Genomic DNA, 461373 nt, shown 5'->3' with positions numbered 1-461373 from the left:
CTTCTGAATAAAAACGATAGTCGCGAAGTTCATCCATCATTATTTCGTAAGACGGGAAATAATGATGAATTGTCAATTGTGAATTGTCAATTTTTAAAGCGTTGTGAAGCGCTGTAAATAAATGTGATTTACTTAACTGGTTTTCTACGAAACCGTCTTTTGTATGACGAACTGGAGAAATCGTAAAAATGAAATTTATCTCTGGATTTACAGTATGAATTAACTCAATTGTACTTTGAATACTTTTTTGAATTACATCAACAGATAATAGTTCTTTTGAAAATTGCTTTTGAGGAACTTTATGACAATTGGCAGCTACTTCTTCACTTTCTACATTTCTGTAAATCCAAGAAGTTCCAAAAGTTATAATAATGTGCGTCGCTTCTTTTAGCTGTTTGTACGTTTCTGTAACCGCTTTATTTAGGCTTTCAAGAAGTTCTTGTCTATCAGCATTACTTAAATCAGAATGAACATCAAAACTATGCCAGCGTTCGTTATGAAAGAAAACATCTTTTTCTCCGAAAAGTTCCTGATGGCAAACTCTTTTAAATAGTTTCTCAATTGAAACAGGATTAAATATAATTCCAAAAGGATTTGTTTCATTTTGAAATTTGAAGTAATCGAATTTCTCCGCCATATTTTCTGCAAAACAAGAACCAATAGAAAGTAATTTCGAATTATAATCGATAGGAGAATTACTTTTTAAAATTGGAATTTGGGTTCTGAATTGCATGGAAGTTCTTTTGTGTAAATTTCGATTATTTTTTAGAAATAAAAAAGCCAGATGCAATTTGCTCTGGCTTTTATAAAATAAACTTATTTAATAAGTGTATTCAATTACTTTTAGAACTGTCCCATGGGAGTCGTATATGATCTTTTTGATTGGAAATCCTTTAGCATCATAATCATAGTCATTTGTAGATATCATAAAATTAGATGCTATATTATTAGTTACATTGAATGTCGTTTGTTTTACAACATTATTTGCCGAAAGGATATTTGGCTGAAAAGATATATCTTGTCCATACAACAAATTAAAACCTTCTACATTTTTAAAAGGATTACTATTAGTATCATAATCATAACTGTTTGTAGAAACAGAATCACCATAAGTCGAAACGATTTGATCTAAATTTCCATTTGAAAAAGTAAGTGTTTCAAAACCTTCGCTTTTTGTTTTAACTCCAGTTTTTTGATTTACATTATAAAATTCCACCTTAACTGTTCCGTCATTATTATCTGTGTAAACCTCTTCAGAAGAATAACTATTAGGTATTACAGTAGATATCGTCGCTAATTTGCCATTTAAATAACTATACGAGATTTGCTTTTGAATAGTATTTGAAGCATTTGAAATAACTTGTTTTACTATTAAGTTTCCGCTATAAGTATATTCTGTTTTTCCACGCTCATTTGTAATACTAACAATCTTATTTCCATCATACACAATTTTATTTGTTAAATTTTCAGAAGAATAATTTGGATCACTAAGTTTAATAGTTTTAGGCAAAACTACAGTTTCCGATTTCGGAGTAACAATTTCATCTCGAGTACAAGCTAATAGCGTCAAAGCTAAAGCACTAAAAAGGCATACAATTTTTTTCATTTTTGTAAATTAAAAGGTTAAATAATTATACCAAAAGTATATTCCTCCAAATGAATTATATACCTCTAAAGGTTTTATCAATAACAGAAAACGACAAAATTGTAATTTTAAACTTAGGATTATATTTTTAAGATCTAGAACTAAATTTTTACTATTTCCTGACCTTTATGTTTATTCCAAAAATTAAAAAGCCAGAAGTTACTACTTCTGGCTTATAAGCTAAATTGATTATCTCTAATTAGTAGAAATATTGAGTTGAATAAGAAATTCCATCAATCTTATCATTACTCTTTTCAGGGTAGCCTGAAGTATTGTAAGTGTAAGTATAAGTACCTGTAATTACGCCATCCGTAGTTTCAGAAACTTCATTATGTGCAATACCAGTTCCTTCACCATCCACAAATGCAATTTTATTGAAGCCTAAAATATTTTTAGCTGGATTATTTTTATCATCATAGGTGTATTTTCTATCAGGTTGATTTCCTGTAATTGAAATAATTTCAGCAACTTCACCATTTACAAACTTAATTGTTGATGTTCCGCCAACACTAGTTTGGACTTCACTATCCCCTCCATAAGACTGAACAGAAATTGTACCATCAGCATTATAAGTATAAACTTCTTTATGTCCCCAATCCATATCAGGCTCAACTCTCACAAAAGTTGCTAATTTATTATCAGAATTATAAGTAAATGTATTAACTTGTTCGATAGAACCATCAGAAAGTTTAAATTCAATTTTAGTAATTAAATCACCCGTGTAAGTGTAATTCATAGAGCCAGTCTCATCAACAATACTCACAATTTTGTTACCATTGTATGTATAATTTACTGTGCTTTTACTTTCTCCATCTTGGCTTGTCAGAATTACTTTTTTTAGCAAAACTGAATCAGAAGAACCAGAAGGTGAATCATCGCTTGAACAAGAAGTTAATGATAGGGTCAAAGCTCCAAAAAGAAGTAAAAATTTTTTCATAGTTTTTTTGATTAAATTTGTTATTGGTGCAAACGTAATACAACATAAAACTAAAACCTTACGGGATTCCGCATTCAGATAAATAATATAATTCAAACATTATTTAATACACTAATAGCAAGCGATCTAAGAATAATCAACTTAAAAATAAAAATTTAATCATAAAGAAAAAAAGGTGTAAATACTTAGCTTTTTTCCTGTATTTTTAAACATAGAGGCTAAAAATGGGGTTTAAAAAAAATTTACATTTTTAATAACAGAAATCAACTATACATCCCCAAACAATTCCTTATTTTTGCATCTTCCACTTTTTAAAATCTTATATGAAATTATTATATACTTACATCATCAAACATAAAATGCTTTTATTTTTTGCTTTGATCATGGCTTCTATCAACATTTGTTTCAGTTTATCAGACTCAATAATTACAGGAAAACTAATGCAGGACTGCGGAGTTGGTTTACACAAATACGCAGGAAATCCAACCGGTTTCATCAAATCTTTATCTTTCTGGCTTGGTCTTTCGCTTGGAGCCGCTATGATTTCCAGAATTACCAAAAATTTTCAGGATTACTTTACTAATGTCGTGATCCAGAGAACTGGAGCTCAAATGTATACAGACGGAATTAAAAAATCTTTAGATCTGCCTTATGCTGAATTTGAAGATCAGCGAAGCGGTGAAACTTTGAGTAAATTAACCAAAGTACGTTCTGATTCTGAAAAATTGATTACTCTTTCTATTTCATTGATCTTTCAGACTATAATAGGATTCATATTCGTAATCGTTTATGTTGCTCGAATTGACTTTAGAATTTCTATTATCTTTTTAATTACAGCTCCAATTATTGCTTTGGTAAGTTCTTATTTAGGTAAAAAAATTAAAATTGTTTCTAAAAAAATCGTTAATCAAACGAACGCTTTAGCAGGATCAACAACTGAAAGTTTAAGAAACATTGAATTGGTAAAAAGTCTTGGTTTGACTTATCAAGAAGAGAAACGTCTAAACTTAAACACTTTTAAAATTCTACAGTTAGAATTGGAGAAAATTCGATTTATTAGAAGTTTGAGTTTCATTCAAGGAACAACAGTTCACTTTTTAAGAACTTGTGTTGTTTTTACTTTGTATTATTTCTTATTTGGAGGAAAAATTATTGTTGGTGATTTACTAACAATGGTATTTTTTACTTTCTTCATTTTCGGTCCGCTTCAAGAACTTGGAAACTTCATTATTGCATTGAACGAAACCAAAGTTTCAATGGAAAATTTCAAAGTCTTATTAAGCGCTCCAAAAGAATTCCGTCCAAAAACTCCAAAACATGTTGGTGCAATTCAATCCTTATTATTTTCGAATGTAAGCTTTCAGCATAAAACGGCCAAATTTAAAGCGGTTGAAAATATCAATTTTGAAATCAAACAAGGGCAAACTGTAGCATTTGTGGGTCCGTCTGGTTCCGGAAAAACAACTTTGGTAAAATTATTAGTTGGATTATATACACCTGCTGAAGGTCAAATTTTGTATAACGATATTGATTCAACCGATATTGATTTACTCGATCTAAGAAAACAGTTAGGTTTTGTAACTCAAGATGCCCAATTATTCTCTGGAACAATTCGCGAGAATTTATTATTTGTTAAGCCAAACGCAACCGATGAAGATTTATATGATGCACTAAAAAGAGCAAGCTGTGACAAACTTTTGAGACGTGCCGAAGATGGTTTAAACACGACAATTGGAGAAGGCGGCATCAAAGTTTCGGGTGGAGAAAAACAACGTTTATCTATTGCCAGAGCTATTCTTAGAAATCCAAATTTATTAATTTTTGACGAAGCAACTTCTGCCTTGGATTCTATTACTGAAGAAGAAATTAACGCCACAATCAGAAATATATCTGACAAAAATAGAATTACTGTTTTAATCGCACACCGTTTATCTACTGTAATGCATGCTGATAGGATTTTTGTTTTGGAACAAGGTAAAATCATCGAGCAAGGTAAACATGATGATTTAATTGTTGAAAAAGGATTGTATTATGCTATGTGGCGCCAGCAGATTGGAGAGCGTAAATAATAGAAAAAACCGTTACAAATTTGTAACGGTTTTTTTAAAATAATATGATTTTTTTCTTGGTGTTAGTAAGTATATTCAAATGACTCACCTCCGTTTGCTGATTTAATTAAATAGTTATCAGAATTATATGTATTAACAAAAATAGTTGTGCCCTCAACAACTTCTCCAGTTTTTTCTATTACTTTTAAAACATTATTAGATGAGTTAATTTCTTTATCAAAAATATCTGAGTCTAGTAGTAAGCTATATCCTAAAACATTTTTAAATGGACTATTTTTAGTATCATACTCGATTGTATTAGTGTAACCATTAAATTCAGCTTTAACAATATTCCCTTTAGAATCTAAGGTAAACAAACTATTCTCATAATTACTCTCTTCTTGGGTTTCTGGATTAATTAAAACTGTTTTAGTAGAAATTGTTCCATTTTCATTATAAGTATATATTTTTTTTCTACTTGATGAACTATCTGAATAAACCTCTAGGTAAGATTTTAGTCTATTATTCTCATATGTAAAAGTAGTTGTGGTGGAATAGGTTCTACCACCATAACTTTCTGTATACACAGCACTTGTAATAAAATTACCTGTATACTTAAAGTTTGTTTTATCACCATTATCGTATGTAAGGCTTACTATTTTGTTTCCGTCATAAACATAACTAACAGTGCTGTTTTCTTGGGGATAAGAAGCATTAGTATATATTTCCTTTTTGGGTAAAAGTAATTTTTCTTCTGATATTGAATCATCATCCTTAGAACATGAAGCAAACACCACAAAAGAAGCTGCTAAAAAATAAAATAAATTCTTTTTCATTATATTTTGGTTTTAAATTCATGCAAAAGAAAACGTTTTTGCTTTATTTAAACTCCCCAAAAAGTTATCCGAATAACATTTTAAGACATTTCTTATAAATATGAAAACTAAAAAACCCGACAGATTTTAAAAATCTGTCGGGTTTACTTATCTATAATTCCAAAATCTCAGAACTTTAGTAACTTAGTCCCGAGGCTTAGGGATAGCACCTTTATTTAACAAACTCACTTGCCTTAGCCAAAGCCTCTGCAATTCCATTTGCATTTTTACCTTTTCCAGATGCGAAGAAAGGCTGTCCTCCTCCGTTTCCTTCAATATATTTACCTAATTCTTTGATTACTGCGTTTGCATTTAAGCTTTTGCTTGCAACCAATTCTTTAGAAATATAGCAATGAATATTTGGCAATCCATCTTCTACAGAAGCTAAAAATACGAATGAATCTGGTTTTGAACTTCCCAATGCTGAAGCTAAATCTTTTGTAGAAGCCATGCTCAAATCTACTTGTTTAGCTAGGAAATTTATACCGTTAACTTCTTGGAAATCTTTCTCTAATTCAGATTTTAATGCTCCTACTTTTTCTTTTAATAACTGCTCAACTTGTTTTTTCAATTTCGCATTATCATCTTGTAAAGAAGAAACTGACTTTAAAATATCCTGTGGATTTTTTAATGTTTCTTTTATTTCAGATAATGTATTTTCCTGATTTTGATAGAAGTCTTTTACTGCATCACCTGTAATTGCTTCAATACGACGAATTCCAGCTGCAACAGCACCTTCAGAAATGATTTTGAAATGCCAGATTTCAGCAGTGTTTTTCACGTGAATTCCACCGCAAAGTTCTTTACTTTCACCAAATTCAATCATACGAACATTGTCGCCGTATTTCTCTCCAAATAAAGCCATTGCACCTTTATCCAATGCTTCTTGAATCGGAATGTTTCTGTGTTCTACCAATTGCAATTGTGCTTCAATTTGCGCATTTACACTTGCTTCAACCTGACGTAATTCTTCATCAGAAACTTTACTGAAATGAGAAAAGTCAAAACGCAAATAATTTGGATTTACCAACGATCCTTTTTGCTCTACATGTGTTCCTAAAATACTTCTCAAAGCTAAATGCATTAAATGCGTAGCCGAGTGATTTTTTGAAGTTGATGTTCTTAAATCAGTATTTACTTTTGCCACAAAACCTGCTTCTACATTTTCTGGAAGCTGTTTTGCAAAATGCAAAATCAAATTATTTTCTTTTTTAGTATCGATGATTTCAATCGTTTCATTTGCAGAAATCAAAGTTCCTTTATCACCAACCTGCCCTCCTCCTTCTGGATAAAATGGCGTATTGTCTAAAACAATTTGGTACAAAACACCATCTTTTTTAGAATCAACTTTACGAATTCTTGTAATTTTTACTTCGTTTTCTGTTTTATCATAACCCACAAATGTTTCTACATTTCCAGGAATTAAAACTTTCCAGTCTTCTGTAGAAACCTCAGAAGCCGCACGAGAACGTGTTTTTTGTTTTTGTAATTCTACTTCAAATTCTTCTTCTTTATATGAGAATCCTTTTTCTTTTAGAATTAAAGCTGTCAAATCTTTTGGAAAACCAAACGTATCATACAATTCAAAAACCTTACCACCAGAAACTTCTTTTCCTGTAGTTTCTGCTACCACATTTTCTAATAATTGTAACCCCTGATCTAAAGTTCTTAAGAAAGAAGCTTCTTCTTCACGAATTACATTCGTAACCAATTGCTGCTGTGATTTGATTTCTGGGAAAAATTCTCCCATTTGGTTTGCCAGAACTTCTACCAATTTATTGATAAAAGGCTCTTTTGTACCTAAAAATGTAAATCCGTAACGAATAGCACGACGCAAAATTCTACGGATTACATAACCTGCTCCTGTGTTTGATGGCAATTGTCCGTCAGCAATTGCAAAAGCAACCGCACGTACGTGATCTACAACTACACGAATCGCAATGTTTGTTTTATTTTGTTCTTCCGAGATATCTTTTACCTCGTCAGATGTATATTTTAAACCTGTAATCTGTTCTACTTTTTCTATAAGAGGTGTAAAAACATCCGTATCATAATTGGATGTTTTTCCTTGTAATGCCATACACAAACGCTCAAATCCCATTCCCGTATCAACGTGTTGTGCAGGAAGTTTTTCAAGAGATCCGTCAGCTTTACGGTTGAATTCCATGAATACGTTATTCCAGATTTCAACTACTTGCGGGTGATCATTATTAACTAAACTTTTTCCTGATACCAAAGCTTTTTCAGATTCTGGACGTAAATCAACGTGAATTTCAGAACAAGGTCCGCATGGTCCTTGATCTCCCATTTCCCAGAAATTATCTTTTTTATTTCCAAGGATAATTCTATCCTCGTCAATTAATGTTTTCCAAATATCCCAAGCTTCTTGATCAAAAGGAACATTATCTTCTTTGCTTCCTTCAAAAACAGAAACATATAAATTTTCTTTTGGAATTTTATACACTTCTGTCAAAAGCTGCCATGCCCAATTGATTGCTTCTTTTTTGAAATAATCTCCAAAAGACCAGTTTCCAAGCATCTCAAACATAGTATGGTGATATGTATCAAAACCTACATCTTCCAAATCATTATGTTTTCCTGACACACGAAGACATTTTTGCGTATCGGCTATTCTTTTACTTTTTGGAGTTCCGTTCCCTAAGAAAAATTCTTTAAACTGGGCCATTCCCGAGTTATTGAACATTAAGGTTGGATCATCTTTAAGAACGATAGGAGCCGATGGAACGATTAAGTGTCCATTGCTTTTAAAAAAGTCTAAAAATTGTTTACGTACGTCTTGTGATTTCATATTTAAATTAGAAAATGTATCTGTTTACAAATGTGTCAATTGATAATGTGATAATTAGAGAATTTGTCAATTTGATAATGCATTAATTTTAAAATCGAAAACTAAAAACTTATGTTTTACAACAATAAATTCCCTATTTTGCGCATTATATAATTATGTAATTCCCCCAAATTATAAATTATTTTGTTCTTGTAAAAAAGCGGTCAACAACTGAAACATTTATCTGTTTTGTTCGTCTAACTTATTTTACGAGCTGCAAAAATAGCGTATTTTAAAATATGGCGAAAGTAAAATATTATTACGACTCAGAAAATCTGGCTTATACGAAAATAAAAACCAGAAAAAGAATTAAAATCGGTTACGCATTACTGTTTTTATTGGCTTCGGCACTGTTTGGCTTTTTAGTTTTTGTTCTTTTAATTAATACTCCCTATTTTGAAACTCCAAAAGATCGTTTACAGGCACGCGAAATTGAAAATTTAAAATTACAGTATTCGATTTTGAATAAAAAACTGGACGAAATTGATGAAGCCGCAGATGCCTTGGAAGAACGAGACAATAATATTTACAGGGTTTATTTTAATAAAGCTGAAATTCCGGATTCTATTAGAAAAGCAGGTTTTAGAAATCCTGAAAGATATAAAGCTTTAGAAGGTTATAATAATTCGCAGTTGGTTACAAACACCACAAAAAGAGTAGATAAACTTTCTAAACAATTGGCAATTCAATCTCAATCATTAGATGAAATATTGAAATTAGCGGGCGCAAAAGAAAATTTATTATTAGCGATTCCAGCGATTCAGCCGGTTCAAAATGAAAATTTAAAACGTGTTGCTTCTGGTTTTGGATATAGAATTGATCCTTTCACGAAAGTACGAAAAATGCACAACGGAATGGATTTTACTGCCAACACTGGAGCACCTGTTTATGCCACTGGTGATGGCGTTGTAGCAAGAGCTGACAACACAGCGTCAGGCTTTGGGAACCATGTTGTGATCAGGCACGGTTTTGGATATGAGAGTTTATACGCGCATTTAAGCAAATACAACTGCAGACCCGGACAACATGTCAAACGCGGAGATGTAATTGGTTATGTTGGAAGCACAGGAAGATCTGAAGGGCCTCATTGTCATTACGAGGTTCATAAAGATGGAAAAGTGGTAAATCCATTAAATTTTTACTACGGAAATATTTCTGCAGCAGAATATGTAGCAATTTCGCAAATGGCAAACCAAGAAAATCAATCATTAGATTAATATCACGAAAAAATAGTATTTTTGGAATAAAATAGAAAAAAACGAATCATGCATATTGAACTTTCTAAAGATAAAAGATATTATAGTATTGGCGAAGTTGCCAAGGCTTTTAATGTCAATGCTTCTTTGATACGATTTTGGGACAGTGAATTTGATATCCTGAAACCTAAAAAAAATGCAAAAGGAAACAGAATGTTCACTCCAGACGATGTTACAAATCTTCAGTTAATTTACCACTTGGTCAAAGAAAGAGGTTTTACTCTTGAGGGCGCCAAAATACATTTAAAAGAGGGACAGAAGAAAACATTAGATAAATTCGAAATAATACGTAAATTAGAGTCCATAAAAACACAATTGAACGACATCAAAAACGAATTGTAATTAAAAATAGATATAAACATAAATCAAAACAAACATGAAAAAGTGGTTAATCCCTGTAGGAATTATTGTAGCACTTATTGCTATTATCGCATTTTGGTCGATTGGTATTAAAAATACTGCTTTACAACACAGTCAAGCCGTAAATAAAGAATGGGGAAATGTTCAAACGGCTTACCAAAGACGTAATGATCTTATCGGGAACTTAGTAAACACTGTAAAAGGTGCCGCTGATTTTGAAAAAGGAACTTTAACAGCAGTAATCGAAGCTCGTGCAAAAGCTACTTCAGTAACAATTGATCCAAGTAATGTAACTGCTGAGCAATTAAAAGAATTTAATCAAGCTCAAAGCGGTGTAAGTTCATCATTATCAAGATTATTGGTTTCTGTTGAGCAATATCCAACTTTAAAAGCAAACGAAAATTTCTTAAAATTACAAGACGAATTAGCAAGTACTGAGAACCAGATTTTAACTGCTAGAACTCGTTTTAATGAAGCTGTACAAGTTTACAACGGTTATGTTTTAAAAATTCCAAACAACTGGTTCTTGAGCGAATACAAAGAAAAACCTTATTTCGAAGCTTCTACGGGAGCAGACAAACCTGTTGAAGTAAAATTCTAAAAGATTAGAATAATATAAAATCTATCCCGTCCCGAGGTTTCGGGATCGGGACTAAACTCTAAAATTAGTCATGTCAAAAGTAGAAGATTTTTTAACCAAAGAAGAAGAACAAGAGATTGTTGAAGCTATTCGTATGGCAGAAAACAATACTTCTGGCGAAATTAGGGTACATATAGAAAAAACAACTTCTAAAGCTCATTTTGACAGAGCTTTAGAAGTTTTTCATGAATTGCGAATGGATGAAACGAAATTGAAAAATGGCGTTCTACTCTATCTTGCAGTTGAAGATAAAAACTTCGTAATCTGCGGCGACAAAGGAATTAATGATGTAGTTGCTGATGATTTTTGGGATTGCACCAAAGATGTTATGACCAGCCATTTTAAATCTGGAAATTTTAAGCAGGGAATTGTCGATGGTATTTTAAATGCCGGAGAACAACTCAAAAAATATTTTCCATCTTTGGAAGATGACACAAACGAATTATCTAACGAAATCTCAAAAGGATAAATGATGAAAAATTCCAAAAATAAAATCTCAAATTCCAATAGAATTTTTCAGTTTACTCTTTTGTTTATATCGTTTTTAACCTGTAATATCATTTTTGCACAATTTGAAATTCCAGAAAAACCTAGTTTTCAAACTTCTGTTTACGATTATGCCAATGTTTTAAGTTCTACTGAAAAAGCGCAGTTAGAAGAAAAACTTATTCGCTATTCTGATTCTACGACAACACAGATTGTAGTGATTACCATTGAAAGCTTAAAAGGCGAAGATGTAAGTCAGCTGGCAACAAAATGGGGACAAACTTGGGGAATTGGAGAAACAAAGCAGGACGATAATGGTGTTGTAATTCTATTAGCTAAAAATGAAAAAAAGATAGCTATTAATCCAGGATACGGACTTGAAGATCGTTTAACAGCTGGAATTGGCGGAACGATAATTCGAAATATCATTATACCAGAATTTAAGGCTGGAAGCTTTTACAATGGTCTTGATAAAGGTACCGACGCGATTATTGATGTTTTTAAAGGAAAATTTAAAGGCGAACGCAAACAAACCAAAGGCAAAGATTTTCCAATTTTCCCTTTTATTGTTATCGTCGTAATTGTACTAATTTTACTTGCCCGCAATAAAAAAGGCGGCGGAGGTAATTCTGGCAATAATGGCGGTGGAGGTCCTAGCCTGCTTGACGTAATTATTCTAAGCAATCTTGGAAGAAGCGGCGGCGGAGGATTTGGAGGCTTCGGCGGCGGATCATCTGGTGGTGGTTTTGGCGGCGGAGGCGGAGGTTTCGGCGGCGGATTTGGCGGTGGAGGTTTCTCTGGCGGTGGTTCTAGCGGTGGCTGGTAAACTTACTTTTTTTCAAGTTTTTTTGGTTTCTCCCGAAGTCTCGGGATCAAGTTTAGGTTTCAAGGTTAAAAAATCTTATTTTTACAATTTACAATTTAATATAGATGTTATCACATAAAGCAAAATACGCCCTTAAAGCATTACTTTATTTAGCAGAACAAGACGAAAATCACATTTCTAGAACTGTAGAAATTGCTGATGGCGCCAATATTCCTAAAAAGTTTTTAGAACAAATTTTATTAGATTTAAAACGAGGACGTTTTGTGAGCAGTAAGCAGGGAAAATTTGGCGGATATTATCTAATAAAATCAAAAAATGACATCACTCTGGCAGAAATTCACCGATTATTTGACGGTGCAATTGCACTTTTGCCATGTGCTTCTTTAAATTTTTACGAGCCTTGTTCTGATTGTAAAACCGAGTCTGAATGCAGTCTGCGTCACGGTTTAATGCTAATTAGAGACAAAACTTTAAAGGCTATGGAAGGGATCACAATCGCTTCATTGGTAAATAAATAAAAAAATATTTTTTAATTCCTAGTAAATCGATAGAATTAATATTTATATTTGCAGAAAATAATTAACTAATCATTTACTAAATTTTAACTCATGAAAGTACATTCTAGTCAATCAGGTGTAACAAAACTTTTGCAAAACAAACCAAAAAGACTTTCAGCCTCTACTGAGAGCAATTCATTTATAATGTGTATGTGTTGATTTAAAAAAAATTTATTTTAAATTCTACTAATCACATATACTTAATATAAAAATGAAAACATCTATAAAAAATATCTTTACATTATTATTATTTTTAACCTTCTCTATTTCATTTGCACAAAACATTGAAGGTGTAGTTACAACAAGTGAAAACATTCCTTTAGAAGCGGTAAACGTGGTAATTAAAGGAACTACTCATAGCGCTATAACAGACAACAGCGGTAAATTTATCATTGACTCACAAGGCAGATTACCATTGACTCTTTTGATTCAATATGTTGGATATAAAACAACTGAAATTGAATTAAGTGCCGTTCCAGCAAATCCAATTCAGGTTGCTCTTAAAGAAGAAAACGAACTTGTTGAAGTTGTAGTTTCTTCAAGACGTCGTATCGAAAAAGTTCAAGATGTGCCAATTGCGATTTCTGTAATTACAGGAAAACAAGCAGAACAAACTGGAGCATTCAACGTGAACCGTATTAAAGAATTGGTTCCTTCTGTTCAGCTTTACTCTTCAAACCCGAGAAATACGGGTATCAACATTAGAAGTTTAGGTTCTCCATTCGGATTGACAAATGATGGTATCGATCCAGGTGTTGGTTTCTATGTTGATGGTGTTTATTATGCACGTCCGGCCGCTACAACACTTGATTTTATCGATGTGGAACAAATTGAAGTTTTACGCGGACCACAAGGTTCATTATTTGGAAAAAACACAACTTCGGGGGCTTTCAATATTACAACTCGTAAACCAAGTTTTACTTCTGGCGCTGACTTTGAAGTGAGTTACGGAAATTACAATTTCTTACAGGCGAAAGCTTCTCTTACTGGAGCTTTGGGTAAAAAAGTCGCAGGTAGAATATCTTTTTCTGGTACGCAGCGAGATGGTCTAGTTGATAACATTGTAACTGGAAGACCTACAAATACTTTAAACAATCAAGGAATTAGAGGTCAATTACTTTGGACTCCAACAGTAAATACGAATGTTATATTTGCTGCCGATATTACAACACAGCGTCCTGACGGATATGCTCAGGTTGTTGCAGGTGTAGCTCCAACGCAAAGAGCAGCATACCGCCAATTTGATGCTATTATTAAAGATTTGAATTACCAATTGCCAAGTCTTAATGCTTTTGATCGTAAAATTGATCAAGATACACCTTGGCGCTCTAATCAAGATATGGGAGGTTTCTCTTTAAATATTGATACAAAAATTGGAGGCGGAACTCTTACTTCAACAACTGCATGGCGTTTTTGGAACTGGGACCCTTCAAATGATAGAGACTTTACAGGATTACAAGTTTTGGCAAAATCTCAAAATCCTACAAGACAAACTCAAATTACACAGGAAGTTCGTTACGCAGGACAGTTAACTTCTAAAATCAGCGGTGTTGCTGGAGTATTCTTTATTGACCAAACCTCGCAAACTGATGGTACTGAGGAATCTGGAAATGCACAATGGAGATTTGCTCAAAGTTCAACTAGTTCTTTATGGAAAACCCCAGGTCTTTTTGAAGGATATGGAATTAAAACCGATGCAAATATTAGAGCTTCTAGTGCAGCTGTATTTGGCCAAATTGACTGGGCTATTACTGATTTTCTTCATGTCTTACCAGGTTTACGCTATAACTTTGATAAAAAAGATGCTCATTATGCCCGTACAACTTATGGAGGTTTACAAACAACAGATCCTGCTTTACTTGCTTTGAAAAAACAAGTATATTCTGATCAGGCATTTGATTCTGCTATTGACAATACCGATTTTTCTGGAAACATAACAGTTACTTTAAAAGCTTCAGACAAAATTAATGCGTACGGAACTTTTGCAAAAAGTTACAAACCAGTAGGCGTAAACGTTGCTGGACTTCCAACTGATTCTAAAGGTAATCCGTTATTAGAACTTGCGGTTATTAAACCTGAAAAAGTATATCATTATGAAGTTGGAGTAAAAACTTCACCTTTCAGAAATTCCATTTTCAATTTAGCTTTCTTTAAAACAGATATTAAAGATTTCCAAACAAACGTTCAGGCTGCAGAATTAGGTGTTAATCGTGGATACCTTGCAAATGCTGACAAAGTACGCGTACAAGGTGTTGAATTAGATGCTAGTTTTGTTATAAATCAGCATTTAACTATTAATGGCGCTGCCACGTATACAGATGGTACGTATGTAAAATTTACAAATGCACCTCTTCCGTTAGAAGAAACTGGAGCTCCAGTATCTTTTAAAGATGTTTCTGGCACTAATTTGCCAGGTGCTTCAAGATGGGCAGGATCTTTAGGAGGTGAACTTTCTGATAATGCAAGATTCTTTGGAAATGCTGGAAAAATTTTCCTAGCTGTTGATTCTTACGCTCGTTCTGAATTTTCTTCAAGCCCTTCGGCTTCAAAATATTTAGTTGTTCCAGGATATGCGATTTTCAATGCCCGTTTAGGTTTCCGTGCCGGACAAGGTTTATCTGTTCACTTTTGGGGACGCAACCTTTTAAATAAAGATTACTACGAGCAATTATTACCGGCTGGTGGTAACGCTGGACAATATGCTGGAGTATTAGGTGATCAAAGAACTTATGGGGTTACATTGAAGTACTCACTATAAGGTTAGAGTTAATTAGTTTAGTATTAAAACCGAGATCTATTTAAAAATATATCTCGGTTTTTTTATTGTACGAGATGAAATCACAAATTACTATTTAAAGCAAATTTTATTCTTCTTCAATCAATCTTCGTTTGTATATATTCGCAGCCTGAATTTATATGTTGAATGAAGATTTTCAAATTAATATGTCTTTTAGGCTTTTTAAGTCCCATTTTATCGGCACAAAATATAAAGAAAACAGATCAGCAGACACTGACTTGGATTCGTTATTACAACATATTTCCTTTAAGCGAAAAATGGGCGATTCATTCTGAATTTGACAATAGAAGTTTTGTAAATCCAATTCATGAAAATCTTTTTGTTATAAGATCTCAGGCACGTTATCGTGCAAATAAGATTATGGACTTCGGAGGAGGATTTGCCTATTTTAATGTGAATACTCAAAACCCAAATGTTGATCCTGATTATTCTGTTCCCGAATATCGCGCACAGCAAGATTTAACTTTTATAAATGATATTGCTAAAATCACCTTCCATAACCGTTTTCAAATAGAGGAACGCTTTATTCAAAAAACAGATAAAAATGAGCTTTTAAATGAATTCTCATTTGCTTACAGATTTCGTTATCGCCTGCAAAGTACTTTTACAATTTGGGAAAAAGAACAACGAAGCATAAAAGGAACTATTTCCGATGAAGTAATGCTGAATTACGGCAAAGACAATAGAAAGAACACCTTTGATCAAAACCGGTTGTATATTGCATTAAGGTATCATTTCACGCCTAATCTGGGTTTAGAATTAGGATATCTCAAAAATTTTCAAAGACGCTCCAGTGGTATCGATTTCTATGACCGTGATATTATTAGGTTTACAGTTTACCATAGAATTAATCGTAGACTTTAGATCTAAAAAAACCGAATCAAATTAAAAATTTGATTCGGTTTTTTACTTTGAGCCTTTGTCCCTCTGAACCTCAGCAACTCAAAACTTAGTACCTCAGAACCTCAGCCTCTTAGAACCTCAAGAAAAATCATGACCCTCTCTGTCTTTTTCCTCCTTTTTTACTTTCGGCGAAGTTTCCGATTTTGTAGGCCAGAGAAAACATTACATAACGTTTTAAAACTGTATTTTCTTCATCACGAATGGATGTTGAAGAAATTGTTCTTGTAGCACTTTGATTTTGATTTAAAACATCATACACTTTAACTTTCGCATATAATTTTTTATCTAAGAAACCGTACGATAAACTTGTATTCCAAAGAAAGAAATCCTTTTTGAAATCATCTGAAATGTTTGAGTTATAAGTATATCCAAAATCATTTCCAAAAATTAAATTAGCCGGCCAATAAGATGTTGTCTGCAGATTAATTCTATGAATAACATTTGATGTCGCATCTCTTGAATAATTTTCATATCGAGTTTCGTTATATGATAAACTGTAAGATGGCGCAATCGAAAGTACATCTCCATAATCGTAAGATGCATAAACACTTGTCGTTACTACAATAGATTTTGCATTATATAATTGTGCATTTGTAAATCCTTTATCAAAATTATAATTTCCGCTTAAACGCAATCCGTATCTTAAAGTATGAGCATCTTTTTTAATTTGCTGATTCCAGTTTCCTCCAATAGAAGCAGAATAAGTTCCTGAAATATTCACGTACGTTGTATTTCTTTTTCCACTTTCATCATAAATTGAAGTTGAAACAACATCGTTATTATAATAATCTCCTTTTATAAAAACACTGTAGCCAGAACGCGTTCTAAAATCAAAATTCTTAAAATCGATTCCTGCACTGTTTTTCTCAATCGGATTTAAGTCTGGATTTCCAATTACACTATTTAACGGATTGTTTAAATTCGCTACAGGCATTAATTGGACTGCAGATGGAAGTGCATTTGAATAATCATATTTGAAAGTCAAATTCTTTGAACGATTGAATTTATATCGAAATTGAGCATTCCCATACGGAAGCGCATATCTTTTATTCAAATCTGTTGCTTGATTGAGGTAAAAAGAATGATTATCAAATTCAACTATTGATGTTCTTGAATTTACATTCAAGCTAAATTTACTTTTCTGCCAGCTGATCCCAACCTTTGGGGTAATTGAATTTTGCTTAGATGTGGTATAATTCGTCAATGATAAATTTAAATCTGAATATTGATCTGTATTTTCATCAAAATTGAATGTTTTTTGATCATTTACAGAATTCTGCCAGTTAAAATCGGTTCCAAAACGTACTCTAAGCGAATCTGTTATCGGCTCTGTATATTCTAGATCCAAAGCATAATTATCACTTTTAGAGGTATTCTTTGCATTTTGATTTCTTTCATCATTTGGTTTTTCATCTTGGTAAAAAATAGTTTCAGAAACGTTGATACCGTTTGAATCGTTTTTAGTGTTATTGTTATTAAAAACTACACTCAGGTTTCGTGATTTCTTTTGAAAAACTTTATTAAAATTAATACTATTGGCAAAATTCAAATTTGAACCTTCCGTATGCGATGTGGCGCTACTTTCGTTCAAAGGATCTCCATTTTCGTTTTCAGAAAAAGTCGATGAAGATGAATTACTGGTCGATTGCGATTGATTTAATTTTGGAGCAAAAACGATCTGCATTGTTGGATCGATTTTATATTCTAATTCAAAATTGACATTATTTCCAGTATTTTCATTTTTAGTTTTAGAATCTGCTTCGGTCACAATATTTCCAGTTGGCAGGAAACTTATTTGATTCGATTTACTGTCATTTTTAGTAATGGAATTAGTAAAATTATAACTGCTCATAAACTCCAAATCGTCTGTCCAGTCATCAGAATAATTAATTCCCGCCAAAGTAGATTGCGTAATTCCTTTTCCGCCCCCGCCAGCGCCTTGACTACCTCCTTTTGCGTTACGTCCGCCACCCATATTATCAAAAACCTCATCCATAGAAAATCCAGTTGAGTTGATATTATTTGAGGAAGCTAAAACGCTGATTTTTTGTTTATTCTTAAAAAAGTTCATCATCAAACTACTTTCATAGCGCTCGTCTGATCCATATCCGCCAAGTACTTTTCCAAAATACCCTTTATTTTTCTTTTCGTCAATGGTAATATTTACAGTCGAATAGTCTGAGCTAGATTCCTGCTTAGCGAGTTCTTCTTTCTTGGTTTTAAAATCAGAAACCTGAATTTTTTTAATAATATCAGCTGGAAGGTTTTTAATTGCAATGGCTCCGTCTTTGTCAAAAAACGTTTTTCCGTTTACTAAAAACTGAGTGACTTCTCGCCCATTTACCGTAATTTTTCCTGTATTATCTACATCAAATCCTGGTAATTGTTTCAGTAAAGTTTCTACATTCGCATCTGGACGAACCTTATAAGAGCCTGCGTTAAATTCTAAAGTATCTTTTTTAATTGTAATTGGCGGCGCTTCGCTTTTAATTACTACTTCGTTTAAGACATTTGCATTTTCAAGCATGTATAACTTTCCGAAATCTTTACTTTCTGTAAGTCCTTTTTGTTCTTCGTAATATGCTTGATAACCAGTATAATTCACTTTCAAAAAAACTGGTTTTTCATACTTTTTAGTATTAATAATAAAATTTCCGTTTTTATCTGTTGTAGCATATTCGATAATAGTAGAATCTTTTACGGTAGTAAAATAAACGGTAGCAAGTTCAAGCGGCAATTGCGTGTTGATATCAACAACAGTTCCTTTAACAACAATATTATTTTGGGCATTTGCCGAGTAAACAAAAGCTAAAAACAATAGAAACGAATAAATTTTGGTCATAAAAATAGGTTAGTTAGATCAGTAAGACTTAAAAAAATGCAAAAGGTTTAATTGTGTTTTTCACATTTATTCAAATATAGTGCCAATAAAAAATCAGTTTTGTAATTATATAGACACCAAACATAAAAAAGTCCCCTATTTTTGGGGACTTTTTTTTTATTTTTCTCTGATATAAATATCGATTGGGACTCCAGAAAAATCCCATTTCTCTCTAATTTTATTTTCCAAATATCGTTTATATGGTTCTTTAACATATTGCGGCATATTAGCAAAAAATACAAACTGAGGTGTTTGAGTTGGTAATTGCATACAATATTTAATTTTCACATATTTTCCTTTTGTCGCCGGCGGCGGATAAGCTTCAATAACTTTCAACATAAATTCGTTGAATTTTGAAGTAGGAATTCTTTGTTTTCTATTTTCAAAAACCTGAACCGTAGCTTCCAATGCTTTTAATAAACGCTGCTTTGTTAAAGCAGAAACGAATAAAATAGGCACATCTGTAAAAGGCATTAATTCTTTTTTGATTTTCTCTTCGTAATCACGAGTCGACATGGTATCTTTTTCTACCAAGTCCCATTTGTTTACCAAGATTACAACACCTTTACGGTTTTTCTCTGCAAGCCAGAAAATACTCTGATCCTGACCTTCAAATCCGCGTGTTGCATCAATAACTAATATACAAATATCTGCATGCTCAATTGCACGAACTGAACGCATTACAGAATAAAACTCTAAATCTTCTTTAACCTTTGCTTTACGTCGAATTCCCGCAGTATCTACTAAGTTAAACTCAAAACCAAAACGGTCAAATTTGGTATCAATTGCATCACGAGTTGTACCTGCAATATCTGTTACCATGAAACGTTCTTTACCAATTAATGCATTGATAAAACTTGATTTACCTGCATTCGGACGACCTACAACAGCAAAACGTGGTAAAACCACTTCTTCTTGAGCCGGCTCTGGCTTTTCTGGGAAAGCATCAATTAATGCGTCTAATAAATCTCCTGTTCCGCTTCCAGAAATACTAGCGAAAGTAAAATATTCACCCAGACCTAGGTTATAGAACTCAACTGCATCTTTTTCACGCATTGCGTTATCAACCTTATTTACAGCCAATAAAACTGGTTTTGTTACTTTACGCAACAATTTAGCAACCGTTTCATCCATTGGTGTAATACCTTCTTCAACATCAACCACAAAAATAATAACATCTGCTTCGTCGATAGCAAGTTCTACTTGTTTACGGATTTCACCTTCAAATACGTCATCAGATCCGCGAACGTATCCACCTGTATCAATGACAGAAAACTCTTTTCCGTTCCACTCGCTTTTACCATAGTTTCTATCACGGGTAACCCCAGATACTGAATCTACAATAGCTTCTCTTCTTTGTATCAGCCTATTAAAAAGGGTCGATTTCCCTACATTAGGTCTTCCTACTATCGCAACAATGTTATTCATTTTTTTGAATTTTAGATTTCAGATTTAAAATTTCAGATTTCGTTTTTGACTAAATCACAACAAATTATAAATCAAAAATGCTTTATTTAAATTTTTTGCAAAGGTAGTCTTTTTTAGTTTGCAGTAACAGTTTTAAGTATTCAGTTAAAAAACTGGTAAAAACGTGACCTCTAAATTAAAAACTGACTACTTTTTTTGGAGTTGTTTCCTGCTATATTTAATTCGCATTCACAATTTTCAGACTGAGACTGTAAACTGCGACTGAATACTCTTTTTACTGATTATATCCAAATCGTTTCAGCATATTAGCGTTGCTTCTCCAGTTTTTATTCACTTTTACATATAGTTCAATGTGAATTTGTTTTCCGAAGAATTTTTCTAAGTCGGCACGTGCATCGGTTCCCACTTTTTTAAGGGCTGCACCTTTATGTCCTATGATGATTCCTTTTTGCGTTTCGCGCTCCACCATAATTACCGAACGGATTCTGATAATTTTTTCATCTTCAAAAAATTCTTCTGTAACGATTTCAACTGCATACGGAATCTCTTTACTGTAATTCAATAAGATTTTCTCACGAATAGTTTCATTAACAAAGAAACGTTCTGGCTTGTCTGTTAATTGATCTTTAGGATAATATGCTGGTGATTCTGGAAGTAATTCGATAATTCTTCCAAAAACTTCTGGAACATTGAAATTCTGCAAAGCCGAAATCGGGAAAATTTCTGCATTTGGTACTTTCTCTTTCCAAAAAGTAACTTGCTGCTCTAATTGTTCCTGATTGGAATTATCGATTTTATTTAATAGTAATAAAACTGGAATTTTAGCATGAATGATTTTATTAAAGAAAGCTTCGTCTTTTAAGTCCTGCTCTCCTATTTCGACCATGTAAATCAAAATATCTGCATCTTCAAAAGCCGATTTTACAAAGTTCATCATCGATTCCTGCATTTCGTAGGCCGGCTTAATGATTCCAGGCGTATCAGACAAGACCAATTGAAAGTCTTCGCCGTTTACAATTCCTAATATTCTATGACGTGTAGTTTGTGCTTTAGATGTAATGATTGACAATCGCTCTCCGACGAAAGCGTTCATCAATGTTGATTTTCCAACATTTGGATTCCCGATGATGTTTACAAAACCTGCTTTATGTGACATTTGCATAATATTTAAGGTGCAAAGGTAGTCATATCAACTCAATACAGAAAATAAAACATTTTTTAAAGTTTTCGTTGGATTTCTAAAAAATCGGCGTATCTTTGCACCCGAAACATCGCGGGATAGAGCAGTAGGCAGCTCGTCGGGCTCATAACCCGAAGGTCACAGGTTCGAGTCCTGTTCCCGCTACTACTTTAAAGCAAAAGCCTGAGAAATCTAGATTTCTCAGGCTTTTTTGTGTTTCGGCAATTTTATTCTAATTTCCTAAAAATTTTAAATATCAGTATTTTCGCTAAAATTTGGTTCAGGTCCTACTAATTTTATTCATCACATTTTTTAAGAACAACTTTAAAATCAGGGTACCTTTATAAGGTTTAAATGTCCATAAAAAAAAAGAAAAGTCAGAGATATTTGTGCAACTTTTCATGGAAAAACACTTCGGAGAGTCGGGTATTAGTCAATAAAGATAAAACTTCGTTAATTATGGTAGATTTATTATGTCTATAAATTTGACAAGTTAAAAAATTTGCAAATTATTAAATATTTTAAATTTAACTTTACTGTCGATTAATTAAACTACTACTTTTTACAAAATTTCAGAATGATGAGAAAAATACTTTTTATTGTAATATTTTTTTACTTAATTTCGTCGCATGCCCAAAAGTATCCACAATTTTATGTAAGACATAATAATGATACTATTCAATGTGAGATTATTAATTTTTCCAATAAAAAAGTTAATTTAATAGCTAATGGCATTAAAATGAGTTTGACTCCAAAACTAATTAAATCCTTCTCGTCTTACACTCCGAGTGGTTTTAGAAACTTTACTATTCTAAAAAATGATAAAAAAAATTTCTACGAAGAGATTATAATTGGAAAACTATCATTTTATAAAGTACATACAGGTAATCAATACGCAGGAATCTTGCCCGTTATGGTAAAAAATGACAAAATTGTTTATCTTAACGTATTAAATCCAAGAGAGAGAATTGCAGAATTAATAAGTGATTGTCCAACACTTTTAAAAGAATGGAATGATACAGAAAAATATAAAACATCGGATAGAGAAGAAATTGTAAATATTTACAATAAGGATTGTAAATAAGATAAGGAACCATATAGTAAAACAAATTATTTGAAATTTCGTGAAAGAACATAAGTAGAAGTTAAAGAACTTATTTATTCTGAAATGACCAAAAAATGTTTTGTTACGAGTAAATGTATCTATTGAAAGGTAATATAGAAATACCTAAAAAATTGAATTATTATCCTGTTTTTCAATGGATAGATCTTCATATAGTATATATTGAAATTAGATCAAAAAGAGCTTTTAGGAATCAAAAATACCTATAGTCTCTTTCAATTCACTGTAGGATCAATTGAATTATAATTAAGGGTAAAGAATTCTTTATTGAAAGAACTAAATATTTTGAAAATAACAAAAAAACAATATTTATAAATTATTGTTTTAAATTAATTATCTCGCTATTCTTTGTTCAGTTTTATTAAATCAGCAAAAAAATGGTTCGAAAATTGTCCCGTTAGGGCTACTAAGAAAAGCTTCACAGAAATCTGGAGCTTTTTCATTATACAAAAATCACTAAGCCCGCTCATTCTCTCCTACCATTTTACTCTAATAAATTGATTTCTATTGTGATATAAAATCTTGTTTAACGTCTAAAATATCGTCTTTTAATATAAAACCACAAACTTCCAAGCATAGTAATAAAACTTAATAATTAAATAATATGTTTTCTTACTAACTGACTTTAAATTAGTAAATGTTTTTATAAATTTGCGATCCTGTAATGAAACCTGATTTTTTAAATAGAAAATTATGACTTTCACACAAATACCACCAAAATCACTTTAAAGTCTTTATTCGAAAACAAATCATATAATCACAATTACAATACAATGCTTAAAAAAAACAAACCCCAAGTTCTATTTTTTATTCTTTTAAATTTATTTTTTACGCCTAATTTATTTTCTCAAAAAAGCATTTATGCAGGAATTGAAATCGGCCGCAGGGCTATAAAAGTTTCTGTTCTCGATGTAAGTAACATTAAAAAAGCCGATTATAAAATCCTTTCTTTCTGGACAGAAAGAATTCCTTTTGCCGATCATATTGCTGCTTCTGGCGAACTTACTCAAGATGACATCACTAAAACTAGTGTTATTGTTGTTGATCAATTAAAGAAAATAAGAGCCGAGTATAAAATTCATGAAGAAAACATTTTTATTGTTGCTGCTCCAGTTTTTCAATCTGCACGAAATATTGATGTTTTAAAAAACAAAATCTTTTCTCTTAACAATAAAGAATTAGAAGTGCTGGATGCAAACGAAGAAGCAAAAACTTTAGTTAAAGGTGCTATTCCTCCTGTTGATTATGCAAATGCTTTCCTTCTTGACATTGGAGCTCAAACTACTAAAGGCGGTTACATTGATGAGCTTAAAGACAACAAATTAGAGTTTATTCCTTTAGCATTAGATTTTGGTACAATGACACTTACTGATGCTGTAGAAAAAACGGTTGTAAATAAAAGTCAAGTAAATGATATGTCGACTTATCAAGAAAAATCTTTTGACTTTAACCCTATTCTACGTAAGAAGACAAAAGAAATGTTTGATGCAAATCCTCCTTTAGAAAAAAAGGATAAACTATATTTATCTGGTGGAGCTGTATGGGCATTTTCGACACTATACTATAACGAAAACGTTAAGGAACATTATATTACATTAAGTTTACAAGACGTAATTGATTACGATGCCGTTCTAAAGAATAACTTTAGCAAGTTTACAAACTTGGCAAAAACGAATAAAGAAGCTGCGAGAGTTTTAAGCACTTACGACCAAAAATACCTTATTTCTGCAAACAACATTCTAGTGACTTGTCTAGAAAGTATTCCAAATTTAGCAGCGAAGAAAATATACTTTGTAAAAGAAGGACAAGTAACTTGGCTGATCTCTTACATTGCAGATCGTTCTAAAAAGGTAAATACTAATTTCTAAAAAGTATCTTCACTTATACAAAAGCTTCAGAGAAATCTGGAGCTTTTTTTATTCGATTCCTTAACCAACAAATCAAGCAGCTTTTTTTACCCTGCGTTTTTTCTTCTCTAAAAGTTGGAGATTGTTTTCGGCACAAAGAATTTTTTCTGTTGTACCATTTTTTTGAATTTCAATCAAATAATGAAAATCTCTTTCTTTTGAAGCAGATCTTATTATAAGTCCTTTTTTAAAATCCATTTTTCTTTCGATCACTGTTCCCTTATAAGATATTCCACTCAATGCAGTGTAGGTTACATCTTGTCCTTGTATAAATTTCATCGTTTTAGCTATTCGGTTTATTATTCGCTAATACTAGTAAAAATCAATCATTAAGGGGGTTTGATTAATTTTTATACTGTTGCGCAATATAAAGACATTGAAAAAACTGCAGCTGCGTATTTATACCTGTTTTCGGATTATGAATGTTAATTTTTCAGTATAGATATTTACTTATCTGCTCAAAAATTGATACAATTTAGAACAGCTATTTTCGAGTCATTTTTGAGTCAAATGAGTAGTTTTGAAGGTGATAAATTTCATTTCAAACAACAAATAAACAAGATCAAAATGGTACATGAAAGAGTAATGGAGAAATTGGCGATCTTAGCAGATGCAGCCAAATATGATGTTTCTTGTTCTTCAGGTCAGAGCAATCGCAAGAATAAAAACAAAGGATTAGGAGACGCTTCTGCAAATGGAATCTGCCATGCTTTTACCGAAGACGGCCGCTGTGTGGCTCTGCTTAAAATTTTATTGACCAACCATTGCATTTTTGATTGTGCTTATTGTGTCAGCCGAAAAAGTAATGATATAAAACGAGCTGCCTTTACGGTTCAAGAAGTTGTCGATCTTACAATTGGTTTTTATAGAAGAAATTATATCGAAGGATTATTCCTGAGTTCGGGTATTTTTGATAATCCCGATTATACAATGGAACGTCTGGTTAGAATAGCGAAAAAATTACGACTGGAAGAAAATTTTAACGGCTATATTCATTTAAAAGCTATTCCAGGCGCCAGTGACGAATTACTAAAAGAGGCTGGACTTTATGCCGATCGTTTAAGCGTAAATGTAGAAATGCCGACTGAACAAAGTTTGAAACTGCTTGCGCCAGATAAAAATCACATCGATGTAATTAAACCGATGGAATATCTTAAAAATGAAATTGTCGGCTACAAAGAAGAGAAAAAATTAAACTATAAAGCACCGCTTTTTGCGCCTGCCGGACAAAGTACGCAAATGGTTATTGGCGCCACAAAAGAAAATGATCTCGAAATTTTAGGCATGGCCAATTATTTCTACGAAAAAATGAATATGCGCCGCGTTTACTATTCTGGATATGTACCCATAAGCTACGACAATAGGCTTCCTGCAATTGGTACACCAGTACCTATGATTCGGGAAAATCGTTTGTATCAAGCCGATTGGTTAATTCGCTATTACGGATTTAATGTAAATGAAATTGTTGGTTTCGATCAGCCAAATCTGGATCTCGATGTCGATCCGAAATTGGGCTGGGCTTTACGAAATTTAGATCAATTTCCTGTTGATATTAATACCGCAGATTTAGAATTAATTCAGCGTATTCCAGGAATAGGATTTTTGAGCGCTAAGAAAATTGTTGCCGCCCGACAGTTTAAAAAACTCCAGCCGCAAGATTTAAAAAAATTAGGAATTGCTTATAATCGCTCTAAATTTTTTCTAGCATTTGCATCTCCTTTTTACCTGCAGAAAGATTTGACTTCTGTTCAAATAAAAAGTCAGATTTTAAATTTACAAAACAGTAAATACCAAAATAATTTTTCTAATCAGCTGGCTTTATTTTAATTATAATGACACAAGTAATTTATGACGGAAGTTATGAAGGCTGGCTTACAGCTGTTTTTGAAGTTTATGAATATAAGCTCGAAGATGTAATTTTTGCTAAAAAAGAAGTTTCAAATGTTTTACTTTTTTCAAATACTCATTTTGTAACGACAGATAACAATAAAGCTAATCGAGTTTTAAATGGTCTACAAAAAAAACTTTCTGCCAGTGGATTTACGAACCTTTATTATGCTTTTTTATCAGAACTGAATCAGATTGACGAAACCTTATTTCGATTTGTGCAATATGTGTTTTCAAGTTCACAAAACATCGAACAAGATTTTAGCAATAATGATGTTCTCAATGTTAGAAAGGCTACACATTTAACTGGCAAAGAAAGTCATAGAATGAAAGCTTTTGTTCGTTTTAAACTAACTAAGGATGAATTGTATTATGCAATTGTCGAACCCGACTGCAATGTTTTGCCGATTATAGAAAATCATTTTAAAAACCGTTACGCAGACCAGCGCTGGCTGATTTATGATGCAAAACGTAAATATGGCATTTATTATGACCTGCAAAATGTCTCAACTGTCGAATTAACGTTTGATTCGAAAATTTCTTCATCCCAATTTTTAGCTGAAATAGCCGATGAGGATGAAGAATTTTTTCAAAATTTATGGCGCAATTATTTCACAAGCGTTAACATTGAATCGAGAAAGAACACGAAACTTCATATCAAACATATGCCCAAGAGATATTGGAAGAATTTGATAGAGAAAATTCCAGATCTTAAAAATAAGCGCTAAACACTCTTATTTACTATTCTTAAGCGCATCCAGCAATTCGGCCAAATTAACTACACCATAAGTAGAACAATAATCTGATACTGCATAAGGTAGTATTAAACTATCGTTATGAATAATGGCACCGCAGGAATAGACCACATTTGGCACATATCCCTCGCGCTCATCTTCTAATGGAGAAAGCAAAGGTTCTGTAAGTCTTCCTATTTCTTTAGAAGGATCGTCGAGATCAAACAATGAAGCTCCAATACAGTAACGTCTCATTGTACCTACGCCATGCGTAATTACAAGCCAGCCTTCTTCTGTCCACAACGGCGAACCGCAATTTCCAATCTGAGTCAATTCCCACGTATAACGAGGTTCCTGCAAAAGAATTGGCGTATTCCATTGTGTTGCACGATCAGAATACATGATATAATTATTTACACCGTCTATTCTGGCAAGCATGGCATATTTACCTTTAATTTTTCTCGGAAACAAAGCTAGATTTTTATTCTGAGCGCCAACACCATGAAGAGGCATGACTCTAAAACTGTAAAAATCTTCGGTCGAAATAAGTTTCGGCAATATTGTATGTCCGTTATAAGCGGTATAAGTTGCCATTACACGAACAGAATCATCATCGTCTACAAAACGTACAAAACGAGCATCTTCTATTCCTCGGCTTTCAGAATCAGAAATTGGAAAAATTACTCGTTCTGTAATATCAGAATCGTGCTTGAATTGTATGTCATAAAACGAATTCGCCAGCCACAGTATTTCCTGTAATGCGGTTTTTCTTTCTTCACGAATTATAGGATCACTCAAAGCTGTGTTTAGCATATTTTTGAGAATCGCAAATTCAAATTCATCTGGGAGGTCCTGCATAATCTGGGTAATATATTTATCCGTCGTATGCATTTCTGTCAATTTCGTTAAAAATCTTTCCTTATTAAATAAAGTCTTATGTTCGATTTCGGCTTTATCAATATGGTTTCCAATTTTCATAATATGGAGATTATTGTCTCTGTCTAAGATTCCTCTCCTAAAAACAATAGACGAAATATGACCTTCACCAGTTGCACGAAAAGAAATTACGACACGTTTTTCGCCTGCTTCCAAACCTGTTTGGTCAAAATCTTCTACAATTGAAGGATTGAAAATTGCCGCAGATTCAATTGCATATTCCATTGTGCAATATGATCCAATAAGCATTTTTCGATCTAGAGACATGGCCTCATAATCAATTTTCATTTCTTCAATAATAGGTCTTATTCGTTCGCAATGTCTAAAGAAAACTGCAGAGATGTTTCTATGACGTCTCGCAAATTCTCGCAGTGTTTGTTCTAAAGTTTGTAAAACTTGTTTTTCGTCCAACATCATTATCCGAAGTACCATCTGTTGGGTTCGTTCGTACCCGTTCATAAAATATCGGGCGACAACTCTTCTCGAATCTGGTGTAAATTTTATATTTTTTCGGACTACTGATACTCGCATAAGTTTATTTTTGGTTAAAGTAAATCTTTCTTAATACATAACAAGTTAATAATTTTGTTAAAGAAAAACGATTAAATTTTTATTAAACTTTTCTATTTCTGTTATGCGTCGTTAAAAATGTTAAAGGAAAATAAGGAATTAAATCGTCGGTGATCAAAACTTTTTTCTATTTTCGTCAGCAAACTTCCAAAGCAATTTATAAGAATGAAGAATAAAGTCAAAATTTTGAGAGAGGAAAAAAACATGACTCAAAATGAACTTGCCGAAAAATCTGGACTTTCATTGCGAACTATTCAGAGAATTGAAGCAGGAAATATTCTTAAAGGATTTACTTTAAAAACAATTGCGCAGTCTTTAGAAACTGAACCCGAAAATCTAATTGCTACAAAAGAAAATAGAGAAATTGAAAGGGCCAAATTAATTAATCTTTCTGCTTTAAGCGGATTTATTATACCATTCGGAAGTATTATTTTCCCTTTAATTTTAACTTACAAAACCAAAGACTTTAAAAACAGAGAACTTGGAAAACAAATCATCTCCATTCAAATCTTTCCGAGTCTTATACTTTCGTTTTTAATGATCTTGAGTCCGTTCATTCAAAAAGCATTTTCTATAGAATTTCCTCTTTTTCTGGTTCCGTTAATTGTAATTCTCTCCTTAAAATTAGTTGTTGTTATATTAAACGGAATTAGTTTAAACCAAAAACAAAGATTAGCTATTAAACTAAAACACAACTTCTTATAGTTACAGTCATAAAACTGACGTAAAAATGTCGCCTAGTTTTTTCACCAAAATCGGAAACTAAATCCGAATGTTGCAGAAAAAACAAACCATGAAATTATTTAAGAAAATTGCAATTATTAGTGTAACAATTATTGTTTTGTCATTATTGGGAGGATATCTTTACTTTCAAAAGAAATTTACTCCACCAGAAAACTACCTGAATGTTTCTGGAACAGCAGAAAATATTCCGACAAGATGGATTTCTACAAATGAAAACTCACATGCTGCTCTGCTTCTGCCGATTAAATTAAATGGAATTGATAAGACATTTTACATGCAGTTAGATTCAGGTTCGCCAATTACTGTTTTCTACAAAAATTCTTTAGAATCAATTTCCGAAAAATTTCCTAATCGAATTAAAATCGATAATGAAAAAAATAAAATCTCAACAGGTTTTAAAATCGGAAATTTGAATGTTATTTCTTCTGATTTTGAAGTTTTAAATTATGGCAGTAAAATTGACTTTGACAATGCAAATGCCGAAAATATAATTGGAACAATTGGAACAGATTTATTAGAAAAAAGAATAACTGTTTTAGATTTTAAGCATAACAAATGTTCTTTTATCGAAAAAATACAAGAAAATAATTTTATAGATTTTGAATTTAAAAAACGCAAAATCTTGATTCCTGCTAAGGTCGACAATGAAAATTTAAAATTATTGTATGATTCTGGAACAAGCGGTTACGAATTGATTACCACAAAAGAAGCTTGGGAAAAGTACAAGTCCAAAACAAGCGCAATAAAAACTGAAAAAGGAAATTCTTGGGGTAATACTTTGGCTGTGTTCTCTGCTTCTGCCAATAAGAAAATACAATTTGGAAATGCATCCTTACCACTTTCAGAAGTTACTTATATTGAAGGCACATCAAAACTACAAAACTTTTTAATGAAACAATCAGGCATGCAGGGAATGATTGGAAATAAGCTTTTCCTTAATCATACTTTAATTTTAGATTGCAAAAACGAAAAATTTAAGCTGGAATAAAAGTAAAGTTTATTTCAATAAAATAGTTTTAAGAATTGATTTCTATAATTTCTTTGACGTTCTCGATAAAAGCTTCTGTATCTTTAATTTCTTGTTTGATCGTTGAATGATGATCTGATAAATTATATTGTTCTATCATATCTTTTTTCATGTATTTTATCACCGATTCAAGACTTCGAGTATCGTTTTGATTTGCTTTTTTTAATTCACGATGTTTACTTTCGAGATATTTTAGTGTTTCGTTTAATCTTTGAACGTTTAATTTTCCTGTCATTGTATTCCTTAAATTATTAAAAAATAACAGCTAGAAATGTGGCAAAACTCAATATGCCCCAAAAACTAATACCATTCGAATTTACCTCACTCCTAGCCATTATCTTCTCACACTTACGTTCAAATTGACCATTTGGTTTGAGAATGACCTAGTTTTTTTATCAATTTAAAATTAAAGGCAAATAATTTATTGGCTTACAATAATTTAGAATCAAAAATATTTTTGCAATTCTAAAATCCAAAAGAATGAATGTGATTACAAAGTATTTTTCCAAGCAAAAACACAACAATCAGAACATCAAAACATTATAAAAAACCATCCAAAATTGTGAATATCTATTTCAAGTTTTAACTATTTATTTTCATGTAAAATTTATCTTTGACATCCTTAAAAATTTAAAAAGAAATGAGCGCAGTTTGGTACGAATGCAAAGTAAAATATAGAAAAACAGATGAAACTGGAGGACAAAAAGTTTTAACCGAGCCCTATTTGGTTGATGCTTTGTCTTATACAGAAGCTGAAAAAAGAATGACTGAAGAAATGGCCGCCTATACTAGTGAAGAATTTAAAATCACAGCGATCAAAGTGGCAAACTATGCCGAAATTCATCCTTTTGAAAATGCGGACAGATGGTTTAAATCTAAAATCACTTTAATTGCTTATGATGAAGAAAGCGGTAAGGAAAGAAAAACAAGCATGTATATGCTGGTTCAGGCAAATGATGTTCGCGAGGCTTTTGACAACACACTTCATATAATGAAAAATACAATGGGCGAATATTCTATTCCGTCTATTTCAGAAACACCAATTATGGATGTTTTCCCTTATTTCAGTGGTGAAGAAGGCGAAACAGAAATGCTGGAAAGATTCAATACCTTAAAAGCTTCTAAACCTGAAAAAGCAGAAGCCGAAATTGTAGATCACATGGAATTTGAAACAGCAGGAGAGGAATAATTTTTTTAAATTTTCAAAAAAGAAATTCCAAATTCCACAAAAAGAAATTAATCTTTATAAAATAGCTTCAGAGAAATCTGGGGCTTTTTTTATTTCTAAACATTAAAACTCAAACCTTATAACAATCAAAATAAATATTATATTCGCTTTACGTTTGTACTGACAGAAAACCACTTACAACTAAAAACCAAAAACTTCATGACTAAAAAAACACTGATTTTAATTGGGTTTATTATTCTAAAATTTGTTTTGCAGTATGTTCTAATTAGTCCCGAATATGATTTGCAGCGCGACGAATATCTGCATCTGGATCAAGCACATCATTTGGCTTGGGGATATTTATCGGTTCCGCCGGTAACTTCATGGTTTTCGTATATTATTTTCCTTCTAGGGAATTCGTTTTTTTGGATCAAGTTCTTCCCTGCTCTATTTGGTGCGTTAACACTTCTTGTTGTCTGGAAAACTATAGAACTTTTAAAAGGAAATCTTTATGCATTAATTCTCGGAGCACTCGGAATTTTGCTTTCTTGTTTATTGCGCATCAATACGCTTTATCAGCCAAACTCCTTAGACATTTTATGCTGGACTGCGTTTTACTACATTCTAATACAATACATAATTTCAGAAAAACCAAAATGGCTTTATTTTGCAGCAGTTGTGTTTGCTTTTGGTTTTCTAAACAAATACAATATTTTATTTCTCTTACTCGGATTAATTCCTGCCATTTTACTATCAAATCAGCGAAAAATAGTAGCGCAAAAAGAACTTTATTTTAGTTTGATTTTAGGTTTAATTTTAATTCTGCCTAATCTTCTTTGGCAATACAATAATCATTTTCCGATTGTACATCACATGAAAGAATTGGCAGAAACACAATTGGTAAATGTTGATCGTATCGGATTTTTGAAAGAACAAATTCTATTTTTTATCGGCTCTTTGTTTGTCATTCTTGGTGCACTTTATGCATTATTGGTTTACAAACCTTTTAAGAAATACCAACTCTTTTTTGGAGCTTTTATTTTTACTCTTCTAATTTTTATCTACTTCAAAGCAAAAGCTTATTATGCAATTGGTTTATATCCAATTTATATTGCTTTTGGTGCTGTTTTTTTATCTGAAATTTTAAATAATGGATGGAAACGTTTTTTAAAACCTGTTTTTATTCTCATTCCATTATTACTTTTTATTCCAATGTATAATATTGCTTTTCCAAACAAAAGTCCAGAATATATAGTGGAGCATCCAGAAAAGTACAAAAAGCTGGGAATGCTACGCTGGGAAGACGGAAAAGACCATCATCTGCCTCAGGATTTTGCTGATATGCTGGGCTGGAAAGAATTGGCCAGAAAAACTGATTCAATTTACGATTTAATGCCCAACAAAAAAGAAACTATTGTGCTTTGCGATAATTACGGACAAGCTGGAGCGATTAATTTTTATTCTAAAAAAGGAATTAAAGCCGTTTCTTTCAACGCTGATTATCTGAATTGGTTTGATCTTGATATTCAGTACAAAAACCTCATTCGTGTAAAGGATTATGACGAAAATAATGAAGAACTTAAAGAAACGAGTCCGTATTTTGAAACGGCTGCAATTGGTGGTCAAATAACAAATCGATATGCGAGAGAATACGGAACTACAATTTTTGTTTTCATGAATGCAAAAATCAATATAAATAAGAGGCTGGAACAGGAAATCAACGAAGAAAAAAGCGATATTATAAATGATTGATTTCAAGGACATATCTTATTTAAAAACAGGAAACCCAAAACAGCAAGCCGCATTTCATATTTTAAATCAACATAAAGTTTTAGAAAATCTTGCTGACTTTGACCCTATTTTAGTGGGCACAATTCCAATAAATATCAATATTGAAAATAGTGATTTAGATATTCTCTGTTATTGGAAAAACAAATCTGAATTTATGGAGAAAATTAAAGATTTGTTCCAAAATGAAAGCAATTTTGCGATTCGAGAAAATCTCATTAACGAGCAAGAATCTGTTATTGCGAATTTCTTTATTGACGCTTTTGAAATCGAAATTTTCGGGCAAAATACTCCAACAGAACTTCAAAACGGATACAGACATATAGTTATTGAAGACCAAATTCTTCGTTCTAAAGGCGAAAACTCCCGATTAGAAATCATTAAACTAAAAGAAAAAGGAATAAAAACCGAACCTGCATTTGGCTTGCTACTTGGCTTAACAGGAAATGTTTACGAGGAATTATTAGATTTTAAAATCTAACAAAAGCCCTGATTTTGAAAAATTATACTAAATAAAGTACAAAAATTATTTGCATAACCGTATTTAGTGTGTATCTTTGCACCCGAAACATCGCGGGATAGAGCAGTAGGCAGCTCGTCGGGCTCATAACCCGAAGGTCACAGGTTCGAGTCCTGTTCCCGCTACAAGGTAAAAGCTTCAGAGAAATCTGGAGCTTTTTTTGTTTATATTTGTTTTTTTTAAGAATAAATTTCAAAATGCACCTCTATCATTTTATTTAACAATTCTTGCTAAAATGTAATACGAACTTTCAACTTTTTCTCCATACTCTTCATCAGGAAACCACTTATTCTTTACAGAGTTCAAAAAATTAATATATTCTTCCTTGTATTCTTCTGGCTGTACATCAGTTATTTTTGTAATAATTCCATCTTTAGAAATTGTACAATACGCTTTAAAATTATAAGTAGATCCACTAGGTCGTTTTCCTGTAAACTTAAAATTGGTTGCAACATACTGATCCCAATTTCCGTCTTTAAACTTAAAATATTTATGATTTCGTTCAGCAATATTTATGTACTTCTGTTTATTTTCATCGCTTTTATTTCTAGATATTAATTGATTTTTATTACCCGAATCAGCGTCATTGAGAGCAATAGCATCTTCAACAGAAATAGAAACACCATTATTACCCCCACTTATTTCTTTATCCCACTCTCTTTTAAGCAATTCAGAATCTACTTTGTTTTTGTAGACCATTTTATTTAAGATCTCATCATTAATTTTTAAAGATTTCTCATTTTTCTTAAAATCTATTAGCGATAAATCCGATTTAATTTCTTTCGTTTTATTATTTACCTTATTTATTTCTACTACTAAACCTTTGACCTCAGAATTAACTTTAAATCCCTGAATGGTCAAAAAATTAACGTTGTTGATTTTATTGTTTTTTGCAATAAAAACTTCTACAGTTTGAAAATCTCTAGATTTTATCTCCCCGATAAATTTAGTACAAGCTATGCCTCCAACATTTTTTGTTTCTTTAGTTTCAACTATTTCAGTAAATACATTTTTTGATGATGGATGATATTTAGATAAATCATAATCAATTTCATTTTTAGTGAAACTTATTTTAAATAAATTATCATTTCGTAAAAGATCAAACAAATACGATTTATCGTAAATTATAAAAAAATCTTTTGGATTTGATTTGCATATAAAAACAGAACATCCACTTTTATTAATTAAATATTTTACTTCATAATCGAAATTCAAATATGAATCTGTCTCAAAAGATTTAAATGAAGTAAGAAATATAATTATCGATATTAAAAAAAAGTTTTTCATTTTTAGCTTTGAAATTTGAATTAGTTAATTTCAAAAATAGGTAATTTATTTATTTTAGCTAATCATAAAACAAATAGTAAAATCAAAGTTAAGCCACATTATTAGCACAAGCAACTTCATAAAAATCCTTCATAATCTGGTTAGATAATTGAATGCTTCCCGCTACAAGGTAAAAGTAAAAGCCTGAGAAATCTAGATTTCTCAGGCTTTTTTTATGATTCGAAAAATATTGTTTTATTTTTTTGTTCAATTTCAAAAGGTTAGAATTCCAAAATCTTATATCACTAACTTTGAAACACCACCTTAGATTTCACAACTTTCAGAATCGCAATGCAATGGAATAATCATTCGTTTTAATGCCAATTCTGTGTAAAGATATTGCCCTAATCCTGAAATTTTTAATCCCCAAAAAAAAGGTAAAAAAAACCACAGAAGAGGTATTCTAACAAAAATTAAGAACAATGAAATGTATCCATAATTCCATCCTTTTGTATAAGATGCCATTTGCTGTTTTGCCAAATTTACATTAATTTCATTGAATTGATTAATATGGCTTTCATTTCTTAACTCCCTGAAATCAATTAATTTCAGCCAATCTACTTTCTTAATTATATTAGCAAATTTTGAACAATGCGGGCACCAATTGTCATAGAAAATAATTAGTTTCATCTTAGTCTTGACTTTATTTCGTTAGTTAATTCATCCTCTGGACTGTTCTCTTTTTTTATACCGCTGTAAAATTTGTAAACCAAACTCAATCTTATCCATCTGGTATCAAAAGTTTGTTTTATATTGGATGTTACTCCTTCTACAATTGAGTTGTTTATTACCTTGTAAGTTTTAAACACATCATTACCCACAATCGATGCAATGAGCCTTTCCTTAAAAAAAGTATTGCTAATACCTATATTAACTGTGAAAATCCTGTCCGTTTTATAAGGTCCTTGAATAAATGGGGATATATATTCTGACGTGATTTCTAATTTGTATTTTTTTGGCAGCTTAAATTGGTTTATAGTAGTAATTTGATTGGATATGATTGAACTATTTATGTTAAAGCTATTACTGTCGGATTTAATAGTTTCATAAAATAACTGCCCATTAAAATTAAAATTCCACCAGTCTGTAAAATCAAAAGATAAATTTGAGTTAATAGAAAAAAAATGTCCTTTTTTTATATTTATAGGACTTAAAACTGTAATAAGAGTAGTATTATTTTGAATTGGTGCTTGATAAATTTGGTTTTGGTTGTATGAATAATCTGCACCGAATATAAACTTCTCTTTTAAAATATACTGAAATTGTAACTGATGGGAAATGTACGGAACAAGGTTAGGGTTTCCTAGTAATTTTGTGTATGGGTCAACATAATACTGAAATGGCATTAAATTTCTGAAACTCGGTCTATTAATTCTTTTACTATAAGACAAATTGAAATTGCTAATAGTACTGTAATTATATTCAGCATTTATAAAAGGAAAAAAATTAATCCTGTTAGTACTAAGCTCATAATCTTCTTTTTGATCCATACCGTTTGAAATGCTTTTCTCTATTCTTGACCCAAATGTAAAATCGATTTTTTTTATTTTTCTGTAGTATTGTATATAGGCTCCTAATATCCATTCATTGAATTTATAGGCATTTGATTTTACCGTATCTGAAGTTTTTATGTTGTTTTTTATATTGTAAAAATTATTACTATTATCTATTTTTTGAAAAACTGACTTGGCACCTAACTCAATCCTTGAAATTGAGTCAATCTTATATTGATTATCTATTTGTGATAAAAATAAACTTATATTATTTGGAGACTTATTTATTAGGTCAGGATAAGTGTAATTTGAAGGACTGGAATGAGCAGCTAATTTTGATTGATTATTAATGTGATATGATATATAATTTGATTTTACTGTAGTTTCCCAGACAGTTCCTGTAATGTTATAATTGACCCCAATAGTAAAATCCTTGAGGGAATTATTACTTTGTTGTTTTGAAACTAAAGTGGAATCTGTTTGGATTGATTTTGGGTAAAAACTTAAGCTTGTACTTTGTCCAATGTCTTCCCTATACAATGATATTGTAGACAACACTATTAAGTTTGACTTTCTAAAATAATGTTCAAACTGAGTATCAAATGTACTTGTTCGGCCTGAAATTTTCGCATAGGTTCTTTGACTAGTGTTATTATCGGTAAATATTCTTTCTGTTGCAGCTTTCTCAAAATCTGTGTTGTCTGAATGGGTGTAGTGAACTAAATATCTATTTTGTTTTGTATTATACTGTAATTTAATTCCATCATTTTCTTTAAAATATTTACCTTGAGTAGCATTAAAAAAAACACCCGTATAAAATCCTTCTCTTTTTATTTTTTTTGTTTTAATATTTATTATCCCCCCATTACCCGCAGCATCATATTTTGAAGAAGGCGATGAATTAATCTCTACGTTACTGATATCACTAGCTGAAATTGTTTTTAAATATTCAGACAACTCATTTCCTGACAAATATGATATCTGACCATCTATTTGAATTTGAATATTTTCTTTACCCTTAATTTTGAATGCATTACTCACTACATTATATGTTACACCTGGCATTTTACTTAACATTTCGAATGCAGAGCCACTTGACATAATACTGCTGTTTTCTACATTTACAACAAGCACTCCAGATTTGTTTTGTATGATTGGTTTTTTTAGAGTTAAAACAACTTCCTGTAAATTATTAACTTTATTTATTTTTATTGTGTCATTGATTAAATCCCTTTTTAAATTGATAATATCGCACTGCCTTTCGTTTTCAAATAATAAACAACGTCTATAGTTACCAGCTTCTAAATATCTAAAATTAAACTTATTATTTATAGTTGCCTCCGAATACACTTTTGTACTGTCATTTTCATTTATTAACAAAATAATATATCCTTTATCGTAGGCATTGTCATTAACTACGTTTCCATTGTAGGTTATATTTTGAGAATAACTATTTGTTAGAAAAAGCATTACAAATAATATTTTGAATATTTTATTCATGCCGGAAGAAAGTTTAACTTAAATTTTAATTTTAAGAAATTATACTCTTCATCGGTCAAGAATATAGCATAACACGCTATCATAATAATTGAAAAATTATCTATTCTCATTAGAAAAAATATTCCTAAATGAAAAAGAACACCTAAAAGAAGCATTATTTTCTTTGTCCTTTTTGTCCAGACTAGAAAAGGAAACATAAACTGAAAAAAAATTGTAAACCAAGTCAAAAACATTACCAGCCACACTGGTTTTGTTATGTAAGAATTTAAAAAACTTCCTGAAAAATCTTCTGAATTTAAAATATAATATATCGCTGTACCATTTTGCCAGACCTCTGCTGATATTTTATGCAATGCAGCAAAGAAATAAATAATACAAATTTGAAACATAATTGCAAATGAAAAGATCCGTGAAGTTAAATCAAATAAGTCCCTATATCTACTTTTAACTTTTTGAGAAAATTTCTCATAACTATCAACTAAACTGTAAGAATCTACAAATAGCAAAAAAGGAAGTAAAACAGAAATAACATCATCTCCGCTATCAATTAAATAAATATTACATATTTTAAAGATAAAGAGAATAAAGAAAATCAAAAGTGTTGATATTTTTTTTAAAATTCCCAAAGTAAAAAATAAACTAAAAACAATCCCCATTACACAGAAAATTTTCACATTCCTTTCAATAGTAAAATCTATATATAACCAGTTTAGCTTATAAAATTTAATTATATCTAAATACGTTTCGAATGAAACTATACCTTCGTTTCCGAATAAAAACTTTCTGTTAAAAAAATAATTTATAAAATCTTTTAAAAGGACTATACCAAACGTTACCCTTAAAATCGTTGTGCCGATTTTTTTGTCATAAGGTTTAATTATCATATTTAATTTGTTTTGAAGTTAAAAATATCCCTTTGACGGTAAGATAACTTTTTTCATTTTTGAGTTCAGAAAATTCAATGTTGTTCAAAGGGTCATCAACCAGATACAAGTTCACATATACCGAATCATTTGGTGTTAATTTTGTTACAAATAAATTTTGCTTTTGCAAAACTATTTTGGAATAATTCAGTATAGATTGCAAACCGTGAGATTTTTGCAAAAGCTCTTTATTTAAAGGGTTTTCAGCTTTTTTGATTAAAATGTCATTGTAACAAGAATTGAAGTATTTTAATATTCTTTGGTCTAAGGAAAAAAAACTTTTGAAATTATTTTCCATTACTTTCTGATGAATATTTATTGGCTCTGTCGAATCTTTTTTTGTATAAAACTGAACTGCAATATATTGACTTCCCCGTGGTGGATTTGGTGCAAACATCCCCCAATTTTGCTCTAAAAAGGGATTAATATAATGTTCGTTAATCTTATCTATTAATTTTAACTTAAATACAGTCCAATTTTGTTGATTGCACTGAGTTAATAAAACCAAAGCAAAGTGTATCGATAAAAAAACTATTAATAAAATGCATAATCCTTTTTTTTGTGCCATACTATTTTGTTTTAAAGATTTGAAGAACCCCCAGTGTTCTTTTTTAAGTTTGTAAAATTATTATAGTTATAATATATTATTTTATCCTTTGCATATAAGGGAAATAGAATATTTATACTCTTGCTTTAACAAAATTAAGGAGTTGATTAAATCAACTCCTTAGAGCGGTTGTCAATATAAAACTAAACTAAATTTGTATGCTTACTAGTTGTAGTTGTAGTAGTGGTTGTAGTAGTAGTTGTAGTTTTGCTATCAGGCTCCTTATTGCTTAACTCTTCTGAAACTTTGCCACCTGAAATTTTAGTTGAAACTCCTTCCCCAATTGAAGAACCATAACTAGCAAATGTAATTGTGCAAACTAATGCTGTAAACATCAATGATTTAAAATTTTTCATTTTTAATAATTTAATAAGGTTAAAAAATATTATTTACCTAATTCGGCAGGTAAAGTCTTCCTACAACTTTTATTTTTTCTTTGGGTTTAAAAGATAAACTCCCGCAATTCGTAGCTACAGAATATTTTTACACTTAACATTACTCTAATAAATTGTTTGTTAAGAAAGTTTTATTTTTTTAATTGAATTTGTTTTGATATATCCTGCAAAAGATTCTCTTCTATATTTTTTCTTACTACTAAAAAGTATTAATATTTTATGATTTCAAAACTATACAAACTTCGCTGTCTTGCCAAATACCTGCTATCGGAATTCAGGAATTCCGATACGTTATTCCTGAATTCCATAAAAAAACCAAAACCAAAAAACTAAATATCAACCACTTGCTAAAAGCAAAAAAATACGATTATACTGATACAATTTTGCGTAAATACTCTATTTTTGTAAGAAACCCCAAAATATGTTTTCACATAAAACCCAAAGAATCTTTCTTTTATTTATATTTCCCTTTCTATTGATTGCTCAGACCGCAAAAAATAAACTTACAGATTTATCTTATGATGAATTGCATGATTTATATTTCACAAATACCGATAATCCAAAAACTCAATTGTCATATACAAATGCGTACATGACAAAAGCAATAAGAGAGAAAAGCAGTATAAGAATTGCTAAAGCCAATTATCAAATTGCTTTACTGTATTATAAATCAGATAAAAATAAAGCTATCCGATATCTTGATAGTGTAATAAAATATTCCGCCAAAAGTAATGACAAGTTTTTCCCAACAGCTGCTTACTGTGAAAAAGGCGATCTTCTTAAAAGCCAGTTTAAATTTAAAGAAGCATTGTCCAATTACAATATGGCAGAAAAAACTGCACTTCGCACCAACATTGATTACTATTACGTTGCTAGAGAATCCATAGCCATTACCAAATCTGAAGATCTAGAGGAATATAACGAAGCCCTAGATATATATAAAGAATGTTATAAATATTACAAAAGCAAGAGCATAAGAAATCCAATCTATGCTGAATATTTTCAAAGCATTCTCTTTGGAATTGCAGATTGTTTTAAGTCACTGAAAAATACAGACTCCACTTCTTATTATAATAAATTAGGGTATTTAGAATCAAAGGCAACTAAAAATGAAGAGTGGAAATATCTTTTTGTTTTAAATGAAGGAGCAAATCAAGTATTAAAAAAGAATTATGGCGCCGCAATAGACAGTATAAAGAAAGCATTACCAAAGATTATCAAATATAAAGATACTGGAAATGAACTTGCAGCGTACTATTATTTAGGACATGCCTACAAAGGTCAGGGCAACAAATTGAAAGCTGCAGAAAATTTTATACGAGTAGATTCTATACAGAAGCTCACTAAGGAAATAACTACTGAATTTATAGATGGATATCCGTTTTTAATTACCTATTATGAAAACTTAGGCGACAAGGAAAATCAGTTAAAATTTATAACTGCTTATATGTCTATTGACAGCACAATACAAAGAAATTATCGTGAATTAAATAAATTGGTAAATAAAGAATATGACACTCCTCATTTAATCTCTAATAAGGAACGCATCATTGCTTCTCTTAATAGTGATAAGATTAAAACATATTGGGGATTGGGGGGCTCAATTCTGCTGACCTTCATTTTAGGAGTTTTTGCAATATCACAGTATAATACTAAAAAACGATATCGATTAAGATTTGAAAAAATAATAAAAGAAACACCAGTTATCGCCAATCAGCAGTTCGTCAAAGAAAAAGATATTAAAAATGAGAGTAAGAAAATTGACGATATTGGAATTGCCAAAGAATTAACCGACCAAATTTTAGAGAAATTAAATCATTTTGAAAAAAGCAGAGGATATTTGGAATCTAATTTAACCGTTCAAATGATTTCAACGACATTTGAGACAAACAGTAAATATGTCTCCAAAGTAGTAAATGTATACAAAGAGAAATCATTTATACAATATATAAATGATTTACGAATTGACTATGCCATTAACCAATTACAAAAAAATAATAAACTAAGAAAATATACAATACAGGCACTTGCTTTAGAATTCGGATTTAACAATGCCGAATCTTTTTCAATAGCTTTTTACAAAAAAACAGGTATAAAACCAACATACTTTATTAAAAGACTTGATATTTAAAAACAAATAAAATCCTAATTCACAGCATATTAATATACACAAAAACTCGGAATTCAGGAATTCCGAGAAGCAGATAGTGCCATTTTTTAGTTATGCACTCAGGAGATTATATATTTGCAGTACTTAATAATAAAAAAAGATGAAAACGAAAAACGAAAAAAAAGAAACTAAAAAATTTGGTCTGGAAAAATTTGAAGTAGCAAAATTAAAAAACCTTCATTTAATTAGTGGCGGAAATGACGAGAAAGATCCACCAATTGACGACACTAAAAGTAAAAACCCAGCTTCAGCAGGCGGCCAATGCAAATAAGAAAGGCTTGCCTGCCGAAAATCTTGTGCAAACAAATGCATAAAAATTCCAAAAAAATGAAATTAATAAATATATTTTTTTTCTTTTTATTACTTCTTGCTGGCTGCAAATCTTCAAAAGAGATACATAATCCCACTCTGACCATATCTAAGAATAATCTTTTACCTGCCTCACTGAAAAATTGGTATCAAAAAGATTACATCAATGATACTATTCCAGGAATTTCTCTTGAAAAATGGTATCAATTAAACAGAGAAAAGCCAAAAAGCAACGTAATTATTGTAGCTGTAATTGACACGCAAATCGATATAAATCACGAGGACTTACAAGGACAGCTATGGATAAATCACAAGGAAATTCCAAATAATGGCATAGATGATGATCAAAATGGCTACATAGATGATATAAACGGATGGAACTTTATCGGAACCAAAAGCGGCGGTTACGTAGTCTGGAACAGGTATGAATATGTCCGTATTATACAGAAATGGGGACCGCTGTTTAAGGATAAAAAAGAATCACAAATCGATTCGAAAGATATTTATAAATATAGAGAATATCATAGAGCATTAAAAAAATACGAGGAAAAAGGACCCTCTTATAAAAAGTGGCTCAAATCCCTAAATTATAGAATAGAACTCTATCCCATTATAACGGACACTTTAAAATATTTTTTTCCACAAGAAGATTACACATATAAGATGCTTGACAGCCTCTATAAAAAACATAAAGTTAATGACAAAGAATTTTGGCAGAGGCGAGACGGCGTCGATAAAGATTTAGGAGCATTAATTGGATGCATGATGCTTAATCTAGAATTGGATCAAAAAGATTTAGAAGATATACAGAACCATCAGACTCAATTGGATTCTACTGTAAATAAAAACTTAAAGATAGATTATAACGAACGCCTTCTAATCGGAGACAATCCTGATATCCTAGAAAAAGGTTATGGTAATAATAATGTAAGCAATAATAAAGCAGGACATAGATCACTTCAATACCATTGTACAAAAATGGCAGGAATTATTGGGGCCAATAGAGAAAACAATATTGGCATCAAAGGAATTCTGCAGAATGTTAAAATTATGCCATTAAGCATTTCTTCACCAGGAGATGTAAATGATAAAGACGTTGCAATGGCTATACGTTATGCAGTAGATAACGGAGCGAAAGTTATTAATATGTCCTTTGGCAAAGAGTTTTCTTTACGCAGAGAATGGGTCACAGAAGCATTTAAATATGCTGAAGAGCATAATGTACTTTTGGTTCATTGTGCAGGAAATGACGGAGTGGACATCGATAAAGAGCCATTCTATCCAAATGATACTAATTTTGAAAATTTTGAAGAAGTGTGTTCAAATTTCATCAATGTAGGAGCGGTAACTAATAAATTGAGCAACACTTTTGTTTCTGATTTTTCCAACTATGGCAAACAGAATGTTGATTTATTTGCACCAGGTGATCAAATATACACTACCACTGCTAACGGTGGCTATACATTTGACTCTGGCACATCTATGTCTGTACCAATGGTGTCTGGAACAGCTGCATTAATGTGGTCTTATTATCCGAATCTTACCGCTGCACAAATCAAACAGATTATAATGGATTCTGGAACTGCATATGATATAGAAGTTATTTTACCAGGAACAAAAGACAAAAAAGTCCCATTCTCTGAATTGTCTAAGTCAGGAAAAGTTCTAAATGTTTACAATGCTATGCAGCTAGCAAAAAAAATCAGTAAAAATAAAAGATAGATCTAAAATCACATTTAAAAAATCAAAGCCAGCAATGAAGCATATCCTATTTTTTATTTTATTTCTTTTATTATCTGTCGGATGCAAAAGCAAAAAAGATTTAAATACTTCAATAATTCATTCTCCAAAAAAGGAACTTTCTGTCAAAGAAATACAGACATGGTACCAGAAAGATGAGGTTTTAGATGGCATACCTGGTATTTCATTAGATAAATGGTATGCTTCTAATAAAAAGAAACCCAAAAACAAAAACATTATCGTAGCTATAGTTGATACTCAAATTGATAAAAATCACGAAGATTTAAAAGGACAATTTTGGACAAACAACAAAGAAATCCCAAATAATGGTATCGATGATGACCAAAACGGTTACATAGATGATACTAACGGCTGGAGTTTTACAGGAACTAAAAGTGGCAGTTATGTTGTCTGGAACAGATATGAATTTGTTCGAATAGTACAGGAATGGGATAATTTATTTAGAGACAAAACTGAATCTCAAATAGATTCTAAAGATTTGTGGAAATTTAAAGAGTATCAAAGAGCATTAAAAACTTTTGAAGAAAAAAACAAATACTATCGAAGATGGTTTAAGTCCTTAAATTATAAAGTCAAACTTTATCCTATAGCAAAAGACACATTAAAATATTTTTTTCCTAAAGAAAATTATACATACAAACAACTGGATAGCTTATACAAAAAATATAAAACTAGTGATAAAGAATTTTGGCAAAGGCGTGATGACGATGATAAAGATCTTGGAGCATTAATTGGTTCTATGATAGCTAATTTAGACATGCAACAATATACATTAGAAAAAATACAAGACCAGCAAACTCAACTTGATTCTATAGTACACAAAAACCTTAACGTAAACTATAACGAACGCCTATCAATTGGAGACAATCCTAATATTCTGGAAAAAGGCTATGGTAATAATAAAATTAGCAATACCATAGAAGGTGTAAGAACTATTCAGGATCACAACACCATGGTTTCGGGAATTATTGCCGCTAACAGAAATAATAATATTGGTATAAAAGGCATAACAGATATAAAAATCATGCCTTTAAATATTTCTCCTTCTGGAGATGAGCATGATAAGGATATTGCAATGGCAGTTCGTTATGCCGTCGATAATGGAGCCAAAATAATTAATATGTCATTTGGAAAAGAGTTTTCCATGCATAAAGATTGGGTATCAGAGGCTTTTAAATATGCAGAAGAGCATAATGTTCTTTTAGTACACAGTGCAGGAAACGACAGTGAAAATTTAGACAAAGTATTTCACTATCCTAATGATCAAAATTATGAAGGCATTCGAGGAATCTGCAATAATTTTATTAGTGTTGGCTCGACTACTAAGAATCTAGGGGAAAAATTAGTTTCTGATTACTCTAATTACGGCAAAGAAAATGTGGATTTATTTGCTCCTGGAGAAGATATTTATACTACTGGAGCTGGGAACATTTATAAAACCGATTCTGGAACTTCATTTTCAGCACCTATGGTATCTGGAACTGCGGCAATAATTTGGTCTTATTATCCGAATCTTACAGCAGCTCAGGTTAAACAGATTATTATGGATTCTGGAACTGCATATAATTTCGAAGTTATATTACCAGGAACAAAAGATAAAAAAGTTCCCTTTTCTGAATTATCTAAATCAGGAAAAGTTCTAAATGTCTATAATGCGATGCAACTTGCCAAAAAAATCCGATAAAAATAAAAGATAGATATACATCACATTTAAAAAATCAAAGCCAGCAATGAAACATATACTATTTTTTATTTTGCTTCTTTTGTTATTTGTCGGATGCAAAAGCAAAAAAGATTTAAATTCAACGACAAGGAATTCTGTTAAAAAAGAACTCTCTAATAAAGAAATGCAAACTTGGTATCAGAAAGATCTGGTTTTAGATGGTATACCTGGTATTTCATTAGATAAATGGTATGCATCTAATAAAAAGAAACCAAAAAGTAAAAACATTATTGTAGCTGTACTTGACACTCAAATTGATATAAATCATGAAGATTTACAAGGACAACTTTGGATCAACGATAAGGAAATCCCAAACAATGGCGTTGATGATGACCACAATGGTTATATAGATGATATAAACGGATGGAATTTTAAAGGAACCAAAAAAGGAGGTTATCTTGTATGGGGTAATTATGAGTATACACGTCTGGTAAGAGATTGGGAACCATCATTTAAAGATAAAACAGAGGCTCAAATTGAGGCTAAAGATTTATCTAAATATAAAGAATATAATAGAGCTTTAAAAAAGTTAGAAGAAGAAAATAAATATTATAAAAACTGGTTAAAATCTCTGGATCATGACGTTGCTATTTATCCTTTGGTAAAAGATACTTTAAAATATTTTTTCCCTAAAGAAGATTATACATACAATCAATTAGATAGTTTATATAAAAAATACAAGATAAACGATAAAACATATAGACAGAGACGCGATGATAATGATAAGGATCTAGGAGCATTAATTTGCTATATTATGGTTAATCTGGAAGTTGATCAAAAAACTTTCAAAGATGTGAAAGATCAGCAAGCTTATCTCGATTCTGTTGTAAAGAGAAACATAAATAAAAATTACAACGATCGTTTATTAATAGCCGATAATCCTAATGTTTTGGAAAAAGGTTATGGTAATAATAATGTAAATAATAAAACAGAATATCAATCTGTACAGGAACATTCTACCAAAGTCTCAGGAGTAATTGCTGCCAACAGAGAAAATAATATTGGAATTAAAGGAATTGCACAAAATGTAAAGATTATGCCCTTAAGTATTATTCCTGTAGGGGATGAACAAGACAAGGATGTTGCTATGGCAATACATTATGCTGTCGATAATGGTGCTAAAATAATTAATATGTCTTTTGGTAAAGAGTTTTCTTTACATAAAGAATGGGTCGAAGAGGCATTTAAATATGCCGAAGAACATAATGTTCTTCTTATTCATTGTGCAGGAAACGATGGATTTGACATAGACAAAAACCCTTTCTACCCAAATGATACTGATTTTGAAAATTTCAATGAAATGAATCCTAATTTTCTTAATGTAGGATCTATTACACATAAACTTGATATTACTTTTGTTTCTGACTTTTCTAATTACGGAAAACATAATGTAGACCTATTTGCTCCCGGAGATGAAATATATTCTACAATTACCAATAATCGTTACATATTTGATTCCGGTACATCATTTGCTGGACCAATGGTGTCAGGAACGGCAGCATTAATATGGCTATATAATCCTAAACTTACCGCAAAAGAAGTCAAACAAATCATTATAGATTCTGGAACTCCATATGACATAGAGGTTATTTTACCAGGAACAAAAGACAAAAAAGTCCCGTTTTCAGAATTATCAAAATCAGGAAAAGTTCTAAATGTTTATAATGCTATGCTATTAGCCGAAAAAGTTAGCAAAAAGAAGAAATGAAACCAAAGTTTAAAATTTCTTCTTTTTCACAATATATACTGAGAACCCCTTTATTCCCCATTCCTTTTTATTTGCATCTTCTCAAAAATTATAATTGTGAAAAGGCAATTTCTATTTACAAAAATACACTAGTAAAAGAAGCGTTAAATCTAGCATCTCCAGAACTGGTAAATGAGCTTAACAAATGGGAAAATTCTAAAGCTGATTCTTCTAATGAAAAATCAGCTTTAGAATTTACATTACTCAAATATATTGCAAGAATGTCTTCAAGATGTACGCCTTTTGGCCTTTTTGCTGGATGCTCGGTTGGGAAAATAGATGTCGAAAGCAATATAAAATTAGATTTACCTGAAAACCACAAAAGATTCACTCAATTAGACATGCAGTTCTGGGTAGCATTGCTGCAAAATATCACCAAACGAGAAAAAGCAATTTATAATTTAAAATATTTTCCAAATTCTTCTATTTATGAATTTGGTGATTTTTATAGATATATAGAATACAAATACATAAAGACAAAGCGCGAACATACTATTACATCCTTACGAAAAACTGAAGCTTTAAATGAGATAATAAATCAAATAAAATCAGGATTAACTGTAGACGAAATGGTTTCTATTTTAGCAGATGATGATTCTCAAAAAGAAGAGGCTCTAGATTTCATTATACATCTTATAGATTTCCAGTTTTTAGTAAGCGAAATAGAAGCCGCTGTAACTGGCTGTAACGATTTTGATCGCGTTGTGTCCATTTTAAAAAACATCCCAGATCTGGAAGAGGAATATCAATTTTTAAAGGAACTGAATAAACAAGTTTTAGATTTGGATCTTTCTATGATTCCAACAGAAAATCAGTACAAAGAAATTAAAGAAAATATTTTCAAAAAAAAGTTTGAATATGATGAAAAATATCTTTTACAAACTGATTTAAACATAACTTCTATAACAAATAGTTTAAATACTGCTATTTCAGAAAAGGTTATCAAGGGCCTTTATTTTTTAAACGGTATACATCCTGCAAAAAAACCTCATAATCTCAAGATGTTTATCAAAGCATTTTCTGAAAGATATGAAACACAGCAAATGCCTCTTATGGCTGTTTTAGATACAGATTGCGGATTAGGCTATCCTGTAAATCATGAAATGAATGATTCGCATGAGATCCTCGAAGCTTTTACTTTTAAACGTAAAAAGAGCAAAAATGAGACTCAGAGCTGGACTTCATACGATTCTATTCTAGAAAAAAAACTTCAAGAGTGTATTTCAAAAAAAAAGAACAAAATAGAATTACATGAAAGTGATTTTCCTTATTTTGATACTAATCTGGATAAGATTCCCGCTACATTCTCTGCAATGATTGAGATATACAGTAATCAAAAGCTGGCAATTGAATCTTCAGGAGATATTAGCGCAGCAAAATTCTTGGGCAGATTTTGCAACGGAAACACTGATATTCACCAACTTACTAAAAAAATTACAGAAAAAGAACAAGAATACCATCATGATAAAATTCTAGCTGAAATTGTTCATATTCCACAATCCAGAACAGGTAATATATTGCGAAGACCTGTTTTAAGAAATTATGAAATTGCCTATCTGGCGAATTCAGGTACTGAAAAAGAAAACACTATTGAGTTAAATGATTTATTTGTCTCTGTGAGAAACGATGAAATTAAACTCTATTCTAAAAAACTCAATAAAGAAGTTATTCCCTGCCTTTCAAACGCCCATAACTTTAGTACTAATTCACTGCCTGTCTATCATTTTTTATGCGATTTGCAGGGGCAGAATACAAGACCAATATCTAGCTTTAGCTGGGGAATTTTAGAGTCTCATTACAATTATTTTCCGAGAGTAAAATATAAAGAAATTATACTTTCGAAAGCGAAATGGCATATTGCTAAAGAAGAAATGGCTCCATTTTTTAAATTAATTGGTAAAGATCTATTGGAAGCATTCTCGCTTTGGAGAAGCAACAGAGGTATTCCATATCTCGTAAACTGGGTCAATTCAGACAATACACTTCTTTTAAATTTTCAAACAGAAATTGGAATTCAATTGTTTTTAAAGTCAGCTGGAAAGAGAGACAAAATTATTCTGGAAGAATTTCTATTTACGGAAGAACCTATTGTAAAAAATAATAAGGAAGAAGGATTTAGCAACCAATTTATATTATCATTTTTTAAAGAACAATTATAAATGCAGAGAAATTTTTGTTTAGGGAGTGAATGGCTTTACTATAAAATTTACACAGGAGCGAAAACAACAGATCTTATTTTACTTGAAAAATTATATCCTGCTATTTTACAATTAAAAAAGAAAAAAATCATTCAAAAATGGTTCTTCATTCGATACCAAGATAATGACACACATTTTAGAATCCGATTTTTATTGGAAAACAAAAAAGATCTATCAAAATTAATTAATATGCTTTATCCAATTCTGAATGATCTGCTTCAGAAAAATTTAGCGTGGAAAATTCAAACGGATACTTATAAAAGAGAAATAGAAAGATACGGTGAAACCACTGTTGAAGATTCCGAATTTTTATTTTGGAAGGATAGTGAAATGATGATTAAATATATTTCGCTAAAGAAAACATTTCAAAAAAAAGAAATGGCACTTTTATTTAGTTTTTGCTCGATCGACTCTCTTTTAAATTCTTTTTATTTATCTGCGTCAGAGAAGTTCAGTCTAATGCAAACTTTACAGCACTTGTTTAAGGAAGAATTTGAGGCAGATAAAATATTAAAAAAAGAACTTGATAAAAAATACAGAGAATTATCTAACGAAGTAAAGTATTATATAAAAGGACAAAATAGATCTAATATCCCTGATTTTTACGAATTAATCGAAGAAAAACAAAATCAAACCGCAGGGAAAATCTTAGAAATAAAAAATGCAATTCAAATCGATCTTTATGACTTTTTAGCAAGTCATATACATATGATGATTAACCGCCAATATACCTCTAACCAAAGAATGTATGAGCTTATTATTTATGATCATCTCTACAGATATTATAAAACTTTAAATTACGAAAAAAAACATTCCCTCAAAGCTAATACTACTTAAAATAAAACCTTGCCTTCTGATAATCAATTACTCTACTGGGAATTGTGTAACATCCTGCTGAAATTAAATACTTTCGAATCTTTTCTCATTTGTACCTTTAATAGTAATTAAAAACTATTCTATAATCAAAAAAAATACGTTATGGCAGAGATTAAAATTGAGAAAAAGAAGCCGATATGGCCATGGATTGCAGTAGTGCTAATCATAGCAGCGCTTGTTTACTACATATTTGTACAAGATCATGAAACTACAACTGAAAACAATGTAGAAGTTGAAAACACTACAAGTGGACAATAAACATTATTAAGAAAAAGCAGGAATTAATTGCTTTGTACATCTATTAAAGCTTTGTACAAGACATTTTTTACATATCTGCTAAAAGTTTGTTGCAGTTATATGCAGCATACATATGAATATATAATATTAAAAAAAGAATTTATGGAAAATAAACATAGAAATTTATACAGACTCGACGAACTTTCTGATTATAAGATTGCTTCCAATTATTCAGACGTAAGAGGATGGAAAATTGTAGATGCTGATAACCGCACTATAGGTACAATTGATAATCTGTGGGTTAATAAAGATATGCAGCGCGTTGTCTACTTAGACGTAAAAATCGATAAAACATTAATAGACGATAGCCGAAATGAAGTACACGATGCAATAGCAAACGACAATGGAAAGGAATTTATCTATCAGGATGGAGACAGTCACATTATTGTACCTATTGGATCTGTTAGCATTAATAAAGACACGAAAACTGTAATGGCCAATACCATAGGATATGATACATTTAGACATACAAGCAGATATAGCAGACAGCATAATTTTGACAGAAATTACGAAAGAAGTGTAATGAAATCTTATTATCCTGAAAATGATTCCAGCTTTCTATCAGATGATGATACTTTTTATAACCGCAGGGAATTTGACAGCAAATAGTACTGCGACTACATAAAATTAAATTACAAAAGATCAAACTTTAAAAATGTTTGATCTTTTTTTTATGGATATTGTTGTTGCCTTTAGACCTAGTTGAACTCTTTCATTAGGACTTAAAAAAAACAATCCTAAATTTTTAAAGGAATATTCTTTCAAAACATATTTAAACCAATATTTTTTTAATATTCACAAAAATTGTCATATAATAAATATCATTTTTTTGATAAAAAACAATCAACTACTAATCAAACAAATACATTTAAATCAATCTCATTTATTTACCATTTACAACTGCAAAATTTGAAGTTATCAAAATGACAAAACATTTTTTTTCTAAAAGACACTTGTATATTTGAAAATTAGTTATAGTTTTGCACCCGCATTACAAAAGCAGGTCCGTTCGTCTATCGGTTAGGACGCCAGGTTTTCATCCTGGTAAGGGGGGTTCGATTCCCCCACGGACTACTTAGTCATAATAAAAGCTTCAGAGAAATCTGGAGCTTTTTTGTTTCTATTTAAAACAAAAAAAGACCTTTTTCAAAAGGCCTTTTTCATATTAATATTTTGAGAAAAATTATGCTCTAAACAAAGCATATTTATTGTAGTTATACAAAACCTTATCATACGGAACATAAAGCGAAACAATCTTTTCTGTTGATTCATCAAATTTGATTCCGTTATGTTTTCTGAACAAATAAATCTCTTTTAAACAATTAGAAAGACTTTGGTGAATTTCACTTGTAAAAGTTGGCAGTTTTTTATCTCCAACCAAAAGGTCAATTTGATAATTTGAACTGCTTTTTGATAAGTTATTACCAATAATTCTTATTGTAAAAGTTGTTGACTTTCCGTATTGTTCACCTTGGTATTGTAGTGTCATAATTTCTGTTTATTAAGTGATTAATAATACCGACCATCAATCGGTTTTTGCTTCTTGGAATAGTTATATTAAAGTTATAAAAAATTTGGACAAACATAAAAAATCCTTTCTAAATTAAATGTTATTTTTTTTAATACCCTTTAAATTCTAAAAACAAAAAACCGTAACGAATTACGGTTTCAGCAATTAACTAAATATATTTAATCAACTTTTTTAACGAGTGTAAAATTCATTCATAAGCACGATTAATTTTGGGTAACTATTGTAATTTATTTTCAAGATTTATGGATTTCGACTGAATAAAACAAAAACTAGCGGATTGGTAAAAAACGCTAAAGTTTAATGATAGATTTTAGTTTTTAATTCTTCGACTAAATTATGCATTTCATAGATATAATGCACATAATGTCGACAAACTGTTAATAAGTAAATAATTAATACGATTTATTCTTCCTTTATTAAATAATAGATGTGAATTATTTTTTTGATTACATTTGACTAACTAATTCTAAAAACCTCATATTATGGAAATTAACTTCGTTGCACTTCTTTTAGCAGCAATTGTCACTCTTGTTGTTGGATTTATTTGGTATAATCCGAAAGTATTCGGAACGATCTGGATGAAAGAAAATAATCTTACTCAAGAAGAATTAAGAAAAGGCAGTATGATTAAAATCTTTGGATTAACGTACATTTTTTCTTTAATGATTACGATGACTTTAATGTCGTTGACAATTCATCAGTCTGGCGCGGTGGGTATGGTTGGCGGACCACCGTTAATTGACAGTGCAAAACCATCATTCGCTGCTTTTATGGCAGATTACGGAATGGCGTACAGAACTTTCAAACACGGCGCGCTTCACGGATTTATGTCTGGGTTGTTTTTTGCGTTTCCCCTAATTGGAATTAATGGTTTGTTTGAAAGAAAATCTTGGAAATACATATTTATTCACGCTGGTTATTGGATAGTTACGCTGACTTTAATGGGCGGAATTATCTGCGGTTTCGCATAAATAAAAAAATATATAACCCGTTTGAAACCTAAAGTCAAACGGGTTTTTCTTAATAATAACTTAAAGAAAATGAGTTATTGCAAATATTATCTAATTTTGACGAAATTAGTTCACTCTCTTGAATACAACCTATTCTTTCCAGATTTACAAAAGCGCTTCATTACTGCCTGTAGAATGGAATTTGCTTGCTGCTGATAATATTTTTTTAACGCGAGAATATCTCGAAGTTCTGGAAAACTCTTCTCCAGTTAATATGACTTGTCATTTTATCGGAATTTTTGAAGAAGAAAAACTGATTGGAATTGTTTTAACGCAGTTTTTATTTGCCGAAAAACTAGAATCGTTTGGGGAGCGTGATAAATGCTTAAAAACATCTGTTCGAAATTTTGCTTTAAAGAATTTTGCATCGCATGTTTTATTCATTGGCAATAATATGCTTACTGGTCAGAATGCTTTTGTTTTTGATAAAAATATCAAGCAGTCAAAAGCTATTAAAACACTTCATAAAGCTATCAATCAGCTTAAAAAAGATTTAAAGGAAAGCGGAAAAAAAGTTCATATAACGAGTATAAAAGATTTTACTGCGAAAGAAATAGAACCTTTACAAGCTGAATTCAAAAATAACTATACGTTTTCGACACAGCCGAATATGATTTTTGAAATTCCTAAAAATTGGGAAACAGAACAAGATTATATTGATGCTTTATCTAAAAAATACCGTGACCAATACAAACGCGCCCGAAAAAAATCTGACGGTATCTTGAAACAAAAAATGTTTTTAGATGACATTAAAAAATATGAAGATGTTATTTATGACTTGTATTTTCACGTTGCCAAAAACGCTCCTTTCAATACTTTTTTTCTAGCTCGAAATCATTTTAGCTTTTTTAAAGAAATAATGGGTGAGAACTTTTTGCTATATGGTTATTTTTTAGACGAAAAATTAATTGGTTTCAACACTTTGATTAAAAACGGCGATGTAATGGACACCTACTTTTTAGGCTATGATGAAAGTGTACAGCGCGAAAAAATGCTGTACTTAAATATGCTGTACGACATGATTGCCTATTCTATTAAAAAAGGTTTCAGAGAAATTGTTTTTGCTAGAACGGCACTTGAAATTAAAAGTTCTGTTGGAGCAAAACCTGTAAAAATGTATGGTTTAATTACACATAGCAATGCATTGATTAACCATAACATTTCTAGGTTTTTTAATTATCTGGAACCAAAAACAGAATGGCAGGAAAGAAATCCTTTTAAATAATACACTTTACCGCTAAGGAACAGCCAATTTCATTTGCTTGTGCAAAATATGAATTTCTAAAGATTTCTGTGCCCCGCAATATTCTCCGTCAATCTGAAAATTTACTGGATAATCTGTTTCTATAGTGGCTTTGTCTGTTGAAATAATGACAATATCATCAGAATCGATTGGCATATTTCCCGTAATAATTTTTCCAATTAAAAGTAAATCCAGGCTTTTTAAAATTACCAATTCAAACTTTCCGTCATTCATAGAACCATTAGGATTTATGATTACTCCTGTTCCATATTTCTGCGAGTTGGCAACTACAATCATTCTTGCAACGTGCTGAACTGTTTTGTTGTTTGCCGTAATAGTTGCTACAAATGGTTCTTCTGCCTCTTTAAGAGTTGTAAAAGCTTGTAATGCATATCCCCAAAAACCCCTCACATCACTTTCTTCGTAGTTTTTTACCAAGTTTGCGTTTAAACCAAGATCGCTTAAATGAATACTTTTTTTGCCATTGATGCAAATCATGTCCATTTCGATATAGTTGTTTAAAAAGGCTATTTTAAGGTTCTCTTCGATTCCGGCTGGAAGATCCAGATCTACCGAAAGTCCGTTTGCAGAGCCAGCTGGCAGAATACCGATTATGACGTCGTGATCTTCCATTGCTTCTGCAACCATTTTTATAGTTCCATCGCCTCCTGCTACAACAATTCGTTCAGGATTATGCTGCTTATATATAGTTTGTATTGCTTTTAAATCGTTTTTTCCTGTGGTTTCATAAACCTCCAGATTAAAATGATGTGTCGACGCAAATTCTTCAACAGATTCAATTAAATCCGATTTGTCTAGATCTCCAGATATCGGATTTACAATAAATAGTATATTCTTTTTCAAAATTTTATTTTTAAAACCAATTAATTTAAGTAATTTACAGTTACCTAAATATACGTAATTAATGAAACCAATTCTACAATTATATCGAGGTTATGCAAATGAGCAAGAATTAATTGTGATGGGGCATGTTTTAAGAAGAGAACACAATTACGATTTTGAAAAAAAGAAGTTAAAAAATGCCACCTCGATTCTCAAATTATTCCGAATAAAAACCATTAAAAATTTTGATGTTTATCTTCATTATAATGAGGAAATAATTCACACCAAAACTTTAGATGATGGTTATTTTAAATTTTGTATTCCGCTTGAAAAGGAAACGCATTTTGGCTGGATGCCTTATGAAGTAAGCCTGAAATACAATGACATAAAAACGAGCTGCAAAGGCAGTTTTATAAGACCCCATAAAGGCAAACTCGGAATTATATCAGATATCGATGATACTTTTTTGATCTCGCACACCAATAATTTCTTTAGAAAAATCTATATTTTACTTTTTAGAAATGTAAACGACAGAAAGGTTTTTAAAGATGTTGTTTCGCATTATCAGGCGTTGAGCCAGTCAGGAAGAGAGAATCCAGAAGAGGCAAATGCTTTTTTCTATGTTTCGAGCAGTGAATGGAATTTATATCGATTTATTGCAAAATTTACCCGAATTAATAAACTGCCAAAGGCGGTTGTGCTGCTTAAAGATATCAAAAGAGGAATTACGGATTTTTTTATGAGCGGAAGAGGGAATCACGATCATAAATTTGAAAAAATAAAACACGTTGTAGAATTCTACCCTACTCTCAAATATATTTTAATGGGCGATGATTCCCAGCATGATCCTGTATTGTATGAACGAATCTGCAAAATATTTCCCGTTACCGTGATCGCTGTTTACATTAGGCAGACTGGTAAATATCAGAAAAAAGAAGTTCAAAAAATTCTTAAAAACCTTGAAAGCCTAAATGTCTCAGTTTGCTATTTTAAAGACAGCAGTAAAGCGATTGAGCATTCGAGGTCTATTGGGATCATTAAGTAGTTTGTTTTAGGTTTTAGGTTTTTTACCAACTTGAAACCTGAAACCTGAAACTTTTTCTAGCCCAGATTGCAGTGGAAAGCCCGGAATAAAAAAAGCAAAGGTTTCTTGTTCTAAAAAAGCGACCAACGGAAGCTCTTTTTAGAACATTAGAAACTTTGCTTTTTTTATGAGGACTTGAAACGGAAAGCTGGATCAGCTCCCGAAAAATTATATTATGCACTAAAATTATCAATTTCTTCTTGAACGACTTCCCAATCTAAAAGTAACTGATCTAAATCTTTTTTCTTTTTGTTGTAAGCTGTAAAAAATGAGGCGTCTTCTATATGTTTATCATAATTAGAAGCCAGTAGTTTATCGTCGTGCTGAATGTCTTTTTCTAATTGCTGAATCTGGCTTTCGATTTTACTTAATCTGTTTTGAAGTGCTTTTCCTTTTTTCTGGTCTTCGTATGATGTTTTGTTATTTTCTTTTGGAGCTGTCGTTTTTACAACATCTTTTTTCTCTACTTCGCGCATGTTTTCTAGATTACGCTGTTCTAAGAAAAAGTTGATGTCTCCCAAATATTCTCTGATTTTTTGATCTTTGAATTCATAAACAATGTTCGACATTCCTTGAAGAAAATCCCTGTCGTGAGAAACCAATAACAGTGTTCCTCCAAATTTTTGAAGTGCGGCTTTTAAAACATTTTTAGATTTGATATCTAAGTGGTTTGTCGGCTCATCCATCAGTAATACGTTGATTGGCTGTAACAGTAATTTACAAAGTGCCAAACGGTTACGTTCTCCTCCAGAAAGTACTTTTACTTTTTTCTCGACATCGTCTCCACGGAATAAAAACGAACCTAACATATCGCGAACTTTCATACGATTTGTATCAGTCGCAGCATCTTCCATAGTTTGCAGCAAAGTGATTTCGCCATCTAAGTATTCGGCCTGATTTTGTGCGAAGTAACCCAATTGAACATTATGCCCTAATTTGATGTTTCCTTCGTACTCAAATTCGTTTACCAATGCTTTGATGAAAGTAGATTTACCTTGTCCGTTTTGTCCAACAAATGCAATTTTACTGCCTCTTTCTACTAATAAACTAATATCTTTTAGAATCGTTTTGTCTCCGTAGCTTTTGGTAACATTTTCTGCTTCGATTACAACTTTCCCCGGTTCTTTTGAAACTGGAAAAGAGATGTTCATTACAGAGTTATCATCTTCATCAACTTCGATTCTTTCTACTTTATCTAATTTTTTAATCAACGACTGCGCCATCGATGCTTTTGAAGCTTTGGCACGGAATTTCTCGATTAATTTTTCTGTTTCTTCAATTTTTTTCGCCTGATTTTTTTGAGTTGCTAATTGCTTTTCGCGAATTTCATGGCGTAATTCTAAATATTGAGAATAGGGCTTATTAAAGTCGTATGCTTTTCCTAAAGAAATTTCGATTGTTCGGTTGGTAACATTATCCAAAAACATTTTATCGTGCGATACAATCACCACAACGCCAGGATAATTACGAAGAAAACTCTCTAACCAAATAATACTTTCGATATCTAAGTGGTTGGTTGGCTCATCTAGAAGCAATACGTCATTTGACTGCAAAAGTAATTTTGCCAATTCGATACGCATTCTCCAACCTCCAGAAAATGTTTCGGTTTGATTATTAAAGACTTCTCTTTTAAAACCTAAACCTAAAAGGATTTTCTCTGTATCTCCAACATAATTATAACCGCCTAAAAGCTCAAAGCGATGTGTATAATCAGATAAGTCTTCGATAATCTGACTGTATTCTTCACTCTCATAATCGGTTCTTGTAACCAATTGATGATTGATTTCTTCTAATTTCTTTTCTACAATTTTGATCTCTGTAAAAGCCTCATATGCTTCTTCCAGCACAGTTCTTCCCTGCTCAAAATCAATATCCTGACGTAGAAAACCCATTCTGATATCTTTCTCTTGCGAAATAACTCCTGAGTCTGGTTTAAAATCTCCTGCCAGCATTTTTAGCATTGTAGATTTACCTGCTCCGTTTTTACCCACAAGACCAACTCGGTCTCCTGCACCTAAACGAAAAGTAACTTCTTCAAATAAATATGTTCCTCCAAAAGAAACCGAAAGATTGTGTATGTTAAGCATAATTTGTGACTGTTGTTACAAGAAATAAAGGCGTAAAAATGTACCTTTGATCAAAATTTTTGCAAATGTTAAAAAAAGGATCCAAACTAAATAGTATTTTAACAGGAAGTTGTCCAAAATGCCAAAAAGAAAGCATGTATGAAGACAAAAATCCGCTTCATTTGACTAAAGTTCTAAAAATGAACGAAAAATGCAGTCATTGTGGATTTAAATATCAAATTGAACCTTCGTTTTTTTATGGCGCAATGTATGTAAGCTACGGACTAAATGTCGCTGTTGGAATTGCCGCATTTATTGTTTCTTTTGTCTTTTTTGGAGCTACTATCGAACAATCGTTTGTATCAATTATTCTGACTTTAGTTGTTTTATTTCCTTTTGTGCTGCGCCTTTCTAGAAACTTATATATAAATATGTTTGTTTCTTATGATCCTAAGGCCGGTCAGAAATAATACTTTTTAAATATCTTTTATGAAATCGCTTAATATCTGCTTCTCGATCTAGAGTAATATTGTTTTCGATATGATCGTATAAAGCTTTGGCCATTGCCGGACCCAGCATTACGCCGCGGGTACCAAGTCCGTTGAGGATGTGTAGTGATTTATAAACTTCATGTGTTCCCAAAAGAGGTCTTCTATCCGAAACGGTAGGTCGTACTCCTCCAAAGTGCTTTACAATTTCAAAATCACACGTAATAATTTCTTTTATACGCTCTAGAAGTTCTTGTTTACCTTCTTCTGTGGGTGTATCTGTTTTATCCTGCCAATTGTACGTCGCACCTACTTTGAACAAATTTCCACCCAGCGGTAAAATGAAAACACTGGTATTTACAATTACATCAATATTTAATTTTGGTGCTTTTATAATAAATAATTCTCCTTTTGTACCATCCAGAGGCAGGTAATTGAAATACGGATTTTTATGCATTCCGAAACCTTCTGCAAAAATAATATGACGCGCTTTGATATTTTTATATTGAATCCCAGAATCTAAAATCTCTAGGAAACTGCTGTGAAAAGAATCCTCAAGTAATAAATTATTTTCAAGCAAATATTCTCTATAACTATCTAATAATAAAGCAGTCTTAACATAACCAGTATGCAAAACCTCTCCATAATCAAAAGGAGAATCGATACTATTATATTTCTTAGTAATTAATTTGGTAGATAGGAAAGGTGCCAAATTAATTTTATCGGAAGCTGCAAACCAGTTGTTCTGCTCTTCAATTGAAAAGAACTTTCTTAAAACCGGCATTTTAAAATTGAATTTCTCTTTTAATTTATCTTCTACCTGGTCATAGAATTCATTCATGAGAACTAATTGTTCTTGTGCCTTCCACACTTCACTAAAACGCTTTAGAATAACAGGATTGTACAAACCTCCTGCTACTCTAGATGAGTTTTGCGATTTGTTATCCAAAACCAAAATAGTTTTATTGTTTTTAAGTGCAGTTTCGGCAAAAGAAATTCCAGCCAATCCAGATCCGACGATTAAATAATCAAGCATTGCGAAGTGTATAAATAAAAAACTCTTACTACAAAGGTAGCAAGAGTTTTTCTATAATTTGATTTGAGTACTTAGTAATTCCACATATCTTGCTCGAAATTACGTATCTTTTCTTTTAATCTTTCTGATTCTAATAACTGACTCTGTGCATCGTCACGAATATAATCTTTGATCTCACGATCTCCGTACATATTCTCTTCTTTATAAATAACCGCATTAAATCTTCTCGAATTCAATATTTGATCAAATGAAATTGGAAGTGCTGAATTTTGATCATTAAAGGCTTTAGCCTCGTGTAAAACTTCCCTCGCATTCGGGAAAAATACCCAAAACAATTCAATGTAATCCTTCTCGTCACTATTCATGGTATAAACATCTGGGGTTACCGGACAAATGCCAAGTAAACGATATTTCAATTCACTCTGACGTTTATCAAAATACCAAAATCCTTTAATCTTATATTGACTAACATCTGCTGCAGTAAGATCTTGCTTCAATATATATTCAGCAGGAACAGTTCTAGTTGGTCCAACTGTTCGATCTTCATACGTTACTTTTTTGTTCTTTCCCGTACCAGTAACAATCTTTTTCTTAACCACACGTGTTTTGTAGTCATCTGGATATTGATTGATTAATTCTCTACCTGCATCTGTTGTATCTACACGAGATAATGCCCCTTCAATGTCTTTTAAAGATTTCTTTGTATTAAAATAACTGTCTGCATAAACTTCCGTTATTCTACCATTCTTTATAGCCTTCGTCAAAACATCGTAAAGTGAGCGTCTATCGGGGCCAATGTTAGCAGTATCCACAGGAAAATATAATGGAAAGTTGATTTTTTCATTTAAGTCAATGATTCCCCAAGTAGTTTTCCCCATCAAAATATCTCTATCATCTACATAACCATAAGCAAGGGGCTTATCGTTATCAGATACCATCTGTGCAGGTGTTTTAATTCCTATCTGATCTGCAGTTTTTGCATTAAGTAAATTAGACTGCGCATTAGAAGCTAAGCCTCCAGCGATGGAAACAATAGCTATTAAAAAATTTCTTATTTTCATCATAATATTTATTACAAGACATTAAACGAAAATTTATTATAAATATTGTTATTTTTCTTACATAAATAAATTATTATAATTTTGAAAGCTTTTAATTCAGCTTAAAAGCTTTTTTAATTTATTACATAAAAAAAACTCTTACTACAAATGTAATAAGAGTTTTTTAATTATTATGTTATGTATCAACTTAGTAGTTCCACATATCTTGTTCGAAATTGCGAATTTTCTCTTTCACTCTTTCAGATTCTAACAATTGATTTTGAGCATTGTCTTTCATGTAATCGCTAATAGCTCTGTCTCCATAAAGATTCTCTTCTTTGTAAACAACAGCATTAAAACGTCTTGAATTTAAAATCTGATCAAAAGAGATTGGAAGAGCTGAATTGTTATCATTGAAAGCTTTTGCTTCATGCAGAGCTTCTCTGGCATTTGGGAAGAATACCCAAAATAATTCAATATAATCCTTTTCATCACTATTCATTGTATAAACGTCTGGAGTTACTGGACAAATTCCAAGTAAACGATACTTCAATTCACTTTGACGTTTATCAAAATACCAGTATCCTTTAATTTTATACTGAGTAACATCTGCAGCCGTAAGATCTTGTTTCAAAATGTATTCAGCAGGAACCGTTCTTGTTGGTCCAACCGTTTCTTCAACATAAGAAACACTTTTATTTTTACCTTTACCTGTTACTACTTTTTTCTTCACAACACGTGATTTGTAGTCATCTGGATATTGGTTAATTAACTCTCTACCTGCATCTGTTGTATCAATACGAGATAATGATCCTTCGATATCTTTCATAGATTTTTTGGTATTAAAATAACTATCAGTATACACTTCTGTTACTTTTCCACCTTTAATAGCTTTAGTCAAAACGTCATAAAGAGAACGTCTATTAGCACCAATATTAGCTGTATCTACAGGAAAGTATAATGGAAAGTTGATTTTTTCATTTAAATCAATGATTTCCCAAGTAGTTTTTCCCATCAAAATATCTCTATCATCTACATAACCATAAGCCAAAGGCTTATCATTGTCAGATATAAGTTGAGCAGGAGTTTTAAGTCCAATCTGATCAGGCGTTTTTGCGTTAAGCAAATTAGATTGCGCATTAGAAGCAAAACCTCCAGCGATAGAAACAACGGCTATTAAAAAATTTCTTACTTTCATCGTGGTATCATTATAAGATATTGAACGTAGCTTACACTACTTTATTATTGTATTTCGTAAATTACTGGAGCAGTTCTTGGCAATAAATAACTACCTGCACCTACCAGTTTAGTTTTAATTTCAGAAATAGTAACTTGGTCTCCTTTACCTGCTCTTGAAAGTACTTGTTTACATTGTGCATTCATTTTGTTTCCTGAAACAACAACTGTAGGTTGTCCAGCAATTTTCATATTGAATCCAACAACATCTAAACCAACCTCAAAATCAAAATCAAGAAGTTTAGCTCCAATAGTAGCAATCTCAAGGTTAGATTTAGGTCCTTTTACAACACCCATTTCTCCTCTAATTGTTCCTGTTGGACCAGGAATACCTTTAATTCTGAATGTTTTCTTGTCTGTTACTTTATCACCGTTTGGTAATGTACCAGTTACAGAAATTGTAGCTTCAGTACCTTGACCTGGGCTCATGTTATATTTTCCTGGTTTTCCAGCTGAAGATAATCCTGGAGCACTAGCAACGATTTTGTTAGCGTCAACACCAGCGAATGATACAGAGATTGGGTTAACAACTCCTCTATATACAACATTCATTTTATCTGCAGAAATTGTAGCAGAGTTTGGTCTTGGAACTACAACATATTTTCCAGAGAATTTTAATGGAATATTTTTTCCATCTTCTAAGAAAGTAAATTGCCCATTGATATCTTGTTCTCCAACTCCACCAGCAGTTAAAGAGATAACAGCTTGTCCGTTTACGATTTGTCCTGGACCTTGGAATGAAGTAGGTTTAGTGTTTTCATCATAACGACCTAAAACAACTTTACCTGTAACTTTTTCACCTTGGAAATATGCATTTTTGTCTAAAACAACAATTGCTTGATAATTACTGTAAGAAGCAGCAGCAACTGCAGCTTTTCCTAATGCGCTGTTATAAACATCAGTTTCAACTTTTTTAACATCATTCTGCCAAGTTGAAAGTTTTGCAGCAGATGCGATTGCAGGAAAACCTTTGAAGTGATAAGCTAAATACTTTTCTTTAATTCCTTCTTTGTTCTTTACATCAGAAACATCAAATTTCTTTTCAACCTCAGCAATAATTGCCGCGTATTTTTTGTCTGTTCCTAAAGCACCTTTAATATCTGCTTTGTATTTTTCGATTTTAGAAATAATTTCGTTACCTTTTTTAGTGTAACCGTCTCCTGTAAACCAGTCGTCGATATTATCTCCTCTATCCATTGACTCATAAGGCATTTTTCCAGTTTCTTTATCAACTTCGAAACCTTTAACTGCCTGAGCTTTTAAAGTAGCTATATAATCATAAAAATCTTTTGTAATTGCTTCAACTTTATGAGCTGTAACTGCAGCAATAGCGAATTCTCCTTTTGCTTCAGCAGCTTTTTGATCTAAAGATGTTAATAAACCTGCATTTGTTTCTGTTGAACTTGTATTTGCACTTTCAAATTTTTCATTCATCAAACCAAAAGCAGAAATAACTTCTTTTGATACGTTCATTGCTAACATTGCGATGAAAACCAGATACATCAGGTTAATCATCTTCTGTCTAGGGGTTAATTTTCCTCCTGCCATTTTTTTCTAATTAGTTCTTTATTAATAAATTTAATATTAGTTAAAAACTAATTATCCTTTGTTACTCATTGCAGAAAGCATACCACCGTAAACACTGTTTAAAGAAGCAATGTTTGCAGTCATAGATTGCATTTGCTCTTTTAATTTAGAAGCGTTTTCAGCGATTTCTTTGTTAGCTTCAGCGTTTCTAGAAGCGCTTTCTAACTGTACTTTATATAGACTGTTTAATGATTCCATTTGAGCAGCAGCAACAGATAATTCTTCAGAATATTTCTTTTGACCTGCGATTGAATCTACAGTTGGAGCAATTCCTTTAGCAGCAGATTCGAAGTTTTTGATGCTGTTTCCTAAACTTGACATTAATTCACCGTCAATTTTAGCTTCTTTTAATAATGTGTCTAATTTTTGAGATAATAATCCTTGAGCTTCAGTTGGAGCTTCAACTTTAACCTCTTTTTTTCTAGCTTGTCCGTTAGCTAATTCAGGGTAAACAAGAGTCCAATCTAACTCGTCTTCAACAGGTTCGAAAGCAGAAAGTGCAAAGATTAACGCCTCAGTAACCAATCCTACTGAAAGCATAACTGTTCCTGTTAATGGTCCAATTTCAAAGTGAGTAATTTTGAATAAAGCTCCAACGATTACCACTGCCGCTCCCATACCATAAGCGAAATTCATTGCTTTTTTACTTAATAATGCCATAATACTTTTTTTTAGGTTTTAATTTAAATAGATTTGTTGGATATTGATAAAATTATAAATTACTTTCTTTTGTTAGAGCTTCCAGTTACTTGAGTTCCCATGTAATCTTGTACAGTTCTAAATCCGATATAACTTCTAGCTGAATCAGCATATTCGTGGTCACGAGTACTAACTTGTAAGAAGTAAGCAACATCTTTCCAAGAACCTCCACGAACCACTTTTCTTTGATTTTTACCATCAATTACGTTTGGATTCATTGTTGAAACATATTCGTAAGCATTTGGATTATAAGCAGAATCAGTCCATTCTGAAACGTTTCCTGCCATGTTATATAATCCGTAACCATTTACGTCGTATGATTTCGCTTCAACAGTATATAAAGCTTCATCAGCAGCATAATCTCCTCTGCTTGGCTTAAAGTTTGCTAAGAAACAACCTCTATCGCTTTTAGTGTAAGGACCTCCCCAAGGATAAGTAGCAGATTCTAGACCACCTCTTGCAGCATACTCCCATTCTGCTTCAGTTGGTAATCTGAAAGCATTAACTAAGTCACGCCCTTTTTTCTTAGATTTGATATAACTATTTTTATTTAAAGTTCTCCAAGCACAAAATGCTTTTGCTTGTTTCCAAGTCACACCTACTACAGGATATTCTCCATAAGCTTTGTGCCAGAAATAATCATTATGCATTGGCTCATTATATGAGTAAGCAAAATCTTTAATCCAAACTGCAGTATCAGGATAAACATTTACCTGTTCTGTTTTTACGAAATCACTTCTTTTTCCAACTTTAGCTTTTGCAGCAGCTTGAATATCCATCCAAGAATAACGGAATTTCAATTTATTTACATCAATTGTTCTTAAACCATTGTATGATTCTTCAATTGGTAAATACATAGAGTCCATTACTTCAGCATAATACTCATCTGGATACGCTTTTGTATCTTTAATTAGTTTAACTTTTCTGTTTAATTTTCTTCCAGCATATGGATCATCTTTTGTACCAACACTATAATAGTTATCGTACATATATTTATCATAAGCTGTCATTTTTTCTGGATCAGAATCGTTGAAAGCATAGTCAGAAATACTTCCGCCTTTTTTTCCTTTTCCGTCAGTAGCTTTCTGTCCTGTCTCATCAGCCAAGATTGCTAAACGAACTCTCATTGTAGAATCTTTTACCCACTCTACGAATTGACGGTACTCACTATTTGTAATCTCAGTTTCATCCATATAAAATGAACGAACAGTTACAGTTTTAGTTGGAGCATCTTCTACGTTAGCTAAATCAGCATCTGATTTACCCATAATAAAAGATCCACCCGGAACTAATGTCATTCCATAAGGCTTCTCGGGATGCCATTTCCCTCCTGTAACACCAACTAATTCACCTTTGTCACCTGACTTACCACAGCCGATTACTAGTGTTAACATTGCTGCAAATGCAATAAACTTCTTCATATAAATTTGGGATTATCTATTCATTATTAAAAGTCCGTAAACGTATTTATTATTTATCTAAAAAACAATACTACTTGCGAAATTTATTTTACCGTTCAAAAATAATGTTAAATAAAATAAAAAAAAAATATTTTATCGATAAACTGTGTCAAAAAATCGATGTAAAACGTTAATTTTTATGGTTTATAACAATATTCTTACTAATTTATTTTAACTTTTTTTAATTAATTTTAAAAATTTAAGATTCCGCTTAAATTTTCTCGCTACAAAGCGTTTTTTCGCTGTGCTTTCCACCATCTTTCTGGCAATTCTTGATTGCAAGCTGACAAATATTCGTCATAAGAACAGGGTAATAACGTATTTCTTTTTAATTTATTGTTGCCATTTGATTCAAAAGGAATTTCTATCCACCAACGGTCAGTTTTATCACTTTTATAGAAAATCAATTCTTCATCTTCAAGAGGCACGATATATTTTAAATAGTTAGCTCGGCTTCCAAATGGATATTCTTTTGAGCGATAATGATAACCTTCAATAAAATACCATACAATTTGAGAAATTATTACCGATTCTGCCATTGTACTATTGTGATTAAAGATTCCAAAAGAGGATACTTTATCACTAATTCCAGCGTATCTTGCCAATGAACAGATTTCTTTACCGTTGAATCCGTTAGGCTCAAAAGTAACAGTATTCCCTGAAGCAGAAGACTTTACAGAGTTCAAATCAATACTAACTAAATCTGCATCTCTAAAAACCGGTTCTGCTAAGGTTATTTTATTTGAAATTTCTCCCAGACGATATGCATCAAAAAACAACTTTTCAATCAAATCAATCTCTTCTTGAGAATTATAATACGTCTGATATCCTATATTACAATAATTAAAAAGATTATTTGGTTCATCAATAATAATTTTTGTCAGATACGAATTAGCTGATACTGATTCGTTTTCCTTTCCAAAATCAAACCTATTATCAACAGCAACTAAGTTAACCATCTGCTCTAAATCGTCATAAGCACGGTACAAAGCATAAGTCAAATCTTGAGAACCTCCCAGGACTATAGGAATGACTTTATTCTTAATTAATGCCGCTGTAACTTTCTTCACTGCAAAATAAGTATCCTCTACTGAATCTCCGGCAAGTATATCTCCTAAATCGGCAATCGATGCATCCCAGTTGCCTGGAAACATTCCATATAACTTTTTACGTACCGCCGAAAGATTAACTTCATTAACCATATTAATGTTGGTACGATCTTCTAAAACACCAACTATGGCTATATTAATTTTTTCAATATCAGGAAACTGATCTTGGGTGTGAAAGACAACTTTACTCCCAAGCTCTTGTGAAGACAGTGCGCTGACGAATTTTACAATCGCATCATTAACTGGTTCTAGAAAATCAAATTCCATCTATACTTATTTCTTTTTAGCAGCTGTTTTTTTAGCTGGTGCTTTTTTAGCAGTTGTTGTTTTTTTAGCTGCCGTTTTCTTTGCAGGTGTTTTAGCAGCAATCATTTCTTGAACTTGAGCTAATGTCAATTGCGATGCATCAACATCTTTACTCAACTCAATTTTGATTTTTCCTTTTAGAATTACAGAACGTCCCCAACGGGCTTTTTCTACTACAATTCCTTCATCTTCCCAATTATGAATAACTTTATCGATGTTTTTCTGAAGTTTTTCTTCAATAAGTTCTTCAACATCTGATTGTGATAAATTATCAAAATTGTATTTCTTATTCACATTAATAAAAAGACCGTTCCATTTGATGAATGGACCAAAACGCCCCACTCCTTTTTGAACTGCTTCTCCTTTATAAACTGCAATCGGCGCATCTGCAAGTGCTTTTTCGTCGATTAACTCTTTTGCTCTTTCTTTAGAAACACTTAACGGATCTTCTCCTCTTGGCAACGAAATAAAAACGCTTCCGTGACGAACGTAAGGTCCATAACGACCGTTGCTTACTTCTACTTCTTCTCCTTTATATTCACCTAAACTCTTTGGAAGCAAAAATAAATTTAGAGCTTCTTCGAGTGTAATGTTTCCAATATTTTGATCTGCCATTAAGCTGGCAAACTTTTTATCCTCATCATCCGCTTCTCCAATTTGAGCCATTGGTCCAAATTTTCCTAAACGAACAGATACTTGTCTTCCATCTGCATCTTTTCCTAAAATTCTCTCGCCGCTTTCACGTTCAGCATTTGCTTCAACTTCTTTCACATTTGGATGAAATTGGTTGTAGAACTCCTGCATCATTTTAGCCCAGTCAATATTTCCTTCAGCAATTTCGTCAAAATCCTGTTCTACTTTTGCCGTGAAATTATAATCTAGAATGTTTCCGAAATTTTTCACTAAGAAATCAGTAACAATAGTTCCGATATCAGTTGGAACTAATTTTCCTTTATCTGAACCTGTGTTTTCTTTCAGCAGTTTTTCACCTACCTTACTATTTTGTAATGTAAGTTGTGTATAATTACGCTCCTGACCTTCAAGTGTTCCTTTTTCAACATAATTTCTATTGATAATTGTTGAAATTGTAGGCGCATAAGTAGAAGGACGGCCAATTCCAAGTTCCTCTAGTTTTTTTACCAAAGAAGCCTCAGTGTAACGTGCAGGCGGTCTTGAATATCGTTCTGTAGCTGTAATATAGTTATTTACTAACTTTTCATTTACTTTTAATGCAGGAAGCATTCCTTCTTGTTCTTCTTCGTCATCATCATGACCTTCAAGATATACTTTTAAGAAACCTTCAAAAAGTAAAACTTCTCCAGAAGCTGTAAAAATTTCGCTGTGATTATCAGCTTCAATTTTCACATTTGTTCTTTCCAACTGTGCATCGCTCATCTGAGAAGCCAAAGTTCTTTTCCAGATCAAATCGTATAAACGAGCCTGATCACGATCGATATTTACTGTATGACGAGACATATCAGTCGGACGAATTGCTTCGTGGGCTTCTTGAGCTCCTTTGTTTTTATTAGCAAAAACACGAGGTTTTGAATATTCTTTTCCGTACGATTTTATGATTTCAGCTTCTGCGGCATCCATTGCTTCTTTAGAAAGATTTACCGAGTCCGTTCTCATATAAGTAATAAGTCCAGCTTCGTACAAACGCTGCGCTAACTGCATCGTGATTCCAACTGGCAAATACAATTTTCTTGCTGCCTCTTGTTGAAGCGTAGAAGTTGTAAAAGGAGATGTTGGAGATTTTTTGGTAGGTTTAGTTTCTAAATCGGCTACCTTATATTTAGAACCGATGTTTTGATTTAAGAAATCTTCGGCTTCTTTTTTTGTATTGAAGTTTTTTGGCAGTTTTGCCTTGAAAACTTTTCCTGCTTCATTTACAAACTCTGCAACTATAGAATAAGAAGCAACTGCAGTAAAGTTTTGAATTTCGCGTTCTCTTTCTACAATCAAACGAACAGAAACAGATTGTACACGACCAGCAGAAAGTCCGCCTTTAATTTTTCTCCACAAAACCGGAGATAATTCATAACCTACTAAACGGTCTAATACTCTTCTCGCCTGCTGCGCATTTACTAAGTTATAATCAATTTCTCTTGGATTATCGATTGCTTTTAGAATCGCAGATTTTGTAATCTCATGAAATACAATTCTTTTGGTTTTTTTAGTATCTAATTTCAGTTCTTCCGCCAAGTGCCAAGAAATAGCCTCTCCCTCGCGGTCCTCATCGCTTGCTAACCAAACCATTTCGGCATTTTTAGATAGTGTCTTAAGTTTACTTACCAAAGCTTTTTTATCCGGAGAAACTTCATATTTAGGTCTAAAACCATTCTCTACATCTACTCCTATTTCTTTGGATGGTAAGTCTGCTATGTGACCATAACTTGACTCCACCTGAAAATCGCTCCCAAGAAATTTCTCGATCGTTTTCGCCTTTGCAGGTGACTCCACTATTACTAAATTCTTTGCCATTGCTCTATTTTTCTGCAACAAAAGTATCTATTTTTTTTAAATATTAACCTTGCTAATGAATTTTTGAAGTATTTTGATATTATGAAACTTAAAATTGCAGATTTATCTGTAATAAACTCGATAATATATATAGGTATAACTTTTAATTGATTATGACCTATTAAATGTGCTTTTAAATTTTAGTCCCGAAGCCTCGGGATAGATTTTAGATTTTAGATTTTAGATTTTAGATTTTAGATTTTAGATTTTAGATTTTAGTTCCGAAGCCTCGGGATAGATTTTAGATTTTAGATTTTAGATTTTAGATTTTAGATTTTACTTAAAAAAAAGCTAAAGCTTTTTTCTGGGATTCTTTCAATCTGCAATCTATCCCGAGGCTTCGGAACTAAAATCTAAAATTTCTCCTCTGCCATCTTGTCATATGATCGTATTTACGCTATCTTTGCACTTTGAAATTTTACAATGGAAAAGATTATTGAAGAAAGCAAGCAGGGCGAAAGTCTTGTTTTAGAAAATAAACCTGAGAATACTAAAAAACTTTTTATAGAAAGTTACGGCTGTGCGATGAATTTTTCGGACAGTGAAGTCGTAGCTTCCATTTTGTATGACGGAGGATATAACACAACTTCTGTTTTAGAAGAAGCTGATTTGGTTTTGGTTAACACCTGTTCTATTCGAGATAAGGCTGAGCAGACTATTCGTAAGCGTTTAGAGAAATATAATGCTGTAAAACGTACGAATCCGAAAATGAAAGTAGGCGTTTTGGGCTGTATGGCTGAGCGCTTAAAAAGTCAGTTTCTGGAAGAAGAAAAAATAGTTGATCTTGTTGTTGGCCCTGATGCTTATAAAGATCTTCCAAATTTATTGGCTGAAGTTGAAGAAGGACGTGACGCTATTAATGTAATTTTATCAAAAGAAGAAACTTACGGAGATATTTCGCCTGTTCGTTTAATGAGTAACGGAATCACAGCTTTGGTTTCGATCACCCGCGGATGCGATAATATGTGTACCTTCTGTGTTGTACCTTTTACGCGCGGTCGTGAACGCAGCCGTGAGCCGCAAAGTATTATGTCTGAAATTCAGGATTTATGGAATAAAGGTTTTAAAGAAATTACGCTTTTAGGTCAAAATGTGGACAGTTATTTGTGGTACGGCGGCGGTTTGAAAAAAGATTTTGTAAATGCTTCTGAAATGCAAAAAGCTACTGCAGTCGATTTTGACCAATTATTAGAAATGGTTGCTGTTGGTTTTCCTAAAATGCGTATTAGATTTTCGACTTCTAATCCGCAGGATATGCACGAAAGTATTTTGCACGTTATTGCGAAATATCCAAATATCTGTAAACACATTCACTTGCCAGTTCAATCTGGAAGTAACAGAATTCTGAAAGAAATGAATCGTCTGCACACGCGTGAAGAATATATGGCTTTGATTGACAAAATTAGAGCGATTGTTCCAGATGCCTCAATTTCGCAGGATATGATTGCCGGTTTCCCAACGGAAACAGAAGAGGATCACCAAGACACAATGAGTTTAATGGAATATGTAAAATATAATTTTGGTTATATGTATTCATATTCTGAACGCCCAGGAACTTTGGCCGGAAGAAAAATGAAAGATGATGTGGAAGAAGAAACAAAAGCCAGAAGGTTACAGGAAATTGTTGATTTACAGCAAAAACACGCTTGGCTTAGAAGTGAAGAATTTGTGGGTAAAACGGTTGAAGTTTTAGTAGAAAAAGTTTCTAAAAAATCTAAAGATGAATTCTCTGGAAGAAATTCTCAAAGTATAACGGTAGTTTTCCCAAAAGAAAATTACAAAATTGGAGATTTCGTAAACGTAAAAATCACAAGTTGTACTTCTGGAACTTTAAAAGGCGAAGCTGTCGGATTAAGTGAGATGAATTAAAAAAATTAGTTTCAGGTTTCAAGTTTCAGGTTCTTTGCGTAACTTGAAACTTGAAACAAAATACAAGCCAGCTCAATAAAACTTGAAACAAAAAATACATGGAAACAGTTCAAGCAATAAAACAACGATTTGAGATTATTGGTAATGATCCAAAATTAAATCGCGCCATCGAAAAAGCCATTCAGGTTGCTCCTACTGATATTTCGGTAATGGTGACTGGGGAAAGTGGTGTTGGTAAAGAAAATATTCCAAGAATTATTCATTCGCTTTCACATAGAAAGCATGGAAAATATATTGCGGTAAACTGTGGAGCTATTCCAGAAGGAACAATTGACAGTGAACTTTTCGGACACGAAAAAGGAGCTTTTACAGGCGCTACAAGTACGCGTGAAGGTTATTTTGAAGTAGCCGACGGCGGAACTATATTTCTAGATGAAGTTGGCGAATTACCACTGACAACACAGGTAAGACTGCTGCGTGTTTTAGAAAATGGTGAATTCATAAAAGTGGGTTCATCTCAGGTTCAAAAAACAAATGTTCGTATTGTTGCAGCAACAAATGTGAATTTATTCAATGCTATTGAAAAGGGTAAATTCCGTGAAGATTTATACTATCGTTTGAGTACTGTCGAAATTACTTTACCGCCTTTGCGAGAAAGAAACGACGATATTCATTTGTTATTCAGAAAATTTGTGGCCGATTTTGCTCACAAGTACAAAATGCCGCCTTTAAAATTAGACGATGATGCTGTTCAATTATTACAAAAATTCAGATGGAGCGGTAACATTCGTCAGCTTCGAAATGTCGCTGAACAGATTTCTGTTTTAGAAACTAATCGTGACATTACACTGGCAACTTTAAAATCGTATCTGCCCGCAGAAGGAAGCAATTTACCTTCTGTTATTAATGACAGTAAAAAAGAAAGCGACTTTAGTACCGAGCGAGACATTTTATACAAAGTCCTTTTTGATATGAAAAGCGATTTAAACGACTTGAAAAAACTGACTTTAGAATTAATGAAAAATGGTACTTCTAAAGTACAAGACATTAATCCGAATTTAATTCAGAAAATATACGGGAACCAGCAAAACGACAGCGAAATTGATTTTGAAGAAGAACCAAGAACAGCTGTTATGACTACTCCTGCAGTTAGAGAAGAAAATTATCAGATTCCAGATGATAACTATTTGTTTGCCGAGACGATTGAAGAAGAAGAGATTTTGCGTTTGGAACAAAAGGAAATCGAAATGATCAAAAAATCATTAGAAAAAAACAAAGGGAAACGTAAAGCAGCGGCAGATGAATTAGGAATTTCTGAAAGGACATTGTACCGCAAAATCAAACAATTTGATCTTTAATTTCTGCAAAGAAGTTAAGACTTGAAATTGTTTAAACGAAATGAATATCTTTGACCGAGCGTCAGCTGGATGGCGAAGAAATACTTACAGATTAAAATGAAACACTTAAAATATCTTTTACTATTATTAGTTGCAACAACTTTTAGCGGTTGCTCTGTTTACAACTTTACAGGAGCTGGACCAATCGATGCCAAAACCTTTCAGGTAAATTTCTTTCAAAATAATGCAGATTTGGTTGAACCTGGAATCGACAGGACTTTTACATTGACTTTACAAGATTTAATTATGAATCAGACCAACTTAAACTTGGTTAGTAATGGCGGTGATTTGAAGTACGAGGGAGAAATTACAGATTACCGAATAACTCCAATGACAGCAACTGCAGATCAGCAGGCTGCACAAAACCGTTTATCGATTCGTGTACAAGTAAGATTTTCTAATAAAAAGAAAGAGACAGATGATTTTGAAAAATCTTTTGAATTCTATTATGATTTCCCAGGAAGAGATCTTCCAACTGGATCTGTTTTAAATGAAGCAATCAGAGTTATTTTTGAAAGAATTACGCAGGATATCTTTAATGAGTCATTAGCTAAATGGTAATTCTTTATTTGTTGAAATCATTTAATTGATTTTAAAACCAATAAACAGTTAAACTAAAAAAACGATTAAACAAACAAAAAATGAACGTTACTGATTATACCTACTTAATGAACAAACCGGAAGCTATTACAGAAAAGCAGGCGGACGCATTAGGAAGTGTTTTGAATGAATTTCCGTATTTTCAAAGTGCCCGTGCATTGCGATTAAAAGGACTTTACAATCAAAACAGCTTTAAGTATAATTATGCATTAAAGGTTACGGCCGCTCATACTTCCGATCGTTCTGTTTTGTTTGATTTTATTACTTCTGAAGCTTTTACTTCTATTCAAAATGATTTCTACGAACAAAAACTTAGAGATCTTCTTGAAATTACTGTTTTTGACAGTGAGATAATTTCGCCAGAGCAAATTCAGAAAGCACTTGAGGTAAAAACAGACACTCTTGAACAATCTATTTTGAATTCTATTAAAGAATCAGAAACACCTTCAATAGATCAATTTGTAAAAGTTGAAGAACCTTTAAAAATAGAGGAACCAATAAAATCTGAAGAAACCAAAAATATTCCAGAAATAGATCCGTCAATTTTTACTGCAATCAAAGAAGCTCAAACGGTAACTTTTGAAAAGCCAATAGAAATTGAAACACCAAAAGCTCTTCCAGAAATAGATCCTTCTATTTTTAGTGCGATCAAAGAGTCGCAGTCAATTACTTATGAAAAACCAGTAATTGAAGAAGAAAATAAGATTGATACAATTGAAGATTCAACTTTAGATATTACAGAAGAAACTAAAACTCCGACTATAACAGAACCAACAAATATTGAAGTTCCTAAATTTGATCGTGTTGAAGATTCTATTTTAAGTTCAATAAGAGGAGCTGAAACTGCTTCTACACCTGAATCTGTAAAAGTTGAAGAGCCTAAAATTGATCCCGCAATTGAGCGTTCGATTTTAAATTCAATTAAAGAAGCTGAAGCTGCAACTTCTCAAGAACCGAAAACTGAAGAAGCAAAAATTGATATTATTGAAGAGCCAGTTTTAAATTCAGCTGAAGAAGAGGAAGATGATAGTGTCATCGAAGAAATGATAATTCCTGAATTTAAAATTAATCCCGTTGAACGATCAATTCTTTCTTCAATTAAGGAAGCTGAAACTGTAATTCCTGATGAAACTAAAGAAGAAATTCTGAAAGAAACTAAAGAGGAAATCACAGAACAAGTTCAAGAAGAAATTCTAGTAGCGACTGAAGAAGAAGTTCAAGAAGAGAGAACCGAAGCTGTAAGAAATGTAGAAGAACATTTAGAAATTGGAAAACCTTTAGATTTTTCGCTTAACGAAAAACACTCTTTTCAAGAATGGCTTCAACTATCTAGAACAGAACCAATTGATCGTTCAGACGAAGTTTCGGCAGATGAAGAAATTAAAAACACAACTGTTGAAACCAAAAAAGAAGAGCCGTCAATTAATGAAGAGAGACTAAAAAAAGCTGAAATTATCGATAAATTTATCGAAACCAATCCGAAAATCTCTCCAATTAAACCTGGAAACAGCGCGCCGGTGGTACAAATTGAAAGCAATACCGAGGATAATTCGTATTTGATGACTGAGACTCTGGCTAGGGTTTATCTGGAACAAAAGAAATATACAAAAGCAATTCAAGCTTATGAAATATTAATTTTGAAATATCCAGAAAAAATTACTTTCTTTGCAGACCGCATATCGGATATAAAGATTTTACAACAAAATAACAATAACAATAATTAAGTAATGAGCACATTTTCAATTTTTTTAGTTTTAATCACAATAGTTTGTTTTCTATTGATCGTAGTTATTATGGTACAAAACCCTAAAGGAGGCGGATTGTCTTCTACTATCAGCGGAACGCAGATGTTAGGAGGAGTACAAAAAACAACTGACTTTTTAGATAAAAGTACTTGGACTTTAGCTACCGTTCTAATTGTGTTAATTTTACTTTCTAGCTTAAGTTTCTCTGGATCTTTAAGCGATACTGATTCTAAAATCATTGATAAAACCGAAGCTCCTGTAAATACACCAGCTGCACCAGCGCAAGGAACTACTCCTGCTCCAGCAGCACCAGCAGCTAAATAATTTCAGCTCGATATAAAATCTAATGCCAGCCTGTCAAAGCTGGCATTTTTTTTAAGAAATAATGTCAGTTTTAGCACCATGGCACAATTTCTGAAAGTTTATTGAACATTAAAAAATGTATAACTAATAATAATATAAAAATCATGGCTTTAAACATTAAACCGCTTTCAGACCGCGTACTTATTGAGCCTGTTGCAGCCGAAACGAAAACTGCCTCAGGTATTTTTATTCCAGATACTGCCAAAGAGAAACCACAAAAAGGAACTGTGGTTGCAGTAGGAAACGGATCTAAAGATCATACAATGACCGTAAAAGTTGGTGATACTGTTCTTTATGGCAAATATGCCGGAACTGAATTAAAATTAGAAGGCACTGATTATCTAATCATGCGCGAGGATGATATTTTAGCGATTATCTAAAAATATTGTATTAAGTACGAAGTATTTAAGAATTAAGAACTTCATTAAACTTGAAACAAATCAAACTTTAAACAAAATAAAAAAAATGGCAAAAGATATAAAATTTGATATTGAAGCACGTGACGGATTAAAACGTGGTGTTGATGCATTAGCAAATGCTGTAAAAGTAACGCTTGGACCTAAAGGTCGTAATGTAATTATCGGAAAATCATTTGGTGGACCAACAGTTACTAAAGATGGTGTTTCGGTTGCAAAAGAAATCGAATTAAAAGACCCATTAGAAAACATGGGCGCTCAAATGGTTAAAGAAGTGGCTTCTAAAACCAATGATTTAGCAGGAGACGGAACTACAACTGCTACAGTTTTAGCTCAGGCTATCGTAAAAGAAGGTCTTAAAAACGTTGCTGCAGGTGCAAATCCAATGGATTTAAAACGTGGTATCGACAAAGCTGTTGAAACTATTGTTGCCGACTTAGCAAAACAAGCTAAAGTTGTTGGAAGCGATTCTGATAAAATCAAACAAATTGCTTCTATCTCTGCAAATAATGACGAAGTTATTGGTGAGTTAATCGCTACTGCTTTTGCAAAAGTTGGAAAAGAAGGTGTAATTACTGTTGAAGAAGCTAAAGGAACTGATACTTTCGTTGACGTTGTTGAAGGAATGCAGTTTGACAGAGGATACCTTTCTCCTTATTTCGTAACAAACCCAGAGAAAATGGAAGTTGAATTAGACTCTCCATACATCTTATTATACGACAAAAAAGTATCTTCTTTAAAAGAATTACTTCCAGTTTTAGAGCCAGTTGCTCAATCAGGAAAACCATTATTGATTATTGCTGAAGATGTTGACGGAGAAGCTCTTTCTACATTAGTAGTAAACAAATTAAGAGGTGCTCTTAAAATTGCTGCTGTAAAAGCGCCAGGTTTTGGAGACAGAAGAAAAGCAATGTTAGAAGACATCGCAATCTTAACTGGTGGAACTGTAATTTCTGAAGAAAGAGGTTATACTCTAGAAAATACAACTATCGAAATGTTAGGAAACGCAAAAAGAGTTTCTATCGATAAAGACAATACTACTATCGTAAGCGGTGCTGGTGAAGCTGATATCATCAAAAACAGAGTAAACCAAATTAAAGGTCAGATGGAAACTACAACATCTGATTATGATAAAGAAAAATTGCAAGAGCGTTTGGCTAAATTAGCTGGTGGTGTTGCTGTTCTTTACGTTGGTGCTGCTTCTGAAGTAGAAATGAAAGAGAAAAAAGACAGAGTTGATGATGCTTTACACGCAACTCGTGCTGCTGTAGAAGAAGGAATTGTTGCTGGTGGAGGTGTTGCTTTATTAAGAGCAAAACTTGCTTTAGCTGACTTAAAAGCTGATAACGCTGATGAGGCTACAGGAATCCAAATTGTTTCTCGTGCTGTTGAAGCTCCATTAAGAACTATCGTTGAAAACGCTGGTCTTGAAGGTTCTGTTGTTGTGGCTAAAGTTTCTGAAGGTTCAGGCGACTTTGGATACAATGCAAAAACTGACGAATATGTAGATATGCTTACTGCTGGAATTATCGATCCTAAAAAAGTAACTCGTGTAGCTCTTGAAAACGCTGCATCTGTTTCTGGAATGATCCTTACTACAGAATGTGCATTAATTGATATTAAAGAAGAAAATGCTGGAGGCGGAATGCCAATGGGAGGCGGAATGCCAGGAATGATGTAATCATTCTTTTCTTAAAACTTAAAACGCCGGATATTAATCTGGCGTTTTTTTTGTTTTTATTTGCCACGAATTACACGAATAATTTTTTCTAAATCTTGCCATTTTTTTTAGCCATAGATTAAGTATTAAAAAAGATTATAATCTGTGAAAATCATTTTAATCTGTGGCAACTTTCTTCTAAACAAAGCATTTTTGAAAATTCGTGGCAAACATTTCCGTTAGTTTAACATTCTCTTTTTCTTTAAAAAATCTGTTATTTCTACCTTTGCAGTTCTATTTAAAATTGCAAAATGAGAAAATTTACAACTCACCTTTTATCTTTCACATTCTTATTTCTTACTACTCTTTCACATTCCCAAACCAATAAAGATGCTTATGTTGTTTTAGTTTCTATGGATGGTTTTCGGTGGGATTATGGTAAGCAATTCAGTCTTCCGAATCTTAAACAAATTTCAAAAGAAGGCGTTCATGCAAAATCTATGAAACCTTCTTATCCAACAAAAACTTTCCCTAATCATTATACTATAGTGACAGGACTTTATCCAGATCATCACGGAATTATTAATAATGTTTTTTATGATGCCTCTTTAAACGAATCATTTTCTTTATCAAGCAATGCAAAAAATGATTCCCGATTTTATGGCGGCAATCCGATTTGGAATTTGGCTGAACAGCAAGGCGTAAAAACGGCTTCTTTTTTCTGGCCGGGCTCTGATATCGATAAAAGAAATCCGAGTTATTTTAAAAATTACAATGGTAAAATTCCGTATGGAGCTAGAATTGATACGGTTATGAAATGGCTGCAACTACCAGAAAACCAAAGACCTCATCTTGTAACTTTGTATTTTGACGAGCCTGACCATAGCGGACATAATTTTGGCCCAAATTCGCCTGAAACCAAAAAAGCAGTTACAAAAATGGATTCTATTATGGGAGAATTATCGCGAAAATTGGATCAACTGCCAATTGGAAAACAAATCAATTTAATTATTGTTTCAGACCACGGAATGGCCAATATCAGCAATGATAAAAAAGTGGCTGTGTTAGATTATTTAAAACCAGAATGGCTTGGCTATAAAGATGTTATTAACCCAATTATGAGTTTGCAGGCAAAAGCTGGATTTCAGGATTCGATTTATAATGCTTTAAAGAAAGTTCCACATATTAAATTCTGGAAATCAACCGAAGTTCCAAAGAGACTTCATTACGGCACTAATGCGCGTGTACATGATTTCGTTATTGAAGCCGAAAAAGGATATAGCTTAGTCAGTAAAGAAAGTACGCATATAAAAGGCGGAACGCATGGTTATGATAACAATGAAAAAGATATGCATGCTATTTTTTATGCAAAAGGTCCTGCTTTTAAAATAGATAAAACAGTCAAAACTTTCCCGAATGTTTCTGTTTACCCGCTAATTGCCCATATTCTAGGTTTACAAATTGGAGAGATTGATGGAAAATTGAGTGATGTAAAATCGATGCTTCGTTAATTAGATAATGTGGCAATTAGAAAATTTAATAATTAGAAAATGAATTAAATGTCACCCTGAGCGAAGTCGAAAGGCATTCCAATTGGCACGGGGGCTTCTCCCGAAGTTTCGGGACGATCAGCCTGACAGTTTATAAACACAACAAACCCGACAGGTTTTAAAAACCTGTCGGGTTTGTTATATTCAGAGAAGACTCACGTAAGCGTCAACAGTAAAATCATTTTCTAATTATCCAAATTGACAAATTATCTAATTAAAAATTAGTCCCAACTGAAACCTCTTTCCATTTACCCAATTCATCTTGGACACTTGCAATTTTCTGATTTGCCATATTAAAAGCATCTTCTCCTAAGAATAAATGCAACGGCGGATTTTCATCTTGGCTCACTTTAATTAATGCATCGGCTAATTTTTCTGGATCTCCTGGCTGATTTTCGTTGATGCTCTCTTTGTGAGCATTTTCAGATTGTCTAACTTCTTTGTAAGCCGCAATCGGATTTTCTGGCAATAACAGAGAACTATCTTTTAAGAAATCTGTTCTAAAATAACCTGGATAAACAATTGTTGCATGAACTCCGAACTCTTTTACCTCAGCAGATAACGATTCTGTTAAACCTGCAACGGCAAATTTTGTAGAACAGTAAATTCCCCAGCCTGGAAAATTCCCAACATACCCTCCAACAGAAGAAATATTAAAAATATGTCCTGATTTGTTAGCACGAAGAATTGGCATTGTATTTCTAATTACATTCAATAATCCGAAAACATTTACCTCGAAATTTTTTCTAGATTCCGCATCTGTTAATTCTTCCAAAGCTCCTAATAAACCATAACCCGCATTATTCACTAAAACATCGATTGTTTTAAAATGACTTATAGTTTTTTCAATAGCATTTTTAACGCTATTTTCATCTACCAAATCCATTTCTAGAGGAAGAAAACTCTCTGATGAATTTCCTAAAACTTTTATTAAAGCTTCTTCACTTCTCGAAGTTGCAGCTACTTTAAAACCTTCTGCTAATAATTTTTTAGCTAATTCTAATCCAAGTCCTTTTGAAGCACCTGTGATAAACCAAACTTTGTTATTTCCCATGATCTTAATTTTTACGTTTTAATTACAGGACAAAGTTATGAACGAAGTGCTTCTCAAATATTGAAAGAATCAAACCAGAAGTTACAAAAATCAAACAATTTCTACCAGTCGATAGTTTTTTGGTGAAACCTGAACATTTTTCTTGAAAAAATTAATAAAATGAGATGATTCATCGAATCCCAGACACCATGCAATTTCATTAATATTCCAGTTGGTTTGTTTCAGTAAAATCATTGCTTCCTGAACAATTCTTTCTGAAATAATCTGAGAAGTTGTTTTTCCAGTTGTTTCCTTTAAAGATTTATTCAAATGATTAATATGTACATTTAACTGATTCGCAAATTCAGAAGGCGAACGGAAATTAATTTGCTGCGTAATAGATTCAATTGGAAACTGACGCTCTAATAATTCTAAAAACAAAGACGAAATTCGGATAGTGGCATTCGATTTACTATATAATGAAGTAGTTACAGTCTGTGTTTTGAGTGCTAAATGAATAATCTCAAAAACTAGATTTCGAAGAATATCATATTTAAAAGCATAATCAGAATTAATTTCGTCGAACATTCTTAAATAAATGGCTTTAAGAGATTCTGCTAATTCTGTTGAAATTGGAACCACGGGATTTCCGCCAGGCTGAAATAATGGATACTCTTTTAAATTGCCAAATTGACTAAAAAAAGCATCTGTAAAAATGCAGAAAAATCCGGTTTGATTCTCATCTATATGTTCCCAGCTGTATGGAATCTGCGGATTTGCAAAAAATAAAGCCTGATCTTCAATGACTGCTGTTTTATCTGCATAATGCACTTTGTTTCTCCCAATAATCAAACTTATTTTATAAAAGTCTTTGCGGGTATAAGGCAAAGGATTACAAGTACTTCCAACATAATCATCCAACTTAAAAACATTAAAATGTCCGATTTCTTTTTTAAGATTTTCGGGCATTCCTTTTATTTTAATTGTATAAAAATCTTCTAGTGTTTCTGTCAGTTTCATTTTGTAAAGTTACAAAAATCAAATTATTTTAATTAGAAAATTTGTTAATTAGAAAATTAGATAATGAATGGAGTGTTACCCTGAGCAAAGTCGAAGGGCGTTCGAATTAGCACGTAGGCTTCGACTTCGCTCAGCCTAACAAAAACATACAGAGAACAAACCCGACAGGTTCTAAAACCTATCGGGTTTGTTGTTTATTTGCATTGTGTAGATGCACTACAGTACATCTGTACAAATACGCGTTTCCATCATCATTTATCTAATTATCAAATTGATACATTATCTAAATTAACTAACCACTTTATAAGTTGGATCTTCAATCACATTCACTTTAATAACGGCATCCGCATTTTTAAGTAATTGCCTGCAGTCCGGACTCAAATGTTCCAATTCAATTACTTTATCTAATTGATTGTATTTTTTAGTCAGATTGTTTAAAGCTTCAATTGCAGACATATCAGAAACACGGCTTTCTTTAAAATCAATTATAACGTTTTTGGGGTCGTTTTTTACATCAAACTTTTCCATAAAAGCAGTTATGGATCCGAAAAATAAGGGACCATAAATCTCATAATGTTTTACTCCATTTTCATCAATATAATGTCTCGCACGAATTCTTTTAGCACTTTCCCAAGCAAAAACTAGAGCCGAAATAATTACACCAATTAAAACCGCCAAGGCTAAGTTGTGCAATACAATCGTAATTACGGCTACTAAAATTCCAACAAAAATATCGTGTCTCGGCATTTTGTTTATAATCCGGAAACTTGCCCATTCAAAAGTAGTAATCGCAACCATCATCATGACGCCGACTAAAGCTGCCATAGGCAATTTACCAATTACAGGCGCGCCAAAAAGTATAATCAGCAAAATAGTCAAAGCTGCAATAATTCCAGAAAGTCTTGCTCTAGAACCAGCACCAAGATTTACCAAAGTCTGTGCGATCATTGGGCAGCCGCCCATTCCGTAGAAAAATCCGTTTAATATGTTTGAACTTCCCTGCGCAATACATTCGCGATTACTGTTTCCGCGAGTTCCAGTAATTTCGTCGACTAAATTCAGCGTAAGCAAACCTTCAGTCAAACCAACGGCCGCGACAATTACAGAATATGGAAATATCACTTTTAAAGTGTCAAAAGAAATCGGAATATTTGGTATATGAAACGGAGGAAATCCGCCTTGAACAGAAGCAATATCTTCTACCGTTTTGGTTTCGATATTAAATACAATTACCAACGCAAAGACAATCATAATTGCTACCAGAGATGCGGGAACTGCTTTTGTGATTTTTGGAAAAATTAAAACAATAGCAACTGTAAGTGCGACCAAACCCAGCATAATATACAGTGGAGTTCCCTGAAGCCAAGAAACCTGACCATTTACAACGGTTTTAAACTGCTCCAGCTGCGACATGAAAATTACAACCGCGAGTCCGTTTACGAAACCAAACATAACAGGCTGCGGAACGAGCCGAATAAATTTTCCAAGTTTAAAAAGTCCGACACAAATCTGGACTACTCCGCCAAGTGCGACGGCTGCAAAAACATATTCTATTCCGTGCGATTTCATTAAAGCGATCAAAACAATTACCGTTGCCCCTGCTCCACCAGAAATCATTCCGGGTCTTCCTCCAAAAATAGCTGTTACTAAACCCGCTATAAAGGCCGCATATAACCCAACCAAAGGCGGAAATCCTGCAAGAATAGCAAACGACAAAGATTCTGGAATCATGGTCATTGCCACTGTTAAACCAGCTAAAATTTCATTTTTATAATTGACTTCTTGGGTAAAATCGAAGAGTTGGAACGCTTTTTTCATGGCACAAAATTAGAAAAATAATATATGCAAAAAAAGAACAAACCTTTTCGTGGTGAAAAAGCGGCAAGAAATTAATGCGATAAGCAGAACAGCTATATTAACGTAATTGTTCTAAGAGAAAAATTAAAATGTAAAGAATAAAACCTGTCATCTTGATAATTTATATTAAATTAAAATTATTAAGCAAAAATACTTACAAAAGAAACAAATACAGCTGCGTACTTACACCTGTTTTTCAATATAAATTAATCAAGTCTTACACAGGTATAACCTAGGCAATGCATATAATCCACTATATTATCGCACTCCAGATCTATACCTTCTACCCTTAAAATTTTATCGCAGTCTTCAAGATCAAAATTTATTTTATAATCTGGAAATTGAGTTTGAATAATGGCGATGACATAATTTTTATCAGATTCTTTCTGAACATTCGTTTTAAAAATTTCCACAACCATGGGTGACTCTTTTAATTCTTTAAACATATACATTCTTACTTTCTATTAAAAAGATTATAAGATACTCCGAATCTAAAATAGCCCTGTGTATCTTCATTTTGATCATAAACATAGCGATTGGTGCGTTCTCCCTTCTCGGTAATTCGAGCGCTGACAACATTATTAAAACCGCCTTTTACAAATGCAATCAGCTTTGGGGTAAAGCTGTATTCATAAGTAATGCCGGATTTTAATTCTAATTGATTGAGTTCGTAAACTCCATGTAAATTTGAGGAGTTTAAATTTAGATAAAAACTTTCAGTATTTAATTCCGTTCCTAAGGAAATTCTTCCATTTTCTAACAATTCTCTTCTAAATAATAATCGCTGTGGGAGAATAAAATCCATATCCCATTTTGAGTTTTTAAATTTATGATTCATCGAGAAAAGCGGCGTTAGCGGTACAATAGAAGACGGATCCAGCAATACCAAAACTCCAGCAGTAATTGTCGTAGAAGGAGTTCTCGTAAGCACCAAAACTGACGATGCAAATCCTTTTATACGCTGTAAATTATCTTCATTTCCATCAACTGATGCCGTAGCACTGTAAATAACAGGTTTATTAAAAAGAGATGCCATATAAGTTGCCGTCACAGCACCTGCCCAGTAATGAATGTCTTCATTTTCTCTTCTATAAGTTTGGGTTGTGGCATAACTATAAATGTCTCCAAACTGATAACTTTCATATTTATAACGAAGCGAAGTTGTCAAAACAAAACGCTTTGATTTTGAAGCATAAAATGGCAGATTAAAAGCTGCTTTAAAACGACTGTGATTTTCAACTCTTCCTCTTTCAAATTTATTCCCAAATAATTCAGAATCGTAATTAGAAGGTCCTAACTGTTCATATTGCAAATCAAAAGTTCTAGTTGTAGGGAATTTGTCTACTATTGCTTTTCCTAGTGTTTTTATACCTGGCTCTTTTTCCTGAGCAATAGCGTGCACGGAAATAAACACAACGAAAACTGAAATGATTTTAGACTTCATAATTGGTATAAATTGTTTTTGGAATAAATTATAAATTCGGCTCAAAAGTAATTTACAAGCTCATATTCTAATAGTAATTTTATACCAGTGGCGTATGATTTATACGAATGGCGTTTGTATAATTTCCCTCTTACAATTGGCTTAAAACTATACGATTATATTATTTTTGCCGTTATGACAATCGCTAAAATTTATCAGAACTTTTTTTTACGAAATCTCTTTGTAAATACACTTGTTTATTTGGTTATTCTTGCTTGTGTTTACGACGAAATAAGACTCGACGGACACAGCTGGGCATATATTTTGAGCAAAATTGCCGTCGGATATTTCCCTTGCATTGTCTGGATAACATTTTTTAATGTTTTCATCATCAAACCTATTTTATTTAAAAAGAAAGTCAAACTCTTTTTCACACTTCTTGTTGGGTATTGGACTTGTTTTTACTTTTTTATGAATTGGTTTTTTCCTCTGGTGGGATTAGGAAATTTTAAGACACTTCAAATATTATCTTTAATAATCAACGGAACATTTTTTTATTTCATTCATGTCGTTATCACCAAAAAAATCATGGATGCCGATAAAGATATTATGAATTTCAAATCGGAACTTTCGTTTTTAAAACAACAGTTAAATCCGCATTTTCTACTCAATGCGATGAATAATCTTTACGGCGAAGCACTGGCCGAACCCGATAAAGTTCCAGATCGAATCCTGAATCTTTCGGATATGCTGCGTTATCAGATTGAAGCTTCTAAAAAAGATTTTGTTTTGGTGGAAGAAGAAATTGCTTTCGTAAAAAAATATATTGAATATTATACCTTTAGAAACGAACGTTTGAATGTAACCCAAAATCTAGACGGTGCATTTGACGAAATCGAGATTCCACCCTTATTTTTTTTACCATTGGTAGAAAATGCCGTGAAGTTTTCTGCCGAAACTGCAGAACCTTTTATTAATCTGGATTTAAAAGTAAAATGTCGAAATTTGTCTTTTACTTTAAAAAACAATTATCTTGATTCGGGTTCGCGTCTTTCGAGCACAGGAATCGGAATTGAAAACCTAAAAAGACGTTTAGAAGTTTACGGCTTAAAACACGATTTAAGCTGTAAAAAAGAAAAAAACATGTTTGTAGTAAAATTAAGTATATGGCATTTACCTACCGCTGTCTCATAATCGATGACGAATCGCCGGCGCACAAAGCGCTGATTTCGCACATCTCGAAATTTGACGAACTGGAACATTCCGGAAGCGCTTTTAATGGTATGGAAGCCATAAAACTACTTAACGAAAACCAATATGACATTATTTTTCTAGACATTAATATGCCTGTAATTTCGGGTGTCGAATTAATGGAATTGCAGCCCAACCGACCGCTTACAATTGTCACAACAGCTTATTCTGATTTTGCGCTTTCGGCTTACCAAAACGATGCAATTGATTATTTAATGAAACCCATTTCGTTAGAAAAATTTTCAAAAGCCATAGAAAAAGCCAAAACTTATTATTCTGGAAATACTCTTAAAAAAGAAACCAATAGTAACGAAAAAGTACTTTCGTACCGTTCTAATGGGCAATTACTAGAAACTCCGCTCGCTGATATTTTATATATAGAAAGTCTGGGCAATTACATGAAACTGCACAACTGCAAACTAAAATCGCCAATTATTATTTACGGTTCGCTTGCAAGCATAAGCTCAGAAATTGACTGTACCGATTTCGTGCAAGTGCACCGTTCTTATATCGTAAACACAGCTAAAATCAAGGCTGTTACTTTTAAAAACCTTACGATGTCTAATGGCGAAATTATTCCTGTGGGAAGGAAGTATCAAATTTTGCTAGATAATATTTCAATTAGATAATTTGTCAATTTTGATAATTAGATAACTTTTGGAAAAGTTGAACTTCATGCTTTAATTTTAAACCCATTTTGGATTTACTTCTTTTTCCTTAGATACTCAATCGCCCCAGTAGACCATAAAGCCAGAAAAATCAAAACAGGCTGAAAAAACAATCGTATCAAACGCGCTTGATCTGTGTTCATGCCCAGCGCATCAATTCTATTTAAATATTGGGCAATATTGCCCGGAAAAACCATTACATAAAATACGGCAAGGAAAATTCCCATGTGAACTTTATATTTCGTTAAAAAAATAAGAGCAAGCCCAAGTATTAACTCTACGATTCCAGAAAGAATCACTACTAAATCTTTATCCATAGGAACCCAGTTAGGAACCTGCGCCTGAAAATCTATTCTTTGAAAAGTAAGATGCCCAAAAGCAGCGGTTATCATAAAAAGTCCCAGCAAAATTCTAAAGAAATTTTGTGTTTTAGTTGTGTGTATATTTTCCATAGTAAAGATCATTAATTAAAATTTGAAAGAATTATCTATCAAATTTAAGATATTAAACGACAAACTCCATTTCATGCAATTTATCTTTTCATTACATAATATCTATGTCTTAAACCTAGTGAAACATATTAAAAACCTTTTGCATAACCGATGTTTTAGACATTATAAAGCAATTCAGCATTCGTTGTTTATTCTTTTCTTTAAAAAAAACATTTTATCTGAATAACTTTTCTTACTTAATTGGTTAAATTCGCATGCTACAAAACCACTAAGAATATTTTATAACCAATGAGCATATTCAATTTATTTAAACGATCAGATATAGAATGCCCGAGGTGTCTCGGCAAAGGATTTGTTGAATGGGAAGACATTGTTCGTTTAAATAGACAATTAAAATGGGTTCCTGCACCCTGCGCTTATTGCAATGCAGTTGGAAGGGTGCCTAAAGAAATGCTGTCTAAAGTTACTGTAGACTGCATGTATCTCACTATAGATCTCCCAGAATCTGTAATCGAAAAAATAAAAGAAGGTGATCAAGAAACAATAGAGAAAGGAAAACAACGCGAACTTTTTGTTGATCATCTTATACAATTTGCAGAACACCACTATTTAACACAAAATATGGACGCAGAAAGCATAGCCAATTTGTATTTAAGCACAGAAGAAGAATCTGCTCTTTTTTCTGTAAATAAAGACGAATTAATCAAGTACATTCAAGGCGTAATCGAATTAAAAAAATCCGGACAAAATTAAACCAATTTGATTCAGAAAAACCAAACAATCAAAACCTCAGCATCCTATTAACTTAGCACTTAAAAAAAACACGTATAAATACCTATAGTCACAATTTTATTATGTACTAATATTGCTAAGAATAATTTTTAGTTAGAATATAAGTTTTCTTCGAGAAGGCTTTTTAAATTTTTTGTCACTTTTTTTTTTTGGAACACAAAGTGGGATTTCAAATCGCTGGTAACGATTAGAAATCCCACTTTTTTTGTTTTGATAGTAGCCGCAAAGCACAAGATGTTTTTCCTTTCAAACCTTTGTGCCTTTGTACCTCTGCCATTTTGCCCCTCTCTTCTCTTTGCCCCTCAAAAAAAAGAAGTATTTTTGCGTTTAGTAAACGCCACGAAATTAAAGCCCAAAATCAAATGACACGAGAACATTATATTCCGTTTAATAAAGAATTTTTACTCGAGCAGCAGATTGCAACTTTCGCGGAAGATCAACAAAAGGCTGCAGATTTTAAAAAGTTTTTTGATATTATAGAGCATTATTATCATTACGAATCTTTTAATCTTAACCGAAACTTAAAGCAGCATTACGCGCTTTACGATCCAGATTTGAGCGAAAAAGAACGTGAAGGTTTTATTGGTAAAAGTGATTTTGGAGTTTTTAAAAAAACCTTACTTAAAGTTTTAGAACGCGGCAACTATTACAGAATTAACGAAGAAATTTTAAAAGAAGCCTTTCAAGAATCTGATTTAATTGGTTTAAATCTGGCAATAGATTTTAATGCTTTCAAAGATTACGAACTATACGCACGTGGCCATCATAAGGCAAAAGAAAAAGTCAAGAAATATTTTTTCTGGAAAAAAGAAGTGGAAATCGAATATTACGATCGTGTTCTTATCTACCTCAATTACAGCGACGCAGATTATCTAACGGCAAAAAAAGTCAAATTAGGAAAGATGCCCATTGATCCAGGTTCAATTGCCTTGAAAATATTTAAACGCGTTCCTAAAAACGATCTTGAAACCATATTTCCGAATGCAATTCCGAAAATGTCATTGAAAGACAAAATGCTGCTTTGGGTTCCTGGAGTTTTTGGTGGAATTTCGCTTTTAAGTGCCAAAGTAATTCCTGCGCTTATCAATATGTACGATGCATATCAAACTGGTGAAACCATTGATTTATTAAACAGTAAAACTTCCTTAAATCAAGGATTAATTGCTTTGGGAATTTTAGCTGCTTATTGTTTTCGCCAATACAATAACTTCATAAACAAGAAAATCAGATATTCTAAAACACTTTCGGATAGTTTGTATTTTAAGAATGTCGGAAACAACAGCGGTGCTTTCTATTCACTACTAAATTCATCAGAAGAAGAAGCCTTAAAAGAAACAATCTTGGCATACGCATTTCTAAATAGAAGTCAAACCCCATTAACAGGCGAAGAGCTAGATTCACAAATTGAATCTTGGTTTTCTTCTCATTTAAAAACCGAGTTGGATTTTGATGTAAACGATGCATTACTAAAATTAAAAAGTATTGGAATAGGAATAGAAACTAACGGGAAATGGCAGGTGATTCCTCTAAACGAAGCACTAATCAAAATCGATGAGTTGTGGGATAGTGTTTTTGAATATAATCAGAAATAAGTTTAAAAAAATGAATAACTTAAAGTCATTTTCTATTTTTACAATAACCTTATTTATTTTGGCTTTTATTATGATTAAAAGCACGCAACAATTTAGGTATATTGACAAATTAAGATGGCTTTATCATGTTGGCTGGATTTCATGTTATATCTTCCATCTCATTTCTTTAATCTTATCTTTTCTCTTTTTAATTTTTGTTTTAAAAAAAGATTTTAACTTAAAAGTACAATATAAATTCATCTGGATTGCTTTAGGATTGTGCCCAAGTCTATTTTGGGCAATTTCAATTCTACTACTTTTAAACCATTTATAATTCGTTATATTCCCAAAAAAAATAAAAAATGTACACTTACAAATGCTCCTGCTGCGGAGAAATTTACGACGAAATTCCCTTATGTTTTGGCAACGAATATCCTGCTTACTATTTTTCTATTCCGACCGAAGAAAGAGAACAGCGCATAGAATATGGCGGCAGCTGGTGTTATGTAGATGAAGAACATTTTTTCCATCGAGGAAGATTGACTATACCGATAATTGATTATCATGAAGATTTCGTTTTTAATGTCTGGACCACAATAAGCGAAGAAAATTTTTGCCTGCGAATGGATTTATGGGAAGATCCAAATAGAATTAATCAAGAACCTTATTTTGGCTGGATGCAAACCGATGTGCCTACTTATGGCAAAACAATTTCACTGAAATCAATTGCCATTGAACAAGAATTAGGATTAATTCCAGAAATTAAAATGATCGAAGAAAACCATCCTCTAACCATTGATCAGGAAAATGGAATAACCTTTGAAAAAGCCATTTCAATCGTCGATGAAATTATGAAAATACAGCACGGTAAAAGCTAAAAGAAATTTTATTAGATTTACGCATCTAACCTTAAAACCAAAAAAATGAGAACATTAGAGCAGTGGTTTGCCGAATATGCCGTAAGCCACCAAAACCCAACAAACAAAGCGATACACTATATTTGTGTTCCTGCTATTTTCTTTTCTATTGTAGGTTTATTAATGAGTATTCCGAGTGGAATTATCGCTGATACCTTAAAATTAAATTTGCCAATTATTGAAAATTGGGCATTTGTAGTTTTACTTTTCGTTCTTATTTTTTACATCAGATTATCAGTTACAATGGCGATTAAAATTGCTGTTTTTTCTGCAATTTGTTTGGTTATTAATTATTACATCGGGCAAATTGTTCCGCTTTGGGCATTCTCAATTGGCGTTTTTGTTATTGCCTGGATCGGACAATTCTACGGACATAATATAGAAGGCAAAAAACCTTCTTTCTTAAAAGATCTTCAGTTTCTATTGATTGGTCCGGCTTGGGTGGTAGAAAACTTGTTTTCTAGAAAGTAACTTATATGATTAGTAAAAAATAAGTATTATCTTATTTTAAAAATATTATTTATATTTTTGATTTACCAAAAACTAATCTTATGATACAATTAATCTGGGGAATCTTAAACATTGCGATTATACTTTATTTTATTGTTATCTGTTTTAGAGCAACTAAACTGATCCGCGATAATATAGGTACATTTGGTGCCGTAGTATTTTCTTTTGTTTTATTATCTTTCATTACAAATCCAAAAAAAGATAAAGACACTGTAAATCAAAGTTTAAGATTTGAGCCTACAGAACAAAAAAATAAAGAGCTAGATAAACCATCTCTCAACACCTATTTGTCAACAATAATAATTGACGAAGATTTAATCTCAAAAATTAATATCACTATAAAATATGATACAGAAAAAGTAATTTCAGCTACTACATACAAAACAGGATATACTATTGGTAACAACTTGGAAACCCTCTTATATTGAAATTAAAAAAATAGGCAAAAAAGATCAATGTGAATATATCGTTTCTGGTGTTAACGAATGGCAACTCGTTGGTTTTGTCTTATACTCACAACCTAAAGATTACAAAGGAATCGCCGAATTAAAAAAAGAACAGTATTAGACAAGTAAAATCGCTTCGAGTTTATTCAACAAAATACCAACAGATATATATAAAAGGACAAGAAAGATTTTTTTACCCTTTTTTTATACCAAAAAAATAGTTTACATATTTCTATAGGGCGCGGTCAATACAATTCTAAATCCAAATTTGGAGTAAAAAAATCTCTTAACATTAAAACTATAAACTATGGAAAATAAAAAACCAATATCATTTATTTTTTTGGTTATTGCCATTATTTTAGGCGTAACATTGTACAAGCAATTTGACTTTGAAACCTTTAAATTTGAGAAACCTGCACTAGCAGTTTTGTATATAATTGTTTTTGTGTTTTCTGTTATTGTTTTAATTAAAAACTTTAAAAAGAAGCGTTCTGAGAAATAAAAGTGTTTCTTTAAAACACCTCATACAACTAACTTTTTATAGAATTCAAACTACTCATTTGAAATTGAAAATAAAACTCATAATTATAATATCTTTTTTAATTAATTTATCTTGTAATCGAGATAAAAAAGAATCTATGGAGAACAAAATTCATCCAGATGATACAAGTTGCATGGAAGAATTACATCTCGCAAAAAAAGATATTTCAAATGCAAAATTAGTTTATTGTAATTATACAGGAAACATTGTTTATCATCCATTAAGAGCACAAAAGCAGATGGATAGTTTACTTCATAAATTTAAAGTTAAATTCCAAAATGAAGGCTCGCCTTGTGTTATAGAAAATAACAGAAACTATCATTGTTATTGCGAATATATGGAAGAAAAAATAGTTGAAAAATATGGCGAAAAATTCATTGATTCATTATTATTTAAAGCTGATAGTATTTATATTCTTAAGCACTTAGATGAAACCTTTTATAATGGTAGTCTAAGCGGAACTTGGGACAAACCAGCATTATTTCCAAACGATACCCATTATGATCAAACAAATCATTCTGGTTTGCAAAAAGTATTTGAAAGGATTGTAAAATATCCAAAGGACTATATTTATACAAAAGAAGCAAATTCTCTGTCTTATTTTCAAATTTATTTAGATATTGATGAAAAAGGAAAAGCAAAAATAATTGACCATCATTTTGTTTTTTGGAACGGCAAAACCAAACAAGAAAATTATAATAAAAAATATTGGGATTATTTTAAAAACATAGCTTTTTCTCTAATTGAAGGAACAACATGGATTCCTGCAAAAATCAAAAACATTAATGTAAAATCAAGAAATAACATTATTATTTATCTAAAATAAAGTATAAATTGATTTTCTAGCTTTTATCATCCTTATTAACTTTCATGTTAAGATTTATGATGATAAAAAAACAACTTAAATAATGAAAGCCTGAGCATGTATATGCTCAGGCTTTCATTATTTTAAAGTGACCGCGGAGGGGTTCGAACCCCCAACCCTCAGAGCCGAAATCTGATATTCTATCCAGTTGAACTACGCGGTCAGTTTATTTATGATTTCAGATTATAGATTTTAGATTACTGATTGGAATCTAAAATCTACATTCTAAAAATCTAAAATTAATTATGACAATAATTTTTTCACAATTGTAGAAATAGTTTTTCCTTCAGCAGTTCCGCCTAATTGTGCAGAAGCTAATCCCATAACTTTTCCCATTGATGCAATTCCAGAAGCACCTGTTTCTGCAATAATTTTAGCAATAACAGCTTCTACTTCTTCTTCGCTTAATTGAGCTGGTAAAAACTTCTCGATTACTGCAACCTGAGCCAATTCTGGTTCAGCTAAATCAGGACGATTTTGTTCTGTAAAGATTCTTGCGCTTTCTTTACGTGTTTTTACCAATTTTTGAAGTAATTTAATCTCTTCATCTTCTGATAATTCTTCTTTTGATCCAGAAGAAGTTGCTGCTAGTAACAATTCAGATTTAATAGCTCTCAATGCTTCTAATGCAACAGTATCTTTTGCTTTCATGGCCGTTTTGATCTCGTCCATGATCTTTGCTTGTAAACTCATCTTTTGTCTTTTTATTTGAATAAGCAGTGCTTATAAATTGATATTTTATATTGAAAGTTTGTTCTCGACTTCGCTCGAACTGACAATAAAATTAACTTTAAAAATCAACTTGAGAAGTCAAATTTTTAAATTCTGTGCGAAGATAAAAAAAATAACCCGAAAATTAAATCCAATTTTCGGGTCATCCTAATATTATGATGCTAAAATTAATCTACGTTATCGTGCAAAAATGAATTGTTTGAACGCAATTGTAAATCATTGTTACTGTCTGTTCCAACAGAGATTCTAGAATTAGTATTATTTGACTGTGAATTCGATAAATCAATTCCTAATCTTTTGTAAGCTGGTTCTTTTTCCAACTCGTCAATTCTAGAAACATTATTATGGAATTTATAGTTAAACTCTTTTAGTTTCTTTCTTCTTTCTTCTGCTCTTAAACGAAGTGTTTCTTCAATTGTTAATTCCATTGGAGAAACTTCAGAAGTCGTTGTAAAATCGGCTTGACTTGCAAAGTCTGTTCTTGGTTTCAAAGTAATGTTTAATTCCTCTGGAACAACATCTTCAACCACTTTTTCAACTGGTTTAGAAGTAATCAAGTCGTTTTCAACTTCCATATATTCTTCTAGAGAATATTTGATGATTCCGTTATCAGAAACTTCTGTTACCGGCACAAACTGTACAGGATCATTTACTTTTATCTCACGGGTTTCATTTGTCAATTCAAACAAAACTTTATTATCTTCAATAACTGGCTCTCTTTTTACAGGCTCTGATTTAAACAAAGGAAGATCAAAAGAAAAAGTAGTCTGCTCTTCTCTTTCAAAAACTCTTTGTTGCTGCACAGGCTGTTGCTGCACTTGCTGAACAACTGGTGTTTCTGGTGCAGAAATTGTAAAATCGATATCTGTAATTGGCGAAACAATTTCGAAAGTCACATCCAAATTTTTAATAAATTCAGACATTACCACTAACTCTTCCTGATTGATTGCTGGAGCAACAGCTTGTGGAGTTGGCGTAAATGTTTCGTCATCATCCATTAAATCAAAAACAACTTTATCTTCAGTTTTTGCTGTAGGTGTATCAACTGTTAAGTCGAAAGAAGTAAGTGGTTTACTAGTTAAATTATGAACACTTCTCTGCTCATCTTCTAACGTATGAATGATTTTTTTAGGTTCTGTATTAACAATTTCATTTTGTTGTTCTACATCAAAACCTGTAGCAATAATAGTTACTGCAATAGCTTCACCTAGAGTTTCGTCTTCACCAACTCCCATGATAATATTTGCATTGTAACCAGCCTCAGCTTGGATGTGATCGTTGATTTCTCCAATTTCATCAAGAGTAATCTCATTAGTTCCAGAAACGATAAGCAACAATACGTTTTTGGCACCTGTAATTTTATTGTCATTTAACAAAGGAGAATCCAAAGCCGAAACAATAGCGTCTTTTGCTCTGTTTTCACCTGTTGCCACAGAAGATCCCATGATAGCTGTTCCACTGTTAGCCAAAACAGTTTTTGCATCACGTAAATCGATATTTTGAGTATAGTGGTGCGTAATTACTTCGGCAATACCTCTAGAGGCAGTAGCCAAAACTTCATCCGCTTTAGAGAATCCAGCTTTAAAACCAAGATTTCCGTATACTTCTCTTAATTTGTTGTTGTTGATTACAATTAATGAATCGACTTGCTTGCGTAGTTTTTCGATTCCAATAATTGCTTGCTCTTGACGTACTTTCCCTTCAAATTGAAATGGAATGGTCACGATACCAACTGTTAGTATTTCTCTTTCTTTTGCTAATTGAGCGATTACCGGAGCAGCACCTGTTCCTGTTCCTCCACCCATACCAGCAGTAATAAATACCATCTTAGTATTTCTATCTAACATTTTTTCAATATCAGAAATACTTTCGATAGCAGACTGCTGTCCAACATCTGGGTTTGCTCCTGCTCCTAATCCTTCAGTTAAATTAACTCCTAATTGAATTTTATTTGGTACTGAACTATTTTGCAGCGCTTGTGAATCGGTATTACAAACGATAAAATCTACGCCCTTAATACCTTGCTTGAACATGTGGTTGATTGCGTTACTTCCGCCTCCGCCTACACCTATTACTTTGATTACATTTGATTGATTTTTTGGTAAATCAAATGAAATACTTCCAAATTCTGAGTTGCTCATCATCTTTTTGGTTTTTGAAATTCTTATTTAGTACATTTTTTACTTCTTGACTTGGGGCAAAAAGTAATTTCCTTCTCTTGTTATTCTAATTATTCTGCGTTGTCTAAAAATTCTTTGATTTTATCAACGTATCGATCAAAAAATGATCTTCTTATTTTATTTTCAGTAGACTCGTCTTTAGCTGCTTTATGACTCACAACTTCTCTTGTCTCTTCAATAGCTTCTACTCTCTCAACGTAGTTTTCTTCTACTTCGTATCGCTGTACTGGAGTTGGTGCATTTCTGTAAACCACTTTTGGCTGTTCATTAACCAGTTCCATTCTAACAGCACTTTGAGAACTGTTTTCAATACTGTTCATTACTAATCCAACCGCTGTTGCAAATAATGGACTAGAAATTTCTTCTCCAGAATTCCCTGCTAAATGCTCATTTGGATAACCAATTCTAGTATCCATTCCTGTAATGTATTCTACCAATTGTTTGATGTGCTTTAATTGCGCACCGCCCCCTGTTAATACAATACCAGCAATTAGTTTTTTACGAGGATCTTCGTGACCGTATGCTTTTATTTCTGCAAAAACCTGTTCTACAATTTCCACAACTCTTGCGTGAATAATTTTAGATAAGTTTTTTAATGAAATTTCTTTTGGTTCTCTTCCTCTTAAACCTGGAATCGAAACGATCTCATTATCTTTATTTTCTCCAGGCCATGCTGATCCGAATTTGATCTTTAAAAGTTCTGCTTGTTTTTCGATAATCGAACAGCCTTCTTTAATATCATCTGTAATTACATTTCCACCGAAAGGAATCACCGCTGTATGACGAATGATACCATCTTTGAAAATAGCCAAATCTGTTGTTCCGCCACCAATATCGATAAGCGCAACACCAGCTTCTTTTTCTTCTTGACTTAAAACCGCATCGGCAGAAGCTAATGGCTCTAGTGTTAAACCAGATAATTCAATTCCTGAACTCTGAATACATCTTCCAACATTTCTAATTGAAGATGCCTGCCCAACTACAACGTGAAAACTAGATTCTAATCTTCCGCCGTACATTCCGATTGGCTCTTTAATTTCAGACTGCCCGTCGATTTTAAATTCCTGCGGTAAAACATGAATAATTTCTTCTCCTGGTAACATCGCCAGTTTATTTACCTGATCGATTAGGAGCTGAATATCATTTTCACCAATAACCTCTTCTGGATTATTTCTGCTGATGTAATCAGTATGCTGTATACTTCTGATGTGCTGCCCGGCGATCCCTACAACAACATCTTTTATTTTGTAACCTGAATTATTTTCTGCTTCGATTATCGCTTGTTGAATCGATTGAATCGTCTGCGTAATGTTGTTTACTACTCCTCTGGCAACACCCAAACTTTTGGATTTACCAATGCCCAAAATCTCCAACTTACCATATTCATTTTTCTTGCCAATCATGGCAACGATTTTGGTTGTTCCAATATCTAGACCTACTGCAATGTTATCTTTTTCCATTTTCTATTATTTAGTGCAAACTACTTGTTCCGTAAACCTAAGGTCAATTTTACTGTATTTATATAACGAACTATCTAAAACTGCTTTTTGAAAAAAGGCTTTATAGTTTCTAAATTTCTTATCAACATTCATTGTTCTGCCGAAATCTATGAAGTAATCATAGTTACGATTAAACATTTTTAGGCTTCCATTCGGCATAATCTCTATTGCAATGATGTTTTTTTTCAAAAACGCATCGTCATAAATTGTGCGAAATAAAGCTGCTAAATCTTCGTTATTTTTTTTATTAATTGCCCCTGAAACAAGCGGAACTCTTGCAGTAAAATTGTCAGACAAAGGCATTTTATTACCCTCGTAATCAATATAAAAAGAAGCGTCGCCGTCATAAACTCTTGCTATGGGCGTCTTCTGTTTTACTACTGCTTTTAGAACTCCATCGATACTTACAAAAACATTTGACTTCTCAATCATCTCTTGTGTATCGAGGGTTTTCTCTATCTTATTCAAATCTACTTCATCTTTTCTAATACTTGAAGCGTCTCTTTTATTTTCTATCAACAATTTATTAACCGTTTCAGGCTTCACAAAAAGCGTATTTTCTCCTACAAAAACGACCATAGATTTTTTCAATTTTCGATCGCCATTTCGATGTTGTGCGAATGAAAATAAAAAAACTACAAGACCTAAAATAAGTACTAATCGAATATTTGTCCAATTAAATATTTTCATTTAGCATTTTTTTAATTGACGGAACCATTTCTCCTATATCACCAGCTCCAATTGTCACAATTATTGGCGCATCGCTGGCTTTGATTTCACGCAATAAATCGTTTTTTGCAACAATTTTTTTGTTCGAATTTGTCATTTTACCCAAAAGCCATTCAGATGTTACTCCTTCCATCGGAAGTTCTCTAGCTGGGTAAATATCCATTAAAAACACTTCATCAAATTTTGATAAGCTTTCGGCAAATCCATCAGCAAAATCTTTTGTTCTGCTAAATAAATGAGGCTGAAAAATGGCCAGCACTTTACGACCTGGATACAATTCCCTAACTGCCTGATGAACAGCATTTATTTCTGTCGGATGATGTGCATAATCATCAATATATACTAATTTTTCACTCTTAATTTGATACGAAAAACGTCTTCTGATTCCGTTGAATGAAGCAATGGCTTTTGCAATAGACTCGGTCGGGGTGCCAAAAGTATTAGCCATCGCAATAGCCATCAATCCATTCATTAAATTGTGTTTCCCAGGCAGCCCAAAACGTAGGTCTTTCATAATTTCTGACGGTGTCTGCACATCAAAAACATAAGCGCCATCTTCTATTCGAACATTAAAAGCCTTATATACAGCATCTTCATTTATAGCACATTGAACGCCCTCAAGAGGTAATTCTTTTGTTATGAAGAGATTGTTTTTATCTTCTACTTTTGCCGCAAATTCTCTAAAAGAATCCTCAATTGCCTCACTAGTTCCATAAATATCCAAATGATCTGCATCCATAGACGTTACACACGCGATATCCGGACGTAAATGCAAAAATGATCTGTCAAATTCATCGGCTTCAACAACAGTTACTGTTTTTCCGCTTCCAATTAGATTTGAATTATAATTTTCAACAATTCCTCCAATAAAAGCTGTAACATCAGCTCCGCTTTGAAATAAAATATGCCCCAGAATACTAGATGTTGTTGTTTTTCCGTGTGTTCCAGCAACTGCAAAACAAAATGTATCTTTACTTATAATTCCAAGAACTTCTGCACGTTTTTTAACCTCATAATGTCTTTCTATGAAATAATTCCACTCAGAATGTGTTTTTGGAACCGCCGGTGTAAAAATAACCAGTGTATTCTCTACATAATAATCGGTTGGAATTAAACTAATATTATCTTCAAAATGAATATCAATACCACTTTCAATCAATTCACTTGTCAGCATAGAAGGGGTTTTATCATAACCTGAAACTTGTTTTCCAATATATTTGAAATAACGAGCCAAGGCACTCATTCCGATTCCTCCGATACCAATAAAATAAACGTTCTGTATTTGATTTAAATTCATCTTAATTTCTTCTTTAAGTATTAAGTTTCAGGCGCTAAACCATAAACTTTATGCTTTATAATTGTGTTAAGCTTTCATCTTGGTTTTTCCTAAAAAACTAAAAACTAAGCCATTATGTTTTTATACTTATAAGAATCGAAAGTCCCCTAAAATAGCGTTCTTCTTTTCTCTTGATGTTGTATAATTTTCGCCAAAATTTATATTATAACAACTTTTTTATTTCTTCTACAATTACTTTCGTAGCATTTGGCATTGCTAATTTTTTGATATTATCACTTAATTGTTTCTGTTTTCCCTGATCTTTCAGCAGCGCTTCAAAAACAATGCTAAACTGGCTTTCCAATTCAGATTCTTTCAATAAAATTGCACCTTTTGCATCTACAATTGCCTGCGCATTTTTAGTCTGGTGATCCTCAGCTACATTTGGAGATGGAATAAAAATTACAGGTTTTCCAACAATACATAATTCTGATACTGACGAAGCTCCTGCTCGTGAAATTATTACATCTGATGCTGCATATACAAAATCCATTCTTTCAATAAAATCAACCACTTTTACATTGGGCTGATTGTATTTTTTATAATCTTCAAAATATAGTTTTCCACATTGCCAGATTACCTGAACATCCTGCGAAAGAAAATCTTGCAATTCTTTTTCAATTAACTGATTGATTCTTCTCGCTCCTAAACTACCTCCTAAAACCAACAAAGTTTTTTTATTTGTATCTAAACCATAAAACGAAATTGCTTCATCACGTTTACTGTCGATATCAATTAAATCCTGACGTACTGGATTCCCAGTTAAAACAATTTTTTCTTTCGGAAAAAAACGTTCCAAATTTTGATAGGCTACACAAATTTTATTCGCTTTTTTACTCAATAATTTATTAGTGATTCCCGGAAATGAATTCTGCTCTTGAACCACTGTCGGAATTCCTGCCGAACCAGCCGCTTGAAGTAAAGGTCCGCTGGCAAAACCACCCGTTCCTATTACTACATTTGGTTTGAATTTTTTAATAATTCTTCTTGATTCCAATAAACTGCTTGCTAGTTTAAGAGGAAACATCATATTTTGTAAAGTCAATTTTCGTTGTAAACCAGCTATCCAAAGACCTTTTATTTCGTAACCTGCCTGAGGCACTTTCTGCATTTCCATTTTATCTCTGGCACCAACAAAAAGAAATTCTGCATCAGGAAATTGTAATTTTAATTCATTTGCAATCGCAATCGCAGGATAAATATGTCCTCCTGTTCCTCCTCCGCTAAGTATGAATTTATACTTTGTCATCATTTAAAAAATTACAACGTTTTAAAAACTATTTTTTTTATTTTATTTGTTTAAAACTGCATTCATCGGATTCCTTGAATTATCTTCTATAGAATACATTTGTTCTTCTTCATATATTTCTTGAGGAACTACATCTTCTTCTGCCAATTCTTTATCAATCAATCGCTGTAACGCTTCTTTTCTTTTTTCTTTTTCCTTTTTTTCTTCGGCAATTTCTTCCTCTTTTTTCGTAACACTGATTATTATTCCCAGCGAGAAACAAGTCATCCAGATCGAACTTCCTCCACTACTTATCAATGGCAGTGTCTGTCCAGTTACGGGTAGCAGTTCAACCGCTACCGCCATATTAATCATCGCTTGGAATATCATCGGAAATCCGAGACCGACGACGACTAATTTTCCAAATAAGGTGTTTGCTTTATGAGAGGCAATCACAAATCTGAACAACAGCAATAAATACAGAAGTAATATCGAAACTCCTCCAACTAAGCCATATTCTTCAACTACAATTGCGTAAATAAAATCGGAAGATGATTGTGGAAGAAAGTTCTTTTGAACACTTTTTCCAGGTCCTAATCCGCCTAATCTACCTGAAGCAATCGCAATTTTTGCTTTTTCTATCTGATAATCATCTTCATCGGGTTTATCGGTTGTAAAGTTCATAATACGACTTTCCCACGTTGAAACCCTGCTGAAAAACCTAGAGTCTGGAAAAGCTTTGGCTACCAAAAGGAAAAATGCCAGCATTGCAATTCCTGAACCTATAATAAATCCTATATATTTTAATGGATATTTACCAATGAACGTTAGCATCATAACCATCGAAAAAATCAACGCTGTGGTCGAAAAGTTGGCTGGTAATATAAGTGCCAAAGTGATAAATACCGGAATCCAAAGTTGAATAAATGAGGTTTGAAACGGCTCATTTTCTTCTTTCTTTTTTGACAAATAACGCGCAACATAAATAAACAACACACTTGCCGCTAAAGTCGAAGTCTGAAACGTAATTCCGATAAACGGAACTTGGATCCATCGACTTGCATTTGCGCCCGCAATTACGGTTCCTTTTAATAATGTGTACAATAATAGAATCCAAACTACTGGAAGCGCTATTTTAGAAATCGCTCTAAAATAATGATACGGCACTTTGTGAACCCAGTATATAATTAGAAAACCTATACAAACGTGAGCCAAATGTTTTACCAAATAACCCAATGTATTACCGGTTCCATGACCAATATAAGCCAGATTACTACTCGCACTAAAAACAGGCATAAACGAAAATAACGCCAATAAAGCCACAAATGACCATATTACCCTATCTCCTTTTAGTTTGTTTACTAATTGCTTCATTGTTTTTAGTTTCAGGTTTCTTTTGTCTCAGGTTTCAAGTTCCTCATAACATGAAACTTGAAACTTGAAACTTTTATTCTACAAGTTGTGTACCGCTTGCTTAAATTGTTTTCCTCTGTCTTCGTAGTTTTCGAATAAATCGAAACTTGCGCAGGCTGGAGACAACAAAACTGCATCGCCTTTTTCTGTTAATCTTTGAGCCGTTTTTACTGCATCGTTCATATTGTTCACTTCAACCATAATATCAACAACGTTTCCAAAAGCATCTATAATTTTACGGTTGTCTACTCCTAAACAAATAATCGCTTTTACTTTTTCACGTACTAATGACATTAATTCATTATAATCATTTCCTTTGTCAACACCACCCACAATCCACACGGTTGGAACATTCATACTATCTAAAGCAAAGAATGTAGCATTTACATTGGTCGCTTTTGAGTCATTGATATATTGAACGTTTTGTATTTTTAATACTTTTTCTAAACGGTGCTCAACACCTTGAAAATTAGATAAACTTTCACGAATAGTTGCATTTCTAATCTGCATCAATTTCGCCACAGAGCTTGCTGCCATTGCATTTTTCATATTATGTTTTCCTTCTAACGCAATGTATTCTGTTTCCATTGTAAACTCTTCTTGGTTGATCTTTATTTCCATTTTGTTGTTATTTATAGAAGCCCCTTCATCGAATGTTTTCGTTAATGAAAAAGGAATTAATTTTGCTTTTGTTTTGTTACTCTTTAACCATTCTGTGCTTGCCTCATCATCTGCATCGTAAATGAGATAGTCACTTTCGTTTTGATTCATCGTTATTCGGAACTTCGAACTAATATAATTTTGATATTTATATTCGTATCGATCTAAATGGTCTGGACTAATATTGGTTATTATGGCAATATCTGGTCTATAATCTATTATTCCGTCTAACTGAAAACTGCTTAATTCAAGAACGTATGCATCAAATTTATTTTCGGCTACCTGCCAGGCAAAACTCTTTCCGATGTTACCGCCTAAACCGACATTTAATCCTGCCGATTTCAGCAAATGATAAGTCAGCATTGTTGTTGTTGTCTTACCGTTACTTCCAGTAATTCCTATTGTCATTGCTTCTGTAAAAGGTGCTGCAAATTCAATTTCAGAAATCACCTTAATCCCTGCTGCAACCAGCTTTTTTACTATTGGTGATTTCTCTGGAATTCCAGGGCTTTTCATTACGACATCGGCATTCAAAATCAAATCTTCTGTATGCTGTTCTTCTTCCCAAGCAATTTTATTAATGATAAGAACTTCTTTGTAACTCTCTTTTATCTTTCCAAAATCTGACACGAAAACATCGTATCCTTGTTTTTTCCCAAGGATTGCGGTTCCAACTCCACTTTCTCCTCCCCCAAGTACTACTAGCCTCATTTATCTTAATTTTAAAGTAATAATTGACAATATGGCTAACATCACTGCAACAATCCAGAAACGGGTCACGATTTTACTTTCATGATATCCTTTTTTCTGATAATGATGATGAAGCGGCGACATCAAGAAAATTCTGCGACCTTCACCAAACCTCTTTTTTGTATATTTAAAATAAGATACCTGAATAATTACTGAAGCGCTTTCTGCTAAGAAAATACCACAGAACAAAACAATCAATATTTCTTTACGGACTGCAATTGCCAAAACAGCGATAATTCCTCCAATTGTTAAACTTCCTGTATCACCCATAAAGACAGATGCGGGATATGAATTATACCAAAGAAAACCAATCAGCGCTCCAACAAATGCCGAAATAAAGACAGTCATTTCTCCCGAATTGGGGATATACATAATATTTAGATAATTCGAGAAAATAATATTTCCAGAAACAAACGTGAAGATACCGAGGGCGAGGACAGAAATGGCCGAAGTTCCTGCGGCGAGTCCATCGATTCCATCTGTTAAATTAGCTCCGTTTGAAACCGCTGTGATGATAAAAATTACAACTGGAATAAATATTAACCAAGCCCATTTTTCATATCCATCTCCCATAAACGACAAGATTTCAGCATAGTCAAATTCATTGTTTTTCACAAATGGAATTGTTGTTGCTGTTGATTTCTCTTCTACAGGTGCAGGTAATACAACAGTTGTATTTGCAGTGCTTGTTTTAAAAACATCCGTACGTCCTGTATCTGTTCTTACTGTAACAGCAGGGTTAAAATAAAGAACAGCTCCAACGATAATCCCTAAACCTACTTGTCCAATAACTTTAAAAATACCTTTAAGCCCTTGTTTATCTTTTTTGAATATTTTGATATAATCGTCTACAAAACCAATTGTTCCCATCCATAAAGTAGTTACAATAAGTAATACGATATAAATATTATGCAGTCTTGCAAACAACAAAACTGGAACTAATGTGGCAAAAATGATAATCAATCCGCCCATTGTTGGTGTACCAGCTTTTTCATTTTGACCTGCAAGACCTAGTTCACGAACAGTTTCTCCAACTTGCTGGCGTCGAAGAAAATTAATTACCCTTTTACCATAAATTGTTGATAAAAGCAATGAAAGCATAAATGCCAAAGCCGATCTAAATGTGATGTACTGAAACACTCCTGTTCCAGGTAAATCTAATGTTTTGTCAAAATATTCAAATAAATAGTATAGCATATATCTTTTATTTTAAATTCCAATTTTGAATTAAAATTCCAATTTTTATCCCGAAACTTCGAGACCAATTCCAATGCTGCATTGGATTTTGGAATTTGGAATTTTGATTTTGTTATTTGTTCAATTGTTCTAAAATTTCCTTTACTGTTTCCATGTCATCAAAATGATGACGAACACCATTTATTTCTTGATACGTTTCATGTCCTTTACCTGCAATCAAAATAATATCTTTTGGCTGAGCCAATTGACAAGCGGTTTTAATAGCTTGTTTTCTATCTGTAATTCGCAGCATTTTTTTATAGTTCTGTGGCTCAACTCCCTGCTCCATTTCATCCAAAATAACTTCGGGATCTTCATTTCTTGGATTATCAGAAGTCAAAATAGCTTTATCACTCAAATCTGAAGCAATTTTCGCCATAATAGGACGTTTTGTTTTATCTCTGTTTCCGCCACAACCCACAACAGTGATTAACTGTTCGTTTTTGGTACGAATATCATTTATCGTCTTCAAAACATTTTCTAAAGCGTCTGGCGTATGTGCGTAATCTATAACAGCCGTAATTCCTCCGTCTGATACAATATACTGAAAACGACCCGAAACACTTTCTAAATCAGATAGTAAGCGCAACGCTTCAAGACTATCAATTCCAAGCTCTACAGCTGTTCCATAAATAGCTAAAACATTGTATGCATTAAAAGTTCCAATTAGCTTTACCCAAACCTCATTATCATTAACTTTTAATAATAATCCTGATAATTGACTTTCTAAAATTTGAGCTCTATAATCAGCATAAGATTTTAAGGCGTACGTCAGTTTTTTAGCAGCTGTATTTTGCAGCATTACAGTTCCGTTTTTATCATCTATGTTAGATAAAACGAAAGCTGATTTTGGAAGTGAATCAAAAAACGACTTTTTAACATCTCTGTATTCTGCAAAAGTTGGATGATAATCTAAATGATCGTGTGATAGATTCGTAAATATTCCACCCACAAAATGCAATGCTTCAGTACGTTTTTGATGAATTCCATGCGAACTCACTTCCATAAAACAATGTGTAACTCCAGCTTCGACCATTTCATTTAAATAATGATTAATTGTTAGCGAATCTGGCGTTGTATGCGTTGCTGGATATTCTTTTTCATCAACCATGATTTTTACAGTTGATAATAAACCAACTTTAAAACCTGCTTTTTGAAACAATTGAAATAATAATGATGCAATTGTTGTTTTTCCGTTTGTTCCAGTTACACCAACTAATTTTAATTTTGCAGATGGATCTTCAAAATAATTAGCGGCCATAAAAGCCAAAGCTGTATTGGTATCTTTTACCTGAATGTACGTAACATCTTTGGTAATATTTTCTGGAAGCGTATCGCAAATGATTGCTTTTGCTCCTAACTGGATTGCTTTTTCAATATAATCATGTCCGTCTGAAAGTGAACCACGAATTGCCACGAAAACATCATTTGCTTCGACTTTACGTGAATCAAATTCAATTTTCTGAATAGCAGTTTGTGTCGAACCTTTTACAGATTCAATAGCTACTTTATATAATATATCTTTTAATATTTTCACGATAATTCTAATACAATTGTTGTGTTTTTGCTAATATTGGTTCCCGCTTGAATCGATTGATTCTTTACTTTCCCCATTCCATTTACTTTTACTTTTAAACCTAAATTCTCCAGTAAAGCAATTGCATCCATTCCCGGCATTCCTTTTAAATTTGGAATCTGATTAACCTTTTTATTGGCTTCTGCGATATATTTATCATAACTAGCATCCTGTTTTGGAATTCTAGTATCTAATTTTTTAATCTTATTTGTTGAAGGCGCATCAGTAAAAATCTTTTGAGCGATTCTTTTAAAGACTGGCCCTGCAACATCTGCTCCGTAATAGTTATTCTTAGCCGTATTTGGCTTATGAACCACTACAATACAAGAATATTTCGGGTGATCTGCTGGAAAATAACCCACAAAAGAAGAAGCATAATACAACGCTGATTTTCCTTCTTTTCCTCCATAATTCATTTGAGCTGTTCCTGTTTTTCCTGCCATCGAAAAATCTTTCGAATACAATTTAGAACCTGTCCCTTTCTTCACTACATTAAGCAGTACTGCTTTCACTTTCTTTAATGTTTCTGGAGAACAAACTTTTGGATTTATAACTTCAACATCAAATTTCTTGATAGTTTTATTCCACTCTTTAATTTCAGACACAAACTGCGGTTTTACCATCACACCATCATTTGCAACTGAATTGTATAATGCCAAAGTCTGCATTGGTGTAACTGAAACTCCATATCCAAATGCCATCCAAGGAAGCGAAACTCCTGACCAATGTTTGTCTCCTGGCTGTGGTATATATGGTCTTCCTTCTCCTTTAAAATGCAATCCCAGCGTCTTATTTAAGCCATAACTATTGACATGATTTACAAACTTCGATGGGTTATTTTTGTAATTTTCATAAACCGCTTGAACCATTACAGTATTTGATGAAAGTTCAAATCCACGTGCTAATGAAACCTTTCCATAACCTCCGTTGTGCGAGTCACGAACCGATCTTCCATAATATTTAACTACACCGTTATGGCTGTCATAAACTGTACTTGTATCAGCTACTTTATCATCCAAAATTGCCATTAAATCAACCAACTTGAAAGTTGATCCCGGTTCATGAGATTCGGCAATTGCGTAATTTGTTGTTTCGTAATACGATCCGTCCTCTGCTCTTCCTAAATTTGAAATTGCTTTCACATGGCCTGTTTGTGTTTCCATAACTACAACACAGCCGTGATCTGCTTCATAATCTTGCAATTGTTTCAGCAAAGCATGATGCGCAATATCCTGAATAAAAACGTCTATAGTCGAAATAACATCATAACCATCAATTGGATCTACTTCATTCAAATCACGAATTGGTTTCCACTGCCCTTTTGCAATTTTTTGTTTTAGAATTTTACCGTCTTTCCCGTTCAAATAACTTTTAAAAGCCCACTCAATTCCTTTTCCAACTTCTACACCAGTTGCAGGATCAACCCGATCGTAACCAATTGTTCTTTCTGCAATTTTTCCAATTGGATGTTTTCTAACGGTTTCTTGTTCAACTATAATCCCACCTTTAAAAGCGCCTAAATTAAATAATGGAAAACCTTTAATTTTCACATATTCGGTATAACTTAAATTTCGGGCAATCAAATAATAACGGTTTTTATTTTCGCGCGCTTTTCTTAATTCTTTTTCGTAATAACCTGATGGTCTGCCTAAAACAGTTTCTAAAGAATCTGCTAATTGCTTTACATACTTCTCAAAAGTTTCTTTTTTTGGCGCTTTTGCATCAAAACGAATTTCATAGTTCGGAATTGAGGTTGCCAATAAACTTCCATCAGCAGAATAAATATTTCCTTTGTTTGCCGGAATTACAAAATTTCTAACTGTACGCTGTTTAGCCAGTTTTCTATAATAATCTCCTTCAACCCATTGAATATTGGTTAACTTAACTACAATAGCAATTGCCATCAAAAAGATGAAAACTGCTACGAGGTAAATTCTGTAGGATATATGTTTATCTTCTACTGCCATATTCTTTTAAAGAAATTTTTTTCTTCTTCTTTTGTAACTTCTATTTTAACTGGAGGAACTGTAGAAGGAAAGATTTGTTTTTCCTTCATTTTATCAGAAATCGTTGACTCCATTTTTAATTTCATTAATTCTGAACGTCGATCTACAAATTCAGATCTCAATTCTTTTACTTCATTGCTTAATTTTGCAATTTCAAAAACCTTTTGCTCGTATCGCTGTGTATTTGCAATCATCAAAATGGCCAGCAGGATTATAAAAACAATAAAACGCCAATTTTTTACCGCATCATCATGTATCAGAAATCTTGCTTTTAATATGCTAAACACGCCGCTTTTCATTTTTTCCTACCTTAATATATATTATATCTTTTCAGCAACTCTTAATTTGGCACTTCTTGCTCTATTATTGATTTTGATTTCCTCATTATCTGGAACAATCAATTTTCCTATTGTTTTAAATGGAACTGAAAAATTTCCAAAAAAATCTCTTTCCGGTTCTCCTTCAAACATTCCGTTTTTGATAAATCTTTTTACCAGACGATCTTCTAAAGAATGATAAGAGATTACAGAAAATCTTCCTCCTGGCTTTAAAACCTCCAATGACTGCTCGATGAATTCTTTCAAAACATCCATTTCCTGATTTACCTCGATTCGAATGGCCTGATAAATCTGGGCCAATATTTTATTTCGAACTTTTTCTGGTAAATATTTCTTTAAAACATCTTTTAATTCGTCTGTCGTTTTGATCGGATAATCTCTTCTTGCCTCTACAATTGTTCTTGCTAAAACTGGTGCATTCTTCAACTCCCCATAATCAAAAAAAACACGACGTAAATCCTGTTCTTCATATTCATTAACCACTCGATAAGCATTCAAATCATTTTTTTGACTCATCCGCATATCTAGTTCGGCATCAAATCTGGTTGAAAAACCTCTTTCTGGAACATCGAACTGATGTGACGAAACTCCTAAATCTGCCAAGATTCCGTCTACCGATTTTACTCCGTGAAAACGTAAAAATCTTTTTAAAAACCTAAAATTCTCATTTATCAAGGTAAACCTTTCGTCTGGCAATGCATTTGCAAGTGCATCTTCGTCTTGATCAAATGCAAACAGCCTTCCGTTTGGCCCTAATCTTTTTAAAATCTCTTTTGAATGACCACCGCCTCCAAACGTAACATCTACATACACACCATCTGGTTTAATATTTAAACCATCTACTGTTGGATGAAGCAAAACCGGATTATGATATTCCATTGTCGTCGTCATTAATATTTCCCATTACTTCTTCGGCTAAATCTGCAAAATCCATATCTTCGCCGCTTATTGATTTTTCGTATAAATCTTTATCCCAAATCTCCACTATATTAACCGCAGATGAAAAAACCACATCTTTAGAAATACTTGCAAACGTTACCAAATCTTTTGGAACAAGCAGTCTTCCTAATGCATCAACCTCAACCACTTTAACACCAGCAGTAAACCTTCTAATGAAATCGTTATTCTTTTTTACAAAGCGATTAAGCTTGTTTATTTTTTTCATCATCGCATCCCATTCTTCCATTGGATACAATTCTAAACACGGCTGAAAAACAGAACGCTTCAAAACAAACCCGCTTTGAAGAGAAGCCGTCAATTGCTTTTTCAAAGGTGCAGGCATCATTAGCCTCCCTTTAGCATCGACTTTACATTCATATGTTCCAACAATTGTGTTCAAAAAAAACTAGTTAACATGTTATACAGCAAAAATATAAAAAATATTACCACATTTTACCACTTTATACCACTTTGTTAATAAGTTTAACCACATTGCTACCACTTTCTATAATTAACAAACAATCAATACATTAACTATTAATTAACAGATTAATAAATACGTTATTCATTCGAAAAAATAATGCGCTAATTTTCTTAAAAAATTGATTATAATGCAGATTTATTAACATTTTAAGATTTTAACAAAACATGCATTAATTACTGGTTTTTAACGGATTAGAAATTCTACCGAAATTATCTAGTTAAAAAATGGCAGCAAAAATTCATTTTTATTTATTTAACCCTATATTTGTCGAAATTGAAATTGGCATTAGATTAGATGGACAAACACTACAAAAAAGAAGGCAAATACAGCTATTTTGAAGCTGGAGAAGGTACACCTATCGTTATTCTGCATGGGTTAATGGGAGGTCTTAGTAACTTTGATGGTGTAGCACAATATTTCCCAACAAAAGGATATAAAGTTGTTATCCCGGATTTGCCAATATATACTCAAAGTATTTTAAAAACTAACGTAAAAAGTTTTGCCAAGTACGTAAAAGATTTTATTACTTTTAAAGGATTTGACAAAGTAATTCTTCTGGGAAATTCTTTAGGAGGACATATCGCATTGTACCACACAAAGCTTTATCCCGAAAAAGTTGCCGGACTTGTAATCACTGGAAGTTCTGGTCTTTACGAGAGTGCAATGGGAGACAGTTACCCTAGAAGAGGTGATTACGAATACATCAGAAAGAAAGCTGAAGATGTATTTTATGACCCAAAAATTGCAACTCCTGAACTTATTGATGAAGTTTACGCAACCGCTAATGACCGCATCAAATTAATTAAAACTTTAACGATTGCTAAAAGTGCAATTCGTCATAATATGGCTAAAGATTTACCAAAAATGGATGTAGAAACCTGCATTATTTGGGGTAAAAATGACTCTGTAACGCCGCCAAATGTTGCAGAAGAATTTGATAAATTATTGCCAAATTCAACTTTATATTGGATTGACAAATGTGGACACGCCGCTATGATGGAACATCCTGATGAATTTAATGAAATTCTAGAGAAATGGCTCACTGAGCAGAAATTATAGCCTCTGACTTTCGATTTTAAGAAGGTTTTAAAAAACAAAATACATGAAAATTAATAGCGCCGAATTTATTATCAGTAATTCTGATGCTTCAAAATGCCCAGCTGAGTTTCTGCCGGAATACGCATTTATAGGCCGATCAAACGTAGGTAAATCATCGTTGATAAACATGATTACCAACCATAAAAATTTAGCAAAAACATCTGGAAGACCAGGAAAAACTCAATTAATAAATCACTTTAAAATCAACAATAATTGGTTTTTAGTCGATTTACCAGGTTATGGTTATGCTAAAGTTTCAAAAAAAACTAAATCTGTTTTTCAGCAGTTTATTACTGATTATTTTGAAAACAGAGAACAACTTGTTTGTGCTTTTGTTTTGATTGATATTCGCCACGAAGCCCAAAAAATAGACATTGAATTTATGTCTTATATGGGAGAAAGCGAAATTCCGTTTTGTATTATTTTCACTAAAGCTGATAAAATCAGTAAAGTAAAAGTAGACTCTCATATTGCTGCTTACAAAAAACAAATGTACGCCAACAACTGGGCTGAAATGCCGCAATATTTCGTAACCTCATCTACAGAATCAATCGGAAAAGAAGAACTTTTGTCTTACATTGATGAAGTAAACCAAGAAGTTTTTAAAAACAACAGCGGATTTTTAAATTCTATTTAAAAACATCAATTCTAAATATTTAAACTCCAAATTCCAAAGTATTAAAAATGGAATTTGGAGTTTTTTTATTATTAGTCATCAGTTTTATAAAATTAGAGAATATCTTTCAACTTGAATTCATTAGCATTCCTTTTATATCTTAAAACTTTCCATTCTTTAAATATTAAGAATTGATACAAGATGTAAAACAAAGAATTAAAAAACCAAAAATCAAGTACAAATGGTTCTGTAAAAATTACTGAATCGGTATTACCACTCAAAAAAATACTTAAACTGCTGATAAGGTAAATTATCAATCCATTAGAGAAATACAAATAATCTAGTTTAGCAATTCGAATATTTTGTATCACAAAAGTAAGTGCATATAAAATCAGTAACACTGAGGCAACACCAATTTCAAACAAATTAAACTTCCAGTAAAGATCTGGTTTTCTGTAATATTGTATCGCCAATAAAATTAAAACCAGTACAAGAAAAAAAAGTACTGCATTTTTCAACCTAACATTTGTAAACAAACTCCAGAAGAATATACTTAAAGCAATAAATTGAAAAATAAAGTAGTAATGGGAAAGGAAAAAATTTGATCCCGGTCTATAAAACCCAATAATATTACAGCACAATTCCTGCACAAATAAAAACATCAGATAAACCGTAATTATGAAATACTGGACATCTTTGTTTTTTCGCGTCGTATAAAAAAGAATGCTATTTAACAACAAAAAAAATAATCCGACAAGACTTACTAGAAATGGGAACAGCATACAATCTAATTTTACCTTACTAAAGTAATCTATAAAAATAAACCTCCTTAAAATTTTTGATTAATTTTATTTTAAAAGCGAAAGAAGATCCCTTAAAGAGGAAATAAAAAATCCCAAATTCCAATTTTTAAAGCTTGGCATTTGGGATTTCTTTTTTTTATTAGAATTTTTATTGTTTTGTCAGCTCCAATTTTTCAGCGAAATAATCACAGAAATCTTTCATGGTGTCAGACATTTTTTCATCGTCTGTAGCACGTTTAAAAGTATCTGACATTGCTACTAGAGTCTGGTGGAAGAAAATCTTCATTTCGTCTACCGGCATATCTTTTGTCCATAAATCGATACGCATTGTTTCTTTTGCTTTACTGTCCCAAATAGACAACATTATAGCTTTTGCTTCTTCAGCGTTAACTCCGCCATCTTGAGCGCTCCAAGTTAATTTTTCGGGAACGCGGTTTTCGTCTAATTCTACGTTGAATTTAATCTCTGAATTTATTGTGTCTGCCATTATTTCTTAGGTTTATATTTTGATTTTTCGAAAATCTCTTTGGGCTGAACTTTAAATAATTCAGCTAAAGAAACATTATTGTTTTTCATATAAGAACGCACCATCTGCCACCCAATCCAAGCACCTACACGGCCTGGAGAATCGTTGTCTATTTCCAAATAAAATTTAGAAAAAGGAGCTGGTGTCATAAATCGCGTTGTCAATTTTGGATCATCGCTGTACAGCATTTCATTTTCTATAAAATAACGCCACATATAGGCTTCATTTTCTTCACACCATTTAATCTGCTCTGGTGTATAACCCATTTTTTCTGCATCTGTATAATCTGGAAGAAGCAGGTCTTTTGCATAAAGCTGTTTTCCTTCAAAAACCATTTGAGCCACTAAACTCCTGTCTGGTAAATATGGGATATTTCGGTAAGAAAAACTCGAAACTACATCTGGCATAATCTGTCTTTCCTCAAAATTCTGTTTTAAATAGTTTGGGAATTCATAAAACTTATGATCTTTCCCCAGATAGAGTTCTAAAGCTACAATTACAAGGCTATCTGCATAAATTGCTTTTGCACTATAATCCATCTCACCAATAACTGTAATGACTTTTGGAATTTTAGTTTTAGGGAAATAATATTTTACGTGTTGAAAAAGAGCATCAAACTCTTTACGAACTGGTTCAAAATTGCTGTATTTTTTTTGTACCTCTTCATAAACTTCCTTCCAGATCGGATCGTTCATTTTCTGCAGCCAAATATTGTCATCGTTGCCGGCAGGAAAGAAAAAAGGATATTGTTTTTTCACCTTTGCAAGATCTTGAGGTTTGGTCTCAAAAAATACCTTATCAAAACGTTCTACTTTTATATCAACGGGAATTTCTTCTACTTCTTTTTCAACCTTAGATTTTTGATCGCAAGACAAAAAAAACAGGCACAGAACCACTGCAAAGCGATAAATTTTCATTTTATTTTAATTAGATTTGTGTTACCAGAATTTAAAGTAAATGTATACTTTGAAATAATTCTGCAAATATACATCCCTGCATTTTAAAACTTAAACTATTATGGCTAAAAAAAGTACAATTCAGACAGAAAAAGTAAATACGCATATTGTAGAGTGGTTAAAAAATTATGCCAATAACGCAAAAGTAAACGGTTTTGTAATCGGAATCTCTGGCGGTGTAGACTCTGCGGTAACTTCAACTTTATGCGCGCAGACAGGACTGAAAGTATTGTGTGTAGAAATGCCTATTCATCAGGCAGAAAGTCAAGTAAGCAGAGCAAAAGAACATATTGAACAGCTAAAAAAGCGTTTCCCAAATGTTTCTGATGTTCAAACTGATTTGACTGAAACTTTTGAATCTTTTAAAAATGCTGTTCCCAAAACAGATGATGATGCAAAAGTAAGCTTAGCATTGGCCAATACACGCGCTCGTATCAGAATGACTTCTTTGTATTACTTAGCTGGTCTTCACGGTTTACTAGTTGCTGGAACTGGTAATAAAGTAGAAGATTTTGGAGTAGGTTTTTACACTAAATATGGAGATGGCGGCGTAGATTTAAGTCCGATTGCCGATTTAATGAAATCTGATGTTTATGCATTAGGAGAATTTTTAGAAATTCCGCAGTCAATTTTAACAGCAGCACCTACAGATGGATTATTTGGTGACAATCGTACCGATGAAGACCAATTAGGAGCAAGTTATGATGAACTCGAATGGGCAATGTTAGCCGCGGAGTCAGGAAAAACGGCGGATGACTTCGAGGGGAGAGAAAAATCTGTCTTTGAAATTTATAAAAGATTAAACACCAGCAACAAGCATAAAATGGACCCAATTCCGGTGTGTACTATACCAAAAACGTTAAAATAATTTTTTTTAACATTTGTCTGCAATTAATTACAGAATTTATTTATTAATTTTACAGTTCCAAAAACATGAACAATTCTAAAAAAGGTAAAAATTATGATTAAAGTATGTCTAGCAGACAATCATCCTGTGACGCACTTTGGCGTTAAGTCTTATTTTAAAGACCACGATCAAATTTCAATTGTTGCCAACGTAGGCAATTTTTCAATGGTTAGAGACATTCTTCAGACGAAGGAGATCGACATTTTAATTTTAGATTTAGAATTAGAAGGTCTTTCAAGCATCTTTGAAATTAAATCTATCCTAAAAAATTTCCCAAAAACAAAAATTGTTATTTTCAGTGATCTTGCTGAGCAAATGTATGCTCCAAATGCAATTAAAGCAGGAGTTTCCGGGTATGTACACAAAACAGAAAAACTAGAAACACTAGGACATTCTATTATTAAAGTACACGAAGGAAAAATTATCATCAACGAAACAGTACGCAAAAACATGGCCCTTATTGCGAAACAAAGCAAAAGCGAGCGTCTGTACAGAAAACTTTCAAATCGCGAGATCGAAGTTTTGCGTTACTTAAGTGATGGAAAGAAAAACAATGAAATCTCTAAAATCTTAAACCTGAACGAAAAAACGATCAGTACTTACAAACTGAGATTATTGACTAAATTAAATGTTACTAATTTAGTTGACTTAGTAAATAAAGCGAAGACTTTAGAAATTATTTAATTACAAATCGAAGATCTTAATTTTTATTTTTTAAGTAAATCGGAAATCTTTATAAAAACTCTATCTTTTGATTCATCATTAGATAGAGTTTTTTTCTTTTAATGATATGGCACTACTACTCGCCCTAATTTCTTAGAAAAATTATTTAATAATTTAGAATAATCCACAACCATACTCAAAACTTCAGAATTATCTTCCTGCGGATTTGTCAAAAGAGAATTTTTCAATTCTGCAATAATTCCAGATACCAAATACCATCGCATTGAAAAAATAGTTTCAGAAACATTTTGTTCTATGGTTTCGCTTTTATGTTTTGGATAAATATTCTGCCCTTCCCAATTATGAATGGTAACTCTTTCGTCTTCCATTAAAATATTGGTTACTTCCTGAGCAAATTCGGGCTGTAAATGCATCAAATATTTATCTAAACTAAAAGTCTCATTTTGATTGTAGAAATCAATTATATTGTTGTAAATATTTTGAAATAATGTATTCGACAATTCTACCTCATCTTCTTGTAGACTTAAATACACTTTTTCAAATACTTTATATTCTCTTTTTTCAGAAACCTCTTTTATGTTTCCTTCTTCATCTGTCTTTAAGAAAACATCTTCGAAATTTTCGACCACACTTCCGTACAAAAGAAGAATTTCAATAATTTTTCTTTCAAAGCCGTATAAAATATTTACCTTTTCTGCTGGTGCTTCTGGATAATAACCCGGTTCTCCAGGATAATCATCTGGCGGTCCGGTTCTTGGGTCTTCTGGATCACCTCCTGAAAATGTAGCATTTTTTGGAGGCTGATTTCTATGAACTTCAAAAGGCTTTTGATCCTGTTTTTGTTTTTTGTTCGCCTCTGCAATATCCTTTTGAATTAACTGCGCCAGCGTACTTACCAAAACCTGTTCCGAAATATCCATTATTCGTGCACATTCCTGAATATATACTTCTCGCTGAATACGGTCTGGTATTTTTGAAATACTCGTAACCATATCACGAATCAGGTCGGCTTTTTTGATTGGATCGTTTTTAGCTTCACCCATCAAGATCGAAGCTTTAAACTGTATAAAGTCTTTACTGTTTTCTTCTAAATAAGCAACTAATGCATCATGCGAATTTTTACGCGCAAAACTGTCTGGATCTTCTCCGTCAGGAAAAGAACAAACCCTAACATTCATTCCTTCTTCCAAAATCAAATCGATTCCTCGAATTGACGCTCTTAAACCTGCAGCATCTCCATCAAAAAGTACTGTAATATTTCTAGTCAGACGATTTATCAAACGAATCTGGTCTGGCGTTAAAGCTGTTCCTGAAGAAGCCACAACGTTTTCAATTCCTGCTTGATGAAACTGAATTACATCGGTATAACCTTCAACTAAATAACAATTGTTTTGTTTGGCTATAGATTGCTTGGCATGATAAATTCCGTAAAGGACTTTGCTTTTATGGTAAATATCACTTTCTGGCGAATTTAGGTATTTTGCCGCCTTTTTATCATTAGTCAAAATACGTCCTCCGAAACCTAAAACACGTCCCGACATACTTTGAATTGGAAACATTACACGTCCTTTAAAACGATCAAAAGGACGGTCTTCTCGGGCAATTGTTAATCCTGTACTTTCTAAAAATTCTAATTTATATCCTTTTCCAAGGGCTTCTTTCGTCAAAGCATCCCAAGTTTCTGGAGAGTATCCTAAGTTGAACTTTTTAATCGTTTCATTGGTAAAACCTCTTTCTTTAAAATAAGACAAACCAATTGCTTTTCCTTCTTCACTATTGAGGAGAACATCCTGAAAATATTTGGCCGCAAATTCAGAAACCAAATACATACTTTCGCGGATGTCTGTATTTGCTTTTTTCTGCTTCTGATTGTTCTGTTTCTTCAATTTCGATATTATACTTTCTGGCTAAATAACGAATGGCTTCTGGATACGTAAACTGCGAATGTTCCATCAAAAATTTAACAGAGTTGCCGCCTTTTCCCGTACTAAAGTCTTTCCAAATCCCTTTTGCCGGCGATACCATAAACGAAGGAGAGCGCTCATCTGAGAATGGACTCAATCCTTTGAAGTTACTTCCTGCACGTTTTAAATTCACAAAATCGCCGATAACCTCCTCTACTCGAGCAGTTTCAAAAACAGAATCTATGGTATTTTGTGAAATCAAAGTCTAATATATTTTTAAAGTTGAGAGCTTGTAAAAATACGCAAATCCTATTTGAATTTTAATCATTTTTAAAACAAAAAAGCATCTCGTTTGAGATGCTTTTTTTACTAACTAAACGACCAATTCTTTTAGTTTAAATCTACTCTAAGTCCTAACGAAATGTTATTCTCTTTGACTAAATTATTCTGAAATAATGGATTTAAATCGTATTTAAAATATAAACTCAATTCTCTATAACCGATATACGAACTCAGACCGTAAATAAAATTATTTACATTGTAATCCCCTTTTATAGTGGTTTTATATTTTAAATCTTCGTCTTCAAATTTTAAAATCTGTTTTGACTTTACATTGATTCCCGCATAGCCTCCAATTCCAAAACGGAAACTTCTATGTGTTTTAAAATAAGTTTTTCCGTTGCTTTCTACTGGTCTTGAAAAATCAAACTCTAAATGTACAGGCGCAACCAAATAGACATTTCTAAAACGAGATTCATTTAAATTAACCGAATTCACTTCCAGATTAGTCTGCTCTCCATTTACAACAAAACTTCTGTTATCTGTAGGACGAATATTATTGTACACTAATGAAAGTCCGTATTTGGCATGAAGCAGATTATCATTTTTCAATAATCTTGAGTTATACGTAAACCCCCATTCGTAAAAATGCGAACCAATAAAACTGTAATTGGAATCCTGAAGCTTTCCATCGACCATCATATTATTCAATCCCATTGCAAATACAAATTGAGAAGTGGTTCTTTTTTCGCCGTGTATAGAATCTTTGGTGTCTTTATGAGATTTCCAGCGAATCATATAGACTTTAGAAGAATCTTCTTTTATCTTTCCATCTACTTTTTTCTGCACCAAATCATTTAATTCATTTTGTGCCAAAGTAATTTTTTCTTCAATAATTACAGCTCGAGCTTCTGCAAGTTCTTTTTTGCGTTTATCAGCCTGTTCCTGAGTAATTTTACCTTCAGACAATTGAACATTTACAGCTTCAACTTCTTCTTTTAGAGCTTCTTTCTCTTCTTTGGTAATTTTCTCAATTTTATTAGCGATTCTTTTCGCTTCAGATTCAAAAGTTTCCTGCCCCATTACTTTGCTTATCAGTAAGAAAAAGAATAGAATGAAATAAATAGTAATATTTTTCATGATTGATTGATTTTAAAAATGATTGATGATTGATTTTTAATTATTAATTGTTGAGTGTTAATGGTTAATTTTTTGATATGAAATTTGATATTGATATTGCCATTTTCATTGTCATTGCCTCTACTCTTTTTGATTTCTATTCGATAAAGCGACTTTGACATCTTGAAAGTTCTTGTTTACTTTTGTAATCATTTTTTCTCTAAAAGAAAGTTCTAATTCGCCGTCTACCTGATTGAGTAAATCGCTGGCATTGATTTTTACTTTTGCCTTTTTAGTAGAACTTTCGGCTAAAACTTTATTTTCTGCAGTTTCTAATAACTGATCTACATTGGAATTTTTAGCATTTTCTGTAATTAAAACTTGATTGCTGGCTGATTGTTTTTCTTGATTGTTTTTGATGATGATTGAAGACTCCGCTATTTGATTTGATTCATTTTTATTGGTTTTATTTGAAATTTGATTGTTCACTTTTTCTTGTTTTGCTGAAGCTTGTTCTGAAGTTTTTTCAGCAATTGCATTTTCAGTTTTAATTGAATCTATATTATTTATAGCTGGTTTTGTAACTGATTCTTTTTGGATTTCCTTTTCAACCACTACAGTTTTTGGAACTTCAACTGCGTTTTTATTTTGATTGAAAAACAGAGTTCCCACCAATAGAAATCCAATAAAGCTGGCTGCGATGTACAACCATTTTCTTTTCGATTTTTTATTTGAGTTAATCGTAATTGGTTTGTTCTCTTCTGCTACACTCAACATTGCATCCAATCGATCCCAGGCTTTATTGCTTGGTTCAATTTTTCTCTCGTTAAGTTTATCACGGAAATCCTTTTCAAAATTATTCGGTTCCATTATCTTGTTTTTTTAAAATACTAATTTGTGTTTGCAGCATTTTTCTAGCGTGCGATAATTGCGATTTCGATGTTCCTTCATTAATTCCTAACATCTTGGCAATTTCATTGTGTTTGTAACCTTCAATTGCGTATAAATTGAAAACCATTTTATAGCCATCTGGCAAAGCGTCAATTAAATACTGAATCTGTTCTACGGTAAACTGGCTGTCGATTTCATTAAAACTTTCTTCTACAAAAAACTCATCTTCGGCAAATTTTACTTTTTTCTGGACTCTTAAGTACGAAATGCATTCGTTAACCATAATTCGGCGGATCCAGCCTTCAAAACTTCCTTTGTGTTCAAAGTTTTTTAAATTCGTAAACACTTTCATAAATGCTGTTATCATTACATCTTCTGCCAATTGAATGTCTTTTATATATTGACGACATACACTTAACATTTTTGAAGAAAACTTACTGTAAATCTGCTGTTGGGCCTGACGATTGTTTTCGACAGCCAACTTTATGATTTTGGTTTCTTCTTGATGTAAATGAATAATTTTCATTTATAAGCTTTTGGTTTTTGGTTTGTTTTTGGTTTTAGAAACAGACTTCTATTAGCATAGACGATTGTCGATTTGAAATGGTTGCATGAGAGTAAAAAAAAATAAAATTTTAAATTCCAAATTCGAAAAATTGGATGTATTCTTTATTTCATGCATTGTCAAGCTCACATAAAAACAAAGAAAATCAAAACAATAGCTTCGTTTACTATTAATTTTAAATCTTTTAAAAATATTTTCTGTTTCATTTATACTTTTTTAATAATTTGTAAGTTTTATTTTATAAAAATAAAAATAAGACCCGCATGAAAATTAGCAGAATTATATTAAGCCTCATTATTCTAAACATATCTTGTTCTGACATTAAAAAAAATAAACCAATTCAAAGTACAGAAATTGACTCAAGCCATGATACTGTAAAGAAAGCATTAGAAACCGCATATACTTGGGACATTCAAAAGACAGATAAAGGAACGTTGATGTTTTTAGATGTTGGATATCAACATGGCGAAAGCTCACAAGAAGAAGAATTTTTAACATTGACAGTTGCAAAAAATAAAACAAAGCAACGACCTGAATTTATAAATATTATTCTTCCTAATAATATTGAGAGGTCAAATGGTATCCTTATTGCATTTGGTCAATATTCAGATAAAGACCAAAATCCAGAAGTTAAGTTAATAGAAAATATCAAAGTTAAAGTAGAATTCAAGGATTGTAATAATGAAGATTGTACTGCCCGTTTGCTTGATGGTTTTGCCAATAGAGAGGATGGGCAAAAAGAAGACATTTTTAATGACTTTCTCAAATATAATTTCTTGTTTTTACTTTTTACTTATCCAGATGGAAGTCATAAATCAGTAATGATTCCACTAGCTAATTTTAAAGAGCAGTTTAGAAAGATAGACAATAAATAAGATTTAAATAAAATTGAGATTTATCTAAAGCAATTAATATTTCAACTTCAATCTTATTTTGTAAGTTTTATTTATAATTTACTTTGAACTTAAATAATGATCAAAAAAATCTACATCATAACCCTTGCCCTACTTTGTTCCTGCCAACAAAAGAAATTTGAACAAAAAGAAAATACGAAAATTGATTCTACATCTAAAGAGTATAACGCTTCAGTAGAAAATATTGAAGTGGATTCTAAAAAATTTATTACTGCAAATTGGTTCAAAGTTTTTAAAACAGATACAATTATTGCCAGTGAAATGTACTGGAAAAAAATAATCGAAAAAGATTCATTAATTAAAATATTTAAAGCTGACTTTATTAACTCACCTCCTTTAAAAGATAAAATGATAATTTTCTTGCAAGAGGGAAAAGATCATAAATCTTTAATAAATGAAAATTACTGTAAAATGATATCTGAGCCTGAGCGGGCAGTTTTAGGATATTTAACACTTCTTCACGGTACTTTAAACTATTGTTATTATAATAATGCAGTCAATAAAGAATTTACAATGAGAAGCGCTATAAACTTAGACAATGAGGACAATATCAATTTAGATAACAAATATCCTGAAAGATTTAAATCTTATCTGAGATTTTGGTTCCGAAATGACTCAAATTCATTAGAAAAAATAAATGATGATTATTCTTCAACAGCAATTTTCTTTGGACAATCTGTCTATGATTACTTTTCTAAAATCAATTTGACAGTAAAAGGAAATACGATTTATGCCAAATTTAATATTAAAGGTTTTAACAGAGACATTTGGGAGAGCTTTCGTACTGAAGAAATTATTTTTTTAGTAGATAAGGACAATATTAAGGTAATTGACAAGAAAGAGTTAGAAGAAGAATTTGTATATTTTTATCCTAATGGAAGTGGTATAGAGCCTCCATCTGGTTATAAAAATAATGGAAAAGGAGAATATTATTTAGTCAATAAAAGAAAATAAATATTTACTTCTTCCTATCAATAACATAATTCACCATCAAAGTTAGCGCCTCTTTATACTCAGAATCTTCGAAGTTTTGAAGCAGAGAAAGTGCTTCCTGCTGGAATTGCACCATTTTGTCTTCGGCATAAGCCAAACCATTGTTGTTTTTTACAAAGGCAATAACTTCTTTTACACGTTTCTTGTCTTTGTTGTGGTTTTTGATGGAGTTTATCAGCCACTTTTTTTCCTGCGGAGTACAAGTATTTAAAACGTGAATTAAAGGCAATGTCATTTTTTGCTCTTTAATATCGATTCCGGTTGGTTTACCGATGGCTTCTTCGCTGTAATCGAATAAATCGTCTTTAATTTGAAAAGCCATTCCAATCAGCTCACCGAATTTGCGCATGTTTTCTACCTGAACATCATCTTCAATTACGGCTTTCGCGCCAAGCGCACAACAAGCTGCAATAAGTGTTGCGGTTTTCTTTCGGATGATTTCGTAGTAAACATCTTCCGTAATATCAAGTCTGCGGGCTTTTTCTATTTGAAGTAATTCTCCTTCGCTCATTTCGCGAACGGCGACAGAAATAATTCTTAACAAATCAAAATCACCATTGTCAATAGAAAGCAGCAGTCCTTTAGACAATAAATAATCACCAACCAAAACGGCAATTTTATTTTTCCAAAGCGCATTGATAGAGAAAAATCCACGACGGCGATTACTATCATCCACAACATCGTCGTGTACTAAAGTTGCTGTGTGAATCAGCTCAATTACTGAAGCTCCGCGATACGTTCTTTCGTTTACAATACCGCCAGAAACCATTTTTGCAGTAAGAAAAACAAACATCGGACGCATTTGTTTTCCCTTACGGTTTACGATATAATAAGTGATTCTGTTTAGCAAGGCAACCTTCGAGGTCATCGATTCATGGAACTTTTTTTCGAAAAGTTCCATCTCGTTAAAAATAGGCTGCTTTATTTGAGACGTAATATTCATTTAGACTTCAAATATACTATTTTTAATAAAAATACGTTGTGTATTTTAGGTTAGGATTTTAATATTTTATGTCTTAATCTAAAAATTCCCACCAAAAATAGCTCTAACTAATACTGATTTGAATTCATTAATTTAAAAGAAGAACCCAAAACTATTTATTTATGAAAACAAAATTTTTATTACTTAGCACTTGTATTACAATGTCTTTTTTCATCAGCTGTAATTCTGATGAAAAAACAAATGATGGATCTGCAAAAACGATTACGAACGAAGAAATTATCACAAATTCTAAAATCGATGCCTCTGTAGATGATGTTACCAATATTGCCGAAGATCAATTTAGCTCACAAATTAATATTAACGCAAAACCTGGCGGACCGATTAAAAACTTTCTGCCTAGCTGCGCTACCATAACAACAGTTTTAACCAATAATACTTGGACAAAAACAGTAGATTTTGGTGTTGAAGGCTGTACTTTGAATAACGGAAATACGGTTAAAGGAAAAATGATTGTTTCTTTTTCTAATGATTTTAGTTCGTCTACCCAAACTATTAGTTACACTTTTGAAGGATTTTACCATAACGGACGAAAACTTCAAGGAAGTAAAAGTATTGTGAGAACAATTAAAGAAACTAATTTGCTAGTGACAGCTCATCCTGTTTCTACAGCTGCAATTGATTTGACTATTACTTTTGATGACGGAGGCGTTTACACCAGAAAAGGAACTTTGATAAAAGAAATGACTTCTGGTTACGATACTTGGTTTGATTGGGATGATAACGTGTTTGTGGTTACAGGAAGCGGTACAACAACTTTTCCTAACGGAGATACTTACTCGGCAGAAATTACTACTCCTTTAGAATTTAATGCTTTGTGCAGAAAATCTTTTGCTGTAAAAGGAATTGTTTCAATTACTAAAAACGGCGCTTCGGCAACTATAGATTATGGAAGCGGAGAATGTGATACTCTTGCAACAGTAACTAAAGATGGCGTTACAGAAGAAATAGATTTGAAAAAATAAAATCCTTTTTGCCCGAAAAAAAAGCATTAAGAACAAGATTGATCCTTGTTTTTAATGCTTTTTTTATTTGTGTTATTTTTCAAATGTTCCTACGGAACATATTTTCATTGTCATCATTTTTTTTCTACCGATGAGATACTCCTACGGAGTATATTGGTTTCTGTTTTTTGAGCAATGAAATATTCCTAACGGAATAATATTTTCAGCGAATATTTACTCTAATACTTTTTTCTACCAATCAGATATTTCTAACGTAATATATTCTGGCGAATATTTATTCTGCTTCTTTATTGGCTAGCTGGCCGCATGCGGCGTCTATGTCTTTACCTCTGCTTCGTCTTACTTTTACAACTATTCCGATATTCTCTAATGCTTTAATATAAGCCGCAATAGATTCTTCTGAAGCTTGCTGAAATTCGCCGTCATCAATTGGATTATATTCAATTAAATTAACTTTGCAAGGCACATATTTACAGAATTTTACTAATGCATCAACTGAAGCTTTATCGTCGTTAATTCCTTTCCACACTACATATTCATACGAAACTTTGCTTTTGGTTTTTCTGTACCAATATTCTAAAGCTTCACGTAAATCTTTCAAAGGGAAATTTTTACTGAATGGCATGATTCTCGCGCGAGTTTCGTCAATTGCAGAATGTAGTGAAACTGCTAATTTAAACTTCACGTCATCATCTGCCATTTTTTTGATCATTTTAGGAATTCCAGAAGTCGAAACCATAATTCGTTTTGGAGACATTCCTAAACCTTCTTCAGAAGTAATCATATCAATTGCTTTAATGACATTATTGTAATTCATTAAAGGCTCTCCCATTCCCATAAAAACGATATTCGAAAGTGGATGATTATAGTACAAACGGCTTTCTTTATCAATAGCCAGAACCTGGTCGTAGATTTCTCCTGGTTCCAGATTTCGCATTCTTTTTAATCTTGCTGTCGCACAGAAATTACAATCTAAACTGCATCCTACTTGACTAGAAACACAAGCTGTCGTTCTCGTGTCTGTTGGAATTAAAACAGATTCAACAACAAGTCCGTCATGAAGGCGCACAGCATTTTTTACAGTTCCGTCACTGCTTTTCTGCATCGTATCCACTTTGATATGATTGATCACAAAACTGTTTTCAAGCATAGATCTTGTAGTCTTCGCTACATTTGTCATATCTTCAAAACTGTGAGCACCTTTGCTCCACAGCCATTCATAAACCTGATTTCCGCGAAAAGCTTTATCTCCATTTTCAACAAAAAAATCGCGAAGCTGCTCTTTTGATAAGGCTCGTATGTCTTTTTTCTCCATTTGCATGCTGCAAAGTTAATCACTTTTGTCATTTTTTACCGCTTTTTAGTGCATTCTTAACAAGACCTCAAGAACAGTGAAGAAAATAAGGGCAAATTCAAGTATAATTAAACTCTTCATTCTTTAATATAAAATTTATAATGACTAAAATTTTTTCGTCATAAAAAAAATCGAACGCTAAGCTAAAAAGTCAAAATTTGGCACAAGAATTGTTTTGCTCTCAAAAGAAAAATAATCTTACAAAGAGCTCAATCATTTTAAAATTTGTACTTTTATTTTTCAGCCATATAACCTTTAAGTTTTATCAACCTAAAAAAAAATGTAATTATGAAAAAACAAATTTTAAGTTTAGCTGTTGTTGCTTTATTAGCATTTGGTGTTCAATCATGCGAGAAGAAAGAGCCTAAACCTGCAGATGAAGAATTAACTCTTGGAAACAAGGTTGACTCATTAACAACAGATATTAAAGAAGTAACAGACACTGCAGTTAGTAAAGCCGAAAGCGCTGCTGCAAAAGCGAAAGATGCAACAGAAAATGCAGCAAGCGACGTAAAAGATGCAACTAAAAAAGCTGCAAATGATGTTGAGAACGCTGCAAAAAAGACAGCAACTGATGTAAAAGACGCTACTAGAAAAGGTGCAGAGAAAGTTGAAAACGCAGCAAAAGCAGCGAAAGACGGAACTGTAAAAACAGCAAAAGAAGTAAATGAAGCTTTGAAAAAATAAATTTCATCTAAATCTAAATTGAAACCATCTGCCAAAGCGGATGGTTTTTTATGCAAAAAACTACGCCGATATTTTTTGTACTTTTGCTTCAAAATTACAAGATATTACAACATGCATTTCATATCACAAGAATTAGAAGATTATATCGAACAGCATTCTGAAAATGAACCAGAATTGTTAGCCAAACTCAATAAAGAAACTTACCAAAAAATACTTTTACCGAGAATGTTAAGCGGTCATTTTCAAGGACGTGTTTTAAGCATGTTGTCTAAATTGATTCGTCCGGTAAATATTCTTGAAATTGGAACTTACACAGGTTACGCTGCCTTATGCTTATGTGAAGGCATGCAGGAAAACGGACAATTACATACCATCGATATTAAAGAAGAATTGGTTGATTTTCAACGAAAATACTTTGATGCTTCTCCGTGGGGAAAACAAATTTTTCAACATTTAGGCGAAGCTGTAAATATTATTCCAGATTTAGATGTAAAATTTGATTTGGTCTTTATTGATGCCGATAAGGAAAATTACCTCAACTACTGGGAAATGATTGTTCCAAAAATGAATAAAGGCGGCATTATTTTGTCTGATAACGTTTTATGGAGCGGAAAAATCCTCGAACCTGTTCATCCAAATGATGTAAGTACAAAAGTTCTTTTGGAATATAATCAACTCTTAAAAGATGATCCAAGAGTCGAAACAGTTTTACTGCCAATTCGTGATGGATTGACGGTTTCGAGAGTGTTGTAGATTTTTAAGATGCTAAGAGACTAAGCTTTTTCGTTTATTTATCTGTCATTAAAATTAGTTTTCAAAATGAATAATTCAAGAGAAATATATTCTGAAGGTTTTACAATAATAAATAATGTTTACGCTGAAAAAGAGATCGATAAACTAATTTCATTAATTGAAAATAAAACCAAAAATGATTCTGACAATGCTACTTTTAGAAAGTCTCAAGATTTATTTGCTATTAGACAGTTTCACAAAGAAATACCTGAGATATTAGACTTTATTTTTAATGAAAATTTAAAAAAAATTATTGAATCTAATTTTGGAAAAGGATATTTCATAACCAAATCCATATATTTTGACAAGCCTGAAAAATCAAATTGGTTTGTGGCATATCATCAAGATTTGACCATTTCTGTTGACCAAAAAATTGAGGTTGAAAATTTTGAGAATTGGACTTTAAAACAAAATCAATTTGCTGTTCAGCCTCCGAAAGAAATTTTAGAAGATAATTTCACGATCAGAATTCATATTGATAAAACTACAAAGAATAATGGAGCTTTAAGAGTGATCAATAATTCGCATTCGAAAGGAATTCTGAGAATTGAAAACCTAAATTTTGAGACTGAAAAAGAAACGATTTGCGAAGTTGAAAAAGGCGGAATAATGATCATGAAACCATTATTATTTCATGCTTCGAATAAAACTACAAATAACGAACGAAGAAGAGTTATTCACATAGAATTCAGTAGACAACAACTTCCCGAAGGATTAGATTGGAGTGAAAAAATGATTTATAAAAATTAATTCATATATTAAAAAAAGAAAAAGGCTTTAGCCAAATACTTACTGTATTTTGGCTAAAGCCTTTTTCTTTTAAACCTAATTATCTTCAGCTAAGAATAGAATTCATATAATTTTAAAAACTCAGTCTCGGGATAGTTCCTTAGAATTTGAGAACCTTAAAAAAACTATCTTGGGAAATATTGCGGTTTTAATTTTCTATATACTAAATAAAGTAAAGATCCAAAAAGCGCTCCGAAGAAATACCCTGCTAGAATATCACCAGGATAATGCAATCCTAAATAAATACGGCTGTAAGCGAAAATTAGAGGCCATAAAAATAAGAATCCAAAATATTTGAAGTGACGTTTTAAAACTAAAAACAAGAAAGTTGCAACCGCCATTGTATTTGCCGCATGCCCAGAGAAAAAACTATAGGATTGTCTAACCTGTACAATTCGAATAATCGAAGCTAAATCTGGATTATTACAAGGACGTAAGCGTTGAAAAGTATGTTTGAATAAATTACAGGTTTGATCTGTAAAAGCAATCAAAATTGCTACAAACAGCAATAGATACAAAGTTTGTTTGCCACCTATTTTTTTATAAATAAGAAAAAACAGTAATAAGAAAAATGGTGTCCAATACAACTGATTGGTAATGAAGAGCCAAAATTTATCGTATGTTTCAGAACCTAATCCATTAAGATATATTAATAGATTTGTATCTAATTCCTGTATTTTTTCAAGCATTATCTTTGGCGTTTAATAGGTCCAGAAATGGTATCAATATCTTCTTTTACTTTGTCGATTTCATTGGCTGTATCTCCTAAGAGACTTCCATTTTCTCCAAGTATATTAGATTTTGCATTATTAATTTCTGCATTAATATTTCCAGTAATATCCGTCAAAGATTTAGAGTCAAGACCATTAGCCTCTGCTCCCTTTTGAATTTCACTTTTAATATCATTAGTCGCATTTTTTAATTGAGCCATAGCCTTACCCATCGTGCGTGCAATTTCTGGTACTTTATCAGAACCAAAAAGCATTAGTACAATAAACAGTATAAAAACTAATTCTCCTCCTCCTATACCAAACATAACTTTTATTTTTGTTGTCGCAAAGATATTAAATTTTGCAGCGTAGAGTTTTAAAATTAACTTAAAAAGTCCTTTAAAATGTATTTTAATAAAAAAGAAAAAGTTCATCAAGCTTTTACAAACCTGATGAACTTTTAATTATCATTTATTAGTTTAGTCAAATTTTGACTTTGTCTCAACTTTTGGCCAAGAATTATTAGTAACATCGATATCTGCGGTTAACAGTTTTGGATCGACTTGAATACTCTTAATTGCTTTTGTTGTAGCATACACTTTTTTAGCCGTTTCGTTACTTTTTCTCCAGATTTGTGCTGGATATTGGTAACTATCTTTAGAACCGTCTTCATAAGTAATCTCAACTAAAATCGGCATAATCATTCCGCCTGGCTTATTGAATTCTACTTCGTAGAAATATTTAGGCGATTTAATACTAGCTTTTTCTTCAGCAGTAAAAGTCTGATCAACATAATCAGCCAAAGGCTTGAAATCTTCAATTTTTAAAGCTTTTTTCTTTGATTGATTAACTTCTGCATTATCTCCAGAAACTAAATAAACAAAAGGTCCTTTTTCATATCCAAAACGTCCTTTTCTTACTTTGACATCTTTAATATCTGCAGTTGGAGTATCTGAAACATAATATTGTTTTACATCTTTAATTCCGATATCTACAAAATCTGTTGAATAAAACCATCCTCTAAAAAACCAGTCAAGATCGACTGCCGAAGCATCTTCCATAGTTCTAAAGAAATCTTCAGGCGTTGGGTGTTTGAATTTCCATCTGTTTGCATACGTTTTAAAAGCATGATCAAACAATTCTCTTCCCATAACCACTTCTCTTAAAATATTAAGACCCGTTGCTGGTTTTCCGTAAGCATTATTTCCAAATTGGTGAATTGTCTCTGAATTCGACATAATTGGCTCCAAAAACTTTTGATCTCCACTCATGTAAGGAACAATATTTTTTGCTGGTCCTCTTCTCGAAGGGAAATTCGGATCTAATTCCTGCTCTGCTAAATACTCTAAAAATGAATTTAAACCTTCATCCATCCATGTCCATTGACGTTCATCAGAATTTACAATCATTGGAAAGAAAGTATGTCCAACTTCGTGAATAATAACACCAATCATTCCGTTTTTAACTTCTCTGCTTGTTACGCCATTTTCGTCAGGACGACCGTAGTTCCAGCAAATCATTGGATATTCCATTCCTTGATCTTCCGCAGAAACTGAAACTGCTTTTGGATAAGGATAATCAAAAGTATGAGATGAATAACTTTTTAAAGTATGAGCTACAACCATTGTAGAAGTTTCTCCCCAAAGCGGATTTGCTTCTTTTGGATAAACAGATTCTGCCATAACAGTTCTGTTGCCAATTTTTACAGCCATTGCATCATAAATGAATTTTCTTGAAGAAGCAATTCCAAAATCACGAACATTTTTAGCACTAAATTTCCAAGTTTTTTTCTTTTCAGAAAAACCTTTTTCAGCAGCTTCCGCTTCTGCCTGCGTTACAATAACAACTGGTTTATCAAATGATTTTTGAGCCTGCTCGTATCTTTTTACTTGTTCTGCCGTAAATACTTCGCTTCTGTTCATTAATTCTCCTGTAGCATCTATTACGTGATCTGCAGGAACCGTAATATTTACATCAAAGTTCCCAAAAGGAAGAGCAAACTCTCCGCTTCCCCAAAACTGCATATTCTGCCAGCCTTCAACATCATTATAAACTGCCATTCTTGGATAGAATTGAGCAATTACATACAGCTTGTTTCCGTCTTTTTCGAATAGCTCATATCCAGAACGACCGCCTTCTTTTCTATAATTATTGATATTGTACCACCATTTTATTGAGAAAGAGATTTTTTCTCCTGGTTTTAAAGGTGAAGACAAATTAATACGCATCATTGTTTCGTTGATGGTATATGACAATGCATTTCCTTTAGCATCTTTAACTTGCTCAATATTAAAACCGCGCTCTAAATCTTTTTTCAGATATTTAGAAGAGAAACCGTCAAGAGGTAAAACCTGATTTATTTTTTCACCTTCTGCTAATGAAGTCTGACCATTCGCTCTTGCTTGATTTTGATCCAGCTGCACCCATAAATACTCTAAACTATCTGGCGAATTATTAGAATAAGTTATAGTTTCAGATCCGCTTAATCTTGAATTTTTATCGTCTAATTCAACATCAATTTTATAATCGGCCTGCTGTTGGTAGTAAGCTGGTCCTGGAGCTCCAGAAGCTGTACGAAACATATTTGGAGTTGCCAGCAAATCGTACATCTGGCTAAATTTATTGGTATCGTATTTTCCCTGCTGTCTAACAGGTGTGGTTGTTGCTTTTTCCTGTGCAACTAACATTGCAGGAAAAAGTAATAATAATGAAAGTTTTTTCATAAAAATCTAATGGTAATTTATCAGGCTGTGAAAATAGCAATTAAAATAATAATTCTAGAAATCCATTAATACTTTAACACTTCTTTTCTTGAAGATTCTGTAAAAAGAACACTTCTTTTAGTATCAAAAGCTGAAATATGTGTAATGTTTTGTTGTTCTGCATTCCAATCTACTAAAAGAGTGTTTGAAATTTCTAATGTTTTAAACTTCTCCACATCTTTAATCCTTGAGTAACAAACTAAAACATCATCTGCCTCAACTTCTTTAGATAAAAAAGTTATCGCTTTTGACTGCCCATTTACTTTGATCAAAAAATTTTCTGAGAGATATTTTTTTAATAAGTCAATATCTGCCTGCGTTTCTTTGCTTGTGCCTACAAATGTTTTTTTGTGATACTTCTTTTCCATTGCATTGTTCAAATCATCAATAAAAATGCGGGAAGTAATCTGCAGCATTTTTTTTTCGGCAGCATAATTTACTTGAAAAACCCCAACATAAAATTTATGAAAAGTAAATGCAGATGATAATACAAACAAAACTGCCAGAAGACAGTAAACTAATTTATTTTTCATTTTTGAACAGCAGCAGCTTTCTTAAATTCTTTATTCTTATTCACCATAAAATCCATTAACTGGAATTTTTCATCAGGCTCTAAAAATTGTTTCGAAGCTGCATCATTAGAGCAATACATTAAAAACAATTCTATTTCATCTTCTTTAAGTCCGAGAGTTTTGGTATAGAAATCTTTTGTAAAATTATCTTTAGCATATTCTACAAAAGCAATATCCGTAACCTCTTCTTCTTTTACATCTTCTTTTTTGCTTAAAAGCTTTTTAACATCTTTAAAAATTCGAACAAAGTCCATTCCATATTTAATGGTTTGATCAGAGAGCATTGCTGTGTTTTTGGCTGTCGATTGCTTGTCATCTTCAAACTGCATATCCACTATTCCCTGTGAACCACCTTGCAATGATTTTACTTTTAATTCTTTGTGAACAACAACTTCTTTAAGCTGATTATTCACCAAATCAAGTTTTATTTTAAAAAGAACCTCGGCACAATCTTTTTCTGTCAGAACAATTTTTTTGGATTGAAATGCCAAACCAGAAAACAACAAAGTGTCTTTTGGGCGAGCCATAATATCAAATAAACCACCTGCACCGATAAATGTTCTTACATTTGCATTAATATTCATTACATAGCCACTTTCTATCGCTAGAAAATCATTTATTACTTGACCATGTAATGGCTTTCTTGAACCGTTTTGCCCTAATACAATTTGACAAAATAAGCAGACAACGAGTACTCCTAATTTATTTTTCATTTTCGAGAATTGTTAGATATTTTCTTGCTAGATCTGTGATTAAAAACATACTCATTGTTTTGTTTTTAGTATTCAAAGATACAGCAAATTCAGCATCTTCCACACAAAATAATTGAAATCCTTTTATATAATCCACAGGTATTTTCAATCTTTCGGTATAATAATTCTCGTCAAAAAGGTATTCTAATTTTCTAAAAAGGGCTTCTTTTTTCTCAACATTTACCTCTTTTTTCAACATTGCAGTCCGCCCGGAAATTGCATTTAAAAGCTTATCGACAGAAGTCGAATTTGCAGTATAAACTTTTCGTTCTGCAGGCGTATATTTTTTCTGTCCATACGGAATAATACCTAAATTTTCGGCAGTAATATTGGCATTTTCATTCACAACAACCTCTCTCAGCTCCACCTCTTTTGCGGTCATTTTAACAACCAGTAAATTAGACGCCAAATCCTCTGTTGTAATCCTTCGTTTAAGCGGATCTAAATTCACAGCAGAAAAGACCAAAACATCTCCTTCTCTTACTGCAATCGAAAAATTACCATCAGAATCTGAAATTGTTGCAACCTGAGTTGTATTGTTAATAATATTTACTCCCTCAATCGGCGTTGATTGTTCCATTATTCTACCTAACAACTCTTTAGAATTGTTTTTTTGCCCAAAACCAATCTGAACAAAAATCAAAAGCATTATAACAGTTATTTTTTTACTTATTTTCACTCGCAATTATTTCTTTATACTTTGCCGCTAATTCCCCTAAAAGAAATTCGGTAGAAGTTTTATTTTTAGAATTCAAAATGACGGTAAATTTTTCATTTTCCACAGCATAATATTCAAAACCTTTTACATATTCTGCTGGAATTTTTAAGCGGTCAATAAAATGATCCAAACTAAACATATTCTCCAGAAGTTTCATAAAAAATTCTTTTTTCTCTACTGCCACTTCTTTTTTAAGCATTGCCGTTCTTCCCGAGAAGAAATTTAACAGCGGATCTGCAGAAATAGATCCGCCAGCCATTGTTCCAGCATTTGCTGTAGCATTCAAAGCGGTTGCTGTTTTTAGTTTTCGCTCGGCTGCTGTATATTTTTTTTGGCCTTCAGGAATTATTCCTAAACTTTCTGCATTAATATTATCATATCGTTTTATCACAACTTCTTGTAGCTGATACATTACCATACTAAGCTTAACCGAAAAATTAAGATTGGTAAAATCCTCAGGTTTCAGCATAATTCTTTTTTCTTTAAAACTTATGGAAGAAAACACCAACACATCATCGGCTTTTGCCAAAATCGAAAAAGATCCAGAGGCATCTGTTGTTACTGTTTCTTCTGTCTGAGCATTAATCACATGAACGCCTTCTAAATCTGAGGTATTAGAGGCTATTTTACCATTAAAAACAGAACGATCTTGGACTTGAGACAAGCACGCCTGCCCTATCATCACAACAATTAAAAAACAAGTAATTTTCTGAAACAAAATGAAATAAATTAAAAATATTCTTAAAAGGTAAAAATATCTTAATATCCTCCAAATTTAGTATTAACGACTTGGTAAATATATGTTAATTAAAATCATAAAAAATTATACGAAAAGAGAGTTTTTAATACCTTTAGCAAACAAAATTTGAGTTTAAAAAATCATGAAAAGCATTATTATTGCCAGCACATCTACTCTACACGGAGGCAAATACTTAGAATATCTTTTACCTGCTTTAAAAGAGCATTTTAAAGACTGCAAAACAATTTTATTTATTCCTTACGCACGACCTGGTGGCATTACACATGAAGAATACACGCAAAAAGCTGCCGAAGCATTTGCATCAATTAATATTGAGGTTAAAGGAATTCATGAATTTGAAAATCCGCAAGACGCTGTAAAAAACGCAGAAGGAATATTTACTGGCGGAGGAAATACTTTTTTACTAGTTACCCAATTGTACAAAAACAATATCATGCAGTTACTCTCTGAAACTGTAAAAAACGGAACTCCATATTTAGGCTCAAGCGCCGGAAGTAACATTTGCGGTTTATCAATGCAGACTACAAACGATATGCCTATTATTTACCCGCCAAGTTTCCAGACTTTAGGATTAGTTCCTTTCAATTTAAATCCGCATTATTTAGATGCCGATTTACAATCTAAACACATGGGAGAAACTCGCGAAACAAGAATTAAAGAATTTCATGCGTTCAATTCGATTCCGGTTTTAGGATTAAGAGAAGGAAGCTGGCTGGAAGTTAAGGGAGAAAAAATTACCCTAAAAGGCGATTTGAAAGCGAGACTTTTCAAGAAAAACGAAACACCACAGGAATTAGAAACCGAAAGTGATTTGAGCAACTTAAAATAAAATTCCAATATTTAAATTTCAAATTCCAAATATTTAGCATTTGTCTCTTTTTAAACTTGGAATTTGGAATTTAAAACATTGTAATTTGCGTAATTGCCTAAAAACAAAAAAGCCTCAAACAATGTTTGAGGCTTTTGAAGAGCGAAAGACGAGGCTCGAACTCGCGACAACCAGCTTGGAAGGCTGGAGCTCTACCAACTGAGCTACTTTCGCATTAACAGGGTGCAAATATAAATAATTTAATCTTTAAAAAAAACTAAAATCAAAAATTATTTACTTTTGACAAAAAAAACGAAATCTAAAAGATTCTGTTTTTTTAGAGCGAAAGACGAGGCTCGAACTCGCGACAACCAGCTTGGAAGGCTGGAGCTCTACCAACTGAGCTACTTTCGCATTGGTGGTGCAAATATAAAAAGAAAGTTCAGTTCAAAACAAGCTTTTTCGCAAAAAAAATCAATAAAAATCAACAATTATTTATAACTGATTTAAAATTAAAAAGTTATAAATCCAATATTTTTCAAAAAAATCATGATTACAATTAAAGAAATTACATCAAAAGAAACTTATGCAGTACGTCAACCCGTTTTAAGAAAAGGAAAACCTATAGAAAGCTGCATCTTTGAAGGAGATGATCTGGAGACTACGCATCATTTCGGACTATTTGATAATGAAAATTTAATAGGAATTATTTCCTTGTTTAAAAAAATCAACACTATATTTGCCGAACAAAATCAAGCACAAATTCGAGGGATGGCCGTTTTAGAAACGCATCAAAAAATGGGATTTGGCGAAGCTTTGGTTAGACATTGTGAAACCTACTGCAATGAAAACAAAGTTGATTTGATTTGGTTTAACGCCAGAACAGCTGCTGTTGGTTTTTATCAAAAAATGAATTATCACCCCCTAGGTAAACCATTTGATATTAAAGATGTTGGCGAACATTATTTGATGTTTAAAAAATTATAATATGAAGAAATTTTACTCTTTAGTAGTAATATGCATTTTTATGGGGTGTAAAAAAGATACTCCAAAACCCAATCCTGTCATCAAAAAAACGGTGCCAGCAATCATACTTACCGACGAGAGAAAAGTTGAAATAGATACTGCAACAATAAGCACTTTTAAAAGCGAAACCCTGAAACAATTTTATATCGCATCTGAAAATAAAACGGTTTGGGGAAATCTAGAAAAAAGAACTTACATTTTATCTCAATTAGAAAAATCAGATAAATTAGGCTTAGAGCCTGAAGATTACAAAGCATCTCAATTAAAAAAATTTGAAAGCAAAATCAGTTCTTTAAATGATACTGATTTAGCTACTTATGATATTTTACTGACTTATAATTTTGAAAAATACCTGAATCATTTACACAAAGGAAAGCTAGATCCCAAAAAACTTTACACCAATTGGGATTTGGATGAAAAGGTATTTGATATAAACTCTGTTTTAATAAAGGCTTTCAACAGAAACAAACTTGATAGTATTGTTGAAAACATCCAGCCTAAAACGCAAACCTATAAACAGCTTTTAAAAGCACTTGAAATTATAAATACTTTTCCAGATGAGGATATAAAAAATATTGAATCTGCTGAAAAAATCACTTTAAATGACACTAATCCTGCTTTAATAAACATTAAAAAAAGACTTTTGTACTGGAATGACATGACTGGTAAAGACAGCCTTACAAGCATTTACAACAAAAAGACTTTCGAAGCAGTTAAAAAATTCCAAGAAAGACACGGTCTTGCTGCAGACGGAGTTATTGGTGCAGGAACCATTAGTGCTTTAAATTATTCTAAAGAAAGAAGGAAAAAACAAATCATTGCCAATTTGGAACGCTGGAGATGGTATCCAAACGAATTAGCCGAAAACTATTTTATCATTAATATTCCTGATTACAGTTTGAATGTTGTCGAAAATCAAGACACTACTTTAGTTAGAAATGTTGTTGTTGGAACCAGCAAAAGACGAACTCCTGTTATTACTTCGTATTTAAAAACAGTTGTTTTTAATCCGACATGGACTGTACCTCCTACAATCTTAAAAGAAGATGTTGTTCCTGCGATGAAACGAAACCGAAATTATCTAGCTAAAAAAAATATTACTATATATGATTCGTCAGGAAATGTTGTGGATCCAATCGCGTGGAATGAGAACAAACCTAATAGATATCGTTATGTTCAAAGCCCCGGATATTCTAATTCATTAGGATTAATGAAAATTTTGTTTCCTAATCATCATAGCGTTTATCTGCACGACACCAATCACCGTAATATTTTCGGACGAAACAATCGTTCTATGAGTTCTGGCTGTGTCCGTGTGGAGAATCCGTTAGAGCTGGCCAAACATATTTTAGATGAAGACGGAAACTGGCCGCAAGATAGAATTGATACTATAATTGCTTCTAAAAAAACAATGAGTTTCAAAATCACAAAAAAATATGCTTTATATCAATGGTATTGGACAGCATGGAGCAAAAAAAATCAGCTCCTGTTTAGAGCTGATATTTATGATTTGGACTCGGACTTATATGCTAAATTAAGAAATTAGCCTTTCTTCCATCGCGAAACTTCTAGATGGATGATAAATATATAAACACGATTTGTCTTTTATTAATTGAATTATTTCATTTGTCATTTCAACAGGAACTGCAGGACAACCTTGGCTTCTGCCTAATCTTTTGTGATCTCTAATAAATGATTCAGAAACATAATCTGCTCCGTGCATAACAACACCTCTTTCGCGGGCATTATCATTTACACCATTTTCTAAACCATCTAAACGCAAAGAAGCACCATGTTTTCCTTGATAGATTTCGCCTGTAGCATAAAAGCCTAAACTGCTTTTGAATGAAGAATTAAGATTTGAAAATGCTGAAGCAAATTCTTCTCCCGTATTTCTTCCGTGAGCTACAAGTGAATTAAACAAGATTTTATTAGTCGTCAAATCGATTACCCACAAACGTTTTGTGTTTGATGATAAACTGAAATCGATAAGCGTTAATATATTTTTCTTGATAACTCCTTTTTCTTTCAACAAATAAAATCCTTTTAAAGCTTCCGAGAAAGTTTTAAGTTCCGGCATTTTAAAGTTATTAGAATTTAAAGTGTTATAAACGCTTTCGATTTTAGAATCAACTGTAACTTTTTCGACTTTAGCAATCGTTCTTACAGCGGCGTTCGTTTTAAGATCGGCAGTGCTTTTTGAATCTTTTCCAAAAGATAATAGCAAAAACACAAATAAAGGATAAATTTTGTAAATCATTGAATTTCTTTAGGTTAAACAAAAACTTGGGTAAGGCAAAAGTATTAAAAATATATTGCTGACAAAATAAAACACAGGTTATCAAGCGCTTTTTGTTTAAACTTTAACAATTTATAAGTAAATAATTAGGAGAATTTCAGAAAATATTCATTTTTATCGCGTATTTACCTACAAATAATCAAAAAGCATCTTTATAAAAATTGTAATTATATAAATTAATAAAATTTAAGTATAACATTTGGAGAAATATGAAGATTTAGTCTTCTAAAAATATTTTGTTTAACTTTTAGGATTAATTGATTTTCTAAACAATTAATACTTTAAAAAACACCTTTTTAGATAAGTACAAAATATTTATTGACCACAATGCTGTCAAAAATAAAGCTAGAATGAGAGCTTAGTGTGAATTAATTTTAAAAAATAAAGACTTCTATAATTAAATTAATATTTTTTATGAAGCTTCATTTTATTAAACATAAATGTAACAAAGCTTTCTTGCCAATTTTAGAAATGACTTATCTTTGTAGAAAACAAAAAAGTAATGAACAAAAAAGTTATCCTTATGATTTTAGATGGTTGGGGAAAATCTCCTGACCCTAAAGTATCTGCAATAGACAATGCAAATGTTCCTTTTATAAACAGTCTTTACAAAAATTACCCAAGTGCACAACTTAGAACTGACGGCTTAAATGTTGGTTTACCTGATGGACAAATGGGAAACAGCGAGGTTGGACATATGAATCTTGGTGCCGGAAGAATTGTATATCAGGATTTAGCTAAAATAAACTTAGCCGTAGAACATAAAACATTAGCAAAAGAACAAGTTTTAATTGACGCTTTTACTTATGCTAAAAACAACAATAAAAAAGTACACTTTTTAGGATTAGTTTCAGATGGTGGTGTTCACTCACATACTTCACACCTTCGCGGCTTAATCGATGCTTCTCAAGAATATGGCTTAGACCAAGTGTACGTTCACGCTTTTACTGACGGACGTGATGTTGATCCTAAATCTGGAGCAAAATACATTCACGATTTAGAAGATTATATAAAAGATACTCCGGTAAAAATTGCTTCTATTATTGGACGTTATTATGCAATGGACCGCGACAAACGTTGGGAGCGTGTAAAACTAGCTTATGATTTAGTAGTTAACGGAGTAGGAATTCCGTCTACAAATGCTGTAGCAAGTGTTCTTGACAGTTATGCACATGAAGTTACAGACGAATTTATCGCTCCTGTTGTAATTGTTGATGAAGAGCAAAAACCTCTAGCTACAATTGTTGAAGGTGATGTTGTAATTTTCTTTAATTTTAGAACAGACAGAGGCCGTGAACTTACAGAAGCTCTTTCGCAGCAAGATTTTCACGAGCAAAACATGCACAAACTAAACTTGTATTATGTAACATTGACCAACTACGACGAGACGTACCAAAACGTAAAAGTAGTTTACAATAAAGATAATATTACCGAAACGCTAGGTGAAGTTTTAGAAAAAGCAGGTAAAAAACAAATCAGAATTGCTGAAACAGAAAAATATCCTCACGTAACATTTTTCTTTTCTGGTGGTAGAGAAACTCCTTTTGAAGGTGAATCTAGAATTTTAAGAAATTCTCCAAAAGTTGCCACTTACGATTTACAGCCAGAAATGAGTGCTTATGAACTTGCAGATGCACTTGTTCCTGAATTAAAAAAAGGCGAAGTTGATTTCGTATGCTTGAACTTTGCAAATGGTGACATGGTTGGACATACCGGAATTATGGAGGCAGCTATTAAAGCTTGTGAAGCTGTAGACGCTTGTGCTAAAAAAGTTATCGAAGCTGCGCTTGCTAACGATTACACTACAATTGTAATTGCCGATCACGGAAACTGTGAGACTATGATTAACCCTGACGGATCTCCAAATACAGCACACACAACAAACCCAGTGCCGATTATTTTGGTTGACAAACAATTAAAAAGCATTCAAGATGGTGTTTTAGGTGACATCGCTCCTACTATTTTAGAATTAATGGGTATTCAGCAGCCAAATGCTATGACTTGTCATTCATTGTTGTAGAAAATATTTTTCTTTATATAAAAATAGGCGAATTCTAAAGAATTCGCCTATTTTATTTTTATGCATTTTTTGTCATTTCGATCCCGAGGCTTCGGGATCGAAATTGACAAAACTGTGCACACTTCTTGATAATCTTAGACAATAAAATAATGATAAATTTGCTCCACACCATAAATTATTAATCCAATAATTCCACCGACTAAAGTTCCGTTGATTCTGATGTATTGTAGATCTTTACCGATTTCTAGTTCTAATTTTTCCGAAACTTCTTTTCCGTCCCAGGATTTTACTGTTGACGAAATTAAATCTCCTATTACCTTTTTATTGTTTAAAAGAATTGAAAGCAAATCGTTTTTAATGAAGTTATTGATTTTATCAATCATTACAGGATCTTCTTTGATTCCGTTTCCGAAGGTTTGAATTAAACTTGAAATGCTGTTTTTTATAGAAGATTCATCTCCTCTGTTTAAATCGTTTGTTATGGATAGTTTTATTTCATCCCAAATTCCATTGATATAGTCTTGGACTTCTTTTTTTCCAACAAAACCCAAAATCATATCGTTTATTTTCACTCTCATTTCTTCTGAGTTTTTTACCTTTTCTAAAAAGTCAAAAATATACTCATCAATCTTTAAGCGAACTGCACTTTCAGGTTTCTTAGCTTCATTTAAAAAATCCTGTAAACCGTTAAAAACACCTTCTGTAATACTTTTATCAGCCAATCCGAAACTTAAAAGCGGTGTTGAAGCTTTTACTTTCTGTCTTATTAAGTCTTTATTATTAGTCAATTCGCTGCTCATTACTTCAAGAAGATTGGTAAGCATTTGATTTTTCAAATCTCCCTTCTGCAAAGGCTCTAATGCGACAGCAACCCAGTTTCCAAAGTTTATTCCTTCAATTTTTTCTCTAAACTGAACTTGAATAAATCTCCTGACGTCTTCGTCTTTTATTGTCCTTAAAATGCCAGGAATAATATTTACTGCAACCGCATTCGCAATTTTGTCTGCATTTTCATGCTGTGAAAGCCAGTCTGATGCTTTTGTCGCAAAATTGAATTCATCTAGTTTGATTTCTAACTTTTCACGATTTAAAAATTCTTCTGAAACAAAATTTCCTAGATTTTCCCCTATCTCGTTTTTCTTAGTCGGAATAATTGCCGTATGCCAAATCGGAATTCCTAATGGATGACGAAATAATGCTACAACAGCAAACCAATCGGCGATTCCGCCTACCATTGCTGCTTCACTAAAAGCCTGCAGCATCGGAATTTTAAAGTAAATCGCAATTATAAATAATAAAACTGCGACTCCTAAAAGCGACAAAGCGTTTTTCTTCATTCTTTTGAGAGCCTTTACTTTGGATATATCTTGATCTATAGTAGTTTCCATGATTACAAAACGTTTTTACTACTAATTTAGGGCTTTTTAGCGAGATATTAAAGTAAAAAAGTCTGCCGCGAATTGCACGAATTAACACGAATTATAATTTGACTGAATTATTGAACAATATTCAATTAGTAGAAATTGGTGAAATTGGCGGCGAAAAAAAAATAAATCTTGCTAGAAAGCTTAATTTTCGGCGAAAAATTTTACTTAAAAAATAATATTAAAAATTGTACTTTTGCGAACTGAAAATGGGAAAAATATGATTATCCAAAAAACAAGGGAGGAAATCGAATTAATGCGCGAAAGTGCATTAATCGTATCAAAAACATTAGGAATGATTGCTTCTGAAATTAAAGAAGGAGTTACTACATTATATCTTGACAAATTAGCCGAAGAATTTATTCGCGATCACGGTGCTGTTCCAAGCTTTTTGGGACTGTATGATTTCCCGAATTCTCTTTGTATGAGTCCAAATGCTCAGGTTGTTCACGGTATTCCTAATAATGTTCCGCTAAAAAATGGTGATGTAATTTCGGTTGACTGCGGTGCTTTTAAAAACGGTTTTCACGGAGATCATGCATACAGTTTTGAGATTGGTGAAGTTGCTCCAGAAGTAAAAAAACTTTTAAGAGTTACTAAAGAATCTCTTTACGTTGGGATTAGAGAATTTAAAGCTGGAAATCGCGTTGAAGATGTTGGAAATGCGATTCAAAAATATACAGAAGCTCACGGTTACGGAGTTGTTCGCGAATTGGTTGGCCATGGTGTAGGTCAAAAAATGCACGAAGAGCCAGAAATGCCAAACTACGGAAAACGCGGACGCGGAAAACTTTTTGTTGAAGGAATGGTTGTTGCCATTGAACCGATGATCAACATGGGAACAAGAAACATCAAACAATTAAAAGACGGCTGGACAATCCTGACTGCTGACGGAAAACCAAGTGCGCATTTCGAGCACGACGTAGCTTTAATTGATGGAAAACCAGAATTATTATCGACTTTTCAATACATCTATAAAGCGCTAGGAATCGAGAGTAATGAAGAAGATGAATTTAGACAAGTGCCATTAGTATTGTAAGAGCTATTCCACAGAGATTCACAAAGATATACGCCGAGATTCACAAAAATTATTTATACGCCTTTTAAAATGTATTCTCAAAATTTAGTCTCTCAAGATGAACTGGATGCTATTTCGTATAAAATTATCGGTTTAGCAATTGAGGTTCACAGACAATTAGGTCCTGGTTTATTAGAATCTGCTTATCAGGAATGTTTGTATTATGAGATTAAGAATTCTGGCTTAATTGTTGAAAAACAAAAAGCTTTGCCTATAATCTATAAAGACATAAAATTAGACCACGGATATAGAATTGATTTACTGATAGAAAATAAAATAGTAATTGAATTAAAAACTGTTGAAGCTTTTACTGATGTCCATTTTGCGCAAATACTAACATATTTGAAACTCGGAAATTATCCATTAGGATTACTTATTAATTTTGATTCAAAAATATTAAAAAACAATATAAAAAGATTTATAAACACTTTGTGAAGCTCTGTGCCTACTTTGTGTAACTCTGCGAAAAAGCCCCATGAAAAAACTTTTCAAATTAGTACTTAATACCATTCCACGTCCATTATTAATTCGTTTGAGTTATGTGGCGCGTCCTATTTTAGCTTTCTCTTTAAGAGGAGATAAATTTACAGATCCAATTGACGGCAGAAGCTTTAAATCTTTTTTGCCTTACGGATATGGGAAACAACGTAACAATGTGCTTTCGCCAAGCACACTTTCGTTAGAAAGACATCGTTTGCTGTGGTTGTATTTAAACGATCAGACTGATTTTTTTACAGCACCAAAAAAAGTGCTTCATTTTGCTCCAGAACAGGCTTTTTATAAATTATTCCGCAAGCAGAAAAATCTGGATTATACCACAACCGATTTGTTTTCACCTCTTGCAGATGTAAAAGCAGATATTTGTAACCTTCCTTTTAAAGACAACGAATATGATGTCATTTTATGTAACCACGTTTTAGAACATATTCCAGATGATACAAAAGCGATGCAGGAATTATTCCGCGTTTTAAAACCAGGCGGAATGGCGATTTTACAAATTCCACAAGATTTAAACCGTGAAGTTACTTTCGCAGATGATTCGATTACAGATCAAAAAGAACGCGCTAGAATATTTGGCCAATACGATCACGTTCGTATTTACGGACGCGATTATTTCGACAAATTAAGAAGCATTGGCTTTATCGTAATTGAAGAAGATTACACCAATAAAATTGCACCAGAATTGGTTGAAAAATATTGTTTAGCAAAAGGTGAAATTATTCCCCTTTGTTTTAAACCTGAAAACTAAACCGTTTTTCAACATAAAACTGACATAAGTTCATTTAAAAAGTTTTCAAAATAGCAATAATTTGAAAACTTTTTACTTTTATAAGCCTTTACAAAAATACAACCCAACCAAACCTGAAATCTTGAAACCTACAAAATCATTTCAATTTTGCTTTGACATCAGCTTTGAAAAAAATCTGAATACATTTCTTCCAACAGCTTATATCGTTGAAGATACCGATGAAATCAAATATTTAAACAAGAAAGCGACCACTGGAGTTATAGAAAGTTTCGGAATTGCTTTTGAAGATTTAGATTCTAATACCAAAAAGATACTTACAGCCTGCGAATCTTTAAAACCTGAATTCATTTTTAAAAAATTTAGCGCTAAAATAAAATCGGCAAAGACAATTGCTGATCTTCAAAAAGATTCTAAAATTGATTTTGCGATCCGTCAGCATTTAAAATTCCATTTAAGTTCATTTTATAATCTGATAGTTCAAGAACAATTTCCACTGTCTCTTAACATCGGACCTGAAAAGGATTTTTATCGCTCAAGAGTTGCTGTTAATCCTTTGATTTTCGAACCTCAAATTCAATTCGACAAACACCCTGAAGGCATTACCTACACCCTTTCCTTAAAAGAAAACGAAACGGCTTTTTTACCAATGAATAACAATATTGATATTCTTTTGGACGAGCCGGGCTGGTTGGTTGTCAATAAAAAACTGGGGCAGTTAAAAGAGCTTAATGCTAAAAAACTAATGCCTTTTTTAAAGAAAAATTCAATTGAAATTCCATCAAAATTAGTTGACGATTACTTTAAAAGTTTTATTCCAGAAATAGCTAAAAAAATAGATATTGAAGCAACTGGTTTTGAAGTCGAAAATCGCGATAAAATTATTTCGTGCACGATCCAGCCCGTTCACGACTTCTTTAAAAACTGTTATTATCTTAATCTTTATTTTGATTATGACGGCTATTGCTTTGATGCTTCCAAAACAAAAAAAACACATTCGTTTGTTGATTTTAGCATCGCCAATCAGCCTAAAATTATTCAATTTAAAAGAAGTACAGAAGAGACTTTTTATACCAAAAAATTAGAAGAACTCGGTTTAAGTGTAATTAAAAATGAATTCTACGGATTGAATTCAGAAATCGAAAATCCTGATCCTTTTCTGAATATTCAATTTGTTATCGATCATAAAGAAGAACTTGAAAATCTCGGATTTACAATTCAGAATTTAAAAGTCGAAAGCAAAGAAATCATTACAGAAAACCATATTGTTTCGGCATCTAAAGATACCAATGGAGATTGGTTTGACATTAAAATAATCATTACAATTGGGAATTATAAGATCAATTTCAGCGAAATTATTCCGAATATAAAAAGCAAAGAAAGACTCTTTTTACTACCCGACGGAAATTATTTTCTGATTCCTTTAGAATGGTTCAGCAAATACAGTTCTCTGGCTAAATTGGCTAAAACAGAAAATGGAAATCTTCTTTTGCGTAAAAGTAATTTTACTGCTTTGGATGCAATTCCAGAAATTAAAGACGATGTGACTTACAAGGCCGAATATAAATCTTCAGATTTGTTAAAGGCAACTTTAAGACCGTATCAAATTGATGGGGTAAAATGGCTTTTGGGGCATTTCAATTCGAATTTAGGCGCCTGCCTAGCCGATGATATGGGACTTGGAAAGACTTTACAGACTTTAGCCGTTTTGGTTGCTGTGCAAGAGCAATTAGGATTTACCACAAAAACTACGAATTTTGATTTGTTTGCCAATGAAACGACAATCGAAAGAGAACCGCTAAAAACTCTTATCGTTTTACCTTCTTCATTGGTTTTTAACTGGTACAACGAAGCGGGAAAATTTACACCGCATTTTTCAAAAATGCAGTATGTGGGTAATGACAGAAAACAATTAGCGCATAGATTAGCGTCGACCGATTTAATTTTTACAAGTTACAGCATCATATATCGCGATATTGCAATTTTAGAGAAATACGATTTCCGCTATTTAATTTTAGACGAAAGTCAATACATTAAAAACAAAAACTCTAAAATTTTTAAAGCGATAAACAAAATAAGCACAGCTCACAAAATTGCATTAAGCGGTACTCCTATCGAAAATTCGCTTGACGATTTATGGTCTCAGATGCAGTTTATAAATCCAGATGTTTTGGGAACTTATAATTTTTTCGCAGAAAATTTTAAAATCCCGATTGAGAAAAAACAAAATGAAGAAGTTTTATCTGAATTGAAAAATCTCGTTCAGCCTTACATTTTGAGACGAACCAAAGAACAAGTTTTAAAGGATTTACCAGAATTATCAGAACAGATTTATTACTGCGACATGGATCCGGAACAGGAAAAATTATACGAAAAAGAAAAATCTAAAGCGCGTAACTTTTTACTAAAAACAGATGGATCAAGTCCAGATAAAATTAGCATTATCAATACATTGATGAAGTTGAGACAGCTGAGCAATCACCCAAAAATGGTAGATAAAGACTCGGAAATTGATTCTGGAAAATACATCGCGGCTACCAATTATCTGGAGAATTTAGTAAAAGCAAAACAAAAAGTAATCATTTTCAGTTCGTTTGTTACCAATTTGAGTTTTTATACCGATTGGTGCAAAGAAAACAAAATAGATTATTGTGAAATTACAGGCGAAACTCCTGCGAGTAAAAGAGAGCAGCAGGTCAATTTATTTCAGGAAAAAGAAAATCCTTTGTTGTTTTTCATTTCGCTTAAAGCCGGCGGTGTTGGCTTGAATATTACGAAAGCGTCATATGTTTTATTCTTAGATCCATGGTGGAATCCTTTTGCTGAAAAGCAGGGAGTCGGCAGAGCGCATCGTATAGGGCAGTTGAATAAAGTAAATGTAATTCGATTTATTTCGAAAAATACAGTTGAAGAAAAAATAATCAAACTACAGGAGAACAAGAAACTGCTGTCTGATTCCCTTTTAGAAGAAAGTTACATTAACGATGAGATTGAAGCTAATTTAGATTACATTCTGAATTCTTAAAATTCTCAATCCAATAAATGGCATCTTCTTTCGTTTAATAAAATTCTTATATTTACAATCTTACAACGTAATAAGATGCCAAAATTTTTATATCAAAGCTTAATTGCGCTTTTTATTTTTACATTCGCGAAAGCACAGGAAACACAAACTGAAGTCGTTCCTCCTTATAATATTAAAACGGTTACTTTTGTCCAAAATGGCAGTAATGTAGTTCCGATTTTTGAATTAGGATCGACATTTGAATTTCAATTTGATGATTTGTTTGGAAATGAAGCCAATTATTATTTTGAAGTTACGCATTGCGATTATAATTGGAAACCAACTGATATTCCTAAAACAGATTATATTCGCGGTTTTGACAATCAAAGAATTACAGATTATTCCAATTCTTTTAATACGCTTCAGGTTTATTCTCATTACCGTCTTCCCTTCCCTAATCAATTTACCACACAAATACGCTTGTCGGGAAATTATATTTTGAAGATTTTAAATGAAGATAAAGAAGTTGTTTTTTCGAGAAAATTTATTTTATACGATTCGCATTGTACTGTTGCCGCTCAAGTAAAAAGAAGTAGAAACCTTAGCAACATTGATTACAAACAGAATCTCGATTTTTCTATTGCTTCAAATGACATTACTTTTCAAACTCCAACACAAAATGTAAAGGTTCTTTTATTACAGAATGGTAATTTCAATACAGCCATTAAAAATATCGTTCCGCAATACACAATTGGAAATCAATTGGTTTATAAATATGATGCGGAAACTCAATTTTGGGGCGGGAATGAATTTTTATATTTTGAAAACAAAGATATTCGTGCCGCAAATAATAATGTGGGCCGTGTAGGTGCCAATAATGATATTTATAATGCCTATTTGTATACGAATCAAGCACGAGGAAACCAGATTTACACCAATTATGAAGATGTAAACGGAAATTTTGTTGTTAAGAACATTAATGGTTCTAATAATGACATTGAAGCAGATTATGCCTGGGTTTATTTCTCACTTTCTGCACCTGCCTTTCGACTAAACAAAGACATCTATATTACTGGAATGTTTAATAATTATAGTCTTTCTCCAGAATATAAAATGGATTATAATACTGATAAAGGCGTTTTTGAAAAAGCTGTTATGATCAAGCAGGGATTTACTAATTTTCAGTATACGGTTGCTGATAAAAAGGGTGTTATCGATTATGAAAATGCTATAGACGGAAACTTTTATCAAACTGAAAACGAGTACACAATTCTGGTTTATTATAAAGAAGCAACAGATCGTTACCAGCGAGTTATTGGAAAAGGAAACGCAAACTCAATAAACATCGTTAATTAAAACATTGTTAAGGTTTTAGGATTCATAGATTTTTTTCGTAGCTTTGTACCTATAACGCACACAGATTTACTAGGTTAGTATGGTTTCTCAAATAACACGAGGCATAAAAATATCGGTTTTAACTAGTTTTGAAGGTACTTACTTCAAAAACTATAAGATTCACTTTGCCTTTAGTTATGTAGTTACAATCGAAAATCATAGTAAAGATTCGGTACAATTAACTTCACGTCACTGGGAAATTTTTGATTCTCTAAACGATCTAGAAGTTGTAGATGGTGAAGGTGTAATTGGCAAAAAACCAGTTTTAAAACCAGGCGAAAACCATACTTATAGCTCAGGCTGTTTATTATCATCTCCTTACGGTGCAATGAAAGGTCATTTTAATATGATCAATTTTACTACAACAAAAACATTTAAAGTAATAGTTCCTACTTTTAGAATGTGTGCTCCTTTTGCTCTAAATTAAGACATACTTTACTTCTGTCTTTTTTATCGTTATCTTAATCATAAAATTATCAATTTATTAATTTATCCTTTGTACTTTTGTGCAGCGTTAGATTATTCGTAACAAAACTCAAATCGTCTAACTTAAATTATCTAATAATCTAATTTTAAATAACATGCTTAAAGGATTTTTTCATGTACCAAAAGCGGTAAACGAGCCTGTAAAAGGATACGCACCGAACTCGCCAGAAAAGGCAGCTGTTCAAGCTGCGTATACCACATTGTGGAATTCTCAAATTGACGTTCCTTTATATATTGGAAGCGAAGAAATCAGAACTGGAAACACAAAAAATATCACAGCGCCACATGATCACAAACACATCGTTGGAAAATATCATTTAGCTGAAAAACAACATATAGAAAAAGCGATTGCTAATGCACTTGAAGCAAGACATGCTTGGGCAAACATGGCATGGGAACAACGTGCTGCTATTTTCTTAAAAGCTGCAGAACTTATCGCAGGACCATACAGAGCTCGTATCAACGCAGCTACAATGATTGGTCAATCTAAAAATATTCACCAAGCAGAAATCGACGCATCTTGCGAATTAATTGACTTTTTACGTTACAATGTTGAGTTTATGACTCAAATCTACAACGATCAGCCAAAATCAGATTCTACTGTTTGGAACCGTGTAGAATACAGACCTTTAGAAGGTTTTATTTATGCAATTACTCCATTTAACTTTACTGCTATTGCGGCAAACCTTCCGGCAAGTGCTGCAATGATGGGTAACGTTGTGGTTTGGAAACCAAGTGACAGCCAGGTGTTTTCTGCAAAAATCATCATCGATGTTTTCAAAGAAGCTGGTGTTCCTGACGGAGTTATCAACGTAGTTTTTGGAGATGCTTTAATGATTACAGATACTGTTTTAGCTAGCCGTGATTTTGCTGGTGTTCACTTTACAGGATCTACTCATGTATTTAAAGATATTTGGGCTAAAATTGGTGCAAACATCCAAAATTATAAAACTTACCCAAGAATCGTTGGTGAAACAGGTGGTAAAGATTTCATCATTGCACACCCAAGCGCAAACGTAAAACAAGTTGCTACAGGAATTACTCGTGGTGCATTTGAATTCCAAGGTCAAAAATGTTCTGCAGCTTCAAGAGCTTATATTCCGCAAAGTTTATGGCCAGCTGTAAAAGAACAATTAATTGCTGACGTAAAATCTATGAAAATGGGTTCTCCAGAAGATTTTGGAAACTTCATTACAGCAGTTATCCACGAAGGTTCTTTTGATAAATTAGCTAGTTATATCGACCAAGCTAAAAAAGATGCTGACGCTGAAATCATTGTTGGTGGAAATTACGATAAATCTGTTGGATACTTTATTGAACCAACTGTTATTGTAACTACAAATCCAAAATATACTACAATGGAAACCGAATTATTCGGACCAGTAATTACGATCTATGTTTACGAAGATGCAAAATGGGAAGAGACTTTAGAATTAGTTGATACTACTTCTGAATATGCTTTAACTGGAGCTGTATTTAGCCAAGATCGTTATGCTATTGAAGTAGCAACAACGAAATTGCAAAATGCTGCTGGTAACTTCTACATTAATGATAAACCAACTGGAGCTGTTGTAGGAATGCAGCCTTTTGGAGGTGCAAGAGCATCTGGAACTAACGATAAAGCAGGTTCTGCATTGAACTTATTACGTTGGGCTTCTCCACGAACTATCAAAGAAACTTTTGTAACTCCAGAAGATTACAGATACCCATTCTTAGGATAATAAATCTTATATTTAAATATTACCAAAAGCTGAACCATTTAAAAATGTTCAGCTTTTGTTTTTTTAGTTAGGATGTTCACAATTGACTTACAATTACATTTTGTAGTACTTTTTTTATAATGTTGATTTTCAACAAAGTAGAGATTGCAAAAAGCTTATTTTAATACTTTTAAAACTTCTTGTGCCTTTTTTTAAATACCGACCCCTTTAAATTTGTCCCAATAAATTCAAGTTTAAGTAAAAGAAAAAAAAGATATGAGAAATTTAAACAATGTTCCTAAAGTAATAATGGACTCAAAAAGTATTGGACACCCTATTGATTTTAAATGGACAAAAAAGAAAATCGATCAGTTATTAGATCCAATTGAAGGAAATGAAGATTTAGAAAATACTTTAATGCAAATTAATCATAAAGGTTCAATCGGATTAACTGCTGCGTTATTAGAATGGGTTTATTGGCGTTTTACAGGTTACACTCAAGCAACGTGTGATACACAGAAGCGTATTGAAGCTCTTTGGTGTTCTATAAGCAATCGTGAGCAAACTAATCCTTTATTGTTTGATACAGATTTGGAAATTTCAGCCACAGGTGCAGTAAATGGTGCTCTATGGATTGCACTAATGAATGTAAGAATGATTGATGTGAGATACAGAAAAGGTTCTTATTTTTTACAAAATGAACTTGTAGGTCTAGTTTTATTGGCCCGCCATATTACTCCAAAGAAGAAAAAATTTGACAACTGGTTAAGCCAAACTATTACAACATTAGCACAAACCCATCCATGCACTTACAGAAACACAACTTTGGATGAAACAGATGAAGCTGTATACAATTCATCAAATGAGCCTGTAATCTCTCGTGAGTTTTTCTTTGATTCAGAATTTAAATATAGCAATGAAGCATCAGAAAATGCAATTCATAATTTTATAGATAACCTAGATCTTAAAGCAAATCCTTTTTTAGATTTTTCTAGAAAAGCATCTTAGTAGTAACAACTATTAATTCAAAAAATAACCCGTAAAGAATTCTTTGCGGGTTATTGTTTTTATTCATTTATGGTTTGAATTTTAAAGGAAGATGCACCACCTTTTTGGTTTCAAAAAATTCATCATCAAATATTGCAGCCAAATCGTATAAAGTTGCATTTGGGAAATCTTTTAATTCTTCGGCTAAATCACCACCTTTTAAATATAGAATTCCATTTTTCAAAGTGTGTTTATGCTGTTTTTTGATTTTGTCTTTTATCCAAGATACAAAATCAGGCATATTAGTTACCGCTCGGCTCACTATAAAATCGAAATCTCCTTTTACCAATTCTGCACGTTTTTGTTCTGCTTTTACATTTTTTAGTTCTAATGCATCAACAACACCTTGAACTACTTTTATTTTTTTAGCGATAACATCAATTAAATAAAAACGAGTTTCCGGAAAAAGTATCGCTAACGGAATTCCAGGAAAACCGCCGCCAGTTCCAACATCAAGAACAGTTGCCCCAGGTTCAAACTTCATAATTTTTGCAATTCCTAATGAATGCAAAATATGTTTTGTATATAATGAATCAATATCTTTACGAGAAATCACATTGATTTTCTCATTCCAATCGTGGTATAAAAAGTCTAATTTTTGAAATTGTTCGATTTGAAGATCGGTCAAATTTGGAAAATATTTCAATATCTCATCCATTGCTGTAAATTTTTAACAAAAGTACTACTTTACGATTGAAATATTTAACTCAATTTTGCAAATTGAGAATTTATAATAATTACCTTTGAAAACTATTTAAAATAATTATGAATAACACTGCACCTACATTTGCAAGGCAAGACAATCTGAAATTTTTCAGGACACTTAACTCACGGGTAAACAATTACTTTAAGGAAAACAACATTCAGAAAACTGGAAACTGGAAGTTACACTTAAAAGCCGTTATTCTATTCGCAGTTTTTTTAACTCCGTATTTTTTAATCCTTACATTAGACATGCCTTTTTGGGTAATGCTTCTTTTATCAATCGTAATTGGTATCGGAATGGCTGGAGTTGGAATGAATGTAATGCACGATGGAAATCACGGTTCCTATTCGAATAAAAGCTGGATCAATAAATTTATGGGAGGAACCATTTATGTTCTTGCTGGAAATGTTTACAACTGGCAGGTACAACATAATGTACTTCACCATACTTATACTAATATACCTGGACACGACGAAGATTTAGACGCTGGAAGAATTATTCGTTTTACAGAACATGCAGAATGGCATAGTTTTCACCGTTTTCAACATTATTATTCTGTTTTCTTATACGGTTTATTGACTTTCAATTGGGCAATCACAACCGATTTTAAGCAAATGAGAAATTATCTGAAAAGAAAATTATCTTACGGAGAACCAAAAAGCCCAAAAATTCTTTGGACAACTTTGATCATCACTAAACTTATTTATATTTCAATTTGGATTGTTTTACCAATGGTAATTGGAATTACTTGGTGGAAAGTGCTAATTGGCTTTTTTGTAATGCATTATACAGCTGGATTAATTCTTAGTGTTGTATTTCAATTGGCACACGTTGTAGATCATACAACAAATCCCTCTCCAAATGAATTAGGAGAAATGGACAATACATGGGCTGTTCACCAATTGTATACTACAACTAATTTTGCACCAAAAAATGCAATTGTAAACTGGTACACAGGTGGATTAAATCACCAAATCGAACATCATATTTTTCCGAATATCAGTCACATTCACTATGGTAAAATCGCAAAAATCGTAAAGGAAACTGCAAAAGAGTGCAACCTGCCATATTATGAGTACAAAACAATGCGAAGTGCTATTGTAGCTCACTTTAAGCATTTACGTGAATTAGGAATGAAGCCTGAATTATCTGTTTAAACTAAAAAATCTATTAATAATTAACCTTCCTTAATTAAAGTTGAAATTAAGGACATTCAAAATTTTTATAATGAACCATATTCTTTCAGACAGAATTAACAACCTTGCGACATCACAAACTTTAGCAATGGCTGCTTTGGCACGCGAATTAAAAGCGCAGGGAAAAGACATTATCAGTTTAAGTTTAGGTGAACCTGACTTTAATACACCAGACTTCATTAAAGAAGCAGTAAAAAAGGCAGTCGACGAAAATTACAGCACATATTCTCCAGTAGAAGGTTATTTAGAATTGAGAGAAGCAATCTGCAGAAAATTCAAAAGAGACAACGGATTAGATTATAAACCAACTCAAATCGTAGTTTCTACAGGAGCAAAACAATCTTTATACAACATTGCACAAGTAATGTTAAATGATGGTGACGAAGTTATTTTACCAGCACCATACTGGGTTTCTTATTTCGAAATCGTAAAACTTTCTGGCGGAGTTCCAGTTGAAGTTCCAACATCTGTAGAAACAGATTTCAAAATTACACCAGAGCAATTAGAAGCTGCTATCACACCAAAAACAAAAATGATGTGGTTCTCTTCTCCTTGTAACCCTTCAGGATCTGTGTACAGCAGAGAAGAATTAACAGCTCTAGCAAAAGTTTTAGAAAAACACCCAAATATATATGTAGTTGCCGATGAGATTTATGAGCACATCAATTTCTCGGGAACTTTCTGCAGTATCGGTTCAATTCCAGGAATGTTAGACAGAACAATTACTGTAAACGGAGTAGCAAAAGCATTTGCTATGACAGGTTACAGAATTGGTTACATAGGTGCCCCAGAATTCATTGCAAAAGCGTGTACAAAAATTCAGGGGCAAGTAACATCAGGAGCAAATTCTGTGGCTCAACGTGCTACAATTACAGCTGTAGACGCAGATCCAAGTGTATTAAACCACATGGTTCAAGCTTTCCACACACGTAGAGATTTAGTTGTTGGATTACTAAAAGAAATTCCAGGAATTAAAATCAACGTTCCAGAAGGTGCATTTTACGTTTTCCCAGATGTTTCTTCTTTCTTCGGAAAAACTTTAAAAGGAACTGAGATTAAAGATGCAAACGATGTTTCGATGTATCTTTTAGCAGAAGCAAACGTGGCAACTGTTACTGGAGACGCTTTCGGAAATCCAAATTGTATTCGTTTCTCTTACGCAACAAGCGACGACATTTTAAAAGAAGCATTACGCAGAATCAAAGAAGCTTTGACTGCTTAATATACTATCTCATAAGTAAAAAATTAAAAAGGGTATTTTTTTAAAATACCCTTTTTAATTTTAATCTATTAAAAGTGAAGCAACAGCTGTTGTAATTAAAGTTGGAGAATTACATTCACAATTACTCAAACCAATAACATAAATTTGTTCAGAAGGTTCGTAAATCCCCATCGATTTAAAACCAAAAATACTTCCTCCATGTTCGCGCACGACTTTATCTTTTATTTTTTCTAAGTGCCAGCCATATCCATAATCAATCTTTGTCCCATTATTTAATTGATAATTAGTAAAAGCTTTTTCAGTAAATTCAGAACTTAGTAATACATTCTTATTAAGAGCATTTTGCCATTTTAGCATATCATCTACATTAGACATTATTGCACCCGTTGCATAAGGAATAGAAAAACTAATATAATTTTTATTTACATAACTTTGTTTATCACGGTAACCTGAAACCCTGTTTTTAATTATTCTCTCATGACTAGCATATAAAGTATTATTCATTCCTATTTTCCTGAAAATGCATTCACTTATAAAATCACGATATGTTTGTCCCGATACAATTTCGATAATATAACCTAAAAGGACATATCCAGAATTGCAATACTTATATTGTTCTCCAGGCTTAAAATCAATTGGTTCATCTTTAAAAAAGTCTACCAATTCTTTTGGGGACAAATCTTCTCTGGCAATATTTTTTACAGATTTCATACTTGTAAAATCTTTAATTCCAGAAGTATGAGTAAGCAAATGATGTATTTTAATTACATTTCCATTTGTTGGATAATCTGGAATAAATTTTGTGATTTCATCGTTCAAATTGAGTTTCCCTTGCTCCGCCAGCATTAAAACAGAAATGGCTGTAAACTGTTTAGTAATTGAACCTATTTCAAAAATAAACTCTGGTTTCATTTTAACATTCAGTTCCAAATCTGCCATTCCAAATGCTTTTCTGTATACCACTTTTCCGTTTTTTGCAGCCAAAAAAACAGCTCCGGGAATTTCAGGTTTAAATTTTGCAGTTATAATACTATCAATTTTAGCCTCTAGTTTTTGAGAAAAAACACTCGAACTGAAAACTAAAAATAAAGCGAGAACGTATTGTAATAATGATTTCATTTTTTTATTGATTAATGATTGATAACCTTTTGACGACGTAAGTCATTTTTTGGTTACAACATCTGCTAATTTGTAAAAATCGAAAAAATATAACTTTCAAAATTCCCATTCCACAATATTGTAAAACCTCAGCTATAATCCTGTAAAACAGACGCTTTATATTTTCCCAACTTTGTAATGTATTAATTTAAAAACTATTAGTCATGATACATACAGATGAAACCACAAAAGAAGCAGTTAAAACTTTAGAAGGATTAATTTCAATTCTTGAAGACGGAAAATTAGGATATACCAACGCTGCAGAGCACGTAGAAAATCCAGCAATGAAAACTGACTTTCTAGAATATGCTAGAGAAAGAGCTTTATTTATTGTTGAATTACAAGATGAGATCAATAAATTAGGAAAATCAACAGATACTTCTGGCGGTGGACCATTAGGAGCCTTACATCGTGCATGGATTGATATTAAATCATCATTTACAGGAGGAGATACAGAAGCTATCATTAATGCTTGCGTTACAGGTGAAGAAGCTGCAATTGAAAAATACAAAATGGCACTCGAAGAAAACCATCTTGAATACAGCCAAGTTTCAGTTGTTTCAAAACAATTAAACAGTATTCAAAACACATTATCACAAATTAAAATGAGAGCGAATTAATCGATTGATTCATGCTTTTTTTGAGAACTATCCGGTCTTCTGGCTGGGTAGTTTTTCATTAGAGTTTTTTTTTACTTTTAAATTCTTATTTATAATGAATAAAAATTTAACTTTAAGTTTCATCATTTATAAAATAGATATTATATATTTGACACAAATAATTGATACACTATGAATAATTTATTTGATTTACCAACTAAAATGTTTTTCGTTTTTAAGTTGCTTTATGATCAAGTTAAAACTATCAATGATTTAATGATAAAAAGTGATGACGAAAATTTAGAGAAATTACTTGAAAGACCTGAAGATAAGGTTAAATTTCAAAAGGCGATAGATGAGGTAATGAAAGATTCTATCTCTAAAGACATTACATTAAACGGAAAAAATATTACTATTTCAATTTAATTCGTAAGTGAATATTAACATTGCATTTAATACCATTATTTACATAATGGTATTTTTATTTCCAGGAATATTATTTAGAAGAGCTTTTTTTTCAGGTGATTTCAACAAACATTTCGAATCAGGTAATACTTTTGAACGTTTGTTATGGAATATGCTAACTAGCATATTAATGTTAGTCGCTTTTTGTTTATCTATCCATTTTTGCAATCTTCTTCTTCCTTTTAAAATAGAATTCGATCTTAAGACATCCGACATAACAGATACATTTACTTGTATTTATGAAAACAGGCTTCCAACATTATTTATTTCTGAAACCAGAATAATACAAACTATTAGTTTGTTATTTTCGATTTATTCTTTTTCAATTCTATTAGGTTTTTTTTCAAATAGAATAATTTTTTATTTAGGATTAGAAAAACGCTTTTCAGTTTTACAATTTCAAAATAATTGGCATTATTTGACAAATTCAAATAAACAAAATAATATTAGTCATTCCATAAAAGACATTTATTATACAAAAGTTGATATTAAAACAAAAGCAGAAGAGCTATTTACTGGAAAACTACACGTGATCTCTTATGATAAAGAAGGTAAAATCGAAGCAATTACATTGCAAGAAGCTTACAAATTTTACAGATTATCAATTGTAAATGACTTAGAAAAAATAAATGAAATAAAACAAGCTCTATCTGACAACGATCCACACATAATTTTCCATTCTGAAACTGCAAATAACTTTATATATAGAAAAAGAATAAAAGGGGATTTATTTACAATCTTTAATAACGATTTAGAGAATATTTCTATAACATATATTAAAATTTCAAATTTTTATGAGAAATTTCAAAAAACAGTTAAAACAATACTTTCAATTATTATTTTATCAGCAACTATTTTCTCAATATCATATGCTATTTGGGATTTCAAGTTTATCCCTTTTTCAAGTTACTACAAAAGACTAACTTTTTGCATTACATCTCCCTTGATATTAATTCTGTTAATTTTACTCTTGATTTCAATTTTTGACAGGAAGCTTTTAATTGAAAATCGAAAGAAATATAAAAACCAAATTAAAGAAATATTCTGTATACTAATTTTGCTTTCTCTTCCATATCTTTATATTTTTGACATTTTTAGATTTATTTTTACATTAATAATTATAATAATTTACTTATTAGCACTTGGAAAAATATTAGGAAGTCAAACTGAAAAGTCTGATGCCTAGTTTTTATTAAAATGCTAACAATTTCAAAAAAATCCCTCCATCATTAGCAAACTCGAAATATTTATAAGAACTTTGCAAACTTTTTTCCGTGAATACCACAAAAGCCTAAAGTTCTAAAAATGAAGAAGAAAATTGAAATATTAGCTCCTGCTAAAGATTTAATTGGAGGAATGGCCGCCATAAACAGTGGCGCCGATGCAGTTTATATTGGTGCACCCCAGTTTGGTGCGCGTTCTAACGCCAACAATTCTATTGAAGATGTGGCGGCTTTGGTACAATATGCGCATTTATTTAATGCTCAGGTTTTTGTTGTAATGAATACCATATTGTACGATAACGAACTGGAAACGTGTCGCTCCATGATTTGGGAATTATACGATATTGGTGTCGATGCCCTGATTATTCAGGATATGGCGATTATGGAAATGGACTTACCTCCTATCGTACTTCACGCCAGCACACAAGCCAATAATCGTGATGCCGATAAAATTAAATTCCTTAAAGATGCTGGAATTAAACGTGTGGTTTTAGCACGTGAATTGAACCTGCACCAAATTAAAACAATTTACGATCATGCTGATGTTGAGTTAGAATTTTTCGTAACTGGAGCTTTATGTGTTTCATTCAGCGGGAATTGTTATATGAGTGTAGCCAACGGAGAACGCAGCGCCAACCGTGGTTCTTGTGCGCAAAACTGTCGTTTACCGTATAACTTAATCGACGGAAACGGAGAAACTTTAATTAGAAACAGTCACTTACTTTCGATAAAAGATTTAGATATTTCAGAACAAATTCCGAATTTGATTGAAGCCGGAATTGTTTCTTTTAAAATTGAAGGAAGATTAAAAGATGTTGTTTATGTTAAAAACAACGTTTCTTACTTGCGTCAAAAACTAGACAGCTTTTTAGAAGGAGCAGGAAGCGAAAAATACATGAAAGCTTCTTCTGGAACTTGTACGTATACTTTTGATTCTTCCCTAAGCAGAACTTTCAACCGTGGTTATACTGATTATTTCGTAAACGACAGACACAGCTCGATTGGTTCTTGGGAAAGCCCAAAATCTAAAGGCCAGTATATTGGTAAATTGATCAGAACTGTTGGAAATGCATACGAAATCGAAAACGGCGAATTACTAAACAACGGTGACGGGCTTTGTTTCATCAATGAAAACAACGAAGCCGACGGAATCTATGTAAACAAAGCCGAAAACGGCAAAATATATCCAAACGTTTTAAAAGAAGTTAAAGATGGAACTTTCATCTATAGAAATAACGACGCCGCTTTCATCAAAATTGTAGAAAGAGAAGACAGTGCGGTTCGTAAATTAAGTACCACTTTATTACTTACTGAAACAGAAACTGGTTTCGAATTAATCGCAACCGATGAAGACGGAAATGTAAGCACCGTTACTTTAGAACACCCAAAAGAACAGACTAAAACAGGCGAATCAATCGAAGAAAATATAAAAACACAATTGGCAAAAACAGGTTTCACACCTTATACTGCTAATGAAATCAATATTATGTTTTCTCAAAACTGGTTCCTTCCTATTTCAAAAATCAACGAAATGCGAAGAACTGTTTACGATCAGTTAACCGAAATTCGTTTGGCAAATTACAAACGCGAAGAACACCAATTGGTAAAAACGTCACATCCGTATCCTGAAACAAAATTAGATTTCATGTACAATGTTTCAAACAAAACAGCTCGTAAATTCTACGAACGTCACGGTGTTACCGAAATCGAAAAAGCATTTGAATTACAATGGGATCCAGGAAAATCTCGTGTAATGACAACCAAATACTGCATCAAGTACGAATTAAAAAAATGTCCGATACATCAAAAAGATATAGTGGGTGTTAAGGTAAAGGAACCATTGGTACTAAAACAAGGTGAACTTGAATATAAACTAAAATTCAACTGTAAACCCTGCGAAATGGAAATCTGGGAAAAAGATGCAGAATTTGAGATTGAAGAAGATCATTTTCATTAAAATACAAACCGATACTTTTTAAAAGAAGTATCGGTTTTTTATTTTGGGCGTGCCCCTCCGGGTCGGGCTATCCGTTACAAGTCCTCGCACTTCCTTCGTCAGGCTGTGGGCTTTCCACTTCTATCCCTCACGCAAACGGTTTCAGAAGAACTTTTACGTTTATAATCACCAGAATCTTGTCATTTCGATCCCGAGGCTTCGGGAGAGAAATCTTCGCAATTAACTCCGTTCCAATAAGCCAATCTTTGTAGAGCTACTCGTGGAGATTTCTCTCCCGAAGCCTCGGGATCGAAATGACAAACTGTTTGCTTAATTAATATAATAATTAAATAAAATCTTTTCAATCTGCAAAATCTGCGTGAAACTCTTTGCAATCTTTCTTTCACTTAAAAAAAACTTTGCGTTCTTCGCGTAATTCTTTGCGAACTTTGCGGTTAAAAGCATTTTTCTGTACTTTTACTACTCAAACAATACAACACTCCAAAATGAAAATACTACTCCTGGGTTCAGGCGAATTAGGCAAAGAATTTGTCATTGCCGCACAACGAATCGGACAAACCATAATAGCTGTTGACAGTTACGAAAATGCTCCGGCAATGCAAGTCGCTCACGGATTTGAAGTCATCAATATGCTTGACGGCGAAGCACTGGACCGAATCGTAGCCAAACACAAACCCGATTTTATTGTTCCAGAAATAGAAGCCATTCGCACCGAACGTTTTTACGATTACGAAAAGCAAGGAATCACAGTTGTTCCTTCAGCGAAAGCGGCAAACTTCACTATGAATCGTAAAGCAATCCGTGATTTAGCTTCAAAAGAATTAGGTTTAAAAACAGCCAAATATCAATACGCAACATCTGCAGAAGAATTACAAAAAGCCGTTCAGGAAGTTGGAATTCCGTGTGTGGTAAAACCTTTGATGTCTTCATCAGGAAAAGGGCAATCGACTATAAAAACAGAAAGTGATATTGAGAAAGCATGGCAATATGCCGTTGCAGGTTCGCGTGGCGATGTTATCGAAGTTATTGTAGAAGCTTTTGTAGATTTTCATTCTGAGATTACGCTTTTGACGATTACTCAAAATGGAAATCCAACTTTGTTTTGTGCTCCAATTGGGCACCGACAAGAACGTGGCGATTATCAGGAAAGCTGGCAGCCGGCACAAGTTTCTGAAGCTGATTTGTACGAAGCACAGGATATGGCCGAAAAAATCACGGAAGCACTTGGAGGCGCAGGGCTTTTTGGCGTTGAATTCTTTTTAACCAATGAAGGTGTTTATTTCTCTGAACTTTCTCCTCGCCCACATGATACTGGAATGGTAACTTTGGCCGGAACGCAGAATTTTAACGAATTTGAATTGCATTTACGTGCAATTTTAAGTCTTCCAATTTTTGAAATAACCTTAGAAAAAGCCGGAGCAAGTGCCGTAATTTTAGCATCAGAAGATTCAAAAAATCCAACTTTCAGCGGAATCGAAAAAGTCGCCGCTTTACCAAAAACTGATTTCAGGATTTTTGGAAAACCAACTTCAAGACCCTACCGCCGAATGGGCGTTGTTTTAGCGAATGATTCATTAATAACCCCAATTGAAGAAGTGATAGAACGTGCCAAAGAAACCTCCAAATTAATAACCGTAAATTCTTAAAAATGAAAAAAGCACTATTTATAGTATTCCTATTTATCGGAATCGCAACACAAGCTCAAGATAAAAAAACAGCCGAAAAAACGCAAATTGTAGAAACCGCTTGTGGCGAATGCCAATTTGGAATGAAAGGAAATGGCTGTGATTTAGCGGTTCGCATTGACGGAAAACCTTATTTCGTTGACGGAACAACAATTGATGAACATGGCGACGCACATGCAAAAGATGGTTTTTGCAATGCAATCCGCAAAGCTTCGGTTACTGGAAAAATAGAAAACAATCGTTTTAAGGCTACTTCATTCACTTTGATAAAACAAAAATAATGGAGTTAATTCTTGAAAACATAGCCAAACATGTTTCGCTAACTCCTGAAGAGCAGGCGCTTTTTTTATCTAAACTCGAAACTAACACATACAAAACCAAAACTATTTTATTAAGTGCCGGAGAAGTTTGCAAACACTCTTATTTTGTTAACTCCGGAATTTTAAGAAGTTTTAATATTAACGACAATATCGTTGAACACGTTTTATCTTTTGCCTGCGAAGGCTGGTGGATGAGCGATATGTACAGTTTTTTTTCGCAAAAACCGGGACAGCTTTTTATTGAAGTTTTAGAAGACGCAGAAGTGGTTTCTTTATCTAAAGAAAATCAGGAACAATTGTATTTGGAGATTCCAAAACTGGAACGCTTTTTTAGAATTTTAATAGAAAATTCATTGGTTGCGAATCAGCAAAGATTAATGGACAACTTAAGTTTACCTGCGGAAGAGCGTTTCGAAAAATTCAGTAAAAAATACGGAACCTTAATTCACAAAGTTCCTCAGAAACAAATTGCGTCTTTTATTGGAGTGACGCCAGAATTTTTCAGTAAAATGAAAGCGAGGCTTTTGAAGAAATAAAAAATAATTTCTGCATTAAGACATTAAGTTTCATTAAGAGAAAGGCTTAATCTTCTTCATAATACCAACACTTAACTCCCTTAATATCTTAATAGTGAAAAACAAAAAACCAGTTCAATGTTGAACTGGTTTTTCTTTTGAATTAAAATTGCTCAACCTCTGTAGAATGTTTCATCGCTGTTATGGTTGATTTTCCTATCATTACGGTATTTTGAACCGCATCAAAATAAGACGTTCCCACAAACGCTTGGTGTTTTACCGCTCGGAATCCGTTTTTCTGTAAAGCAAATTCACGTTCCTGTAACTCAGAATATCCTGCCATTCCTCGTTCCTTATACGCTTTTGACAATTCAAACATACTGGTGTTCAAAGCATGGAATCCTGCCAAAGTAATAAATTGGAATTTATAACCCATTGCAGCCAAATCTTCCCTGAACGTTTCCATTTCCGCAACTGATAATTTTGCAGCCCAGTTGAAAGAAGGAGAACAATTGTAAGCCAGCATTTTATCGGGAAATTCTTTTTTCATCGCCGTCGCAAACTTTCTCGCATAATCTAAATCTGGATTACTGGTTTCCATCCAAATTAAATCAGCGTAGGGTGCGTAGCTCAAACCTCTTGCAATTCCCTGATCAATTCCGTTTTTAACGTAGAAGAAACCTTCGGCTGTTTTTTCGCCAGTTAAAAACTTTCTGTCTCTTGGGTCTGCATCGCTCGTTAATAAATTGGCAGCATCAGCATCGGTTCTTGCTACAATTAAAGTCGAAACGCCCATAACATCAGAAGCCAAACGTGCTGCAATTAATTTATTGATCGCTTCCTGTGTTGGCACCAAAACCTTTCCGCCCAAGTGCCCGCACTTTTTAGCAGAACTCAACTGATCTTCAAAATGCACTCCAGAAGCCCCAGCTTCAATCATTGATTTCATTAATTCGAAAGCATTTAAGTTTCCGCCAAAACCTGCTTCGGCATCAGCCACAATCGGAACCAAATAATCTTTTTTATCTTCAACTTCATTCACAGTTTGAATCTGATCTGCGCGCAATAAAGCGTTATTAATCTTTTTTAGTACCATCGGAACGCTGTTTACTGGATAAAGCGATTGGTCTGGGTACATTTCTCCCGCCAGATTTGCATCAGCAGCAACTTGCCAGCCACTCAAATAAATCGCCTCTAAACCCGCATCAACTTCTTGAATCGCCTGATTCCCAGTTAACGCGCCCAATCCCGCAACATAATCCTGACTTTTTAACTTTCTCCATAATTTTTGGGCTCCCATTTTGGCAATAGAATGCTCAATTTGATACGAACCTTGAAGTGTAACTACTTCTGCAGCAGTATAAGGACGTTCAACACCTTTCCATCTCGGGTTCGTGATCCAATCGTTAATCAATTCCTGAATTCTGTCTTCTGTTGTTTTCATAAATAGTTTAGTTAAAGTGGTTAGTAAAGCATTTTATTCAATTAAAAATTTTGAATTAAAAATTAAAAATCTGTGTTATCTGCTAAATCTGCGCGAAACATTTTTAATTTTTAATTCTAAATTTTTAATTCTTTATAAATATTTGTAGCAGGGAATAGTCAAGAAATCAACGAAATCAGCATTTACAACTAATCTTTCCAGTACTTTTTCAGCCAATGAAAATTGTTGTTTTTCGTGATTTTCTTCTCCTAATTCCTCTTTGATTTTTCTGAATTCATCTAAAGCCAATTCATGATAGTAAGCCAAATCTAATTTTCGTCCATTATCTAAAACCACTTTATTTTGAAGCCATTGCCATAATTGCGATCTTGAAATTTCTGCAGTTGCTGCATCTTCCATCAAATTATGCAAAGCTGCCGCGCCTTGACCGTTCAGCCATGAAGCCAGATACAAAACTCCTACGTTGATATTTTTGCGAACGCCGTTTTCAGTGATTATTCCGATTGGTGGTTCAATCAAATCTGCTTCTGTAATTTTACGATGTTCTCTTTTAATATGAATCTGGTTGGGAGTTGGCATTCCTTTATCAAAAATTTCTTTTGCCAGAGAAACCAAATCCGGATGCGCTACCCAGGTTCCGTCGTGACCATTTCGAACTTCGCGTTCTTTATCGGTTTTCACTTTCGCGAAAGCGATGGAATTAGCTTCTTCATTATTTCGAATCGGAATCTGCGCTGCCATTCCACCGATGGCGTGAATACCTCTTTTATGACATCTTTGGATAACCAAATTGGAATACGCATTCATAAAAGGCGAAGTCATATTTACCTGATCGCGGTCTGGAACAATGAATTTTGGATTTTTTCTAAACTTTTTGATGTAAGAAAAAATATAATCCCAGCGCCCACAGTTTAAGCCAACAATATGTTCCTTCAATTCGTAAATAATTTCATCCAGCTGAAAACTTGCCGTAATCGTTTCAATTAAAACTGTCACTTTTATCGTTCCTCTTTTCAGCTTCAAATAATCTTCGGTAAAATCAATTACATTGTTCCACCAGCGTGCTTCTAGATAATGTTCTAATTTCGGAATGTAGAAATATGGTCCCGAATTGTTTTCTAAAAGTCGTTTATGATTATGAAAAACATATAAACCAAAATCAACCAAAGAACCTGAAACTTCTTTCCCTTCAATTAAAAGATGTTTTTCTGGCAGATGCAAACCTCTTGGACGCACAATTAGTGTTGCCGTTTTTTCATTTAAATGATACGATTTCTGTTTCACCAAATCAGTAAACGTGATTGTTTTACTTACTGCGTCAATTAAATTCAGCTGACCTTCCATCAAATTTTGCCAGGTTGGCGAAGTGCTGTCTTCAAAATCGGCCATAAAAGTTTTTGCTCCCGAGTTCAAAGCATTGATAATCATTTTGCGATCAACAGGTCCGGTGATTTCTACTCTTCGATCCAACAAATCTTTCGGAATTTCACCTGCTGTCCAATTTCCTTCTCTGATGCTTTTGGTTTCCGGAATAAAAACCGGCATAATTCCCTGATCAAAAGTGACTTGTTTTTGGTCGCGCTGCAAAAGCAATAGTTTTCGCTGTGATTCGAATTTTCTATGCAGTTCAGTTATAAAAGCAATCGCTTCTTCTGTCCAGATCTTTGGATAACGAAGCTTTTTTTCGGCTAAAAACTCCATCGCCTTTTCGGTAATTTCTAATTGGTTTTTCATAGCTGCTGATTTTTATTTTAATTGGTCAGCTATGCAATCGCTTAGTCTATTTTGCCTTCCAAAAGACAATATTTTAATTAGCGATGTCATAGCTAATAAGTTTTACACTACAATGTTACAAAAAGTTTTTTATAAAAATAGCGAACGTTCGCTAAAATTTAAAAATATTTTTTTGGCGATTATTTGTAAATCAGTTACATTTGATATTATGGATATCGAAAAAGACTATATAAAGCTGATATTTGGGCTTAAACTCAAGCAAGTCAGAACTCAAAAAAATCTTTCTCTTTTTGGCTTAGCCAAATTGACGAATCTTTCAAAATCGTATTTAAACGAAATTGAAAAGGGAAAAAAATATCCAAAAGCAGACAAAATTTTGCTTCTATGCAAACATTTGGATGTGAGTTATGACCAAATGGTGTCTTTAAAACTAGATAATAACCTGGCTCCTATTGGCGAAATTCTAAAATCTGGAATTCTAAAAGAGATTCCGCTTGACCTTTTCGGAATTCAGGAAGCGGATTTAATAGATATTATTGCTAATGCTCCAGCCAAAGTCAATGCGTTTATTAGTACCATAATAGAAATTGCACAGCATTATAATTTAAGCCGTGAAAGTTTCTTTTTAGCCGCTTTACGATCGTATCAGGAAGCGCATAGCAATTATTTTGAAGATTTAGAAGAGAGAGTAATTGCGTTTTCTAAGTCGTTTCAGATCAATCTCGATTCAAAAATTACTATTGAAGAATTAGAAGCGATTTTAAAAGAAGAATACGAATACACTATAAAAGAAATTGCTTTTACAGATCAGGAAGCTTTGGGCGATTTGCGTTCGATTTATGTTCCGAAAAGCAGAACTTTACTACTTTCAACAGAACTTGACGCTCCGCAGAAAGCTTTTATTTTAGCTAAAGAAATTGCTTATAATTATTTAAAAATTTCAGATCGATTATTGACATTCAGCTGGATTAAATTTGAAAATTTCGATCAGGTTTTGAATAATTTTTATGCTTCGTATTTCGCGGGCGCTTTGTTATTGCCGAGAAAATTGGTTGTAGACAAAATCAATAATTTCCTAAATAATGAAAAGCCAAATCCAGAAGAATTTGTTTCTTTAATTGAAAGTTTCGAAGTTTCTCCAGAATCGTTTTATCAGCGCTTAACGAATTTATTACCGAAAGATTTTCAGTTGAAAAATTTATTCTTTTTAAGAATGTCACATCCTATTGGCTCGGATGTTTATCAAATTAAAAAAGAATTACATATTACGAATCAGCAAGAACCTCACGCTAACGAAACCAATGAGCATTATTGCAGAAGATGGGTTTCGGTTAAAACCATAAATGAAGCCATAAGACAAAATAAACCGCATTTTTTTGATGCTCAAATCTCGAGTTATGTACATAGCGGGAATGAATATTTAGTCTTTTCATCGGCAACAAAAGACCCTTTTGTAGAAAATAATATTAGAAGCATTTCAGTTGGAATTTTAATTAATCCGACGATGAAAAAGAAATTTAAATTCATTGAAGGAAAGCCACTTATTAAGCGAATTGTTGGTGTCACTTGTGAAACTTGTGATGTCAAAAACTGTCTCGAAAGAGCTGCACCGCCGATTGCCCTGGAAATGAAAAAACGCCATGACAACACAGATTTTGTTGTACAGCAGTTTATTAATCAATATAGTTAGAACGTTATGAAATATTTTGCTTTGACAATAACGCTGTTTCTTATTAGCTTCAATCAGGAGACAGACAAACTTACCGGACGTTATAATTATTTAATTGAAGACGAAAATGTCTATATCCAAAAAGATAAAATTACTTTTAAGGATAGTGTTTTTGTCTTTGATAACAAGTTTATGCCAAAAGGAAAAATTTCTTATGGCAATGTAATATTGTTAGACAATTTCATCAATACTGATTTAATTATAAGTATCACAAAAGATCAAATTAAAAAAGATACTATTGAATTTTTCATGCATGATAAGAAAAGTTCAGCTGCGAATTATCTGGATGAAGTGGTTGGGAAAGGGAAATTGATTAAAATTAAGTAATAGGAGTTTTTTTAAAAAATCTCGCAAAGACGCGAAGTCGCAAAGTTTTATTTCACTTTGAATATAATTACCTAAACATATCTTCTCACAATCTTGTCATCTCGACGAAGGAGAGATCTCACTAGAAACTCCTATCCTATAATCTTCAATCTTTGTCGAGCCACTTGTGTGATCTCTCCTTCGTCGTGATGACAAACTGTGTGTTAGACGCACTACTGTGCGCCTCTACCTTAAAACCTTTGAACCTCTGCAACTTTGAGCCTTTGCACCTAAAATCTAAAAACCTCAAAACCCCAAAAATCTTTCTTAATCTAGATTAAGTGCTTTTCCTTGGCCTTGGCGGTATCTTTGTACTATAAAAATAACAAAACACATAGGTCATGGAAAATATAGTATTACATAAAGCAGAAACAAGAGGAAACGCAAATCACGGATGGCTTAATGCTTATCATAGTTTTAGTTTTGCAAGCTGGTACAATCCGGATAGAATTCAGTTTGGAGCACTTCGTGTTTTGAATGACGATACAATTGCGGGCGGAATGGGTTTTGGAACACATCCTCACGATAATATGGAAATCATTACGATTCCATTAGAGGGCGATTTGGCGCACAAAGACAGTATGGGAAATACTGAAATCATTAAAAATGGTGATATTCAGGTAATGAGTGCCGGAACTGGGGTACAGCACAGCGAGTTTAATCCGAACGCAGATCAACAGACTAAATTGTTGCAAATCTGGTTGTTTCCAAATAAAAGAAACGTTGCGCCGCGTTACCAACAAATTACTTTGGATGTTGCGGACAGACATAATAAACTTTCTCAGATTTTATCTCCAAATGCAGATGATGACGGAGTTTGGATTCACCAAGACGCTTGGTTCAATATGGGTAATTTTGACTCAGGTGTATCTACTGAATACACAATCAAAAAAGAAGGAAATGGCGTTTATGCTTTTGTTTTAAAAGGAAACGTTACCATCAACGGTCAGGAATTAAACACTCGTGATGCAGTTGGAATTTCAGGAACTGACATTTTAAAAATTCAAGCCAATACAGATGCTGAATTTTTATTGATGGATATTCCGATGAACTATTAATTCAAACAAAAAACAATTAATACCTGTACTTGGAAACGATAATAAATCTATAAATCAGATTGTTATCGTTTCTTTTTTTTGTAATTTCAATAAATAAAGAAAAAAGTCTCCCGCAGATTTTGCAGATTTTATCTGTGAGAAAAACTTATATCTCAACCTAGATTTTCGTAAAAGAAATTACCTCATTTTTTATTTCTTAATCTAGGTTAAGTGCTCAAAGAATACTCTCACCGTAACTTTGTCCTATCAAAATGAAATTAATTATTTAAAAAATAAAATTATGGCAACTACAAAATGGTCAATTGACCCAACTCACTCAGAAATTGGTTTTAAAGTTAAACACATGATGTTTACAAATGTTTCAGGAAAATTTGGAACATACGACGCTACAATTACTACAGAAGGAGACAACTTCGAAAATGCAGCAATTGAATTTTCTGCTGATATCGCTTCTGTCGATACTGCAAATGCAGACAGAGACGGGCATTTAAGAAGCGGCGATTTCTTTGATGCTGAAAATCATCCAAAATTAACTTTCAAGGCAACATCTTTCAAAAAAATCAATGAAGGAAGCTATGAAATTACTGGAGATTTAAACATTAAAGGCGTTTCTAAAAGCGTAACTTTTCCTGTAGAATACAGCGGAATCTTGACTGATCCTTGGGGAAATACAAAAGTAGGTTTAAGCATAGAAGGAAAAATTAATCGTAAAGATTGGGGTTTAAACTGGAACTCAGCTCTTGAAACTGGTGGTGTTTTAGTAGGCGAAGAAGTTCGTTTGAACATTGAATTACAATTTGTAAAACAAGCTTAATACTTTATAATAGGTTTTAATTTGGTTGGTTAAGAAGCCTGCACCTTTTCTCGGGAGTGCAGGCTTTTTTTTAGGTTTGCCACAGATTAAAAGGATTATTAGGATTATAAATCTGTGAAAATCTTTTTAATCTGTGGCAAAAATATTTCACCTTTAGAGAGAACAAATCCGTGGAAATTTGTGCAATTCGTGGCGAAAAAAAATCAGCGCACTGTATTTCTAAATTCTGTTGGGGACATTCCAGTTTGTTTTTTAAAAAATCTGGAGAAATACGAGTAATCTTCATAACCTACTTTAAAAGCTACTTCGTTTACAGCTAATTGTTTATCGATCAACATTCTTTTTATTTCCAAAATTACGCGGTCTGTAATCACTTCTGTGGCGGTTTTTTGGAGGATTTCATTACAGATTCTGTTTAAATGTTTCAGGGTGATATTTAGTTTTTCTGCATAAAAAGATGGCAGTTTTTCCGTTCTGAAATATTTCTCTAAAAGCGATTCAAATTTATTGATTTTGATATTGTAAGAATGAGTCTGGTGCGAATAGGTTTCACCGTATTTGCGAGCAATTTCGATATGAATCGAATCCAACAAATTCAACATTTTGTCGAGCTGATACTTTAAATTCTCATTATTTTCCTGTATAAGCAGATCAAAATAAGGCTGGATTTTCGGAATTTCATTTTCTTCAAAAACTATTTCTGGTCGATTATGAATAGAATGATAAAAATTATATTCGTTTATATTTTTCTGTCTGAAGTATAAATTGTACAATTCCTGCGAAAAGATAATCACAAAACCTTCAATATCTTCAGATAAACTCCAATGATGCATTTGTCCTGGCTGCAGCACAAAAAGACTTCCTCTTTTGATTTCAAATTGATCAAAATCTATCTCGTGCAATCCTGAACCTTTCGTAAAAAATACCATTAAATAGGAATCGTGACGGTGTGGTTCTTCGACAAAACTGTGACTTTTTAGATGCTCTTTAAAAGTATTCACATAAAAATCTCGGTGAACATCATTACAGCTAAAATTCTGAACACTATAAATTGGATATTTCTTCATGCGCTATTAAATTTTAGATTGTAGATTGCAGATTTTGGAATTTGGAATTTGGAATTTGAAAACTCAAACAAAATGTCTTTATTGTGCTATAAGTAGCGAAGATATAAAAAAGACTTTTATCCTGCTCTATATTACCTTTGTATAAATAAAAAATAACAAGATCATGTCAAATGCATTAACTCATATTTTAAGTAACGAATGTCCTGTTTGTCATAAAGGAAAAGTGTTTACAGACAAAAATATATTTTTGACTTTTGGACTTCCAAAAATGAATGAATACTGCAGTCACTGCCATTATAAATTCCAAAAAGAACCTGGCTATTTCTTTGGCGCTATGTATGTAAACTACGGATTAACAGTCGCTCAGGGTATTGCAACCTATTGTGTTGCACAGTTTTTCTTTGAAACAAATTTCGATTTAAGAATCATTCCGATTATTGCAATTGTTATTACTTTGCTTACTTCTTTCAACCTGCGATTTTCAAGATTAGCATGGATTTATATGTTTAAGGACTATACGAGCTAAAAAAATACTATTTTTGCCTTCCAATTGAAACTAATTTTCAATTTTAAAAAAAGTAAAAATTAAATTAGACAAATGAAAGCATACGTATTTCCAGGTCAGGGCGCACAGTTTACAGGAATGGGCAAAGACTTATATGAAAACTCGGCTTTAGCCAAAGAATTATTCGAAAAAGCTAACGAAATTTTAGGCTTTAGAATTACTGATATCATGTTCGAAGGCACTGCCGAACAACTAAAAGAAACTAAAGTTACACAGCCTGCTGTATTTTTACACTCTGTTATTTTAGCTAAAACTTTAGGCGAAGATTTTAAACCAGAAATGGTTGCAGGACATTCTTTAGGAGAATTTTCAGCTTTGGTTGCCAACGGAACTTTATCTTTTGAAGATGGTTTAAAATTAGTTTCTCAACGTGCTCTTGCTATGCAAAAAGCCTGCGAAATTACCCCATCTACAATGGCAGCAGTTTTAGGATTAGCTGATAATGTTGTAGAAGAAGTTTGTGCTTCTATCGACGGCGTTGTAGTTGCAGCAAATTATAACTGCCCAGGACAATTAGTAATTTCTGGAGAAACTGCAGCGGTTGAAAAAGCTTGTGAAGCCATGAAAGCTGCGGGAGCAAAACGTGCTTTAATCTTACCTGTTGGAGGAGCTTTTCACTCGCCAATGATGGAACCGGCAAGAGAAGAATTAGCAGCTGCAATTGAAGCAACTACTTTCTCTACTCCAATTTGTCCGGTTTACCAAAACGTAACTGCAAATGCTGTTTCGGATGCAAATGAAATTAAAAAGAACTTAATTATACAATTGACTGCTCCTGTAAAATGGACTCAATCGGTTCAGCAAATGATTGCTGACGGCGCTACTTTGTTTACTGAAGTTGGCCCAGGAAAAGTATTAGCTGGTTTGATTAACAAAATTGATAAAGAAGCTGTTACTACGAATGCTTAATTTTTAAGTATTCAGTTTTCAGTCGCAGTTTTCAGTTTGAAACTATACTTATAAAAAATCCTCATAAATATTAATTTATGAGGATTTTATTTTTTCTATAGCTCACTAACTTCTAAACTATTATTATTTATAATTGCTGTTATTAAATAACTTTGATCTCTTTTTTCAAAAAACACGTACCAAGTTGTTCTGGCATTGGGTTTATAAAAAATATAATTTAAACCTAAATACTGAAGTGATTTTGGAGTTTTCTTATGTGAAATTTTTTTTATTCGTTCAGGAATCGCATCATAAATATGTGAAACATACTCTTCAGCAGATTGAATAAAACCAAAATATTCTTTTTTATACATAGTGACAACTAAATCATCAAGATAATGAATGACACTTGAAGTATAAATAACTTCTATTTTCCCCACCATTCTCTGATTCTTCTAATTGATTCCGCTTTTGCCTCTTCCGGTGTAAATCCTTTTGCAAACTCGGCATCAAAATCAAAAGTCTCTCGATCTATTCCTTTAAACTTAGGCTTCTGAACTTCGTATTCAACTCTGGGTTCTTCAACCTTATTGTTTTTTTTATTTTCTTCTTCCGAGTCCATAATTCCTACATTTTTAATCTTACAAATTTACAAAATAAATCGGAACAAAATAAAAATCCCAAATAATCTAAATTGATTATTTGGGATTTTTCACTTATTGTTAGACGCACTGCAGTGCGTCTCTACAGAATATATTTGTAAAATTTGGGTTTTTATTATATCGTCAGAAACTGAAAACTGAGACTGAGACCGAAAACTACGAACGAACTTTTTGCTCCCATTTCCAAGCGCTAGCCATTGCTTCGTCTAAGCTTAATTCTGCTTTCCAGCCTAAAACATTGTTTGCTTTATCTGTGTTTGCGTAAGCTTCAGTGATATCACCTTCGCGGCGCGGTTTAATTACGTATGGCAATTTTTTATCGCTTACTTTTTCGAAGCTGTGAATTACTTCTAGAACTGAACTTCCTTTTCCTGTTCCTAAATTAAAAGTTTCAACTTTCGCCAAATTCTTTTTGTCGAACAAACGCTTTAACGCAATAACGTGTGCTTTTGCCAAGTCTACAACGTGAATGTAATCACGAACAGCTGTTCCATCTGGAGTTGGATAATCATTTCCAAAAACCGATAATTCCTGACGCAATCCTACTCCTGTCTGTGTAATAAAAGGAACCAGGTTTTGAGGAACTCCTAATGGCAATTCCCCAATTTCAGTTGAAGAATGTGCTCCAACAGGGTTAAAATAACGCAATAAAATAGCGCTTATATTAGTTACTTTCGCAGTATCTGTAATAATCTCTTCTCCAATTTGTTTAGTGTTTCCATAAGGAGACATTGCTGTCTGCACAGGAGCATCTTCTGTAATTGGCATTTTTTCGGCTTGACCATAAACCGTACAAGATGAGCTGAATATAAAACTCGCCTCTGGTTTTTGCTGTAATTCTTGTAAAAGATATACTAAACTGCTAATGTTGTTTTCATAATACAACAAAGGCTGCTCAACACTTTCACCAACTGCTTTTGAAGCCGCAAAATGAATAACCCCAGTAACATCGTTATGTTTTTTAAAGAAATCCCGAACGGCACTTTTTTCTCTTAAATCAATTTTTTCGAATAAAGGCGTTTTTCCTGTTATCGCGGTAATTCCTTTTAAAACATCTTCTGAAGAATTCGAAAGATTATCGATTATCACAACTTCGAAGCCTTCATTTTGCAATTCGACTACCGTGTGAGAACCAATAAACCCTAATCCTCCTGTTACTAATACTTTCATTTTGTGGTTGTTTTTATGTAGTTAATTTATGAGCCTGCCTTGCAATAAGGATCCATTTATTTTTTTGCTTTTGCCAAACAAGCATTATTCCTATTTTAATATCTCTATCAATGCCATCATCTTTGATATGAGCCGCCAGGACATGTCGAACTATAGCAACATCACCTTGAATAGTTATAGTCTGATTCTGAAAATCGATAGATACAAAATCAGATTTCCCACTAACTATTCCCTCAATAAATTCAGCTTGATTTTGAAAATTACCATTTGAGTGGACATAATTTAACTTATCTGAAGTTAATGCCTTCAATTTCGCACCATCAGCATCAATCATTGCCTGACGCAAAATTTCAACTTGAGTACTAACAGCATTTTCTTCTTTAGCATTTGTTTTTTGAGCAAAAACCGAATACTGAACAAGAATCATCAAAATTAAAAGGCTTAATTTCTTCATAATTTATTTATTCAGAAATTCTAAAACAGAATCGGTTATAAATTTAATCTGCTCGTCATCAAGTTCTGTATGCATTGGCAAAGCAATTACTTCCTGCACTAATTGGTTTGTAACTGGAAATTGATCTTCTTTATAACGAGGATCTACATATGCTTTTTGCGAATGCAATGGAATTGGATAATAAATTGCACATGGAATTCCTTTATCTAATAAATGCTGCATTAGAGCATTTCTATCTGCATCTAAAATTCTTAATACATATTGATGAAAAACGTGATCATTTTCGTTTGCATCAAAATCTGGCGTAATGATATGTGCATTTCCAGCGAAAGCTGCATTATATTTTGAAGCCGCTAAACGACGTGCTTTATTGTACTCGTCTAACAAAGGTAGTTTTGCATTTAAAACTCCGGCCTGAATACTATCTAAACGTGAATTTACACCCACAACATCGTGATGGTAACGTTCGTACATTCCGTGATTTACAATTCCTCGGATGATGTGCGCTAATTTATCATCGTTGGTAAAAATTGCTCCACCATCTCCATAACAACCTAAGTTTTTAGAAGGAAAGAATGAAGTCGCAGCAACATGACCAATTGTTCCCACTTTTGATTTTGTTCCAGATTTAGAAACATAATCAGCACCAATAGCCTGCGCATTATCTTCAATTACATATAAATTATGTTCGGCTGCAATTTCCATGATAGCATCCATGTTGGCAGCGCGTCCAAATAAATGTACTGGAACAATTGCTTTAGTTTTTGGAGTAATCGCTTTTTTAACTGCTTCGATATCGATGTTCATATTATGCAAATCAACATCAACTAAAACCGGAGTTAATTGCAGCAAAGCAATAACCTCAACAGTTGCGGCAAAAGTAAAATCGGCAGTAATAACTTCATCGCCTGGTTTCAAATCTAATCCCATCATCGCAATCTGAAGAGCATCTGTTCCATTTGCACATGGAATTACATGTTTAGCTCCTAAATAGTCTTCAAGATTTTTTTGAAACTGATGAACCAAAGGTCCGTTAATATAAGTATTTGTATCTAAAACCTCTTGAATTGAAGCGTCTACAGTAGATTTTATTTTTTCGTATTGACTTTTTAAGTCAACCATTTGTATTTTTTTCATTTTCGATATTTTATTTAAAAAGCCTTTCTATTAAACCAGAATGCCAGAAAGAAGGAACAAAAATAGTTATTAATACCTTCAAACCAATGAAAATAAACGAAAGAAATGTAATTTAGCTGCAAAAATTACTACATGCTTTTTTTATATAATTTAGCCGTTTCTTTAGCAGCGTTTTTTCTTAAAATAATTGCACTTTTTAGTCCGAAAATTAAACTTTTTGTTGAAGGCCGGAAAAATGTGTTTTCTATTTTAGAAGAAAAAATCAAAGCAGATGACAAGACCATCTGGTTTCATTCAGCTTCATTAGGCGAATACGAACAGGGACTTCCTGTAATAGAGAAAATCAAAGAAAAATATCCTTCACACAAAATTATTGTTACTTTTTTTTCACCTTCAGGATATGAAGTACGCAAAAACAATACCGTTGCCGATGTCACTATCTATCTGCCTTTGGACACAAAAAGCAACGCTAAAAAGTTTTTAAAATTAGTTCATCCCGAATTGGCGTTCTTTATTAAATATGAGTTTTGGCTCAACTATTTAAAAGAATTAGAAAAAAGCAAAACTCCAACTTATTTGATTTCTGGAATTTTCAGAGACAATCAAATGTTCTTTAAATGGTATGGCGGATTTTATAGAAAAGCATTAAAAGCTTTTACTTTCTTTTTTGTTCAGAATGAAAGTTCCAAACAAAAAATAGAATCAATCGGATTTACTAATGTTATTGTTTCCGGCGATACTCGTTTTGACCGTGTTGCTGCAATTTTAGAAAGAGATAACAAACTTGGTTATATTGAAAATTTCAAAAATAATCAGCCAGTAATTGTTTTTGGAAGTTCTTGGCCAAAAGATGAAGTTTTAATTGCCGAATATATCAATCAAGCACCAGAAAATGTAAAATTCATCATTGCTCCTCACAATATAAAAGCAGATCAAATCGCTGAGCTTAAAGCACAAATTACAAAATCAACGATTTTATTTTCTGAAAAAGAAAATAAGGATTTATCAAAATACGATGTGTTTATAATCGACACCATTGGGCTTTTAACTAAAATATACAGCTACGGTACAATTGCTTATGTTGGGCGGCGGATTTGGTAATCCTGGAATTCATAATATTTTAGAACCTGCTGCTTTTGGAATTCCAATTGTTATAGGCCCTAACTATTCTAATTTTGCAGAAGCCGTTTCGCTTGTGGAATTGCAAGGATGCATGGTAATTTCTAATACAGTTGAATTAAAAAAGACTTTCGACCAATTACTATCTGATAATGAATTATTTACAAAAAAGAGCAGCATTTGCAAATCATTTATTCAAGATAATAAAGGAGCCACAGAAACTATCATAAAAACCATTTCGTAATTGTTTTTATTCCAAAATTGGTCGCGATTATATCTTTTTTATGATAATTAAACCCATAAAAACATATTTTAAGTTTAATTAACCAAACAGAATAATCCTTAAAAAACAAAATAAACCATAACAAACGGAATTAAAAGAGCCAAAAGAGCGATAGAATTTTCAACAAAAAATAAATTAGACAAAACATACAATAATATAATTTATTTTTGTTAATTTGGCATATTATTTGATAACTAAGATAATCGTGAGTAAGGAAAATATTTTAAAAAAAAAGTGAAAAAATATTTTACATATTAAAAAATTTATATCTTTGCCACGAATTAATAATTAACCTTTTATAATAAAGTAAGATGAAAAAAGTATTTTTAAGTTTAGCTGTTGTTGCTGTTTTAACTGTTGTATCTTGTAAAAAAGCTGACGCTGCTGCTTCAGAAGCTGCTGTAGATTCTACTGCTGTTACTGTTGATTCAGCTGCTGCTGTTGTTGATTCAGCTGCTGCAACTGTTGATTCTGCTGCTGCTAAAGTTGATTCAGCTGCTGCTAAAGTAGAAGAAGTAAAAAAATAATTAGAACCTAGTTTCTAACGATTTTAAAACCATCTTTTCAGATGGTTTTTTTTATGATCAATTTTCACAGAATTGATTAGCTTCATAAAAAAAAAGCGCTCACTATTGTGAACGCTTTTTTTTTATTCTATTACTTCTTCCAATTCTTCCTCAGTCTCCTCATCATCAAAGATCAATTCATTTGAAGAGAAATCCAAAATTTCCGATCTGGAAGCATAAGTTACAATTTCCTTAATTCCTTTCTGCAAAAGCAATTCTGTACTGTATTTACGGCTTGTCGCAAATTGAGCATCACCAAGCATCAATTTAAAAAAATACTTCCCGCCAGAGCCTTTAAATTTCAAAAACTTTGCAAGTTCAATATTCGCTTTAAATTTCTCAATATCTTCCTCACACTCAAACCTCAATTCATAACTCAGACTTGTAAAAATAACCTTCCCTTTTCGCGAAGTAAATGTAAATTTATATTCATCGTTAAAACGCCTACTGATTACAAAAGCACCCATTTATAATTTTAGATTTTAGATTGGAGATTTCAGATTCTTAGATTCTTAGATTCTTAGATTCTTAGATTCTTAGATTCTTAGATTCTTAGATTCTTAGATTCTTAGATTCTTAGATTCTTAGATTCTTAGATTCTTAGATTCTTAGATTCTTAGATTCTTAGATTCTTAGATTCTTAGATTCTTAAAAATAAATTTACTTCGTAAATTTATTTTTTACAAGTTTACACAATAAAAAAAGCCTCTTCAAAAGAAGAGGCTTTAGTACTCAGAGCGGGACTTGAACCCGCACGAACATTGCTGTTCACTGGATTTTAAGTCCAGCGTGTCTACCAATTTCACCATCCGAGCATTATATGATTTTGAGCGAAAAACGGGGCTCGAACCCGCGACCTCGACCTTGGCAAGGTCGCGCTCTACCAACTGAGCTATTTTCGCGTTTCAAATTCTATTTAAGAACTCTGCAATACTTGACTTGTTTCGTATTGCGAGTGCAAATTTAGGACATTTATTCAATTACACAAGCATTTTTTTTAAAAATATTTTACTTATTTTATAACTTTCTGATAACCTAAACTTTAAACTTGAAAATTTTTTAAATTTATTTTTTGACCAACATTCTTTTAATCTCATTCAGCTTCATCAGGGCTTCTACTGGTGTGATTGCATTAATATCGAGGCTCAAAATCTCTTCTTTTATTTCTTCCAATAAAGGATCATCCAAATTAAAGAAACTCATCTGCATTTCGTCATTAGCCGCTTTTATTCCTTGCAAAGCATCACTGGAATGATTCTTCTCTAATTTCTTCAAAAGTTTTTGTGCTCTAGAAATAACAAGCTGCGGCATTCCCGCCATCTTTGCAACGTGAATTCCAAAACTATGAGCACTTCCTCCTTTTACCAGCTTTCTAACGAATAAAACAGTATCCTTTAATTCCTTTACCGCCACATTAAAATTCTGGATTCTCGGCATCGATTCTGTCATTTCATTCAATTCATGATAATGCGTCGCAAATAAAGTTTTTGCTCTTCCTGGATGCTCGTGAAGGAATTCAGCAATTGCCCAAGCAATCGAGATTCCATCATACGTACTAGTTCCTCTTCCAATTTCATCCAGCAACACCAAACTTCTATCTGAAATATTATTCAAAATAGAAGCGGTTTCATTCATTTCAACCATAAATGTAGATTCACCCATCGAAATATTATCCGAAGCTCCTACTCTTGTAAAAATTTTATCTACAATTCCCATTCTAACGCTGTCTGCAGGAACAAAACTTCCCATTTGAGCTAAAAGCACAATCAAAGCAGTTTGTCTCAAAATAGCAGACTTACCAGACATGTTTGGCCCGGTAATCATAATAAGCTGCTGTGTTTCTCTATCCAGAAAAACATCATTGGCAATATACGGCGTTCCTACCGGCAATTGTTTTTCAATTACAGGATGTCTTCCGTTTTTAATATCTAATTCAAAAGTATCATCGATTTCCGGCTGTACATATTGGTTTTCTACTGCCATCTGAGTAAACGAACACAAGCAATCTAACTGGGCAACCAAATAAGCATTCATTTGAACCGGCTTAATATATGTACTTATCCAAGCCACCAATTGTTCAAAAAGCTCACTTTCTATTTTGTATATTTTTTCTTCGGCACCTAAAATCTTGGTTTCATATTCTTTTAATTCCTCTGTAATATATCGCTCAGCATTTACAAGAGTCTGTTTACGAATCCATTCTTCTGGAACTTTATCTTTATGCGTATTTCGAACTTCAATGTAATATCCAAAAACATTATTAAAAGAAATTTTCAGCGATGAAATTCCCGTTCTTTCTGATTCTCTTCTTTCAATTCCTTCTAAAAATTCTTTTCCAGAAGTTGAAATCGCACGAAGCTCATCCAATTCTTCATTAATACCGCTTGCAATTGCATTTCCTTTTGAAATTGCAACAGGCGCATCTTGATTTAATGTCGTTTTAATTTTTTCGCGAAGCAGCTCACAAGCATGAAGACTGTCTCCAATTACTTTTACAGCTTCCTGTGGACTTTCAAGCGCAAGGGTTTTTATCGGAATAATAGCATCTAGAGATTCTTTTAAATAAATAATTTCTCTTGGAGATACTTTTCCTGCAGCGATCTTAGAAATTAAACGCTCTAAATCTGAAATCTGTTTAATTTGATATTGAATGTTATGCAGAATTTCTGGATTCGACTTTAAATAAGCGACAACTTCATGTCGGCTTTTTACTTTATTACTGTCTTTTAAGGGCAGAGCAAGCCAGCGTTTCAATAAACGTCCTCCCATTGGAGAAAGTGTTTTATCGATAACATCTAAAAGCGTAACTGCATTTGGATTATAACTGTGATATAATTCTAAGTTTCGAATCGTAAAGCGATCCATCCAAACATAGGCATCTTCTGCAATACGCTGAATCGCCGTGATATGCTGCACACGATTATGCTGTGTTTCTGATAAATAATATAGAATCGCACCCGACGCAATAATTCCTTCTTTTAATTCTTCAACACCAAACCCTTTTAAAGAAACAGTTTGAAAATGTTTAGTGAGGGTTTCTAAAGCATAATCTTCTTTATAAATCCAATCTTCTAAATAAAAACTATGAAAATCTTCACCAAAAGCGTTTTTAAAATCGTTCTTGTTATTTTTTGGAACTAAAACTTCGCTTGGGTTAAAGTTCTGCAATAATTTATCTATATACTCTGCATTTCCCTGAGCTGTTAAAAACTCTCCAGTAGAAACATCCAGGAAAGAAATTCCGATATTTTTATTGGCAAAATAAACCGAGGCCAAAAAGTTATTTGATTTTGAATGCAGTACTTCATCATTTAAAGAAACTCCCGGAGTTACCAATTCTGTAACACCTCTTTTGACAATGGTTTTAGTCATTTTTGGATCTTCCAACTGATCACAAATCGCTACACGAAGTCCGGCTTTAACTAATTTTGGCAGATAGGTATTTACAGAATGATGCGGAAAACCAGCCAGAGCCGTTTCTGTATCAGACCCTGCTCCTCTTTTAGTTAATGTTATTCCTAAAATTTTTGAAGCTCTAATGGCGTCTTCTCCAAAGGTTTCATAAAAATCCCCTACTCTGAAAAGCAGACATGCATCAGGATATTTAGCCTTGATTTCGTTGTACTGTTTCATCAAAGGTGTTTCTTTCACCACTTTATCTTTAGCTGCCAAATTATTATGTTTTAAATGAAAAAATTAAGACAGCGAATTTATGATTTTTTAACGGCAATTCGAAAACTTCAAAAATTAAAATATTTTAAGATATTTTTAGGTTGTGGTTTCAGAATTTTACATAGCTTTGTTTATCATTTAAAAAAAGACCCTAAAAAGATGAAAAAAATAATTTTATTCGCTATGTTAGCTGTAGCTGGTATTACAGCTACTAATGCACAAACAACTAAAAAAGCTAAAGCTGCTAAAGTTGCAAAAGTTGAAGGAGCAGGAATGCTTTTCGAAACAGAAACTATTGATTACGGAACTATCGCTCACAATGCTGATGGTAAACGTGAGTTTGTTTTTGTAAACAACGGAACTAAGCCATTAATCATTACTAACACTACAGGATCTTGCGGATGTACTGTTCCAACTACTCCAAAAGAACCAATTGCTCCAGGAGCTAAAGGTGTTATTGGTGTAAAATATGCTACTGACAGAGTTGGTGCTTTTACAAAAACTGTAACTGTTACTTCTAATGCTGAAGGACAACCTACAAAAATCCTTACTATTAAAGGTACTGTTTTACCAGATCCAGTAAAAAGCTAATCTGAAAAACATATAAATAATCGAAAAAGCTTCCTTATCTTTGGAAGCTTTTTTTATGACTACAATTCAACACCAATGAGAAAACTCGAAAACAGCGAACTAGACCGTAAATCTATAGAAGATTTTAAGAAATCTGAAAAAACACCTTTAATATTAGTTTTAGATGATATCCGAAGCCTTCACAATATTGGTTCTGTTTTTAGAACGGCAGATGCATTTTTGATTGAAAAGATTATTTTATGCGGTATTACTGCCACTCCTCCAAACAAAGAAATTCATAAAACTGCTCTTGGCGCGACTGAAACTGTAGCATGGGAACATCATGAAAATGTTCTTGAAGTTATTGAAAATTTAAAGAAAGAAAATGTGCTTACAATGGCCATTGAACAGGTTGAAAGTGCGATTTTTCTTCAAGATTTTACAATTGAAAAAGATCAAAAATATGCACTGGTATTTGGTAACGAAGTTTATGGTGTTGCACAGGAAGCTGTTGCAATATGCGATGGATGTATTGAAATCCCTCAGCTTGGCACCAAACACTCACTAAATATAGCAGTTAGCGCTGGAATAGTAGTTTGGGATTTGTTTCAAAAAATAAATTGGCCGAAATAGAAATTATTTTTTTTGTTATTAATTAATTGATATTTTTAGCAAATGAAAAATATCAAATTACTAACCATTCTTGTTTTATTTTCCGTTTTAAGTTTTAATTTTTCCATTGCAAATGAAAACACAAAAACTTTTAACAAAAAGAATACACTTACTTCAAAACATTCTATAAATCCCAAAATAAAGAAGCATAAGAAAGACAATTTCGTAATTGATCCTCCTAAACTTATTGCAGAAGGAGATCAATTATACTGTCCACAAACTACAATTAATATTGTTACTGATTTTACCATCAATCATGATCCTGCAGAAAACGGAACACAGGTACTTTATATACAGATTTCATCAGGATACTCAAGCGGACTTGATCGCTTAGAATTAGCTAATCCTGCATCACATCCAAATATTATAACGAGCTGGGATGCAGCTTCAGGAAAATTACAATTATCTGGATCAACCTCTTCCACTATAATTCCGTATGCTGATTTTGTTGCTGCAGTAAAAGATGTTGTATTCACCAATTCGTCTGCAACGGCATCTGGAACAAGAACTTTTTCTATTACAATCGGTCAAGCTAATTATCTTCCTTCTACAGGACATTATTATTTATTTATTCCAAATGTAGGCGTTACATGGACAAACGCAAGAGATTTAGCCACTGCCAGTACATATTACGGTCTTCAAGGATATTTAGCTACAGTTTTATCTGCCGATGAGGCTAAATTAATTGGTGAACAGGCTTCTGGAACTGGATGGATTGGCGGAAGCGATGCGGAAACAGAAGGTGTCTGGAAATGGGTTACCGGCCCTGAAGCTGGAACTATTTTTTGGAACGGAAATGCAAACGGTTCGACTCCAAATTTTGCTTTCTGGAATACGAGAGAACCTAATCAGCAGGGAGATGAAGATTATGCACATATTACACAGCCAGGAGTTGGAATAAGAGGCTCCTGGAACGATTTATCAAACACAGGATCATTGACTCCCGGCGATAATTATCAGCCAAAAGGATATGTTGTAGAATACGGCGGAATGCCAGGCGAAGCTCCACTGGAAATTGCAGCAAGTACAAAAATTACAATTCCCGTTGCAACGCCAGCAGCTAATCCGAGTCCAGTTTGTGATTCGGGAACTTTTACATTTACTGCAACGGCATCAAGTGGAGCGACTATTGGATGGTATGATGCCGCTACGGGAGGAAATTTATTAGGAACCGGAACTTCTTACACCACTCCATCAATAAGTACAACCACAACTTATTATGTTGATGCGGGCTGCGAATCGAATAGAAAATCTGTAACCGCTACAGTAAATGCCACTCCAGCAACCCCAATTGCCGAACAAAATACATATACTAATTGCGGACCTGGATCTGTAACTATTAAAGCAACTTCAAATATTGGAAGCATCAACTGGTTTACAGCTTCTACAGGAGGAAATAGTGTTTTTTCGGGAAATAATTTCTTAACTCCTGTAATTTCTTCCAACACGACTTATTATGCTGAATCTTCTAATAACGGCTGTATTAACTCGACTCGAATTCCTGTAGACATTGTAATTTATACACCCCCTGCAGTAACTGATGAAACTTTACCGTTATGCCAGTTTCAAACTATAACACTAGACGCGGGGATTTCTGGAATGAATTATCAATGGTCAAATGGAGCAACAACTCAAACTACTACCGTTAATTCTGGAGGAACTTATACTGTTGATGTTACAAGTCCTACTCCTGAGAATTGCACAAGCAGAAAAACTATAGTGGTTGAAGAGCATAAAGTTCCACAAATTGATCGTATTGATGTTGAAGGAACGAGAGCCATTATTTATCCTGTTAAAGCTGAAGATTACTTTGAATATTCTGTTGACGGAATCAATTATCAAAATTCTACCATTTTTTATAATGTCCCTGGCGGACTTCAAACGGCTTATGCACGAGAAAAAAGCGGATGCGGACAAGTTACCAAACAATTTGTAGTTCTTGTTTTTCCTCCATTTTTCACTCCAAACAACGACACTTTCAATGATGTTTGGGAGGTAACTGGAATGGAAAATTATCCCCAGGCGGAAGTCACTATTTTTGACCGATACGGAAAACTAGTTGCACAATTAAGCAGATCAAAAATGGGCTGGGACGGCAATTTAAACCAAATTCCGCTTCCTGCTTCTGATTATTGGTACGCTTTAAAAATTGATGATACTAAGCCGATTTTAAGAGGTCATTTTACTTTAAAAAGATGATTTAATTAGATAATGTGTCAATTTGAGAATTAGAAAATGTGCCAATTTGAAAATTAGATAATTTAAAAACACAAAAGAATTATCTAATTGACTAATTATCTAATTACCACATTAGCGTAACTTCTTCTTGATTTCATCTAAGATAAAAACGTAGTCTTCGTGTTTTTTTACAAAATCACGATCTGAAACGTCGATTATTAAAACATTCAAGTCGGTTTGCGATTTTATGTATTCTAAGTATCCGTTGTTGATTTTATCTAAATAGGATGCTTCGATGTTCTGTTCGTAATTACGGCCGCGTTTCTTGATATTTTGAAGCAGACGTTCTGTATTCTGATATAAATAAACGTACAGATCTGGTTTCGGCATTTCTTTGTAAATGATATCGAACAAATTTCTGTACAAACGATATTCATCTTCTGCAAGCGTAATTTTAGCAAATATCAGCGATTTAAAAATATGATAATCAGCTACAATAAAATCTTTGAACAAATCAAACTGCGCCAAATCATCTGATAACTGTTGATAACGATCAGCCAAAAAAGACATTTCTAAAGGAAAAGCATATCTATTTTGATCTTTGTAAAACTTTGGAAGAAACGGATTATCTGCGAATCTTTCTAAAACGGTTTTAGCATTAAAATCTTCTGCAATCTTATGCACCAAAGTTGTTTTTCCTGCACCAATATTTCCTTCAAAAGAAATATAATTAAATTGATTTAAAGGAATTTCATCGAGCGGGTTTTTCAAATCCTGAACAATAGTACAAACACTTTCGTCTGGAGTAACAGCAATTAGTTCTGTTATAGTTTTCTGCAAAATAGGATGTTTCCAATTTAGCTTCAAATCCTGCATCGGAAGCAAAACAAAATTCCTATTTTGCATCAGCGGATGCGGAATTTTTAGTTTCTCTGAATCAATAATTTCATTATCATAAACAATTAAATCAACATCAATAATTCTGGATTGATAACCTTTTTGATTCAAGCGAATTCTTCCCAGCTCTTTTTCGACCTTCAAAACTTGATTTAGTATTTTTTGAGCAGAAGAATTGGTATGCAAAAGAAGTGCACAATTATAAAATGCATCACTCTCAAAACCCCATGCAGGAGTTTCGTAAAGTTTTGAAACCTGAATGACAGTACCTACTTTTTGATGGATTAAATCAATACATTTTTGGATGTTTTCTAGTCTGCTGCCTTGGTTGCTGCCTATCGATAAAACGACTTGATGCTGTAATTTCATAATTAATGCAAATTAACTAAAACTATTTTAGAATTAACCAATATATTTGTGAAACGACGTCTTAGATTTTATCATAATTTTAGATGTCTAATTTGTAACATTTTGCCCTTTTTCTCTACTTATTAAAAAAATATACATATGAAGTTTTTAGGAAATGTAATTGCTACCGTAATTGGTATTTTTGTATTTATTATGCTCTTCTTTTTTGGAGTAATTTTTATTGTCACACTTTTTGGCGGAGACGACAAGGTTTCTGTTAAATCTGATTCGGTTATTGAATTTAATTTAAAGGAAATCAAAGATGATTATGCTGGGAAGTATAAAGATCCTTGGGTAACTGCTTTTTCTGATAAAAAAGGTATTGGTTTAACTGATGTGATTAATGCAATTGAAGCAGCGAAAACAGATGATAATATTAAAGGAATCTCTATTTTAAATGATGAATCTTCGTTGGGTCTTGCTCAATACAAAGATTTAAGAAATGCTCTTGAAAGTTTTAAAAAATCAGGAAAATTTGTTTGGGCTTATGCCAATACATATTCGCAGAAAGAATATTATTTAACTTCTGTAGCTAATACAATATATATAAATCCAGTTGGTGATTTAGATTTTAAAGGACTTTCTTCTGAAGTAATGTTTTTCAAAGATTTTCAAGAAAAATCAGGAATTCATATGGAAGTGATCCGTCATGGAAAATATAAAAGTGCCGTTGAGCCTTTTTTACAAAACAGCATGAGTGATGCTAACAGAGAACAGATTACTGCGCTTTTAAACTCAATTTGGGCTACTGTTTCTACTGATATTTCAAAAAGTAGAAATATTCCGCTGCCAAAATTAAATGAAATTGCCAACGGACTTTTAGCCAGAACTCCTGAAATGGCAAAGCAGCAGCATTTGGTAGATGTAATTGCTTATGAAGACGTATATCACGATGCCATTAGAAAAGCATTGAAAGTAGATAAAGATGAAGATTACAATAAAATTTCGATTTTAGATTATACTCAAAATAATGCTACAACTGCCCTAGCTAATACTGCAACTGATCAAATTGCAATTATTTATGCTCAAGGTGAAATTGGAAGCGGCGAAGGAGATGTAAATACTATTGGAGAAGGTTCGATGCGTCGTTCTTTGCAGGAAGCAAGAAAAAATGACGATGTAAAAGCGATCGTTCTTAGAATTGACAGCCCAGGAGGAAGCGCCCTGACTTCTGATTTAATCTGGAGAGAAATTGAGGTTACTAAAAAAGTAAAACCAGTCGTGGTTTCTATGGGGAATTATGCTGCTTCTGGCGGCTATTACATTGCCTGCAACGCCAATAAAATATTTGCAGAAAACAATACAATTACAGGATCAATTGGTGTTTTTGGAGTACTTCCAAACTTCAGTCCTTTGGCTAATAAATTAGGAATCAATTCAGAACAAGTAAAAACTCATGAAAATGCAGCAAATTACAGTCCGTTTTTGCCAGTTGATGAGAAGTTCAAAGCTTTTACATTAGAAGGAGTCGAAAAAATTTACAACACTTTTGTAACGCGTGTAGCAAACGGACGTAAAATGTCTTTTGATCAAGTTGATGCTATTGCGCAAGGCCGAGTGTGGTCAGGAACAGAAGCTTTAAAATTAGGTTTAGTAGATAAAATTGGAGGATTGAATGCTGCAATTGCCGAAGCTGCTAAGATTGCCAAAATAAAAAAATACAGCACTCAGAATTATCCTGAATACGAAAAGACTTTTAACGATTTACTTTCTAGCATGCCTTTTGCAAAATCGAAAGAAGCTTTTATTAAAGAAGAAATTGGAGAAGAAAATTATCTTCTTATCGAACAAGTAAAGAAATTTCAAAAACAAAAAGGAATACAAGCATTAATGCCTTACGGAATCAATATTTATTAAAATGAATAAGATAATCCTTTTTTTAACGGTTTTGTTTTGGAGCGTTTTAAATGCGCAGAACAAAAAAGAAATTACTTTTAAAGAAACTCCAGCAGTCTTAAAAATAAATACCAATCAAATTTTTGGTACGCTGACTACGCCAGATCTAACAAAAAAATATCCAGTCGCTTTGATTATTGCGGGCTCTGGACCAACAGATAGAAATGGCAACAATGCAATGATGAAAAACAATTCTTTAAAAATGCTGGCAGAAGCCCTGGCTAAAAACGGAATTGCATCTTTAAGATTTGATAAAAGAGGAATTGGCGAAAGCAAAGCAGCCGGCGGATTATCTGAAAGCAGCTTGGTTTTCGAAAATTATATAGACGATACTAAAAGCTGGATTAATTATTTAAAACAAGATAAACGTTTCTCTAAAATAGTAGTAATTGGGCATAGCGAAGGATCATTAATAGGAATGATTGCGTGCGCCAAAGCAGATAAGTTTGTTTCGATTGCAGGTGCAGGTGATTCTGCAGATAAAATTATCAAAACGCAGATTGGTTCAAGATCTATGAAACAGCTTAACGATATGACTTTTCCTATAATCGACAGTTTAAAAAACGGATTTACAGTAAAAAAAGTTGATCCGATGGTGGTTTCACTTTTCCGACCAAGTATTCAGCCTTATCTCATTTCTTGGTTCAAATACAATCCTCAGACAGAAATAAAGAAAGTTACTATTCCAATTTTAATTCTGCAAGGAAACAATGATATCCAAGTTACTGTGAAAGATGCCGAAAATTTATCTGAAGCCAATAAGAATTCTGAAATGGTTATAATTGACAAAATGAATCACGTTTTAAAAATCATTGACGGTGATAAAGACGCCAATTTAGCGAGTTATAATAATGAAACACTTCCTATATCTGAAACGCTGGTCGATAAGATTGTTTCATTTATTCAGAAATAATGAAATAAAGAATATTAAAAATCCGTTTGAACTAATTTCAATCGGATTTTTTTTATTTAACAAATAAAAGTAAAATTCTTACATTTTTAAGAAAACTTTATCTCCGTACTCTGCTAAAAAAAACTATTTTTGCAGGAGTCATTTTTAAGATGTTAAACCCTCAAATCTATTTATATGCTAAAGAAAGTTTTAAAAATAAGTGCCATAGTCATTGTGGTATTTGTTGCCGCATTATTTGCCATTCCGTATTTCTTTAAAGATCAAATTAAAGCCAAAATTGCCGAGGCCATTAACGAAAGTGTTGATGCCAAAGTAAGTTTTAAAGATGCTGATTTAAGTTTATTCAAAAATTTCCCAAACGCAACAGTCGGAATTGAGAAACTTGTGATTATTAACAAAGCTCCTTTTGAAGGCGATACATTAGTTTCTTTAGGCGAGTTAAATTTAAAAATGAGTATCAAAGAACTTTTCAAAGGAAAAGAAGAACCGTTAAGCATTCAGGGAATTAGTTCTACAAACGGATTAGTGAATATCATTTTTAATAAAGATGGTGTTGGAAACTTTGATATTGCATTAAAAGATAAAAAAGATGACAAAAAAAGTGAGGAAAGCAAACCGCTTTCTTTAAAAATTCAAAATTATAAAATCGAGAATTTCACTTTTAGATATATCGATCAAGGTTCAAAAATCAAGATGGTTATTGACAGTTTGAATCATGAAGGAACTGGAGATTTTACCAATTCAAAATTAGATTTGGATACAAAAACTACTGCAAAAGTTTCATTGGACATGGATAAAATGAATTACATGAAAAATGTCAAACTTACTTTAGACGCAGTTCTTGGAATTGATTTAGAAAAAAGCAAATATACTTTTAAAGAGAATAAAGCTTTAATCAATCAATTACCTTTGGAATTTGACGGATTCATTCAAATGGCTGAAAATAAACAGATTTACGATTTGAAATTTAAAACACCTACTTCATCATTTACCAACTTCTTAGGGTTAATCCCTTCAGCTTATGCTTCGAGTTTAGACGGCGTAAAAACTACTGGAGATTTTACCGTAAATGGTTTTGCTAAAGGTGAATTAACAGAAACAACTGTTCCTAAATTTAATATTGAAATCGCATCTAATAATGCTTCTTTCCAATATCCAAACCTTCCAAAATCTGTTCAGAATATTGTAATTGATACTAAAATCATTAACGAAACTGGAATTCTAAACGATACTTATGTAAACTTAGATAAACTTTCGTTTAGAATTGATCAGGATGTTTTTAACGCTAAAGCGAATATTAAAAATATAACCGTAAATCCGATTGTTGATGCGGCTTTAAAAGGAACAATTAACTTGGCGAACCTTTCGAAAGCATATCCAATTAAAATGGATAAACCTTTGGCTGGAATTTTAAAAGCTGATGTTACAACTAATTTTGACATGGCTTCTGTTGAAAAAAGCCAGTATCAAAACATAAAAAATGCTGGAACAATGAGTTTATCTGGATTTAAATATACAGATGAAAACAATAAATCTATGAACATCAGTACGGCATTGGTAGAATTCAATCCGAGCAAAATTAACTTAAAACAGTTTAATGCGACAACTGGAAAAAGTGATATTGCTATCAACGGAGTGTTGGAGAATTTCTACGGTTTTATGTTTAAAAAACAAGAACTTAGAGGAAACTTCAACATGAGCTCGAATCAATTGGCTGTTGATGATTTTATGACTTCTGGTGAACCTGCAAAAACAGAGACTAAAACTCCGGCAAAACCAGCTGAAGCAATGAAGATTCCTGCTTTTTTAAATTGTACTTTAAATGCAAAAGCTACAACTGTTTTATACGACAATTTAAAACTAAAAGATGTTTCTGGAAAGTTACTTATCAAAGATGAAAAAGCAACTTTAGAAAACTTTAAAACTTCTATTTTTGGCGGAACAATTGGTCTTAATGGTGCTGTTTCTACAAAAGAAAAGGTTCCAACTTTTGATATGAATTTAGGATTTAATCAAGTTGATATTGCACAGACTTTTACGCAATTGGACATGATGAAAAAAATTGCCCCAATAGCTGGAATTATTAATGGAAAATTAAATTCGACTATTAAACTGAATGGAAATTTAGATGCTAAAGAATTAACGCCAGATTTAAAATCGATTTCAGGAGACTTAATCGGTCAATTGCTTTCGACTACCGTAAATGCTAAAAACTCAACTTTACTTAATGCCTTAAGTTCAAATGTTAAGTTTATCGATTTAAACAAAGTTAATTTAAATGATATTAAAGCAGCTCTGACTTTTGAAAACGGAAGAGTAAACGTAAAACCATTTGATATTAGATATCAAGATATTAAAGCTACAGTTGGAGGAACTCACGGTTTTGACCAAACTATGAATTATACCATTAAGTTTGATGTTCCTGCTAAATATTTAGGAACAGAAGCCAACAATTTAATTGCAAAATTGTCTCCTGCAGATGCCGCAAAACTGGATAATATTCCAATAAATGCTTCTTTGACTGGAAACTTTTCGAATCCTAAAATCAGTACAGATATGAAAACTGCCGTAAGTAGTTTGACTACACAACTGGTTAATCAGCAGAAAGATAAATTGACTCAAAAAGGAACTTCGGCTCTTACTGATTTAATCAACAAAAACACAAAAGCTAAAGATACAACGCAGGCTGCAAAAACAGAAAAAGAACAGAAAACACAAGAAGTTACCAAAAAAGCAAGTGATTTGCTGAATGGTCTTTTCAAAAAGAAAAACTAATCTCAGTATACTAATAAAAAGGCCAATCAAATGATTGGCCTTTTTTTATACTGCTTTAGGATATGTTTTTAATTTCCCGTTATCTAAAATTGAATTGATAATTTGGAAATATTCTAAAGGCATACATTTTCTAGTATCCACTCCTACACTTCCACTATCATAAGGGGCGTATTTTTTTAATTCTGAAACTGAGAACAATCCAACAGTTGGAGTTTGAGCAGCACTTGCTAAATGCATAATACCGCTGTCTGCACCAATAAACAAATCTACATTTGCCAATACAGATCCCATTTCGCGAATATCTTTACTGTAATAGGTTGGCGCTTGGAACCCAATTTGCGAAACGTTTTCAACTGGCAATATTTCAATAATATTATAATTGCTGTATTCTTCTTTAAGTTTAGAATAAAAGTTTTCCCACCATTCTCCTGAATAGCATTTAGCTCCCGTTGCATAAGTAAAGATACAGATTGTTCGTTTTGATGGATCTGGAGTTATAAGATCTAAAATTTTCTTTCCGTTATCGAGCTCTGCATCAGTAAGTTTAAGATCCAAAGATGCTACTATTTTATTGCTTTTAGGCAATCCTAATTTTGTTAAATAAGTCCTGAAATTATAAACCGGGTATTTAGCAATATGGTCATAATCCGTTTTTGATTCTGTTAGCTCACCATCCAAATCTCCGTAGAATTTATACTTTGCTCTTGAAAATCGTACAGCCAATCTGCCAGAAGAAGAATTTTGATCGACATTTATAGCCATATCATAAGGTTCGCTCTTAATAGAAATCCAAACCTTCATATACTCAACTAAACTTTTAAAAGGTTTTTTGGGTAAATGAATTGTTTTGTTAACTGCCTGATAATTTTCAAAAACAATTGGTGCTAATGTACCTTTTACAAACAAATCAATTTTACAATTCGGGAAAGTTTCTGCTACTTCTTGAACCAGCGGCGTAATTAATAAAAGATTGCCCAGTCTGCCATTTGGTCTGCAAATTAAAACGCGTTTAATTTCAGTTTTATCAACCAAAACAATATCACGTTCCGTTTTTGGTTTTCCAATGTTTTTAGTCAGACCACGCATCACGCCTCTTCTAAAATTGTTTATTTTGCTTAAAGTACTCATTTATTATTTATAATTAAAGAATTAAATAATTTCGATTTAATTTTAAAAAAAAGCCTTAGATAGAACAAACTTCAAATCTAGGCTTTTTTTTGTTTCTAAAATTAATTTCTTTGAATAAGTAATTATTACAAAATTGTAATCAAATTTATCAAAATTCACATCACCTATTCTTAAAAATTCTAAAAATACAATGATTATGATAATTGATGAAAATTATTATACGGGTGCTGAATAAGGATAGACAAACAGGAAATAATGCTAGACGTCTATACTTACAACATAGCCTTCGGAACCACGAACATTAAAAACAGTTCCGTTTTCAAAAATTAAATATTGTCCTTTTATCCCAACTAATTTTCCTTGAAACGAAGGCATTTTATCCAGATTTAAGCTATTTACTTTTGCAGGATAACTCAAAACAGGATATTGTAAATCGTACAAATCATCTTTTTGAGAATAAAAATAATCTTTAACCTCAGCCGGAATTAAACTTTCAATTTTCACTTTTTCTGCAATTAAATCAAAAGTTTCGGTAGAATTTTGAAGCATTTTTCTCCAATTGGTTTTGTCCGTGTAATGGTTTTTTAAAGCAACCTCTGTAATTCCTGCCAGATATCTATTTGGAACCTCAACAACTGCAATTGCCTGAGATGCACCTTGATCGATCCAACGAGTTGGGACTTGAGTTTTACGAGTTACTCCTACCTTTATTTCGCAAGCAGTGGCTAAATAAACGATATGCGGCTGTAATTGTGCTTTTGATTCATAATCTAAATCACGATCTGCAATTCCTAAATGTGCTGTACTTAATTCTGGTCTCATAATCCAGTCACCAACTGCCGGACTTGAATAAAAACAGTCGTAACAAAAACCTTGGCGGTAAATTTTCTTCTTTTTACTGCAATTTAAACACTGGCAGCCCAAAAAGCTAATTTCGATTTCTTTATCCAATAATTGATTAACATTTAGAAAACTGTCTTCAAAGACCAAATAATATTGAATTGGACTTCCAAGTTCGGTTTGCATTTTTGTCAGGACACCTTGATATTGCATTCGTATTTTTATTTATATTGCTATTTTGGAATTATCAAAAGAATTAGACATTTTAGTGTTAAAATTCGACCTACTAATTAGAATCTTTGCTAGAAATCGGGTTGTTTTTTACAAAAAAATACTATTTTTGATATGAAGACAAAGTTACTATTTGTCTCTCGATATTCAAATTTTAAGTTTTTTGTTTTTACATCACCTGTAAAATTTAAAACCTAAAATCAGTAATCTAAAAAACAAATTCATGCCTCTATCTATAATCAATTCGTTTGCATCATGGGTCCTTAAACAACGGATTCACCAAATAGAACTTTTTTTAAAATACCCAAATGAAGTTCAAGAAGAACTATTGCACAACTTATTGACGGCATCTGAAAATACTGTTATTGGAAAACAATATGAATTTTCGACAATAAAATCTTATCAAACTTTTGCAGAAAGAGTTCCTATTGCAAGTTATGAGGAATTACAGCCTTTAATTGAACGTACACGTCAGGGTGAACAAGGCGTTTTCTGGGAAACTCCAATTAAATGGTTTGCCAAATCGAGCGGTACTACAAACGCAAAAAGTAAATTTATTCCTGTAAGTAATGAAGCACTGGAAGATTGCCACTACAAAGGCAGTAAAGATCTTTTATGCCTGTATTTGAATAACAATGAAGATTCTGAGCTGTTTTTAGGAAAAAGTCTTCGCTTAGGCGGGAGTTCTCAGATTTACGAAAATAACAACACCTTCTTTGGCGATTTGTCTGCAATTTTAATTGAGAACATGCCAATTTGGGCTGAATTCAGCAGTACACCAAGCAGTAAAACTTCGTTAATGAGTGAATGGGAAACTAAAATCGCTGCAATTATTAATGAAACCAAAAATGAAAATGTTACCAGTTTTGCGGGAGTTCCTTCCTGGATGTTGGTTTTAATGAATAAGGTTTTAGAAAATACTGGTAAACAAAGTTTATTAGAGCTCTGGCCAAATCTTGAAGTTTATTTTCACGGCGGAGTGAGTTTCTCTCCTTATAAAGAACAATACAAAAAATTGCTACCTAGCAAAGATTTTAGATATTACGAAATTTACAATGCCTCTGAAGGCTTTTTTGCGATTCAGGATTTGAACAATTCGAGTGATTTATTATTGATGCTTGATTACGGGATTTTCTATGAATTTATTCCGATGGACACTTTTGGAACTTCGAATCAAAAAGTAATTCGTTTGGTCGATGTCGAATTGAATAAAAACTATGCTATTGTAATTACTACAAATTCTGGTTTGTGGCGTTATTTAATTGGCGATACAGTTCGTTTTACATCATTAAATCCATATCGTATAAGAGTTACTGGAAGAACGAAACATCATATTAATGTTTTTGGTGAAGAATTAATGGTTGAAAATACCGATCAAGCGATTGCAAAAGCCTGCCAGATTACACAAACTGAAGTGATTGATTATACTGTTGCTCCTATTTTTATGCAGGACAAAGAAAAAGGCGCACACGAATGGATGATTGAATTTAAGAAAAGACCTGCTGATGTTGGCCTTTTCCAAAAAGTCCTAGACGAAACTTTACAGACTTTAAATTCAGATTACGAAGCTAAACGCTACAATAATATGACTTTAAACCCTTTAGTAATTAATGTAGCTCGTGAAAATCTATTTTATGATTGGCTGAAGGAAAGAGACAAATTAGGCGGACAGCATAAAATTCCAAGACTTTCGAACCAAAGAGATTATTTGGAGCAGTTGAAGGAGATGCAGTCTATTAAAGTTTAAATCCAAAATAAATCTTCAACTAAAATGAAAAAGAATTTTAACGAAATGACTAGTGAAGAATTAGTCAAAACACAAAAATCTTTAAAAACAGTAACTTACCTATTTGGTGTGGTATTACTTTTTTTGTTTGGACTTAACATTTTTCTTGTAGCGAATAAAGGTTTTAGCGCTTCAAACGTTATTCCGATTGCATTGCTTCCTATTTTTATTTTGAATATGAATACTTTAAAAGAAATTAAAAAGGAGTTAGAAGCTCGAAAGTAATTTTTCTCTATTGTCAGGCTGAGCGGAGTCGAAGCCATTTTCTATATAAAATCTTGCAACTTCGCTCAGAGTAACAATTCGAATTACATCATATCAATATATCTGTCGTGGTAACCTAAAAGATATAAAACTCCGTCAAGACCTAAACTTGAAATTGAAGTTGAAGCGCTTTCTTTTACTTTTGGTTTGGCATGGAAAGCGATTCCTAGACCCGCTAAATTTAGCATTGGTAAATCGTTTGCTCCGTCTCCAACTGCAATGGTTTGATTAATGTGAATTCCTTCTTTCTCAGCAATTGCTTTTAAGAATTCTGCTTTTTTCTGACCGTCTACAATATCACCAATATATTTACCTGTAAGTTTTCCGTCTTTTATTTCTAACTGATTGGCGTGAACATAATCTATTCCTAATTCTTTTTGAAGGTATTCTCCAAAATACGTAAACCCTCCAGAAAGTATTGCCGTTTTATAACCGTAATATTTTAGAGCTTTCATTAAACGATGTGCTCCTTGTGTTATTGGTAAATTGACTGCAACATTTTGCAGTACTTCTTCGCTTAAACCTTCAAGTAAAGCCATACGCTGCTTGAAACTTTCGTTGAAATCAATCTCTCCATTCATAGCCGATTCTGTAATAGCTCTTACTTGATCTCCTACTCCATTAAGTTCTGCAAGCTCGTCGATTACTTCTGTTTGAATAAGAGTTGAGTCCATATCGAAACATACTAATCGGCGGTTTCTTCTATAAATGTTATCTTCTTGGAAAGAAATGTCGACATTAAGTGTTCTAGAAATTTCCATGAAACTTGCCGTCATAATGATCTTGTTTACAATTTCGCCTGTTACAGACAATTGAATACAAGAACGCGGATACTCTTCTTTTTCGACAATAGAAGTTCTTCCTGTTAATCGAATGATAGAATCGATATTCAGGTTTTGATCTGACATTATTTTGGTCACTGCTGCTAATTGTGAAGCGGCCAGTTTTTCTCCCAAAATATTGATGATATAGCGCTGTTTAGATTGTGATTTTACCCACTTTTCGTAATCTTCAATAGAAATCGGAATAAATTTTACTTTGATTTCTAGTTCATAGGCTTTAAACAAAAGATCTTTTAAAACTGGCGCAGAAGAAGACCCTGCTTCAATCTCGAATAAAATTCCAAGTGACAGCGTATCATGAATATCAGCTTGTCCAATATCTAAAATATTAGCATCGTACGCAGCCAATACAGCTGTTAAACCTGCTGTAACTCCAATTTTATCGTGTCCTGAAACTTTTAATAAAATTATCTCTTTATCTTCTATCGCCATTTTTCCTATTATTGATTTTGAAGCGACAAAAATCGACAATCTATGCTTTATAAAAAAGAATAATCTTTGTTTTTTTGAAAAGAAAAAGCACATTTTCATGTGCTTTTTGGAGTAATTTAACAATTATGTTCCGCTATTAAAATAACATAACTTTTTAATTATTTATTCGGCTGATTTTCATCAAAATTTACCATCCAGTTCACACCGAATTTATCTTTGAACATTCCAAAATATGCACCCCAGAAGGTTTTGTTCATAGGCATTTCTACTTTTCCTCCTGCCGAAAGTCCGTTAAAAATTCTATCTGCTTCATCTGTGCTTTCTACATTAATCGAAATGGAAAAATTATCACCAAAACCAACATCCCCATATCTTGGATGACTGTCACTTCCCATTAAAATCGTATTCCCAATTGGGAGTGAAACGTGCATAATTCTATTTAGAGCTTCCTCAGAGAGTTGCTCACCTTCTTCTGCTGGTGCGTCTTTGTATTTTCCGATGTACGGAAATTCGCCGCCGAAAACTGATTTATAGAATAGAAATGCTTCTTCGCAAGTTCCATTAAACATTAAATAAGGATTTATTGCTGCCATGATGTTTTTTTATTAATTGTTGATTGTTAATTATAAATTGTTAATGTCTTTTTTACTAATCTTTTAGTTATAGATACACTCTTTACTCTTTACTCTTTACTCTTTACTCTTTACTCTTTACTCTTTACTCTCTTACTTATTCCTCAGACAATTCTTTAATTCGATCCAATGCTTTTGGAAAAGTACCTTTAAAATAGTCTATATGCTTTTCGGTTACATCAACTTCTACCTCAAGATCAACTGCATCTCCGTTTTGAGTTAATCTATAGGTTTCCATTGAACCGCTCCATTCATTTGTTTCTTCATTGAGGGGTAATTCCTTAAAATCTTTCAGTTCTCCCAAATGCTTAAAAGCCATATATTCATTTGGGATTTTTTTCTCGATTATACTATTCATTCCTCCACCGTCAGGCCCAAGAAAGTGTATTTTTCCACCTTCGTTCCAATCACTTACTGCATAGGACCCTTCATAAAAAACTCCGGTCCATTTTCTGTAAGTTTCGTCTTCCCATAAGACTTTCCAAATCTTTTCTTTAGAAGCCTTGATACTGATATTAAATTTTAATTTTTCCATCTTAATTTGGTAATTTACTAAAGTCCATAAATAAAACATTCCAACGATGACCATCTAAATCGGCAAAACCACAGCCGTACATCCAACCTTGACTTTCTGCAGGAGGAGCAAAAACAGTTCCGCCAGCTTCTTTTACTTTTTCTGCTAATTCATCAACTTCTTCTCTGCTTTCAGCATCAATCGAAATCAATACTTCCGAGCTCGATTTAGTATCGGTAATACTGTTTTGAGAAAAGCTGGAAAAAAGCATTTCTTCAAAAAGCATTACAACAAAATGTCCTTCACCTACAACCATGCACGTCGAACTTGGCGTATCATGCTGTTCATTAAACGAAAAACCAATTTTCCAGAAAAAATCTTTCGCTTTTGCTACATCCTTTACAGGAAGATTCAACCATATTTGTTTTGTCATCTTTTTGTTTTTTTGGTTAGATATTGTGATAGTAAGTAATGTGTAAGCCTCTGAACCTTTGAACCTTTTAGCCTTTGAATCTTTGAATCTTTGAATCTTTGAATCTTTGAGCCTTTGAGCCTTTGAGCCTTTGAACCTAAAGAAAAAAATTATTTTTTTTCTACGTAATTTTTAAAATTATCCAAGATTGCCTGCCAGCCTGCGCGCTGCATTTCTTCTGGATTTTGCGTTTCTGGATCAAAACTTTCAACAATTTCGACTCCGTCTGCCGTTTCTGTAAACTTAATTTCAACCTTTCTTCCATCTGCAATAACATATTCGAGTGCACTTTTTGGTTTAACCAAAGTAAATTCACCTTCAAAATCGAAACTCATGCTTCCATCTTTTGCTGCCATAGTCGATTTAAATTTTCCTCCTTCTCTTAAATCAGATTCTGCATACGGTGTGTGCCAGTCTGGAGATGCAAAACTCCAATTCTTAACATGTTCTGGCGTATTCCATAAATCCCAAACTTTGTCTAAAGATGCATTAACGGTATTTTTGATTGTTATCATGATTTTTATTTTATAATTTATAAATTGATTTATCGTTTAAAATTCTCCACGTAGCTTTTAAAATTTTGGATAATAGCCGTACAAAATTTTTCTTCCATATCTGCAGATTCGATTGCTGTCGGCTCAAATGTTTCAGTAATTTTTACTTGATTGTCTTGAATTTCAAAATGAACACTTGCCGTTCTATTATCATAAAGCTTATATTCTATTAATGAATATTTGTCAATTTTCGTGTATATGCCTTCAAAATCAAAACCATCGCTTCCATCCTTTAGAGCCATGGTAAATTTAAATTTACTTCCTTCTGTTACATTATTTTCTACAAAAGGCGTATGCCAATCTGGAGAAGCATTATTCCAATTTATAATATGCTCAGGCAATGTCCACAGCTCCCAAACTTTTTCTATAGGTGCATTAATTATAGCTTCTACCGAAATCATAGTTAATTATTTGGTATCTGGCTTTCATCCATATAGAAAACTTCCCAATGATGCCCATCTAGATCCAGAAAAGTTCTTTGGTACATCCATTCATAATCATGCTCTTTATTGTAATCAGTTCCGCCGGCTTTAACTGCTTTTTCCATTATTTCATTCACTCTTTCGCGTGTTTCAACAGAAATAGAAATAAGGACTTCGCTGGTTGTAGCAGTATCACAAATTTGCTTATTGGTAAATGTTTTATAAAAGTCCTCAACCAAAAGCATCACATTTATATTTTCACCAACAATTAAACAAGTTCCCTTTTCATTTGTAAACCTAGAATCGAATGAAAAGCCTAAATCCTTAAAAAAGGATACTGAACGATTTAAATCTTTTACAGCAAGATTTAAGAATATCTTTGTTTTCATCTTTATAAAATTACGAATTAATTAAAACAAATGTAAAATTTTAAGATTAGTTAAAAATGCCAATAAAAGTCATTTTTAGGGGCATTTAAGACAAAATGATTATTTTTGTTTGAAGTTACATTTCAAAAACAATAAAAACCATGAGCAAGAAATTAGGATTAATCGTACCTCACGACTACAAATTATTAAGTATTGCAGCGATATTAGAAGTATTTGAAACTACTAACAAACTCAGTTCAGGAAACGAAAAACCATTTGAAATCATGATTTTTCAATCGAAAGAACAAAATGATGAGGGAAATTTGTTTGGATATGTATCTAACGTAATTGAAACGTCTAATATTATTTTGGATCTGATTTTAATTCCCGCTTTTACAACTGACAATATGAGTGAAATGATTAAGAAGAATAAAAATTTCATTCCTTGGCTTCAAAAACAACATCAAGCTGGAGCCGAATTGGCCAGTTTTTGTACTGGAGCATTTTTGTTTGCCGCTTCTGGTTTGTTAAACGAAAAACTGGCTACCACACATGTTGACGCCTGCAGTGCTTTTACAAAAGCATTTCCGATGGTAAAATTAAAACCCGAAGAAACTCTAACTGCTGATGGAAGTTTGTATACCAGCGGCGGATCTACCTCAACTTTTCATTTATTAATTCTTTTAGTTCAAAAATTCTGCGGCAACGAAATGGCTGTCAATATTGCTAAAATCTTTTCTATCGATTTAAACAGATATAAACAAAGTTATTTCAGCACTTTTAGACCCAATCATTTGCACAATGATACTTTGGTGGCGATGTTGCAGCAAAAAATTGAAAGCCAATATCATACAATAGAAAAACTGGAAGAAATTACCAAAGACATTCCAACAAGTGCCAGAAACATGACACGTCGCTTTAAGCAGGTAACCGGAATTCCGCCAATAGAATATCTTCAGAATATAAGAGTCGAAAGTTCAAAAAAATACTTAGAGCAAACTCAGCTTTCCATTTCAGAAATCATCGAAAAAACAGGTTACAATGACCCAAAAGCTTTTAGAAAAGTGTTCTATAAAATGGTCGGTATGAAACCAATTGAATATAGAGAGAAATTTAGGGTGCAGTAGTTTTTTTTTAGCAGCAGAAAAATTTTGTTTTCAAAAGAACTTTCGGTCCTGCTCTACACTATATCTTTTGCTCTGAACCCCAGAGCAAAAGGATGCCGTTTCGATCAGGGCTAAAATTCAACTTTTTGTTTTCAGAAGAAAAAAATCTTTAAAATTTATTCCATACAACAAACAAAAAGTTTTTGAAAAGCATAAAAAAAACCTGCTCAGTGAGCAGGTTAAAAAAAAAAACTTTGTCAAAATTTAAAACTTTGACAAAGTGATATTTAAGATTTAAGAAGCAATTTCCATACGCTTCAATAAATTTTTACTTAATGTATGTTCTGCATATTCTTTGTCAATTGTCAGACTAGTGTCATCTGAAGTTGGCAATTCGTACATAGCATCAGTTAGGATAGCTTCACATAAAGAACGAAGCCCACGTGCACCTAATTTATATTCTAATGCTTTATCCACAATAAAATCTAAAGCCTCGTTTGTAATAGTAAACTCAACATCATCCATCAAGAATAATTTTTGATATTGTTTTATTAATGCATTTTTAGGCTGTGTCAAAATAGCACGAAGTGTTTCTTTATCCAAAGGATCCATATGTGTTAAAACTGGCAGACGACCAATAATCTCTGGAATTAATCCAAAATCTTTAATGTCTTTTGGAATAATGTATTGCAGTAAATTGTCTTTATCAATATTGTCTACATTTTTAGAAGTGGAATAACCAACTGCCTGACGGTTTAAACGTTTAGAAATAATACGTTCTACTCCATCAAAAGCTCCTCCTGCAATAAACAATATATTTTGAGTATTTACCTCAACAAATTTTTGGTCTGGGTGTTTACGACCTCCTTTTGGCGGTACGTTTACAACAGTTCCTTCTAATAATTTTAATAATGCTTGTTGAACTCCCTCACCAGAAACGTCACGTGTTATTGATGGATTATCGCTCTTACGGGCAATTTTATCAATTTCATCAATAAAAACAATTCCTCTTTCTGCTTTAGCTACATCATAATCAGCAGCTTGAAGTAAACGGGTTAAGATACTTTCAACATCTTCTCCAACATAACCAGCTTCTGTTAATACTGTTGCATCAACAATAGCCAAAGGAACATCTAACATTTTTGCAATTGTTTTTGCAACTAATGTTTTTCCAGTTCCGGTTTGACCCACCATAATGATGTTACTTTTTTCAATCTCTACTTCGTCGTCTAATTGCTGCTGCATTAAACGCTTGTAGTGATTGTAAACCGCAACTGACATTACTTTTTTAGTTTGATCCTGACCAATAACATATTGATCTAAGAAAGCCCTAATTTCTTTTGGCTTCTTTAAAATTAAATCTCCAACAAGTTTTGCGCTTCCACTAGACTTTAATTCTTCTAATACAATTCCGTGTGCCTGCTCAATACACTTATCACAAATATGTGCATTGATTCCAGCAATCAATAAATTAGTTTCTGGCTTCTTTCTTCCACAAAACGAACATTCTAATACTACTTTAGCCATTCTTTTTTAGTTACTAAGCTGCAAAGTTACTAAGTTTCTGAGACTTTCAACGAAAACCTCAAAAACTTAGTAACTTCTTAACTTTTATTTTTTGTTTCAAGTTTTATTTTGTTTCAAGTTTCAAGTTAACCATAGCAGCTTGAAACCAGAAACTTGAAACTAAGTTTTATCCTCTTCTCAAAACTTCATCAATCATTCCGTACTCTTTTGCTTCGTCAGCTTTCATCCAGTAATCACGCTCACTGTCTTTATGCACTTTATCAAAAGTTTGTCCTGAATGTTGTGAAATAATATGATATAATTCATCTTTTAATTTCAACATCTCACGTAAGTTGATTTCCATATCTGTCGCAACACCTTGTGCTCCTCCAGACGGCTGGTGAATCATAACGCGTGAATGTGGCAGAGCCGAACGTTTTCCTGCAGCTCCTGCACATAATAAAACTGCTCCCATAGAAGCTGCCATTCCTGTACAAATTGTAGCTACATCTGGTTTAATGTACTGCATTGTGTCATAGATTCCAAGACCTGCATAAACACTTCCTCCAGGAGAGTTTAAGTAAATTTGAATATCTTTTGAAGCATCGGCACTTTCTAAAAATAATAATTGAGCCTGAACAATGTTAGCAATCTGGTCATCGATACCAGTTCCTAAAAAAATAATTCTGTCCATCATTAATCTTGAAAATACATCTAATTGAGAAACATTCAACTGACGTTCTTCAATAATATATGGAGTCATATTAGTTGGAGTCATCGCCGCAACGATTTTATCGTAATACATTGCATTTACTCCTTGGTGCTTTGTAGCAAATTTTTTGAATTCTTTACCGTAGTTCATATGTATTTTGTTCTAAGTTTTACGTTTATTTGGTGTATACATTTTTATTCCCTGCAAAGGTCATACCCTTTTATAAAGAATGTCATTATGTCTTCTTTTTTTAAGTTTCAAATGGTATGAGATGCTATCCCGAAGCTTCGGGACTAAGTTTTTTTTAAAATCTGGAATATCACATACAGCCGAAACAAAAAAAGCGTCAAAAGAAAAATCTCTTGACGCTCAAATATAATTATTTTTCAGAAATTATTCTCCGTAAGAAGCAGCAATAAATTCTTCGTAAGTAACTTCTTTTGTTGTTGGATTTGCTTTCTCTTTGAATAAATCTAACAATTTAGCAGCTACAACTTGCTCAGAAAGTCTTTTCACTTCTTCTTGGTTAGATAAAACTCTAGCCACGATTCCTTGAACTTCTTCTTCAGTTGGGTTAGTTTGTCCAAATTGAGCCATTTGTTGTCTGATTGCGTTTGATGTAAACTCTTTCAAATCTTCAAATGTAATTTGGATATTACTTTGAGCCATTGCTTTTCCTTCGATTAATTGGAAACGTAAACCTTTTTCAGATCTTGCGTATTCAACTTCTGCCTCTTCTGCAGAAAGTTTTTTCTCTCCAACAGTTTGCAACCATTTTTTAAGGAATTCTGCTGGTAAATCAAATTTTGTGTTTTCGATCAAGAAATCTTGAACGTCTAACAATAATTTTTGATCTGCTTGCTGCGCGAATTGAGCTTCAGCATCTTCTTTAATTTTAGCTTTTAAATCTTCTAAAGAAGCTACTTTTCCTTCACCAAAAAGTTTATCAAATAATTCTTGGTTTAATTCTGCCAATTCTGATCCGTTGATAGCTTCGATTGTAAAGTTTACTTCGATATCTAAACCGTGAACATCATCATGAGATACTTTTAAGTAATCCATTAATTGGTGATCGTCTTCAAATAAACCTTTTGTGCTTACTGTAACAACATCTCCAACTTTTTTACCGATGAATTTATCTCCAGCCTCTTTGTTGAAAGTAGATACAGAAATTGTAGTTGTATTGTTGATTCCTTTTTCTTCGTTTGTGAAAGTTCCAGTTAAATCTGAATCAGCTTCAACTTTATCTTGAGGAATTGCTTTTCCAAATTGTTTTTGGATACGCTCTACTTGTCCGTCGATTAATTTATCGTCAGCAGTAACAATATATTTTACGATATTATTTTTAGCTTCTAAATCAATTTCGAAGTTAGGCACTAAACCAATTTCGAATTCAAAAGTTAATTCTTCAGCATCCCAGTCAAGGTTTTCGTTTACTTTTGGAAGAGGAGTTCCTAAAAGATTTAATCTTTCAGATTGAATATAACGCTCTAAAGCTAAATCAACTACTTTTTTAACTTCTTCTTGTTTAATACCTTTTCCGTATTGTTTTTCAACAAGATCTTTAGGAACTTGTCCTTTTCTAAATCCTTTTACTTGCGCCAAAGGCAATTTTTCGTTGATTCTTTTTGCCACTTGACCTTTATAATCCATATGAACCACGTTCATTACAATTGTCTCGTTAACAGCGTCTATTGCTACTCTTTTAATATCCATCTTCTTCTTTAATTTACATAATAAAATTGGGTCGCAAAATTATAAAATTTTTGCAACCCAACCAAGTTTTTAATCTATTGTATTTGAAGCAGTTTTAATCTGCTCGATTTGTTTTTATTTATCGTCTCCTAATATTTTATAGGTAATAGATTGCAGAATAGACAAAATAACACTAAAAATCAATGCTGTCCAGAAGGAATCGACTGCAAAACCGCCAACAATATTAGTGCATAACAAAATAATTATAGCATTGATTACCAGCAAAAACAAACCTAAAGTCACAAATGTAACAGGTAAAGTCAAAATGACTAAAATTGGTTTTATAAAAACATTCAGTAATCCCAAGACTACTGCAACAATTACAGCTGTCCCAAAACTTGCAACGTGTACGCCAGTCAAAAGATTAGACAACAATAAAACTAAGGCAGCAGTAACAAGGAGTCTAAGTAATAATTTCATAGTTTTTTTCTTTTAAAATTTTAATAAAAGTAATGATTTTTTACTAACCATATATTATTCAAAAATGGTTTCTTTAGCTTGAAGATTTCAGATTACTGTAGGATATTATTTTGCTTTGACTCGTATTCTCTCTGATAATCTTTTACTGTTTTTCCTTGTCCGTCTGGTTTCCAACCAGGAGCAAAAAACACATACTTTAATCTATTCTGCCAGCCAATGTTAGGTTGTTTAACATCTTTCCACATTTTCTTCCATTCGTAAAACAACATTTCAAAAGCACTATCATCTTTTGGCCTTGGATAGATACCGAATTTCACAGGAATTTCTGATTCTTCTTTCTGAAAAGTTCCAAACATTCTATCCCAAATTATCAAAGCCATTCCCATATTTTTGTCTAAATATTTGATATTTCTGGCATGATGCACACGGTGATGTGATGGCGTAACTAAAATCCATTCTAGAATGCCCATACTTTTTACGCTTTGTGTATGTACCAAAGTTCCATAAACTTGAAACAATGCATAAGCCGCCATAATATGCCAGGGATCAAAACCTAAAAAAGCCAAAGGGGAAAAATACAAATAGCGGTAAAGCGGCTGAAAAACAGGCGATCTGAATCCTGTAGAAATATTATAATATTCAGAACTGTGATGCGTAATATGTACAGACCAAAAAAAACGTGATTTATGATCTACAACATGCAATACATAATAAGCGAAATCTTGTAATAAAAAAACTGCAACCCAATAATACCATATTTGTGTATTCCAAGAAAAAATGCGGTGTTCGAAAAAGAAAAACATAACCCCAAAAGCAAATGATTTCATTATAAAATCTAATGCAAAATTTAGCACCGCAAATGTGACATTTACAAAAATGTCATTCTTAGAATACAAGTTTTTTTTGCCAAAATGACTAAAAAACATTTCGACAAATATCAAAAGTGCTAAGAATGGAGAGGAGTATAAATAAATTAACCCCAAACCATTTTCATCAAATAAACTATAAAAATTAAAATCCATTAATTATAAACATTAAAATCCATAAAGCAAATTTATGAATTTTAATGTTTAAGTGTAAGTTAATTCTTATTTTTTAATTAAGGCAGTGTGATAACTATTTACATATTTAACTGAAAACAAAAAATCTAAAAAATTTACTCTTTCAAGAACTCCGTTGTCAGTTCAAAAAACATTTTCGGATTTTCAGCATGAAGCCAATGTCCTGCGTTTGGAATAGTTTCTAATTTTAAATTTGGAAAATGCAAACGAATCGAATCCATATCAGTATCTTGAATATAACCCGAATTTCCTCCGCGAATAAACAATGTCGGTTTATCAAAAACCAAATTATCTGGAAGTGGTTTTCCAATTGCATCTAGGTTATTATTAAAGGCTTCCAAATTAAATCGGAAAGCCAATTGTCCAGGTTCTTTCCAATATAAATTTTTTAGTAGAAACTGTCTTGTTCCCAAATCAGTAACATATTCTGATAAAGTTTCTTCAACATCATTTCGACTAGGTTTTACAGAAAAATCTATTGCATTTAGTCCTGCTAAAATATCCTGATGATGCTGTTTATAAAATTTCGGACCTATATCTGCTACAATTAATTTGTCTACAATTTCGGGATGTATAGTCGCAAAAAGCATCGCTACCTTCCCACCCATTGAATGTCCGAGAATATCAATTCTGCTTAAATTATTGGCTTGACAATATTCATGTACATCTTGAACCATTGCGTCGTAACTCCATTCATCTGAATGAAAACTGCGTCCGTGGTTTCTTAAATCCAAAATATGAACTTGAAATCCAGCTTCTACATATTGTCCCGCCAAAGTTTTCCAATTATCAGACATTCCCAGAAACCCGTGCATGATAATAAATGGTTTTCCTTCGCCTTCTATTTTTGAGTAAAGCATTCTTTTTTGTTTTTTAATGTATTGCAAACTTAAGAAAAGTTATCTATTAAACTGAAAGAGAATATATTCTGTACAGATTTTCGCTACAAAAAAATTAACAGAAAAAAGTTTACAATTTTACGGATTCCCGTAAAGTTCTTTCAAATAAAGAAACTATCTTGCGCACTTGAAAATTTAACCGATTAATTCTTATAATTTAACACAAATCATGATTAAAAAATTCTTTTTATTATCATTAGTTGCTTCTCAGCTTATGGTCTCATGCTCTAGCGATGATAACACTGACGAAACTAAACCAGAAACAGAGCTAACTTTAGAAGAACAAGTTGCTGCTTTATTAAAACAACCTTATTCAAGCCTTACTCCTGGTCAACAAAAAACAAAGTTAGAAGCTGAAGCTAATGAAATGCTTGTTCAATTAGATAAGTCAAAAACTTCAGGAGCAATTGAAGCTTTAGAAAATCTTTCTAGATTATTAGACCTTAGTTCTGTTGATATTTTTAATGGTAAAAATGGTAATGAAATTGAAGATATAATCAATACTGCAGGTGTTTATGGTGTTTACACATGGAATAATACTGAAAAAACTTGGACAAAAACAGTTTCAACAACTGAATTAAAATTTGTTTTTCCTGCTAAAAAATCTCAAACTACTAACAACGCTTCACTTTCTTCAAAAGGCGTTGCTTCAGATGTAAAAGTTAAAATCGATGACAGTTACAATTGGCAGACAGATGTAGAAGTAAATGACTGGATCTTTTTACCAACTTCTGCAGATGCAATTTTAACGATTGACAATGCACAAGCAGCTACTTTTACTCAAACTGCAAAATATTCTAATGGTAAAGAAATTCCAAATGAATTTGCTTATAAGATGACTTTAAATGATGGCTATTCTTGGGAAATGAGCAGCACAAAAAATACTGCAAATACTGCAAAAGCATCTCTTACTTATAACGGAAAAACTTTAATTGATTTTAATGGCGGAAGCAATTCTGAAATTGACAAATTATTAGACAATCAAGAACTTATCCAATATAGAGGAAAAGCAAATGGATTGTTTAAATTAATGGATAACTTTGTTATTATTGCAGATATGGATTTAGCTGCTGAAGCTGCTGATAAAGAAGCTTTATATAAAAACAATACTCGTCCTGCATATCTTGACTACGATAATCCAAAAAATGATTACAAGGCATATTATACTGCTTTGAATGCATATGAGAAAAAAATCTCTGAGGGTGAAGTTGCAAATTTCAACAAAAACATGAAATTAATTTTGGTTTCTAAAAAGGACGGAACTAAAATTGCAGACCTTGTTAAGCACTCAGAAAAAGATGGCGAATACACATTTAATTTACCTGTTTGGGACGCTCAAAATAAATACTGGAATACATGGAACAGCAACGGAGAGTTATTTTCTCAGCCATACCTAGAAGAAGTAATTTATTTAAAATTTAGTGACAATACTGAGGTTGAAATGAGCGCTTATTTCTCTGAAGGATTTGAGAAATTTGAAACTAAATTTGAAGACTTTATTAAAGCTTTTGAAAAATAATAGCTTTTAAAATTTTACTTAAAGCCGATTTGAATATTTCAAATCGGCTTTATTTTTTTGGAGGTGTTTTGACAATAATAGTGCTTTGACCATATCCTGCCCAAATACCAATTCCACCCTTTATATTTGATTTCAAACTTGTATTTGATGGATAAATAGGATTTTTGCTGTTTACGATTTCGTTCTGCCAGCTATTCCAGAAATCTAATGATTCTTTTGTTTGAGTTCGTAATTTTACATGAATCAAATCTCCATCTGCAAAATAAGGCGTGAATTTTGTTTTAGGAAACAATATAACTCCTCTATTTATTTGTACTGAAACAGAAGAACTTTCTAAATTTTTATCATCTAGATTACCATAAAATGAAGGCACAAAAATAGGTTCTTCTCCATCAATTTTTGTAGCAATTTGATAATAATTTTTCTCAGTTACAGGATCATCAAATTTGACAAAAATATACCCAGTAGTATCTGCCGCATTCTTCTTTATATATTCTGCACTTTTTAATGCTACCGATTTAGGAATTGACGTTACAGCTTCAACAATACGATTTAAATATTCAATTTTAATAGAATATTCTTTTCCAGCCTCTCCTTTTAATGTTGAACCAAAATATACAAAAGGGGGAATTCTGTTTTTATCATTTTTTACCCTTAAAACTTCTGAATTCTGACCGTCAGAAACTGTAATTTTTGCCGATCTAATAACGTGATTTAAAACATTCGTAGAATCAATAACATCTGTAACCGGAATACTACTCGATAATAAAACATTTGCAAAATCGCCTTCTTCAATCCAGCCTTCAACAACTATCTTTGATTCCAGATTTTTTTGTTCATTGAAATTATCATTAGAACAACTAATAATTAATAACGAAAAAAGAATAAACAAATACTTTTTCATATTTTAAAATTTAAATCTCCAACTAATGGAAGGAAGAATTCGATACAAAACTTTCTTTTCCTGCTTTACCACAACCTTATCTTTATTTTCATTTACTTCTACATCTAAAACAACATAAATAGGATTCTCAATATTAAAGGTGTTATAAATAGAAAAATTTAAAGCACTTTCTTTTTTGGAAGTTTTTATAAAATAATAATTTGCAGCAATATCAGTTCTCAAATAATTTGGCATTTGTGCATTATTGTATCCTGAATATTCTTTTACAGGATTGTTATTAATGAAATACCAAGAAGTGGGCATTGTAAATCGATTTCCTGAACCAAATATTTGAGTTACACCAAAATTCCATTTCGAATTTAAATCATACATTCCAACTATAGAAAGGTTGTGGCGTCTGTCATATTTTGCAAAATATGTCTTTCCGTCATTCAATTCATCAAAATTTCGATCAGACCAACTCAATGTGTAGCTCAGCCAGCCAGTAAATTTTCCGTTGCTTTTTTTCAACATCATTTCAAATCCGTAGGCTTTTCCTTCGCCCACATACAAATCATTTTTGAGTGTTGTAATTTCATTAAACTGAGTTATTCCGTATGGGTACTCGAGCAGATTTTTCATCGAACGATAAAATCCGCCAAAAGAAGAAGAAAAATTTCTGGTAATATTTTGATTGGAACCGATAGCAAATTCATTGGAAGATTGCGGTTTTATCCCATCAGAACTTGCAATCCAAAAATCAGTTGGAATACCAACACTTGAAGTTGTTATTAAACTTAAATACTGATATTGCCTGTTATAAGAAGCATAAAACGAATATTTCTCGTTTGGATAATAATTCAATACAGCTCTTGGCTGAAAATGCAAATAAGAATTAGGACCCGAAATATAATAATTAATTCGAAGTCCTAAATCGGCCGTTACGTTTTCAAACAACTTAGGTTTGGCACCTACAAAAATTGCAGCTTCATTAGCATTTATTGTCTTTTGGGAGTAATTGTCTAAAGTTGTCAGATTTTCGACATTTACTTTTTGAGGTTGTAAATTGTGATAAACGTATTGCAATCCTGATTCAAATGGAATGTTTCCAATAGAAAATCGTACTGCATTTATATATCCAAAATCTTTAACATAAGATGAAACATCAAATTGAATGGTCGCCTGCTCCATGCTTAAATCATTAGAATACTGACTAAAATAAACCGAATTAGACATGTTTACTTTTGAAGAAAAAATCGTGGTTAACGATGGCGACACTGTAAAATTACTCCATTTCATACTAGTTCGAAGTGCGAGATTTTTGTCTTTGATTTTCAATTCGTCTCCACTAAAAAAAGCATCAAATGAAAATAGATTTTTTTTAGAAATTTGAGATAAAAAAGTAAAATTCGCATCAGAAAAACCATATTTCATATTTTGGACATCTTTATTTTTTGGACCAGATTTCAATATTGGCCCAACAACTTCGTCGATGTAAGTTTTTCTTCCAGAAATATAGAATCCAGTTTTATCGCCAAGAGGAGCTGCCAATGTTAATTGCGAAGCCAAAACTCCTACATTTCCTTGAATTGAAAATTCGGACGGTATTTTTCTATTAGTACTCAAAAGTGTTGTCGAACTTAATCGTCCTCCATATTTCGGATTTGAACTTGATTTATCAAATTCTACATCTTTAATATGATCTGTATTATAAAAAGGAAAAATCCCCAACAAATGAGACATTCCATAAATTGGAGCTTCATTATATAAAATTGCATTATGCCCTGGGTCGCCTCCTCGCACATACAAATACCCGTTTGCGTCTCCAGAATTTTGTACGCCAGGCATTAGCTGCAAAAGTTTTATAATATCTGTAGTTCCTAAAACGGTTGGAACTGAAGATAAATCTTTTAGATTAAATGAAAGCTTACCACCTGATAAAGTTTTAATTCCGCTTTTTTTATCATTGGAAATAATTACTTCTTTTAATTGAGAAATATCTTTTTCTAAAACAATTGACAACATGGTGTCCTTTAGAACTTCGCAATAAATCGTTCTGGGTATAAAATCTAAATGATTAATCCTGATGATCAAATTCCCAGCTGGAATAATTTCTGAAAAATTACCCAAAGTATCTGAAACAGTAGAAACCAGTTTCTTATTTATCTCGAGAGAGATATTTGCTCCGGCGAGCTTTTGGTTATTAGAAGATGTTATATTTCCTGTTATTCTTACATTTGACTGCGCAAAAATGTTAGAAAAACAGAATAAAAAAAAGAGAATGACAGATTTCGACACGTAATTTTAATAAGAAAAGTGCGAAAATAAACAATTATAACCCAATTACATCAGGTTACAATTGTTTAATTTTAATTCTTATTTCAATTTATTCAAATACATATTCACAACATTATCCAAACCAAGATAAAGTGACTCAGAAATTAAGGCGTGACCAATAGAAACTTCTAATAAACCTGGAATATTTTGTTTGAAAAACTGAATGTTATCCAAACTTAAATCGTGTCCAGCGTTAATTCCTAAACCTAATTCGTTTGCCAATTCTGCAGCTTTTACATAAGGATCAATTCCGTTTTTATTTCCCAAATCATATTGATGTGCGAATGCTTCTGTATATAATTCAATCCTGTCCGTTCCGGTTTTTTTTGCTCCTTCGATAATTTCTAAAACTGGATCAACAAAAATCGAAGTTCTAATTCCGTTTCTCTGAAATTCCTGAATAACTTCTGTTAAATATTCTTGGTTTTTAATCGTGTCCCAACCTGCGGAAGAAGTAATTGCTCCAATTGCATCTGGAACCAATGTTACTTGATCGGGTTTGCATTCTAAAACCAAATCAATGAAATTATGCTGTGGATTTCCTTCAATATTATATTCTGTAGTAACAATTGCTTTCAAATCGCGTGCATCCTGATAACGAATATGACGCTCATCTGGACGTGGATGAATCGTGATTCCCTGCCCTCCAAATCGCTGAATATCGACAGCTACTTTTAATAAATCAGGAACATTTCCGCCTCTTGCATTTCGAAGCGTTGCAATTTTATTGATATTTACACTTAACTTTGTCATATAAATAGATAATTAATTCTAGTAACACTATATTTGTTACGACAAAAATACAAAGTAAAACGCAGCAGTTTTCGGTATTTTTTGATTATTTTGCATCAAATATCTTCAATGATTTATGACAGAAATTACAAACTATATCACAAATGATTTCAGAGCGATTGATAGTCAGGAAACGATAGCTTCGATCCAGGACTTTTTTATCGATGTAAATTTTTCTCATTTTCCCATTTTAGAAGATGGGGTTTTTATTGGAAGCATCTCTTCTGAGGATGTAGAAACATTTGACACCGATAAAAAAGCAATTGACTACAAATATACTTTAGAACGTTTTTTTGCCAGAAAATCGATGATCTGGCTAGATGTTCTGGAAGTTTTTGCTAAAAACCATACCAATATTCTTCCAATTCTTGATGAAAATAATGCTTATATAGGTTATTATGAAATGGAAGATATAATGAAGTTTTTTCAGGAAACTCCATTTTTAAAAGAGCCAGGAGCGATTATTATTGTTCAAAAAGGTCTTTTAGACTATTCTATGAGCGAAGTAATGCAGATTGTAGAAAGCAATAATGGTAAGGTTTTAGGTTCTTTTGTATCTGAAGCTGATCTGGAAAATGTTCAAATTACAGTAAAAATTGGTTTAGGAGCGATAAATGAAATTATTCAGACCTATAGAAGATATGGCTATGAGATTATTTCAGAACATCAGGAAGACACCTATATTAATAGCTTGAAAGAACGTTCTGATTATTTAGACAAATACCTTAATATATAAATTATTAATGTGGCAATGAGAAAATTAGTTAATTAGATAATTTTCACAGCTGCAAATTATCTGATTGACACATTGACAAATTACCTAATTTAACTCGAATGAAAATAGCCATTTACGGACAATATTATCAAAATAGTACTGAACCTATTATAAAAGACATTTTCTCTTTTTTCAATTCCAACAATGTTGAAATGGTAATTGAAGAAAATTTTCTGAAAATGCTTTATGAAAAGCAGCTGATAAAAAAAGAATATAAAACTTTTTCGCCAAGCACTGCTTTAGATAATAGTTTTGAAATGCTGATTAGTATTGGAGGCGATGGAACAATTTTGAGAGCAGCTGCTTTTGTTCGAAATTCAGGCGTTCCTTTGTTAGGTATAAATGCAGGAAGATTAGGATTTCTTGCTAAAGTTCAAAAAGAAAATATTGATAGTTTGTTACAGTTTGTTATTGATCAAAATTACACCACTTCTGAAAGAACTCTATTAGGATTAACTTCTGAGCCAAAGAATGATGCCTTCGAAGAACTTAATTTTGCAATGAATGAAGTTACAGTGAGTAGAAAAGATACTACTTCGATGATAACTGTTGAAACTTATTTGAATAACGAATATTTAAATTCTTATTGGGCAGATGGATTAATCATCTCTACTCCTACCGGCTCTACTGGATATTCTTTAAGCTGTGGCGGCCCCATCTTAACACCAGATGTAAAAAGCTTGGTAATTACACCTATTGCGCCTCATAATTTAACTGCCAGACCACTTGTTATTCCAGATGACACAGAAATCACACTGCGGGTAACAGGAAGAGAAGACCAATATTTGGTTTCTTTAGATTCGAGAATTTCTTCAGTGAAAAATGAATCAATTTTAAAAATAAAAAAAACAGATTATAAAATAAAAATGGTTGAAATTCCAGGTGAAACGTTCTTAAAAACCTTAAGAAATAAATTGCTCTGGGGAGAAGATAAAAGAAATTAAACTCTTTTCTGATTCTTCACTATACGATAATACCACATTTTCTCGTTCTGCATGTAGTGAATCATCATTAAATGACTCAAAATCATAATGTAAATTGAAAAAGGAGCACATTTAACCAAAGGAACTTTGATTCGTATTGATAATTATTATATTTGCACGCAATTTTGAATTAAATGAAGAAAATTTTTAATTTATTGTTATGTTTTTTCCCCTTTATTACACTTAATGCTCAAATCAATGAGATAGGTGTTTTTTTTGGCGGAAGTAACTTTGTAGGTGACGTTGGAAAAACAACTTATATCGCCCCAGAAAAACCAGCTTTTGGTGTTCTTTATAAATGGAACAGAAGCCCAAGGCATTCCTGGAGATTTTCATATACACAATCAAGTGTAATTGGAAATGACTTCAAATCTGAAGAAACAGGTAGAAATCAAAGAGGATATCGTTTTGAAAACAATATTAAAGAACTTTCTGCAGGACTTGAGTTTAATTTTTTCGATTTTAATCTTCATGATTATCATACAAAGATTACTCCTTATGTATTTACAGGTCTAAATTTCTTTATCTTCGACAACTTATATCGATATAATACAAGCCCAAACACAATTTATTCTGATAATTCAAACTCTTTTGCTATACCTATTATATTAGGTGTAAAATCGAACATAACGCCGCATCTTGTTTTAGGAGTTGAAGCTGGAGCACGTTATACTTTTACAGATAACATTGACGGAAGCAATCCTAAAACAAACAATCCAAATATTTTAAAGTTTGGAAATTTAAATAATAATGACTGGTATGTTTTTTCAGGTATCACCTTAACGTATACCTTTGGACAAAAACCTTGCTATTGCGCAGAATAATAAAATGAATTTAATAGAATCAATAGATCACACAAACTTACCTAAACACCTTGCCATTATTATGGACGGTAACGGACGCTGGGCAAAACAACAAGGTTTCATGCGCGCGTTTGGACATGAAAATGGTACAAAATCAGTAAAAGAAATAATCAAGACCTCAGCTAAGCTGGGAATTGAATATTTAACTCTATACGCCTTCTCAACTGAAAACTGGAACCGACCAAAACTTGAGGTTAAAGCTTTGATGAAAATATTGATCAATTCATTAAAAAAAGAGCTCGTTACGCTTCAAGAAAACAATATTAGACTCAATGCAATTGGAAATCTTGACAAATTGCCAAAAACAGCCCAAAAAGAACTTTTGGATGTTATAGAAAAGACAAAAAACAATTCTCGATTAACACTTACTCTTGCCTTAAGCTACGGATCTAGAGAGGAGCTTGTAAATGCTGTAAAGGCAATTAGTGATAAAGTTAAAAATAATATAATTTCAATAGACACTATTGACGATTCAATTATAAATGAGCATCTTTACACGCAAAATTTACCAGACGTAGATTTATTAATACGAACAAGTGGAGAACATAGAATAAGTAATTTTTTGCTGTGGCAGATCGCTTACGCAGAATTGTATTTTACTAATGTCTTGTGGCCAGACTTTAAAGACCAAGATTTATATGAGGCTATTATTAGTTATCAAAAAAGAGAACGTAGATTTGGAAAGACCAGTGAACAAATTAAATAATTTTTTAGTGTTGCAAAAAAAAATACAAATAGTCCTTACCCTATTACTTTTGGGTAGTTTTTCACAAATTAAAGCACAAGAAAGAGTTCCTTTTGATCAAGGAAAAAAATATATTCTGGCCAAAGTTTCCGTTGTTGGTAAAATAAGCTTCAATGAACAGACTGTAGTAACATTTTCAGGCCTTCAAAAAGGACAGGAAATTACTGTACCTGGAGAAGAAATTAGTAGTGCAATTAAAAAATTAGGTAAACTAGGCCTTTTTGATGAAATTGCTTTCTACGTCAATAAAGTAGAAAATGATAGTATTTATCTAGATTTAAATATTATTGAACTTCCTAAATTAAACGAAGTTAAATTCGTTGGAGTTAAGAAAAGTAAAGTAGAAGGTTTAATTAAGGACAATAACTTGACAAAAAACAAAATTGTCAACGAAAACTTAATTACTACAACTAAAAACTATATTGAAAACAAATACAAAAAAGAAGGTTATTATAATACAAAAGTTACTATAACAAATACTCCAGACACTATTAACGGACATCAGGTTAATATGCTTGTCAGGATAGATAAAGGAGATAAAGTAAAAATCAGCAGTATTGATTTCATTGGAAACAAACAGCTTACAAGCAGTCAATTGCGTGCTGCAATGAAAGATACGAAACAGAAAAACTTTATTCGCGTTTTTAAAGCTTCTAAATTTATTCCAGAAAAATACAAAACTGACTTAGAAAAAGTAATTGCTTCTTATAAGGAGAAAGGATACCGTGATGCACGTATCATTTACGATTCTGTTAAATACAACAAACAAAAAAATACACTTGCTATTAAGATTAATGTAGAAGAAGGAAATAAATACTACTTCGGAAATATTAAATTCTTGGGTAATACTGTTTATTCAGATCAGCTTTTAAACCGCTATTTAGGAATTAAAAAAGGAGAAACTTACAACGGAGTTTTATTAGAAAAAAGAATTGCCGATAAGACAAAACCAGATGCAGAAGATATTACCAATTTATATCAAAACAATGGTTACTTATTTTCAAATATCAATGCTGTTGAGGTAAAAACAGTTAACGATACAATCGATTTTGAAATTAGAGTTACAGAAGGTCCAATTGCTTATTTCAATAAAATTACGGTTGTTGGAAACGACAAAACAAATGACCACGTAATTTACCGTGAGTTAAGAACAAAACCAGGTGAAAAATATAGCAAAGAACAACTTGTAAGAACTATTCGTGAGATCGGACAATTAGGTTTCTTTGATCCTGAGGCAATTGATCCTAAATTTAAAAACGTAGATGCCGGAGCTGGAACTGTTGACATTGAATATCATGTTGTAGAAAAAGGATCTAGCCAGGTTGAACTTCAAGGAGGTTACGGCGGTGGAGGTTTCATCGGAACATTGGGACTTTCGTTTAATAACTTCTCTGCTAGAAAATTATTTGACAAAGAAGCTTATAAGCCTTTGCCAATGGGAGATGGACAAAAAGTAGCGCTTCGTTTACAAGGAAGTACTTATTTCCAAACGTACAGTTTATCGTTCTCAGAACCTTGGTTTGGAGGAAAGAAACCAGTACAATTTAGTTCTTCTATCTCTTATAGTAAGCAATTTCTTAACAATTATATTACCCGAACTGTTGATCGTGGCAAAAGTTTTAATATTTTTACACTCCAAGTTGGTTTAGCTAAACGATTAACTGTGCCAGATGACTACTTTGTATTATCACAGTCTGTAAGTTATCAGCATTATGATTTGAACAATTATAATACAGGATTATTTACTTTTGGTAACGGTGCATCAAGAAACTTAGCATATACGATTGGACTTTCAAGAAGTAATAAAGGTGTGAACCCAATATTCCCTACTTATGGTTCAGAGTTTAGCATTTCGGCGAAAGTAACACCTCCATATTCATTATTTAATGGAATTGATTATGGAAATTTAAAAAATGAAAAAGAATATAAAACACAGTATACTGGAACATCTGGAAGTGGTGTAGACGGAAAACCACTTAACAATGGTGATTATGTTAAAACAGAAACTGTAAACGGACAAACTGGTTATGTAAGTGTTGGTTCAGACTTTGGAAGTGCTGATACTGATGTTGCAAAAGTCGATCAGAGAAAATACAATTGGTTAGAATACTATAAAGTTAAATTTAAAGGAGACTGGTATACTAAAGTATATGGAAAGTTAGTATTAAGAACCTTAACAGAATTTGGTTTCTTAGGAGCTTATAATCAAGAAAGAGGTGTAATTCCTTTTGAGCGTTTTTACTTAGGAGGAGATGGTATGGCCAACTACTCAATGGATGGTAGAGAGACTATTCAGTTGAGAGGTTATCCAAACAACTCTTTAACTCCAGTAAATGCTAGCGGAGATGCAATTGGAGCAACTATTTATAACAAGTTCTCTATGGAGTTACGTTACCCTATTACATTAAAAGCATCAGCTTCTATTTATGCTTTAACATTTTTAGAGGCAGGTTCATCATATCCAACGTTCAAAGATTACAACCCATTTGATTTAAATCGTTCTGCTGGTGCTGGTTTACGTGTATTCATGCCTGCATTTGGATTATTAGGTATTGACTTTGGTTACGGATTTGATGCTCTTCCTGGACAAACAAAAGCTAATGGATGGGAAACTCACTTTATCATTGGACAACAATTTTAGAGAAATAACGTTTGGTTAAAAATCATCAAATAAAGTTATGTTATGAGAAAACAATTTTTATTTATATTTTTAGCCTTGATTGTAGCAAATACAAGTCAGGCACAAGGTAAGACGACTAGGATAGGCTACATCGACATGGAATATATTTTAGAAAATGTTTCCGATTACAAAGAAGCCAAATCACAATTAGAGTTAAAAGCTCAAAAGTGGAAACAGGAAGTTGAGGCTAAAAAATTAAATATTAATACCCTAAAGGAAAGTTTAAAAGCAGAAAAAGCTTTACTTACTAAAGAATTAATAGAAGAAAGAGAAACTGAAATAAAGTTTCAGGAACAAGAGATGATGGATTATCAGCAGAAACAGTTTGGAGCTGATGGTAATTTAATGCGTCAGAAAGCTGCTTTGGCAAAGCCAATTCAGGATCAAGTTTTTACTGCTGTTCAAGATATTGCGGAAGCTAAAAATTATGATTTTATTTTTGACAAATCATCAGATCTTACAATGCTTTTCAGTAATAAAAGATTTGACATCAGTGATCAAGTTTTAAGGGTTTTAAATCGTACTGAAAAACGCGAGCAGCTGACGAAAAAACAATTGAAAGAGCAGGAAGCTAAAGAGAATCTTGAAAATGCAATAGATGAAAATCCAGCAATGGCCGATCGTCAAAAAGCTCTTGACGAGAAAAAAGCAGCAAGAGAAAAATTAATTCAAGATAGAAAATTAGAACAAGAAGCTAAGAAAAAAGAATACGAAGACAGAAGAAATGCCATAGCTGCTGAGAGAGAAGCTAAAAAAAATGGCACGGTTTCTGGAACAGCTAAAACAACAACAGCAACAGAGGCAGCAAAAACAAACACAACAGCTAAACCTGCCGCTACGAGTGGTGCACCTGGTACAAATGGTACCGAGCAAACACCAACCGCTGAACCAACGATGACTAAAGCAGAAGAAAGACAGATGCTTTACGAACAGCGTAAAAAAGAATTAGAAGAGAAAAGAAAGAAAATTTTAGAGGAAAGAGAAGCGGCTAAAAAAGCAAAAGAAGCCGAAACACAAAAAACAAATACGACCAATAATTAATTAATATTTTTAAAAATGATGAAACAAATCAAAACTTTACTAATTGCTGCAATTCTTATTTTAGGAGCAAGTAACACAATGAACGCACAAGCGAAGGTAGCTCATGTTGATGTAAGCGAGATCATGTCGAAAATGCCTGCTATGCTAGACGCTCAAAATCAACTGCAAAAATTAAGTGGAACATATGATGCTGAATACAAAAAGATGGTTGATGAATATCAAGTAAAAATCAAAAAGTATGAGGCAGAAGCTGCTACAGTAACTGATGCTGTTAACGGTGAGCGTTCTAAAGAAGTTCAAGATATGCAAAAAAGAATTGTTGATTACAGAGACAATGCACAAAAAGAACTACAACAAAAAGAAACTGATATCGTAAAACCTTTAATGGAAAAAGTTAGAGCTTCTATCCAAAAAGTTGGAAAAGCTAAAGGTTTCCAATACGTTTTAGACGGTTCTACTTTATTATTAGCTGATGGTCCAAACATCACTGCTGACGTTAAAAAAGATTTAGGATTCTAAGAAATTCGAACTCGTATAATCAAACTGCTCAATGTATAATTTGAGCAGTTTTTTTTTACAAAAAATTAAAACTAATCTTTGTCATTATTTCTAGATTTGAATTAACTTAGAGTAATAAATTTTATCAAAAAATATTAAATTTGCTTTATGATAAACAACAATCCTATAGGCGTTTTTGATTCTGGCATTGGCGGAACTTCCATTTGGAGCGCCATTCATGATCTGCTTCCAAACGAAAAAACGATATATCTGGCTGACAGCAAAAACGCACCTTACGGTCAAAAAAGCAAAGATGAAATTGTTGATTTAAGTAAAAAAAATGTAGAGTTTTTACTAGAGAATAATTGTAAACTAATTGTTGTTGCCTGCAATACCGCTACGACAAATGCCATATTTGAACTCCGCGCAGACTACGATGTTCCATTTGTTGGAATTGAACCTGCAATTAAGCCTGCAGCAAACAATTCGCAGACCCAGGTAATTGGAATTCTAGCCACTAAAGGAACTTTAAACAGTGAGCTGTTTAATAAAACTGCCGAAATGTTTCAAAATACCAAAATAATTGAACAAGTTGGTTATGGCCTTGTTCAACTTATTGAAGATGGAAATTTATACTCGCCAGAAATGACACAATTGCTGGAATCATACTTAAAACCTATGATCGAAGCTAATATTGATTATCTGGTTTTAGGGTGCAGTCATTATCCTTATTTGATTCCTCAGATCAAAAAAATTCTCCCAGACCATATTAAAATTATTGACTCGGGAGAAGCTGTTGCCAGACAAACTAAAAATTTACTTCGAGATAAAGTAGGCTTTTCAGACATGACACAAAATGATCCTGTATTTTATGTCAATTCTGATCCTAAAGTTCTTGAGTCAATTTTAGAATATAAATATCCGGTAATAAGAAAAGACTTTTAATCTATTATTCAATTTTTCGCTTGACGAACCAAATTCCGTCCAGCGATAAATTAAGTGATATTTTATGGTAATTTTCTTTTATGAGATCATCTGCTATTCTTCCTTTTTGCCCATACGAATATGACACATTCAAAGATGAAAAAGTATTATCTATTGGAAGATTAAGTCCTACAGAAAATGATGCATTCTTTACACGTTGTGAATCAACTTCAAGATAACCCGTGTCATAATTTATTCCGGCAGCATATCCTACTCTATCCCAATATTTTCGGGCATTCTTTTTAGAACTATAGGTAAAACCAAGTGCAAAACGATCTTGGTTTACAAAGTCGCCATATAAGTCAGATTGCTTTGTATCGCCCCATAAACTTTTTTCGTAATCTAACGTCAGATTCAAATTATTCTTAAATCGTTTACTCACTCCAAAGCCTATTTCTAAAGGCATATAATAATCATCTGTATCTGAAGCTTGGTCAGTTTCTATAGAAGATTGAACTTCATCTGCAATACTTGTTACAGACTGTATTTTAGAAGCTTTTACTCTTGTCGGAACTTTAAATGTTGAACCAATTGTAAAAGTCGAATCTATTTTATATTGTGCCCCAAGTGTAGCCCGAACGCCGCTATAATTTGTCTTTTTATTTATTGTTGTAATTGAATTTGAAATTAAAAAAGACCGCTCATCAACTGTATTACCAAAAAGTACTGTTGCAGTTGCTCCTAATGTCAATTTTTTTCCAAATTTATATCCGTATGAAAAATCCAAATTATTTAAACCGCCCGATCCCTGTGCTGTTACATAGTAATATTCTTGGCTGTCGGCTATTGGCAGTTTCAAATTTGAAATTTTAAATACCGAGCTGGAATACGGACGCATTGATACACTAAATCCAGAATTTTTTGTAACTGGAAAAGCAAAAGCCAAATGAGAAAACTGAAAGTTATTTCGTTTCTCTGAGCGTGAACCGCTTTGATATGTTGTTGCAATAGCTTTTCCTCCAATATCAAATAAAAAATGATTTTGATACATAAATCCAAGTGAAGCCGGATTTAGATTATTGATAAAAGTATCTGAAGGCAAAGCAATTCCAGAAGAACCAATTGAAGGCAGATAACCAAAATCTGAATCATATAAACTTCCAACACCATATAATGAGTATGGCGAACTTGAAATGCTTTGTGAAAACGAACTCAGCGACATCAAAATGAAGCAGCTCCATAAAACAATTTTATTTTTCATTTAGTATGAGATATAATAAATTTTCAGCTGAATTTTATTGTTTAAATGCTTTTGATCGCCTAGAACTATTCTATTAACAGACTGGGCAATTCCAGGTAAAGTCAATATGAGAGAGGATCTCGAATCTGATTGCTTGAGCATTTCTTTCTGGAGAAAATTTCCAACTGAAATTGAATACCCAACATTTTCGTTAAACTCGTCACTCTTCTTATTCAATTTTCCATAAACAGAAGTTCCGGCTGAGTTGACCAATGTGCCGCTTATTCTATTTAAATTATCGCCAACATAAACAGTCAACGAATCTGCCAGAGGATATTTTTCAGAATAAGAATTGTTTACTGGTTTCAAAATTAATTCTGCATCTACAATTGCTCCATTTACAGCAATATTTTTAAACTGCTTTATATTTGGAAAATCGACTCGGCAGGCTACACCTGTTCCAGATTGAATAAATCCTTGATTACTAGTGAGCGTGCTAGATAACTTACTACTGGAAATGGGGAGATTTTGCAGTATAGTTCCCGTTTTATTGAGCGAAATAGAGTTAAATTGTTTCGTAGCATCCAGAATTGTAAAATCAATTATAAAAGGCGTCTCACTATCTGTTTGGTATTTAGAATAGTACAATCGGACTTTACTGGACGAAACACTAAATCCGATTACATTTGAAGAGGTAGAATTTTCTGGGACTAAAACAAGTCCTTTCAAATATTCTGTAAAACTATCAAAATCTGTAACCTCCCTTTTCTTTATTTTTTGAAAAAGAGCTTCTCCAAACTCTTTACTCATTTGAATATTTATAGAATCTTTTTCTTTTGGTCTTGGCTTAAAAGATATTGTCCCTAAACTTTCGGGACTGTAAGTTAAAGTCGAATTATTATAGAAATTGTTGTCTTCTGTATTAGGTTTAACTTTTTGAGTTAATCGATGAATATTAAAAGTCTGTACTCTGGTGGTATCTCCATAATAATAACGATCATATTTAAGAATCATCGAAATTGAATCGAAAACATAATTTACAGATTCTGTATCTGATCCTACACTGGATAAAGCATAAACACTTGTTGAAAGCTGAAAATAACTATCTGATTTCACTTTTCCAAAAATTGGATCGTCATAGTTTCCTATCAGAATTCTAGAGCGGTTTGAAGTTGCAAGAGAGTCGAAATTTATAGTTGACATGTCGACTGTAACCGTATCAATCATAATTACTTTATTACTTAAAGCCAAATAATCTGATCCAACCGTAAACTCCCCCGTGTCAGTATCTGTACCACATGAAAATATGGTTAGTACAAAAAGCAGTATCAATATAAACTTGTGCATAATATATTTTTTGAACAAATATAAAATGCAGGGTTTGGTGATACACTATAACATATACTACTGTGCATTTTTAAGCTACAAATCACTCAAAACGATCTACAATACCAATTGCACTCTCAAAATTTAATTCGACCTTAAAAAGAACGATTTTGTCTATCAAAACACGGCGTACATATATCTTCTTTTTTTTAAGACCGTCATCCACCTAATTTTGAGCCAATAAAATAAATAATGAAAGTACGGTTTTTAATGTGTTCTCTTTTTTTGATTTCTTTTTTAGGAATGAAAGCCCAAGAACATTTTGGTGTTTCTATGAATATCAAAACGGAGCCCACAAAAAAGATAAATTTTAATGAAACAGATATTGCAGTTTTTTATCAAAAAAAAATTGGAACTCAAAACACTATTACCAACACATTAGAATACTCGAATTTGAAAGTGAATTACGAATTCAATCCTTATAATTTCAATGCTGATCAGGATAAACTTAATCAAATTCAAAACAAATTTGAATATTCTTATGAGATGTCAGAAAAAACAAAATGGCAGATTTCTATAATTCCGACAGCAAATTTTCAGGGAAATTTAGATTTCTCAGATCTTACTGTTTTAGGAAATCTGGAAATTAACCAAAAAATCAGTTCAAGACTAAATGTAATAATGGGAGCTGGTCGGACATCAATATTTGGTGCACCAAAATTTACTCCAATTATTGCTTTTGATTATAAAATGAATGAGAAAACCAACTTTCGAATTGGGTTTCCAGATTCAAAGTTTTCCTATTCAAATAATGAACGAAACAAGTTTAGTCTGACGAACAGTTTTAATGGAAACTTCTATCATTTGGATGTTTCTGCTGATAAAGATAGTAATGCCGAAAAAGCAGTTTTATCACAAATGACATCGGCTTTTGAGTACGAAAGGAATGTCACCAAAAATTGGTTTTTAAATTTTAAAGCGGGTTATGATTTTAATAAAAAATACAACTTATTAAACAATAACGATCATAAAGTTTATGACTATAATACTGGAAATGGTTACGTTTTAGGAGTCGGGATCAAATACAAACAATAAATAATTAAATACACTATGATTAATCTAAAAAAAGGAATTTTATTCACAGCGCTTTTCTCAGGCCTCTTTTTTATAAGTTGCAGCAATGACAATGATGATGACGATTTAATGGGAAACTGGATTAAAAAATCAGCCTTCGACGGCCCTGCAAGATCTAGTGCAACAAGTTTTGTTATTGGAGATTTTGCTTACGTAGCCGGAGGTTATACTGGCGATGTTTATTTAAAAGATTTATGGGCTTATAACTCAACTGGAGATTATTGGGAGCAGAAGGCTGACTTTGCAGGCGTAGGCAGAAGCTCTGCATCTAGTTTTGCATTAAACGAAAAAGGATATGTTGGTCTTGGTTATGATGGAACAAATAAACTGAAAGATTTTTATCAATATGATCCTTCTAGCAACAGCTGGACACAAAAAACAGATTTTGCAGGAACGGCTCGTTATGCAGCAGTAGGTTTTCAGGCCGGCGGTAAAGCTTATTTTGGTACTGGTTATGATGGAAATTATTTAAAAGATTTTTATCAATATGATGATCAAGCCAATACTTGGACACTTGTAAATGGCTTTAGCGGAAACAAAAGACGTAATGCCACAGTTTTTGTAATTGCAGATAAAGCGTACTTAGCAACTGGTGTCAATAACGGAGTTTACCAAGAAGATTTTTGGGAGTTTGATCCTTCAACAGATGTTTGGACTAGAAAACGAGATATCGATAAAGATACAGATGATGATGACAGCTACAACGACGATTATGCAATTGTACGTTCTAATGCATCAAGTTTCTCTATGAATGGATTAGGATATGTTGTAGGTGGTGAAAACGTAAAAACAATTTGGGAATACAACCCAACAACCGACTTATGGGTAGAAAGAACTCCAATGGAAGGCGCTACAAGAACTGATGCTGTTGGTTTTGCCATTAACAATCGCGGGTTTTATATGTTAGGAAGAATTGGTTCTACTTATTTTGATGATGCTTGGGAGTTTAGACCATTGGAAGAACAAAATGATGACGATAATTAATACCAAAAAATTCTTCTGGAATACCATCCAGAAGAATTTACTATTTATTGCATTTCTTTTATTTTTTACTGCCTGTATTAAAAAAGAAGTTCTAACAGCTAATGCTTTTAAAACAAATTCGGGATGGGGCTATACCATTTCATACAAAGAAAAGATTTTGATTAAGCAGTCAATTATTCCTGTAATTAGTGAGAATAAAAGTTTTAAAACAGAAGATGATGCTTTGAAAGTTGCTGATCTTGTAAAACAAAAACTCAAAGAAAACTTATCCCCAACGGTAACCAAAAAAGATTTAATTTTATTAAAAATAAAATTGTAAAATGCAGCTAGATACCATTAAAAATACAGGCTATAACAAAATCTTGTTTCATTGTGTAATATGGATTTTCTTTATTTTAACTTCCTTAATACAGTTTTATGAAAGTCCGTTTAAGATCAATAATGACTTTTATGTGCAATGGATAACCGGGATTGTATTGTTTTATCTGAACTATTTTTACTTGGTTCCAATTTATCTTTTACAAAAAAAATATTGGTTTTATTTTATAGTTGCTTTTGGCCTTATCGCCGCTTTTATGATTATTAGGATAAATTATTTTATTCCTGAATTTAGACATTTAAGGCCCGAAAATGTAATGCCTGCCAGAATGATTCCTGAAGGTCCGCATTTTTTCCCGAAAGGCAGAATGACACATAGAATTGAAATGAGACAGCCGCTTTTTTTTAAAATTGGCCCATCATTTTTCTATATTTTAATTATAACGATCAGCGCGATTATTAGAACATTAACCGAATTCTATAATAATCAGCAAAATAAACTTATTGCAGAAACACATAGAACAAATACAGAATTAATATATCTGCGCAAACAAACTAATCCGCACTTTTTATTCAATTCGTTAAATAGTATTTATTCTTTGGCACACAAAAAATCTGATTTGGTCCCTGATGCCATCGTGACCTTGTCTGAACTTATGCGCTATATGCTGTATGAGACAGACAATAAAACGGTGGCTTTAGAAAAAGAGGTTAACTATATTCAGAATTACATTGAACTGCAAAAACTCAGATTAAACAACATTGAAGACATTGTAATTAATGTTCATGGCAATACTAGGAATAAATTTATTGAGCCATTGTTATTGATTTCTTTTGTCGAAAATGCTTTTAAATACGGAACCGATTATAAAGGTGCAGCTCACGTAAAAATTAAAATTTTGATTACTGATAATAATCTTGATTTTTGGATCGAAAATACTATCGAAAATTATGTAAAAGATCCTGAAAATTCAGGAATTGGATTGGTGAACATTCAAAACCGTCTCGATTTATTGTACCCTAATGCGCACGAACTAACCATTACTCAGGATAATGAATATTACCGAGTTCATTTGAATCTAAAATTAGATGAAATTAAAACCGCAATAGATTAAACAAACTGATTATGGACAGAAAAAAATTCATTCGAAATGGTATTTTAGGCATTGCTTCATTAGCAACAGCTTCAAAATTATTAGAATCATGCTCCAAAAGTGACAATGATGAAACCAACTCGGGTAATTCTGGAGATGGAAGCTGTACTGTTTCACCTTCAGAGACAAAAGGCCCTTTTCCCATCAAAACGCCAAGCCAGCTTGTTTTAGAAAATATTAAATCTGATCGTGTTGGAGTTGCTCTGCTAATTAATTTAAAGATTGAAAACCAAAAGAACAATTGCCAACCTCTGTCGGGAGTTTTAGTAGATGTCTGGCATTGTGATAAAGACGGAAATTATTCTGAATATGGAGGAACATCTATGCAGCAGACAGATTATACTTCTGTACATTTTTTAAGAGGAAGACAAACTTCTGATACCAACGGAAATGTTTCTTTTATTTCGATTTATCCTGGCTGGTATCAAGGAAGGGCGCCGCATGTACATGTTGAAGTTTTATCGAGCACTGGCAGTTCTTTATTAGTAACTCAAATTGCTTTTCCAGAAAACGTTTCAAGTCAGGTATATTCTAGCAGTAATTATGCTGCACACGGACAGGCCGATACCGCAAATACAAAAGATAATGTTTTTGCTGATAGTTTATCTAATGAGTTGGCAACTATAACCGGCAATTTAACAGACGGTTACACTCTTACTAAAACGATAACTGTTAACGCTTAATTGTGATCTCTTAACCAGTATTTTATGAAAACTTTAAAACTTAATCTACTGGTTTCAAATTACTTTTGAATGCCAAAACAAATTGTAAAAATTTAATCCAGAACAAATGAAATGTGTAATTATTGATGACGAACCTTTAGCTGTAGAACTACTGCAGGATTTTGTTAAAAAAGTGGACTCACTTGAATTAGTAAATTCGTTCAACAATGCGATTGATGCCGTTTCATTTATTAATCAAAATAATGTTGATTTGGTATTTTTGGATATTCAGATGCCGCATTTTTCTGGAATTGACTTTTTAAATACAATCGAAAAAAAGCCTTTGGTTATTTTTACAACTGCATACTCAGATTATGCTGTAGAAGGATTTAATCTTGGTGCGGTCGATTATTTGGTAAAACCAATCCCTTTTCATCGATTTTTAAAAGCGGTAGTAAGAGCACAGCAGGTTTTACAGCCGGCAACAACAATTCAAGCAATTTCGGAAAATACAACTGCTCCAGAAATCGAACAAGATTTTATGTTTGTACGCGCGGAGTACGAAAATGTAAAACTAAATTTTGCTGATATTCTTTTTATTGAAGGTTTGAAAGATTATGTCAAAATTTACACTACAGATAATAAATTCATTTTGACTTTAATCAGCCTGATTAAATTAGAAAATTTACTTTCTAATAAGGGTTTTGCACGAATTCACCGATCGTATATTATCAATATAAAACATGTGAAATCTATTCAAAAAAATAAGGTTTTAATAAGCGATAAACGTATTCCTATCAGCGAAAGCTATAAAAATACTTTCTTCGAAAAAATCAACCTCTAAGTTTTTTAAATCCCAAAAAAGAAAATTCCAAATTCCAAGGTTTGATTCTTTTGGAATTTGGAATTTTATATTGATTTTTTTTTAAGCCTAATCTTCGTTTTTAAACCAGCTTGAATACATGACATAATTATTTGAAATGCGTTCGATTTCCCCTGCAAAATTAGACTGATCTATGTCTTTTACTTTTTTGGCGGGAACGCCTGCATAAATACTTCCAGAAGTTACAACCGTATTTTGTGTAACCACGGCTCCAGCAGCAATGATTGAGTTACTTTCTATAACACAATTATCCATTACAATAGCGCCCATTCCGATCAAAACATTATCATGAATAGTACAGCCGTGTACGATAGCATTATGCCCTATCGAAACATTATTTCCAATTACTGTTGGATGTTTTTGATAGGTGCAGTGAATAATTGCGCCATCTTGAATGTTTACTTTATTGCCAATTTTAATAAAATGAACATCTCCTCGAACAACAGCATTAAACCAGACACTGCAAGAATCGCCAAAAGTAACATCGCCTACAATAGTCGCATTTTCAGCAACATAACAATCCTCTGGAATCAAAGGTGATTTTCCGTTTACAGATTTAATCAGCATAAAAAATAAAATTTAGTTAATTGCAGGACAGTTACAATCGTAACGTGCTTTTTTACAAAATAAATTAATTCCTAAAGTAATTTGATGATAACCACCAGTATCAAATTTTACATCTCCCATCACTTGAGAATAAGTGTACGCAAACATAAAATTCTTAAAATTTACACCTACAATTGGTGTTATAAATTGTAATTTTTGAGAAGAAACTCCGCTTCCTGAAAGATATTGAGCTCCATCAAAACCTCTTCTATAAGAAAGAGCCGCCCAAAGACTTCCAAAATCCATATTTTTGTAAGCTTTAAGGTTTATGTCTAGTGTTTTCTCTTTGGTTTGGTCAAAAAATTGAAAAAGAATAGACGGTTCCCAGGTAATATTATCATTTTTACCAAAAACATATCCTACACTCAATAAAAACTTTCTAAGGTTATCACTTTCATAGTCAGTATATAATTCTCGTCTTGTTTCTAGTAAACCCTGCACGGTTGCATGTGCATAAAAGTCCATAAAATTATAGGAAGCTCCAATATCAAGATTAAAATAAGAGTCTTTTTGAATCGAACCAAAAACGATCGGATCAAAAGTTCCTCCAAATTTCGTTTCATCTAATTGATTCTGTATCAAACCTCCGCTAATTCCAAAAGACAACTGATTTAGATCAATTTCATCTCTTGAAAACATAATATGATGTGCATAAGTTAATTTTACACCTTTCTGTGAATGATATCCGTTTTTATCATTAAAAACAATAATACCAGCCCCAGAGCGCTCGCCTACTCTTCCGTTAAAACTTAATGTTTGTAAAGATGGCGCATCTTCTTGCCCAAACCATTGTTTTCTAGCAGTTAATCTAATTTTTGCACAATTAGCGGCACCAGCCATTGACGGGTGAATTAAATAATAATTATCAGACAAATAGTCAGAATAAACAGGTATTCCTTCCTGAGAAAAAGAATAAAATGAAGTAATAAGAAAAACTAATAAAACCTTGATTTTTAATTTCATAAAGGCAATTTTGTATCTATATAATTTTCACTCCTGCAATTTAATACGATTTCTTTGAAAAGAGTCTTAATTATTTTATTAAAAAATCAAATATAGCTATTAGTAGAAAATAACTTTAGTAAATTTGCAAAAAATATAATACCATGACAAAAATCACCATAAAAGAAACTCAAAATCCTACTATATTAAAGTTTGAATTTGAAGATTTCATTACTCAAAATCAAAACTTTGAGTTTAAAAACATCGACGAGGCTCAGGCTTCTCCACTTGCTCAGCAGTTATTCTATTTACCATTCGTAAAGACAGTATATATTTCTGGAAATTTTATTGCTATCGAAAGATATAGTATTGTAGATTGGGATGACGTTAAAGATGCTGTTGCTGAACAAATTAGTTCTTTTGTTGAGAATGGAGGAGTTATCATTAAAGTTGATGAAACTAAAACAAAAAAACAACCCATAACGGTTTACGGAGAAACTACTCCAAATCCTTCTGCACTAAAATTCGTAGTAAGCAGAATGCTGACTCGTAATGCTGTAGAATATAAAAATATCGATCAAACTGCTTCTTCTCCATTAGCTCAGGAATTGTTTAAATTTCCTTATGTAAAAGAAATCTTTATTGATGAGAATTATATTTCTGTTACAAAATACGAGATTAACGACTGGTCTGAAATTACTTTAGAACTTAGAACTTTCATTAAACAGTTTATCGAAAATGGCGGAACTGTTTTAGACGAAAGTTTAATTCAAACTACAACAAAAAATGAAGTAACAAAAGATGAAGCGTTTGATAAATTAGACGTTACTTCTCAACAAATTATTAATATTCTAGAAGAATATGTAAAACCTGCAGTGGCTGCTGACGGTGGAAATATTGCTTTTGAATCTTATAATGAAGATGATAAAACGGTAAAAGTGCTTTTACAAGGTGCTTGCAGCGGTTGTCCATCATCAACATTTACCTTAAAAAGCGGTATCGAAAATATGCTGAAAAGCATGTTGAACGATGAAGCTATAAAGGTTGAAGCTGTTAATGCTTAATGCCTTTTTTCTTATATAAGAATTTCAATTATATTTGCAGCACAAACCTACCTTCTCTACTTTTGAGAAGGTTTTTTTTATATTAAAATCATGAACGAAGTTACTTCAGACCAAGTTAGTACCTACATCACGAGATTTATTAACATCTTAGTTGATTATTCTCCTAAATTAATCTCTGCATTTCTAATTCTATTTGTCGGTTTATATGCCATCAGACTAATAAACAGATTGATTAGAAAAATAATGGTGAAGAGAAATCTTGACCCAACTTTAACAAAATTTCTAGCAGATATTTTATTATGGGCACTTAGAATTCTTTTATTTGTCACTTTTATTTCAAAACTTGGAATCGAAACTTCTTCTTTTGTTGCGATTTTAGGAGCAATGGGACTTGCTGTTGGTTTGTCTTTACAAGGATCGCTTTCGAATTTTGCAGGAGGAATGCTTATTATTGTTTTTAAACCTTTTAAAGTTGGCGATACAATTGAGGCACAAGGTGTTATTGCTACTGTTGAAGAAATTCAAATTTTTGTAACAAAAATGATTACTGGAACTAATCAGACCGTTTTTGTACCAAATGGTGCATTATCAAACGGAACGATCATTAATTATTCAATGCAGGCTGAAAGAAAAGCGGACTTGACATTTTCAGTTTCTTATGACTCGGATATCAAAAAAGCGAAAGATATTCTTTTAGAGGTTTTACTATCAAATCCGAAGGTTCTTAAAAATCCTGCGCCAGAAGTTTTTGTAAAAAACCTATCTGCCAGTTCTGTTGATTTTGCAGTTCGCCCTTGGGCCGCAAAGGCAGACTTTGGCTCGGTAGTTTCAGATACATTAGAGAATTGCAAAATTGCATTGGATGAAGCAGGAATATCTGTTCAGCCCTTTACGATTCAAAAATAATTATTATTGCTTTTTTGACGGGGCAGTAATCATAAAATCTTTTAAATAATAAGGTTCAAAATAAGCGACATCTACAGTGTCGCTTTTTTGATATTTATCAAAACTGATTTTACTCATAGCTTGTGCCGAAGGATATTTAATGTTTTCTAAAAACACAAAATTTTCTTTGGTCAAAACAGCTTTACATTTATCGGCACAATCGCCTACAAAGTAAAGTTTATCTGTATATTCTTGAAATGAATTTTCTTCAATTATTTCGGCTTTAATAGCTCTTTCGATACTCAAATCTGTATTGAATACGGCACTGTAAACTTCCATACGGCGTGCATCTAACATCGGAATAATTTTTCCATCTGTAACTTCTGCCTGAGATGCCAAAGTTTTAAGTGTGTCAACAGCGATTAACGGGATATTTAATGCATAACATAAACCCTTTGCGGCAGAAACACCAATTCTTAAACCTGTATAAGATCCTGGTCCCTGACTAACTGCAATTGCATTTAAATCTTGAACAGAAATACCTGCTTTTTTAATTACTTCTTCAATAAAAACATGAAGTTTTTCGGCATGCGAATATCCCTCATCTGCAAGCTCGCTGCAAACAATGGTTTTCCCATCTTTAGCAACAGATACAGAACAATTTTTAGTAGCCGTTTCGATGTTGAGAATAAAAGACAAAGTATTATATTTTAAAATTAGTATTGAATTGTATTGTTATTTCTTAGAACCTTCAGCTTTCTTAAGTTTTACCTTATCTCCAGAATTAAGATCTTTAGAGACTGTTGTATACGGTCCCGTAATTACAACATCACCTGGTTTTAAGCCAGACATTACTTCAATATTAGTGTCATCTTGAATTCCAGTTTTGATGATTCTAATTTTAGCTTTATCGCCAACTTTTACAAAAACACATTCAAATTTTTTATCGCTTTTGGGAGCTGCTTTTTTATCAGCATTAGGATCTTCAACCGTAAAATCTTTTACAGCCGCAGTATCCGATTTTACTACAACAGAACTAATTGGCACTGCCAAAACGTTTGTTTTTGTGGTTGTAATGATATCAACAGTAGCTGTCATTCCTGGTCTAAAAGGAGAATAAGTACTTGGTTTCCCTTCTAATAAATCTTGATACGATTCTTTTAAAATACGAACTTTAACCTTAAAATTAGTTACCTGATCAGAAGTTAGAGTTGTACTTGCAGAATTAGAAATGCTAGTTACAATTCCTTTAAATTTCTTTTTCAAATAAGCATCAACTTCAACGTTTGCTTCGTCTCCAATTTTAATTTTTACAATATCATTTTCGTTTACGTCAACTTCAACCTCCATGTTATTAAGGTTAGCAACACGTAAAAGTTCGGTTCCAGCCATTTGCTGCGTTCCTAAAACTCTTTCTCCTAATTCTACATTTAGAACAGAAATTGTTCCGTCTGCAGGAGAGTAGATAGTTGTACGTCCTAAATTGTCTCTCGCTTCACTTACAGAAGCCGAAGCACTTTGAACACTGTAATATGAATTTTGCTTTGTCGCTTTCGCCACTTCAAATGAAGCTATAGCTTTATCCCAATCAGATCTTGAGATTACACCTTTGTCGTACAAGGTTTTATTACGTTCATAATTAGCTTTCGCTTCTTTAAAACTAGCCTCAGATTGTGTTAAACCAGCTTTAGAACCTGACAAGTTAGATACCGAACGGTTGTAACTAGAGGTATATAAATCTGGGTTAATTTTAACCAGCAAATCTCCTTTTTTAACAACCTGACCTTCTTTTACATTAAGCAAAATAATTTCCCCAGATACTTCTGGAGAAATCTTCACTTCAATTTCTGGTTGAATTTTTCCTGTTGCCGAAACTGTTTCAACAATTGTTGAAGCTGTTACTTTTGATATTTCTACTTCTTTTCCTTCATCCTTATTTCCTATAACTCCCGATTTCGAAAGACCGATTAAAATTGCAATAAGTACTACTGCACCACCTACTAAGAAATAAATTGTTTTTTTTGACATAATAAATTATTTTGTAATAATGGGAACGATTGGAATTCCGAAATAAAATTCAAGTATTTTAATTTTGAACATGTAATCATATTTTGTTCTGATAACATCAGACTGTGCATTTGTCAACAATGTTTGAGCTTGAGTAAAATCAAATGAATTCATCAAACCTACATCGTATTTTTCTTTTGCATAATTGTACGCCTGCTGTCTTGCTTCTAAAGTTACAGTAGACGCTTCGTAAGTATTTAGGGCTGCTTTTGCATCTGTAAAAGCAGTATAAACGTTACGTTGCAAATCTAAACTTTTTTGTTCTAAATCTATTTTAGATTTTTCTAAACTTACTTTGTTTCTTTCTACATTGTTCTTAACTGACCATCCATTAAAAATTGGAACATTTAATTGTAATCCAAAATTATGTCCCTTATTATCACTAAACTGTTGGAATATCGGATCTGGTCCTACTGTATAGGGCTGGTCGTTTGCGTCAAATTTAACTTGATCGCTGTAACTTGCTCTTGTATTAAAACCATAAAAACCACTAAGTGTTGGCTGATAAGCTCCCTTTGCTATAGCAACATTTTTTTCAGCAATCTCAAGATTTGTTTGTGCCAGCTTAACTTCTGTTCTTATATCCTTTGCTTTGTTATAAATTTCAACTGGAGTTTGACCAAGAATATTATTCTCATCTTGTAGATTTGTATTATCTATTACGTCAAAATCGGCAAATTCTTTCAATTGTAAAAGCTGAGCTAAGCTTAATTTTGAAATCAATAAATTATTTTCTGAAATAGCAATATTTTGTTTATCTGTGGCTACAGTTGCTTTTAAATCAAACAAATCACCGCGAGGAATTGTTCCTGCATTTACCATTTCCTCAGAACGAGCAAAACGCTTTTCGTCAATTGATAATTGTTCTTTTTTAACTTTTAAATCTTCTTTATTTGATAAAATCTGTAAGAAAGCACTAGCTACATTCAGAGAAATATCTTCCTGCATCTTCAACAATTGATATTTTGATGCGATAATAGATAACTTCGCTCTTCTATAAGTATTTTGATTTTGGAGACCTTTGTAGATATCAACTCCAGCATTTAGACCAACTGAAGAATACTGAGTAGTTTGATTACGTAAGATACCAGTTGTAACATCCTGATTCAGACCAATATTCCATGAGTGAGATGCATTACCATTAACAGATGGAAGATAATTTCCTAACGCACCTTTTTTATCGATATCAGCATTTTTTACGTCTAATTCAGATAATTTTATCGTAATATTATTTTCTAATGCGTATCTCACACATTCTTCCAGTGTCCATTGTTTTGATTGCGCGTGTCCAGCTAATCCAAAACCGAATAACATTGCAAAAACCAGACTATTAATTTTATTTATTTTCATATATTTTAAATGAAAGCGCAGTAAATGAAACTACGCAAATTTAACATTTTTTAAAACCAAAAAGATCCTTAAAACTTCAAATTAAATTATTTTTTTTCTGCCTCATTAATCAGTCCTTGATTCCAGATTTTTATTTTATCTGTACTCTTTACACCGCTTTTAACTTGAACGTAGATACCATCGCTCACCCCAAGAACCAAATCTCTTCTTTGAAATTTCTGTGGTGCAGTTTCGATCTCAACATAAGGTTTTTGTGTTTTTTTGTCAAATTGAACTAGTGATTCTTTTATTGCCAGAATTTTATCTGCTTTCTCTAAAATAATGGAAGCATTTGCACTCAAACCTGCTCTAATAAAAGTATCATCTCTATTAACCATTTGAGCTTTTATTTCAAACTGAATTGCTCCATTTTCTGTAACACCTTTTGGCGCAATATAATTTAGAACTGCATCAAATTTTTTATTTTCAATGGCACCAATTGTAATCTCAATAGGCATTTTTTCTTTGATCTTACCTACTTCAGATTCGTCAATTTTTCCAATAAAAATCATTCTTCCAACATCTGCAACGCTGGCAATTGTAGTTCCTTCATTAAAATTATTACTTTCAATAACTTGATTTCCAACTTTTACAGGAACGTCTAAAACCATTCCGTTAACTGTAGAGCGAATTAAAGTATTGGCATAACTTCCTAAAGAAGACGTTGTTCCTGTTTTAACAATATCTAGGCTTTGTTTTGCTGCCAGATAAGTTTGTTTTGCCTGATTGTAAGCAACTTGAGCGGCATCAAAATCATTTGCAGAAATTACATCTTTTTCAAATAATGTTTTTTGTCTTTTATAAAGTCGTTCTTGATTATCCAAAGCAATTTTAGCAGTCTGCACTTGATTTTGTGTACTGCTTACATTAGAAACGTTTGCCACAACTCTAATTTTTGCAATCATATCTCCAGCTTTGATTTTCTCACCCGCTTTGATATACACCTGCTCAATAATACCCGAGATATTTGGCTTGATTAACACCTCTTCATCAGGTTGAATATTACCAGTTGCAATTGTATTTTTTACAATCGTTTTAATTTCTGGTTTCTCCGTTTTAAACACAATTGGCGACTCTTGATTTTTAGCATACAAATAGTAAAGTGCGCCAAAAAAAACGATCGCAATAAATATTAAAATGGTTATAGTTACTCCTTTTTTCATTTGTTCTTGGTTTAATCGATTTATTTTGATTGATAATTTATTCTGTTCTTAAAGCATCTACAGGTTTAACATTGATCGCCGTCTGCGCTGGAATAAATCCTGCAAGCAAACCTGATCCAACTAATATTAATAAGGCAACAAATACAACTCCTAAGTCAACACTTGGATTGGCAAACATAGTATTATCGCTTGGAGGCATCGAATCCAGTGCTAAATTTAACAGTGCTATAATTCCGGTTGCGACGGCAATTCCTAGCATTCCAGAAATTATAGTTAGAAAAATAGATTCTGATAATATTTGTGAACGAATGGCGCCAGGTGTTGCACCCAAAGCCCTTCTTATTCCTATTTCTTTTGTACGTTCTTTAACTACAATAAGCATAATATTTGAAATTCCGATTACACCAGAAATCAAAACTAATGTTCCTACAAAATATGCAATTACTTTTAAAATATTAAACAAACTTTGCACCTTATTAAATTGTTCGTATAAATCGAAATTTCCAACTGCTCTATCATCTGTTGGATTTATAGAATGCAAAGATTTTATAATTTCTAAAATTTTAGGTTTTAAATCGGTTATAGAAGTTTCGTCTTTTGCTGTAAGCGCCATCCATCCCACTTTGTCTCCGTAATTAAAAGCCTGCTGAAAAGTTGTAAAAGGAATAAAAATATTCTTTTGCTCCTGCTCTGCGTTTCCTCCTTGCTGTTTAGATTTGTAAACTCCAACAACCATAAAATTAATCCCGTTAATCTTAATATAAGTCCCAACAGCTTCTTCTTCTTTTCCGTAAAGTTCGCTGATAACACCTTTACCAATAACGGCAATTTTTCTTTTCTCCTGAATATCCTGCTGATTGACAAAACGTCCTTTAATAATATCCATTGGCTGTTGTTTGATCAGCTCAGGATAATCTCCATATATTGTAAATGATGAAGTTTTTGTTCCTCTCACCACATTGTTTGTTCCGTTAAAATCTCCCAATTGATTACGAGGCGAAACATATAATAAATCTGGCAAAGCCGCTTTTAAAGCAGTAACATCGCTGTTTCTAAAATCGTATCTTCGTGTTTTTGGCAAACCTTTATAGGCCTTAGAGGTTGTCTGGCTCCACATAAACATGGTATTTGTGGCAATTCCATCAAATCCTTTTTTAATACCATTTTCCAGACCATTACCGGCAGCAAGTAAAATTACCAAAATAAATATTCCCCAAAAAACACCAAAAGCTGTCAGAATAGTTCTGAAAGGGTTGGCAGTTAAAGCCTGTAAAATCTCGTCCCAATTATCTTTTTTAAACATATCTATTCGTCTCTAAGTGCTACAATAGGCTTAATTTTAGCGGCTCTGTATGCAGGAAAAAATCCGGCAACTGCGCCAGCAAACACTAATAAAAACAGTGTTGTCAAAGCTACATTAAAATCAACTTCTGGATTTCTAAAATACTCACTCTGAACCATTGGCCCAACAAATTCAAGCAATAATAAACTTGCTAAAAGTCCAACAAATCCAGCGATTGTTGTAATAAAAATTGATTCGTGAAGTATCATTGTGATAATAGAAAATGGAGACGCTCCTAATGCTTTTCTAATTCCAATTTCTTTAGTTCTTTCTTTTACAATAATCAGCATGATATTACTAACTCCCACAACACCAGCTATTATTGTACAAATACCAACCCACCAAAAAAACAATCTGATATATAAATTCAAGTCGTAAAATTGTTTTGCATCTTTAACCGAATTATAAACCCCAACTCCGCTGTCGTCCTCAGGAGCCACCATGTTTTTACTTTTCAATAAGTCTTTTAAATCTTGTGTAAATTTTTCAGACTGAGCCAAAGCTTCATCATAATTATTTGTCTTTTTCAATGTAAAAAACAAATTACTGATTTTATCTCCACCGCCAAAGGTTCTCTGTACTGTTGATAATGGCAAATAAGCTCTAGTTTCTTCACGTTCTCCACCTGGATCTGTAAAAATTCCAACTACTTTGAAATTAATATTATTGATTAATATTTCTTCCCCAAGTGCTTCTTTATCTTTAAACAAGTCCGTTTTTACTTTCATTCCAATAACAGCAACCTTTTCATTATTCTGAAGGTCTTTGCTATTTATATATCGTCCTTGAACTATCGTTAGGTTTTCTATTCCGCCATAATCTGGATCAACACCTCTAAATTGGTAACTTCCAGATTCTTTTCCATAGCTAAAAGACTGTCCCCAATAATTATTGGTTGAAGCTCTTAAATCTAATTTATCTTCAAATTTCTGAACCGACTGATTATAATCGCTATTACGAAATTGAACTTGTCTGCCTGGATTCAACCCTTTGTATTCTTTGGTTGTTGTTCCCGACCAAACTTCTATAATTCCTGCGGCGTCACGCTCAAATTGTTTTTCAATTCCATTTTGAAGACCTTTTCCTGCACCAAGCAGAATAACCAAAATAAATATCCCGGAAGCCACAGAAATTCCGGTTAAGAATGTTCTTAATCGGTTTTTAGAAATGGCTTCAAATATTTCCTGCCAGCGTTCAATATTAAACATAAGACGAAGCTCTAACTTGTTCTACTTTTTTATCATCGATAATTAATCCGTCTTTTAGGACTACATTTCTTTTGCACATTGCGGCAATATCAGGTTCGTGTGTAACAATTAAAATCGTTTTTCCTTCGTCATTAATTCCCTGAATCAGTTCCATAACTTCATAAGAAGTTTTAGTATCAAGAGCTCCTGTTGGTTCATCCGCCAATAAAACTTTCGGATTTGAAGCTAATGCTCTTGCGATAGCCACACGTTGTTTCTGACCCCCAGAAAGTTCATTTGGTAAGTGGTGAGAATGTGATCCTAAACCAACTTTCTCTAAATATTTCATTGCAATTTCATAACGCTCTTTTCTTTTAACTCCCTGATAATACAATGGCATAGCGACATTATCTAGCGCAGATTTGTAATTAATTAAGTTAAAAGATTGAAAAACAAATCCTAAAAATTTATTACGATATTTTGAAGCAATCGTTTCGTTTAATTTTTTTATCGGAGTTTTGTCTAAAATATAACTTCCAGAATCGGCTTCATCCAGAATCCCTAAAATATTAAGAAGAGTAGATTTACCCGAACCAGATGATCCCATGATCGCAACTAATTCTCCTTCTTCAATATTAAAATTAATCCCTTTTAACACATGTAATTCTGAACTTCCCATTTTATAGGATTTGTGTAAATCTTTAATTTCGATCATGGTATTGTTAAATTTTTGAGACAATAATAACGTTTTTATTAAGTAAATTATGATAATAAAAAGTTAATAATTTCGTTACCTTTTTGTATAAGACTTCAATCTGTAGTAATTGTTACACTTTTTTAATAAAATATGATTGTTTTCGTAATTTTGTTTTGATTTAAAAATTCACATTAATGAAGCTTTCTTCAATTATTCCAATGTTTATAGTACTTGCAGTACTAACAAGCTGTTCTTCTACTCAAAAATTAGAAACATTAAAACCAGAACCAGACGACGCAAGTCCGTTAGTCTACGACAGCAGTCCTTCGTTTATCAATTTACCCATTACGATTAAACTTAGTGATATTGAAAATCAGACAAATGCTCTCTTAAACGGATTAATTTATGAAGACAATACTATCGAAGATGATGATATTGAAATGAAGATTTGGAAACAAGCTCCAATTAAAATTCAAAATGACCCATCGAATACAGATAAGAGAATAAAAACAATCTTACCGCTTAAAGCTACCATCAAGTATCGTATTGGCACCAAAAAGTTAGGAGTAGAATTATATGATGTTAGGGAATTTAATCTAAATGGGATTATAACATTGTCCAGCGAAACGGCTCTAACTAATTGGAAACTTACCACCAAAACCGAATTCAAATCTCTTGACTGGAGCGAGAGTCCAACAATGAGCATTTTTGGTAAAAATATGCCGATTACGTATTTAATAAATCCCGCAATTTCTATTTTTAAAGATAAATTAGAAAAGAAAATAGATGAAGCTATTGAAAAATCAATGGATTTTAAACCAAATGTACTTCAGGCAGTAGAAAAAATCTGCACGCCTTTTGAGATGAGTGACACTTACGAAAGCTGGCTGCGAATTGTTCCCATCGAAATTTATTCGACAAATGCCAAACTCAAAAATGATTCTTTCTTACTCGATATGGGTATGAAATGTAATATGGAAAGTATTGTCGGTAAACAGCCTGACTCTAAATTTAACGCCAGTAAAATTGTTCTAAAGCCTGTTACTAAAATTCCAAATCAGATTTCTGCTAATATTGCTGCTATTTCAAGTTATGTTGATGCTTCAAAAATTATGACCAAGAATTTCGCTGGTCAGGAATTTGGTTCTGGCAGCAAAAAAGTAACGGTTAAAAATGTTACAATCTGGCATAAGGACGGCAAAATGGTAATTGCATTGGATGTTTTAGGCTCTATAAATGGAACGCTTTATTTAAATGGATTTCCACAATATAATCCACAAACCAAGGAAATTTATTTCGAAAAACTAGACTATGTATTAGACACCAAAAGCAGATTGATGAGAACTGCCAATTGGCTTGCACAAGGATACGTTTTACGAAAAATGGAAGAAAGCTGCAGATATTCTATTCAGCCTAATTTGGAAGAAGGTAAAAAAAGTATGGCAGGCTATTTAAAAAACTACTCTCCGATGCCTGGTGTATTTGTAAATGGAAAAATGGAAGATATACAGTTCGATAAAATTCAGCTTACCAATCAAGCCATTATTGCTTTTATAAAAATAAACGGAACTGTAAATGTTTCCGTTAACGGACTTAAATAAAAAAAGCAGTGTAAAATTTTACACTGCTTTTTGTTTTTTAGATTGATACATTCGATAAATCAAATATCCTATTATCATTACCAGTAAATACGGAATGGCCATTAAATAAACAATTCCGTCATTAACTGCTTCTGCTTTCTTGGTATTAGAATCACCAGACAAAGCGGCGCGGCACATTGCACACTGAGCATTTGCTGTAATTCCTATAAAGAAAAGACAAATTACAAACAGAAAAGTTTGAAACTTGAATTTTCCTTTCTGTATTTTATCTTTAGTTAGCATAATATGGTGAAATCATTAAAAAAACTATTACTCCAGTCACAGCAACATACAACCAAATTGGAAAAGTAATCTTAGCTATTTTTCTATGTCTGTCAAATCTCTGCGCCAGTGCTCTTACATAAGTAATTAGGACAAGCGGAATAATTGCTATTGACAGTAAAATATGAGTGATCAAAATAATAAAATACAAGTATCGAATTGAGCCCACTTTTGCACTCTCAGCCAAATCAAGAACTCCATCATGATTTAAATCACCAAATTTAGTGGAATCTGCTGTCATGTGATAAGCCACATACATAACCAAAAACGCTACAGATAAGGCAATTGCAAAAGTCATTAATCGCTCGTGTAATTTCTGGTTTCCCTTTTTTATTGCTAAAACGGCCCAAACCAAAACAATAGCTGTAACTCCATTAATTGTTGCATAGATGGGAGGCAGTACAGACAATGGCTCTACATTAAAACCAAAATCTTTTAGTTTTACTCCAAACAAAATTGCAACAACAACGGGAATTACAATTGAAACAGCAATAATTAATTTACTATATTTTTTCTCTAGATTATTATCTTCCATTTTTATTCTTCTAATAAAATTTTAATGTCTTGTTGAATATCACGAACTCCTTTTTTATCCAGACCATCATAATAAATAGTTGGATTTCCGTAGTTATCTTTTCTGCAACGAATATTACCATCTTTATCAATCAAGGCAAATAAACCAGAATGCTCAAATCCGCCGCTAACTTTATCATTTTCACCAGCATAAAGATTAAAACCTTTGTTTGATAAATCCATAATTACATTTCTATCTCCTGTCAAGAAATTCCAATTTGAAGATTTTACACCAAGCAGCTTAGCATGATCTTTTAAAACCTGCGGTGTATCATGTTTTGGATCAATTGTAATAGAAACAATTCCAAAATTAGGATTTCCAAAAAAAGCTTTTTCAATTTCCAGCATACTCATATTCATTTTTGGACAAATAGAAGGACATGTTGTAAAGAAGAATTCTAAAACGTATACTTTTCCTTTATAAGTATCATTTGAAATTTTGACATTATCTTGATTCGTCAATTCAAATTTTGGAGCTGGCCCAATTGTCAAAAGCTTTGCTTCTTTTGAAGATTTAGAACCAACATTATCTAAGCGGTTTCCTTTTACGACTTCACCATTTTTTACTCGATCTACAATTTTAGGAACTGCATAAATCCCAAAAATCAAAATGATAAAGGAGATTCCTATATATGATTTATTTTTGAACATTATAAATGAATTTTAAAGTTGCTTTGTGGCGTTATGATTCTTCTTTAAAGCGGCGCGGTATTCGTATAAGATAATTTTAAAATCATCCAGCATTTCATTGCTTAGCTCTGACGGATGAAAAGTATCATACCCTTCCTTATACTCGTCTTTATCTTTTCTTCCTCTTAAATTGCGTTCTTTATCAATGATATAAACATTTGAAGTTCCAAGATTCTGATTTAGTTTCTGTTTTAAATGAAGCTGATCATAGAATTTTTGAATTTCATCATCTGAAGCAAATACGAAATTCCAGTTTTTAACATCTGTAAAAGGAGATAAAGCGTCAATAATTTTCTGAGCTTCTTTTTCGGTACCAAGCGGACATAAAACTACAAACTGAAGATCTTCAAAACCATTATAACGTTTATAGATTTTTTCATTTAAGTTAAAATAATTCCCTCTATTGTCTAATATATTTGAACCTGAAAAACCAAGTACAGTTATCTTTTTATCAAGAGAAACTTTTTTTCCGTTTAATGATTTCCAATTTCCGAAATCAGCAACTTTTGGTGTTATTACAGGAAGTGTTGTAAAACTATTTACCCCAGAAGCAAAAAATAAATAAGCTACAATTGGCAGGACAAAAAGTACAAAGAGAACTATATTTTTTTTCATTGTATTAACGGAAATTATTGAGGTACAAAAATAAAAAAATCCCGATGTTATCGGGACTCTTTTCGAATTAATATCATGTTAAAAATTCCATTTAATAGTAGAATCTTTAAAAACCCCATAAATATAATGTCCTTCTGTCAATAGAATAAACAATAAATATAAAACTAGGAAGATAACAGGAGAAACAACAGACCATCTAAGGCTGCTTTTTTCACCTTCCATGTGCATAAATGCCCATACAATATAATATGCTTTAAAAACTGTAAGGATATAGAAAATCCAGTTTAATAAATTCAATCCAACAAAATGAGTGAATTCTAATGATGCAGGTTTGTAGATACCTAATATAACTTCTACTGTAGTTACTACAGAAAGTAATGCGAAAACAAACCAGATTCTTTTTGTATTTGATACGTGCTCGTGTGACATAATGATTAAATTCTAAAAATTAAACTAGGTAGAAAACTGTAAATACAAATACCCAAACTAAATCTACGAAGTGCCAGTATAAACCAACTTTCTCTACCATTTCGTAGCTTCTTCTCTTCTCGTAAGTACCTAATAATACATTAAAGAAAATGATGATATTAATAATAACTCCTGAGAATACGTGGAATCCGTGGAAACCTGTAATAAAGAAGAAGAAATCAGCGAATAATTTATTACCATATTCGTTTCTAATCAAGTTAGCACCTTCTACAACATATTTAGCATTTGCTAAATGAGCTTCAGATTCTTCTCTTGATAAAACAGTCTTTTTCTTTTTATCAGTAAGTTTTTCTGTTCTAATTAAAATTTCTGGATGAGCTTTAAATCCTGCTTGAACTTCAGCAACTGTGTAAGTTGGAAGAGATTGTGCATCTTCCATAAACCAAGTTGAATGACTTCTTGTTAAAGCTTCTCTTTGTTCTGGCAATTTAACAGCAAAGTCAGCCAAAGCTACTCTTTTACCATCTTTATCCACAAATTGAAGTAAACTACCTCCAACTGTTTCAACTGCACCATATTCACCTTTAATGAAGTTTTTCCATTCCCAAGCTTGAGAACCAACGAAAATTAAACCTCCAATAATAGTTAAGAACATATAAATTGCAACTTTTGTCTTTTTCAATTGGTGACCTGCATCAACAGCTAATACCATTGTTACAGATGAAAAGATCAAAATAAAAGTCATTAAAGCTACATAATACATTGGAGCCGCAACACCATGCATAAATGGAAAGTGAGTAAACACTTCATCAGCCAAAGGCCAAGTTTCAATAAATTTAAATCTAGAAAAACCGTAAGCTCCTAGAAATCCAGAGAATGTTAAGGCATCTGATACGATAAAAAACCACATCATCATTTTTCCATAACTTGATCCTAGTGGCTGGATCTCATGACCGCCTCCCCAAGTTTTTTCGTCGTTGTTTGCAGTAGTAACTGTCGCTCCCATAAAAGATATTCGTTAAAAAGTTCCCAAATTTACGTTTTTTTCTTATTTAAAGAAAAATAAAAATAAAAATAAATATACCCATAATAAATCCAAAAAGTGCCAATACATCGCACCTAGTTCTATACCAAGAGTTTGAGTCGAATTGTATTTTTGTTTAAAATGATTATAAATTATAATTAAAAGTGAAATTAATCCGCCAGCCAAGTGTAACAAGTGCGTAACCGTTACAACATACAAGAAAGTTGTAGTAATTGAACTACCTTCTCCTGTAAAATAATATCCTTGTTCAACGATTTGTCCAAATCCTTGAAATTGTAACACTACAAATAAAATCCCTAACGCTAAAGTTCCCAAAAGCAATCCCGTAACAGCGCTTCTGTTGTCCTTTTGGATGGCTTTTTTAGCCAGATAAAAAGTAACACTACAAGCAATAATTACAGCTGTACTCCAATAAAACGCAGAAGGCAGCTCAAAATTCTTCAACCAGTCTGCTCTTGATTTACTTACTACAAATGCACTTGTTAATCCAGCAAACATCATGGTCATACTAACCATCGCAAAAAGAAGAATCAGTTTTGCTGATTTCGACTTTCTTACTTGTTCTTCATTTGTTGTCATTGTCATTTCCATAACTATCTTAAAAATTTATCTACTATATATACAATTTGTAAAAGCGAAATATAAGAAACACTTACCAGCATTAATGTTCTAGCTGCTTTGGCAGTTCTTAACTTGTACAAACGAACTGCATAAAAAAGCATCCAAATACCTAACAGAAAAACTAAAATTGCTGCGATTGGAGAAATAAATAATTGTCCTGTAAAACCTAAAACCGGCAGCAATGATGCTATTATAAGCCAAATTGTATATAAAATAATTTGTAATGCTGTTCCTTTGTCTTTTTTACCTGTTGGCAGCATAAAAATCCCTGCTTTCTCATAATCTTCATATAAAAACCATCCGATAGACCAAAAATGCGGAAACTGCCAGAAAAACTGAATTAGAAACAAAGTTCCTGCTTCGATGCCAAATTCTCCTGTCGCCGCTACCCAGCCCAGCATAAATGGAATTGCTCCTGGGAAAGCTCCAACAAAAACAGACAAAGAAGTAACCGTTTTTAATGGCGTATAGATACTTGTATACAAAAATATAGATATTGCAGCAAACATTGCCGACTTTGCATTTATCGTATAAAGAAGCGCAATTCCTAGAATCGTAAGCAGGCTTGCTACTAGCAAAGCTACTCTTGGCGACATTCTGCCTGAAGGAACTGGACGATTTTTAGTTCGATCCATCAACGAATCGATATCTTTTTCTATTACTTGGTTAAAAGCATTTGATGCCCCAACCATGCAATATCCTCCAACTGCTAAAACAGCCAAAGTACTCCATTTAAATGGATGTTCAGAATCAACTCCTAACAAATATCCTGCAATAGAAGAAAATAAAACACTAATAGCCAATCCAGCCTTAGTAATCTCTTTAAAATCTAGAAATATTGATTTGATTGATAATGTATTTTTTGCAGCGTTCAATACCGTTGTTGTTTGTGTATTTTTTTGAGTGCTGCAAATGTACAAATTAGATTGTAGAATTTAGACCTATAAAAATAGATTTTTTTCAATAAAACCTTTACAAATTAAGAACTCGCCATACTTTAACACTATTATTTCGAAAAATCTTATTAAAAACTAGTAATCAAAATACCAATTGAAAATATCTGAACGCAAACCTATACTAAACCAAGTTGTACTTTGCTTAAATGTTGCAGCAGTTTCCTGCGTTGGGTCGAAATTTCGATAAATTAAACTTCCAAATAATTTCAAATTTGTCATCGGATTAATCAAATATCCGCCTTGAATATCCGCGATGAAAATACTTGTTTTATTTCCCTGCCCTACTTTTACACCTGTATTATAAGGACGGTTTTCATCATAGCTTTTATAAATATTACCGCCATAGTTATACGAGTCTTCAGCTGTGTCAAAATCTAAACCTCTTGTTCCCATTGTAAATTTAGCATCTCCAAACAAACGTCCTTTATGGTAGCGGCCAATCACAATTAACTCTTTAAAGTTTCCTCCCCATTGGTGCCCAACGCTTTGATTATTGTGTCCGTAATTTGTAATAACAGCGCTATGAGAGTACACATAAGGACGTACATGGTTAAATTCTACCTGAAACAATAAATCTTTTACATTAAATGCATTGAAATATTTTGCTCCAAGCTGGAATCCAAATTTATTTTTCCAGCTTTGATTCCCTGCTCCAACATCCGAAACAGAAAATTCATCAATCAAAAATTGAGAATATAAATTGATGTTATTATTCCATTTGTACTTACCTGTTATCCCTAAAAGCGCATTTCCGCTTCTAGATGAAGATCCAAATTCTACTGCACGATAAAAAATTATAGGGTTCACAAAATTAATATCAAAACCTCTGTTGTTGGTATTTGTCCAGACTACAGATTCAAAGAAACCTAAATTTAATCTATTTGAAACATTCCAGCTCAAATAATGGTTTGCCATGAATTTTGTCGCATATGTTCTATCTACCGTTACCTCTGGGCGAACATCTTTCATCCACATATAAGTATTGGTATACTTAATTTTCCAGAAATTGGTATTAATTTTAAAATAAGGATAAGGACTTGCTCCATCGCTTTCTAAAAGTGAACGATAACCATCTCCTATAAAATTTCGGCCATACCCCAATTGCAGATCAAAAATTTTGTTTGGTGTAAACGTGATATTGGCATCAGCCAAAGGAAAATCATAAGCATCTGTTTTGAATCTTTTTGCAATCCCAACTCCTGGAATTATCGCAGGATTTCCACCAGATGGCTTGATTGACTCTGCATAATCATTAAAATAACCTGCAAATCTCCCTTGACTTTCAAAAAATGTAGTTGTAAAATTGATCTGTTTTCCTAAACCTCCTCTAAAATTCAATGCTCTTGTATTTACATAAGTATATGATGCATCAAGATCTGAAGCTTTACCCATTTGCAAATCGACAATAGGGTTCAAAGAAAACCAGTAATCTTCTCCTTGAATCTGTACTAGATTTTCGTTCCACCATTTTCTTCCCAGCCAGGTTGAAACATTTTTCTGCAAAGACTCATTAACAGCTTTTAAGTTATAATACTTAGAAACCTCAGCATACGTATAAGGTTTAGAAGCCGTATGATTATTGCTTCCCACTTGGTTCATTGCCGCATCGAACTGAGCATAATAACTGTGAGAAAAAGGAATATTTAAATGACTTTCAAATTCTGGATTATTGTATTTTTTATATACAATGCTATCCAGCTCTGTCATTGGTTTTTCAATTGGCTTTAAAATTTCAGATGCTGCCAAAGCTTCAGCAGCAAGCTGCTCTGAACTTTTAAGCGGCAAATCGATAGAAATTGTATATTTAGAATAAGTAGCTTTTCCGTTGTAGGTTGACGGCTTTATTTTTGGAAATTTTTCAAATACTCGTTTTGCTTCTTGAGACAATTCATCATTTGCTGCTGATACATAAATTACTTTAAATTCTCCTTCTGCATTCACTTCAAAAAGTACTTTTACTGCACCTTTATAATTATTTTGCTTTAAGTTTTCTGGAACTTGAAAATTATTAAATACAAAATCCTGAACTTCTTTATAAAAACAATTTTCTAGTTTTTTACCTTCTAAGTTTTCGCAGTTAGGAAAAACAGGAAACATTTCTGCCGTAAAACCCGGTTGAACTGAAGCTCCATTTTGCTGTGAAGAAACAATGAAAAATGAAAAAATTAAAACAAGGGATAAAAAAAACTTATTCACTTAAAATATAGGTATTTATTTAATATTGATTTGGGGAATTTTCTCCGTTTGAAATTGCTTTTGCCGCTGAAGTTCCTATGCGCTTAACTCCTAAATTGATCATTTCTGATGCTTCTTTATAAGATCGCACACCTCCAGCTGCTTTTACCGATAAAGGTGAAGCATTTTCAAGCATTATAATTATAGTTGGAATTGTCGCTCCATTAGGAGCATTGTTATCTGTTCTATAAAATCCTGTTGAAGATTTTACAAAAACTGAAGCAAAGTCTTCTTCTTGAAAATTTGAAACTACAACATTTTTTATCAAAGCCGATAGTTGAATAATTTCTTTATCTGTTAAAGCCGCAACTTCTATAATCCATTTTACAGTTTTGTTATTCGCTAGACCAATCTGGGTTCCAAATAAGATTTCTTGTTTTATTAAATCTATTTCCCCATTTTTAAAAGCTTCATAATTACAAACAAAATCCAGATCGTCGGCTCCATTTGCAATTGCTTCGTTTGCTTCTTTAATCTTAGTTTCAAGACTTGACTTCCCTTCTGGAAAATCAATTACAGTTCCTACTAACAAAACAGAATTGGCTTCTGAAATCATTTCTTTAGCAAGAGAAACATATTCTGGCCGAATCATAATTAATTTAAATCCTTCTTGAATAGCTTCTTGAATGGCCTTTTTAACCACAATTGTATTTTCTGCTTCAGAAAGACCAGCTTGCGATGCAGTTTTTAAATATGTGGAGTCTAAATATTGCTTTACATTTATCATGATCGAAGTTGCAGAAAACCAGCACAAAAGTACATTTTATATTGATAAAAAACAGCGTTTTAAAAGTTTGATTTTCTTGTAGAAAAAAACCCACCGAAGTGGGTTTCTAATATTATATTTTATTGATTTGCTTTTTAAAGGCTATAGCAGAAAAAACTGCCGTGAACGCCCCAAGCGCATTTGCTAAAACATCTGCAACATCCGAAGCTCTGGTAACTGTAAGAGCAGCTTGCAGGATTTCGATTGTAATTCCAAAAAAAACAGAAAAAATAAACGAAATCAAATAAGCTTTATAATCGTCTGCTTCTTTTCCTTTTAATTCTTTTTTGAAAAACAAAATCCATGAAATTGTAAATCCAAAGTGGAAACAGAAATGTACAATTTTATCAAGACTTGGAATATTAACTGCTGGTAAATTACCCGAATCTGTCAAACAGAAATAAGCAATAATTCCAGAACAGACAATCGCCCAAAGTAATAATAACTGTTTAGGCACCGATTAATGTTTTATAAGCTTCATCAGATAATAAAGAATCGATCTCTGATGCATCAGCAATTTTAATTTTAATCATCCATCCTGCTCCATAAGGATCAGAATTTACAGTTTCAGGAGCACTTTCTAAGTCTTCATTAAAAGCAATGATTTCACCTGTTAATGGTAAAAATAAATCTGAAACTGTTTTTACAGCTTCAACAGTTCCAAAAACTTCATCTTTTGAAAGTGTCTGATCTAAAGTTTCTACCTCAACATACACGATATCCCCTAACTCTTTTTGTGCAAAATGAGTAATTCCTACAGTCGCAACATCTCCTTCGATGCTAACCCATTCGTGATCTTTTGTGTACTTTAAATTTGCTGGTATGCTCATAATAGTATGTTTGAAAATTGATAATTTAAAATTTAAGCCACAAATGTAATAATCTTCTAATGAAATTTAGTTTAGAAACTAAAAATTAATTTCCAAAATTATAACGAAGTGTGAAACCTGATCTGATGTTAGTTAAAGGAAATGAAGTCGAAATAACTGCTTTCGAGAACGAATGATCATAATAAAATATTGCTGTCAAGTTTTTACTGAAAGCATAATCAGCAGTCAACTTTAAGGTCCAAATATTTTGTCCCGCAGCCAGCTGATTATTATCGTAATCTAAATACCTAACTAAAGTTTCATTGTTTCTATATGAAAAATCAGCTTTGATATTAATATCACTTTTAATAATTCCAGTTGGATTATCTGCCAATCTTGAAGAGAAAATTACATCTTTAAAACGATATCCTAACCCAACAACATACTCTACTCCTTTAACTTCTGTCAACAAATTGTTGTCAAAACTCATCGATAAGGCTCGGTCTTTTTTAATTTCCGTTAGTAAACGAAGTGAACTCTTCAGCTCAAAATCAACTCGAATAAGCGGACTAAACTGCTCTACCAAGTTAACATTCGACATAATTGTTTTATTAAAGAAATTCGAATTGACATCCTGCCCGTTAGGATTTTCTAAATAATCAAAGTTCGATCTAAACTGGCTGATTGTATATGAAGCCCTGTAATTATGCTGTAAAGAGAAACGTTTAAAATGATCTTTAAAATATTTATAACGCATCAAACCATTATACTTCACAGTCCAGTTCGGGATAGGGAAACTTCTAAAAATACTTGTCGAAGCATTTGAGGCATCACTTCCTGTATAAGCTGCTAAAAACGAAGGAAGCAAGACTGCCTGATTACTTTTACTAAATCCTATTGGATACCCATCATTTGACTGGATTAACTTTCTTTGACTATTATTTGGATTTGCAAGATTATCCAATGGAGCATTCGGATCTTCAGTTGGAAGAGTAGACGCATCATATCTAGGAATAACTGCTCCATAATGATCTTCCGCTAAACGATTTGCAATTATTAAACGATTATTTCTAAAATCATCAAATGCCGCAGACTGCGTTTCATTACTTGTTGAAAAAGCAGTTTTGATCAATACTGTTGAAATAGAAAACATTCCGTATGTATATGGAGATAAAGGCACATACTGATTTGTTGCAGGATCTACGCTATATTGCTCAGATGAATTTTCAGAATACGCACGATCCATATTTAAATCAATTTTCAAATCAGGAAACAAATCAACATTTGCTGTAATTTTCAAAAGTTTATTACTTACCTGAGTATAATTTTGATTAAAATTTTGATAATTGGTCAACCATCCATTTTTGGCCGCTTCGTAACGTATGTCATCCTGACTACCAAATACGAATCCTAATGATGGTTTTGATGTACCAAAGAAACCTACTCCTGGTATATATCCTGGCAAAACAGTACCGCTGTTTTTAGTATAATTAATTTGAATGTTCTTAACACTTGTCAAAACTCCAATTAAACCGTCGTAAAAAGGACTTCTACTTACTGTTGGCTTCGCAGTGTTTACAATTTTTTCACCTGGCTTAGGTGGTGCTGTTGGTTTTGTTTTCGCCGCTGTTTTAGAACCTGGCGTTAGACCTAAATACTTATACAACGTGTTCATATTTAATGTTGTAGTTAAAGTATTTGAATTAGCATTTTGGATTGTATTTCCTAAATCCCACAGAGTTGTCGATCCATCTGGATTTTCTTCTTCATATTGCGAAAATGCTGTTGAAGCTCTTTGCCAATTATAATCGGCAGTATAAGAATAAGTTGCTTTTACGAAACTGAAAATTGGAATTTTATTAATTGGTATATCATAATTTAAAACCAATTGCTGCAAATGCTGATTTGGTGTACCGATATCAAAATAATCGTCCCAAATATTAAAGTCTTCTTTTGGCGAATTATCGTCATTCAAAAAGTTCCTAACAATATTATTCGATGCTGCAGTATAATTTAATTTTAATGATTTTGTCAGATTGAATCCAAAACCATATTGATAATTGAATGCAAAATTTCTTCTGTAAAGCGGATCAAGACCAATACCTTCTACATCAACTTGTCGATATTGCTGGCGATTACTTTGTCTAATAATATTTGTATTAAAAGAGATATTTGAAGGAAGATAATTAAAATTGAAATCACTCAATAGTTTCCAATATTCACTTGTTTTCATGAATTTGGTCTGCTTGAACGGAACCACTTCTTTCGGCTGGAATGTATACGCATAATTCACGGCTGTGTTCGATTGCTCATCTTCATAATCTTCTACTTCATAATCATGTCTTTCTACTTGATTATAAGATTGGGAGAATGTAAAGTTTTCTACATCATAAACATGAGGTTTCTGCTCTTGGGCTCTGTCTTTTCGTACTCCAATAAAGTTAATACTCTTACGCTTAGTATAATCTACTGCACGTGTTCTAATATTATCTTTTTCTGCTGGATCTGTTGTTTCTGCAATTAACTGTTTCAGTTTAATATCCTGATTAAACGGATCGTATTCTGGTGTAATAACTTCTTCTCCAATTGCATAATTGAACGGAAGATTAATTCCCCATTTCTTAGGCAGTAATTTTCCTAAATTTAAGTTTGTTACTATGTTATATTGTTGAATATCTTCACGATCTCTTTCATTAGCCCCCTCTTCAAGAGAACCAAAACCAATGGTACTCTTTTTACCTGATGCTGATAATGTCATCAAATCGGCCATATTGGTATCGACATTTAACAAGGCTGCCATACCGCCTTTGTTTTCCAAATCAGACATACGAAGCTCGTTAAACCAAACTTCTCCATTAATGTTTTTATGATCTGCAGCACTTTTTACTCCAACCATTAAATTTCGCACTAAACCAAAATTCGGATTTCCTTTTATACCTAAAGTCAATTTACCGTCTTGGTCACCTCCTTCTATAGATGGATCTCTATCTGGATAGTAAATACCATTTACATCTCTTCTTGGGTCATTAGGATCAATCTTCATTGCCAATATTTTCATTCTGGTCAGCAAAGACAAAGCCACGTCAATATTATTTTCTTCCAGCCAAACCAAATCTGGACTTATCTCACATGATCCTCCAGTATTTGTTACTTTTAATGGAATTTCAATCTGATAAAAGTTTTGCGTAAAGTCATTACCAAAACGAATAAATCCAATCATTTCATTATCTAAAAGCTGGCTATCATTTGGAAGTGATTCCGCATGAATGAACATTTTCAACTTTTTGTATTGACGCATATCAACACTTACATTTTTGAAAACTGCTCTAGAATCTTGATATTCTAATCCTGAACCTCCAATTCTTAATGCTAAAGACTGCTCATTTTGGTTAATGATTGTATTGTTGTTATATGCCTGTTCTCTTTGAACTCCTGGCGGAATAACATAATTTACTGGGCATTTAGTCCCATTTTCCTGAATATTAACTGCCGCAACATCAAACTCAGTTCCGTCGTTTTCTGGATTTGTATCATTAGCATCTAACGTTCCTGTATATCTTCTCCATTCTCCTCTAACTAAATCTAACGCTCCAAAACGAACTGTCATTTGATCATTAAATCCAGTCATAAACATACGCATGAAACGAATCGATCTAAAATCTGTAATATTTCCAATAGTATTTTGTGGCTGCGAAACTGGGATTTTAAATTGAATCCATCTTGCATTTGTTGTGCTTCCGTTTGGAAGTTCGACATTGTTTACTTCTCTAATGTCTGTAATATAATTTTGTCCAATCTGCATTCCTGGTCTTAAATCAATACTGTATTCATAATACGCATTGATTGTACTCATTGTATTATCACGGTTGATATCTTCAACGTCTGGAAGAGTTGTAGAACCACGATTCGGATCATCTACACTTACTGCAGAGTTCCCCTCAGTTCCATTATATTTTTTATAGCGATTTAAAACGCCGCCATCTGTATTTAAATAATAGGTGTAATCATCTGCTGCTGGATCACTTTCACCAGCGTAATTATTATAAATAGAAGCTTCTTTTGAATTCGGAAGTCCATCTAAACCAACATCTTGATTTCTACGATTATCCGGATTGGTGTCAAAAGCATAAATTAACGATTGTGATGCAGGCACATCTCCCCAAAGTGGCTGCGGATTTACCATTACCTGATCTGGTCCTAATCCGTTTTCATATTGTTTTCTGCCGTCTTTTAAAACGTCTTCTGAAACTTCTCCTAAGTTGAAATAAATTTTACCTGTATTGGTCGGCTGTGATTCTCCTGTTCCAACATATGGATCCAGTACCCAAAACTGAATATATTCTACATTTCCCTGCTCAAAATTGGTTGAATTCAGCGCACGCATAATTCCTCCAAAATTGGTCGAAGGACTACTTGCCCCAAAATTTGGATTGTTATTGTAAGGTCCTCTATCTGATGGATAATACGTTAAATCTAAAGTATTAACTACTTGAATTTGTCCTTGAGCAATATCTGTATTCGGATAAAGCTCTCTACTATAGATTCTTCTTGTTGAATTTAAAGACAAATCGTCATTGGAAATTCCAGAAGGTTTTGATGCATAAAAGACTGGATCGATGGTATACCATGCTAGCTTTGCACGTTTGAAACCATAATCTAACGTATTAGAACTTGCATTAAATGTATTATCATTTATTGAACCAATATATGGAGTCGAAGATAAACTCCATGCATATGCAGATCTCATATCAATAGTTGTCTGAGAACCTTCAAAATCATCTATGTAAATAGTTGCCTCACCTTCAAAATCACTGGCTTTTGGTGCATCTGGTTTTAAAAATGCAACTTCTCCACGAATGGAAAGATTAGAAGGAACATCGGTATCAACGTTTGGAAGCTTATTGGCTAATCTAGTTAAAAATGGAACTTCTGTAGAGTAATTTCCGTTAAAACCAAAAATAGTATTGTTTACAGATTCCTGTCCGTAGCTTGATTTTTGAGTAAAAGGACGCTCTGTCATCTTTAAAAAGGTTGCCCCTAAAACAAAATTTTCAGACATTTTACGTTCAATATTAAATCCCATAAATCTTCTAGTCTGCTGTCCAAAAATTGAATTATTTTCTAAGGAAACTTCAATTGGTGTATTGGAAGCTTGAAGAGAAGGATCTAAAATCTGCACTCTTCCTAATTGATAATCAACACTATAATCGATACCTTCAACCAAAACCCTTCCTGCCGCAGTTACTACAACAGAACCTTGCGGAACGTTGAATGCTCCAATTGGAATACCATTACTTCCCGAAGATTTGTATTTTCCTCTTAATAAAAATTTGTTTTTATCACTATCCTGTAACGCACCAGCTTGTGTACTTCTGTAGATATTTCTGAATACATATTTTTGCTGATTTGGGTTATAGGTAGTTGGATCATTATAATTTTCTCCAGATCCTGTATTTTGTAATTTTCTAAACAAAAGTTCTCCAAAAGGCTCTTTGGTTGTAAAAATAATTCGAGCATTTTGTACATCGACAGTTACTCCTGGAACATAATCAAAAAAACCGTCCCCTCCTGTCTGCGGATCATTGGTAGAATTTAAACGATCTAGATTGAAAACATTTAACAAAGGTGTCTGATCTACTTTATCGTCTGGCGCAGGATTTGCAGGAAAAGAACTCCCTGCTACTGGTGTTATATAATTTATTGGTGATGGATCTGTGTAAAGAATGTTTAGCCTGAAATCTTCTTGCTTGATTTGATACGCCTGTGGAATTTGATAAACATTTTTCATCATCAAGTTCCAAACTGGATTATTAACATTAGTCAAACTGCTTTTCAGCATTTTTAAAACCAAACTCTGCGTTACAATGGCTTGATTAGCGTTATTGTTTCCTGTAACTACAGTTGCATCTACACCATCGCTTCCGAATTCTCCAACTTGATATACTTTTCCTCCAACAGTGTATTCAAAGGCAACTGCCAAAATTTCGTCATTGGCCAGACGCTGCTGCAAAGAGATATAACCTAATTGTGGATTAAAAGTATATTCGTTTGTTGTTAACTTTCTAGCATTTTCTAAAACAGAATAATCGGTACCTTCGCTTACATTTGCATTGTTAAATCCAGAACCAGCAGTAACAATCTCCCTAATATTAGAATTTAAATAACTTCCTACTTGCCCGATTGTTGCAGGATTGTATTTATTATTCGTATTATCTGTTGGAGAATCTATAGGATTATTAAAAAATCCTGCCGAATTGGTAATCACTACAACTTCATTGTCTGGCACGCCGCTAACTTGACCTTCACCTAAATCTTGAAGCGCAATAATATTTCTTAAGTTATTATTGTTTGTCGTTACTCTATTCTGTTTATTGGTAACCCATACTTCTAGTCTTGTAATTTGAACACGGCTGTCAATAAATGGATAATTTCTTAGGGATGAATCGTATTTATTTCTAAAGTATTGTGACAAGAAGAAATGTCGGTCATTATCGTAATCTAATGCGAACAAATCAAAGTTTTGAACTGTTCCTCCACCTTCTGCGACTATACTTTTGGTTTGAGACTTCTGTTCTGAGAAAACTCCGGTAATAGTTGTTTTACCAAATTGTGCTTTTACTTTTGCTCCAAATAAACTCTGTGCACCTCGAATAAGTGTACTATTAAGAGGCATGCTGACGTTACCAACTTCTACACTTTGTATTATATCATCTTCTGATGGAGTATACGCGAGTTTAAATAAGTTTTGAAAGGCAAAAGTTGACTGCGTATCGTAATTGGCATTTACCTCAAGACGAGTTCCTATTTTACCCATTAAACTCATACTGATTCTTTGATCAAAATCAAAAGTCAGGCTGGATCTGTTTCTTGGAGAAAATGAAGGATTGTCTTGTTTGGTATAACGCAAACCTAGATCCATTTCGACTGATCCTGTGGGCTTTACATCAATGGTATTACTTCCAAAAATACTTTCGAACAAACTGGAATTGATATAATATCTTGGAAGTAAATCTTTTTTTGCGGCTTCGCTTCCTGTTTTTTTACCATCAATTGCATCTGATTTTTTTCTAAAGTAATCTCTTCTAGATTCTTTTAGAACTAAATCTTCGTATTCTTTTGGAGTTAAAATTAAAGGGTAATTGATTGAGAAACCATCAACAGAATTGGTATAAATATAACGATCTGTAATTGGATCGTATCTATAAGCTGATAGTATACTTGGTGGATCTGCAATTTCAATTTTACCAACTGAAAACTGAGTTTTAGTTGTATCTTGAGTTGCCGGGGTGACCTGCGCACGCAAAACATTACCGCAGAGTAAGACCAGCAACAAAATACAAATTTTACGCATAGAATTCTTTTATATAAAATGAATTTATAAGCTTTTTAAAGCTTTTTTGATGATTGTTTCTACTGTAGCTTCTGGATCTTCTTTAACGATCTTTTCTACTACTTTTTCAGACGCTTTACGAACAAAACCTAAAACTTCCAAAGCAGATAACGCTTCATCTCTATTTGTATTGTTTTGAACTACTGAAACTTCATCCAAATCGTACAACTTTAACACTTTTTCCTTTAAATCAAGTATAACCCTTTGTGCTGTTTTGTTCCCAATCCCTTTTATAGATTGAATTACGCCTACATCTCCTGATGCGATCGCATTTATAATTTGTTTTGGTTCTATTGACGAAAGCATCGTTCTCGCAATTCCTGCACCGATTCCTGAAACAGAAAGCAGCATTCTAAAAATTTCGCGTTCCGATTTCTCTGCAAAACCATATAAAGTATGCGCATCTTCTTTTATTTGAAGATGCGTATACAATTTTATATTTTCAGAATTTGGTATTAAAGAAAAGGTATGCAGTGATATATTCACCTGATAACCAACTCCTCCACAATCAATTACAACTTCTGTAGGATTTTTTTCTACTAATCTTCCCTGCAAATGTGCTATCATAAATATACTTTATTAGTATCAAATATAATAAAAATGCCATAAAATTACGACAAAGTTATTCAATCCTTGTTAGAACGTTTATTGTGAGATTTTATTTTTTTTGTTTTCTTTTTCCTGTGCATCAATCACAGCGATTGCAGCCATGTTTACCATTTCTTCTACGCTTGCCCCTAATTGGAAAATGTGAACTGGTTTACCCATACCCATCATAATTGGTCCGATTGAATTCACTTTATACAATTCTTTCAACAGTTTATAAGTGATATTTGCTGACTCTAGATTAGGGAAAATCAATGTATTTACTTTTTTACCAGCTAATTTAGAGAATGGGAATTTCTCCTGCAACATTTCTGGATTTAAAGCAAAATCTGCCTGAATTTCTCCATCAACGATCATTTCAGGATGATTTTTATGTAAGTAAGCAACAGCTTCTCTAACTTTTGACGCGCTTGCGCTAGATGAAGAACCAAAGTTTGAGAATGAAACCATTGCAATAACAGGCTCAATACCAAACATTTTTGCTGTTTTAGAAGTCATAATTGCAATGTTAATCAAATCTTGTGCAGATGGATTAATGTTGATTGCAGTGTCTGATAAAAACATTGGCCCGCGAGAAGTAAGCATCATGTTTGCTGTTGCAATTAGAGAGGCATTATGTGCTTTTTCTATTAATTGCATCATTGGTTTTACAACAGAAGGATAGCTTCTAGAATATCCAGTAACTAAAGCATCTGCTTCACCTTCATTAACCATCATGGCTGCAAAATAGTTTCTTTCGCGCATGAATTTCTCAGCATCTAATTTTGAAACACCTCTGCGCCCTCTTGTTTCCCAAAACGAATTTGCAAATTTATTACGTCTTACTTCTTCTTCATCTGTCTTAGGATCAATGATTTCTAGATCAGCATCAAAACCTAATTCTGCTTTCAATTCTAAAATCACTTCTTTGTTTCCTAATAAAATTGGGAATCCAATTCCGTCTTCGTAAACAATTTGTGCTGCTTTTAATACATTTAACTGATCTGCTTCAGCAAAAACAATTCTTTTAGGATCTAATTTTGCACGATTTGTAATCAATCGCACCATTTTATTATCATTACCCATACGCTCACGAAGATTATCTTCATAAGCTGCCCAGTCTGTGATAGGATTTTTTGCTACACCAGATTCCATTGCTGCTTTTGCTACTGCAGGCGCAACAACTGTAATCAATCTTGGATCAAATGGTTTTGGAATGATATATTCTTGTCCGAAACCTAATTTGGTTGCACCGTACGCTACGTTAACCTGCTCTGGAACTGGTTCTTTTGCTAAAATAGCCAACGCTTTTACGGCAGCCATTTTCATGTCTTCGTTAATTTTTGTCGCTCTTACGTCTAATGCTCCTCTAAAAATGTAAGGGAAACCTAAAACATTATTTACCTGATTAGGAAAATCTGAACGTCCTGTCGCCATAATAACGTCTTTACGCGTTTCTACAGCTAAATTATAATCGATTTCCGGATTCGGATTTGCCATTGCAAAAACGATCGGGCTTTTTGCCATTGTTAGTAACATTTCTGGCGAAAGAATATCTCCAGAAGATAATCCGATGAAAACATCAGCATCTTTTACTGCATCTGCCAAAGAAATTTTTGGTCCGTCGACAGCATATTTTAATTGTAAATCTGAAAGTGCAGGATTGTCTTTTGTTAAAAGTCCTTTACTGTTGAACATTAAAACATTCTCTACTTTCACGCCCAATAAAACATATAAATCAGTACAAGCGATTGCTGCAGATCCTGCTCCAGAAACTACTACTTTTACATCTTCTGCTTTTTTACCTGCTAATTCAAGTGCATTGATTAAAGCTGCTGAAGATATAATAGCTGTTCCGTGCTGGTCATCGTGCATTACCGGAATATTTAATTCTTCTACCAGTCTTCTTTCGATTTCAAAAGATTCTGGCGCTTTAATATCTTCAAGATTAATACCTCCAAAAGTTGGAGCAATATTTTTTACGGTTTGAATAAATTCTTCAACATTTTCGGTGCCGATTTCGATATCAAAAACATCAATATCAGAGAATATTTTGAATAATAAACCTTTCCCTTCCATTACAGGTTTTCCTGCTTCAGGGCCTATATTTCCTAGTCCTAAAACAGCTGTACCGTTTGAGATTACGGCTACTAAATTTCCTTTTGCTGTATATTTATAAACGTCATCAATGTTTTCTGCAATTGCTAAACATGGTTCTGCAACTCCCGGCGAATAAGCCAGTGATAAGTCTCTTTGGGTTGCATATTTTTTTGTTGGAACTACCTGAATTTTTCCTGGAGTCGGCTCTGAATGGTACAGTAACGCTTCTCTTCTTTTACTCTCTTTGTTCATTATTTTTAGCTTTTATTCTAGCTTACAAAGATATAAGTCTTGTTTTAAAATGGCGTATTTTTAGCATTTTCTTTTCTTAAAATCCATTTTGATAAATAAAAAAAGTCCAATAGAAATTGGACTCCTTTTAAATTTTTATTGTTTTTAAGTGTGCTTTATTGAGAAATATAAGAATTCAAATGATTAATGGTGTCTTTTTGAATTTCTATAATTGCCTTAACAACATCGCTTATTGAGATTATTCCGACTACTACCCCATCTTCTAAAACAGGCAGGTGTCGGATTCTTTTTTCGCTCATAAGTTCCATACAATCTTCAAGATTATCTGAAAGTTTAACTGTAAAAACATTACTTTCCATAATCTCATGAACAAAAGTTTCTTTAGAAGATTTATCTTTTAGAACAATTTTACGGGCATAATCTCTTTCAGATAAGATTCCTTTTAAATTATTATCGTCAATAATTAAAATTGCTCCGATATTTTTTTCTCCCATTACTTTTAAGGCTTCATAAACCGTTAAATTCGAAATAACGGAATAGACATTTCTTCCTTTTGCTTTAAGTATTTGATCTACAGTCATAATGAAAAATTTTTAGGTTTATAAAGTTAAAACAAAAACAAACACGATTTGCAACGAAATCGATTTTTTAAAAACATAAGCAATTCATTTTAAACATAATACATCAAAATTTAGATTTTCAAAATTATCCACTAAAGAAAGAAACTTTTTACAATTCTTTTTTGAAGAAAATTTGATTTTTTAACGTTTAGGATTCACATTGTGTAAATAATAATCAAATGTCCCGATGGGACAAAATGCATGGCGATATTTTGGGATTCTACCAATCATTAACTCCTAACGGAGTTATTTTGCAGAATTAAATATTATGAATTAGCAACTCATTAGAAGTTATGGCATGATACAAGAGTGATTATAATCATCGTAATATTATATCTGGATGTTTAAAAGAATATTTATTCCTCAGGGATTAAATCAATACCATTAAAAATATTGAACAGCAACTCCGTTAGGAGTTATGGGTTGGTAGAAAAAATAATGATAATCATCACAATATTATCTTTTAGGGATATATGAAAGCACATTAAAAACAAATCAGAGACTCCGCTAGAACCTATGGATTGGTAGAAAAAATAATGATAATCATCCCAATATTATCTTTTAGGGATATATGAAAGCACATTAAAAATAAATCAGAGAATCCGCTAGAACCTATGGATTGGTAGAAAAAAAAAAATTGTAACCATCAAAATATTATTCCTCAGGTGTTATATCAGTACCATTAAAAATATAGAAGAACAACTCCGCTAGGAGTTACGGGTTGGTAGAAAAATAATGATGATAATATCAATATTATCCCGTAGGGATATCTGGAAAAACATTAAAAGTATAACCATGCCAAAATTCAGAGCATTTTTTTACAAAAAACCCTTTTCTAAAATTTAGAAAAGGGTTCTATGATTGGATTTGGAATTTAAAAAATTGAAAATTTCCTTTTTTTTTACATTGCTACAATAATAAACTCACTTCTTCTATTTTGCATGTGTTGTTTTTCGGTGCACTTAACTCCGTCTGCACATTTGTTTACTAATTGTGTTTCTCCATAACCTTTGGCAGATAAACGTTCTTCGCTTATTCCTTTTTGTACCAGCCAGTTTTTTGTCGATTGTGCTCTTTTTTCAGAAAGGATCTGATTGCTTTCTGATGACGAACGGCTGTCTGTGTGTGAACGAATATCTAGTTTCATTTTTGGATATTCATTTAAAAGATTTACCACTTTCATTAACTGTGGTTCTGATGTCTTTTTGATTGTTGCTTTACCCAAATCAAAAAAGTTCATTGGCAGATTTAATAGTTTTGCCAAATCTGCCCCCACTTTTATCGATCCTAATTTTACTGGACTTATTGCAACTTTTTTGATTTCTATTTTTTTCGCAGCAAGAGGAACAAACACTTTGTTTAATGCAATCATTAATGTTGTTTCTCCGTCTTTTTGAATATTTACAGCAACTTCTTTTGCGTTGTAATCTGTTTTGGCTGTTCTAATGGTATATTTTCTGCCGCATTTTACAGCAGGAAAAATGTAATTTCCTTTTTCATCTGTAACGATTGTTCCAACTGGATCAAACTTGTCATTAAATAAAGTAAGAGAAGTATTGGCCAGCAGTTCATTAGATTCAGCATCTGTAACTGTTCCTGTTAAGTTTTGCTCACAGATTAATCTTCTAGTTTCTGTAAATCGATAAATATCATCTAACCCTTGACCGCTATCTCTATTGGAAGAGAAAAATCCGTTTCTAATTTTACTGTCAATGCTAAAAGCGAAATCGTCTTGTTTACTGTTTACAGGTTCCCCAACATTTAAAACTTCATCAAAAGTTCCGTTTGCTTTTATTCTAACAGCAAAAATATCAAGTCCGCCTAAACCTGGGCGTCCGTCAGATGCAAAATACAATTCATTGTCTCCAGAAATAAAAGGAAAGGTTTCTCTTCCTTCGGTATTAATTGAAGGTCCTAAATTTTCTGGTGTCCCAAATGTACCGTCTTCATTAATAGTTACTTTATAAATATCTGACTGGCCAAACGTTCCTGGCATATCAGACGCGAAATACAATATTTTTTCGTCTACACTTAACGCTGGATGTGCAGTACTGTATTGGTCGCTGTTAAACGGAAGTTCTTTTATGTTTTTCCATTCTTCGTCAATCCATTCTGCTTTGTACAATTTTAAAAGCGTTACATTTTTATCGTTGCTTCTTCTCTTGCCATCAGTAAAGTTATTTCGGGTAAAATACATTGTACGACCATCTTTTGTGAAAATCGGACTTGACTCATTGAATTTGTCTTTTTTTCTTTTTATTAAAAGTTCAGGTTTTCCAACACTTCCGTCAGGCATTAAAACAGCTGAATATAATCTAGAGAAAGATCTATTTGTCCATTGAAAATTAGTCTTAACCACTCCGCCTGTATCGCGCGCCGAAGTAAAGATTATTTTGTTATTATAAGTAGTGCTTCCGTAATCTGAAAAATGAGAATTAACTCCCGCATCTCCAATTTCAAATCGACCTGAATTTTCTTTTATTTCCTCTAAATAATGTTTTATCATTTCGAATTAAATCGGCTCTCTTTTCTAAAACCGCTTTTTCATTAAATTTCTGTAGAATTTCATACGATTTACGATAGTTTCCAGCTGATTTTAAAGATTGGGCGTAACGGTATAAATATTCAGATTCTTGGTCTGGGTTTATCATAAATAATTGTTCATACCATTTTAAGGCACTTTTTAATTCTCCATTAAAATAATATGAGTTTGCCAGACGCTGAATCAAGCCTTCGTTATTAGTTTCTGTGGTTACTAAGTTTTCGTATACTTTTATTGCATCTGCGTAAGCATATTCACTGTACTTTTTATCTGCATATTTTACATTCATATTTGTGAATGGATGTTGTGCATTCACATTTAAGAAAAAGCCTGACAGCAAAAAGATCAAAATTAATTTGTTTACTTTCATAGGTATCATTAAAAGAATCTTGGAGATATCATTTTATTATAATTATTGAAGAATTCGAATCTTAGGAAAATCTCATGAGATCCAGAATTGTATTTTCTAAGTCTTGTAGTTTCATGATCGTAACCATAACCTACGTACATTCCTTTGGTAACTTGAAATCCAGCCATCGCACTAACTGAAGCACTCCAGCGGTATGCAAGCCCAAGAACGAATTTATCATTAAACATAAAATTCCCAGAAACATCTACCTGCAAAGGTGCTCCTTCTACCATTTTGGTCATTAAAGCTGGTTTGAATTTAATATACTCTAAACGATCCAGATTAAATACATAACCGGCTATTAAATAATAATTGATTTTTTCTTTGAAAATAGCGGTGTCGTCAGAATTATAGCGATTTGTTTCTATAAAATTAGGAACAGATAATCCAATATATGCTCGATCTGAATGATAGTAAATTCCAGCTCCTACATTTGGACTAAATCTGTTTTTTAAGTTTTGAAATTGTGGATCATCCTGATCTTCCATACTTAATTTATTGACATCAAGATTAAAAAGATTTGCTGTTCCTTTTATCCCGAAAGACAAGTTCCAACTTTCTGAAGTTGGTATTGTATAAGACAAATCTGCTGATAAGGTGTTTTCTACAGTTGGTCCGATTTTATCATTTACTAAAGAAACTCCAAGCCCTAAATCGCTGTTACTTAAAGGTGTATTGACAGAAAATGTACTTGTTTCCGGCGCGCCATCTAAACCAACCCATTGCGTACGATACAATCCAAAAACGCTTAAAGCTCCTCTTGAACCTGCGTAAGCTGGATTGACTTCGATTGTATTATACATGTATTGAGTATACTGCGCATCTTGCTGCGCATTAGACACAATCGAAAAAAACATAAAAATTAAAATTAATTTTTTCATTTATTAAGTTTTAAAACAGCTCAGCTAGAACTAAGCCGTCATCTATTTTTATTTGTTAATGTATAAGTAACCTGATTCTTCGTGCGGGTTTTTAGCACTGTCTTTGTATTTCAAAATATAGAAATAGGTTCCTACTGGCAGACCGTCTGTTTGTTTAATCGTAGAACGTCCGTTAGAATATCCTAAAAAGACTCTGTCTGTATTATTATATTGATCTATACTGAAAACCAATACTCCCCAACGGTTGTAAATTTCAACAGTATTATCTGGATAACATTCTATGCCTCTAATAAAGAATCTTGCATTCTTTTCGTCTCCATTTGGAGAGAAAGCTTTAAATACTTTAATTGCACATCCATTTAAATCTAATACCGTAGGATTGTCGCCATTGTTGCTAGAATCATCTGATTTGTCTTCAACAACTACACCTCTACTACTTTTACCTTGTGCAATTGCCTGATTACTAACACTGCCCAGATTAATATCTTCTTGAGTTATTTTGTAAACTGCAGTGAAATTAGTTTCATTAGATTCGTTTACATTTAGATCAATTGGCTGGCCAGAAACTACTACTCCAGTTAATGGATCTGTTATTGTAATACCAATAAGCGGTACGTTTCCTGTATTGGTTACTGTAAACTTGTACGTGATTGTTTCGCCTGCATTAGCATAACCGCTCTTATCTTCATCATTAAATACTGCGGTTTTAATAACTGCTATTGCTGGAACTTCAACAAAAACATTCATTACTGCTGTTGAACAATTTAAAGGATCTGCTTTTTCGCAAACCTGATACGTCAATGGATAATTTCCTCCTGGTGTATTTGGTTTAACATTTACAGTTCCGTCAGCATTCCATTCAAAATAGGCATTCGTTGTTAAAGGTTTTACCACAACATCTGCAGGATTGATCGGTTGTCCGTTTATTAAATCATTATCTAAAACATTTACAAATTCTAGAGAACCATTAATTCCGTCTACACTAATATTATTATCATTCCCTAAAGTAATTTCGTTTGATGCTGGAGAAGCAGGATCAAGCGTATTCAATACTGTAATTTTAATTGTTGCCTGACTACAATTTGATGTATTTGCAGCTTCACAGATTTGATAAGTCAATTCGTAAACTCCATTTGGTGTGTTTGCAGCAATGTTGATTGATCCATCTGTATTTAGTGTTAGATTTGGATTTGCAACAACAGTTGATAAAATAACATCTGAAGGATTTGGATTCACTCCATTTACAAGATCATTTGCAAAAATATTAAGTGATGCATTCATTCCTTTTTTCACATCAATTGGTCCTGCCTCATCATTATTTGCTTTGATTGAGAATGTCGGACGAGCGTTACAACCAGAAGTTGCTGCTGGATAAGCTACAGAAACCGTTACGGTTGGGTTTAATGAAAATTCCATTTTCACTCCATTTCTCGTAAGTTCAAAACCATCTGCACCTTCTGTCCATTGTCCGTTGTTTAGAATCCATCCCGGCCAATCTACTCCATTTCCACTACCGTCCACTATAGCGCCGGGCCAAATAATATTTCCGCTTAATGGTAAGTTTGTTTGAGTAGCTACAACATTATTTGCGCTGTCGATCCATTTAACTGTCAATAGATTCGCTGTTGTAAAATTATCTGGCGTAACTGTATAATTTACATAAGGAACATTGTTTGAACAGTAGCTGTTTGCAGATACTGTCATTTTTGGTTCTGTTACAGTTACTTTTACAACATTTGAACTACAATTTGACGGATTTAATTTCTCACAAATAGTATATGGCAATTCATAATCTCCTACTGGCGCATTAGGCGCAAGGATAACATTTCCGTTTGCATCTATTGTTAAATATCCTTTTGGATCTGTTCCTAGGGTAAGATTTACATCTGATGGTACTAAAGCATTTCCGTTTTTAGTATCGTTTGTAAAGACATTTATTACTGTTTGTGAAACATTTACTCCAACCGCCGATGGCACAAGATCTTCATTTGCTACAAGATCTCCTCCGGTAACCGTTACAACCGAAATTACTGAATCACAATTTGTCGGATTTGTATTTTCGCAGATACGGTATTCTACATTATAATTTCCTGCCGGCGTGTTTGGCGCCACAGTAATAGTATGATCTGGATTTAATGTAAATCCTGACGGAAGTGTTCCAATAATTTCAAAACTTACTTCTCCTGAAGAAGTTCCAACAACTGCTGGATTTCCGTTTAGTTTATCATTAGCAGTTAATGAAATTGTTGTTCCTCCGATATTTCCATTAATTGAAGTTACTGGATCTGCAACTGCTTCAATTTTTGGTGCAGTTACTGTTACCGTTACTGTGTTTGATTTACAATTTGAAGGATTTAATTTCTCGCAGATTGTATATTCTAATTCATAATTTCCTGCTGGTGCATTAGCTCCTAAAGTCAATGTCCCGTCTGGATTCAATACTAAATATCCTTTTGGATCTGGTTTTGAAACGGTCAGATTTACATCTGAAGGATCTAATTTTTGTCCGTTTTTAGTATCATTATCTAAAACATTTACATTCAATGTCTGATTTGCATTTGACCCGATAACCGACGGTACTGTGTCTGGATTTGCAACAAGATCACCTGATGTAACTGTTACAATTGAAATTACTGAATCACAGTTTGTCGGATTAGTATTTTCACAGATACGGTATTCTACATTATAATCTCCTGCCGGCGTGTTTGGCGCCACAGTAATTGTATGATCTGGATTTAATGTAAATCCTGACGGAAGTGTTCCAATAATTTCAAAACTAACTTCTCCTGAAGCTGTTCCTACAACTGCCGGATTTCCGTTTAGTTTATCATTAGCAGTTAATGAAATTGTTGTTCCTCCAGTATTTCCATTAATTGAAGTTACTGGATCTGCAACTGCTTCAATTTTTGGTGCAGTTACTGTTACCGTTACTGTGTTTGATTTACAATTTGAAGGATTTAATTTCTCGCAGATTGTATACTCTAATTCATAATTTCCTGCTGGTGCATTAGCTCCTAAAGTCAATGTCCCGTCTGGATTCAATACTAAATATCCTTTTGGATCTGGTTTTGAAACAGTCAGATTTACATCTGAAGGATCTAATTTTTGTCCGTTTTTAGTATCATTTTCTAAAACATTTACATTCAATGTCTGATTTGCATTTGACCCGATAACCGACGGTACTGTATCTGGATTTGCAACAAGATCACCTGATGTAACTGTTACAATTGAAATTACTGAATCACAGTTTGTCGGATTAGTATTTTCGCAGATACGGTATTCTACATTATAATCTCCTGCCGGAGTGTTTGGCGCCACAGTAATTGTATGATCTGGATTTAATGTAAATCCTGACGGAAGTGTTCCAATAATTTCAAAACTTACTTCTCCTGAAGAAGTTCCAACAACTGCTGGATTTCCGTTTAGTTTATCATTAGCAGTTAATGAAATTGTTGTTCCTCCGATATTTCCATTAATTGAAGTTACTGGATCTGCAACTGCTTCAATTTTTGGTGCAGTTACTGTTACCGTTACTGTGTTTGATTTACAATTTGAAGGATTTAATTTCTCGCAGATTGTATATTCTAATTCATAATTTCCTGCTGGTGCATTAGCTCCTAAAGTCAATGTCCCGTCTGGATTCAATACTAAATATCCTTTTGGATCTGGTTTTGAAACGGTCAGATTTACATCTGAAGGATCTAATTTTTGTCCGTTTTTAGTATCATTATCTAAAACATTTACATTCAATGTCTGATTTGCATTTGACCCGATAACCGACGGTACTGTGTCTGGATTTGCAACAAGATCACCTGATGTAACTGTTACAATTGAAATTACTGAATCACAGTTTGTCGGATTAGTATTTTCACAGATACGGTATTCTACATTATAATCTCCTGCCGGCGTGTTTGGCGCCACAGTAATTGTATGATCTGGATTTAATGTAAATCCTGACGGAAGTGTTCCAATAATTTCAAAACTAACTTCTCCTGAAGCTGTTCCTACAACTGCCGGATTTCCGTTTAGTTTATCATTAGCAGTTAATGAAATTGTTGTTCCTCCAGTATTTCCATTAATTGAAGTTACTGGATCTGCAACTGCTTCAATTTTTGGTGCAGTTACTGTTACCGTTACTGTGTTTGATTTACAATTTGAAGGATTTAATTTCTCGCAGATTGTATACTCTAATTCATAATTTCCTGCTGGTGCATTAGCTCCTAAAGTCAATGTCCCGTCTGGATTCAATACTAAATATCCTTTTGGATCTGGTTTTGAAACAGTCAGATTTACATCTGAAGGATCTAATTTTTGTCCGTTTTTAGTATCATTTTCTAAAACATTTACATTCAATGTCTGATTTGCATTTGACCCGATAACCGACGGTACTGTATCTGGATTTGCAACAAGATCACCTGATGTAACTGTTACAATTGAAATTACTGAATCACAGTTTGTCGGATTAGTATTTTCGCAGATACGGTATTCTACATTATAATCTCCTGCCGGCGTGTTTGGCGCCACAGTAATTGTATGATCTGGATTTAATGTAAATCCTGACGGAAGTGTTCCAATAATTTCAAAACTTACTTCTCCTGAAGAAGTTCCAACAACTGCTGGATTTCCGTTTAGTTTATCATTAGCAGTTAATGAAATTGTTGTTCCTCCGATATTTCCATTAATTGAAGTTACTGGATCTGCAACTGCTTCAATTTTTGGTGCAGTTACTGTTACCGTTACTGTGTTTGATTTACAATTTGAAGGATTTAATTTCTCGCAGATTGTATACTCTAATTCATAATTTCCTGCTGGTGCATTAGCTCCTAAAGTCAATGTTCCGTCTGGATTCAATACTAAATATCCTTTTGGATCTGGTTTTGAAACAGTCAGATTTACATCTGAAGGATCTAATTTTTGTCCGTTTTTAGTATCATTATCTAAAACATTTACATTCAATGTCTGATTTGCATTTGACCCAATAACCGACGGTACTGTGTCTGGATTTGCAACAAGATCACCTGATGTAACTGTTACAATTGAAATTACTGAATCACAGTTTGTCGGATTTGTATTTTCACAGATACGGTATTCTACATTATAATCTCCTGCCGGCGTGTTTGGCGCCACAGTAATTGTATGATCTGGATTTAATGTAAATCCTGACGGAAGTGTTCCAATAATTTCAAAACTAACTTCTCCTGAAGCTGTTCCTACAACTGCCGGATTTCCGTTTAGTTTATCATTAGCAGTTAATGAAATTGTTGTTCCTCCGATATTTCCATTAATTGAAGTTACTGGATCTGCAACTGCTTCAATTTTTGGTGCAGTTACTGTTACCGTTACTGTGTTTGATTTACAATTTGAAGGATTTAATTTCTCGCAGATTGTATACTCTAATTCATAATTTCCTGCTGGTGCATTAGCTCCTAAAGTCAATGTCCCGTCTGGATTCAATATTAAATATCCTTTTGGATCTGGTTTTGAAACAGTAAGATTTACATCTGAAGGATCTAATTTCCGTCCGTTTTTAGTATCATTATCTAAAACATTTACATTCAATGTCTGATTTGCATTTGACCCAATAACCGACGGTACAGTGTCTGGATTGGCTACAAGATCGCCTGATGTAACTGGTACAACTATAGTCACAGAATCACAGTTTGCAGGTACAGCGCCAACTTCACATATTACATATTCTACATTGTAATCTCCTTTTGGAGTCGATGGACTTACTGTAATAGTTCCGTTTGAATTTAACGTTAATCCTGTTGGTAAAGTGCCAACAATATTTATACTAACTTCACCAGAATTAGTTCCAATTACAACTGGATTGCCATTTAAGGTATCATTTGCTGTTAATACAACCGTTGTTCCTCCAATATTTCCATTAATTGGTATAATTGTATCTACAACTGCTTTTATTTTATTGTCTACTACAACCGTAGCTGTTGCTGTTTTACAGTTCGCTGTATTTTTTTCGCAGATTTCATAAGTAATGCTGTATGACCCGCTTGGTGTATCTGCCGAAAGAGTAACTTCTCCGTCTGCATCAACACTCAATACTCCGTCAGTTTTTGGTGTTACTGATGTATTTGCTGCTGTAACCGCTAAACCGTTTAATGTATCGTTGGTTTTTACATTTCCAATATTTACTGCAGATGATCCAGATGTTTTTGTTCCGAATGAATCTGCATTGGCGACTAAACCATTTACAACATCAACCGTAGCTGTTGCTGTTTTACAGTTCGCGGTATTTTTTTCACAGATTTCATAAGTAATGCTGTATGACCCGCTTGGTGCATCTGCCGAAAGAGTAACTTCTCCGTCTGCATCAACACTCAATACTCCGTCAGTTTTTGGTGTTACTGATGTATTTGCTGCTGTAACCGCTAAACCGTTTAATGTATCGTTGGTTTTTACATTTCCAATATTTACTGCAGATGATCCAGATGTTTTTGTTCCGAATGAATCTGCATTGGCACATAAGATTGAATTAATAACAAAACTTACATTTCCAGAAGAACATCCGTTAATTGATGCAGAAATTGTATAGCTTCCTGTAGGTGCTGTAATTGTACCTGCGTTATTGATAACTCCTGTTGATGGGGTTATTATATAATTATAAGTTGAATCATAATTGTTAATAGTAAAACTTCCTGTAAAAGTCGAACATGTCGGTTGAGTGATATTGCTCAATATTGGCGTAGATGGTGTTGTAGTTACAATTACACTTACAGAAGTTCGTGCACTTTCACATGTGTTAGTTGCTTGGCTTACATAATAAGTTCTTGTTGTTAAAATATCTGTTGAAGCTAATGAACTACCCCCTGTTAATTGAGTATACCATTTTAAATTACTTCCAGTAGTAACTGTTAAATCGTTTATTGTTTTATTATCAGCTGAACAAAATAATTGTGCTGAAGCTGTTGGAGCAACTGGTGTTGGATTTATTGTGACATCTACCGAGGTTCTTGAACTCTCACATCCACTTGCAGAAGTCTGGCTTACATAATAAGTTCTGGTTGTTAAAATGTCTGTTGAAGCTAATGCATTACCTCCTGTTAATTGAGTATACCATTTTAAATTACTTCCAGTAGTAACCGTTAAATCATTTACTGTTTTATTATCAGCTGAACAAAATGATTGTGCTGAAGCTGTTGGAGCAATCGGTGTTGGATTTACCGTAATAGTTCTCGTAGAGGTAACGTCAGAACAACCTCCTGTTCCTATTACTTTGTATGTTATTGTTGCTGTACCTGAAGAAACTCCTGTTACCACCCCTGTTGATGAGTTTACTGTAGCAATTGAAGTATTATCACTTGTCCATGCTCCTCCTGTATCACCACTTGATGAAAAAGTTGATGTTCCGCCAATACAGATATTTTGTGTTCCTGATAAAGTTCCAGCATTTGGTGCTGTCGTTACCGTAATTGTTCTTATAGAAACTGCATCTGAACAACCTCCTGTTCCAGTTACTTTGTATGTTATTGTTGCTGTACCTGAGGAAACTCCAGTTACCAATCCTGTTGATGAGTTTACTGTAGCAATTGAAGTATTATTACTTGTCCATACTCCTCCTGTATTGCCATTTGATGTAAAGTTTGATGTTCCAGCTGTACAAATATTCTGTACCCCAGACAAAACTCCTGAATTTGGAGGAGTTGCAACGGTTACTACTACTGACTTTATAACAGAACATCCAAAAGAATTCGTAGCTTTTATATAATAAGTACCTGCTGTCGCTGCAGTTGGAGTTGCATAAGCAGCTGTTGCTGCCGAATTAGTCCAATAAGTAAAAGTCAAATTTGATGAACTTCCCGCTGTAACAGTTGATGAAGTTAAATCTACTGTTGAAGGAGAACAGACAGATGCTGGATTATTAATTGTAAGTGTTGGCAATGGATTTGGCGTAGTTGAAACACTTGCTGAGTTATTTGCAGCATTACTATCTGTTGTTGTAGATGGTAATGATGCTGTATTTGTATAAACGCCAGAGGCATTAACTTTTGCAATTATTTTTAATGTTTCTGTAGCACCTCCATTTACATCTCCTATGCTCCAAACACCAGTTGTAGCGTTATAATTTCCTGTTGTTTGAGTTGAACTTACGAATGTATAACCTGTTGGCAATAGATCATTTACTGAAACTCCGGTAGAATTATTCCCTCCTAAATTACTCAACTTCACAGTAAATTCTACATTAGAACCTACACATGGTGTTGCATTATCAACGGTTTTGGTAATACCTAAATCCGTACATAAAGTAACTGAAACAGGTTTAGATTGTGTTTGAGCTCCACAGGTTAAAGTCGAAGCAACTGAATATGAACCTGTTTTAGTAGCTGTATAGGTATCTGAATTTGCACCTGCAATCGCTACTCCATTTAAGTACCACTGATAAGGAGATAATCCTGTTTGTGTTTTTAATAATGCTGAATTATTTGTACAACCACCACCAGAAATATAATTAAAAGTTGGATCTTCAGGCTGAACTGCAAAATTTGAGAAAAAACCTGCCATTGTAAATCCTCCTCCTTGCTGCACTATTGAAACTGTTAATTTTGCGTCACTTGATAAAGAAAGAACATCTGGGCTTCCTATTTGAGTATCTTCAAAGTTAATTAAGTACCAGCCAGTATTTCCTAATTGACGGCGAGCCGAAATTCCAGATTTTGTTTCTATATCTTGTCCGTTTACATATACTTTTGAAGAAGCATCCTTTAAAAGGACATATCCAAAGTATGGTAAAGAACCTACTCCATAATTTCTAAATTTTGCCGTCTCAATAAAATTAGATCCTCCACATTGAGATACTGGAGCAATCGTGTAAACATCTACCTCACAATCTCTTGCCGTACCCGAGTATACGGCAACAGTATTTGTTGCGAAAACTCTAGATGCAGAAAAATTAGTTTTAGAAATACCATTTCCGAATGTAAAAAAATCACCCGCATTCAACAAAGTTTTTTCAATCGTCCCTGTCAATACTCCTGTTGCAGAAAATGTATCAACTGTTACTTTTGTATTTGCTTTTGTTGCAACAACAGTTGTTTGTTCTGCTGTATCATTTCCTTTACCTCTTTGAATAAAATACTCTGTACCCAGAACTGCTTCTGGAGGAATTTGGTTATAAGCCCCATCACCACAACCATCTGGCGTGTCAATAGCAGCAGAAGTATTCATAACAGTAGGATTTGAAGATTCAACTAAAGTTCCTATTGGTGCCGTAAATAAATAACTTTGACCAGCATTTAAAGTAATCAACGTACTATTGAATTTTACTGACGTACCATTGGTAATAGCCATAATACTATAAATAGGGCGTTGATCGCCATAACCACCAAAATTCCCAAGAGATCCATCTCGATAATATCCAATTCTATATCGAATACCTATTCCTGCATCTCCAAAACTTGTTAATGCGGCGTTTCCCTTGATATCTTTATCGCTTCCTTCACCGCCTAAAGCATCAGAAGCAATATTTCTTAAATTTATAGATATCGGTTTACTTCCCGTTACTATTAAACCAGCAGCATTTATAACTGTATTTAATTTTAATGCAGGTGCATCTTTAGGTAAACCTGCAAATCTATAAACTGCTGGAGACCCTTTACTAGCAGTTAAAGAATTTGTGATTAAAGTACCGTCACTTTTTAATATTTCAATTGTAACCGGAGTTGTAGAATTTGTTGCAATAACAATTTCATTAGCTTTACTAAAGTATTGCCAAGGAGCCGGTGCAATGTAATGCTTAGTGTAAAACTGAGCCGAAGCATTGTAAGTGCAGATTAATAAAAAAACAATAAGAAAGATGTGCCTAGAAAATCTAGACAAGTTAAAAGTAAAGTTACGCATAGACAACTTGAGTTTGTGGAACAGAAATATTAAGCACTAAAAAATTGATGATTGATTTTAGTGTGTATGTGAAATACGAAAAAAAGGAATAAATGGATTTTGCAAATGCAATAAAAGTCTCATAAAGACCTATAAATAAATAATGTAGCGTTTGGACCATAGTCATGATAGGTTCAATACAAAATTGTTTTTTTAGTTTGTAAAGTAGTTTTGGAGCGACGAAAGTATATATAAGGAAGAGATTGCAACGACAATTGTCGACAAAGTGCAGGTAAAGTCGTCAAACAACAATATTTAACAATTGTTGAAGTCTATTTTAGAGCAAAAATGTAAAGATTTGATAATGAACAGATCAAAATTTCTTAAAGAATTATGATTAAATTAAATTCCTACAGAATTTATTGACAAAAACACATATTTTCGTAAGAAACAAAATGAAAGCAAGGTAGATTCAGGAGATTTAAATACACTGAATATCAATATATTAGTCAAAACAAGTTTATTCTAAAAATTTAATATTACGTTTTAATCCGTCAAATTTTGTTCTTTTAATCGGAGAGTTTTTAAAAACAAGTTTAAATGTTTCTTCTGTTATTTCAATCCAATCTTTTTTGGTAAAAGAAATTAGATCTGGATTTGGATTGAACAAAGGTTCAGAGTGAGGTTTAGAAAAACGATTCCATGGACAAACATCTTGGCAGGTATCACAGCCAAACATCCATTCATCAAATTTTCCTTTCATTTCATAAGGAATATTTTCTTTCAATTCGATGGTGTAATAAGAAATACATTTACTTCCATCTACAACATAAGGTGCAACAATTGCCTGAGTCGGGCAGGCGTCTATGCAGGCTGTACAAGATCCACAGTGATCTGTTACTGCATGGTCATATTCCAATTCTAAATCTATAATTAATTCCGCTATAAAATAAAAAGAACCGACTTTTTGAGTAATTAAATTACTGTTTTTTCCAATCCATCCTAAGCCGCTTTTTGCTGCCCAGGCTTTATCCAAAACTGGTGCGGAGTCAACAAAAGCACGTCCAGATACTTCTCCAATATTTTCTTGGATAGAGTGTAGAAATTCTTTTAATTTATCTTTAATTACAAAATGATAATCCTGTCCATACGCATATTTTGAAATCTTAAAACTTTCATCATTCTGCAAAGATTCTGGATAGTAATTAAGTAAAAGGGAAACAACACTTTTTCCATCCTCGACCAGTAAAGTTGGATCCAAACGTTTATCAAAATGGTTTTCCATATAAGCCATTTTCCCGTTATGGTTATTATTAAGCCATTTTTCAAGCCGAGGTGCTTCTTCTTCTAAAAATCCTGCTTTCGATATTCCGCAAGAAAGAAAGCCGAGTCTTTTAGCTTCGGCTTTTATAAAATTCGAATATTTCTCTTTAGAATTAATCATTATCTTTTAGAAAAAGTAACTTCTATTCCAACAGGTTTTAATGTAATTAACGGATTAAAGTTCACAGTACTTCCAGCAGAAATAACCTTGTACTTTTTAACTATATAAGAAATAGCAAGACACATTTCATAAATGGCAAAACCAGCTCCAATACACATTCTTGGTCCAGCACCAAAAGGATAGAAATATTGCATAGATTGCTTTCTTTGTTCTCCTAAAAATCGATCTGGATTAAAAGCATGTGGATTTTCCCAATATTTTGGATTTCTATGTAATTCATAAAAAGAAACACCAATCAAAGTGTTTTTTTTAATATTAAACCCTGCTAATGTATCGTCTTCTACATTTTGGCGATCTGTTATCCATGCAGGTGGATACAATCTCATAGACTCATTTAAAACCGCATTAGTGTAGGTCATTCTTTGAAGCTGCTCCACAACATCATCCGTCTCAGATTCAATTTTCGTGATTTCATCGAATACTTTTTGCTGTACTTCCTGATTATTTCCTAATAAGTGTAATGTAAAAGTTAAAGCATTTGCAGTTGTCTCATGTCCAGCTATAAATAAAATTTTTATTTCATCTATTAATTGCTTTACAGACATTCCCTCACCAGTATCTTCATAACGGGTTTCAAGAAGCATATTAAGTAAATCATTTACCTCAGTTCTTGAGTTGGTCCTCTCCTCAATAATCTCTTGAATTATGCTATTATTCTCTTCGGCTAGTGCAAGATGTTTTTTAACTTGACCGCTGACAGAAAACCACCAAGCTTTATGAGGAAGCCTAATTTCTTTAATTAAAAAATTCTGAACTTCTTCAATAATAAATTTAATACGATTTAATTTTTCTTCTTGTATCGAAAACTGAAATAATGATTTAGCAACAACATTAAATGCCAATTCACTCATTATTGGAAAAAGATCAACCTTTTTGTTTTCAACAAGTCCATCTAACTCCGAAATAATAGTAAATCTCATATTTTCAACCAGCTGATTCATTTTTTGTTTATGAAAAGCAGGCTGGATAAGTCTTCTTTGTTTTAACCAAAAATCGCCATCAACAGTCAAAAGCCCCTTTCCTAAATATTTAGAAAGATAAACAGATTGAAACTTAGACTTATGATAGTTTTTTTGATTCTTCTGTAATATGTATTGCGCTACCTCATTATCCCTTGATAAGATAATATGACGTGAACTTCCAATTTTTATAGAAAAAGAATCACCAAAATTTCTAAAGTATTTTTCATGATACGGTATAGGATTTCTTCGAACTCTTTCTGCATCCAAGAAAAATCTAAAAATAGAAAGCTTAGGCGGATAATTGTATTTTTTACTGATAGACATGTCTATATGAATTAAAACAATCCACCTTGAATGTTTGTATTTATCTTTCCTAAATGTTTATAGGCCTTATCTGTAACTTCTCTACCACGAGGTGTTCGCATAATAAATCCTTCTTGAATCAAAAAAGGTTCATAAACTTCTTCAATAGTTTCGCTGCTTTCACTAACCGCCGTTGCTAAAGTTGAAAGTCCTACTGGTCCTCCTTTAAATTTATTAATAATTGTAAGCAAGATTTTATTATCCATTTCATCCAAACCATGAGCATCAACATTCAATGCTTTTAAAGCATAGCGAGCGATCTCTAAATCTATAGTACCGTTACCTTTTATTTGTGCGAAATCACGAACTCTTCTAAGTAAAGCATTTGCAATACGAGGAGTTCCTCTACTACGACCAGCTATTTCAATCGCAGCATCAAGGGCAATTGGCATTTTTAATATAGAAGCACTTCTTTCAACAATTGTCGTTAAAAGTTCTGTAGTATAATATTGTAAACGTGAAGAAATTCCAAAACGAGCACGCATTGGGGCCGTTAACAAACCTGATCTTGTGGTAGCTCCAATAAGTGTGAAAGGATTCAAATTGATTTGAACAGTTCTCGCATTCGGACCTGATTCAATCATGATATCAATTTTAAAATCCTCCATTGCCGAATATAAGTATTCTTCAACAACTGGACTTAGACGATGAATCTCATCAATAAATAAAACATCTCTTTCGTCGAGATTTGTCAACAAACCAGCTAAATCACCAGGCTTATCGAGAACAGGTCCTGAAGTAATTTTAATGCCAACTTCTAACTCATTGGCTAGGATATTGGCAAGTGTTGTTTTTCCTAAACCTGGAGGCCCATGAAATAAAGCATGATCAAGAGCTTCACCTCTTTGATTTGCTGCAGCAACAAATACTTTCAAATTTTCCAAAACTTGATCTTGTCCTGCAAAATCATCAAATGACAGCGGACGCAATCTTTTTTCAAGATCTAATTCTTCTGGGTTATATCCTTTCGTAGTAGGATCTAGATTTTCATTCATCCTACAAAGATATAGAAACTAATTAGTTTTGTAAAATAGTAAAACTGAACGTTCAAAACTTTAACTAAACAAAAAAGGCTGTCATCTCTGACAGCCTTTAATTATTTTATTTCTAGTGGTGTAAAACTTCTTCACCTTCTTTCATTGGTACATTTTGAGGTACAAAATCTACATCATGATTTGGGTTACTGTAGTCATACGGCCAACGGTATACGTGAGGAATTTCTCCTGGCCAGTTTCCGTGGATATGCTCAACTGGAGTTGTCCACTCTAAAGTTGTAGATCTCCAAGGGTTTTGAACTGCTTTCTTACCGTAGAAAATACTACTAAAGAAGTTGTATAAGAATACTAATTGGAACGCACCTCCTACAAGAGCAAATGTTGTAATCAAAACATTTACATTTTGTAAATCATCAAATAATGGGAAGTTTGTGTTTGTATAATAACGTCTTGGTAAACCAGCTAATCCAATAAAGTGCATTGGGAAGAAAACTCCATAAGCACAAACCGCAGTTACCCAGAAGTGAATATAACCTAAATTTTTATTTAGCATTCTTCCGTACATTTTAGGGAACCAGTGGTAAATACCAGCAAACATTCCATAAAGTGCAGAGATACCCATTACTAAGTGAAAGTGAGCAATTACAAAGTAAGTATCGTGAACGTTAATGTCTAAAGTACTATCTCCTAAAATGATTCCAGTTAAACCTCCAGTGATGAAAGTAGAAACCATTCCAATTGAGAATAACATAGCAGGGTTGAATTGTAAATTACCTTTCCATAAAGTTGTAATCCAGTTAAATGCTTTTACAGCGGATGGAATTGCAATCAATAAAGTTGTAAAAGTAAATACAGATCCTAAGAAAGGATTCATACCTGAAATAAACATATGGTGACCCCAAACGATAGTAGATAAGAATGCAATAGCAAGAACTGACATAATCATCGCTCTATATCCGAAGATTGGTTTACGAGAGTTCGTAGCCATAATTTCAGAAACAAGACCCATTGCAGGTAAAATTACAATATAAACCTCAGGGTGACCTAAGAACCAGAATAAGTGTTCAAACAATACTGGAGAACCTCCTTGATAATGTAAAACCTCTCCTGCAATATAGATATCTGATAAGAAGAATGAAGTACCAAAACTTCTATCAAAAATCAATAATAAAGCTGCAGATAACAATACTGGGAAAGAAATAACACCAATAATAGCTGTTACGAAAAATGTCCAGATTGTAAGTGGAAGTCTAGTCATAGACATTCCTTTTGTTCTTAAATTGATAACTGTTACAATGTAGTTTAATGATCCCATTAATGAAGATGCAATAAAGATAGCCATTGAAACTAACCATAAAGTCATACCTGTACCAGATCCTGGAATTGCTTGTGGTAGAGCACTTAATGGAGGGTAAATCGTCCAACCTGCAGAAGCTGGTCCAGCCTCAACAAATAAAGAACATAACATTACTACAGCAGAGATGAAAAACAACCAGTATGAAATCATATTCATGAACCCAGAAGCCATATCTCTTGCACCAATTTGAAGTGGAATAAGTAAATTACTAAAAGTTCCACTTAAACCAGCCGTCAGTACAAAGAATACCATGATGGTACCGTGGATTGTAACTAAAGCTAAATAAATATCATTTGCCATTACACCATCAGGTGCAAATTTATCTCCTAATAAAACATTAAATATCTTAAAAGACTCCTCTGGCCATGCCAATTGCATTCTGAAAAGCAGGGACATTGCAATACCAATTACTCCCATAACAATACCAGTAATCAAGTATTGCTTAGCAATCATTTTGTGATCAATACTAAAAATATATTTAGTAATGAACGTGTCTTTATGATGATGTTCGTGCTCGTGATCGTGTCCGTGATCGTGATCGTGCGCTTCTGCTGACATATATGTGTACTTTAAATTTTCTTAATAATATTATTTCATCGCAACTTTAGCTACAGCCGCTTTAACTGTATCAACAACTGCTTTAACAGTATCGATTACTTTTGCAGCAGTGTCTGTAGTTGGTGCAGCTCCTTCAGCAGCTGGTTTCTCAGCAGCCGCAGCCGCTTTGATATCCTGAGCTAAAGTAGTTTTCTCACTTAACCATTTCTTGTAGTCTTCTGGAGTATCTACAACAACTTTCATTTGCATGTTATAATGTGAAGCTCCACAAATTTTATTACATAATAATAAATAATCAAATGTATAAGGATCTAATGCTGTACCTCCTTTTGCAACTAAATCAACACTTTTTTCAGCTCTTAGCTTGTTGATATGCGCAACTTTTTCAACCATAAATGGCAACTCTCTGTATTCAGCAGTAGTATAAGTTGGAACAAAAGCAAATTCAGTAACCATACCAGGAACACAGTTCATTTGTGCTCTAAAGTGAGGAAAGTAAGCTGAGTGTAAAACGTCTTGAGAACGCATTTTAAAATGCACTTTTTTTCCTTTTGGGATATGTAATTCAGAAACTACAATATCATCTTGAGAATTTTTATCAGACATATCTACTCCTAAAGTATTTACACCTTCGATTAATCTCACGTTAGCTTTTCCTAAAGTATTATCAGCACCTGCATATCTTGCAGTCCATTTAAACTGTTGAGCATATAATTCAATCTCTATAACATCTTCATCTTTATCAACAAACATGATATTGTTCCAAGCATACAATCCATAAAGAATTAAACAAGCTAAAACAACAGAAGGAATAATACTCCAAATTGCCTCTAATTTATTACTATCAGCAAAAAACAATGCTTTTTTATCTTTATTCCCTTTGTATTTGAAAGAAAACCAATATAATAAACCTTGAGTAATAACTTGAACAGTAAAAATTAAAACCCAAGTAATATTCATTAAATTATCTACTAAAAGTCCATGCTCTGATGCAGGAGTATGAAGTGCTAAATTACCCCATTTTAGTAAACCATAAATAGTAAATATATAGATGAACGCTAAAAAGCCAAACAAAATATATCCCTGAATGTTATTATCATTATCTGATGCAACTTGAGAATCGTCCGAAGATGCTCCTACTTGAGTAAGATCAAATATCTTGGTCAATTGCCATAATGCAACTGCTAATAAAACTAAAACTATAATTACCAACAAACTTGTCATCTGTTTACTTCTTTAAATATTAATAATGAAAATGTTTACTTTCTTCAATGAAAGGATTTCTTTTTGCAAGCAAAGGAGATTTAGTTAATGCAGTAAATACAACAAATATAAATAAACCTAAGAAGAAAAGAATAGATGCAATTTCAGGAACTCCAATAAACCATTTGTCTCCTACTGTACCAGGCATAATCATATTAAAGAAATCAACATAATGACCTAATAATATTACAACACCAGCCATAACAACAACCCAGTTAAGGCGTTTAAAATCAGTATTAATTAATATTAATAATGGGAAAACAAAGTTCATAACAACCGCCCCAAAGAATGGAAGGTTATATAATTGAATTCGTGTTACGAAATAAGTTACCTCTTCTGGAATATTAGCATACCAAATTAACATGAATTGAGAGAACCATAAATAAGTCCAGAATACACTAATACCAAACATAAATTTAGCTAAATCGTGAATATGACTAGTATTTACATACTCTAAGTATCCTTTAGATTTTAAGTATATAGTCACTAAAGCAATCGAAGTAATTCCACTTACGAAGAACGAAGCAAATACGTACCATCCAAACAAAGTACTAAACCAGTGTGGATCGAAAGACATAATCCAATCCCAAGACATAATAGACTCAGAAACAATAAAGAATACTAAGAATCCAGCAGAAGCTTTGAAATTCTTTTTGTAGTAAAGATCATCGTTTGCCTCATCTTGTGCTAAACAGTTTTTTCTAGAAAAATGACGGTAGATGTTCCACCCTAATAAAAAGATGAAAGCTCTTGCAATCCAGAAAGGAAAGTTTAAATATCCTGACTTACCTGCAATAATAGCATCATAATTTGGACTATTAGGATCTGTTACACCTTCACCTAACCATACAAAAATATGGTTGAAATGTAATCCACATAAAACTAAAATTATAAAAAAGATAATTGAACCAGCTGGTAAATAAGCTGTTATACCTTGCATTACTCTAAATAAAACTGGAGACCAACCTGCCTGAGCAACTTGTTGAATAGCATAAAAAGCTAAAACTCCCATAGAAAGTAGTAAAAAGAAAATACAAGCTACATATACTGCAGACCAAGGTTTGTTTTGTAATTGGTGCAATACGTGCTCTAAATGTTTCTCGTGTTCATTAGCACCAGAAACTTCAGCGTGCTCAGCACCTTTGTGAGTGTCATGTGCAGCTTCAGCAGCAGCATGATGACCTTCTTCTTTATGAGATGCCTCCGCTTTTTCTTCATGTGCAGCACCATGAGAACCATGTTCTTCTGCAGCTAGTATTTTTTCAACTTCTTGAATATCTTTTGGCGCACTTAAAAAACCATACCCAATTCCTAATAAACCAACGGCCATTAAGATGATAGAAAAAGTTTTTAATTTACTTGAAAATGTATACATATCTATTACGATCAGTTTGTTCAACAATTATAATTGGCTTTTTAGTTTCAGAACATAGTCAGCAACTAACCAACGTTCGTGAGCACTTAATTGATTTGCATGTGAACCCATTGCATTTAAACCATAAGTCTCAACATGAAAGATACTTCCTTCAGTGATTTCTCTGTCTTTATAGCTAGGTACTCCAAGAAATTTTTCTCTCTCAACCAATTTACCTTTACCATTACCAGTAGCGCCATGGCAGCTGATACAGTAAATCTCGAAAAGCTCTTTACCTTTTCCAGAATTTCTTTCAATAGAATCCAAAGGAGATTTTAAATTAGCTTTTGCCAATTCGTAACCAGCAGTTGAATTTTCATATTCATAAGGCTCAAAACCTCTATTAATAGTTCCTGCAACAGGAAGCTGTCCTTCTTTTCCTCCTTTAAATATTTTTGCTTCTGTATATGGCTCATAAGCTACAGATTCATACATATTAGGGAAATACTGATAGTTCGGTGCCGAATTATTGTGGCAAGATGAAACTAAAATAGTTATACCAACTAAAAGTGTTATTTTATATATCCTTTTCATAGCTACAATTAATTCTTTTCTATTACTTTAACTTCAACCGCACCCGTTCCTTCAAAGAAAGAAACCAATTCAGCTTCGTTATTATTTACAGCAACTTCCATTAAGAAATGGTCATCTGTTGTTCTAACATCTGGATTTTCAGCTTCTTTAAAAGGCCATAATCTACTTCTCATATAAAAAGTAATTACCATTAAGTGAGCTGCGAAGAATACAGTCATCTCAAACATAATTGGCACAAAAGAAGGCATGTTTTGTATAAAACTAAAACTTGGTTTACCTCCAATATCTTGTGGCCAGTCATGAATCATGATGTAGCTCATCATAGTTGTTGCAACAGAAATACCAACACATCCATATAAAAAAGCACATATTGCTAATCTTGTTGGTGCTAATCCCATAGCTTTATCCAATCCGTGAACTGGGAATGGAGTAAAAACCTCTTCAATATGATGATGAGCAGCTCTAGTTTTCTTTACTGCATCCATCAAAATGTCATCGTCATTATAAATGGCGTATATAACTTTATTACTCATGATGTGAATCTTTATTTGCTCTTTCTCTAATGTAATTATCTCCTGTTCCTTTCAAAATTGTTTTAACCTCTGCCTGAGCAATTACAGGGAAAGTTCTTGAATACAATAAAAACAATACGAAGAAGAAACCAATTGTTCCAATGAAAATTCCAATATCAACAAATGTTGGTGAGAACATTGTCCAAGAAGATGGAAGGTAATCTCTATGTAAAGAAGTAACAATAATTACGAATCTTTCGAACCACATTCCGATATTTACTACAATCGAAATAATGAATGAGAACATGATACTAGTTCTTAATTTTTTAAACCACATGAACTGAGGAGAGAACACGTTACAAGTCATCATCGACCAATATGCCCACCAGTAAGGTCCAGTAGCTCTATTTAAGAATGCATATTGCTCATACTCTACTCCTGAATACCAAGCTACAAATAACTCAGTAATATAAGCAACCCCAACAATAGAACCAGTAATCATAATAATGATATTCATCAATTCAATATGTTGTAATGTAATGTATGCTTCAAGATTAGATACTTTTCTCATAACGATCAACAATGTATTAACCATTGCGAATCCTGAGAATACCGCTCCCGCAACGAAGTAAGGAGGGAAAATTGTTGTATGCCATCCAGGAATTACAGAAGTAGCAAAGTCCATAGATACAATCGTGTGTACAGAAAGTACAAGAGGAGTAGCCAAACCAGCTAATACTAAAGATACTTCTTCAAAACGCTGCCAATCTTTTGCTCTACCACTCCATCCAAAACTTAAGATAGAATAAACTCTTTTATTAAATGGAGTTATAGCTCTATCACGAAGCATTGCAAAGTCAGGTAACAAACCAGTCCACCAGAAAACTAATGATACTGAAAGATACGTTGAAATCGCAAATACGTCCCAAAGTAATGGTGAGTTAAAGTTTACCCATAGAGATCCAAATTGATTTGGAATAGGTAAAACCCAGTATGCTAACCATGGACGTCCCATGTGAATAATTGGAAATAGACCTGCTTGTACTACCGAGAAGATAGTCATCGCTTCTGCAGAACGGTTAATAGCCATTCTCCAACGTTGACGGAAAAGTAATAATACCGCAGAAATTAATGTTCCGGCGTGACCAATACCTACCCACCAAACGAAGTTAGTGATATCCCAAGCCCAACCAACTGTTTTATTTAATCCCCATGTTCCGATACCGGTAGATACGGTGTAAATTATACAACCTAACCCCCAAAGGAAGGCTACTAATGCGATTGTAAATACAATCCACCATTGTTTATTTGCAGGTCCTTCAACAGGCGCTGCCACATCTACAGTTACATCGTGATATGATTTATCACCTATAACTAAAGGTTTTCTAATGGGTGCTTCGTAATGAGACGACATAATCCTTTATATTGTTTCTTAATTAATAATTTTTCTAAGTATTTCTAACTTTAACATGATAGAAAACATTTGGTTTTGTACCCACATGCTCTAATAAGTGATATGCTCTTTCGCTTTCAGCAAGTTTAGCAACTTCACTTTCTTTATCATTAACGTCTCCAAAAATCATAGCTCCAGAAGAACAAGCAGCAGAACAAGCAACAGCATTGTTAAACTCATCTTTTGCAACTACTCTTCCTTCGCGTTTTGCTTGAAGAATTACAGCTTGAGTACTTTGGATACAGAAAGAACATTTTTCCATAACACCACGAGAACGAACGTTTACGTCTGGATTTAATACCATACGACCTAAATCGTCATTCATATGATAATCGAATTCACTATTCTTGTTATATAAGAACCAGTTGAAACGACGTACTTTATAAGGACAGTTGTTTGCACAATAACGAGTACCAACACATCTGTTGTAAGCCATATGATTTTGACCTTGACGACCATGAGATGTAGCAGCCACAGGACAAACTGTCTCACACGGTGCGTGGTTACAATGCTGACACATTACTGGCTGGAATGCTACTTGAGGATTATCTCCAGGTTTTTCCATCTCATTAAATGTAGATAATGAACTAGATAAACCAGCAATTCCTTCTTTTCTTTCGTTATCGCCTTCAAAAGTGCTTTCAGAAGAATAATATCTATCGATACGCAGCCAGTGCATATCACGACTTCTTCTAACTTCCGCTTTTCCTACAACAGGAACGTTGTTCTCAGCGTGACAAGCAATAACACAAGCACCACATCCAGTACAAGCGTTTAAGTCAATTGAAAGATTAAAATGGTGACCAGTTGTACGGTCAAATGATTCCCAAAGGTCTACTGTTGTAGCCTCTACTTCTTGGTGATCTAAAGATACCATTGGTTTTTCATTCCAATGTTCTGCATCTTTAGTATTAAATACTTCTAAAGAAGTTTCTTTAATAATATCTCCTCTACCCATTAAAGTTTTTTGACCTTGAACACAAGCAAACTCATGTTCTCCACCAGCTTTAACGATAGATACAGATTGAACTCCATTAAATCCTTTATATAAAGCGTAAGCATTAATACCTACTTGCATTTCTTCTTTTAGAGATGCTTTACGTCCGTAACCAACAGCTAAACCAATAGTTCCAACTGCTTGACCCGGCTGAACGATAACTGGAACATTTTCCAATTTAACTCCGTCAGCTGTCGTAATAGTAGCATAACTACCATTTAAACCTCCGTTTGCAACAATTTCATTTGACAAACCGATTTTCTTAGCATCAGCATTTGAAACAGTAACATAGTTATCCCAAGAAACTCTTGTGATTGGATCTGGAAATTCTTGCAACCAAGGGTTATTTGCATGTTGTCCATCACCCATACCCGTTTTAGTATACAATACTAACTCAAAGTCTCCAGCTGATTTAGATCTTGCAACAGCACTTGCAGCAGCAGTAGCATCAATTGCGCCACCAGCCAAAGCAGTAGCACCAACTACATAAACACCATCATGCAAGACTTTATTCCAAGATGACCCAGCAGTAAACACTCCTGAATTTGCTTTTATATAATCATAAAAAGTACCCGGAGTACCATTTAATGATAATAAAACGTCTTGAAATTGTTTTGTATTAAAGATAGGACGAATAGTAGGTTGAGTCAAACTATAAGTTCCTTTTGTCAATTCAACATCACCCCAAGACTCTAAATAATGAGGAGCCGGTGCAGCAACTGTAACAATTGATGCAGTTTCATCTTCTTTTAATGCAAAAGCAACAGAAGTTTTAACTTTTTTCAATCCAGATACGAAAGCAGCAGAATCAGCTAATGTATAAACTGGATTAACTCCGCTCATAATTAAAGTATGAACACTTCCAGCGTTCAAATCTTTAATTAACTGTGCAACAACTGCATTAGAACCTTTTCTAATTTGTCTTGCTCCAGCTGTAGTGAAAGCTTCACTAGCCAATGCTTGATTAATAGCTAATACTAATAATTGAGCATTTTTATCTTCAATTCCAGATACTAAAACTCCTTTTGGTCCAGCAGCTTTAAGTTGCTGAGCAGCTTTTACTACTTCAGCTTTAACTTTTTCATCTAAAGCCACAGGAACAGAAGCACCTGCAATAATATTATAAATTTGAACTAAAGCTTGTTTTTGAACAGCTGTAGTCATTGGAACACGCTTATCTGCAGCAGCTCCAGATAATGTCATATTTGATTCAAACTGAAAGTGACGAGACATTTTTCCGTTTTGAGGAATACGTCCTTGTGCATATCCAGTGTCATATCCACCACCTTGCCAGTCTCCTAAGAAATCAGCACCAACAGATACAATTAAAGAAGATTTTGAAAAATCGTAATCTACTAAAGCTCTCTCACCAAATACAGATTCAAAAGCATCTAAAGCTTCAGATGAAGAAACTGCATCATAGACAACATGCTTCGCATTAGGATTTTTAGCAATAAACTCAGCAATTAATTTTTCTGTAGATGGACTTGCTAAAGTATTAGTTAACAATACAACTTGACCACCTTTAGCTTTTGCATCAGCTAAGCTAGATTTGATTCTTAGATCAGCAGCAGACCAAGTAGAATCTTTTCCATCTACTTTAGGCTCTTTCAAACGACCGCTATCATACAACCCTAATATAGAAGCATGAATTCTAGCATTCGCAGAAAATTTAGCTCCTGCAATTTTATTGTTTTCAATTTTAATTGGACGACCCTCGCGAGTTTTCACCAAAAGATTAGCAAAATCAAAACCATCAAAAACTGTAGTTGCATAATAATCCGCAACACCAGGAATGATTTGCTCTGGTTGTAATACATAAGGGATAGACTTGTGAACAGGACCTTCGCAGGCAGCTAATGTAACAGCTGCAGTACTAAACCCTACGTACTTTAAAAAGTCACGACGTGAAGTCCCTGATGTAGATAAAGCATCAGCGTTACCCAAAAACTCATCAGTAGGAATTTCTTCAACAAACTCGTTATTTCTAAGCGCCTCAACAATAGAGCTATTTTCTAGCTCTTCAACACTTTTCCAGTATTTTTTGTTTGATGACATTGTATATATATATTAAAATCTTAATAAATCGATTAATAGTGGCATTTACCGCATTCTAAACCTCCCATTTGCGCTGCAGTTAATTTCTCTACACCGTATTTTTTAGAAAGTTCAGCATGAATCTTATCATAGTAAGCGTTACCTTCCATCTTAACATCAGTTTTTCTGTGGCAATCCACACACCATCCCATTGTTAATTTAGAGTATTGCTTCATGATTTCAAATTCTTGAACTGGTCCGTGACAAGTTTGACATTCAATTCCAGCAACAGAAACGTGTTGTGAGTGATTGAAGTAAACAAAATCAGGAAGATTATGAATACGAACCCATTTTACAGGTTGAGTTTTTCCAGTATAAGCCTGTTTAGTCTTATCCCATCCAACAGCATCATATAATTTTTGAATCTGCGCATCATAGAAAGCTTTACTGTACTCAGGAGTAGCAGTTGTTTCAGCAACCTCAGAAATATTTTTATGACAGTTCATACAAACATTCAATGAAGGAATTCCAGCTGTTTTACTTACACGAGAAGCAGAGTGGCAATATTTACAATTGATTTCGTTATCACCAGCGTGAATTTTGTGAGAATAGTGAATTGGCTGAATTGGCTCATAATTCTGATCTACACCTACTTGCATCAAGTATCCGTATACAAAATAACCACTTGCCAAAAGCAAAAAGATAGAAGTCACTAAAACCAAGAATTGATTTTTAACGAAAGCTTTCCAGATTGGAGTTCTAGCTTCTTTTGGAGCAACTTCAATACCATTTTTATTTGCAACTTTAGTTAAAACCTTGTTCACCATGAACAACATCACAACTAAAATAGCCATTACAAGAGCAAGAGCTCCTAAAATAATGTTATTTGAAATTCCACCGCCTTGAACATCAGTACCAGGAGGCGTTGCAGCCCCAGGAGCCTTTGCAGGCTCAGCTTTTACTTCAGAAGTATAGGCTATAATATTATCAATATCTCCTTCAGACAATTGAGGAAACGAAGTCATAACAGCTTTGTTATTTTCCTCAAAAAGTTTAACAGCAACAGGATCACCTGACTTAATCATGTCAGAACTGTTATGCACCCACTTGTAAATCCAAGCCATATCATGCTTAGCCGCTACCCCTCTTAAAGCAGGACCAGTTGATTTAGCATCTAATTTGTGACATGCAGCGCAATTTGCATTAAAAAGTTCCTTCCCTTTTACTGGATCACCGCCACCTGCAGCAGGAGCAGCAGCCGCAGCTTCAGGCGCCGCCGGAGCAGCAGCATCTTGAGCAAATGAAGTTAGGGAGAAAATTAACGTCAGCGATAAGCCAAACAGCAATTTTCTTGAGATCGAATTATGGTTACCCACCTTTTTCATATAGTATAAATAATTGTCTACTAATTTTTGGTATGATTTTTTCTGTATTAGATTCAGTAAAAACACACACCCTCTTTTAAAACTTGCACAAAAATACGACTTATGAACTATTCTCAAAACCTTAAAATACCCTTAAATATCAATTTATATCAATTCTAAATAATATTAAAATTTTACACTCAAACTTTAAATAGTATTTTTGCATAAAAACCATCACATTATGAGAATTTTAAGTCCTTCAAAAAGCCTTTTATTAACAATTACAACGATTGCTTTTGCGCATAACATTAACGCACAAGACCAAAATTTAACATTGAATCAAGATCCTAAATTTGAGCAATTGTTAAATGACAAACGTAAAATTAACACGTCAATAAATACAAACGATACTTATCGAATCCAAATCTTCAGCGGGAAAAGCGATGAAGCAAAAAAAACACTGTCGGATTTTAAAAGAGAAAATTCAAACATTGACGGAACAATTATATTTAGCACTCCAAATTATAAAGTAATTGTAGGAAACTTTAAAACCAGAATAGAAGCTGAAAGAAATTTAGCCGAAATTAAAAAAAGATATAAAAGCGTTTTTTTACTCAAACCTGGAAAATAAGACACTAAAAAAGCGAGATAAATATCTCGCTTTTTTTATATTCTCGATAGTGACTACAATTCATTAAACACAAGTAAAAACAATCATTTTAAAACAAAACCTTCTTTTTAATTATAGACTGAAGCAACATTGTCCAAACTTTCATTAAATCAGTTTTATATCAAAATTTTAATACTTGAATCGCAGCAACAATTAATTTACTACTTTAATTCCATTCGCTAAAAATCTTATTTCCTCTTTTGGTGACTTGATCGCATCTATTTCATCTTTTGTCTTTTTAGCATCCTTTGCATAATGTTTCAATTCTTCCACAGAAGTAACTTTTTTCTCAGCAACACCTTCTAAAACTACATTTTTACCTTTTAGTGCTGTAGGAACAAAAAAAGCATAATCTTTCATTTTAACAAAGAAAACAGATCCATCTTCAGCCTTAAGACTCAACCAACATCCTTTCTTTGGACAAACATCCGTCACTTCGCCTTTTACAGCTACATTTTCTATTTTGTTAGTAATCTTTAAATCTTTCTCTAATTTCTCAACCGAAATCGCCTTATTAACTGAGCCATTTGAAACATCTGATCCATAGTAATCTCCAACTAATGCATTACCAGCAGGAGGCGCAACTTTCTCTACAGCTTCCTGTGAAAAGCATAAAGAAGAAAAACTAATTAACAAAAAAATTGTACATATTCTTAGTTTCATATTCAATAAGTTTTATAAAATTGATTCAACTAAATTACACATTTAATTCATAAAAAAATAAGCCAGCAATTAAACATAACCATAAAAAAAAGTCCCAATTTGCATTGGGACTTTACATATAATTTATTGAATATTATTTCAATTTCTTTTTAATAGCTACTTCATGGTAAGCTTCAATTACATCGTTGATTTCAATGTCATTAAATCCTTTTATTTGAATACCACAATCATAACCTTTACTTACTTCTTTAACATCATCTTTGAATCGTTTTAAAGCAACTAATTCACCTGTATGAACTACAACTCCATCTCTAATAACTCTAATTTTAGAGCTTCTCAAGATTTTACCATCTGTTACCATACAACCTGCAATTGAACCTACTTTAGAAATTTTGAAAATCTCACGGATTTCCGCAGTTCCTAAAACTTCTTCTTTCATCTCTGGTGCTAACATTCCTTCCATTGCATCTTTCAAGTCATCGATAGCAGCATAAATAATAGAATAATAACGGATATCGATTTCTTCCTTATCAGCAAGCTGTCTAGCATTTCCTGCAGGACGAACGTTAAATCCAATAATAATTGCATCAGATGCAGAAGCTAAGTTAACGTCAGTTTCTGTAATTGCACCAACACCTTTATGAATGATATTAATTTGAACTTCTTCTGTAGAAAGTTTAGAGAGACGAATCTGATAATGCTTCAACAGATCCATCAACGTCTCCTTTAAGGATAACATTTAATTCTTTAAACTGACCAAGAGCAATACGACGACCAATTTCATCAAGTGTAATATGTCTTTGTGTACGTACAGATTGTTCACGCATTAATTGAGAACGTTTAGATGCAATTTGTTTTGCTTCTTTTTCATCTTCAAATACATTGAACTTATCTCCTGCAGTAGCAGCTCCATCCAAACCTAAAACAGAAACTGGTGTTGAAGGTCCTGCTTGTAAAACAGTATGCCCTCTTTCATCATGCATCGCTTTAACTTTACCATGATGTTTTCCAGCCAACATGTAATCTCCAATTTTCAAAGTTCCGTGTTGAACTAAAATTGTAGAAACATATCCTTTTCCTTTATCTAAGAAAGCTTCAACTACAGTTCCCTGAGCCGCTTTATTTGGATTCGATTTTAAATCTAAGATTTCAGCTTCTAATAAAACTTTTTCAAGTAATTCTTTTACTCCTAATCCTGTTTTTGCAGAAATATCATGAGATTGGATTTTTCCTCCCCAGTCTTCAACAAGTAAATTCATACCTGCCAATCTTTCTTTAATTTTATCAGGGTTAGCATTTGGCTTATCCACTTTGTTGATCGCAAATATAATTGGCACATTAGCCGCTTGAGCGTGACTGATTGCCTCTTTAGTTTGCGGCATGATATCATCATCCGCAGCAATTACAATAATAGCAATATCTGTAACTTGAGCTCCACGTGCACGCATTGCGGTAAACGCCTCGTGACCAGGAGTATCTAAGAAAGCTATTTTTTGTCCATTATCTAAAGTAACTCCATATGCTCCAATGTGCTGTGTAATACCTCCAGATTCACCCGCGATAACATTTTCTTTACGAATATAATCCAGTAAAGATGTTTTACCGTGGTCAACGTGACCCATTACTGTAACAATTGGCGCTCTTGTTACTAAATCTTCTTCTTTATCTTCTACAACTTCAATCGCTTCTTCGATATCTACTGTAATAAATTCTACATCGTAACCAAACTCATCTGCAACGATAGTTAATGTTTCAGCATCTAAACGCTGATTCATGGTTACCATGATTCCAAGAGACATACAAGTTCCAATTACTTTTGTAATCGGCACATCCATCATGATTGCAATTTCACCTACAGTAACAAATTCCGTAACCTTAATAGTTTTACTTCCTTCGTCAAGTGCTCTCTGCTCATCATCAGATTTCTGACGGTGCGTTTCTCTTTTATCTCTTCTGTATTTTGCCGCTTTAGATTTCCCTCCTTTACCTTGAAGTTTTTCAAGAGTTTCTCTAATTTGGTTTTTTACTTCTTCTTCTGTTGGCTCAACTTTAGCTACAATCGCAGGACGATTTCCTTTTACGAAACCAGGTCTAGCACTTCTGTTAGCATTAAAACCTCCACCATTATTATTTGGCGTAATTTTATTTGGATTTGGAGTGCCAGGCGCGTTATTACCCGTTGCAGGTTTTGGCGCTCCAGGAGTTCCAGGTTTAGGAGCAATTCTTTTACGCTTATTTTTATTTGCGTTATTACCACCAGCCCCAGGAGTACCTGGTTTATTCTGAGCCGCTTTAGGATCTTCTTTCTTTTTCTTAGGCTTATTAAATTGAGACAAGTCAATTGTCTGCCCTGTAAGAGTTGTTCCTGAAAGCTTTTGATATTGAGTAGTGATCGTTTCCTCTGAAGTTGCTGGATCAGTCGATACGATTGGCTCCTGCGCAGCTTTAGATTCTGATTTCACTTCTTTTTTCTCAGTAATAATAGGTTTTTCAACCTTTTTTGTTTCCGAAACCGGCTGTGATACTACTGGTTCAGATTTTACAGTTTCATTTTGAACTGGTTTTTCTGACTGCACAGGTGTAACAACTGCTTTTGGTTCTTCAACCTTAGTTGTTTCTTCAGAAGGAGTAATTGCAGGTTTTTTTGGATTCAAGTCGATTTTACCAACTTGTACAGGTCCTGAAACAACAGCTCTAGCTTTTATTATTTCTTGCTGTTTTTGACGCTCTTCTTCTTGTCTGCGTTTGTCTTCAATTTCTTTTTCACGTTCTACACGCAATGCTTCTTTTTCTTTTCTTTTCTCTTCTCCAACCTCTTTTGAAGCCTCCTTATTCCCCTTATCGCCCGCAAATTGACTTTGAAGGATATTAAATTCACTATCAGAAATTTTTGCATTAGGATTTGCATCAATAGCAATTCCCTTATCTTTTAGATAATCTACAGCTCTTTCTAACGAAATATTTAATTCCCTTAAAACCTTATTTATTCTTATTACTCTCTCTTCAGACATATAACCTTTTTATTATTACCTTTTTCGTTGTGTTGTTAGAGCAGAATCAGCTATCTCTTAGCTGTCAAACTCTTCTTTTAGTATTTTCATAACATCTAGAATTGTTTCCTCTTCTAAATCTGTTCTTCTTACTAAATCTTCTACTTCATGTTTCAAGATACTTTTTGCAGTATCTAAACCTATTTTAGCAAACTCTTCAATTACCCATTCTTCGATTTCATCTGAAAATTCTGTTAATTCAACATCATCCTCATCTGCAACAGTACCGGCAACATCTCCTTCACGAATAACATCTAATTCATAACCAGTTAATTGACCAGCTAATTTGATATTGTGACCACCTCTACCAATTGCTTTAGAAACCTCTTCTAATTTCAAGAATACTTCAGCTCTTTTGTTATCTTCATCAATTTTGATAGAAGAAACTTTTGCAGGGCTTAATGCTCTTGTAATAAACAATTGAATGTTGTTTGTATAATTGATTACATCAATATTTTCATTTCCTAATTCACGAACAATCCCATGAATACGAGAACCTTTCATTCCCACACAAGCACCTACTGGATCAATTCTATCATCATAAGAATCAACAGCTACTTTTGCTTTTTCTCCAGGAATACGAACTACATTTTTAACTGTAATTAAACCGTCGAAAACTTCTGGAATTTCTTGTTCAAATAATTTTTCTAAGAACTTTTCTGAAGTTCTAGACATAATAATTTGAGGTTTATTTCCTTTTAATTCAACGCTTTCAATAATACCGCGAACATTATCTCCTTTACGGAAAAAGTCAGATGGAATTTGTTTTTCTTTTGGAAGAACAATTTCATTTCCTTCGTCATCAACCAAAATAACTACTCTAGGACGTACGTGATGCACTTCTGCTGTATAAATATCACCGATAATATCTTTAAATTGTTTGTAAAGATTTGTATTATCGTGCTCATGAATTTTAGATATTAGATTTTGGCGAAGCGCTAAGATAGCTCTTCTTCCTAAATCAATTAATTTTACTTCTTCAGAAACCTCTTCTCCAATTTCAAAATCCGCTTCAATTTTTCTTGCTTCAGTCAATGTAATCTCCTCATTTTCAAAATCAAGATCCTCATCGGCAACAATTACTCTTCTTCTCCAAATTTCCATATCCCCTTTATCAGGATTTATAATGATATCGAAATTTTCATCTGAACCGTATTTTTTCTTTAATGCATTTCTAAATACGTCCTCTAAAATTGCCATAAGCGTTACACGATCAATAAGTTTATTATCTTTAAACTCTGAGAATGAATCGATTAATGCTAAATTTTCCATGCGAATTTTTTAATTAAAATTAAAATGTTACCGTAACAACTGCCTCTTTAATTTCTGTATAAGGTATTTGTTGCTCTTTTTGAACTGTTTCTTTTCCTTTTCCTACTTTTTTCGGTTCTCTTGCTTTCCAAGACAAAATTATAAAAACATCATTAGCTTCTATCAATTCTGCCTCGATTTTTTCAGTATTTGTAGTAACAATCAGCGTTCTACCAATATTTTTCTTGTATTGTCTTATTAATTTTAAAGGCGACCCTACTCCAACTGATGCTACTTCAAGCGAAAAATCCTGCTCTTCACGATCCAGATTATTCTCTATTGCACGACTAATATCGATGCAATCCTGCAGTGCCACTCCATTATCACCGTCTAAACCAACACTAATTTTAAAAGAATCCGAAACTGCCAAATCAATCAAAAAGATAGATGGTTTTTCCAGAAGAGCTTCCGTAATTAATCCGTTTACTTTTTCTTTAAATGTCATAATTTTATAAAAAGAGGGGACATTTAGTCCCCTCATTATTTAGATTTTAATAAATAACAGTGCAAATATAGTGATTTTTTTATAAATCAAATAAATTGATTGCTCTAAAAATATTTCTTATCTTTATATAAGCATTAAAATACTGAATTATTCATACAATTAATCCTCAAAACTATGAAACGAATTTTAGTACCTACCGATTTTTCAGAACATGCAGAAGACGCTTTAAAAGTCGCCGCGCAAATTGCTAAAAGAAACAATTCCGAGATCATTATTTTACATATGCTCGAATTACCACATCAAGCAAACGATGCCATTCTGGGTGGAATCAGCATTCCCGAAAGCATGCTTTTTATGAAAAAAGCCAACGAAATGCTGGACGAAGTTTCTGCAAAGCCTTATCTGGACGGATTAGAGGTTACCGAAATCGTAAAAATGGACAAACCAATACACGGTATCATTCAAATCAGCAAAGATCATGATGTAGATTTAATCGTAATGGGCTCACACGGTTCTTCTGGTGTCGAAGAATTATTAATTGGATCTAATACTGAAAAAGTTGTTCGAAATTCAGAAATACCCGTTCTAGTTATCAAGGAAAATATTTCGAATTTTAATGCTACTAACATTGTTTTCGCTTCTGATTTTTCAGAAGAAGCAAAAAAACCTTTTGAAAAACTTTTAAATTTTGCAAAATTCTTTGACTCAAAAATACACCTTGTAAACATATGCACTCCTAACAGCTTTAAACCTACACACGTTGCCGAGAAAGCCATTAATGAATTTGTAGATCAGTTTAGCATCACCAATTACACAGCTCAAACCTACAATGACACCAATATTGAAAAAGGAATTATTAATTTCTCTAACAAAATAAACGCTGACATAATAGGAATGTGCACACATGGAAGAACTGGTTTTGCACACTTCTTTAACGGAAGCATAAGCGAAGGGTTAGTCAATCACGCTGTGAAACCTGTAATTACCTTAAAGATATAATAATCACAACTTAAAAAGCTTCTCAAATGAGAAGCTTTTTTTTTACAACAAATTAAGAATTAAAGACTTGTAACATACTCTTCAATACATATTACAACCCTAACAACCTACGTATCTCTTCTACAGTAATACCAAGATACGCCGCAGCCGCATCGAGATTACCACCTAAAAAGTCTACTATTTTTACCACATCATCAACCCAGCCTCCCCCTTGCACTAATTTCATCTCAGAAGGATTTAACTCTGTAAAATTCAATTTTTTTAAATTGTCCATAATTTCAATCAATTAAATTATTAAATCAGTTAAGAACAAAAAACACTGCAGTATTTTTTTTGTGACATCAAATATATGTAAAATACTAATATACAGACATATAAAAATAATTTATTAATCAAAAAATGACATTTAACCTGATCAAAACCCCGATTTTACAAGTACAATCGTGGACTAAAATTTACAGCATAAAAAAAGCCTCTCATTTCCGAGAGGCTTTATGTTGGTCTACTAGGACTCGAACCTAGAAAGACTGCACCAAAAACAGTTGTGTTACCATTACACCATAGACCAGCAGTGCTGTTAAGCGGGTGCAAAATTAGAACTTTATTTAGTTTATGCAAATTTTTAAGGTATTTTTTTTTGCATAAAAAAAGCCTCTCATTTCTGAGAGGCTTTATGTTGGTCTACTAGGACTCGAACCTAGAAAGACTGCACCAAAAACAGTTGTGTTACCATTACACCATAGACCAGCAGTGCTGTTAAGCGAGTGCAAATTTAAGGCTTTATTTAGTTTGTGCAAACTTTTCGAGCAAAAAAAATCATTTTTTTTGCTTTTTTTAATTTAAAAATCCCCTATAACTACAGAAACACTTAATATACAATGCATTACTTTTTGGAGATAGTTTTGTAGAATTTTTTGTTAATGCTCGTTTCTTTACACAAAAAAACATTTTCTTTGTAGGATAGAAAACATTCAAATTTTTAACACCTAAATATGGCACAATTCAATTTCAATAAATGGAATACAATTATTGGTTGGTTTGCATTTGCAATCGCTTTAATTACTTACACTTTAACAGTTGAACCTACAATGAGCTTTTGGGATTGCGGAGAATATATCGCTACCGCTGCCAAACTTGAAGTAGGCCACCCACCGGGAGCTCCTCTTTTTCAAATGATGGGTGCATTTTTTGCAATGTTTGCGATTGATGCCCAGCATGTAGCTCTAATGGTTAACATGATGTCTGTTTTTTCTAGCGCTTTCACTATATTATTTATGTTTTGGTCTTCATCTATGATCTTAAAAAAGATTGTAGCTCGTTTTGCCGAGATTGATCAAAATAATTCGATTGTTATTTTGGGAAGCTCTTTTGTTGGAGCTTTAGCTTATACTTTTTCTGACAGTTTTTGGTTTAATGCAGTAGAAGCCGAGGTTTATGCTATGGCATCTTTATTAATTGCATTGCTTTTTTGGCTTGGCTTACGCTGGGAACAAGATATGGACAAACCAAAAGGAAATAAATGGCTTTTAATTATTTCTTTAGTTGTCGGACTTTCGTTTGGAGTTCACTTTATGGCTCTTCTAACTATTCCTTCTATCGGATTTTTATACTATTTCAAACACTATGAAAAAGTTACTATTAAGAACTTTCTAATTGCTAATGTTGTTGTTATTGGAATCTTATTATTTATTTTCAAATTACTTCTTCCATTAACCATGGCTTTTTTCGGAAAAACCGAAATCTTTATGGTAAACAGCATGGGACTTCCTTTTAATTCAGGAACTATATTCGTAGCATTATTATTTATTGCTTTCTTTTATTTTGGATTAAAATTTACTAAACAAAAAGGCTTAATATTTTACAACACTATAATATTATGCATTTTATTCATCTTGATTGGTTTCTCTACTTGGATGATGCTACCTGTTCGTGCGAATGCTAATACGGTTATCAATGAAAACAAACCTTCAGATGCTATTGAGGTTTTAGCGTATTATAATCGTGAACAATATGGTGTAAATCCTTTGTTTTATGGACCTCAGTATACTGAAGTTTTTTCTGGACTTGATGCTAAAACACCTTATTTAGATAAAAAACCTAACTACGAAAGAGATTATAAAACTGGTAAATATATTATTACCAATAACTATAAAAATGCAGAACAAAATTCTGATGACAATCAGAAAACAATTCTGCCTAGAATGTGGAGTACAGATACTCCTCATATTCAAAATTATATCAACTTTACAAATCCTCCTAAATTCAAAATCAATCCTAATTATGATTATGAAGAAGATTTAGCTAAATACGGAATTGATGCAAGCCAGTTGAGCGAAGATGAATACAATAAAGCTACTGCTCAATTACGTAATGAAGTTGAAAAAAACTGTTTCTGAATTTAGACATGCTTACGCTCAAAAACAAATTGATAACGAAGGTTATGTTAAATTCCTGCAAAGCTATAAAGACTACTTAATTATTGAAAAGCCAACTACAGCAGACAATTTTGGTTTTATGTTCGAATACCAATTTGGATATATGTACTGGAGATATTTGATGTGGAATTTTGTTGGACGTCAAAATGATGTTCAAGGTAAATATGATAATTTAGATGGAAACTGGATCAGCGGTATTAAACCTTTAGATTCTATTCATTTAGGATCACAGGACAATTTACCTTCAGACGTATTAAACAATAAAGGACGTAATGTATATTATTTCCTTCCATTTATCTTAGGTTTAATTGGTTTAATGTACCACGCAAATAAAGATCTAAAAAGCTTTTATGTTCTTTTGGCTTTATTCTTATTTACAGGAATTGCATTAAAAATATATTTGAACGAAAGACCTTTTGAACCTCGCGAAAGAGATTATGCTCTTGTTGGCTCCTTCTATGTCTTTGCAATCTGGATTGGTTTTGGTGTTTATTCGCTCTATGAAAGTATTCAAAAATACCTGGCTCCCAAAATTGCAGGACCAGTTATTATTGCAGGAAGCTTACTGGCTGCTCCTATTTTAATGGCTGCTCAAAACTGGGACGATCATGACAGATCTAACAGATATACAGCTTTAGCAATGGCAAAGGCTTATTTAAGTTCTTGCGATAAAGACGCTATTTTATTTACTATTGGAGACAACGACACATTCCCGCTTTGGTATGCGCAGGAGATTGAGCATTTCAGGACAGACGTCAAAATCGTAAATACAAGTTTATTTATGACTGATTGGTACATCGATCAAATGAAAGCCAAATCGTATGAATCTAATGCGCTTCCTATTTCTTTTACACATGATCAATATGTAGGAGATAAACTGGATTATGTTGCTTATATTCAAAAAATTGACACTCGCTGGAATATTAATGATTTTATAGATTTTATCAAAAATCCTAAATCAACTGTTGGTTTACAAAATGGACAAACAATTCATTTCTACCCAACTAACAAAATTAGAGTGAACGTTGATAAAAATACCATCATCAAAAACAAAGTGGTTAATCCTAAATACAATGATTCCATTGTTCCTTATTTAGACATTAATATTAAAGGAGGTGCATTGTACAAAAACCGATTAATGATGCTTGATATCTTAGCTAATAACAATTGGAAAAGACCGATTTATTTTAGCGGAGGTGCTTTTGATGATGAAGATTATTTATGGTTAAAAGATTATCTGCAGTTAGACGGAATGGTTTACAAATTGGTTCCTGTAAAAAATACTCCTTCTAAAGACGGAGGTCCATTAGATATGGGACAAATAGATGCAGATAAAATGTATGATATTGTAATGAAATGGGATTGGGGTAACAGCGAAAGCGAAAAAATTTACCACGACCCTGAAACAAGAAGAAACAGCATTACTTATCGCACGAATCTTTCAAGATTGATGAACCAACTTATTGAAGAAGGTAAAATTGACAAAGCTAAAAAAGTGATTAATTTAGCTATAACCAAAATGCCTTTAGACAAATTTGGCTATTATTCTTTAGTTGAACCTTTTGCCGATGGTTATTATAAAGTTGGCGAAACTGCAAAAGCACAAGATCTTTTAAACAAATTGGTTCAAAAATACAAAGAGGATTTAAACTATTACAGTACTTTAACCCCTTCTGACCAAACTGATTTAGCAGTAGATATTATTACAGATATTGAACGTTACAGAAGTTTGCTACATGTAATGCAGGACAATAAAGACAATGCTTTTTACAACAAACACAAAACTACATTTAATACTTATGTAAATGTTTTTGAACGTTTTGGACGCGAAAAAGAATAGATAATATACGAAAATCTTAACAATTAAAAAAATGCAGCGCTGTTTGATAAATAGCGCTGCATTTTTTAATTTTACGTACAATGTAAATTCAATTCAAGATGAGCTTTTATTGGGTAAAAACAAATTCATTTATAAAAAGGGTATTTTCTAAATATTGCTGGGACATTCCTAACAATGAAAAGAAAATATACCTAACTTTTGATGATGGCCCTACTCCAGAAATTACTGACTGGGTTTTATCTGAATTAAAAAAATTTGATGCAAAAGCTACTTTTTTCTGCATTGGAAAAAACATTAAAGCCAATCTAGCTTTATTTGAAAAGCTAATTACAGATGGTCATTCTATTGGAAACCACACCATGAATCATGTAAATGGATGGAAAATTCATACCAATGAATATATTGAAAATGTAAAAAACTGCGCAGAGGTTTTAGACGAACAAGAAAAAACTCCTAATCGTTTGCTGTTTCGTCCTCCTTACGGAAAAATCAAAAAAGCGCAATCGAAAGTGCTAAGAAAATTAGGCTATAAAATAGTAATGTGGGATGTTTTGAGCGCTGACTTTGATCAAAGCATCACTCCTGAAAAATGCCTTGAAAACGTAACAAAAAACGTAAAATCTGGCAGTGTGATTGTTTTCCATGACAGTATTAAAGCTTCTCCAAATTTAAGATTTGCTTTGCCACGAACACTTCATTTTTTAAAAGAAAACGGATATAAATTTGACATTATTCACTAAGACAACATCAAATAAAAGAAGTTTTAGACGTTAAATTGTTCTTGAACAATTCCGATTATAGTATTCGCATCAAGCTCTCCAGACTGTCTCCAAATCATTTGCCCCTCCTTATAAATCATTAAGGTTGGAAGTCCTTTAATACGAAGTGCTTCTGCTAATTCCTGATTTTTATCTACATCAATTTTAATCACTTTAGCTTTATCACCAAGCGCTGCAGCAACATCCTTAATCACAGGATGCATAGAAACAGAAGATTCATTCCAATCGGTGTAAAAATCAATTAACACTGGAACTTGAGCATTTATTAGTTCTCCAAATTTTGACATAAAACCAAAAATTTTAAGTTTTTTAAATCTATAAAAAGAAATAAATATAATACAAATTTAGCATTTTTAACGAATTAAGCGACATTACGGCCTTTTTTTAGTTCAATAACCGTTATTTCGGGCATAATACCAACTCGTCCTGGATAGGCATGAAAACCAAATCCACGGTTAACATAAACGTATCTTCCAACATTTTCGTACAAGCCTGCCCATTGTTTATAAATATATTGTGCCAGACTCCATTTAAAATATCCTGGAATTTCAATTCCGAACTGCATACCATGTGTATGTCCAGCAAGAGTCAGGTGAAAGTTCTTTGGATGATTTTTAATTTCAGCCTCCCAATGACTTGGATCATGGCTCATTAAAACTTTAAAATCATCTTGATTGACACCATCCGAAGCTTTATTAAGATCTCCAGCTTTTTTAAAATTTACGCCCCAGTTTTCTACACCAATAAGAGCAATTTTATCCTCTCCTTTTTGAATATAAGTATGTTCGTTTAGTAAAAGTTTAAAACCGATTTGATCGTATAATTTTTTAATCTGCTGAAAATTTTCGTCTTTTTCTTTTTCAGAAGGCCATGTCACATATTCACCGTAATCATGATTTCCTAATACCGAAAACTTTCCATATTTATAATCTTTAATACGGTTAAAAGTCTCCAGCCAAGGATGCATTTCTTTTGCATGTGTATTTACAATATCTCCCGTAAATAAAATCATATCTGATTCCTGCGCATTGATCAAATCAATAGCATAATTTATTTTTTCTGGATTATCGAAGCTTCCGCTGTGAACATCTGAAATCTGAGTGATTTTAAAACCATCAAAAGCATCTGGAAGATCTGGAAAAAATATTGTTTGTTTAAAAACTTTGAAATTATATTTACCTTCAAAAATTCCATAAATCAAAGACAAAAAAGGAACTGCCGCAAGACCTAAAGCAATTTGACTCACAAATTTTCTACGATCCGGCATCATCTCTTTTCTTGGAGTATTGTAAATGAAGTAATTCAATATACTTGCTCCTATTCTAAAAATATCCTCTCCAAACATTACCAATGTCAGCACAATCTTTGGCACATAAACCAAGAGCATTAAACCCATAGTAAACATGGTCTGCTTGGTTTGCCCAACAGATCGATCAAACTGTGTGAAAGAATAAATGATAAAAATTAAAAGCAGTAAGCTTATAACTTGGTAACTTACTAAAGCCCATCTAACTTTAATTAAAGTTCGAAAAGCCTGATACGAATAAAACTCAATAAATAAGAAAAGAGCGCATAGAATTACAAAACGAAAAATCATTTGTTATAGTTTTAAGCAAAGTAACAAAGAATGGAAATTTTATAGCTTTTTATTATAAAAAATTTAACGCTATTAAAAAATAAAAAAGCTGAAAGATGGCTCTTTCAGCTTTAATCTACCAACCTTTTAAAACTATTTTAGTCTACGACAATTAGTGCCGTTTTATTTTGCTTTTGGTGCTTCTGCTTTTGTAGTTTCAGCTTTTTTCTCACCTTTTGCTTTTTTGTGTGCTTTTTTATCTTGTTTAGGAGCTTTTGCTTCTTTTGTTTGAGTTGCTGGCGCTGGAGTTGTTTGAGCGTTTACCATTGAAAATGTTCCTAATACTGCTACTGCTAAAATTGCTAATTTTTTCATGATCTGATTTTTTTTGATTATTATTTCATTATTTATAAGTCAAAGATATAATCGTAAAATGAAGACAAAATGAAGATAAAGTCTTACAACAAATTTTAACTTTTAATTAGCTTTTTCAAATAATAACGTAAAAACAGTTCCTTGGTTTAAAATAGATTCAACCTTGATTTGAACACGGTGAAAAGAAGCAATACTTTGAGCAATTGGAAGTCCTAACCCTTGTCCTTCTTGATCTGAGCTGATTCGTGCAAATCTGCTGAATATTTTTTCCAGCTGTGATTCTTCCATTCCAATTCCAGAATCTTTGACCGAAATAAAATAATATTCGTCAACAAATCCGTCTTCTATAAAAATACTGCCTTTGGGCTTATTGTATTTTATGGCATTTATAACCAAATTATAAATAAGAATATGAATTAAGGTTTTGTTGCCTGTAAAAACAAAATCGTTTTGCATTCGATTTACAAACTGAATTTCTTTGTCATCAATACGGTCTTCTAAATCTTCTTGCAAATCCAGAACTACCTCACGCAGATTAATTTCTTCATTTGCTTCATATTGATTGTTATCTATTCTAGAAATAAGCAATAAATTATTGATGATTTTTTTTAGCATATCTAATGTCTTTAATGAGCCTGCAATTTTATCGACTGCGTTGTCATTTAAAGATTCGTTCTGCAATAAGTTTTCAAGTTTGTTTTTAAGCAGTGCAATTGGCGTTAGAAGTTCGTGCGAAACATTAGAAATGAATTGTTTTTCTTTTTTAAAAACTTCTGAAATACGATCCATCATTTGATTTAAAACAAAATCAAGTTCGCGGAAATCTCTTGAACCGGCTTTTATCGGAGTATGATCAAATGCATCTGGTTCGTTTACCCGTCTGATTTTTGTATCAATGATTTTATAAAAAGGTTTGAGAAGATATTCAATATAAAACGTATCAGCCAAAAAAGTAATAAAGAGTATCACAACAAAAACCACAATAATAAAGAATCGAATAACAAAAGTTAAATCATTTACTTCACTAAGGCTGCTCCCAATTTCCAGTTGATAATCTTGGCCCTCATAAGTAAAATGATGCTGCAAAATTCGGTATTCATTTTCTTCACCTTCAATTTCACGATAATCATTGCTAAAAGTTGTTTTTTTCTGATGTGGTTTTATGGGCACGCGGGACAATACTAAAAACTCACTATGAAGAGTCGAAAACTCTGAAAAAGTCTCCGTGGAATCATTTGGATTTTCTATAAAATCATTGATTTCTTCTTGGTTCAAATGTTCAATAAATTTCTTCTTTTTCTCCAGCAGACTATTATTAATATGATGATAAACTACATTTTCTACCAAAATAGGCAGCATCAGCCATAAAATCAAAATCACCAACAATCTTGTCAGTGCATTAAAAATAGCTAATTGATGTTTTATCTTCACAAAAATTGATTTATTCGTTTATACGATATCCAACGTTTCGAACGGTTTCGAACCAATCTATAGGTGCGTGTTTGTCAAGTTTTTTTCTGAGATTTCGAACATGGACATCAATAAAATTAGAATCTGAATTTACTTCTAAAATATCTCCCCAAATATGCTCCGTAAGCTGCAAACGAGTAATTACCCGATTTTTATTTAAAACCAAATATTGAAAAATATCAAATTCCTTTTTCGTAAGATTGATTGGATTATCATTGAAACTTACTTTGTAATCTTGCAGCTGTAATACAAAGCCATTAATAGAAAGTGTATTTAAAGTAAAGCCGTGTATTCTTCGGATAACAGCAAATAATCTTGCGCCAAGTTCTGTCAACGCAAAAGGTTTTGTTAAGTAATCATCGGCACCTAAATGCAGACCATTAATTCTATCATCAAGCTCCCCTCTTGCCGTTAACACAATAACCGCCATTTTTGATTTTGTTTTTCTAACAGTCTGCAATACCTCAAAACCATCTCCGTCAGGAAGTCCTAAATCTAACAGCATCGCATCATAATCATTACTGCTAAACTCTTCTAAAGCATCGCTGCAGGTATGCGTGATTTTACATATATATCCTGCATTACACAAAAAATCATAAACCTCTACCGCAAGTTCACGATTATCTTCAACAATCAAAATATTCATAAAAAATGTGCTTAAGCGAAATTAAAATTAATCATTTAAAAGAAGAAAAATCTGCATTATTAAAACATTAACGAAAAAAGCTGACAAATTTCTTCATCAGCTTTTACCACCTTCATTCTTCATAATTATCCTTCCTGTTTTGCTTCCTTACAATCTTCGAAAACAAAACAAAAAGCAACATTATTTTTTCACTTTTGCAGTTTCTGTTTTTGGGGCTTCAGTTTTTGAAGCTTCTGTTTTTTCTGATTTTGCTTTTTTATCAGATTTGTGTTTAGGATGTTTTGTTGCTTTCACCTCTTTAGCTGGAGCTTCTTTTCCATTTTTTGCTGGAAAAGCTTGAACCATTGCACTTGTTCCTAAAACTGCTACTAATAACATTAATAAATTTCTCATGATTTCTAAGTATTTAAATTAATAACTTTTTATTTTACAGATCAAAATTACCTTCGTAAAATGAAGAGATCATGAAGAAATCGCCGAATAAAAAAATTTAACTTGATATTAACTCTTTGCATTTTTTCTATCATATAATATAGAAGCTCATTTTAGCGTGGTGTATTTAAAGTTTATGAATATCTACAAAGTTAAATACCCTTATATAACTTATGTGATGAAAAAAAATCTTATTAGTCTAATTTTTAAAAACCCAATTGTTTATTTTTACAGACTAATATTTTTTATATGTCAACTCAAAAACGTCTTTTTCTTCTAGATGCTTACGCATTAATTTTTCGTGGTTATTATGCCTTTATAAAAAACCCGAGAATCAACTCAAAAGGAATGGATACATCTGCAATTATGGGATTTATGAATTCCCTTTTAGATGTTATTAAAAGAGAAAAACCAGATCATTTAGCTGTTGCTTTTGACAAAGAGGGAAGTCAGGTAAGAACCGAAATGTTTGCTGAATATAAAGCCAATCGTGATGCAACGCCAGAGGCTATTAAAATTGCCATTCCTTATATTCAAGAATTATTAAAAGCCATGCACATTCCGATTATTGAAATCGCAGGATGTGAAGCTGATGACTTAATTGGAACAATTGCCAAACAAGCCGAAAAACAAAATTATAAGGTTTACATGGTAACGCCTGATAAGGATTTTGCACAATTGGTTTCTGAAAATATATTTATGTACAAACCTGCACGAATGGGTAACGGAATAGAAATTTGGGGAATTCCTGAGGTTTTAGCAAAATTTGAAGTGGAAAGACCAGAACAAGTAATCGATTTTCTTGGAATGATGGGTGACGCTGTGGATAACATCCCTGGATTGCCTGGTGTTGGTGAAGTGACGGCTAAAAAGTTCTTGAAAGAATTTGGCACAATGGAAAACCTTTTAGAAAATACACATTTACTAAAAGGAAAAATGAAAGAAAATATCGAAGCTAATAAAGACAAAGGTATTCTTTCTAAAAAACTAGCCACTATTATATGTGACTGTGATGTTGTTTTTAATGAAGACGACTATGAACTTTCACGTCCTGATATCGAAAAAACAGATGCTATTTTTCAGGAATTGGAATTTAGAAGAATGGCAGAGCAGTTTGATAATTTATTTAAAGTTGGAGGCGGAAATGAATTAGCAAGTTCTACTCCAGCATCTGATGCCAAATTATACAAAAAGCCACAGCCTAAAAACGAAGATCAATTTGACCTTTTTGGCGGAGGCGGAACCACTTTAGACGAAAGCGCTGAAGCTGCTAGAAATTCATTTTACAATACTTTAGAAAATACTGAACATTCTTATCAAACTATTCAAGGTGATTTAGGAATTAAATTGCTTCTACAGAATTTACAAAAACAGACTTCTGTTTGTTTTGATACAGAAACCACAGGAATCGATGCTTTGCATGCAGAACTTGTTGGAATGTCTTTCTCATACGAAAAAGGAAAAGCTTTTTATGTTCCGTTTCCAGAAAGCCAGGAAGAAGCACAAGCTTTAGTTGACAAATTTGTTCCGTTTTTTGAAAATGAAAATATTGAGAAAATCGGGCAAAACTTAAAATACGATTTAAAAATTCTGGCTAATTACGGCGTTACCGTAAAAGGTAAACTTTTTGACACCATGATTGCGCATTATCTGATTAATCCAGATATGCGTCATAATATGGATATTTTAGCAGAAACGTATTTAAAATATTCTCCTAAATCTATTGAAACTTTAATTGGAAAAAAAGGAAAAAATCAGCTTAACATGCGTGATGTTCCTTTAGAAGATATTAAAGAATATGCTGCAGAAGATGCAGATATTACTTTACAGTTGAAAGAAATCTTTACCGCTGAACTAGACAAAACAGAAACTAAAAAGTTATTTGATGAAATCGAAATTCCATTAGTAAGCGTTTTAGCTGCGATGGAAACAGAAGGAATTCGTCTTGATGTTGATTTCTTAAAACAAATGTCTACAGAGATGGATGTTGAAATCAAATCTTTAGAAGAAAAAATATACGAAACTGCCGGCGAGAAATTCAATTTGGCTTCTCCAAAACAATTAGGAGATATTTTATTTGATAAACTTAAGATCGGGGGCGCAAAACAGAAGAAAACCAAAACCGGTCAATACGCAACTGGGGAGGAAGTTTTAACTTACTTAGCGAATGACAATCCAATTGTAAAACAAATTTTGGACTGGCGTCAAATGGTGAAACTGCAAAGTACTTACATCATGGCTTTGCCGGAACAAGTTGACAAAAAGACTTTACGCGTTCATACGGATTATATGCAGACTGTTGCCGCAACAGGACGTTTAAGTTCTAATAATCCGAACCTGCAAAACATTCCGATTCGTACCGAAAGAGGCCGTCAGATTCGTAAAGCATTTGTTGCTCGCGATGAAAATCATACTCTAATTTCTGCCGATTACTCGCAAATCGAATTAAGAATTATTGCCGCTTTAAGCGGAGAAGAAAATATGATTGCTGCTTTCCAAAATGGAGAAGATATTCACAGAGCTACGGCGGCAAAGGTTTTTGATGTGGCCTTAGAAGAAGTTTCGCGTGAACAAAGAAGCAATGCTAAAACGGTAAACTTCGGAATTATATATGGTGTTTCTGCTTTCGGTTTAAGCAATCAAACTTCATTATCCCGCGGTGAAAGTGCCGCTTTGATCGATGCATACTACAAAACATATCCGAGATTAAAATCATACATCCAAGATCAGGTTGAATTTGCTCGTGAAAATGGTTACGTACAGACAATCTTAGGACGCCGTCGTTACCTTAAAGATATCAACTCTGCAAATGCTGTTGTTAGAAGTGCCGCCGAGCGAAATGCTGTAAATGCACCAATTCAAGGAAGTGCGGCAGATGTTATCAAAATTGCAATGATCAATATTCATAAAAAATTACAAGACGAAAACTGGAAATCGAGAATGCTGCTTCAAGTGCATGATGAGCTTGTGTTCGATGTTCACAATGATGAACTCGAAAAAATCCAGCCAATGATTAAACACGAAATGGAAAATGCATTTAAAATGATAGTTCCGTTGGAGGTTGAAATTGGAATGGGTAAAGACTGGTTAGAAGCGCATTAATCTAATTTTAGATTTCAGATTGTTGATTTTAGATTTATAAATCTACGCAATCTTGTCCTTGCAAGGAACGAAGCAATCTCATTTGATGAAGTAACTTTTTGCCTCATTATTATTGAGACTGCTTCGTTCCTCTCAAGGACACAAATTATACACAAAAAAAAAGGACTATTCTTTCGAATGGTCCTTTTTTATCTATAATATTTTAATGACTAAACTTTTCTAGTCGACTCTCGTTCTTTCAATTTCGTCTTAATCACGATTGTTTCATATTCTGAAATTGTTCCTTCTGGTTCTTCTAATCTTTCGATTAATCTTTTTGCAGCAGTTTCTCCAATTTCAACACCATGCTGGCTTATAGTAGTCAAACTTGGCGACAAACGTCTCGAAGCTAAAATTCCGTCTGCGAAACCTATTATTGATATATCTTCTGGAACTCTATATCCTTTTTTCAAACTTACTCTTAAAGCTGCAACTGAATCATTTTCATCCAAAGCAAAAATTCCGTCGATTTTATGATCAAAAAGCGAATCTATTTTAGCTTTCATATCCTCTTCAGAATCTGTACGAAGAATAATTTTTTCGTTTACCGGAATATTATTGTCTTTTAAAGCTTTCAAATACCCGTCTGCTCTCAGTTTCCCAACACTCAAATTATCTACAGAAGAAATCAGTGCTATATTTTTACAACCTAAATTAATTAAATGCTGTGTAGAGTTTAAAGCTGAATCGAAATCATCTACCACAACTTTATCACAGTCCACTTCGTCAGCAATACGATCGAACATTACTATTGGAGTTCCATCATTAATTATTTCAGAGAAATGATTGTAGTCCTGCAATTTTTGAGCTTCTTGAGAAACAGACAAAATAAATCCGTCGATAGTCCCGTTGCTCAACATCTCTAAAGTATGAACTTCTTTTTCAAGAGATTCATTAGAAATACAAGTAATTACATTATATCCTTTTTTATCGGCAACTTTCTCAATACCGCTAAAAACTTTTGCAAAGAAAGAATTTAGAATATTAGGAATAATAACTCCAATAGTTTTGGTTTTACGATTCTTTAAATTCAGACCAATAACATTCGGCTTATAATTTTTGAGTTTGGCATACTCCTTAATCTTCACCTTCGTCTGCTCACTTATTTCCGGACTGTCGTTAAGCGCTTTTGACACTGTAGACACAGAAACTCCTAGTTCCTTCGCAATTTGTTTTAGAGTTGCTTTAGCTTTCATCTAATAAAAGTTTATGTAATTAATACAAATATAGTAGAATTACCGAAAATAAAACAAAAAACAACTACCAGTATTTGAAATTATATGCTCAATTCGAAATAAAATAAAAAAAGAGGATTTTTCTGAAACCGTACCTACAAAAATTTCGTTAATAAGCTTAATACAATGTTATTAACCTTAATAAAAACCTAGATTATGAAAAACGAAGTTAAAATTCATGAAGTTGATCCTTCACTGAATAGCAGAAGGAGCTTTCTTAAGCTCAGTGGATTAACATTAGTGACCACAGGTTTAGTTTTAGCTGGCTGCAGCGACAATGATAACGATAACCCAATGGAAGACACTTCTTTACCTGGAGTAAGAAATGGTGTTTTTGATTTAGGCTCTGGTGATTTTGGAGTCCTAACCTACGCTTACGCTTTAGAGCAGTTAGAAGCAGATTTTTATACTAAAGTTGTAAACGCGAGCAGTTTCAACACTGTATTTAATGATATAGAACGTCAAGTTCTAACAGATTTATATCATCATGAAGTAGTTCATAGAGATTTTTTCAAAGCTGCTTTGACTGGAGCACTACCTGATCCAAATTCTCAATTACTTCCTTCTTTGGCTTTTACTTATGGTTCTTTAAATTTTAATAACCGTACCGAAGTTTTAGCAACTGCAAAAGCACTTGAAGATACTGGAGTTGCTGCTTATAATGGAGCAGGAAAATTGATCAAAACGGCTGACTACTTATTATTAGCTGGAAAAATTGTTTCTGTTGAGGCCAGACATGCTTCAGCAATTAGAAGTTTAATTAATCCGAATTCAAAAGATTTTGCCGGAGATGATATTGTAAATATGTCAACAGGTTTAGATGATGCTAAAGATCCATCTAAAATCCTGCCGATTGCAGCCAATTTTATTACTACAAAATTTACAGCTAAATACCTTCCTTAATCTTAACCAGTAAAACTTAGAAATTATGAACATTTTAAAATTTATAGAAACCTTTACTGACGACAATTTAATGAAAAGCACAGGCTCAAGAAGAGACAGTTTTTCGCAGTTTGGGAATATCGGAAAAAATTTAGCCTTAGCATCAATCCCATTCGGATTATCGGCTCTTACTAATAAAGCATTTGCAAAAGATATTACAGCAACACCTGCCACTCCTATTGGGGCTTTGCAATTTGCATTAACATTAGAATATCTTGAAAATGAATTTTATGCTATGGCATTAGATTCTGGAGTAATTCCGGCATCTGAAAATGGCGGACGTGATTTAAAAGTATTTCAGCAGATCGCAGCTCACGAATCTGATCATGTGAAATTTTTGATCGCAGGACTTGGCGGTACAGCAAGTGCTAATTTTGTACCAAAACCTACATTTGACTTTACAGTTGGCGGTGCTTTTGATCCTTTTAATGATTATCCAACCTTTTTAGCTTTGGCACAAGCTTTTGAAGATACAGGCGTACGAGCCTATAAAGGACAAGCCGCAAATCTTATTACTACACCAGATTTATTAACAGCAGCACTTCAGATTCATTCTGTTGAAGCTCGTCATGCTTCTGAAGTCAGAAGATTGCGAGGTTTAAAAGGATGGATATCCAATTCTGACCGAGGCGCTGGCATGCCGGCAGCCACACAAGCTGTTTATGATGGTGAGGGCGTAACGATGCAGGCTGGCTTCAATACTGCAACAGCATTTGGTGCAGCAGCTGGCTCAGAAGCTTATGACGAACCATTAACTACACAACAAGTAGTCGATATTGCCAATATTTTTATTGTCTAATATTTTTTTTCTAAAAATGCTGAACCGTCTTACTTTAATGTGAGACGGTTTTTTTTATGACTTGATTTATTAAAAAACTGAAGCCCTGATTTTCAGTACATAAAATATTCTTTTCAGGTATTTGGTTTTAAAATAATTAATTGTACTTTTGCATCCCCTTTATTGGGGATGGAATGTTTAATTAAAATAATATTATGGACGCATTAAGCTACAAAACAGTTTCAGCTAGCAAAGCCACTGTAACTAAAGAGTGGATTGTTGTTGACGCTGAAGGTCATAACTTAGGACGTCTTGCTTCTAAAGTTGCAATGATCTTAAGAGGTAAGTACAAGCCAAGTTACACACCGCACGTTGACTGTGGAGATAACGTAATTGTTATCAACTCAGAAAAAATTAACCTTACAGGTACAAAATTGAATGACAAAATTTACATGCGTCATACAGGTTACCCAGGAGGACAAAGAACTTTAACTGCTAAAGTATTGCAAGCTAAAAACCCTGCATTATTAGTAGAAAAAGCTGTAAAAGGTATGTTACCTAAAAACAAATTAGGAGCAGAACTTTTTAGAAATCTAAATGTTGTTGTAGGATCTGAGCACAAACACGGAGCTCAAAAACCTAGAACTGTTAACCTAAATGATCTTAAGTAATGGGAGTTATTCACAAAATCGGTAGAAGAAAAACCGCTGTTGCACGTGTATACGTTTCTGAAGGAACAGGAAATATCACTGTAAACAAAAAAGAATTCGCAACTTACTTTCCAACTGCAACTTTACAATACAAAGTTTTACAACCATTGTCTATGACAGAAAATGTAAACAACTTTGATGTTAAAGTAAACGTTTACGGAGGTGGTACAACTGGTCAGGCAGAAGCTGTAAGAATGGCATTAGCACGCGTAATGTGTGAAGTTAACGCTGAAAACAGAGGAATCCTTAAACCAGAAGGTTTATTAACAAGAGACCCAAGAATGGTTGAACGTAAGAAATTCGGTCAGAAGAAAGCTCGTAAGAGATTCCAATTCTCTAAACGTTAATATTACCTGTCTTGTTCAAATGGGACAAGACATTATCAATTATTTATTGAAATTAAAAAACACAGTTATTGTTGCTCTCCTATCGAGGTAGGATATAGTTTAGCATCTAAATGGGTTGAGTCTTAAAGTCGAAAGTCTTAAAGTCAATGCTCGAAGCCTAAAGCTTACAGCTTAGCGCCTAAAGCCAAAACACATTGCTAATCAACAGAACGTAAACTAGTACAAAAATGGCAAACAAAATAGAAGTAAAAGAATTACTAGAAGCAGGTGTTCACTTCGGACACATGACTAGAAAATGGGATCCAAACATGGCTCCTTACATTTATATGGAGCGTAATGGTATTCACATTATCAATCTATATAAAACTGCAGCTAAAATTGAAGAAGCTAATGAAGCTTTGAAAAAAATCGCTGCATCAGGTAGAAAAATTTTATTCGTAGCTACCAAAAAACAAGCAAAAGACATCGTTGCTGATAAAGCAAAAGCTGCAAACATGCCTTACATCACTGAAAGATGGCCAGGTGGAATGCTAACTAACTTCGTAACTATCAGAAAGGCAGTTAAAAAAATGTCTTCTATTGATAAAATGAAGAAAGATGGTACTTTCAACACTCTATCTAAAAAAGAGCGTTTGCAAGTTGATCGTCTACGTGCTAAATTAGAGAAAAACTTAGGTTCAATTGCTGATATGTCTAGACTACCTGCAGCATTGTTCGTAGTAGATATCAAAGCTGAACACATCGCAATAAAAGAAGCTCAAAAATTAAACATTCCAGTTTTCGCAATGGTTGATACGAATTCTGACCCAAGAGAGGTTGATTACGTGATTCCAGCAAATGATGACGCTTCTAAATCAATTGACAAAATTTTATCTTTAGTAACTACTGCAGTAATCGAAGGTCTTTCTGACAGAGGTTCTGAAAAAGAAGTTGAAACTGCTGAAGAAGCTGCTCCTGCTGTTGAAGCTGAAGCTGCTGCTCCTGCAACTGAAGAATAAATCAAATTTTAAATTCCAAATTTTAAATTCCAAAATCCAAGAAAAAAAATTAAAAACGTTATGTTGATAATTTATTAAAATTGGAGTTTGGGATTTAAAAGCTGGAATTTTTACTTTTAACATTAAAATTCAAAATATTATGGCAACAATTACTGCTGCAGACGTAAATAAATTAAGACAATCTACAGGTGCCGGAATGATGGACTGTAAAAAAGCTTTAGTTGAAGCTGATGGAGATTTCGATAAAGCTATACAAGTCCTTAGAGAAAAAGGACAAAAAGTTGCTGCTAACCGTTCTGACCGTGAGTCTTCTGAAGGAGCTGCTGTTTCTTTTGTTAATGCTGACCACACTAAAGGAGCTATTTTAACTTTGAACTGTGAAACAGATTTCGTAGGTAAAAATGAGGCTTTCGTAACTTTAGCTAAAGATTTAGTTGAAAGAGCTATTAACTTCTCTTCTAAAGAAGAATTCTTAGCTTCAGATTTCAATGGAATTACTGTTGCTGAAAAATTAATCGAGCAAACTGGTGTTATCGGTGAAAAAATCGAAATCGGTGGTTTTGAAATTTTAGAAGGTGCTTACGTTGGATCTTATGTTCACGTAAACAAAATTGCTGCTTTAACAGCTATTTCTTCTCCAATCGCTAATGCTGAGACTTTAACAAAGGATGTTTCTATGCAAGTTGCTTCTATGGGAGCTGATACATTATCTTACAAAGATTTTGATCCTGCTTTCGTTGCTTCTGAACTTGCTGCTCGTATTGCGGTAATCGAAAAAGAAAATGAAGAAGCTGCACGTTTAGGAAAAACTTTAAAAAATGTTCCTAAATACATTTCTTACTCTCAATTAACTGAAGAAGTTTTAAAACAAGCTGAGGAAGATGCTAAAGCTGAATTAAAAGCTGAAGGTAAACCAGAACAAATTTGGGATAAAATTGTTCCAGGAAAAGTACAACGTTTCATCTCTGACAACACTACTTTAGATCAAGAAAAAGCTTTATTAGATCAAAACTTCATCAAGGATGATAGTAAAAAAGTTGGTGATTATGTTAAAGGATTCAATGTTGAAATTACAGGTTTCAAAAGAGTTACTTTAGGTTAATATATTATTTTTTCAATAAAGAAAAGCCCGAATACTAGTTATTCGGGCTTTTTTTATTTCAGCTTTTAATTCTCGATTGGAAAATTTCTCGCTCGCATTAAAGCATCTGACTTTGGAGCATGTCCCCTAAAATTTTCATACATTTTTTCATTGTCTATCGTATTTCCAACACTTAAAACAGTATCATAAAGACGTTTAGAAACCTTTTTATCAAAAGGTCCGTTTCCTTCTAAAAATGCCTCATACGCATCTGCATTTATCACATCGGCCCATAAATAACTATAATATCCTGCAGCATATCCGTCACTTGAAAAAATATGGGCAAACTGTGGAATTCTGTGACGCATAACAATTTCAGACGGCATATTGATTTCCTCTAAAACTTGTTTCTCAAATTTATGCGGATCAATAGTTTCTGTTGTTAAATGCAGTTTCATATCCACAAAAGAACTCGAGATCGTTTCAACAGTTGCAAAACCTTCATTAAAATTGGCCGCTTGTGCAATTCTTTCTACTAAAGACTGCGATAGAGGTTCATTCGTTTTATAATGGAGAGCAAACTTATTTAATACCTCTGGAGTTGAAAGCCAATGTTCTAATAGCTGCGATGGAAATTCCACATAATCTCTAGCGACAGAAGTTCCAGACAAACTTGGATAGGTAACATTGGAACACAAACCATGCAAAGCATGACCAAATTCATGAAATAAAGTTGTTGCATCATCCCAGGAAATTAAAACTGGTTCATCTGCATTTCCTTTTATAAAATTGCAATTGTTAGATACGATTGGAAGTACTTTTCCATTTATTTTCTGCTGATCGCGATGTGAATTCATCCAAGCCCCAGAACGCTTTCCTACGCGCGCGTATGGATCGAAATACCACAACCCGATTGGTTCTCCTGTATTTTTATTATTTACTTCCCAAACGCGAACATCTGGGTGATAGACAGGAACATCAAATAATTGTTTAAAACCTAAATCAAATAATTCACCTGCTGTCCAAAACATTCCTTCACGGAGATTTTCCAATTGAAGATATTGTTTTATTTCATTTTGATCTAAATCATATTTTGCTTTTCGAACTTTCTCCGCATAATAGCGGTAATCCCAAGGCTGAATTTTAAAGTTTCCTCCTTCTTGGCTCACCATTTCCTGCATGGCAGCAACATCATTTTTTACTTTTTCAACAGCTGGTTTCCAAACAGAATCCATTAAATCTAAAGTCTTTTGCGGATCTTTCGCCATTTTATTAGACAAACTCCACTCTGCAAAATTCTCAAAACCCAATATTTTTGCCTTTTCTGCCCTTAATTTTAAAATAGAAACCAAAGTACTATTAGTATCATTTTCATTACCGTTATCACCTCGTTTAACGAAAATATCAAATGCCTTTTCTCTTAAATTTCTTTGGCTTGAAAAGGTTAAAAATGGTTCAATGGAGGATCTTGTATTCCCAATACATCCTAAAACATTCAGATTTCTTTCTCTAGCTTCTGCTATCGCTGCATTTTTAAATTCCTCAGGAAGTCCATCAAAATCAGATTCTGTTTTTAATTCGATATATTGATTGTTTTCTTCTGCTAATAATTTCTGACTGAATAAAGTAAAAAGACTTGCCAGTTCTTGATTAATCTTGGCCACTTTATCTTTATCTTCTTTATGCAGCTCTGCTCCTTCTCGAACAAAATCAGTATAATAAAGCCAAAGCAGTCGCTGCTGCTCATCTGTCAATTTCTTACTATCCTCAGATTTGTATAAAGATTCAATTCTTAAAAAAAGTTTTTCATTTTGATAGAGTTTATCATTTATGGCTGCCAATTTTGGAGACATTTCTGTATCAACAATATTGAATTCGGGAGTACTTAAATTCGATCTGTAAATTCCATAAACAGCATGAATTCGTTCTAATTTTTCACCCGAAAGCTCTAAAGCTGTAATTGTATTTTGAAATGTTGGCTTTTCGGTATTATTGGCAATTGCATCTATTTCATTCAACTTTTCCTGAATAGCAAATTCTATTGCGGGCTTAAAATCTGAGACTTTATATTTGGTAAAATCTGGAACTCCTCCGTAAGGACCAGACCAATCTTGTAATAAAGGATTATCTAACTCAATTTGTGCTTTCATAATAAATAACATTAATTAATTTCTGTATAAATTTTCTAACGAATAGAAAACAACAGATTCTCAAAATTAACCAATCGAAAGCAAACTTTAGTGTTATAATGAATTATAAAAATTGATGGATTCTAAGATTTAAAAGAAATAGTTTAATTTTGAAACATCAACACCCAAAACAACATGTTTAAAACCAGAAAAGAAATCGTTTTTGTAATTCTAGCAGGAATATTTATCACGAATGCAGTTGTTGCAGAACTTATTGGAGGTAAATTAATTCAAGTTGGTCCGTTTGTAATGAGTATAGGAATTCTACCTTGGCCAATTGTATTTTTAACCACAGATTTAATTAATGAATATTTTGGTGAAAAAGGAGTAAAAAAACTTTCCTTTATAACCGCATGCCTAATCGCTTATGCTTTTCTGATTTTGTTTATGGCGATTGTAATTCCTGCCGCAAAAGGAATCAGCCCAGTAAATGATGAACAATTTCAAGCTGTATTCGGGCAAAGTATGTGGATTATTGTGGGAAGTATTATTGCCTTTATGGTTTCACAGTTAATTGATGTCAGCGTTTTTTGGTTCTTTAGAAACCGAACGGGACATAAAAAAATATGGCTGAGAACTACAGGATCAACTGTAATTTCACAATTGTTCGATTCATTTATAGTGCTTGGAATTGCTTTCTGGCTTCCAGGGAAAATTGATTTTGATACTTTTATTTCTTCAGGATTAATTGGATACACTTTTAAACTAGCAATTGCAATTTTACTAACACCAGCAATTTACTTAGGACATCATTTGATTAAAAAATATTTAGATGAGGACCCTTCTCTCAAAAATTAAGTGTAATTTAATATCATGAAAAAAACGGGTCTCATTATATTACTTTCGTTAACTTATTTCTTTACAAGCTGTGGCAACGATTCCAAAAAACAGCCAAAAAAGGAAATGATTACTTCTGTAAATAAATTAACCCCAGTTTCAGAAAAAAAATTCAAAAAAAGCTCCTTAGAAAAATCGGCCATAAAAGATTTTACAAGGAAACAGAACAGTAATGCAAAAAATAATTCTGCATTAAAAAAAGATACACTGGTCAAACCTGAAATACAAAATCTGCAAAGCACAGCAGAAAAAAATGAAAGCAGCGATAATTTAATGACTTTCGCTAATTTAAAAAAAATACTTTCTAATAGTGAAATAGGTGAAACCTTTACTCAAAAAGAGCTGACACAAAATTTTCAAATCCCGAAAGAAGCTGTCAAAATAGTTAAAAGCATTACAAAAATTGCGGAAGACGAAATAGCCGTAAAATGGAAATCTACATGGCTCTTAGAAAAAGTTTCTGATGCAAAATTCAAAGATGGCAGTATGAAAATTGCTTTCAAATCCAATAAATTGTATACTTCAGGTACGGCAATTGGAATAAAATATGAGAAAAAAATCTATAACAACTTAATCATAATTGGCAGATCAGCCTATATTCCAACAGTAAAAGGATACAGCTGGCAAATTGGGAAGTAATGGAACAAGAAAATCTTATAAGATGCGGCTGGTGTTCTGCCAGCGATTTATATAAAAAATATCATGATGAAGAATGGGGCGTTCCAGTTTATGATGATTCTACTCTATTTGAATTTTTAATTTTAGAAACCTTTCAAGCTGGACTTAGCTGGATCACGATTTTAAATAAAAGAGAAAATTTCAGAAATGCATTTGATCATTTTGATTATCAAAAAATCGCCAATTATTCTGAAGATAAAATCGAAGAATTATTGCAGAATACCGGAATCATCCGCAATAAACTTAAAATAAAATCAGCAGTTTCAAATGCTCAGGCATTTATGAAAGTTCAGGAAGAATTTGGAAGCTTTTCGGATTATATTTGGAAATTCACAAATGGAAAACCTATAATAAACCATCCCAAAACTTCAAAAGATGTTCCGGCTACTACGCCTCTTTCTGACGAAATAAGTAAAGATTTAAAAAAAAGAGGTTTTAAATTTGTCGGTTCAACCGTAATTTACGCACACATGCAAGCCACCGGAATGGTCAATGATCACGCCGAAGATTGCTGGAAAAGAACTCAGTAATCAGTCGCAGTTTTCAGTTTTTTTTTAAACCTGAAACTTGAAACCTGAAACTTGTAAACAAAAATTACCTATATTTGCTTCACACTTTAGGGGTGTCTACAACTTGTAGGCTGAGATTTTACCCTCTGAACCTGATCTAGTTCATACTAGCGTAGGGAAAAGTAAGATGACTTCTGCACGCATTTTTTATGCGTTCTTGTAGCCATTCCTAAAGTATAACTATATACTAAATTCAAAGGGAATGGAACTAAAAATCAACCAACAAATTAAACATTTCAATGCTGAATCGCTAAGCGTTCAATCATTGCTCGATCTCGAAATTCCGCACAAACAAAACGGAATTGCCGTTGCTATTAACAACACCGTTGTTCCAAAAATTAAATGGAAAGAATTCCTCGTACAAGAAACTGACGAAATCTTAATTATTTCTGCCACGCAGGGAGGTTAGAAATAAATTTCAATTTTAAAAACCCAAATTCCAAGTAATACTGGACGTAGACGCACTGCAGTGCGCCTCTACACACACAATCTACATCAACCTGAAACTTGAAACCTGAAACAAAAAAACTCATGACTACAGAAGAACAAATATCTAGAACCCCGTTTCCAAATTCTACAAAAGTTTATATAAACGGAGAAATTCATCCCATAAAAGTAGCAATGCGCGAAATTGCTTTGAGTGACACCAAACTTTCAAATGGCGGAATTGAAAAAAATCCTCCCGTGACAGTTTATGATACTTCTGGTCCTTACACCGATCCTAATATTGAAATTGATATTAGAAAAGGATTGCCACGCTTACGCGAAAGTTGGATCCTAGATCGTAATGATGTCGAGATTTTAGATGAAATCACATCAGATTATGGTCAAAGCCGATTAAAAGATGAAACGCTAAATCATCTTCGTTTTGAGTATTTGCATCAGCCAAAAAGAGCTAAAAAAGGCGCAAACGTAACGCAATTGTATTATGCTAAACAAGGAATTATTACTCCGGAAATGGAATACATCGCGATTCGTGAAAACCAGCGTATCGAGCTTATAAATGAGCAAACAAAAGCTATGCAATGCCAGCACAGCGGTCACAGTTTTGGAGCCAACACGCCAAAAAGCAAAATTACTCCAGAATTTGTGCGATCTGAAGTTGCCTGCGGCAGAGCTATTATTCCAAACAATATCAATCATCCAGAAAGCGAACCAATGATTGTGGGACGAAATTTTTTGGTCAAAATAAATGCCAATATCGGGAATAGCGCCGTGACTTCGAGTATTGAAGAAGAAGTTGAAAAAGCCGTTTGGGCTTGTCGATGGGGAGCAGACACGATTATGGATTTATCTACAGGAAAAAACATTCACGAAACCAGAGAATGGATTATTCGTAATTCTCCAGTTCCAATTGGTACTGTTCCTATTTATCAGGCATTAGAAAAAGTAAAAGGAGTTGCCGAAGATTTAACTTGGGAAATTTTCCGCGATACTTTAATAGAACAGGCAGAACAAGGCGTTTCCTATTTTACCATTCACGCCGGAGTATTGCTTCGTTACATTCATTTAACCGCCAATCGAGTTACCGGAATCGTTTCACGTGGTGGTTCGATTATGGCAAAATGGTGTTTATTTCATCATAAAGAAAACTTCTTGTACACACATTTTGAGGAAATCTGCGAAATCATGAAACAATATGATGTTGCTTTTTCTTTAGGCGATGGTTTACGTCCAGGTTCCATTGCTGATGCGAACGACGCTGCGCAGTTTGCTGAATTGGAAACTTTAGGCGAATTGACCAAAATCGCATGGAAACATGATGTTCAAGTTTTTATTGAAGGTCCAGGTCACGTACCAATGCATATGATTAAAGAAAACATGGACAAACAATTAGAACATTGCCATGAAGCTCCGTTTTACACTTTAGGACCTTTAACAACCGATATTGCACCTGGTTACGATCATATCACATCGGCAATTGGTGCCGCTATGATTGGCTGGTACGGCTGTGCCATGTTGTGTTATGTGACACCAAAAGAGCATCTTGGTTTACCCAATAAAAAAGACGTTAAAGATGGTGTAATCACGTATAAAATTTCAGCACACGCTGCAGATTTAGCAAAAGGACATCCGGGTGCACAATATCGTGATAATGCATTAAGTAAAGCTCGTTTCGAATTCCGCTGGGAAGACCAGTTTAATTTGGCTTTAGATCCTGATACCGCTAGAGAATTTCACGACGAAACCCTTCCTGCAGACGGTGCAAAAGTGGCTCATTTTTGTTCGATGTGCGGACCGAAATTCTGCTCTATGAAAATATCTCAGGAAATTAGAGATGTCGCTGCCGCAGAAAAAGGAATGCAGGAGAAATCAGAAGAATTTATTGAACAGGGGAAAGAGATTTATATCTAGAAAATAGAATCAAGAATAAAGAGGAATGATATGATTGTAGTTACAAATCCTTTTTCTGTTGAAAATGAAACAAATATGATTCAATCTTTATTTGCCGAAGGATTGTCTTTGCTTCATATTAGAAAACCTGATTTTTCAGAATTGGAAATGGCGCAGTTCATTCATCAAATAAAACTAGAATTTAGAGATCGAATTGTTTTGCACAATCATCATCTATTGGCAGAAGATTTTGGAATTAACCGATTTCATTTTTCTGAAAAAGAAAGAAAGCAAACTCATGACTCTCCTGAAAGGTTTTCAGAACCTTGTAGGTATTCAACATCAACACATTCTATTAAAGATTTCAATTTATTAGAGAGTGATTTTGATTACGCTTTTTTAAGTCCAGTTTTTAAAAGTATTTCCAAAGAAAATTATCATCCAGAAACAGATCTTTTTGAAGAGATAAAATCACGAACAAACTATAAAACAAAAGTCATCGCTTTAGGCGGAATTGATTCGCAAAATATTCAAAAAGTGCTTCAAAATGGTTTTGATGATGTTGCACTTTTGGGAAGTATTTGGAACAATGAGAATCCTGTAAAACAATTTAAATTATGTCAGCAAATCGCCCTTTCGTACTTACAATTGCAGGTTTAGATCCGTCTGGTGGCGCTGGGATTTTGGCTGATATCAAAACCTTTGAACAGCACAAAGTAACTGGTTTTGCCATTTCGACAGCGAATACAATTCAGACGGAAAATCAGTTTTATGAAATTGAATGGACGAATTTGAATTTTGTTATTCGGTCTATCGAAACGCTGTTTTCTAATTATAAAATTGCTGTTGTCAAAATTGGAATTGTAGCCTCTCTATACGACTTAAATCAAATTATTTCGACTATAAAACTACTTTCTCCTTCAACAAAAATCGTTTGGGATCCAGTTTTAAAATCGACCACAAAATTTGTATTTATGAATATTGAAGATCATGAAAGATTAAATAAAATACTTCCCAAAATCGATTTGATTACACCGAATTATCATGAAGCCAAAATTCTGTTTCCTGATTTTAGTTCTAAACAAGATAAATTCTCAACGAGCATTTTATTGAAAGGCGGACATAACAAAAAGGCTTTAGGAACAGATACTTTATTTCTAGAAGATGAAATTTTAGAATTGCTTCCTTCAAACCAGAAATGCTTTGAAAAACATGGCTCTGGCTGTGTACTTTCTTCTGCAATTGCATCCAACTTAGCATTAAACCAAACTATGATAGAAGCCTGTAAAAATGCCAAAATATATATCGAAAATTATTTGAGCTCAACTTCAACTTTAATCGGATATCATTATGTATAATAAACTGCAATACATTTCGCAAGGCGAAACAATCGAAGAACAATTACGCAATATACATCAAGCTCTTGATGCTGGATGTGAGTGGATACAAATGCGATTTAAAAATCAAACAACTCAAAATAGGCTCACTTTGGGAGAAGCTGTAAAACTTCTATGCGACGAATATCAGGTCAAATTTATTGTAAATGATGATTTACATCTCGCCCAGCAAATTGAAGCAGATGGAGTTCATCTGGGATTAACAGACACAAAAATTGATGAAGCGAGAGCAATTTTAGGCTCTGAAAAAATAATTGGCGGAACTGCTAATACTTTTGAAGATATTCAGAATCATGTCAAAAACGGCTGTGATTATATTGGTTTAGGGCCTTTTCGTTTTACTGCAACGAAAGAAAAACTAAGTCCAATTTTAGGGTTATCAGGTTATTTTGACATTCTTCAAAGACTGAAGAAAGATAAAATTGATGTTCCTGTTTATGCAATTGGAGGCATCACACTGCGAGATATAAATCCGTTAATGGAAACTGGAATTAACGGAATTGCGGTTTCTGGAATCATTACAGAAAGCGATGAAAAGGAAAAATTAATTCAACAACTAAACGAAAAATTATATGCAAACGTCATTGTTCAATATTGGAGATAAAAGCTTTAAATCCCGTTTGTTTTTAGGAACAGGAAAATTTGGTTCGAATGAAGAGATGGAGCAAGCCATTTTAGCTTCAGAAAGTGAATTGGTTACTGTCGCTCTCAAACGCATTGATTTAGAAACGGATACCGACGCTATCTTATCTCATTTAAAACATCCAAATATTAATTTGTTACCCAATACATCTGGAGCACGAAATGCAAAAGAAGCCGTTTTTGCTGCGCAATTGGCGCGCGAGGCTTTGGAAACCAATTGGGTAAAACTCGAAATTCATCCTGATCCCAAATACTTAATGCCTGATCCTATAGAAACTTTGAAAGCAACAGAAGAATTGGCGAAACTTGGCTTTTTTGTTTTGCCTTACATTCATGCTGATCCTGTTTTATGTAAACATTTAGAAAGTGCAGGAACAGCTGCCGTAATGCCGTTAGGTTCTCCAATTGGAAGTAACAAAGGTTTAAAAACAATTGATTTTTTAGAGATTATAATTGAACAAAGTAATGTTCCAGTTATTATAGATGCTGGAATCGGCGCTCCGTCTGACGCTGCAAAAGCAATGGAAATTGGTGCTGATGCTGTTTTGGTTAACACTGCAATAGCCGTGGCTGGAAATCCAAAACTAATGGCTGAGGCTTTTGCAGCAGCTGTTATAGCCGGAAGGAAAGCTTTTGAAGCTAAGATTGCTAATCAGCAAAATTATGCCGCGGCTTCTAGTCCTTTGACTTCTTTTCTTTATGAGTAATTTTTTTCTAACGCAAAGTCTGCAAGGTGCTTTCGCAAAGTTCGCTAAGCTTTGCGGACTTTTTGTCAAAGACAAGAACTCAAAGCTTAGCGATCTTTGCGTATTCTTAGCGCGCTTTGCGTTAAAAAACTTTTGCAGTAAAACTAAACTCACATGAATACTTTTAAATCTATTTTTGAGCAATATAATTGGGATGAAATCCAATCCAAGATATATAAAACCACGTCAAAAGATGTTGAACGCACTTTGGCTAAAACCAAATACAATCTCGAGGATTTTTTGATTTTGATTTCTCCAATTGCTCAAAATTATTTAGAGCAAATGGCACAAAAATGCCATGAAATCACCAAAAAACGCTTCGGGAAAACGATTCAAATGTATGCACCGTTGTATTTGAGCAACGAATGCCAGAACATTTGTACCTATTGTGGATTTAGTCTAGACAATAAAATCAAAAGAAAAACGCTGACTGATGCTGAGATAGAACTAGAAGTTGAAGCCTTAAAAAACACTGGCTTTGACCATGTTTTACTGGTGACAGGCGAAGCTAATTATACCGTAAACATTAACTACTTTCTAAATGCAATTGACTTGATTCGAAAAGATTTTTCGATTATTTCTGTTGAAGTCCAGCCGCTTTCAACAGAAGATTATGAACGTCTGCATAAAGCTGGAGTTTATTCGGTTTTGGTTTATCAGGAAACTTATCATCAGGAAGTTTACAAAAAATATCATACGAAAGGGAAAAAAATCAAATTTCGATTACAGATTAGAAACTCCAGATAGAATAGGTTCTGCAGGAATTCATAAAATTGGCTTGGGTGTTTTATTAGGTTTAGAAGATTGGCGAACGGACAGCTTCTTTAATGCTTTACATTTAGATTATCTTCAAAAAAAATATTGGCAGACTAAATATTCGGTTTCGTTTCCACGTCTCCGCCCTGCAGAAGGAATTATTGAACCTAATTTTATCATGGATGATAAAGATCTGACGCAGTTAATCTGCGCCTATCGTTTATGGAATGAGGATTTAGAAATTTCTATTTCAACTCGTGAGAACGAGAAATTCAGAAACAATATAATTCCAATTGGCGTTACGAGCATGAGTGCTGGTTCTAAAACAAATCCGGGTGGTTATGTTGTTGATCCGCAGTCTTTGGAACAATTCGAAATCAGTGATGAACGTTCTGCAGAAGAAATTTCAAAAATCATAAAAATGAAAGGTTACGAACCCGTTTGGAAAGATTGGGATAGAAGTTATATTTCAGATTTTAGAGTTTAGATTTCAGATTTTTTTGCACTACTATTCATCAATCTAAAATTAAAAAAAATGAGTATAATACAAGAATTTCTTCGTTACAACAGGCAAACTATTCTGCCTGAAATTGGTGATGAGGGACAAGAAAAATTAAAAAAAGCTAAAGTTTTAGTAATTGGCGCAGGCGGTTTGGGTTGCCCGATTTTACAATACATTGCAACTGCAGGAGTTGGTTTTATTGGAATCATGGATTTTGACACCATTGAAATTCATAATCTGCACAGACAGATTTTATATACCGAAAATGAAATTGGCCAGCACAAAGCAGCTGTGGCAAAAGATGTAGTTTCTAAATTAAATCCGTTGATTGAAGCTGTTGCTATTAATGAAAAATTAACTGCTGAAAATGCCTCAAAAATTATCGAACAATTTGATATTATTGTAGATGGTTCTGATAATTTTTCGACTCGTTATTTGATCAATGATACTTGTGTTCAGCTTAAAAAGCCATTAGTTTATGGAAGCATTTTAAGGTTTGAAGGACAAATTGCGATTTTCAATCATAAAGAAAGTAAAAATCTTCGTGATTTATTTCCAGAAATGCCAGATCCAGAAGATGTTCCTAATTGCAATTTGAATGGCGTTTTAGGAACATTGCCTGGAATTATTGGTAATATGATGGCTCATGAAACCTTAAAATTGATTCTAGAATTACCAACTTTAAAAAATGAATTGATAATTTTTAATACTTTAAACTGGAATTTTACAAAGCTGAATTTCTAAAATACAACCTCATCGCCAACACTAATAATTCCGTTATTTAAACTCACAATATTAGTTCCAAATAAAACTGAATTGTCTACATTTCTGTATTTGCTTAAAGTCTTGAGAGGCTCTTTTTTCAAACGTCCATTTTGAGGATCATTGTTAACCATAATACATCTGCCGCAAGGTTTTATGTTTTTAAACTGAACTTCTCCAATGGTAAAAGTCTTAAAATCATCTTCTTCATGAGGATTTTCACTACTTATTACAATATTGGGACGAAATCTCAAAACAGTAATTTTATCTTCTAATTTTTCATTTAAAAAATCTAAACTCTTTGTCCCAATTAACAAATATGGATACCCATCGGCAAGACTTACATTGAAGGTTTCTTTTAGTCTGGAGCTTTCATGTTTGCGGCCTCCGTTTTTTATAATTTTTACCAATTTACATTCAAATCCCAAATGTTGGCTGAACCATTTTGAAGTTTCATAATTTACTTCAACAACTTCGCTTTTATCATCCCAAACATTTACTTCCAACAAATTTTCCAAATGCTCATCGATAGAAAATTCATGTTTTTGATCTTGAAAAGTTATACTGATTTTGCCATCTGAAATTTGCGGGTAAAACTGGCTCATAATGCGATGCTCTCTTTGCGTTAGCATTTGATTTTCGGCATCGATTAGCATCCATCGGCGGTCATTTTCAAATCCCATTTCTTCTGCAAAAGCAGATTTACAGCTTATTCCAGCCAGACTTTTTATCGGATAGATATAAATTTCTTTTACACTATAAACGACACTCATTTTTACTTACTTTTTAAAATGGACATAAATTCTTCACGATCAATTTCGCGACAGCCTAAACTCTCTAAATGTGGATTATAAACTTGACAATCGAGTAATTTATAATTTTCTTTTTGCAAATATAAAGCTAAAGTAATAAAAGCTGTTTTTGAGGCATTTGAAACTTTAGAAAACATGCTTTCTCCACAAAAAACATGTCCCAGATCAATTCCGTACAAACCTCCAACTAAAATATCATCCTGCCAAACCTCAACAGATTTCGCAATTCCGTCTTCATTTAATTTGCAATAAGCATCGATCATATCGTTTGATATCCAAGTTCCGTTTTGACCGTCACGTTTTATCTGCTGGCAATTTAAAATTACTTCTTTGAAATTTTTATTAAAAGTAACCTTAAACATTTTCCGATTTAAGATATTCCGCATGCTTTTGGATATTATCAATTCATCAAAAAATAATACCATTCTCGGATCTGGTGCCCACCAAAGAATGGGTTCTCCTTCATTAAACCACGGGAAAATACCACTTTTATAAGCCAATTGTAAACGTTCTGGACTGAGATCGCCTCCAATAGCCAAAACACCTTCTTCATCTGCTTCTGTAACTGGCGGAAAAAATAAATCTTTGAATAAATAGTACATTTTTTTAAATAATCAATTTTGAAAAAATTCTAAATTCCAAACTTCTGCAGCATTGTCATTTTCACTTAAGAATAAATAACAAAAGAGCTCAAAAATTAAAATTCCAAATTCCAAAACATAGCGATGAATTGGAATTTGGAATTTCAAATATTTAAATTTAAACGTTCTTAGAACGGTAAATCGTCTGGTTCGTCTTCGTTTAAGTTTGCTGCTGGAGCAAAAGTTTCTGCTGTTGGCATTGGCGGCGCTTGCGTAGGTGCAGCATCTGCTAATCTTTCGATTCTCCAACCTTGAATACTATTGAAATATCTAGTTTCTCCTTGTGGATTAACCCATTCTCTTCCTCTTAAATTGATAGAAACTTTTACTGCCTCTCCTTGTTTATAGCTACTCAACAAATCGCATTTATCTTGTGTAAATTCGATTAAAATATGTTGTGGATACTGTTCCTCAGTAGTAACAACTAATTCTCTTTTTTTGAATGAGGCACTAACTTGCTGCTCTGGGTTAACCACTTTTACTTTTCCTGTAACTTCCATCTTCGTCTATATTAATTATTGTTTCTTTCTTTTATTTTTTTGCTAAAAGTACTTTCCAAGCCGACTCAACGTCACCATTGTCGAGATATTTTTTGGCTTCTAAGTGTATTTTTTTCTGGTCATCTGAACTTAAAACTCCTTTGACAGAAAAATTTTCTTTCACAAATATACTAACTTCTTCTTTTGTAGGCAAGGCTTCAATGTTGCCTAATTTACCTAAATCATTTCCATCAAAAACAGGACTTGCTTTTACAAAATCTGGTATAGCATCTACTCCTACTCCCAGTGTTGTCAATGGTTTTGCGACTTCAAAAAGTCCTTGATTTGATCTTGAATACCAGTTATTTCCTAACCTCGATACCAAATCAATTTTATGCTGATCTATTGCGCCGTTCTCGTCTAAAATTGATTCATGAATGTGAATTTTTACGACTTCACACAAAATTAAATTTCCTGCCCCGCCTTCTTCTCCTAACGGAATAATCTGAGTTACCTTGCATTCAAATTGAACTGGAGATTCTTTTACACGATATGGTTTTACTAAATCTGAAGGAATCTGCGTTAGACCGGCTTTTATGAATTCGTTTACTCCGTCTCCATATTCTGTGCTTGCTAAAGACGTCTGTTGTACTAAGTTGTAATTTACAACATTTATAACAACTTCTCGAGTTGCTTCGGCATTAATTAAAGTATGTTTGATGGTATTATCACGAACGCGGCGTGACGGTGAGAAAACCAATATTGGCGGATTAGCACTAAAAACGTTAAAGAAACTAAACGGTGAGAGGTTCGGAATTCCTTTTTCACTGATTGTACTTGCAAAAGCAATTGGTCTGGGACCAATCGCACTCTGCAGATAGCCCTGCAGCTTTGCCGTTGGAATCTCTTTTGGATTAATACTGATCATACTTTTTGATTTAAAACCAAATCTCATTTTGGTACCTGCAAAAGTATTGAAATGGTTTAATTATGAGAAATTGTTTTGCAGATAAAACAAAAAAACTTTCGCCAGTCGCAAAATATAAAATGTGTATATTTCGTTATATTTATACCACAAAATAATTGATATGTCTTTTTCTGAAAGAACAAATACAACTCGCTGGATTATCATTTCCTTCTGCTTTATCATCATTTCTCTAATCCTTTGGAATACTTATACTTTCTTCCAAATATTTAAAAATGAGGAGCGTTTAAAAATGAAACTTTTTGTAAATGCGCAAATTACAATTGTGAATGCAAACGAAAATACTGATGTAGAACTTCCGCTTCAAATCATCAACAACAATACTTCTATTCCGGCTATAGTTATTTTGTACGACAAAGTGGTAAGTGCGACAAATGTTCCCGATGAAATTCTTAGTAACAAGAAAAAAAGAGCAGCCTATTTGAATAAATTAAGAAATGAAAATGAGCCTATAACTTTTGAATATGCTCCCGGGAAATACCAGACGTTGTACTATGGAAATTCAGGATTACTTAATAAACTCAAATATTATCCAATTGCTTTATTTCTTATTATTGTTTTATGTGTTGCTTTAATTTATAATTTTTACAAAAGCACTAAAATGGCGACCCAAAACAAACTTTGGGCTGGAATGGCTAAAGAAACTGCACACCAGATTGGCACACCATTGTCTTCATTAATTGGTTGGGTCGAAATATTAAAAACCGAAGAGATTGATCCTTCTATCAGTATTGAAATAGAAAAAGACATAGAACGTCTGCAGACTATCACCGATCGTTTTTCTAAAATTGGATCTGTGCCAGTTCTAGAAAATCACAATATTGTAGAACAGACAAAAAATGCATATGAGTATCTTCAATCTCGATTTTCGAAACAGGTTGCTTTTTCTTTTGAAGCTCCAAAAGAACCAATTTTTGCTATGATAAATCCAACATTACACAGCTGGACAATTGAAAATTTGGTCAAAAATGCTATTGATGCCATGAAAGGAAAAGGAACTTTAGATCTTAAAATTGAACAAGATGCTTTTAATGTAAAAATTAATGTGAAAGATTCTGGAACAGGAATTTCTAAAAAACAATTTAAAACCATTTTTGAACCAGGTTTCACAACCAAAAAGCGCGGCTGGGGACTTGGTCTTTCTTTAACGAAAAGAATTGTTGAAGAATACCATAATGGGAACATAAAGGTATTACAGTCTGAAATAGGAAAAGGAACTACTTTTCAAATCTTATTAAATAAAAAAGTGCAGTAAAAATAATTTACTGCACTTTTTATTATCTGTTTTGTCAGACTAAGCGAAGTCGAAGTCTGCGGCTCGCTCTTAAAACGAACTTATACTTCTTTGCCAGACATTCGTGAAAACATTATAAATTCGATTGAATATCTTTTGCTAATGCTTCAAATTCTTCTTTAGAAAGAGAAACTTTATTTTGAAAACGCATTTCATCCATTTCGTTTAACGGAATTAAATGTACGTGTGCATGAGGCACTTCAAGTCCAACAACTGCTATTCCGATTCTCTTGCATGGAACTGTTTTTTCTAAGGCTGCTGCTATTTTTTTAGAAAATTTCATTAAGCCTAAATAATCTTCTTCTTCCATATCAAAAATCTTATCGATTTCTTGTTTCGGAATGCAAAGCGTATGTCCCTTAGCATTTGGATTTACATCTAAAAAAGCCAAATATTTATCATCTTCAGCAATTTTGTATGCAGGAATTTCTCCGTTTACTATTTTAGTGAATATTGAACTCATGGTTTTTTGGGTTAATCGTTTAACTGTTTATTCGTTTAACCGATTTAACGATTACACTTTTAAAAAAATTAGTCTCTTGAGATTTCAAGAATTTCAAATTTCAAAATTCCGTTTGGAACTGTAATTTCTGCTACTTCTCCAACAGACTTTCCTAATAACCCTTTTCCGATAGGAGATGTTACAGAGATTTTTCCTGTTTTAAGATCTGCTTCACTTTCGGCAACTAGAGTATATTTCATCTCCATTCCGTTACTTTGATTTTTGATTTTTACATTAGACAAAACCAAAACCTTAGAAACATCTAATTGAGATTCATCTATTAATCTTGCATTTGCATATACTTCTTCCAATTTAGAAATTCTCATTTCTAATAAACCTTGTGCTTCTTTTGCTGCATCATATTCCGCGTTTTCAGACAAATCACCTTTATCTCTTGCGTCTGCAATATCTTGAGATGCCTTAGGACGCATTACACTTTTTAAATGCTCCAATTCATCTTTTAACTTTTTTAGTCCTTCTGCTGTATAATAAGATACTTTACTCATAACTTCATCGTTTATATAAATACAAAAAATCCCATCGCGACGGGATTTTCTTACCACAAATATACTATAATTTTTAATAGTACATAATTATATGTTAATCATATAGATTTCAAATCTAAATAAATTATTTTTGTTTCACTAATTCTTATTAAAATAATGAAAAAAATCTGGTTCTTTATCGCACTATCTGCTGTATTATTCTCATGCAGCGACAACAACAGGAGCAATAACAATCCTTACATTCCTAATTATTCTATAAATGCGTATTTGGATACCAATCTTCCAACTTACAATAAATTGATCTATCCGAGCAATCCTGTTTATGTTGCTAACTACGGCGCAAAAGGAATTATTGTAATGAAAACTGGTGAAGGAACTTACACCGCTTTTGATGCTGCATGCCCAAACCAGGCGCTTACATCATGTACCGCCATGACTATTGATGGAATTTATGCCGTTTGTTCGTGCGATAAGACTCAATATAATTTATTTACAGGACTGGGAGGAAAAGAATATCCGATGAAGCAATATCGTGTAGAGTCTTCTGGAAGTGTAGTTCACGTATACAATTAAAAAAAAGCCTGAAATTATTTTCAGGCTTTTTTTTGCATTTAACTCAATTAGAATTTCAGATTTAACCCAATTAAGAAATTGGTTCCTGCCTGCGGATAATAGTATGGATAAATATCCCACATAGCTCCGTTTGAAACATATTTTTTGTCGAAAATATTATTAACCAATGCTGTAATCGTAATTGATTTAAAAATAGAATTTGGTTTTATTTCGTAGGAAGCATTAAAGTCATTTACAAAATAATCTGCCAACTTAGCTGCAGGAAGTTCAATATTGTTCATGTACTGCTCTCCAACGTATTTTTGCAATAGTGAAAGATATAATCCTTCAATAGGTTTATACACAATTACATTTCCTGCAATAACTTCTGGAGAATATGCAATTTTAGTTGTTCCGTAGTATTCCCCTTCAACAGCTAAATCAACATTTTTATTGCTGCTCAAAGTAAAGTTTGGTCTTAAAGTAAATCTATCAGTAATCGCAATTGTTGCATCAAATTCGAAACCTAAACGATAACTTTTTTCTGTATTGGCACGAATTGGCGCACCAACATCATCAAGTCTTCCCGTTAAAATCAATTGATCTCTATATCCCATATAATACAGATTAGAATTCAATTGAAATTTTTCTGAATTAAATCTCCATCCCAGCTCAAAATCATTAAGTTTCTCTGGTTTTACATTTCCACCTTCATAATCGGTTCTGTTTGGCTCACGATTACCTCTGGCATAAGAAAAGTACAAAGTGTTTTTTTCATTGAAAGCATAATTCAAACCCGCTTTTGGATTAAAAAAGTTGAAGTTATCATCTACCAAACCTGTTTCTGCACTATTCGCTTTATACTTCACATTTCTGTATTGTAAATCTCCGTAGAAACTCAATTCTTCTGTAAATTGATAATTTGCTTTAGCAAAAATATTTCCATCAGTCTTAGTAGAAAAATCATCATAATAATGATCTCCTAATTCAGATTGCGAAGCGTATCTCGCCCAGATTACTTTTCCGTAGTGGTCTCCTTCATATTTATTCCAGCCTCCGCCAATAATTACATCTAATTTTTCTTCTTTATATTTTGCCGAAAAAGTTGTCCCGTAAAAATCATTATCCAACCATTTCTGACGCACTAAATCTGTTGTTGTTACAGCTCCAACTGGATTCAGATTATAATCAGACATATCTGCATCTTCCTTATAATTTTCGTAATAACCTTTCCCTTTTGTGTAATGTAATGCAAAATTCGTACTCCATTTATCAGAAATTGATTCGCTCCAATGCAGTTGATAATGGTCTTGTTTATAATTGTCTGTTTCATTATCATAAAAACGAATATTTCCGGCTTCGTCTGTATATTTACCTGCTGAGTTATAAGTACGATCTGTATTTAAAGTTTCGGCATCAATACCGTTCCAAGATTGATACGTTTTTTCAGTTCCTCCAAAAACCAAAGCTTTAATTAAAGTTGTTTTACCAACATAAGTTCCCTGCAGGAAATACGATTTTAAATCAGAACTTGCACGATCAATATATCCTTGTGATTTTATGGCAGATAAACGTCCTGCGATTTCGAAATGGTCATTTAATAACCCAGTACTAAATTTTACCGTATTTTTTATGGTATTGAATGAACCAGCAGAGCTTGAAATTTCACCTGTTGCTTTTCTTGCATAACTATCTGTCAGCATGTTTAAACTAGCACCAAAAGCACCTGCTCCATTTGTAGATGTTCCAACTCCACGCTGTAATTGAAGACTTTCAACAGAAGAAGCAAAATCGGGCATGTTTACCCAAAAAGTTCCTTGACTTTCAGCATCATTGTATGGAATTCCGTTTATAGTTACGTTTACACGTGTAGCATCGCTTCCACGCACTCGTATTCCTGTATAACCTACTCCGTTTCCAGCATCAGAAGTTGTTACAACTGATGGAAGATAATTCATTAAAACAGGAATATCTTGTCCTAAGTTTCTATATTTAATTTCTTTTTTATCCATATTACTAAAACTTACTGGAGTTTTTGTAGTAACGCGAACTGCAGAAACCAGAACCTCATCAAGAGAATTTACTTTGGTAGAATCTTGCTGTTGCGCAAAAGAAAAAAGAGAATAGAAAAAAGAGAATAGAAGAAATAAAATAGATTTGGTTCTGCTCATTTTTTGAACCTTGGAACCTTTGCAACTTAGTACCTCAGTACCTTTAAAGATAGTTTTCATCTGTAAAAAAATTACAAATAAAAGGGGGAATTATTCTTTTGTTAAATTAATAAATGTGTTTCACGACAATATAAAGTGTGCACGCTTAGAATTGTCGTTTTTTCCCTTAGCAACATTACTCGCTCAGGTTCTTTGGGTATGATCTCAGCTCGTTATTTGGAGCACCCCTTTGAGACAGTGCAAATATAGAAAAGTATTAAGACAAATGTATAAAGTATCAAGATTTAGTTTGAGATCTATTTCTTAGTACTTAATTCTCCAATCTTAATACTAAAAATCAGGTTTTCTTCTTGATTGTTTAAGATCCGAAACGTTCTTTTTATCTTTAATTCTCTTTTTAATTACTGATTTCGGAACTTTTGTAGCTTTTCTGACCTTAGGAACATAAAGTCCTTTTTTTATTAACTCTAGAAATCTCTTTATAACAATTTCTTTGTTTTTTAACTGACTTCTATCTTCATCACAATTTAAAATCAAGATATTTTCAGAAGTTAAACGAGTTGATAAATTGTCTTTTAAAAGTATTTTTTCTTCATCAGACAAAGCTTGAGAATTATCTAAATCAAAACTCAAAACTACCTTTGACGAAACTTTATTTACGTTTTGTCCGCCGGCGCCACTGCTCCGAACGGCTTTAAAGCCCAACTCTGATATGATTTTTTCTGTATCCATTTTATTGTGGCTGATGCGCTGCTTTCAATAAATCATTTACTGTTTTTACAGGATTAAAAGTAATTAAAGGAACTGCAACAAAAATAGTTAACCAATTTGCCATCGATCCGTTCCATAATCCTGGAAGTTCATAACTTTTTACTGGTTTTCCTTCAACACTTTTTTCAACAATAAAACCAGATTTTTGATCAACAAATTGTTTTAGATCAAATTTTTCTCCCTTATAATTTTTAATTCCGCAAACCAAATCTACAGGATTAAAATGTGTTGCATCTTCTAAAATTTGGAGCTGCCTTTTGTTTGCTAAATCGACCTGTGATGTTTCTACAATTTGCAATGAAACTTCACCTTTTTCATTCATCACCCAAAATGGTCCGCCGCCAGGTTCACCTTCGTTTCTAACCATTCCGCAAACTCTGATCGGACGGTCTAATAGTTCTTTGATTTTAGCAAGTTTATTTTCAAAAGTAAATTTATTAAAATCGCTAGTCATTTGAATATTTAACTTTTGGATTAAAACATCCACAATTTCAACCAGATCATTTTCTGTCACTTCTCCTTTTTCAATTTTTCTTAAATAATCAAACACTTTCTGTTGGACCTCGATCAAAATACCACCTAAAGCCTTTTTATACAATGTAATTTTATCGATATGATTTTGAATTACGTTGTCTATATTTTTAATAAAAATGATATCAGAATCCAGATTATTCAGATTTTCAATTAAGGCACCATGCCCTCCAGGTCTAAAAACCAAACTTCCATTACTATTATGAACAATTTTGTTTTGTATGTCTACATTAATAGAGTCTGTACTTTTATTTTGATAAGAATATGCAATATTAATAGTAGTGCCAGATTCCTTTTCAATTTTTTCTTTAACCTGATCAATTGCTGTTTCAAACAGATCTTGATGCATTTCTGAAACCGTAAAATGTAAATTGGAGACATTGTTTGCAGTTGCATAATGCACACACTCGTTCAAATGTTCTTCTATTGGATTCGCAATATGTGTTTTATATAAATGAAAAGGCAAAACAGCTTTAGGCTTATTTGCTGCATTAAGATAATCTGAAGATAATAATACTTGTATAAAGTAATAGTTTTTATAATCTCTTTCTAAAGTCTCGAAATCTGGATAAAGCTCTCGTAATTTTTTATCAATAGTTTTGAAGAAAGGAAATTTCTCCATGCCAACAATAAAAATAGCAAGTTCTTTATCTTTTTTTCTGTTGATATAAGCATTTATTGTTTCTTTCTGAATGTCGAAATCATTTAAAAAAGCTGTTAAAAATTTAAACATCCTAGTAGCTGCACCAGAAGCAGGAACAAACTTTTTAATTTTTAGATTTTCTTTATGATTGTCAAAAAAAGCTGCTTTTTCTTCAAACTCAGTTTGAGATAAACTTAAAATACCGTTGTTGATTGTTGCAGGACTTATTAAACTACTTTTTGCTATTCCATTTTTGAATATATCTAATTGTTTTAGAATATTTTCAAAAGGAATACCATGATTATATATCTCAACAAAATCCTCAGATGATAATCCTTTATCTTTAGCTAATGCTAAATTATCAATAATTGAAATCGCTTTTTTTAAACGGCTCTCTTTATCTCCAGATAATGTAATAAACGGCTTTTTAGTATCAATCAAAGTTTGTTTGAAAACAGAAAAAACTGTTTCTCTTCCTTCTGGGGTATCTCGAATATCATCTTTCTCCCAAGGAACATCAATATCTGTTAAAAAGAATAAATCGTATTCGTGTTTCAAAGCGGCTTCATTTAGAAGCGGATCACAAAAACCATAATACATTTCAGAAAAAACTTTTGTTACCATCAAATTGGTATCACAAAACAGGTATTTATTTGCTGAAGCTAGTTTTTGATTTTCTAATGCAGTCTGACCATAAGCAATTGGCATCATATCATCTGCAACACAGATATGCTTATTTTCTTCCCACTTTTCTTGTAGATAATCACGTGCAAATTCTGGAACCCATTCGGTTTCGTAATATTCTGCAAGCTGTTTTGCCAATGTGGTTTTACCTGTACTTTCAGGTCCAAATAAAGCAATTTTTATTATAGTTGTTTTTTGCTGTCTAAGATCTTTCTCCATTCTAAATAAGCTGAAATAGCCAAAATTGTAAAAATTATATATTGAAGTGACAACATTCCTAAGCCGCGATAAGCATAGAGAGGTACAACAATAATATCACCAATAATCCAAAGTGTCCAGTTTTCTATTTTTTTTCTGGCCATGTACCACATTCCCGCAAAAAATATTCCAGACGAAATCATGTCGACATAATTGTCTGGTTTAATTTCGTAATCAAAATATTTATAAATTCCGAAAACTACAAAAACGGTAACAATAAACAGGAAGATTCCAATTATTTTTTCATTAAAAGTTGTACGAGTAATCGGCAGATTGTCTTCAACAGTTCCTCCTTTTGCCCAAACATACCACCCGTAAATACTCATTATTGAAAAATATGCATTAATAATCATATCTCCAATATAACCTGCGACATACAAAAGGTAAACTGAAATTACCGTTGCAATTAATCCTGTTGGGTAAACCCAAATATTTTCTTTTTTTGCCAACCAAACACTTAAAATACCAAAAACAAATACTAAAAACTCAAGAGCAATATGCCACAACGGCGCATTTTTATAACTATCAAGAAAAAAGTCAATCATTTTTGTGGTATTTAAAGGCGGTTAATTTTTTTTTATGAATCAAAAAAATGACTGTCATTTTCAAAAGCAGTTCCTATAACTACTAAATCTGCTCCAGCATTATAAGCTTGTTTAATTCCCTGCAAATCTACAATTCCTCCACCAACAATAACAGGAATTTCTATGTTTTGAGCAATCAGCGAAATCATTTCCAAAGGAACAGGCTTTTTTGCCCCGCTTCCTGCTTCTAAATAAATTAATTTGTTCCCGAGCATTTCACCGGCTTGTGCCGTGGCAAGAGCCAAATCAAAATTTTCACGGTTCATAGGTTCTGTTTTACTAACGCGCGCAACAGCTGTTTCATTGCCACTTTCTATTAAAATATAACCTGTCGAAATAACCTCAAGATTTGTCTTTTTTAGGATCGGTGCTGCCTGAACTTGATATTCTATTAAATAATCAGGATTTCTACCAGATAATAAAGATAGAAACAAAATAGCATCTGCCTGTGGCGAAATCTGCGAAGGATCTCCAGGAAATATTACAACCGGTAAATTTGCTTTTTGTTTTAACTGCGCAATTAAATCTTCTAAAATAGTGCTTTGAACTATGCTCCCTCCAACAAAAATATGGGTTGCAGGAGATTGATTTATTTTAAGCAATAAATGATCTAAGTTCTCCCACACAATTTTATCGGGATCCAGAAGTATAGCCAATAATTTTTGACCATTTTTCTTGGCTTCTAAAATTTGTTGATGGATCGTGATAAGTAATTTTTGTTCCATAATGGCTGTAAAAGTAAAAAGTTTTTAACGTAGAAGAACTATTATGAATGAATTATATTTGTAATGTCTTTGTTAAGAAACAATTTATGATCGCAGCTGAATTATTAGAGAAATATGGTGCAGTAAAAAAGTCTTTTGCAAAGGGTAAAATTATCTTTGAAGAAGGAAATCTGCCTGTGTATTACTATCAGATAGTTTCTGGCGAAATTAAAATGTGTAATTATAATGATGACGGACGAGAATTTATTCAGGGAATATTTTATAAAGAACAGTCTTTTGGCGAACCTCCATTATTTTTAAACCAAAAATATCCTGCCAATTCCATTGCTGTAGAAGACAGCCAGATTTTGCTTCTTCCCAAATCTAATTTCATGAAACTGCTGGAAGAGAATCCTGCTGTCAGCATTAAAATAATCAAAAACCTTGCGCAGCGATTGTACTATAAATCAGTTATGGCTGCGGAAATATCGACACATGAACCAGAACATAGGGTTTTAAAACTAATCGATCACGGAATTGCTTACTTTAATTTTCAAAAAGATAAAAATGGTTATCTGATTAATTTTACGAGACAGCAGATCGGAGATTTAACGGGTTTGCGTGTAGAAACCGTTATCAGAGCCATAAAAGCGCTTGAAAAAAAAGGCGAATTGAAGATTATAAACAGAAAAGTATACAGATAAAAAAGTTCTTGTTTTATGATTTAAATCATAAAATGCAGCGGTATTGTGACCGTACCTTTGTGGTATAAAAATCTCAATATCATGACACTATATCAAACAACCTTCGAAAATTTCAATAAAAGTTATATGGGTTCTGCTGCAATGGCTGTAATTGGTCAAAGCTGTTTAGGAGGCGCTGCGGCTATGTACGTTTTAGCTAATGGAACTTCTGTTTTTCAAATGATCCAGCTAGCTATTATAGTTTTAGCCTGTATCTTTGTAAACACTTCAATTTTGGCACAAATGAAACATAAAGTGGTTTTTAACCTTTTAATTCTGAGTGCATTTTTAAGTGTAGCATTTATTCTTTTAAACACTTTTATTCTGTGAAAAAACAAATAGAAAATAGAGCTGACATTGAATTTCTAGTCCATCAGTTCTACGATAAAATAAGAGCCGATCAAGAAATCGGCTTTTATTTTAATAAAATGATTACCGATTGGGATGCACATCTTGAAAAGCTAACCGATTTCTGGGAAACGAACTTATTTGCTGTACGCAAATACAAAGGAAATCCGCATGCGGTACACAATGAGGTTGACGCTCATTTTGATGAAAACATTACAGCAAACGAATTCGGAATCTGGCTGAATCACTGGGCGCTGACATTAGATGAACACTTTGAAGGTGAAAATGTCGAAACCTTAAAAAGACGCGCCCGAAAAATGAGTACTTTTCTTTATGTGAGTATGTTTCAGCACAGAAAAAAAGAAAGTGAGGCTTAATCCTCGTTCAACCTTACTATGATGGATTTAACAAATGAGATTGCTTCGTTCCTCGCAATGACTAAGCTGAAAACTGTCACTGAAAACTGCGACTAAAAACTACTTCTCAAAAGCATAAACCAAAGTAAAGGTTCCTTCAAAATTATCTGATTTGATTTCTTCGTAATGCACATCAAAATCTTTTACTAAATCATCAAAATGGAGACTGGACTCTGTTTGTTTTTTTTCTAAAGAAAAATCTTCAACTCTAATATGATCTTTAAAGCTGATTCCTTTTTCATTTCTGATTTTAAAGATTGCCTCTTTAGCGCCCCAAATAACGGTAAGCTTTTTAATATATTCTTCTGTAAATTTTGGCTCTAAATAATTGCATTCATAATCAGTAAATTTATCTGCAATTTTCTGAATTTTTTCGCGCTGCAATTCCATATCAATTCCTACGGTCTCATGACTTATAATTATTGCCGCAAAATGATATGAATGTGTAATTGAGATATAATTATGACAATCAAAATACGGTTTTCCGAATTCGTCATAATGCAAATCTTTATCTGTAAAACCCATTTCCTGAATCAGCATTCGAACACTCAAAAAAGCACGTTGATGCATTTGAGACTTCATTCCGTTCAATCTTTTTTGTGTCTTTTCTTTCAACACAACTTTGCTTAATAACTCTTCTAAAGATTCGGTTATTTCCCAAATTAAAATTTTAGTAGTTTCATTGAATTGTATGGTCTGAAATAGAGGCATTTCTTTTTTAATTGTAAATTATGAATGGTTAATTTTAAACCATATAAGTAATATCAGAAAATATAACCGCTGGCTCAAAAAATGTATTAGTAAATATAAGCAATTCACTGCAAAGGTCATAGTTTAAGAATCTTTTTTAAATGAACTCCTATCACTTATATGGCAAAAAATGATTTTTAGAGTAACATTCTAGAGATTAAGAAATTAAAGATTTCACAAATCTGGCAGAAAGTAGTAAAAATAAAAACCTATTATGTAAATTTGCAAAAATTTTACAATATACAAATATACACTATAAATGAGTACTACAACTACGCCTTATGTGGCTTTCAAAGTAAAAGACATTTCTCTAGCGGCTTGGGGAAGAAAAGAAATTGAATTAGCTGAAGCTGAAATGCCAGGTTTAATGGCGCTTCGTGCTGAATATAAAGACGAACAACCTCTTAAAGGTGCTCGTATCGCTGGATGTTTACACATGACGATTCAAACTGCTGTTTTAATCGAAACTTTAATCGCTCTTGGTGCTGAGGTTACTTGGTCTTCTTGTAACATTTTCTCTACGCAAGATCAAGCTGCTGCTGCTATTGCTGCTGCTGGAATTCAAGTTTATGCTTGGAAAGGTCTTGACGAAGAATCATTTGACTGGTGTATTGAGCAGACTTTATTCTTTGGTGAAGACAGAAAACCATTGAACATGATTCTTGATGATGGTGGAGATTTAACTAACATGGTTATTGATCGTTACCCAGAATTGGTTCCTGGAATTAAAGGTCTTTCTGAAGAAACTACAACTGGTGTTCACAGACTTTACGAAAGAGTAAAAGCTGGAACGTTGCCAATGCCTGCAATCAACATCAACGACTCTGTTACTAAATCTAAATTTGATAACAAATACGGTTGTAAAGAATCTGCTGTAGATGCTGTACGTCGTGCAACTGACTTAATGTTGGCTGGAAAAAGAGTAATCGTTTGTGGATACGGTGACGTTGGAAAAGGAACTGCTGCTTCTTTTAGAGGTGCAGGTTCTATCGTAACAGTTACTGAAATTGACCCAATTTGTGCTTTACAAGCTGCAATGGACGGTTATGAAGTTAAAAAATTAAACACTGTAATTGCTAATGCTGATATTATCATTACAACTACAGGAAATAAAGATATCGTTCTTGGAGAGCACTTCGAGCAAATGAAAGACAAAACTGTTGTTTGTAACATTGGTCACTTCGATAACGAAATCGACATGGCTTGGTTAAACAAAAACCACGGTGCGTCTAAAATCGAAATCAAACCTCAGGTTGACAAATACAACATCAACGGAAAAGATATCATTATCTTGGCTGAAGGTCGTTTAGTAAACCTTGGTTGTGCTACAGGTCACCCAAGTTTTGTAATGAGTAACTCATTTACAAACCAGACTTTGGCTCAAATCGAATTATGGAATAACAGCGCAGCTTACAAAAACGAAGTTTACATGTTACCAAAACATTTAGATGAAAAAGTTGCTGCTTTACACTTAGCTAAGTTAGGCGTTGAGTTAGAAACTTTACGTGACGATCAAGCTGCCTATATTGGTGTTCCAGTTGAAGGTCCATTCAAACCTGAATACTACAGATACTAAATTGATTTTAGATTTAAGATTGTAGATCTTAGATTTTGAAATTCTATACATTCAAACCCGACAGGTTTTAAAAAACCTGTCGGGTTTTCTGTTTTAAATTCGAAATTTTAAGTTTAAATTTGAAATTAAAGAACTCGCCAAAATAAAATTATGATTGAAAATGTTTTATGTGAAGTACATGGCTCAAAAGAAATGACTTTTGGATGTATTCATATTGCAATTGCAATAGACACGAAAGATAAAGTCGGATTTTTCTATTCTGAAGCTGAAGAAGATCTTCCGCAAATTGCTTGGTGCGGTGAATGCGAACAGTGGCTGCTCGATAATGGTGAGGAATGGACTGAAGTTTTTCAAGCCAAAGCCGATTTTAAAATGCTATGCGCCGATTGCTTTGATGAAGCAAAAAATAACGAAACAGAAATTCATCTGCGATAAATAAATTTCCATGAAAAAGGTTGTAATTCTTTATACGTTTCTCGTTAGCTGCACTGCACTTGCACAAACCAGCGATACATGGACTGCTTTTTGGAACAAAGACACTACAAAAATTGGTTTTCAAGATAAAAAAGGTGTAATTAAAATTGAACCTAAATTTACTGGGTTTACGATTGCACGTAAATTTGAAAATATTATTGCTGTTACAGAAGAGGAAAATAATAAGTGGAAAAGCTATTACTTAACTAAGGAAGGAAAAATAGTGGGGCGTGACAGTTTATATACTTTTGATAACAGTACAGATTGCGAAAGTGAGGGTTTTATAAGATTTCGAGATTCGAAAACTGATAAAATGGGAATCTTCAACAGCAAAGGAAAAATCGTCATTCCAGCTGATTATAGTGCTTTATCAAATGTTAAAAACGGAGTGCTTACCGTTCTTAAAGATGCGAAAAAAGAAAGAGAACCAGGCGACGAACATTTTTTCTGGTCTGGCGGAAAAGAATTTCTTATCGACATCAACAACAAAGTTTTAATTGAAAATTTTGCTTATAATGACAATTTAAATTTTTATTCTTTAGAAAAATCAAAAGAACCTAATAAAGACCCAATAAGAGAAAATTTTAAGGGAGTTGATGGACAATATTATTCTTTCATAAATTTTGAAAAAGAATTTAAATTCTGGTTAGAGAACAATTTACTTAAAGATTTATCCAAAGGCAATTTAGAAAAACATTCTTTTGACAAAATAACCTATTGGAAAGAACCAGACGGCTGGATAAATTCGTCGAAAACTAAATTCATCAATCAAAATTATACCTATTTAAAATTAAAATTACAGGAACTCAAAAATCCAAAAACCGATTATTTTGTTAGTTCTGACGGACTTAATCAGTTTATTTTTGAGTCAAGTGAGTACGAAATCTATTTCAACAATTGCAATGAAGCAAAAGATTGGCTGTATCCTACTATGGACATTGTCATCAATCCAAAAAACAAAACAGATCGAGGACAAGATCATTTCGAGTTTTTAAGAACTGAAAATGGCTATAAATTAATAAGTGTTTCCACAAGACAACATAATCTTAAATAAAACATGAAGAATTTTTTATTCCTATTTATTGCCATTGTTTTCGAAATCATTGCTACTTCAGCATTAAAGAAATCCGAAGAATTCACTAAATTAATTCCAAGCATTATTACAATAATTGGATATTGCGGCGCATTTTACTGTTTAAGTTTTGCAATTAGAACAATTCCTGTTGGTTTCGCTTATGCCATTTGGTCTGGAGTCGGAATTGTATTAATTACCATCATTGGTGCAATTTTCTTCAAAGAAATCCCAGATTTACCCGCAATAATTGGGTTGAGTTTAATTGTAATTGGTGTTGTGGTAATTAATGTTTTTTCTAAAACTACAGCGCATTAAATACATTCGATTTAAAGTTTGTTTCAGGTTTCACGTTCCGGCATAACTTGAAACCTGAAACCTAAAACTTGAAACAAAAAAATAAGCAAGTTTCGGATTTTATACCCGCAAAAACCAATCGATCTTTGCCTTATAAAATTGAATGAAGATGAACACACAGGAAACCATCAATTATAATCGTATCGCCGAAGCTATAGATTATATCAAAGCTAATTTTAAAGAGCAGCCCAATCTTGATGAGGTTGCCGAGAAAGTGCATTTGAGTCCGTTTCACTTTCAAAGGCTTTTTAGCGATTGGGCAGGAACAAGTCCGAAGAAATTTTTGCAGTATACAAGTCTCGAACACGCCAAAAAACTACTCAAAGAAAATCAGGCAACAATTTCAGAAACAGCTTATGAAACTGGTTTATCCGGCACAAGTCGACTCCATGATTTGTTTGTAAATATCGAAGGAATGACTCCAGCGGAATATAAAAACGGAGGAAAAAATCTCGCCATAAATTACAGTTTTGCCGAAAGTCCGTTTGGAAATATAATTGTTGCGTCAACTCAAAAAGGCGTTTGTTTTATGGCTTTCGCCGAAGATGAAACAATAGGATTTGTGGATTTAAAAAACAAATTCCCAAATGCGTCTTTCACAAGAAAATTAGATTTAGCACAACAAAATGCGCTATTTATTTTTCAAAACGACTGGAGCAAATTATCTGAAATCAAACTGCATTTAAAAGGCACCGATTTTCAATTGAAAGTCTGGGAAACTTTATTAAAAATTCCAATGGGACAGCTTTCTACTTATGGTTCCATTGCACAGCAAATTGAAAAACCAAATGCTTCTCGCGCGGTAGGAACTGCAATTGGCAGTAATCCTGTTGCGTTTTTAATTCCGTGTCACCGCGTGATTCAGTCTTCTGGAATTTTTGGCGGATATATGTGGGGAAATACCCGAAAAACGGCAATAATTGGCTGGGAAGGCGCGCAGGTAAATCCATAAAAATAAAACTCCAAATTTCGAATTCCAAATTTCGAATTCCAAATTCCAAATTCCAAATTTCAATGATTAACCTTCATTGAAAATTTCATAAAATCCAATTGCTATGCAAACTATACAATCTAGAATTGCTTCTCAAAACTGGGAAAGCATCACCGAATCTATGCACCAAAGTGGTTTCTCTATCATCCCAAATCTTCTCACAAACGAAGAATGCGAAGATTTAAAATTCGACTATGATAACCCAAATTCATATCGAAAAACTGTCGTAATGGAGCGTTATCGATTTGGTTTAGGTGAATATAAATATTTCAATTATCCTCTTCCCGATTTGATTCAAAACATACGTACATCTATTTATCCGAAATTGGCACCAATTGCAAATGCCTGGATGAAAGCTCTAAACATCAATACTTTTTTTCCTGAAAAACATGAAGAATTATTGAAACAATGCCATGACAATTATCAATTGAAGGCGACGGTTTTGATTTTAAAATATAGAAAAAGTGGATTTAATACTTTGCATCAAGATCTATATGGTGATATTTATTTCCCCATTCAAATTGTACTTTTTCTTTCAGAACCTGATGAAGATTTTACAGGCGGAGAATTTATATTAACGCAGCAAACGCCAAGAGCGCAATCGAAAGCAATTGTTTTAAAACCAAAAAAAGGAGATATTTTGGTTTTTACTACTAACTTCAGACCTGTAAAAGGAACAAAAGGATATTATCGAGCTAACATGAAACATGGTGTCAGTGAAGTTCATTCTGGTGAACGTTATACGTTGGGAATTATTTTTCATGATGCGTTGTCATAGACACCCAATATGTTTGTAGAGACGCACTGCTGTGCGTCTCCGCAAAGATTGTCGACAAAGAATCTTTGTGGAGATACGTGACGTTAGACGCACTGCTGTGCGTCTCTACAATACAAAACTTACCACTTCATGATTAATCATCAAAAAATAACCGATTCTGAATTGCTCCGTAAAATTAAAAATGCGGAAATTTGCTTTGGCGGCAATCGAAAACTAAAAATATACGGAACGCTGAAATGCTCTTCGGGAAAAAGAATGAAACGCGAAAATCGGGTTTTCTTTTCTTCTGAAAATCAAGCTCGAAATAATGGATTCAGGCCTTGCGGACATTGCATGAAATCCGAATATTTAAAATGGAAAAATGGACTTATTTAATCCCCAAATAGACGAAACTACGAATTTGCTTCCTAAGGATGGAACTGTAAATTATTACGGAAAATTGTTTTCACGAGAAGAAGCAGATTTCTATCGCGATATTTTGCTCAATACAATTGAATGGAAAAATGATGAAGCCATTATCTTTGGAAAACTAATTTTAACGAAACGAAAAGTAGCGTGGTACGGCGATAAGGAATTTGAATATACCTATTCCAACACTACGAAAAAAGCACTTCCGTGGACACCCGAATTATTAAAACTAAAAACTTCTATAGAAGAAAAAACAGGAGAAACTTTTAATTCCTGTCTGCTGAATTTATATCATTCTGGCGAAGAAGGAATGGCTTGGCACAGTGATGCGGAAAAAGATTTGAAAAAGAATGGCGCTATTGGTTCGGTAAGTTTTGGCGCTGAACGTAAATTCGCTTTCAAACATAAAGAAACCAAAGAAACAGTTTCACTGATTTTAGAACATGGAAGTTTATTGGTCATGAAAGATGAAACGCAGACCCATTGGCTGCATCGATTACCGCCAACTAAAACCACTCAAAAACCAAGGGTAAATTTGACTTTTAGAACAATTGTCAAATAGAATTTCGAATAGTATTACTTTTTACCTATAACATTTTGGTACGAACGTATTAACGCATCTTCGAACATTTCTGGTCGTACTTTTGAAAGTTCCACAGTAGTCCAGCCTTGTTTACCCCATTTATTTGGAACGGGATAAAAAATCATTTCGCTTGAAGCACAAAAAACCGATTGATCGATTTCGTTTAATTTTAAAACAGCGTGATTATTCTTTTCATCAAAAGTGGCAAAAATTTTCTTTTTGACACGAAAAGAGGTTTTCTCAAAATGAGGCTCTTCGGATGCATCTGGAAACGATAATGCTAATTTTCTAAATGTTTCAATTGAGATCATAATCGTAAATTATTTATCAGACATAACAAGTCTTAAAAACCATTTATGTCTCGGTTAAATTAATTTTACCATCCCTGATTCAGTCCATTTTTTAAAACCTCATCATATTTTTCTTTATCAAAAGAATACAAGTTTGGTGCTTTGTGTGCAACGTTGCTTTTCTTTTCGTCTAGCTTCGTTAGAATTCCGATATTCGTTATTTTGCGTAAAAAATTCCTGCGGTCCAGCTTTTTGTCTAAAATAGTTTCGTACAATTTCTGCAGCTCTGGAATGGTAAATTTCTCTGGCAGTAAATTATATCCAATTGGCATTAAATTCAACTCAACCCTTAAGGTATCCAGCGCCTTATCGAGAATCTCACGGTGGTCTAAAATAAGTTCTGGAACTTCTTTATGGTCGATCCATTCTACAACTTCATATCTGTTCATCGGATTTGGAAGAATTTTTGAAAAATCAACCAATGCATAATATCCAATTGTAACAAAACGGCGCGTAAGCCATTTTCCTTTTTCTTCCTCTATTTGTAAATACTCTAAAATCTTTTTGTCAAAATGCTGCTCATTACGTTTTACTTTTCCAAAAGTCGCAAATTGTCTCAAGAAAACACCTTCTACTCCAGTTCGACTGCTTAAGACCGTATTGGCTGCAGTATCTATATCCTGATCCACTGGAATGAATCCGCCGGGAAGAGACCATTTATCTGCTCGTTCTACTTTTAACAATAAAACTTTAAGCTGATTGTCGTGAAAACCAAAAATTACACAATCGATAGAAAGTCCAGGCTGGTAATTTTCATTATTGTCTATAATGTCTTTTAACATTCGAATATTTAAGGGTAAATCTTTCTTTCAATAATAGTGCAATTTACTTCATTTTTATAAAACCGAATTACTTTTGCGAAACAGAGTTGCATTTCTTAATAAAATAGAGAAGTGTATGAATCACAATTTTAACTAAAATTTAAAGTTCAAATTTAAAAAAAATAATTACATTGCGTCATAATAACACATTAAAGATCTGAATTGTTAAATTCTAATCTTAATTTATAGAAATCTACTAAAAATCAGTTTGTTTCTTCTCAAAGATAAAAATTGAAAGTTTAAAAATACAGGAGTTATGATTGCCAATCCGTTAAAAAATATTAATCAAAAAATTAGAACAAAAATCTGGAGTTCATTCGGCTTTGTTTCAAAAACATATCTTCTGGAAGCTTCTTTAAAATATAGTGAAGAACAAGAAAGAATTTTCAATGAAATGATTACCGAAACTGATGTCAAAAATAAAAAAGCAAAACAAGAAGCTTATGAAAAAGCTTTATATGCTTCTTATAAAGGAATTGGCGCTATGGATTTTATAAATACTGTCTTGAGATAATTTTCCTTCAACCTAATCATTTATAGAACCTCGCTCTCACGTGAGGTTTTTTATTTCCATAAATTTCATATTATTATAAGGCAAAATAGCGCATTATTACTTATTTTCGCTTTAAGTAAGAATACACATATAAAAAATAACATGGAAAATACCATTGAAACAGAAAGTTACAAAATTCAAAAACCAGAAAACTGGGCTTCAATAATAAATGATGATCAACTAATTGGATACATAAAAGAATCTGACTTTTCAAATAAACAGGTTGACGAAGGAAGAGACTTCTGTTATTTCTTAGATAAAATTTACTATACAAGTGATACAGAAAACAGCGAATATGCATGCGTAGCTTATACACTTAATGAACCTTCAAATCTAGAAAGTGCTTCTGTAAAAGATGTTGTTGTCGAAGAAAATGAAACCTTCATTATACACAGAATTAGTGTTCTTAGAGACGGCGTTTTGATTGATAAAATCCCAGATACAAAGATTAAAGTTCTGGACAATGAAAATCAAAGTGAAGGCGGTGTATTGAGCAGTACTAAAAAAATAAATATTACGATTAAAGATTTACGTCTTTATGATATTCTAATTGCTGAAGATTCAAGAGTAAAAGTTTTTACTGATCGTGATTTTCTTAGAAAAGAATATTTAAAATATGTTTACGTAACTCCAAGTACTTACTGGGCTTACGGAAATTATAAATTTACTTTTATTAATGACCGAAAAGCTCCAATCGCATACAAGAAAACATTCTATAGAGATGACGCTGGAAATGTTTTGGAACCGGAAATTAATTATCTAAAAAAGGGAGAAAGATTTGTAATTGAAAAAGAAAATTACATCAACTCTTTTGATATAAACAGAGAAATTGCTCCTTATATTGATTTTGCGACAGATAGTAATTGGACTGATTTATCTAATTATATTTCACCTTTATACGACGAAATTTACTCTAACGCTTCTTTAAAAGAATTTGCTCCTAAGCTGGTAGAAAAGCTAGATGCAATTTCAGATAAGGATGAGCAGCTTCGATTTGCTATAGAATATGTACAAAACCATGTAAATTATATTTTTAATGCTGATGAAATGAATGGGCATAAGCCGCAAGAACCTGCTATTACGTATGAAAACAAACAGGGAGATTGCAAGGCTAAATCTGTTTTACTAAAAGTGGTTTTAGATTATATCAATATAGATTCGTCTGTTGTATTGGTTAACTTCAATTCAGATCATTATATCAAACATTATCTGCCTTCTCTTCTTACTTTTAATCATGTGATTGTAAAAATCAATTATAAGGATGAAACTTATTTTATTGATGCTACAGCCAGAGATGAATTTGGACTGATTGAAAATCGCTGTTTTATTTACTTTATGCATTATTTGGAAGTAAAACCAAACCAGCAGTTACAAATTAGAAAACCACATAGATTCTCTTATTATGGTATTAATGAAAAAGTAGATTTTAGTGCGCAAAACGATCAAGGGCAGTTAAAATTGACTACTACATACAAAGGAAACCGCGCGAACTACATGCGTAAATATTTTAAGAACACGAATAAAAGGGAAATAATTGACAGTTGGAACAATTTCTTATTTTATACTTTAAATTATTCTAGTGACCGAAACGGAACTGATATTAGAACGATATTTAAAGACGCTGCAATTGAAATTGTCAGTGATGATAAAATGCTGAATGAGTTTACAATTCAGTACAATTCATCTATTGAAAATCCTTATTTTACAGATGATCAAAAGAATCGTTTTTTAATGTATTTTGATCGAAATGTGGTGAAGAATAATGCGCGCGATTTTATGCATACCGATGTTCCGTTCTGGCATAATTTTGATAACGAAAAATATGAAATCAACCTCCATACAGATCAGAAAATAGATACCGAAGAGAAATTTACGCGCCAGGAAAGCAACATAAATAATCCTTATTTTGATTATACAAGCCGTAAAAAAGTAACTAAAAACAGTGCCTCTATTTTTGTAGATTTTAAACCGCTGGTTAATTTAGAAATTCCTGCAGCTGATTTTGAAAAGTTCAGAACAGACCATCATACTATTGCCGACAGCAATTTTGGAATAGGAATTGATATTATAGAGCAAGGCTTACTTAATCTTATAAAATTCAACTTTAAAAAACGTCTTAAATAATTCGTATAAAAAATGGGGCTTAACGGCCCCATTTTTATTTATTAAAAGTAAATTATTACTTAGCCAGCAATTCAAAATCAGATCTTAATTTAATGTCTGCAGAGGAAGCTCCAATCATCACTTCAAAATCACCTGGCTCAGCTGTCCACTCTAATTTATCATTGTAGAAAGAGAGTTTTTCTTTATCAATTGTAAATTCAATTGTTTTAGATTCTCCCGCATTTAATTTAACTTTTTTAAAGTCTTTCAACTCTAAAACTGGCCTCACAACAGATCCAAATTTATCTTTCAAATACAACTGAACTACTTCTTCTCCAGCTGCTTTTCCAACATTTGATAATTGGAAAGAAACTTTAATCGTTTCGTTACTTTTTATTTTTGATGCCGATAATTTCAAACCAGAATAATCAAATTTTGTATAACTTAATCCGTATCCAAAAGGGTATTTAGGAGAGTTTTTCAAGTCGATATAAGCCGAAACATAATTGGTTTCGCTTTCTGTTTTAGCTGGTCTTCCTGTACTAAAATGATTGTAATAAATTGGCACCTGCCCTACTTCTCTTGGGAAAGTCATTGGCAGTTTTCCTGACGGATTGTAGTCTCCAAATAAAACATTTGCAATTGCATTTCCAGCTTCTGTACCCAGCCACCAAGTATAAACAATTGCAGGAACATTCTCTGCTGTCCAATTGAAAACAAGAGGTCTTCCTGCATTAATTAAAACGACAACTGGTTTTCCTGTTGCTTGAATTGCTTTTACCAAATCTTCCTGAACACCAGGCAAATGAAGGTCACTTCTACTTTTTGCTTCACCGCTCATGTCGCGTCTTTCCCCAATACTCAAAATAACAACGTCAGCTTGTTTTGCAGTTGCAACAGCTTCTGCAAAACCATCTTTGTTTGTTCCCTCAATTTCACAGCCTTTAGCGTAAAGCAGCTTTGTATTTTTACCCACTTTATTTTGAAGACCGTCCCATTGTGAAACAATCCATTTATTATAATCAACCTCAGGAAGTTCTACAGACCAGAATCCCATATTTTCTTTGTATTCTTTTACCATTGGTCCAATGAAAGCAATAGTTTTTACATTTTTTGAAATTGGTAAAGTCTGGTTTTCATTCTTTAATAGAACAATACTTTTCTGCGCCACTTCAAGTGCTGCTTTTCTATTTGCCGGATCTGACAAGGCTTTTTCAGCACGCTTTTCATCCGAATATCTGTAAGGATCATCAAATAATCCTAATTCAAATTTTTTGCGAAGAATACGTTTTACGGCATCATCCACTAAATCAATAGAAACTCTTCCCTCTTTTATTAATTGAGCTAGATTCTGACGATAGGCATTACTTTCCATATCCATATCGCTTCCTGCAGTAATGGCAGCATAAGCGGCTTCTTTCAGATCTTTAGAATAGCCATGCGCTACCATTTCGCCAATTGATCCCCAGTCTGAAACCACGAAACCTTGGAAATTCCATTTTCCTTTTAAAATATCTCTTTGTAAATGAGCATTTCCTGTTGCCGGAATTCCATTAATATCATTGAATGAATTCATAAATGTTGCTGCACCTGCATCTAAAGCAGCTTTAAAAGGAGGTAAATAAGTTTCAAACAACATTCTTTCGCTCATGTCTACAGAGTTATAATCTCTTCCACCCACACCTGCGCCGTAAGCTGCAAAGTGTTTTACGCAAGCCATAACCGAATTTAAATCGCCCAGTTTATTTCCTTGAAAACCTTTAACTCTTGCATAAGCAATTTTAGAACCTAGATAAGTATCTTCTCCAGCTCCTTCCATTACACGTCCCCAACGCGGATCACGGCCAATATCTACCATTGGTGCAAATGTCCAGTGAATACCACTCGCCGCTGCTTCTGTAGCTGCAACTCTTGCCGCTAACTCGATTGCTTCTAAATCCCAGCTCGCTGCTTCTGCAAGCGGAATTGGGAATGTAGTTTTGTAACCGTGAATAACGTCCTGACCAAATAACAACGGAATTTTAAGTCTTGACTGCATGGCTAATTCCTGATATTGTCTGGTATATTTTGTTCCAACAACATTTAACATAGAGCCTATTAACCCTTGTTTGATTTCGGATTGTTTGTTTGGATTTATTGTTATTGGTCCAGTTGCCTGATTATCTCCTGTGTACTGATTTAACTGTCCAATTTTTTCTTCAATTGTCATTTTCTTCAATAGATCGTTGACTTTCTGATCTATTGTCTGCTGTTGTGCCGACGCAAAAAGCGAAAACAGCAACAACGTAATTGTGGTTACTTTCTTCATAAGTTTAAGTTGTTTACCAAACGTAAGTAGCTACAGCACCAGCGTTTAGTGTTGTTGAGGTTTGTTTTTGGTTGTATTTAATATTAAAAGTTTCTGCTGAAGCTCCGTCATTTTCTACAATCAGAACGATTTGTCCTAACGGAGTTTTGAAAGAAACATTGTGTAAATTTCCTACTATATTACTTCCAATTCTTACTGAACCTTCTGGTACAAATTTCGAAGCATGTCCTATTATATAATATCCCACTTCTCTTTTGATATTTTGATTTTGATCAATCATCAATGCGCCTTTACAAGTAGAACATCCTCCTGGGGTGAAAGGTTTGTAAAACTCATCATTTGCTAATCCCCACGAAAGTGCATTTTTACTCCAGTTACGCATAGAACCAATTACTACATTTTTGACACTCCATTTCAAGTCAGTTTCAAAATTTGTTCCTGTTCCCGTATATTGTTCGGTAAAATACAAATCTTTATCTGGAAAAGCATTATGAACTGTTGTTAGAGCACTAATATCTCCTTCATATAAGTGAAAAGCAGAGCCTGTAACAAACGGATTTGCTTTTGGATCTTTTAAAATCGTCAAAGGATATTCGGGTTTGTTGCAATTGTGATCGTAAACAATAATTTTGGTTTTGATTTTAGCTTTCGCGAAAGCGGGACCTAAATGATTGCCTATAAAATCTGCCTGCTGTTCTGCCAGCATCAATAAACTTGGATTGTTTCCAGGATGCAAAGGCTCATTTTGAGGTGTAATAGCATCAATAATAATTCCGTGTGATTTCATTGCCTGAATGTATTTTACAAAATATTCAGCATACACTTGATAATATTTTGGCTGTAAACTTCCTCCTTTTGAGCTTCCGTTATCTTTCATCCAAACTGGAGGCGACCACGGAGAACCCATTATTTTAATTTTAGGATTTATGGCTAAAATTTCTTTTAAAACCGGAATTACATCTTCTAAATCTGGTCCTAAATTAAATTTTTCCAATTTTAAATCTGTCTCGCCTTCCGGCATATCATCATACGAAAAAACTTTCTCATTCAAATCTGATGCTCCAATACTAACTCGCAGATAACTCAAACCAATAGCATCATTTTTTCTAGAAAACAATTCCTGAAGCAAAGCTTCTCTCTTTGGTTTATCTAGTTTTATAATTGCCTGAGCACTTCCGCCGGTTAGTGAAAACCCGAAACCTTCTACGGTTTGAAATTTCTCCGAAGGATTTACCTCAATTGTCTGATTTGAATTTGTCTCTGCACTAAAAACTAAATCAGGCTGTTTTTTGAGTTTTGAAGTTTCATCTGAAGTAGTAATCCAAGATGCTACTTTTACAGAATTAGTAGTTGTACCATTTTTTGAAGATCCGCAATTGAACTGCATTGCAATTAATGGCAGTAAAGCTAGGATTTGAAGTTTTTTGATGCTGTTTTTCATTAATCTATTTCTATTAAAACAGGTAAATGATCCGACGGATATTTTAAATCTTTAGAATCACTTAACACTGCATGTTTCTGAATTGTAAGTCCGCTATTTTTTGATATAAAGATGTAATCTAATAATAATGTTACGGGTTCATTATGTTTAAAATCATTAAAAGTTCCAGATGGACCAAAAGGCTTTTCTTTTGAAACATCTTTAGTATCATCCATTACTTTTTTGATTTCGGCAATTTGCGGCGTATTAGGCTCTGAGTTAAAATCACCCATTAAAAAAACGGGATAGTTTTTAGTATTTATTTCTTTTATTTTAGAAAGAACGAGCTGTACACCTTTTACTCTGGCAACTTCTCCCATGTGATCTAAGTGAAGATTAAAAACCCAAAATGTTTTTTTCGTTTTTAAATCTTTAAAGAGTCCATAAGTGCAAACTCTATTACAAGCTGCATCCCATCCTCTTGAAACCACGTTTGGCGTTTCTGATAACCAAAAAGTATTAGATTGTTCTACTTTAAAACGATCTTTTTTATAGTAAATTGAAGATGCTTCTCCTAAACCTCCTTCTTCTCTGCCGATTCCAAATTTGTTGTATTTTGGCAAAGCCAATGCTATATCAATAACTTGATTGGGTGTTGCTTCCTGCACTCCAAAAATATCCGGGCTGTAAAAACCAATTTGAGAAGTAAAATAATCTTTTCGGTTTGGCCATGCGTTTTCTCCATCTGAAGCAACATCTAAGCGGATATTATAGGTCATGATTTTTAGGTTTTGACCATAAAATGAGTTTACTGCCAAAAACAGCGCTGCTAAAACAAGTTTGTTTATCTTTTTCATGTTAAAAAAATTTTAATCTGTAAAGCTAGTTTTTCCCAAGCTTTACAGAAAAAAATCTATTTAAAAGTTATGTTAATTATACACTCTTACGTAATCAACTTCGAAGGTCGCACTTGTAAAATTGGGATCTACAGCTCCTCCAAAATTTCCTCCCATTGCTAAATTAAGAATGATGAAGAACTTTTGGTTAAAAGGAGTTGTACTTGAATTTTTGTAAGTATAGAATAAATTATCATCTACATAAAATTTGATGTTTTCTGCACTCCATTCGGCAGCATAAATATGAAATTCTGTAGTTGAGTTTGCGGCAGTTGTTGTTTTTGTGTCTGGGGTATTTCCTGAACGCCCTGGAGAATGTAATGATGAGTGAATTACATTTGGGTTGTTTCCAACTGATTCTAAAATATCAATTTCTCCGCAGGCAGGCCATCCAACAGTATCAATATTATCTCCAAGTAACCAGAATGCAGGCCAGGTTCCGCCGCCAACTGGAAGTTTCGCACGAACTTCGGCTCTTCCATATTTGAATGAAAATTTACCTTTTGTAAGCATTCTCGTTGACGTATATTGGCTTCCTAAATAATTTTCTTTAATTGCTGTAATCTTTAAGGTTCCATTTTCAATTTTTACATTCTCAGATCGATTGGTGTAATATTCTAATTCGTTGTTTCCCCAACCGTCACCTGTTCCTGTATTATATCCCCATTTTGAAGAATCTGGAGATCCGTCTACATTAAATTCATCAGACCAGATTACTTTACGGGCTACAAAAACATTTACTGAAGTTGAACTGCTCACAAACTTTGATCCGTTGTAAGCCGAAACAATTATAGGATAACTTTTAGTTCCCGATGCTGTAAATTCATAAGTTAAACTGCCTGTGGTAATCTCTTTAAGTTCATTATTTATCAATACTTTATAAAGTTGTGCATTAGTGGCACTGATAGTCAATTGTACTTTCCCGCTACCATCTCCATTTGGGTTTTCTGCAGTTTTACCAACAGGTTCTACTTGTACAGAAAGATTAGAAGGAGCAGCGTTTACCGAAGAATCATCGCCTGCATCATTGTTACTGCTGCAAGATTGAAATATAAACAATAAGATTAGTGTAAACACACCTGCCTTATTTACAAGATTGATTGTTTTCATGGTTTATTTAAGATTGGTTTGTAGTTAATAAATTGAATATCAAGATAGATATAATTTGTTTATTTTTTGCTTTTGTTACTATAAAATCAAAATATTTCAAACTAAAGCCTTTATTTCCAAATGTAAGTTCCTACAGATCCTCCGTCTAACGAAGTTGTAACCCATTTTCCATTATATTTTATATTGAAAGTCTGGTTTGCAGATCCATCATTTTCAACAATCAAAACTTTAGAACCAGACGGTGTAATGAATGCAACATTTTGTAAATCTCCACTTGAATTACTTTGAATTCTAACAGACCCCATCGGAACAAATTTTGAAGCATGAGCAATAATATAATACGCGACATTTCTCTGAAAATTTTCACTAGATGTAATCGTTAAAGCTCCTTTACACATTGAACATCCTCCATCTGTATGAGGTTTAAATGCTCCATCATTGGCTAAATTCCACTCTAAGGCATTTTTACTATAATTTCTCATAGAACCAATAATTACGTTTCGAACATGCCATTTTAAATCTCCTCCAAAATCTCCGGTCGACGAAGTCCATTGCTCTGTAAAATAAATATTTTTAGTCGGATAAGCATTGTAAACATTTAAAAGCGCGCTGATATCGCCCGCATATAAATGAAATGCAGAACCATCGACAAACGGAAATGCATCGGCATCTGCCAAAATTGCTTTTGGATAATTTGGATTATCACAATTATGATCGTAAGCTATAATTTTTGTCGTAAGATTTGCTGCTTTTAGCGCTGGTCCTAAATTAGCTTTTATAAAAACGGTCTGTTCTGCCGCAGACATATACATACTTGGATTATTTCCGTCGTGCAATGGCTCGTTTTGTGGAGTTACAGCATCAATTGTAATTCCTTCTGCCTTCATTGCCTGGATGTATTTTACAAAATACTTTGCGTAAACATCATAATATTTAGGCTGTAATTTACCGCCTATAAAACTGTCTTTATCTTTCATCCAAAGCGGCGCTGTCCACGGAGTGGCCAAAATTGGTATTTTAGGGTTGATTGCCAAGATTTCTTTCAGAAGTGCAATTACTCCGTTCTTATCTTTTTCTAAACTGAATTTTGCCAAATCTAAATCTATCTCTCCTGTTGCAAGATCATCGTATGTAAAAGGTGAAGCATTTAAATCTGAAGCTCCGATACTGATTCTTAGGTAACTTATTCCAATAGAATTTTCACCAGTTCCGAATAATTCCTTCAGAAGATCGCTTTTTTTAACTGGGGTTAAATTGTTAATCACATCAGCACTTCCGCCTGTTAAAGTATAACCGAAACCGTCTATTGTTTGATATTTTTGAGAATCGATTACTTCAATATTTGTAAATGAATTAGACGTTGTGCCAAAACCTAATGTTCCAGACTGTTTTGCCAGCAAAGCAGTTTGATCTGATTTTGTCAGCCAAAAATCGACGTCGTTTGTAACCACTACTGGAGGATTTACCACAGGTGGATCTACTGGAGGATTTTCGACCGTATCATTTGAAGTAGAGCATTTTACTTGTGCCAATACGGCTGCCATAAAGAAAAATGCTTTTATAGTATTTTTGATATTCAATTTCATATTATTGGTTATTTAGTTAGCGTGCACAATTAAAACACTACAGTTTGTATAGCATGTGCTGGAATTATAATAGTATTTTTTGTAGTTTGATTTTCGATAGCATAAACAATCTCTTTTTCAGATTGGTTCATAACGATAGTAATCAATTGTCCGTCAGAATTTTTAAAAGAAGTGCTCAATAAAGATTTATCGCTTATTGTTTCTATTACTCTTTTGGCATTTGGTCTAATAAATTTTGAGAAATGGCCGATATAATAATACATTGGCGTATAAATTAATTCGTCTTTTGTGGTATCGGCATGGATTGGTGCAAAGCAAAAATTACCAACATGATTTGGCCCTCCATTTTGGTCTAAAAGAATATTCCAATCTGTCCATGCTAATGTTCCGTTATTAAAATCATTAATCATATTGATTCCGTAACGCTCGGCATTTCCCCAAAACTGATATTTTTTGGCGTCAAATTTTTCGATACAGCCTTCTGTAAATATTAAACTTTTGTTTGGAAATTCTTCATGAACCTTTGCTACAGATTCGAATTGAGGCGGACCTCCGTTCCAAGTTTCATACCAGTGAAATCCAATTCCCCAAGCATACTTAGAAACTTCAGGATCTGAAAAAACAAGATTGGCACGTTTTTCCAGCATGTCTCCCCTATTATGATCCCAAATAATAACCTTTTTGGAGCCAAGACCTTCTTTTTCTAAAGTTGGGCCAAGATGGTTTTTAAGAAAATCTCTTTCTGCTTCTGGAGTATAAATACAAGATTCCCAGCTTTGTTTGGCCATTGGTTCATTTTGAACTGTTAAACCCCAAATCGGAATTCCTTCTTTTTCGTATGCTTTTATAAATTTGGTATAATACAATGCCCAAGATGGAGCAAACTCAGGCAATAAAACGCCGCCGTGCAAAATATCATTATTGTCTTTCATGAAAGCTGGGGGACTCCATGGACTTGCAAATAATGTTAGTTTTCCGCCGGCTGTTTCAATTGCTTTTTTGATTAATGGAATTCTATATTTTCGATCGTGATCGATATTGAAGGTTTTCAGATCTTTGTCTCCTTCAGCAATATAGGTATAACTATCGCTGCTAAAATCACAGCTATGAATATTGGTTCTGGCTAAAGAATAACCAATGCCATTGGTTTTGTCGTAGTAAGCATTTAAAAATTCCCTTTGTTTTTTTGGAGATAATTTAGCAAAAACTTCCGCGCTTGCATCTGTAATTGCTCCTCCAATTCCGAGGAAAGTCTGATCTGTTTTTTCAGTATTTACAATTATAGATACTGTTGAAGTTTTTTGTTGTGTGTTGTTGTTATTCGAAATTAAATCATTTGATAATGATAATCTCCAATTGGTATTTTCGGCAGTAGTAAAAACCTTTATTTTATTTTTTTTTTGTGCTGAAGCATTAGTCTTTTGAGCTGTTACTGTTGAAGTAAAAAAGCTTAGCTGTACTAAGATAAAGGCAGATAAACATATTTTTGTTGTTGTTTTCATGTTGTTTAAAAAAATAGTTTTTCAAATTAAAAGTAAGAGAAGACTAATAAGGATGATTCAGATTAGCCTTCTTCTTTACTTTACTACAAAATATTAATAAACAAGCGTTTGTATAGCTCGTGGCGGAATTTTAACTACCGCTTTTTCAGCTCCAATAATCAAATTATATGTAAGTTCATTTGCCGACTGGTTCATAACAATAGTTGCCATAGTTCCATCTGCATTTAAAAATGATGTACTTAATAATGCGCTTCTGCTTACTGCAGTACTTACACGAACCGCATTTAGACGAATAAATTTAGAAAAGTGTCCGATGTAATAATACGATGGTGTGTAAATTAACTCCCCTGTTGTGGTGTCTGCATGAATTGGTGCAAAACAGAAATTTCCAACGTGATTAGGTCCTCCATTTTGATCTAATAAAATATTCCAATCTGTCCAAGCAACTGTTCCGTTATTAAAATCATTAATCATATTGATTCCGTAACGTTCTGCATTACCCCAAAATTGATATTTTGATGCATCAAATTTTTCTATACATCCTTCTGTAAACATTAGTTTTTTGTCTGGATATGCTTGATTTACTTTAGCAACATTATCAAACAGCGGCGCACCGCCAGACCATGTTTCGTACCAGTGAAACCCCATTCCCCAAACGTATTTTGATGCTTCTGGATCAGAGTAAATTACATTAGCACGGTAATTCATCAAATCGCGGTTATGATCCCAAATGATAATTTTTTTATCCCCTAGATTTTCTTTTTTCAAAGTTGGCCCAAGATAGTTTTTGATAAAATCTCTTTCAGCTTCTGCTGTATAAATACAAGATTCCCAAGTCTGAACAGCCATTGGTTCGTTTTGTGTAGAAGTTCCCCAAATCGGAATTCCTTCTTTTTCGTATGCCTTAATAAACTTCGCATAGAAATTTGCCCATGTCTGATAGTATTCTGGAAGCAGTGTTCCGCCTTTTAGTACATTTTTATTACTTTTCATAAAAGCATTTGGTGACCAAGGCGCAGCATAAGTTGTTAACTTTCCACCTGCTTTTTGAATAGCTTGTTTTATTAGAGGAATACGATATTGCTTATCATGATCAATAGAAAAAGTTTTCAGGTCTTTATCTCCTTCTTCGATATAAGAATAGCTTCCACTGCTAAAATCAGAACTTTGAATTGTTGTTCTTAGCAAAGAATAGCCAATACCTTTTTGTTTATCGTAATAAGCATCTAAGAATTCTGCTTGTTTTTCTTTTGAAAGTTTAGCAAAAATTTCGGCACTTGCATCTGTAATAGCGCCGCCGATTCCCATAAAAGTCTGAAACTTTTTTGCAGGTTCTACAAAAACCGAAAATTCTGTTTCTAAGGGCTGTTTTGCAGCCGAAAAAGTTAAGTTATCTGTAGATGTTAATCGTAACTTCGAATTTTCTGCAGTTGTGTAAACGGTTATTTTTTTACCATTGGTTGTAAATTCTTTTTTTGTTTTTGGTTGTTGTGCAAAACATGCAGCTGTAAACAAAAGGCATAAAATTTTTAGACTATTTTTTTTCATTCGCTCCCAATTATTATTGTTTTTTAATTGAAGTTTTGGAGAAATCTAAAACTGATTTTTTTAATCTCTTTTAAAGAATTTAAAAAATAGCCCATACTCATAATGATTATGGGCTACTTACAACCAAACTTAAACTTAAACTTAACTTAACTCTTTATTTTCCTCGGAATTCAACTTTTGATACTGTGATTCCATCTTTTGTAAAAGTATTACCACCAGAACGGATTAGTAAATAGATTTTTCCTGTTTCGGTGAATTTAACTACGTTTGAAACTGTTCCTGTTTTGTCGTTTTTCACACACCCAACTACAGAAAGCATTCCTGAAAAACCTGATTTTGCACAACCATCCCAAGTACTTAATCCCATCACTTTATTGTCTTTATATTCAACTCCAGGTTGTGGAGCTGATTTACCAGCGTAAACTTCAAACCAAGTTTCATCAGAACCACTAGTAGAAGAAACTTTCATGTCTATCGTATACTCTTTGTCTTTTACAACATCAATTGCTTGGTAGATTCCTTCTTGTGCCCATCCTCCTGGAGAGTGAATGGTTGCACTGTTATTAGCAAATGACCAAAATGCTGCACCTGTAGCACTAAGTTTTAGTACAGTCCATTTTGCTTGATCTTCAGCAGTGGCAAAAGAACCACCTTGCACTAAATTTCCTTTTAAAGGATCTGATGTTGCAACTACTACTTCTTTTGAAGCTGTAGCCTCAGCACCTCCTCTACCTATCGCAGTATGTACAATAGTGTAAGTTCCAGCATCTGGCAAAGAAATTTCTTCTTCCATTTTACCTACATAAGCTCCTGCTCCTGTATCCCATAATGATTTTAAAACTCCTTTTGGCTGAGCCACCAACTTATAAGTATTTACTTTTCCTTCAACAGGTGTAATCGTAAAAGATGCATCAACATTATCATCAGTTAATCCATTATTAGTAACAGAATCTTCAGGCTGACAGCTAGTTAAACTTAATACTACTGCCATAAAAAACAATGCTAAAAAACCTTGTTTTTTTATTAAATTTATTTTCATATGATATTGTATTAACTAATTAATAATTAGGATTTTGAACCAACTTAGTATTTTCTAAATCCTTTTGTGGAATAGGCCAAACTTCATTTTTACCAGCAACAAATCCGTCACCAGCAAGAACAGTAGCTGCTTTTCCAGTTCTAACTAAGTCGAACCAACGGTGTCCTTCACCAGCCAATTCTAATCTTCGCTCGTTAGCAATTGCATCTAATGATACTGGCACTGAAGCCAATCCAACTCTAGCTCTTACTGCATCTAATAAAGCTTGTGCTCTAGCTCCAGTTCCTCCTAATGCTTCTGCTTCCATTAAGTAAGTATCTGCTAAACGAATTGCATAAGTATCTTGTTTGTAATTTAAAGCTGTTGCTCCCCCGCCTGTAGATGTGTCTGAATTTAAAGGCATAAATTTCTTTAAGAAATATCCTGTATCTTGATCACCAGGCGCATAATCTGCTGCTCCTGATGCTTTAAGAGCACGTAAATCAAAAATTGTAGAATTAAAACGTGGATCTCCTTTTAAAGCGTCATATAAACTTTGAGTTACTGGATTAAAACTCCATCCTGAAATATAATCTGGTAATGTTAAGTCAGATCTACCATATCCTCTTGGGCCAACCATGATATTTACAGAGTTTCCTTCGTCAGCTCCGCCTCCCCAGAATCCCCAGTCTGCATTACTTTTATCTGTATGCATGATTTCGATAATAGCTTCTGAGTTAAATTTGTTACTGATTACCCATAAATCAGAGAATTTAGTTAACAATTTGTAACCGTACATGCTAGTTCCTCCAGGTGTACCATTTACGTCTGCAAATTCGGCAGCTGCTAATGAATTTTTACCCTCATACAAATAAACTTTACCTAATAATGCCTGTACTGCTCCTTTTGAAAGGCGACCTCCCTCTGTTGGAACATCAACTTTATTAGGAAGTACAGCTTTTGCTTCCATTAAATCTTTTTCTATTTGCGCATAAATTTCTTCTGGACTAACTTGAGTAACGTTATATCCCTCAGCAGGCGAAATTGGGGTCAGTATTAAAGGTAAATTTTTAAATGTTCTTACTAATTCAAAATAGAAATAGCCTCTCAATGCTTTTGCTTCTGCTGCAAAACGTGTTTTTTTAGCATCAGACATATCTACTCCTGGCAATTTTGCCAATAAAATATTTGCTCTAGCAATTCCCTGAAAAAAATCACCCCAATAACTTCTTGGCATATTTATTTTGTCCAGTTTATAATTATCAAAAGCATGTATACCAGCACCATCACCAGGTCCACCACCTCCAGCATAAAAATCATCTGAACCAGCATTTAGCATAGTTATCATGTTTTCAAAACCTTTAGATTGTTTACCCATTATATCATAAACAGCAACCAGCGCAGAAAATGCTTCTGACTCATCTTTATAATAATTGTCTACTAACGGAAGCCCTTTTGGCTCAACTGTTAAAAAATCTTCACCACAAGAAGAGCCTAGAAGTAATAATCCAGCGGCGATGAATGAATATCTTATATTTTTAATTTTCATGATTCTTAATTTTAAAATTGTAAATTAACACCTAACATTACAGTTCTTGCTTGTGGATAATATCCTTTATCAATACCAAAAACTCCTCCACCAATCTCTGGATCATATCCTGAGTATTTTGTAAATGTTAATAAATTTTCTCCAGTCAAATAAAGTCTTGTTTTTGAAAGACCTGCCTTTGCAACTACATCACTTGGTAGATTATAACCAATTTGAACTGTTTTAACTCTCCAGTAATCTCCGTTTTCTAAATAGAAATCTGATGGGTTTGAGAAGTTTTTATTGTTATCAACCGTTGATAAAATTGGATATGTATTAGTTGATCCTTCGCCTGTCCAACGACCTAAAGCAGAAGCTGGGTAGTTAGCATCGGTGATATCTAGACGACGAAGTCCTTGGAAAATTTTGTTTCCAATTGCTCCTTGAGTAAAGATTAACAAATCAAAGTTTTTATAATCCAAATTAACTGTGAAACCGTATGTGTATTTTGGAAGTGGGCTTCCAAGGAAAGTTTTATCATCATCTGAAATTTTTCCATCACCATTAAGATCCTGCCATCTAAAATCTCCTGGTCTTGCACCTGGTTGAATTAAACCGCCTGTAGCATTTGTGTAAGCATTAATTTCTGCTTGATTTTGAAAAATTCCTTGGGTTTTATATCCGTAAAAAGAGTTGTAAGATTGTCCTACTTGTGTTCTTGTTACAGCACCCATATTTTGGAAAGAGGCATCTCCAGAAATGAACTGGATATCTTTTCCTAAATTAGTTACTTCATTCTCTAAATAAGAAATATTTCCACTTAAACTTAAACCAACTTTACCAATTTTTTTACGGTAAGAAAGTTCTAAGTCAACCCCCTTGTTCTCCATGTCAGCAATGTTTGCAGACGGTCTACCAGTACTACCAACGTGACCAGGTAAGTCAATATCTTGTAAAATACCTGTAGATTTTTTAACATAAAAATCTGTTGTTAATGATAAGTCATTGAAGAAAGTGATATCAAAAGCAACGTTTGCCTGACTAGTTTCTTCCCATTTCAAATCTGGATTCGCAGGTGCATTTGGACTATTACCAACAACTACTGAACCTTGATCTCCTATAGTATAATTTCTTCCTGAACCAATAGTTGCTAAGTATTTGAAATCTCCAATAGCATCACTACCTGTAATACCATATCCTCCTCTAAACTTTAACTGAGTTACTACCTTATTTTGTGGCCAGAAATTTTCTTTAGTTGGCACCCATCCTAATGAGAATGAAGGGAAAGTTCCATATTTGTAATTTTGACCAAAACGAGAAGAACCATCACGACGTACAATACCTGTAAATAGGTATTTTTCCTTGTAATCATAATTCGCTCTTGCAAATAATGAAGTTACTTTATGCTCATAACCATTGTAAGCTGAAGCAGTAATATTGTCTTGTGGATGATCGTTCGGGAAAGTTGCATCATCAAAATTAGTGTACGGAATATTAAAATAAGTCACCGTAGATCCAGATGTAATATTATCGACATAAGCACCTTGTCCTACTAAAACTGAAAAGTTATGATCTTCGATTTGTTTTGCATACGAAATAGTATTTTCAATATTCCATCCAAAACCTCTGTTTGAATTTCTGCTTAAATTATTTTTCGCATTAATTGTAGATGAGTTAAAGTAATATACTGGAGTAAAACTTTCTGAACCCCAATATGCTAATTTACCTCCTAAGGTACTTCTAATTTTTAAGCCTTTAATAGCTTCTAATTCTAAGTAAGCATTTCCAACAAAATTATCAGACCATCCATAATTACCCAATTTTGTTTGGATATATGCCAAAGGGTTACTCATCTCTTGAGTTACTACTTGAGAAATTCCATAAGGATTTCCGTTTGGATCTCTTAAAACATAATTTTGATTGTACGGATATCCAGCTGCAACAGTTGGATCTGTAACAATGGCAGGAGTAGTTGGATCTAAATTGATTGCAGAACTTAATGGTCCACCATATTCATTATTTGTGTTTCCTATTCCAACATTTTTTTCATGTGAATAACCTAAAGTTTGCCCAAAAGTTAATCCTTTTACAATTTTGTGTGTTGAGTTTAAACGGATGTTTTTTCTATTGTAGTTAGAAATTGGAGTAGCTACAATACCTTCTTGATCTAATAAACCAAAAGAAACGTAGAAAGTAGAAACATCATTTCCTCCTGATAAACTTAATTCATGACCAGTTCTTTGGGCATTATCATTAAAAATTTGTTTTTGCCAATCAGTTCCTGCTCCGTAAGAAGAAACGTTTTTATATGGAAGATCATAAGGTTTACTAGTATCTGTATACCCATTAGCATATCTTTCATTCATTATAGTCGCATACTCAGTAGCATTCAATAAATCCAGTTTTCTTGCAGCAGCAGAAAATCCAGTGTAACCATTATAATTTACACTCATTTTACCAGATTTACCTTTTTTAGTTGTGATAAGGATAACACCCGCTGCTGCTCTAGCACCATAAATAGCTTGAGATGCCGCATCTTTAAGAACCTCCATAGAAGCAATATCAGATTGATTCAAATAACCAATACCGCCCGAATCAACAATTACACCATCAACAACCCATAAAGGCTCATTATTTCCAAAAGAAGTAATACCCCTTACTCGTATTGTAGAAGAAGATCCTGGTTGTCCTGCGTTTGCTGCAATGGTAACCCCAGAAACTCTACCTTGAAGAGATTGTTCAACTCTTGTAATTGGTAAATCTTCCAAATCTGATGCTTTTACACTAGAAATTGCACCAGTTACAACAGATTTCTTTTGAGTACCATATCCTACAACAACAACTTCATTTAAAGATTGTGATTCTGGTTTTAATTGAATTGAAATTTTAGTTCTTCCATTTACAGCTTCAGTTACTGTAGTATAACCTATAAATGTAATTGTTAAAGTTCCGTTTGAAGGTACTTGCATTTGAAACTTTCCATCAAAGTCAGATGCAGTAGATTTGGTTGTACCTTTTAATAAAATTGTTGCACCTGGAACAGGCATACCACTTTCATCATTTATTATTCCACTTACTGTGACATCTTGAGCCACAGCTATAACCGAGAATAATAAAGATGAAATACAAAAAACAAGTAATTTTGTTAATTTCATTTTTCTAAAAATTTTGGTTAATTAATTAGTAATTTGATGCAATACTAAAACTTAATTTTCACTTTTCACATTTAAAAATCATTACAAAAACACATCAAATTAAAGATTTTAATATTATAAAAACACATCAAAAAAATCATAAACATTTGATTTATAAATATTTAAAAAAACAAAAAATAGTACTAAATAAAAGTTAATATTATCAATAAACACTACATATAGTTAAAATGACCAAAACTTACTAAAAAGTACCATAAACTACAACGAGATAGTACTGTTAATATCACCATAACTTATTATTTTCTAAATATTTACAATAACTTAACAAACAAAATTTGAGAAGAGTAGCAAACCGAGAATATGATATTTTTACAATACTTTTTTTACATTATTAGCAATGATTTTTTAAATAGGTAAATTCTTATTTTTATATATTTTATAGGAAATAAGTTTTAAAAATGATGGGATTATGGAAGTAAGTAGATAATTTTGACTGTAAAATTCACTTTAAGGAGTTATACTATTTTGAGCTTTTTTAAAAAGTGAATTAAATTCAAGTTGATTTGATCTAACTCAAATTGATCTATAAATGCTATAAAAACATTGATTTTATGAAGAAATATAATAATTGGCCATTGGTTTGCTTTGACCATTTAAAGTACGTTATAGCTAACAAAAACAGGCATAGAATGGATGTTGCTCTAATATTAGAAGTTTAACTGGTCTAGCTATCGATATTCGACAGATATTACATTCTTATTTAGAAAAAAAAGTCTTAAACGTTTGTTTTAAGACTTTACATGAAGATAGAATCGTTTTAGTTAATTAGTAAATTACAAAGTATTCAATCGATAAATGATACTAAAATCGGCCTATTATTGAAGTAGTTCTCTTTGAATACTTTAAAATTTAATTAGCACCAAAATTTAATTAGCACCCGAAATTTGAAGTAAAAAAAATAGCCCATAATCGAAATTATGGGCTACCCAGGCAATAAACTTAACTTAAACTAACCATAGTTTAAATCTTCTAAATATTTCATTTTAAAGAATGAAATATAAATGTTTGAAAAATCGAAAAAGGAATTTTTTAATCTTCATTTTTCGAAAATAACTAACATGAAATATTATTATTGAGGTTTGAAAACAAATGTCCAACCTGTTCCATATGTTTCACTATTATTTAAGTAAAGAATCATTTTATCTTGTTCAAGACTTACGATAGTGTAAACACCATCAGCATTTCCTGCAGCCGAACCTAACATTTTCGAATTTATGATAGTTAACTGCTTATTTTTGATATCCAATTTAAAGCTTCCTTTTGTTGGTGCAGCACTTGTTGTTTCATAATGGTTGTAATTTGCTGCTCCATTTAAATCAAAATGCATTTTCCCAAGCGCATCGCTTGGAGCACAACAATCTCCAGCATTCCACCACGCGGTCATAGCGCTTTCGGCACTTCCGTTTGGAGACATAAACCACCAGAATCTTCCAGAACCTTGCGTACCATCAAAAACCCAAGTTTTACCAGCAGCCGTATTAGTTCCTACTAAATCATACCAGTCTTGGTCTAAAGGGGTATCTAACTGATTAATTTGAACATCAATTGTTTTAGTAAAAAATTCAGCGCCTAGAGTTCCAACAAAGGTAAATGTTGCTTTTCCCGGGATAGGATAAACAAACGTCACTTCATTTGTTAGTGCTTTATCTAAACCGTAATCCCAATATCCAGTCACGCCTGGAGTTGTCATATTAAGGGTGATCTTATTCCCTCCTGGCGTGCTTTGAGTAGCTACTAATTCAACTCCAGCAACGTCAGTAGAATTCGTTAAATGCTGTTCATCTACTATTGGATCACATGCTGAAAAAGTCAACGTAAAAAGAGCCAAAAGAAGATATAATATTTTATTGATTTTCATATTTATCTATATTAATATTGTTAAATTTTACCACCCTGGATTTTGTGAATAAACTCCATTTGATAGTCTAAGTTCTGTTTCAGGCATAGAAACCAAACCCTTAGTCTCTGGTCTATATTTTACGCTGTAAACTGCTGAAGTACCTGAATTTCTAACTGGAATTGTGCTATTATATGCGTTATCAACATCTCCCCAACGAATTAAATCAAACCAGTGTAATCCTTCAAACGCAAATTCATGCAAACGCTCTGCTTTAATATTTTCAAGCGAATACCCAACTGGATCAAGCTTTGCTCTTGCTCTAACTGCATTTAAACCTGCAGCAGTTTTAGTAATTTCTGAATGCATCAATAATACATCTGCGTAACGCATGAAGATAAAATCTTGTGCATGCATTAATTGCATATCAGTATTTGACCAGTTGTACAATTGAACAAACATTCCGACAGTAGTTCCACCTGCATTAGGATATTGTAACGAAATATATTTTTTATTGAAATATCCTGTCTCATGGTCTCCTTTATCTTGCGCATAAGCAGCCGTTCCTTGATCGGCCTTACCTACTTCAAGTATAGAACCTCTTTTTCTTGTATCACGTTCCTCCCAGTTACTATATAAACTTGGATTTACTGTACACCAGCCCCATCCTTCTCCAAATGGCACCAATGAATTACCGCGTAATGCAGAGAACAGACATAATCTATTAGTATAAATATTACCATTTGTCCAGCTCCAATCTCCAAAAGAGAATCTTTGAACGAACATTGTCTCATAATTTCCGGTTCCAAACGTCGGGCTGATACCATCTTGTCCTACCCAAGATAAACCTTCAGTTGCAGCCCATGGCAAAACATTATTTCCAGAAGCTTTATTAACATAAGAGTAAGGCCAAAGGTTTCTAAAATCTGGAACAAGAGCATGACCACTATTAGTCATACAGTCAGTTAAATAACTTGCTACTTGTGTTGCATTTAAAGAACCTCCTTCTGCTAAAGGTAATTCTTCAGTGGCTTGTTTCTCCATATTTGTCATATAGCCTGTGTAAAATAAAAATACACGTCCTAAATAAGCTTCTGCAACCCATTTATTAGCATGACCATATCTTGATGTTGGAATACTTGTAAAAGGAGTTGCCGGCATCGTTTCGATTGCCTTTTTTAGATCTGAAGCAATCTGTGCAAATGTTTCAGTGTAAGTATTTCTTGGGCCGTCTTTTTTTCCATCAATAGTTATGATTAATGGAACTCCTCCAAAAAACTTAGCCAATCTAAAGTAGAAGAACGCTCTCATAAAATAAGCCTCGCCAATTGCTTGTTGCTTAAATTGATCAGCTTCAGCAGCAGTATTGAAATAAGTACTAAAATCTGCAAGAGGAGTTTTCTCTATAATTGCATTTGTTCTAGCAATACCTCTGTAAGATTGAACCCACATATCTAAATATGTATCATCTACAGGATCTTCAAAATTATCAACCCATTTGGCTGTTTTATCATCAGGACCTCCTCCTCCTAACATCATATTATCCATAAGATTGGCTGCAATCTGCTCTTCGCTATGCACGTTATTTGTATAAATAGCGTTGTAAACTCCAGCAGTTGCTTCTTCAATATCTTGAGGTGTCTTGTAAAAATTCTCTAAACTCTTTTCTGTTAAATTATCAGTATCAAGATAATCATCACAGCTTGCTACAATAAATACAGCCGAAATCGCTACTAAATATTTTATTTTTTTCATTGTAATTGTATTTATATTAAAAATCAGCACTTAAACCAAACATCACCGTTCTAGCTTGTGGATACAAACCTAAATCAATTCCTGAAGCCCATGGAGCATTTGTATTATCTCCTGACCAACGAACTTCTGGATCCATACCATCATATTTAGTAAATGTATATAGGTTATTTACTGCAACATAAAATTTAAGATTTGAGATAAACTTAAAATCTTTAAATACTTCGTTGAAATTATAACCTAACGTTAAGTTATTTATTCTCAAATAATCTGCATTTTGCATATAAATATCTGACACATAATTGCTATTTCTATTTGAAGTAGCACTTAATCTAGGCATTTTAGTAGATGTACCTTCTCCATGCCAGCGATCAAAAACATCAGAAGTATAATTTTGAGCAGGACTATCTGCAAAAGATCTATATGACTGCATAACTTGCATACCAAATTTACCAGCCATAGTAGTGTTCAAGTAAACATTTTTGTATTCAAAAATTAACTGAATCCCTAATTCAAAATCTGGATTTTGGATTTCCTAAATAAACTTTATCACTTTCGTCAATAATACCATCATTGTTCTGGTCTACAAAACGAACATCTCCAGGACGTTGATCGCTAAAATATGGCTGCCCGTCTGGACCAACATACTCATTAACTTCTTGTTGATTCTGTAAAATTCCTGCTGTTTTAAAACCGTAGAAATAACCTAATGGGAAACCTACCTGACCTCTTGAGATTTCTCCTGTTCCTTGTGATAATACGTTAGAAGGTCCGTGCAATATTCCGTCAGCATTTGCAATTCTTGTAACTTTATTTTTATTGAATGCTCCACTTACAGTAGCTCCGTATTTAAAGCCCCCAATTTTATCACTCCAATTTACAGAAAACTCAAAACCTTTATTTTCAATATCTCCACCATTAAAATAAGGTGGTGCAGCTCCATCCGTTCCTCTTCCTGCTGCTAGAACTAACCAGTCTTTAGTAGTTTTGTTGTACCAATCTAAAGTCACGTTTAATCTAGAATCAAATAAACTTGCATCAAGACCGAAATCTAATTGCTCCGATGTTTCCCAAGTTAAATCTGGATTGGTAACTCTAGCTGGATAAGCTGTGGTTCCAGAAACTGGTTTTGTATCTCCAAAAAAGTATCCAGGAAAAACGTAAGCAATATTTGAAGAATAATAAAAGTTAGGAATATCTTGGTTACCATTTTGTCCCCAGCTTCCTCTTACTTTTAATGAATTAAGCCATTTAGAAGAACTTTCCATAAAATCTTCTTTTGTAATTACCCAACCTGCAGAAACAGAAGGGAAATATCCCCATCTTTTTCCTTCTGCGAAGTTAGAAGAACCATCAGCACGTATTGTAGCTGAAAGAAGGTATTTTTCTTTATAATCATATTGTGCTCTAGCAAAATAAGACATAATACCACCTCCACCAGCTGAAGTATCCATTCCGTTAGTTCCAATATCATTAATTGTTTTTGGAGCTGTATTGTTTAAATATGCGTATCGCGGATCTTCACCAAATGTCAAATTATTCCTTGAACCACTAACATTATTGTTCACCAAATATTGAATCAACTCAGTTCCTGCAACGGCAGAAATATTATGGTTTCCAAATTGTTTTTTATAAGAAACAGTATTTGTCCAAGTTGAGTTAGCCCCAATGTAAGAATACTGAGATGCACCATTGATATAATCTTGATAGAGTACACCCAAATTATATGTTGGATTCATAGATCTTCCATATCCAAACCAAGAATCAATACCATAAACCGTTCTAAATTTCAAATCTTTAATTGGTTCAATTTCTAAGAAAGCATTTCCTGTAATTCTATTATCTTTTGGATAATTATAATTACTTCTGTAAAACATTACTGCTAAAGGATTTGTTTGTCCCGTAGAAATGCCATCTAAAGTTGGTGTAAATCCAAATTTATCGATATTTCTATCAATAGAAGTCTGCCAATAAGCTGGCTGTAATGGGTTTGCAGTTAATGCATTATGCAAATCATTCCCATAAATATTACCATTAGAAACTCCTCTATTTTGAGAATTAGTGTAAGTAACATTTTCTCCTACAGTAATGATGCTATGACTATCATTCTTTTTCAATACCATTTGAGTATTTAATCTAGTTGTAAGTCTTTTAAAACCTGCATCAACTAAATCTCCACCAATAATACCATCTTGTTGAAAATAAGAAACTCCGAAAGCATAAGTTATATCTTCACTGCCTCCAGTAATGTTAAGAGAATGATTCATGATCGGAGCATCTTTTTTACTCATTTCATTAATCCAGTTTGTCCCTGTCCATCCATTTTGTAATTTCTCCCATATCTCATTTCCTAATTGAGTACCAGCGCCAGGAAATTGAGTATTTAACCATGAATTATTAGTCAAAAGTTTTTGCCAATCTTGACGAGGCAATCCATCGTTTACTCTTCCTTCATCAATAATGTACATATACTCTTGCGCATTCAAAGGATCTAAATTTTTATAGATATTTTGAATACCGAAGTAACTGTCATAACTAATTCTTGCAGCTCTTCCTTTTTTACCTTTTACTGTCGTAACTAATACAACTCCATTAGCTGCTCTAGATCCATAAATAGCAGCAGAAGCCGCATCTTTTAATATGTCAATAGATTCAATATCTGAAGGGCTCAAATAATCGATATTACCAACAGAAATACCATCAACGATATACAATGGATTAGAGTTTCCATTCGTACCCAATCCACGGATAGTTACCTTAGTACCAGCCCCAGGCGAACCATTTGTTCTTGTAATACTAATACCAGGAGCAATACCTTGAAGCGCCTCCATAGCAGATCCTGTATTTAGTTCCTTAATCGTTTCTCCTTTAAGATTTGTAGAAGCACCGGTAATGAGGCCTTTTTTCTGAGTACCATAACCTACTACGACAACTTCATTTAAATTTTGAGATGTTGCAGTAAGAATCGCATTAATCTTTGTCCTTCCATTAATAGTCTCATTTAGTGTCTGAAATCCAACGAAACTAATAACTAAGACCCCATTTGAAGGAGCACTAATCTGAAATTTTCCATCAAAGTCAGATGCAGTAGCTTTATTCGTTCCTTTTACTAAAACCGTCGCTCCTGGGACGGGTAATCCACTTTCATCATTTATGGTTCCATTTACCGTCACATCCTGAGCAAATGCGACAGCCGAAAACAGCAAAGACGAAACACAAAAAATAAGTAATTTTGTCAATTTCATTTTTCTAAAAATTTTGGTTAATTAATTAGTAATTTAATGCAATTATAATGTTAAATTTTAATAAACTTGAATTAAAATTCTTTACAAAAACACTTCAAACTAAATAATGTTACACTACAAAAACACAACATTTTTTTTTTAATATATTAATTTACTGTGTTTTAGCTTTAACAAAAAATTGTTATAAAAATGTTAATTAAAAAAAACGTATATTACATTAGTTTAACAACAACTATAACGTTATAAATTAAAAATAATTTAAAAAAGTAGAGTCATTGAGATTGAAAAATAAACAATCAAATGACATTATAAAGCATTTCTAATAAAAATACATTTAAAATTTTATGAAATTCATAGTTAGACCTTTTGTACTTACATTACTATTTTTCATACAAAACATAAGTTTTTCTCAGGTAAAAAATATTGGAATTCCAGATATTAAAAATTATAAAAGATCAGAATACAAAGGAGGAACTCAAAACTGGAGTATAGACCAGGATAAAAACGGAAATATCTATTTTGCAAACAACAGTGGTTTGATCCAATTTGATGGATCTAACTGGCATAAATATTCATTACCTAATAAATCTGAAATACGAAGCTTAAAAATTGATCCTTCAGGAAGAATTTTTGTTGGAGGAAACAATGAATTTGGTTATTTTAAAATTGATGAAAAAGGAATATTAAAATATCATTCCCTCTACAATCTATTAAGTCCTATTGATAAAGAAAACATTAATCTGATTTGGAGAATTCATCTCTTTAGAGGAGAGGTTATATTTCAATCTTTTTCAAAAGTATTTTTCTTGAAAAACGAAAAAATAACCACTTTAAGCGCACCTCACAAATTCCAGTTTTCATTTTTAGTAAACAATCGTCTTTATTTCCAAGACAAAACATTGGGAATGCTCGAATACAAAAACAGGAGACTGACAGCAGTAGAAGGCACAACTCTTTTTAATGATAAAGAGATTTGGTCTCTTTTTCCTTTACCAAATAATCGATTATTATATGCAACTTTAGAAAAAGGGCTTTTTGTTTCAGAAAATGGTACAATAAAACCTTGGGCAACAGAAGCAAATGATTTCATCAAGAAAAATACTTCTCTTGGCGGATCTATAATTAAAAACAAATTTATAGTGCTAAATTCTGTATTAGACGGCGCCATTATTTGTGATTTAAACGGAAAGATACTTCAGCATTTAAATAGACAAAAAGGCATTCAAAACAATACCATCTTAGCATCATTTATAGATAATAAAAACAACATCTGGCTTGGTCTTGACAATGGTATTACATTTATTAATGAGAATTCTCCTTTTTCTTATTTTGATTACAGTTATAATATAGGAACAGTTTATGCCTCAACAACATTTGAAGATAATTTATATGTTGCCACCAATCAAGGTTTATTTTATCATCCGTGGGGGAAATCGTTTAAGGACAGCCCATTTACAAGAGTCGAAGGAACAATTTCTCAAGTTTGGAATATTCAAGTTTTAAACAATGTCCTTATCTGCGCCAGTAACAGCGGCGCATTGGTAATTGAAAAGAACAGAGTATCAAAAATATTAGATAATAAAGGATATTTTGGATTCAAAAAAATTCCAAACCATGAAAATTATATTATTGGAGAAAGCTATAGCGGATTTTCTGTTTTCAAAAAATCTGCAACAGGTTATGATTATTTACATCAAGTAAAAGGATTTGATGAAACTACAAATAACTTTTCTGTAGAAATAGATGAAAACTATTTATGGCTTAAGAAAAACCCTTTCCTCTACCAAGTAAAATTATCAGACGACTTGAAGAGGTTTGATTTTATGAAAAAACATACTAATATTTCTGAAAATCATAAAGGAATCAACAGCCTGCAAAATATTAATGGTAAAGTTTATTTTCAAGTCCGCAATCATTTTTACAGATATTCAGTTGAGCAGGAGGCTTTTTTTGAAGATAAGAAGATTAGTAATTTATTTAAAGGAATTCCAACTATTAATACATTGATTGAAGATCCTTCAGGAAATTTATGGTATGCATTTAATGAATCTCTAGGAGTCTTGGTTAAAAACCACAATGGAACGTACGCTAAAAAACAAGCTATATTTTCAAACTTGACAGGAAATTTAGTGAACAATTACGTATCTGTAAATGCTATTGATCCTCAAAATATTTTTATAGGCTTAACGGATCGTTTAGCCCATTACAATTCTACCATTTCAAATGCATTCATGACAAAACCGAAAGCATTCATTGAAAGTTTTTCTTTTCCTGGCGATACTATTTTGACAGGTAATCTAACAAACCAGGCAGAATCGTACAGTATACCATATAAATCCAATCGAGTAAAATTTACTTTTGCATCGCCAATATACGAAAATCAAGAAAATGTAATGTATTCTTACAGGTTGGAGCCTTTTGAAGAAAACTGGAGAGGATGGTCGTCTACCGCCATAAAAGAATATACCAATTTGAGAGAAGGAAATTATGTAATGAAATTAAAAGCCAGAAACAGCTACGGCATAGAGTCTAATATTGCTGAAGTTGAATTTACTGTTTCTCCGCCATGGTACAGACATTTCCTTGCTTATCTATTTTATCTAATTCTCATTTTACTGGGTGCTTACTTAATATCTATCAGAATTAAACTAAAGATCAGAAAAAATAGATACTACGAAACAATTGAACAACGAAGATTATATCTTGAAAGAGAATCTAAAATAAGACATGAGCAACATGATTTGGAGAAAGAAATTGAAAAATTAAAAAATGATAAACTTCAAATTAAAATCTTAGCAAAAGATAAAGAACTAGTAAACAACTCATTACAAGTCGTAAAAAAGAACAAAGTATTAAATGGAATTATTCATAAACTTAAAGACATTGATACCAGCATATTAGACGACAATACTAAATCTGAGTTTAGCAAATTACACAAAAGTATTGTAAAAGAAGTTAATACAGATAAAAGCTGGAAAGACTTAGAAAAACACATTAAAAACGTTCATTTTGAGTTCTTAAAGCGCCTTAAAGGCCAATACCCTACTATTTCGCCAAGAGAATTAGATTTGTCGACTTATTTACTAATGAATATGTCAACCAAAGAAATAGCCGAAATTATGAACATTTCAACCGGGGGAGTTGAATTAGCTCGTTATCGTCTGAGAAAAAAATTAGGATTAAATAAAAAAGAAAACCTAATTGGTTTTTTAATGAGTATTTAAAAAGAAAGCCATCCGAATTGGATGGCTTCTTTTTTATGAAATATATTCTAAAGTCCGTTCTAACGCCATTCCTCTGGAACCTTTAATTAAAATGGTATTTGAATCAAACTTAAATGATTTTATAAAAGCCGCAAAAGCATCAAATGTTTCAAAAAACTGTATGTTTTCTTTTGAAACTTGATTAGCATAAAACGATTTTCCTATTAAAAAACATAATGCTTGATCTTGATCCGCTAAAGAATCAACTATAACTTTATGCTCATACAAACTCTCATCCCCGAGTTCAAACATGTCTCCAAGAATCATCATTTTATTATTTTTATCTAATTGAAGAAAGTTAGCAATCGCAACTGCCATACTGCTTGGATTTGCATTGTAAGCATCTAAAATGATTTCATTTTTGCCTCTCTCCATCATTTGAGATCTGTTATTCGCTGGAACATAATTCTCAATTGCACTCTTTATATCGCTCTCATTTACTTCAAAATATTTCCCAATAGCTACAGCTGCATTGATGTTATTTGCGTTATAAAGCCCTATTAAATGCGATTCTACTGCGAAATTATTATAGCTTATGGCTACAAATGGATTTGCTGTTATTTCTTGAATATTTAGATCTGCATTTCCTTTTTTGACACCAAATGTAAATGCTTTAATACCTTTTGATTTCTCTATCTGAATAGGATCTTCAAGATTGACAAAAACAGTCTTTTGATTTGCTGCGAGATATTGATACATTTCGCTTTTACCAGCAATTACTCCTTCAACCCCACCAAAACCTTCTAAATGGGCTTTCCCAAAATTTGTGATATAACCAAAATCTGGCTGCGCAATTTGGCACAAAAATTCAATTTCTTTTTGGTGGTTAGCCCCCATTTCGACAATTCCGATCTCTGTTTCTTTTGTAAATGAAAGCAAAGTTAATGGCACTCCAATATGATTGTTTAAGTTCCCTATTGTAGCTTTTGTTTTGAACTTTTTGGATAACACAACATTAATCAATTCTTTTGTTGTCGTTTTTCCATTACTGCCGGTTAATGCAACAATTGGAAGCCCTAGATGAGTACGATGAAACTTCGCTAATTCTTGAAGTGTTTCTAAACTATTCTTAACCAAAATAGTTCTATCATCAATAAAGTAAGATTCATTATCAATTACTACAAATAAAGCTCCTAAATCTAAAGCTTCTTTAGCAAATGTATTAGCATCAAAATTCTCTCCTTTAATGGCAAAAAATATTGAATTCTTTTCAATCTTTCTTGTATCTATAGAAAGAGAACTGCATTGTAAAAACAGGTTATGAATGTCTTGAATATTCATTTATAAATTTTTTAATAGGTCATAAAAGTAGAAAAAAAACAATAAAAAAATTCCAAATTCCAGACTGAATATTCAGCTTTTGGAATTTGGAATTTTTTATACTTGAATTTCTAAATCTTAGTTTCTAGGAGATTTTCTCTTTTCAGATTTTGAACCAACTCTAGACATTGCACATCTAAATCCAATATAATCAGTTGCCATATCTTGAGGGAAATATCTTCTTTGAGCTGGATCTAACCAATAAGCTCTATCTCTCCAAGAACCTCCTTTGTAAACTCTTACTTTATCATCGATTAAAGTAGTACGTTTACTAGAGTTATCATATTTTCTAATCATCTTACCTAAACTGTCTGTTGTTACATTATGTTTAGGAGAATTGTACATTGCTTGATCAGCTTTAGCGCCAGACTCTGAATCTCCAAAGTCAAAATATCTAGAAGATTGTTTATCACCATCTCTGTAATTGATATTATTACTTGTACTGAAATTCGTTCTTAAATATGTTTCTTGTTCGTCAACTGGAACTTGAGCAATTTCTCCTGGAAGATTTCTTGCTATAACTTTACCGTTGCTTAAAGTATCATATTTAATGTTAGAAGTTGAAACGATTTCAACTTTACCGTCTTTACCAATTTTGTTTTTAGCATATTGATTTCCTCTATAGTAGTTAAAATCATTTGCTTCATTATCAATAATAGGTCTGTAAACATCGGCAACCCATTCTGCAACGTTTCCAGCCATATCATAAAGACCGAAATCGTTTGGAGCATAGCTTTTCACAGCATTTGTAATATCTGCTCCGTCATCTGACCAACCTGCAATTCCACCGTAGTCACCGTTTCCTTGTTTAAAGTTAGCCAATTGATCACCTCTGTTTTTACGTTTGCTAGAACGTGTGTAATCTCCAGACCATGGATATTTCTTTTGACCTTTGTAGATATTGTATTCTCTTTGTCCAACATCAGCTGCAGCAGCATATTCCCATTCTGCTTCAGTAGGAAGTCTGTATTCTGGCAAAATGATTCCAGAAGAACGTTGAGCGTAAACATTTTTCTCTTCAGGAACTACACCGTCTTTACCAGCTTTAGGTCTTTTCCCTCCAGGATTTTTCTTTAACACAATCTCTTCGCTACCACCACGTGATGTACTTGGAGACATTAAGTAACCTTCAGTGTTAAATGCATTATCAGCACTAACTTCATTCGTTTTAGCACCTTTTTTAAGATACCCGTTTTTCTCTAAAACAGCTTCGTTTACACGGTCTGTTCTCCATTTACTAAATTCAACTGCTTGAATCCAGTTAACACCAACTACAGGATAGTTAGCATAAGATGGGTGTCTTAAATAGTTGTTTGTCATCGTTTCGTTATATCCTAAACGATTTCTCCAAACAAGAGTATCTGGCGATGCTCCTTCGTAAATATTTTTGTAATTTTCTTCCGTTGGCGGGAAAACTTTCTTTAACCATTCTAGGTATTCTAAGTACATACCATTCGTAACTTCGGTTTCGTCCATGTAGAATGACTGAACGTGTTGTTGAGTTGGTGTGTTATTCCAATCATGCATAACATCATCCTGTACTTTACCCATAGTAAACGTACCTCCTTCAACAAAAACCAAACCAGGACCAGCCTGTTGTTTTTTCCCTGCATTTCTAGCAGCAGTTCCATTCTGACTATCTACATCCCAGCCAGTTGCTCTAGAAGCGTGAGAGGAACTAGATTTTTTGCTACAACTAGCCATGCCCAACATCAATACCATTGACATCATTAATTGCAAGGCTACAATTTTGTTTACTTTCATACTCATTCTTAGGTGATAAATTTAGGTGCTGCAATATAATAATTAACATTTAATTAGCAACATCTGTTCTAATAATTTTATTTAGCTGTTTTTTTACCAGAAAATAACCTTTAGTTACGAACGCAAAAATATACTTTTTATTATTACTGTAACATGAAATACTATATTTTTACTTAATAATTATTTTTTAATTAAATTTCGCTTTTCAAACCAATGAAACAAGTAATATTCATCTTTATTTTTTTGATTCCAATTCTCTCATTTTCTCAGTTAAATGGGGACGTCACGATCAATTGGCAGAACAAAAAGGAGATCAATTACGGCGAAAATAAAATTATTATTCCAACCTTTACCGGAAGCAGTTTTCGCTTCGATATTACAAAAAAAAGCATAACGTTCCTCCAAAATCTCAACCAATCCAACGTCTCAAACGGCAGCTCGATACAAATTAACAATATTATTTACGAGTCGGTTTCAAGAGCAGAATTAGGAGATTTAACAACTGCAAACATACCTGAAAAACCGACCGAATCTTTATTAATTACAAATTCGCGTGATCTAAAACAATCTTTTCTTTCATTGTATCCAATAATAAAGGATGGAAGTGGTTTTAAACGTATTAGGTCATTTTCTTACACTATAAACAATTCAACAGCAAGAACAAACAATTCTTCATCCTTTCAAAAAACTGCTGCAATTTCAAATTCTGTTTTAGCATCTGGAGATTGGTATCGGTTTTATGTTCAAAAATCTGGTGTATATAAAATAAGCAAGTCCTTTTTACAAAGCTTAGGATTTGATCCTTCGAGAGTTGATCCGAGAAGAATAAAAATTTACGGAAACGGTGGCAAAATGCTTCCTCTGGCCAACAACATCTATTATCCAGATGATTTAACTGAAAATGCAATTCAGATTATTGGTGAAGATGACGGCACTTTCAACAATGAAGATTATATTCTTTTTTATGCCGAAGGAGTTGAAAACTGGAACTCTGAAAGTCAAACCAACCTAAATTTGTACGACACTAAGTCTTATTACTATGTAACTGCGTCTGGGACTGAAGGAAAGAGAATTCCTAATTTAAATCAGCCAACGGCGAACACCACTTTAGAACTGAACACGTTTGATGACTATCAATTTCATGAAATCGACCAAACTAACATTGTTCATTTGGGCCGTCAATGGCTTGGAGAATCTTTTGATATTAATCAGGAACAGGAATTTTCATTCAGTTTTCCAAATCTCGACACTTCTACACCAATAAAAATTGAAGTAAATGCTGCTTCAGCGGCTTTTACCCCTACTTCATTTATTGTTTCTGCCAACGGACAAAATGTTGGGACTATAAATTTTTCGTCACTAATAACAAATTCTGACACTAAATACTACACTGGAAAATTACCCACAAACACAACTTTTACAGGAACCGATAATATAAAAATAAAACTTACCTATAATAATAATGGAGTTCCAGGGTCAAAAGGCTACTTAGATTACATCAATTTGACAGCAAAACGAAAACTTTTAGGAACTGGAAAGCAATTTTTGTTTCAATACAACAATGCGGGATCTATAAGCGGAGTTGTTAATTACACGATTGGAAATGCGGCGGGAATAAGTCAGATTTGGGATATTACAGACCTATATAATGTATCAAAAATTGAAAATGCAAATCAATCAACTTTTAGCTTTAAAGCCAATTTAGGAGAAGTTAGAAAATATGTAACAGTTGATGCTGCGGATTATTACACTCCTTTAAAAGACAACCAATCAAAAATCGCAAATCAAAACTTAAAAGGCACAATTTTTAGAAATAGCCAAAATGCTTTTCAGGACATCGATTATGTAATTGTATCTCCAAAATCTTTGATGTCTCAAGCAGAAAGACTGGCTAGTTTTCATCGCATCAATTCGAGCTTAAATGTAAAAGTTATTTCACTAGACAATATTTATCAGGAGTTCTCTTCCGGAAAACAAGATATTGCAGCTATTCGAAATTGTGTTAAATATATTTACGAGAATGCTTCTTCTTCGGAAAAAAGAATAAAGTATTTAAATCTATTTGGTGATGCTTCGTATGATTACAAGGACCGAATTTCTAACAACACCAATATTGTACCTATATATCAATCGTTAATAAGCAATACGGTTGGAGAAGCTGGATTTGCTTCTGATGATTTTTTTGGCTTTATGGATGCCGATGAAGGAATTATAGCTTACCCTTTTGGAGGAATTGATATTGCAGTGGGAAGAATGCTTGTTTCAGACAATTCGCAAGCACAGGAAATGGTCAACAAAGTTTTAGAATATCATGATGCAAAATCGTACGGAAACTGGAGAAACAATTTTGTTTTAATAAGCGATGATTCTGATAAATCTGGAGACGAAACATTACAGTCCCGCCAAAACGGATTGGCCGATGTGATAGCCACAGAAAAACCTTTTTTTAATATCGAAAAAATACTTTTAGATTCTTACACACAAGAAGCTTCTGCCGGTGGAGCGCGATATCCTAAAGCAAGAACCGATTTTTTTAATGCTTTTGAAAAAGGTGCGTTAGTTTTTAATTATTTGGGACATGGCGGCGAAGACGGATTAGCAAGTGAACGAATTTGGGAAAAATCAGATGGGCAGAATTTAAACAATCAATACAAATATCCTTTATTTGTTACAATTACCTGTGAATTTTCAAGATTTGACGATCCAACAAGACCTACAGCTGGAGAATATGTATTTTGGAACCCAAAAGGAGGTGCAATTTCTATGCTGACAACAATTCGTGAAATCGGCCAGCCAAATGCAGAAGATTTCAATGACATATTAAGCAAAAACCTTCTTTCGTACGGCTCAAATCAATACAATAGCATTGCAGAATCTTTAAGAATTTCAAAAAACGAAAGACCAAGTTCTGCCAGTAATGTTGTTGTATATATAGGCGATCCTGCTTTGATGTTAGCAATTCCAAAACCTAGAATTAATTTAACAAAAGTAAATGATATTGTGATTTCTCAAGCTATACCTGATTTAAAATCACTGTCAAAAATCAAAATATCAGGAGAAATTACAGATGAAAACAATACTCTTTTAAGCAATTATAATGGAGAATTAGCTACCGCCATTTTCGATAAAATGATTACAAATTCGACTTTAAACAATGATGGTTTCAGCCCTCCAATACAATTTAAAACCTTAGGAGAAACGATTTTTAGAGGAAATGCATCTGTCACAAATGGACAATTTGAATTTAGTTTTGTTGTTCCGAGAGACATTAGAATTCCTGTTGATAATGGTCGAATTAGTTTTTATTCTAAAAAAAATGAGGCTCTAGAAAACCAAACGGGCTACAATAATAGCATTAAAATTGGAGGAATTAACGAAAATGCACCTCAGGACAATATAAGTCCAAAAGTTAAGTTATATATGAACGACGAAACTTTTGTGTCTGGAGGCATTACAAATGAGTCTCCTTTCCTTTTAGCCTTTTTAGAAGACGAAAACGGAATTAATACAGCAAGTGGAATCGGGCATGATATTGTAGCAATTTTAGATGGAGATGTAAGCAATCCTTATATTTTGAATGATTATTATCAAACAAAATTAGACGATTACACAAACGGGAACTTACGCTTCCCTTTTAGAAATTTAGCCCCAGGATTACACACCATAAGATTCACTGCTTGGGATGTTTATAATAATCCTGTTACCAGCGAAATTCAATTTACAGTTGTTGGAGATGAATCATTGACATTATCACACGTTCTTAATTACCCAAACCCTTTTTCAACTTATACACAATTCTGGTTTTCGCATAACAGACCATACGAACCGCTGGAAGTACAGGTTCAAGTTATGACTATTACAGGAAAAGTGGTTTGGACTAAAAATCAAACGATAACAACAGAAGGATTTTTATCAAGAGAAATAACATGGGACGGAAAGGATGATTTTGGAGACAGAATCGGAAAAGGAGTATATATTTACAAACTCACGGTAAAATCAAATTTAACAAATAAAAAAGCAGAAAAATACGAAAAGCTTGTCATCCTATAATATTATATATATTTGCATCACCAAAACATTAGTCCCATAAATGAAAAAAATATCACTTTTATTAATTTGTTTTTTTATTTTCTGCAGTTCAAAGGCCCAGGAATCAAGACCTATAGTAACTGGAGTACCTTTTCTATTAGTAGCCGCAGATGCTAGAGCAGCCGGTTTAGCCGACCAAGGTGTCGCTACTTCGTCCGACGTTTTCTCACAACAATGGAATCCCGCTAAATACGCATTTGCAGAAGATGCTCAGGGTCTTTCTATTAGTTACACACCGTATTTGACGGATCTTGCCAACGACATTTCATTAGGTCAATTGACTTACTACAACAAAATCAACGAAAAAAGTGCTTTTGCTGCAAGTTTTCGTTATTTTGGTTTTGGAGGAATTGAACTAAGATACACTGGAGATCCTAACGAAGCTGTACGAGAAGTAAATCCAAACGAATTTGCCTTAGACGGATCTTATTCACTAAAATTAAGTGAAAAATTCTCGATGGCAGTTGCAGGACGTTTCATAAACTCTAACCTAAAAGTCGCTTCAGAAGAAGTTGATGCAACATCTGCCAGTTCTTTTGCTGTCGATGTAGCCGCTTTTTATCAATCAGAAGAAATTGCTTACCAGGATTTCAACGGAAGATGGAGAGCCGGAATTAACTTTCAGAATCTAGGTCCAAAAATAAGTTATGACAATGATGATGTAAGTTCAAACTTTCTGCCAGCTAATTTAAGATTAGGTGGAGGATTTGATTTTATTTTTGATGACTACAACAAACTTACTTTAAGCGCCGAACTTACCAAACTTTTAGTTCCGACTCCTCCAGGGATAGGAACTGCCGTAGACGCAAATGGAGATGGAGATTTTGATGATCCAGAAGACATCACACAACAAGAAGCTACAGATGCTGGATATAGAGACTATAATGATATTGGATGGTTTCAAGGAGTATTCAAATCATTTGGTGATGCTCCAGGCGGATTTAAAGAAGAAGTAAAAGAAGTTACCTATAGCGTAGCTGCAGAATATATGTACCAAGATTCATTTGCAATGCGTTTAGGATACTATCACGAAAGTCCAGAAAAAGGAGCTAAACAATTTTTCTCTTTAGGAGCAGGATTTAAATACAACATTATGAAAATTGATGTATCTTATCTATTCTCGGCTTCGAAAATAAAAAATCCATTAGAAAACACACTCCGTTTCTCTTTAACGTTTAACTTTGGTGACAAATACGAAACTTATTAAAGAGCTGCATTAAAATAAAAATAACTCAATCCAAATTCCGGCATTTTAGGAATTTGGATTTTTTTTCCCTTAAAAACAGATGAAAGAGATCAATATAACAACTTCATTTACAATATTTGATAGTTTAAAAGAACTTCCAGAAGAAATTCAATATTTAATGAATCAAGCAGTCGAAATTAGAAAGAAGGCTTACGCGCCCTATTCAAACTTTAGAGTTGGAGCCGCTTTACTTTTAGATAACGGCAAAATTGTTTTAGGTTCCAACCAAGAAAACGCCGCTTATCCCTCTGGACTTTGCGCAGAAAGAGTTGCAATTTTTCATGCAGGAAGCATTTATCCTGAAGCCAAAATAACAAAAATGGCTATTACAGCAGCTTCAGACACAAACCAGACCACTGCTCCTATTCCACCTTGCGGCTCATGCCGACAATCAATTGCTGAATACGAAATAAAACAAGACACCCCAATTGAAATCTATTTTATGGGCGAAATTGGCGAAGTTTATAAATCTTCATCACTAAAAAATTTACTCCCTTTAATGTTCGACAAAAAGTTCTTGTAAAAAAAAGCCAAAAAGTAGCTATTTAATTTTAGTTCTTAAATGTAATGTCTTATTTTTGCATCCCGACCTTTCGGGCGCAAATTTGTGGGAGGAAACTATTTTGCGTTACAGGCACAATAATCGATAACACAAACAACTTTAGCAAAAGAAAGAATTCAGATGAAAGAAGTTACAAAAGAGGTATATTTAAAGTGGTATGAGGACATGCTGCTTTGGAGAAAGTTTGAAGACAAACTTGCAGCATTATACATTCAACAAAAAGTTAGAGGTTTTCTACACCTATATAATGGTCAAGAAGCTGTATTAGCTGGTGCATTGCACGCTATGGATTTGACCAAAGATAAAATGATTACTGCTTACAGAAACCACGTTCAGCCAATTGGTATGGGAGTTGATCCTAGAAATGTAATGGCAGAACTTTTAGGAAAAGTAACAGGAACTTCTAAAGGTATGGGAGGTTCTATGCACATTTTCTCTAAAGAACACCGTTTTTATGGTGGTCACGGAATCGTTGGTGGACAAATTCCAGTAGGAGCAGGTTTAGCTTTTGCTGATAAATATTTCAACACTGGCGGTGTTACTATGACTTACTTTGGTGATGGAGCTGCAAGACAAGGTTCTTTACACGAAGCTTTCAACATGGCTATGTTATGGAAACTTCCAGTTGTATTTATCGTTGAAAACAACGGATATGCAATGGGAACTTCTGTAGAAAGAACTGCAAACCACACTGACATCTGGAAACTAGGTTTAGGTTATGAAATGCCTTGCGGACCGGTTGATGGAATGAATCCAGTAAAAGTTGCTGAAGCTATGCATGAAGCTATCGAAAGAGCGCGTCGCGGCGATGGACCAACTTTCCTTGAAATGAAAACATACCGTTACAGAGGACACTCTATGTCTGATGCACAATTGTACCGTTCGAAAGAAGAGGTTGAAGAATACAAAAAAATCGACCCAATTACTCAAGTTCTTGATGTAATTAAGGATCAAAAATATGCTACTGACGAAGAAATTGAAGTAATTGACCAAAGAGTTAAAGACTTAGTTGAAGAGTGTGCGAAATTCGCTGAAGAATCTCCATATCCAGACTTACAACAATTATACGATGTAGTATACGCACAAGAAGACTATCCATTTACACCTCATAAACTATAATTAATTATGGCTATTAAAGTAACAATGCCTCGTTTGAGCGATACTATGACGGAAGGAACGGTAGCGACTTGGTTAAAAAAAGTAGGCGACAAAATTAGCGAAGGAGATATCCTTGCTGAAATTGAAACAGACAAAGCAACAATGGAGTTCGAATCTTTTAACGAAGGAACTCTTTTACATATCGGAATTCAAGCTGGAGAAACTGCTCCAGTTGATTCATTACTTGCAATCATTGGTAAAGAAGGAGAAGATATTTCTGCTCTTTTAGCTGGTGGTGACGCTCCTGCTGATCCCGAAGCTTCGGGACCAAAAGCGGAAGCTAAAGAAGAAGCTCCTACTGCAGAAGCAAAAACTGAAACTGCTGCTCCTGCAAAAGCAGCTACTGAATTACCAAAAGGTGTTGTAGTTGTAACTATGCCACGTTTGAGTGATACAATGACAGAAGGTACAGTAGCAACTTGGTTGAAAAAAGTTGGCGATGCTGTGGCTGAAGGAGATATTTTAGCAGAAATTGAAACAGACAAAGCTACAATGGAGTTTGAGTCATTCAATGCTGGAACATTATTATACATCGGAATTCAAGAAGGAAACACTGCTCCAGTTGACAGTTTATTAGCTATCATCGGACCTGCAGGAACTGACATTTCTGGAATTGCTGAAAATTATACTGCTGGAGGCGCTTCAACTGCAAGTGCACCTGCTGCAGAAGAAACAAAAGCTGCTCCTGCTGCTGAAAAAGAAACAGAAGCAACTGCTGATACTTCATCAAATGGAGGAAGAATTTTAGCTTCACCTTTAGCTAAGAAAATCGCTTCTGACAAAGGAATTCAATTAAGCCAAGTTAAAGGTTCTGGAGAAAACGGACGTATCGTAAAAAGCGATATCGAAAACTTTACTCCATCTGCTCAAGGACAACCTGCTGCTAAAGCTGCTGATGCAAAACAAGAAGCTTCTGCTCCTGCTGCACCAAAAGTATTTGTTCCTGCTGGAGAAGTTTACACAGAAGAGATCAAAAACTCTCAAATGCGTAAAATTATCGCTAAACGTCTTGCAGAATCTTTATTTACTGCACCTCACTACAACTTAGTGATCGAAGTAAGTATGGACGAAGCAATGGGTGCAAGAGCAACTATCAACACTGTTCCTGATACAAAAGTATCTTTCAACGATATGGTAATTAAAGCTTGTGCTTTAGCATTGAAAAAACATCCAAAAATCAACTCTCAGTGGAAAGAAGATGCTATCATCATCAACCACCACGTAAATATTGGTGTTGCTGTAGCTGTTGAAGACGGATTAGTAGTTCCTGTATTGAAATTTACAGATGCTATGAGTTTATCTCAAATTGGTGCTTCTGTAAGAGATCTTGCAGGAAGAGCTAAAAACAAAAAATTAGGACCACAAGAAATGGAAGGAAGTACTTTTACAGTATCTAACCTTGGAATGTTTGGTATTACTGAATTCAATTCAATTATCAACCAGCCAAACTCTGCAATCCTTTCTGTAGGTGCAATTGTTGAGAAACCAGTAGTTAAAAACGGCCAAATCGTAGTTGGAAACACAATGATGTTATCATTAGCATGTGACCACAGAACAATTGACGGTGCAACTGGCGCTCAATTCTTACAAACATTAAAACAATACATCGAAAGCCCGGTTACAATGTTGGCATAATATACACATGCCAGCCCGAGCTAAGTCGAAGATTATATTTAATAAAATCCCGTTTTGTTTATTCAAAACGGGATTTTTTGTTTAAATTTCATCCTCAAATTCAATACTTCATAAAATGAAAAAACTAATCCTCGCAGCTTTATTCCTGACAGTAATTGCCTGCCAGAAAAAAGACCAAACGGAAAAAGCAGCCGCTGTTACAGACGAACACAGCTATTCTAAACCAGAACTTGCTGTTGTAAAACATCTTGATCTAGATATTAAAGTCGACTTTGACACACAGACTATTTCAGGAAAAGCTTCTTGGCTAATTGACAATATCAGCAAAGGAAACGAAATTATTTTCGACGAAAACACTTTAAATATTACAAAAGTAACCCTAGGCGACGAAGAAAAAGAAACCAAATTTGAACTTGGAAAGGATACTGAATTTCACGGAAAACCGCTTCATATTACAATTGAACCAAATACTACCAAAGTAAACATCTATTACAGCACAACAAAAGACGCTGTTGCTTTACAATGGCTGAAGCCTGAACAAACTGCAGACAAAAAGAAACCATTTTTATTTTCGCAAGGAGAAAGCGTTTGGTCAAGAACTTGGATTCCATGCCAGGATTCTCCGGGAATTCGTTTTACTTACAATGCAAAAGTTACGGTTCCTAAAGATTTATTAGCCGTAATGAGCGCAGTAAATCCGCAGAAGAAAAATGATACAGGGGTATATACTTTCAAGCAAGACAAAGCAATTCCGTCTTATTTAATGGCGATTGCCGTGGGAGATATTGAATTTCAATCTATAGACAACAGAACTGGAGTTTATGCAGAGCCTTCAATGCTAAAAAAATCGGCTTGGGAATTTGCTGAACTAGGAAAAATGGTTGTCGCTGCCGAAAAGCTATATGGACCTTATCGCTGGGGACGTTATGATGTTTTGGTTTTACCTCCAAGTTTTCCTTATGGCGGAATGGAAAATCCAAACCTAACCTTTTTAACTCCAGGAGTTATTGCAGGAGATCGTTCGTTAACTAGTTTATTAGCACACGAATTAGGCCACAGCTGGAGCGGAAATTTAGTTACAAACGCAACTTGGGATGATATTTGGTTAAACGAAGGTTTTACAACTTATGTAGAACACCGAATAGGAGAAGCTATTTTTGGGAAGAAAGAATTTGAAATGCAAAATGTTATCACCCGTAAGGAACTAGTTGACAATGTAGCAGAATATGGAGAAACAAGTCCTGACACAAGATTAAAAGTATCTTTAACAGGAAGAAATCCAGATGACGGAATCAGTATGATTCCTTATGTAAAAGGTTATGCATTTTTAAGAGTTATAGAAAATGCTGTTGGACGTGAAAAATTTGATGTTTTCATTAAAAACTATTTCGATGCACATGCGTTTAAATCAATTACAACAGAAGATTTTGTAAAATATCTAAATGAAAACCTGATAAAAGGAGACAAAACTTTAGCAGACAAAATCAAACTGGAAGATTGGATTTACAAACCTGGAATTCCGTCAAACATTACTCCTGTAAGTTCTGCCGATTTTGACGCAATTGATAAAATTCAAAAAAGCTGGAGAGAAACCGGCGTAAAGGGATTAAGCAAAAAAATAACAACAACTGCAGAAAAACAGCATTTTATAGATCATCTTCCAGCAGATATTACAGTAAAAGAAATGGAAGCAATTGACAATGAATTCAACTTTACAAAAGGAGGCAATTTCATTATCAAACGCCAATGGTTTGTTCAGGCATTAATCCACCAATACAAACCAGCATATCCTGCAATTGAACAATTTTTAATTGGCATAAGCAGAACTGGATCTGTCATCATGCTTTATAAAGAAATGGTTAAAACCCCAGAAGGAAAAATTTGGGCTAAGCAGATTTTTGAAAAAGCAAAAGCTGGATATCATGCTACTACAATTCAAGCTGTTGAAGGTGTTTTGAAATAAATTTTTTAAACTATCATTTTAAAAGAGGCTGTCACTTTACGGACAGCCTCTTTTTTTATATGCACTATTTGTCATTTCAACGGAGGAGAAATGACAAGATTATGATTTTTTCGTTTAAAATAATTGTCAGGGAAAATTGTCCATCACATAGCGTAGATTCTCCATGTTCCAAAATCTGTAATCGTCGCACCTTTGTAATGTCAAAAGACAACAACAAATAATAACATTTAAAATTTAAATAAAATGACACGATTAACAGCATTAAACCCAGAAGAAGTAACAGGAAAAACTAAAGATTTATTCAACGCTGTACAAGCAAAATTAGGTGTAGTTCCGAACATGATGAGAACAATGGGAAATTCACCAGCAGTTTTAGAAGGATATTTGAATTTGAGCGGTGCATTGAGCCACGGAAAACTAAGCGCAAAAACCGGCGAATTAATTGCATTAGCAGTTTCAGAAAGCAATTCTTGTGATTATTGTTTAGCAGCTCACACCTTTATTGGAGAAAAATTAGTTAAGGCAGATCCAGCGGTTTTAAAAGCAGCAAGAACAGGAAATTCAACAGACGCTAAAACAGAAGCAATTTTACAATTAGCTAAAACTTTAATCAGTAAAAATGGTTTAGTAAACGATGAAGATGTCAATAAAGCTAAAAATGCAGAAGTTTCTGATGCAGAAATCGCTGAAACTATTGCTCATGTCGCTTTAAATGTTTTAACGAACTATTTCAATAACGTTGCTAATACTGAAATTGATTTTCCAGCAGTATAATTAAAACACAAGCACACTATAACAAAAAACAATTTATAAGGATAGTTGTGAATTCATTTCATAGCTATCTTTATATTTTCAAAAATACTATTACATATGAGTTCTTCAAATGTTTCAACTTTGATAAATCCGCAAAATGGCAATTTAGCATTTAAAATTCTTGCTTTTGATGACAACAGCCATTTCGACCATTTGCAACGAAACAACTACTACTCTTTAATTTGGGTAACCAAAGGAAAAGGCAAAGTAAAAGCTGATTTTGCAGAACATCAATTTGAAGAAAACTCTCTTATAGCCTTTTCACCATATCAGCCTTTTATGCTTTGCGTAAACGAAACAATTGAAGGAATTGCGATTCATTTTCACCCAGATTTTTACTGCATTCACATGCATCAAAAAGAAGTTTCATGTAACGGCGTTTTATTCAATAACATTTATCAGCCACCTTATGTTCGTGTTACAGAACAAGCGCTGCTAACTTTCAAAATGGTTATTGAGCAAATGAAAGCTGAAATTCAAAATGCTGAACTGGCACAATATGAACTGCTTATTTCGTACTTAAAGATATTTTTAATTACAGCTTCAAGACTAAAAACAGAGCAATTAGAAGAGCTAAAATCGGTTCCAGATTCAAAAGAACCTGCTATTCTTCAAAATCTAATAGATGCCATTGAACTTAATTTCAAAACCAAACATTCGGCTGGAAATTATGCAGATCTGCTAAATATTTCACCAAAAGCATTAGCAAAACTCTCTAAGAATTACTTCAATAAAACACTAACGGACTTAATTTCGGAAAGAATAATTATTGAAGCTAAACGAGAATTGTACTTAACCAATAAAACCGTAAAAGAAATAGCTTACGAACTAGGTTATGATGACGAACATTATTTCAGCCGTTTCTTTAAAACTAATGCCGATGTTTCGCCTCAGATTTATCGTGAAACTGTAGGGTTTGGAAAAATGGAGGCTTAATTTTTATTTTTGGCTTCAATCCATTTTGACATATACATGGTGCTTTTATACGCGTGATGCTGTAGTAAACTGCCCATAAAATTATGAAGCCGATGATTTGTGGAATCAATCAATAATCTATTTACCAAATCAGTCAATTCATCTGAATAATTACTTTTTTGATAACATTGCTTAATAATCGCAACAGCATTTTTCTGAGACTCTTTCCACAGATTTTCATCTTTATAAAGTGCAATTGCTTTTTTTGCAAATTCCTGTGGATCATCTTCAACAAAACCATTCCATGATAAATTACCATGCATAGATTCAGAACCAATTGTTGTTGTTACACTCGGCGTTCCGCATTGCATTGCCTCTAACAACTTCCCTTTCAAACCTGCTCCAAAACGAATTGGAGCCAATACAACCCGCGCCTTTTTCACCACTTCATCAGCATCTGCTGCCCTTCCCATTATAAAAAAACCATTTTTAGGCTGATGCAATTGCAGCACTTTTTGTGAGGGATAAGCACCATAAACTTCCAAAACAGCTTCTGGGAAATCCTTTTTAATAGACGGCCAAATCGCTTCTTTTAAATATTGCACGGTATTCCAATTCGGTTCGTGAAGAAAATTTCCAATAAAAACATAATGCTGACGATCATCAAATACAGGCAATTGTAATAGATCATCTTCAGTCATTTTATCCACTAAAAAAGGAAGATAAAAAAGCAAGTCAGAACTAATTCTAAAATTTTCTTTGAGAATTTTCATTTCGAATTCAGAAATAATTAAAGATAAATCAGACCGTAAAATACTAGCAATTTCACGTTTAGCAACTTCTTCAGAAAACAAATCAGTCATTTCAAAAGTTCGTTTTTCCTTAAAAGCTTTTTGCCTTGCTGTTCTCAAACAATGCAGATCTTCAGTATCTAAAATTCTGATGGCTTTTGGGCAGTTTTCGATTACTCTCCATCCAAATTGTTCTTCAATCATAAATCGATCAAACAACACAACATCAGGATTTAATTCCAACAAAAACGAATCAAAAGTAGCTGAATTAAGTTCTATACTCTTTTTGATTATTCCAAACTCAGATAAATCAACCATAAAATCACTATCCTGCGCTGCGCTGGCAAATGTTATTTCAAATCTGTTTGCTGCGAAAATTGAAATCAACTGCATCATTCTCCCGCCTGCCGCAGAAGAATTTGGCTCAGGCCACACAAACCCAATAATTAAAAGTTTTTTTAACTGATTCATTGTAATTTATTTCAACTTACAAAATAATGCTTTTTTCAGCGCAATAGCACGATATTTAGTGATTATTAGTGATAAAAAACACTAATTTTGCACGGAACTAAATGCCGGGAAATTATGTTGGGATTAAAATTAGCTACAGACCCTCGCTGGGTAAATATCGTCGAGTCGAACATCGAAGAAATTTTAACGGATCATGCTTGGTGCGAACAAAAAGCGGCTTCAAACGCAATCAGCATTGTTACCTATAACTCTGAATTAGAGGAATTAGTAACCGAAATGCTATTGATTGCCAGAGAAGAACTAGAACATTTACAAATGGTTCATGATGTGATAAAGAAACGCGGACTTACTTTGGGACGTGAAAGGAAAGACCATTATGTGAATGAACTTTTTAAATTCATGAAAAAAGACGGCAGCAGAAGAGATGCTCTTTGCGATCGATTGTTGTTTTCTGCAATGATTGAAGCTAGAAGCTGTGAGCGTTTTAAAGTACTTTCTGAAAATATTAAAGATGAAGAATTAGCTAAATTCTATCGCGACTTAATGATTTCTGAAGCCGGACATTACACTACTTTTCTAGGTTTTGCCAGAAAATATCAAGACAATATCGACATCGATAAACGATGGAAAGAATGGATTGAATACGAAGGTTCTATTATTACCAATTATGGTAAAAAAGAAACTGTACACGGATAAATCACGCTCTTTTTTTGACCCCATTTTTTTATATCTAAATACCATAAATTCGCTATGCAAAAAAGTAAATCCAGATCAATCGTATTTAAAATTGCGAAGTATTTCGGAATAACTTTCGTCGTTATTTTAGGATTATTATTTTTAACGCCTATCGTCTTTGAGGATCAGATTAAAGAACAGATCAAAAAAACGGCTAACGAAAGATTAAGCGCAGAACTTAATTATTCTGATGTTTCGGTTTCATTTTTTCGTCATTTCCCATCACTAACACTAACTTTAGACGATTTAAGTCTTAATGGATCAGCACCATACAAAAACGAAAAATTCATTACCGCAAAAGAGGTTTCTTTTGGAATAAATGTTGCCAGTTTGATTTTTAGTAAGTCTGTAAAAATCGATCAGATTTATTTATCAGATTCTTTCATCAATGTAAAAGTGAACCCAAACGGAGAAGCGAATTACAACGTTTATAAGTCACAAAAACAATCTACTCAACCAAAAGACAGCTCTGAAGTCGCTTTAAAACTGGAAAGAATTGAGATCTTAAACAGTAAAATTATTTACGACGATAAATCTACAAAAGTACATTTTGACGCTCTTGGCTTTAATTATTTAGGAAAAGGCGATTTAAACAAAGCCGTTTTCGATTTATACTCAAAAGCTAAAATTGAAAAATTAAATATAGTTTATGAAGACGAACCTTATTTAATGAATAAAAAAATTGATGCCGATTTAATTACCAAAATAAACATCAACTCTCTTTCTTTCTTTTTCCAGCAAAACAACCTTAAAATCAACCAGCTTTTGGTCGATCTTAAAGGAAAATTTGACATTTTGAAAGATGGTTATAATATGGATTTTGTCATTAAATCCGACAACAGTAATTTATATGACGTATTCACAGCCTTTCCTCCAAAATACATAACATGGCTTTCGCAGACTGAAATAAAAGGAAAAGCAAATCTTCTTTTTACTTTGAAAGGTAAATACATAACCTCACAAAACATTGCTCCAGATCTTAATTTAGACGTAAAAATAAATGATGGATTTGTGAATTACAACAAAAGTGAATTTCCTGTTTCAAACTTAAATTTGGACATTAAAACAAAAATTCCGTCTCTCAATCCCGATTTAGTAATTGTTGATGCTAAAAACCTTTCTTTAAACATCAATCAAGATTATTTAAAATCAAAGTTTTTGGTTAAAGGCGTGAACACACCAGATATTAACGGGCAATTTAATGCTAAAATCGATTTAGAAAAATTAACCAGAGCGCTTGGAATTCCTAACATTCAACTAAAAGGAGCTTTAGTAAGCGATGTAAAAGTTAACGGGGTCTTTGATCAAAAAAACAAACGCTTTCCGATTACAAACGGTAAAATAGATTTGAACAATGGATATTTAAAAACGTCATATTATCCAAATCCAATTACTAATATTACGATTAACTCTAAAATTGAAAATCAAAAAGGTACTTTTCAAGATTTAAAAGTGAATTTAAAACCAGTTCAATTTACGTTTGAAGGCAAACCTGTTTTCGTTCAGGCTGACTTAAGTAATTTTGATGATTTGACTTATGATGTAAAAGCAAAAGGTGAATTGGACGTAAATCGCATCTATAAAGTCTTCTCGCAGAAAGGACTTGACCTAGATGGTTTTGTAAAAGCCGATTTGGTTTTGAAAGGAAAACAAAGCGACGCTGAAAAAGGAAATTACAGCAAATTACACAATAAAGGAACTCTTGAATTAAGAAATATCGGAATTGCTTCAGAATATCTTCCAAAGAAATTTATTATCAAAGAAGGCATTTTCAAAATCAATCAAGATAAAATGTCATTTAATAATTTCTTAGCTGCTTACGGACAGTCTGATTTTAAAATGAATGGGTATCTTCAGAACGTTTTCAATTACGCTACAACAAATACAGGCATCTTAAGAGGTTCTTTTAAAGTTACAGCACGATACATCAATGTTGATGAATTTATGTCTGCTACAGATCCAAATACTTCTGTAGCGCAAAATCCTGCACCTAAAACAGAAACAAAACCAGCAGCAAATAAACAGACTGGCGTAATCATTATTCCAACAAATCTAAACTTACAATTATTCGCAAGTGCCGAAAAGGTAAATTTTGACAAGTTGAATCTTCAAAATGCAGCTGGAAATTTAAGCATGAAAAATGGTAAATTAACCATGCAGAATACTGGTTTCAACTTAATTGGATGCAATGTTTCTATGAATGCCAATTATCAAGCGGTAACGCCTCAAAAAGCAAATTTTGACTATTCTATTAAAGCTGCTGATTTTGATATTAAAAGAGCTTATAATGAAGTAGAAGTTTTTAGAAAAATGGCCAGCGCAGCAGAAAAAGCACAAGGAATTGTTTCTTTAGATTATCAGCTAAAAGGCCGTTTAAACGGAAATATGGCGCCTGTTTATCCTTCACTTGTTGGTGGCGGAACACTTTCTGTAAAAGATGTAAAAGTGAGAGGATTAAAAATGTTTAATGCGGTAAGCAAACAAACGAACTCGGAGTCTATGAAGAATCCAGATGTTTCAAAAGTTGACATTAAAACTACCGTTAAAAACAATATCATAACCGTAGAACGCTTTAAATTTAAGTTTGCAGGCTTTAGACCAAGAATCGAAGGCACAACAAGTTTAGATGGAAAACTAAACTTAAAAATGCGTTTAGGACTGCCTCCGTTTGGCATATTCGGAATTCCGCTTACTGTAACAGGAACGCAAGATAATCCTAAAGTAAAAGTGGGAAGAAAAACTGAAGATCTAGAAGAAACTAAGGATACTGAATAATAAATTTCAATTTAAAAATTCCAAATTCCAGTTCCAAAAAATACTCTACAGCCTTTGTTAAAGTTTAAACTTTGACAAAGGTTTTTTTCGCTGCATTGTCATTGCGAGGAACGAAGCAATCTCATGTGCTAAATCCCAGTTAACGATCTTGCTAGTGAGATTGCTTCGTTCCTCGCAAAGACCAATCTTTGTCGTGTGATGTTACCTTTTTATCAGATCCTAAAATTTTTAGTTATAAGACAACGAAAACATCTTTAAAACAAAAAACCCGTTCGCCAAGACGAACGGGTTTTGTAAAAAGTAATCTTTGATTATTATGCCTCGAAAGGAATAATAGATACATAAGATTTGTTATCTCTTTTCTTTTGGAACTTAACAACTCCAGCAACTCTTGCGTGAAGAGTGTGATCTTTACTAATGTAAACGTTTTCACCTGGATTGTGTTTTGAACCTCTTTGTCTAACGATGATGTTTCCAGCAATAGCAGCTTGACCACCATAAATCTTAACGCCTAGACGTTTTGATTCTGATTCTCTACCATTCTTCGAACTACCGACACCTTTCTTGTGAGCCATGACGTATGAGTTTAAATATTGTTATTATTCTTTAGTAGCTTCTTTTTTTGCTTTTGGAGCTGCTGCTTTTTTTGCTTTTGGAGCTGCTTCAACTTCAGTTGCTGGTGCATCTTCTGCTACAACTGCTTTTTTAGCTGCTGCTTTTTTAGTTCCACCTGCTGCAGTAATACCTTCAATTACAATTTGTGTAAGATATTGTCTGTGACCATTTCTCTTTTTGTATCCTTTTCTTCTTTTCTTTTTGAAAACGATAACTTTATCACCTTTTAAGTGTTGTAACACTTTAGCTTCTACTGAAGCACCTTCTATAGCTGGGGCGCCTAAAGTTACGCTTCCGTTATCGTCTAATAAAAGAACTTTGTCAAATGAAACACTTGAACCTTCTTCGTTAGACAAACGGTGAACATAAACCTTTAAGTCTTTGCTTACTTTAAATTGTTGCCCTGCTATCTCTACGATTGCATACATACCAAATTGATTTATTGATTTTTAAGGTTGCAAATATACAATTAATAATTTATTGTGCAATCTCTAAAAGCAAAAATATTTTCAACCCAAAAAGCACTGTATTTCAAGCACTTTAAATCAAAAAATAGATTTTATTTAAAGTAAAAGATTGTTAAAATAGCCGTAAATTAAAAACAAATCTTTAATTGATAATTAAAAAAAACTATTTTTGATGTAACTAAAATCAACTCTGGTCTACCTACTCTTGTTTGATATATAAAATTATTAATCTTTATGAAAAAATCAATAATGATGTTAAGTGCTGCATTAATGCTCGGCGGAGTGGCTCATGCTCAAAAAGTAGCTTTTGAAGAATACAATCTAGATAATGGGCTGCATGTTATTTTACACAACGATCCTTCTGCTCCAGTTGTTATCACATCGGTAATGTATCATGTGGGGTCAAAAGATGAACGTCCGGACAGAACGGGATTTGCACACTTTTTTGAGCATTTATTATTTGAAGGAACTCAAAATATTAAACGCGGTGAATGGATGAAAATTGTTACCGCAAATGGCGGCGTTAATAATGCCAACACATCTGATGACAGAACGTATTATTATGAAGTTTTTCCTTCTAACAGTTTAGAACTTGGTTTATGGATGGAATCTGAAAGATTAATGCATCCTATTATTAATAAGATTGGTGTTGAAACTCAGAACGAAGTTGTAAAAGAAGAAAAAAGAATGCGTTACGACAATCAGCCGTATGGGAACATTCTGCCTGAGGTTAAAAAGAACATGTTCAAAAAACATCCTTACAGATGGACAACTATTGGGTCTATGCAAGATCTAGATGCTGCAACTCTAGAGGAATTTCAAGCTTTTAATAAAAAATTCTACACTCCAAACAATGCTGTTTTGGTTGTTGCTGGAGATTTTGATAAAACAAAAACAAAAGAATGGATTCAGAAATATTTTGGACCAATTCCAAGAGGAGAAGAAGTTAAAAAGCAAACTTATAACGAAGACCCAATTACACAGCCAATTAAAGCTACTTATGAAGACCCGAACATTCAGATTCCGATGATTGTTGCTTCTTACAGAACGCCTTCGATGAAAACTAGAGATGCTCGAGTTTTAGACTTAATTTCTTCTTATCTAAGTGACGGAAAAAGCTCTAAATTGTACAAGAAGATTGTTGATGACAAAAAGATGGCTTTACAGATTGGCGCTGTAGGATTTAGTCAGGAAGATTATGGAATGTATATTTTGTACGGTTTACCAATGGCTCCAAATACAACTGCAGATATCTTAAAAGAAATGGACGAGGAAATTGTAAAAATTCAAACCGATCTTATTTCTGAAAAAGATTATGAAAAATTACAAAACAAATTCGATAATAACTATGTAAATGCAAATTCTAGCGTAGAAGGAATTGCAGAAAATCTTGCTTCTTATTATTTGCTTTATGGCGATGTGAATTTAATTAATACTGAAATCGACATTTACCATTCTATTACGAGAGAAGAAATTAGAGAGGTTGCCAAGAAATATTTAAATCCAAATCAACGCTTAATTCTAGATTATATTCCTACCCCTAAATCTCAAAACTAAGAATATCGAATCATGAAAAAAATATATACTTTTTTAATCCTTTTATTCCTAACTGGAATTATGCAAGCACAAGATCGTCCACAACCCAAACCAGGCAATGCGCCAGTAGTCAATATCAAAAAACCGCAAACCTTTGTTTTAGCAAATGGCATGAAAGTTTTGATAGTTGAAAACCATAAATTACCTCGGGTGAGTTTTACGCTTACTCTAGATAATGCGCCATTTACTGAAGGCAATAAAAAAGGAGTTGATGAATTAACAAGCAGTTTAATCGGAAACGGGACTAAAAAAACAACAAAAGAAGCTTTTAATGAAGAAATTGACTTTTACGGAGCAAGTATAAACTTTACTTCGCAAGGTGCTTATGCAAGCTCATTATCAAAATATTCTGGACGCGTTTTAGAGCTTTTGGCCGAAGGTGCATTACAACCCAATTTTACACAAACAGAATTCGATAAAGAAAAAGCAAAACTACTTGAAGGCCTTAAAGCAGACGAAAAAAGTGTTCCTGCAATTTCTAACCGAGTTGTTGATGTTTTAGCCTTTGGAAAAAATCATCCTACAGGAGAATATCTTTCTGAAGAAACTGTAAAAAATGTAACTCTTGCAGATGTTCAAAATAACTATAGTACATATTTTGTTCCAGAAAATGCTTATTTAGTTGTTATTGGAGATGTCAAATTCAAAGAAACAAAAGCAGCGGTAGAAAAATTGTTTAGCGGATGGAAAAAACAAAACGCTCCAAAAAACAATTACCCTGATCCTGTAAATCCTTCAAAACTACAAATTGATTTTGTAGATGTTCCAAATGCTGTTCAATCTGAAATCTCATTAGTTAACACTCTTAATTTAAGAATGAGCGATCCAGATTTTTTCCCTGCTGTTATTGCAAATCAAATTTTAGGAGGTGATTTCAACAGTTATTTGAACATGAATTTACGCGAGCAGCACGCTTGGACATACGGAGCAAACTCAAGTATTGGAAGCGGAAAATATGTAACTAAATTCAAAGCATCGTCTGCAGTTAGAAACACCGTTACAGACAGCGCTGTTGTTCAATTTATTAAAGAAATAAAAAGAATACGTTCTGAAAGAGTTGATCCAGAAGTATTAAGAAATGTAAAAGCAGGATATATAGGAAGATTTGTAATGCAGGTTGAAAAACCGCAGGCTGTTGCCCGTTATGCTTTAAACATTGAAACAGAAAAACTTCCAGCTGATTTCTATGAAAAATATATCCAAACAATTAACAATGTTACGGCCGACGATATTTATCGCGTTGCAAACAAATATTTCCTACTAGACAATATGCGTATTATAATTGTTGGAAAAGGTTCTGATGTAATTTCTAGTTTAGAAAAATTACAAATTCCGATTTTCTATTATGATAGATTTGGAACTCCAATCGAAAAACCTTCTGTAAAAAAAGAAGCTCCAAAAGACATAACAGCAAAAACAGTTTTTGAAAATTACATTAAAGCAATTGGAGGAGAAAAAGCTGTTACTTCTGTAAAAACACTTTTTATGAATGGTTCTACAACTATTCCGCAAGCTCCTACTCCATTGACTTTTATTTCAAAATTAGATTCAAAAGGAAAAATGATGGTTTCGCTTTCAATGGGAACCATGAATTTAATGAAACAAGTTGTAAACGAAAAAGGCGCTTATGTTGAACAACAAGGACAAAGAAAAAATCTGGAAGGCAAAGATTTAGCCGACATGAAAGCTAATGCAGCTCCTTTTGAAGAATTACAGCTCGTAAAAAGAACTGATTTAAAAGTAGAAGGAATTGAACCAATCAACGGAAGTGATGCTTATGTAATTAAAGACGGGCAAACAACTTATTACTATGATGTTAAATCAGGTTTAAAAACGGCAGAATCTAAAATTCGTGAACAAGGCGGTAAATCAGCAGCGCAAATCACTAATTTTAACGATTACAGAGAAGTAAAAGGAGTTAAAGTTCCTTATAATTTAGTCCAAAATGTTGGCTTTGAATTAGACATTAAAATGTCTGATATCAAAATTAACGAAGGAGTTTCTGAAGCAGATTTTTTGTAGTAGAGGTTGAAAGCTACAAAGGCTCAAAGGAACAAAGGTTTTGAGCTACTAAGTCACTTAGGTTATAAGATTTTTTAAGGGCTTTGTCAAAGTTAGAAACTTTGACAAAGCTTTTTTTTATTCATCACGTTTGTCAAGCTGAGCGGAGTTGAAGCCATTTACGCTCTTCGACTTCGCTGAGAGCGACAGACTAAACTTCAATACATTTTACATTTTACAAATAACTTTTCACTCATAACTCAAAAATCACTTTTTAGCCGACAAATAAACGCCAATCAAAATAATAAATGCACCAAAAAACTGAATCGGAGTCAGCATTTCGTTATCTAATAATCCCCAGAAAAAAGCGACTATCGGAATTAAATAAGTTACCGATGTTGCAAAAACCGGCGATGACATTTGAATCAATTTAAAGAAAAGGATATTCGCAATTCCAGTTCCTAAAACACCCAGAATCATTATAAAAAATATCGAGTGCTGGGTCTCTGCCAAATGTATTTTTTGGCTGATATCAGTTGTGCTTAAAATAATTAATGCTGGCAGAAACAGAACCGCAAAATTCCCAGTTGTAATGCTTATGGAATTCAAATCGTGTAAATATTTTTTAATCAAATTCACATTGATTGCATAACTCAAAGTTGCAATAACCACCAATAAAACACACACATAATTCTGGCCTGAGTGCGCAGAATCTCCAGTTAAAACCAAAAGCAAACATCCTACAAGCCCAACAAAGACTCCTAAAACTTGCCTTTTCTGAAACTGAATTCCGAAAGCAATTATTCCTAAAACTAAAGTATTTAAAGGAGTAAGCGAATTTAAAATAGCAACTATTGAACTATCGACTTTAGTTTCTGCAATAGCAAAAAGATAAGCCGGCATAAAAGTTCCGAAAAGCGAAGTTACTGCAACAAACTTCCATTGACGGCGAGAGATTTTTTTCAGACTGTTAAAACCTATAATCAGTAAAAATAAAGCAGCAAAAATAATTCGGAATGATCCGACTTGAATTGCAGTCAAACCAACTAGTCCTCTTTTTATTAAAATAAAGGAGCTTCCCCAAATAAGAGAAAGAATCAATAAATATATCCACTTTAACTGCTTTGTATCCATAAATCGCATTTTACTGCAAATTTGTAATAATTTTGCGAACTAACCTTTGTCTTTTTATTAATTTTGCAAGAAAGAAATCGCAATTTAAATTTATATATAATGAAAATTTCAAAAATTTTAATCGCCGCAACAATTGCTGGTTTAGCATTAGTCAGCTGTAAAAAAGAAGAAGATAAAAGCCTTCAAGTTGTAAACGCAGAAAAAAGCGCTCCAAAAGAACATAAAGCAATTGCTCCTGAAAATTTACAAACAGCAAGTTTTACAATAGAAGGAATGACGTGTGCTGTTGGATGCGCTAAAACAATAGAAGAAGAATTAGCAAATCTGGATGGAGTTGATAAAGCTTCTGTAGATTTCGATAAAAAAACAGCAACAGTAAGTTTTGATAAAACCATTCAAAATCCTGAATCTTTAACTAAAGTTGTTCAAGATACTGGAGATGGTAAAACATATAAAGTTTCGAATTTTAAGTCTTAAATTCTAAGAAATATTCATTTCATTGGAATGTTTGGTTGGTAGAATAAAGTTGGAATTACAATTAAACGTTCCGTAGGAACCGTTTGAGCGTTCATTTATAAATGTTATTTCCGCAAAAACAATTGTCCTTACAGGACACAATGTAAAACGAAATTATTTTTTTTCTACCGATGAGATATTCCTACGGAATATTAAATTAGTTATAGAGAGGAATAAAAAAGGAATCCAAATTGGATTCCTTTTTTGTTATTTCCACTTCAACGTTTCCATCAAACGCTGCATGTCGTTTTTAACATAACTCGCAGCAGGCATAATCGAATCAAAATTTGGTTTTGCGTAAAAATAAACCGAACCTATTAAAAAGTGTTTCGTGCTGTCTGTAACGTAGAATTGCGAATTAGTCGCTGCATTTCCATCAACTTGATAAAACATTCCGTAAACCTTCTTTTGCGGATTTATATAAGGCTGTTCTAAAATATCGTCGGCTTTAATTACGTGTTCGTATGTCAGTTTTTGGGCGTCACGTAATAACTTATCAATATTGCCATTTACAGGCTTATATGTCAAATAGATAGTCGCTTTCATTTTTGGATAAGTAATCCCAAAACCGCAATCTTTTTCACCTTTTATAACGGCGTCTTCATTCATTTGAAAAGCAAATGGGCAGTTGTTCTCAAAATTCACATATTTTGCTTCTGGATAATCTAATCGCAAAAAACTAGCTGGTTTTGGCAAAACATCTTTTTTACAGCTTAAAACCGTTAGCGCAAGCAAAATTGCAGTTATTGAAAGTATTCTATTAGGCATTTTAATTTATTGTTACTTTAATTTGTTTTACACGCTTTTTATCAACTGTTTCTATTGTGAAAATACAGTTTTCAAAAGGTACTTTTTGATCTTTTTTCGGAAAATTACCTAAGATCTCTAAGATAAATCCAGCCAATGTCTCTGCTTCTCCTTTATGAGATTCAAAAATATCTTCGTCAACATTTACAATTCTATAGAAATCTTTCAGATTTATTTTTCCTTCAAAAAGAAAGTTATTTTCATCAATCTGTGAGAAGTTCAGATTTTCATCATCAAACTCGTCGCTGATATCTCCAACTATTTCCTCGATTACATCTTCTAGAGAAACTAATCCTGAAGTTCCTCCATATTCGTCGACCACAATTGCTAAATGACTTTTCAAACTCTGAAAATCTTTTAAAAGATTATCAAGCTTTTTATTCTCTGGAACAAAAAATGCTTCTCGAATTAACGAATTCCAGTCAAATTCTTCTTTATCAATATGAGGAAGCAAATCTTTTACGAAAAGCACTCCTTCTATCTGATCAATATTATCACGATAAATTGGAATTCTCGAAAATCCTTTTTCAATTATTTTAGGATAAATAGACGCAAAAGATTCTGATATTTCTAATGCAAAAATATCAATTCTCGGACTCATTACCTGTTTTGTATCAGTATTTCCGAAAGAAACAATTCCTTCTAAAATTTTTTGTTCTTCGGTTGAAGTTCCTTCAGAATCTGTCAGTTCCAAAGCCTGTGAAAGCTGATTAATCGAAAAACTATTCTTTTGTTTTCCCAATTTATTCTGCAAATATATAGTAAGAGCACGCATTGGCAAACTTATAGGAGATAGTATCTTATCTAAAAAAGCCAGCGGATATGCCACTCGTTTAGCAAAACGCACACTATTTCTGCTCGCATAAACTTTAGGAAGTACTTCGCCAAATAATAAGATAAAAAAGGTAACTAAAACTACTTCAAGCGTAAATTTAAAAGCAGGTGAACTTATTGTAGAAAAGATATTCTGTCCGATATATGCAAATAAGATAACAACACCTATATTGAAAAAGTTATTGGCAACAAGTAATGTAGCCAGGAGTTTTTTCGGCTTATCTAATAGGTTTGAGATAATTTTACCTTTTGCCTGATTATCATTTAGGGTATCATCGATTTCTTGCTGTGATAGAGAAAAGAGAGCTACTTCAGCACCTGAAACTATTGCTGAAAGAAACAACAAAATAAATATTCCGACGAAACCAATAATTAAATTAGCGTCTAGATTTGTTGTAAAAAATAAACTGGGCTCCGGGTCCAAATTGCAAAAAATTAGTTAAACATCCTTTAGAAAGGCAGATCGTTAATCGGAAGCCCTTCATTAGCAGCATCAAAGTTAGTATTTTTTGTTGATTCTGCATCTTGATTTTGTTTTGTATGCGCAGTTTCTTTTTTGGTAGTCAGAAAAGTAAATTCCGTCACTTGAATCTCTGTGGTGTATTTGGTAGTTCCATCTTCCGCCTGCCACTGACGAGATTTTATTCTTCCTTCAACATATATCTTATCTCCTTTAGAAAGATATTTTTCGCAAATTTCTGCGGCTTTATTACGTACAACCAAGTTATGCCACTCTGTAGAAGTGATCTTTTCGTTGGTTGTTTTATTGATATAAACTTCATTGGTAGCCAGCTGAAAACGTCCGATGCAATTTCCGCCATCAAAATAATGCATCTTCACATCATCGCCTAAATGGCCAATGAGCATCACTTTATTTAATGTTCCGTTCATAGTTTTTGGTGGTATTTCTACCAAAGATACATTTTTTTAGCAAATTATTTCCTGCTTTTCTATAAATTTATAAATCACAATTGGAAAAGGAAAAGTTTTTAATTTTTCAGGATCAACTCCATTTTCTATTTTCTCTTTTACCTTAATTTTCCAAAACTGTATATGAAGATGCTGATGCGAAAGTTTATGTATTAATGTTGATTCTGCACAATCTTCTATACCTATAATGGTATAAGAAGGAAACATTTCTTCTTTTGCGATTTTTGAAACTACATCAAAATCTATTATAGACTCAGTCTCTAAGAGTGGAAACTCGTATAAATTATGCCAAATACCCTTATCAGTTCTTTTTTGAATAAGTGTATTCCCTATAGCATCTTCCAATATCAAATAATTAAAATAACGATTTGACACTTTTATTTTTTTTGATTTTACAGGAAGCTGATTTACTTTTCCCTTTTGCAAAGCCAGACAGCTATCATTAAAAACACAAATCGAGCAATTTGGACTTTTCGGCACACATTGAAGCGCACCAAATTCCATAATCGCCTGATTGAATATGGCTGGATTATCTTTAGGCATTAATTCTTGCGCCAAAGCAGCAAACTCTTTTTTGGCACCGGGATTGGCAATATCGGTTTCAATATCAAAATAGCGCGAAAAAACACGGAACACATTTCCGTCTACTACAGGAACTGATTCATTATAAGAGAAAGATGCAATTGCCGCCGCTGTATATTCACCAACACCTTTAAGTTTTAAAAGCTCTTTATAAGAATCCGGAAAAACTCCTTTTAGATCATTAGACACATATTGAGCAGTTTTATGAAGATTACGAGCTCTAGAATAATACCCTAAACCCTGCCAAAGCTTTAAAACTTTTTCTTCTGAGGCATCTGCCAAATCTTTTACAGTAGGAAATTCCTTGGTAAAAGCAAAAAAATAAGGCGTTCCTTGAGCAACTCTTGTCTGCTGAAGCATAATTTCTGAGAGCCAAATTTGGTACGGATCGACCGTTTTTCGCCATGGTAAATCACGCTTGTTTTGTAAATACCATTTTATCAATATGTTAGAAAAATCCATTGCAAAATACTTAGATTACAAAAGTAAATGTTTATGTAATTAAAATTTAACGAATTAGCTTGATTAATTATTTTTTTAATTCCTATATTTGCAAACTCAAAAAAATAGTACACCATTTATAAAATAAAATAGGAAAGAAAATGACGAAAGCAGATATCGTAGCGAAGATTTCAGAGAAACTAGGTCTTGAAAAAGGAGATGTTCAAGCAACAGTAGAAACTTTTATGGAAGAAGTTAAAACTTCTTTAGAAACTGGAGACAATGTTTACCTAAGAGGTTTTGGTAGTTTTATTGTAAAAACTAGAGCTGAAAAGACTGGAAGAAACATTTCTAAAAACACAACAATTAAAATTCCAGCACACAACATTCCTGCGTTTAAACCTGCAAAAGTATTTGTAGAAGGAGTTAAAACAAACAACGAAGCAAAATAATATTAATTAACATAAATCAGACACGATATGCCAAGTGGTAAAAAAAGAAAGAGACATAAGGTAGCTACTCACAAACGTAAGAAAAGAGCGAGAGCTAACCGCCACAAAAAGAAAAAGTAGTTTTAAACTACTTTTTTCTTTTTAAACGTTCATTGAAATTTGGGAAATTTCAAAAATTCCAAAAAATAAAATCCAAAATCCAAAAATTAAGAAATCAATATTGATTCAAATTGGAATTTGGAATCTAAAAATTGAAATTTAAACTTTCCCTCCCGGGTTCAATACCTGTTAAAATATTGTTTAATCCATCTGTAGATAAGATTTTAGATCTTAGATTTTAGATTTTAGACGCAAGTCTATACTCTTCTCTCTATATTCTATTTTCTGAAAAAACAGATAAAAATTTACAGTGTGAATAAAGAATTAATCATTAGATCTAGTTCTGAAGCCGTAGATTTTGCCTTATTAAAAGATGGAAAACTAATTGAATTACACAAAGAAGAAGAAAAAAGCAACTTTCAGGTTGGTGATATTTTTATTGCCAAAATCAGAAAACCAGTTGCTGGACTTAATGCTGCTTTTGTAAATGTCGGTTTCGAAAAAGATGCCTTTTTACATTATCACGATTTAGGTCCAAACTTAGCTTCCCAACTGAAATTCATAAAACTTGTAAGCGCAGGTAAAATAAAAGATTTCTCCCTAAAAACCTTTCAGTTTGAAAAAGAGATTGACAAAGATGGCATCATTACTGATATTTTAAGTGCCAATCAATCTGTTTTAGTTCAAGTAGTTAAAGAACCTATATCTACCAAAGGCCCAAGAATAAGTGCTGAGCTTTCATTGGCTGGAAGATTTATCGTTCTAGTTCCTTTTTCTGATAGAGTTTCTATTTCTCAAAAAATAGAAGACAAAAAAGAAAAGGATCGTCTAAAAAAACTTGTTCTATCGATCAAACCTAAAGGATTTGGTGTTATTGTTCGTACAGTAGCCGAAGGCAAAAACGTAGCCGAATTAGAAAAAGATTTGCAGAACCTGCTTGGCAGATGGTCTGCAATGTGTAAAAAATTACCAACTGCTCATCATCCATCAAAAGTATTAGGAGAACTTAACAGAGCTTCTTCAATATTAAGAGATGTATTTAATGATACCTTCAGCGGTATTCAAATAGATGACGAAGAGTTGTACCATCAAACGAAGGAATATCTGCAAGAAATTGCACCTTCAAAACAATCGATTGTAAAGTTTTATCAATCAAATGATACTCCAATTTTCGAGAAATACAATATAGAGAGACAAATCAAAACTTCTTTTGGCAGAACTGTTTCCATGAGTAAAGGTGCTTACCTTATTATCGAACACACTGAAGCTCTTCACGTTATAGACGTAAACAGCGGAAACCGTTCAAACAAAGCAACCAACCAAGAAGACACGGCCATGGAGGTAAATATGATTGCCGCAGCAGAAATCGCAAGACAACTTCGTCTGCGTGATATGGGCGGAATAATCGTAGTTGATTTTATCGATATGTCTAATCCTGAAAATAGGAAAGTTTTGTTCGACTTCTTGCGAGAAGAAATGAGCGACGATAAAGCAAAGCATAAAATATTACCGCCGAGTAAATTTGGTTTAGTCCAGATTACAAGACAGCGAGTAAGACCAGAAGTCAATATAAAAACTAGAGAAGAAGATCCAAATAAAGTAAATGGTGAAATTGAAGCACCAATATTAATAATTGACAAGATCACATCTGATTTAGAAAGACTTCTAAAAACCCACAATAAAGTTGTACTAAACACACATCCGTTTGTGGCTGCATACCTCAGCAAAGGTTTTCCATCATTACGTTCAAAATGGTTTTTTGAACATAAGAAATGGGTGAAAATCATACCTCGTGACGCTTACACGTACTTAGAATACCATTTCTATGATAAAAAAGGAAATGTTATTTCAGAATAAAAATCAAAACCGCCCCGATGCATCGGGGCGGTTTTTTTATGCGTCATTGCGAGGAACGAAGCAATCTCACTTAGTCATTATACCTAGAATGTCATCCTGAGCGATCCCGAGGCTTCGGGAGAAAGGTGCTCCAATTGGCATGTGGGCTTCGACTTCGCTCAGCCTGACATACAATAAGCTTTCATCTTTTATAAAGAAGCAAAATTTGGAATTTGGGATTTCAAAAAATTGGAATTTCTTTTTAAATTTTATTCCCTAACAATCTCTATTTTCCTTCTAATTTCATTTCCAGAAGCATCTACAACCGTAATATAATGAATTCCCGTTGTTGGCGTAATTGGCAGTTCATGAAATGTTTTTGTTGTTGCTTTGTAAACATCATCAACATACCAAAACAATTCTTTATCCCTTTCAGAATAAGCTACTTTTAAAATTACGGGCTGTATATTACTATTAAAATCTTTCGTTAAATAGATTTTGCTGTTGGCTTTTGGGTAAATAAAATCCATTGTTGTGGTTTGTGTTCCTTCGCATCCTTCCTTAAATGGTGGCAAAGGTAAATATTCAATGTGCTGGCTTTTATATACCATGCCATTACGGGCGGCAGGACAAACCAGTTTTTAGTCACAATATTTTCGACACTTTCACAGCTGCTGTTTACCTGAAATTGCTCTGTTTTATCTAAATGAATGGTTTTATGATAAGGACAAACTTTTGTTGATTTCCCTTTTTTTGAAACCCATTGTTTAATTTTCGGACAGTTTTCTTTTGCCAAATAACCGCTTAAACGGCAAACTTCAACTTCTTCTAGATCTTTATACGGTGTATCAAACCAACGTTGCCTTGGCAGTAAATTAAACACGTCAAATAAAATCGGTGCCGCACTTGTCACTCCCGTTAAAGTTGGCCTCCCCTCTCCCGTTGCATTTCCAACCCAAACTCCCACTACATATCTGGAATTGGTTCCAATTGCCCAGGCATCTCTATTTCCGAAACTTGTTCCCGTTTTCCATGCAATTTTTAAAGAACTGTCATAAAACTTCCAAGCTTCATCTCCTTCGGGTCTGTTGACTTCTTCCATTGCATTGTATGTAAGCCAAATTGAACCCGCACCTAAAATGTTTTTCTGATTCGTTTCTGAACCAAAATCAGGTTCAAAATCATTTTTATAATTTAATTCTGAAAACTCGTTGGTTCTATATTTTCCTTGATTTTTAGTATAATAATTTAATGTTGATGATAAGTTCGCATAGGTTCTACATAAATCCCATAAATTACTTTCGGCACCTCCCAGAATAAGCGACAAACCATAATGGTCGGGCGTTTTGTTAATGTTTTTTAATTTAAACTTTTGAAGTTCTTCATAAAACTTATTTACCCCAAAATCTTGAAGCATTAAAACAGCTGGAATGTTTAATGAGCGTGATAAAGCACGATGCGCCGGCACAGCTCCATCAAACGTGAGATTAAAATTTTGCGGTGTGTAACCTGAAATCTGCGTAGGAATATCGGCAATTAATGTATTGGGCAATAATTCGCCATCATCGAGCATTGCACCGTATAGAAGCGGTTTTAAAATACTTCCTGTGCTTCTAGGCGCATCAATAATATCAACATCTTTTTGATGGTCAATGTCTGCTGGAGAATTTCCAACATAACTCATTACATTCCTATTCTTTACATCAATTACTAAAATTGCCAGATTATGAACTTCATTCTGTTTGTACTGATTGTAATAATATCTCGCAATTTGATTTACCCTGTTTTGCAGCGCATAATCTAAAGTTGTTTTTACCCGGGTTCCCTCTTCATTTTTAGCCACTCTCTGCAATAAATGAGGTGCTATTTGAGGCAGATCATAGGGTTTTTGAGGCAGAGGCTCTTCTATTGCAAGTTCATAGGTCTGCTTGTCAATTATGCCTTCTTGATGTAATTTTAGTAAAAGCCGGTTTCGCTTATTTAGTAATTTAATCTGATTTTTTCCTGGATAAATTAAACTTGGCGCATTAGGTAAAACAGCTAAAACAGCATTTTCTGCCCATGATAATTGATTCGAATGCACACCAAAATAACGCCACGATGCCATTTCTAATCCGACTACATTTCCTCCAAATGGCGCATGAGCAGCATACATGTCAAGAATTTCATTTTTAGAATAACCCAATTCTAATCGGGTAGCGAGAACAATTTCTATTAACTTTTCAAAATAGGTTCTGTTTTTTCCTTTTCTCGATAGTCGGATAACCTGCTGTGTTAAAGTACTTCCGCCACGAACAACTTTCCCCGCTTTTCTGTTTTGTTTGAAAGCATTTATCATTGCACCCGGATTAAAGCCTGGATGTTTGTAGAAGTATTCATCTTCAAAATAAACAATACACTTTTTGAATTTATCCGGCACGCTGTCTTGCGCAGGAAAACGCCATTGTCCGTCGCGGGCAATTTTCGCGCCTAGTAATTCTCCTTCTTTACTTTCAATGACAGTTGAGTAAGGTTCTTTAAATAAAGTTCGGGGTATCGAAAAATAGTAAATCAGCAAGAGCACAAATGCAATTGCTGATTTTATTTTATTTCTTTTTATCCAATTTAGAATGCGTTGGAAAAACGCTTTTAATTTGTTTTTCACAATTATATTGTTCTTATCCTAACAGGTTTTAAAAACCTGTTAGGTATCAATTTATTTAGATTCCTAAAAGAAAAACCGAATACTTATAATATCTAACAGGTTTTTAAAACCTGTTAGGACACTCAAATGTAATTCTCTATTGATCAAGTAAATTTACATCATTAAGTACACCTTCGTAAATTAACTTTCTTTCATCATGACAAAATATAAAATTTTCTAAATCTTCGAATAATTCTATAATAAACTCTCGATTAATACTACTTCGCTTGTCTGATAAATAAGAACGATAAGATGAATGATTATAGGTTTGAAATTCTTTAGAAAAATTGTGCTTTAAAGGATTTAAATGAACATATAGGATTAACTGTTTCAAATACTCTTCGTTTTCAATTCTATTTCTTTGTAAGTGTTCCTGAAACAAACTCCCTGTTCTATTATAAGCCTTATTTATACTTTTAGAATAAGAGTTGAACAAATTCGAAAATGGCAGATAAATCTTTTCTCTAAATTTTTCTGGCAAATCGTTTTTATCTTTTATTCGAAGAACAATATGGAAATGATTTTTAAGCAAACAATAAGCATAAATATCGGCAATTGGCAAAATATATTTTTTAATCTTTTCTAGAAAATATTGATAATTCTTCTCTTCAATAAAAATATTCTCTTTATTATTTCCTCTGTTATAAACATGATAATATTGTCCTGCCTCAAAAATATCCTTCTCCAAACTGCTAATCTTTTTATTATTATCCTAACAGGTTTTGGAAACCTGTTAGGTATTTACTATTCTACTATTTTGGTTGCCATATAGATACCTAACAGGTTTTGGAAACCTGTTAGGATACGTAGTTCTTATTAAAACTTTATTTTACAACCTCAACCCAGAATCCTTTTGTTCTTGCTAGGAATGTATTATCATACATTGCTTCACATTGCAATCCAGGTAAATAATAATTTCCTAAATAAGATGCGTTTAGCAGAATTCTAAAAACTTTTGTTTCTCTAGATTTCATTCCGAAATAGAAATTTGTTCTATCATCGCGAATATCAATATAGTCGGCAATATTGTTTACTGCGTCTCCGTAATCGGTGAAACGTGTATTTACAATCTCGAATCCTGAAGGCAGAATTTGTGATAGCGCTACGTTTTGAATACTTTCGTTTCTCTGGTTTTTAATGGTAACCTCAGCAACAAATTCTGTTCCTTGATTAATTTTCGAAACATTGATTACACTTCCTTTTCTGTTTTTGAAAACTATAGAAGCCGAGACATCATTTTGTATTACATTTTCCTGTCCGATTGGTAATATTCCTGAATTCAGTACACGAACATAAACCGTGTTATTTTTATTGTTTTTCAGCGTAATACTATTAGCTCCAGTTGAAACAGAAATACTACGATCTGCAATTGTTTTTTGTGTATTTATATTTTCTCCTTTACCATTTTTACTGAATTGGATATTAATTCCTTTTGGACCGTTGCTTATCGCAAATTTAGACATTGAATATAAGCAATAAGCCGTTGTCTGCGTACTCATCCATTGATTGGCTGACATTTCTTTGGCCAATTTAGAAGCCATTACAAATGCTTTTTGTTTTTGTCCTAAAAGCAGCATCGTCTCTAAAGCCATGGCTCTATTTCTTTCACTTGAACCGTAATAGAAATAATTGTAACCGTCTGAATCACCATCAATGCTTGTTTTCAAAAACAAACTTTGTCCAGCCGATTTTTGTCCCGCTAAAACATACGCTGCAGCCAAGCGAAGCATACTTTCATTCGAAATACCTTTTGTTTCTCGCAATCTGTTCATTGAAGATAAATCGGCATTTCCTGCTAAAGCTAAAGTGTATAAACGATACGACTGCGCTAAATCGTTACCATATTTTGGTTCAAAACGCCATTGTTTTGCTTCTTTTTGCTGATACGAAAGCCATTTTGATTTGAAATTAATTGGCAGCACATATCCTTTTTTCTCTGCTTCAATCAAGAAATGACCTGCGTAAGAAGTTCCCCAATCATCTGCAATTGTATTTCCCTGCCAGTACGGCAATCCACCGTTTGATAATTGGAAATTTCCTAATCTTGCTATTCCGGCCGCAATATTTTTTTGAATAATTTCTTTACGTTTGGCATCTATATCAGCAACATCGCTTAAAAATAATTGTGGGAAAACAGATGATGTTGTCTGCTCTACGCAACCGTGCGGGTATTGAATTAAAAACTGCAGTCTTCCATTCAAATTCATTGAAGGCATTGACGAGACTTCTAATCTTGCTTTATTACTTCCCGCTACGCCAAATGTTTTCCACGAAAGTGTTTTAGAACTGTTTGGAGTCAAAATAACATCGGTATAAGTACTAGTCAACGGATTTGGATTTGTCATATCAATTTCAACATCATAAGTTGACTTTTCACTTCCAGATGTTGCGATTACCTGTACTTTTGCAATTCCAGTAGCCGAGCCTACAACCAAATTAAAGTATGCCATTTTCTCATCTGGCTGAGAGAAGTTCAATCTCTGAACTGCACTTCCCATAACCTTCAATCCGTTACTTGTTTTGATCTGAATGGAAACATTTTTTATTTTATTTTCTGTAGCAAAAACCGTTACTGGAAGAGTCACTTTTTCTGATGGAGAAATTTTTCTAGGCAACGAAGCCAAAACCATTAACGGACTCTTAACTGGAGTTGCTTTTTCTACACTTCCGTATGCACTAGTATTCGCATCTCCCGCAACAACCATTGTTCTAACAGAACCAATGTATTTCGGTAGTTTTAATTGATGAGATTTAGTCTGGCCTTTTTCCAATTTAAATGGACCATAATACAATACTACTGGTTTAAATCGGTTGGCTTTTTTAGCTTTTCCGCCGCCTAAATCCTGATCTCCACCAATACTGAAAATCTGATTTATTTTTCCGCCGTAAGCACCAATTACATCATCGTAAATATCCCAGGTTTTTACTCCAAGCGCTTCACGAACATAAAAACTATCCCAAGCATTTGGCGTTTTAAAACGTGTTAAATCCAGAAGTCCTTCATCGACAACGGCAATTGTATATGTCATTTCTTTACCTGACTTTTCTCCTACTTTAACCGTAAAAGGCTGTTCTGGTTTTAAGACATCGGGCATATTAATTGTCGGTGCCAAAATGGTGTTTTTATCCACAACTTCAATGGGAACAATTCCGTACATACGAATCGGCGAATCATTTTTGGTCGAAGCGTGCGGCTGTAACAACGTAATATTAAAATAGACATTTGGAGCCATTTCTCCAGTTATCGGAACTTCAACTTTTGTTTCTCCGTTTTTAGTTTCAGCCCAAATTGTCTTTACAACTCGAGATCCGTTTTCGATAGATATTAAAGCACGTCCGCCTTCACTTGAAGGGAAAGAAATCTGTGCTTTTTCTCCAACTGCGTAATTCTTTTTATCTGTAGAAAAAACCAGCATATTTGCTGTTGAAGCATCTCTGTTACGAGTTTTTCCAGACCAAATTGGCCAGTCGATATTTACGGTTAAAGCTGTTGCATGTCCTTCGTTTGTATCTTCTACACGAATCAAATAGCGTCCCCACTCTTCATCTGTCAAAGTAAATTCGAAACTTCCTCGCCCATTTGAATCTGTACTAATCATTTTGGTTTTGTACGAAGTCGTGGCATTGGAAGAATTATAATTAGACAAGTTATCGCTGGAAGAATCCCACCACCAGCGCCAGTCTACTTTGTAAATCCTCACTTCTAGATTTCGAACCGATTTTGGTCTTCCGTTTTCGTCAACCGTAATCACATCAAAACGATTGGAGGCTCTGGTTTCGAGCATATTGTATTTGTTTAGTTCAGGCGACTTTATTCCGACATAAGTTTTGTATGGCGAATAAGTTGTTGAAATAACATCTGTACTAAAATCACCGCCTTCTTCGTATACCTTTGTAATGAACGAAGCGCGTAACATTCCCGGCGCCTGACCCTGTAACCTTGGCTGAATATTTACAGAAGCTTTTCCGTTTTCGTTTAATTTTCCAGAGAAAACATTAATTTCTTCTGTGCTGAATTGACGAACCAAATCATCAAAAGTATATTTTTCATACCCTTTAAAAGTAGTGGTTTGCTGAGAGAATTTTGCCTGCATTTCTACATTTAAATTCTTTGCAATTGCACCGTGAAGCCACGTTACTTCTAGATTATCTGTATTTGGATAAGATGACGAAAGTGTTTTTCTGGTAAATGTATTTTTAATTTTTAAACGATTAGGTTTAATGGTTTCGATTTTGATACTTTTATAAAATTTAGCACCTCCAACACTAACCATCGCTTCCCAATTTCCTGTTGGCGCATCTTGACTGGTTGGAACTATAAATGCATAATGGTTTAAATCGTTTGTTTTTTGAACAGTTTGATAAACCGTTTTTCCATTCGGATCGTTTAATCTAAATTTAATTGGATGTGATTTTGGAAGTTTATTTGCTGCGTCATTCAAAATAAAAGACAAATACAAATTATCTCCCGGGCGCCAAACACCTCTTTCTCCGTAAATAAATCCTTTTAGCCCTTTTTGTAAAGTCTCACCAGCAACATCAAAATTACTGACAGATAATGAAAGTCCGTCATCAAGTTTTACATAAGTAGATTGATCGCCTAAAGTAACGATAGCAAAATAAGCGAATTTGTCCAGTTGGAATGATGCAATTCCTTCACTGCTTGTAGCTTGCGTGCTTATTTTTTGCTGTTGGAAATTGTATAAATCAACTCTTGCATTTGATACTGGTTCTGTTGTTACAATATTATTTACGGCAAATAAGTACGATTTGTTTTCGCCTCTTTTTGCAATTACCCCTAGATCTGAAGCCAGAATATTGGTCGCAATTTTAGCATTGTAATAATACGAACCCGAACAAGGATCTTGGCTTTCTCGCCACTCATAATCATCATAATAATAATCGTCGTAAGAGTTGCCACTGTAGTTTACATCATTTTCATCAACTTCTTCTTCCTCTGTTTCATCCTGATCACCGTCTGAAGTTTCACATTTATAAAGAGAATATTTCTTTTTATACTCAAACTCCACCCTGTAAATTGCTCCCGGTTCTGGTTTTATAATTTTAGATAAATCTAAAGCATACGTATTCCATTTGGAAAGGTTTACAAGTGTGCTTTCTTTAAGATTGAGCGTAGTTTTGGCAATTGGCTGCGCAACTTTTTTGAGATTTTGTCCGCCGTTTAATTCATTATACTGCAAAAACTGCAGAATATTATTTTTGTAAATCTTATATATCTTTACATCAACAGCACTTAAATTTACGGCTTCGAAATTCAGTTTTAAATTATTCGAACTCGGCAGAATTGTACCGTTTTTAATGAAACGAATGCTTGGTTTGATCTGGTCAAAAGAAATTTTCTCAGAGTAATTTGCTTCCATCTTTTTGCCGTATTGGCTCTCAATTCCCTGAAAAACCTCCAAAAGCAATTCACCTGTAATAACTTGTTCTGGTTCTTCATCTTCAACAACTTCCACAACATTATCCGTCGAAGCTGTATCGATCGCAACCGCTGCAGAGTCAACTACAACTGATGCCGAATCAACCGCAGCAGAAGCTGGCTCTTCTGCTGCAACTGCAGCAGGTTCTTCTTTTTTAGGCGCATTTTGATTGGTAAAATATACTTTTAGTAAATTTCCCTGTGTCGAAAATTTTAAATTATTCGTGTTTTGAATGGAAACTAAACCAGCAAAATCCTGTCCTTTTTCTAAAGGTTCAGAAAAATTAATTAAAACCTGTTGATTATTTCCATCAGGAACCTCAACCTTTACAACCTTAAATTCGTTGATGCTGGTGATCGGGAAATCGATTTGTCCTTTCTGTTCAATATCAAAATCGCTTCCATCATAAATAATTTCCAGATTTGATGCTTCAGAAAAACGCTGAATACTATCAATTATAAAACGAAATTCTTTTGCTGGACCAGTTGTTTTCTCAAATTTAATTTTAAGATTATTCCCTTTTTGTTTGGCTTCTACCAATTTTTGAGCCGTTTCCAAATCAATATTATCTGCTGTTTTTAAAACACAGTTTAAATATTGATATTCTTTACTGTACGATTGTATATCGCCAGTATTTATGGTAAAATCCTGTTTAACGGTTTTAACTGTAAAGTTAAATTTAGAAAGTTCTGCCTCTTTTTCTTTCGGAATCGCAGTCAGCTTATCTAAGTTTAAAGTAACTTGATATTCTGTTCCTGCTTTTAATTTTTTCTCTGGAATAAAAGCAATTGTGTTGGTAGAAAGTGCCACGACTTTTCCGCTCACACTTGGCGAAATATCAAACAAATCGTCATCTAGTTCCTGATTGGGCTTCCAATCGTTTTTATCAAAAGCCAAGACCACTCTAATATCAGAATCAGAAGAAACGATTCCTCCTGTAAAACTGGTTATGTAATCTTTGAATAGTGAAAAATCTGAATTGAAATCGGCAGCCGATTTTCTGCTGCAAGATTGAAAAATAAAAAATACAAAAAATACGAGACTGAAACCTTTTACTTTCACTTTTATCTACAGTTAATGGTTAACAAATGAAGAATTAATTCTTTTTACTTTTAGTAAGATTTACAAAGCAAAGCCAGAATTAATTTAAGATAAAAGTAAACTATTTTTTATTTTATTTAAGAAGAAAATTCCCTAGTAATGATTATTTAACTTTTGTTGAAGTTTAAACGCTCATATTGCTTTAATAAGGAGCTAAATCCAGCTGTCCGCTATATCTTTTTCTTGCTAAAGGAGCAAGAAAAAGGATGCCGCTCCCATCTGGGCTAGGGCATTTATTTTCATAAGACTATTTAAAGTTCCGTCCCCAGTTCAGATAAAACTTTATCCATTTCAAGAAAATGATCTTCGGTATTTGAGGAATAGAAAAGTTGATTATTACTCATTACAACAATAACATCATCATCATAATTTCCATAGAAATTTATTCCATCAGCCCAATTTTTAAAAGAGACGCCTTTATTTTTATAATTAACAGCAATCCAGTTTAATTCTTTCTCTTCTAATTCATAAAAACAGTCTGAGGTAAATTTTAACGCAAAACTGGCTTGCAGATAAGCCATAGCATTAAAAAAATCCGATAATTTTTCTGTTTCCAAATTCCATTCCTTTTCATCATAACTCATGTAAACGGGCGGATTAAGATTTGATAAATTATCTTTATGAATTCCCCAAACACAAGCGTGCTGGTTTTCGGTATAAAATATCAGATAATCATTGTGATTATAGAATTGAAATCTTTCCGGAATTATTAAGGAATCTTGTGTTTGATTTAAGTTTTGGATTTTACCTAATTCCGAATAATAATCAACAAAAACTTGGGGAAGATTTCCAAAAATATCTTTTATAATTTGAATTTCATCACTAGTAAAACCATTTGGTTCGCTAATGTGAAAAAGCTTTTTGATTGTTGAGAAATCAGTCATACTATTTTACTAATTACTTTCTTCTTTCCAAAAAAAACCGCTTCATTAAATCGGCAGCTTCATTTGCCATAACTCCAGAAACAACAGTCGTTTTAGGATGCAGTTTTGTTCCCATATTCAGAAAACCGCGTTGTTCGTCGCGAGCGCCAAAAACAATTTTAGAAATCTGGCTCCAATACAAAGCTCCTGCACACATTTGACATGGCTCAAGTGTAACGTAAAGTGTGCAATCTTTTAAATATTTTCCGCCAAGAAAATTTGCGGCTGCGGTTATCGACTGCATTTCGGCATGCGCTGTAACGTCATTTAGCAGTTCTGTCAAGTTGTGGCTGCTTGCAATTACTTTATCGGCCACAACAATTACAGCTCCAACAGGAATTTCGCCTTTATCAAAAGCCATTTCAGCTTCCTGTAAAGCTTTTTTCATGAAATATTCGTCGGTGAAAGGATTTATCATAATTGCAAAAATAAGGTTTTAGTATTTATTTTTTATTACATTTATTTCCTGATATTCAAATATGGAAAGCAAACACAAAATAACTGTTCCTAAACCTTGTCACGAAAACTGGAACACTATGAGTCCTAGTGAAAATGGTCGTTTCTGCATAAGCTGTTCTAAAACCGTTGTAGATTTTACGTCGATGCTTCCTGATGAAATTCAGTCCTTTTTTATTCGAAATCAAAACAAAAATGTCTGCGGGAGATTTAAGAAATCGCAATTAGATTCGATTACAATTCAAATTCCAAATCGGGTTCTACATTCTCAAACACGCTATCATAAAATATTTTTATTGGCTTTGTTTATTGCTATGGGAACTACTTTATTTAGCTGTCAAAATAAAGACGGAAAGAAACAAAAAATTCAAAATGTGGAAGTTGTAAAAGATACTACAACCGAATTAGTAACTCTTGTTGGAGAAGTTCCACTTGACCCAAATGATTCTATTCATTCGCATGTTCCGCCGCCCCCTCCACCAAAAGCAAATCAGGTTAAATTTGTAAAACCAGTTTCTACTGATTGTAGTAAAACAACTAAAACCAAAGTAAAATCTTCCAATACAATCAAAGAAGATGATTCGCAATTTGTTACTGGAGCTGTAATGCAAAAAAATGCAGAATTCCCAGGCGGCATTGATCAATTCTATACTTTTTTTGCGAAAGAATTTAAAAAACCTGAAGACTCGAATGTTACAAACACCAGACTTGCATTTGCGGTAGAAAAAAATGGTTCTGTATCTTATCTTCAATGTTCACCTATAGTTGAAGAAGCATTAGAGAAGGAAATTATCAGAGTTTTAAGTTTATGTCCTAAATGGCAGCCGGGAGAATCAAACGGAAAAAAAATTAAAATGCAGTATTCTTTGCCTATAGCACTTCAATAAAAACATCAATTTCATAAATTAAAAATAAGAATATACTTATATTTTATTATTTGCGTTCTTATTGCAAATAATAATTTATGAACCCACATTTTAAAATAGTTATCCCAAAACCCTGCAATGAGGATTGGGATAAAATGACTCCAGATGCAACAGGAAGATTCTGCCTTGCCTGCAATAAATCTGTAATAGATTTTACAAACAAACCGCCAGAAGAAATTCAGCATTTTTTCCTCAAAAATGAAAATAAAGAAATTTGTGGGCGATTTAAAAACTCACAATTAGATACTGTAAAAATTCAAATTCCAAGTAGGGTTTTATTCTCTCAAACACAGTATCACAAAATGTTTTTGCTGGTTTTATTTGTTGTTATGGGAACTTCTTTATTTAGCTGTGCAACTGTAAATGGAGATAAGCAAAAAATTGAAAAAGTTGAAGTTGTAGAGTATGATAAAAAAGACAACAATAACGCGATACCAATTACTGATGAAGAGTTTTTAAAAATGACACAAAATGATACTCTTAAAATTGAGCCTAAATATAGGCAACAGACAATGGGATGTTGTTATAGGGGCGTGCCTCGATTTGGGAAAGAAAAAATAAATTCAGAATCCCAAAACGAATCAAATTAACATGAACCCAAATTTCAAAATAATTATCTCTGAGCCTTGCAGTGAGGATTGGAATAAAATGACTCCAGATGCAACAGGAAGATTCTGTCTTGCATGTAATAAATCTGTAATAGATTTTACAAACAAAATGCCAGAAGAAATTAAGCATTTTTTCCTCAAAAATCAAGATAAAGAAATTTGCGGACGATTTAAAAACTCACAATTAGATTCTGTAAAAATTCAAATTCCAAGTCGGGTTTTATTCTCTCAAACACAGTATCACAAAATGTTTTTGCTGGCTTTATTTGTTGTTATGGGAACTTCTTTATTTAGCTGTGCCACTGTAAATGGAGATAAGCAAAAAATTGAAAAAGTTGAAGTAGTTGATGAATATAAATTTTCTTTGGCTACTAGTACATCTAAAAGAAAATCAATAATATATGATAATCTATACTTTCAAAAGAATACTGACTATAAAATCGATTTAATGCCTCTTAACAGTAATTCATTTCTTTCTTTTGACTATAAAACGTATTTTTTGCCTGAAAATAAAAAAATATTGTTTCAACCTTCTACACGTTTAAAAAATAAGCAAGAATCAAACGATATGACAACTGGTGTAGTGAATAATTTCTGTAATAGTAAATAAAAAATGGGTATGTAATTTAAGTTAAATCATATCTGATTATTGACAAACCATAGAAGAAGAAATTATCAGGGTCTTAAAACTATCACCCAAATGGCAGCCAGGAAAATCTAACGGTCTAGATGTAAGTAAACAATCTTTTTTGATTTTGGAGGTTAAATAAACATTCAGTAAAAAAATAAATTTAAAACCGTAAATTTGCTTTTTACCTTACAATGAAAAGCAATTTACTTTCAAACATATACAATCCTGCCGATTTACGTCTTTTAAAAGAAGAGCAGCTTACTGAGGTTGCGCAAGAACTGCGTCAATTTATTATTGATGTCGTTTCTGTAAAAGAAGGTCATTTGGGCGCGAGTTTGGGCGTAATTGAATTGACAATTGCACTGCATTATGTTTTTAATACTCCCGAAGATTTGTTGGTTTGGGATGTTGGACATCAAGCTTACGGACATAAAATCTTAACCGAAAGAAGGGAAATTTTTCATACCAATAGACAAATCGACGGAATTTCTGGTTTTCCTAAAAGAAGTGAAAGTATTTATGACACTTTTGGCGTTGGACATTCTTCAACTTCTATTTCTGCAGCGCTCGGAATGGCAATTGCCTCTAAACTAAAAGGTGATCTAGACAAACAGCATGTTGCTATTATTGGAGATGCTTCTATTGCCAGCGGAATGGCGTTTGAAGGTCTAAATCATGCTGGAGTTACCGATGCTAATTTATTAGTGATTTTAAATGATAATGCAATTGGAATTGACCCAAGTGTTGGTGCGCTTAAACAATATCTTACCGCGGTTAAAGAAGGAAAAAATCCGAAGAAAAATAACATGATTAAGTCTTTGAATTTTGATTATTCGGGTCCAATTGACGGTCATGATTTCCCTACTTTGATTAAAGAGCTAAAGAGATTAAAAGATATAAAAGGACCAAAATTCCTTCATATTGTTACTACTAAAGGAAAAGGTTTACAGCAGGCAGAAGAAAATCAGGTTAAATATCATGCGCCCGGAAAATTTGATGCTTCGACTGGAGAAATTCATTTAAAAAATGAAGAAAATCTTCCTCCAAAATTTCAGGATGTTTTTGGTTTAACCATTTTAGATTTAGCCCGAAAAAACGAAAAAATAATAGGAATTACGCCTGCAATGCCATCTGGAAGTTCTTTGAAATTTATGATGGATGAATTGCCCGAACGTGCTTTTGATGTCGGAATTGCCGAACAGCATGCCGTAACGCTGGCTGCAGGAATGGCTACTCAGGGAATGGTTGTATATTGCAATATTTATTCTACATTTTTACAACGTGCTTACGATCAGGTAATTCATGATGTCGCTTTGCAGAACTTACCCGTAATTTTTTGTTTGGACCGTGCAGGATTGGTTGGCGAAGACGGCGCTACGCATCATGGCATTTTTGATATTGCTTATCTGCGTTCTATTCCGAATATGATTATTTACGCACCTCTTAACGAAATTGAACTTCAAAATATTCTATATACCGCTCAATTAGGATTAAACCATCCTATTGCTATTCGTTATCCGCGAGGCCGCGGCGTAATACCAAATTGGGAAGTAGAAAATTTCGGACATTATAAAAAAATAAATTTCGGAAAGGCAGAATGCCTAAAAGATGGTACGGAAGTTGCGGTGCTTTCGGCCGGAACAATTGGAAATAATGTTATAGAAGCCTTGAAAGAATGCCCTAATTCTGAAACCATTGCCCACTATAATTTTAGTTTTATTAAACCATTAGACATCAATACATTAAATACCATATTTTCAAATTTCAAGACTATAATTACAATAGAAGACGGCGTTAAAAAAGGTGGTTTTGGAAGTGCAATTTTAGAGTTTGCTGCATCTAATAATTTCAAAAATGATATTGAAATTTTGGGTGTTCCAGATGAATTTATTGAGCACGGAACAGTTGCTCAACTGCAACAATTGTGTAAAGTTGACGTTAAAAGTTTAATAAATCTTTTTTCTAACGGTTCAAAATAATTATTTTGCGATACCAAAAAAAAAAAAATTACCTAATGAAATTATTGCGTTCTACCCTTTTGCTATTATTGCTTTTGAGTACCTCTCATAACTTTGCCCAGATTATACAAACTACCTTGAGTCCGAATCAAGCACCTAAACCGCCTTCGAACTGGACCAAAAAAAATCAACTTGGTTTTGATATTTCCGAAATTGCTTTTGTCAACTGGAGTGCCGGGGGAACAAGTTCTATCTCAGGTTTATTTAAAGGTGAATTTGGAAGAACATACGCAAAGAAAAATCATAAATGGGTAAACGAACTTATCGTAAAATATGGTTTAAATAAACAAGATGGAACTGAATTAAGAAAAACCGACGACGCATTTCAATTTAACTCTACTTACGGTTTTAGAAAGGACACTGCCTCAAACTGGTATTATTCTTCTAAATTAAACTTCAATACGCAATTTACAAACGGTTATAACTATCCCAACAGAGATATTGCAATCTCTAAGCCTTTTGCACCAGCTTATATATTTTTGGGAGCTGGAGCTGAGAATTCAAACAAGGAAAAAAATAGAGTTTTTTACTTCTCTCCTATTACGTTAAAAACTACTTTAGTACTTGATCAATATCTTGCTAATCAAGGTTCTTTCGGGGTTAAAAAGGCGGTTTATGCAACAGATCCACTTGATCCCGAAAATCAGATATTAATCGAGGAAGGACAAAAAGTAAAAGCAGAATTTGGTATACTTTTTACGGCATACATGAAAAGTGAAATTTATAAAAACGTTTTTTATGAAAACAGACTAAGTTTATATACCGATTATTTGAATAAATTTGGTAACGTCGATATAGATTACGACACTCGTTTAGACCTTGTCGTTAATGCATATGTGAAAGCAAATATTGGTGTGCATTTAATTTATGATGATGATATTAAAACGAAAAAAGATGTTGTTGACCCAGCTACAGGAACAAAAAGCCAAGTAAACGAAGGTCCTAAGATGCAGTTAAGACAGGTTCTTGGTGTAGGACTTGTTTATGCTTTTAAATAATAAATAGCCCTAAAGCAAAAAAAAAATATCCTCTAAAATTATTTAGAGGATATTTTTTTTAAACCATTAATTGTTTTTTCTTCCGTTAATAGTTTCAAATAATTCTAATGCATTTCCGTCTGTCAATAGAGAAACATAATGACAAATATGAAGCAGACGTTCGTACAAATTACCTTTGTCTAAATCATGTTTTTCTGGCAGCATCTTTAAAAGTAATTTATCGTAATTTGAAGCATTTCCTTCAAATTTATTATTGAAAGCTGTAATAAATTTATCCAATAAGGTCTGGATAATCTGATATCCTACAATTTCTTTTTCGATCACTTCGCGGCTTTGATAGATTTTATCAACGCTTAGTTTGATAATATCATTCATCTGCGCTTTGTACTTGCTTTTGTCTGTTAAAGCATAAGGGAATTTTCCTTGTAGAATTGCTTCTTCATTTTCGATAAAAACATCAACCGCGTCGTTTATCAAAGTTCCAATTGCCAAAGCTCTCAAATAACTTATACGATCTTCTTTTGTGGTTAATGACTTGTATTTAGAAACTCCGATATTATCTTTTACGAGTTTAATTAAATATTCTAAGGCAAAATCTTCAGAAACTAAACCAAGATTTATTCCGTCTTCAAAGTCAATTATTGTGTAACAAATATCATCTGCAGCTTCAACTAAATACGCCAGCGGATGTCTTTCAAAACCAATATCTTCTCCAGATTTATTGGCAATCATTCCCATATCTTTGGCAACTTCTTCAAAAAATAATTTATCTGTTTGAAAGAAACCATACTTTTTATCGGCGATATCGTTGGTTGGTTTCTTTGGAAGACTTTCTTTTGGATATTTCATAAAAGCTCCTAAAGTAGCATATGAAATACGAAGTCCGCCTTCAATTCCAGGACGGCTTGCCGTAAGAACCGAAAAGCCATTTGCATTTCCTTCAAAATCAATTAAATCCTGCCATTGTTTATCTGTAAGCTGATTTCTGAATTTCTGTCCGTTTCCAATAGAAAAATATTCTCCAATCGCTTTTTCTCCAGAATGTCCAAAAGGCGGATTCCCAATATCATGCGCTAATGAAGCTGCAGCCACAATAGCTCCAAAATCATTCATATGATAACCGTGAATTTCTTTTAAATAAGGATATTTTTCGATGATCTTTTTTCCAACCAAACGCCCAAGCGAACGTCCGACAACCGAAACTTCTAAACTGTGTGTTAAACGAGTATGTACAAAGTCGGTTTTAGAAAGTGGAATAACTTGTGTTTTATCTTGTAAACTTCTAAAAGCAGCAGAAAATATAATTCGGTCATAATCTACCTCAAAACCTAAACGAGTATCATCTTGTTCTACACGTAATCTTTTGCTTGTGTCTCCTTGACGTTTTAATGATAAAAGTTGTTCCCAGTTCATTTTTTAATTTTAGATTGCTGATTTTAGATTTTAGATTGAGAATCTAAACGTCAAAAATACGTTTTATTTTAGGATAAAAATATGCCACGGATTAAATTGGTTTAAAAGATTAATTGTTTTTGTCTGCCACCAATTTCGCTAATTCCCACAAATCATTGTGCTTAAATTAATTCGTGAAAATTAGCGAAATTCGTGGCAAAAAAATTCAAATAGAATTTATAAAATCATTTTAATCTATATGATCTGTGGCAAAAAAAAATCAAAACTCTAAAGCCGTACTGTGCTTAATTTCTCCCATAACAAAAATACTGTTCGTGTTCCCGATGTTTTCGATTGTCGATAATTTATTCATCACAAAATCCTGATAACTAGCCATATCTTGTACCAAAATTTTAAGCATAAAATCGTAATCGCCGGCAATATTGTAACATTCTATAATTTCTGGAAGTGCCACAATATCTTTTACAAAATTACTTCCCACATTTTTGGCATGTTCTTTTAAGCGTACATTACAAAAAACGGTCATACCGCGATTCATTTTTTTCTTGTCTAAAAGCGCTACATATTTAGTAATATATCCGTCTCTTTCCAGTCTTTTTATTCGTTCGTAAACTGGAGTAACCGTCAGAAATAGTTTACTCGCAAGGTCTTTTGTATTGATATTGGAGTTTTCCTGAAGGTGTTTGAGTATCAGTAAATCGGTTTTATCAAGGTTTTCCATAGTTTTTTTTACGGCTAAAGGTTCATTAAAGACAATTTCACAGTAAAATAATCTTCAAAATATAAATTAAAAAATACATTTTACTTAAAATAAGCTCAAATTTAAGTATTAAAACCCAATGAAATACATTTGTACAGTAAAAAATACTGAATCAAAAAATGAAAACAAACAACTTAGGTTACCCAAGAATTGGCAGCAACAGAGAACTCAAAAAAGCATCTGAATTGTACTGGGCGGGAAAAATTTCTGCAGATGAACTTATTGATGCGGGAAAAGAAATTCGTATTAGAAACTGGCATTTACAGTCAGAAGCTGGAGTAGATTTAATTCCATCTAACGATTTTTCTTTTTACGATCAGGTTTTAGATTTGACTTTGACAGTTGGCGCAATTCCACAGCGTTATCACGAACTGGCTAAAACAAATTCATCACTTGACTTGTATTTTGCAATGGCAAGAGGCACACAAAAAGACGGACAAGATGTTGTAGCAATGGAAATGACAAAATGGTTCGATACCAACTATCATTACATTGTTCCTGAATTTACAAAAAACCAAAAGTTTGAATTGTTTTCAGAAAAAATAATCAATGAATTTAAGGAAGCGAAGGACTTAGGAATTGCGACAAAACCCGTTTTGATTGGACCAATTTCATATTTGCTTTTAGGAAAAGAAAAAGAAGAAGGCTTCAGCCGAATTGATCTTATTGACGCTTTACTTCCTGTTTATTTCGAAATATTTGAAAAATTACAAGCCGAAAATGCTGAATATATTCAGCTTGACGAGCCTTTCTTAGCTTTGAATTTAACGGATAAAGAAAGAAATACTTTCACGAAAGTGTACAACGAAATCAACAAACGTTTCCCGAATATTAAAATCATTTTAGCGAATTATTTTGACTGCTTCGGCGAGAATCTGGAAACAGCTTTGGCTTTACCAGTTGATACTTTTCATTTAGATTTAGTTCGATGCCCGCTTCAATTAGATGATATTTTAGAATCTGGGAAATTGGCTTCAAACGTAAATCTTTCTTTGGGAGTTGTTGACGGAAGAAATATCTGGAAAAACGATTTCAAAAAATCATTAGAATTAATCAAAAAAGCTACCGATGCTTTGGGCGAAAACAGAATTCTGGTTGCTCCGTCTTGTTCTTTAATCCACAGTCCGTGCGATTTGGATTTAGAAACTAACGATGCAACTTTAACTCCAGAAATCAAACAATGGCTGGCTTTCGCGAAGCAAAAAATCAACGAAATTGTACTTTTAAAACAATTCGCTACAAACGAAGTTGACGTTAAAAATTCTGTTGATTATGAAAGAAACGTAATTGCAAATGACAATCGTAAAACTTCAAAATTAATTCATAATAACGAAGTTAAAGCGCGTGTTGCCGGAATTACAGCTTCTGATGACCAACGTAAAAGCACTTTTGCCACCAGAAGAAAAAGCCAAATCGAAGCTTTAAATTTACCGTTATTCCCAACTACAACTATTGGATCTTTTCCGCAGACAGCTGAAGTGAGAAGCTGGAGAGCGAAATTCAAAAAAGGTGAATTAACAAGTCAAGAATACAACGATTTAATCGAAAAAGAAACCGAAGCTACGATTCGTTTTCAGGAAGAAACCGGAATCGATGTTTTGGTTCATGGCGAATTCGAGCGTAACGATATGGTGGAATATTTCGGAGAACAATTATCTGGTTTTACGTTTACCAAAAACGGCTGGGTTCAGAGTTACGGAAGCCGCTGCGTGAAACCTCCAGTTATTTACGGTGATGTTTCAAGACCAAACCCAATGACAGTAAAATGGTCGAAATATGCACAGTCTTTGACTCCAAAATGGGTAAAAGGAATGCTTACAGGTCCTGTAACTATTTTGCAATGGTCGTTTGTTCGTAACGATCAGCCACGTTCTGAAACTTGTACGCAAATCGCTTTGGCCATTCGTGATGAAGTTGTAGACTTAGAAAAAGCCGGAATTAAAATCATTCAAATTGATGAGCCAGCCATTCGCGAAGGTTTGCCGTTAAGAAAAGAAGAATGGGCAAACTATTTAGACTGGGCTGTAAAAGCGTTTAGAATTTCTGCATCTGGAGTTAACGACGATACGCAGATTCACACTCACATGTGTTATAGTGAGTTCAATGACATTATTCAAAACATTGCCGACATGGATGCCGATGTTATTACAATCGAATGTTCACGTTCGCAAATGGAACTTCTAGATGCTTTTGCCAACTTTAAATATCCAAACGAAATTGGACCTGGAGTTTACGATATTCACTCTCCGCGTGTGCCTTCGAGTACAGAAATGGTGAAATTACTAGAAAAAGCTTCTGCCGTAATTCCTGTAGATCAGCTTTGGGTAAATCCCGATTGTGGTTTAAAAACACGCCATTGGGACGAAACCAAAAAAGCTTTAATCGAAATGGTTGCGGCGGCTCAGGAAATGAGAGCAACAGTTGAAAACCCTGTGAGTTAATACTTTTTATTTAGATTATATTTTTGTTTCAATGCCAGTAGGCGAAGTCGAAAATCTTGTAGTTATGATTTGGTTTCGACTTCGTTTTTACTGGCATTGTTTTTTAGAAGCAGAAGATTTTTGTTTCCATAACACCTTTAGTCCCGCTATACGCTATATCTTTTATGGCGAACCCCGCCATAAAAGGATACCGCTTCTATCGGGGCTAAACCAGAACTTTTTATTTTCAAAAATTTAAAAATCTCAAACAAAAAAAAAAAGCATCCGCGATGGCGGATGCTTTCTGAAATTGAATATATAAAACTTAGATTAGAAGTTTTTAGAGATTCCGATGTTGAATGTTTGACCGAAGTTAAAGTAGAATTTGTTAACATCTGGACCGTTATTATCATAACTTAATGTCTCGTATCCTAAACCACCAATGCTGAAGTTTAAACCGAAACCTTTTTGCATATTAATGAAAAGAGCTGGAGTTACACCAACATACATTCCATCTGCTTTAGATTTTGCAAAAGCATTTCCTGGACCGTATTCTTTATATTTTGCATTTTGGAAACCTGCTCCCATATCTGCAAAAACAGAGAAAGTTTGGCTTAATGGCATTGTATAACGAACAAATGCACCTAATTTGAATCCGTTATTTTTTTCTTCAGTTACACCATCATCATCATTAGAAGAACTTACAGTAAATTCACCTCCAACTGTCCAGTTTTCGTGAAATTGGTAACCAACTTTTGGAGAAAAGCTAAATTCGTTTACTGTTCTTTCGCTGTTTGCAAATTCAGTTTTTTCAGAAGTGTATCCAATGTTACCACCTACTAAGATTGTTCCTTTTTGCGCATTTGCAAAACTACAGATAGCCAATGCAGCCATCACTAGAATTTTTTTCATGTTTTTGGGTTTAAATTTATTTTAGCATTCCCTTAACAATAACGATGCCGTGAATAAAGGGCTGTTCGATTTTTTTATATTTACTTTAAAAGATAAAATGTAGCAATCGAAACTATTTCTGTTTACTTTTGCAACAAATAAAAAAGTCTATGTCGATAGAAGTAAACAGCATATCAAAAAGTTACGGAGAGCAAAAAGCTTTAAATGGAATTTCTTTTAAAATTGAGAAGGGAGAAATCGTAGGATTTCTTGGACCCAACGGAGCTGGAAAATCTACTTTAATGAAAATTTTGACCACGTATTTACTTGCCGATAGTGGCTCAGCCCTTGTAAATGGTCATGATGTCATGTCAGACACTAAAGCAGTGCAGCGTTCTATTGGGTATCTTCCAGAGCATAATCCGCTATATTTGGATTTGTATGTTCGTGAGTATTTGGCTTTTAATGCCGATGTTTATAACGTGCCAAAATCTAGAATTGAAGAAGTAATCGAACTGACAGGACTGACACCAGAAAGCCATAAAAAAATTGGTCAGCTTTCTAAAGGATACCGTCAGCGTGTTGGACTTGCAAATGCTTTACTCCATAATCCAGATGTTTTAATTTTAGATGAACCAACTACTGGACTGGATCCTAACCAGTTAATGGAAATTCGTAATGTCATCAAAAATGCAGGAAAAAATAAAACTGTTTTTTTATCGACACACATTATGCAGGAAGTAGAAGCGATTTGCGATCGTGTCATAATTATTGACAAAGGGCAAATTGTGGCAGATAATAAATTAGACCATTTAGTTACTGCAAATAAAGAGCAAGTAATTGAAGTAGAGTTTGATTATAAAGTAGAAGAACAGCTTTTAGCTAAACTGCCTAACATAAGTTCTTACGTTAATACCCATGACATGACATGGGAACTGACTTTTGTTACTGATAAAGATATGCGTCCCGCTATTTTTGATTTCGCCAACGAAAATGGTTTAAAAACTCTACAATTGAATCAAAAAAATAAAAACCTAGAAGCTGTTTTTAGAGAGATTACGAAGTAAGTTTTCAGTCTCTCCCCGATAGCTATCGGGACAGTTTTTCAGAGAAAAGCGGATAGCTTAATAAAAACTATCCGCTTTTTTAATTTACTTAAATCTTAAAATCAACAAATTACATTTTAAAACTCAAATTAATTTTAGGCAAGAACCCGTTTCCTTCAAACAGGCTCTTCTATATTTAAATTGACGATTATATTTGTGAAACTATTTCGACCATTTCTTTCATTACAATTTTAATATCATTTTCAGTTGTTCGCCAATTTACAAATGAAGCTCTAATTCCTTTTCTATTTTCATACAATGTAGGCGTCATAAAAACTGTGCCTGTATCATTTAGTTTCGTTAAAAATTCAGCAACTTTATCCTGATTTTCATCTCCTTTCAAAGTAAAACAAACATTATTTAATCGAATTGGAGCCATAAGTTCAAAATCGCCATTTTCAATAAGTGCATTTCCAAAATGAAGTGCCAGCAAAGTACTTTTTTCAACAATATCACAAAAGCCTTCTTTTCCATAAGCAACCAATGAAAACCAGACTGGTAAAGCTCTTAAACGACGTGAATTTTCTGGAAGAACATTTAAATAATTAAAATTCTCCAAAGCATTACCTAAATAAGGAGCATTTGAGTTCTGAAATGTTTCAATCTGCAGGTTTAAGTGTTCTTTTTTTACTAAATAAAAAGCGCTTTCATAAGGCACATTCAGCCATTTATGACAATCAATTGTGATACTGTCTGCGCCTTCCCAGCCTTCAACCAGATGTTTGTATTTATCTGAAACTGCAGCAAAACCACCAAAAGCAGCATCAATATGCCACCAAAAATTGTATCTTTTCTTTAAATCTGAAATAGCTTCAAAATCATCAAAATCAGCGGTGTTTACCGTTCCAGCACTTGAAATTAGAATAAAAGTTTTTCCGTTTAATTCTTTTATTTTTTCTTCTAAATCGATAATGTCTATTGCCTCACGATTCCCTTCAATTGTTTTCACAACTGTGTAATTTTGACTTCCAATTCCCAACATCGATAATGATTTTATGGAAGAAGAATGAGGAGTTGCAGTTAAAATATTAATGGGTTCTGAAATTCCGTTTTTAGCAAAATCCTTTCCAAACTGTTTTCCAAACCATTGTCTGGCAACACCTAAACAAGTAAAGTTTGACATGGTTGCGCCTGTTACAAATCCGCCCAAAAAAGCATCTGGAAGTTCTAATAATTGAAGCAGCAAATTAATAGTTTCAAATTCTATCAATGCCGAATTTCCGCCTTGAGATGTTATCGATTGTGTATTTTGATCGTAAACCGATGCCAGCCAATCACCAACAATAGAAGCAGGTGTGGATCCGCCGGTTACAAATCCCCAATAACGTGGTCCTGGAGACGAAACCAATAAAGGTGCTAATCTTTCATTAAACTCTTGTAAGGCTTCTGAAGAGCCTAAACCTAATTCATTTAAGTCTCGTTTGGGATCGATTCTATTTTTATTTGAAGTTGGAATATTCTCCAAATTATTCAAGAAATCAACGCCTTGTTGTTTGGCTTTTTCTAAGATATTTTCAAAATCATTTAGATCGTGTTGTAGTATTGAATTCATATTTATATAATTTTTGATCTCAAACTAATTGACAGGCTGAGCGAAGCCTAAGCCTTTAGTTGAAATAATATATTTACGGTAAAAATGTGGAACTTATAATAACGTTACCATTTCGTTTTTTCAGAGAATCTCGAAACCATCATCGAACAAATTACATCACCATTTGCATTTAACAAAGTAGCAATTGGGTCAACCAAAGTTCCTAAAATCATAGCAACTGGAAGCGCTTGTTCCATCGGAAAACCATAAACGGTTATGGCTAAGATTTCGCCAATATAACCTCCGTTTGGAATTCCTCCCTCAACAATAGAAACAATTACAGTAATTCCAAGTGCTAAAAGAATCGTCATCGGATCTGTAAAATCCTTCCCAAACATGGCAAACAAAAAAGTGATTTTTAAAATAGAAGACATACTCGAACCGTCTTTATGCAAAGGCGCTCCTAGCGGAATCACCAAATTACGAACATGTGCCGGAATTCTCATTTTTTCTGCTGCTTCAAGATTGGCAGGAATTGTGGCAATACTGCTGCAAGTTCCTACTGCGGTTAAAGATGGCGTTATGTTATTACTCCAAAAAACTTTAAAAGCTCTTTTTCCGCCTGCCACAAGTGCGTATAAACTAAAAAACACAAAAAAGTAAAAGACACAGGCCGCATAATAAACTGCCATAGGTTTTGCATAAACTCCCAACAATTGCGGCCCGAAAACGCCAACCTGATAGGCAAAATAAGCTCCCAAACCAATTGGCGCCAATTTCATGATGATGTTTAAAAGTTGTTTCATGACCTCGTTTCCAGAATCGAGAAAACTCTTGAAAGCATTTCCTTTTTCGCCGGACTGCAATGTTGCAAAACCAATTAGAAAAGAAAAAATAATCAATGCCAGCATACTTTTTCGCGACAATAATTCGAAGAAATCATTTGCCGTAAGCAGTTTTGCAATTTGATCTCCTGCAGATCCTGATTGAATTTCCTCAAACGGAACTTTGGCAATAGCGATATCCTCATGAATAGGAAAAAGATAAACGGCGCAAATCATTACAATTGCCGAAATAAAAATTGTCGCCAGAAAAACCAATATCATAATGATAAATAGTTTTCCTAATTTCTCTGTTCTCTCCAAATTAGCAATCGACGAACCAATTGTAAAAAAGATAAGCGGGATAATAGCCGTGAAAAGTAAGTTCAGAAATATATCCCCAATCGGTTTTATGATCAAAACTTTTTCTCCGAAAACCAATCCAAAAATACTTCCTATTATGATACCTCCAAGAAGCATTAAAATACTGTTGTAACTCTGTAAAAAATTGATTTTCTTAACTTCCATAATTTTAAACGATTATAATTCAGAATGATTAATAAAGAATGAAAGTACTTAAAAAAAGATTGCGAAAATTGACTAGTCATTTTTTTTGCCACAGATTAGTAGGATTAAAATGATTTTTTAATCTCTGTGAATCTTTATTAATCTGGCAAGAAATTATTTCTCTAGAACAATAGTCGTAAAAGCTCTGTCAACCAATTCTCCTGTTTTGCTTTTTACTTTTTCTGTCTGTGTTTCTATATACACAATCTTAAAAGGTGATTTTTCAATTAGTTTCTGCGCTTTTTCTGTGCTGTACAATTCAAATTCGAATTGAGTAAATGGAAGTTTCTTCATAAAATCTTCCTCTGCAAATGTTAAGCAGAAATTTCCATTTGATTTTAAAACCCTGTAAATTTCTAAAAGTAATTTTTGTGGCTCCTTCCAAAAATAAATGGTATTTACCGTAAATATTTTATCGAAAGATTCGTCTTCAAACGGAATTATATTTCCGTCATAAAGTGAAAAGAAAGCTTGTTTTTGAGACACAAAATTTCTGTTAATCTGGCGCGCTTCCTGAAACATCAGCTCGGACATTTCTAATCCATAATATTTTAGTTTTTCCGCCTGTTCAAACAAAAATTCAACATGACCAGCGTTTCCGTGGCCTAATTCCAGAATTTTATTTTCTTTGGATATATTTAAATTTTGAATCGAATGGCGCGTCATATTGATGTTTGTTTCGTTCATCATATTTGCCATTTCGATTCCTTTTTCTCCCGATGGATTTTTTAATTGAGAGGCTATTGCTTGTAATTCTTCTTGTTTCATAACTTTTTAAATTTCAATTAAAAAAAATCCAAATTCCAAGCCTTGTTTGTCATTGCGAGGAACGAAGCAACCACAGTAAAAAAGCACAAAAGCTAAACACTTGAGATTGCTTCGTTCCTCGCAAAAACCTTAAAAAACCTGACTCGCTATCTGGCGGATATTCTCAGATTTCCCCATTGAATAATAATGCAAAAACGGAACTCCCGCTGCTTTTAATTCTAATGACTGCTGAATTGCCCACTCGATTCCGACTTGTTTGATTTCAGCATTATTCTTGCATTTATCTACAGCATCGATCAAATCTTCTGGAAGATCAATTCTGAAAATCTGCGGTAAAACCTGTAAATGTCTTTGAACAGCAATAGGCTTAATTCCAGGAATAATCGGAATTGTGATGCCCATTTCTCTTGCTTTTTCTACAAAGGCAAAATATTTTGAGTTGTCAAAAAACATTTGCGTTACTACGTAATCTGCTCCTGCGTCAACTTTTTCTTTTAATCTCTTTAAATCTGATTGTAATGATGGTGATTCTAAATGCTTTTCAGGATAACCTGCAACTCCAATACAAAAATCGGCTTTATTATCAACATCCATTACTTCATGAAGATATTTTCCGCAATTCAAATCATTAATTTGTCGAACCAAATCGATTGCATAATGATTTCCTCCCGCTTTTGGTGTAAAAGACTGCTCATCTTTCATTGCATCTCCGCGAAGTGCCATTACATTATTGATTCCCAAATAATGACAATCTACCAGCATATATTCTGTTTCTTCCTGTGTAAATCCGCCGCAGAGCAAATGCGGAACAGTATCTACATTGTATTTATGCTTTATAGAAGCGCAAATCCCAAGCGTACCTGGACGCATACGAGTTAGTTTTTTATCCAAAAGTCCGTTACCACGATCAATGTAAATATACTCTTCGCGAGAAGTTGTTACATCAATAAACGGCGGTTTAAACTCCATTAAAGGATCGATATTATCATACAATTCCTGAATGCTTTTCCCCTTTTGAGGCGGAATAATTTCAAATGAGAATAATGTTTTTCCTTTGGCGTTTTCTATATGCTCTGTTACTTTCATTTTTTAAGTTATGGGTTATGAGTTAAGTGTTTTGAGTTTTTAGTTCGTGTAAAAAATCTGAAATCAAAAACTTAAATCAATCTTTTATTTGTTTCATGTTTCAGGTTTCAGGTTTCAAGTTCTCTATAGCAACTTGAAACCTGAAACCTGAAACAAAAATAACTTTCATTAATCTGCTATATTAGGATTTAACCATTTCATGGCGTAATCTGTTGGAACGTTTCGTCGTTTGGCGTAATCTACTACCTGATCTTCTTTTATTTTCCCTAGTCCGAAATACCTGCTTTTTGGGTTTCCAAAATAGTATCCCGAAACCGATGAAGCCGGCCACATCGCCATGCTTTCTGTAAGCGTCACTCCAATTTCTTCAGCTACATTCAAAAGCTTCCAAATCGTTGGTTTTTCCAAGTGATCGGGACAAGCTGGATAACCTGGAGCTGGACGAATTCCTTTATAATTTTCTTTAATTAATTCTTCGTTTGTTAGCGATTCTTCTCTATCGTAGCCCCAAATTTCTTTACGTATTTTTTCGTGAAGATATTCGGCGAAAGCCTCAGCAAAACGATCGGCAAGTGCTTTTACCATAATCGAATTGTAATCGTCTAAATTCTTTTCATATTCCGCTGCCCATTCATCTACACCAAAACCTGTTGTTACGCAAAAAGCTCCCATGTAATCCTCTATTCCGCTGTCTTTTGGCAGAATAAAATCGGCTAGAGCAATATTTGGAGCGCCTTTTGTTTTTTGTGACTGCTGGCGAAGCGTTAAGAATTTTTCCAGTACTTTTCCGTTTTCGTCACGTAATTCGATATCGTCATCATCAACCTGATTCGCAGGGAAAATTCCGTAAATACCTTTTGCTTTTAGTTTTTTCTCTTCTAAAATTACCTTCAACATCGCCTGAGCATCGTTAAACACAGATGTTGCTTGTTCGCCCACAACCTCATCGGTTAAAATCGCAGGATATTTTCCGTACAATTCCCAAGTTTGAAAAAATGGTGTCCAGTCGATATACGGAACCAAAACATCAAGTTCTATTTCAATGGTTTGTGCTCCAATTACTTTTGGTTTAGTCGGTGTGTATTCAGACCAATCCAATTGTAATTTGTTTTTACGGGCATCTTCAATCGTGAGGAAATTTTTATCTCTTGAACGATTTAAAAATGTTTCTCTAAAAGAATCGTACTCTGCACGAATATCTGCCGCATATATTTTTCGGTTATGATCTAACAGGTTTCCTGCAACCGTAACAGCACGCGAAGCATCGTTTACGTGAATTACCGTTTCTCTGTATTGCGGTGCAATTTTCACGGCTGTATGTGCGCGCGAAGTTGTTGCCCCGCCAATCATAATCGGGATTTTAATATCTTGTTTGTCTAATTCTTTGGCTAGATACACCATTTCGTCAAGCGAAGGTGTGATCAGTCCGCTTAATCCGATAATATCTACGTTATGCTCAATCGCCGCTGCAATAATTTTTTCTGGAGGAACCATAACTCCAAGATCTACAATCTCGTAATTGTTACAAGCCAAAACTACCGAAACGATGTTTTTCCCAATATCGTGAACGTCACCTTTTACAGTTGCCATTAGGATTTTTCCGTTTCCTTGTTTATCTCCAGCTTGTTTGCTTGCTTCAATAAATGGCAGTAAATAAGCAACTGCTTTTTTCATTACACGAGCCGATTTTACCACCTGAGGGAGAAACATTTTTCCGCTTCCAAATAAATCTCCAACCACGTTCATTCCCGTCATCAAATTGATTTCGATAACTTCGATTGGTTTTGTTGCTGCCAAACGGGCTTCTTCAACGTCTTCTTCAATAAAAGCATCAATTCCTTTTACCAATGAATGTGTAATACGCTCCTGAACCGTTCCAAAACGCCATTCCTGAACTACTTTTTCATCGCTCTTTGCTTCACCTTTTACATTTTCTGCAAAGTCCAGAAGTCTTTCTGTCGCATCGTCACGTCTATCTAAAATTACGTCTTCAACGTGTTCTAATAAGTCTTTCGGAATATCATCATAAATCGTCAACATTTCGGGATTTACGATTCCCATCGTCATTCCGTTTTTAATGGCGTGGTATAAAAATACCGAGTGCATCGCTTCACGAACCGTATCATTTCCTCTAAAAGAAAACGAAACGTTACTTACACCACCACTAATATGTGCATGAGGCAGATTCTCGCGAACCCATTTTGTTCCTCTAAAGAAATCCAAAGCATTTAAGCGATGTTCTTCCATTCCCGTTGCAACTGGGAAAATATTCAAATCGAAAATAATGTCCTGCGGAGGAAACCCTACTTTGTTCACCAAAATATCATACGAACGCTGGCAAATCTCTACTCTACGATCGTAATTATCCGCCTGACCTACTTCGTCAAAAGCCATGATAATCGCCGCCGCTCCGTAACGTTTGATTAATCTCGCGTGGTGAATAAAAGCTTCTTCTCCTTCTTTTAACGAAATCGAGTTTACAACGCTTTTTCCTTGTACTACTTTAAGACCTGCTTCGATGATTTCCCATTTCGAACTGTCGATCATAATCGGCACTCTCGAAATATCTGGTTCTGCAGCAATTAAATTCAAAAATTTAGTCATTGCTGTAACACCGTCAAGCATTCCTTCATCCATATTAATATCGATGATTTGTGCTCCTCCTTCTACCTGCTGTCTTGCAATATCAAGCGCCTCGTCATATTTCTCTTCCTTGATTAATCTCAAGAATTTTCTTGAACCTGTTACATTCGTACGCTCACCAACGTTTACAAAAACACTTTCGGGCGTAATAATCAATGGTTCTAATCCTGATAATACAAGGTCTCTTCTTTTTTCTGTCATTTTCTTTAAGTTACTAAGTCCCTAAGATTCTAAGGTTCTAAGTTTTTTATTCTATTTTCTTTCCTGCAAGGTTTTTAAAACCTTGTAGGTATATTCGTTTTCAATATTTTAATTTGGGCGTGTCCCTCCGGGTCGGGCTATCCGTTACAAGTCCTCGCTCTTCCTTCGTCAGGCTGTGGGCTTTTCACTTCTATCCCTCACGCAAACTCGGTTGAAACAAATAATCTATTTTCCACGATTTCAATTGTCATTTTTTTCTACCGATGATTTCCTACGGAACATTTTATTCTCAATTCAACCTGCAAGGTTTTTAAAACCTTGTAGGTTTGTTATTGACTTTTAATCACTAAAAATATGTTTCTCAAATCCTCCATTAAACACCTTTTCGATCCATACCCTAAATTCTAAATTTGTCGTAATATGATATATTTTACCATTACTTTCTATTTTGAATTTTTCGTTATTATCAATCTTACTTTTAATACTTTTTAATTCAGATACACAATATAAATATGGATTCATCGTATCATACCAATTTGAATTTAAAAAAGCTTTAAATACTTCCCCATCTTCTGAATAAACAATATGCTCTCCATCCATTTAATATATTTATCAAGTATATTCATACCTACAAGGTTTTGAAAACCTTGCAGGAGCGAAACTTTAGGCAATAACCGGCGCTACTCTCGGTTTATAATCCTTCGCAACCTCAGCCATTAATCGAATATGATCTGGAGTTGTTCCGCAACAGCCTCCAATGATATTAATCAAATTGTCCTCTAAATATTCTTTTATAAAAGCTTGCGTTTGTTCTGGCGTTTCATCGTATTGTCCGAAAGCATTTGGCAATCCTGCATTTGGATGTGCCGAAACATTAAAACTTGTATTATGTGCTAATGTTTTCAAATACGGTTTCAACAAATCGGCTCCAAGAGCACAATTGAAACCTACACTTAATAATGGAATATGTGAAACTGAAATCAAGAAAGCTTCAACTGTCTGTCCAGAAAGTGTTCTTCCTGAAGCATCCGTAATTGTTCCTGAAACCATGATTGGAATATCTAGATTACGTTCTTCTTTTACTTCTTCGATTGCAAAAAGTGCTGCTTTAGCATTTAAGGTATCAAAAATCGTTTCTACTAAAAGTAAATCGCATCCCCCATCCATTAACGCTTCTGCCTGTTCTTTGTATGCAATTCGCAAATCGTCAAACGTTACGGCTCTGTAACCCGGATCGTTTACGTCTGGAGACATACTTGCCGTACGGTTTGTTGGGCCAATTGAACCAGCAACGAAACGTGGTTTTTCTGGATTTTTTGCGGTAAACTCATCGGCTACTTGTCTTGCAATTTTTGCTGATTCATAGTTTAGCTCGTAAACCAAATCTTCCATGTGATAATCGGCCATACCGATTGTCGTTCCTGAAAAGGTATTGGTTTCTACGATATCTGCACCAGCTTCGTAATAAGCAGCGTGCACATCGCGGATCGCCTGTGGTTGTGTTAAGGATAATAAATCGTTGTTTCCTTTTAATGGATGTGGAAAATCTTTGAAACGCTCTCCTCTAAAATCTTCTTCGGAGAAATTATAGCGCTGCAACATTGTTCCCATTGCTCCGTCAAGGATTAGGATATTTTTCTTTATTGCTTCTTGTATCGTAATTGCCATATCTTTTTTTCTTTAGCTTCTAAGATACTGAGGTTCTAAGATGCTAAGTTTTTTTATTATGATTGTGAAGTTTAACCTTCGATATTTTTTTTACACTAATTCCAAAAGTGCAATATTGCATGCTAATTAGCCCCGATGGAAGCAAATATCCTTTTATTCTGGGGTTCAGAATAAAAGATATTTGTGTACAGCGGGAACTATTGACTGCAAAAATGCACCAATGATTCGCTCCTGATACAGAATCTGTTTCAGTAATTATTGTAAGTTGTCAGGAAAAGTTTGAGAAATACGAGTTATGTATTTGTGTTATCTATCTTTAATACTGGAAAATGTCGTATAAAGTAGAATTTAGCACCTTCTTTATGATAAAGGGTTGCTAAGGTTTCATTGGGTCTATCCCTCCGCCTTTCGTGATAACTAACAGTAATTTTAAGAACAGTGCAAAGGTATGAAATAGGCTTTCGATTTGCAAATGTTTTTTTTCTAAGGTTCTGAGGTACTGAGATGCTAAGGTTCTAAGTTTAGAGCTCCTTATAAGTTTATTGTTTTAATTCTATAATATTCCATCTCAAACGTTCTTACTTGCTCTAAATAGTAATAGTTTGTAATTAGTTTTTCTAGTAGAACAATTTCTTTAGTTTTTCTGACTTCTTTTTCATTATTATAAGGAATACCAGATTTTCGATTAAATTCGTCTGCGACAAATTGACTTAAAGATCTAAGATATAGCTCCTTCTGTTTTTCAAAGTCAAATTTATAATTATAATAATCCTCATCTGAGTCTAAAAGATAGATGGAGTATTCAGCACAAGCATTCAATCTAATAGCCTGATGTCCGTAATACATTAATGATGGAGACCAAGACAAATAAATATTATTTATTGTTTCATATAATTGAATTAGCTTTGCTCTCTCATCTTTATACTTTATATCTCCATTTTTTTGTTTAAGATAATAAGAATATAATAAGTAAAAATCGTCGCCGCCAAGCGGATCGCCGAAATCTAAAACCTCTTCAACCCCATTTTGATTAATAAATTTCTTAGGTAAACGATTTGCATTGTACGCTGCAAAAGGACTAGAAGGGTATTTTTCCTTAAAGACAGGAAAAAGCATTTCAATTTTGTTCAGTTCATTTTTAGAAAAATCTCTATAATAGTTATCTTTTTCTCCAAAGATGATTATTCTTTGCTTTTCTAGGTTCAGATCATCAGAAAAATGAGGTAGACATTGATTCCCAATGTTACTATTCGATTTTAATATTATTTTGCCTCTAGATTTATTACACGAAACCAAAAAGCTCAAAAGAATCAAAAAAATTATAATATGTTTCATTATTCTTTAACTCTAAATTATTCCGTAAAAGTAAGAAATATCCTTGTTTTTAAGAAAGGTGCTAAAATAAAAAAAGCCCAAACTAAAAGTTTGAGCTTTTCTATATAAAAAATCTTAGTCCCTTAGAACCTTAGTCCCGATCCCGAAATTTTGGGACGGGATTAGCATCTAAGATTAAACTATCGCTTTCACAACTGCTTTTGGAGCTTCCTTACGAGTTCCGTCGAAACCGTCTACACCAGAAACTGTTGTATATTTCAATACATATTTTTTACCTGGATTGATGATTCCGTAAGCAGCTTGACACATTAAAGTTGCTTCGTGGAATCCGCAAAGGATTAATTTTAATTTTCCTGGATATGTATTTACGTCTCCAATGGCGAAGATTCCCGGGATATTTGTCTGGTAATCTAGTGCATTGTTTACTTTGATTGCATTTTTTTCGATTTCTAATCCCCAGTCGCCAATTGGACCTAATTTTGGAGTTAATCCGAAAAGTGGAATGAAATAATCACACTCGATTTTACGGTGTGCTCCGTTTTCTTCGATATCTAATGACTCAACATGCTCAGCACCGTTGATTCCGATAACTTCTGCCGGAGTGATTAATTTAATTTTTCCAGCGGATTTTAGTTCCTGTACTTTTTCTACAGAATCTAAAGCTCCTCTAAATTCGTTTCTTCTGTGAATTAAAGTTACTTCTGAAGCTACATTTGCCAAGAAAATACTCCAGTCTAGTGCTGAATCTCCTCCTCCTGCAATTACAACTCTTTTATCTCTGAATTTCTCCGGATTTTTGATGAAGTATTTAACTCCTTTATCTTCATAAAACTCGATATCTTCAATAAGTGGTTTACGAGGCTCAAAACTTCCTAAACCTCCCGCGATTGCAATAACTGGCGCGTGAAATTTAGTTCCTTTGTTTGACGTTACGATAAAACTTCCGTCTTCTTGTTTTTCGATTGTTTCTGCACGCTCACCTAATGTAAAACCTGGCTCAAATTGTTTAATCTGCTCCATTAATCCATCCACTAAATCTCCAGCTAAAACTTCTGGAAATCCTGGGATATCATAAATTGGTTTCTTTGGATATAATTCTGAAAGCTGTCCTCCTGGTTGAGGCAGAGCATCTAATATATGGCATTTTAATTTTAATAATCCTGCCTCGAATACGGCAAATAAACCTGTTGGGCCTGCTCCAATTATAAGTATATCTGTTTTAATCATTATGTTGTTGTTTATAATCATTCTTAATAGTGCAAAGAAACGAATAATTTATTCTACTGACAATGATTTTTATCATTCATTTCTAAGCGATATTTTTACTCTCTATTTTTGAGTGAAGCGGTGATTTCATTCATCTTCTTCACTTTTTCTTCAAAATTGCCTTTTAAGGTTCTCCTGTATTCATTTAGGTTTTCTACCATTTGATTAATATCGTCGGGAATTATTTCTTCGAAAAATTCTCTTAGCCTTTTGGCAGTTGTCGGCGATTTTCCATTGGTCGAAATGGCGATTTTTACATTTCCTTTCGTTACGATGCCACCTAAATAATAATCACATAAGTCCGGCGTATCGGCGATATTGCAAATCAAATAACGCTTTCTAGATAAATCGTATATTCTTTTATTGACTTTTAAATCGTCTGTACAGGCAATTACCATGTGACGTTTTTTGAGCATTTTCTTTTTGAACTTTGCTTCCGTCAATTTAATTGATGGATGCCTTTCTGCTAAAATTTTAATTTCTAAATGAAAATCGGGCGCTACAACCTCAACATTTGCATTTGGACTCGATTTTAACAAAAAAGAAAGTTTTTCCAGACCTACATTTCCGCCTCCCACAATCAATACATTTAAATTGTGAAGTTTTAGAAATATTGGATATAATTCGTTTTGTTCCATGTTAATCATTTTTCATCTATTCAAAATTAGATGATTTACCCATCAAATGTTCCTAACGGCACATTTTATTGGGAACATTTTTTATTCTACCGATGAAATGTTCCTAACGGAACAATCTCTTCACGTACATTCGGTTAAAAACGGATGCTCCAATGTTGATTCCTGCGAAATTTTACCTTGTGATTTCTTTTGATAGAAATTCTTCGTAAAATCCTTTTAATTTGTTGCTTTCGCGGACAACTTCTCCAAGAACAATAATTGCTGGTGAACCTAATTCTTTTTGTTTTACAACTTCTAAAATCGAATCAACTGTTCCTACGCCAACTTTTTCTTCTGCTGTTGTTCCGTTTTGGATGATTGCAACTGGTAAATTTCCTTTGTTTTCTTTTTGAAACAAATCGATAATTTGAGGTAATTTGTGCATTCCCATCAAGATTACAACTGTTGCTGAAGATTGTGCTGCCAAAGCAACATCTGCAGATAATTTTCTATCTGAAGTTGTTCCTGTAATAGCCCAAAAGCTTTCTGAAACGCCGCGTTTTGTAATCGAAATTCCTTGACTTGCAGGAACTGCAACTACCGATGAAATCCCTGGAACAACGATTGTTTCAATTCCGAAACTTTCTGCAAAATCAATTTCTTCGCCGCCTCTTCCAAAAATAAAAGGATCTCCGCCTTTTAATCGAACTACGTTTCCGTAAGTCAAAGCATTATCAACAATTAATTGATTAATTTGATCTTGCGTGTAAGCATGATTTCCGATTCTTTTGCCAACAAAAATCTTGATTGCATTTTTAGGTGCATAATCCAGAATTTCTTCATTGGCCAAAGCGTCATATAAAACCACGTTGGCTTCAGCCAATGCTTTTACAGCTTTCAGCGTAAGTAGATCAGGATCACCCGGACCTGCACCGACTAAAGTTATTTTTGGTTTTATATTAAGCATTTGCTAATTCTTGAGCTCTGAAAGTTTCAATTTTATCAAAGAAAACTACTGCCTGAGCAATGTAATCTTTAGCGAAAGCTTCAGAAGGTTCATTTTTATTGATCTGGTAAACCAAATCTTTAAAAGTTGAATTCAATTCGATTTTATTGGTATCAATAAAAACAGTGTCAAACAAATCGACAATTCCTGCATGATGGTTTGTTTTTTGGTTTTCTGCCAACAATAAAGCTTTTGCTCCATTTACAAATCCTGCATAAGCATGATAGATTGCGTCTGACCATTTTTTCTCGTCGAAAGATTCTTGAGCCAAAATCAATTTCTCTTTAGCTTCAAACAATAAAGTCGCTACTAAATCGATCACAACTCCCGCACATTCTCCAACTCCAACTGCTTTTACATAGTTGTCTGCGTTACCCCAATCTACAAAATCAGCTTCTGTTAAATTGGTTACATCTGCGAAAGGTTTTAAGATTTCGTAGAAATATTTTTCTCCTTTTGTATCATAATAATCAAGGAATTTTTGTCCGCTTCCGTTAGCATCAAAATCATTTAAAATGGTACGTAACGTATCAGGACCTCTACGACTAGGCACTTTGATTACTTTATCAGCAAAACGTCCAGCGCCATTTCCTAATCTTCCTCCACCTAACAAAACTTGCAAAGCCGGAGCAACTAATTTTCCTGAATTGATTGACATTCCTTGGAACCCAATTGCAGACATATTGTGCTGCCCGCAGGCATTCATACAACCTGAGATTTTAATTTCGATTTCGCGGTTGTTTAAATACTGAGGATATTCGGCATTTAAAACTCTTTCTAATTCTTCTGCAATACCGGTACTGCTTGCAATCCCCAAATTACAAGTATCAGTACCCGGACATGCCGTAATATCTCCTGTAGAATTATATCCTAATTGAACAAAGTCAAGCTTGGCTAATTCCTGATAAAAGAAAGGAAGATTCTCTTCTTTTACGTGACGTATTACAATATTTTGACGCAATGAAAAACGTAATTCATTTGCTGCGTAATTTTTAATTAAAGCGGCTAATAATCTGGCTTTATCTGTATAAAAATCTCCTAGTAAAACTTTGATTCCGATGGCATAATAACCTTCTTGTTTCTGCTTAATTACATTCGATTTTTTCCATGCTTCATAAGCTGCAGTATCTTCGATTGTAACTTGCGGAACTTCTAATAATGGTTCAGCAATTGGACCTTCAAAAGCAGTCGTATCAATTTCGTAAGTTTCAAAAGCGATTGCTTTTTTCTCTTTTTCAACCAAATCAAGGAAAACATCTTTTCCTATTTCTTTGATTAAGAATTTCATACGCGCTTTCATTCTTTTGGCACGCTCACCATATCTGTCAAAAATACGGATGATTCCTTCTGCTGTTGGAATGATTTCGTTTACTGGAACAAATTCCGAAAGCAATTCTGCATGTGCTGGCTGAGATCCTAAACCTCCTCCAAACATGATTTTAAAACCTTTTTGTCCGTCTTTAATTTTCGGAATAAATCCTAAATCGTGTAAATAACTCAAAGCCGTATCTTCGTCTGAAGAAGAGAACGAAATTTTGAATTTACGTCCCATTTCCTGACAGATTGGGTTTCTTAACAGATATTGAAAAAGTCCGTGTGCGTAAGGCGAAACATCAAATGGTTCGTTTACATCTACACCTGCCAATTCACTTCCTGTAATATTTCTAACCGTGTTTCCACAAGCTTCACGAAGTGTGATATCATCTTTAGCCAAATCTGCCCAAAGTTCTGGTGTTCTGTCTAGACTTACGTAGTGAATCTGGATATCCTGACGTGTTGTAATATGCAAACGTCCTGTAGAATATTCATCAGAAACTTGTGTAATACGCACTAATTGCTCGCTGGTAACTTTTCCATAAGGCAATTTGATACGGATCATCTGAACGCCTTCCTGACGCTGTCCGTAGATTCCGCGCGCTAAACGAAGACTGCGAAAACGCTCATCATCAATTTTTCCTCCACGGAATAAATGAATCTTTTTTTCTAATTCGATAATCTCTCTTTGAACTATCGGATTTTCTATTTCTGTTCTAAAACTTTCCATTTCTTTTACGCTTTAGGCTTTAGGCTATACGCTTTAAGCTTTATTTAACTTTGTGTTTTTTTTGCTTTAGGCATTAAGCAATAAGCTTTAGGCTCTTGCATACCTTTTTATACATCTTTTGCTAAAAGCTTATTGCCTAAAGCTTATAGCTTACAGCAGGTTTACATGATAAATCCTACTCCTGCTGTTGTGTTTGTCGCTGTATCAATTAAGATAAAAGCTCCGTTTGATTTGTTTTCATTATAAGAATCAAAATATAACGGTTTGCTTAATTTAATGCTTACTTCTCCAATTTCGTTAATGGCTAATTGTGAAGCTTCTGTCGTTCCTGAATAATCAGTTGCAATTGTATTTTTAATACTTTCTACTTTTGCCAAAACTCTATTCGTATTATGCTGTACTAAATACTTTGTTCCTGGAACCAGTTTTTTACTATCCATCCAGCAAACTGTCGTCGTAATATCTTTTTCAATTTTTGGAAGTTCATCTGATTTTACAATCATATCTCCTCTGGTTACATTGATATCATTTTCTAATTCGATTGTAATCGAAGATCCTGCAACGGCTTCATCAAATGTTTTATCGAAAAAGTGAATTTTAGACACTTTTGATTCTGTTAAAGAAGGAAGAACCGTAACGGCATCTCCAACTTTAATTGAGTTTCCGTATAATTTCCCTGCATAACCTCTAAAATCATGATATTCTTCTGTTTTTGGACGAATAACGGTTTGAACTGGGAAACGTGCTTTTCCAGCTTCAAAAACATCAGAAGCATGCAATCCTTCTAAATGTTCTAAAACGGTTTGCCCATCGTACCAAGGCATATTTTCTGATTTGTCAACCACGTTTCCGCCGTTGATGGCGCTTAACGGAATATAACTTACGTTTTGTTCCTTAAAAGTACTTTTTGCATTTAATGCCTGAAAATCAGCTTTTATTTTATTGAAAACTTCTTCTGAGTAATCCACTAAATCCATTTTGTTGATGGCAACAATTACCTCTTTTACTCTTAATAAATTATTGATAAAAAAGTGGCGGTATGTTTGCTCAATAACACCTTTTCTGGCATCAATTAAAATGATCGAAACCTGAGAAGTCGACGCTCCTGTAACCATGTTTCTTGTATATTCTACGTGACCTGGAGTATCGGCAATAATGTAACTTTTCTTTGCAGTCGAAAAATAAATATGCGCAACATCAATTGTGATTCCTTGTTCTCTCTCTGCTACCAAGCCATCAGTTGCCAAAGAAAAATCAAGGTAATCGTATCCTTTTTGTCTGCTGCTTTTTTCGATTGCTTCTATTTTATCAGTTGTCAATGACTTTGTATCGTACAATAATCTTCCGATCAAAGTACTTTTTCCATCATCTACACTTCCTGCTGTTGCTATTTTTAAAACGTCCATTCTAATATTTTTGTTTCAGGTTTAAAGTTTCAGGTTTCATGTTCTCTCGAAACTTAAATCTGTATGTTTTTGTTTTTTTTGATTCTACTTTTAAAATTTCGTTCAGAATTGCATTTACAATTAACAATTCATAATTAACAATTATTAAAAGTATCCTTGTTGTTTTCTCTTTTCCATTGCAGCTTCAGAACGTTTGTCATCTATTCTGGCTCCTCTTTCAGAAATGGTTGATGATCTAATTTCCCCAACAACTTCTTCAATTGTTGCAGCGTAAGATTCAACAGCCGCTGTACAACTCATATCTCCAACGGTTCTGAAACGAACAATTCGTTCTTCGATTTGTTCGTCTTCTTCCTGATAAACAAAAGGAGAATGCGACCAGATTAAACCGTCTCTCAAAAAAACTTTTCTTTTATGTGAAAAATAGATTGATGGAATCTCGATTTGTTCTTTTTCGATATAACTCCAAACATCTAATTCTGTCCAGTTTGAAATTGGGAAAACACGAACATTTTGTCCATTTTCGATTTTTCCATTTAAAATATCAAACAACTCAGGTCTTTGATTTTTTTCGTCCCATTGTCCGAAATCATCACGAACAGAAAAAATACGTTCTTTAGCTCTTGCTTTTTCTTCATCACGGCGAGCTCCACCAATACAAGCATCAAACTTAAATTCTTCAATTGCATCTAAAAGTGTTGTAGTCTGTAGGCTGTTACGGCTTGAATATTTCCCAGTTTCCTCAACCACTTTTCCTTCATCAATAGCATCCTGAACATTACGAACGATCAACTCTAAACCTAATTCTTCAACCAATTTATCTCTGAAAGCAATTGTCTCAGGAAAATTGTGCCCCGTATCTACGTGCAATAGAGGAAACGGAATTTTTGCAGGAAAAAATGCTTTTTGCGCTAAACGCACCAACGTGATAGAATCTTTTCCTCCTGAGAAAAGCAAAACCGGTTTGTCAAACTGTGAAATTACTTCTCTGAAAATGTATATTGCTTCACTCTCTAAAGCGTTTGTTTTTAATACTGAACTCATTGTTTTTTTGTTTGATATTTTGTTGTGAAAATTTTGTTTCAGGTTTAAAGTTTCAAGTTTTTAACCTGATCTAAAATCTTCACTCTTTACTCTATAATCTATTTTCTATTCTCTAAAAAAAGTCTTGCCTCTTGCTTCTTTCTTCTAAAACTCTACTCTTTCTTAGCACTATGAAGCCCGCACTCCTTATGGCTAGATTCCCACCACCATCTTCCGGCTCTGATATCTTCACCTGGGAAAATTGCTCTTGTACAAGGTGCACATCCAATACTTACGAAACCTTGTTTGTGTAAAGCATTTTGAGGTACATTGTTTTCCTGAAGATAAATTTCAACTTCTTCTAAAGTCCATTTTAAAAGCGGATTGAATTTTATGATTTCGAAGTTTCCATCGTACTCAAACAAGTTTAAATCTTGTCTGTTTTCTGACTGCTCAGCTCTTAAACCTGTAATCCAAACTGAATTTCCTGCCAAAGCTTTTCGAAGCGGAACCACTTTTCGAATAAAACAGCATTCTTTTCTGTTTTCAACTGAATCGTAAAAGCTGTTTGGTCCTTTTGTTTTCAGAAGATTTTCTACTGAAGCAGCTTGTGGAAAAAAAACCTCGATTGGTCTTTTATACTTTTTTAAAGTTTTGTGAAAAACGTCGTAAGTTTCTTGAAACAATCTTCCGGTGTCTAAAGTAAAAACAGTAATATCAGTATTGCTTTTTGCAATAAAATCTGTAATTACCTGATCTTCCTGACCGAAAGAAGTTGAGAAAATTACTTTTCCTGGAAATTTTTCTGCTAAAAAAACTAACGTTTCATTTAGCGAAAAATCTTTAGTTTTTTCTAATAATTCTTGTACAATAATCGCACTCATAATCTCTATCTCCCTATCTAAAGAATTATAATAATTTAGATAATGTTTTTAAACTCAATAATATAATTAGAACTCCAACCGCAATCATCATTGGTTTTCTTTTAATTTTGTTTACCAAATATGCTGCTAACGGCGCTGCAATAACTCCTCCTAAAATCAATCCGATGATTACCTGCCATCCGTGGATGCCTCCAAAAAGCATGAACGTAATGCCGCTTGCAAATGAAATTGCAAACTCAGCTGCATTAACCGAACCAATTGTATATCTCGGATTTCTTCCTCTTCCTAATAATGTTGAAGTAACGATTGGCCCCCAGCCTCCGCCTCCTACTGAATCCATGAAACCACCAAAAGCGGCCAAAGCACTTAATTTTTTAGTTTTCTTCTTTACAATTGTTTTTTTCAATGCTTTTCTAATGATTACAATCGCTAAAACAATCATGTAAACTGCAATAAATGGCTTAATAATATCACCGTTAATTATGTCCGACAATAAGTAAGCTCCTGTAATTGAACCTAAAACACCTGGAATCAATAAATGTTTTACCAGTTTTTTATTGATATTCCCAAATCGGTGGTGTGAAAGTGCCGATGCTCCCGTTGTAAACATTTCTGAAACGTGTACCGCAGTACTGCTCACCACTGGCGGAACTCCATAAGCCAATAAAAATGATGTTGAAGTTGCTCCGTAACCCATTCCTAAAGTTCCGTCTACCAATTGAGCAAAAACTCCAATGGCAAAAAACACTAAAAATTCTTCATTAAATCCTTCAACAAATCCATTCCACGAAAACTCAGCATGATGATTGTATATTAACACGGTTAATAAACCTACTAACAAAACAACAGGAATTCCAATCCAAAGCTTTTCTTTTAAAGAATCGGCCGTATTTATTTTCAGTTCTTTTTCCATATTAAAAATAATTCTTTTTGTTTTCAAAACCTATTACCCTATCGGGTTAATAGATTACTTTGCAAAAATAATACTTATTTCTAAAATACAAAGTAATATTTTTATTTTTTTAAGCCTTAATTACTAATTCATTGCATTCTAAAAGAGGTATTTAGAACTTTGCTTGAATAATTTCACAAATAATACCATTTTCCAAGATATTCAAACAATATAAGCATCAAAAAAACTTGTGTATTAAATACGTTTTCCAATCTCTACAATATCTATAGGATAATTATAAAAATGTCGTATTTTAGCGCCAAATTTTTTCTATGGATTTTCAGATTGGTCTTGTAATCGCAGGTTTAGTAGTTGGTTTTATTGTTGGATTAACAGGTGTTGGAGGGGGCTCTTTAATGACCCCAATTTTATTATATTTCAATATTCCTCCCACAACAGCTGTAGGAACAGACCTGCTATATGCTGCCTTTACCAAAGCTGGCGGAATATTTGTACACAATAAAAAAGGAAATATAAACTGGAAAATTACAGGATGGCTGACATTAGGAAGTGTTCCCGCTGCTTTAGTAACGTTGTGGATACTCAACAGTATTAAAACAGATATTGAAACGATAAATCGTGTAATTAAGTACAGTTTAGGCTGGGCATTATTGTTTACTTCTGTTGCTATTATATTTAAAAACAGAATTTTAAAGTTTTCGCAAAAACATGCTGGAGATAAATTTCATAGCGAAAGCCATACTCAAAATATGCTGACTGTAGGCATTGGAGTATTATTGGGAGCGACTGTAACTTTAACTTCTATTGGAGCTGGCGCTTTAGGAACTGTAACTTTGTTTTTCCTTTATCCGCTTTTACCAACTCCTCGATTGGTAGGAACTGAAATTGCTCATGCTGTTCCATTGACTTTAGTTGCTGGAATCGGACATGCTTCTATGGGAAATTTAGATTTAGCGCTTTTGGGCCAATTATTAATGGGATCTCTTCCAGGTATTTATATTGGAAGCAGTTTAAGCGGAAAAGTTCCTGATCTATTTTTGAGAAATGCTATTGCTGTAATGCTTTTTCTTGCTGGATATAAATTGATTTTTTAAAGCAAATTAATTTTTAAGCTTCTTTAAAACTTCACTTTTGAATTGTTTTGATGTTCCATATTCTAGTAAAATCTCTAATATTTCTTTACTTATCTTTTTATGATTTAGAATATATTCGTGAAGAAACTTGTCTCCTTTTTTAATCATTTTTTTTACAACTTCTATTTTTCCATAATTTTTATCAAACTGAGACATTTGTTCCTCGAGCTTATAATGATCTTCAGCTGTTTGCAGAGAGGTATCTTGTGTAAAAATCTGCACTAAAAGCTCATCGTCTTCTTTGACATGTAGAAAAATAAAAATAGTCTGTCCCCAACTCATATATTGTTTGGTTGTATCATTCTCGGGAAGAAATATTTGTGAACAGAAATAGAAAAGTTTATTATTAAATTCTGGAATAGAAGCTTCTGATATTTTCCATTTTGGAAAATGTTTAAGATATAGAATATCTTTTTTCTTTATCATATCTGCACAAGAAGATGTTGTTACATCTTTTTCCCTCTTATACATTACAGAATTATATTGAGCAAGATGATGTTGGATAAATTCATTCGTTTCTACTTTCTTTTCAATAACGATAAATTCCAATCTCTTTATTTGCACAGGCTTATTAAGCCTTATTTCATCAGTTTTAACAATTGCTCCAAAAATATATAGTTCTCTAAAAGTTGAACTATTCAAAGTCTCTAATTCTGATTTTCCAAGCGTTATTTTATCAATAAAAACAGAAGGAAAACCTTTTATCCTAGGAAAATCAATATCTATGAGTAAATTTTTTTGGTAAATGTCCATAATTGCATCGCTTAAGCCTCTCTGTAAAAATAAAGATTTTTCTCTCAAATAAGCTACTAAAAAGCAATATCTGCTAAAGAATTACTTTCTAATATTTTAAGTGTATTATCTCTAACTTCTGTCATTAAACGACGTGCGGCGCAGGTAGACTCATCATCGCAATCATCACATCTTTCGTAGAAATTATGACTCGCGCATGGTAATAATGCAATTGGCCCTTCTAGAATTCGGTAGACTTTTGCCATGCTGATATCTTTAGGGTCTTTGATCAGGTAATAACCGCCGCCCTTTCCTTTTTTAGCTCCAAGAAAACCAGAGTTTCTTAAAAGCAACAAAATACTTTCTAAAAATTTAATCGAAATATGTTCACTTTTCGCAATTTCAGCAATTTGTACAGGTTCGTTATTTTCTCTCCTGGCTAAATATGTAAGAGCTTTAATTCCGTATTTTGTTTTCTTTGAAAGCACTAATGTATAATTTTAGATTGTAGAATTTAGATTTGGGATATTCAGATCAAACTCTTACAAATTATTAAACAACAAAAATATGCTTTTTGTTTGAACTATCACAAAAGAATAAAGTTAAATTCTACTAATTCTATCAAATTACTTCGTTAATTTATTTCTTTGAATGACAAAAATATGATTTTAAGAAAACATAATCAAAAAAGACGATTTCAACTGTATTAAATTTACAGCTAAAAATCGTCTTTACTATTTGAAATTGAAATATATAATTAAGCTAATGCTTGTTTCAAATCTGCAATTACATCTTCTACAGTTTCTAAACCTACGGAAACACGAACAAGACCTTGCGTGATTCCAACCGCTAATTGATCTTCTTCGGATAATTTACTGTGTGTTGTAGAAGCTGGATGCGTTACAATTGTTCTGGTATCTCCAATATTTGCAGACAATGAACAAAGTTGTATCGAATTCAAGAATTTTCTTCCTGCTTCAATTCCACCTTTAATTTCAAATGCGATGATGTTCCCGCCAGCTTTCATTTGCTTTTTTGCAATTTCATATTGCGGATGCGATTTCAAAAACGGATATTTTACGCTGTTTACATTTGGATGACTTTCTAAAAACTCAGCTACTTTTAAAGCATTTTCGCAGTGTCTGTCCACACGAACTGCCAATGTTTCTAAACTTTTTGATAAAACCCAAGCATTAAATGGCGATAAAGCTGGACCTGTATTTCTAGAGAACAAATATATCTGTCTGATTAATTCTGCATCTCCAACAGTTACTCCGCCTAAAACTCGTCCTTGTCCGTCAATTAATTTTGTCGCTGAATGGATAACCAAATGTGCTCCAAATTTAATTGGCTGCTGTAAATAAGGTGTTGCAAAACAGTTGTCTATAATTAAAATCAAGTTGTGTTTTTTTGCAATATCTCCTAATAATTGTAAATCAATAACATCAACACCAGGATTTGTTGGTGATTCGGCGTATAATATTTTGGTGTTTGGTTTAATAAAACTCTCGATTGTTTCTGGCTTATTGATCTCAAAATATGAAGTTTCGATATTCCATTTTGGAAAATAAGTCATAAACAAAGCGTGAGTAGAACCAAAAACACTGCTTGCAGAAACAATATGATCTCCAGAGTTTAATAATGCAGCAAAAGTAGAATATACTGCTGCCATTCCCGTTGCAAAAGCATAACCAGAATCTGCACCTTCCATTTTGCAGATCTTATCCACAAATTCTGATGTGTTTGGATTACTGAAACGGCTGTAAATATTTCTTTCTTTTTCTTCTGTAAAAGAAGCGCGCATATCCTCTGCATCTTCAAATACGAAACTTGACGATAAATACAATGGCACCGAATGCTCTAAATACTGTGATCTTTCTAATTGTGTTCTTATGGCTTGTGTTTCAAAACCAAATTCTTCTTTATTCATTGTGTTGTTTTTTGTTTTTTTTTGAAAAACTATTTCGCAAAGATTCACAAAGTGAACACTAAGTTTCGCAAAATATTTTTCCTTTTCAGCTAACTGAGAATTATCTAATTCTCAAATTGACTAATTTAATTAACGTAATTCTTCGTTGTTTAAAACGACTTTATATTTAATAGCTGCTGTTGGCTCAACTGTTTTGGCAACCGAACAGTATTTCTCGAAAGAAAGCTGTGCTGCCTTTTTTGCTTTTTCAGGATTGATTTCTCCTTCTAAATAAAAAACCACATCGATTTCTTTAAAAGGTTTTGCTTCTTCGATTTGAACTCTTGTTCCTTCAACCTCAGCATTAAAAGAAGTGATTTCCTGACGCTGCTTCTTTAAAATTGAAATCATATCAATTGCACTGCATCCTGCAACGCCCATTAGCACTAACTCCATTGGACTTGCACCTAAATCGCTTCCGCCAAATTCGGCTCTGCTGTCAACGTCAACTATATGTCCGCGTTCATTTTTTAGTTTAAAATGAAATGCGTCATTTACTCTGTTTAAGGTTACTTTCATTGTGTTGTTATTTTTTTTTGTTTTGTTATAGCCTTGTAAATCTAAAATCTCAAGTCTAAAATCTGCAATCTAAAATCGTATTATCCTTTATCCGACAATCTCAAAATATCTCCGAAAACTCCTCTTGCCGTTACCGCAGAACCTGCACCAGCTCCTTGGATAACAATTGGACGATCTCCGTAAGATTCTGTGTAAATTTCGAAGAAAGAATCAGAACCTTTTAATCCGCCTAATGCAGTATCTTTTGGCACTGAAACTAATTTTACTTCAAGATTTCCTTTGTCATTTTGTAAATCACCAGACAATTCGCCGATATATCTTAGTACATGATTTGGCTGTTGGTCTGCTTTTATTTTAGCGTAAATCGGATCAAATTCTTTTAATTTCGTCAAGAAATCAGCTGCACTTCCTTCACGTAAATGCTCTGGAATAAGATTCTGAATAGAAATTTCTTCAAATTCGTTTTGTAAATCTAATTCTCTAGCCAAAATCAATAATTTTCTTCCAACGTCATTGCCGCATAAATCCTCACGCGGATCTGGTTCTGTGTATCCGTTATCAATTGCTTCCTGCAAGATTTCGCTGAAAGGAACATCTTTTGCAGAGAAATTATTGAATAAATAACTCAATGTTCCTGAGAAAACACCTTTAATTTTTGTGATATTTTCTCCCGAAAGATGCAGTAATTTAATGGTATCAATTAACGGTAAACCTGCACCCACATTGGTTTCGTATAAATAATTCTTTTGGTTTTCTGCCAAAGATTTTCTCAATTCTTTATAAAAACCATAGCTTAATGTATTCGCTACTTTATTCGAAGAAATCAAATCGAAACTGCTTTCTACAAGCGGAATATAGTTTTCTACGAAAGGCGCACTTGCCGTGTTATCGATCGCAATTAAGTTTTCTAAATGATGTTCATTTGCGTAAGCAATAATATCTTTTATAGTATATGCCTCGCCTTTGGTTTCAATTTCATTTTTCCAGTTTGCAGTTACACCATATTTATTTAAAAGCAGCTTTTTTGAGTTTGCAATAGCAAAAACATTCAGCTTAACATCTTTACGTTTTTCAATTGCTGCAGCCGATTCTAAGATTTGGTTAATTAAAGTCCCTCCTACTAATCCGTGGCCAAAAATCGCGATGTTTATTTTCTTAGAAACACCAAAAATTTCTCCGTGAATTACGTTTAAGGCTTTGTTTAATTCTTCTTTTTTAACAACCAAACTCACGTTTTTACCCGTTACGGTGTTGTTAAACAAAATCGGAACAATTTTATTTTTGATTAAGGCTGTATATGGTTTGTGGAATGTACTTAAATCCTGTCCGATAATCGAAATTACCGATACATTGTCTGTAACTGTAATTTGGTTTACGTCTTTCGAATAAAAGTCATTTTCGAACTCTTTTTCTAATTCTACAACTGCAGTTGTCGCTTTATCTGTTGCTACAACCAACCCAATTCCTCTTTCTGAAGATCCTTGCGAAATAATACTCACACTAATATTATGATCGCCCATTACCTTAAAAATACGGGCATCTACTCCTGCCTTTCCAAGTAATCCGCGTCCTTCAAGGTTAACAAGAGAAACATTTTCCAAAACAGAAAGTGTTTTAATTCCTTCTTTAGCAGAATCGGATGTAATTAATGTTCCGCGGTTTTCGTGATTGAAAGTATTTAAAATACGAAGCGGAATATTTTTTTCTAATAACGGAATTATCGTTTTGGCGTGCAGAATTGTTGCTCCAAAATTAGCCAGCTCATTTGCTTCGTTAAAAGACAAATATTCGATTTTTTTAGCATCTGCAACTAAATCTGGATTTGCCGTGTAGATTCCGTCTACGTGTGTAAAGTTTTGCAGTTCTTCGGCATTTAAATAATTAGCGATTAACGAAGCGGTATAGTTACTGCCGTTTCTACCTAAAGTAGTTGTGTCGTTGTTGTTGTTGGAACCAATGAAGCCTGTAACTATATTAACCGTTTCGCCGTTATGTTCTTTAAAATAATTTACTACGTTTTTCTTTGAAAGCTGTTCTAGAGGTTGTGCATCACCAAATTTAGAATCGGTTTTTAGCAGTTCTCTTGAATCTACAAAATTGGCTGGAATTCCTTTTTCCACTAAAATAGCAGTCAATAATTTAGCCGAAAGCAATTCTCCTTTTGATAGAATCTGATCTTTGATTTTTTTACTGTAATCGCCTATTAGACTTACACCTTCAAAAAGTTTGTCTAAAACATTAAATTCCTCAGATAAATCTAC

At 33.1% G+C, this 461373-nt stretch carries 387 protein-coding genes, 10 tRNA genes, 6 pseudogenes and 2 riboswitches (2 of these 405 only partly in view); of the genes and pseudogenes, 178 read left to right on the top strand and 225 right to left on the bottom strand.

What is annotated here, in order from left to right; translation table 11 throughout:
* From QE431_RS03795 to QE431_RS03785, 3 genes are all read right to left on the bottom strand, one after another.
* On the bottom strand, window positions 1-733 hold the 5' portion of the coding sequence (locus tag QE431_RS03795; RefSeq protein ID WP_307292730.1) for a GSCFA domain-containing protein. Its footprint begins 227 nt before the window's first position; the window shows 733 of its 960 coding nt (coding positions 1-733); the start codon lies at window positions 731-733; its stop codon lies beyond the left edge, outside the window.
* Window positions 734-820: 87 nt separating this feature from the next.
* The gene (locus QE431_RS03790) at window positions 821-1606 is read right to left on the bottom strand and encodes a hypothetical protein (RefSeq protein ID WP_307292728.1); all 786 of its coding nucleotides are present in this window, start codon (window positions 1604-1606) and stop codon (window positions 821-823) included.
* A 238-nt stretch (window positions 1607-1844) separates the two neighbouring features.
* The gene (locus tag QE431_RS03785) at window positions 1845-2582 is read right to left on the bottom strand and encodes a hypothetical protein (RefSeq protein WP_057117096.1); all 738 of its coding nucleotides are present in this window, start codon (window positions 2580-2582) and stop codon (window positions 1845-1847) included.
* Between the two features lie 323 nt (window positions 2583-2905).
* On the opposite strand from QE431_RS03785, the gene QE431_RS03780 reads away from it, so the two are divergent.
* On the top strand, window positions 2906-4651 hold the full coding sequence (locus QE431_RS03780; RefSeq protein ID WP_057117097.1) for an ABC transporter ATP-binding protein: 1746 nt from the start codon (window positions 2906-2908) through the stop codon (window positions 4649-4651).
* Between the two features lie 62 nt (window positions 4652-4713).
* Here QE431_RS03780 and QE431_RS03775 read toward each other — a convergent pair whose 3' ends face one another.
* Window positions 4714-5466 carry a hypothetical protein gene (locus QE431_RS03775; protein ID WP_057117098.1) on the bottom strand — a complete coding sequence of 251 codons (753 nt, stop codon included), beginning with the start codon at window positions 5464-5466 and terminating at the stop codon, window positions 4714-4716.
* Between the two features lie 211 nt (window positions 5467-5677).
* Window positions 5678-8314, bottom strand: a complete 2637-nt coding sequence (alaS, locus tag QE431_RS03770; protein ID WP_307292726.1) for an alanine--tRNA ligase — start codon at window positions 8312-8314, stop codon at window positions 5678-5680.
* A gap of 278 nt (window positions 8315-8592) precedes the next feature.
* Between alaS and QE431_RS03765 the strand changes: the two genes are divergently transcribed.
* The 8 genes from QE431_RS03765 (at window position 8593) to QE431_RS03730 (ending at window position 16139) form a co-directional block, all read left to right on the top strand.
* Window positions 8593-9570, top strand: coding sequence for a M23 family metallopeptidase (locus tag QE431_RS03765; RefSeq protein WP_057117100.1), 978 nt, complete (start codon window positions 8593-8595; stop codon window positions 9568-9570).
* A gap of 48 nt (window positions 9571-9618) precedes the next feature.
* Complete coding sequence (locus QE431_RS03760; protein ID WP_057117101.1) at window positions 9619-9951, top strand: MerR family transcriptional regulator; 333 nt, start codon at window positions 9619-9621, stop codon at window positions 9949-9951.
* A 34-nt stretch (window positions 9952-9985) separates the two neighbouring features.
* Window positions 9986-10570, top strand: a complete 585-nt coding sequence (locus QE431_RS03755) for a LemA family protein (protein ID WP_057117102.1) — start codon at window positions 9986-9988, stop codon at window positions 10568-10570.
* Window positions 10571-10640: 70 nt separating this feature from the next.
* Window positions 10641-11078, top strand: a complete 438-nt coding sequence (locus QE431_RS03750; RefSeq protein WP_057117103.1) for a TPM domain-containing protein — start codon at window positions 10641-10643, stop codon at window positions 11076-11078.
* Window positions 11079-11081: 3 nt separating this feature from the next.
* A complete protein-coding gene (locus QE431_RS03745; protein ID WP_307292723.1) occupies window positions 11082-11921 on the top strand; it encodes a YgcG family protein in 840 nt (279 codons plus the stop codon).
* A gap of 104 nt (window positions 11922-12025) precedes the next feature.
* The gene (locus QE431_RS03740; protein ID WP_057117104.1) at window positions 12026-12439 is read left to right on the top strand and encodes an Rrf2 family transcriptional regulator; all 414 of its coding nucleotides are present in this window, start codon (window positions 12026-12028) and stop codon (window positions 12437-12439) included.
* A 250-nt stretch (window positions 12440-12689) separates the two neighbouring features.
* Window positions 12690-15236 carry a TonB-dependent receptor gene (locus QE431_RS03735; RefSeq protein WP_134139541.1) on the top strand — a complete coding sequence of 849 codons (2547 nt, stop codon included), beginning with the start codon at window positions 12690-12692 and terminating at the stop codon, window positions 15234-15236.
* Between the two features lie 165 nt (window positions 15237-15401).
* Window positions 15402-16139, top strand: a complete 738-nt coding sequence (locus QE431_RS03730; RefSeq protein ID WP_307292719.1) for a DUF2490 domain-containing protein — start codon at window positions 15402-15404, stop codon at window positions 16137-16139.
* A 127-nt stretch (window positions 16140-16266) separates the two neighbouring features.
* On the opposite strand, the gene QE431_RS03725 is transcribed toward QE431_RS03730, so the two are convergent.
* The 3 genes from QE431_RS03725 to era all read right to left on the bottom strand — a co-directional run bounded on the left by QE431_RS03725 (window position 16267) and on the right by era (window position 21643).
* Window positions 16267-19020, bottom strand: coding sequence for an outer membrane beta-barrel protein (locus QE431_RS03725; RefSeq protein WP_307292717.1), 2754 nt, complete (start codon window positions 19018-19020; stop codon window positions 16267-16269).
* 156 nt (window positions 19021-19176) lie between these two features.
* On the bottom strand, window positions 19177-20487 hold the full coding sequence (gene der, locus QE431_RS03720) for a ribosome biogenesis GTPase Der (RefSeq protein WP_307292716.1): 1311 nt from the start codon (window positions 20485-20487) through the stop codon (window positions 19177-19179).
* A 274-nt stretch (window positions 20488-20761) separates the two neighbouring features.
* A complete protein-coding gene (gene era, locus QE431_RS03715) occupies window positions 20762-21643 on the bottom strand; it encodes a GTPase Era (RefSeq protein ID WP_057117109.1) in 882 nt (293 codons plus the stop codon).
* Window positions 21644-21759: 116 nt separating this feature from the next.
* Here era and QE431_RS03710 point away from each other — a divergent pair.
* From QE431_RS03710 to QE431_RS03700, 3 genes are all read left to right on the top strand, one after another.
* Window positions 21760-21832 (top strand) — tRNA-Met (locus QE431_RS03710).
* Between the two features lie 415 nt (window positions 21833-22247).
* Window positions 22248-22751, top strand: a complete 504-nt coding sequence (locus tag QE431_RS03705; RefSeq protein ID WP_307292714.1) for a hypothetical protein — start codon at window positions 22248-22250, stop codon at window positions 22749-22751.
* Between the two features lie 812 nt (window positions 22752-23563).
* Window positions 23564-24658, top strand: a complete 1095-nt coding sequence (locus tag QE431_RS03700; protein WP_057117111.1) for an exopolyphosphatase — start codon at window positions 23564-23566, stop codon at window positions 24656-24658.
* A 72-nt stretch (window positions 24659-24730) separates the two neighbouring features.
* Here QE431_RS03700 and QE431_RS03695 read toward each other — a convergent pair whose 3' ends face one another.
* Entirely contained in the window at window positions 24731-24976 is a 246-nt protein-coding gene (locus tag QE431_RS03695) for a hypothetical protein (RefSeq protein WP_057117114.1), read from the bottom strand.
* A 288-nt stretch (window positions 24977-25264) separates the two neighbouring features.
* Between QE431_RS03695 and QE431_RS03690 the strand changes: the two genes are divergently transcribed.
* Window positions 25265-26524 (top strand): putative DNA modification/repair radical SAM protein, encoded by a 1260-nt coding sequence (locus tag QE431_RS03690; protein WP_307292709.1) that lies wholly within the window; start codon window positions 25265-25267, stop codon window positions 26522-26524.
* Between the two features lie 5 nt (window positions 26525-26529).
* On the top strand, window positions 26530-27312 hold the full coding sequence (locus QE431_RS03685; RefSeq protein ID WP_307292708.1) for a TIGR03915 family putative DNA repair protein: 783 nt from the start codon (window positions 26530-26532) through the stop codon (window positions 27310-27312).
* Window positions 27313-27318: 6 nt separating this feature from the next.
* On the opposite strand, the gene QE431_RS03680 is transcribed toward QE431_RS03685, so the two are convergent.
* Complete coding sequence (locus QE431_RS03680; protein ID WP_057117116.1) at window positions 27319-28785, bottom strand: glycoside hydrolase family 130 protein; 1467 nt, start codon at window positions 28783-28785, stop codon at window positions 27319-27321.
* A 204-nt stretch (window positions 28786-28989) separates the two neighbouring features.
* Here QE431_RS03680 and QE431_RS03675 point away from each other — a divergent pair, with 204 nt between their 5' ends.
* On the top strand, window positions 28990-29529 hold the full coding sequence (locus QE431_RS03675) for a helix-turn-helix domain-containing protein (RefSeq protein ID WP_307292707.1): 540 nt from the start codon (window positions 28990-28992) through the stop codon (window positions 29527-29529).
* 88 nt (window positions 29530-29617) lie between these two features.
* Window positions 29618-30556, top strand: coding sequence for a hypothetical protein (locus QE431_RS03670; protein WP_307292706.1), 939 nt, complete (start codon window positions 29618-29620; stop codon window positions 30554-30556).
* 28 nt (window positions 30557-30584) lie between these two features.
* Here the strand turns inward: QE431_RS03670 and QE431_RS03665 are convergent, their stop codons facing one another.
* Window positions 30585-30830, bottom strand: a complete 246-nt coding sequence (locus QE431_RS03665; protein ID WP_057117118.1) for a hypothetical protein — start codon at window positions 30828-30830, stop codon at window positions 30585-30587.
* Window positions 30831-31235: 405 nt separating this feature from the next.
* Between QE431_RS03665 and QE431_RS03660 the strand changes: the two genes are divergently transcribed.
* The 4 genes from QE431_RS03660 (at window position 31236) to QE431_RS03645 (ending at window position 34196) form a co-directional block, all read left to right on the top strand.
* Window positions 31236-31784, top strand: coding sequence for a DUF4494 domain-containing protein (locus QE431_RS03660; protein WP_057117119.1), 549 nt, complete (start codon window positions 31236-31238; stop codon window positions 31782-31784).
* Between the two features lie 198 nt (window positions 31785-31982).
* A complete protein-coding gene (locus tag QE431_RS03655) occupies window positions 31983-33515 on the top strand; it encodes a glycosyltransferase family 39 protein (protein WP_307292705.1) in 1533 nt (510 codons plus the stop codon).
* On the top strand, window positions 33508-34032 hold the full coding sequence (locus QE431_RS03650) for a DUF4269 domain-containing protein (protein WP_307292704.1): 525 nt from the start codon (window positions 33508-33510) through the stop codon (window positions 34030-34032). The genes QE431_RS03655 and QE431_RS03650 overlap by 8 nt, the downstream gene beginning before the upstream one ends.
* A 91-nt stretch (window positions 34033-34123) precedes the next feature.
* Window positions 34124-34196, top strand: a tRNA-Met gene (locus QE431_RS03645).
* Between the two features lie 88 nt (window positions 34197-34284).
* Here QE431_RS03645 and QE431_RS03640 read toward each other — a convergent pair.
* From QE431_RS03640 to QE431_RS03615, 6 genes are all read right to left on the bottom strand, one after another.
* Window positions 34285-35178, bottom strand: a complete 894-nt coding sequence (locus QE431_RS03640; RefSeq protein WP_307292703.1) for a hypothetical protein — start codon at window positions 35176-35178, stop codon at window positions 34285-34287.
* A 483-nt stretch (window positions 35179-35661) separates the two neighbouring features.
* Complete coding sequence (locus QE431_RS03635) at window positions 35662-36027, bottom strand: DCC1-like thiol-disulfide oxidoreductase family protein (RefSeq protein ID WP_307292702.1); 366 nt, start codon at window positions 36025-36027, stop codon at window positions 35662-35664.
* A complete protein-coding gene (locus QE431_RS03630) occupies window positions 36024-38390 on the bottom strand; it encodes an outer membrane beta-barrel family protein (RefSeq protein ID WP_307292701.1) in 2367 nt (788 codons plus the stop codon). Before QE431_RS03630 ends, QE431_RS03635 begins: the two co-directional genes overlap by 4 nt.
* On the bottom strand, window positions 38387-39274 hold the full coding sequence (locus QE431_RS03625) for an HTTM domain-containing protein (RefSeq protein WP_307292700.1): 888 nt from the start codon (window positions 39272-39274) through the stop codon (window positions 38387-38389). The genes QE431_RS03630 and QE431_RS03625 overlap by 4 nt, the downstream gene beginning before the upstream one ends.
* On the bottom strand, window positions 39264-39881 hold the full coding sequence (locus QE431_RS03620; RefSeq protein WP_307292699.1) for a DUF5819 family protein: 618 nt from the start codon (window positions 39879-39881) through the stop codon (window positions 39264-39266). The genes QE431_RS03625 and QE431_RS03620 overlap by 11 nt, the downstream gene beginning before the upstream one ends.
* A gap of 182 nt (window positions 39882-40063) precedes the next feature.
* The gene (locus QE431_RS03615; protein ID WP_307292698.1) at window positions 40064-40276 is read right to left on the bottom strand and encodes a hypothetical protein; all 213 of its coding nucleotides are present in this window, start codon (window positions 40274-40276) and stop codon (window positions 40064-40066) included.
* 631 nt (window positions 40277-40907) lie between these two features.
* Between QE431_RS03615 and QE431_RS03610 the strand changes: the two genes are divergently transcribed.
* From QE431_RS03610 to QE431_RS03565, 10 genes are all read left to right on the top strand, one after another.
* Window positions 40908-42446, top strand: a complete 1539-nt coding sequence (locus QE431_RS03610; RefSeq protein ID WP_307292697.1) for an AraC family transcriptional regulator — start codon at window positions 40908-40910, stop codon at window positions 42444-42446.
* Between the two features lie 139 nt (window positions 42447-42585).
* Entirely contained in the window at window positions 42586-42756 is a 171-nt protein-coding gene (locus tag QE431_RS03605) for a hypothetical protein (RefSeq protein ID WP_307292695.1), read from the top strand.
* 56 nt (window positions 42757-42812) lie between these two features.
* The gene (locus QE431_RS03600; protein ID WP_307292694.1) at window positions 42813-44516 is read left to right on the top strand and encodes a S8 family peptidase; all 1704 of its coding nucleotides are present in this window, start codon (window positions 42813-42815) and stop codon (window positions 44514-44516) included.
* A gap of 34 nt (window positions 44517-44550) precedes the next feature.
* Window positions 44551-46239 carry a S8 family peptidase gene (locus tag QE431_RS03595; protein ID WP_307292693.1) on the top strand — a complete coding sequence of 563 codons (1689 nt, stop codon included), beginning with the start codon at window positions 44551-44553 and terminating at the stop codon, window positions 46237-46239.
* 46 nt (window positions 46240-46285) lie between these two features.
* Window positions 46286-47986, top strand: a complete 1701-nt coding sequence (locus tag QE431_RS03590; RefSeq protein WP_307292690.1) for a S8 family serine peptidase — start codon at window positions 46286-46288, stop codon at window positions 47984-47986.
* Window positions 47983-50184 (top strand): lantibiotic dehydratase family protein, encoded by a 2202-nt coding sequence (locus QE431_RS03585; RefSeq protein WP_307292688.1) that lies wholly within the window; start codon window positions 47983-47985, stop codon window positions 50182-50184. The genes QE431_RS03590 and QE431_RS03585 overlap by 4 nt, the downstream gene beginning before the upstream one ends.
* Window positions 50185-51060, top strand: coding sequence for a thiopeptide-type bacteriocin biosynthesis protein (locus tag QE431_RS03580; protein WP_307292686.1), 876 nt, complete (start codon window positions 50185-50187; stop codon window positions 51058-51060).
* 141 nt (window positions 51061-51201) lie between these two features.
* Window positions 51202-51357: a hypothetical protein gene (locus tag QE431_RS03575; protein ID WP_166669266.1), complete on the top strand. Its 156-nt coding sequence runs from the start codon at window positions 51202-51204 to the stop codon at window positions 51355-51357.
* Window positions 51358-51498: 141 nt separating this feature from the next.
* Window positions 51499-52005: a PRC-barrel domain-containing protein gene (locus QE431_RS03570; RefSeq protein WP_134139512.1), complete on the top strand. Its 507-nt coding sequence runs from the start codon at window positions 51499-51501 to the stop codon at window positions 52003-52005.
* A 393-nt stretch (window positions 52006-52398) separates the two neighbouring features.
* Window positions 52399-52470, top strand: a tRNA-Glu gene (locus tag QE431_RS03565).
* A 109-nt stretch (window positions 52471-52579) separates the two neighbouring features.
* Here QE431_RS03565 and QE431_RS03560 read toward each other — a convergent pair.
* Window positions 52580-52885 carry a hypothetical protein gene (locus QE431_RS03560; protein ID WP_057117129.1) on the bottom strand — a complete coding sequence of 102 codons (306 nt, stop codon included), beginning with the start codon at window positions 52883-52885 and terminating at the stop codon, window positions 52580-52582.
* A 524-nt stretch (window positions 52886-53409) separates the two neighbouring features.
* On the opposite strand from QE431_RS03560, the gene QE431_RS03555 reads away from it, so the two are divergent.
* Window positions 53410-53898: a DUF1761 domain-containing protein gene (locus QE431_RS03555; protein WP_057117130.1), complete on the top strand. Its 489-nt coding sequence runs from the start codon at window positions 53410-53412 to the stop codon at window positions 53896-53898.
* 118 nt (window positions 53899-54016) lie between these two features.
* Complete coding sequence (locus tag QE431_RS03550) at window positions 54017-55162, top strand: GNAT family N-acetyltransferase (RefSeq protein WP_057117131.1); 1146 nt, start codon at window positions 54017-54019, stop codon at window positions 55160-55162.
* A gap of 12 nt (window positions 55163-55174) precedes the next feature.
* Here QE431_RS03550 and QE431_RS03545 read toward each other — a convergent pair whose 3' ends face one another.
* Window positions 55175-56044 carry a diacylglycerol kinase family protein gene (locus QE431_RS03545; protein WP_134139508.1) on the bottom strand — a complete coding sequence of 290 codons (870 nt, stop codon included), beginning with the start codon at window positions 56042-56044 and terminating at the stop codon, window positions 55175-55177.
* A gap of 61 nt (window positions 56045-56105) precedes the next feature.
* Between QE431_RS03545 and QE431_RS03540 the strand changes: the two genes are divergently transcribed.
* A complete protein-coding gene (locus QE431_RS03540; RefSeq protein ID WP_057117133.1) occupies window positions 56106-57068 on the top strand; it encodes an App1 family protein in 963 nt (320 codons plus the stop codon).
* A gap of 212 nt (window positions 57069-57280) precedes the next feature.
* On the opposite strand, the gene QE431_RS03535 is transcribed toward QE431_RS03540, so the two are convergent.
* Window positions 57281-59194 (bottom strand): ABC-F family ATP-binding cassette domain-containing protein, encoded by a 1914-nt coding sequence (locus tag QE431_RS03535; protein ID WP_134139507.1) that lies wholly within the window; start codon window positions 59192-59194, stop codon window positions 57281-57283.
* A gap of 65 nt (window positions 59195-59259) precedes the next feature.
* On the opposite strand from QE431_RS03535, the gene QE431_RS03530 reads away from it, so the two are divergent.
* Window positions 59260-59643: a DUF983 domain-containing protein gene (locus tag QE431_RS03530; protein WP_057117153.1), complete on the top strand. Its 384-nt coding sequence runs from the start codon at window positions 59260-59262 to the stop codon at window positions 59641-59643.
* Here QE431_RS03530 and QE431_RS03525 read toward each other — a convergent pair.
* The 8 genes from QE431_RS03525 to topA form a co-directional block, all read right to left on the bottom strand.
* Window positions 59624-60697, bottom strand: coding sequence for an FAD-binding oxidoreductase (locus QE431_RS03525; RefSeq protein WP_307292671.1), 1074 nt, complete (start codon window positions 60695-60697; stop codon window positions 59624-59626). The two genes, QE431_RS03530 and QE431_RS03525, sit on opposite strands and share 20 nt — an antisense overlap.
* A gap of 71 nt (window positions 60698-60768) precedes the next feature.
* On the bottom strand, window positions 60769-61758 hold the full coding sequence (gene gldN / locus QE431_RS03520; protein ID WP_307300499.1) for a gliding motility protein GldN: 990 nt from the start codon (window positions 61756-61758) through the stop codon (window positions 60769-60771).
* Between the two features lie 187 nt (window positions 61759-61945).
* Window positions 61946-62935: a gliding motility protein GldN gene (gene gldN / locus QE431_RS03515; protein ID WP_057117156.1), complete on the bottom strand. Its 990-nt coding sequence runs from the start codon at window positions 62933-62935 to the stop codon at window positions 61946-61948.
* Window positions 62936-62979: 44 nt separating this feature from the next.
* The gene (gene gldM, locus QE431_RS03510; protein WP_057117157.1) at window positions 62980-64521 is read right to left on the bottom strand and encodes a gliding motility protein GldM; all 1542 of its coding nucleotides are present in this window, start codon (window positions 64519-64521) and stop codon (window positions 62980-62982) included.
* A gap of 51 nt (window positions 64522-64572) precedes the next feature.
* Window positions 64573-65220 carry a gliding motility protein GldL gene (gene gldL, locus QE431_RS03505; RefSeq protein ID WP_057117158.1) on the bottom strand — a complete coding sequence of 216 codons (648 nt, stop codon included), beginning with the start codon at window positions 65218-65220 and terminating at the stop codon, window positions 64573-64575.
* 59 nt (window positions 65221-65279) lie between these two features.
* Window positions 65280-66680, bottom strand: a complete 1401-nt coding sequence (gldK, locus tag QE431_RS03500; RefSeq protein WP_134139488.1) for a gliding motility lipoprotein GldK — start codon at window positions 66678-66680, stop codon at window positions 65280-65282.
* A 263-nt stretch (window positions 66681-66943) separates the two neighbouring features.
* A complete protein-coding gene (locus QE431_RS03495; protein WP_307292665.1) occupies window positions 66944-68095 on the bottom strand; it encodes a formimidoylglutamase in 1152 nt (383 codons plus the stop codon).
* A 6-nt stretch (window positions 68096-68101) separates the two neighbouring features.
* Entirely contained in the window at window positions 68102-70618 is a 2517-nt protein-coding gene (gene topA / locus QE431_RS03490) for a type I DNA topoisomerase (protein ID WP_307292663.1), read from the bottom strand.
* Window positions 70619-71080: 462 nt separating this feature from the next.
* Here topA and miaB point away from each other — a divergent pair, with 462 nt between their 5' ends.
* From miaB to QE431_RS03450, 8 genes are all read left to right on the top strand, one after another.
* Window positions 71081-72526, top strand: a complete 1446-nt coding sequence (gene miaB / locus QE431_RS03485) for a tRNA (N6-isopentenyl adenosine(37)-C2)-methylthiotransferase MiaB (protein ID WP_307292661.1) — start codon at window positions 71081-71083, stop codon at window positions 72524-72526.
* Window positions 72527-72624: 98 nt separating this feature from the next.
* Window positions 72625-73884, top strand: coding sequence for a sigma-54-dependent Fis family transcriptional regulator (locus QE431_RS03480; RefSeq protein WP_134139483.1), 1260 nt, complete (start codon window positions 72625-72627; stop codon window positions 73882-73884).
* 96 nt (window positions 73885-73980) lie between these two features.
* Window positions 73981-74484 (top strand): LptE family protein, encoded by a 504-nt coding sequence (locus tag QE431_RS03475; protein ID WP_307300497.1) that lies wholly within the window; start codon window positions 73981-73983, stop codon window positions 74482-74484.
* Between the two features lie 80 nt (window positions 74485-74564).
* Window positions 74565-76247 (top strand): tetratricopeptide repeat protein, encoded by a 1683-nt coding sequence (locus QE431_RS03470; RefSeq protein ID WP_307292656.1) that lies wholly within the window; start codon window positions 74565-74567, stop codon window positions 76245-76247.
* Between the two features lie 3 nt (window positions 76248-76250).
* Entirely contained in the window at window positions 76251-76592 is a 342-nt protein-coding gene (gene secG, locus QE431_RS03465) for a preprotein translocase subunit SecG (protein WP_134139479.1), read from the top strand.
* 143 nt (window positions 76593-76735) lie between these two features.
* Window positions 76736-77011 carry a co-chaperone GroES gene (gene groES, locus QE431_RS03460; RefSeq protein WP_012023920.1) on the top strand — a complete coding sequence of 92 codons (276 nt, stop codon included), beginning with the start codon at window positions 76736-76738 and terminating at the stop codon, window positions 77009-77011.
* An 85-nt stretch (window positions 77012-77096) separates the two neighbouring features.
* The gene (gene groL / locus QE431_RS03455; RefSeq protein WP_057117167.1) at window positions 77097-78728 is read left to right on the top strand and encodes a chaperonin GroEL; all 1632 of its coding nucleotides are present in this window, start codon (window positions 77097-77099) and stop codon (window positions 78726-78728) included.
* Between the two features lie 290 nt (window positions 78729-79018).
* On the top strand, window positions 79019-80218 hold the full coding sequence (locus QE431_RS03450) for an ectonucleotide pyrophosphatase/phosphodiesterase (protein ID WP_307292585.1): 1200 nt from the start codon (window positions 79019-79021) through the stop codon (window positions 80216-80218).
* A gap of 253 nt (window positions 80219-80471) precedes the next feature.
* Here the strand turns inward: QE431_RS03450 and QE431_RS03445 are convergent, their stop codons facing one another.
* The 5 genes from QE431_RS03445 to QE431_RS03425 form a co-directional block, all read right to left on the bottom strand.
* Complete coding sequence (locus QE431_RS03445; RefSeq protein ID WP_307292583.1) at window positions 80472-81311, bottom strand: oxidoreductase; 840 nt, start codon at window positions 81309-81311, stop codon at window positions 80472-80474.
* A 90-nt stretch (window positions 81312-81401) separates the two neighbouring features.
* Window positions 81402-82310 (bottom strand): AraC family transcriptional regulator, encoded by a 909-nt coding sequence (locus QE431_RS03440; protein WP_113677664.1) that lies wholly within the window; start codon window positions 82308-82310, stop codon window positions 81402-81404.
* A 288-nt stretch (window positions 82311-82598) separates the two neighbouring features.
* Complete coding sequence (locus QE431_RS03435; protein ID WP_307292579.1) at window positions 82599-84128, bottom strand: SulP family inorganic anion transporter; 1530 nt, start codon at window positions 84126-84128, stop codon at window positions 82599-82601.
* Window positions 84129-84373: 245 nt separating this feature from the next.
* Window positions 84374-84613: a hypothetical protein gene (locus tag QE431_RS03430; RefSeq protein ID WP_307292576.1), complete on the bottom strand. Its 240-nt coding sequence runs from the start codon at window positions 84611-84613 to the stop codon at window positions 84374-84376.
* Between the two features lie 8 nt (window positions 84614-84621).
* Window positions 84622-85611: a hypothetical protein gene (locus tag QE431_RS03425; RefSeq protein WP_057117172.1), complete on the bottom strand. Its 990-nt coding sequence runs from the start codon at window positions 85609-85611 to the stop codon at window positions 84622-84624.
* Window positions 85612-85698: 87 nt separating this feature from the next.
* Between QE431_RS03425 and QE431_RS03420 the strand changes: the two genes are divergently transcribed.
* Together QE431_RS03420 and QE431_RS03415 are read left to right on the top strand one after the other, a co-directional pair.
* A complete protein-coding gene (locus QE431_RS03420) occupies window positions 85699-86784 on the top strand; it encodes a sensor histidine kinase (RefSeq protein WP_241774362.1) in 1086 nt (361 codons plus the stop codon).
* A complete protein-coding gene (locus QE431_RS03415; RefSeq protein WP_307292571.1) occupies window positions 86757-87470 on the top strand; it encodes a LytTR family DNA-binding domain-containing protein in 714 nt (237 codons plus the stop codon). The genes QE431_RS03420 and QE431_RS03415 overlap by 28 nt, the downstream gene beginning before the upstream one ends.
* A gap of 74 nt (window positions 87471-87544) precedes the next feature.
* Here QE431_RS03415 and QE431_RS03410 read toward each other — a convergent pair whose 3' ends face one another.
* Window positions 87545-87961 carry a hypothetical protein gene (locus QE431_RS03410; RefSeq protein ID WP_134139471.1) on the bottom strand — a complete coding sequence of 139 codons (417 nt, stop codon included), beginning with the start codon at window positions 87959-87961 and terminating at the stop codon, window positions 87545-87547.
* A 288-nt stretch (window positions 87962-88249) separates the two neighbouring features.
* Here QE431_RS03410 and QE431_RS03405 point away from each other — a divergent pair, with 288 nt between their 5' ends.
* From QE431_RS03405 to QE431_RS03375, 7 genes are all read left to right on the top strand, one after another.
* Complete coding sequence (locus QE431_RS03405; protein ID WP_307292567.1) at window positions 88250-88714, top strand: hypothetical protein; 465 nt, start codon at window positions 88250-88252, stop codon at window positions 88712-88714.
* Between the two features lie 401 nt (window positions 88715-89115).
* The gene (locus QE431_RS03400) at window positions 89116-90345 is read left to right on the top strand and encodes a TMEM143 family protein (protein WP_307292565.1); all 1230 of its coding nucleotides are present in this window, start codon (window positions 89116-89118) and stop codon (window positions 90343-90345) included.
* A 341-nt stretch (window positions 90346-90686) separates the two neighbouring features.
* Window positions 90687-91202: a DUF2199 domain-containing protein gene (locus tag QE431_RS03395; protein ID WP_057117178.1), complete on the top strand. Its 516-nt coding sequence runs from the start codon at window positions 90687-90689 to the stop codon at window positions 91200-91202.
* A 45-nt stretch (window positions 91203-91247) separates the two neighbouring features.
* Entirely contained in the window at window positions 91248-91712 is a 465-nt protein-coding gene (locus tag QE431_RS03390) for a DUF962 domain-containing protein (protein WP_307292561.1), read from the top strand.
* A gap of 80 nt (window positions 91713-91792) precedes the next feature.
* A complete protein-coding gene (locus QE431_RS03385) occupies window positions 91793-92179 on the top strand; it encodes a hypothetical protein (protein ID WP_307292559.1) in 387 nt (128 codons plus the stop codon).
* Between the two features lie 325 nt (window positions 92180-92504).
* Window positions 92505-92699 carry a hypothetical protein gene (locus tag QE431_RS03380; RefSeq protein ID WP_307292557.1) on the top strand — a complete coding sequence of 65 codons (195 nt, stop codon included), beginning with the start codon at window positions 92505-92507 and terminating at the stop codon, window positions 92697-92699.
* 58 nt (window positions 92700-92757) lie between these two features.
* A complete protein-coding gene (locus tag QE431_RS03375; protein ID WP_307292555.1) occupies window positions 92758-93564 on the top strand; it encodes a hypothetical protein in 807 nt (268 codons plus the stop codon).
* A 128-nt stretch (window positions 93565-93692) separates the two neighbouring features.
* Here QE431_RS03375 and QE431_RS03370 read toward each other — a convergent pair.
* The 15 genes from QE431_RS03370 to mraZ all read right to left on the bottom strand — a co-directional run bounded on the left by QE431_RS03370 (window position 93693) and on the right by mraZ (window position 110625).
* A tRNA-Arg gene (locus tag QE431_RS03370) sits at window positions 93693-93766 on the bottom strand.
* Window positions 93767-93846: 80 nt separating this feature from the next.
* Window positions 93847-94296, bottom strand: coding sequence for a GatB/YqeY domain-containing protein (locus QE431_RS03365; RefSeq protein ID WP_057117182.1), 450 nt, complete (start codon window positions 94294-94296; stop codon window positions 93847-93849).
* Between the two features lie 206 nt (window positions 94297-94502).
* Window positions 94503-96479 carry a cell division protein FtsZ gene (ftsZ, locus tag QE431_RS03360; protein WP_307292551.1) on the bottom strand — a complete coding sequence of 659 codons (1977 nt, stop codon included), beginning with the start codon at window positions 96477-96479 and terminating at the stop codon, window positions 94503-94505.
* A gap of 86 nt (window positions 96480-96565) precedes the next feature.
* Complete coding sequence (gene ftsA, locus QE431_RS03355; RefSeq protein ID WP_057117184.1) at window positions 96566-97975, bottom strand: cell division protein FtsA; 1410 nt, start codon at window positions 97973-97975, stop codon at window positions 96566-96568.
* A 6-nt stretch (window positions 97976-97981) separates the two neighbouring features.
* On the bottom strand, window positions 97982-98704 hold the full coding sequence (locus tag QE431_RS03350; protein WP_057117185.1) for a cell division protein FtsQ/DivIB: 723 nt from the start codon (window positions 98702-98704) through the stop codon (window positions 97982-97984).
* Window positions 98691-100040 (bottom strand): UDP-N-acetylmuramate--L-alanine ligase, encoded by a 1350-nt coding sequence (murC, locus tag QE431_RS03345; RefSeq protein ID WP_057117186.1) that lies wholly within the window; start codon window positions 100038-100040, stop codon window positions 98691-98693. The genes QE431_RS03350 and murC overlap by 14 nt, the downstream gene beginning before the upstream one ends.
* A gap of 202 nt (window positions 100041-100242) precedes the next feature.
* Window positions 100243-101328 (bottom strand): undecaprenyldiphospho-muramoylpentapeptide beta-N-acetylglucosaminyltransferase, encoded by a 1086-nt coding sequence (murG, locus tag QE431_RS03340; protein WP_307292548.1) that lies wholly within the window; start codon window positions 101326-101328, stop codon window positions 100243-100245.
* Between the two features lie 42 nt (window positions 101329-101370).
* Window positions 101371-102681, bottom strand: coding sequence for an FtsW/RodA/SpoVE family cell cycle protein (locus tag QE431_RS03335; protein WP_057117188.1), 1311 nt, complete (start codon window positions 102679-102681; stop codon window positions 101371-101373).
* A gap of 78 nt (window positions 102682-102759) precedes the next feature.
* Window positions 102760-104091, bottom strand: a complete 1332-nt coding sequence (gene murD, locus QE431_RS03330; protein ID WP_307292545.1) for a UDP-N-acetylmuramoyl-L-alanine--D-glutamate ligase — start codon at window positions 104089-104091, stop codon at window positions 102760-102762.
* Window positions 104092-105327: a phospho-N-acetylmuramoyl-pentapeptide-transferase gene (gene mraY, locus QE431_RS03325; RefSeq protein ID WP_057117191.1), complete on the bottom strand. Its 1236-nt coding sequence runs from the start codon at window positions 105325-105327 to the stop codon at window positions 104092-104094.
* A gap of 112 nt (window positions 105328-105439) precedes the next feature.
* Window positions 105440-106903: a UDP-N-acetylmuramoyl-L-alanyl-D-glutamate--2,6-diaminopimelate ligase gene (locus QE431_RS03320; protein WP_307292544.1), complete on the bottom strand. Its 1464-nt coding sequence runs from the start codon at window positions 106901-106903 to the stop codon at window positions 105440-105442.
* Window positions 106900-108909 carry a penicillin-binding protein gene (locus QE431_RS03315; protein ID WP_307292542.1) on the bottom strand — a complete coding sequence of 670 codons (2010 nt, stop codon included), beginning with the start codon at window positions 108907-108909 and terminating at the stop codon, window positions 106900-106902. Before QE431_RS03315 ends, QE431_RS03320 begins: the two co-directional genes overlap by 4 nt.
* Window positions 108900-109247 (bottom strand): FtsL-like putative cell division protein, encoded by a 348-nt coding sequence (locus tag QE431_RS03310; RefSeq protein ID WP_134139452.1) that lies wholly within the window; start codon window positions 109245-109247, stop codon window positions 108900-108902. The genes QE431_RS03315 and QE431_RS03310 overlap by 10 nt, the downstream gene beginning before the upstream one ends.
* A 21-nt stretch (window positions 109248-109268) precedes the next feature.
* Window positions 109269-110177 (bottom strand): 16S rRNA (cytosine(1402)-N(4))-methyltransferase RsmH, encoded by a 909-nt coding sequence (gene rsmH / locus QE431_RS03305; RefSeq protein WP_198530118.1) that lies wholly within the window; start codon window positions 110175-110177, stop codon window positions 109269-109271.
* Complete coding sequence (mraZ, locus tag QE431_RS03300) at window positions 110152-110625, bottom strand: division/cell wall cluster transcriptional repressor MraZ (protein WP_134139448.1); 474 nt, start codon at window positions 110623-110625, stop codon at window positions 110152-110154. The genes rsmH and mraZ overlap by 26 nt, the downstream gene beginning before the upstream one ends.
* Window positions 110626-111003: 378 nt before the next feature.
* On the opposite strand from mraZ, the gene QE431_RS03295 reads away from it, so the two are divergent.
* On the top strand, window positions 111004-111768 hold the full coding sequence (locus QE431_RS03295; protein WP_057117196.1) for an alpha/beta fold hydrolase: 765 nt from the start codon (window positions 111004-111006) through the stop codon (window positions 111766-111768).
* Between the two features lie 43 nt (window positions 111769-111811).
* Complete coding sequence (gene yihA / locus QE431_RS03290; protein ID WP_057117197.1) at window positions 111812-112444, top strand: ribosome biogenesis GTP-binding protein YihA/YsxC; 633 nt, start codon at window positions 111812-111814, stop codon at window positions 112442-112444.
* Window positions 112445-113374: 930 nt separating this feature from the next.
* Here yihA and gldC read toward each other — a convergent pair.
* Together gldC and gldB are read right to left on the bottom strand one after the other, a co-directional pair.
* Window positions 113375-113713, bottom strand: a complete 339-nt coding sequence (gene gldC, locus QE431_RS03285) for a gliding motility protein GldC (RefSeq protein ID WP_057117199.1) — start codon at window positions 113711-113713, stop codon at window positions 113375-113377.
* Entirely contained in the window at window positions 113713-114669 is a 957-nt protein-coding gene (gene gldB, locus QE431_RS03280; RefSeq protein WP_307292538.1) for a gliding motility lipoprotein GldB, read from the bottom strand. The genes gldC and gldB overlap by 1 nt, the downstream gene beginning before the upstream one ends.
* Before the next feature lie 100 nt (window positions 114670-114769).
* On the opposite strand from gldB, the gene nadE reads away from it, so the two are divergent.
* Both nadE and QE431_RS03270 read left to right on the top strand, forming a co-directional pair.
* Window positions 114770-115576 carry an NAD(+) synthase gene (nadE, locus tag QE431_RS03275; protein ID WP_307292537.1) on the top strand — a complete coding sequence of 269 codons (807 nt, stop codon included), beginning with the start codon at window positions 114770-114772 and terminating at the stop codon, window positions 115574-115576.
* Window positions 115577-115669: 93 nt separating this feature from the next.
* Window positions 115670-116299: a response regulator transcription factor gene (locus QE431_RS03270; protein ID WP_008467169.1), complete on the top strand. Its 630-nt coding sequence runs from the start codon at window positions 115670-115672 to the stop codon at window positions 116297-116299.
* Between the two features lie 98 nt (window positions 116300-116397).
* On the opposite strand, the pseudogene dnaG reads toward QE431_RS03270, so the two are convergent.
* The 4 genes and pseudogenes from dnaG to QE431_RS03250 form a co-directional block, all read right to left on the bottom strand.
* Window positions 116398-118465 (bottom strand): annotated as a pseudogene (gene dnaG / locus QE431_RS03265) (DNA primase).
* Between the two features lie 128 nt (window positions 118466-118593).
* Window positions 118594-119622, bottom strand: coding sequence for a hypothetical protein (locus QE431_RS03260; RefSeq protein WP_134139442.1), 1029 nt, complete (start codon window positions 119620-119622; stop codon window positions 118594-118596).
* 120 nt (window positions 119623-119742) lie between these two features.
* The gene (locus QE431_RS03255) at window positions 119743-120471 is read right to left on the bottom strand and encodes a hypothetical protein (protein WP_307292530.1); all 729 of its coding nucleotides are present in this window, start codon (window positions 120469-120471) and stop codon (window positions 119743-119745) included.
* Window positions 120458-121018, bottom strand: a complete 561-nt coding sequence (locus QE431_RS03250; RefSeq protein ID WP_134139438.1) for an RNA polymerase sigma factor — start codon at window positions 121016-121018, stop codon at window positions 120458-120460. Before QE431_RS03250 ends, QE431_RS03255 begins: the two co-directional genes overlap by 14 nt.
* Before the next feature lie 302 nt (window positions 121019-121320).
* Between QE431_RS03250 and QE431_RS03245 the strand changes: the two genes are divergently transcribed.
* Both QE431_RS03245 and QE431_RS03240 read left to right on the top strand, forming a co-directional pair.
* Entirely contained in the window at window positions 121321-121932 is a 612-nt protein-coding gene (locus tag QE431_RS03245; RefSeq protein WP_307292527.1) for a hypothetical protein, read from the top strand.
* A 96-nt stretch (window positions 121933-122028) separates the two neighbouring features.
* Window positions 122029-122925, top strand: coding sequence for a hypothetical protein (locus QE431_RS03240; RefSeq protein ID WP_307292525.1), 897 nt, complete (start codon window positions 122029-122031; stop codon window positions 122923-122925).
* A 4-nt stretch (window positions 122926-122929) separates the two neighbouring features.
* Here the strand turns inward: QE431_RS03240 and QE431_RS03235 are convergent, their stop codons facing one another.
* Window positions 122930-123907 carry a polyprenyl synthetase family protein gene (locus QE431_RS03235; protein ID WP_307292523.1) on the bottom strand — a complete coding sequence of 326 codons (978 nt, stop codon included), beginning with the start codon at window positions 123905-123907 and terminating at the stop codon, window positions 122930-122932.
* 161 nt (window positions 123908-124068) lie between these two features.
* Between QE431_RS03235 and QE431_RS03230 the strand changes: the two genes are divergently transcribed.
* Complete coding sequence (locus tag QE431_RS03230; RefSeq protein WP_307292520.1) at window positions 124069-124929, top strand: hypothetical protein; 861 nt, start codon at window positions 124069-124071, stop codon at window positions 124927-124929.
* Between the two features lie 274 nt (window positions 124930-125203).
* On the opposite strand, the gene rlmN is transcribed toward QE431_RS03230, so the two are convergent.
* On the bottom strand, window positions 125204-126250 hold the full coding sequence (rlmN, locus tag QE431_RS03225; RefSeq protein WP_134139432.1) for a 23S rRNA (adenine(2503)-C(2))-methyltransferase RlmN: 1047 nt from the start codon (window positions 126248-126250) through the stop codon (window positions 125204-125206).
* 321 nt (window positions 126251-126571) lie between these two features.
* Between rlmN and QE431_RS03220 the strand changes: the two genes are divergently transcribed.
* From QE431_RS03220 to QE431_RS03210, 3 genes are all read left to right on the top strand, one after another.
* On the top strand, window positions 126572-126970 hold the full coding sequence (locus QE431_RS03220; RefSeq protein ID WP_307292518.1) for a hypothetical protein: 399 nt from the start codon (window positions 126572-126574) through the stop codon (window positions 126968-126970).
* Between the two features lie 111 nt (window positions 126971-127081).
* The gene (locus tag QE431_RS03215; protein WP_111284805.1) at window positions 127082-127723 is read left to right on the top strand and encodes an O-methyltransferase; all 642 of its coding nucleotides are present in this window, start codon (window positions 127082-127084) and stop codon (window positions 127721-127723) included.
* Between the two features lie 66 nt (window positions 127724-127789).
* Window positions 127790-128512, top strand: coding sequence for a phytanoyl-CoA dioxygenase family protein (locus tag QE431_RS03210; RefSeq protein WP_307292510.1), 723 nt, complete (start codon window positions 127790-127792; stop codon window positions 128510-128512).
* Between the two features lie 164 nt (window positions 128513-128676).
* On the opposite strand, the gene QE431_RS03205 is transcribed toward QE431_RS03210, so the two are convergent.
* From QE431_RS03205 to QE431_RS03175, 7 genes are all read right to left on the bottom strand, one after another.
* Complete coding sequence (locus QE431_RS03205) at window positions 128677-129240, bottom strand: phosphatase PAP2 family protein (RefSeq protein WP_307292507.1); 564 nt, start codon at window positions 129238-129240, stop codon at window positions 128677-128679.
* A complete protein-coding gene (locus QE431_RS03200) occupies window positions 129240-129587 on the bottom strand; it encodes a twin-arginine translocase TatA/TatE family subunit (RefSeq protein WP_113679888.1) in 348 nt (115 codons plus the stop codon). Before QE431_RS03200 ends, QE431_RS03205 begins: the two co-directional genes overlap by 1 nt.
* Before the next feature lie 153 nt (window positions 129588-129740).
* Window positions 129741-131984 carry a M1 family metallopeptidase gene (locus QE431_RS03195; protein ID WP_057117215.1) on the bottom strand — a complete coding sequence of 748 codons (2244 nt, stop codon included), beginning with the start codon at window positions 131982-131984 and terminating at the stop codon, window positions 129741-129743.
* A gap of 65 nt (window positions 131985-132049) precedes the next feature.
* Window positions 132050-132556 carry a DUF6702 family protein gene (locus QE431_RS03190; protein WP_307292503.1) on the bottom strand — a complete coding sequence of 169 codons (507 nt, stop codon included), beginning with the start codon at window positions 132554-132556 and terminating at the stop codon, window positions 132050-132052.
* Window positions 132553-133308, bottom strand: coding sequence for a hypothetical protein (locus tag QE431_RS03185; protein WP_057117221.1), 756 nt, complete (start codon window positions 133306-133308; stop codon window positions 132553-132555). The genes QE431_RS03190 and QE431_RS03185 overlap by 4 nt, the downstream gene beginning before the upstream one ends.
* Window positions 133298-134026, bottom strand: coding sequence for a carboxypeptidase-like regulatory domain-containing protein (locus tag QE431_RS03180; protein ID WP_307292501.1), 729 nt, complete (start codon window positions 134024-134026; stop codon window positions 133298-133300). The genes QE431_RS03185 and QE431_RS03180 overlap by 11 nt, the downstream gene beginning before the upstream one ends.
* Window positions 134013-134783 (bottom strand): carboxypeptidase-like regulatory domain-containing protein, encoded by a 771-nt coding sequence (locus tag QE431_RS03175; protein ID WP_307292498.1) that lies wholly within the window; start codon window positions 134781-134783, stop codon window positions 134013-134015. The genes QE431_RS03180 and QE431_RS03175 overlap by 14 nt, the downstream gene beginning before the upstream one ends.
* A 163-nt stretch (window positions 134784-134946) precedes the next feature.
* On the opposite strand from QE431_RS03175, the gene pepE reads away from it, so the two are divergent.
* Window positions 134947-135654, top strand: coding sequence for a dipeptidase PepE (gene pepE / locus QE431_RS03170; RefSeq protein ID WP_307292495.1), 708 nt, complete (start codon window positions 134947-134949; stop codon window positions 135652-135654).
* Between the two features lie 140 nt (window positions 135655-135794).
* Here pepE and QE431_RS03165 read toward each other — a convergent pair.
* A tRNA-Gly gene (locus QE431_RS03165) sits at window positions 135795-135867 on the bottom strand.
* Between the two features lie 107 nt (window positions 135868-135974).
* Window positions 135975-136047: transfer RNA gene (locus tag QE431_RS03160), tRNA-Gly, on the bottom strand.
* A gap of 135 nt (window positions 136048-136182) precedes the next feature.
* On the opposite strand from QE431_RS03160, the gene QE431_RS03155 reads away from it, so the two are divergent.
* Both QE431_RS03155 and QE431_RS03150 read left to right on the top strand, forming a co-directional pair.
* Window positions 136183-136620, top strand: a complete 438-nt coding sequence (locus tag QE431_RS03155; RefSeq protein WP_057117229.1) for a GNAT family N-acetyltransferase — start codon at window positions 136183-136185, stop codon at window positions 136618-136620.
* Window position 136621: 1 nt separating this feature from the next.
* The gene (locus QE431_RS03150) at window positions 136622-138205 is read left to right on the top strand and encodes a murein L,D-transpeptidase (protein WP_307292491.1); all 1584 of its coding nucleotides are present in this window, start codon (window positions 136622-136624) and stop codon (window positions 138203-138205) included.
* Here QE431_RS03150 and QE431_RS03145 read toward each other — a convergent pair.
* Window positions 138194-138919 (bottom strand): murein L,D-transpeptidase catalytic domain family protein, encoded by a 726-nt coding sequence (locus QE431_RS03145; protein WP_057117231.1) that lies wholly within the window; start codon window positions 138917-138919, stop codon window positions 138194-138196. The genes QE431_RS03150 and QE431_RS03145 overlap by 12 nt on opposite strands.
* A 541-nt stretch (window positions 138920-139460) precedes the next feature.
* Here QE431_RS03145 and gpmI point away from each other — a divergent pair.
* Window positions 139461-140978, top strand: coding sequence for a 2,3-bisphosphoglycerate-independent phosphoglycerate mutase (gpmI, locus tag QE431_RS03140; RefSeq protein WP_307292488.1), 1518 nt, complete (start codon window positions 139461-139463; stop codon window positions 140976-140978).
* A gap of 134 nt (window positions 140979-141112) precedes the next feature.
* On the opposite strand, the gene QE431_RS03135 is transcribed toward gpmI, so the two are convergent.
* Window positions 141113-142366 (bottom strand): DUF445 domain-containing protein, encoded by a 1254-nt coding sequence (locus QE431_RS03135; RefSeq protein ID WP_307292485.1) that lies wholly within the window; start codon window positions 142364-142366, stop codon window positions 141113-141115.
* A 256-nt stretch (window positions 142367-142622) separates the two neighbouring features.
* On the opposite strand from QE431_RS03135, the gene map reads away from it, so the two are divergent.
* From map to QE431_RS03095, 8 genes are all read left to right on the top strand, one after another.
* On the top strand, window positions 142623-143441 hold the full coding sequence (map, locus tag QE431_RS03130) for a type I methionyl aminopeptidase (protein WP_057117239.1): 819 nt from the start codon (window positions 142623-142625) through the stop codon (window positions 143439-143441).
* Window positions 143442-143510: 69 nt separating this feature from the next.
* Entirely contained in the window at window positions 143511-143915 is a 405-nt protein-coding gene (locus QE431_RS03125) for a GxxExxY protein (RefSeq protein ID WP_134139416.1), read from the top strand.
* Window positions 143916-143955: 40 nt separating this feature from the next.
* Window positions 143956-144729 carry a class I SAM-dependent methyltransferase gene (locus tag QE431_RS03120; RefSeq protein ID WP_057117668.1) on the top strand — a complete coding sequence of 258 codons (774 nt, stop codon included), beginning with the start codon at window positions 143956-143958 and terminating at the stop codon, window positions 144727-144729.
* A 61-nt stretch (window positions 144730-144790) separates the two neighbouring features.
* Window positions 144791-147751 (top strand): DEAD/DEAH box helicase, encoded by a 2961-nt coding sequence (locus QE431_RS03115; RefSeq protein ID WP_307292476.1) that lies wholly within the window; start codon window positions 144791-144793, stop codon window positions 147749-147751.
* A 75-nt stretch (window positions 147752-147826) separates the two neighbouring features.
* Entirely contained in the window at window positions 147827-149086 is a 1260-nt protein-coding gene (locus QE431_RS03110) for a DUF5103 domain-containing protein (RefSeq protein ID WP_057117245.1), read from the top strand.
* Window positions 149087-149165: 79 nt separating this feature from the next.
* Window positions 149166-149552 (top strand): Co2+/Mg2+ efflux protein ApaG, encoded by a 387-nt coding sequence (gene apaG, locus QE431_RS03105; RefSeq protein WP_008467225.1) that lies wholly within the window; start codon window positions 149166-149168, stop codon window positions 149550-149552.
* 154 nt (window positions 149553-149706) lie between these two features.
* The gene (gene pruA, locus QE431_RS03100) at window positions 149707-151332 is read left to right on the top strand and encodes an L-glutamate gamma-semialdehyde dehydrogenase (RefSeq protein ID WP_057117247.1); all 1626 of its coding nucleotides are present in this window, start codon (window positions 149707-149709) and stop codon (window positions 151330-151332) included.
* 255 nt (window positions 151333-151587) lie between these two features.
* Window positions 151588-152319 carry a hypothetical protein gene (locus QE431_RS03095; RefSeq protein ID WP_307292419.1) on the top strand — a complete coding sequence of 244 codons (732 nt, stop codon included), beginning with the start codon at window positions 151588-151590 and terminating at the stop codon, window positions 152317-152319.
* Between the two features lie 67 nt (window positions 152320-152386).
* Here the strand turns inward: QE431_RS03095 and rsmG are convergent, their stop codons facing one another.
* The gene (gene rsmG / locus QE431_RS03090) at window positions 152387-153016 is read right to left on the bottom strand and encodes a 16S rRNA (guanine(527)-N(7))-methyltransferase RsmG (RefSeq protein WP_057117253.1); all 630 of its coding nucleotides are present in this window, start codon (window positions 153014-153016) and stop codon (window positions 152387-152389) included.
* A 107-nt stretch (window positions 153017-153123) separates the two neighbouring features.
* Between rsmG and QE431_RS03085 the strand changes: the two genes are divergently transcribed.
* Window positions 153124-154221: an acyl-CoA desaturase gene (locus tag QE431_RS03085; protein WP_057117256.1), complete on the top strand. Its 1098-nt coding sequence runs from the start codon at window positions 153124-153126 to the stop codon at window positions 154219-154221.
* Window positions 154222-154291: 70 nt separating this feature from the next.
* Window positions 154292-155482, top strand: coding sequence for a pyridoxal phosphate-dependent aminotransferase (locus QE431_RS03080; protein WP_057117259.1), 1191 nt, complete (start codon window positions 154292-154294; stop codon window positions 155480-155482).
* 60 nt (window positions 155483-155542) lie between these two features.
* Here QE431_RS03080 and QE431_RS03075 read toward each other — a convergent pair whose 3' ends face one another.
* The gene (locus QE431_RS03075) at window positions 155543-156601 is read right to left on the bottom strand and encodes a serine hydrolase (protein WP_307292415.1); all 1059 of its coding nucleotides are present in this window, start codon (window positions 156599-156601) and stop codon (window positions 155543-155545) included.
* Between the two features lie 203 nt (window positions 156602-156804).
* On the opposite strand from QE431_RS03075, the gene QE431_RS03070 reads away from it, so the two are divergent.
* The 7 genes from QE431_RS03070 to QE431_RS03040 all read left to right on the top strand — a co-directional run bounded on the left by QE431_RS03070 (window position 156805) and on the right by QE431_RS03040 (window position 163425).
* Window positions 156805-157260: a PA2169 family four-helix-bundle protein gene (locus QE431_RS03070; RefSeq protein ID WP_057117264.1), complete on the top strand. Its 456-nt coding sequence runs from the start codon at window positions 156805-156807 to the stop codon at window positions 157258-157260.
* Window positions 157261-157431: 171 nt separating this feature from the next.
* On the top strand, window positions 157432-157665 hold the full coding sequence (locus QE431_RS03065; RefSeq protein WP_307292411.1) for a hypothetical protein: 234 nt from the start codon (window positions 157432-157434) through the stop codon (window positions 157663-157665).
* A 7-nt stretch (window positions 157666-157672) separates the two neighbouring features.
* Complete coding sequence (locus QE431_RS03060) at window positions 157673-158890, top strand: hypothetical protein (RefSeq protein WP_307292408.1); 1218 nt, start codon at window positions 157673-157675, stop codon at window positions 158888-158890.
* Window positions 158891-159009: 119 nt separating this feature from the next.
* The gene (locus QE431_RS03055) at window positions 159010-160884 is read left to right on the top strand and encodes a U32 family peptidase (RefSeq protein WP_134139411.1); all 1875 of its coding nucleotides are present in this window, start codon (window positions 159010-159012) and stop codon (window positions 160882-160884) included.
* Window positions 160885-161354: 470 nt separating this feature from the next.
* Window positions 161355-162530: a formate-dependent phosphoribosylglycinamide formyltransferase gene (purT, locus tag QE431_RS03050; RefSeq protein WP_307300492.1), complete on the top strand. Its 1176-nt coding sequence runs from the start codon at window positions 161355-161357 to the stop codon at window positions 162528-162530.
* A gap of 2 nt (window positions 162531-162532) precedes the next feature.
* Entirely contained in the window at window positions 162533-162850 is a 318-nt protein-coding gene (locus QE431_RS03045) for a DUF6370 family protein (RefSeq protein WP_307292405.1), read from the top strand.
* A complete protein-coding gene (locus tag QE431_RS03040) occupies window positions 162850-163425 on the top strand; it encodes a Crp/Fnr family transcriptional regulator (RefSeq protein ID WP_029273234.1) in 576 nt (191 codons plus the stop codon). The genes QE431_RS03045 and QE431_RS03040 overlap by 1 nt, the downstream gene beginning before the upstream one ends.
* Before the next feature lie 142 nt (window positions 163426-163567).
* Here QE431_RS03040 and aceA read toward each other — a convergent pair whose 3' ends face one another.
* Together aceA and aceB are read right to left on the bottom strand one after the other, a co-directional pair.
* Window positions 163568-164848, bottom strand: coding sequence for an isocitrate lyase (aceA, locus tag QE431_RS03035; RefSeq protein ID WP_307292400.1), 1281 nt, complete (start codon window positions 164846-164848; stop codon window positions 163568-163570).
* 132 nt (window positions 164849-164980) lie between these two features.
* A complete protein-coding gene (aceB, locus tag QE431_RS03030; protein ID WP_307292397.1) occupies window positions 164981-166582 on the bottom strand; it encodes a malate synthase A in 1602 nt (533 codons plus the stop codon).
* Window positions 166583-166790: 208 nt separating this feature from the next.
* Here aceB and QE431_RS03025 point away from each other — a divergent pair, with 208 nt between their 5' ends.
* From QE431_RS03025 to QE431_RS03010, 4 genes are all read left to right on the top strand, one after another.
* Entirely contained in the window at window positions 166791-168272 is a 1482-nt protein-coding gene (locus QE431_RS03025; protein ID WP_307300489.1) for a helix-turn-helix domain-containing protein, read from the top strand.
* Window positions 168273-168278: 6 nt separating this feature from the next.
* Complete coding sequence (locus tag QE431_RS03020; RefSeq protein ID WP_307292394.1) at window positions 168279-168638, top strand: hypothetical protein; 360 nt, start codon at window positions 168279-168281, stop codon at window positions 168636-168638.
* Window positions 168639-169018: 380 nt separating this feature from the next.
* Complete coding sequence (locus QE431_RS03015; protein ID WP_057117293.1) at window positions 169019-169735, top strand: pirin family protein; 717 nt, start codon at window positions 169019-169021, stop codon at window positions 169733-169735.
* Between the two features lie 280 nt (window positions 169736-170015).
* Complete coding sequence (locus QE431_RS03010) at window positions 170016-170549, top strand: YceI family protein (protein ID WP_057117295.1); 534 nt, start codon at window positions 170016-170018, stop codon at window positions 170547-170549.
* 203 nt (window positions 170550-170752) lie between these two features.
* Here QE431_RS03010 and QE431_RS03005 read toward each other — a convergent pair whose 3' ends face one another.
* Window positions 170753-171616, bottom strand: a complete 864-nt coding sequence (locus QE431_RS03005) for a helix-turn-helix domain-containing protein (RefSeq protein ID WP_307292389.1) — start codon at window positions 171614-171616, stop codon at window positions 170753-170755.
* 163 nt (window positions 171617-171779) lie between these two features.
* Here QE431_RS03005 and QE431_RS03000 point away from each other — a divergent pair, with 163 nt between their 5' ends.
* Together QE431_RS03000 and fabD are read left to right on the top strand one after the other, a co-directional pair.
* On the top strand, window positions 171780-172142 hold the full coding sequence (locus QE431_RS03000; protein WP_057117300.1) for a DUF983 domain-containing protein: 363 nt from the start codon (window positions 171780-171782) through the stop codon (window positions 172140-172142).
* 72 nt (window positions 172143-172214) lie between these two features.
* A complete protein-coding gene (gene fabD, locus QE431_RS02995; protein ID WP_307292385.1) occupies window positions 172215-173090 on the top strand; it encodes an ACP S-malonyltransferase in 876 nt (291 codons plus the stop codon).
* Window positions 173091-173185: 95 nt separating this feature from the next.
* Here the strand turns inward: fabD and QE431_RS02990 are convergent, their stop codons facing one another.
* The 5 genes from QE431_RS02990 to QE431_RS02970 all read right to left on the bottom strand — a co-directional run bounded on the left by QE431_RS02990 (window position 173186) and on the right by QE431_RS02970 (window position 176492).
* Window positions 173186-173512, bottom strand: coding sequence for a hypothetical protein (locus QE431_RS02990; protein WP_307292382.1), 327 nt, complete (start codon window positions 173510-173512; stop codon window positions 173186-173188).
* Window positions 173497-173691 carry a hypothetical protein gene (locus QE431_RS02985; RefSeq protein WP_134139401.1) on the bottom strand — a complete coding sequence of 65 codons (195 nt, stop codon included), beginning with the start codon at window positions 173689-173691 and terminating at the stop codon, window positions 173497-173499. The genes QE431_RS02990 and QE431_RS02985 overlap by 16 nt, the downstream gene beginning before the upstream one ends.
* A 196-nt stretch (window positions 173692-173887) precedes the next feature.
* A complete protein-coding gene (gene galE / locus QE431_RS02980; RefSeq protein ID WP_134139399.1) occupies window positions 173888-174901 on the bottom strand; it encodes a UDP-glucose 4-epimerase GalE in 1014 nt (337 codons plus the stop codon).
* 13 nt (window positions 174902-174914) lie between these two features.
* Window positions 174915-175355 carry a nuclear transport factor 2 family protein gene (locus QE431_RS02975; protein ID WP_307292375.1) on the bottom strand — a complete coding sequence of 147 codons (441 nt, stop codon included), beginning with the start codon at window positions 175353-175355 and terminating at the stop codon, window positions 174915-174917.
* Window positions 175356-175358: 3 nt separating this feature from the next.
* Window positions 175359-176492, bottom strand: coding sequence for a DegT/DnrJ/EryC1/StrS aminotransferase family protein (locus tag QE431_RS02970; protein ID WP_307292372.1), 1134 nt, complete (start codon window positions 176490-176492; stop codon window positions 175359-175361).
* Between the two features lie 132 nt (window positions 176493-176624).
* On the opposite strand from QE431_RS02970, the pseudogene QE431_RS02965 reads away from it, so the two are divergent.
* Both QE431_RS02965 and QE431_RS02960 read left to right on the top strand, forming a co-directional pair.
* A pseudogene (locus QE431_RS02965) lies at window positions 176625-177855 on the top strand (3-deoxy-D-manno-octulosonic acid transferase).
* A 350-nt stretch (window positions 177856-178205) separates the two neighbouring features.
* Window positions 178206-178421: a hypothetical protein gene (locus QE431_RS02960; protein ID WP_057117327.1), complete on the top strand. Its 216-nt coding sequence runs from the start codon at window positions 178206-178208 to the stop codon at window positions 178419-178421.
* Window positions 178422-178543: 122 nt separating this feature from the next.
* On the opposite strand, the gene QE431_RS02955 is transcribed toward QE431_RS02960, so the two are convergent.
* The 4 genes from QE431_RS02955 to mutS form a co-directional block, all read right to left on the bottom strand.
* The gene (locus tag QE431_RS02955) at window positions 178544-178927 is read right to left on the bottom strand and encodes a hypothetical protein (protein WP_057117330.1); all 384 of its coding nucleotides are present in this window, start codon (window positions 178925-178927) and stop codon (window positions 178544-178546) included.
* 262 nt (window positions 178928-179189) lie between these two features.
* A tRNA-Leu gene (locus tag QE431_RS02950) sits at window positions 179190-179275 on the bottom strand.
* 14 nt (window positions 179276-179289) lie between these two features.
* A tRNA-Gly gene (locus tag QE431_RS02945) sits at window positions 179290-179362 on the bottom strand.
* A 163-nt stretch (window positions 179363-179525) separates the two neighbouring features.
* Window positions 179526-182132, bottom strand: a complete 2607-nt coding sequence (mutS, locus tag QE431_RS02940; RefSeq protein ID WP_057117333.1) for a DNA mismatch repair protein MutS — start codon at window positions 182130-182132, stop codon at window positions 179526-179528.
* Window positions 182133-182291: 159 nt separating this feature from the next.
* On the opposite strand from mutS, the gene QE431_RS02935 reads away from it, so the two are divergent.
* The 3 genes from QE431_RS02935 to QE431_RS02925 all read left to right on the top strand — a co-directional run bounded on the left by QE431_RS02935 (window position 182292) and on the right by QE431_RS02925 (window position 185573).
* Entirely contained in the window at window positions 182292-182723 is a 432-nt protein-coding gene (locus tag QE431_RS02935; RefSeq protein ID WP_057117671.1) for a DUF1573 domain-containing protein, read from the top strand.
* A gap of 75 nt (window positions 182724-182798) precedes the next feature.
* Window positions 182799-183335 (top strand): RNA methyltransferase, encoded by a 537-nt coding sequence (locus QE431_RS02930; protein WP_057117336.1) that lies wholly within the window; start codon window positions 182799-182801, stop codon window positions 183333-183335.
* A 42-nt stretch (window positions 183336-183377) separates the two neighbouring features.
* Complete coding sequence (locus QE431_RS02925) at window positions 183378-185573, top strand: T9SS type B sorting domain-containing protein (RefSeq protein WP_307292366.1); 2196 nt, start codon at window positions 183378-183380, stop codon at window positions 185571-185573.
* A 111-nt stretch (window positions 185574-185684) separates the two neighbouring features.
* On the opposite strand, the gene folK is transcribed toward QE431_RS02925, so the two are convergent.
* Window positions 185685-186818 carry a 2-amino-4-hydroxy-6-hydroxymethyldihydropteridine diphosphokinase gene (folK, locus tag QE431_RS02920; RefSeq protein ID WP_057117340.1) on the bottom strand — a complete coding sequence of 378 codons (1134 nt, stop codon included), beginning with the start codon at window positions 186816-186818 and terminating at the stop codon, window positions 185685-185687.
* Window positions 186819-186956: 138 nt separating this feature from the next.
* Between folK and sppA the strand changes: the two genes are divergently transcribed.
* From sppA to QE431_RS02905, 3 genes are all read left to right on the top strand, one after another.
* On the top strand, window positions 186957-188714 hold the full coding sequence (gene sppA, locus QE431_RS02915) for a signal peptide peptidase SppA (RefSeq protein WP_307292364.1): 1758 nt from the start codon (window positions 186957-186959) through the stop codon (window positions 188712-188714).
* 1 nt (window position 188715) lies between these two features.
* On the top strand, window positions 188716-189666 hold the full coding sequence (locus QE431_RS02910) for a S9 family peptidase (RefSeq protein WP_307292362.1): 951 nt from the start codon (window positions 188716-188718) through the stop codon (window positions 189664-189666).
* 174 nt (window positions 189667-189840) lie between these two features.
* On the top strand, window positions 189841-192441 hold the full coding sequence (locus QE431_RS02905; RefSeq protein WP_307292360.1) for an AsmA-like C-terminal region-containing protein: 2601 nt from the start codon (window positions 189841-189843) through the stop codon (window positions 192439-192441).
* A 45-nt stretch (window positions 192442-192486) separates the two neighbouring features.
* On the opposite strand, the gene QE431_RS02900 is transcribed toward QE431_RS02905, so the two are convergent.
* Together QE431_RS02900 and QE431_RS02895 are read right to left on the bottom strand one after the other, a co-directional pair.
* The gene (locus tag QE431_RS02900; protein ID WP_307292358.1) at window positions 192487-193569 is read right to left on the bottom strand and encodes a glycosyltransferase family 9 protein; all 1083 of its coding nucleotides are present in this window, start codon (window positions 193567-193569) and stop codon (window positions 192487-192489) included.
* A gap of 258 nt (window positions 193570-193827) precedes the next feature.
* Window positions 193828-194622: a DUF2797 domain-containing protein gene (locus tag QE431_RS02895; protein WP_307292356.1), complete on the bottom strand. Its 795-nt coding sequence runs from the start codon at window positions 194620-194622 to the stop codon at window positions 193828-193830.
* Between the two features lie 241 nt (window positions 194623-194863).
* On the opposite strand from QE431_RS02895, the gene QE431_RS02890 reads away from it, so the two are divergent.
* Together QE431_RS02890 and QE431_RS02885 are read left to right on the top strand one after the other, a co-directional pair.
* Window positions 194864-196387 (top strand): GH3 auxin-responsive promoter family protein, encoded by a 1524-nt coding sequence (locus QE431_RS02890; protein ID WP_281867409.1) that lies wholly within the window; start codon window positions 194864-194866, stop codon window positions 196385-196387.
* A gap of 24 nt (window positions 196388-196411) precedes the next feature.
* Window positions 196412-196651: a hypothetical protein gene (locus tag QE431_RS02885; RefSeq protein WP_057117353.1), complete on the top strand. Its 240-nt coding sequence runs from the start codon at window positions 196412-196414 to the stop codon at window positions 196649-196651.
* Window positions 196652-196734: 83 nt separating this feature from the next.
* Here the strand turns inward: QE431_RS02885 and serB are convergent, their stop codons facing one another.
* The 7 genes from serB to QE431_RS02850 form a co-directional block, all read right to left on the bottom strand.
* Window positions 196735-197964: a phosphoserine phosphatase SerB gene (serB, locus tag QE431_RS02880; protein WP_057117356.1), complete on the bottom strand. Its 1230-nt coding sequence runs from the start codon at window positions 197962-197964 to the stop codon at window positions 196735-196737.
* A 158-nt stretch (window positions 197965-198122) separates the two neighbouring features.
* A complete protein-coding gene (locus QE431_RS02875) occupies window positions 198123-198557 on the bottom strand; it encodes a VOC family protein (protein ID WP_057117357.1) in 435 nt (144 codons plus the stop codon).
* Window positions 198558-198693: 136 nt separating this feature from the next.
* Complete coding sequence (locus tag QE431_RS02870) at window positions 198694-199131, bottom strand: SRPBCC domain-containing protein (protein WP_057117672.1); 438 nt, start codon at window positions 199129-199131, stop codon at window positions 198694-198696.
* 1 nt (window position 199132) lies between these two features.
* Window positions 199133-199543, bottom strand: coding sequence for a VOC family protein (locus QE431_RS02865; RefSeq protein ID WP_281867407.1), 411 nt, complete (start codon window positions 199541-199543; stop codon window positions 199133-199135).
* A gap of 149 nt (window positions 199544-199692) precedes the next feature.
* On the bottom strand, window positions 199693-200097 hold the full coding sequence (locus QE431_RS02860; protein ID WP_307292347.1) for an SRPBCC family protein: 405 nt from the start codon (window positions 200095-200097) through the stop codon (window positions 199693-199695).
* A 29-nt stretch (window positions 200098-200126) separates the two neighbouring features.
* On the bottom strand, window positions 200127-200537 hold the full coding sequence (locus tag QE431_RS02855) for an SRPBCC domain-containing protein (protein ID WP_307292346.1): 411 nt from the start codon (window positions 200535-200537) through the stop codon (window positions 200127-200129).
* A 2-nt stretch (window positions 200538-200539) separates the two neighbouring features.
* Complete coding sequence (locus QE431_RS02850) at window positions 200540-200947, bottom strand: VOC family protein (protein WP_307292344.1); 408 nt, start codon at window positions 200945-200947, stop codon at window positions 200540-200542.
* Between the two features lie 140 nt (window positions 200948-201087).
* Between QE431_RS02850 and QE431_RS02845 the strand changes: the two genes are divergently transcribed.
* Window positions 201088-202053: a GlxA family transcriptional regulator gene (locus tag QE431_RS02845; RefSeq protein ID WP_057117365.1), complete on the top strand. Its 966-nt coding sequence runs from the start codon at window positions 201088-201090 to the stop codon at window positions 202051-202053.
* Window positions 202054-202326: 273 nt separating this feature from the next.
* On the opposite strand, the gene clpX is transcribed toward QE431_RS02845, so the two are convergent.
* The 6 genes from clpX to QE431_RS02815 form a co-directional block, all read right to left on the bottom strand.
* Window positions 202327-203559: an ATP-dependent Clp protease ATP-binding subunit ClpX gene (clpX, locus tag QE431_RS02840; protein WP_057117367.1), complete on the bottom strand. Its 1233-nt coding sequence runs from the start codon at window positions 203557-203559 to the stop codon at window positions 202327-202329.
* A 166-nt stretch (window positions 203560-203725) separates the two neighbouring features.
* Window positions 203726-204400, bottom strand: coding sequence for an ATP-dependent Clp endopeptidase proteolytic subunit ClpP (gene clpP / locus QE431_RS02835; RefSeq protein ID WP_057117369.1), 675 nt, complete (start codon window positions 204398-204400; stop codon window positions 203726-203728).
* Between the two features lie 243 nt (window positions 204401-204643).
* Window positions 204644-205966 carry a trigger factor gene (locus tag QE431_RS02830; RefSeq protein ID WP_057117371.1) on the bottom strand — a complete coding sequence of 441 codons (1323 nt, stop codon included), beginning with the start codon at window positions 205964-205966 and terminating at the stop codon, window positions 204644-204646.
* 114 nt (window positions 205967-206080) lie between these two features.
* Window positions 206081-206425, bottom strand: coding sequence for a phage holin family protein (locus tag QE431_RS02825; RefSeq protein WP_057117373.1), 345 nt, complete (start codon window positions 206423-206425; stop codon window positions 206081-206083).
* Window positions 206426-206517: 92 nt separating this feature from the next.
* Complete coding sequence (locus QE431_RS02820) at window positions 206518-207447, bottom strand: sterol desaturase family protein (RefSeq protein ID WP_307292338.1); 930 nt, start codon at window positions 207445-207447, stop codon at window positions 206518-206520.
* 134 nt (window positions 207448-207581) lie between these two features.
* Entirely contained in the window at window positions 207582-208346 is a 765-nt protein-coding gene (locus QE431_RS02815; RefSeq protein ID WP_307292335.1) for an alpha/beta fold hydrolase, read from the bottom strand.
* 208 nt (window positions 208347-208554) lie between these two features.
* Here QE431_RS02815 and QE431_RS02810 point away from each other — a divergent pair, with 208 nt between their 5' ends.
* A complete protein-coding gene (locus tag QE431_RS02810) occupies window positions 208555-209904 on the top strand; it encodes a hypothetical protein (protein ID WP_307292334.1) in 1350 nt (449 codons plus the stop codon).
* A gap of 49 nt (window positions 209905-209953) precedes the next feature.
* Here QE431_RS02810 and QE431_RS02805 read toward each other — a convergent pair whose 3' ends face one another.
* The 3 genes from QE431_RS02805 to QE431_RS02795 all read right to left on the bottom strand — a co-directional run bounded on the left by QE431_RS02805 (window position 209954) and on the right by QE431_RS02795 (window position 213877).
* The gene (locus QE431_RS02805) at window positions 209954-210808 is read right to left on the bottom strand and encodes a DUF4249 domain-containing protein (protein WP_307292331.1); all 855 of its coding nucleotides are present in this window, start codon (window positions 210806-210808) and stop codon (window positions 209954-209956) included.
* 3 nt (window positions 210809-210811) lie between these two features.
* Complete coding sequence (locus QE431_RS02800; protein WP_307292328.1) at window positions 210812-213085, bottom strand: TonB-dependent receptor domain-containing protein; 2274 nt, start codon at window positions 213083-213085, stop codon at window positions 210812-210814.
* Window positions 213086-213163: 78 nt separating this feature from the next.
* Entirely contained in the window at window positions 213164-213877 is a 714-nt protein-coding gene (locus tag QE431_RS02795; protein ID WP_307292325.1) for a pyridoxine 5'-phosphate synthase, read from the bottom strand.
* 115 nt (window positions 213878-213992) lie between these two features.
* Between QE431_RS02795 and QE431_RS02790 the strand changes: the two genes are divergently transcribed.
* The 8 genes from QE431_RS02790 to murI all read left to right on the top strand — a co-directional run bounded on the left by QE431_RS02790 (window position 213993) and on the right by murI (window position 222446).
* On the top strand, window positions 213993-214652 hold the full coding sequence (locus QE431_RS02790; RefSeq protein ID WP_057117382.1) for a CBS domain-containing protein: 660 nt from the start codon (window positions 213993-213995) through the stop codon (window positions 214650-214652).
* 98 nt (window positions 214653-214750) lie between these two features.
* Entirely contained in the window at window positions 214751-215635 is an 885-nt protein-coding gene (locus tag QE431_RS02785; protein ID WP_057117384.1) for an NAD kinase, read from the top strand.
* A gap of 173 nt (window positions 215636-215808) precedes the next feature.
* Entirely contained in the window at window positions 215809-216498 is a 690-nt protein-coding gene (locus QE431_RS02780; RefSeq protein WP_281867401.1) for a DUF6089 family protein, read from the top strand.
* A 4-nt stretch (window positions 216499-216502) separates the two neighbouring features.
* Entirely contained in the window at window positions 216503-217243 is a 741-nt protein-coding gene (locus QE431_RS02775) for an isoprenyl transferase (RefSeq protein ID WP_307292320.1), read from the top strand.
* The gene (locus QE431_RS02770) at window positions 217176-219923 is read left to right on the top strand and encodes an outer membrane protein assembly factor (RefSeq protein ID WP_057117388.1); all 2748 of its coding nucleotides are present in this window, start codon (window positions 217176-217178) and stop codon (window positions 219921-219923) included. The genes QE431_RS02775 and QE431_RS02770 overlap by 68 nt, the downstream gene beginning before the upstream one ends.
* 42 nt (window positions 219924-219965) lie before the next feature.
* The gene (locus tag QE431_RS02765) at window positions 219966-221003 is read left to right on the top strand and encodes an OmpH family outer membrane protein (RefSeq protein ID WP_057117390.1); all 1038 of its coding nucleotides are present in this window, start codon (window positions 219966-219968) and stop codon (window positions 221001-221003) included.
* A 15-nt stretch (window positions 221004-221018) separates the two neighbouring features.
* On the top strand, window positions 221019-221522 hold the full coding sequence (locus QE431_RS02760; RefSeq protein WP_170830271.1) for an OmpH family outer membrane protein: 504 nt from the start codon (window positions 221019-221021) through the stop codon (window positions 221520-221522).
* 147 nt (window positions 221523-221669) lie between these two features.
* Complete coding sequence (gene murI / locus QE431_RS02755) at window positions 221670-222446, top strand: glutamate racemase (protein ID WP_057117392.1); 777 nt, start codon at window positions 221670-221672, stop codon at window positions 222444-222446.
* A 4-nt stretch (window positions 222447-222450) separates the two neighbouring features.
* Here the strand turns inward: murI and QE431_RS02750 are convergent, their stop codons facing one another.
* On the bottom strand, window positions 222451-223686 hold the full coding sequence (locus QE431_RS02750) for an aromatic hydrocarbon degradation protein (RefSeq protein WP_307292307.1): 1236 nt from the start codon (window positions 223684-223686) through the stop codon (window positions 222451-222453).
* A complete protein-coding gene (locus QE431_RS02745; RefSeq protein WP_057117396.1) occupies window positions 223687-225012 on the bottom strand; it encodes a DUF4270 family protein in 1326 nt (441 codons plus the stop codon).
* A gap of 249 nt (window positions 225013-225261) precedes the next feature.
* Here QE431_RS02745 and QE431_RS02740 point away from each other — a divergent pair, with 249 nt between their 5' ends.
* From QE431_RS02740 to QE431_RS02715, 6 genes are all read left to right on the top strand, one after another.
* The gene (locus QE431_RS02740; RefSeq protein ID WP_307292303.1) at window positions 225262-226086 is read left to right on the top strand and encodes a DUF6268 family outer membrane beta-barrel protein; all 825 of its coding nucleotides are present in this window, start codon (window positions 225262-225264) and stop codon (window positions 226084-226086) included.
* 15 nt (window positions 226087-226101) lie between these two features.
* Window positions 226102-227109 carry a kelch repeat-containing protein gene (locus QE431_RS02735; protein WP_057117401.1) on the top strand — a complete coding sequence of 336 codons (1008 nt, stop codon included), beginning with the start codon at window positions 226102-226104 and terminating at the stop codon, window positions 227107-227109.
* A complete protein-coding gene (locus QE431_RS02730; protein WP_307292298.1) occupies window positions 227093-227428 on the top strand; it encodes a DUF4907 domain-containing protein in 336 nt (111 codons plus the stop codon). Before QE431_RS02735 ends, QE431_RS02730 begins: the two co-directional genes overlap by 17 nt.
* 1 nt (window position 227429) lies before the next feature.
* Entirely contained in the window at window positions 227430-228542 is a 1113-nt protein-coding gene (locus tag QE431_RS02725; protein ID WP_281867393.1) for a sensor histidine kinase, read from the top strand.
* A gap of 11 nt (window positions 228543-228553) precedes the next feature.
* Window positions 228554-229264 carry an intradiol ring-cleavage dioxygenase gene (locus tag QE431_RS02720; RefSeq protein ID WP_307292293.1) on the top strand — a complete coding sequence of 237 codons (711 nt, stop codon included), beginning with the start codon at window positions 228554-228556 and terminating at the stop codon, window positions 229262-229264.
* A gap of 106 nt (window positions 229265-229370) precedes the next feature.
* Window positions 229371-230087, top strand: a complete 717-nt coding sequence (locus QE431_RS02715; RefSeq protein ID WP_307292290.1) for a LytTR family DNA-binding domain-containing protein — start codon at window positions 229371-229373, stop codon at window positions 230085-230087.
* 87 nt (window positions 230088-230174) lie between these two features.
* On the opposite strand, the gene QE431_RS02710 is transcribed toward QE431_RS02715, so the two are convergent.
* Window positions 230175-230693 (bottom strand): gamma carbonic anhydrase family protein, encoded by a 519-nt coding sequence (locus QE431_RS02710; protein WP_057117409.1) that lies wholly within the window; start codon window positions 230691-230693, stop codon window positions 230175-230177.
* Window positions 230694-230705: 12 nt separating this feature from the next.
* On the bottom strand, window positions 230706-231695 hold the full coding sequence (locus QE431_RS02705) for a type IX secretion system membrane protein PorP/SprF (protein WP_057117411.1): 990 nt from the start codon (window positions 231693-231695) through the stop codon (window positions 230706-230708).
* Between the two features lie 143 nt (window positions 231696-231838).
* On the opposite strand from QE431_RS02705, the gene QE431_RS02700 reads away from it, so the two are divergent.
* On the top strand, window positions 231839-232738 hold the full coding sequence (locus tag QE431_RS02700; RefSeq protein WP_057117414.1) for a NifU family protein: 900 nt from the start codon (window positions 231839-231841) through the stop codon (window positions 232736-232738).
* A 90-nt stretch (window positions 232739-232828) separates the two neighbouring features.
* Complete coding sequence (locus QE431_RS02695; RefSeq protein ID WP_134139374.1) at window positions 232829-233644, top strand: mechanosensitive ion channel family protein; 816 nt, start codon at window positions 232829-232831, stop codon at window positions 233642-233644.
* Between the two features lie 3 nt (window positions 233645-233647).
* On the opposite strand, the gene tsaB is transcribed toward QE431_RS02695, so the two are convergent.
* The 7 genes from tsaB to QE431_RS02660 all read right to left on the bottom strand — a co-directional run bounded on the left by tsaB (window position 233648) and on the right by QE431_RS02660 (window position 241486).
* A complete protein-coding gene (gene tsaB, locus QE431_RS02690) occupies window positions 233648-234322 on the bottom strand; it encodes a tRNA (adenosine(37)-N6)-threonylcarbamoyltransferase complex dimerization subunit type 1 TsaB (protein WP_057117418.1) in 675 nt (224 codons plus the stop codon).
* Between the two features lie 36 nt (window positions 234323-234358).
* Window positions 234359-235651 (bottom strand): efflux RND transporter periplasmic adaptor subunit, encoded by a 1293-nt coding sequence (locus QE431_RS02685; RefSeq protein ID WP_307292278.1) that lies wholly within the window; start codon window positions 235649-235651, stop codon window positions 234359-234361.
* 6 nt (window positions 235652-235657) lie between these two features.
* Entirely contained in the window at window positions 235658-237040 is a 1383-nt protein-coding gene (locus QE431_RS02680; RefSeq protein WP_134139371.1) for a TolC family protein, read from the bottom strand.
* A gap of 86 nt (window positions 237041-237126) precedes the next feature.
* On the bottom strand, window positions 237127-238242 hold the full coding sequence (locus tag QE431_RS02675) for an efflux RND transporter periplasmic adaptor subunit (RefSeq protein WP_057117423.1): 1116 nt from the start codon (window positions 238240-238242) through the stop codon (window positions 237127-237129).
* Window positions 238243-238279: 37 nt separating this feature from the next.
* Window positions 238280-239545, bottom strand: a complete 1266-nt coding sequence (locus QE431_RS02670; protein WP_307292274.1) for an ABC transporter permease — start codon at window positions 239543-239545, stop codon at window positions 238280-238282.
* Window positions 239546-239547: 2 nt separating this feature from the next.
* Window positions 239548-240792: an ABC transporter permease gene (locus tag QE431_RS02665; protein ID WP_057117425.1), complete on the bottom strand. Its 1245-nt coding sequence runs from the start codon at window positions 240790-240792 to the stop codon at window positions 239548-239550.
* Window positions 240785-241486: an ABC transporter ATP-binding protein gene (locus tag QE431_RS02660; RefSeq protein ID WP_095953361.1), complete on the bottom strand. Its 702-nt coding sequence runs from the start codon at window positions 241484-241486 to the stop codon at window positions 240785-240787. The genes QE431_RS02665 and QE431_RS02660 overlap by 8 nt, the downstream gene beginning before the upstream one ends.
* Before the next feature lie 176 nt (window positions 241487-241662).
* Between QE431_RS02660 and QE431_RS02655 the strand changes: the two genes are divergently transcribed.
* Window positions 241663-243069, top strand: coding sequence for a DUF4403 family protein (locus QE431_RS02655; RefSeq protein WP_307292266.1), 1407 nt, complete (start codon window positions 241663-241665; stop codon window positions 243067-243069).
* Window positions 243070-243087: 18 nt separating this feature from the next.
* Here the strand turns inward: QE431_RS02655 and QE431_RS02650 are convergent, their stop codons facing one another.
* The 31 genes from QE431_RS02650 to QE431_RS02500 all read right to left on the bottom strand — a co-directional run bounded on the left by QE431_RS02650 (window position 243088) and on the right by QE431_RS02500 (window position 292076).
* Complete coding sequence (locus tag QE431_RS02650; protein ID WP_057117428.1) at window positions 243088-243351, bottom strand: hypothetical protein; 264 nt, start codon at window positions 243349-243351, stop codon at window positions 243088-243090.
* Entirely contained in the window at window positions 243341-243925 is a 585-nt protein-coding gene (locus tag QE431_RS02645) for a DUF420 domain-containing protein (protein ID WP_307292263.1), read from the bottom strand. Before QE431_RS02645 ends, QE431_RS02650 begins: the two co-directional genes overlap by 11 nt.
* 2 nt (window positions 243926-243927) lie before the next feature.
* Window positions 243928-244614: an SCO family protein gene (locus QE431_RS02640; protein WP_057117430.1), complete on the bottom strand. Its 687-nt coding sequence runs from the start codon at window positions 244612-244614 to the stop codon at window positions 243928-243930.
* Window positions 244615-244626: 12 nt separating this feature from the next.
* Complete coding sequence (locus tag QE431_RS02635) at window positions 244627-245268, bottom strand: hypothetical protein (protein WP_307292261.1); 642 nt, start codon at window positions 245266-245268, stop codon at window positions 244627-244629.
* Between the two features lie 78 nt (window positions 245269-245346).
* On the bottom strand, window positions 245347-245697 hold the full coding sequence (locus QE431_RS02630) for a cytochrome C oxidase subunit IV family protein (protein ID WP_057117432.1): 351 nt from the start codon (window positions 245695-245697) through the stop codon (window positions 245347-245349).
* Window positions 245698-245716: 19 nt separating this feature from the next.
* The gene (locus QE431_RS02625; RefSeq protein ID WP_057117433.1) at window positions 245717-246703 is read right to left on the bottom strand and encodes a cytochrome c oxidase subunit 3; all 987 of its coding nucleotides are present in this window, start codon (window positions 246701-246703) and stop codon (window positions 245717-245719) included.
* Window positions 246704-246745: 42 nt separating this feature from the next.
* Window positions 246746-247333 carry a cytochrome c oxidase subunit 3 gene (locus QE431_RS02620; RefSeq protein ID WP_057117434.1) on the bottom strand — a complete coding sequence of 196 codons (588 nt, stop codon included), beginning with the start codon at window positions 247331-247333 and terminating at the stop codon, window positions 246746-246748.
* A gap of 2 nt (window positions 247334-247335) precedes the next feature.
* The gene (gene cyoE, locus QE431_RS02615; RefSeq protein WP_057117435.1) at window positions 247336-248238 is read right to left on the bottom strand and encodes a heme o synthase; all 903 of its coding nucleotides are present in this window, start codon (window positions 248236-248238) and stop codon (window positions 247336-247338) included.
* A gap of 156 nt (window positions 248239-248394) precedes the next feature.
* Window positions 248395-250515 carry an energy transducer TonB gene (locus tag QE431_RS02610; RefSeq protein ID WP_057117436.1) on the bottom strand — a complete coding sequence of 707 codons (2121 nt, stop codon included), beginning with the start codon at window positions 250513-250515 and terminating at the stop codon, window positions 248395-248397.
* Between the two features lie 19 nt (window positions 250516-250534).
* Window positions 250535-251278, bottom strand: a complete 744-nt coding sequence (gene deoC, locus QE431_RS02605; protein WP_281867928.1) for a deoxyribose-phosphate aldolase — start codon at window positions 251276-251278, stop codon at window positions 250535-250537.
* 115 nt (window positions 251279-251393) lie between these two features.
* The gene (locus QE431_RS02600) at window positions 251394-251777 is read right to left on the bottom strand and encodes a VanZ family protein (RefSeq protein WP_057117437.1); all 384 of its coding nucleotides are present in this window, start codon (window positions 251775-251777) and stop codon (window positions 251394-251396) included.
* Window positions 251770-252150 (bottom strand): glycine cleavage system protein GcvH, encoded by a 381-nt coding sequence (gcvH, locus tag QE431_RS02595; protein WP_057117438.1) that lies wholly within the window; start codon window positions 252148-252150, stop codon window positions 251770-251772. The genes QE431_RS02600 and gcvH overlap by 8 nt, the downstream gene beginning before the upstream one ends.
* A gap of 85 nt (window positions 252151-252235) precedes the next feature.
* Window positions 252236-259480, bottom strand: a complete 7245-nt coding sequence (gene sprA / locus QE431_RS02590) for a cell surface protein SprA (RefSeq protein ID WP_307292248.1) — start codon at window positions 259478-259480, stop codon at window positions 252236-252238.
* Window positions 259481-259504: 24 nt separating this feature from the next.
* Complete coding sequence (gene ruvA, locus QE431_RS02585) at window positions 259505-260086, bottom strand: Holliday junction branch migration protein RuvA (protein WP_057117440.1); 582 nt, start codon at window positions 260084-260086, stop codon at window positions 259505-259507.
* Between the two features lie 78 nt (window positions 260087-260164).
* A complete protein-coding gene (locus tag QE431_RS02580; RefSeq protein WP_307292240.1) occupies window positions 260165-262456 on the bottom strand; it encodes an NADP-dependent malic enzyme in 2292 nt (763 codons plus the stop codon).
* Window positions 262457-262611: 155 nt separating this feature from the next.
* On the bottom strand, window positions 262612-263037 hold the full coding sequence (locus QE431_RS02575) for a CBS domain-containing protein (protein WP_057117442.1): 426 nt from the start codon (window positions 263035-263037) through the stop codon (window positions 262612-262614).
* Between the two features lie 940 nt (window positions 263038-263977).
* Window positions 263978-265582 carry an OmpA family protein gene (locus tag QE431_RS02570; protein ID WP_307292237.1) on the bottom strand — a complete coding sequence of 535 codons (1605 nt, stop codon included), beginning with the start codon at window positions 265580-265582 and terminating at the stop codon, window positions 263978-263980.
* Window positions 265533-265988: a M48 family metallopeptidase gene (locus tag QE431_RS02565; RefSeq protein ID WP_307292235.1), complete on the bottom strand. Its 456-nt coding sequence runs from the start codon at window positions 265986-265988 to the stop codon at window positions 265533-265535. Before QE431_RS02565 ends, QE431_RS02570 begins: the two co-directional genes overlap by 50 nt.
* 8 nt (window positions 265989-265996) lie before the next feature.
* Window positions 265997-266908, bottom strand: coding sequence for a type IX secretion system membrane protein PorP/SprF (locus tag QE431_RS02560; protein WP_307292232.1), 912 nt, complete (start codon window positions 266906-266908; stop codon window positions 265997-265999).
* Window positions 266909-266956: 48 nt separating this feature from the next.
* Entirely contained in the window at window positions 266957-276763 is a 9807-nt protein-coding gene (locus tag QE431_RS02555; RefSeq protein ID WP_307292229.1) for a gliding motility-associated C-terminal domain-containing protein, read from the bottom strand.
* A 499-nt stretch (window positions 276764-277262) separates the two neighbouring features.
* Window positions 277263-278186, bottom strand: coding sequence for a tRNA epoxyqueuosine(34) reductase QueG (queG, locus tag QE431_RS02550; protein WP_307292227.1), 924 nt, complete (start codon window positions 278184-278186; stop codon window positions 277263-277265).
* Window positions 278186-279532: a cytochrome P450 gene (locus QE431_RS02545; protein WP_307292225.1), complete on the bottom strand. Its 1347-nt coding sequence runs from the start codon at window positions 279530-279532 to the stop codon at window positions 278186-278188. The genes queG and QE431_RS02545 overlap by 1 nt, the downstream gene beginning before the upstream one ends.
* Before the next feature lie 11 nt (window positions 279533-279543).
* Complete coding sequence (gene ruvB / locus QE431_RS02540; protein ID WP_134139356.1) at window positions 279544-280566, bottom strand: Holliday junction branch migration DNA helicase RuvB; 1023 nt, start codon at window positions 280564-280566, stop codon at window positions 279544-279546.
* Between the two features lie 112 nt (window positions 280567-280678).
* Window positions 280679-282481: a cbb3-type cytochrome c oxidase subunit I gene (locus QE431_RS02535; protein ID WP_057117451.1), complete on the bottom strand. Its 1803-nt coding sequence runs from the start codon at window positions 282479-282481 to the stop codon at window positions 280679-280681.
* Between the two features lie 30 nt (window positions 282482-282511).
* The gene (locus tag QE431_RS02530) at window positions 282512-283705 is read right to left on the bottom strand and encodes a cytochrome c oxidase subunit II (RefSeq protein ID WP_134139355.1); all 1194 of its coding nucleotides are present in this window, start codon (window positions 283703-283705) and stop codon (window positions 282512-282514) included.
* 19 nt (window positions 283706-283724) lie between these two features.
* A complete protein-coding gene (locus QE431_RS02525; RefSeq protein WP_057117676.1) occupies window positions 283725-285119 on the bottom strand; it encodes a hypothetical protein in 1395 nt (464 codons plus the stop codon).
* 27 nt (window positions 285120-285146) lie between these two features.
* Window positions 285147-285692, bottom strand: a complete 546-nt coding sequence (locus QE431_RS02520) for a cytochrome c (protein WP_057117453.1) — start codon at window positions 285690-285692, stop codon at window positions 285147-285149.
* Window positions 285693-285700: 8 nt separating this feature from the next.
* Window positions 285701-286225: a DUF3341 domain-containing protein gene (locus QE431_RS02515; protein ID WP_057117454.1), complete on the bottom strand. Its 525-nt coding sequence runs from the start codon at window positions 286223-286225 to the stop codon at window positions 285701-285703.
* The gene (nrfD, locus tag QE431_RS02510) at window positions 286218-287618 is read right to left on the bottom strand and encodes an NrfD/PsrC family molybdoenzyme membrane anchor subunit (protein ID WP_012023712.1); all 1401 of its coding nucleotides are present in this window, start codon (window positions 287616-287618) and stop codon (window positions 286218-286220) included. Before nrfD ends, QE431_RS02515 begins: the two co-directional genes overlap by 8 nt.
* Before the next feature lie 34 nt (window positions 287619-287652).
* Window positions 287653-290712, bottom strand: a complete 3060-nt coding sequence (locus QE431_RS02505; protein WP_307292209.1) for a TAT-variant-translocated molybdopterin oxidoreductase — start codon at window positions 290710-290712, stop codon at window positions 287653-287655.
* A gap of 32 nt (window positions 290713-290744) precedes the next feature.
* Complete coding sequence (locus QE431_RS02500) at window positions 290745-292076, bottom strand: c-type cytochrome (RefSeq protein WP_134139352.1); 1332 nt, start codon at window positions 292074-292076, stop codon at window positions 290745-290747.
* A 220-nt stretch (window positions 292077-292296) separates the two neighbouring features.
* Between QE431_RS02500 and QE431_RS02495 the strand changes: the two genes are divergently transcribed.
* Entirely contained in the window at window positions 292297-292686 is a 390-nt protein-coding gene (locus QE431_RS02495) for an SPOR domain-containing protein (RefSeq protein WP_057117457.1), read from the top strand.
* A gap of 192 nt (window positions 292687-292878) precedes the next feature.
* Here the strand turns inward: QE431_RS02495 and QE431_RS02490 are convergent, their stop codons facing one another.
* The 4 genes and pseudogenes from QE431_RS02490 to rimP form a co-directional block, all read right to left on the bottom strand.
* Window positions 292879-293388: a DUF4920 domain-containing protein gene (locus tag QE431_RS02490; RefSeq protein ID WP_307292207.1), complete on the bottom strand. Its 510-nt coding sequence runs from the start codon at window positions 293386-293388 to the stop codon at window positions 292879-292881.
* Between the two features lie 133 nt (window positions 293389-293521).
* A pseudogene (gene infB, locus QE431_RS02485) lies at window positions 293522-296399 on the bottom strand (translation initiation factor IF-2).
* Between the two features lie 57 nt (window positions 296400-296456).
* The gene (nusA, locus tag QE431_RS02480) at window positions 296457-297710 is read right to left on the bottom strand and encodes a transcription termination factor NusA (RefSeq protein ID WP_057117460.1); all 1254 of its coding nucleotides are present in this window, start codon (window positions 297708-297710) and stop codon (window positions 296457-296459) included.
* 19 nt (window positions 297711-297729) lie between these two features.
* On the bottom strand, window positions 297730-298194 hold the full coding sequence (rimP, locus tag QE431_RS02475; protein WP_057117677.1) for a ribosome assembly cofactor RimP: 465 nt from the start codon (window positions 298192-298194) through the stop codon (window positions 297730-297732).
* A gap of 174 nt (window positions 298195-298368) precedes the next feature.
* Between rimP and QE431_RS02470 the strand changes: the two genes are divergently transcribed.
* The gene (locus QE431_RS02470; RefSeq protein ID WP_307292203.1) at window positions 298369-299193 is read left to right on the top strand and encodes a universal stress protein; all 825 of its coding nucleotides are present in this window, start codon (window positions 298369-298371) and stop codon (window positions 299191-299193) included.
* Between the two features lie 91 nt (window positions 299194-299284).
* Here QE431_RS02470 and QE431_RS02465 read toward each other — a convergent pair whose 3' ends face one another.
* The 3 genes from QE431_RS02465 to QE431_RS02455 form a co-directional block, all read right to left on the bottom strand.
* The gene (locus tag QE431_RS02465; protein WP_134139347.1) at window positions 299285-299467 is read right to left on the bottom strand and encodes a hypothetical protein; all 183 of its coding nucleotides are present in this window, start codon (window positions 299465-299467) and stop codon (window positions 299285-299287) included.
* A 223-nt stretch (window positions 299468-299690) separates the two neighbouring features.
* Window positions 299691-299761 (bottom strand) — tRNA-Gln (locus QE431_RS02460).
* Between the two features lie 108 nt (window positions 299762-299869).
* A tRNA-Gln gene (locus tag QE431_RS02455) sits at window positions 299870-299940 on the bottom strand.
* A gap of 245 nt (window positions 299941-300185) precedes the next feature.
* Here QE431_RS02455 and QE431_RS02450 point away from each other — a divergent pair.
* Window positions 300186-303468 (top strand): annotated as a pseudogene (locus QE431_RS02450) (DUF2723 domain-containing protein).
* A 98-nt stretch (window positions 303469-303566) separates the two neighbouring features.
* Window positions 303567-304208, top strand: a complete 642-nt coding sequence (locus QE431_RS02445) for a polysaccharide deacetylase family protein (RefSeq protein WP_057117464.1) — start codon at window positions 303567-303569, stop codon at window positions 304206-304208.
* Window positions 304209-304231: 23 nt separating this feature from the next.
* Here the strand turns inward: QE431_RS02445 and QE431_RS02440 are convergent, their stop codons facing one another.
* The 6 genes from QE431_RS02440 to QE431_RS02415 form a co-directional block, all read right to left on the bottom strand.
* Entirely contained in the window at window positions 304232-304576 is a 345-nt protein-coding gene (locus QE431_RS02440) for a co-chaperone YbbN (RefSeq protein ID WP_262487377.1), read from the bottom strand.
* A gap of 32 nt (window positions 304577-304608) precedes the next feature.
* On the bottom strand, window positions 304609-305844 hold the full coding sequence (locus tag QE431_RS02435) for a metallophosphoesterase (RefSeq protein ID WP_134139341.1): 1236 nt from the start codon (window positions 305842-305844) through the stop codon (window positions 304609-304611).
* A 162-nt stretch (window positions 305845-306006) separates the two neighbouring features.
* The gene (locus QE431_RS02430) at window positions 306007-306198 is read right to left on the bottom strand and encodes a hypothetical protein (RefSeq protein ID WP_057117466.1); all 192 of its coding nucleotides are present in this window, start codon (window positions 306196-306198) and stop codon (window positions 306007-306009) included.
* 102 nt (window positions 306199-306300) lie between these two features.
* Window positions 306301-307629, bottom strand: coding sequence for a HAMP domain-containing sensor histidine kinase (locus tag QE431_RS02425; protein ID WP_281867369.1), 1329 nt, complete (start codon window positions 307627-307629; stop codon window positions 306301-306303).
* A gap of 10 nt (window positions 307630-307639) precedes the next feature.
* Window positions 307640-308314: a response regulator transcription factor gene (locus tag QE431_RS02420; RefSeq protein ID WP_057117468.1), complete on the bottom strand. Its 675-nt coding sequence runs from the start codon at window positions 308312-308314 to the stop codon at window positions 307640-307642.
* Window positions 308315-308494: 180 nt separating this feature from the next.
* A complete protein-coding gene (locus QE431_RS02415; RefSeq protein ID WP_134139340.1) occupies window positions 308495-308707 on the bottom strand; it encodes a hypothetical protein in 213 nt (70 codons plus the stop codon).
* A 288-nt stretch (window positions 308708-308995) separates the two neighbouring features.
* Between QE431_RS02415 and polA the strand changes: the two genes are divergently transcribed.
* Complete coding sequence (polA, locus tag QE431_RS02410; RefSeq protein WP_307292198.1) at window positions 308996-311848, top strand: DNA polymerase I; 2853 nt, start codon at window positions 308996-308998, stop codon at window positions 311846-311848.
* Window positions 311849-312057: 209 nt separating this feature from the next.
* Here the strand turns inward: polA and QE431_RS02405 are convergent, their stop codons facing one another.
* Window positions 312058-313083 carry a LacI family DNA-binding transcriptional regulator gene (locus tag QE431_RS02405; RefSeq protein ID WP_134139338.1) on the bottom strand — a complete coding sequence of 342 codons (1026 nt, stop codon included), beginning with the start codon at window positions 313081-313083 and terminating at the stop codon, window positions 312058-312060.
* Window positions 313084-313278: 195 nt separating this feature from the next.
* Here QE431_RS02405 and QE431_RS02400 point away from each other — a divergent pair, with 195 nt between their 5' ends.
* The 6 genes from QE431_RS02400 (at window position 313279) to tsf (ending at window position 317999) form a co-directional block, all read left to right on the top strand.
* Complete coding sequence (locus tag QE431_RS02400; protein ID WP_134139337.1) at window positions 313279-314025, top strand: ferritin-like domain-containing protein; 747 nt, start codon at window positions 313279-313281, stop codon at window positions 314023-314025.
* Window positions 314026-314050: 25 nt separating this feature from the next.
* Complete coding sequence (locus QE431_RS02395) at window positions 314051-314863, top strand: ferritin-like domain-containing protein (protein ID WP_057117473.1); 813 nt, start codon at window positions 314051-314053, stop codon at window positions 314861-314863.
* 194 nt (window positions 314864-315057) lie between these two features.
* Window positions 315058-315513, top strand: a complete 456-nt coding sequence (gene rplM / locus QE431_RS02390) for a 50S ribosomal protein L13 (protein ID WP_057117474.1) — start codon at window positions 315058-315060, stop codon at window positions 315511-315513.
* Complete coding sequence (gene rpsI / locus QE431_RS02385) at window positions 315513-315899, top strand: 30S ribosomal protein S9 (RefSeq protein WP_012023687.1); 387 nt, start codon at window positions 315513-315515, stop codon at window positions 315897-315899. Before rplM ends, rpsI begins: the two co-directional genes overlap by 1 nt.
* Window positions 315900-316126: 227 nt before the next feature.
* Window positions 316127-316897 (top strand): 30S ribosomal protein S2, encoded by a 771-nt coding sequence (gene rpsB, locus QE431_RS02380; RefSeq protein WP_057117475.1) that lies wholly within the window; start codon window positions 316127-316129, stop codon window positions 316895-316897.
* Window positions 316898-317036: 139 nt separating this feature from the next.
* The gene (tsf, locus tag QE431_RS02375; protein WP_057117476.1) at window positions 317037-317999 is read left to right on the top strand and encodes a translation elongation factor Ts; all 963 of its coding nucleotides are present in this window, start codon (window positions 317037-317039) and stop codon (window positions 317997-317999) included.
* A 65-nt stretch (window positions 318000-318064) separates the two neighbouring features.
* On the opposite strand, the gene QE431_RS02370 is transcribed toward tsf, so the two are convergent.
* Window positions 318065-320128: a M3 family metallopeptidase gene (locus QE431_RS02370; protein WP_307292187.1), complete on the bottom strand. Its 2064-nt coding sequence runs from the start codon at window positions 320126-320128 to the stop codon at window positions 318065-318067.
* A 174-nt stretch (window positions 320129-320302) separates the two neighbouring features.
* Between QE431_RS02370 and QE431_RS02365 the strand changes: the two genes are divergently transcribed.
* The 11 genes and pseudogenes from QE431_RS02365 (at window position 320303) to QE431_RS02315 (ending at window position 329372) form a co-directional block, all read left to right on the top strand.
* Window positions 320303-320965, top strand: a complete 663-nt coding sequence (locus QE431_RS02365) for a queuosine precursor transporter (protein WP_134139334.1) — start codon at window positions 320303-320305, stop codon at window positions 320963-320965.
* Window positions 320966-320980: 15 nt separating this feature from the next.
* A complete protein-coding gene (locus QE431_RS02360; protein WP_134139333.1) occupies window positions 320981-321643 on the top strand; it encodes a hypothetical protein in 663 nt (220 codons plus the stop codon).
* On the top strand, window positions 321643-322212 hold the full coding sequence (locus tag QE431_RS02355) for a DNA-3-methyladenine glycosylase I (RefSeq protein WP_134139331.1): 570 nt from the start codon (window positions 321643-321645) through the stop codon (window positions 322210-322212). The genes QE431_RS02360 and QE431_RS02355 overlap by 1 nt, the downstream gene beginning before the upstream one ends.
* Before the next feature lie 78 nt (window positions 322213-322290).
* Window positions 322291-322387: riboswitch (TPP riboswitch) on the top strand.
* 66 nt (window positions 322388-322453) lie between these two features.
* Window positions 322454-322660, top strand: coding sequence for a sulfur carrier protein ThiS (thiS, locus tag QE431_RS02350; RefSeq protein WP_134139330.1), 207 nt, complete (start codon window positions 322454-322456; stop codon window positions 322658-322660).
* A 122-nt stretch (window positions 322661-322782) separates the two neighbouring features.
* Entirely contained in the window at window positions 322783-324606 is a 1824-nt protein-coding gene (gene thiC, locus QE431_RS02345; protein WP_307292179.1) for a phosphomethylpyrimidine synthase ThiC, read from the top strand.
* 30 nt (window positions 324607-324636) lie between these two features.
* Complete coding sequence (locus QE431_RS02340) at window positions 324637-325245, top strand: thiamine phosphate synthase (RefSeq protein ID WP_307292177.1); 609 nt, start codon at window positions 324637-324639, stop codon at window positions 325243-325245.
* Entirely contained in the window at window positions 325203-325943 is a 741-nt protein-coding gene (locus tag QE431_RS02335) for a hydroxymethylpyrimidine/phosphomethylpyrimidine kinase (protein ID WP_307292175.1), read from the top strand. The genes QE431_RS02340 and QE431_RS02335 overlap by 43 nt, the downstream gene beginning before the upstream one ends.
* Complete coding sequence (locus tag QE431_RS02330; RefSeq protein WP_307292173.1) at window positions 325936-326586, top strand: thiamine phosphate synthase; 651 nt, start codon at window positions 325936-325938, stop codon at window positions 326584-326586. Before QE431_RS02335 ends, QE431_RS02330 begins: the two co-directional genes overlap by 8 nt.
* Complete coding sequence (locus QE431_RS02325; RefSeq protein ID WP_307292172.1) at window positions 326555-327331, top strand: thiazole synthase; 777 nt, start codon at window positions 326555-326557, stop codon at window positions 327329-327331. The genes QE431_RS02330 and QE431_RS02325 overlap by 32 nt, the downstream gene beginning before the upstream one ends.
* A 153-nt stretch (window positions 327332-327484) precedes the next feature.
* A pseudogene (gene thiH, locus QE431_RS02320) lies at window positions 327485-328613 on the top strand (2-iminoacetate synthase ThiH).
* A 48-nt stretch (window positions 328614-328661) separates the two neighbouring features.
* A complete protein-coding gene (locus tag QE431_RS02315) occupies window positions 328662-329372 on the top strand; it encodes a HesA/MoeB/ThiF family protein (RefSeq protein ID WP_307292170.1) in 711 nt (236 codons plus the stop codon).
* Here QE431_RS02315 and QE431_RS02310 read toward each other — a convergent pair.
* From QE431_RS02310 to QE431_RS02295, 4 genes are all read right to left on the bottom strand, one after another.
* On the bottom strand, window positions 329369-330163 hold the full coding sequence (locus tag QE431_RS02310; protein ID WP_307292169.1) for an MOSC domain-containing protein: 795 nt from the start codon (window positions 330161-330163) through the stop codon (window positions 329369-329371). The two genes, QE431_RS02315 and QE431_RS02310, sit on opposite strands and share 4 nt — an antisense overlap.
* A gap of 2 nt (window positions 330164-330165) precedes the next feature.
* On the bottom strand, window positions 330166-330804 hold the full coding sequence (aat, locus tag QE431_RS02305) for a leucyl/phenylalanyl-tRNA--protein transferase (RefSeq protein ID WP_307292168.1): 639 nt from the start codon (window positions 330802-330804) through the stop codon (window positions 330166-330168).
* Window positions 330805-330971: 167 nt separating this feature from the next.
* Window positions 330972-331343: a DUF3127 domain-containing protein gene (locus QE431_RS02300; RefSeq protein ID WP_307292166.1), complete on the bottom strand. Its 372-nt coding sequence runs from the start codon at window positions 331341-331343 to the stop codon at window positions 330972-330974.
* 31 nt (window positions 331344-331374) lie between these two features.
* Window positions 331375-332250: a flavin reductase family protein gene (locus QE431_RS02295; protein WP_307292165.1), complete on the bottom strand. Its 876-nt coding sequence runs from the start codon at window positions 332248-332250 to the stop codon at window positions 331375-331377.
* Between the two features lie 160 nt (window positions 332251-332410).
* On the opposite strand from QE431_RS02295, the gene QE431_RS02290 reads away from it, so the two are divergent.
* Window positions 332411-333562 (top strand): HAMP domain-containing sensor histidine kinase, encoded by a 1152-nt coding sequence (locus QE431_RS02290; protein WP_307292163.1) that lies wholly within the window; start codon window positions 332411-332413, stop codon window positions 333560-333562.
* A gap of 112 nt (window positions 333563-333674) precedes the next feature.
* Here QE431_RS02290 and QE431_RS02285 read toward each other — a convergent pair whose 3' ends face one another.
* Window positions 333675-334064, bottom strand: coding sequence for an HIT family protein (locus QE431_RS02285; protein ID WP_057117493.1), 390 nt, complete (start codon window positions 334062-334064; stop codon window positions 333675-333677).
* Window positions 334065-334132: 68 nt separating this feature from the next.
* The gene (gene greA / locus QE431_RS02280) at window positions 334133-334609 is read right to left on the bottom strand and encodes a transcription elongation factor GreA (RefSeq protein ID WP_057117494.1); all 477 of its coding nucleotides are present in this window, start codon (window positions 334607-334609) and stop codon (window positions 334133-334135) included.
* 156 nt (window positions 334610-334765) lie between these two features.
* On the opposite strand from greA, the gene QE431_RS02275 reads away from it, so the two are divergent.
* Complete coding sequence (locus QE431_RS02275) at window positions 334766-335182, top strand: hypothetical protein (protein WP_057117495.1); 417 nt, start codon at window positions 334766-334768, stop codon at window positions 335180-335182.
* A gap of 47 nt (window positions 335183-335229) precedes the next feature.
* Here the strand turns inward: QE431_RS02275 and QE431_RS02270 are convergent, their stop codons facing one another.
* The 5 genes from QE431_RS02270 to QE431_RS02250 form a co-directional block, all read right to left on the bottom strand.
* Entirely contained in the window at window positions 335230-337392 is a 2163-nt protein-coding gene (locus QE431_RS02270; protein WP_307292159.1) for a TonB-dependent receptor, read from the bottom strand.
* 270 nt (window positions 337393-337662) lie between these two features.
* Complete coding sequence (arfB, locus tag QE431_RS02265) at window positions 337663-338064, bottom strand: alternative ribosome rescue aminoacyl-tRNA hydrolase ArfB (protein WP_281867348.1); 402 nt, start codon at window positions 338062-338064, stop codon at window positions 337663-337665.
* A gap of 1 nt (window position 338065) precedes the next feature.
* Entirely contained in the window at window positions 338066-340180 is a 2115-nt protein-coding gene (locus QE431_RS02260; protein ID WP_307292156.1) for a DUF4301 family protein, read from the bottom strand.
* Window positions 340144-340764 carry a nicotinamide riboside transporter PnuC gene (pnuC, locus tag QE431_RS02255; protein WP_057117499.1) on the bottom strand — a complete coding sequence of 207 codons (621 nt, stop codon included), beginning with the start codon at window positions 340762-340764 and terminating at the stop codon, window positions 340144-340146. The genes QE431_RS02260 and pnuC overlap by 37 nt, the downstream gene beginning before the upstream one ends.
* 32 nt (window positions 340765-340796) lie before the next feature.
* The gene (locus QE431_RS02250) at window positions 340797-341528 is read right to left on the bottom strand and encodes a geranylgeranylglyceryl/heptaprenylglyceryl phosphate synthase (protein ID WP_307292154.1); all 732 of its coding nucleotides are present in this window, start codon (window positions 341526-341528) and stop codon (window positions 340797-340799) included.
* Between the two features lie 86 nt (window positions 341529-341614).
* On the opposite strand from QE431_RS02250, the gene QE431_RS02245 reads away from it, so the two are divergent.
* From QE431_RS02245 to QE431_RS02235, 3 genes are all read left to right on the top strand, one after another.
* On the top strand, window positions 341615-342211 hold the full coding sequence (locus QE431_RS02245) for a Crp/Fnr family transcriptional regulator (protein WP_307292153.1): 597 nt from the start codon (window positions 341615-341617) through the stop codon (window positions 342209-342211).
* Between the two features lie 81 nt (window positions 342212-342292).
* Window positions 342293-342580, top strand: coding sequence for a hypothetical protein (locus tag QE431_RS02240; RefSeq protein ID WP_057117502.1), 288 nt, complete (start codon window positions 342293-342295; stop codon window positions 342578-342580).
* A complete protein-coding gene (locus QE431_RS02235; RefSeq protein ID WP_307292150.1) occupies window positions 342577-342975 on the top strand; it encodes a group III truncated hemoglobin in 399 nt (132 codons plus the stop codon). The genes QE431_RS02240 and QE431_RS02235 overlap by 4 nt, the downstream gene beginning before the upstream one ends.
* A 99-nt stretch (window positions 342976-343074) precedes the next feature.
* Here the strand turns inward: QE431_RS02235 and QE431_RS02230 are convergent, their stop codons facing one another.
* Complete coding sequence (locus QE431_RS02230; RefSeq protein ID WP_307292149.1) at window positions 343075-343725, bottom strand: 4'-phosphopantetheinyl transferase superfamily protein; 651 nt, start codon at window positions 343723-343725, stop codon at window positions 343075-343077.
* Window positions 343726-344023: 298 nt separating this feature from the next.
* Here QE431_RS02230 and ahcY point away from each other — a divergent pair, with 298 nt between their 5' ends.
* From ahcY to QE431_RS02190, 8 genes are all read left to right on the top strand, one after another.
* A complete protein-coding gene (ahcY, locus tag QE431_RS02225) occupies window positions 344024-345340 on the top strand; it encodes an adenosylhomocysteinase (protein ID WP_113677456.1) in 1317 nt (438 codons plus the stop codon).
* Between the two features lie 150 nt (window positions 345341-345490).
* Entirely contained in the window at window positions 345491-345775 is a 285-nt protein-coding gene (locus QE431_RS02220; protein WP_307292147.1) for a hypothetical protein, read from the top strand.
* Window positions 345776-345785: 10 nt separating this feature from the next.
* A complete protein-coding gene (locus tag QE431_RS02215) occupies window positions 345786-346868 on the top strand; it encodes a WG repeat-containing protein (RefSeq protein WP_307292145.1) in 1083 nt (360 codons plus the stop codon).
* Window positions 346869-346871: 3 nt separating this feature from the next.
* Entirely contained in the window at window positions 346872-347204 is a 333-nt protein-coding gene (locus QE431_RS02210) for a multidrug efflux SMR transporter (RefSeq protein ID WP_057117508.1), read from the top strand.
* A 148-nt stretch (window positions 347205-347352) separates the two neighbouring features.
* Entirely contained in the window at window positions 347353-348195 is an 843-nt protein-coding gene (locus QE431_RS02205; RefSeq protein WP_307292143.1) for a methylated-DNA--[protein]-cysteine S-methyltransferase, read from the top strand.
* Between the two features lie 103 nt (window positions 348196-348298).
* A complete protein-coding gene (locus QE431_RS02200; RefSeq protein WP_307292141.1) occupies window positions 348299-349012 on the top strand; it encodes a 2OG-Fe(II) oxygenase in 714 nt (237 codons plus the stop codon).
* Between the two features lie 129 nt (window positions 349013-349141).
* Window positions 349142-349387 (top strand): Ada metal-binding domain-containing protein, encoded by a 246-nt coding sequence (locus QE431_RS02195; protein ID WP_134139288.1) that lies wholly within the window; start codon window positions 349142-349144, stop codon window positions 349385-349387.
* The gene (locus QE431_RS02190; protein WP_307292139.1) at window positions 349374-349982 is read left to right on the top strand and encodes an alpha-ketoglutarate-dependent dioxygenase AlkB; all 609 of its coding nucleotides are present in this window, start codon (window positions 349374-349376) and stop codon (window positions 349980-349982) included. The genes QE431_RS02195 and QE431_RS02190 overlap by 14 nt, the downstream gene beginning before the upstream one ends.
* Window positions 349983-349996: 14 nt before the next feature.
* Here the strand turns inward: QE431_RS02190 and QE431_RS02185 are convergent, their stop codons facing one another.
* Both QE431_RS02185 and QE431_RS02180 read right to left on the bottom strand, forming a co-directional pair.
* Window positions 349997-350314, bottom strand: a complete 318-nt coding sequence (locus tag QE431_RS02185) for an MmcQ/YjbR family DNA-binding protein (RefSeq protein ID WP_134139286.1) — start codon at window positions 350312-350314, stop codon at window positions 349997-349999.
* A 65-nt stretch (window positions 350315-350379) separates the two neighbouring features.
* Window positions 350380-351135 carry an NUDIX hydrolase gene (locus QE431_RS02180; RefSeq protein ID WP_057117514.1) on the bottom strand — a complete coding sequence of 252 codons (756 nt, stop codon included), beginning with the start codon at window positions 351133-351135 and terminating at the stop codon, window positions 350380-350382.
* Window positions 351136-351430: 295 nt separating this feature from the next.
* On the opposite strand from QE431_RS02180, the gene QE431_RS02175 reads away from it, so the two are divergent.
* Both QE431_RS02175 and QE431_RS02170 read left to right on the top strand, forming a co-directional pair.
* Entirely contained in the window at window positions 351431-351688 is a 258-nt protein-coding gene (locus QE431_RS02175; RefSeq protein ID WP_057117515.1) for a hypothetical protein, read from the top strand.
* Between the two features lie 141 nt (window positions 351689-351829).
* The gene (locus tag QE431_RS02170; protein ID WP_134139283.1) at window positions 351830-353851 is read left to right on the top strand and encodes a hypothetical protein; all 2022 of its coding nucleotides are present in this window, start codon (window positions 351830-351832) and stop codon (window positions 353849-353851) included.
* Between the two features lie 55 nt (window positions 353852-353906).
* Here QE431_RS02170 and QE431_RS02165 read toward each other — a convergent pair whose 3' ends face one another.
* From QE431_RS02165 to QE431_RS02100, 14 genes are all read right to left on the bottom strand, one after another.
* The gene (locus QE431_RS02165; RefSeq protein ID WP_307292137.1) at window positions 353907-356138 is read right to left on the bottom strand and encodes a glycoside hydrolase family 3 N-terminal domain-containing protein; all 2232 of its coding nucleotides are present in this window, start codon (window positions 356136-356138) and stop codon (window positions 353907-353909) included.
* A 13-nt stretch (window positions 356139-356151) separates the two neighbouring features.
* Window positions 356152-357579: a glycoside hydrolase family 30 beta sandwich domain-containing protein gene (locus QE431_RS02160; protein ID WP_307292135.1), complete on the bottom strand. Its 1428-nt coding sequence runs from the start codon at window positions 357577-357579 to the stop codon at window positions 356152-356154.
* A complete protein-coding gene (locus QE431_RS02155; protein WP_281867333.1) occupies window positions 357579-358415 on the bottom strand; it encodes an endonuclease/exonuclease/phosphatase family protein in 837 nt (278 codons plus the stop codon). Before QE431_RS02155 ends, QE431_RS02160 begins: the two co-directional genes overlap by 1 nt.
* 72 nt (window positions 358416-358487) lie before the next feature.
* Window positions 358488-359564: a glycoside hydrolase family 16 protein gene (locus QE431_RS02150; RefSeq protein ID WP_134139278.1), complete on the bottom strand. Its 1077-nt coding sequence runs from the start codon at window positions 359562-359564 to the stop codon at window positions 358488-358490.
* A gap of 110 nt (window positions 359565-359674) precedes the next feature.
* Window positions 359675-361150 carry a glycoside hydrolase family 30 beta sandwich domain-containing protein gene (locus QE431_RS02145; protein WP_307292133.1) on the bottom strand — a complete coding sequence of 492 codons (1476 nt, stop codon included), beginning with the start codon at window positions 361148-361150 and terminating at the stop codon, window positions 359675-359677.
* A gap of 29 nt (window positions 361151-361179) precedes the next feature.
* The gene (locus tag QE431_RS02140; RefSeq protein WP_307292131.1) at window positions 361180-362652 is read right to left on the bottom strand and encodes a glycoside hydrolase family 30 protein; all 1473 of its coding nucleotides are present in this window, start codon (window positions 362650-362652) and stop codon (window positions 361180-361182) included.
* Between the two features lie 93 nt (window positions 362653-362745).
* Complete coding sequence (locus tag QE431_RS02135; RefSeq protein WP_134139274.1) at window positions 362746-364200, bottom strand: glycoside hydrolase family 30 beta sandwich domain-containing protein; 1455 nt, start codon at window positions 364198-364200, stop codon at window positions 362746-362748.
* 154 nt (window positions 364201-364354) lie between these two features.
* Window positions 364355-365239, bottom strand: a complete 885-nt coding sequence (locus tag QE431_RS02130; protein WP_307292128.1) for a hypothetical protein — start codon at window positions 365237-365239, stop codon at window positions 364355-364357.
* Window positions 365240-365258: 19 nt separating this feature from the next.
* Window positions 365259-366767: a RagB/SusD family nutrient uptake outer membrane protein gene (locus tag QE431_RS02125; protein ID WP_134139272.1), complete on the bottom strand. Its 1509-nt coding sequence runs from the start codon at window positions 366765-366767 to the stop codon at window positions 365259-365261.
* A gap of 11 nt (window positions 366768-366778) precedes the next feature.
* Window positions 366779-369901: a TonB-dependent receptor gene (locus QE431_RS02120; RefSeq protein ID WP_134139270.1), complete on the bottom strand. Its 3123-nt coding sequence runs from the start codon at window positions 369899-369901 to the stop codon at window positions 366779-366781.
* Window positions 369902-371030: 1129 nt separating this feature from the next.
* Window positions 371031-371819, bottom strand: coding sequence for a hypothetical protein (locus tag QE431_RS02115; protein ID WP_307292125.1), 789 nt, complete (start codon window positions 371817-371819; stop codon window positions 371031-371033).
* A gap of 27 nt (window positions 371820-371846) precedes the next feature.
* Window positions 371847-373553, bottom strand: coding sequence for a RagB/SusD family nutrient uptake outer membrane protein (locus tag QE431_RS02110; RefSeq protein ID WP_057117680.1), 1707 nt, complete (start codon window positions 373551-373553; stop codon window positions 371847-371849).
* Between the two features lie 16 nt (window positions 373554-373569).
* Window positions 373570-373983, bottom strand: a complete 414-nt coding sequence (locus QE431_RS02105; protein WP_307292123.1) for a hypothetical protein — start codon at window positions 373981-373983, stop codon at window positions 373570-373572.
* A 79-nt stretch (window positions 373984-374062) separates the two neighbouring features.
* Window positions 374063-376795, bottom strand: coding sequence for a SusC/RagA family TonB-linked outer membrane protein (locus QE431_RS02100; protein WP_307292121.1), 2733 nt, complete (start codon window positions 376793-376795; stop codon window positions 374063-374065).
* Between the two features lie 344 nt (window positions 376796-377139).
* Between QE431_RS02100 and QE431_RS02095 the strand changes: the two genes are divergently transcribed.
* Window positions 377140-380019: a triple tyrosine motif-containing protein gene (locus QE431_RS02095; protein ID WP_307292119.1), complete on the top strand. Its 2880-nt coding sequence runs from the start codon at window positions 377140-377142 to the stop codon at window positions 380017-380019.
* A gap of 33 nt (window positions 380020-380052) precedes the next feature.
* Here the strand turns inward: QE431_RS02095 and murF are convergent, their stop codons facing one another.
* Together murF and gldJ are read right to left on the bottom strand one after the other, a co-directional pair.
* Complete coding sequence (gene murF / locus QE431_RS02090; protein WP_307292117.1) at window positions 380053-381339, bottom strand: UDP-N-acetylmuramoyl-tripeptide--D-alanyl-D-alanine ligase; 1287 nt, start codon at window positions 381337-381339, stop codon at window positions 380053-380055.
* Between the two features lie 117 nt (window positions 381340-381456).
* Complete coding sequence (gldJ, locus tag QE431_RS02085) at window positions 381457-383142, bottom strand: gliding motility lipoprotein GldJ (RefSeq protein ID WP_057117531.1); 1686 nt, start codon at window positions 383140-383142, stop codon at window positions 381457-381459.
* A 213-nt stretch (window positions 383143-383355) separates the two neighbouring features.
* Here gldJ and porU point away from each other — a divergent pair, with 213 nt between their 5' ends.
* From porU to QE431_RS02045, 8 genes are all read left to right on the top strand, one after another.
* Window positions 383356-387192: a type IX secretion system sortase PorU gene (gene porU, locus QE431_RS02080; RefSeq protein ID WP_307292115.1), complete on the top strand. Its 3837-nt coding sequence runs from the start codon at window positions 383356-383358 to the stop codon at window positions 387190-387192.
* 40 nt (window positions 387193-387232) lie between these two features.
* Window positions 387233-388438: a type IX secretion system outer membrane channel protein PorV gene (gene porV / locus QE431_RS02075; RefSeq protein ID WP_057117533.1), complete on the top strand. Its 1206-nt coding sequence runs from the start codon at window positions 387233-387235 to the stop codon at window positions 388436-388438.
* A gap of 79 nt (window positions 388439-388517) precedes the next feature.
* Complete coding sequence (gene cdd, locus QE431_RS02070; protein WP_281867324.1) at window positions 388518-389000, top strand: cytidine deaminase; 483 nt, start codon at window positions 388518-388520, stop codon at window positions 388998-389000.
* Between the two features lie 159 nt (window positions 389001-389159).
* Window positions 389160-390158: a pyruvate dehydrogenase (acetyl-transferring) E1 component subunit alpha gene (pdhA, locus tag QE431_RS02065; RefSeq protein ID WP_057117535.1), complete on the top strand. Its 999-nt coding sequence runs from the start codon at window positions 389160-389162 to the stop codon at window positions 390156-390158.
* 6 nt (window positions 390159-390164) lie between these two features.
* The gene (locus tag QE431_RS02060) at window positions 390165-391832 is read left to right on the top strand and encodes a pyruvate dehydrogenase complex dihydrolipoamide acetyltransferase (protein ID WP_307292113.1); all 1668 of its coding nucleotides are present in this window, start codon (window positions 390165-390167) and stop codon (window positions 391830-391832) included.
* Between the two features lie 115 nt (window positions 391833-391947).
* Window positions 391948-393795 (top strand): hydrolase/aminopeptidase, encoded by a 1848-nt coding sequence (locus tag QE431_RS02055; protein ID WP_307292111.1) that lies wholly within the window; start codon window positions 391948-391950, stop codon window positions 393793-393795.
* Window positions 393796-394038: 243 nt separating this feature from the next.
* Window positions 394039-394569 carry a carboxymuconolactone decarboxylase family protein gene (locus QE431_RS02050; RefSeq protein ID WP_057117538.1) on the top strand — a complete coding sequence of 177 codons (531 nt, stop codon included), beginning with the start codon at window positions 394039-394041 and terminating at the stop codon, window positions 394567-394569.
* A gap of 96 nt (window positions 394570-394665) precedes the next feature.
* The gene (locus QE431_RS02045; protein ID WP_307292109.1) at window positions 394666-395544 is read left to right on the top strand and encodes a helix-turn-helix domain-containing protein; all 879 of its coding nucleotides are present in this window, start codon (window positions 394666-394668) and stop codon (window positions 395542-395544) included.
* On the opposite strand, the gene QE431_RS02040 is transcribed toward QE431_RS02045, so the two are convergent.
* Complete coding sequence (locus QE431_RS02040; protein ID WP_307292107.1) at window positions 395541-396785, bottom strand: glycosyltransferase; 1245 nt, start codon at window positions 396783-396785, stop codon at window positions 395541-395543. The genes QE431_RS02045 and QE431_RS02040 overlap by 4 nt on opposite strands.
* A 114-nt stretch (window positions 396786-396899) precedes the next feature.
* On the opposite strand from QE431_RS02040, the gene QE431_RS02035 reads away from it, so the two are divergent.
* Together QE431_RS02035 and QE431_RS02030 are read left to right on the top strand one after the other, a co-directional pair.
* Window positions 396900-397481 carry a tRNA-(ms[2]io[6]A)-hydroxylase gene (locus tag QE431_RS02035; protein WP_307292105.1) on the top strand — a complete coding sequence of 194 codons (582 nt, stop codon included), beginning with the start codon at window positions 396900-396902 and terminating at the stop codon, window positions 397479-397481.
* 54 nt (window positions 397482-397535) lie between these two features.
* Window positions 397536-400295 carry an AsmA-like C-terminal region-containing protein gene (locus tag QE431_RS02030; protein WP_307292103.1) on the top strand — a complete coding sequence of 920 codons (2760 nt, stop codon included), beginning with the start codon at window positions 397536-397538 and terminating at the stop codon, window positions 400293-400295.
* 314 nt (window positions 400296-400609) lie between these two features.
* Here QE431_RS02030 and rpmA read toward each other — a convergent pair whose 3' ends face one another.
* Together rpmA and rplU are read right to left on the bottom strand one after the other, a co-directional pair.
* The gene (rpmA, locus tag QE431_RS02025) at window positions 400610-400870 is read right to left on the bottom strand and encodes a 50S ribosomal protein L27 (RefSeq protein WP_012023622.1); all 261 of its coding nucleotides are present in this window, start codon (window positions 400868-400870) and stop codon (window positions 400610-400612) included.
* A 24-nt stretch (window positions 400871-400894) separates the two neighbouring features.
* Entirely contained in the window at window positions 400895-401338 is a 444-nt protein-coding gene (rplU, locus tag QE431_RS02020) for a 50S ribosomal protein L21 (RefSeq protein WP_281867318.1), read from the bottom strand.
* A 273-nt stretch (window positions 401339-401611) separates the two neighbouring features.
* Here rplU and QE431_RS02015 point away from each other — a divergent pair, with 273 nt between their 5' ends.
* Both QE431_RS02015 and QE431_RS02010 read left to right on the top strand, forming a co-directional pair.
* Window positions 401612-402934 carry a pitrilysin family protein gene (locus QE431_RS02015; protein WP_307292096.1) on the top strand — a complete coding sequence of 441 codons (1323 nt, stop codon included), beginning with the start codon at window positions 401612-401614 and terminating at the stop codon, window positions 402932-402934.
* A 12-nt stretch (window positions 402935-402946) separates the two neighbouring features.
* Window positions 402947-404995 carry a pitrilysin family protein gene (locus QE431_RS02010; RefSeq protein ID WP_307292095.1) on the top strand — a complete coding sequence of 683 codons (2049 nt, stop codon included), beginning with the start codon at window positions 402947-402949 and terminating at the stop codon, window positions 404993-404995.
* Window positions 404996-405241: 246 nt separating this feature from the next.
* On the opposite strand, the gene QE431_RS02005 is transcribed toward QE431_RS02010, so the two are convergent.
* A complete protein-coding gene (locus tag QE431_RS02005; protein WP_307292094.1) occupies window positions 405242-406108 on the bottom strand; it encodes a DMT family transporter in 867 nt (288 codons plus the stop codon).
* Window positions 406109-406207: 99 nt separating this feature from the next.
* Between QE431_RS02005 and QE431_RS02000 the strand changes: the two genes are divergently transcribed.
* Window positions 406208-406585 (top strand): heavy-metal-associated domain-containing protein, encoded by a 378-nt coding sequence (locus tag QE431_RS02000; RefSeq protein ID WP_307292092.1) that lies wholly within the window; start codon window positions 406208-406210, stop codon window positions 406583-406585.
* Between the two features lie 246 nt (window positions 406586-406831).
* Here QE431_RS02000 and gldD read toward each other — a convergent pair whose 3' ends face one another.
* From gldD to mutY, 4 genes are read right to left on the bottom strand one after another with little or no spacing between them, the layout of a single operon-like run.
* Window positions 406832-407392 (bottom strand): gliding motility lipoprotein GldD, encoded by a 561-nt coding sequence (gldD, locus tag QE431_RS01995; protein ID WP_307292090.1) that lies wholly within the window; start codon window positions 407390-407392, stop codon window positions 406832-406834.
* 1 nt (window position 407393) lies between these two features.
* On the bottom strand, window positions 407394-408689 hold the full coding sequence (locus tag QE431_RS01990) for a gliding motility-associated protein GldE (RefSeq protein ID WP_307292089.1): 1296 nt from the start codon (window positions 408687-408689) through the stop codon (window positions 407394-407396).
* A 26-nt stretch (window positions 408690-408715) separates the two neighbouring features.
* On the bottom strand, window positions 408716-409156 hold the full coding sequence (locus tag QE431_RS01985) for a single-stranded DNA-binding protein (protein WP_057117681.1): 441 nt from the start codon (window positions 409154-409156) through the stop codon (window positions 408716-408718).
* A 36-nt stretch (window positions 409157-409192) separates the two neighbouring features.
* Window positions 409193-410239 carry an A/G-specific adenine glycosylase gene (gene mutY / locus QE431_RS01980; protein WP_307292087.1) on the bottom strand — a complete coding sequence of 349 codons (1047 nt, stop codon included), beginning with the start codon at window positions 410237-410239 and terminating at the stop codon, window positions 409193-409195.
* 140 nt (window positions 410240-410379) lie between these two features.
* Between mutY and QE431_RS01975 the strand changes: the two genes are divergently transcribed.
* Both QE431_RS01975 and QE431_RS01970 read left to right on the top strand, forming a co-directional pair.
* Window positions 410380-410670, top strand: coding sequence for an HU family DNA-binding protein (locus QE431_RS01975; protein WP_007805026.1), 291 nt, complete (start codon window positions 410380-410382; stop codon window positions 410668-410670).
* 411 nt (window positions 410671-411081) lie between these two features.
* Complete coding sequence (locus QE431_RS01970; RefSeq protein WP_035645529.1) at window positions 411082-412626, top strand: ribonuclease E/G; 1545 nt, start codon at window positions 411082-411084, stop codon at window positions 412624-412626.
* 248 nt (window positions 412627-412874) lie between these two features.
* Here the strand turns inward: QE431_RS01970 and pbpC are convergent.
* From pbpC to QE431_RS01945, 5 genes and pseudogenes are all read right to left on the bottom strand, one after another.
* Window positions 412875-415249: pseudogene (gene pbpC / locus QE431_RS01965) on the bottom strand (penicillin-binding protein 1C).
* A 136-nt stretch (window positions 415250-415385) separates the two neighbouring features.
* The gene (locus QE431_RS01960) at window positions 415386-415976 is read right to left on the bottom strand and encodes a transposase (RefSeq protein WP_134139237.1); all 591 of its coding nucleotides are present in this window, start codon (window positions 415974-415976) and stop codon (window positions 415386-415388) included.
* Between the two features lie 136 nt (window positions 415977-416112).
* A complete protein-coding gene (locus QE431_RS01955) occupies window positions 416113-421791 on the bottom strand; it encodes an alpha-2-macroglobulin (protein ID WP_307292065.1) in 5679 nt (1892 codons plus the stop codon).
* 290 nt (window positions 421792-422081) lie between these two features.
* The gene (locus tag QE431_RS01950; protein WP_307292063.1) at window positions 422082-422714 is read right to left on the bottom strand and encodes a hypothetical protein; all 633 of its coding nucleotides are present in this window, start codon (window positions 422712-422714) and stop codon (window positions 422082-422084) included.
* A gap of 13 nt (window positions 422715-422727) precedes the next feature.
* Entirely contained in the window at window positions 422728-423171 is a 444-nt protein-coding gene (locus tag QE431_RS01945) for a nucleoside deaminase (protein WP_281867308.1), read from the bottom strand.
* Window positions 423172-423232: 61 nt separating this feature from the next.
* On the opposite strand from QE431_RS01945, the gene QE431_RS01940 reads away from it, so the two are divergent.
* The 5 genes from QE431_RS01940 to QE431_RS01920 all read left to right on the top strand — a co-directional run bounded on the left by QE431_RS01940 (window position 423233) and on the right by QE431_RS01920 (window position 428390).
* Window positions 423233-424096: a hypothetical protein gene (locus QE431_RS01940; RefSeq protein ID WP_307292061.1), complete on the top strand. Its 864-nt coding sequence runs from the start codon at window positions 423233-423235 to the stop codon at window positions 424094-424096.
* Window positions 424097-424173: 77 nt separating this feature from the next.
* Complete coding sequence (locus QE431_RS01935) at window positions 424174-424725, top strand: hypothetical protein (RefSeq protein ID WP_307292059.1); 552 nt, start codon at window positions 424174-424176, stop codon at window positions 424723-424725.
* A gap of 1 nt (window position 424726) precedes the next feature.
* Entirely contained in the window at window positions 424727-425353 is a 627-nt protein-coding gene (locus QE431_RS01930) for a hypothetical protein (protein WP_307292057.1), read from the top strand.
* A 212-nt stretch (window positions 425354-425565) separates the two neighbouring features.
* Window positions 425566-427353 carry a 1-deoxy-D-xylulose-5-phosphate synthase gene (locus QE431_RS01925; protein WP_307292055.1) on the top strand — a complete coding sequence of 596 codons (1788 nt, stop codon included), beginning with the start codon at window positions 425566-425568 and terminating at the stop codon, window positions 427351-427353.
* 35 nt (window positions 427354-427388) lie between these two features.
* Window positions 427389-428390: a DUF3078 domain-containing protein gene (locus tag QE431_RS01920; RefSeq protein ID WP_134139230.1), complete on the top strand. Its 1002-nt coding sequence runs from the start codon at window positions 427389-427391 to the stop codon at window positions 428388-428390.
* A gap of 66 nt (window positions 428391-428456) precedes the next feature.
* Here the strand turns inward: QE431_RS01920 and QE431_RS01915 are convergent, their stop codons facing one another.
* Window positions 428457-429803, bottom strand: a complete 1347-nt coding sequence (locus tag QE431_RS01915) for a deoxyguanosinetriphosphate triphosphohydrolase (RefSeq protein WP_113677401.1) — start codon at window positions 429801-429803, stop codon at window positions 428457-428459.
* A gap of 259 nt (window positions 429804-430062) precedes the next feature.
* Entirely contained in the window at window positions 430063-430524 is a 462-nt protein-coding gene (locus tag QE431_RS01910; RefSeq protein WP_042566180.1) for an Lrp/AsnC family transcriptional regulator, read from the bottom strand.
* Between the two features lie 158 nt (window positions 430525-430682).
* Here QE431_RS01910 and metE point away from each other — a divergent pair, with 158 nt between their 5' ends.
* Window positions 430683-433004, top strand: coding sequence for a 5-methyltetrahydropteroyltriglutamate--homocysteine S-methyltransferase (gene metE, locus QE431_RS01905; protein ID WP_307292047.1), 2322 nt, complete (start codon window positions 430683-430685; stop codon window positions 433002-433004).
* A gap of 309 nt (window positions 433005-433313) precedes the next feature.
* Here the strand turns inward: metE and QE431_RS01900 are convergent, their stop codons facing one another.
* Complete coding sequence (locus QE431_RS01900) at window positions 433314-433895, bottom strand: outer membrane beta-barrel protein (RefSeq protein WP_057117562.1); 582 nt, start codon at window positions 433893-433895, stop codon at window positions 433314-433316.
* Window positions 433896-434044: 149 nt separating this feature from the next.
* Between QE431_RS01900 and gldA the strand changes: the two genes are divergently transcribed.
* Complete coding sequence (gene gldA, locus QE431_RS01895; RefSeq protein WP_134139224.1) at window positions 434045-434941, top strand: gliding motility-associated ABC transporter ATP-binding subunit GldA; 897 nt, start codon at window positions 434045-434047, stop codon at window positions 434939-434941.
* 187 nt (window positions 434942-435128) lie between these two features.
* Here the strand turns inward: gldA and QE431_RS01890 are convergent, their stop codons facing one another.
* From QE431_RS01890 to QE431_RS01815, 16 genes are all read right to left on the bottom strand, one after another.
* Entirely contained in the window at window positions 435129-436532 is a 1404-nt protein-coding gene (locus QE431_RS01890) for a pyridoxal-dependent decarboxylase (RefSeq protein WP_307292042.1), read from the bottom strand.
* A gap of 104 nt (window positions 436533-436636) precedes the next feature.
* Window positions 436637-437860 carry a dicarboxylate/amino acid:cation symporter gene (locus QE431_RS01885; RefSeq protein WP_307292040.1) on the bottom strand — a complete coding sequence of 408 codons (1224 nt, stop codon included), beginning with the start codon at window positions 437858-437860 and terminating at the stop codon, window positions 436637-436639.
* 153 nt (window positions 437861-438013) lie between these two features.
* Complete coding sequence (locus tag QE431_RS01880; RefSeq protein ID WP_307292039.1) at window positions 438014-438667, bottom strand: class I SAM-dependent methyltransferase; 654 nt, start codon at window positions 438665-438667, stop codon at window positions 438014-438016.
* A gap of 129 nt (window positions 438668-438796) precedes the next feature.
* A complete protein-coding gene (metF, locus tag QE431_RS01875; protein WP_057117566.1) occupies window positions 438797-439753 on the bottom strand; it encodes a methylenetetrahydrofolate reductase [NAD(P)H] in 957 nt (318 codons plus the stop codon).
* A gap of 168 nt (window positions 439754-439921) precedes the next feature.
* On the bottom strand, window positions 439922-442597 hold the full coding sequence (gene metH, locus QE431_RS01870) for a methionine synthase (RefSeq protein WP_134139220.1): 2676 nt from the start codon (window positions 442595-442597) through the stop codon (window positions 439922-439924).
* Window positions 442598-442936: 339 nt separating this feature from the next.
* Window positions 442937-443197 (bottom strand): hypothetical protein, encoded by a 261-nt coding sequence (locus QE431_RS01865; RefSeq protein WP_113677392.1) that lies wholly within the window; start codon window positions 443195-443197, stop codon window positions 442937-442939.
* Between the two features lie 63 nt (window positions 443198-443260).
* Complete coding sequence (locus QE431_RS01860; RefSeq protein ID WP_307292031.1) at window positions 443261-444265, bottom strand: homocysteine S-methyltransferase family protein; 1005 nt, start codon at window positions 444263-444265, stop codon at window positions 443261-443263.
* Window positions 444266-444568: 303 nt separating this feature from the next.
* Window positions 444569-444685: riboswitch (SAM riboswitch) on the bottom strand.
* Between the two features lie 111 nt (window positions 444686-444796).
* Complete coding sequence (locus QE431_RS01855; RefSeq protein ID WP_307292029.1) at window positions 444797-445600, bottom strand: hypothetical protein; 804 nt, start codon at window positions 445598-445600, stop codon at window positions 444797-444799.
* 174 nt (window positions 445601-445774) lie between these two features.
* Window positions 445775-446827: an NAD(P)/FAD-dependent oxidoreductase gene (locus QE431_RS01850; protein ID WP_057117569.1), complete on the bottom strand. Its 1053-nt coding sequence runs from the start codon at window positions 446825-446827 to the stop codon at window positions 445775-445777.
* A gap of 95 nt (window positions 446828-446922) precedes the next feature.
* Complete coding sequence (locus tag QE431_RS01845) at window positions 446923-447504, bottom strand: bifunctional precorrin-2 dehydrogenase/sirohydrochlorin ferrochelatase (protein ID WP_134139216.1); 582 nt, start codon at window positions 447502-447504, stop codon at window positions 446923-446925.
* A gap of 172 nt (window positions 447505-447676) precedes the next feature.
* Window positions 447677-448450 (bottom strand): uroporphyrinogen-III C-methyltransferase, encoded by a 774-nt coding sequence (cobA, locus tag QE431_RS01840; protein ID WP_307292024.1) that lies wholly within the window; start codon window positions 448448-448450, stop codon window positions 447677-447679.
* Window positions 448443-450533, bottom strand: a complete 2091-nt coding sequence (locus QE431_RS01835; protein WP_307292021.1) for a HEPN domain-containing protein — start codon at window positions 450531-450533, stop codon at window positions 448443-448445. Before QE431_RS01835 ends, cobA begins: the two co-directional genes overlap by 8 nt.
* A 161-nt stretch (window positions 450534-450694) precedes the next feature.
* Window positions 450695-451939: a sulfate adenylyltransferase subunit 1 gene (locus tag QE431_RS01830; protein ID WP_307292020.1), complete on the bottom strand. Its 1245-nt coding sequence runs from the start codon at window positions 451937-451939 to the stop codon at window positions 450695-450697.
* A 144-nt stretch (window positions 451940-452083) separates the two neighbouring features.
* Window positions 452084-452983 carry a sulfate adenylyltransferase subunit CysD gene (cysD, locus tag QE431_RS01825; protein WP_057117574.1) on the bottom strand — a complete coding sequence of 300 codons (900 nt, stop codon included), beginning with the start codon at window positions 452981-452983 and terminating at the stop codon, window positions 452084-452086.
* Between the two features lie 152 nt (window positions 452984-453135).
* Window positions 453136-453846, bottom strand: a complete 711-nt coding sequence (locus tag QE431_RS01820) for a phosphoadenylyl-sulfate reductase (protein WP_307292015.1) — start codon at window positions 453844-453846, stop codon at window positions 453136-453138.
* Window positions 453847-453871: 25 nt separating this feature from the next.
* Complete coding sequence (locus QE431_RS01815; protein ID WP_057117684.1) at window positions 453872-454759, bottom strand: sulfite exporter TauE/SafE family protein; 888 nt, start codon at window positions 454757-454759, stop codon at window positions 453872-453874.
* Between the two features lie 311 nt (window positions 454760-455070).
* On the opposite strand from QE431_RS01815, the gene QE431_RS01810 reads away from it, so the two are divergent.
* Window positions 455071-455853, top strand: coding sequence for a sulfite exporter TauE/SafE family protein (locus QE431_RS01810; protein ID WP_057117576.1), 783 nt, complete (start codon window positions 455071-455073; stop codon window positions 455851-455853).
* A gap of 6 nt (window positions 455854-455859) precedes the next feature.
* On the opposite strand, the gene QE431_RS01805 is transcribed toward QE431_RS01810, so the two are convergent.
* The 5 genes from QE431_RS01805 to thrA form a co-directional block, all read right to left on the bottom strand.
* On the bottom strand, window positions 455860-456645 hold the full coding sequence (locus QE431_RS01805; protein WP_057117577.1) for a hypothetical protein: 786 nt from the start codon (window positions 456643-456645) through the stop codon (window positions 455860-455862).
* A 56-nt stretch (window positions 456646-456701) separates the two neighbouring features.
* Window positions 456702-457112 carry an Rrf2 family transcriptional regulator gene (locus QE431_RS01800; protein ID WP_008466594.1) on the bottom strand — a complete coding sequence of 137 codons (411 nt, stop codon included), beginning with the start codon at window positions 457110-457112 and terminating at the stop codon, window positions 456702-456704.
* A gap of 269 nt (window positions 457113-457381) precedes the next feature.
* Entirely contained in the window at window positions 457382-458554 is a 1173-nt protein-coding gene (locus QE431_RS01795; protein WP_134139210.1) for a PLP-dependent aspartate aminotransferase family protein, read from the bottom strand.
* Window positions 458555-458683: 129 nt separating this feature from the next.
* A complete protein-coding gene (locus tag QE431_RS01790; protein WP_057117579.1) occupies window positions 458684-459112 on the bottom strand; it encodes an OsmC family protein in 429 nt (142 codons plus the stop codon).
* Window positions 459113-459192: 80 nt separating this feature from the next.
* Window positions 459193-461373, bottom strand: partial view of a bifunctional aspartate kinase/homoserine dehydrogenase I gene (gene thrA, locus QE431_RS01785; RefSeq protein WP_307292000.1) — the 3' portion only. It continues 234 nt past the right edge of the window; 2181 of the gene's 2415 nt are visible here — the last part of the coding sequence; its start codon lies off the right edge, out of view — the gene reads right to left on this strand; its stop codon occupies window positions 459193-459195.

Source organism: Flavobacterium sp. SORGH_AS_0622, assembly GCF_030818825.1.
Classification (GTDB): Bacteria; Bacteroidota; Bacteroidia; order Flavobacteriales; family Flavobacteriaceae; genus Flavobacterium.
This window is presented reverse-complemented; position numbering and strand designations above follow the sequence as displayed.

Bases quoted from the DNA above. Each gene is read 5' to 3' on its own strand.
- QE431_RS03380 (WP_307292557.1), top strand. From the start codon at position 92,505: ATGGAAAATAAAAAACCAATATCATTTATTTTTTTGGTTATTGCCATT.
- QE431_RS02515 (WP_057117454.1), bottom strand. From the start codon at position 286,225: ATGAGTAATAAAGTTATATACGCCATTTATAATGACGATGACATTTTG.
- QE431_RS01815 (WP_057117684.1), bottom strand. From the start codon at position 454,759: ATGGAAAAAGAACTGAAAATAAATACGGCCGATTCTTTAAAAGAAAAG.
- QE431_RS03015 (WP_057117293.1), top strand. From the start codon at position 169,019: ATGGAAAATATAGTATTACATAAAGCAGAAACAAGAGGAAACGCAAAT.
- QE431_RS02230 (WP_307292149.1), bottom strand. From the start codon at position 343,725: ATGCCTCTATTTCAGACCATACAATTCAATGAAACTACTAAAATTTTA.
- QE431_RS03535 (WP_134139507.1), bottom strand. From the start codon at position 59,194: ATGCTTAACATACACAATCTTTCGGTTTCTTTTGGAGGAACATATTTA.
- QE431_RS02110 (WP_057117680.1), bottom strand. From the start codon at position 373,553: ATGAAAAAAATAAAATATTTAGTAGCGATTTCGGCTGTATTTATTGTA.
- QE431_RS02400 (WP_134139337.1), top strand. From the start codon at position 313,279: ATGAAAAACGAAGTTAAAATTCATGAAGTTGATCCTTCACTGAATAGC.
- gcvH (WP_057117438.1), bottom strand. From the start codon at position 252,150: ATGAGCATACCAGCAAATTTAAAGTACACAAAAGATCACGAATGGGTT.
- QE431_RS03295 (WP_057117196.1), top strand. From the start codon at position 111,004: ATGGACAAACACTACAAAAAAGAAGGCAAATACAGCTATTTTGAAGCT.
- yihA (WP_057117197.1), top strand. From the start codon at position 111,812: ATGAAAATTAATAGCGCCGAATTTATTATCAGTAATTCTGATGCTTCA.
- QE431_RS02330 (WP_307292173.1), top strand. From the start codon at position 325,936: ATGTATAATAAACTGCAATACATTTCGCAAGGCGAAACAATCGAAGAA.
- QE431_RS03735 (WP_134139541.1), top strand. From the start codon at position 12,690: ATGAAAACATCTATAAAAAATATCTTTACATTATTATTATTTTTAACC.
- QE431_RS02195 (WP_134139288.1), top strand. From the start codon at position 349,142: ATGATTAATCATCAAAAAATAACCGATTCTGAATTGCTCCGTAAAATT.
- QE431_RS03405 (WP_307292567.1), top strand. From the start codon at position 88,250: ATGAGCATATTCAATTTATTTAAACGATCAGATATAGAATGCCCGAGG.
- QE431_RS02010 (WP_307292095.1), top strand. From the start codon at position 402,947: ATGAAAAAAATATATACTTTTTTAATCCTTTTATTCCTAACTGGAATT.
- QE431_RS02845 (WP_057117365.1), top strand. From the start codon at position 201,088: ATGAGCAAGAAATTAGGATTAATCGTACCTCACGACTACAAATTATTA.
- QE431_RS02935 (WP_057117671.1), top strand. From the start codon at position 182,292: ATGAAAAAAATAATTTTATTCGCTATGTTAGCTGTAGCTGGTATTACA.
- QE431_RS02420 (WP_057117468.1), bottom strand. From the start codon at position 308,314: ATGAATATTTTGATTGTTGAAGATAATCGTGAACTTGCGGTAGAGGTT.
- QE431_RS02535 (WP_057117451.1), bottom strand. From the start codon at position 282,481: ATGTCAGCAGAAGCGCACGATCACGATCACGGACACGATCACGAGCAC.
- gldC (WP_057117199.1), bottom strand. From the start codon at position 113,713: ATGGCAGACACAATAAATTCAGAGATTAAATTCAACGTAGAATTAGAC.
- QE431_RS02405 (WP_134139338.1), bottom strand. From the start codon at position 313,083: ATGAAAGCTAAAGCAACTCTAAAACAAATTGCGAAGGAACTAGGAGTT.
- QE431_RS01835 (WP_307292021.1), bottom strand. From the start codon at position 450,533: ATGGAAAGTTTTAGAACAGAAATAGAAAATCCGATAGTTCAAAGAGAG.
- QE431_RS02775 (WP_307292320.1), top strand. From the start codon at position 216,503: ATGAATTTAATAGAATCAATAGATCACACAAACTTACCTAAACACCTT.
- polA (WP_307292198.1), top strand. From the start codon at position 308,996: ATGTCAACTCAAAAACGTCTTTTTCTTCTAGATGCTTACGCATTAATT.
- sprA (WP_307292248.1), bottom strand. From the start codon at position 259,480: ATGCGTAAAATTTGTATTTTGTTGCTGGTCTTACTCTGCGGTAATGTT.
- QE431_RS03540 (WP_057117133.1), top strand. From the start codon at position 56,106: ATGAAACCAATTCTACAATTATATCGAGGTTATGCAAATGAGCAAGAA.
- QE431_RS03415 (WP_307292571.1), top strand. From the start codon at position 86,757: ATGGCATTTACCTACCGCTGTCTCATAATCGATGACGAATCGCCGGCG.
- QE431_RS02985 (WP_134139401.1), bottom strand. From the start codon at position 173,691: ATGGACTCGGAAGAAGAAAATAAAAAAAACAATAAGGTTGAAGAACCC.
- QE431_RS02520 (WP_057117453.1), bottom strand. From the start codon at position 285,692: ATGAAAAGGATATATAAAATAACACTTTTAGTTGGTATAACTATTTTA.
- QE431_RS01985 (WP_057117681.1), bottom strand. From the start codon at position 409,156: ATGAACGGAACATTAAATAAAGTGATGCTCATTGGCCATTTAGGCGAT.
- QE431_RS02795 (WP_307292325.1), bottom strand. From the start codon at position 213,877: ATGACAAAGTTAAGTGTAAATATCAATAAAATTGCAACGCTTCGAAAT.
- QE431_RS03780 (WP_057117097.1), top strand. From the start codon at position 2,906: ATGAAATTATTATATACTTACATCATCAAACATAAAATGCTTTTATTT.
- QE431_RS02705 (WP_057117411.1), bottom strand. From the start codon at position 231,695: ATGAAATTAAAAATCAAGGTTTTATTAGTTTTTCTTATTACTTCATTT.
- QE431_RS03315 (WP_307292542.1), bottom strand. From the start codon at position 108,909: ATGGCAGTAGAAGATAAACATATATCCTACAGAATTTACCTCGTAGCA.
- QE431_RS02695 (WP_134139374.1), top strand. From the start codon at position 232,829: ATGAACGAAGTTACTTCAGACCAAGTTAGTACCTACATCACGAGATTT.
- QE431_RS02495 (WP_057117457.1), top strand. From the start codon at position 292,297: ATGAGAATTTTAAGTCCTTCAAAAAGCCTTTTATTAACAATTACAACG.
- QE431_RS02675 (WP_057117423.1), bottom strand. From the start codon at position 238,242: ATGAAAAAAGGAGTAACTATAACCATTTTAATATTTATTGCGATCGTT.
- pepE (WP_307292495.1), top strand. From the start codon at position 134,947: ATGAAAAGCATTATTATTGCCAGCACATCTACTCTACACGGAGGCAAA.
- QE431_RS02160 (WP_307292135.1), bottom strand. From the start codon at position 357,579: ATGAAAAACAGCATCAAAAAACTTCAAATCCTAGCTTTACTGCCATTA.
- QE431_RS03655 (WP_307292705.1), top strand. From the start codon at position 31,983: ATGACTAAAAAAACACTGATTTTAATTGGGTTTATTATTCTAAAATTT.
- gpmI (WP_307292488.1), top strand. From the start codon at position 139,461: ATGAACAAAAAAGTTATCCTTATGATTTTAGATGGTTGGGGAAAATCT.
- QE431_RS03660 (WP_057117119.1), top strand. From the start codon at position 31,236: ATGAGCGCAGTTTGGTACGAATGCAAAGTAAAATATAGAAAAACAGAT.
- QE431_RS03400 (WP_307292565.1), top strand. From the start codon at position 89,116: ATGACACGAGAACATTATATTCCGTTTAATAAAGAATTTTTACTCGAG.
- QE431_RS02645 (WP_307292263.1), bottom strand. From the start codon at position 243,925: ATGGAAGATAATAATCTAGAGAAAAAATATAGTAAATTAATTATTGCT.
- pnuC (WP_057117499.1), bottom strand. From the start codon at position 340,764: ATGATTGACTTTTTTCTTGATAGTTATAAAAATGCGCCGTTGTGGCAT.
- QE431_RS03000 (WP_057117300.1), top strand. From the start codon at position 171,780: ATGTCAAATGCATTAACTCATATTTTAAGTAACGAATGTCCTGTTTGT.
- rplU (WP_281867318.1), bottom strand. From the start codon at position 401,338: ATGTATGCAATCGTAGAGATAGCAGGGCAACAATTTAAAGTAAGCAAA.
- QE431_RS02970 (WP_307292372.1), bottom strand. From the start codon at position 176,492: ATGAAAAAAATACAAATGGTTGACTTAAAAAGTCAATACGAAAAAATA.
- QE431_RS03790 (WP_307292728.1), bottom strand. From the start codon at position 1,606: ATGAAAAAAATTGTATGCCTTTTTAGTGCTTTAGCTTTGACGCTATTA.
- QE431_RS01850 (WP_057117569.1), bottom strand. From the start codon at position 446,827: ATGATTAAAACAGATATACTTATAATTGGAGCAGGCCCAACAGGTTTA.
- QE431_RS02240 (WP_057117502.1), top strand. From the start codon at position 342,293: ATGACACTATATCAAACAACCTTCGAAAATTTCAATAAAAGTTATATG.
- QE431_RS03605 (WP_307292695.1), top strand. From the start codon at position 42,586: ATGAAAACGAAAAACGAAAAAAAAGAAACTAAAAAATTTGGTCTGGAA.
- QE431_RS01950 (WP_307292063.1), bottom strand. From the start codon at position 422,714: ATGACTGATTTCTCAACAATCAAAAAGCTTTTTCACATTAGCGAACCA.
- aceA (WP_307292400.1), bottom strand. From the start codon at position 164,848: ATGAAAACAACAGAAGACAGAATTCAGGAATTGATTAACGATTGGATC.
- QE431_RS02140 (WP_307292131.1), bottom strand. From the start codon at position 362,652: ATGAAAACAACAACAAAAATATGTTTATCTGCCTTTATCTTAGTACAG.
- gldJ (WP_057117531.1), bottom strand. From the start codon at position 383,142: ATGAAAGTAAACAAAATTGTAGCCTTGCAATTAATGATGTCAATGGTA.
- QE431_RS02120 (WP_134139270.1), bottom strand. From the start codon at position 369,901: ATGAAATTAACAAAATTACTTGTTTTTTGTATTTCATCTTTATTATTC.
- QE431_RS02340 (WP_307292177.1), top strand. From the start codon at position 324,637: ATGATTGTAGTTACAAATCCTTTTTCTGTTGAAAATGAAACAAATATG.
- QE431_RS03650 (WP_307292704.1), top strand. From the start codon at position 33,508: ATGATTGATTTCAAGGACATATCTTATTTAAAAACAGGAAACCCAAAA.
- QE431_RS03055 (WP_134139411.1), top strand. From the start codon at position 159,010: ATGAAGAAGAAAATTGAAATATTAGCTCCTGCTAAAGATTTAATTGGA.
- QE431_RS03010 (WP_057117295.1), top strand. From the start codon at position 170,016: ATGGCAACTACAAAATGGTCAATTGACCCAACTCACTCAGAAATTGGT.
- QE431_RS03630 (WP_307292701.1), bottom strand. From the start codon at position 38,390: ATGAATAAAATATTCAAAATATTATTTGTAATGCTTTTTCTAACAAAT.
- cdd (WP_281867324.1), top strand. From the start codon at position 388,518: ATGAAAGAGATCAATATAACAACTTCATTTACAATATTTGATAGTTTA.
- QE431_RS03110 (WP_057117245.1), top strand. From the start codon at position 147,827: ATGCCAAAATTTTTATATCAAAGCTTAATTGCGCTTTTTATTTTTACA.
- QE431_RS02780 (WP_281867401.1), top strand. From the start codon at position 215,809: ATGAAGAAAATTTTTAATTTATTGTTATGTTTTTTCCCCTTTATTACA.
- QE431_RS02395 (WP_057117473.1), top strand. From the start codon at position 314,051: ATGAACATTTTAAAATTTATAGAAACCTTTACTGACGACAATTTAATG.
- QE431_RS03675 (WP_307292707.1), top strand. From the start codon at position 28,990: ATGAAGAATAAAGTCAAAATTTTGAGAGAGGAAAAAAACATGACTCAA.
- QE431_RS03670 (WP_307292706.1), top strand. From the start codon at position 29,618: ATGAAATTATTTAAGAAAATTGCAATTATTAGTGTAACAATTATTGTT.
- QE431_RS02895 (WP_307292356.1), bottom strand. From the start codon at position 194,622: ATGCAATATCAAGGTGTCCTGACAAAAATGCAAACCGAACTTGGAAGT.
- rsmG (WP_057117253.1), bottom strand. From the start codon at position 153,016: ATGGATGAGATATTGAAATATTTTCCAAATTTGACCGATCTTCAAATC.
- QE431_RS01920 (WP_134139230.1), top strand. From the start codon at position 427,389: ATGAAATTATTGCGTTCTACCCTTTTGCTATTATTGCTTTTGAGTACC.
- QE431_RS03210 (WP_307292510.1), top strand. From the start codon at position 127,790: ATGAATAATTCAAGAGAAATATATTCTGAAGGTTTTACAATAATAAAT.
- QE431_RS03065 (WP_307292411.1), top strand. From the start codon at position 157,432: ATGAATAATTTATTTGATTTACCAACTAAAATGTTTTTCGTTTTTAAG.
- QE431_RS03095 (WP_307292419.1), top strand. From the start codon at position 151,588: ATGAGAAATTTAAACAATGTTCCTAAAGTAATAATGGACTCAAAAAGT.
- QE431_RS02180 (WP_057117514.1), bottom strand. From the start codon at position 351,135: ATGTTAAAAGACATTATAGACAATAATGAAAATTACCAGCCTGGACTT.
- QE431_RS02300 (WP_307292166.1), bottom strand. From the start codon at position 331,343: ATGGAAGTTACAGGAAAAGTAAAAGTGGTTAACCCAGAGCAGCAAGTT.
- QE431_RS02415 (WP_134139340.1), bottom strand. From the start codon at position 308,707: ATGAGAAATTTATTAATGTTATTAGTAGCAGTTTTAGGAACAAGTGCA.
- QE431_RS02630 (WP_057117432.1), bottom strand. From the start codon at position 245,697: ATGTCACACGAGCACGTATCAAATACAAAAAGAATCTGGTTTGTTTTC.
- QE431_RS01860 (WP_307292031.1), bottom strand. From the start codon at position 444,265: ATGGCAATTACGATACAAGAAGCAATAAAGAAAAATATCCTAATCCTT.
- QE431_RS02680 (WP_134139371.1), bottom strand. From the start codon at position 237,040: ATGAAAATAAATAAAATTAATAGTCTGGTTTTTGCAATGTTATTCGGT.
- QE431_RS03190 (WP_307292503.1), bottom strand. From the start codon at position 132,556: ATGAAAAATAAATTAGTTTACTGTCTTCTGGCAGTTTTGTTTGTATTA.
- QE431_RS02710 (WP_057117409.1), bottom strand. From the start codon at position 230,693: ATGCTGATTAAATCTGTAAACGGAAAATCACCTTTGATTCCAGAGGAT.
- QE431_RS01830 (WP_307292020.1), bottom strand. From the start codon at position 451,939: ATGGACGTTTTAAAAATAGCAACAGCAGGAAGTGTAGATGATGGAAAA.
- QE431_RS01810 (WP_057117576.1), top strand. From the start codon at position 455,071: ATGGATTTTCAGATTGGTCTTGTAATCGCAGGTTTAGTAGTTGGTTTT.
- QE431_RS03740 (WP_057117104.1), top strand. From the start codon at position 12,026: ATGTTATCACATAAAGCAAAATACGCCCTTAAAGCATTACTTTATTTA.
- QE431_RS02865 (WP_281867407.1), bottom strand. From the start codon at position 199,543: ATGACAAAACAAATATGGTTGAATCTTCCTGTAAAGGATGTAGCAAAA.
- QE431_RS03430 (WP_307292576.1), bottom strand. From the start codon at position 84,613: ATGTTTAAAGAATTAAAAGAGTCACCCATGGTTGTGGAAATTTTTAAA.
- QE431_RS02290 (WP_307292163.1), top strand. From the start codon at position 332,411: ATGTCTTTTTCTGAAAGAACAAATACAACTCGCTGGATTATCATTTCC.
- QE431_RS02185 (WP_134139286.1), bottom strand. From the start codon at position 350,314: ATGATCTCAATTGAAACATTTAGAAAATTAGCATTATCGTTTCCAGAT.
- QE431_RS03755 (WP_057117102.1), top strand. From the start codon at position 9,986: ATGAAAAAGTGGTTAATCCCTGTAGGAATTATTGTAGCACTTATTGCT.
- QE431_RS02955 (WP_057117330.1), bottom strand. From the start codon at position 178,927: ATGGGTGCTTTTGTAATCAGTAGGCGTTTTAACGATGAATATAAATTT.
- QE431_RS02145 (WP_307292133.1), bottom strand. From the start codon at position 361,150: ATGAAATTGAATATCAAAAATACTATAAAAGCATTTTTCTTTATGGCA.
- QE431_RS02620 (WP_057117434.1), bottom strand. From the start codon at position 247,333: ATGGAAATGACAATGACAACAAATGAAGAACAAGTAAGAAAGTCGAAA.
- QE431_RS02315 (WP_307292170.1), top strand. From the start codon at position 328,662: ATGAGTATAATACAAGAATTTCTTCGTTACAACAGGCAAACTATTCTG.
- QE431_RS02545 (WP_307292225.1), bottom strand. From the start codon at position 279,532: ATGTCTATCAGTAAAAAATACAATTATCCGCCTAAGCTTTCTATTTTT.
- QE431_RS02130 (WP_307292128.1), bottom strand. From the start codon at position 365,239: ATGAAAATAAATTTAATAAAAAAACAAGGTTTTTTAGCATTGTTTTTT.
- QE431_RS02685 (WP_307292278.1), bottom strand. From the start codon at position 235,651: ATGTCAAAAAAAACAATTTATTTCTTAGTAGGTGGTGCAGTAGTACTT.
- QE431_RS03080 (WP_057117259.1), top strand. From the start codon at position 154,292: ATGAACCATATTCTTTCAGACAGAATTAACAACCTTGCGACATCACAA.
- murI (WP_057117392.1), top strand. From the start codon at position 221,670: ATGATAAACAACAATCCTATAGGCGTTTTTGATTCTGGCATTGGCGGA.
- QE431_RS03250 (WP_134139438.1), bottom strand. From the start codon at position 121,018: ATGAAAATTATTCATTTACATCAAGAAGAAACCAAAATCATAAAGTTG.
- QE431_RS01845 (WP_134139216.1), bottom strand. From the start codon at position 447,504: ATGGAACAAAACGAATTATATCCAATATTTCTAAAACTTCACAATTTA.
- rplM (WP_057117474.1), top strand. From the start codon at position 315,058: ATGGACGCATTAAGCTACAAAACAGTTTCAGCTAGCAAAGCCACTGTA.
- QE431_RS03530 (WP_057117153.1), top strand. From the start codon at position 59,260: ATGTTAAAAAAAGGATCCAAACTAAATAGTATTTTAACAGGAAGTTGT.
- QE431_RS03150 (WP_307292491.1), top strand. From the start codon at position 136,622: ATGAAGAAATTTTACTCTTTAGTAGTAATATGCATTTTTATGGGGTGT.
- tsf (WP_057117476.1), top strand. From the start codon at position 317,037: ATGGCAACAATTACTGCTGCAGACGTAAATAAATTAAGACAATCTACA.
- QE431_RS02095 (WP_307292119.1), top strand. From the start codon at position 377,140: ATGAAATTCATAGTTAGACCTTTTGTACTTACATTACTATTTTTCATA.
- fabD (WP_307292385.1), top strand. From the start codon at position 172,215: ATGAAAGCATACGTATTTCCAGGTCAGGGCGCACAGTTTACAGGAATG.
- QE431_RS03745 (WP_307292723.1), top strand. From the start codon at position 11,082: ATGAAAAATTCCAAAAATAAAATCTCAAATTCCAATAGAATTTTTCAG.
- QE431_RS02505 (WP_307292209.1), bottom strand. From the start codon at position 290,712: ATGTCATCAAACAAAAAATACTGGAAAAGTGTTGAAGAGCTAGAAAAT.
- QE431_RS02750 (WP_307292307.1), bottom strand. From the start codon at position 223,686: ATGAAAAATAAAATTGTTTTATGGAGCTGCTTCATTTTGATGTCGCTG.
- QE431_RS01915 (WP_113677401.1), bottom strand. From the start codon at position 429,803: ATGAACTGGGAACAACTTTTATCATTAAAACGTCAAGGAGACACAAGC.
- QE431_RS03775 (WP_057117098.1), bottom strand. From the start codon at position 5,466: ATGAAAAAGAATTTATTTTATTTTTTAGCAGCTTCTTTTGTGGTGTTT.
- QE431_RS02045 (WP_307292109.1), top strand. From the start codon at position 394,666: ATGAGTTCTTCAAATGTTTCAACTTTGATAAATCCGCAAAATGGCAAT.
- metF (WP_057117566.1), bottom strand. From the start codon at position 439,753: ATGAAAGTAACAGAGCATATAGAAAACGCCAAAGGAAAAACATTATTC.
- QE431_RS02215 (WP_307292145.1), top strand. From the start codon at position 345,786: ATGAAAAAGGTTGTAATTCTTTATACGTTTCTCGTTAGCTGCACTGCA.
- murD (WP_307292545.1), bottom strand. From the start codon at position 104,091: ATGAGGCTAGTAGTACTTGGGGGAGGAGAAAGTGGAGTTGGAACCGCA.
- mraY (WP_057117191.1), bottom strand. From the start codon at position 105,327: ATGCTATACTATTTATTTGAATATTTTGACAAAACATTAGATTTACCT.
- ruvB (WP_134139356.1), bottom strand. From the start codon at position 280,566: ATGAATGAAAATCTAGATCCTACTACGAAAGGATATAACCCAGAAGAA.
- QE431_RS02170 (WP_134139283.1), top strand. From the start codon at position 351,830: ATGGAAAATACCATTGAAACAGAAAGTTACAAAATTCAAAAACCAGAA.
- QE431_RS02055 (WP_307292111.1), top strand. From the start codon at position 391,948: ATGAAAAAACTAATCCTCGCAGCTTTATTCCTGACAGTAATTGCCTGC.
- QE431_RS03690 (WP_307292709.1), top strand. From the start codon at position 25,265: ATGGTACATGAAAGAGTAATGGAGAAATTGGCGATCTTAGCAGATGCA.
- QE431_RS02285 (WP_057117493.1), bottom strand. From the start codon at position 334,064: ATGAGTTCAATATTCACTAAAATAGTAAACGGAGAAATTCCTGCATAC.
- thiS (WP_134139330.1), top strand. From the start codon at position 322,454: ATGGAACTAAAAATCAACCAACAAATTAAACATTTCAATGCTGAATCG.
- QE431_RS02060 (WP_307292113.1), top strand. From the start codon at position 390,165: ATGGCTATTAAAGTAACAATGCCTCGTTTGAGCGATACTATGACGGAA.
- QE431_RS02030 (WP_307292103.1), top strand. From the start codon at position 397,536: ATGCAAAAAAGTAAATCCAGATCAATCGTATTTAAAATTGCGAAGTAT.
- QE431_RS02635 (WP_307292261.1), bottom strand. From the start codon at position 245,268: ATGAAAAAAAATATAGTTCTCTTTGTACTTTTTGTCCTGCCAATTGTA.
- QE431_RS02430 (WP_057117466.1), bottom strand. From the start codon at position 306,198: ATGAAAAAATTAGCAATTTTAGCAGTAGCAGTATTAGGAACATTTTCA.
- QE431_RS03335 (WP_057117188.1), bottom strand. From the start codon at position 102,681: ATGAAGCAATTAGTAAACAAACTAAAAGGAGATAGGGTAATATGGTCA.
- QE431_RS01890 (WP_307292042.1), bottom strand. From the start codon at position 436,532: ATGAATTCAATACTACAACACGATCTAAATGATTTTGAAAATATCTTA.
- QE431_RS02245 (WP_307292153.1), top strand. From the start codon at position 341,615: ATGATCGCAGCTGAATTATTAGAGAAATATGGTGCAGTAAAAAAGTCT.
- QE431_RS02760 (WP_170830271.1), top strand. From the start codon at position 221,019: ATGATGAAACAAATCAAAACTTTACTAATTGCTGCAATTCTTATTTTA.
- QE431_RS02295 (WP_307292165.1), bottom strand. From the start codon at position 332,250: ATGATCAGTATTAATCCAAAAGAGATTCCAACGGCAAAGCTGCAGGGC.
- QE431_RS03260 (WP_134139442.1), bottom strand. From the start codon at position 119,622: ATGAAAAATATTACTATTTATTTCATTCTATTCTTTTTCTTACTGATA.
- QE431_RS02175 (WP_057117515.1), top strand. From the start codon at position 351,431: ATGATTGCCAATCCGTTAAAAAATATTAATCAAAAAATTAGAACAAAA.
- era (WP_057117109.1), bottom strand. From the start codon at position 21,643: ATGTCACATAAAGCAGGTTTTGTAAACATCATCGGGAATCCAAATGTT.
- QE431_RS02250 (WP_307292154.1), bottom strand. From the start codon at position 341,528: ATGGAACAAAAATTACTTATCACGATCCATCAACAAATTTTAGAAGCC.
- galE (WP_134139399.1), bottom strand. From the start codon at position 174,901: ATGAAAGTATTAGTAACAGGAGGATTAGGGTTTATTGGTTCTCACACG.
- QE431_RS02640 (WP_057117430.1), bottom strand. From the start codon at position 244,614: ATGTTCAAAAATAAATCATATATAGGAATCTCCTTTATCATTTTGATT.
- QE431_RS02365 (WP_134139334.1), top strand. From the start codon at position 320,303: ATGTTTAAAACCAGAAAAGAAATCGTTTTTGTAATTCTAGCAGGAATA.
- miaB (WP_307292661.1), top strand. From the start codon at position 71,081: ATGGAAAAGATTATTGAAGAAAGCAAGCAGGGCGAAAGTCTTGTTTTA.
- QE431_RS02040 (WP_307292107.1), bottom strand. From the start codon at position 396,785: ATGAATCAGTTAAAAAAACTTTTAATTATTGGGTTTGTGTGGCCTGAG.
- QE431_RS03750 (WP_057117103.1), top strand. From the start codon at position 10,641: ATGTCAAAAGTAGAAGATTTTTTAACCAAAGAAGAAGAACAAGAGATT.
- QE431_RS02555 (WP_307292229.1), bottom strand. From the start codon at position 276,763: ATGCGTAACTTTACTTTTAACTTGTCTAGATTTTCTAGGCACATCTTT.
- QE431_RS03475 (WP_307300497.1), top strand. From the start codon at position 73,981: ATGAAACACTTAAAATATCTTTTACTATTATTAGTTGCAACAACTTTT.
- groES (WP_012023920.1), top strand. From the start codon at position 76,736: ATGGCTTTAAACATTAAACCGCTTTCAGACCGCGTACTTATTGAGCCT.
- QE431_RS03245 (WP_307292527.1), top strand. From the start codon at position 121,321: ATGAAAATTAGCAGAATTATATTAAGCCTCATTATTCTAAACATATCT.
- QE431_RS02730 (WP_307292298.1), top strand. From the start codon at position 227,093: ATGATGACGATAATTAATACCAAAAAATTCTTCTGGAATACCATCCAG.
- QE431_RS02470 (WP_307292203.1), top strand. From the start codon at position 298,369: ATGAAACGAATTTTAGTACCTACCGATTTTTCAGAACATGCAGAAGAC.
- QE431_RS02655 (WP_307292266.1), top strand. From the start codon at position 241,663: ATGAAGCTTTCTTCAATTATTCCAATGTTTATAGTACTTGCAGTACTA.
- QE431_RS03270 (WP_008467169.1), top strand. From the start codon at position 115,670: ATGATTAAAGTATGTCTAGCAGACAATCATCCTGTGACGCACTTTGGC.
- QE431_RS03145 (WP_057117231.1), bottom strand. From the start codon at position 138,919: ATGATTTACAAAATTTATCCTTTATTTGTGTTTTTGCTATTATCTTTT.
- QE431_RS02830 (WP_057117371.1), bottom strand. From the start codon at position 205,966: ATGGATATTAAAAGAGTAGCAATAGACGCTGTTAACGAGACAATTGTA.
- QE431_RS03220 (WP_307292518.1), top strand. From the start codon at position 126,572: ATGAAAAAACAAATTTTAAGTTTAGCTGTTGTTGCTTTATTAGCATTT.
- QE431_RS03440 (WP_113677664.1), bottom strand. From the start codon at position 82,310: ATGAAACTGACAGAAACACTAGAAGATTTTTATACAATTAAAATAAAA.
- QE431_RS02525 (WP_057117676.1), bottom strand. From the start codon at position 285,119: ATGTATACATTTTCAAGTAAATTAAAAACTTTTTCTATCATCTTAATG.
- rpsB (WP_057117475.1), top strand. From the start codon at position 316,127: ATGGCAAACAAAATAGAAGTAAAAGAATTACTAGAAGCAGGTGTTCAC.
- QE431_RS03075 (WP_307292415.1), bottom strand. From the start codon at position 156,601: ATGAAATCATTATTACAATACGTTCTCGCTTTATTTTTAGTTTTCAGT.
- QE431_RS03365 (WP_057117182.1), bottom strand. From the start codon at position 94,296: ATGAGTTTACAAGCAAAGATCATGGACGAGATCAAAACGGCCATGAAA.
- QE431_RS03120 (WP_057117668.1), top strand. From the start codon at position 143,956: ATGAAAAAACTTTTCAAATTAGTACTTAATACCATTCCACGTCCATTA.
- QE431_RS03760 (WP_057117101.1), top strand. From the start codon at position 9,619: ATGCATATTGAACTTTCTAAAGATAAAAGATATTATAGTATTGGCGAA.
- QE431_RS03070 (WP_057117264.1), top strand. From the start codon at position 156,805: ATGATACATACAGATGAAACCACAAAAGAAGCAGTTAAAACTTTAGAA.
- secG (WP_134139479.1), top strand. From the start codon at position 76,251: ATGAGCACATTTTCAATTTTTTTAGTTTTAATCACAATAGTTTGTTTT.
- QE431_RS02670 (WP_307292274.1), bottom strand. From the start codon at position 239,545: ATGTTTAAAAAAGATAATTGGGACGAGATTTTACAGGCTTTAACTGCC.
- mutY (WP_307292087.1), bottom strand. From the start codon at position 410,239: ATGGATTTTTCTAACATATTGATAAAATGGTATTTACAAAACAAGCGT.
- QE431_RS02820 (WP_307292338.1), bottom strand. From the start codon at position 207,447: ATGGATTTTAATTTTTATAGTTTATTTGATGAAAATGGTTTGGGGTTA.
- QE431_RS02190 (WP_307292139.1), top strand. From the start codon at position 349,374: ATGGACTTATTTAATCCCCAAATAGACGAAACTACGAATTTGCTTCCT.
- QE431_RS02435 (WP_134139341.1), bottom strand. From the start codon at position 305,844: ATGATTTTTCGTTTTGTAATTCTATGCGCTCTTTTCTTATTTATTGAG.
- QE431_RS02860 (WP_307292347.1), bottom strand. From the start codon at position 200,097: ATGATAACAATCAAAAATACCGTTAATGCATCTTTAGACAAAGTTTGG.
- QE431_RS02500 (WP_134139352.1), bottom strand. From the start codon at position 292,076: ATGAAAAAGGTGGGTAACCATAATTCGATCTCAAGAAAATTGCTGTTT.
- QE431_RS02990 (WP_307292382.1), bottom strand. From the start codon at position 173,512: ATGGTGGGGAAAATAGAAGTTATTTATACTTCAAGTGTCATTCATTAT.
- QE431_RS03005 (WP_307292389.1), bottom strand. From the start codon at position 171,616: ATGAAGAAATATCCAATTTATAGTGTTCAGAATTTTAGCTGTAATGAT.
- QE431_RS02890 (WP_281867409.1), top strand. From the start codon at position 194,864: ATGCCTCTATCTATAATCAATTCGTTTGCATCATGGGTCCTTAAACAA.
- QE431_RS02625 (WP_057117433.1), bottom strand. From the start codon at position 246,703: ATGGGAGCGACAGTTACTACTGCAAACAACGACGAAAAAACTTGGGGA.
- QE431_RS02815 (WP_307292335.1), bottom strand. From the start codon at position 208,346: ATGCTTTACTCAAAAATAGAAGGCGAAGGAAAACCATTTATTATCATG.
- QE431_RS03560 (WP_057117129.1), bottom strand. From the start codon at position 52,885: ATGACACTACAATACCAAGGTGAACAATACGGAAAGTCAACAACTTTT.
- QE431_RS02260 (WP_307292156.1), bottom strand. From the start codon at position 340,180: ATGGAGAAAGATCTTAGACAGCAAAAAACAACTATAATAAAAATTGCT.
- ahcY (WP_113677456.1), top strand. From the start codon at position 344,024: ATGAGTACTACAACTACGCCTTATGTGGCTTTCAAAGTAAAAGACATT.
- QE431_RS02660 (WP_095953361.1), bottom strand. From the start codon at position 241,486: ATGATCGAAATTAAAGATTTACACAAATCCTATAAAATGGGAAGTTCA.
- QE431_RS03235 (WP_307292523.1), bottom strand. From the start codon at position 123,907: ATGAATATTACGTCTCAAATAAAGCAGCCTATTTTTAACGAGATGGAA.
- QE431_RS03350 (WP_057117185.1), bottom strand. From the start codon at position 98,704: ATGAAAATATTTAATTGGACAAATATTCGATTAGTACTTATTTTAGGT.
- gldB (WP_307292538.1), bottom strand. From the start codon at position 114,669: ATGAAAATTTATCGCTTTGCAGTGGTTCTGTGCCTGTTTTTTTTGTCT.
- nusA (WP_057117460.1), bottom strand. From the start codon at position 297,710: ATGGAAAATTTAGCATTAATCGATTCATTCTCAGAGTTTAAAGATAAT.
- QE431_RS03195 (WP_057117215.1), bottom strand. From the start codon at position 131,984: ATGAAAAAACTTTCATTATTATTACTTTTTCCTGCAATGTTAGTTGCA.
- QE431_RS02575 (WP_057117442.1), bottom strand. From the start codon at position 263,037: ATGACTGTAGATCAAATACTTAAAGCAAAAGGAAGAAATGTCTATTCC.
- murG (WP_307292548.1), bottom strand. From the start codon at position 101,328: ATGACAAAGTATAAATTCATACTTAGCGGAGGAGGAACAGGAGGACAT.
- cobA (WP_307292024.1), bottom strand. From the start codon at position 448,450: ATGCTTAATATAAAACCAAAAATAACTTTAGTCGGTGCAGGTCCGGGT.
- QE431_RS02200 (WP_307292141.1), top strand. From the start codon at position 348,299: ATGCAAACTATACAATCTAGAATTGCTTCTCAAAACTGGGAAAGCATC.
- QE431_RS01940 (WP_307292061.1), top strand. From the start codon at position 423,233: ATGGAAAGCAAACACAAAATAACTGTTCCTAAACCTTGTCACGAAAAC.
- QE431_RS03680 (WP_057117116.1), bottom strand. From the start codon at position 28,785: ATGCGAGTATCAGTAGTCCGAAAAAATATAAAATTTACACCAGATTCG.
- QE431_RS02105 (WP_307292123.1), bottom strand. From the start codon at position 373,983: ATGCAGTCATATAGATCTTTTGCAGATAGTCCTGCTCAAAATTATACT.
- QE431_RS03620 (WP_307292699.1), bottom strand. From the start codon at position 39,881: ATGGCACAAAAAAAAGGATTATGCATTTTATTAATAGTTTTTTTATCG.
- QE431_RS02155 (WP_281867333.1), bottom strand. From the start codon at position 358,415: ATGAAAAAGATAAACAAACTTGTTTTAGCAGCGCTGTTTTTGGCAGTA.
- QE431_RS02000 (WP_307292092.1), top strand. From the start codon at position 406,208: ATGAAAATTTCAAAAATTTTAATCGCCGCAACAATTGCTGGTTTAGCA.
- map (WP_057117239.1), top strand. From the start codon at position 142,623: ATGATTATCCAAAAAACAAGGGAGGAAATCGAATTAATGCGCGAAAGT.
- QE431_RS02745 (WP_057117396.1), bottom strand. From the start codon at position 225,012: ATGCACAAGTTTATATTGATACTGCTTTTTGTACTAACCATATTTTCA.
- gldA (WP_134139224.1), top strand. From the start codon at position 434,045: ATGTCGATAGAAGTAAACAGCATATCAAAAAGTTACGGAGAGCAAAAA.
- QE431_RS03700 (WP_057117111.1), top strand. From the start codon at position 23,564: ATGCTTAAAAAAAACAAACCCCAAGTTCTATTTTTTATTCTTTTAAAT.
- QE431_RS01880 (WP_307292039.1), bottom strand. From the start codon at position 438,667: ATGAAACAAGAAGAATTACAAGCAATAGCCTCTCAATTAAAAAATCCA.
- QE431_RS03450 (WP_307292585.1), top strand. From the start codon at position 79,019: ATGAGAAAATTTACAACTCACCTTTTATCTTTCACATTCTTATTTCTT.
- QE431_RS03625 (WP_307292700.1), bottom strand. From the start codon at position 39,274: ATGATAATTAAACCTTATGACAAAAAAATCGGCACAACGATTTTAAGG.
- QE431_RS02560 (WP_307292232.1), bottom strand. From the start codon at position 266,908: ATGAAAAAATTAATTTTAATTTTTATGTTTTTTTCGATTGTGTCTAAT.
- QE431_RS02115 (WP_307292125.1), bottom strand. From the start codon at position 371,819: ATGAAAATCAATAAAATATTATATCTTCTTTTGGCTCTTTTTACGTTG.
- serB (WP_057117356.1), bottom strand. From the start codon at position 197,964: ATGGCGATAGAAGATAAAGAGATAATTTTATTAAAAGTTTCAGGACAC.
- QE431_RS03695 (WP_057117114.1), bottom strand. From the start codon at position 24,976: ATGAAATTTATACAAGGACAAGATGTAACCTACACTGCATTGAGTGGA.
- QE431_RS02490 (WP_307292207.1), bottom strand. From the start codon at position 293,388: ATGAAACTAAGAATATGTACAATTTTTTTGTTAATTAGTTTTTCTTCT.
- QE431_RS03600 (WP_307292694.1), top strand. From the start codon at position 42,813: ATGAAATTAATAAATATATTTTTTTTCTTTTTATTACTTCTTGCTGGC.
- QE431_RS02310 (WP_307292169.1), bottom strand. From the start codon at position 330,163: ATGAGTGTCGTTTATAGTGTAAAAGAAATTTATATCTATCCGATAAAA.
- nrfD (WP_012023712.1), bottom strand. From the start codon at position 287,618: ATGTCGTCTCATTACGAAGCACCCATTAGAAAACCTTTAGTTATAGGT.
- QE431_RS02725 (WP_281867393.1), top strand. From the start codon at position 227,430: ATGCAGCTAGATACCATTAAAAATACAGGCTATAACAAAATCTTGTTT.
- QE431_RS01795 (WP_134139210.1), bottom strand. From the start codon at position 458,554: ATGAATAAAGAAGAATTTGGTTTTGAAACACAAGCCATAAGAACACAA.
- gldK (WP_134139488.1), bottom strand. From the start codon at position 66,680: ATGAAGAAGTTTATTGCATTTGCAGCAATGTTAACACTAGTAATCGGC.
- QE431_RS02925 (WP_307292366.1), top strand. From the start codon at position 183,378: ATGAAAAATATCAAATTACTAACCATTCTTGTTTTATTTTCCGTTTTA.
- QE431_RS02825 (WP_057117373.1), bottom strand. From the start codon at position 206,425: ATGAAATTATTACTTAGACTCCTTGTTACTGCTGCCTTAGTTTTATTG.
- QE431_RS03395 (WP_057117178.1), top strand. From the start codon at position 90,687: ATGTACACTTACAAATGCTCCTGCTGCGGAGAAATTTACGACGAAATT.
- QE431_RS02370 (WP_307292187.1), bottom strand. From the start codon at position 320,128: ATGAAAGCACAAATTGAGTTAGATAATCCTTTATTACAAGATTGGTCT.
- clpP (WP_057117369.1), bottom strand. From the start codon at position 204,400: ATGAACTACGGTAAAGAATTCAAAAAATTTGCTACAAAGCACCAAGGA.
- QE431_RS02335 (WP_307292175.1), top strand. From the start codon at position 325,203: ATGTCAGCAAATCGCCCTTTCGTACTTACAATTGCAGGTTTAGATCCG.
- QE431_RS02325 (WP_307292172.1), top strand. From the start codon at position 326,555: ATGCAAACGTCATTGTTCAATATTGGAGATAAAAGCTTTAAATCCCGT.
- pdhA (WP_057117535.1), top strand. From the start codon at position 389,160: ATGAAAGAAGTTACAAAAGAGGTATATTTAAAGTGGTATGAGGACATG.
- ftsA (WP_057117184.1), bottom strand. From the start codon at position 97,975: ATGGAAAAAGATAACATTGCAGTAGGTCTAGATATTGGAACAACCAAA.
- QE431_RS02210 (WP_057117508.1), top strand. From the start codon at position 346,872: ATGAAGAATTTTTTATTCCTATTTATTGCCATTGTTTTCGAAATCATT.
- QE431_RS03025 (WP_307300489.1), top strand. From the start codon at position 166,791: ATGGATATCGAAAAAGACTATATAAAGCTGATATTTGGGCTTAAACTC.
- QE431_RS01855 (WP_307292029.1), bottom strand. From the start codon at position 445,600: ATGAAACATATTATAATTTTTTTGATTCTTTTGAGCTTTTTGGTTTCG.
- gldN (WP_307300499.1), bottom strand. From the start codon at position 61,758: ATGAAAATAAGAAATTTTTTAATAGCTATTGTTTCCATCGCTGGAGGC.
- porU (WP_307292115.1), top strand. From the start codon at position 383,356: ATGAAACAAGTAATATTCATCTTTATTTTTTTGATTCCAATTCTCTCA.
- QE431_RS03135 (WP_307292485.1), bottom strand. From the start codon at position 142,366: ATGGAAACTACTATAGATCAAGATATATCCAAAGTAAAGGCTCTCAAA.
- QE431_RS03040 (WP_029273234.1), top strand. From the start codon at position 162,850: ATGGAGTTAATTCTTGAAAACATAGCCAAACATGTTTCGCTAACTCCT.
- QE431_RS02150 (WP_134139278.1), bottom strand. From the start codon at position 359,564: ATGAAAACAATCAATCTTGTAAATAAGGCAGGTGTGTTTACACTAATC.
- QE431_RS03610 (WP_307292697.1), top strand. From the start codon at position 40,908: ATGACAAAAGCAATAAGAGAGAAAAGCAGTATAAGAATTGCTAAAGCC.
- QE431_RS03240 (WP_307292525.1), top strand. From the start codon at position 122,029: ATGATCAAAAAAATCTACATCATAACCCTTGCCCTACTTTGTTCCTGC.
- QE431_RS03575 (WP_166669266.1), top strand. From the start codon at position 51,202: ATGGCAGAGATTAAAATTGAGAAAAAGAAGCCGATATGGCCATGGATT.
- QE431_RS02570 (WP_307292237.1), bottom strand. From the start codon at position 265,582: ATGATAAAACATTATTTAGAGGAAATAAAAGAAAATTCAGGTCGATTT.
- cysD (WP_057117574.1), bottom strand. From the start codon at position 452,983: ATGAGTTCAGTATTAAAAACAAACGCTTTAGAGAGTGAAGCAATATAC.
- QE431_RS03590 (WP_307292690.1), top strand. From the start codon at position 46,286: ATGAAACATATACTATTTTTTATTTTGCTTCTTTTGTTATTTGTCGGA.
- QE431_RS02905 (WP_307292360.1), top strand. From the start codon at position 189,841: ATGCTAAAGAAAGTTTTAAAAATAAGTGCCATAGTCATTGTGGTATTT.
- QE431_RS03665 (WP_057117118.1), bottom strand. From the start codon at position 30,830: ATGACAGGAAAATTAAACGTTCAAAGATTAAACGAAACACTAAAATAT.
- QE431_RS02050 (WP_057117538.1), top strand. From the start codon at position 394,039: ATGACACGATTAACAGCATTAAACCCAGAAGAAGTAACAGGAAAAACT.
- QE431_RS02875 (WP_057117357.1), bottom strand. From the start codon at position 198,557: ATGGCAGCAATAAATCCTTATTTAATGTTTAATGGAACTTGCGAAGAA.
- queG (WP_307292227.1), bottom strand. From the start codon at position 278,186: ATGATTAATTCTAAAGAGAAATATTCGAATTTTATAAAAGCCGAAGCT.
- thiC (WP_307292179.1), top strand. From the start codon at position 322,783: ATGACTACAGAAGAACAAATATCTAGAACCCCGTTTCCAAATTCTACA.
- QE431_RS03255 (WP_307292530.1), bottom strand. From the start codon at position 120,471: ATGGAACCGAATAATTTTGAAAAGGATTTCCGTGATAAACTTAACGAG.
- rlmN (WP_134139432.1), bottom strand. From the start codon at position 126,250: ATGCAAATGGAGAAAAAAGACATACGAGCCTTATCAAAAGAGCAGCTT.
- gldM (WP_057117157.1), bottom strand. From the start codon at position 64,521: ATGGCAGGAGGAAAATTAACCCCTAGACAGAAGATGATTAACCTGATG.
- apaG (WP_008467225.1), top strand. From the start codon at position 149,166: ATGGTTTCTCAAATAACACGAGGCATAAAAATATCGGTTTTAACTAGT.
- QE431_RS02700 (WP_057117414.1), top strand. From the start codon at position 231,839: ATGACAAAAATCACCATAAAAGAAACTCAAAATCCTACTATATTAAAG.
- arfB (WP_281867348.1), bottom strand. From the start codon at position 338,064: ATGGATACAGAAAAAATCATATCAGAGTTGGGCTTTAAAGCCGTTCGG.
- folK (WP_057117340.1), bottom strand. From the start codon at position 186,818: ATGAAATTACAGCATCAAGTCGTTTTATCGATAGGCAGCAACCAAGGC.
- QE431_RS02765 (WP_057117390.1), top strand. From the start codon at position 219,966: ATGAGAAAACAATTTTTATTTATATTTTTAGCCTTGATTGTAGCAAAT.
- ruvA (WP_057117440.1), bottom strand. From the start codon at position 260,086: ATGATAGCACATTTGCAGGGAAGATTAGTAGAAAAAAATCCTACAGAA.
- QE431_RS03480 (WP_134139483.1), top strand. From the start codon at position 72,625: ATGGAAACAGTTCAAGCAATAAAACAACGATTTGAGATTATTGGTAAT.
- QE431_RS02035 (WP_307292105.1), top strand. From the start codon at position 396,900: ATGTTGGGATTAAAATTAGCTACAGACCCTCGCTGGGTAAATATCGTC.
- QE431_RS02960 (WP_057117327.1), top strand. From the start codon at position 178,206: ATGAAAAAAGTATTTTTAAGTTTAGCTGTTGTTGCTGTTTTAACTGTT.
- QE431_RS01820 (WP_307292015.1), bottom strand. From the start codon at position 453,846: ATGAGTGCGATTATTGTACAAGAATTATTAGAAAAAACTAAAGATTTT.
- QE431_RS02580 (WP_307292240.1), bottom strand. From the start codon at position 262,456: ATGAACAAAGAGAGTAAAAGAAGAGAAGCGTTACTGTACCATTCAGAG.
- rsmH (WP_198530118.1), bottom strand. From the start codon at position 110,177: ATGACGACGACAATGGAATATCATAATCCGGTTTTGCTTCATCCAACA.
- QE431_RS03635 (WP_307292702.1), bottom strand. From the start codon at position 36,027: ATGAAACTAATTATTTTCTATGACAATTGGTGCCCGCATTGTTCAAAA.
- QE431_RS01900 (WP_057117562.1), bottom strand. From the start codon at position 433,895: ATGAAAAAAATTCTAGTGATGGCTGCATTGGCTATCTGTAGTTTTGCA.
- gldD (WP_307292090.1), bottom strand. From the start codon at position 407,392: ATGCCTAATAGAATACTTTCAATAACTGCAATTTTGCTTGCGCTAACG.
- topA (WP_307292663.1), bottom strand. From the start codon at position 70,618: ATGGCAAAGAATTTAGTAATAGTGGAGTCACCTGCAAAGGCGAAAACG.
- QE431_RS02885 (WP_057117353.1), top strand. From the start codon at position 196,412: ATGAAAAAGAATTTTAACGAAATGACTAGTGAAGAATTAGTCAAAACA.
- QE431_RS01975 (WP_007805026.1), top strand. From the start codon at position 410,380: ATGACGAAAGCAGATATCGTAGCGAAGATTTCAGAGAAACTAGGTCTT.
- QE431_RS02665 (WP_057117425.1), bottom strand. From the start codon at position 240,792: ATGTTTAATATTGAACGCTGGCAGGAAATATTTGAAGCCATTTCTAAA.
- QE431_RS02650 (WP_057117428.1), bottom strand. From the start codon at position 243,351: ATGCTAACTAAAGATAAAATACAGAAAGGAAAATTCAAGTTTCAAACT.
- QE431_RS02850 (WP_307292344.1), bottom strand. From the start codon at position 200,947: ATGAAAACAAAGATATTCTTAAATCTTGCTGTAAAAGATTTAAATCGT.
- QE431_RS02975 (WP_307292375.1), bottom strand. From the start codon at position 175,355: ATGAAGAAATTAAGCCTTTTAATTTTGATGATTCTTGTTCAGTATTCG.
- sppA (WP_307292364.1), top strand. From the start codon at position 186,957: ATGAAGTTTTTAGGAAATGTAATTGCTACCGTAATTGGTATTTTTGTA.
- QE431_RS02220 (WP_307292147.1), top strand. From the start codon at position 345,491: ATGATTGAAAATGTTTTATGTGAAGTACATGGCTCAAAAGAAATGACT.
- QE431_RS03470 (WP_307292656.1), top strand. From the start codon at position 74,565: ATGAACGTTACTGATTATACCTACTTAATGAACAAACCGGAAGCTATT.
- QE431_RS03390 (WP_307292561.1), top strand. From the start codon at position 91,248: ATGAGAACATTAGAGCAGTGGTTTGCCGAATATGCCGTAAGCCACCAA.
- QE431_RS02910 (WP_307292362.1), top strand. From the start codon at position 188,716: ATGAATAAGATAATCCTTTTTTTAACGGTTTTGTTTTGGAGCGTTTTA.
- QE431_RS03215 (WP_111284805.1), top strand. From the start codon at position 127,082: ATGCATTTCATATCACAAGAATTAGAAGATTATATCGAACAGCATTCT.
- QE431_RS03425 (WP_057117172.1), bottom strand. From the start codon at position 85,611: ATGAAGTCTAAAATCATTTCAGTTTTCGTTGTGTTTATTTCCGTGCAC.
- QE431_RS02740 (WP_307292303.1), top strand. From the start codon at position 225,262: ATGTGTTCTCTTTTTTTGATTTCTTTTTTAGGAATGAAAGCCCAAGAA.
- QE431_RS02445 (WP_057117464.1), top strand. From the start codon at position 303,567: ATGAGCTTTTATTGGGTAAAAACAAATTCATTTATAAAAAGGGTATTT.
- QE431_RS02275 (WP_057117495.1), top strand. From the start codon at position 334,766: ATGAAAAAAATCTGGTTCTTTATCGCACTATCTGCTGTATTATTCTCA.
- QE431_RS03585 (WP_307292688.1), top strand. From the start codon at position 47,983: ATGAAACCAAAGTTTAAAATTTCTTCTTTTTCACAATATATACTGAGA.
- QE431_RS02900 (WP_307292358.1), bottom strand. From the start codon at position 193,569: ATGAGTACTTTAAGCAAAATAAACAATTTTAGAAGAGGCGTGATGCGT.
- aat (WP_307292168.1), bottom strand. From the start codon at position 330,804: ATGTACTATTTATTCAAAGATTTATTTTTTCCGCCAGTTACAGAAGCA.
- clpX (WP_057117367.1), bottom strand. From the start codon at position 203,559: ATGGCTAAAGTAGTATTAGAATGTTCGTTTTGTGGAAGAAAGAAGCCA.
- gldL (WP_057117158.1), bottom strand. From the start codon at position 65,220: ATGGCATTATTAAGTAAAAAAGCAATGAATTTCGCTTATGGTATGGGA.
- QE431_RS03580 (WP_307292686.1), top strand. From the start codon at position 50,185: ATGCAGAGAAATTTTTGTTTAGGGAGTGAATGGCTTTACTATAAAATT.
- QE431_RS03555 (WP_057117130.1), top strand. From the start codon at position 53,410: ATGGAAATTAACTTCGTTGCACTTCTTTTAGCAGCAATTGTCACTCTT.
- QE431_RS02785 (WP_057117384.1), top strand. From the start codon at position 214,751: ATGAAAATAGCCATTTACGGACAATATTATCAAAATAGTACTGAACCT.
- QE431_RS01930 (WP_307292057.1), top strand. From the start codon at position 424,727: ATGAACCCAAATTTCAAAATAATTATCTCTGAGCCTTGCAGTGAGGAT.
- QE431_RS02100 (WP_307292121.1), bottom strand. From the start codon at position 376,795: ATGAAATTGACAAAATTACTTATTTTTTGTGTTTCGTCTTTGCTGTTT.
- QE431_RS03205 (WP_307292507.1), bottom strand. From the start codon at position 129,240: ATGCTTGAAAAAATACAGGAATTAGATACAAATCTATTAATATATCTT.
- ftsZ (WP_307292551.1), bottom strand. From the start codon at position 96,479: ATGATGAGCAACTCAGAATTTGGAAGTATTTCATTTGATTTACCAAAA.
- QE431_RS03615 (WP_307292698.1), bottom strand. From the start codon at position 40,276: ATGAAAAATTTTAAATCATTGATGTTTACAGCATTAGTTTGCACAATT.
- QE431_RS03230 (WP_307292520.1), top strand. From the start codon at position 124,069: ATGAAAACAAAATTTTTATTACTTAGCACTTGTATTACAATGTCTTTT.
- rpmA (WP_012023622.1), bottom strand. From the start codon at position 400,870: ATGGCTCACAAGAAAGGTGTCGGTAGTTCGAAGAATGGTAGAGAATCA.
- QE431_RS02810 (WP_307292334.1), top strand. From the start codon at position 208,555: ATGATTAAAAAATTCTTTTTATTATCATTAGTTGCTTCTCAGCTTATG.
- QE431_RS03125 (WP_134139416.1), top strand. From the start codon at position 143,511: ATGTATTCTCAAAATTTAGTCTCTCAAGATGAACTGGATGCTATTTCG.
- der (WP_307292716.1), bottom strand. From the start codon at position 20,487: ATGAATAACATTGTTGCGATAGTAGGAAGACCTAATGTAGGGAAATCG.
- QE431_RS03200 (WP_113679888.1), bottom strand. From the start codon at position 129,587: ATGTTTGGTATAGGAGGAGGAGAATTAGTTTTTATACTGTTTATTGTA.
- QE431_RS01935 (WP_307292059.1), top strand. From the start codon at position 424,174: ATGAACCCACATTTTAAAATAGTTATCCCAAAACCCTGCAATGAGGAT.
- metE (WP_307292047.1), top strand. From the start codon at position 430,683: ATGAAAACAAACAACTTAGGTTACCCAAGAATTGGCAGCAACAGAGAA.
- rpsI (WP_012023687.1), top strand. From the start codon at position 315,513: ATGGGAGTTATTCACAAAATCGGTAGAAGAAAAACCGCTGTTGCACGT.
- QE431_RS03410 (WP_134139471.1), bottom strand. From the start codon at position 87,961: ATGGAAAATATACACACAACTAAAACACAAAATTTCTTTAGAATTTTG.
- QE431_RS02360 (WP_134139333.1), top strand. From the start codon at position 320,981: ATGAAAAAAACGGGTCTCATTATATTACTTTCGTTAACTTATTTCTTT.
- metH (WP_134139220.1), bottom strand. From the start codon at position 442,597: ATGACAGAAAAAAGAAGAGACCTTGTATTATCAGGATTAGAACCATTG.
- QE431_RS01925 (WP_307292055.1), top strand. From the start codon at position 425,566: ATGAAAAGCAATTTACTTTCAAACATATACAATCCTGCCGATTTACGT.
- QE431_RS01885 (WP_307292040.1), bottom strand. From the start codon at position 437,860: ATGGAAGTTAAGAAAATCAATTTTTTACAGAGTTACAACAGTATTTTA.
- QE431_RS03595 (WP_307292693.1), top strand. From the start codon at position 44,551: ATGAAGCATATCCTATTTTTTATTTTATTTCTTTTATTATCTGTCGGA.
- alaS (WP_307292726.1), bottom strand. From the start codon at position 8,314: ATGAAATCACAAGACGTACGTAAACAATTTTTAGACTTTTTTAAAAGC.
- QE431_RS03155 (WP_057117229.1), top strand. From the start codon at position 136,183: ATGATTACAATTAAAGAAATTACATCAAAAGAAACTTATGCAGTACGT.
- QE431_RS02770 (WP_057117388.1), top strand. From the start codon at position 217,176: ATGAGGCTATTATTAGTTATCAAAAAAGAGAACGTAGATTTGGAAAGA.
- QE431_RS03685 (WP_307292708.1), top strand. From the start codon at position 26,530: ATGACACAAGTAATTTATGACGGAAGTTATGAAGGCTGGCTTACAGCT.
- gldN (WP_057117156.1), bottom strand. From the start codon at position 62,935: ATGAAAGTAAGAAATTTTTTAATAGCCGTTGTTTCTATCGCTGGAGGT.
- QE431_RS02565 (WP_307292235.1), bottom strand. From the start codon at position 265,988: ATGAAAGTAAACAAATTAATTTTGATCTTTTTGCTGTCAGGCTTTTTC.
- QE431_RS02165 (WP_307292137.1), bottom strand. From the start codon at position 356,138: ATGAAGAAAGTAACCACAATTACGTTGTTGCTGTTTTCGCTTTTTGCG.
- QE431_RS02735 (WP_057117401.1), top strand. From the start codon at position 226,102: ATGATTAATCTAAAAAAAGGAATTTTATTCACAGCGCTTTTCTCAGGC.
- QE431_RS02355 (WP_134139331.1), top strand. From the start codon at position 321,643: ATGGAACAAGAAAATCTTATAAGATGCGGCTGGTGTTCTGCCAGCGAT.
- QE431_RS02715 (WP_307292290.1), top strand. From the start codon at position 229,371: ATGAAATGTGTAATTATTGATGACGAACCTTTAGCTGTAGAACTACTG.
- QE431_RS02205 (WP_307292143.1), top strand. From the start codon at position 347,353: ATGAACACACAGGAAACCATCAATTATAATCGTATCGCCGAAGCTATA.
- QE431_RS03785 (WP_057117096.1), bottom strand. From the start codon at position 2,582: ATGAAAAAATTTTTACTTCTTTTTGGAGCTTTGACCCTATCATTAACT.
- QE431_RS02790 (WP_057117382.1), top strand. From the start codon at position 213,993: ATGACAGAAATTACAAACTATATCACAAATGATTTCAGAGCGATTGAT.
- murF (WP_307292117.1), bottom strand. From the start codon at position 381,339: ATGAATATTCAAGACATTCATAACCTGTTTTTACAATGCAGTTCTCTT.
- porV (WP_057117533.1), top strand. From the start codon at position 387,233: ATGAAAAAAATATCACTTTTATTAATTTGTTTTTTTATTTTCTGCAGT.
- QE431_RS03495 (WP_307292665.1), bottom strand. From the start codon at position 68,095: ATGGAATTTGATTTTCTAGAACCAGTTAATGATGCGATTGTAAAATTC.
- greA (WP_057117494.1), bottom strand. From the start codon at position 334,609: ATGAGTAAAGTATCTTATTATACAGCAGAAGGACTAAAAAAGTTAAAA.
- QE431_RS01945 (WP_281867308.1), bottom strand. From the start codon at position 423,171: ATGATAAATCCTTTCACCGACGAATATTTCATGAAAAAAGCTTTACAG.
- QE431_RS01790 (WP_057117579.1), bottom strand. From the start codon at position 459,112: ATGAAAGTAACCTTAAACAGAGTAAATGACGCATTTCATTTTAAACTA.
- QE431_RS02530 (WP_134139355.1), bottom strand. From the start codon at position 283,705: ATGACAAGTTTGTTGGTAATTATAGTTTTAGTTTTATTAGCAGTTGCA.
- QE431_RS03385 (WP_307292559.1), top strand. From the start codon at position 91,793: ATGATACAATTAATCTGGGGAATCTTAAACATTGCGATTATACTTTAT.
- QE431_RS02465 (WP_134139347.1), bottom strand. From the start codon at position 299,467: ATGGACAATTTAAAAAAATTGAATTTTACAGAGTTAAATCCTTCTGAG.
- rimP (WP_057117677.1), bottom strand. From the start codon at position 298,194: ATGACATTTAAAGAAAAAGTAAACGGATTAATTACGGAAGCTCTTCTG.
- QE431_RS03185 (WP_057117221.1), bottom strand. From the start codon at position 133,308: ATGAAAAATAAATTAGGAGTACTCGTTGTCTGCTTATTTTGTCAAATT.
- QE431_RS02855 (WP_307292346.1), bottom strand. From the start codon at position 200,537: ATGATTTCGGTAGAAGCTATAATTAATGCACCTATAGAAAAAGTTTGG.
- QE431_RS02005 (WP_307292094.1), bottom strand. From the start codon at position 406,108: ATGGATACAAAGCAGTTAAAGTGGATATATTTATTGATTCTTTCTCTT.
- QE431_RS03020 (WP_307292394.1), top strand. From the start codon at position 168,279: ATGAAATATTTTGCTTTGACAATAACGCTGTTTCTTATTAGCTTCAAT.
- QE431_RS03085 (WP_057117256.1), top strand. From the start codon at position 153,124: ATGAATAACACTGCACCTACATTTGCAAGGCAAGACAATCTGAAATTT.
- groL (WP_057117167.1), top strand. From the start codon at position 77,097: ATGGCAAAAGATATAAAATTTGATATTGAAGCACGTGACGGATTAAAA.
- aceB (WP_307292397.1), bottom strand. From the start codon at position 166,582: ATGAAAAACCAATTAGAAATTACCGAAAAGGCGATGGAGTTTTTAGCC.
- QE431_RS01910 (WP_042566180.1), bottom strand. From the start codon at position 430,524: ATGGAAAACCTTGATAAAACCGATTTACTGATACTCAAACACCTTCAG.
- QE431_RS01865 (WP_113677392.1), bottom strand. From the start codon at position 443,197: ATGGATGGAGAGCATATTGTTTATTCAGAAGATGGGGAAGTATTTAAA.
- QE431_RS02870 (WP_057117672.1), bottom strand. From the start codon at position 199,131: ATGGAAAAATTAAAATTTAATATCAGTATCAAGGCTTCTAAAGAAAAG.
- QE431_RS02805 (WP_307292331.1), bottom strand. From the start codon at position 210,808: ATGAAAAAGTATTTGTTTATTCTTTTTTCGTTATTAATTATTAGTTGT.
- QE431_RS01805 (WP_057117577.1), bottom strand. From the start codon at position 456,645: ATGGACATTTACCAAAAAAATTTACTCATAGATATTGATTTTCCTAGG.
- murC (WP_057117186.1), bottom strand. From the start codon at position 100,040: ATGAATTTAAATCAAATACAGAACGTTTATTTTATTGGTATCGGAGGA.
- QE431_RS03045 (WP_307292405.1), top strand. From the start codon at position 162,533: ATGAAAAAAGCACTATTTATAGTATTCCTATTTATCGGAATCGCAACA.
- QE431_RS02270 (WP_307292159.1), bottom strand. From the start codon at position 337,392: ATGAAAACTATCTTTAAAGGTACTGAGGTACTAAGTTGCAAAGGTTCC.
- QE431_RS03310 (WP_134139452.1), bottom strand. From the start codon at position 109,247: ATGAAAAGCGGCGTGTTTAGCATATTAAAAGCAAGATTTCTGATACAT.
- nadE (WP_307292537.1), top strand. From the start codon at position 114,770: ATGGCTAAAAAAAGTACAATTCAGACAGAAAAAGTAAATACGCATATT.
- QE431_RS02015 (WP_307292096.1), top strand. From the start codon at position 401,612: ATGAAAAAATCAATAATGATGTTAAGTGCTGCATTAATGCTCGGCGGA.
- QE431_RS03730 (WP_307292719.1), top strand. From the start codon at position 15,402: ATGAAGATTTTCAAATTAATATGTCTTTTAGGCTTTTTAAGTCCCATT.
- QE431_RS03435 (WP_307292579.1), bottom strand. From the start codon at position 84,128: ATGAAAAAAGCGTTCCAACTCTTCGATTTTACCCAAGAAGTCAATTAT.
- QE431_RS03705 (WP_307292714.1), top strand. From the start codon at position 22,248: ATGAGAAAAATACTTTTTATTGTAATATTTTTTTACTTAATTTCGTCG.
- QE431_RS03570 (WP_134139512.1), top strand. From the start codon at position 51,499: ATGGAAAATAAACATAGAAATTTATACAGACTCGACGAACTTTCTGAT.
- QE431_RS02720 (WP_307292293.1), top strand. From the start codon at position 228,554: ATGGACAGAAAAAAATTCATTCGAAATGGTATTTTAGGCATTGCTTCA.
- QE431_RS02125 (WP_134139272.1), bottom strand. From the start codon at position 366,767: ATGAAAATTAAAAATATAAGATATTCATTCATCGCCGCTGGATTATTA.
- QE431_RS03525 (WP_307292671.1), bottom strand. From the start codon at position 60,697: ATGCTTGATTATTTAATCGTCGGATCTGGATTGGCTGGAATTTCTTTT.
- QE431_RS03765 (WP_057117100.1), top strand. From the start codon at position 8,593: ATGGCGAAAGTAAAATATTATTACGACTCAGAAAATCTGGCTTATACG.
- pruA (WP_057117247.1), top strand. From the start codon at position 149,707: ATGCTTAAAGGATTTTTTCATGTACCAAAAGCGGTAAACGAGCCTGTA.
- QE431_RS03725 (WP_307292717.1), bottom strand. From the start codon at position 19,020: ATGACCAAAATTTATTCGTTTCTATTGTTTTTAGCTTTTGTTTACTCG.
- QE431_RS02135 (WP_134139274.1), bottom strand. From the start codon at position 364,200: ATGAAAAAAAATAGTCTAAAAATTTTATGCCTTTTGTTTACAGCTGCA.
- QE431_RS03445 (WP_307292583.1), bottom strand. From the start codon at position 81,311: ATGGGAAATAACAAAGTTTGGTTTATCACAGGTGCTTCAAAAGGACTT.
- QE431_RS02930 (WP_057117336.1), top strand. From the start codon at position 182,799: ATGAGAAAACTCGAAAACAGCGAACTAGACCGTAAATCTATAGAAGAT.